This is a genomic window from Bremerella sp. TYQ1 (assembly GCF_020150455.1).
Classification (GTDB): domain Bacteria; phylum Planctomycetota; class Planctomycetia; order Pirellulales; family Pirellulaceae; genus Bremerella; species Bremerella volcania_A.
This window is the reverse complement of sequence record NZ_CP083740.1, coordinates 2,364,535-2,825,907: the sequence shown is the minus strand read 5'-3', so window position 1 is coordinate 2,825,907 and position 461,373 is coordinate 2,364,535. Positions and strand designations below refer to the sequence as shown.

At 53.8% G+C, this 461,373-nt stretch carries 392 protein-coding genes, 5 tRNA genes, 1 pseudogene and 1 riboswitch (1 of these 399 only partly in view); of the genes and pseudogenes, 195 read left to right on the top strand and 203 right to left on the bottom strand.

Annotated elements, in window-relative coordinates; genetic code table 11:
- From LA756_RS11050 to LA756_RS11030, 5 genes are all read right to left on the bottom strand, one after another.
- Positions 1–45: the start of a hypothetical protein gene (locus tag LA756_RS11050; RefSeq protein WP_224439933.1), read on the bottom strand. It extends 738 nt beyond the left edge of the window; only the first 45 of its 783 coding nucleotides appear in the window; it begins with the start codon at positions 43–45; its stop codon lies off the left edge, out of view.
- 57 nt (positions 46–102) lie between these two features.
- Positions 103–408 (bottom strand): hypothetical protein, encoded by a 306-nt coding sequence (locus LA756_RS11045; protein WP_224439932.1) that lies wholly within the window; start codon positions 406–408, stop codon positions 103–105.
- Complete coding sequence (locus tag LA756_RS11040) at positions 405–1,040, bottom strand: hypothetical protein (RefSeq protein WP_224439931.1); 636 nt, start codon at positions 1,038–1,040, stop codon at positions 405–407. The genes LA756_RS11045 and LA756_RS11040 overlap by 4 nt, the downstream gene beginning before the upstream one ends.
- A 2-nt stretch (positions 1,041–1,042) precedes the next feature.
- On the bottom strand, positions 1,043–1,483 hold the full coding sequence (locus LA756_RS11035; protein WP_224439930.1) for a hypothetical protein: 441 nt from the start codon (positions 1,481–1,483) through the stop codon (positions 1,043–1,045).
- 345 nt (positions 1,484–1,828) lie between these two features.
- Entirely contained in the window at positions 1,829–2,014 is a 186-nt protein-coding gene (locus LA756_RS11030) for a hypothetical protein (protein WP_224439929.1), read from the bottom strand.
- A gap of 322 nt (positions 2,015–2,336) precedes the next feature.
- Here LA756_RS11030 and LA756_RS11025 point away from each other — a divergent pair.
- Both LA756_RS11025 and LA756_RS11020 read left to right on the top strand, forming a co-directional pair.
- Positions 2,337–2,545, top strand: a pseudogene (locus tag LA756_RS11025) (tyrosine-type recombinase/integrase); the annotation flags it as partial.
- Positions 2,546–2,609: 64 nt separating this feature from the next.
- Positions 2,610–3,059, top strand: coding sequence for a GNAT family N-acetyltransferase (locus LA756_RS11020; RefSeq protein ID WP_224439928.1), 450 nt, complete (start codon positions 2,610–2,612; stop codon positions 3,057–3,059).
- Between the two features lie 391 nt (positions 3,060–3,450).
- On the opposite strand, the gene LA756_RS11015 is transcribed toward LA756_RS11020, so the two are convergent.
- The 10 genes from LA756_RS11015 to LA756_RS10970 all read right to left on the bottom strand — a co-directional run bounded on the left by LA756_RS11015 (position 3,451) and on the right by LA756_RS10970 (position 9,739).
- Positions 3,451–3,744, bottom strand: a complete 294-nt coding sequence (locus LA756_RS11015; RefSeq protein WP_224439927.1) for a hypothetical protein — start codon at positions 3,742–3,744, stop codon at positions 3,451–3,453.
- A gap of 139 nt (positions 3,745–3,883) precedes the next feature.
- Positions 3,884–4,054, bottom strand: a complete 171-nt coding sequence (locus tag LA756_RS11010; protein ID WP_224439926.1) for a hypothetical protein — start codon at positions 4,052–4,054, stop codon at positions 3,884–3,886.
- On the bottom strand, positions 4,054–4,560 hold the full coding sequence (locus tag LA756_RS11005) for a hypothetical protein (RefSeq protein ID WP_224439925.1): 507 nt from the start codon (positions 4,558–4,560) through the stop codon (positions 4,054–4,056). Before LA756_RS11005 ends, LA756_RS11010 begins: the two co-directional genes overlap by 1 nt.
- A complete protein-coding gene (locus LA756_RS11000) occupies positions 4,557–4,772 on the bottom strand; it encodes a hypothetical protein (RefSeq protein WP_224439924.1) in 216 nt (71 codons plus the stop codon). The genes LA756_RS11005 and LA756_RS11000 overlap by 4 nt, the downstream gene beginning before the upstream one ends.
- 17 nt (positions 4,773–4,789) lie before the next feature.
- Positions 4,790–5,782, bottom strand: a complete 993-nt coding sequence (locus LA756_RS10995) for a hypothetical protein (RefSeq protein ID WP_224439923.1) — start codon at positions 5,780–5,782, stop codon at positions 4,790–4,792.
- Positions 5,783–5,931: 149 nt separating this feature from the next.
- On the bottom strand, positions 5,932–6,135 hold the full coding sequence (gene csrA / locus LA756_RS10990) for a carbon storage regulator CsrA (RefSeq protein ID WP_224439922.1): 204 nt from the start codon (positions 6,133–6,135) through the stop codon (positions 5,932–5,934).
- A gap of 243 nt (positions 6,136–6,378) precedes the next feature.
- The gene (locus LA756_RS10985; RefSeq protein ID WP_224439921.1) at positions 6,379–7,350 is read right to left on the bottom strand and encodes a tyrosine-type recombinase/integrase; all 972 of its coding nucleotides are present in this window, start codon (positions 7,348–7,350) and stop codon (positions 6,379–6,381) included.
- 668 nt (positions 7,351–8,018) lie between these two features.
- Entirely contained in the window at positions 8,019–9,020 is a 1,002-nt protein-coding gene (locus LA756_RS10980) for a DUF4190 domain-containing protein (protein WP_224439920.1), read from the bottom strand.
- A 381-nt stretch (positions 9,021–9,401) separates the two neighbouring features.
- On the bottom strand, positions 9,402–9,602 hold the full coding sequence (locus LA756_RS10975; protein WP_224439919.1) for a hypothetical protein: 201 nt from the start codon (positions 9,600–9,602) through the stop codon (positions 9,402–9,404).
- Positions 9,603–9,665: 63 nt separating this feature from the next.
- Positions 9,666–9,739: transfer RNA gene (locus LA756_RS10970), tRNA-Asp, on the bottom strand.
- Positions 9,740–10,003: 264 nt separating this feature from the next.
- On the opposite strand from LA756_RS10970, the gene LA756_RS10965 reads away from it, so the two are divergent.
- Complete coding sequence (locus LA756_RS10965; RefSeq protein WP_224439918.1) at positions 10,004–10,150, top strand: hypothetical protein; 147 nt, start codon at positions 10,004–10,006, stop codon at positions 10,148–10,150.
- Between the two features lie 88 nt (positions 10,151–10,238).
- Entirely contained in the window at positions 10,239–11,264 is a 1,026-nt protein-coding gene (locus LA756_RS10960; RefSeq protein WP_224439917.1) for a GGDEF domain-containing protein, read from the top strand.
- Between the two features lie 10 nt (positions 11,265–11,274).
- Here the strand turns inward: LA756_RS10960 and LA756_RS10955 are convergent, their stop codons facing one another.
- A complete protein-coding gene (locus tag LA756_RS10955; protein WP_224439916.1) occupies positions 11,275–12,267 on the bottom strand; it encodes a lipopolysaccharide assembly protein LapB in 993 nt (330 codons plus the stop codon).
- Between the two features lie 344 nt (positions 12,268–12,611).
- Between LA756_RS10955 and LA756_RS10950 the strand changes: the two genes are divergently transcribed.
- On the top strand, positions 12,612–12,938 hold the full coding sequence (locus LA756_RS10950) for a DUF6793 family protein (protein WP_224439915.1): 327 nt from the start codon (positions 12,612–12,614) through the stop codon (positions 12,936–12,938).
- 134 nt (positions 12,939–13,072) lie between these two features.
- Positions 13,073–13,300: a hypothetical protein gene (locus LA756_RS10945; RefSeq protein WP_224439914.1), complete on the top strand. Its 228-nt coding sequence runs from the start codon at positions 13,073–13,075 to the stop codon at positions 13,298–13,300.
- Between the two features lie 237 nt (positions 13,301–13,537).
- On the opposite strand, the gene LA756_RS10940 is transcribed toward LA756_RS10945, so the two are convergent.
- The gene (locus tag LA756_RS10940) at positions 13,538–14,566 is read right to left on the bottom strand and encodes a hypothetical protein (RefSeq protein ID WP_224439913.1); all 1,029 of its coding nucleotides are present in this window, start codon (positions 14,564–14,566) and stop codon (positions 13,538–13,540) included.
- A 718-nt stretch (positions 14,567–15,284) separates the two neighbouring features.
- A complete protein-coding gene (locus LA756_RS10935) occupies positions 15,285–15,893 on the bottom strand; it encodes a superoxide dismutase (protein WP_224439912.1) in 609 nt (202 codons plus the stop codon).
- Between the two features lie 305 nt (positions 15,894–16,198).
- Between LA756_RS10935 and LA756_RS10930 the strand changes: the two genes are divergently transcribed.
- Positions 16,199–17,137: a cupin-like domain-containing protein gene (locus LA756_RS10930; RefSeq protein ID WP_224439911.1), complete on the top strand. Its 939-nt coding sequence runs from the start codon at positions 16,199–16,201 to the stop codon at positions 17,135–17,137.
- Positions 17,138–17,445: 308 nt separating this feature from the next.
- Here the strand turns inward: LA756_RS10930 and LA756_RS10925 are convergent, their stop codons facing one another.
- The gene (locus LA756_RS10925; RefSeq protein ID WP_224439910.1) at positions 17,446–17,853 is read right to left on the bottom strand and encodes a TM2 domain-containing protein; all 408 of its coding nucleotides are present in this window, start codon (positions 17,851–17,853) and stop codon (positions 17,446–17,448) included.
- Between the two features lie 100 nt (positions 17,854–17,953).
- Here LA756_RS10925 and LA756_RS10920 point away from each other — a divergent pair, with 100 nt between their 5' ends.
- Complete coding sequence (locus LA756_RS10920) at positions 17,954–18,715, top strand: 2-phosphosulfolactate phosphatase (RefSeq protein ID WP_224439909.1); 762 nt, start codon at positions 17,954–17,956, stop codon at positions 18,713–18,715.
- A gap of 181 nt (positions 18,716–18,896) precedes the next feature.
- Positions 18,897–18,971: transfer RNA gene (locus tag LA756_RS10915), tRNA-Pro, on the top strand.
- Between the two features lie 189 nt (positions 18,972–19,160).
- Here the strand turns inward: LA756_RS10915 and LA756_RS10910 are convergent.
- From LA756_RS10910 to LA756_RS10885, 6 genes are all read right to left on the bottom strand, one after another.
- Entirely contained in the window at positions 19,161–20,537 is a 1,377-nt protein-coding gene (locus LA756_RS10910; RefSeq protein WP_224439908.1) for a hypothetical protein, read from the bottom strand.
- Positions 20,538–20,637: 100 nt separating this feature from the next.
- Positions 20,638–23,226 (bottom strand): bifunctional DNA primase/polymerase, encoded by a 2,589-nt coding sequence (locus LA756_RS10905; RefSeq protein WP_224439907.1) that lies wholly within the window; start codon positions 23,224–23,226, stop codon positions 20,638–20,640.
- Positions 23,227–23,325: 99 nt separating this feature from the next.
- Entirely contained in the window at positions 23,326–23,676 is a 351-nt protein-coding gene (locus LA756_RS10900; RefSeq protein ID WP_224439906.1) for a hypothetical protein, read from the bottom strand.
- A 122-nt stretch (positions 23,677–23,798) separates the two neighbouring features.
- Positions 23,799–23,927, bottom strand: coding sequence for an excisionase family DNA-binding protein (locus tag LA756_RS27340; protein ID WP_369123652.1), 129 nt, complete (start codon positions 23,925–23,927; stop codon positions 23,799–23,801).
- Between the two features lie 772 nt (positions 23,928–24,699).
- Positions 24,700–25,296 (bottom strand): hypothetical protein, encoded by a 597-nt coding sequence (locus LA756_RS10890; protein ID WP_224439904.1) that lies wholly within the window; start codon positions 25,294–25,296, stop codon positions 24,700–24,702.
- A gap of 68 nt (positions 25,297–25,364) precedes the next feature.
- Positions 25,365–26,918 (bottom strand): tyrosine-type recombinase/integrase, encoded by a 1,554-nt coding sequence (locus LA756_RS10885; RefSeq protein ID WP_224439903.1) that lies wholly within the window; start codon positions 26,916–26,918, stop codon positions 25,365–25,367.
- A 75-nt stretch (positions 26,919–26,993) separates the two neighbouring features.
- Between LA756_RS10885 and LA756_RS10880 the strand changes: the two genes are divergently transcribed.
- A tRNA-Ser gene (locus tag LA756_RS10880) sits at positions 26,994–27,097 on the top strand.
- 231 nt (positions 27,098–27,328) lie between these two features.
- On the opposite strand, the gene LA756_RS10875 is transcribed toward LA756_RS10880, so the two are convergent.
- Entirely contained in the window at positions 27,329–27,823 is a 495-nt protein-coding gene (locus LA756_RS10875; protein WP_224439902.1) for a hypothetical protein, read from the bottom strand.
- Positions 27,824–28,151: 328 nt separating this feature from the next.
- On the bottom strand, positions 28,152–28,769 hold the full coding sequence (locus LA756_RS10870; protein ID WP_224439901.1) for a hypothetical protein: 618 nt from the start codon (positions 28,767–28,769) through the stop codon (positions 28,152–28,154).
- A 472-nt stretch (positions 28,770–29,241) separates the two neighbouring features.
- Here LA756_RS10870 and LA756_RS10865 point away from each other — a divergent pair, with 472 nt between their 5' ends.
- Positions 29,242–29,871 (top strand): hypothetical protein, encoded by a 630-nt coding sequence (locus LA756_RS10865; RefSeq protein WP_224439900.1) that lies wholly within the window; start codon positions 29,242–29,244, stop codon positions 29,869–29,871.
- Positions 29,872–30,026: 155 nt separating this feature from the next.
- Here LA756_RS10865 and LA756_RS10860 read toward each other — a convergent pair whose 3' ends face one another.
- From LA756_RS10860 to LA756_RS10770, 19 genes are all read right to left on the bottom strand, one after another.
- Positions 30,027–30,185 (bottom strand): hypothetical protein, encoded by a 159-nt coding sequence (locus LA756_RS10860; RefSeq protein WP_224439899.1) that lies wholly within the window; start codon positions 30,183–30,185, stop codon positions 30,027–30,029.
- 498 nt (positions 30,186–30,683) lie between these two features.
- A complete protein-coding gene (locus LA756_RS10855; protein ID WP_224439898.1) occupies positions 30,684–31,583 on the bottom strand; it encodes a hypothetical protein in 900 nt (299 codons plus the stop codon).
- A 65-nt stretch (positions 31,584–31,648) separates the two neighbouring features.
- Complete coding sequence (locus tag LA756_RS10850) at positions 31,649–31,987, bottom strand: hypothetical protein (protein WP_224439897.1); 339 nt, start codon at positions 31,985–31,987, stop codon at positions 31,649–31,651.
- A 2-nt stretch (positions 31,988–31,989) separates the two neighbouring features.
- Complete coding sequence (locus tag LA756_RS10845; RefSeq protein ID WP_224439896.1) at positions 31,990–33,285, bottom strand: tape measure protein; 1,296 nt, start codon at positions 33,283–33,285, stop codon at positions 31,990–31,992.
- 49 nt (positions 33,286–33,334) lie between these two features.
- Entirely contained in the window at positions 33,335–34,303 is a 969-nt protein-coding gene (locus LA756_RS10840) for a S49 family peptidase (protein ID WP_224439895.1), read from the bottom strand.
- 9 nt (positions 34,304–34,312) lie between these two features.
- Complete coding sequence (locus LA756_RS10835; protein WP_224439894.1) at positions 34,313–34,564, bottom strand: hypothetical protein; 252 nt, start codon at positions 34,562–34,564, stop codon at positions 34,313–34,315.
- A gap of 234 nt (positions 34,565–34,798) precedes the next feature.
- Entirely contained in the window at positions 34,799–35,278 is a 480-nt protein-coding gene (locus LA756_RS10830) for a hypothetical protein (protein ID WP_224439893.1), read from the bottom strand.
- 55 nt (positions 35,279–35,333) lie between these two features.
- A complete protein-coding gene (locus LA756_RS10825) occupies positions 35,334–35,852 on the bottom strand; it encodes a hypothetical protein (RefSeq protein ID WP_224439892.1) in 519 nt (172 codons plus the stop codon).
- Positions 35,852–36,913 (bottom strand): phage major capsid protein, encoded by a 1,062-nt coding sequence (locus tag LA756_RS10820; RefSeq protein ID WP_224439891.1) that lies wholly within the window; start codon positions 36,911–36,913, stop codon positions 35,852–35,854. Before LA756_RS10820 ends, LA756_RS10825 begins: the two co-directional genes overlap by 1 nt.
- Positions 36,914–37,329: 416 nt before the next feature.
- Positions 37,330–37,818: a hypothetical protein gene (locus LA756_RS10815; RefSeq protein ID WP_224439890.1), complete on the bottom strand. Its 489-nt coding sequence runs from the start codon at positions 37,816–37,818 to the stop codon at positions 37,330–37,332.
- Positions 37,819–37,874: 56 nt separating this feature from the next.
- Positions 37,875–38,102 carry a hypothetical protein gene (locus LA756_RS10810; RefSeq protein ID WP_224439889.1) on the bottom strand — a complete coding sequence of 76 codons (228 nt, stop codon included), beginning with the start codon at positions 38,100–38,102 and terminating at the stop codon, positions 37,875–37,877.
- 78 nt (positions 38,103–38,180) lie between these two features.
- The gene (locus LA756_RS10805; protein ID WP_224439888.1) at positions 38,181–39,524 is read right to left on the bottom strand and encodes a hypothetical protein; all 1,344 of its coding nucleotides are present in this window, start codon (positions 39,522–39,524) and stop codon (positions 38,181–38,183) included.
- 124 nt (positions 39,525–39,648) lie between these two features.
- A complete protein-coding gene (locus tag LA756_RS10800; protein WP_315858350.1) occupies positions 39,649–39,873 on the bottom strand; it encodes a helix-turn-helix domain-containing protein in 225 nt (74 codons plus the stop codon).
- A gap of 124 nt (positions 39,874–39,997) precedes the next feature.
- The gene (locus LA756_RS10795; protein ID WP_224439886.1) at positions 39,998–40,201 is read right to left on the bottom strand and encodes a helix-turn-helix domain-containing protein; all 204 of its coding nucleotides are present in this window, start codon (positions 40,199–40,201) and stop codon (positions 39,998–40,000) included.
- Positions 40,202–40,357: 156 nt separating this feature from the next.
- On the bottom strand, positions 40,358–40,900 hold the full coding sequence (locus LA756_RS10790; RefSeq protein WP_224439885.1) for a hypothetical protein: 543 nt from the start codon (positions 40,898–40,900) through the stop codon (positions 40,358–40,360).
- On the bottom strand, positions 40,897–42,081 hold the full coding sequence (locus LA756_RS10785) for a site-specific integrase (protein ID WP_224439884.1): 1,185 nt from the start codon (positions 42,079–42,081) through the stop codon (positions 40,897–40,899). Before LA756_RS10785 ends, LA756_RS10790 begins: the two co-directional genes overlap by 4 nt.
- Before the next feature lie 421 nt (positions 42,082–42,502).
- On the bottom strand, positions 42,503–42,697 hold the full coding sequence (locus LA756_RS10780) for a hypothetical protein (protein ID WP_224439883.1): 195 nt from the start codon (positions 42,695–42,697) through the stop codon (positions 42,503–42,505).
- 220 nt (positions 42,698–42,917) lie between these two features.
- Positions 42,918–46,217 carry an efflux RND transporter permease subunit gene (locus LA756_RS10775; RefSeq protein ID WP_224439882.1) on the bottom strand — a complete coding sequence of 1,100 codons (3,300 nt, stop codon included), beginning with the start codon at positions 46,215–46,217 and terminating at the stop codon, positions 42,918–42,920.
- Positions 46,214–47,929, bottom strand: coding sequence for an efflux RND transporter periplasmic adaptor subunit (locus LA756_RS10770; protein ID WP_224439881.1), 1,716 nt, complete (start codon positions 47,927–47,929; stop codon positions 46,214–46,216). Before LA756_RS10770 ends, LA756_RS10775 begins: the two co-directional genes overlap by 4 nt.
- A gap of 152 nt (positions 47,930–48,081) precedes the next feature.
- Here LA756_RS10770 and LA756_RS10765 point away from each other — a divergent pair, with 152 nt between their 5' ends.
- Complete coding sequence (locus LA756_RS10765) at positions 48,082–48,651, top strand: TetR/AcrR family transcriptional regulator (RefSeq protein WP_261362101.1); 570 nt, start codon at positions 48,082–48,084, stop codon at positions 48,649–48,651.
- A 31-nt stretch (positions 48,652–48,682) separates the two neighbouring features.
- Here the strand turns inward: LA756_RS10765 and LA756_RS10760 are convergent, their stop codons facing one another.
- The gene (locus LA756_RS10760) at positions 48,683–49,531 is read right to left on the bottom strand and encodes an AraC family transcriptional regulator (RefSeq protein ID WP_224439880.1); all 849 of its coding nucleotides are present in this window, start codon (positions 49,529–49,531) and stop codon (positions 48,683–48,685) included.
- Positions 49,532–49,696: 165 nt separating this feature from the next.
- Between LA756_RS10760 and LA756_RS10755 the strand changes: the two genes are divergently transcribed.
- From LA756_RS10755 to LA756_RS10730, 6 genes are all read left to right on the top strand, one after another.
- Entirely contained in the window at positions 49,697–50,608 is a 912-nt protein-coding gene (locus LA756_RS10755; RefSeq protein ID WP_224439879.1) for a DUF1559 domain-containing protein, read from the top strand.
- Positions 50,609–50,801: 193 nt separating this feature from the next.
- Complete coding sequence (locus LA756_RS10750; protein WP_224439878.1) at positions 50,802–51,098, top strand: hypothetical protein; 297 nt, start codon at positions 50,802–50,804, stop codon at positions 51,096–51,098.
- A gap of 12 nt (positions 51,099–51,110) precedes the next feature.
- Positions 51,111–51,989, top strand: a complete 879-nt coding sequence (locus LA756_RS10745) for a phosphoenolpyruvate hydrolase family protein (protein ID WP_224439877.1) — start codon at positions 51,111–51,113, stop codon at positions 51,987–51,989.
- Positions 51,990–53,213 (top strand): Tm-1-like ATP-binding domain-containing protein, encoded by a 1,224-nt coding sequence (locus tag LA756_RS10740; protein ID WP_224439876.1) that lies wholly within the window; start codon positions 51,990–51,992, stop codon positions 53,211–53,213. It abuts the gene before it with no gap.
- A gap of 45 nt (positions 53,214–53,258) precedes the next feature.
- Positions 53,259–53,567 carry a Dabb family protein gene (locus LA756_RS10735; RefSeq protein ID WP_224439875.1) on the top strand — a complete coding sequence of 103 codons (309 nt, stop codon included), beginning with the start codon at positions 53,259–53,261 and terminating at the stop codon, positions 53,565–53,567.
- A gap of 55 nt (positions 53,568–53,622) precedes the next feature.
- Positions 53,623–57,882 (top strand): family 16 glycoside hydrolase, encoded by a 4,260-nt coding sequence (locus LA756_RS10730; protein WP_224439874.1) that lies wholly within the window; start codon positions 53,623–53,625, stop codon positions 57,880–57,882.
- A gap of 27 nt (positions 57,883–57,909) precedes the next feature.
- Here the strand turns inward: LA756_RS10730 and LA756_RS10725 are convergent, their stop codons facing one another.
- The 3 genes from LA756_RS10725 to LA756_RS10715 form a co-directional block, all read right to left on the bottom strand.
- A complete protein-coding gene (locus tag LA756_RS10725; protein ID WP_224439873.1) occupies positions 57,910–59,322 on the bottom strand; it encodes a DUF1501 domain-containing protein in 1,413 nt (470 codons plus the stop codon).
- A 9-nt stretch (positions 59,323–59,331) separates the two neighbouring features.
- Positions 59,332–62,373, bottom strand: coding sequence for a PSD1 and planctomycete cytochrome C domain-containing protein (locus LA756_RS10720; protein ID WP_224439872.1), 3,042 nt, complete (start codon positions 62,371–62,373; stop codon positions 59,332–59,334).
- A gap of 342 nt (positions 62,374–62,715) precedes the next feature.
- Entirely contained in the window at positions 62,716–64,140 is a 1,425-nt protein-coding gene (locus LA756_RS10715; protein WP_224439871.1) for an FAD/NAD(P)-binding protein, read from the bottom strand.
- A gap of 187 nt (positions 64,141–64,327) precedes the next feature.
- On the opposite strand from LA756_RS10715, the gene LA756_RS10710 reads away from it, so the two are divergent.
- The 4 genes from LA756_RS10710 (at position 64,328) to LA756_RS10695 (ending at position 66,982) form a co-directional block, all read left to right on the top strand.
- Positions 64,328–64,804 (top strand): MarR family winged helix-turn-helix transcriptional regulator, encoded by a 477-nt coding sequence (locus LA756_RS10710; RefSeq protein ID WP_224439870.1) that lies wholly within the window; start codon positions 64,328–64,330, stop codon positions 64,802–64,804.
- A gap of 114 nt (positions 64,805–64,918) precedes the next feature.
- Positions 64,919–66,358 carry a YeiH family protein gene (locus tag LA756_RS10705; protein WP_224440376.1) on the top strand — a complete coding sequence of 480 codons (1,440 nt, stop codon included), beginning with the start codon at positions 64,919–64,921 and terminating at the stop codon, positions 66,356–66,358.
- The gene (locus LA756_RS10700; RefSeq protein WP_224439869.1) at positions 66,355–66,603 is read left to right on the top strand and encodes a hypothetical protein; all 249 of its coding nucleotides are present in this window, start codon (positions 66,355–66,357) and stop codon (positions 66,601–66,603) included. The genes LA756_RS10705 and LA756_RS10700 overlap by 4 nt, the downstream gene beginning before the upstream one ends.
- Complete coding sequence (locus LA756_RS10695; protein ID WP_224439868.1) at positions 66,593–66,982, top strand: YidH family protein; 390 nt, start codon at positions 66,593–66,595, stop codon at positions 66,980–66,982. The genes LA756_RS10700 and LA756_RS10695 overlap by 11 nt, the downstream gene beginning before the upstream one ends.
- A gap of 78 nt (positions 66,983–67,060) precedes the next feature.
- Here the strand turns inward: LA756_RS10695 and LA756_RS10690 are convergent, their stop codons facing one another.
- On the bottom strand, positions 67,061–67,930 hold the full coding sequence (locus tag LA756_RS10690; protein ID WP_224439867.1) for an alpha/beta fold hydrolase: 870 nt from the start codon (positions 67,928–67,930) through the stop codon (positions 67,061–67,063).
- Positions 67,931–68,300: 370 nt separating this feature from the next.
- On the bottom strand, positions 68,301–68,819 hold the full coding sequence (locus LA756_RS10685) for a M48 family metallopeptidase (protein WP_224439866.1): 519 nt from the start codon (positions 68,817–68,819) through the stop codon (positions 68,301–68,303).
- 685 nt (positions 68,820–69,504) lie between these two features.
- Here LA756_RS10685 and LA756_RS10680 point away from each other — a divergent pair.
- The 11 genes from LA756_RS10680 (at position 69,505) to LA756_RS10630 (ending at position 82,781) form a co-directional block, all read left to right on the top strand.
- The gene (locus LA756_RS10680) at positions 69,505–70,086 is read left to right on the top strand and encodes a TetR/AcrR family transcriptional regulator (protein WP_224439865.1); all 582 of its coding nucleotides are present in this window, start codon (positions 69,505–69,507) and stop codon (positions 70,084–70,086) included.
- Positions 70,087–70,244: 158 nt separating this feature from the next.
- On the top strand, positions 70,245–71,168 hold the full coding sequence (locus LA756_RS10675; protein WP_224440375.1) for an alpha/beta fold hydrolase: 924 nt from the start codon (positions 70,245–70,247) through the stop codon (positions 71,166–71,168).
- An 85-nt stretch (positions 71,169–71,253) separates the two neighbouring features.
- Positions 71,254–71,715 (top strand): nuclear transport factor 2 family protein, encoded by a 462-nt coding sequence (locus LA756_RS10670; RefSeq protein WP_224439864.1) that lies wholly within the window; start codon positions 71,254–71,256, stop codon positions 71,713–71,715.
- A 171-nt stretch (positions 71,716–71,886) separates the two neighbouring features.
- Positions 71,887–74,895: a PSD1 and planctomycete cytochrome C domain-containing protein gene (locus tag LA756_RS10665; RefSeq protein WP_224439863.1), complete on the top strand. Its 3,009-nt coding sequence runs from the start codon at positions 71,887–71,889 to the stop codon at positions 74,893–74,895.
- A gap of 17 nt (positions 74,896–74,912) precedes the next feature.
- Positions 74,913–76,352 (top strand): DUF1501 domain-containing protein, encoded by a 1,440-nt coding sequence (locus LA756_RS10660; RefSeq protein ID WP_224439862.1) that lies wholly within the window; start codon positions 74,913–74,915, stop codon positions 76,350–76,352.
- 129 nt (positions 76,353–76,481) lie between these two features.
- Entirely contained in the window at positions 76,482–76,796 is a 315-nt protein-coding gene (locus LA756_RS10655) for a DUF3302 domain-containing protein (RefSeq protein ID WP_224439861.1), read from the top strand.
- 24 nt (positions 76,797–76,820) lie between these two features.
- On the top strand, positions 76,821–77,945 hold the full coding sequence (locus LA756_RS10650; protein ID WP_224439860.1) for an HlyD family secretion protein: 1,125 nt from the start codon (positions 76,821–76,823) through the stop codon (positions 77,943–77,945).
- Between the two features lie 165 nt (positions 77,946–78,110).
- Entirely contained in the window at positions 78,111–79,061 is a 951-nt protein-coding gene (locus tag LA756_RS10645) for an SgcJ/EcaC family oxidoreductase (RefSeq protein ID WP_224439859.1), read from the top strand.
- Between the two features lie 39 nt (positions 79,062–79,100).
- A complete protein-coding gene (locus LA756_RS10640; RefSeq protein WP_224440485.1) occupies positions 79,101–80,813 on the top strand; it encodes a hypothetical protein in 1,713 nt (570 codons plus the stop codon).
- A 159-nt stretch (positions 80,814–80,972) separates the two neighbouring features.
- Positions 80,973–81,833, top strand: a complete 861-nt coding sequence (locus LA756_RS10635) for a DUF2314 domain-containing protein (protein ID WP_224439858.1) — start codon at positions 80,973–80,975, stop codon at positions 81,831–81,833.
- Between the two features lie 228 nt (positions 81,834–82,061).
- Positions 82,062–82,781, top strand: coding sequence for a tetratricopeptide repeat protein (locus tag LA756_RS10630; RefSeq protein ID WP_224439857.1), 720 nt, complete (start codon positions 82,062–82,064; stop codon positions 82,779–82,781).
- Here LA756_RS10630 and LA756_RS10625 read toward each other — a convergent pair.
- Positions 82,763–83,788, bottom strand: a complete 1,026-nt coding sequence (locus LA756_RS10625; RefSeq protein ID WP_224439856.1) for a hypothetical protein — start codon at positions 83,786–83,788, stop codon at positions 82,763–82,765. The genes LA756_RS10630 and LA756_RS10625 overlap by 19 nt on opposite strands.
- 160 nt (positions 83,789–83,948) lie before the next feature.
- Between LA756_RS10625 and LA756_RS10620 the strand changes: the two genes are divergently transcribed.
- Positions 83,949–85,514, top strand: coding sequence for a choice-of-anchor I family protein (locus tag LA756_RS10620; RefSeq protein WP_224439855.1), 1,566 nt, complete (start codon positions 83,949–83,951; stop codon positions 85,512–85,514).
- Positions 85,515–85,606: 92 nt separating this feature from the next.
- Here the strand turns inward: LA756_RS10620 and LA756_RS10615 are convergent, their stop codons facing one another.
- The 5 genes from LA756_RS10615 to LA756_RS10595 form a co-directional block, all read right to left on the bottom strand.
- Complete coding sequence (locus tag LA756_RS10615) at positions 85,607–87,109, bottom strand: DEAD/DEAH box helicase (RefSeq protein WP_224439854.1); 1,503 nt, start codon at positions 87,107–87,109, stop codon at positions 85,607–85,609.
- A gap of 388 nt (positions 87,110–87,497) precedes the next feature.
- The gene (locus LA756_RS10610) at positions 87,498–88,256 is read right to left on the bottom strand and encodes a phosphate ABC transporter ATP-binding protein (RefSeq protein ID WP_224439853.1); all 759 of its coding nucleotides are present in this window, start codon (positions 88,254–88,256) and stop codon (positions 87,498–87,500) included.
- On the bottom strand, positions 88,253–89,107 hold the full coding sequence (gene pstA / locus LA756_RS10605; RefSeq protein ID WP_224439852.1) for a phosphate ABC transporter permease PstA: 855 nt from the start codon (positions 89,105–89,107) through the stop codon (positions 88,253–88,255). The genes LA756_RS10610 and pstA overlap by 4 nt, the downstream gene beginning before the upstream one ends.
- On the bottom strand, positions 89,100–89,951 hold the full coding sequence (gene pstC / locus LA756_RS10600) for a phosphate ABC transporter permease subunit PstC (RefSeq protein WP_224439851.1): 852 nt from the start codon (positions 89,949–89,951) through the stop codon (positions 89,100–89,102). The genes pstA and pstC overlap by 8 nt, the downstream gene beginning before the upstream one ends.
- Positions 89,932–90,741, bottom strand: a complete 810-nt coding sequence (locus LA756_RS10595) for a phosphate ABC transporter substrate-binding protein (RefSeq protein WP_224439850.1) — start codon at positions 90,739–90,741, stop codon at positions 89,932–89,934. Before LA756_RS10595 ends, pstC begins: the two co-directional genes overlap by 20 nt.
- A gap of 201 nt (positions 90,742–90,942) precedes the next feature.
- Between LA756_RS10595 and LA756_RS10590 the strand changes: the two genes are divergently transcribed.
- The 3 genes from LA756_RS10590 (at position 90,943) to LA756_RS10580 (ending at position 94,964) form a co-directional block, all read left to right on the top strand.
- Positions 90,943–91,458 carry a DinB family protein gene (locus LA756_RS10590; RefSeq protein WP_224439849.1) on the top strand — a complete coding sequence of 172 codons (516 nt, stop codon included), beginning with the start codon at positions 90,943–90,945 and terminating at the stop codon, positions 91,456–91,458.
- 33 nt (positions 91,459–91,491) lie between these two features.
- Positions 91,492–92,088 (top strand): hypothetical protein, encoded by a 597-nt coding sequence (locus LA756_RS10585; protein ID WP_224439848.1) that lies wholly within the window; start codon positions 91,492–91,494, stop codon positions 92,086–92,088.
- A 374-nt stretch (positions 92,089–92,462) separates the two neighbouring features.
- Positions 92,463–94,964 carry a LamG domain-containing protein gene (locus tag LA756_RS10580; RefSeq protein ID WP_224439847.1) on the top strand — a complete coding sequence of 834 codons (2,502 nt, stop codon included), beginning with the start codon at positions 92,463–92,465 and terminating at the stop codon, positions 94,962–94,964.
- A gap of 27 nt (positions 94,965–94,991) precedes the next feature.
- Here LA756_RS10580 and LA756_RS10575 read toward each other — a convergent pair whose 3' ends face one another.
- On the bottom strand, positions 94,992–95,936 hold the full coding sequence (locus LA756_RS10575) for a TIGR01777 family oxidoreductase (RefSeq protein WP_224439846.1): 945 nt from the start codon (positions 95,934–95,936) through the stop codon (positions 94,992–94,994).
- A 74-nt stretch (positions 95,937–96,010) separates the two neighbouring features.
- On the opposite strand from LA756_RS10575, the gene LA756_RS10570 reads away from it, so the two are divergent.
- Entirely contained in the window at positions 96,011–96,790 is a 780-nt protein-coding gene (locus LA756_RS10570; protein WP_224439845.1) for an MBL fold metallo-hydrolase, read from the top strand.
- Here LA756_RS10570 and LA756_RS10565 read toward each other — a convergent pair.
- A complete protein-coding gene (locus LA756_RS10565) occupies positions 96,781–98,136 on the bottom strand; it encodes a sugar porter family MFS transporter (RefSeq protein WP_224439844.1) in 1,356 nt (451 codons plus the stop codon). The genes LA756_RS10570 and LA756_RS10565 overlap by 10 nt on opposite strands.
- Positions 98,137–98,367: 231 nt before the next feature.
- On the opposite strand from LA756_RS10565, the gene LA756_RS10560 reads away from it, so the two are divergent.
- The 4 genes from LA756_RS10560 to LA756_RS10545 all read left to right on the top strand — a co-directional run bounded on the left by LA756_RS10560 (position 98,368) and on the right by LA756_RS10545 (position 102,703).
- Entirely contained in the window at positions 98,368–99,693 is a 1,326-nt protein-coding gene (locus LA756_RS10560; RefSeq protein ID WP_224439843.1) for a UDP-glucose/GDP-mannose dehydrogenase family protein, read from the top strand.
- A 41-nt stretch (positions 99,694–99,734) separates the two neighbouring features.
- Positions 99,735–100,703, top strand: a complete 969-nt coding sequence (locus tag LA756_RS10555) for a UDP-glucuronic acid decarboxylase family protein (protein ID WP_224439842.1) — start codon at positions 99,735–99,737, stop codon at positions 100,701–100,703.
- A 68-nt stretch (positions 100,704–100,771) separates the two neighbouring features.
- Positions 100,772–100,836, top strand: a riboswitch (guanidine-III (ykkC-III) riboswitch).
- Between the two features lie 40 nt (positions 100,837–100,876).
- A complete protein-coding gene (sugE, locus tag LA756_RS10550) occupies positions 100,877–101,200 on the top strand; it encodes a quaternary ammonium compound efflux SMR transporter SugE (RefSeq protein ID WP_224439841.1) in 324 nt (107 codons plus the stop codon).
- Positions 101,201–101,311: 111 nt separating this feature from the next.
- The gene (locus tag LA756_RS10545; protein WP_224439840.1) at positions 101,312–102,703 is read left to right on the top strand and encodes an alkaline phosphatase PhoX; all 1,392 of its coding nucleotides are present in this window, start codon (positions 101,312–101,314) and stop codon (positions 102,701–102,703) included.
- Here LA756_RS10545 and LA756_RS10540 read toward each other — a convergent pair.
- Positions 102,700–103,494: a hypothetical protein gene (locus tag LA756_RS10540; RefSeq protein WP_224439839.1), complete on the bottom strand. Its 795-nt coding sequence runs from the start codon at positions 103,492–103,494 to the stop codon at positions 102,700–102,702. The two genes, LA756_RS10545 and LA756_RS10540, sit on opposite strands and share 4 nt — an antisense overlap.
- 106 nt (positions 103,495–103,600) lie before the next feature.
- The gene (locus tag LA756_RS10535; protein WP_224439838.1) at positions 103,601–104,428 is read right to left on the bottom strand and encodes a hypothetical protein; all 828 of its coding nucleotides are present in this window, start codon (positions 104,426–104,428) and stop codon (positions 103,601–103,603) included.
- A 193-nt stretch (positions 104,429–104,621) separates the two neighbouring features.
- Between LA756_RS10535 and LA756_RS10530 the strand changes: the two genes are divergently transcribed.
- Positions 104,622–106,223, top strand: a complete 1,602-nt coding sequence (locus LA756_RS10530; protein WP_224439837.1) for a glycine--tRNA ligase — start codon at positions 104,622–104,624, stop codon at positions 106,221–106,223.
- Between the two features lie 81 nt (positions 106,224–106,304).
- On the opposite strand, the gene LA756_RS10525 is transcribed toward LA756_RS10530, so the two are convergent.
- The gene (locus LA756_RS10525) at positions 106,305–108,545 is read right to left on the bottom strand and encodes a diguanylate cyclase (protein WP_224439836.1); all 2,241 of its coding nucleotides are present in this window, start codon (positions 108,543–108,545) and stop codon (positions 106,305–106,307) included.
- Between the two features lie 268 nt (positions 108,546–108,813).
- On the opposite strand from LA756_RS10525, the gene LA756_RS10520 reads away from it, so the two are divergent.
- The 4 genes from LA756_RS10520 (at position 108,814) to LA756_RS10505 (ending at position 114,513) form a co-directional block, all read left to right on the top strand.
- Positions 108,814–109,674 carry a fumarylacetoacetate hydrolase family protein gene (locus tag LA756_RS10520; RefSeq protein ID WP_224439835.1) on the top strand — a complete coding sequence of 287 codons (861 nt, stop codon included), beginning with the start codon at positions 108,814–108,816 and terminating at the stop codon, positions 109,672–109,674.
- A 209-nt stretch (positions 109,675–109,883) separates the two neighbouring features.
- Positions 109,884–111,554 carry a hypothetical protein gene (locus tag LA756_RS10515; protein WP_224439834.1) on the top strand — a complete coding sequence of 557 codons (1,671 nt, stop codon included), beginning with the start codon at positions 109,884–109,886 and terminating at the stop codon, positions 111,552–111,554.
- 134 nt (positions 111,555–111,688) lie between these two features.
- Positions 111,689–113,281 carry a glutamate--tRNA ligase gene (gltX, locus tag LA756_RS10510; RefSeq protein ID WP_224439833.1) on the top strand — a complete coding sequence of 531 codons (1,593 nt, stop codon included), beginning with the start codon at positions 111,689–111,691 and terminating at the stop codon, positions 113,279–113,281.
- 8 nt (positions 113,282–113,289) lie between these two features.
- Positions 113,290–114,513, top strand: a complete 1,224-nt coding sequence (locus LA756_RS10505; RefSeq protein WP_224439832.1) for a class I SAM-dependent rRNA methyltransferase — start codon at positions 113,290–113,292, stop codon at positions 114,511–114,513.
- A 4-nt stretch (positions 114,514–114,517) separates the two neighbouring features.
- Here LA756_RS10505 and LA756_RS10500 read toward each other — a convergent pair whose 3' ends face one another.
- The gene (locus tag LA756_RS10500; protein WP_224439831.1) at positions 114,518–115,306 is read right to left on the bottom strand and encodes a hypothetical protein; all 789 of its coding nucleotides are present in this window, start codon (positions 115,304–115,306) and stop codon (positions 114,518–114,520) included.
- A gap of 245 nt (positions 115,307–115,551) precedes the next feature.
- Here LA756_RS10500 and LA756_RS10495 point away from each other — a divergent pair, with 245 nt between their 5' ends.
- Positions 115,552–116,499 (top strand): N(4)-(beta-N-acetylglucosaminyl)-L-asparaginase, encoded by a 948-nt coding sequence (locus LA756_RS10495; RefSeq protein ID WP_224439830.1) that lies wholly within the window; start codon positions 115,552–115,554, stop codon positions 116,497–116,499.
- Between the two features lie 2 nt (positions 116,500–116,501).
- On the opposite strand, the gene LA756_RS10490 is transcribed toward LA756_RS10495, so the two are convergent.
- From LA756_RS10490 to LA756_RS10480, 3 genes are all read right to left on the bottom strand, one after another.
- Positions 116,502–116,960: a hypothetical protein gene (locus tag LA756_RS10490; RefSeq protein WP_224439829.1), complete on the bottom strand. Its 459-nt coding sequence runs from the start codon at positions 116,958–116,960 to the stop codon at positions 116,502–116,504.
- Positions 116,961–117,013: 53 nt separating this feature from the next.
- A complete protein-coding gene (locus LA756_RS10485) occupies positions 117,014–117,892 on the bottom strand; it encodes a DUF1559 domain-containing protein (protein WP_224439828.1) in 879 nt (292 codons plus the stop codon).
- Positions 117,893–118,035: 143 nt separating this feature from the next.
- The gene (locus LA756_RS10480) at positions 118,036–120,987 is read right to left on the bottom strand and encodes a hypothetical protein (protein ID WP_224439827.1); all 2,952 of its coding nucleotides are present in this window, start codon (positions 120,985–120,987) and stop codon (positions 118,036–118,038) included.
- Positions 120,988–121,226: 239 nt separating this feature from the next.
- Here LA756_RS10480 and LA756_RS10475 point away from each other — a divergent pair, with 239 nt between their 5' ends.
- The 9 genes from LA756_RS10475 to LA756_RS10440 all read left to right on the top strand — a co-directional run bounded on the left by LA756_RS10475 (position 121,227) and on the right by LA756_RS10440 (position 132,661).
- Complete coding sequence (locus LA756_RS10475; protein WP_224439826.1) at positions 121,227–122,129, top strand: PfkB family carbohydrate kinase; 903 nt, start codon at positions 121,227–121,229, stop codon at positions 122,127–122,129.
- Positions 122,130–122,155: 26 nt separating this feature from the next.
- Positions 122,156–122,728, top strand: coding sequence for an RNA 2',3'-cyclic phosphodiesterase (thpR, locus tag LA756_RS10470; protein ID WP_224439825.1), 573 nt, complete (start codon positions 122,156–122,158; stop codon positions 122,726–122,728).
- A 589-nt stretch (positions 122,729–123,317) separates the two neighbouring features.
- Positions 123,318–124,454, top strand: coding sequence for a recombinase RecA (gene recA, locus LA756_RS10465; RefSeq protein ID WP_224439824.1), 1,137 nt, complete (start codon positions 123,318–123,320; stop codon positions 124,452–124,454).
- A 785-nt stretch (positions 124,455–125,239) separates the two neighbouring features.
- Positions 125,240–128,056, top strand: coding sequence for an alanine--tRNA ligase (gene alaS, locus LA756_RS10460; RefSeq protein WP_224439823.1), 2,817 nt, complete (start codon positions 125,240–125,242; stop codon positions 128,054–128,056).
- Positions 128,057–128,272: 216 nt separating this feature from the next.
- Positions 128,273–128,491 carry a BON domain-containing protein gene (locus LA756_RS10455; RefSeq protein ID WP_224439822.1) on the top strand — a complete coding sequence of 73 codons (219 nt, stop codon included), beginning with the start codon at positions 128,273–128,275 and terminating at the stop codon, positions 128,489–128,491.
- 260 nt (positions 128,492–128,751) lie between these two features.
- Positions 128,752–129,273: a thiol peroxidase gene (tpx, locus tag LA756_RS10450; RefSeq protein ID WP_224439821.1), complete on the top strand. Its 522-nt coding sequence runs from the start codon at positions 128,752–128,754 to the stop codon at positions 129,271–129,273.
- 95 nt (positions 129,274–129,368) lie between these two features.
- The gene (locus LA756_RS10445) at positions 129,369–130,880 is read left to right on the top strand and encodes a hypothetical protein (RefSeq protein ID WP_224439820.1); all 1,512 of its coding nucleotides are present in this window, start codon (positions 129,369–129,371) and stop codon (positions 130,878–130,880) included.
- 98 nt (positions 130,881–130,978) lie between these two features.
- Positions 130,979–131,104 (top strand): hypothetical protein, encoded by a 126-nt coding sequence (locus tag LA756_RS27160; protein ID WP_261362100.1) that lies wholly within the window; start codon positions 130,979–130,981, stop codon positions 131,102–131,104.
- A gap of 147 nt (positions 131,105–131,251) precedes the next feature.
- Complete coding sequence (locus LA756_RS10440; RefSeq protein WP_224439819.1) at positions 131,252–132,661, top strand: undecaprenyl-phosphate glucose phosphotransferase; 1,410 nt, start codon at positions 131,252–131,254, stop codon at positions 132,659–132,661.
- A 33-nt stretch (positions 132,662–132,694) separates the two neighbouring features.
- Here the strand turns inward: LA756_RS10440 and LA756_RS10435 are convergent, their stop codons facing one another.
- Positions 132,695–135,142, bottom strand: a complete 2,448-nt coding sequence (locus tag LA756_RS10435) for a PVC-type heme-binding CxxCH protein (protein WP_224439818.1) — start codon at positions 135,140–135,142, stop codon at positions 132,695–132,697.
- 159 nt (positions 135,143–135,301) lie between these two features.
- Between LA756_RS10435 and LA756_RS10430 the strand changes: the two genes are divergently transcribed.
- Positions 135,302–136,300 carry a ThuA domain-containing protein gene (locus LA756_RS10430; RefSeq protein WP_224439817.1) on the top strand — a complete coding sequence of 333 codons (999 nt, stop codon included), beginning with the start codon at positions 135,302–135,304 and terminating at the stop codon, positions 136,298–136,300.
- 57 nt (positions 136,301–136,357) lie between these two features.
- Here the strand turns inward: LA756_RS10430 and LA756_RS10425 are convergent, their stop codons facing one another.
- From LA756_RS10425 to LA756_RS10395, 7 genes are all read right to left on the bottom strand, one after another.
- Entirely contained in the window at positions 136,358–137,944 is a 1,587-nt protein-coding gene (locus LA756_RS10425; RefSeq protein ID WP_224439816.1) for a Wzz/FepE/Etk N-terminal domain-containing protein, read from the bottom strand.
- Positions 137,945–138,057: 113 nt separating this feature from the next.
- Positions 138,058–139,185 carry an N-methyl-L-tryptophan oxidase gene (gene solA / locus LA756_RS10420; protein WP_224439815.1) on the bottom strand — a complete coding sequence of 376 codons (1,128 nt, stop codon included), beginning with the start codon at positions 139,183–139,185 and terminating at the stop codon, positions 138,058–138,060.
- 10 nt (positions 139,186–139,195) lie between these two features.
- Positions 139,196–141,037 (bottom strand): hypothetical protein, encoded by a 1,842-nt coding sequence (locus tag LA756_RS10415; RefSeq protein WP_224439814.1) that lies wholly within the window; start codon positions 141,035–141,037, stop codon positions 139,196–139,198.
- Positions 141,038–141,171: 134 nt separating this feature from the next.
- Positions 141,172–142,272 (bottom strand): DNA polymerase III subunit delta, encoded by a 1,101-nt coding sequence (holA, locus tag LA756_RS10410; RefSeq protein WP_224439813.1) that lies wholly within the window; start codon positions 142,270–142,272, stop codon positions 141,172–141,174.
- Positions 142,273–142,315: 43 nt separating this feature from the next.
- Positions 142,316–144,067, bottom strand: a complete 1,752-nt coding sequence (locus tag LA756_RS10405) for a hypothetical protein (RefSeq protein WP_224439812.1) — start codon at positions 144,065–144,067, stop codon at positions 142,316–142,318.
- A 152-nt stretch (positions 144,068–144,219) separates the two neighbouring features.
- Positions 144,220–145,137 carry a DUF1559 domain-containing protein gene (locus LA756_RS10400; RefSeq protein ID WP_224439811.1) on the bottom strand — a complete coding sequence of 306 codons (918 nt, stop codon included), beginning with the start codon at positions 145,135–145,137 and terminating at the stop codon, positions 144,220–144,222.
- 131 nt (positions 145,138–145,268) lie between these two features.
- Positions 145,269–145,916, bottom strand: a complete 648-nt coding sequence (locus tag LA756_RS10395; RefSeq protein ID WP_224439810.1) for a bifunctional 4-hydroxy-2-oxoglutarate aldolase/2-dehydro-3-deoxy-phosphogluconate aldolase — start codon at positions 145,914–145,916, stop codon at positions 145,269–145,271.
- An 890-nt stretch (positions 145,917–146,806) separates the two neighbouring features.
- Here LA756_RS10395 and clpX point away from each other — a divergent pair.
- The 6 genes from clpX to LA756_RS10365 all read left to right on the top strand — a co-directional run bounded on the left by clpX (position 146,807) and on the right by LA756_RS10365 (position 154,401).
- A complete protein-coding gene (gene clpX, locus LA756_RS10390; RefSeq protein ID WP_224439809.1) occupies positions 146,807–148,096 on the top strand; it encodes an ATP-dependent Clp protease ATP-binding subunit ClpX in 1,290 nt (429 codons plus the stop codon).
- 234 nt (positions 148,097–148,330) lie between these two features.
- A complete protein-coding gene (locus LA756_RS10385; RefSeq protein WP_224439808.1) occupies positions 148,331–149,341 on the top strand; it encodes a UbiA family prenyltransferase in 1,011 nt (336 codons plus the stop codon).
- Positions 149,342–149,429: 88 nt separating this feature from the next.
- Positions 149,430–150,263 carry a sugar phosphate isomerase/epimerase gene (locus LA756_RS10380; protein WP_224439807.1) on the top strand — a complete coding sequence of 278 codons (834 nt, stop codon included), beginning with the start codon at positions 149,430–149,432 and terminating at the stop codon, positions 150,261–150,263.
- 213 nt (positions 150,264–150,476) lie between these two features.
- Positions 150,477–151,799 carry an alkaline phosphatase family protein gene (locus LA756_RS10375; protein ID WP_224439806.1) on the top strand — a complete coding sequence of 441 codons (1,323 nt, stop codon included), beginning with the start codon at positions 150,477–150,479 and terminating at the stop codon, positions 151,797–151,799.
- A gap of 496 nt (positions 151,800–152,295) precedes the next feature.
- The gene (locus LA756_RS10370; protein WP_224439805.1) at positions 152,296–153,912 is read left to right on the top strand and encodes a HEAT repeat domain-containing protein; all 1,617 of its coding nucleotides are present in this window, start codon (positions 152,296–152,298) and stop codon (positions 153,910–153,912) included.
- 12 nt (positions 153,913–153,924) lie between these two features.
- On the top strand, positions 153,925–154,401 hold the full coding sequence (locus tag LA756_RS10365; RefSeq protein WP_224439804.1) for a hypothetical protein: 477 nt from the start codon (positions 153,925–153,927) through the stop codon (positions 154,399–154,401).
- On the opposite strand, the gene LA756_RS10360 is transcribed toward LA756_RS10365, so the two are convergent.
- Positions 154,398–154,724 carry a YbjQ family protein gene (locus LA756_RS10360; protein ID WP_224439803.1) on the bottom strand — a complete coding sequence of 109 codons (327 nt, stop codon included), beginning with the start codon at positions 154,722–154,724 and terminating at the stop codon, positions 154,398–154,400. The two genes, LA756_RS10365 and LA756_RS10360, sit on opposite strands and share 4 nt — an antisense overlap.
- A gap of 134 nt (positions 154,725–154,858) precedes the next feature.
- Positions 154,859–156,259: a hypothetical protein gene (locus LA756_RS10355; RefSeq protein ID WP_224439802.1), complete on the bottom strand. Its 1,401-nt coding sequence runs from the start codon at positions 156,257–156,259 to the stop codon at positions 154,859–154,861.
- Between the two features lie 500 nt (positions 156,260–156,759).
- Here LA756_RS10355 and polA point away from each other — a divergent pair, with 500 nt between their 5' ends.
- From polA to LA756_RS10320, 7 genes are all read left to right on the top strand, one after another.
- The gene (gene polA, locus LA756_RS10350) at positions 156,760–159,615 is read left to right on the top strand and encodes a DNA polymerase I (RefSeq protein WP_224439801.1); all 2,856 of its coding nucleotides are present in this window, start codon (positions 156,760–156,762) and stop codon (positions 159,613–159,615) included.
- Between the two features lie 104 nt (positions 159,616–159,719).
- The gene (coaE, locus tag LA756_RS10345) at positions 159,720–160,340 is read left to right on the top strand and encodes a dephospho-CoA kinase (RefSeq protein WP_224439800.1); all 621 of its coding nucleotides are present in this window, start codon (positions 159,720–159,722) and stop codon (positions 160,338–160,340) included.
- Between the two features lie 762 nt (positions 160,341–161,102).
- Complete coding sequence (gene rho / locus LA756_RS10340) at positions 161,103–162,362, top strand: transcription termination factor Rho (protein ID WP_369123651.1); 1,260 nt, start codon at positions 161,103–161,105, stop codon at positions 162,360–162,362.
- 215 nt (positions 162,363–162,577) lie between these two features.
- Positions 162,578–163,060, top strand: coding sequence for a 6,7-dimethyl-8-ribityllumazine synthase (gene ribH / locus LA756_RS10335; RefSeq protein ID WP_224439799.1), 483 nt, complete (start codon positions 162,578–162,580; stop codon positions 163,058–163,060).
- Positions 163,061–163,165: 105 nt separating this feature from the next.
- Positions 163,166–163,591: a transcription antitermination factor NusB gene (nusB, locus tag LA756_RS10330; RefSeq protein ID WP_224439798.1), complete on the top strand. Its 426-nt coding sequence runs from the start codon at positions 163,166–163,168 to the stop codon at positions 163,589–163,591.
- A gap of 107 nt (positions 163,592–163,698) precedes the next feature.
- On the top strand, positions 163,699–164,691 hold the full coding sequence (gene ftsY, locus LA756_RS10325) for a signal recognition particle-docking protein FtsY (protein ID WP_224439797.1): 993 nt from the start codon (positions 163,699–163,701) through the stop codon (positions 164,689–164,691).
- Between the two features lie 193 nt (positions 164,692–164,884).
- The gene (locus tag LA756_RS10320) at positions 164,885–165,208 is read left to right on the top strand and encodes a calmodulin-binding protein (RefSeq protein ID WP_224439796.1); all 324 of its coding nucleotides are present in this window, start codon (positions 164,885–164,887) and stop codon (positions 165,206–165,208) included.
- Positions 165,209–165,353: 145 nt separating this feature from the next.
- On the opposite strand, the gene LA756_RS10315 is transcribed toward LA756_RS10320, so the two are convergent.
- Positions 165,354–166,250: a mechanosensitive ion channel family protein gene (locus LA756_RS10315; RefSeq protein WP_224439795.1), complete on the bottom strand. Its 897-nt coding sequence runs from the start codon at positions 166,248–166,250 to the stop codon at positions 165,354–165,356.
- 159 nt (positions 166,251–166,409) lie between these two features.
- Positions 166,410–167,981, bottom strand: a complete 1,572-nt coding sequence (locus LA756_RS10310) for a sialate O-acetylesterase (RefSeq protein WP_224439794.1) — start codon at positions 167,979–167,981, stop codon at positions 166,410–166,412.
- 200 nt (positions 167,982–168,181) lie between these two features.
- On the opposite strand from LA756_RS10310, the gene nhaA reads away from it, so the two are divergent.
- From nhaA to LA756_RS10285, 5 genes are all read left to right on the top strand, one after another.
- The gene (gene nhaA, locus LA756_RS10305) at positions 168,182–169,534 is read left to right on the top strand and encodes a Na+/H+ antiporter NhaA (protein ID WP_224439793.1); all 1,353 of its coding nucleotides are present in this window, start codon (positions 168,182–168,184) and stop codon (positions 169,532–169,534) included.
- 130 nt (positions 169,535–169,664) lie between these two features.
- Positions 169,665–170,363 carry a DUF1080 domain-containing protein gene (locus LA756_RS10300; RefSeq protein WP_224439792.1) on the top strand — a complete coding sequence of 233 codons (699 nt, stop codon included), beginning with the start codon at positions 169,665–169,667 and terminating at the stop codon, positions 170,361–170,363.
- Between the two features lie 202 nt (positions 170,364–170,565).
- The gene (locus LA756_RS10295) at positions 170,566–171,348 is read left to right on the top strand and encodes a metalloprotease (RefSeq protein WP_224439791.1); all 783 of its coding nucleotides are present in this window, start codon (positions 170,566–170,568) and stop codon (positions 171,346–171,348) included.
- Positions 171,342–172,139, top strand: a complete 798-nt coding sequence (locus tag LA756_RS10290) for an SGNH/GDSL hydrolase family protein (RefSeq protein WP_224439790.1) — start codon at positions 171,342–171,344, stop codon at positions 172,137–172,139. The genes LA756_RS10295 and LA756_RS10290 overlap by 7 nt, the downstream gene beginning before the upstream one ends.
- Before the next feature lie 348 nt (positions 172,140–172,487).
- Entirely contained in the window at positions 172,488–172,805 is a 318-nt protein-coding gene (locus tag LA756_RS10285) for a hypothetical protein (RefSeq protein ID WP_224439789.1), read from the top strand.
- Between the two features lie 225 nt (positions 172,806–173,030).
- Here the strand turns inward: LA756_RS10285 and LA756_RS10280 are convergent, their stop codons facing one another.
- The 3 genes from LA756_RS10280 to LA756_RS10270 form a co-directional block, all read right to left on the bottom strand.
- Complete coding sequence (locus tag LA756_RS10280) at positions 173,031–174,098, bottom strand: Mrp/NBP35 family ATP-binding protein (RefSeq protein WP_224439788.1); 1,068 nt, start codon at positions 174,096–174,098, stop codon at positions 173,031–173,033.
- Between the two features lie 93 nt (positions 174,099–174,191).
- Complete coding sequence (locus LA756_RS10275; protein WP_224439787.1) at positions 174,192–174,635, bottom strand: hypothetical protein; 444 nt, start codon at positions 174,633–174,635, stop codon at positions 174,192–174,194.
- Positions 174,636–174,702: 67 nt separating this feature from the next.
- Positions 174,703–176,076, bottom strand: a complete 1,374-nt coding sequence (locus tag LA756_RS10270; protein WP_224439786.1) for a sigma 54-interacting transcriptional regulator — start codon at positions 176,074–176,076, stop codon at positions 174,703–174,705.
- A 203-nt stretch (positions 176,077–176,279) separates the two neighbouring features.
- On the opposite strand from LA756_RS10270, the gene LA756_RS10265 reads away from it, so the two are divergent.
- Positions 176,280–177,464 carry a M20 family metallopeptidase gene (locus tag LA756_RS10265; protein ID WP_224439785.1) on the top strand — a complete coding sequence of 395 codons (1,185 nt, stop codon included), beginning with the start codon at positions 176,280–176,282 and terminating at the stop codon, positions 177,462–177,464.
- A 113-nt stretch (positions 177,465–177,577) separates the two neighbouring features.
- On the opposite strand, the gene LA756_RS10260 is transcribed toward LA756_RS10265, so the two are convergent.
- Positions 177,578–178,168: a protoglobin family protein gene (locus LA756_RS10260; protein WP_224439784.1), complete on the bottom strand. Its 591-nt coding sequence runs from the start codon at positions 178,166–178,168 to the stop codon at positions 177,578–177,580.
- A gap of 148 nt (positions 178,169–178,316) precedes the next feature.
- Between LA756_RS10260 and LA756_RS10255 the strand changes: the two genes are divergently transcribed.
- Positions 178,317–178,766, top strand: coding sequence for an Rrf2 family transcriptional regulator (locus LA756_RS10255; RefSeq protein ID WP_224439783.1), 450 nt, complete (start codon positions 178,317–178,319; stop codon positions 178,764–178,766).
- A gap of 64 nt (positions 178,767–178,830) precedes the next feature.
- Here LA756_RS10255 and LA756_RS10250 read toward each other — a convergent pair whose 3' ends face one another.
- Entirely contained in the window at positions 178,831–179,016 is a 186-nt protein-coding gene (locus tag LA756_RS10250) for a hypothetical protein (RefSeq protein WP_224439782.1), read from the bottom strand.
- A gap of 106 nt (positions 179,017–179,122) precedes the next feature.
- Positions 179,123–180,121: a DUF1559 domain-containing protein gene (locus tag LA756_RS10245; RefSeq protein WP_224439781.1), complete on the bottom strand. Its 999-nt coding sequence runs from the start codon at positions 180,119–180,121 to the stop codon at positions 179,123–179,125.
- A 765-nt stretch (positions 180,122–180,886) separates the two neighbouring features.
- Between LA756_RS10245 and LA756_RS10240 the strand changes: the two genes are divergently transcribed.
- Positions 180,887–182,203 carry a hypothetical protein gene (locus LA756_RS10240; protein WP_224439780.1) on the top strand — a complete coding sequence of 439 codons (1,317 nt, stop codon included), beginning with the start codon at positions 180,887–180,889 and terminating at the stop codon, positions 182,201–182,203.
- 106 nt (positions 182,204–182,309) lie between these two features.
- On the opposite strand, the gene LA756_RS10235 is transcribed toward LA756_RS10240, so the two are convergent.
- The 4 genes from LA756_RS10235 to LA756_RS10220 form a co-directional block, all read right to left on the bottom strand.
- Complete coding sequence (locus LA756_RS10235; RefSeq protein ID WP_224439779.1) at positions 182,310–183,992, bottom strand: hypothetical protein; 1,683 nt, start codon at positions 183,990–183,992, stop codon at positions 182,310–182,312.
- 3 nt (positions 183,993–183,995) lie between these two features.
- The gene (locus tag LA756_RS10230; RefSeq protein ID WP_224439778.1) at positions 183,996–184,133 is read right to left on the bottom strand and encodes a hypothetical protein; all 138 of its coding nucleotides are present in this window, start codon (positions 184,131–184,133) and stop codon (positions 183,996–183,998) included.
- Between the two features lie 13 nt (positions 184,134–184,146).
- Positions 184,147–185,898: an STN domain-containing protein gene (locus LA756_RS10225; protein ID WP_224439777.1), complete on the bottom strand. Its 1,752-nt coding sequence runs from the start codon at positions 185,896–185,898 to the stop codon at positions 184,147–184,149.
- A 100-nt stretch (positions 185,899–185,998) separates the two neighbouring features.
- Complete coding sequence (locus LA756_RS10220) at positions 185,999–186,811, bottom strand: hypothetical protein (protein ID WP_224439776.1); 813 nt, start codon at positions 186,809–186,811, stop codon at positions 185,999–186,001.
- Positions 186,812–187,024: 213 nt separating this feature from the next.
- On the opposite strand from LA756_RS10220, the gene LA756_RS10215 reads away from it, so the two are divergent.
- Positions 187,025–188,650, top strand: coding sequence for a M60 family metallopeptidase (locus LA756_RS10215; protein ID WP_224439775.1), 1,626 nt, complete (start codon positions 187,025–187,027; stop codon positions 188,648–188,650).
- Positions 188,651–188,653: 3 nt separating this feature from the next.
- Here LA756_RS10215 and LA756_RS10210 read toward each other — a convergent pair whose 3' ends face one another.
- From LA756_RS10210 to rlmKL, 6 genes are all read right to left on the bottom strand, one after another.
- A complete protein-coding gene (locus tag LA756_RS10210) occupies positions 188,654–189,649 on the bottom strand; it encodes a hypothetical protein (protein ID WP_224439774.1) in 996 nt (331 codons plus the stop codon).
- A 122-nt stretch (positions 189,650–189,771) separates the two neighbouring features.
- A complete protein-coding gene (locus LA756_RS10205) occupies positions 189,772–190,704 on the bottom strand; it encodes a hypothetical protein (protein ID WP_224439773.1) in 933 nt (310 codons plus the stop codon).
- 84 nt (positions 190,705–190,788) lie between these two features.
- The gene (hisB, locus tag LA756_RS10200; RefSeq protein ID WP_224439772.1) at positions 190,789–191,382 is read right to left on the bottom strand and encodes an imidazoleglycerol-phosphate dehydratase HisB; all 594 of its coding nucleotides are present in this window, start codon (positions 191,380–191,382) and stop codon (positions 190,789–190,791) included.
- A 21-nt stretch (positions 191,383–191,403) separates the two neighbouring features.
- Positions 191,404–192,462 carry a histidinol-phosphate transaminase gene (gene hisC, locus LA756_RS10195; protein WP_224439771.1) on the bottom strand — a complete coding sequence of 353 codons (1,059 nt, stop codon included), beginning with the start codon at positions 192,460–192,462 and terminating at the stop codon, positions 191,404–191,406.
- A gap of 361 nt (positions 192,463–192,823) precedes the next feature.
- On the bottom strand, positions 192,824–194,188 hold the full coding sequence (hisD, locus tag LA756_RS10190) for a histidinol dehydrogenase (RefSeq protein ID WP_224439770.1): 1,365 nt from the start codon (positions 194,186–194,188) through the stop codon (positions 192,824–192,826).
- A gap of 276 nt (positions 194,189–194,464) precedes the next feature.
- Positions 194,465–196,636 (bottom strand): bifunctional 23S rRNA (guanine(2069)-N(7))-methyltransferase RlmK/23S rRNA (guanine(2445)-N(2))-methyltransferase RlmL, encoded by a 2,172-nt coding sequence (rlmKL, locus tag LA756_RS10185; RefSeq protein WP_224439769.1) that lies wholly within the window; start codon positions 196,634–196,636, stop codon positions 194,465–194,467.
- Between the two features lie 555 nt (positions 196,637–197,191).
- Between rlmKL and LA756_RS10180 the strand changes: the two genes are divergently transcribed.
- The 4 genes from LA756_RS10180 (at position 197,192) to LA756_RS10165 (ending at position 205,502) form a co-directional block, all read left to right on the top strand.
- Positions 197,192–198,928 carry a DUF1559 domain-containing protein gene (locus LA756_RS10180; RefSeq protein WP_224439768.1) on the top strand — a complete coding sequence of 579 codons (1,737 nt, stop codon included), beginning with the start codon at positions 197,192–197,194 and terminating at the stop codon, positions 198,926–198,928.
- A 99-nt stretch (positions 198,929–199,027) separates the two neighbouring features.
- A complete protein-coding gene (locus LA756_RS10175) occupies positions 199,028–200,071 on the top strand; it encodes a low specificity L-threonine aldolase (protein ID WP_224439767.1) in 1,044 nt (347 codons plus the stop codon).
- A gap of 232 nt (positions 200,072–200,303) precedes the next feature.
- Positions 200,304–203,312: a protein kinase gene (locus LA756_RS10170; protein WP_224439766.1), complete on the top strand. Its 3,009-nt coding sequence runs from the start codon at positions 200,304–200,306 to the stop codon at positions 203,310–203,312.
- A 24-nt stretch (positions 203,313–203,336) separates the two neighbouring features.
- Complete coding sequence (locus LA756_RS10165) at positions 203,337–205,502, top strand: hypothetical protein (protein WP_224439765.1); 2,166 nt, start codon at positions 203,337–203,339, stop codon at positions 205,500–205,502.
- 30 nt (positions 205,503–205,532) lie between these two features.
- Here LA756_RS10165 and aroF read toward each other — a convergent pair whose 3' ends face one another.
- Entirely contained in the window at positions 205,533–206,558 is a 1,026-nt protein-coding gene (gene aroF, locus LA756_RS10160; protein ID WP_224439764.1) for a 3-deoxy-7-phosphoheptulonate synthase, read from the bottom strand.
- A 274-nt stretch (positions 206,559–206,832) separates the two neighbouring features.
- Positions 206,833–207,687, bottom strand: a complete 855-nt coding sequence (locus LA756_RS10155) for a sensor histidine kinase (RefSeq protein WP_224439763.1) — start codon at positions 207,685–207,687, stop codon at positions 206,833–206,835.
- Positions 207,688–207,911: 224 nt separating this feature from the next.
- On the opposite strand from LA756_RS10155, the gene LA756_RS10150 reads away from it, so the two are divergent.
- Positions 207,912–208,172, top strand: a complete 261-nt coding sequence (locus LA756_RS10150) for a hypothetical protein (RefSeq protein WP_224439762.1) — start codon at positions 207,912–207,914, stop codon at positions 208,170–208,172.
- A gap of 12 nt (positions 208,173–208,184) precedes the next feature.
- On the opposite strand, the gene nadD is transcribed toward LA756_RS10150, so the two are convergent.
- The gene (nadD, locus tag LA756_RS10145) at positions 208,185–208,808 is read right to left on the bottom strand and encodes a nicotinate-nucleotide adenylyltransferase (protein WP_224439761.1); all 624 of its coding nucleotides are present in this window, start codon (positions 208,806–208,808) and stop codon (positions 208,185–208,187) included.
- 126 nt (positions 208,809–208,934) lie between these two features.
- Here nadD and priA point away from each other — a divergent pair, with 126 nt between their 5' ends.
- From priA to LA756_RS10115, 6 genes are all read left to right on the top strand, one after another.
- Entirely contained in the window at positions 208,935–211,220 is a 2,286-nt protein-coding gene (priA, locus tag LA756_RS10140) for a primosomal protein N' (RefSeq protein WP_224439760.1), read from the top strand.
- Between the two features lie 124 nt (positions 211,221–211,344).
- Positions 211,345–213,243 carry a HAMP domain-containing sensor histidine kinase gene (locus LA756_RS10135; RefSeq protein WP_224439759.1) on the top strand — a complete coding sequence of 633 codons (1,899 nt, stop codon included), beginning with the start codon at positions 211,345–211,347 and terminating at the stop codon, positions 213,241–213,243.
- 82 nt (positions 213,244–213,325) lie between these two features.
- Positions 213,326–213,790 carry a ribonuclease HI gene (rnhA, locus tag LA756_RS10130; RefSeq protein WP_224439758.1) on the top strand — a complete coding sequence of 155 codons (465 nt, stop codon included), beginning with the start codon at positions 213,326–213,328 and terminating at the stop codon, positions 213,788–213,790.
- A gap of 30 nt (positions 213,791–213,820) precedes the next feature.
- Complete coding sequence (gene recG / locus LA756_RS10125) at positions 213,821–215,917, top strand: ATP-dependent DNA helicase RecG (RefSeq protein WP_224439757.1); 2,097 nt, start codon at positions 213,821–213,823, stop codon at positions 215,915–215,917.
- A gap of 354 nt (positions 215,918–216,271) precedes the next feature.
- Positions 216,272–217,810, top strand: a complete 1,539-nt coding sequence (locus LA756_RS10120; protein WP_315858347.1) for a sulfatase-like hydrolase/transferase — start codon at positions 216,272–216,274, stop codon at positions 217,808–217,810.
- The gene (locus LA756_RS10115; RefSeq protein ID WP_224439756.1) at positions 217,807–218,640 is read left to right on the top strand and encodes a leucine-rich repeat domain-containing protein; all 834 of its coding nucleotides are present in this window, start codon (positions 217,807–217,809) and stop codon (positions 218,638–218,640) included. Before LA756_RS10120 ends, LA756_RS10115 begins: the two co-directional genes overlap by 4 nt.
- 71 nt (positions 218,641–218,711) lie before the next feature.
- Here the strand turns inward: LA756_RS10115 and LA756_RS10110 are convergent, their stop codons facing one another.
- The 3 genes from LA756_RS10110 to LA756_RS10100 form a co-directional block, all read right to left on the bottom strand.
- Positions 218,712–219,134 carry a hypothetical protein gene (locus tag LA756_RS10110; protein ID WP_224439755.1) on the bottom strand — a complete coding sequence of 141 codons (423 nt, stop codon included), beginning with the start codon at positions 219,132–219,134 and terminating at the stop codon, positions 218,712–218,714.
- 54 nt (positions 219,135–219,188) lie between these two features.
- Complete coding sequence (locus LA756_RS10105; RefSeq protein ID WP_224439754.1) at positions 219,189–220,265, bottom strand: DUF1559 domain-containing protein; 1,077 nt, start codon at positions 220,263–220,265, stop codon at positions 219,189–219,191.
- A gap of 258 nt (positions 220,266–220,523) precedes the next feature.
- Positions 220,524–221,243, bottom strand: coding sequence for a hypothetical protein (locus tag LA756_RS10100; protein WP_224439753.1), 720 nt, complete (start codon positions 221,241–221,243; stop codon positions 220,524–220,526).
- A 181-nt stretch (positions 221,244–221,424) separates the two neighbouring features.
- Here LA756_RS10100 and LA756_RS10095 point away from each other — a divergent pair, with 181 nt between their 5' ends.
- Entirely contained in the window at positions 221,425–222,960 is a 1,536-nt protein-coding gene (locus tag LA756_RS10095) for a hypothetical protein (RefSeq protein WP_224439752.1), read from the top strand.
- 238 nt (positions 222,961–223,198) lie between these two features.
- Here LA756_RS10095 and mqnE read toward each other — a convergent pair whose 3' ends face one another.
- From mqnE to LA756_RS10070, 5 genes are all read right to left on the bottom strand, one after another.
- On the bottom strand, positions 223,199–224,350 hold the full coding sequence (gene mqnE, locus LA756_RS10090; RefSeq protein ID WP_224439751.1) for an aminofutalosine synthase MqnE: 1,152 nt from the start codon (positions 224,348–224,350) through the stop codon (positions 223,199–223,201).
- Positions 224,351–224,467: 117 nt separating this feature from the next.
- Positions 224,468–225,376, bottom strand: a complete 909-nt coding sequence (locus tag LA756_RS10085) for a UbiA-like polyprenyltransferase (protein WP_224439750.1) — start codon at positions 225,374–225,376, stop codon at positions 224,468–224,470.
- Positions 225,369–226,022, bottom strand: a complete 654-nt coding sequence (locus LA756_RS10080) for a UbiX family flavin prenyltransferase (RefSeq protein WP_224439749.1) — start codon at positions 226,020–226,022, stop codon at positions 225,369–225,371. Before LA756_RS10080 ends, LA756_RS10085 begins: the two co-directional genes overlap by 8 nt.
- A complete protein-coding gene (gene ubiE / locus LA756_RS10075) occupies positions 226,019–226,729 on the bottom strand; it encodes a bifunctional demethylmenaquinone methyltransferase/2-methoxy-6-polyprenyl-1,4-benzoquinol methylase UbiE (protein ID WP_224439748.1) in 711 nt (236 codons plus the stop codon). Before ubiE ends, LA756_RS10080 begins: the two co-directional genes overlap by 4 nt.
- A 133-nt stretch (positions 226,730–226,862) precedes the next feature.
- Positions 226,863–229,073 (bottom strand): cation:dicarboxylate symporter family transporter, encoded by a 2,211-nt coding sequence (locus LA756_RS10070; protein WP_224439747.1) that lies wholly within the window; start codon positions 229,071–229,073, stop codon positions 226,863–226,865.
- Between the two features lie 396 nt (positions 229,074–229,469).
- Here LA756_RS10070 and rpmE point away from each other — a divergent pair, with 396 nt between their 5' ends.
- The 3 genes from rpmE (at position 229,470) to prmC (ending at position 231,841) form a co-directional block, all read left to right on the top strand.
- On the top strand, positions 229,470–229,700 hold the full coding sequence (gene rpmE / locus LA756_RS10065; protein ID WP_224439746.1) for a 50S ribosomal protein L31: 231 nt from the start codon (positions 229,470–229,472) through the stop codon (positions 229,698–229,700).
- 129 nt (positions 229,701–229,829) lie between these two features.
- Positions 229,830–230,906, top strand: a complete 1,077-nt coding sequence (prfA, locus tag LA756_RS10060) for a peptide chain release factor 1 (protein WP_224439745.1) — start codon at positions 229,830–229,832, stop codon at positions 230,904–230,906.
- A gap of 53 nt (positions 230,907–230,959) precedes the next feature.
- Entirely contained in the window at positions 230,960–231,841 is an 882-nt protein-coding gene (gene prmC / locus LA756_RS10055; protein WP_224439744.1) for a peptide chain release factor N(5)-glutamine methyltransferase, read from the top strand.
- 6 nt (positions 231,842–231,847) lie between these two features.
- Here the strand turns inward: prmC and LA756_RS10050 are convergent, their stop codons facing one another.
- From LA756_RS10050 to galE, 4 genes are all read right to left on the bottom strand, one after another.
- A complete protein-coding gene (locus LA756_RS10050; protein ID WP_224439743.1) occupies positions 231,848–233,140 on the bottom strand; it encodes a GGDEF domain-containing protein in 1,293 nt (430 codons plus the stop codon).
- A 113-nt stretch (positions 233,141–233,253) separates the two neighbouring features.
- Positions 233,254–234,270, bottom strand: a complete 1,017-nt coding sequence (locus tag LA756_RS10045) for a 3'-5' exoribonuclease YhaM family protein (RefSeq protein WP_224439742.1) — start codon at positions 234,268–234,270, stop codon at positions 233,254–233,256.
- Between the two features lie 78 nt (positions 234,271–234,348).
- The gene (locus LA756_RS10040) at positions 234,349–235,569 is read right to left on the bottom strand and encodes a 1-acyl-sn-glycerol-3-phosphate acyltransferase (protein ID WP_224439741.1); all 1,221 of its coding nucleotides are present in this window, start codon (positions 235,567–235,569) and stop codon (positions 234,349–234,351) included.
- A gap of 36 nt (positions 235,570–235,605) precedes the next feature.
- Entirely contained in the window at positions 235,606–236,592 is a 987-nt protein-coding gene (galE, locus tag LA756_RS10035) for a UDP-glucose 4-epimerase GalE (protein ID WP_224439740.1), read from the bottom strand.
- Positions 236,593–236,775: 183 nt separating this feature from the next.
- On the opposite strand from galE, the gene xerD reads away from it, so the two are divergent.
- A complete protein-coding gene (gene xerD, locus LA756_RS10030) occupies positions 236,776–237,717 on the top strand; it encodes a site-specific tyrosine recombinase XerD (RefSeq protein WP_224439739.1) in 942 nt (313 codons plus the stop codon).
- A 31-nt stretch (positions 237,718–237,748) separates the two neighbouring features.
- Here the strand turns inward: xerD and LA756_RS10025 are convergent, their stop codons facing one another.
- The 7 genes from LA756_RS10025 to LA756_RS09995 all read right to left on the bottom strand — a co-directional run bounded on the left by LA756_RS10025 (position 237,749) and on the right by LA756_RS09995 (position 246,926).
- Entirely contained in the window at positions 237,749–238,252 is a 504-nt protein-coding gene (locus LA756_RS10025; protein WP_224439738.1) for a biopolymer transporter ExbD, read from the bottom strand.
- A 17-nt stretch (positions 238,253–238,269) separates the two neighbouring features.
- The gene (locus LA756_RS10020) at positions 238,270–238,719 is read right to left on the bottom strand and encodes a biopolymer transporter ExbD (protein ID WP_224439737.1); all 450 of its coding nucleotides are present in this window, start codon (positions 238,717–238,719) and stop codon (positions 238,270–238,272) included.
- 44 nt (positions 238,720–238,763) lie between these two features.
- Positions 238,764–239,576, bottom strand: coding sequence for a MotA/TolQ/ExbB proton channel family protein (locus tag LA756_RS10015; protein ID WP_224439736.1), 813 nt, complete (start codon positions 239,574–239,576; stop codon positions 238,764–238,766).
- A 241-nt stretch (positions 239,577–239,817) separates the two neighbouring features.
- A complete protein-coding gene (locus LA756_RS10010; RefSeq protein ID WP_224439735.1) occupies positions 239,818–240,834 on the bottom strand; it encodes a lipopolysaccharide assembly protein LapB in 1,017 nt (338 codons plus the stop codon).
- A 66-nt stretch (positions 240,835–240,900) separates the two neighbouring features.
- Entirely contained in the window at positions 240,901–244,065 is a 3,165-nt protein-coding gene (locus LA756_RS10005; RefSeq protein WP_224439734.1) for a hypothetical protein, read from the bottom strand.
- Between the two features lie 248 nt (positions 244,066–244,313).
- Positions 244,314–246,389: a YfbK domain-containing protein gene (locus tag LA756_RS10000; protein ID WP_224439733.1), complete on the bottom strand. Its 2,076-nt coding sequence runs from the start codon at positions 246,387–246,389 to the stop codon at positions 244,314–244,316.
- Positions 246,390–246,425: 36 nt separating this feature from the next.
- Positions 246,426–246,926: an RNA polymerase sigma factor gene (locus tag LA756_RS09995; RefSeq protein ID WP_224439732.1), complete on the bottom strand. Its 501-nt coding sequence runs from the start codon at positions 246,924–246,926 to the stop codon at positions 246,426–246,428.
- A gap of 364 nt (positions 246,927–247,290) precedes the next feature.
- Here LA756_RS09995 and LA756_RS09990 point away from each other — a divergent pair, with 364 nt between their 5' ends.
- The 30 genes from LA756_RS09990 to flhB all read left to right on the top strand — a co-directional run bounded on the left by LA756_RS09990 (position 247,291) and on the right by flhB (position 277,706).
- Positions 247,291–248,415, top strand: a complete 1,125-nt coding sequence (locus LA756_RS09990; RefSeq protein ID WP_224439731.1) for a hypothetical protein — start codon at positions 247,291–247,293, stop codon at positions 248,413–248,415.
- A gap of 97 nt (positions 248,416–248,512) precedes the next feature.
- A complete protein-coding gene (locus tag LA756_RS09985) occupies positions 248,513–249,871 on the top strand; it encodes a hypothetical protein (protein ID WP_224439730.1) in 1,359 nt (452 codons plus the stop codon).
- A gap of 186 nt (positions 249,872–250,057) precedes the next feature.
- Positions 250,058–251,005 (top strand): malate dehydrogenase, encoded by a 948-nt coding sequence (mdh, locus tag LA756_RS09980; RefSeq protein ID WP_224439729.1) that lies wholly within the window; start codon positions 250,058–250,060, stop codon positions 251,003–251,005.
- Positions 251,006–251,342: 337 nt separating this feature from the next.
- Positions 251,343–252,086 (top strand): alpha/beta hydrolase, encoded by a 744-nt coding sequence (locus tag LA756_RS09975; protein WP_224439728.1) that lies wholly within the window; start codon positions 251,343–251,345, stop codon positions 252,084–252,086.
- 316 nt (positions 252,087–252,402) lie between these two features.
- On the top strand, positions 252,403–254,925 hold the full coding sequence (locus LA756_RS09970) for a tetratricopeptide repeat protein (protein WP_224439727.1): 2,523 nt from the start codon (positions 252,403–252,405) through the stop codon (positions 254,923–254,925).
- Positions 254,926–254,942: 17 nt separating this feature from the next.
- Positions 254,943–255,401 carry a flagellar protein FlgN gene (locus tag LA756_RS09965; RefSeq protein ID WP_224439726.1) on the top strand — a complete coding sequence of 153 codons (459 nt, stop codon included), beginning with the start codon at positions 254,943–254,945 and terminating at the stop codon, positions 255,399–255,401.
- 43 nt (positions 255,402–255,444) lie between these two features.
- Positions 255,445–256,299: a PAS domain-containing sensor histidine kinase gene (locus tag LA756_RS09960; protein WP_224439725.1), complete on the top strand. Its 855-nt coding sequence runs from the start codon at positions 255,445–255,447 to the stop codon at positions 256,297–256,299.
- A complete protein-coding gene (locus LA756_RS09955) occupies positions 256,296–257,708 on the top strand; it encodes a sigma-54 dependent transcriptional regulator (protein ID WP_224439724.1) in 1,413 nt (470 codons plus the stop codon). Before LA756_RS09960 ends, LA756_RS09955 begins: the two co-directional genes overlap by 4 nt.
- A gap of 218 nt (positions 257,709–257,926) precedes the next feature.
- Positions 257,927–258,340, top strand: coding sequence for a flagellar basal body rod protein FlgB (locus LA756_RS09950; protein WP_224439723.1), 414 nt, complete (start codon positions 257,927–257,929; stop codon positions 258,338–258,340).
- A gap of 36 nt (positions 258,341–258,376) precedes the next feature.
- Positions 258,377–258,799 carry a flagellar basal body rod protein FlgC gene (flgC, locus tag LA756_RS09945; protein WP_224439722.1) on the top strand — a complete coding sequence of 141 codons (423 nt, stop codon included), beginning with the start codon at positions 258,377–258,379 and terminating at the stop codon, positions 258,797–258,799.
- 19 nt (positions 258,800–258,818) lie between these two features.
- Positions 258,819–259,121, top strand: a complete 303-nt coding sequence (fliE, locus tag LA756_RS09940; protein WP_224439721.1) for a flagellar hook-basal body complex protein FliE — start codon at positions 258,819–258,821, stop codon at positions 259,119–259,121.
- An 80-nt stretch (positions 259,122–259,201) separates the two neighbouring features.
- Positions 259,202–260,881, top strand: coding sequence for a hypothetical protein (locus tag LA756_RS09935; RefSeq protein WP_224439720.1), 1,680 nt, complete (start codon positions 259,202–259,204; stop codon positions 260,879–260,881).
- A gap of 38 nt (positions 260,882–260,919) precedes the next feature.
- Positions 260,920–262,086 (top strand): FliG C-terminal domain-containing protein, encoded by a 1,167-nt coding sequence (locus tag LA756_RS09930; RefSeq protein ID WP_224439719.1) that lies wholly within the window; start codon positions 260,920–260,922, stop codon positions 262,084–262,086.
- A gap of 12 nt (positions 262,087–262,098) precedes the next feature.
- Positions 262,099–262,767, top strand: coding sequence for a FliH/SctL family protein (locus LA756_RS09925; RefSeq protein ID WP_224439718.1), 669 nt, complete (start codon positions 262,099–262,101; stop codon positions 262,765–262,767).
- Positions 262,764–264,122 (top strand): FliI/YscN family ATPase, encoded by a 1,359-nt coding sequence (locus tag LA756_RS09920; protein WP_224439717.1) that lies wholly within the window; start codon positions 262,764–262,766, stop codon positions 264,120–264,122. The genes LA756_RS09925 and LA756_RS09920 overlap by 4 nt, the downstream gene beginning before the upstream one ends.
- Positions 264,123–264,138: 16 nt before the next feature.
- Positions 264,139–264,588, top strand: a complete 450-nt coding sequence (locus LA756_RS09915; RefSeq protein ID WP_224439716.1) for a flagellar FliJ family protein — start codon at positions 264,139–264,141, stop codon at positions 264,586–264,588.
- A gap of 2 nt (positions 264,589–264,590) precedes the next feature.
- A complete protein-coding gene (locus tag LA756_RS09910; protein WP_224439715.1) occupies positions 264,591–265,289 on the top strand; it encodes a hypothetical protein in 699 nt (232 codons plus the stop codon).
- A gap of 11 nt (positions 265,290–265,300) precedes the next feature.
- Entirely contained in the window at positions 265,301–266,935 is a 1,635-nt protein-coding gene (locus LA756_RS09905; protein ID WP_224439714.1) for a flagellar hook-length control protein FliK, read from the top strand.
- A 72-nt stretch (positions 266,936–267,007) separates the two neighbouring features.
- Positions 267,008–267,586 carry a flagellar hook assembly protein FlgD gene (locus LA756_RS09900; protein ID WP_224439713.1) on the top strand — a complete coding sequence of 193 codons (579 nt, stop codon included), beginning with the start codon at positions 267,008–267,010 and terminating at the stop codon, positions 267,584–267,586.
- 60 nt (positions 267,587–267,646) lie between these two features.
- Positions 267,647–270,487, top strand: coding sequence for a flagellar hook-basal body complex protein (locus LA756_RS09895; protein ID WP_224439712.1), 2,841 nt, complete (start codon positions 267,647–267,649; stop codon positions 270,485–270,487).
- A 99-nt stretch (positions 270,488–270,586) separates the two neighbouring features.
- The gene (locus LA756_RS09890; protein ID WP_224439711.1) at positions 270,587–270,808 is read left to right on the top strand and encodes a flagellar FlbD family protein; all 222 of its coding nucleotides are present in this window, start codon (positions 270,587–270,589) and stop codon (positions 270,806–270,808) included.
- 11 nt (positions 270,809–270,819) lie between these two features.
- The gene (locus LA756_RS09885; protein ID WP_224439710.1) at positions 270,820–271,596 is read left to right on the top strand and encodes a motility protein A; all 777 of its coding nucleotides are present in this window, start codon (positions 270,820–270,822) and stop codon (positions 271,594–271,596) included.
- Positions 271,597–271,608: 12 nt separating this feature from the next.
- Positions 271,609–272,376 (top strand): flagellar motor protein MotB, encoded by a 768-nt coding sequence (locus tag LA756_RS09880; protein ID WP_224439709.1) that lies wholly within the window; start codon positions 271,609–271,611, stop codon positions 272,374–272,376.
- 73 nt (positions 272,377–272,449) lie between these two features.
- A complete protein-coding gene (locus tag LA756_RS09875) occupies positions 272,450–273,010 on the top strand; it encodes a hypothetical protein (RefSeq protein WP_224439708.1) in 561 nt (186 codons plus the stop codon).
- A 34-nt stretch (positions 273,011–273,044) separates the two neighbouring features.
- Positions 273,045–273,677, top strand: a complete 633-nt coding sequence (gene fliN / locus LA756_RS09870; RefSeq protein ID WP_224439707.1) for a flagellar motor switch protein FliN — start codon at positions 273,045–273,047, stop codon at positions 273,675–273,677.
- 187 nt (positions 273,678–273,864) lie between these two features.
- Complete coding sequence (locus LA756_RS09865) at positions 273,865–274,545, top strand: flagellar biosynthetic protein FliO (RefSeq protein ID WP_224439706.1); 681 nt, start codon at positions 273,865–273,867, stop codon at positions 274,543–274,545.
- 3 nt (positions 274,546–274,548) lie between these two features.
- Positions 274,549–275,475 carry a flagellar type III secretion system pore protein FliP gene (locus LA756_RS09860; protein WP_224439705.1) on the top strand — a complete coding sequence of 309 codons (927 nt, stop codon included), beginning with the start codon at positions 274,549–274,551 and terminating at the stop codon, positions 275,473–275,475.
- A gap of 15 nt (positions 275,476–275,490) precedes the next feature.
- Positions 275,491–275,766 carry a flagellar biosynthesis protein FliQ gene (fliQ, locus tag LA756_RS09855; protein ID WP_224439704.1) on the top strand — a complete coding sequence of 92 codons (276 nt, stop codon included), beginning with the start codon at positions 275,491–275,493 and terminating at the stop codon, positions 275,764–275,766.
- 24 nt (positions 275,767–275,790) lie between these two features.
- Positions 275,791–276,594: a flagellar biosynthetic protein FliR gene (locus LA756_RS09850; protein ID WP_224439703.1), complete on the top strand. Its 804-nt coding sequence runs from the start codon at positions 275,791–275,793 to the stop codon at positions 276,592–276,594.
- 2 nt (positions 276,595–276,596) lie between these two features.
- On the top strand, positions 276,597–277,706 hold the full coding sequence (flhB, locus tag LA756_RS09845) for a flagellar biosynthesis protein FlhB (protein ID WP_224439702.1): 1,110 nt from the start codon (positions 276,597–276,599) through the stop codon (positions 277,704–277,706).
- Between the two features lie 266 nt (positions 277,707–277,972).
- On the opposite strand, the gene LA756_RS09840 is transcribed toward flhB, so the two are convergent.
- Entirely contained in the window at positions 277,973–279,802 is a 1,830-nt protein-coding gene (locus LA756_RS09840; RefSeq protein WP_224439701.1) for a DUF4332 domain-containing protein, read from the bottom strand.
- A gap of 368 nt (positions 279,803–280,170) precedes the next feature.
- Complete coding sequence (locus LA756_RS09835; RefSeq protein ID WP_224439700.1) at positions 280,171–281,346, bottom strand: sulfotransferase; 1,176 nt, start codon at positions 281,344–281,346, stop codon at positions 280,171–280,173.
- Between the two features lie 545 nt (positions 281,347–281,891).
- On the opposite strand from LA756_RS09835, the gene flhA reads away from it, so the two are divergent.
- The 5 genes from flhA to LA756_RS09810 all read left to right on the top strand — a co-directional run bounded on the left by flhA (position 281,892) and on the right by LA756_RS09810 (position 287,462).
- Positions 281,892–283,943 carry a flagellar biosynthesis protein FlhA gene (gene flhA / locus LA756_RS09830; protein ID WP_261362108.1) on the top strand — a complete coding sequence of 684 codons (2,052 nt, stop codon included), beginning with the start codon at positions 281,892–281,894 and terminating at the stop codon, positions 283,941–283,943.
- 12 nt (positions 283,944–283,955) lie between these two features.
- Complete coding sequence (gene flhF / locus LA756_RS09825; protein WP_224439698.1) at positions 283,956–285,113, top strand: flagellar biosynthesis protein FlhF; 1,158 nt, start codon at positions 283,956–283,958, stop codon at positions 285,111–285,113.
- Between the two features lie 52 nt (positions 285,114–285,165).
- Positions 285,166–286,035 (top strand): hypothetical protein, encoded by an 870-nt coding sequence (locus LA756_RS09820; RefSeq protein ID WP_224439697.1) that lies wholly within the window; start codon positions 285,166–285,168, stop codon positions 286,033–286,035.
- A gap of 180 nt (positions 286,036–286,215) precedes the next feature.
- Positions 286,216–286,479: a hypothetical protein gene (locus tag LA756_RS09815; RefSeq protein ID WP_224439696.1), complete on the top strand. Its 264-nt coding sequence runs from the start codon at positions 286,216–286,218 to the stop codon at positions 286,477–286,479.
- A gap of 194 nt (positions 286,480–286,673) precedes the next feature.
- On the top strand, positions 286,674–287,462 hold the full coding sequence (locus tag LA756_RS09810; RefSeq protein ID WP_224439695.1) for a FliA/WhiG family RNA polymerase sigma factor: 789 nt from the start codon (positions 286,674–286,676) through the stop codon (positions 287,460–287,462).
- A 207-nt stretch (positions 287,463–287,669) separates the two neighbouring features.
- On the opposite strand, the gene LA756_RS09805 is transcribed toward LA756_RS09810, so the two are convergent.
- Together LA756_RS09805 and LA756_RS09800 are read right to left on the bottom strand one after the other, a co-directional pair.
- Positions 287,670–288,659 (bottom strand): succinylglutamate desuccinylase/aspartoacylase family protein, encoded by a 990-nt coding sequence (locus LA756_RS09805; RefSeq protein WP_224439694.1) that lies wholly within the window; start codon positions 288,657–288,659, stop codon positions 287,670–287,672.
- Between the two features lie 22 nt (positions 288,660–288,681).
- Positions 288,682–289,794: a GGDEF domain-containing protein gene (locus LA756_RS09800; RefSeq protein WP_224439693.1), complete on the bottom strand. Its 1,113-nt coding sequence runs from the start codon at positions 289,792–289,794 to the stop codon at positions 288,682–288,684.
- 361 nt (positions 289,795–290,155) lie between these two features.
- Here LA756_RS09800 and LA756_RS09795 point away from each other — a divergent pair, with 361 nt between their 5' ends.
- Together LA756_RS09795 and metF are read left to right on the top strand one after the other, a co-directional pair.
- Positions 290,156–291,406 carry a putative sugar nucleotidyl transferase gene (locus LA756_RS09795; RefSeq protein WP_224439692.1) on the top strand — a complete coding sequence of 417 codons (1,251 nt, stop codon included), beginning with the start codon at positions 290,156–290,158 and terminating at the stop codon, positions 291,404–291,406.
- 9 nt (positions 291,407–291,415) lie between these two features.
- Positions 291,416–292,312 carry a methylenetetrahydrofolate reductase [NAD(P)H] gene (gene metF, locus LA756_RS09790; RefSeq protein ID WP_224439691.1) on the top strand — a complete coding sequence of 299 codons (897 nt, stop codon included), beginning with the start codon at positions 291,416–291,418 and terminating at the stop codon, positions 292,310–292,312.
- Positions 292,313–292,388: 76 nt separating this feature from the next.
- Here the strand turns inward: metF and LA756_RS09785 are convergent, their stop codons facing one another.
- On the bottom strand, positions 292,389–293,495 hold the full coding sequence (locus LA756_RS09785; protein ID WP_224439690.1) for a DUF6268 family outer membrane beta-barrel protein: 1,107 nt from the start codon (positions 293,493–293,495) through the stop codon (positions 292,389–292,391).
- Between the two features lie 464 nt (positions 293,496–293,959).
- Between LA756_RS09785 and LA756_RS09780 the strand changes: the two genes are divergently transcribed.
- Positions 293,960–294,043: transfer RNA gene (locus LA756_RS09780), tRNA-Leu, on the top strand.
- A 124-nt stretch (positions 294,044–294,167) separates the two neighbouring features.
- Here the strand turns inward: LA756_RS09780 and LA756_RS09775 are convergent.
- From LA756_RS09775 to LA756_RS09745, 7 genes are all read right to left on the bottom strand, one after another.
- The gene (locus LA756_RS09775) at positions 294,168–295,943 is read right to left on the bottom strand and encodes an ATP-binding protein (protein WP_224439689.1); all 1,776 of its coding nucleotides are present in this window, start codon (positions 295,941–295,943) and stop codon (positions 294,168–294,170) included.
- Complete coding sequence (locus LA756_RS09770; protein ID WP_224439688.1) at positions 295,930–297,132, bottom strand: hypothetical protein; 1,203 nt, start codon at positions 297,130–297,132, stop codon at positions 295,930–295,932. The genes LA756_RS09775 and LA756_RS09770 overlap by 14 nt, the downstream gene beginning before the upstream one ends.
- A 200-nt stretch (positions 297,133–297,332) precedes the next feature.
- Complete coding sequence (locus tag LA756_RS09765) at positions 297,333–298,469, bottom strand: site-specific integrase (RefSeq protein WP_224439687.1); 1,137 nt, start codon at positions 298,467–298,469, stop codon at positions 297,333–297,335.
- A complete protein-coding gene (locus LA756_RS09760) occupies positions 298,447–298,668 on the bottom strand; it encodes a hypothetical protein (RefSeq protein ID WP_224439686.1) in 222 nt (73 codons plus the stop codon). Before LA756_RS09760 ends, LA756_RS09765 begins: the two co-directional genes overlap by 23 nt.
- Positions 298,665–299,003, bottom strand: coding sequence for a hypothetical protein (locus LA756_RS09755; RefSeq protein WP_224439685.1), 339 nt, complete (start codon positions 299,001–299,003; stop codon positions 298,665–298,667). Before LA756_RS09755 ends, LA756_RS09760 begins: the two co-directional genes overlap by 4 nt.
- Before the next feature lie 30 nt (positions 299,004–299,033).
- The gene (locus LA756_RS09750) at positions 299,034–299,888 is read right to left on the bottom strand and encodes a helitron helicase-like domain-containing protein (protein ID WP_224439684.1); all 855 of its coding nucleotides are present in this window, start codon (positions 299,886–299,888) and stop codon (positions 299,034–299,036) included.
- A gap of 317 nt (positions 299,889–300,205) precedes the next feature.
- Positions 300,206–300,619, bottom strand: a complete 414-nt coding sequence (locus tag LA756_RS09745; RefSeq protein WP_224439683.1) for a toxin-antitoxin system HicB family antitoxin — start codon at positions 300,617–300,619, stop codon at positions 300,206–300,208.
- Between the two features lie 488 nt (positions 300,620–301,107).
- Here LA756_RS09745 and LA756_RS09740 point away from each other — a divergent pair, with 488 nt between their 5' ends.
- Positions 301,108–302,298 carry a site-specific integrase gene (locus LA756_RS09740; RefSeq protein WP_224439682.1) on the top strand — a complete coding sequence of 397 codons (1,191 nt, stop codon included), beginning with the start codon at positions 301,108–301,110 and terminating at the stop codon, positions 302,296–302,298.
- Between the two features lie 50 nt (positions 302,299–302,348).
- Here the strand turns inward: LA756_RS09740 and LA756_RS09735 are convergent, their stop codons facing one another.
- On the bottom strand, positions 302,349–302,606 hold the full coding sequence (locus LA756_RS09735; RefSeq protein ID WP_224439681.1) for a DUF2283 domain-containing protein: 258 nt from the start codon (positions 302,604–302,606) through the stop codon (positions 302,349–302,351).
- 377 nt (positions 302,607–302,983) lie between these two features.
- Between LA756_RS09735 and LA756_RS09730 the strand changes: the two genes are divergently transcribed.
- Positions 302,984–303,637 carry a toxin-antitoxin system YwqK family antitoxin gene (locus tag LA756_RS09730; protein WP_224439680.1) on the top strand — a complete coding sequence of 218 codons (654 nt, stop codon included), beginning with the start codon at positions 302,984–302,986 and terminating at the stop codon, positions 303,635–303,637.
- Positions 303,638–303,657: 20 nt separating this feature from the next.
- Here the strand turns inward: LA756_RS09730 and LA756_RS09725 are convergent, their stop codons facing one another.
- Positions 303,658–305,388, bottom strand: a complete 1,731-nt coding sequence (locus LA756_RS09725) for a mechanosensitive ion channel family protein (protein ID WP_224439679.1) — start codon at positions 305,386–305,388, stop codon at positions 303,658–303,660.
- A gap of 202 nt (positions 305,389–305,590) precedes the next feature.
- Between LA756_RS09725 and LA756_RS09720 the strand changes: the two genes are divergently transcribed.
- The 3 genes from LA756_RS09720 to LA756_RS09710 all read left to right on the top strand — a co-directional run bounded on the left by LA756_RS09720 (position 305,591) and on the right by LA756_RS09710 (position 306,839).
- A complete protein-coding gene (locus LA756_RS09720) occupies positions 305,591–305,899 on the top strand; it encodes a hypothetical protein (RefSeq protein WP_224439678.1) in 309 nt (102 codons plus the stop codon).
- A gap of 95 nt (positions 305,900–305,994) precedes the next feature.
- Positions 305,995–306,552, top strand: a complete 558-nt coding sequence (locus LA756_RS09715; RefSeq protein ID WP_224439677.1) for a ribonuclease domain-containing protein — start codon at positions 305,995–305,997, stop codon at positions 306,550–306,552.
- Complete coding sequence (locus tag LA756_RS09710; RefSeq protein WP_224439676.1) at positions 306,549–306,839, top strand: barstar family protein; 291 nt, start codon at positions 306,549–306,551, stop codon at positions 306,837–306,839. The genes LA756_RS09715 and LA756_RS09710 overlap by 4 nt, the downstream gene beginning before the upstream one ends.
- Before the next feature lie 134 nt (positions 306,840–306,973).
- On the opposite strand, the gene LA756_RS09705 is transcribed toward LA756_RS09710, so the two are convergent.
- Complete coding sequence (locus LA756_RS09705) at positions 306,974–308,506, bottom strand: RNA polymerase sigma factor RpoD/SigA (protein ID WP_224439675.1); 1,533 nt, start codon at positions 308,504–308,506, stop codon at positions 306,974–306,976.
- 354 nt (positions 308,507–308,860) lie between these two features.
- On the opposite strand from LA756_RS09705, the gene LA756_RS09700 reads away from it, so the two are divergent.
- Positions 308,861–309,805, top strand: coding sequence for an enoyl-CoA hydratase/isomerase family protein (locus LA756_RS09700; RefSeq protein WP_224439674.1), 945 nt, complete (start codon positions 308,861–308,863; stop codon positions 309,803–309,805).
- Positions 309,806–309,816: 11 nt separating this feature from the next.
- Here LA756_RS09700 and LA756_RS09695 read toward each other — a convergent pair whose 3' ends face one another.
- The 8 genes from LA756_RS09695 to LA756_RS09660 form a co-directional block, all read right to left on the bottom strand.
- Entirely contained in the window at positions 309,817–311,427 is a 1,611-nt protein-coding gene (locus tag LA756_RS09695) for an endonuclease/exonuclease/phosphatase family protein (RefSeq protein WP_224439673.1), read from the bottom strand.
- A 133-nt stretch (positions 311,428–311,560) separates the two neighbouring features.
- Entirely contained in the window at positions 311,561–313,855 is a 2,295-nt protein-coding gene (locus LA756_RS09690; RefSeq protein ID WP_224439672.1) for a hypothetical protein, read from the bottom strand.
- Between the two features lie 162 nt (positions 313,856–314,017).
- Positions 314,018–314,434, bottom strand: coding sequence for a carboxypeptidase-like regulatory domain-containing protein (locus LA756_RS09685; protein WP_224439671.1), 417 nt, complete (start codon positions 314,432–314,434; stop codon positions 314,018–314,020).
- A 68-nt stretch (positions 314,435–314,502) separates the two neighbouring features.
- On the bottom strand, positions 314,503–315,501 hold the full coding sequence (locus tag LA756_RS09680; protein WP_224439670.1) for a DUF1559 domain-containing protein: 999 nt from the start codon (positions 315,499–315,501) through the stop codon (positions 314,503–314,505).
- Positions 315,502–315,553: 52 nt separating this feature from the next.
- Complete coding sequence (locus tag LA756_RS09675) at positions 315,554–316,978, bottom strand: FecR family protein (RefSeq protein WP_224439669.1); 1,425 nt, start codon at positions 316,976–316,978, stop codon at positions 315,554–315,556.
- The gene (locus tag LA756_RS09670) at positions 316,975–317,520 is read right to left on the bottom strand and encodes a sigma-70 family RNA polymerase sigma factor (RefSeq protein WP_224439668.1); all 546 of its coding nucleotides are present in this window, start codon (positions 317,518–317,520) and stop codon (positions 316,975–316,977) included. Before LA756_RS09670 ends, LA756_RS09675 begins: the two co-directional genes overlap by 4 nt.
- 322 nt (positions 317,521–317,842) lie before the next feature.
- Complete coding sequence (locus LA756_RS09665; RefSeq protein ID WP_224439667.1) at positions 317,843–318,091, bottom strand: ribosomal protein L7/L12; 249 nt, start codon at positions 318,089–318,091, stop codon at positions 317,843–317,845.
- Between the two features lie 135 nt (positions 318,092–318,226).
- Positions 318,227–318,439, bottom strand: coding sequence for a hypothetical protein (locus tag LA756_RS09660; protein WP_224439666.1), 213 nt, complete (start codon positions 318,437–318,439; stop codon positions 318,227–318,229).
- Between the two features lie 1,062 nt (positions 318,440–319,501).
- Between LA756_RS09660 and LA756_RS09655 the strand changes: the two genes are divergently transcribed.
- Positions 319,502–319,780: a flagellar biosynthesis anti-sigma factor FlgM gene (locus tag LA756_RS09655; protein WP_224439665.1), complete on the top strand. Its 279-nt coding sequence runs from the start codon at positions 319,502–319,504 to the stop codon at positions 319,778–319,780.
- A gap of 268 nt (positions 319,781–320,048) precedes the next feature.
- Positions 320,049–320,555: a Fur family transcriptional regulator gene (locus LA756_RS09650; RefSeq protein ID WP_224439664.1), complete on the top strand. Its 507-nt coding sequence runs from the start codon at positions 320,049–320,051 to the stop codon at positions 320,553–320,555.
- Between the two features lie 45 nt (positions 320,556–320,600).
- Here the strand turns inward: LA756_RS09650 and purB are convergent, their stop codons facing one another.
- Positions 320,601–322,028: an adenylosuccinate lyase gene (purB, locus tag LA756_RS09645; RefSeq protein WP_224439663.1), complete on the bottom strand. Its 1,428-nt coding sequence runs from the start codon at positions 322,026–322,028 to the stop codon at positions 320,601–320,603.
- 165 nt (positions 322,029–322,193) lie between these two features.
- Here purB and LA756_RS09640 point away from each other — a divergent pair, with 165 nt between their 5' ends.
- Positions 322,194–322,802, top strand: a complete 609-nt coding sequence (locus LA756_RS09640) for a hypothetical protein (protein WP_224439662.1) — start codon at positions 322,194–322,196, stop codon at positions 322,800–322,802.
- 668 nt (positions 322,803–323,470) lie between these two features.
- On the opposite strand, the gene LA756_RS09635 is transcribed toward LA756_RS09640, so the two are convergent.
- Positions 323,471–324,874, bottom strand: coding sequence for an HD domain-containing protein (locus LA756_RS09635; protein WP_224439661.1), 1,404 nt, complete (start codon positions 324,872–324,874; stop codon positions 323,471–323,473).
- A 277-nt stretch (positions 324,875–325,151) separates the two neighbouring features.
- On the opposite strand from LA756_RS09635, the gene LA756_RS09630 reads away from it, so the two are divergent.
- Entirely contained in the window at positions 325,152–327,080 is a 1,929-nt protein-coding gene (locus LA756_RS09630; RefSeq protein WP_224439660.1) for a hypothetical protein, read from the top strand.
- Between the two features lie 40 nt (positions 327,081–327,120).
- Here LA756_RS09630 and LA756_RS09625 read toward each other — a convergent pair whose 3' ends face one another.
- A complete protein-coding gene (locus tag LA756_RS09625) occupies positions 327,121–327,837 on the bottom strand; it encodes a hypothetical protein (protein WP_224439659.1) in 717 nt (238 codons plus the stop codon).
- 253 nt (positions 327,838–328,090) lie between these two features.
- Between LA756_RS09625 and LA756_RS09620 the strand changes: the two genes are divergently transcribed.
- The 8 genes from LA756_RS09620 to LA756_RS09585 all read left to right on the top strand — a co-directional run bounded on the left by LA756_RS09620 (position 328,091) and on the right by LA756_RS09585 (position 337,878).
- Entirely contained in the window at positions 328,091–329,530 is a 1,440-nt protein-coding gene (locus tag LA756_RS09620; RefSeq protein WP_224439658.1) for a magnesium chelatase, read from the top strand.
- A gap of 50 nt (positions 329,531–329,580) precedes the next feature.
- A complete protein-coding gene (locus LA756_RS09615) occupies positions 329,581–331,284 on the top strand; it encodes a VWA domain-containing protein (protein WP_224439657.1) in 1,704 nt (567 codons plus the stop codon).
- Between the two features lie 189 nt (positions 331,285–331,473).
- A complete protein-coding gene (locus tag LA756_RS09610) occupies positions 331,474–331,674 on the top strand; it encodes a YjfB family protein (RefSeq protein WP_224439656.1) in 201 nt (66 codons plus the stop codon).
- Positions 331,675–332,048: 374 nt separating this feature from the next.
- Positions 332,049–332,642 (top strand): hypothetical protein, encoded by a 594-nt coding sequence (locus LA756_RS09605; protein ID WP_224439655.1) that lies wholly within the window; start codon positions 332,049–332,051, stop codon positions 332,640–332,642.
- A 45-nt stretch (positions 332,643–332,687) separates the two neighbouring features.
- Positions 332,688–333,329 carry an HAD-IA family hydrolase gene (locus LA756_RS09600; protein ID WP_224439654.1) on the top strand — a complete coding sequence of 214 codons (642 nt, stop codon included), beginning with the start codon at positions 332,688–332,690 and terminating at the stop codon, positions 333,327–333,329.
- A 508-nt stretch (positions 333,330–333,837) separates the two neighbouring features.
- The gene (locus LA756_RS09595) at positions 333,838–334,272 is read left to right on the top strand and encodes a hypothetical protein (protein ID WP_224439653.1); all 435 of its coding nucleotides are present in this window, start codon (positions 333,838–333,840) and stop codon (positions 334,270–334,272) included.
- Positions 334,273–334,339: 67 nt separating this feature from the next.
- Positions 334,340–335,257, top strand: coding sequence for a DUF1559 domain-containing protein (locus LA756_RS09590; protein ID WP_261362099.1), 918 nt, complete (start codon positions 334,340–334,342; stop codon positions 335,255–335,257).
- A gap of 266 nt (positions 335,258–335,523) precedes the next feature.
- The gene (locus LA756_RS09585) at positions 335,524–337,878 is read left to right on the top strand and encodes an alpha/beta hydrolase-fold protein (RefSeq protein ID WP_224439652.1); all 2,355 of its coding nucleotides are present in this window, start codon (positions 335,524–335,526) and stop codon (positions 337,876–337,878) included.
- Between the two features lie 10 nt (positions 337,879–337,888).
- On the opposite strand, the gene LA756_RS09580 is transcribed toward LA756_RS09585, so the two are convergent.
- The 3 genes from LA756_RS09580 to ilvD form a co-directional block, all read right to left on the bottom strand.
- Positions 337,889–338,473 carry a hypothetical protein gene (locus LA756_RS09580; protein WP_224439651.1) on the bottom strand — a complete coding sequence of 195 codons (585 nt, stop codon included), beginning with the start codon at positions 338,471–338,473 and terminating at the stop codon, positions 337,889–337,891.
- Between the two features lie 4 nt (positions 338,474–338,477).
- Positions 338,478–338,729, bottom strand: a complete 252-nt coding sequence (locus tag LA756_RS09575; RefSeq protein WP_224439650.1) for a hypothetical protein — start codon at positions 338,727–338,729, stop codon at positions 338,478–338,480.
- 88 nt (positions 338,730–338,817) lie between these two features.
- The gene (gene ilvD, locus LA756_RS09570; RefSeq protein WP_224439649.1) at positions 338,818–340,536 is read right to left on the bottom strand and encodes a dihydroxy-acid dehydratase; all 1,719 of its coding nucleotides are present in this window, start codon (positions 340,534–340,536) and stop codon (positions 338,818–338,820) included.
- 193 nt (positions 340,537–340,729) lie between these two features.
- On the opposite strand from ilvD, the gene LA756_RS09565 reads away from it, so the two are divergent.
- From LA756_RS09565 to LA756_RS09550, 4 genes are all read left to right on the top strand, one after another.
- Positions 340,730–341,362, top strand: coding sequence for a DUF1080 domain-containing protein (locus tag LA756_RS09565; RefSeq protein WP_224439648.1), 633 nt, complete (start codon positions 340,730–340,732; stop codon positions 341,360–341,362).
- Between the two features lie 15 nt (positions 341,363–341,377).
- On the top strand, positions 341,378–341,998 hold the full coding sequence (locus tag LA756_RS09560; protein WP_224439647.1) for an HAD family phosphatase: 621 nt from the start codon (positions 341,378–341,380) through the stop codon (positions 341,996–341,998).
- A gap of 136 nt (positions 341,999–342,134) precedes the next feature.
- On the top strand, positions 342,135–342,605 hold the full coding sequence (locus LA756_RS09555) for a response regulator (RefSeq protein ID WP_224439646.1): 471 nt from the start codon (positions 342,135–342,137) through the stop codon (positions 342,603–342,605).
- Between the two features lie 40 nt (positions 342,606–342,645).
- A complete protein-coding gene (locus LA756_RS09550; RefSeq protein WP_224439645.1) occupies positions 342,646–344,841 on the top strand; it encodes a chemotaxis protein CheA in 2,196 nt (731 codons plus the stop codon).
- 24 nt (positions 344,842–344,865) lie between these two features.
- Here the strand turns inward: LA756_RS09550 and LA756_RS09545 are convergent, their stop codons facing one another.
- The 5 genes from LA756_RS09545 to LA756_RS09525 form a co-directional block, all read right to left on the bottom strand.
- A complete protein-coding gene (locus LA756_RS09545; protein ID WP_224439644.1) occupies positions 344,866–346,371 on the bottom strand; it encodes a PAS domain S-box protein in 1,506 nt (501 codons plus the stop codon).
- Positions 346,372–346,503: 132 nt separating this feature from the next.
- On the bottom strand, positions 346,504–347,814 hold the full coding sequence (gene xylA / locus LA756_RS09540; RefSeq protein ID WP_224439643.1) for a xylose isomerase: 1,311 nt from the start codon (positions 347,812–347,814) through the stop codon (positions 346,504–346,506).
- Between the two features lie 35 nt (positions 347,815–347,849).
- Positions 347,850–349,262 (bottom strand): sulfatase, encoded by a 1,413-nt coding sequence (locus LA756_RS09535; protein WP_224439642.1) that lies wholly within the window; start codon positions 349,260–349,262, stop codon positions 347,850–347,852.
- A 133-nt stretch (positions 349,263–349,395) separates the two neighbouring features.
- Entirely contained in the window at positions 349,396–350,205 is an 810-nt protein-coding gene (locus LA756_RS09530) for an SDR family oxidoreductase (RefSeq protein ID WP_224439641.1), read from the bottom strand.
- 246 nt (positions 350,206–350,451) lie between these two features.
- Complete coding sequence (locus tag LA756_RS09525) at positions 350,452–351,858, bottom strand: Gfo/Idh/MocA family protein (RefSeq protein ID WP_224439640.1); 1,407 nt, start codon at positions 351,856–351,858, stop codon at positions 350,452–350,454.
- A 470-nt stretch (positions 351,859–352,328) separates the two neighbouring features.
- Here LA756_RS09525 and pyk point away from each other — a divergent pair, with 470 nt between their 5' ends.
- On the top strand, positions 352,329–353,789 hold the full coding sequence (gene pyk, locus LA756_RS09520; RefSeq protein ID WP_224439639.1) for a pyruvate kinase: 1,461 nt from the start codon (positions 352,329–352,331) through the stop codon (positions 353,787–353,789).
- Between the two features lie 121 nt (positions 353,790–353,910).
- Here the strand turns inward: pyk and LA756_RS09515 are convergent, their stop codons facing one another.
- Both LA756_RS09515 and LA756_RS09510 read right to left on the bottom strand, forming a co-directional pair.
- A complete protein-coding gene (locus LA756_RS09515; RefSeq protein WP_224439638.1) occupies positions 353,911–354,456 on the bottom strand; it encodes a hypothetical protein in 546 nt (181 codons plus the stop codon).
- Between the two features lie 314 nt (positions 354,457–354,770).
- Entirely contained in the window at positions 354,771–356,138 is a 1,368-nt protein-coding gene (locus LA756_RS09510; protein WP_224439637.1) for a sulfatase, read from the bottom strand.
- Positions 356,139–356,297: 159 nt separating this feature from the next.
- Here LA756_RS09510 and LA756_RS09505 point away from each other — a divergent pair, with 159 nt between their 5' ends.
- From LA756_RS09505 to LA756_RS09430, 16 genes are all read left to right on the top strand, one after another.
- Positions 356,298–358,817 (top strand): ComEC/Rec2 family competence protein, encoded by a 2,520-nt coding sequence (locus tag LA756_RS09505; protein ID WP_224439636.1) that lies wholly within the window; start codon positions 356,298–356,300, stop codon positions 358,815–358,817.
- 240 nt (positions 358,818–359,057) lie between these two features.
- Positions 359,058–359,327, top strand: a complete 270-nt coding sequence (gene rpsO / locus LA756_RS09500; protein WP_105355072.1) for a 30S ribosomal protein S15 — start codon at positions 359,058–359,060, stop codon at positions 359,325–359,327.
- A gap of 329 nt (positions 359,328–359,656) precedes the next feature.
- Positions 359,657–361,897, top strand: a complete 2,241-nt coding sequence (locus tag LA756_RS09495) for a polyribonucleotide nucleotidyltransferase (RefSeq protein WP_224439635.1) — start codon at positions 359,657–359,659, stop codon at positions 361,895–361,897.
- Between the two features lie 86 nt (positions 361,898–361,983).
- Positions 361,984–362,775, top strand: coding sequence for a nitrogen regulation protein NR(II) (locus LA756_RS09490; RefSeq protein ID WP_224439634.1), 792 nt, complete (start codon positions 361,984–361,986; stop codon positions 362,773–362,775).
- A gap of 79 nt (positions 362,776–362,854) precedes the next feature.
- Positions 362,855–364,303 carry a sigma-54 dependent transcriptional regulator gene (locus tag LA756_RS09485; RefSeq protein WP_224439633.1) on the top strand — a complete coding sequence of 483 codons (1,449 nt, stop codon included), beginning with the start codon at positions 362,855–362,857 and terminating at the stop codon, positions 364,301–364,303.
- A 35-nt stretch (positions 364,304–364,338) separates the two neighbouring features.
- Positions 364,339–366,261, top strand: coding sequence for a DNA mismatch repair endonuclease MutL (gene mutL, locus LA756_RS09480; protein ID WP_224439632.1), 1,923 nt, complete (start codon positions 364,339–364,341; stop codon positions 366,259–366,261).
- Between the two features lie 88 nt (positions 366,262–366,349).
- Entirely contained in the window at positions 366,350–367,840 is a 1,491-nt protein-coding gene (aroE, locus tag LA756_RS09475; protein ID WP_224439631.1) for a shikimate dehydrogenase, read from the top strand.
- 14 nt (positions 367,841–367,854) lie between these two features.
- Positions 367,855–368,388 (top strand): shikimate kinase, encoded by a 534-nt coding sequence (locus LA756_RS09470; protein WP_224439630.1) that lies wholly within the window; start codon positions 367,855–367,857, stop codon positions 368,386–368,388.
- Positions 368,389–368,392: 4 nt separating this feature from the next.
- Positions 368,393–369,691 carry an A24 family peptidase gene (locus tag LA756_RS09465; RefSeq protein WP_224439629.1) on the top strand — a complete coding sequence of 433 codons (1,299 nt, stop codon included), beginning with the start codon at positions 368,393–368,395 and terminating at the stop codon, positions 369,689–369,691.
- A 63-nt stretch (positions 369,692–369,754) separates the two neighbouring features.
- A complete protein-coding gene (locus tag LA756_RS09460) occupies positions 369,755–370,348 on the top strand; it encodes a hypothetical protein (protein ID WP_224439628.1) in 594 nt (197 codons plus the stop codon).
- Between the two features lie 62 nt (positions 370,349–370,410).
- Positions 370,411–371,211, top strand: a complete 801-nt coding sequence (locus LA756_RS09455; protein WP_224439627.1) for an OmpA family protein — start codon at positions 370,411–370,413, stop codon at positions 371,209–371,211.
- Between the two features lie 166 nt (positions 371,212–371,377).
- Positions 371,378–371,986, top strand: coding sequence for an imidazole glycerol phosphate synthase subunit HisH (gene hisH, locus LA756_RS09450; RefSeq protein ID WP_224439626.1), 609 nt, complete (start codon positions 371,378–371,380; stop codon positions 371,984–371,986).
- A gap of 117 nt (positions 371,987–372,103) precedes the next feature.
- On the top strand, positions 372,104–372,826 hold the full coding sequence (gene hisA / locus LA756_RS09445; RefSeq protein ID WP_224439625.1) for a 1-(5-phosphoribosyl)-5-[(5-phosphoribosylamino)methylideneamino]imidazole-4-carboxamide isomerase: 723 nt from the start codon (positions 372,104–372,106) through the stop codon (positions 372,824–372,826).
- Positions 372,827–372,836: 10 nt separating this feature from the next.
- Complete coding sequence (locus tag LA756_RS09440) at positions 372,837–373,589, top strand: hypothetical protein (protein WP_224439624.1); 753 nt, start codon at positions 372,837–372,839, stop codon at positions 373,587–373,589.
- 127 nt (positions 373,590–373,716) lie between these two features.
- On the top strand, positions 373,717–375,810 hold the full coding sequence (locus LA756_RS09435) for a translation factor GTPase family protein (RefSeq protein ID WP_224439623.1): 2,094 nt from the start codon (positions 373,717–373,719) through the stop codon (positions 375,808–375,810).
- Between the two features lie 356 nt (positions 375,811–376,166).
- On the top strand, positions 376,167–377,141 hold the full coding sequence (locus LA756_RS09430; protein ID WP_224439622.1) for a serine O-acetyltransferase: 975 nt from the start codon (positions 376,167–376,169) through the stop codon (positions 377,139–377,141).
- Here LA756_RS09430 and LA756_RS09425 read toward each other — a convergent pair.
- The 13 genes from LA756_RS09425 to LA756_RS09365 form a co-directional block, all read right to left on the bottom strand.
- Positions 377,138–379,687 (bottom strand): YfhO family protein, encoded by a 2,550-nt coding sequence (locus LA756_RS09425; RefSeq protein WP_261362098.1) that lies wholly within the window; start codon positions 379,685–379,687, stop codon positions 377,138–377,140. The genes LA756_RS09430 and LA756_RS09425 overlap by 4 nt on opposite strands.
- Positions 379,688–379,813: 126 nt before the next feature.
- Complete coding sequence (locus tag LA756_RS09420; RefSeq protein ID WP_224439620.1) at positions 379,814–380,011, bottom strand: hypothetical protein; 198 nt, start codon at positions 380,009–380,011, stop codon at positions 379,814–379,816.
- Between the two features lie 38 nt (positions 380,012–380,049).
- On the bottom strand, positions 380,050–380,523 hold the full coding sequence (locus LA756_RS09415; RefSeq protein ID WP_224439619.1) for an FHA domain-containing protein: 474 nt from the start codon (positions 380,521–380,523) through the stop codon (positions 380,050–380,052).
- A 324-nt stretch (positions 380,524–380,847) separates the two neighbouring features.
- Entirely contained in the window at positions 380,848–381,249 is a 402-nt protein-coding gene (gene atpC, locus LA756_RS09410; protein WP_224439618.1) for an ATP synthase F1 subunit epsilon, read from the bottom strand.
- Between the two features lie 3 nt (positions 381,250–381,252).
- On the bottom strand, positions 381,253–382,704 hold the full coding sequence (gene atpD / locus LA756_RS09405) for a F0F1 ATP synthase subunit beta (protein ID WP_224439617.1): 1,452 nt from the start codon (positions 382,702–382,704) through the stop codon (positions 381,253–381,255).
- 63 nt (positions 382,705–382,767) lie between these two features.
- Positions 382,768–383,661 (bottom strand): ATP synthase F1 subunit gamma, encoded by an 894-nt coding sequence (gene atpG, locus LA756_RS09400; protein ID WP_224439616.1) that lies wholly within the window; start codon positions 383,659–383,661, stop codon positions 382,768–382,770.
- Positions 383,662–383,696: 35 nt separating this feature from the next.
- Complete coding sequence (atpA, locus tag LA756_RS09395) at positions 383,697–385,223, bottom strand: F0F1 ATP synthase subunit alpha (protein ID WP_224439615.1); 1,527 nt, start codon at positions 385,221–385,223, stop codon at positions 383,697–383,699.
- A gap of 20 nt (positions 385,224–385,243) precedes the next feature.
- Entirely contained in the window at positions 385,244–385,876 is a 633-nt protein-coding gene (gene atpH, locus LA756_RS09390; protein WP_224439614.1) for an ATP synthase F1 subunit delta, read from the bottom strand.
- A 62-nt stretch (positions 385,877–385,938) separates the two neighbouring features.
- Entirely contained in the window at positions 385,939–386,736 is a 798-nt protein-coding gene (locus tag LA756_RS09385) for an ATP synthase F0 subunit B (RefSeq protein ID WP_224439613.1), read from the bottom strand.
- Between the two features lie 75 nt (positions 386,737–386,811).
- Positions 386,812–387,045 carry an ATP synthase F0 subunit C gene (atpE, locus tag LA756_RS09380; protein ID WP_261362106.1) on the bottom strand — a complete coding sequence of 78 codons (234 nt, stop codon included), beginning with the start codon at positions 387,043–387,045 and terminating at the stop codon, positions 386,812–386,814.
- A gap of 169 nt (positions 387,046–387,214) precedes the next feature.
- The gene (gene atpB, locus LA756_RS09375) at positions 387,215–388,417 is read right to left on the bottom strand and encodes a F0F1 ATP synthase subunit A (RefSeq protein ID WP_224439612.1); all 1,203 of its coding nucleotides are present in this window, start codon (positions 388,415–388,417) and stop codon (positions 387,215–387,217) included.
- A gap of 3 nt (positions 388,418–388,420) precedes the next feature.
- On the bottom strand, positions 388,421–388,867 hold the full coding sequence (locus LA756_RS09370) for a hypothetical protein (protein ID WP_224439611.1): 447 nt from the start codon (positions 388,865–388,867) through the stop codon (positions 388,421–388,423).
- Positions 388,868–388,905: 38 nt separating this feature from the next.
- Positions 388,906–389,181 (bottom strand): sodium/proton-translocating pyrophosphatase, encoded by a 276-nt coding sequence (locus tag LA756_RS09365; protein WP_224439610.1) that lies wholly within the window; start codon positions 389,179–389,181, stop codon positions 388,906–388,908.
- Positions 389,182–390,009: 828 nt separating this feature from the next.
- Here LA756_RS09365 and LA756_RS09360 point away from each other — a divergent pair.
- On the top strand, positions 390,010–391,155 hold the full coding sequence (locus tag LA756_RS09360) for a DUF4912 domain-containing protein (RefSeq protein WP_261362097.1): 1,146 nt from the start codon (positions 390,010–390,012) through the stop codon (positions 391,153–391,155).
- A gap of 148 nt (positions 391,156–391,303) precedes the next feature.
- Positions 391,304–392,197 carry a sugar phosphate isomerase/epimerase gene (locus LA756_RS09355; protein ID WP_224439608.1) on the top strand — a complete coding sequence of 298 codons (894 nt, stop codon included), beginning with the start codon at positions 391,304–391,306 and terminating at the stop codon, positions 392,195–392,197.
- Between the two features lie 94 nt (positions 392,198–392,291).
- Here the strand turns inward: LA756_RS09355 and larE are convergent, their stop codons facing one another.
- From larE to LA756_RS09300, 11 genes are all read right to left on the bottom strand, one after another.
- Positions 392,292–393,140, bottom strand: coding sequence for an ATP-dependent sacrificial sulfur transferase LarE (larE, locus tag LA756_RS09350; protein ID WP_224439607.1), 849 nt, complete (start codon positions 393,138–393,140; stop codon positions 392,292–392,294).
- Positions 393,141–393,228: 88 nt separating this feature from the next.
- Positions 393,229–394,161 (bottom strand): ADP-ribosylglycohydrolase family protein, encoded by a 933-nt coding sequence (locus LA756_RS09345; RefSeq protein WP_224439606.1) that lies wholly within the window; start codon positions 394,159–394,161, stop codon positions 393,229–393,231.
- A gap of 111 nt (positions 394,162–394,272) precedes the next feature.
- A tRNA-Arg gene (locus LA756_RS09340) sits at positions 394,273–394,346 on the bottom strand.
- Positions 394,347–394,535: 189 nt separating this feature from the next.
- Complete coding sequence (locus tag LA756_RS09335) at positions 394,536–395,543, bottom strand: NAD(P)-dependent alcohol dehydrogenase (RefSeq protein WP_224439605.1); 1,008 nt, start codon at positions 395,541–395,543, stop codon at positions 394,536–394,538.
- Positions 395,544–395,640: 97 nt separating this feature from the next.
- Entirely contained in the window at positions 395,641–397,386 is a 1,746-nt protein-coding gene (locus tag LA756_RS09330) for a DUF4340 domain-containing protein (RefSeq protein ID WP_224439604.1), read from the bottom strand.
- A 62-nt stretch (positions 397,387–397,448) separates the two neighbouring features.
- Positions 397,449–400,415 carry a Gldg family protein gene (locus tag LA756_RS09325; RefSeq protein WP_224439603.1) on the bottom strand — a complete coding sequence of 989 codons (2,967 nt, stop codon included), beginning with the start codon at positions 400,413–400,415 and terminating at the stop codon, positions 397,449–397,451.
- A 66-nt stretch (positions 400,416–400,481) separates the two neighbouring features.
- Complete coding sequence (locus tag LA756_RS09320; RefSeq protein ID WP_224439602.1) at positions 400,482–401,264, bottom strand: ABC transporter ATP-binding protein; 783 nt, start codon at positions 401,262–401,264, stop codon at positions 400,482–400,484.
- Between the two features lie 181 nt (positions 401,265–401,445).
- Positions 401,446–403,056 carry an L-aspartate oxidase gene (gene nadB / locus LA756_RS09315; RefSeq protein WP_224439601.1) on the bottom strand — a complete coding sequence of 537 codons (1,611 nt, stop codon included), beginning with the start codon at positions 403,054–403,056 and terminating at the stop codon, positions 401,446–401,448.
- Positions 403,057–403,192: 136 nt separating this feature from the next.
- On the bottom strand, positions 403,193–407,041 hold the full coding sequence (locus tag LA756_RS09310; protein ID WP_224439600.1) for a DUF4175 family protein: 3,849 nt from the start codon (positions 407,039–407,041) through the stop codon (positions 403,193–403,195).
- A gap of 247 nt (positions 407,042–407,288) precedes the next feature.
- Entirely contained in the window at positions 407,289–408,686 is a 1,398-nt protein-coding gene (locus LA756_RS09305) for a leucine-rich repeat domain-containing protein (RefSeq protein ID WP_224439599.1), read from the bottom strand.
- Positions 408,687–408,903: 217 nt separating this feature from the next.
- Positions 408,904–409,983 carry a leucine-rich repeat domain-containing protein gene (locus LA756_RS09300; protein WP_224439598.1) on the bottom strand — a complete coding sequence of 360 codons (1,080 nt, stop codon included), beginning with the start codon at positions 409,981–409,983 and terminating at the stop codon, positions 408,904–408,906.
- Positions 409,984–410,130: 147 nt separating this feature from the next.
- Here LA756_RS09300 and LA756_RS09295 point away from each other — a divergent pair, with 147 nt between their 5' ends.
- Positions 410,131–411,687, top strand: coding sequence for a UxaA family hydrolase (locus LA756_RS09295; RefSeq protein WP_224439597.1), 1,557 nt, complete (start codon positions 410,131–410,133; stop codon positions 411,685–411,687).
- A 106-nt stretch (positions 411,688–411,793) separates the two neighbouring features.
- Positions 411,794–413,116, top strand: coding sequence for a polymer-forming cytoskeletal protein (locus LA756_RS09290; protein ID WP_224439596.1), 1,323 nt, complete (start codon positions 411,794–411,796; stop codon positions 413,114–413,116).
- Here the strand turns inward: LA756_RS09290 and LA756_RS09285 are convergent.
- The 4 genes from LA756_RS09285 to LA756_RS09270 form a co-directional block, all read right to left on the bottom strand.
- The gene (locus tag LA756_RS09285; protein WP_224439595.1) at positions 413,113–413,598 is read right to left on the bottom strand and encodes an MEKHLA domain-containing protein; all 486 of its coding nucleotides are present in this window, start codon (positions 413,596–413,598) and stop codon (positions 413,113–413,115) included. The genes LA756_RS09290 and LA756_RS09285 overlap by 4 nt on opposite strands.
- Before the next feature lie 10 nt (positions 413,599–413,608).
- A complete protein-coding gene (locus LA756_RS09280; RefSeq protein WP_224439594.1) occupies positions 413,609–414,715 on the bottom strand; it encodes a leucine-rich repeat domain-containing protein in 1,107 nt (368 codons plus the stop codon).
- Positions 414,716–414,810: 95 nt separating this feature from the next.
- Positions 414,811–415,929, bottom strand: coding sequence for a leucine-rich repeat domain-containing protein (locus LA756_RS09275; RefSeq protein ID WP_224439593.1), 1,119 nt, complete (start codon positions 415,927–415,929; stop codon positions 414,811–414,813).
- A gap of 330 nt (positions 415,930–416,259) precedes the next feature.
- Positions 416,260–416,940, bottom strand: coding sequence for a zinc metallopeptidase (locus LA756_RS09270; RefSeq protein WP_224439592.1), 681 nt, complete (start codon positions 416,938–416,940; stop codon positions 416,260–416,262).
- A gap of 276 nt (positions 416,941–417,216) precedes the next feature.
- Here LA756_RS09270 and LA756_RS09265 point away from each other — a divergent pair, with 276 nt between their 5' ends.
- Positions 417,217–418,335 carry an ADP-ribosylation factor-directed GTPase activating protein isoform b gene (locus LA756_RS09265; protein ID WP_224439591.1) on the top strand — a complete coding sequence of 373 codons (1,119 nt, stop codon included), beginning with the start codon at positions 417,217–417,219 and terminating at the stop codon, positions 418,333–418,335.
- 7 nt (positions 418,336–418,342) lie between these two features.
- Here LA756_RS09265 and LA756_RS09260 read toward each other — a convergent pair whose 3' ends face one another.
- Positions 418,343–418,798, bottom strand: a complete 456-nt coding sequence (locus LA756_RS09260; RefSeq protein WP_224439590.1) for a hypothetical protein — start codon at positions 418,796–418,798, stop codon at positions 418,343–418,345.
- A 233-nt stretch (positions 418,799–419,031) separates the two neighbouring features.
- Between LA756_RS09260 and LA756_RS09255 the strand changes: the two genes are divergently transcribed.
- Together LA756_RS09255 and LA756_RS09250 are read left to right on the top strand one after the other, a co-directional pair.
- The gene (locus tag LA756_RS09255; RefSeq protein ID WP_224439589.1) at positions 419,032–419,625 is read left to right on the top strand and encodes a peroxiredoxin; all 594 of its coding nucleotides are present in this window, start codon (positions 419,032–419,034) and stop codon (positions 419,623–419,625) included.
- Positions 419,626–420,053: 428 nt separating this feature from the next.
- Positions 420,054–421,301 (top strand): cytochrome-c peroxidase, encoded by a 1,248-nt coding sequence (locus tag LA756_RS09250; RefSeq protein ID WP_224439588.1) that lies wholly within the window; start codon positions 420,054–420,056, stop codon positions 421,299–421,301.
- Between the two features lie 74 nt (positions 421,302–421,375).
- Here LA756_RS09250 and LA756_RS09245 read toward each other — a convergent pair whose 3' ends face one another.
- Positions 421,376–422,341, bottom strand: a complete 966-nt coding sequence (locus tag LA756_RS09245; RefSeq protein ID WP_224439587.1) for a toll/interleukin-1 receptor domain-containing protein — start codon at positions 422,339–422,341, stop codon at positions 421,376–421,378.
- A gap of 333 nt (positions 422,342–422,674) precedes the next feature.
- On the opposite strand from LA756_RS09245, the gene LA756_RS09240 reads away from it, so the two are divergent.
- Complete coding sequence (locus tag LA756_RS09240) at positions 422,675–423,592, top strand: nuclease-related domain-containing protein (RefSeq protein WP_224439586.1); 918 nt, start codon at positions 422,675–422,677, stop codon at positions 423,590–423,592.
- Positions 423,593–423,804: 212 nt separating this feature from the next.
- Positions 423,805–425,001 carry a substrate-binding domain-containing protein gene (locus LA756_RS09235; RefSeq protein WP_224439585.1) on the top strand — a complete coding sequence of 399 codons (1,197 nt, stop codon included), beginning with the start codon at positions 423,805–423,807 and terminating at the stop codon, positions 424,999–425,001.
- 52 nt (positions 425,002–425,053) lie between these two features.
- Here LA756_RS09235 and LA756_RS09230 read toward each other — a convergent pair whose 3' ends face one another.
- The 6 genes from LA756_RS09230 to LA756_RS09205 all read right to left on the bottom strand — a co-directional run bounded on the left by LA756_RS09230 (position 425,054) and on the right by LA756_RS09205 (position 430,058).
- Complete coding sequence (locus LA756_RS09230; RefSeq protein WP_224439584.1) at positions 425,054–425,452, bottom strand: Ig-like domain-containing protein; 399 nt, start codon at positions 425,450–425,452, stop codon at positions 425,054–425,056.
- Positions 425,453–425,617: 165 nt separating this feature from the next.
- A complete protein-coding gene (locus tag LA756_RS09225) occupies positions 425,618–426,502 on the bottom strand; it encodes a DUF1559 domain-containing protein (RefSeq protein WP_224439583.1) in 885 nt (294 codons plus the stop codon).
- Positions 426,503–426,817: 315 nt separating this feature from the next.
- A complete protein-coding gene (locus LA756_RS09220; RefSeq protein WP_224439582.1) occupies positions 426,818–427,141 on the bottom strand; it encodes a metalloregulator ArsR/SmtB family transcription factor in 324 nt (107 codons plus the stop codon).
- Between the two features lie 148 nt (positions 427,142–427,289).
- Complete coding sequence (locus LA756_RS09215; RefSeq protein ID WP_224439581.1) at positions 427,290–427,985, bottom strand: ABC transporter ATP-binding protein; 696 nt, start codon at positions 427,983–427,985, stop codon at positions 427,290–427,292.
- Positions 427,986–427,987: 2 nt separating this feature from the next.
- Positions 427,988–429,205, bottom strand: coding sequence for an ABC transporter permease (locus LA756_RS09210; RefSeq protein WP_224439580.1), 1,218 nt, complete (start codon positions 429,203–429,205; stop codon positions 427,988–427,990).
- A gap of 19 nt (positions 429,206–429,224) precedes the next feature.
- Positions 429,225–430,058 (bottom strand): hypothetical protein, encoded by an 834-nt coding sequence (locus LA756_RS09205; protein ID WP_224439579.1) that lies wholly within the window; start codon positions 430,056–430,058, stop codon positions 429,225–429,227.
- 532 nt (positions 430,059–430,590) lie between these two features.
- On the opposite strand from LA756_RS09205, the gene LA756_RS09200 reads away from it, so the two are divergent.
- The 3 genes from LA756_RS09200 (at position 430,591) to LA756_RS09190 (ending at position 432,514) form a co-directional block, all read left to right on the top strand.
- Positions 430,591–431,346, top strand: coding sequence for an SDR family NAD(P)-dependent oxidoreductase (locus LA756_RS09200; protein WP_224439578.1), 756 nt, complete (start codon positions 430,591–430,593; stop codon positions 431,344–431,346).
- Between the two features lie 35 nt (positions 431,347–431,381).
- Positions 431,382–431,864, top strand: coding sequence for a TIGR03067 domain-containing protein (locus tag LA756_RS09195; RefSeq protein ID WP_224439577.1), 483 nt, complete (start codon positions 431,382–431,384; stop codon positions 431,862–431,864).
- Positions 431,865–432,034: 170 nt separating this feature from the next.
- Entirely contained in the window at positions 432,035–432,514 is a 480-nt protein-coding gene (locus LA756_RS09190; RefSeq protein WP_224439576.1) for an SMI1/KNR4 family protein, read from the top strand.
- An 82-nt stretch (positions 432,515–432,596) separates the two neighbouring features.
- On the opposite strand, the gene LA756_RS09185 is transcribed toward LA756_RS09190, so the two are convergent.
- Positions 432,597–433,703 carry a hypothetical protein gene (locus tag LA756_RS09185; protein ID WP_224439575.1) on the bottom strand — a complete coding sequence of 369 codons (1,107 nt, stop codon included), beginning with the start codon at positions 433,701–433,703 and terminating at the stop codon, positions 432,597–432,599.
- Between the two features lie 248 nt (positions 433,704–433,951).
- Between LA756_RS09185 and LA756_RS09180 the strand changes: the two genes are divergently transcribed.
- The 4 genes from LA756_RS09180 to LA756_RS09165 all read left to right on the top strand — a co-directional run bounded on the left by LA756_RS09180 (position 433,952) and on the right by LA756_RS09165 (position 437,958).
- A complete protein-coding gene (locus tag LA756_RS09180; protein WP_224439574.1) occupies positions 433,952–434,869 on the top strand; it encodes a DUF1559 domain-containing protein in 918 nt (305 codons plus the stop codon).
- A gap of 72 nt (positions 434,870–434,941) precedes the next feature.
- Positions 434,942–435,364: a carboxypeptidase-like regulatory domain-containing protein gene (locus tag LA756_RS09175; RefSeq protein WP_224439573.1), complete on the top strand. Its 423-nt coding sequence runs from the start codon at positions 434,942–434,944 to the stop codon at positions 435,362–435,364.
- A 207-nt stretch (positions 435,365–435,571) separates the two neighbouring features.
- A complete protein-coding gene (locus LA756_RS09170; protein ID WP_224439572.1) occupies positions 435,572–437,143 on the top strand; it encodes an arylsulfatase in 1,572 nt (523 codons plus the stop codon).
- Positions 437,144–437,445: 302 nt separating this feature from the next.
- Positions 437,446–437,958 (top strand): hypothetical protein, encoded by a 513-nt coding sequence (locus LA756_RS09165; protein WP_224439571.1) that lies wholly within the window; start codon positions 437,446–437,448, stop codon positions 437,956–437,958.
- 553 nt (positions 437,959–438,511) lie between these two features.
- Here the strand turns inward: LA756_RS09165 and LA756_RS09160 are convergent.
- The 3 genes from LA756_RS09160 to LA756_RS09150 form a co-directional block, all read right to left on the bottom strand.
- Entirely contained in the window at positions 438,512–438,856 is a 345-nt protein-coding gene (locus LA756_RS09160; RefSeq protein WP_224439570.1) for an RNA-binding protein, read from the bottom strand.
- A gap of 292 nt (positions 438,857–439,148) precedes the next feature.
- The gene (locus LA756_RS09155) at positions 439,149–440,183 is read right to left on the bottom strand and encodes an alpha/beta hydrolase (RefSeq protein WP_224439569.1); all 1,035 of its coding nucleotides are present in this window, start codon (positions 440,181–440,183) and stop codon (positions 439,149–439,151) included.
- 6 nt (positions 440,184–440,189) lie between these two features.
- Complete coding sequence (locus tag LA756_RS09150) at positions 440,190–441,161, bottom strand: c-type cytochrome domain-containing protein (protein WP_224439568.1); 972 nt, start codon at positions 441,159–441,161, stop codon at positions 440,190–440,192.
- A gap of 699 nt (positions 441,162–441,860) precedes the next feature.
- Between LA756_RS09150 and LA756_RS09145 the strand changes: the two genes are divergently transcribed.
- Positions 441,861–444,512 (top strand): patatin-like phospholipase family protein, encoded by a 2,652-nt coding sequence (locus tag LA756_RS09145; RefSeq protein WP_224439567.1) that lies wholly within the window; start codon positions 441,861–441,863, stop codon positions 444,510–444,512.
- Positions 444,513–444,653: 141 nt separating this feature from the next.
- On the opposite strand, the gene LA756_RS09140 is transcribed toward LA756_RS09145, so the two are convergent.
- Positions 444,654–444,884 carry a hypothetical protein gene (locus LA756_RS09140; protein WP_224439566.1) on the bottom strand — a complete coding sequence of 77 codons (231 nt, stop codon included), beginning with the start codon at positions 444,882–444,884 and terminating at the stop codon, positions 444,654–444,656.
- A 262-nt stretch (positions 444,885–445,146) separates the two neighbouring features.
- Between LA756_RS09140 and LA756_RS09135 the strand changes: the two genes are divergently transcribed.
- Positions 445,147–446,100, top strand: a complete 954-nt coding sequence (locus LA756_RS09135) for an ABC transporter ATP-binding protein (protein WP_224439565.1) — start codon at positions 445,147–445,149, stop codon at positions 446,098–446,100.
- A gap of 36 nt (positions 446,101–446,136) precedes the next feature.
- On the top strand, positions 446,137–448,413 hold the full coding sequence (locus LA756_RS09130) for an ABC transporter permease (protein ID WP_224439564.1): 2,277 nt from the start codon (positions 446,137–446,139) through the stop codon (positions 448,411–448,413).
- Positions 448,414–448,486: 73 nt separating this feature from the next.
- Here LA756_RS09130 and LA756_RS09125 read toward each other — a convergent pair whose 3' ends face one another.
- From LA756_RS09125 to LA756_RS09115, 3 genes are all read right to left on the bottom strand, one after another.
- Entirely contained in the window at positions 448,487–449,932 is a 1,446-nt protein-coding gene (locus tag LA756_RS09125; protein ID WP_224439563.1) for a DUF11 domain-containing protein, read from the bottom strand.
- Between the two features lie 19 nt (positions 449,933–449,951).
- A complete protein-coding gene (locus LA756_RS09120) occupies positions 449,952–450,833 on the bottom strand; it encodes a hypothetical protein (RefSeq protein ID WP_224439562.1) in 882 nt (293 codons plus the stop codon).
- A 180-nt stretch (positions 450,834–451,013) separates the two neighbouring features.
- The gene (locus LA756_RS09115; protein ID WP_224439561.1) at positions 451,014–452,222 is read right to left on the bottom strand and encodes a hypothetical protein; all 1,209 of its coding nucleotides are present in this window, start codon (positions 452,220–452,222) and stop codon (positions 451,014–451,016) included.
- Positions 452,223–452,522: 300 nt separating this feature from the next.
- Between LA756_RS09115 and LA756_RS09110 the strand changes: the two genes are divergently transcribed.
- A complete protein-coding gene (locus LA756_RS09110) occupies positions 452,523–453,392 on the top strand; it encodes a hypothetical protein (RefSeq protein ID WP_224439560.1) in 870 nt (289 codons plus the stop codon).
- Positions 453,392–453,841, top strand: coding sequence for a D-aminoacyl-tRNA deacylase (gene dtd / locus LA756_RS09105; RefSeq protein ID WP_224439559.1), 450 nt, complete (start codon positions 453,392–453,394; stop codon positions 453,839–453,841). Before LA756_RS09110 ends, dtd begins: the two co-directional genes overlap by 1 nt.
- 24 nt (positions 453,842–453,865) lie before the next feature.
- On the opposite strand, the gene LA756_RS09100 is transcribed toward dtd, so the two are convergent.
- The gene (locus LA756_RS09100; RefSeq protein WP_224439558.1) at positions 453,866–454,609 is read right to left on the bottom strand and encodes a metal-dependent hydrolase; all 744 of its coding nucleotides are present in this window, start codon (positions 454,607–454,609) and stop codon (positions 453,866–453,868) included.
- Positions 454,610–454,833: 224 nt separating this feature from the next.
- Between LA756_RS09100 and LA756_RS09095 the strand changes: the two genes are divergently transcribed.
- A complete protein-coding gene (locus LA756_RS09095) occupies positions 454,834–455,757 on the top strand; it encodes a CvpA family protein (protein ID WP_224439557.1) in 924 nt (307 codons plus the stop codon).
- 371 nt (positions 455,758–456,128) lie between these two features.
- On the opposite strand, the gene LA756_RS09090 is transcribed toward LA756_RS09095, so the two are convergent.
- The 5 genes from LA756_RS09090 to LA756_RS09070 form a co-directional block, all read right to left on the bottom strand.
- The gene (locus tag LA756_RS09090; protein WP_224439556.1) at positions 456,129–457,121 is read right to left on the bottom strand and encodes an acetyl-CoA carboxylase carboxyltransferase subunit alpha; all 993 of its coding nucleotides are present in this window, start codon (positions 457,119–457,121) and stop codon (positions 456,129–456,131) included.
- 52 nt (positions 457,122–457,173) lie between these two features.
- Positions 457,174–458,064 carry a serine/threonine-protein kinase gene (locus LA756_RS09085; RefSeq protein ID WP_224439555.1) on the bottom strand — a complete coding sequence of 297 codons (891 nt, stop codon included), beginning with the start codon at positions 458,062–458,064 and terminating at the stop codon, positions 457,174–457,176.
- Between the two features lie 194 nt (positions 458,065–458,258).
- On the bottom strand, positions 458,259–459,434 hold the full coding sequence (locus LA756_RS09080) for a glycosyltransferase family 4 protein (protein WP_224439554.1): 1,176 nt from the start codon (positions 459,432–459,434) through the stop codon (positions 458,259–458,261).
- 25 nt (positions 459,435–459,459) lie between these two features.
- Positions 459,460–460,254, bottom strand: coding sequence for a tRNA pseudouridine(38-40) synthase TruA (gene truA / locus LA756_RS09075; protein WP_224439553.1), 795 nt, complete (start codon positions 460,252–460,254; stop codon positions 459,460–459,462).
- A gap of 12 nt (positions 460,255–460,266) precedes the next feature.
- The gene (locus LA756_RS09070; RefSeq protein WP_224439552.1) at positions 460,267–461,280 is read right to left on the bottom strand and encodes an aspartate-semialdehyde dehydrogenase; all 1,014 of its coding nucleotides are present in this window, start codon (positions 461,278–461,280) and stop codon (positions 460,267–460,269) included.
- Positions 461,281–461,373: the final 93 nt, after the last annotated feature.

Sequence of the window (461,373 nt, the reverse complement as noted above, 5' to 3'; positions counted from 1 at the left end):
TAGCGATAGACCGACGATCACGCCGGCAATTAGTTTGTGGTTCATGGTTCCCCCAGGTTTTGAACGGTGACAGTTAGCGAAAACGGTTGATGGTTTGGCCGGTTAAATTTCCGGCGGTTGTATAGGCGGCAGGGGGCGATGATTAGGGCGGACCATCGGCATCGGCGAAGGCGCGGGCCGTGGGCGGTTGTTTAGTCGAATCGCTTCGCAGTCCAAGCATTGGCAATGCGTCGGCGAATAAACCCACGCTTTCAGCTCCGGAACGAATCGATCGCAGAAATAGATTGCGGACATCACAACCGAGAACAGAAACACCAACGCCAGGCCGACGTTGAAGTAGTCGCTAGGCTCTGCCTTCGTGTAAATGCAGATCGGCTCCTGGTCTTGCTCTGGCTTGTCGCTTTTCATGGCTTGGGCGTCTCCACGTAGTCGAGAGGGTCATAGGGCGATGGCGGCGGCGCCTTCACCAGCGGAACGATTGCGCCGCCTCCGTAGGATCTCCACCGCTTTAGAAAGTCTTGTTTGGGCACGAAGATGAAGTCCTTCGGCCGGTTGTTGTCTAGCAGGCAGGCGTATTCCCTGCCGTCGGTTTGAACCCAACCGAGAAAGCTAATCGCGTGGTTGGGGAAGTAGTGAATCGCGGCAACCAGACGATTGTCGTGGGCATAATTCAGAATCGATATATCAGCCGATTCGTAGGGACCACGCCCAACCAATTTCGTGCATTTGTAGGGAATGCCGAACTTGTCGAGAATCGACGCAATCTTGCTTGTGGACGCCCCGCCGCCGTAGTTGTTCCGCCAGTTGTCGGCGATCGCACCCTGGTCGGCCCACCGCAACGCGACTTGAGTAGACGCGTGGTAACAGCTGCCGCCCCAATAGTTGCGAACTCGCAGCGGGAAAGGAACGTCGGCCGGCGGCCGTGATAGATCGACCGGCTTCGGCCGAAAGTAAGTTACCGCTAAGTGAACGGCCGCCTCGCCTGATGCCAGGCATGCGGCCAAGATCACGATCGCGGCGGCGGTTCGTCGTCGGTCCATAACTACGCGGCCGCCTTAGCAACGGAAAACGAAACGGATCCTTTGACCGGATTGCTGACCGTTTGGTTGAACAGCTTGATTAGGCCGTCGGCTTGGGCTTCCTGATCGGCCGTGATCTTTTCGCCGATCTTGCCGTTCTTGGCGAACTCTCGCAGCTGCTCGGCTCGCTTCTTAGCGGTCTTAGGGTTCGCGTTCACAAGAAACGCGACCAGCTTGGCCGGGGCGATCCCGTTGCTGGAATTCCTGGTCCCGTCATGCCCTACGGAAAGCGTTCCGTGGCAGGCTTCTTCAACCTTCTGGTTGCCGATCTTGCCGCTGACCACCAGGTCCAGGTCGAACTTGTCGCCGCCGCATAATTCCGATCGATCGGCTTGGCTCTTGCCGAACTTCTCTAACGCGTGCATCACGATAGAACGCACTGTTGACTTTGCTAATCGTGCCATCCTTGGCTCCCCATGGGGCACTAAAAACCGCGGCGGTCAAGTTTGACCGCCGCGGCCTCGCTGCTAAAAAAAGGAAAGGCTGCATCCTTGCGGCGTTGGCCATCCTTGGCCGCTTTCCTTGCCCCCTTCGCCTGGCACTGCCCCTAGAAGCCAGGCGTCGGATCCCGGCGATCCTTCGCCGGATTTGGTCGGGCGATCCTTCGCCCTATTGCGACGCGTCGTATTGGGACGCGATGAAACAAAAAAAGCCGGCCGCTACTTTCGGTGCTGAAAGTGGCGGCCGGCGTTGTGTTGTTACGGTGCCGGTTGCGGCCGAAGCCGCGTGGGGATGGTAGCCGGATCGATTTAGATCGCGGTGGCTTTCGGGATTGGCGGCGGTGCCTTTCCCTTCTTGGGGAACTTACGGCGATCGACTTGGATCTGTTCGCCAGGTTCGTTCAAAACTACCAGGCGGATCTTCCGGCCGGCGTCGTTAATGATTCGTTTCCCCAGGAAAACGATCGACTCACGATCTTCCAGATCGATCTTCATAAGCTGCCCCTATGGATAACGCCCACCAAGATAGGCACCAGCATGTACAGAAGTCCAGACGTTTTAGCAGCTTTCTTTGATCTATTCGGAAAATCGCGGGGCAGCTTCGGCCCCTGGCTTTCGCGTTTTGCCTGGCTTGCCGCCGGACGGGCGGACACGGAAAGAAACAAAGTCCCGTTTTTCGACTGTTCCCGTCGGGGTCGACTTCGACCACCCCCAGGGAAGAACCTAGACCGGGGGGCATAACCAGAGACGTGTGGATCACGAGAACTTTGTAAACAGTGTCGGTTCGTCCTGAGCATGTTTGAAGCTCGGCGGTCCAAAAGCCCGTTTGACCAAGTGAGTCAAAAGCCACACATTCCGGCATTAGTTTGCCACGCATTTACTGGCAAATAGCTACGACATCCGCGTGGTACAGAACTCCTTGGCAACAGTGACGTTAGGACGACGATGATTTATACTCATGTTTTGAACCAGGGAGGACGCGACGTCCGCAGCCCGGCTGATTTTGATAGCCTGGATTCCGAATAACGTGCGCACGGTATTCGGAGCGGTTCTGAATAAATACTAGTTGGGTGTGAATAAGTGAGTCGCTATGAAAATAGAATTTAAGTCTTATTCTCGTGTGAGTGATGAGCTTATCGACTTAGTCTGTTCGCTCGAGAGCAAAGTCTTTGATGAACCATACTCTAGGGAAAAAATTACAAGAGAGGCCTCTGTTAAACCCGGACTATATAGTTTAATCGCCTTTTCGGGCGGGGAACCTATTGGCTTTAAGCTTGGTTACGAAATGACATCGAGGATTTTCTACAGTTGGAATGGTGGTGTGGTTCCAGAATATAGAGAAAAAGGTGTTGCTAGTCATCTTATGGATTTGCAACATGCATGGGCAAAAGAGAAAGGCTATCGATTAGTCAGGACCTACACTGAAAATAAATTTAAAGAAATGCTCATCCTGAATATACGCAAAGGGTTCAATATTACAGGCGTTGTTAATGAGCTGGGTGATTCTAAGGTCGTTATAGTCTTAGACAAAGAAGTCTAGTAATCGTGAAGTACGCAGTTTCACTCAGCAAGGTGCTCAAGCCGAACCTTCACCTATGCTCCTCACAGCGCATTGCTGCGCAATTGTATTCGCTGTGCATGCTTTGGGTGCGGCCGGCGTCATCTCGGAGAAGCCTTCGGCGATCACGTCCTCTTGCGTGATCGCCTCCAACGGTTCGCGGCGGACCGATACCACGCGCAAATGGTGCCCGACGGGCAGAAGGGGGTGCGGTCGCTCCCCCTTCTTGGAACCCACCGTTTTATTTACTGGCCGCAACAGATCGCCGGCCTGCAGCTTCAACCATGCATCGCGACGCGTTACCGTTTTCGATCCGTCGCGAATCTGGGTTTTCGTTAGAGCGCAGCTCATGTTCCGCATAGCTGCCGCGCTCCTAATTCAACTTCTGCAGCATCTCGATCGAATGCTTGGCACGTTCCAGGCCGCCAAGCTTTGCAACGAATTCCTTGGTAGCGATCAAGTCGTCACCAGTTAGCGGACCGCGTCGCGATGTTCCGGCCGACTTTCGTTTGTCCATGCTCTTAATCGTGCTGACATATTGCGGCGTAAGATCTTTGTAGCCAGCTTTCCGCAATGCTTTGGCGATCGTCGTTGGCGACGCGTCGGGATTTGTTTCCAGGTGTGATCGAATCGCGTCGGCTTTGCTAATCTTGGGGGCTTGAGTCATCGTAGGGGGCCTTTCAATAAAGAACTAAAAAAGGATATTTGGCCGGCTTTGGCTGGCCTGGTGAATTGGTTGATAGGTGCGATCGCGGGGGGGCAGTCCGATCGCTTTGCTTTTTTCCATCGCTTCCGGGTTTCCTTCCCTAGAAGAGATTCAATTGCTTACCGACCATGGCGGCACGTTCCAGCAGAGTAAACTCGGGCGAAGCGCACCGAGGACAATATCCAACCAGCGGCGTTCTGATCACGTAGCAGCGGTTACACTTCCAGAAGTAGTTCCGCCATTCGTTCGGATCGCGTTTCTTTTCGGGCATCAGGCCGCCCCTTTCTTTGCGTTGCTTTGCTGCTCGAATTCATCGCGACCGATTTCTTCGACCTCGATGCCGGTAGTCGTCTCGAACACATGAAAGAACCGCGGTCCGTTGTGCCATCCGCGGAAGAGCTCAAACACTTCGCCAGGTGCCATGATCGCGTCGCTGGCGTAGCTATGCGGATCCGCGACCGGGTCGCCGTTTTGATCCCAGTGGGTCGCATGGCCTCGGACTAGTTCGGCCAGGTCGCCGGCGACTTGCTTGGCCTTCCGGAAGATCAGCCGGCAGTCGGTGCCGTAGCCTGGCCGTTTGAACACTTGGGCGTCGGCTTTCACCAGGTAGAGGCCTGGCTCCTTCGGAACGTCGGCCGGTGCCATGTACAACACCAGGTTCGCCCGCAAGGTGATCTCGCCGCCTGGCGTTTCGATCTTCGTATGCTGTAGGATTGGCGAATGGTCGCGACCAGGTCCCACCCAAACAACCAGGTCGATCGGTTGCGCGATGCTCATCTTGTGCGTTGCTCCTTCGCTTGCTTGTTGGCCAGGCGGATCGCTTCACGGATCGCGGCGCGGTGTTCGCTGCCGCCTGGTTGGTTTCGGAATAGTCGCCAGATCCGGCCGCGTAACTCGGCAGACAAGGCGAACCAATGCGGCCGACAAAATAGCTGGCCATCCTGGCGTGCGTGGTCGCACGTTCGGACAAGGCATCGATATCGGGGCATATTGCTTTCCTTTGTGGTTACGTGCCGACTTCTGCCAGTTGTGCCAGAACCTCATCGCGCCGTTGCTCGGGATCGTGGCCGGCCGCGGATCCTTTCGGGACGCCTCGCAGCTGCAGCTCGGCGCGTCTTTTGCGCGGTATCTTGTTTGGCGGTTCCTTCGGCCAGCGTGGTTCTATCCAGACGCCCAACGCCCTATCGTCGAAGTCGGGGCAGATATTCCGCATCGACTGCCGGAAGTAGCCAGGCGGGTTCGCCGATCCGCGGCAGCCGCGGGCAGCGTCGGTCAGCTTATGACGCGTTAGCGGGCCGGGATTGGCTTCCAAGATCGCGGCCGCCTTGTAGAAGATCCCGCCGTCGTCGCCGCTATAGTTCGCCTGGCGAAATAGCTCTTCGGCAACGTCGACCACGCGGGCCAGCTCGACTTCGGTAAACAGTTCGCCTTGGGCCTTCTCCCCTTCCTTCGCTTTTACTTGGTCAGAGTGATCAGGGGGAACAGCTGCCGCGGGTTGTTTCTGCTTGGAAGGTGTGCGCGCCGGTTCGCTGATACTCTGACCAGTTAAATTGTTGTTCTTGTTCTCACTGTTTTCTTGGTCGTCATTTTGTCGGCACGTTGCCGACGCGATCCGATGCTTGACCGGCTTGGCCTTATCCGCGGAAGCCTGGCGTTTCTTTGCCTTCGACTTCGCATCTTGTGCGCGACGCTTGGCCGACTTGTCGAACCGCTTTTCGTAGCGGGGAATCTGCAGGCCTTCCGGATGGATCCACAGCCAATCAACGGCCGGATCTGCTAAGGCCTCCCAAAATTCGCGATCGCCGCCAAACTTTCGGGCCAGCGTGTCGATCGTCAGGCCGGGGAAAATACCGTCGGTCGTCGCGCGTTCGATCCAGGCCCACAACCTCACCAGACGGAACAAAACCACCTCATCCGTTTCGCCGGTGATCTCGATGATTCTTAGGAACTCCGGCTTTTCCATAATGTCGATGTCGATTTGCATCCACTCGCCTGCCATGGCTACCGCGCTCCTTTCCGTGATTGTGTCGCGAATGTGTCGACACCTTGCCGACAGATTGCCGACGCGATCAAAGTCCGTTCTCGTAACATCGGGGAAAACTCCTTCTAAGAAACGCGTCGGTAGGAACCGAGCGTAGAACTATGTGTTTAGGCTGCCGGCTTCGCTTCCGTTTGGCCGGTTTCGTCGTCGCCGTCTTGGATCTTCAACCAGATCTCTTGGCGGTGAACTTTGATATCGTTGGGGGCGGCGATGCCAAGGCGGACGCGGTCGCCTTTCACCTTTAAAACGGTGACCGAAACGTCTTGATCGATTTGGACCGACTCACCTACGCGACGCGATAGAACTAGCATTTCGGAATCCTTTCACTAGCGGCCGCGTTAGCGACCAAGGGGGCAAAAAAGAAACGCCCGCGCAAACCTCGCGCGGGCGTTTTCTGATGGTCGAAAACCGCGACAACATCGCATGCGATGATCGCTTGTGACTTAACAATTTGTTTGCTCGGCTTCGTGGAATCCATTCCCGTTTTCTCCTTTTGGTTCAGATCGCACGATGGTGCAAAGGGAAGGGCAGGGGAGGACAACTAAAAGTTCGGCCTAGCCTAGTTCTGATTCTCCCTGTCCATGTTTCAAGGCGTCGAAGATCGTTAGCTTTTCTTGAGCCGATTCCAAAAGGCGAACCTTCTGATAGATCCGAGTCGTTCGCATGCTGGAATGACCGGCCGCAAATTGCGCGGCTTCGGCGTTGATCTCGGACAAGCTGGTTAGTGTGATCGCGCGGATTGCGTGGAAGCCGAAGTGTGACACGCCGGCCAAGTCCTGCAAGCGATGCAGTTCGTCGTAGAAGGTCTTCTTGGATCGTTCTAGGAAGATGGGAAACAAAAGGTCTCGCGGCCCGCGGATCCGCATCAGCAGTTGCATCGCGTAAGGATGGATCGGCTTCGGTTCGTCCTTTTTCGACTTGCGGCAGATCTCGTGGGGCAACAGGATTTGCATTCGATTCCAACGGACCGCGCTCATGGGAATCGCGGCACATTGCCCGATTCGGAGTGACGTACAAAGCATCACGCCAAACAATGCCTGCCAAAGATGTCCTGGCAAAATGCCATCCAGTTTGGGGAACGTGGCATCCATACCGGCTGTATGAAACAGTCGAATCACTTCTTCGGCCGGAATCTCGTCCTGATAGGTTTCTCGTCGTTTGGGAAGCTTGGTATAAGGAACTCGATCGAGATAACCCAGCGCGGACTTTTCCTTGCCGCGGCGGCCAGGCGGTCCGGCCTGGTCGAGAATCCATTGAATGTGCGATAGGTGCTTGTGGACCGTATTGGCTGATAGCGGTCGACTGCGAAAGCGATAAGCCATTAACTTGGCTTTGAAATCGGAAAGCGTTTCGCAGCTGATTTCGTTGATCCCGGGGTTGTCGGTAAGCTCCTCCCACAAATCGAGCGCGCGCTGGTAGCCTTCGATATTTCGGCTGGTTGGATCTTCGATGCAGTGCGGAAGGTAGTGACGCTTGAAGAGTAAACGCAGCGTGGCTGCGGGCGTTAAGGGTGGTTGGGAAATCATGGTTCAGCCTCATGCAAGATTCCGATCGCTGCTTGCTCCTCGCGTCCGTCGCTGCAGCTGCCGGGGTGAAGGCCTCCCTGGGGATCGCGCTTTCCCGCGCGTATTGGTGCGACGTTTTCACGCCGTTTTGTTCGGTCGTTCGATATATGCGCACGGAAGTACGACGCATGAAAGTCATCCGTTCGAATGAGCCAAGCATTGACTGTCACATCAACGCGGTAGCGTTGCATGAGAAGGCGGCCAGCAGCGGCGCGGGGATTCGAAGTAATCCGCGCCGCTACTGAACCATCCAAAGCTCGGCGTCGCAGCCAACGCCGGAAACTTCCGCGAAACGGCTGCGATCAATTTCGGAGTGTGTGCAAGATACTCCGACCAATCGTGACCACGCCGCCGAGTAAGCACATGTGTACGGATTAGTGGCGCAGACGATGGATCAGACCAAACGGTCTATCGAAGAACTTGCGGGAGTTTTTAAGAGGGATCACCAGCAGATTGTTGGAGGTGATCGGCCGCGTGATTGCGACGCTCGTTTCGTGTACTGAAGGACCAAGATAGCCGGAAACGCTAAGGCGTCAAGCTGAGTGTGAAAAGAAATTTGCGGCAGCGCAGCAAAAAGCCGCGACCGATTGGCCGCGGCTTTCGTAAATAGAATCGCAGATTATTGCCGCTTATTCGGCTTGGCGTGCTTGCCTGCGAATGTAGTTTCGATCATCAAGCGAAAGAGTTTTGATAGGTACTGTGATCTTGGTTCCATCTTGTTTTCTTAGGCTAACCTCTTCCTTGTCGCGATCAAATTTCAGAAGAGTTGCGTTGGTCGAGAACTTTCCATCGATTGATTGCCACAATCGTTCGGGCTCGTTGTCAAACTCGATTGAGCCAGTTAGGGCTGAGGGTTGGCGGTTGAATTTTTTGCTACTTGCATCCTCGATCGTCGGTGCTTCAGAGAGGTCTGTGTCCGTCGGTGTGCTTGGCATCAGTAACGGAATCTGACGAGGCATCTTGGGTGGATCCGGTTCTTGGGCTACCGCCTCCGGTTGAGCATTCGTCGGGGCGACTTTGGCTTTTGGTTTAGGTGTCGGTACTGACGGTTCTTGCTCCTTGTCACTGGCAGCTAGGTCAATAAATTCTTGATACTCTCGAACTTGTTCACGAATATCGAACGCTTCGGTTCGATCGTCCTCAGTACCAAGTTCTCGATCCAGGCCGGCAACGGTCAGTTTGTACTGAAATTCATCGACGCGCTGATAGCCTGTAAACGGTTGTGATTTGCTGCGGTTCTCATTGATTATGTCGTTTCCTTTTTCGGTTGATGGTATTGCCCCAAACTCTTTGAATTCGTTGACAATCTGCAGGTTGCTTGCCTTCATTCGAAGCGAATTCGACGCTTCACTTGCTGCAAACTGAATACCAGTAACCGCTGCAAACAAGGTCGATAGCAGAGCAAAGCCAAAGAATGCAAAGATCCCTGTGGTTAGCCCACCCAGCACTAGGCCGGCCACTGCGAAGCCGCGTGGACGATAAGCCAAGCCAAAAAGAGAAACTAAAAAACCCAAGGGGCCAAACAGACCGCAAGTAATTAGGCCCAGAAGAGAGAGCACGAACCCGGCAATTCCCAAGCCATTGCTTTCTGCGCCTTGCACAATCACGACATTCTGACGGCCTTCACTCATGGGCTGCACCTTAAGAGTCACTTCGCGCGAACTAGAAGGCTGCCATTGTAGTTTCAGGGAGGTTGGTATTCCACCGACAGCGGGCCCTCGGTTGGTGAAAAATCCAGCAGCACTATGGTTAATTTGGTGCTAAGTTTTCGCGTCGCGAGAATGAGAATGCACCGGAGTAGCACTCCGGTGGGCCGCGCAAGTCGTTAAATCAGGAAAACATGTACGACTGATTTCACCGGATAGAAATACGGTGGATAGATCGGAAAGATTCTCAGAAGATTAGGCCATTAGCCCGGCGTCGCAATGTAGTACACGAAACGAGATTTTGGCAGCAAGTGCCAAAGAGTTTCCATTGCGACCCCGGGCAAATGGCCCTTATCGGGACTTGCCCTAGTTGCTGGAAAGTTCGGACTTAGCGGACTTCAAGAGTTCTATCAGGCGGTCGATTTGCGATACATGAATTTCAACGCAATCATCCTGCTGGTTTAGCAACACGCTTGAATAGCCTTCGTTTGTTTTCAATTCAAAACCGACGATCGTTTCAAACGACTCTTGCACGAGACACTCCTTTAAGATCAGCGCGTAAAACATGGCAGTCTCTAGGAACCTAGGACTGCCATGTTCAAAAGATCGCTTCCGATTTAAACGGAAAAGCGAGGCCGACGGGGATCGAACCCGCAACCACCGGATCGACAGTCCGGTACTCTAACCAATTGAGCTACGGCCCCAACTCGTGTTGAGATACGTTAATATAGGCCCATCGCTCTGAAACTCAAGGCCCCCCTGGCGATTATTTGACCGCAATTTTTTCTCGGGCTCGCTCGCCCATCGAAATTGCTGCCTGTGCCGATTCTACGGACCCTTCTGCCGCCAAACTGTTCGCGCGAACTAGGCATTTCCCTTAGAAATCCCCCCAGAGCGTCGGTTCGTGACCTAACGTTGAAATGTGGAACCTTGTTTGTCAACTTTCTCCAGGTTTCGGATACCCGACCATGCGTGGCTTCGTAGCGCAAGCAATTCGAGAGACGGAACAATTCGTCGAGCACATGGGCACCGTCGAATGGACGATCGCTTTTGTCGTCGTCGTTGGATTCGGGATTTTGTGTTTGAAGGGTGTCGGAAGCAAGACACGCGGCTAACAGTAAATTCCACATTGCCTACCTAACCCCCACCACATTTGCGTCTTACCCATTGATTTACTTTTTGAGCGTGCAGGATTGACCCAGGATGGAAGACTGGATTTTTGGCATACCAACGCCGGCCGCCTTAGCACTGGTTGCATTGATTGGCTATGTGATCGGCAAGAAGACACCTCGCAACGTGTCCGTAGGGGAAGCCTACGCGCGTCGCGAACTGAAGCGTGCCAAAGCGATCGTACAACAGCTGGAAGAAATCTCGCGTGAAGTCCGTCGTAACTTGGCCTCGCATCAGTCGAGCATCGCTCATTTCAAAGAACGCATCGTGCTGATGAGTTCTGAAACCGACCATTCCGGCGAATCGTGGCAAACGTTGTGCGAAGAAGCAGAACGCATGTTGAGCCCCACGATGCGTCTTTCGGCTCAAATTGCCAACGCCTACGACGAAGTTCGCCAGCAAGCCAACTTGCTGATGACGTTTACCGAGTCGCGTACCGATCCACTGACCGGGCTGAGCAATCGCCGTGCATTGGACGACAGTCTGGAAAGCCTGTTTGCGATGAAGGAACGTTACGAACTGACGTTCTCACTTTGCATTCTGGATGTCGACCACTTCAAGAAGATCAACGACGAGTATGGTCACCTGGAAGGGGATCGCGTGCTGCAGGAAGTGGCGACGCTGATCGATACGTGCGTCCGCGAAACCGATGTCGTCACACGATACGGCGGCGAAGAGTTCGTCATTCTGATGCCATCCACCGATTTGGCCGGCGGAATGATCTTTGCCGAACGCGTGCGTGCGGCGGTCGAAGATCGTTTGAAGGTTACCCTTAGTGGCGGCGTGGCTCAAGCGAGTGCTTCAGACGAACCACAGACATTGATCGCTCGTGCCGATGCGGCGTTGTACCGAGCCAAGTCGAACGGACGTAACTCGATTTATTGCCACACGGGGACCGGCGTTCAGGCCAACCCTCTGCCAGAACAAACGCAGGCCGTCATCAGCCACGAAGACGAAGAAAACCTGCTGGAAGAAGTTCGCTCGCTCGAACGTTCTCTCGGACAGCGTCTGAGCGATAAGTCAGCCGCTGTCGAAGAACCGCACGCCGAAACGGTCTAGCGGTTTCTGGCTACCAAATGCCAAGCTTGCGATCGAGCCCGTACGATTCGGCTCGATCGTGATCTTCCTGAGCTTTGTCTTGCTCGTCGAGTTTCTCATACGCCAGCGCTCGATGCGAGTAGAGTACCGCCAAGACTTGCTTGAGCTGAGTATCGGCGAACGATACCTCTTGCGGCATCTCCTCGACTTGCTCCGGCGAAAGCTGGCTCAGCAGTTTCGTCCGCTGTGCCTCGAAGTAGCCAATGGCATCGTCCAGGTCTTTCATCGCTCCGTCGAGGTCGCCGGAAAAGACTTTCAGATAGCCTCGTGTGTCGATGTACGAGGCGTAGTTGCCATAGATGGCGATGGCTCGTTCAATATCTTTCAAGCCGTCGGTCACTTGCTCTTTCGTGGCTGCATCGTCCGCGGCAGCCATCGCGACAGCATAGGCCCGATGGTTCAGCGCTTGGTGCATATGAATGGTTTGCTGTTTCTCCGACAGATCGACCAGGCGGTCCGACAACATCAATGCTCCGTCGTGCTGTTCCATGCGTGAAAGCAGGAAGCTGGCCTGGCGAATCACGTAAGGGTCGTCCTTGGCCAGCGCGATCGCTTCTTCCAGTTGAATCCGCGCATCGGTCGCTTCGTCTAAGCGAAAGTACAGTTCGGCCATGCGAAGATGGAGCTCGGCGTTTTCAGGTGCCCATTCAATCGCTTCCTTTCCGAGCTTTTTCGCTTCTTCGGTGTTCTCGGCATCGAACGCATCCATGGCCGCGGCCCACTTGAACTCTGCCATCGACGTCGGCGTCAGAAAGCTATATCCCAGGTAGAGCACCGTCAGTCCCAGCACGATCCAGAAGATGCGCAGATAGCCTGGGCGGCGGCGCGGCGGGGGAGTCGTCGGGCCAGAGGCGGTGGGCTGCGAAGGATCGGAAGGTGAGTTGGGCGTCTCGGTCATGAGCGGCTCGGCCGGTTCAGCGGAAAGAAAATAGGTAATCGTTGGCTTAGGGACGATCGCCTGCATTCTACCAGAATCGAGCCTCTTTCGAGAACAACGGCAAAGAGTCGACCACTACGGTTTTACGACGATTTCTCGCAGGTTCCCCTAGGTGCAGAATTTGTTTGACGCCCTCGTTTCGAAGATTTACATTCGCCGGAAACCACCTCATTTTGTTCTAACAAGCCGCCTCGTTATGTTTCTTTCTTCTACCACGATATCGCCCCAGGTACCGCTCGCGCCCACGTGGCGTTGGCTGTGGTAGAGATTCTAGCGCGAAGAAAGAAAGCGAGGGTCAGGCCAGAAGAGGATGAGGCCGGTTCTTATCACGCTTGCTTTCTCTTTAAGTCTTCGTTGAAAGGAGATTCTCCATGGCGCTTTTCGAGGTCGAAACCAACGCACATATCGTCATTACATGGGCGAATGACGAAAACGAGGCCAAAGGACAGATCTACGACAACTACCCCGGCGACGACATCATCCGGATATCCAAACGCCCTCGCACTTCGTGGGTGATCTCGAAGGCCGCCCTCGGTCTGACGACCGGACCGCTCGATCCGTGCATCGTCGCACGCGATTGCCTCTCGAAGGCGGAAGGGGATAAAGTCCATGCGATTCGTTTGTATATGAACGAAACCGGCAACGACTTAAACCAGGCCCGCAAAGCAATCGAATCGAACATGGTCATGGGCTGGTAAACGCCCTAACCGACAGACTTCAGGTAGCCGCAAAATACCTCATCACGGCTGATTTCCCAGAATTTCGCTTATCAACCGCGGGGAAATGGTTCGATGCAAATAGAACCGCTTCTCAATTCTTGGGAGATTGAGCCATGAAGCAATCCTTACAAAGCTCGGCGGGAAAGTGGATTTCCGTCAGTGCCCCTGGTGGGATGGCGCGACAGGTGTTTGTCGATGCCTTTGATGCCACCGAACGTGTGTGGAAGAGAGTCGGTACGTTTGCCGACCGTCCATCCGCTGAAAAGAAATTGACGACCCTCAAACTGCAGGGAACCCTCTCCCGCATCGTCAGCCAAAACTTCTGTCCAACGGGCCGCTAAGACCGAACGTTGGAACTCCGATCAAGCGAAATGCCCACGCCGCCAAGTGTGGGCATTTTCGTTTCTTGATGGCTGGCCTGGCAAAACATGGTTGCCGAAAGACCGTGTGAGTGTTCCCGGTTTTAAAACCGGCGCCACCCTGTGTGCTTCAAGCTGCTCGCTTGCTCACCGCGCATAAAAAAGGGGAGTGAACCAGCCCACTCCCCCTCGCAGTTGTTGTTTTGTGATCGCGTCGACTTAGCGAGTGTACGTGCTTGGATAGCTCGACTCGGTGCTGCCGTAACGCGAGGTCGTTCCGCCGCTGGTGCTCGACGAACCGCTGTAGTTGGTCGTGCCGCCGGGGCGGTAGTGCGAATCGCTGCCAGCTGCCGAACTGCTCGAAGCCGTTTGGTAAGCAGGGCTGGTCATCGCCTGGTAGTTGTTTGGATTCGGAGCAGCCGTACCGGAGTAGCTGCTCGTCGAAGGATAGCTGCTGGCCTGAGGGCTACCGGTCGAAGGGTAACTCGACTGTGGCGTCGAAGTCGATGGGTAGCTGCTGTTAGGCGACGACGTCGACGGATAGCTTGGGCTTGGCGTCGATGTCGCACGGTAGCTGCTTCCGCCGGTGCTTGGGTAGCTGCTTGGCGATGGCGTCGAAGCGGCACCGCTGTAGCTCGAGGCCTGACCACCGGAATAGGACGAACCGCCGCTGTAAGCGGAACCGCTCGTCGGTGCCGAGGCGGATGGCTGCGTGTAGGAAGCTGGCGGAGCCGAGTAACCGGCCGGTGCCGTGCCGCTGTAGGTGGAAGTGGTGTTCGCGTTGGCGGTGTAAGCCGCTGGCGAAGTCCCGTAGCTGCTGCCCTGGGCGGATGGGTTGTAAGCACCGTAGCCCGTTTGTGGAGCGCTGGCGGCCGATCCGCTTGGAGCCGAAGCATAGAAGCCACGCTGCGGCTGCATCGAAGCTTGAGCTTGGGCACCACCTTGCGATGGCTGTTGGTAAGCGTAAGGGCTTGCCGAACCGTTGGATGGCGTGGCCCCAGCTAAGTAGTTAGGCGTCACCGTCTGGCGGCTAGCCAACTGCGAGCTGGAAGGAACCGGAGTCGATGTGGCCGAAGGAGCGGCCGCATACTTCGGAGCTTCCGAAGCTCCAGCCGACGCTTTCTGAGGAGCACCCCATTTGGCCATGTAGTTATAGCCGGGCATCGACTTGCACCCCGTCGCAGCGACGGAGGTAACGGAAACGGCTACGGCGAACAGTAGCGACCAATGTTTGGTGTGCATTCGCATGGCGTCCCTGCCTTCGGATAGCACGAGCCAGCCTCGGAAAATCCTTTTCCGTCTGCGGACTCATTCGGTTGTGTTTCAATATTTGGTTCGTCTCGCGGCGAACAGTGCTATCGCACCGCTTCAGCTCTCGCGAATGGAACCCTACCTTTAGTTTGAGATCGGAACATGCGCAGGCGGCCTTCAGCCATTCCGATTCGAATTTCCAGAAATCCCCGCCCAGTTTGACACCAGCCGAGGAAATCGTGGCGGATCGTAATGAGGGGCCCCGTCGCGGTCAATGCCATTGTCGCCATGTTCCTAGCGAAGCCAACAAAAAAGCCACGATCCGCCCCCGCAGCAATGAAGGCGCTGCTATCAACACAACTTCCGGTTCCCATCTTCCTTCCCAAGGGTGACTGTTGGCGAAGCGGGTACCTGGTTCGCCCCCTCACCCTAACCCTCTCCCCCGCAGACGGTGGAGAGGGGACAGGAAACGTCGCATACGCTTTCCCCTTCAACTCAGCGTCCCCATCAAACCTGGCTGGACTTCAAAACCAACTGCCCTTCAAGTCTGGGTGCCTGCCGTCGTCTTCGTCGGCATGGCTTTCCCCACACTTCTTCCCGGTGAACAAGAAACAAAAAATGGCTACCTGGTACTTTCACCAGATAGCCATCTCTTAAGTTTCAAGTCGTCACCGCATCACACGGTGACGTGGTTGGATGCCGGCCAGCGTCAGGCTTAACCTTTGGCGGCGGCGTAACGGGAAGCGACTTCTTCCCAGTTGATCACGTTGAAGAACGCGGAGATGTAGTCGGGTCGCTTGTTCTGGTAGTTCAAGTAGTAAGCGTGTTCCCAAACGTCCAAACCGAGGATAGGCGTTTTGCCTTCCATCAGTGGCGAGTCTTGGTTCGGGGTGCTCATCACTTCCAGCTTACCGCCGGAAACAACCAGCCAGGCCCAACCGGAACCGAAACGGGTTGCGGCAGCGTTGCTGAAATCTTCTTTGAACTTTTCGTAGCCACCCAGCTCGCCGTCGATGGCAGCGCCCAGTTCGCCCGATGGCGAGCCGCCACCGCCTGGCTTCATGACGGTCCAGAACAGCGAGTGGTTCGCGTGACCGCCACCATTGTTGCGGACGGCACCACGGATGTTTTCAGGAACCGAGTTGATGCCGGCAACCAGATCTTCAATCGACTTCCCTTCCAGGTCGGTGCCTTCGATGGCGGCGTTGACCTTGTTGATGTAGGCCTGGTGATGCTTGGTGTGATGGATTTCCATCGTCTTGGCATCGATGTGTGGTTCCAGGGCGTCGTACGCATATGGCAGTGCGGGAAGTGTGTATGCCATGCTTGGGATCCTCAATTTGTTCTCAATAGGTGTCGTTACGGGCCAGTGCGACAAATCAGATAGCCCACCGGGGATGAACCGTCTGACTTGCCGACAGAATAACGCATCCCCCCCGTGCTGACAATCAGCGGCAAGGGGCGCGGTACCTCCATTGGTAACGGTTAGAAGGAATAAATCAATCGGTCGGTGGGGCCTGGGTGGTGGATTAGGGAAAGAGGATAGGTATAGCGAAGCTAACTTCGGCCTTCGCACTAGACTTTTTAAACCGTTGTTGGAATTGATGTCCCCCCAAGAGAAGCTGAATCATGGTCGCCACGAACCTGATTGACTGTAACTTCACCAACGAAAAGTTGGAGCAAACGCCGTTGACGGTGCAGCATCGCCTGCTGGAAACCGGTCTGTTTGAAGACGAACAATTAATCCGCGTTCTGGACACTCATCCGCGCGACTATTTAAACGTCCACACCATGGGGACCGACGAGACATCCAACGAATGGCGCGAAGGAGATGCCTCGAAGCTTTCCGGCGAGCAACTGCTGGAAGCGACCAAAGCAGGCCGCTTGTGGCTGAACGTGCGGAACATGGCCCAGCATCATGAAGATTACAACAAGCTGGTCAATCAGATCTACGACGAAGTTCAAGCCAAGGCGCCAGGCTTCTACGCGATGCAGCGATCGGCCAACTTGCTGATCAGTTCGCCCAGTGCGCTGGTCTATTACCATCTCGACATTCCGTGCAACATGCTCTGGCACTTGCGTGGCGTGAAGCGGGTGTTCGCCTATCCGCCATTCAACGAGCGTTACGTTACGCAGCAAAAAGTGGAAGATGTGATCTGCGGCATCTCGAATGAAGAGCTTGACTATCAGCCCGAGTTCGACGCGGAAGCAATGGTGGTCGATCTTCAGCCCGGGCAAATGATTACCTGGCCGCAGAACACCCCCCACCGCGTGAGCAATTTAGAAGGCTTGAACGTTTCGCTGACGACTGAGCATCTCACGCCGAAGGCTCGTCGCCGCATCAAACTGTTCCGCGCCAATCGCTTCTTGCGTCACAAGATGGGTTACCAGACGTTGTCGCAAGATACCGAAGGAATGGGCTACAAAATGAAAGTAGCCGCGTTCTCGGTCGTCCGGGCCTGGCGAAAACTGTTCCCAGAAAAAGCGGACGGCTACCACTATCCGGTCACCTTCGAGCTCGATCCGACGAACCTGACCGGGGTTCGTGATATGGCCAAAGCGAAATAACGCCCGTTGCGTTTCCCTTAAATGTCGCTAAGACCGTTTTGCCCTTTGATTTCGTTAATTGTAACGAAGTATTGCACAAGCGTACATCAATTATGCGCGAAATCATGGAAAGTGAGAGCGTTTCCAGCGGTAATTCGCGGAAGTCTGCGCCTGCTTTGGGCCGAAATTAAGGGCGTTCAAAACGTGACCGCCCTGAATCGTAAAAGAAACGGGACGCTTGGACATGTTTTTGCGACAATCGAAGCACGTCTGCGCACTGGGCAGGACGTGCTCTTTGAAAACCGAGTGAGCTTCGCGATCCAGGCGTTCTAAGCCGTGGTGAGTTCTCGATTTATTTCATCGACTTGCTGATTGATCGTGCAGCAGTCGTACAGCCACCCCACGCCAAACAGCCCCGCCGAAAGCAGCCAGATGATACCGCTGATCCACTTACCCATGTAAAAGCGATGGATCCCCAGGTAGCCGAGGAACACCGTCAGCAGCCAGGCCACGGTGTAGTCGAGCGGACCAGCTTTAAACCGTTGGTTGCACTCGGCATCCATCGATGGGATGAGAAACAAGTCGATAATCCAGCCGATGAAGAAGACGCCCAGCGTCAGCATCCAGATGATCCCGGTGACCCACTTGCCGTAATAAAAACGGTGAGCCCCAAAGACGCCGAACGCCCAGGCAATGTATCCGACGATGATCGAGTGTGTGTTGTTGTTCTCCGTCATTCCTCAAGTAATCCTTGTCGGCAATAATCAATGTTGTGGTGTGTCGTCTTATTATTAGATTCGTCGCCCCTTAAGGAAAATTGAAGCTCGTAAGGAACAAATGGTGAAAACGCAGCGGATTGACGTCTACCTTTTACCCAGTTTGTTGGGAGCCACGGAGTTAGCGGGAAGCGTTGCCGTGGTGATCGACGTGTTACGAGCGACAACTACCATTGCTCATGCGATTGCTAACGGGGCCGAATGCGTCATTCCGTGCCTGACCATCGACGAAGCGAAAGAGCAGGGGAGTCAGTTGCCGGACGCATTGCTCGGCGGCGAACGGGGCGGACAAAAGATCGAAGGTTTCGACCTGGGCAACTCTCCGGCAGAGTACCCTGCCGATGTGGTCCGTGGCAAGAAAATAATCTTCACCACCACCAACGGCACCAAGGCGATGAATGCATGTGCATTGGCCGATGAGATTTTCATCGCGGCGTTTGTGAACTTGACCGCGGTGTGCAATGCGTTGTCGGAACATCATCACGTACAGATCGTATGTGCTGGGACGGAAGGAGAAGTGACTCGAGAAGATGTGCTGTTGGCCGGGGCGATCGTCGATCAATTGAACGCCGGCGCCACCGAGCCGCTACCAATCAACGACCAGGCCCAGATCGCTTTAGATGCCTGGCAAGAAGCGAAAGTAGGACTCACCGCGACGACCCTGGCCGACCGCTTAAAGCAAAGCCGCGGCGGCCGCAACGTTTTACGGCTCGGTCAGGAAAACGACATCGACATTGCCGCGACGCTCGACAAGTTGAATGTGGTACCGCAGTTGAACCCAATCACCTGGGAAATCCGCGATTCCCGGAATTCGACCCCGTAAGCAAGATGTTTCGAATAACTGCCCCGGAGAAACAACCCTAAGACGACCATTAAGAAGCGATGAGGCCTTGTTACTGAGCACCAAAATTGGCATATTGGTACCTTCCCGCTGAGGTCCGGACGCCCACCAAGCGAACCACGACCACCCCGGCGTGTCCCAACACACGCCCAGCGGCAAACCACGGGGTATAGCGCAGCCTGGTTAGCGCGTTTGACTGGGGGTCAAAAGGTCGCAGGTTCGAATCCTGTTACCCCGACTACGTAAAGCCTTAAATCACAACGGTTTAGGGCTTTTTTCTTTGGGTGATTCTGTACCTAATTCGCATCTAGTTTCGGCTGTACCTAAATTTTCTAATTAGGTTTTCAGGTTGTACCTAATTCTTGCGGCATTCGGACCAAACACTTTGCCCGCGTAGCGGGCAAAGTGTTTTCATGTTTAGGTTCATCTATTCGCTGTCGGGAAGTGGTCGTTTGGGGACTCGATGCTTTTGAAATAGAGACTGGAAGAACTCAATTATCAACTCCTTGCCCGTCTCATCATCCATGAACTCAAAGCCACCAAAGCGGTACACTTCATAGCCAGCAAGCCTTAAATCTCGATCTGCCGAAATCATCTCACTGTATTTCTTGGGAGATGGTTTTTCGCCATCGGCGTAGTGATGTTTCCCGTCTACTTCTATCACCACTCTAGCGGACGACGGCAAAAGTAAGAGGAAATCCATTCGTTGCCGCTCTAATCGTTTTTGGTTCAATTGGCGTGCAGTGTATGGATCGTAATGCAAATAGACTTGGGGAATGAGGGCTGGGAGTGATTCACCATACTCTGAACGAAACGTGCCGAAATAGGTTTGGAAAATCAGATATTCCCCAGGTGAGTTTTCGGGAATAGATTGTCGAAGTCGTCTGTAGAAATCACGTTCGGAGTCTTCGTTGTCGTCCCAATTATGCTTTCCGAAATACCATTCCTTTAGCTGTTTCCAGCTTAGGCCATCTAGTCCTGAAATCGGCAAGTCATAAATCAAGCAGTTGTCTTTATGTTTGACGATTTCGAGATCGTTGTTTAGAGCATCTTTCAAAACAATTTCAGGCTTTAGGCCAATCGCAGCGAAGATTAAATTCTTGAACGAGCCTTTTACACCTTGAGAAATAGGGACGATCTTAAAAACCGGATAGCCAGAGACTTGCTCGGCTGGTACGAACTCTAAGCCATCTTTACGCAATATCGCATCAAATGCGCTGACGAACGAAGATTGATCGTCATCTACTCGGACTAGGGGATGTGCCGCAAGCTCAAGCAATTCGACTAGCTTTGTGTTCGACATATCTAGCACTTCGATGCGTTCAAGCATTTGCACGAATGTATCATCATCATTTTGGATTTTGTGCTTGATGATTTCGTCCCTTGCATTCATGCAGTCATAGTCCCAAAGCGAAGGACGCATCGACTGAAGCGGCCAAAGCCGTTCCATAAATGTGAGGATATCCAATTTGCCTTCGATGGTTCCGAATTCATCTAGACGAGAAAAAATTGCTTGCCGAGTTATCTCTGAAATCGCAAGTGGGTGCGAAGGCGTTAATTCTTCAATTTGTTTTTGAAGAAAGTCATCTGGAAATCGGGCTTGTACTTTGCCAGCGAGTTCAAGAGCTTGGTTATCATCCCAATTTTCGATTCGGCTAAGTACATATTGGCGTTTGCTAGAACGAGCTTCGGACTCTTCACCTTCGCTCATGCCTAGGGACAGGCAAACACTTGGAAGGTTGTAAGCTTTGACCCTGTATAAAGTGTTTGCGATTAGCTGCTTTAGAGATTCGAAATTCGCCATTGAGTTATTCACGCATTCTGAAATGTGAACCTTCTATCCTCTTGCATCTTTGCCGCTATGCGGCAAAGATGCACAGGTTTTTCAATACTTGCCATCAGATCTACTCTTCGTTCAAGGCTCTAAGTTCGGCAAGGAATTCATCTGCCGATATCGCTCGGCTTGTGTCCTTCGGCTTTAGTGTCGGCTTATCGCCATCGCAGATAATCTGTAGTTCTTCGCTTACCTGCTTGTAGAATTGATCCCGCTTGTCATCGTCAGCAACGGCAAGCGGTTCAAGTTCGGTTTGGTGATCCCTTATCGCACTTTCCAGTGATGGCGTCAGCAAATGGGTGTAATGATTAGACACCCAAATTAGACCATTGGATCGCTTGGTAAATTCTATACCGTTCAGGTTTCGCCAGTCGATTAGGTTCACCAGGGCATCTTCGCTTTCGGCTTCTTCGTATCCGCTGTCCGTCTGCCCGTTTTGTCCGTTTGCCCGTTCGGAATAAGCTTCTGTCCGCTTGCCCGTTTGTCCGTTTTGCCCGTTTCCTGATTCTGAACGGACAGAACGGGCAGAACGGACAACGGACAGCCGATATTGTTGTCCGTCCATCTCAATCTTTCCGCTTGCCAGTAAGCTTTCCAAGATTGTGGGGAATAGCTTTCGGGTTTGCTTGCTACTGGATAGCCGATCTCTGATAGCTGTTTTCGTCTTCGGTCCATCTTCTAAAGCTTCTAGAATGCCTTCAATTATCTTTGCCTCAACTGGATCGCTTGGCGTGGAATCATTGCCACCAAACAGCCAACGGGCCGAAGCTTCGCAGTAATCCCATACAGCTAAAGCCGCCTTTAGGTGATCTCGGCATATCGTTGCCGATCCATCGACTAGAGCGAAAAGCATTGAAAGCCTTACGACTTGGGGAGCCCCACGTTCTGCCGCTTTTCCGTTGGAATGTTTTAACCTTGCATAATGGATTTCCCATAGTCGGTTCGCTTCCTCGCTTCGTTCCATGACGCCTATGCTTTTGGCTCTAGCGATGGCATCACGCATGGGAGATGTGAAACGATCTAGGATTCTATGATTACCGCCATGCGGTAGGTCTTTGGATGAACGTACGCACCCAAAAAGAAAGCGATTGCAAAAGCCGTTGGACAAATCCAACGAGTTTTTCAGGTAGCTTTTTAGCTCGTCGGGGGTAATGTGCCCAAGGATTGAGATATAGGCACTCGATGCGAATAGCTTGTTCTTACCTCGATTCATGCAGGCTAGTTTTTCGTTGTCCCAAGCGGAAATTAAAACCTTAGACAACGTATTTCCTTCCCTTCTCATTACGGTTAAAGGCTTGCCGAATTCCTCTTCTATAACCATTAACCTTTTTAGTTCTTCGGGGGCATCATGGGGCGATTCTGCATCGTCTGAAACACGCTCGATTAAGCCTTCGCCAGAGGATAGCCCACGTTCGATACTGGACGTTGCCCAATCGGCATCGGCTTTTTGCATAATGTTTTTGGCTATCGACCAAGCTTGCCCCTTACCGCTTGCGGTATTTCCAACGATGCAACCGAAAAGATTACAATGTTGCTGCCCTGAACCGATGGTAAATCTAGGTCTATTTCCTACCACGTTGCTAAAGGCAGTCAAAAGCGAAAGCATTACGCCTGCCGGATCGGCTTCGGTTTCAGGCTCAATCGTTTTAACGATTTCCCCAAATAAGCCTTGGTAAGCTTCATTCCCAAGGCTTGGGAATTCAGGCTCTAGGTGAGCTTCGTGTTCCTCTTTGTCATCTTCTATATTTTGGTTGTCTTGGGGGTCTTTGCTTTCGCCTTTATATTCCGTTTTCTTTCGTGCGTCTGAAAGCTTGCGGCGTAATTCCTTTTCGGTCCAAGGTGGTTCGCAACGGTTGTTCCAGTCTTCCATGCAATCAAGCAAGGTTTCATCCGAGAGACAACCAAAATGCTCGATAAGATAGCAGGCGATTTTGAAGGTTCTGTTCATTCCACCTTCGCCTTCAATTGCTGGTTCGCATTCGGCAAGGTATTCCTTTGCCCTTGCTTCCATCTCATCGCCAACGTGGAAGGTTTCGCCGCTACGATTCTGCCGCGTAGCGGCAGAATCGTCCTTCTGAGTCTTAGCCTTTTCGGCTTTTGGCTTATCCGTCTTCGGTAGCATTTCAATAAGCCAACCAGGGGCAATAGACGGTTCCATCTCGTCGGGACTGACGATCCATTCGTAAGAACCTTTAACGTGATTGCTTGGCGGCAAGATTGCATAACCGCCATCCGGTCTAACGTCGATAGAATGACCGCCAACCTTCTGAGCAAGTTTTAAGTCTTTCGAGTTTTCGTCATAACGAAAGACAAATTGCCGATTGCCTGAGCCGGTCTTAAAGCAAACCGTCTCAGGTAAACGGTCCATAATTGCCCGATTGGCTTCTACGTCATCATCGTCTAAAGTCCAAATGCCTGAGACTTCGCCGGTAGCTACGGCGATGTTGTAATCAGGGAGATTCTTCATAAGCCCCTTGAACGTCTCGATATCTTTGGTGGCAACCTTGAAGCCTTGGCGGCAAGCCGGATGCTTGCCTGCTTGCTTTCCGCAATCCCTGCCGCAAGAGCAAGTACCGTCTGAGCGAACGTAATTTATGGGGAAAACGGCATAGCCTAAATCCATATAGGCTTGCGCTATTTTGAGTGTTTCTGTATACATATTACTAAGTTAATGTTAAATCATAAATGAGAACTTTCTTTCGTGGAAAACAAGAACAGCCTACCGGCTCCAAGCCGGTAGGCTGTTTGCTTGTCGGAACTACATTTTCGTGATGGCTTGGAGCTTTACCTTGCCATCTTTTTCACCGTAGAACAGCATGTACCGTTGTCCTATGTGGGCATCCGGTTCAATCTCTTGGCCTGCTGCTAATGGTTTGCCAGCTAGTCCGCACAACCAACGCCCTAGCTGATTGTTTGTTTTAGGACCGGACTTCGGGACATTGCAAAATCCCTTGTAGATCGTTCCGTCTTCGCCCTCGAAAACCCAGGGCCGATAAGGTCCGAATTGCCCTTCGGTGATCGGCTCTAAGCCCTTGAACTTGGCAACGTGTTGCCCTGGTTTAATTTCCGGTTGATTGCTTCCGTCTCCGATTACAAATTTTTCACCCATGGGGTGTTATCCTTCGCCGGATCGTCCGGCAGTTAATGCTAAGTAATTCTGTCCTTTCGTCGAAAGGTATTGCCTTCGTTTTCGATAGCTACACCGCTAGCGAAAATCGAAAGCCGTGATGCTTATCGGCATACTGCCGATTCACAATAGGCCGTTAGGTCTGCTTCAGTAATTCGATATTGAGTGCCAACCATTATTGCCTTTAGTTCCCCGCTCTTGATCAAGCCAACCACTGTTGGGCGGCTAACCATGAGCCGTTTTGAAACTGCGTCTAGTGTTAAATACATTCTGAACTCCTGTTAAGGTATGAGTTGAAAAGTATACAAAATATAGATAGTAAGACATATGCGAAAATGTATGGAAAAATGTAAAAAATATGGAGAAATGCAGAATGCCCCAAAACGGTCCAAAATATGTACGCATGGGGTGAGGTCGCCATGTGAAACCCTGCGCCAGAAAATACGGGTATATTCCCCCTCCCCCCAGGGCAGAGAAGTAGGGGCCGACGTTTACGCCGCGATGCGGCGTAAACGTGGTCGTGATCTATCGCCAAGGGAAAAGGGGTATCAAGGGAGCCTTCTCGAAAGGGGCTTTTTCCCCAGGAAAAACGTAAGCAGGGGGCGGGTGTTCATTTACTGCCACCCTCAGAAAAACCGGTTTTTTGAAACCCCCTGTTGTTTAATTCACTCTCTCTAGAACGACATGACCGGGCGTATTCTGAGCCTATAGATACAGACTTTTGCAGGGGGTATTGCTCTAACTTGGCTGGATCGTGTTATTAAATGCCTGAATCTGTATGTAGGCCCCTAATAAGTCGCATTTTACCTAAGAAAAAATGTCTGAGGGGGCGATACGTTCGCCATCCCTAGACGGTTCGATAAAAAGCACGGGCCGTCTAGCTGAGACAACCAAATAAGAGAATCAATAGATGGGAAGGTTTACGTCTGTCCGTCTGTCCGTTTGTCCGTCTGTCCGTCTGTCCGTCTGTCCGTTTGCCCGTTTGCCCGTTTGCCCGTTTGCCCGTTAAGTTGTGGTGCTGTTTGGAGGGTTATCTTCAAGCGGCTTGTCTTCCTCATTTGGCGGCAACAGGGTTGGCGGTGGTGTACCTGGATGGACATCGCTAAATATTGATCGGTGTGCCACGAAATCGCCAAGTTTTTCGATCTCACCAAATACTTTCAACGGCAGTTCCTTTGTTTCACCCTCAAAGTCTTTTCGATGCCTTCTCTCAGAGTCGTTGACGTATTTAGAAAGAGCGGCAAGTTGCTCATACAAAGGAATCCCTGGTAGCCCAAAGAGAAGTTTAACCGTGAGCATATCATTCGATATCTGTCGCAATTTTGACGATCTACGGCTACGCCTCGATAGTTGTTCATCCTCGAAATGCATACGCTCGGACGTATCGAATTGATTAATGTCTTGAGAGAGCCACCATGATCGAAACTCGACAGTTTCGACGATAAGCTTATCGACGTGTTCGGCGATAAGAACTAGTTGTTCCCTAGCTTCTCGCTTCCATGCGTCCACGTTAGCGAATTTAGCTGCGTAGTAGACCGAGATAAAAGGTACGGCAATTCCAGCAACGAGCGGGATAATAATATCGACTAAGAATTCATACATGCAGAGCATTCCTTGTTGTCTTTGTGCCAATTAGCACTTTCACCGCGTACGCGGTGAAAGTGCTTGGCCTAAACCTTTATCTTTGCCTTGGCCAATGCCTTAACGATCTCAGGGGTTAGCTCAATCGTCTTCGCCGGTGGATCGCAAAAACCGAATTCTGAGCCAAGATAGGCGATTGCCTTATCTAGTTTTTCGCAAGGTTCGCCATCGGTAAATGTGTAATGGATTTTGGCGGTCGTAGAAAGCGATTCGGCTAAATATATTTCGTCTAAGCCATTATCATATCGTGCGACAATTGTTGAGCCTGTTTTTCTCAGGTAGTCCCATCGCTTGGAAGCCAAAGGGTTATCGGCATTCGCCCTTTGCCATCGCTTCCACCAACTTTTCATGCTGTCTTCAACGGGACCGCCTGAGGCATTTCGAAATACATAAACAGGATCATCGCTTTTTGCTTCACGTATGGCGGCAATCGTTTTCGCCCAAAGCTTGTAATTGACGACTGGGGCCGTTAGCTGCTGATTCAGTTTCTCCCGTTGGTAGATAAGCCGACCATTTTCTAGGTCTAGGTCATCATGTCGAAGGTTGCTGATATCGGAATGCCGAAAGCCGCAATTGAGCATGAGCAAGAGAAAACAACCATAGGTTTCGGGAAATTGCTCTAATGCTTGATCGACTTCTTCGTTTATCCATAAAAGAGTTTTCCGCTTCATACGCTTTCGCCCTTGGCCTGCCGGTTCTCTGAAAACGTATTCCCTGTCGTCAAGGTTTTTAGGCTTGTCGTATTCGCAACCGGCTTGCCGATCTAACCAACGGCAAAACATGCGAAAGGCTTTGAAGTATCCTTCTTTCGTGGACTTCGCAAGTTCCTTTCCTGGTTTCGGCTTCTCTCCCTTTTTGGCTGTCTTGACTGCCTTTAGGTCATCCAAATAGCTGTGATAGCTTTCGACAAATGCACCGTTCAAATGCGAAACGTGGGCGAGCTTATCGGTATACTTTTCAAGCGGCTTTAGCTTCGCTGCTCTATCGTTCGAAGTGTTCTTCTTAATCGTCCGATTTACTCGGTTTTCCGTTCGTCCTAGATAGGCTTGAAGCCAATAGTCGATTGTCTGGGGAAGCTTGTCGGCTTCCTGTGGTGCCATCTTCTCAAGACGATCCAACCATTTATCCGATAACTTGTATCCGCCTTGCGATACCTGAAAACGGAGTAGCCCACTATCGACGAATTCGTTTAGGAATTCGAGATTATCCCAGGCGAAATTAACACAGTCATTTCTTACGTCTGCCTTGGGGAGAGATAGAAGTTCTTCAAGCATTGAGATAAATTCAACTACTTGCTGTCGGAGTCGTTGCTCATTCTTCGGGCATCCCATCACGCTGTAATAATGGATTACCTTCTGAAAGTGCGGCAACAAGCGATTGATCTGCTGTGCGTGTTCTCGCTGTCCGTCTTTTTGAGCCTTCGTTAAAATCCACTCTTCAAGGGCTAGTTCGTATCCGGCTTTCGTGGTCGGATGCGAAAAATAGTAATACTTGCCTTTGTGGAACTTCTTCCAGGTCTTGCCCCGGTGCGGTGAAAGTTCAAGTTTTATGCCGGTCTTTTTGCAGTATTCGTAATAATTCATTGAACTTGCTGTACCTAATTCGCCCTGTGGTCAAAAGGTCAGATTAGGTACATTTGTACCTAATTCTGGCATTCTCGGGGAATCAATTAGGTACAACGGCATTAAAAAACCCCGGAAAACCCGGGGTGTATGTCGTACTGGGGGTCAAAAGGTCGCAGGTTCGAATCCTGTTGCCCCGACTTGTAAAGCCTTTCGTAGCAGTGATTTACGGAAGGCTTTTTCGTGCCCTGATCGCTATAGGGTCCTTTGTGCTACCCCGGTGCTACTCTTGGGAGAAAGATAGGTATCGGTAGCACGAAAGCGGGTAGCACCAAAAGAAAAGCCCGGGTATTGCCGGGCTTTTCTTAATTCCGTTGGTGAGCATGTCGATCTCCGGGCTCTTACATGTTTGGGCCCACAAATCTGCTTGGCTAGTTCGAGTCCTGTGTGCCGAGTCGCTGAGGGTAGTCAAACCAGCTGGATATTCCTTCCTCTATACATTTGCGGTCAAACTTGTCGATCGTCTTGCGAAGCATCGCAGTCATTTTCTCAAGCTCCCAGTCATCATTCGGAGGCATGTATTGAGAACGCTGGGTAGAGATATGTGCGAGAGAAGCATTGAGTTTGCCTCGCAAGTCAGCAATGAAGGATGGGCACTCTTCATCCCAGTCTGTGATAAAGTCAGTAGCAAATAGGTCATCCCTGTGGGGATTCTTAATGCCGTAGAAGAAATCTCGAAGTTGGCGGAAATGCAATAGAAACGATTCCAGGTGAATGTTGATTTCCCATTTACTGTTGGGGCCGTGTCCTGTGCCAATTCGTGAGTCCTTCTGCAGCTCAATCAAGATTTCGAACGACTTCCTTAGCGCCTCGAGTTCATAAACCACAAAGCTGGCGTTCTCAGGGGTTTTCTTTGTGCCGGTCATTGGGCTAAATCTTCCTCAAAATCGTTAAAGGCGAACTCTCTTGATAGTCGATGACTTCGATGCCTGTTGCTGCGCAGATCGTCTATAGGAGAACGTGAAGTGGTCTTGGAATTATTCTTCAAGTGGCTATCGAAACAACCGAGATACGTGCAAGTTGCCTTCATTTGGGCTGTCGTCTTGCAGTTCTTGGCTGTTGGTGGCTTTGCTGGTTTTTACCAACTGCTCGCCAGCCATTAGAACTCAGCCCCATTCAGGGCAAGCGGAGTTATCGAAATTGCCAGCCCAAGAGGCTCACTGGGGAATGCCTCTCGGACCGGCTATCGGTGGATTAGTCCGCAGCGGTGCCGTATTTTCCGGCGTCGATCTCTCGCTGCAATCCCTTGTCGGTGAAACTGAAGTCTGGCACTATACCAGGCTCAGGACAAACGATTGCCCGAGTCGTGTTGCCATTGCGAAGGTACTCCGCATGATGTCGGCAGAAGAGCATTCGCGGATCTTCCATCTCGATCACTCGAGCCCGCTTTCCATCTGGCTGCAACTCTTCTACAAGCAGCGTGGGGAGATCTTCAAGAGCAGTTGGGCAAAGGTGCTCCGCAACTGCTAAAAGCTCCGCGGCCGCAGATCTGAGGCGATCTGCAGCAACTTCAACCACCATTCTTTTCCGCGTGTCGATATTGGCCAGCAGTTCGAAACGCTCGCCTTGATTTCGGTCTACATGGCCCTCGTACAACAGCTTGTACACTTGTCCGAGAGAATCGGGATCAGGCTTGCCATCGTCACCATTGAGAGCTGTGTCTGCACAGTACTGAACCCGAAGACCTGGGGCAACCTCGGGACTCCATTCGAGTTTCTTAATGGTAGTCTCGGAGGCTTCACTTTGGTTGGAGGCGATACCCTGTTGAGCGTTCGCTCCGTCTCGTTCCGTCTTTCGCTCTTGAGCCGTCATCGAAAATGACCTTTCCGGCCGAGCGCACGAAAAAAGGGGAGTCCAGCCCCATGGCCGCGACATCCCCCAGTTGGATCGCTTCGCTCGTACCGATACGGCAACAGCCCGAACCCCCGGGTGATAATCCCTGTTGTTACCCAGGGACGCGTCGTCTTCTCTCCCCGTCCTCTGACGGATCTCAAATAATGAACGGACGCACGAAGGCTCGGGCTGTTGCCCTTTGTACTTACGTACAAACATAGTTATTTCCCGATTGTAACAAGTTGGCTTCAATCCTTTGAGTTATCACGCTCTCAGGACCAAATCAGGAACTTTCAATTTGCGATATTCGGGCGTCTCGGTCAACAGGGACTTGGGAAATCAAGAACGCCCTGAGGCAAAATGAGGCGTTGCAAAACATAGAATACCTGCGTGCATGCGTAGCAGCGTTTCGGTATCCTTGCACGATGGCGGAACTGCTACGGGATGATAGGTGAACCATCGTCGTACTGTTCCTGGTACCACTGTTGTGCAATTCCCAGGTTATTGCTCGGGGGGATTAGATTTGAGCGACGGAAACGATTTTGCCAGCCGGTTCAAACGTAAAACTGAGAAAGTCGACAAGAGTTTTCAGCGACAACAAGAGGAGGAAGCCGCAAGAAAAGCGGAAGAGGAGCGGCAGAGAAAGCAGATCGAAGATGCGAACCGAAAGGCTCTTAGTGAATCAGTGCGGCTGGGGCATGCGTTGTTTCGCGATACCATCAAACCGGCTCTGGAAATAATTCAAACTGAGTTTCCAGGTGGAGTTCTTCGAGGGCCTGACGACGAAGAGCACATTCGTGGCGGAGAAAAGACCGTCATACTATCCATGTCCTACAAGTTCTCTGGAGAGAACGATGCTTCGATCGCACTGTTTCTGCATTGTGCGGCATCAGAAGTACGACTGACCGTTATTATGGATCCCGGTAAAACGGGTCATGCAAGTCAGCCATTTCCATGCATGATGGCAACCGGCGAATTCCTTCAGGACAGATCCAAAATGGTTGAGCATATTGAGCGTGTGCTGGTTGATGAAATCGATGGATTCCAGAGAACGGTTCGAAGTAACTATGGTGCTTCCTGACATTGCCGTTCCCAGTATCGCTAGCTGACTGGGTGTATACACCCAGACGCCGAGTTGTCCGCGTTCTTTCTTTGTGGATATAGATAAGGCCGACCCATTGTGGGCCGGCCTTCGTTCGCTCTCGCATTTTATTGCGGTCGCAAATCTCATTTGACTCAAGAAAACCGTTCGACAACGCCGATCAGTTGCTCTATGAGACGGATGGCATCGCTACCAAGATCGATAACCCAATCATCCCCATGCAATTTTGCATAGGAATGGAGGCCAAGGCCAAGAGCGATTGCCACCACGCCTGAAAGCAATGCTTTCGCCATTTGAAATCCCTTTCAAATAGAACGTGATGGAATTGTAAATGGGCAGTTGCTGCTGCCTACACTGGTTCTTGTATCGTCACGTTGTCTTTAATCGCTTGACTTTCTAATCGCGAAAACTCGTTTTATTGCTAAGGGCGGGAAGAGCCGCTGAATTCGCCAAACTCAAGAATCGTAAATTGGCTGTGCCCTTATCGTGGGAATTCAAATCGAGCGGATTCACCCCGATCATATGACGAGGGTTAAGGATCTTCCTGAAAAACTCGGCGTCTCACAACGCACTATTTACAACTGGTTCAAGCAGGGGCTACGCCGAGTCTGGCTGGGAAAAACAGCCTATGTTCTCCATGATGACTTAACCAAATTCGCTCGGTTTGAGATACCAGTTGATGAACCGCAATCAAAGCGAAGGAAGCTCAAGACGATTGCCAGGTTAGGGGCAATAGAATCAGAGCGAAAAAGAAAGAGACAGAAGTAGATTGGTGAGCTTGCCAAAGTGATTTAGTTCGCCTCTTCATTGGACTGTACTTCCGCAGTCTCTTTGATCAGTTGTTGGTGTTTGCCAGACATGTGCGCCATCAAGACTGCCTTATCGATTAAAATAGGTATCGTATAAGTCCATGGCGGTGCTGCGGTAGGAAATGCGGACTGCGACTGAAGTACGTAGTCTTCAAGAATCTCTCGATGATCACAAATCGACTCAATGAAATGTGCAAAATATCTCTCTTCCAACTGAGAAATAGCCAGTCGATGATAAAACGCGATTAGGTTTAAAGCACGCTTAGCACTAGTCTTGACCTGATCATTTGTTATCCCATCTTTGGGTCTAAAGTTTTCATGAGGACTAGGAGCCAGATTGGGATCTAGGGCGTGCAGGATGTACGGAACTATGTCGTTGTGCTTTTTTGTCCGTTTGAGCCAATAGACCGTGTTCTTTGCATCCTTCATTTCATCGGAATGGAACTCGTCAAAAAGTGCGAGAAAGTCCTTCCGAATACTGTATTCGTGAACGCTCTTATCAAAACTAAGTCGAATTTGATTGACCTTATTTGCAGCAGACATTTCCTCTCGCTGTTGCTGCATCTCTTCGAGTTGAAGTCTTAGCTGCTCGCGCGAAAGGCCTAGTTCTTCCCTCTGGGCTTTGAATTCGAAGGTTTGAATCAGTACCGCGGATACGGCCGCGATCATTGCGATACCAGATAGAAGCGAGTTGAGCCCGCCGTAGGAATCCCCAAGCGTTCCTTGATTGGCTGGCGTGTCGTTCCGGCCGATGATGAAGAGCATGCCGGAAACGATGAATGGATGAATTATCCAGAGGGCAAAGAGAAAGACGAATGCCCCGAGGATGATCTTGCGACCGTGCTTATCCCAAAAAGACTTTACCTGCTGTTCCGATGTCATCGAACGTTTCCCCGAGAGTGACCATGATTTAACGTGGCCCTATTGTGTCTCGGAGAAATCGGCAATCAAGACTTGGGAATCAGGATCTGCTCATCGATTGCCTTGCGGTACATCTTGATTACCCTGGTCGCCAACTTGGCATATTCCTCTGGAGGAATTATCTCTCCGGCATTACTGCGCCTAGTCAATGCGTCGGACTCCTCATCAAGTCCTTCAATTTGTTCCCATAGTTGTCTGGCACGTAATGCCCACATGTTTGCAAGGTCTCCCGAGTTCTCGTCTGAAAGCTCAACTCCTTGACGGCTCGCTTCGCGAAAGCAATTGAAAGCTACAAAGAGACCTTCGACCGAACTCTTCTCTGGATACGTTTGCTCGTAACTGATAAGAAATTCACTTGCCTTCATGACTACATCCTACGTCGATGGACAGTGACGCGATTGCTGAGCGCGATTGTGTTGCCCTCTTTGATCGCATCAAGAATTCGCTTTTGTAGTTCGATCTCACGCTTCTCTTCATTGATACTTGCTCGCTTGGCCGCTTCCACTGCCGAAAAACCTGACGTTGTGTAACGGTTGAACGCACCGACCGGACTTGCGAACTGCATCCGTTGGACATCAGAGGTAATCTTCGCAACATCGAGAGTGTTCTTCTTGATCTCTTTCGTACCTTCCCTTAAAGACTCTTGAGCCTGTTTTAAGCCTTCCGTTGCCTTCGAGAAATCTTCTTTGGGGAGATCGATCGAGACTTTACCTCCATCAAGTCCAAGAAGTTCTTTCACGCCGCGGACTCCATCTCTAAATCCTCGCATCCCAGCAACCGCATATTTCGTCAATTCTTTCAGAATGGGCAGTAAGTCCTGCCCAATGTCCTTGGCAATTAACGAGAACTGATCTTTGAGTGTCGACCACAGACCGGCGAGCGTTTCCGACTGAGCGATCATCCCGTTATGGAATTTGCCTCCTTCGGACGTAAGCGAAGAGAATGCAGCGTGCAACTCGGCAAAGCCCACTTTCCCTTCGGAGACCAGATTTCGCACCTCTTCGGTGCTGACCCCCATGACGTCCGCCAGAGCCTGCATGATGGGCACGCCACGCCCTTGGAACTGGTTGATATCCTCCATGAAGAGGCGGCCCTGGACTTTGGCCTTGCCGAACAGTTCGGCCATCTCGTCGATCGGGGCACCGATCAGTGCGGAGACGTCCCCTAGCATCCGAAGCGTCGGAATGATATCTCCCGCTTGGAACTGGAATGCGGCGAGCATCTTGGCCGACTTGGTCAGCACGTCGGTCTGAAACGGCGTCTCAGCGGCGAACTGCTCGACCTGGCTCATGACTGCCTTGGCATGCTGAGCATTGCCCAGCATTGTGGTCATGGCTACTTCAGCCTGCTCCGCTTGAGCGGCGATTGTAACGCCCCAACCGGCAAACATAGTCCCGGCGAACAGCAAAGCCAGTGCTGCAACAACGGCTGCTACGGTGGCTTCAAGCGGAGCGAGTACAGCATGAAGCATTGCGATCTGTGTAGTGAGGCGACCGGCTGCGCCACCAAGCCCACCAAAAGCACTGACAAGATCGTGCATCGAAGAGGCGACCTGGGTCCTAAAACCTCGTACGGTTTTGCTGGCCTTGCCAAAATCGCTCTTCAGCTTCGCCCAACTGGCCGATAGCATGATCTTCAGGTTGGCGATTACCGTTCCGGCCATAATCAATCATCTCCGTTTGCGCTTCGCTCTAAAATCCAGCGCAGAGCATTTACTTCTGAGTGAGCTTCGCCATTGCCAAAGTAGCCCGCTCCCGATCACGACGGCGCGTTACAATCTGATCTCGCAACCCATCATTGACGGGGGTAAACCGGCTCGAATAGCCATTTTCCCAGGATTCATTTAACAAGTCGGTAATCTGTGCTTGAGTGTTCATCGCAGCCACGCTACGTGTATGGGTCTTGGAAGGCCTGTCAGAGACCACGTTGTTTAGCGTACGAATGCCGTCGATCATGCCAACCGCTAGAGCCCGCGAAGCAATGAGCGTCCTTCCTTGCCCCCACGCTGCACTGGTTACAACCGACTTGGGCACACCACGGTTGCGGGCAACATCGGACATGAACAGATCATTGACCTGGTTCACCTCCTCTTGGGCATGATCGATGGTTTCCTGCTTCAGCTCGTGATAAGGTGACCACTCCACCTTATTTTTCCCAGCGTGGATGAATGTGACCTGGATGCCCATATCTTCCATTGCCTTGGAATAATCAACGTGCATCTGATAGGTGCCGAGGCTGCCGACATCACCTGATGGTGTTGCGTAGAGACGATGAGCCGCGCTGCCAATCCAGTAGGCAGCAGAGGCCGACAAAGGATTGGCAACCGCTTCAATCCGCTTCTTTTCGCCAGCCACAAGGATTCGATCTGATAGTTCCTGCGTCATGTACGATGTGCCGCCTGGACTGTCGATGTCGAGAACGATCTTGGAAACTCTCGGGCTGTCAGCGGCTGCCTCAATAGCATCGCCAATACGGTTCGTATTGACGCCCATCCAAGAATCGAAGTAGAGAATCGGGCCTTTAATCGGGATAACTGCAACAGTCCCTCGAGCCGCTGGCCCTGCGGCATCACGCATCTTCTTTCCAGATTCCGCCATACGAACCATCTGGTCGTAACCTTCCGAGGTAATCGCAAGTACTTCATTCTTTCGAAATAGCGGCAATAACTCGTTAGTACTCATTTCACGGCCTCAGTTGTTTTCCAGCTTGACTGCACGAAAGAAGTCGATAAGCAGCATATCGATGAACTCGGCGCTTGGATGATCCTTGTATTGCCACTCACGAAACCCAGCGACTGTTTCTGGTTTGTAGACAGTGAGGGAAGGACCGTCGAGCCACCAACAGCTAAATCGAAAGCCATCCGACCACGGAAGGCGAACACGTCGCACGACCGCGGCCGGAAGAGGCTTCCGAGGATCACAAGTGAGAGCGCCGTTTTGCATGGTTTGCTCAGCCTGTCTCCGGCTACAAGAACTCATTCGAAGGGAAAATCTTGAGGGCCTACCCCCCTCGCCTTTTTGCCATTGGCAGTGATTTACCCCCCCTATCGTTTTTTGCCAAAAAACGTAAACGCTTAAACGGGCGGTCTTATGTGCCAGCCGGGGAGGATTTGACCCGCCCTCCCCCTCTGGCAGGCCAGGGGGTAGGGGTGTGTTCTTATGGCAGACAATCCGCCGCTATGGCAACGATTGTTCTTTCAGTGGAACATCTGCTTCCGTCGAAGGGTGGGCCTTGCCGCATAGTTGATCGAGATCCGCGAACAGCGTTGGATTGTTCTCTTCGATGGTCTTAATCATTCCATCGAGATGGCTCGCACCGTTAAGCCGTTGCCGGGCTGCTACTCTTTCCTCTTTGGCCTGCTGGTAACGGGCATCCGCATCGTCTCTTAGCTGCCGCAACTGATTGAAGTCCAAGCCGCCCATACTCTCTCCCAGCTGCTTGATGTTGTTAATGTGGTTTTTCATCGCAGCGAAGTCCGCTGACCGTCGCTGCCAGTTGCGACCAATCCTGCCATAGGCGGCTTCGAGCATGGGGAGATCAACCTCATGATGGTCCCCTTGTGACATTGCCTGGCATGCCTCGCGAATGAAGACAACGGCCTCACGTCGCGTGCCAGGTCCGGAAAAGTACGATGTCTCTGCTTGGCTCTCAGTCATGGGATTGGGCTTCTTATTTGGTGTCGATGGATTAAAGGGGAGCAAATGCCACAGGTTAGCGTTGGAGAGCGGCCCGTATTTCGTGCAGCACGGCAACCTTGCATGGCCGTTCCGTTGCCATTCTGCCGCCCTCGCTCAACTCTTCGATATCCGCGAAGAGATCGGGGTTGTCTGACTGCAGCTGTCGCAGTCGGCCTGTTGGAAAGGCCCATTTATCCGCTTTGCGTTTGGCAGCCATAAGCCGATGCTGGGCATCGCGGATCTGTTCACGCAGATTTTCAATCTGTGAAGCAATATCGTTAGCGTCGGCAACTGCTTCGTCATGCTCTTCTTTCGAGATCTGGGCAATCTCGTTTTCCAGTTCGTTGGCATGTCGCACGCTGTAAACATCGCTGGCTACCAGGTTCCACGGTCGATCGATTTGCTCGTAGCACAGTTCCATTCGACTGAAGTCAATGTCCTCTCGTCCTGTGGCAAGCGTGGACAGTGCGTTGCGGATAAACTTGTAAGCCTCGCCAAGCTGTTTCTCAGGTACGAAGTATTCGCGAGGCTTCTTGGTGGTTTGCGTGTTCATTAGTCGCGGGTCTCCAAAGTGATGAAGGGGGACAATTGGTTTGATCCATAGCGAGGCGTCAATTGCGTTTCCCACCACGGCCTTGAGTCAATTTCGATCCAGAAACGAAACGCCGTTTCCCGTTCAACGAATCGCACATGCACAGATGCCTCGCCTCGGAATCCACCCAAGACGCAAACGAGGTATTCACCCCATGTGCCAAGAATGAGATCACCTTCGGTCCCCAGGCTTCGCGCGAACTCGGTGAAATAGACTGGGCGGCAGTTCAACATGAAAGACTGACCGCCTTGGGTGAAGAGGAACCGATCGCTATTGGTTCCTGCAAGGTGAGCTTGAGCGAGTTGAGGCATCGTGTCATGGTTGGCCAACCAAATGGCACGCTCATAGTTCCAACATCGCTTAGCCATGTTGACGATGTTATTACCGGTGATGGTATTTGCGTTCTGGCCACCTTCCTTGGGAGCAACAATCTTGCAAGCGGAGTTCAAAGCGCCTTGAGGTTCACCGACGCCCGTTCCATTGATTCGATGATTGAGCGTTTCCCAGGCGAGCTCTTCCCGGAAACTTGCTGCCAGAAGCTCAGTGAACTGGGGAGTTGCGGCCCTGACCAATTGATTTGTCGCGAACGAAACGCCGCCAAGGTATCGCGGACTTAATTCAATCCTCTTGAGATTCATCCGGCTCGGTTCGTCAGCTTGTGTCTCCAATCTCCCACGTGCTAACAGGCCTCCGGTGGAACTTGAATCTCGGCCTTCGGCAGAAAACCTGGCGGGTACCTTTACGTTGGGTGTGCTTGCTTGCACAACTCGAACGAATCGGTCGGTTGGGTCTTCAAAGTTGAGAGATTGAACTAGCGGAGACCACTCGGCTGGCATCAAGAAACCGCCGTGCGGATCTTCCAGCGTGTTACCACCGCCGTTTGCCTGCATGCGCGTCCGGTAGAATTCACGGAGCCTTGGATCATGATTCCGATGGCTGGAAGTTGCTGATTCAACAGCCGATAGGAAATCGGCAGGGGATTCAAATGGATTGTCTACCGGGGAAGCGATGATGGCTGGCATGCGATTAACTCCGACGGGCTTTAAGAATCGTCATTTCTCAAAAGCTTACGAAGTCCATTTCTCAAATCCGTCTCACCTGGCTCTCATCTAGTTCTCAACCCGAAGTTTCTTCCAGATTCTTAGGACGTGCCCCGAGTGCGATAGTACCGTTCTTCATCACGATCATGCCGTCAAGCAACGCCGGGTGTTTCGCCCCGTTTATCCGAAAGATGTTTGACATTCTGGCGGATTCAAAATCGTTAGATTCGGTATCGGCCGCTTCAGCTAAAACGGCTTGCTGAAACCGAACTGGAAGTCCTTGCTCCCAAGCCGGCCACAAAATTCTGATGATCGCTGCTTGTCGCTCATTGAATTCGTAGAATCGGCCGTACCAAATGACGCATGCAAAATCGGGGCTGTGTCGGCACTCGGATATGTCATGCAGGTCCGACACGCTTCACCCCTTTAGCCTTGCCCCGCCATCGCCAAAAGTCGTTTTTGAGCTTGTTAATCGCCAGTTCAAGGGCAACTCGACGTTTGAGCCCCACTTTGGCCCGAGCAAGTTTTTCCTCGGCGTCCAGCTTCTCAAGATCCTTGATAAACCGAATATCGACCTTTTCGAGAAGTTGAAGGGTCATCGGATCGATGGAGTCGGCAAGCGCCAGGGGCAACTCTTCCGCGTGTTTGAAGTTTGCAAAATCACAGTCGCCCGTTTTCTTGCTTTCGATAAACGCACTAAGGGTGCCTGCTGCCTCATGGAATAGACCGCGAGGAAGTTGGTAGCGGAGCCGACGAAATAGGTTCTCGTATTCCTCGGGGTGGATATGGACCACTGTGTTTGATAGATGCCGAGTCTTGAGAGAACTGTTTCGCCGATCAGGAACTGGGTGCATGGTGTTCTCGAACTTGCGGGAGCGTTTAGGCATAGAATCCTCCCTCGGGCTCTTGCGTGCAGTCGCCAAACTGCTGTTGGCATTCGACATTAAGCCAGTTCCTTGAGTATCCGCTTCGTTTCATCATCGCCGTGAAACGCTCTGTGCCGAACGAAATCCATTAGCTTGGGATAGTTTCGAAGTTCTTTCGCGGTGCGTTCTGCAGGCTCAAGGTGCTCCCAGACGGGATCGATAGGAACCTCGGCTAGGATGCGGCCGGTTCCCGACTCCTTCACCACCCAGCCAGCCTGGCTTCGGACAATTCGACGATGACACATAGCGTTTTCCAAGAATGGGTTTGCATCTCGTATGTGGTGCTATGCCTTGCCGGGCTTTGTGTCGATGACTCGGTTTAGTCAGTTGGGATTACAAGATTGGAAGTTCCTTCGCGGAATTCTACCATGTTCATTACGTTGGAAAACTTGCTTCCAGTCTGCTTGCGAATTCTCCCAATCGCAATTTAGAAGCCAGTCATAGGGCCATTTTGCGAGTCCACCATGTCTCTCCACAGCTGCTAGGTACGATGCAAAACGGCTCGATAGAAATTTAGCCCGGCTCTCATCATCGCAAGGGCCCACTTGCGTTTCGAGGTGGGAAGCATCCACCTTTGAAAGAGCGTCAATGAATGCCAACCAGGTTTTTCGCTTGTCGCGTTTGCGATGGCTCGGCACGATTGACCAGAAGTCTTCAAACTGCTCTTGGGACGATCGAGGCGCCGATAGGACTTTCTTGAGGCGTGGCCTATCAAAAGTCTGCGGCCGTGACGTTTCGACTCTAGGCGTCAGATCCTGTGAAATTCCCAAATCGACCGAAGCAGAAAGCCTGCCATGTGAGGCGTTTGCCGAGTCATGGCAGTGGTTCTTAGAGATGGTTTCTCTTTCTGAATGATTACTCTTAGATGGTATCTCTCTAAGAACACCACCCAATTTTTTCATCTCACTCCCCAAAATTTCGCGATCACACTCCCCATTTTTTTCAAGCCGCTCCCCATTTTTTTCACGTTTGATTTTCGGAACGATGATGGATTGCCCCTCTGAGCTTGGTAGTGCCGTTGGTAGCCGTGAGGGCATCGCAGCGTCAAGAATACAGACACTGACACAGCCTCCCTTTTCGGGGTCAACTTCGATAACACCGCGGCTCTCAAGACGTTCAAGCGCCGAGAGAATAGTCTGGCGAGCAAGTGAGCAAGTCGCTGCGATCGTGGCAATTCGTCGTATGTGTAACTCGGCGCCAAGATTCCCATCGGCATTGCGTGCGCTCAATAGCGAGGCATTTTCTGACCCCGCGAAATATCGAAACACGATGAGTTCTGCCCATGACCACCCCGCAAATCGGGGAATCAGGAGCTTCACTTGCCCCGAGATCGCACTCCAGTATTTGGCAGTCACCTGGTATGTGACCGAACGCCTACCACGTCTCCCCAGCTTCAGGAGATAGCCTTGCTCTACGAGCTTCGCTAGGTGCTTTTCAACCGTACGGGATGGGAGTCCTGCAAGGTATGACAACGTGGCCACAGATGCCCACATTTTACCATTCGAATTGGCCAGCCGTACGACGGCATCGAGAGTAATGACCCTTGACTTTAGCTCTTTCACCAATGACCGAGAGGCTGCGATTGAGTTCGAAAAGAGTGCTTGGGGATCTGTGAGCAAATCGGCTTGCTCAAGTGCCGTGTCTTCGGTAGTATCTATTTGTCGCATGGTTCTTTAGCTAAAAGAGTATGTGATAAAAGATCGGTTTTCCTGCCTTGCCGGGAAGGGAATACCCAAAACATTAAGCTCGGAAAGGTGGTCGCCTTGCCGAGCTTTTGTTTTTCTTGACGCATTACTCACTCTTGGGCGATTCAATCGCGCGGGTTGTACGTTCTGCGATCCATGTCCGCACCGCGTCTGGGCTGTACCGGATTGACCCTCGGATACGGACGACGGGCAGACCTTCATGCTTCTCCCAGTTGTGAAGCAGCCGCGGACAGATCCCCAGGGCCTTGGCCATCTCGTCTTTCCTTAGGAGAAGACGATCTACTTGCTCAGGTGCGGAATCTGAAACCATGAGAATTGCTCCTGCAAATTTAGTTGTTGCATTGCCTTAGACTTGCTCGCATTTGCTGAAATGTACTTGTCGCAGCAAAACTGCATAGGTCATCGCAGGCAATTCCTGCACGCTGCAAGCCAGACTAGTATTGAGTATTGTCGGCAATGAACTTTTCCAAGTCCTCGAGCCGGTAACGCACGGCGCCACCAATGCGAACGATCGGCAGAGAATGACTCTTCGTCGTGGCCCATTTCGCGAGTGTCTGAGGGCGAATGCCGAGTAAATCGGCAGCTTCTTGGCGGGTCAAAAGTCGAGTAGCGTTGACGCTAGTGGTATTGGTGGACATTATCAATCCTCGTGCTTGGGAATCAAATTCAATCATCTACGAGGAAATCTTAGAGCCGTTCGGGAAAATTAGACAACGCGCCCGAAAATCTAGGGCGCGTGTTTTTTGTGACAAAGAAAGGGAAACCGACAGAAATGCCGAGAGATGAAGGTGTAATTATTTCAGTTTTTTGGGAGCGCCCGAAGTGTTCGGGCGCGTTCCTTTCGGAGACTTGGTCCTAAAGCGTTTACGCACGTCACTCTTGCGGCTTCGGATGAATCGCTTGTATTCCGAAGTAATCGGATCCAAGCCTAGTTCCTTTCGTTCTTTTTCAAATTCGTCTTCGCTGTACTCTGCGAATCTATCTTGGGCTGAATCATACCGTTCTTGCAGTCGTTGAGTTGCCAATGCGGTAGATGATGTGATGGTTTGACTGGTTTTTGACGTTTCCAAGAGCTTGAGCCTCCGAAGCCGGCCGCGGACTCTTATTCTCAGTTGGCCCTTTTGGGCCAATTCTCTCCACTCACTTTCTTCACCTGGTATATCGAGCATATAAGCGAGTTCAACCCATTCATCCTCAGTCTGTGGATATCGAACCCCCGGGAATTCCGTTTCGAATTCACGCCGGCGAGATTCTTCAAGTTCACGGACTTGAGACCATAACCCTTGGAGGGCCTTTGCCACTCTTTCCTGGTGTTCTTCGTCGGATATTTGACTCACGCTTCACCATCCTTTGGCTTGGCCGCTTCGAGCATCTGCTGGGTAACGCCTTCGACCGATACCCTGACCGGATCGAGCTGCAGGCGAGAGTAGACGGCCGTGGACTTCAGGTCTTTGTGACCCAAGCTTGCGCCGATCACTTGGAGCGACGCGCCGGCGATGGCTTGCCAGCTGCCGAGCGTCCGGCGCAGGTCATGGGGCCGCAGATCTTCCAGGCCAGCAGCTGCGGTCACGCGCGCCCACGACTTGCGCGGATCCTGGATCGGTTGGTCAGGGGTGCGTTTCGATGGAAATACCCATGGGCCTGTTCGGTCCTCGGAACGCTGCTGCAGGAGTTGTATAGCAGGCGGTGGCAACACGACCGATTGCGGCTGACCGTTCTTCATCTGATCGCCAGGGACCAGCCAGACGCCTTGTTCGAGTGCCAGGTCCTTCCAAGCCATGGATGCGACGTTTCCTCGGCGCGCCCCGGTGAATAGGCACATTAGCCAGAAGTCACGCCACACAGCCGGCTCGGATGCTAGAGCGGTGAAGAATGGCCGCATTTCATCCACCTGAAGGAATCGCTCGCGTGACGTCTCTTTGAACGGCTTCACGTGCAGGCACGGATTGGGGCCGTTGTGCCCAAGCTCGTGGGCCTTGCTGTACAGCGATGAAAGTAGGGAGCGGGCCCGGTTGGCCAGGTAGGGCCCGTTCTTCTCACCCAGGGACGCGTGCCACTTGGCGACGTCGGCCATGGTCAGATCGGACAACCGCCGATTCTTCAGCTTGGTGAAATGCTGTTTCCATTTCCGCTCATCCTCAGGCCATGTCTTTTTGTGCTGCTTGGCATGGGTCAACCAATGCTCGTAGAGGTCCTTGAGCGTGGGAGCGTCTCGTCTAGATCGCTTGGCGGCTTGAGGGTCCCAACCGTCGACCATCCGCCCCATGACCTGCTTGGCTTTCTTCTGGGCCTGTTCGACCGACATCTCGGGAAACTTCTCAAGTTTCAGGCGAATCGGTCGGCCGTCGATCTTTCGATAAACGTAGAATGTTCGGTTGCCGGTGGAAGTCACGCAGACGGCCAACCCTGGCGTCTTGGAATCGTAGTAGTAACGCCGGCCAGACTCGGGAACGGGCAGGGCGGCTACCCTGGTTTTTGAGAACGGAAGACGCTTGGCCTTCTCGGTATTCGTGGCCATCGAACGACTTTTTGACGGTTGCGAATTGGGTCTGTGCTACCCCGGTGCTACTGATGGGGTCAAACGTGGTAGCACAAGATCAAACTCAGGATATCCGTAAATACAAGGGGCGTCAACGATTATCAAACGATGGGCATTTGAGGGTAAACCGGGGAAAGAGGCCGGTTTAAGACTGGGGGGTCAAAAGGTCGCAGGTTCGAATCCTGTTACCCCGACTTGTAAAGCCTTTCATCGCAACAAGTTATGGAAGGCTTTTTTCGTGTCTTGATCGCTGCAGGGGCCTTTGTGCTACTCTTGGGAGAAAGATCGCCATGGGTAGCACGAAAGCGGGTAGCACGTTGGTAGCACCAAAAGAAAAACCCGGTCAGTGCCGGGCCTTTTGGGTTTCGGTGGGCTGAGTAGTTGCTCTGATGATGCTTAGCTACACGTTACGTTCAAATATTGGCAGGCCATGCTTTTCTGATGCCGTTTGGGCTGCATGCCGAGCCTCTTCGATTTGGCTTAAATCAAAGGTGCCGTAATCCTCCAGGTTGCCACCGTATTTTTCATTCAGGCCGAGATTGGCATGCACATGAATGTTGGCTTTTGTCCGGTCCAGGTAGATTCCATGTTTCATGTCGAGTCTCCTTTGCTCGCATAACGAGGTAAAAGGTGATTGTGACAACTAAACGCTAGAGCACAAGTAAAAAAGATAGCCCCGGCTTTGATCCAGGGCCTTGAGAATTGAAAAGGGGCCTTCCATGGCCCACCTGATGGTCAGTCGTTATGGCTTGTCGTTTAAATCGCTGGTCTTTTCTTCGCCGTTGCCAGTGCGGTTTCATGCGATAACGCACGGATCACTCTTGGTCGAATGGTCGGAGTTTGAACGACTCGATGACTACGGCGTATAGAGCTGGGATCAGGAACAGCGTTAAGACAGTGGCGACGAGTAGGCCGAAAATCATCAGCCAGGCCATGCCAACCCAAAGTGGGCCGCCGGCGAGGGCTAACGGCAATAGGCCACCGATCGTTGTTGCGGTGGTCAGGAAAATGGGCATCAGACGCAGTCGGCCTGCTTCGGCCAACGCGTCTTGGAATTCCGTTCGGGTGAGCCCGGCAATGGGGCCTCCTTCCGAGTTTTCGGCGCGTTTACGAATAACGATATCGGCAAACTCCATGAAGATAATCCCTGCGTTGAGAACAATTCCGAAGAGCGCCAAAATGCCCAGCTGAGGCATGAAGCCGAGGGAGTTGCCGGTAACCCAGAGACCGAAGATCGAGCCAATCATTGCCAATGGTAACGTTGCGATGATGATGGCCGTTTTGGAAACACTGTTGAATTGGCAAATCAAAAGCAGAATGATTGCCACGAATGACATCCCAAAGGAACGCAGCATTTTGCCTTGGGCTTTGAACGACTCTTCCAAAGCACCGCCAATTTCCACGCGGTAGCCGGGAGGGAGTTCGGCTTGAAGCTTTTTCATTTCAGGAGAGTTCATGACGTCCATCGTGATATCGTTGCCGGAGGCACCATAGTCGATTCGCGAACGGATCTCGATGGTGCGGTTCATGTCGCGGCGATCGATCCTGGCCTCTTCCCAGTTCATCGAAATACTGGCCACTGACGTAATCGGAACTTTGCCGTATTCCCCTTCCAGATAAGCAGATTGAAGGTCCGCCAGCGAACGGCGACCATCGGGTCGTAAGCGAAAGTAAACGGGAACGCGATGATCCCCTTCGTTGAAGTTTGTGAGAAATCGCCCAGAGAAATAAGAGTTCAGAGTTTCTGCAATCTGCGTATTGGAAACTCCGGAAAGACTCGCTTTGTCCGAGTCGATTTGAACTTTCAGCTGATAGCCTTCGGTACCCCAGGAATCGTTAACGTCCCAAGTCACCGGAACAGCATTGACCATGTCTTTGACGCGTTCGCTGATATTTCGCAGCTGTTTGATATCGGCAAAACCGTCTCCGACGATACGAATGACGACGGGGTCTGCTGGAGGACCTAGAAAGAGTTCGATTGGCACGACACGTGCGCCGACGATCGGTTCGATACCGCGCGATGCATCTCCCTGGCGTGCGATCCGACGCACTTCTTCCGCGAAGTCGTGTGTCAATTTACCGTTCTGCGTGCGGATGAGTATTTCCGCATAGTTGGGCTTCGGAGGTTCAGGTTCCCAAGAGAGATACCAGCGGGAACCACCGCCTCCGACGAGTGTCCGCATGTTGTCCAAGCGTTCGATCGGTTGGCCGTCCGCGTCTGTCGTGGGGCTAAGTTTGCGAATGAGATCCTCGACCTGACGAGCCACGACGTCCGACTGCTCGAGCGTTGCGTTTTCTGGCAGCCAGACTTCCACAACAAATTGATCGCGTTCGGTTAGCGGGAAGAACTCGGTGCCTACGGGAAGCTGCATCGTGATAATAAGCATCACGATACTAACGGTGATGGTCAGGAATTTGCGTCGAATCGCGAATCGAGCAAGTACCATGTAGCAGTCATAAATAAAACTACCACTTTCGTTTGTTGTCGTCCGTTTTCTCGAAAACAAGCGGCCAATCCACGCCATCAGTTTGGGAAGGGGAGCCGCTGGTTTTGTGGGCTCTGCAGGAGGGCGAATGAACGCCGCGGCCAAAATCACACAAAAAGTCATTGCCAGTACCCAGCTGACGCCCAGCATTACTGAGAGCGTCACCGGCAGACCATAAATGAACTCACGGTTCGCTCCGTCCATGGCGATAAGCATCGGCACAAACGCGGCAATCGTGGTGAGAGTGCCGTTAAGCATCGATCCGCCGAGAAGGCTGGCACCTTCCAAAGCAGCTTCCTTCGGCGACATGCCAGCCAATTGATTGGTACGAGCCTGGTCGCAAACTTGAACCGCGTTGTCGACGAGCAAGCCCAAAGCAATGATCATCGACGCCAACGACATTTGCTCGAGCTGAACACCAAACAGCGTGATTCCGCCAATTGAGATGAGCACGACAAATGGAATGTTGGCAGCCATGACAGCCGCTGTGCGAAATCCGACGACCAAGTAAACCACAACGACAACAATCACGATCGCTTCGATGATGTTGACGATAACGTCGAAAATGCGTGACTTAACGCTCTCGGATTGATCCGAGATTACACTCACTTCGATATCCGGCGGGAGAACTCCCGTGACGTTTTTTAGTTCGTTGACTTTCGACTTGGCAGCTTCGCAGATATCGACAATGTTGGCACCCGATTTCATGGAAAGGGCAACGATCACACTGGGGTGCGACTGCTCGAGATCGGTGTAGCGGCAGATACGACTGGGAGGATCGACATAGTCTCGACGGACATCAAGCCCCAAGTCTCGCAATTGAACATGATTGCTGATTTCATGGGTCGACGAGAGCCCCGCCACGATACCGTTGATCTCGTTGACGGCGTCGAATTCTCCACCTGGTTTCACGAAAAATCGCCCATCCGGAGCATCGATCGAACCGCCAGGCGCAACGATGTTTCGTGCTTGAAGCAAACTTTCCAAGTTGCTGGACGTTAACTGCAACTGCGACCATAAGCCGATGTCAGTCTCGAGGTAAATCGCCTCTTCTCGCACGCCATGCCGATCGACTTTCGCTACGCCAGGCATCAACCGCAAGGCATCGCGAACGCGTTCGGAAAAAATATCGAGTTCCCGAAGTGAGTAGATTTTCGCAGGCTCGTCCGTTTCTGCCCTAGAAAGAGGAGCTTGATGGACGGCGAACAAAATGATGTTCGTATCGCCAAACTCATCGTTAACGACTGGTTCAAGATCGGGGTCAGGCATGGCGACGTTTTTGATACGTGCACGAACCTTATCCCATGTATCGTCTGTTTTGCTGCCCGGCAGGCTGTCTTCCAGTTCGACGAAGATCACCGAAAGTCCCGTCGACGAAGTGGAACGAATCAATTTGACTTCTTCGAGCCCATCGATCGCTTCTTCAAGCGGATCCGTGACCAGTTCTTCGACCTTTTGGGCCGATGCGCCGGGCCAAGAGGTGCTGACGGTGCAGATCTTGATGGTGAACTCTGGGTCCTCACGCCGCGGCATCGTCGCAAACGTAACGACACCCCAAACAACACAAATCAGGACCAAAGAGATAACTATCGTCGGTCGTTTCAAGGCGAATTCAGGAAGCCAGTTCATGATTTGGCTCCTGGACGATGAATGATGACAATCCTGTCGCCATCCTTCAGATAGTGTGCCCCGTCGACAATCAAATTCAGACCATCCGACAGTATTTGACCCTCGGTGGCTTCAACACGAATCAACGCCCCAGAGTCTTGGAACACGGAATTCTCTTGATCGAGACGAACGTTAACACGACGAGCAATCGGCGTGCTGCTGCTGTTATCGACGATGAACAGATACTTGTCCCGAGCGTCACTGCGAATGGCTTTGAGTGGCACGTAATAACCAGGGACATTGTGTGAAGAGTTAAGTTGAACTTGAACCAAGTCACCGGGGCGGAGGAGCCATCCGGTATGATCAAGCAGCATCGTATCTCCTTCCCATTCCGTGGTACTGGAGTTTGGAAGCGAGATTTTTCCGACAACTAAGTCGTTGTCAGGATCGAACTGTTCGCTGCTGGGAATTTCGACAGGGACAAACATCCAGTTTCCCAGAAACGGAATTTCGACTGCTTCGGGAACGACACGCATTTTCGCCACGCGAAGGAGCGGCCCTTGATCGCGAGTAGGTTCGTTGATCTTTCGATTCAGAACTCGCCAAACGTACGAACCTTGCGAATCGTGATGGATCGCGTTTTTTTCGACGATCAACTGCTGAGACTTGCCATCCAGGAATGTTCCCAGCGTAAGCGGAAATAGCTCTGATGTACGAGCAACTTGCTGGCTGTCGATATCCTCAGGCACTTCTCGCTGAACTTGTTGATTGCGAACCAAAAGTTTGACGGTGAACGTTCTGGTTTGCGGATCGGCGACAGCATCGGTCTGATGAATGATTCCACTGAGCTGGTGCTTCTTCTGATTTCGATCGACCGTATCGATACGGATCATGTCGCCATGATTCAACTTGCGTGACGCCTCGGCGGACAGTTCGAATTCCACCGACATAGGGTCCATCAATTGCACGGTCACCGCCGGATCGCCAGGCTGGACATAGCTGCCTGGCAGGACATGCGTTTCAGCAACTTGGCCACGGAATGAACTGTAAAGAACCGTATCGGCCAAGTCCCGTTTGGCATTGGCAAGACGTTGCTTGGCTTGAAGCGATTCGGCTTCGAGCGATCGTAAGTCTGCTTTGCGGGAAGCGAGCTCAGCTTTTTGCCGGGCAACTTCTCCTTGAGCTGTTATCAGTGTCGTTTCGGCACGATCTAACGCTGATTGTGACGCTGCATTTCGTTCTCTTAGGTTCCGATTTCGTTGCTGTTCGATCTTGGCTAAGTCTCGTTCCGCCTCAGCGGCAGCCACCAATGCCGGGAGACGTTGTTCGATCTCGATGGTCATCGCTTCGATTTTTCGCTGGGTAACTTCCACAGCTGCTTCCGCGGATTGAACATCCGTGTGAAAGCGGGAGTCTTCCAAGCGAGCCAAAGGTGTGCCTGCGAACAGCGGAGTCTTTTGCCCAGGCACAAAGATTCGGCCTTCGATCGATTCGTTCGGTTCGATCACCTGACTGACACGTCCGGCAACCTCAAATCCGATCTGTTCCGTTTTCCAAGAGACGACAGATCCGCTAATCTGTGAAGATTGATGAGGCACCTCCTTGTTAAGAAGGCGAACACTCACAGGGAGTGGAGGTTTTTCCTTGGGTGGAGGAACTTCTGCGGTACAACCGGCAAGGGTGACAGCGCCGAGAAGGCACAAACCAATCGACCTCAGAGAACGATAAGCCATCGACACTTTTCCGATGAAGTCATCTGGATAACAATAAGTAAACCGAACGGTGTAGTTTATTCTGCGGCCAATCAAAAAGTAAACCCCAGAGTGTAGTTTTGGCAGAAGCATTGATTTTTGAACGACTTACGGATCGGAAGAGAGCGGCGATTTTGACCGCGGCGATCCGTGAATTCGAGGCCCAAGGGTTTGACAGCACAAGTATGAACCGTATCGCCGAAGTGGCCGAGGTGAGTAAGCGAACGGTTTACAATCACTTCGAGAGCAAAGAAGCTCTTTTCGAAGCGATTGTTACGCTATTGATTGAGAATACCGAATCGACCCCGGCGATGAGCTACGATTCGGCAAGTCCTTTGGATGATCAGCTTCGTGGCTACGCTCAGAATATCGTTCGGATTGTCGTCTCGCCCGACTTTCAGTCGCTTGCCAGGGTAGTGCTATCTCGGTTTCTGTTGACGCCCAATCTTGCCAAGCAAACGTTGGGTGACGAGAAGAGGTTCTGCGCCAAATTGGTGGCCTGGATCAAAGAAGGCGTCCAAGATGGGCGCCTCGATGTTGACGATGCCGATATGGCCGGCAAGCAATTCAATAGCTTGTTGCAGGGATCGGTGTTTTGGCCACCACTGCTTGGGAGCAGTCCTTTGCCTGGCAGCGAGGAACTAGAACAAATTATCGACTCGGCAGTGAGTATGTTCCTGGCGCGGTACGCATCCAAGTCGTAAACGTAAGTTTCAACGTGGCGACCCATTCGAATCAATTGCGAAAGCTTGAGGGGCGGCAAGAGAACCAGCGCTGGAAGGCGTTGGAAAAAGCGAACTGAGAGGAGTAGCCTAGTCGCTGAGAGATAACAGCGATCGTCAGGTTGGTCGATCTTAGGAGCATGGCTCCTTTCTGCATGCGTAGGAACGTAACGTGCTGCATGGGGGAACGACCCAACGAGGCCAGGCATAGTCGTCTAAGGTGTTCCTGGCTCATGCAGCTAACTTGTGCCAGGACTTCTAGCGTCCATGGTTCTTCCAAACGCTGTTCTACATCTGCCCATAGCTTTACCAGGCGATCATCTTTGTCCAACGGGTTTGCAAAACCGAGCACGTAGCCATGCACCAGTTCAATCCATTGGCGAATGGCAACTTGATCGTTCTGTCCGCGAGCTTCCGCATTCAGGCCACTCACTGCAAAGTGAAAGGGCTCGACATCGAACCTGCGCAGCGCAGGGGAGTGCAAGGAAACGAGTGGTTTCCGCTTATGGACTTCTTCGTAGCGAACCCAGCAGAAATGCCACGGCGAATCGGGAATTGCCTGAATAGCATTCGGGATAAAGGGTGGCTGAACACATGCCTGGCCAGCGGAAACTTTACGCCATTCCCCATCGACTAATACGAGACCTTCTCCACCGAAACAAGCGAAGAAAAACGTGCCCGATAGATTCGTACGCACGATCTCCAGCGGTGCAACGGCGTCCATGATACCGCAATGGGCGATATCAAGTTCGCTAAGGGGAATGCAGACCGGCGAGTCTGCCAACCACGGTCGTTGATCCTCGTCACTGCTGCGGACGACGGTGACCTTCGTCGACGGTGAAATGATGTGGATTTCGCGCATGGATTGGTGGGGCTCGTCGATGGTGGTTGAAGGATGTTTGGCCGAAAATTGTTGTTATCGTGCGAAAGCGGTTCGGCTCTCTAATCCATTCTTACCGAGGGCAAAATCGTTTTAGCGTACGCCTCTTCTCTTTTCTCTTATCTAAATATCGGGAGTACTTTCAAAATGTCGAGGAAGCTTCGTTTGGGGTTTACGTTGGTGGAATTGTTAGTCGTGATTGCGATTATCGGTGTCTTGATAGCTTTACTTTTGCCCGCCGTTCAGCAGGCACGTGAAGCGGCGCGGCGGATGTCATGTACTAATAATCTTAAACAGATTGGAATCGCACTTCATACGTATCACGACACGATTGGTACTTTTCCATCAGGCCACGTTCTCTCGCCAGATTGCTCGCGGCAGTTTGGATCGTGGGTGCTGGGGATTCTTCCAGGTTTAGAACAGCAGTCTTTGCGTGATCTCTACAATGACTCAACCGATTGGTGGCGGCCGGAAAATCAAAATGCAAGAGACGTCGAGATCGATACGCTCGTTTGTCCTTCCGATATTAATGTCGAGATCTTTAATACCGCGTACGATTTCGGTGCACGAGGAAATTACGCAGCCAATATTGGCGTGGGAACGTACGAACGTGGGCACTGCGGTTCGTCGGCGGCGCATACCGGACTTACGTTGAAAGGCCCTTTCCTGCTGAACTCGAACGTCGGCATGCGTGACCTCGTAGATGGAACCAGCCTGACATTTGCGGTTTCGGAGATTCGGCGTGTTAACGATAACGACTCGCGCGGGGCGTTGTTCGCCGACGCGGGAACGAATCTTTACGCCCACGACTTTCCGCCGAATACAACGTCGGCTGATACGACCGAGCGTTGCGTGAATCAGCCTGAGAAAGGGCTCCCTTGCACAAGCAACGGATCTGCTGGTCCACATCGATTATCTGCTCGTAGTTTGCATCCTGGGGGTGTCGAAACTCTTTCTTTTGACGGTAGCGTGCGTTTCATTCCCGAAACGATTGATCTCACCATATGGCAAGCAATGGCTTCGATGGATGGAGGAGAGGTCGTCGACACGTCGTTCTAATTGCCTGGGTACTAGGGCGAATTCATCAATGTGTCGAACTAGGGAAAACCATGTTATGAGTCATTCAACACGTTTACTATTGTTGGCCGTATTAACTGCGACAGCGACGACAGGGTGCGCCGGATCTGATTCTGGATCCGGCCATGATGTCCAAGGATCGGTGACTTGGAAAAATGAACCCTTAGAGAAAGGCATGATTTACTTTGTGCCATCTTCCGGTTCCGGAAATGGAACAAGTTTGGCGATCGAACTAGGACGCTTCGATTCGATGGGAAAGACGTCGAAGTTGAAGCCTGGCACCTACCGCATTGAAATTACATCCACTCAGAAAACGGGCAAGATGATACCCGGGGCAGGGCCAAATGGCCAAGTCGAGGAAGTCGTTCAGGTCATACCGCCATCCTATAATGAGAAGAGCAAACTTACGGCGAACGTCTCTGATTCCCAGGCGAATCAGTTTCAGTTTGATCTGACATCCCGAAATCGTTAGCGAGGTTTTAACGTGCCCAATCCCTGGACCGGAATCGGAAATCCCTATACCCGTCAAGAAGTCGTCGATCGCCTCCGCGATTCGCTCGATCGAAAGCAACCCATCATTGCCGGTGGGGCTGGCGCTGGTATCAGTGCTAAGTTCCTTGAGAAAGGGGGCATCGACCTGATCATTGTTTACAACTCAGGACGATTCCGCATGGCAGGGCATGGCTCGACGGCCGGACTCATGGCCTACGGCGATGCGAATGCGATTGCGATGGAAATCGGCGAATATGAAGTGCTTCCGATCGTTCAAGAGACGCCTGTGATATGTGGTGTGCATGCCACAGATCCACGTCGCCGAATGTGGCACTGGCTGTTGCAAGTGAAGGACATGGGATTCTCCGGTGTGAATAACTTCCCGACGCACACGATCGTCGATGGTGACTTCCGACAAATTTTGGAAGAGACCGGAATGAGCGTCGAGAAGGAATTCGAGATGGTGAGTTTGGCGCGCAAGATGGATCTCTTTTCCATCGTGTATGTCGCCAGTGCAACCGAGGCGCGTGCGATGGCGGAAGCAGGCGCCGACGTTGTTGTGGCTCACGTCGGCACGACCATCGGTGGAGCGATTGGTGTGGTGGATGCCGCATGTTCTTTAGAGCAAGCTGCTGCACGCACGCAGGAGATTTGTTCCGCGGCGATGCGAGTGCGATCCGACATCATCTGTCTATCGCACGGAGGACCAATCCTTACGCCGGAAGATGCCGCTTATATCAACGAGCATACCGATGCGGTAGGTTTCGTCGGCGCTTCAAGTCTGGAACGAATGGCCTTCGAAGACTCGTTGACCGAACTGACACGACGTTTCAAAAGTATTCCGGTTTCCAAGGTGCCGTCGGAGGTTTAAGTGGCTGTCATTGCAGTACTCGGTACGCTCGATACCAAAGGGCAGGAGCACGGCTACGTGGCTGAATGCATTAAAGCACGAGGCCACGACGTGCTTCTTATTGATGTGGGCTCCGGTGATGATCCTACGGTTACGCCTGATTGGTCTCGTGAACAAGTGGCCCTTGCCGCAGGTCTCGACTGGGAGGCACTTTCAAAGCGGCGCGACCGCGGAGAATGTGTTTCGGCAATGTCTCAGGCCATCCAGAAGGTCGTTGCTGATCTGGTCAACAAAGGGAAAATCGACGGTGTAATTTCGCTCGGCGGTGGTGGCGGAACGGCCATCGCCACTGCGGCGATGCGTTGTCTCCCGGTCGGCTTTCCTAAGGTCATGGTATCGACACTGGCCAGCGGCAATACGGCCCATTACATCGGCACCAAAGACATTGTGATGTTTCCCAGCGTCGTCGATGTGTCAGGCCTCAATCGAATTTCTCGGCGAGTCTTCGCTCAAGCGGCGGGAGCTATCTGTGGAATGGTCGAGACCGACGTCGATGTCTCCGCGGCACGTCCGTTGATCGCGGCCAGCATGTTTGGCAACACGACCGACTGTATTGATCGCGCGGTTCCTGTGTTGGAAGACGCAGGGTTTGAGGTATTGGTGTTTCACGCGACCGGAACCGGCGGAAAGGCGATGGAGTCACTGATTCGTGATGGCTTGGTCGAAGGAGTGCTGGACGTAACCACGACCGAATGGGCGGACGAGCTCGTTGGTGGTGTTCTTTCGGCTGGCTCCCAACGTCTAGATGCAGCTGCCGAAGCAAACATTCCAGCCATAGTCGTTCCTGGCTGTCTGGATATGGTGAACTTTGGAGAGCGGGCGACGTTGCCTGAGCAGTTCTCGCATCGCAACATTTACATCCATAATCCTCAAGTCACGCTCGTCCGTACGAACGCCGACGAATGCCGAGAACTTGGGCGAATCATCGCTGAGAAAGTGAATCGCTACACGGCACCTGTCACCGTATTAATTCCACTGCAAGGCATCAGCGTGATCAGTGCGACCGGCGGTCCCTTCTATGACCCCGAAGCAGATGCCGCGTTGTTCGATTCGTTGATCAGTCATCTTTCCCCGACAGTGCCTGTCCAGCGAATCGATGCCAATATTAACGATGTTGTTTTTGCCGAAGAATGCGCGAAAGCACTTGCAGAGAATATCAAAACGCATCAGGCATCCGCGGTTTAACTCCTGCGTTTATTGTTACTCTCCTTATCGAAGAGGTGGTCTCTCGTGCCCAGTGTCAAACATTTCGGCGTCTTTCAATTCAAAGACCATATCACCGCTGAGAAAGTCGATCACTGCTTTGCCGCCATGCATGCGATGGTTGGCGAGATCCCTGGTCTCACCGAGATGATTTATGGACCCTACAAAAGCGACGAAGGTCTCAACGATGGGTTTACGCATGGTTTTATCATGACATTTGAGAGTCCCGAGGCACGCGACGCTTACTTGCCCCATCCTGTACACGAACGCGTGAAAGAAATCGTCGTTCCATGTTTGGAACGCGTCGTTGTGTTTGACTTCGACGTCCAGCAGTAATTCTATCTGCCGTGTTGCCTCTGTTTAATAAAGCTTCATGTCCATGAAACCAACCATGCTTCGACTTTTTTCATCGCTCTGCGTCATTGGTCTATTGGCATCTTCTTCAGTCTTGTTTGGAGAAGAGGCGAAGAGCCTGTTTGATGGCAATTCGTTGAAAGGATGGGAAACAATCTCGGCCGACCAGGCATGGTGGAGCGTGCAAGATGGCATGATCACCGGAGGATCGCTAACCAAGCGAGTGCCGCGAAATACATTTATCGCAACCGAGAAGAGCTATCAGAACTTTGATTTAAAGCTCTCGATTCGCATCCAAGGTAGCGATGGGTTCATTAATTCAGGGATTCAAATTCGCAGTATCCGCGCCGAGAAAGGTTCGGAGATGGTCGGCTACCAGGTCGACGCCGGTGATGGATGGTGGGGCAAAATGTACGACGAGTCGCGTCGTAATAAGGTCATCGCCCAGGCCAAAGATTTAGCCGCCGTAAACGCTGTGGTCAAGAAGGATGATTGGAATGAATATCGGATTCTCGCCGATGGCCCCCGTATTCAGTCATGGATTAACGGCGTGAAAGCAATCGACTATACCGAGACCGATCCTAAAATTCCTCTCAACGGAAAGATCGGATTTCAGGTACACGGCGGCGGTAAGGCATTAGTGCAAGTGAAGGATGTTTTCCTAACCGAATTACCGCCAACGCCTGGGGCACCAACTTGGGAGCAGCTCTCTAAGCACAACGCTGGCGAGCAGCCTTTATCGCCGACAGAAGAGTTGGCTCGGTTCCATGTTCCCGACGGCTTTGAAGTGGAACTGGTGGCTGCTGAATCGGAAGGAATTGGTAAGTTTGTTGCCATGGCTTTTGACGCGAAGGGACGTCTCTGGGTAACGACGGCGTTGGAATACCCCGTCGATGCGAATGAGAGCCCGGAAGAGTCTCGGCAGTTGTTCGCTAAAGGAGGCCGCGACAAAGTTCTTGTCATCGACAATCCTTACGCCAAAAACGTCGCTCCTCCGCGTGTCTTCGCCGATGGTCTTGTTATGCCTATGGGTGTGTTGCCGCAAGGGGACAGAGTGATCGTCCAGTATGGCAATGACATTCGCATCTATCACGATGAAGATCAAGACGGCAAAGCAGACTCTCACAAAGTGATACTGACTGGGTTCGGAACTCAGGACTCGCATCTCTTCCCGCACCAGTTCACTCGCGTGCCAGGCAACTTTATTCTGACTGCCCAGGGGCTGTTCAATTCGTCCGTTGTGCGTCGTCCCGAAGGAGAGCCATTTGTCGATGGTCAAGCCGAGATTCCCTTCAAGCATTGTAAGCTGGCTCGGTTTACTCCCTCTGGCGATCGGTTCGAGGCCGTAACGCACGGCCCAAACAATATTTGGGGTCTTACGGTTTCACGCGAAGGTCAAACGTGGATTCAGGAAGCCAATGACTTAGGCTATCCGATTGTCCCATTCGAACCAGGCGTCTATTTAAAAACAGGTTCGCCGCACCGTCTTAAGCCATATCAACCACTCATGCCACCGCCGATGGGACCTCCGCAAATGGGAGGCACCGGCCTCAGTGGTCTGACGTTGGCCGATGACCGAAACGGCTGGCCATCTCCGTGGGGCTTTGATGCGGATAATCCTGAGGCTCCCAGACGTTTTTATCTAGCCAATCCGATCACCAGTCGTATTCAAATGATCGAGGCGACACCGAACGGCGATCGCTTCAGCTACAAGAAGCTGCCTGACTTTTTGATCTCGGATGATCCTCGTTTTCGACCTGTGGCGATTCAGTTTGGTCCAGATGGTTCGCTGTACGTGGTCGACTGGTACAACAAAGTGATCTCGCACAACGAAGTGCCTCGCTCGCATCCCGAACGGGACAAGACTCGTGGTCGTATCTGGCGAATTCGGCGCAAAGATCAGCCTCGAATGCAACCTGTAGATCTGACGTCGCTAACGGATCCACTGCTTGTTGCACGGTTGGGAGATGCCAACGCTCGAATCGCCGATATGGCCTGGCAGCAGATCATTGATCGCAACGCCACTGTCGTTGTTCCGATGCTGACCAAAATTGTGCAGGATACCACGCAGCCAGATGATCTTCGTCTTGGAGCCCTTTGGGCATGGGAAGGACTACAAACGGTTCCTACGAAAGTTTTGCTAAAACTTGCTCGAGCTGATAACGCAAATTTGCGGCATGAAGCGATCCGCATTGCGGCGGCGCAAGAACGCCCGGTTGACGAGTTTCTGGCTGTAGCTCGACCGTTAGTGGACGATCCTTCTCCAAGTGTGCGTGCGGCTCTGGGGGATGCTCTGCGTCGACTTCCCAAGGTAAATTCCGATGTCGTGGATGTGATGCTGCAGCTTGGCAAAGCTCCGATCAGCGGCGACGAGTGGACCGTCTACGAGCGTACTTTCGAGCGGTATTTGGCTCGTTGGGCCATGGAAGCAAATCGAGAGGCTGTCGCTCAGCTCCTTAGTTCGCCTGAAGGAAAGCGACTGCCAGCGGAAAACCGCGCGTTGGCATCGCTCGCCATCGGCGGCGCGGAAGGTGCTCTTGCCCTCGCGAATCTTTGGCCGGAACTTGGCCGAGGTCTGAATAACGAAGAAATTCGCGTCTTGTTGCCCCATTTCAAGAATGAAAGTGTCGCTCAGCAACTGACTCGCTCTCTGCAAAACGAGTCATCGCGGATTCCTATGCTACGCTCGCTCCTAAATCTACGAACCCAAATCGAATGGCAGCCACTGCGTCCCGAAATTGAAGCTGCAACCACCGATCTCTTAACGCAGTCGGAGCAGATTCCTTTCGCGTTAGAACTTGTCAAAAGCTTTCAACTGGAAGATCTGAATCAGCAAGTCATGCAGATTGCGACAGAAGCTAACGTAAATGCCGATCATCGTTTGGCAGCCCTTCAAGCCCTTGCAGAACTACCAATTGCGAATGTCGAGCCATTTGAAGACTTAGCTTTTGACAATGCGCTTTCAGCCGAAATGCGACACGAAGCGATTCGCTGTATTGCTCGTAGCAAGGATCCAGAAGGGGCCAATCTTGTAATGGATTTACTGGTCGAAGGTGACTTTCAGATTCGCCAGCTGATCATCGGGGAGATGTCCGGTCGTAGGGAAGGAGCGAGCGTTTTACTGGAAGCATACGACAGCGGCGACTTACAGTTGGCGGACTTTTCAGCTGCTGTTATCCAACGCATGAGCGTCCTTCTACCGAATAATGAGATCATTCAGTCGATTCAGTCGGACCTGGTAAGTCAGGGGCAAACGGTGCTAAAGCTCTCAGGCGGGGCCAATGATTTCGTGAAGGCCCCTATCGATCTAGAAGGTCCATTCACTATTGAAACCTGGGTGAAGCTTGCACCAGAAATCGACAATAGCGATGGCGTGTTGTCGGCCGCTGGCATGATCGACATTAACTTCTATGAAGATACTCCCCGCGTTTGGATTCCAAGCCGCGGAGATCTGGTCATTGCGGATCGGAAAGTGCTGCCGGAAGTGTGGACGCACATGGCGGTTACGCGTGATGCCGATGGGATCCTACGTTTGTATCTCAATGGAGAAATATCAGGGCAAAGCGACCAAGGTATGACGTCACCTCTAACGGGTCTGATGGTCGGTCGCACGACCGTCGAGGGCCGCGGGACCGATGGACAGTTCGCCGAGTATCGTATCTGGGATCATGCACGATCGGCGGATGAAATCCGAACGACGTTTGACCGTGCCTATGCGGAATCGGACAAGATGCCTGGATTAGTTTACCATCTACATGGCGATCAATGGGGAGAACTCTCAGGCAGTGCCACAACACTTGCCACGCTCGATGCGCCCAAGTTGCTTAGCGAGAAAGAAGCGAACCAACAGCAAGCACTGTTTGATCGCTATCGCAAGCTTGCCCAAAGCCCTGGTAACCACGAGAACGGAAAGCAATTGTTTGCTAAGACCTGCCTGAGCTGTCATCAGTTTGCCGGCCAAGGGGGGAACATCGGTCCGGCGCTCGATGGTATCGGACTGCGAGGTACCGAATCGATATTACGGAACGTGCTTACCCCGAGTGCAGCTATCGAAGGTGGTTACCGAAGTTACCAGGTGATGACGACCGCGGGGCAGATTTATTCCGGTCTACTGGTGTCTGAGGATAGCGAGGCCGTTGTTATTCGTGTTTTGAATTCGCCGGACCGTCGCATCGAGAAGTCGGAAATTCAGCGTGCTGGATTCACCGGTGTTTCCGTGATGCCGGAAGGTCTCTTGAACGGGATGACCGATCAGGAAGTCTCTGACTTGTTCGGGTATCTGAATTCGCTGAAGTAGATGTTATCGCGTTGAATGAGTTGGTATCTACGCGATAACATCCTTCACCACGTGAGCTTCCTCGACTCCAGTCAAGCGGAAGTCGAGGCCTTGGAATCGATACGAAAATTTGCGGTGGTCGATCCCAAGTAGATGTAAAAGTGTCGCGTGAAAGTCTCGTACATGAACAGGGTGCTGCGTTGCCGCATAACCAAATTCATCGGTACCCCCGTAGGAAAAACCGTTTCGAACGGCTCCACCAGAAAGTACCATCGAAAAGCCTTTGATGTGATGATCGCGTCCCGATCCTTGAGCCATTGGGGTACGTCCGAATTCGCCACCCCAAACAATTAAGGTGTCTTCATAGAGCCCACGTTGTTTCAGATCCTTAATCAATGCGGCCGTTGCTTGGTCCACTTCTTTCGCCGTGATTTCCATCGACCGCTTGATGTTCCCGTGATGGTCCCATGCACGATGGTATACCTGAACAAAACGAACACCCCGTTCGAGCAGGCGTCGGGCCAATAGGCAATTTGACGCAAACGTGCCGTCTCCGCCGCTGGTTCCATACGCATCCTTAGTTTGTTGCGTCTCGGTACTGAAGTCCATGAGTCCAGGAACACTGGTCTGCATGCGAAAAGCCATCTCGTACTGGCGAATCCGCGTGGCGATTTCAGGGTCGTCGACAAGTGCGTCGAAGCCTTTGTTCAGACGGTTAACCGTGTCGACGAGACGCTGCTGTGAATCTTGTGACACCCCGTCCGGTCGATTCAAGTACAGCACGGGGGCGCCACTCGACTGAAACTGTACGCCTTGGAATCGGGATGGCAGAAAGCCACTGTGCCACTGTCTCGCAGCGATCGGCTGGGCCTGACCTCCTTTGCCCACGCTGGTCAATACGACGTAGCCAGGCAGATCGTCGCATTCTTGTCCCAAGCCATACAGCATCCAAGATCCCATGCTGGGTCGGCCTGCGAGAGCTGAGCCCGTATTAAATAAAGTATGCGCCGGATCGTGGTTGATTTGATCGGTATGCATCGAACGAATAATGCATAAGTCATCTGCGACCGAGCCCATGCCGGGGAACAAAGAACTGATTCGCTGGCCACTTTCACCATAATGGGCAAAGTCGAACTGGGGGGCGAAGCAGTTGAGCGGTTTGCCTTGTAATTGCGCGACTTGCTGTCCCTTGGTGAGCGATTCCGGCATAGGTTTGCCGTGCATCTTGGTAAGCGTCGGCTTTTCGTCGAACGTTTCCAGGTGCGAAGGCCCGCCTGCCATACATAAATGAATCACGCGTTTGACACGCGGCGCATGATGCGGAGGGTGTATCACTCCGGTGGAAAGGTCGTCTGCTCGAGATTGACCAGACAACATCGCAACCAATGCGGCTGGACCAATACCCAATGTGGTACGACGCAGGAAGCTACGACGTGACTGAAGATCATCGGTAATGTTCATATATCCAACTCAATAGCGAGTGATCGTTTCATGTAAGTTCAGAAGCGTTCGAGCGACACTCGTCCATGCAGCGAGTTCAGCTTGGTCGATATCTTCTGGGACCGGTGTCATTCCTACGGTCACAATCTGCTGAGCCGCTTCCGCTTCGCTACGATAACGAGCAAGATCGGTTTGGTACAGCTGCTTAAGGAGCGTTACCTCTTCAGGGCGAGGAGCACGCATAAGCGTTTTATGAATCATCCACGAAAGACGATCCGCAAAGTCGTTCGCGTCTTGCCTGATCGTTTCTGTTGCCAGGGCTCTGGCCGCTTCCACAAACGTTGGGTCGTTCAGCAAAACCAGCGACTGAAGCGGTGTGTTGGAACGTGATCGCTGGGCGGTACATTCCTCACGCGCAGGAGCATCGAAGGCCAACATGCTGGGGTGAAGAAACGTTCTTTGCCAATGGGTGTAGACACCACGTCGATATTGATTGGGGCCAGTGTCGTGTTGATACGTCCGCTTAGGGAAGTTCAACTGGGCCCAGTACCCAGCCGGCTGATAAGGTTTCGCACTCGCACCACCAATGGCAGGGTTAAGCAAACCACTTACAGAAAGTGCGTTGTCTCGAATCATCTCAGCGTCGAGTCGCCAGCGTGATTGGCGAGAATACTGCAGGTTATAAGGATCCTTCTTTCGGGCTTCGGCATCGACGTTGGACGACTGACGATAGGTCTCGGAGGTGACAATCAGTTTTATTAAGTGCTTCACATCCCAACCGCTTTCGATGAATTCGTCGGCGAGCCAGTCTAAGAGTTCAGGATGCGTGGGAGGCTGCCCTTGAGATCCCAAGTCGTCGACAGTACGCGAGAGCCCCTGCCCGAAGAACAACATCCACACGCGGTTAACAAATGTTCGCGCGACCAATGGATTATTCTTGGATGTCATCCACTTGGCTAAGTCGAGACGCGTCAGACGTTCGTTGGATGATTGTTCAAACGGTGGTAAGAAGTGTGGAACCGCGGGATCAACAACTTCTCCGGAATCATCCATCCAGTTCCCGCGTGGGAGAATGCGGATCGTTCGCGGGTCGGTTGCCGTCGTAGCCAACGTGGTCACAATCGACTTTTCTAGCTTCTCCTTATCTTGTCGCAGCTTCGACAAGAGGTCTCGGGTTTCCTTCAGCAGTGGAGTTTGCTCGCGAAAAATAGTGTCGATCGTTGCCTGTTGGTCAGGTGTTCTTTCGTCAGCCGGAACTCCCGCAATCTGGCGTACCTCGCCCGGTATGTTCAGCAACGAAGTCACTGCTTCGGCATCTCGGGAAACAGAAAGCCGGAAGCGACCGAGGTTATGGCCGCCGCCGTGGTTCTGCCGCAATCGTATCTCGTATGCTTTTGTTTGGATTTCCTCCGAAGATGGGTCATCCAGCACGTGTCCGCTGAGGATCAGTTGCTGAGGCTTCCCAGTCTGCGGCAGAATGGCCCAGCCGTTTTTAAGCCTATCGACTACGTACTGAGGCGAATGATTCTTTTGGCTATGGGAAGCAACCGCTTTGTCCCATTTTACTTTCCGGTTGTTCACGACCATCTCGACGGCATGCAGAACCAAGTTGCCGTTGCTGGCGCGGCCAGGACCACTTTTGGGGAGAGACTTATCAGGCATCAACTCAAGTCGGAGTGCGATCAGACCTGATTGGCTAGAGAACTCGGCAGCATCAACGGTAAGCAGGTAAACGTCACGATCCGGATTCTTGCCGCTGGCCAATACTGAACCATCTTCCAAGATATCGAGCTTGGCATTACCTTCCGAGCGAGCTTCTCTTGGTGTTACGATCTGCCAGTGATCGGTCTGGTCTTTAAGCTTTTTCTCCCAGGCAATTCGCGCGGCAACGATCTCTGGTGATCGCTGCTGATAACGCTCTTCCGCTTCTTGGATTTGCTTGTTGAGTAAAGCAAGTTGCTGCTCTTGCTCCGGAGTTGGGACAGGCAACTGAGCAACATGCATCGCGCTGCGAACGATCCCTTGCTCTTTGATGTCCGCGAAGAATGCAGCAAAGCTATAAAAATCGCGAGCCGTGATCGGATCGAACTTGTGATCATGGCATTCAGCACAGCCGGTGGTAAGCCCAAGCCAAACCGCCCCCGTCGTTCGTACACGATCCGCGGAATACTTGGCCAGGTATTCCTTGGGCTGCACGCCCCCTTCGCCTGAAGCACGGTTCAAGCGGTTATAAGTCGACGCAACTTTCTGCGTAAGAGTGGCTTCCGGAAGTAGGTCACCTGCCAGCTGTTCGATGGTGAATTGATCGAACGGTTTGTTTTCATTGAAAGCTTCGATCACGTAGTCGCGGTAGGGGGACACACTGCGAGGTTGGTCGCCATGATAGCCAAGGGTGTCGGCATATCGGACTAAGTCTAGCCAATAGATCGCCATCCGTTCGCCATAGTGAGGCGATTCGAGAAGCTGATTGACCATCGACTGATAGTTCGCGTCGGTCGGGCTGGTCACAAACGTATCGACCACGTCAGTCTCAGGAGGGAGCCCCGTAATGTCAAAAGCCAGGCGCCGGGCAAGTATCCTTGGATCGGCTTGAGCGGAGGGCGTCAGCTCGGTGCTCTTCAGCTGGGAACGCACGAATGCGTCGACCGGATGCGCCGCGCCAGCTGGAACTGCTGGTCGTTTGAGTGACTCGAAGGACCAATGCTTTTGATACCGGGCCCCTTGATTGATCCATTGGCGAAGCACACCGATCTCTGTTGAAGTCAACGGTTCACCATGTTCCGGCGGAGGCATCACCTCGAATTCATCAGATGATGTAACGCGTCGAATCAGCTCACTTTGATTCGCATTTCCTTCGACAATTGCTCGATGCCCACCAAGGTCTTGGGTTGCCGACTCGCGATCGTCCAGGCGCAAATCGGCCGCACGTGAACTAGCGTCTGGACCATGGCAAGCAAAGCATCGGTCTGACAGGATGGGACGAACATCGCGATTGAACACAATCGGCGTTTCGGCCGAGAGGCCTGACGTCAACAGAAGCAGCAGGCAACATGCCACAAGGAAGCGTGTCATACGACGTTCGTTCCGTAATCGAGGAAGCACTTTAGGAGGGAAAAGGAGGGCAGGTCAGCTGGTTTGAACGTGGTGTTGGTTTAGATCCCACGAAAAATTACCGGCTTGATCCGATGAATCAGGAAAGTAGACATTCCAACATCGCCCAATCCGCCAATTTATGCAACCCAAAAAGATGTTTATTGTTAAGTGGGCTGATTGTTTATGAAAGAACGGAGTTTCTTATCTCCGTGAAAACGCAAGCCAATGCCGGAGATCCTCGCGTCTAGCAAAAAGAAAAACCCTTGCCAAAATGCGTTCGGCGAAGGGCGAAATGTTTATTTAGTCTAACCGTTCGGACAACTAGATTCGGTATTCGATCGTGTCTTGGCTGGACCATTGAACAGGTTTTTGCTTCAGGATGGTCTGGGCGACCGTCATCGCTTGCTGGCGAAGTTCAGGAACCGCGATAGTTTCCCACAGCGTCCCTTTGAGGATTGGGCCAATGGCGTAGAGATTGTTGGAGGCCTGATCGTCTCGGTTCACGACGGCGAAGTCGTCGGTGATTTCGATTCCCATATCCATTTCATCTGGCTTAGCGAGGCCACGCTCGAACAGGTTTCGATAAAGTGGGATTTGCGAATCAGAGAAGCGGGCCTTGGGGCCGGTGCAATTGATCACGTAGTCGCCGTCGATTTTGGTCGAATCGCTATCCCCTGCAGCCAAGTTAACTTCGATGGAATGCTCGCCGGCAACAAGCGATTCGATACGAGCCGGAACGATGGTGAGTTGCCCGCAGTCGATCGAGTCGGTAACCGCGTCGTGAATGGGGCCTGCGATACGGTGTCGAATGGCATTCCATTCCGCGGCATATTTCGTTAGGAATAACTTCCTTTCGTCGACCGATAAATTGCGCCAAAGCTGCTGCGTTTGACTACGAAGCTTATCGACCGCGATTGCCGGATTTTGGCTGGCACTGCGCAGGCGATCGCAATCTTGGCGAATCAACTTGACCAGTTCTTTCAGCGTACGTGTCTGGCCGTCGTCTGGAATTGCTGTCGGCCATTCGATGCCTCGGAAGTGACGTTGCGGCAGAATGCCGTTTCGCGAGATCGCAGTGATCTTGCCGTTCCAGCCTTTTTTTCGCAACGTTACGATCACGTCCACCGCCGTCAGGCCAGTTCCTAGAATGACGATATGCTTGTCTTCGCTGGGAACGTTCTCGTGCCAATTCTTCCAAGGGTTAGTGCAGTAGCGTCGGTCGTTGGCCAGTTTAGTTGCCCCTGGCAATCCGAAGGGAGGCTGATTTCCGGTGGCCAAAAGAATGGCATTCGCTTCGATAGGATCTCCGTTCTCAAGCACGACGACACCTCCATTTTGGCCGTGCGGTTCAATGTCGACTGCGGAGTCTTCCACGACCTGACAATTAATCTGGCTTCGTGGATCCGCGTTGCCCAGGTAATGTGCGGCCAGGCTGCGAATATAGTCTCCATAGATCCGACGAGGAATAAACGTTTCTCGCAAAACTTCATCGGTAAGACTGTCGAAATCGCAGCGCGAACGCAACCATTCCACGAAGTGATTGGGATGGTCAGGAAACGCTGACATGTTTCGCGCCGCGACGTTCAGCAGATGTTCGTTCCGTGTCGTGCCGTAAGCCGTCCCTCTTCCAAAAGGACGACCAGAGTTAACGATCACAATCCGCTGCGGCGATTGAGCAAAGCGAGTGATGTTGACGGCCGACAACGTTCCGCTGAAGCCGCCTCCGATGATAGCAATGGTTTGCATGGCAGGCCAATAAGGGGAGGGAGGAATGGGAAAGCAACCGACAACTCGAGGTTTTCGCTTGAGACCTCGAAAAGGAATGGGGAATCGCTTGATCGATTTTTATTTTATGCATAAGATTATAATCCGTCAACGGAAATGTTGATGCCTTCCTTCTTTCACCGCCCCACCTTCATATAAGTTCAAATTGATGGACGATCTTTATCACGAACTGAAGCGATGCCAGCCATTTGCGAGTGTCTCTCAAGAGGCAATTGTCAGTCTCACGCGAACCGGCGACCAGCTCGATAATCAGTTGTCTCAATTCTTCCGTCCGCGCGAGTTGACATTCTCGCAGTACAACTTGCTGCGAATCTTGGACATGGAGGATCGTCCGTTGACATGCGGTGAAATCGGCGAACGGCTCGTGCAAATTGTGCCAGCAGTGACAGCGTTGGTCGATCGCCTGCTGAATCGCGAGCTTGTTACTCGAAGTCGCTCTGAAAGCGATCGCCGCACGGTTTATGTCGCCATTACCGCGAAGGGACGAAAGCTGGTTCGCCCAGTGAGTGAAGAACTGCGTGAGTTTGAAAACTCGTTGCTCAAAGGGCTCAAGCAAAAAGACAAGAAAGAATTGATTCGCTTGTTGCAGTTAGTCCGAGCAAGTATGCGAAACGCAACGGACTAAAACGATGTGACAAGCCAATGCGTGGTCGAAATAGTTGAAGGCCCGTGCGAGAAAGAATCCTGCCAACGTTCTCCTGCCCCCGTTTCCCTCCCCGCCAACTTTTAGAGGTTCATGATGAGCACTCCCCCAAATCCCCCTGCGATTGAAAACGAAGGCGATGCCGAAATCACCCAGCCGCCGGCTCGTCCCAGTCTGTGGGAAGATATGAAGACCAACGAAGATTGGTGGGCCATTTGGTGCGGCACGCTGCTACTGGCGTTGGCTTTCGCTGCGGTTTGGCTTGGCCGTCCAGACGGTTTAGCCGAAAGCGTTGAACTGGGCGAGCCGCTGAAAGTTATCAGCCCGTTGAGTTCCTACTTGGCTAAGCCTGGCGGTTGGGAGTCGAACCCGTTCCATTCATTGAGCGGAAAGCTGGTCGGGATCGGAGGAGCGTTTCTCGTTCTACTGGTACTTTATGCCGCCGCAATGAAGATTCGCGGAAAGTCAGTCCAGCGGTTTGTCGTTGCGTTTCCGCTTGTCTTTTTACTCGCCACATTGGCCTATGTCTTGGCAGGTCAAACTGTTCTGAAGGCATATAACTTAGAGTACGCTTTGTGGGCCCTGCTGGTTGGCTTGATTATCAGCAACACGATCGGTACACCGTCGTTCGTCCGGCCGGCGATTATGACGGAGTTCTTTATCAAGACTGGCCTGGTCCTGTTAGGGGCTGAGGTCCTGATGAATCGACTGCTTGCGTTAGGACTGCCTGGGGTGTTCGTGGCGTGGGTCGTGACGCCGATCGTACTGGTTGCGACCTATTGGTTTGGCCAGAGGTTTCTCAAGATTCCTTCGAGATCCTTGAACATGGTTGTCTCGGCCGACATGTCCGTTTGTGGCGTTTCCGCCGCGATCGCGACCGCCGCAGCATGTAAAGCCAAAAAGGAAGAGCTTTCGCTGGCGATCGGCATGTCACTTAGTTTCACGGTGATCATGATGGTGATTCTTCCAGCCATCATTAAAGCGACAGGGATGGATCCGATCTTAGGTGGTGCCTGGCTTGGGGGAACGATCGATTCGACAGGAGCCGTTGCTGCGGCCGGGGCCGTTTTGGGGGACGAAGCTTTGGAAGTGGCTGCGACGGTGAAGATGATCCAAAACATCTTGATCGGAGTAACAGCATTTTGCGTGGCCATCTATTGGGTTAGCTACGTCGAACGAGATGCCTCTTCGCCTGGCGTTGGCATTTCTGAAATCTGGTATCGATTTCCTAAGTTTGTCCTGGGCTTTTTAGCGATGTCGATTTTGTTTTCTGTGCTCTATTCCGTCCTGACCGCTGGCCCTGAACTGGTCGACGCAATGATCAAAGGTTCGACCAAAACCATGCGAGGGTGGTTGTTCTGTCTTGCCTTCGTTTGTATCGGTCTCGAGACCAACTTCAAGCAACTCTTACCACAGTTGCAAGGAGGGAAGCCGTTGATCTTGTACGTTTGCGGGCAGACGCTCAACTTGTGTTTAACGTTGCTGATGGCTTACCTGATGTTCAAAGTTGTCTTTCCCACATCGGTGACCCCATGATGTTCGATACTCTGTTGAAAAAGCGGTTGGCGTTTGGTCTTGCCGTTGCTTTGATGGCGGTGTTTTGGCTGGTTATCCTGCCAGCGTATGCCCGGCAAAAAGGCATGAGAAAGCATCTAGAGTGGCTTGAAGAGCAGCGGATTGATCCGAGTGCGATGTATTACACCGAGCTAGAGGTCATGGAAGACATCTTGCGGCAACAACGAACCCAACAACTTGCGGATCACGCGGCTTATGACAAGTGAAAATGAAACGGTGGCAACGGCTGCGGAGGTTTCTAATCCGATGACAGGCGTCGATCGTGCACTGATGGCGGAAGAGCGAACTTGCTCGGCATGGATTCGTACTGGGCTCGCCTCGATGGCAACTGGTCTGGCCATTGCCAAGATTATGCCCAACGCCGAACCGAGATGGGCTGTTGCCTGTTTGGGGATGACCATGGTGTTTGTCGCACTGCTGTCATTTGCGGTCGGTTTTGCGGGTTACGCTCGCGGTACGCGGCATTGCCGAGACTCGGCACGCAGTTCCTTGCCGTGGTGGGTATTAATGATCTTCTGCAATCTGCTGGCCGTCGCCGTCGTCCTGACCGCCTCGTTCATCATGCAAGGGACGCCCATTCCTTAGCACATTTTCAAGCGTCTCTTCCGAAGCAAAATCGACCTGAGGAAGAGACGCGATTTGGTATTCGCAGTGGCGGTTGCCTTAGGCGTTTGCCACGCTTGCGTCGACCGACTCTAAGAAGTTCAGCGTCTCTCTGGTAAATTCATCGGGGGCGTCCTGAGGGACCCAGTGCGAGCACTTCTTAATCGGAGTCAATTTGGCATGAGGCATGTCTTCCACGAGACGTTCCGCAGTCGAGATGGGTTGCCAATTGTCATCTTCACCCCACAGAAATAGAGTTGGCTGATTAAGCTTGTTGAGTCGGGCTGTCAGCGAAGTGGTGTGATTGGTATTCAAACTGGCCGCGTTACGAACCAGGCTTCGAATTCCTTCCTGATCCAAGTACGGTGCCATGATGCCGTTCTTAAACTCGTCGGTTCTTTTTTCCGGACGTGATAGGCCAACTTCAAAAGTCTTTGACAGAAACTGCTTCATCTCATCTGGCGACATCTTGGTGTTGTCAGGATTCGCAAGAGAAAGCATTTCTTCGATGGGCCAACTGTCATACGCGACGCTGTTGGAAAGCACCATCGAACGTACAATCTCTGGAGAACGGTCGGCGACAATCATTGCCACACCACCCCCTATATCGTGAGCAACAAAGTGGGCATATGAAATTTCGAGATGTTTCAGAAGCTGCTCGACCATGTTGGCTTGCACTTCGATCGAGCGATCGAAGCAATCGCGGCGATCCGAAAACCCATAGCCAATCATATCCGGCGCGATGACACGATATTGCTTGGCGAGATCATCGATCATTTCGTGAAACAGAAACGACCAAGTAGGAATCCCGTGCAGCAGTAGCATAGGCGGTCCTGATCCAATATCGGTATAAGAAACGCGGACCGGTTCGCCCACAATGCCCTCTAACATGACCGTCTGTTGACGTTCGCGAAATGATTGCACGTTCATGAGTTCTCTCCTACGGGTCGGAATCGTCATTGGCTTTAGCGAAGAGGCGACCAATAGACCGATCAGAGTGGTTGTTCATCGATCAGCGTCCCTTAAGAAGCTCTGAAACCATTGTCTAACTGCTTAGGGGTTCGCTCGCGCTGCTGCGAGAAAGGCCGCCTGGCTACGGTTTAAAGCGTATGCAGCACACAGCATGCCATCGCTGTCAGCAGGTGCTTGGTCTGCAATTTAGGTTTTGTTAAGAAGACAACAGACACCTAGATCAAGTCGCGCAGATATTGTGCTCCCCTGTAAAAGCAATTGGCGGCAGAAAAGATTTGTTTCTGCCGCCAAAGATGTCTCGCGAAGTTATACCGTTGCGAGTAGGCACTTATTCCTGGACGATACCGTCTTCAAATAAACCTGGCTCGAAGTCGAGCATAACTTGGGACTTCATGTCGTTCGCTCCACCTAGCATCCACATTGCACGCTCCCAAAGGGTGAATCCTTTTTTCCATTGGCGGATGCAGCGGCGTAGTCGCTGAACGCCTGGGTGGGTCTCGTCCATGGCTTGGGATAGAACGTTCAGGCCACCTTCGTTACGGCCGGATAGAAGTAGAGCGGTCGCGAAGTTGACTTTGTATTCAGTCGGCACCTCTGGTCGAACCCAAACGCATCCTTGCTTGAAGACGATCTCGCGATACAGGCTGACGGCTGCTTCATACTGACCGAGCCGCAATAGGCATACCCCTTTCGCATTCTTCGATTCTAAGTCCTTCCCGGCTGCTTGAAGTAAGTTCAATGCTTGGCCGTAATGCTGTTGCCGTATCAACTGCTTTGCCCGCGCTAAAACCGTGTCAGGCGTATGGGAGTCCGCCAATTTGGCGGTAGGAGAAATTTTACGATTCATAGAAAACCCTTCGCGATCCGCGCATGTTTCACCAGGGAAGTGAAACCGGCGGATCGCCCTTAAACAATGGCCAGAAAACGAATCACGATTGCCGACAAGCTCGGCGTTCGTTTAAATCTGCCAGCGGGTTTTTAGAGATCGTAGAGACACAACGTGGCATCGGTTGTGTCCTGAAGAAAAAATAGAATCGACGACCGCAACGGAGTCGTCACAGCCAGGCATTTCACAGACAGACAGCGGAACACGAAGCGGTTCGAAGCGAAGTGTGCCTGATGATTCAGAGCGAGATCGGACGGCCGACTCGGAGAAGAAGAGGGTCACGTTCCCGAAAGAGCTTGAACCAGATTCTTTCCAAGTAGAGTTAGAAAGACGATTCGACTTGGAGAGGGAGTCGATAACAGGGAACGAGGCTGCGACGAAGCTTGCCAAGACAGCAAGCATCATGCCCCAAAGGATAAACCGCCGTAGACGATTCATCAGACTCTTTCCCCGTAAAACGTAGCGAATAGCTGTCGGTAGATACACTTATTTGAGAATACGTCTGGCTTCCATTGCCGTCAAGATGAAGCCAACTGGTCGATTCCTGCACTGCTGGGGCCGCTTTCGAAGCGCATACCGCAGAGGCAGATTCAAATAGTTTAAAATCAGTCCTTGCTAAAAACAGACAGGTCTGTATGATTGGGGCATGAGCAAAACCGAAAGAAAATCGAGTGCCCGACAACGGCTTTTAAGTACGGCAGAGAAGTTGTTTTATTCCGAAGGCGTGCGTGCCGTGGGTGTCGACCGGATTATTGCCGAGGCGGATGTTGCCAAGACGACGCTATACAGCCATTTTCCTTCCAAAGACGATCTGATCCTTGCTGCGTTGGAAAAACGAGAAACGGACGTCGACGAGATGTTCGAGAAGTCTATTCAGCGGTCCGTCCAAAAAGGAGGAACCCGACTGGAAGGCTTTTTTGCCGCCTTAAAAAAGTGGTTTCAGCAGTCTGGTTTCCGGGGCTGCTCCTTCATCAATGCTGCGGTTGAATTAGCGGATCGAAGTCATCAAGCTTCGCAATTTGCATCGGCTCACAAGCAGCGGTTTCATGCAAAGATTCATGAGATCATCGAGCAGGACTACAACGCCACAGCGGCCAAAGCGATTGCCCCCGCCATTTCGTTGTTAGTGGAAGGAGCGATTGTTACCGCGGTGCTCGAAGGTTCGGCCAAATCCGCCGACACTGCCAAGGCTGCCGCCATGCAAATGATTGATGCGGTAGAGGGCTAAGAAAGCAAAGGGTAGGGGCATGCTCCTATCCCTTTTTTTAAGACCAACACGACAGACCTGTCTGTTTGGTTGGTCGGCCATGAGTTTGTCAATAAATCATTTCAACGGAAAGGGAAATAGAAATGAAAGTACCAGCGCTGTTCGCCATCATGGCAGCCATGTTTCTAGGGGCGTTGTTAAACGGCGTAAGCCAAGCTCAAGAGGTCGATCATTCGGCTCAAGTTAAATACCGTACGGTCGAAGTCGACGGTCTTGATATTTTCTATCGAGAAGCAGGCCCGCAAGACGCTCCCACGATCTTGCTGCTGCATGGCTTTCCGACGTCTTCCCACATGTTTCGCAACTTAATTCCCAAGCTCGCGGACAAGTACCATGTGGTCGCGCCCGATTACCCTGGGTTCGGCAACAGCTCGGCACCAGCGGTCGAAGCGTTTGAATACACCTTCGATCACCTGGCAGAAGTCGTCGAGAAGTTCACCGAAAAGGTTGGCGCTAAGCGTTACTCGCTTTACGTGATGGATTATGGAGCACCGATTGGATTTCGCTTGGCCGTCAAGCATCCTGAACGCGTCGACGCATTGATCGTCCAGAATGGCAATGCGTACGAAGAAGGCATCGACAACGAATTTTGGAAGCCAATCAAAACCTACTGGGCAGAGCGAACGCCAGAGCATGCGGATGCTTTGCGAGACTTCCTGACACTTGATGCCACCAAGTGGCAATTCACTCACGGTGTCCGCGATGCTGAAGCGATCAGCCCCGATAACTGGGGCCACGTGCAGCCACTGTTGGATCGGCCTGGGAACCAGGAAATTCAGTTGGCTTTGTTCTACAGCTACGGAAGCAACCCGCCGCTCTATCCAGAATGGCAGAAGTACCTTCGCGAGCATCAGCCTCCAACGCTCATCGCATGGGGCAAGAACGATCAGATCTTTCCGCCGGCTGGGGCCTATCCCTACAAGCGGGATTTGAAGAACGTCGAATTTCATCTTCTCGATACGGGCCACTTTGTATTGGAAGAAGAAGGAGCTCAGGTCGCCCATCTGATCCGCGAGTTCCTCGGCAAACAGGGGAAACGTTGATCCTTCGTATTTCTCCGTCGCATCATGCTTGCCCGCAGATCGCAAGTGTTTCTATTTAAAATTGTTAACGAAAAGAAAGTAAGCCATGTCTGCAATTCGACCACCCTTCAATCGAGAAACAGCACTCGCCAAAGTTCGTGCGGCTGAAGATGCTTGGAACAGTCGCGATCCACAAAGGGTCTCGTTGGCGTACACCATTGATTCGCAGTGGAGAAACCGAAGTCAATTCGTTCAAGGGAGAAACGAGATCCAAGAGTTCTTGGCTCATAAGTGGGAAAAAGAACTCGACTATCGTCTGACGAAATCACTATGGAGCTTTACCGATAACTGCATCGCAGTCCGCTTTCAGTACGAGTACCACAATGCTGAAGGAGAGTGGTTCCGTGCGTATGGCAACGAGCTTTGGGAGTTTGACGAGGAAGGGGCGATGCGTCGCCGCGAGGCCAGCATCAACGATGTTCGTATCCTGGAATCAGAACGTCGCTTCCATTGGCCGGCGCCTGGGCCGCGGCCGGAAGAAGATCTCGGGATTCCTGACGTCCGTTAATTGTCATCCGTCCACATGGCGGTACACAAAGGGCTGCCGCTTGATACGACCAAAGACCGGCTGGTCTTACGGCGTAAGCCATGAAAAGGATTGGCAAATCGGGCGAAGTGGGGATATACTACCAGCGTACGCACTGAACATTCCCACCTCGCCAATTCATGAAACGGGCGTATGCCACTATACCAGTCCTTTCTCTCCATTTCTTTGCTGCTTGCTGTCTGGTGTGCTTCTGCAGGGGCAGTCTTTGCTGCGGAGCCGATCGATTTTAATCGAGACATACGGCCGATTTTCGCGTCGAAATGCTTTGCATGTCACGGCCCTGACGAGTCGCATCGAGAAGCCGATCTGCGACTGGACGAGCGAGACGCGGCAATCGACTACGGTGCCCTTGTGCCAGGGTCGGCTGAGGAAAGTTTGCTGTGGGAGCGGATCATTTCTACCGATCCCGAATTGCAAATGCCTCCTCCCCATACGAACGATACCCTGACTGCCGAGCAGAAAGAGCTTTTCCATCGCTGGATCAAGGAAGGGGCTCGTTACGCAAAGCATTGGGCTTTCGTCCCACCCGCAATGCCGACGCTGCCTCAAGTGTCCCAGCAAGACTGGACGCACGGGCCAATCGATCATTTCGTTTTAGCCAAGCTCGAAGCGTCCGAGCGGAAGCCAGCCATGGCGGCAGATCGCTATGCGTTGGTTCGCCGCGTGTATCTCGATTTGATCGGTTTGCCACCTACGCCACAACAGGCCGACGCATTTGTCAACGACCAAGATCCTCTCGCCTACGAAAAGCTGGTCGATCAATTGCTCGCTTCGCAGCACTACGGCGAACGGTGGGCCAGGGAGTGGTTAGACCTCGCTCGCTACTCCGATACCAATGGCTATGAAAAAGATCGAGAACGTTCCATCTGGCCCTATCGCGATTGGGTTATCCGTGCCATCAACGAAGATATGCCGTTCGATCAATTCACGATCGAGCAGCTTGCCGGCGATATGCTGCCAGATCCAACGCAAAGCCAACTCGTCGCGACCGGGTTTCATCGCAACACCATGTTGAACGAAGAAGGCGGGATCGATCCACTCGAATATCGACACTATGCGATGGTCGATCGAGTGGCTACCACCGGAACGGTTTGGCTCGGGCTGACGATCGGCTGTGCCCAGTGCCATACGCACAAGTACGATCCCATCACGCATACCGACTACTACTCGTTCATGGCACTACTGAACAATGCCGATGAACCGGGGCTGCTGTTAAAGTCGCCTGAGGTTGTTAAGCGACGGGAAGAGGTTCTCGCTCAGATCGAAAAACTGGAAGCGGAACTCCCCAGTCAGTTCCCCGCAATCGATGGAGAAGGGGAGGAGTCCGATCGCCGACAAACCCATCTTCAGGCCCAGCAAGAAGCATGGCGAAAGGAGGCCCAGCGGCAATCAGCCCCTTGGCAAACGCTGCGAGCAATCAAGTTGGAAAGCAATTTGCCGAAGCTGGAAACACTAAAAGATGGTTCGATTTTCTCCAGTGGCGATATCACCAAGCGGGACGTATTCACGCTTAGCTTTTCAATCGATGAGAAGCAGTTGCCACTAACGGCACTTCGCCTGGAAGTGATACCGGATGAACGATTGCCGGCCGGAGGGCCAGGGCGAGCCTATTACGAAGGGCGGCAAGGAGACTTTTTCCTGAGTGAACTTTCGGCCAAGTTCGATGGCCAGCCGATAACGCTTGACAATGCCTCTCATAGCATCGGAGGTGCCAATTCAGATGCATCGAGTGTCCTGGATGGGAATGGCTCGAGCGGTTGGGGGAACGCTGGACAGGATGGGAAGTCGAATCAACTGATCGTGAATCTAACCAATCCAATCACCAAGCCTGGGACTCTGCAGGTAGAGCTTCTCTTTGAACGTCACTTCGCTGCCAGTCTGGGGCGTTTCCGCATGTCGGCTGCCTCGGCAGATAAAAAGCTGACGGCTAATGCGTTTCCGGTCGAAATCGAACAACTGCTAACGCTGGATGCTGCGGCACTTACCGAGGAACAACAAGCCCAGCTAGAGCGATACTACTTGAGCATTGCCCCTGAATTGGCTGAGGCCCGCAAGCCGATCGATAAGCTGCGATCTCAGCTGCCGAGCTTTCCCTCGACAATGGTCATGCAGGAGCGTCCCGACGACAATCCCCGCGCGACCCATCTGCATCATCGAGGGGAATATCTTAGCCCGAAACAGAAAGTCCCCCCACGCGTCCCTGAGTTTCTCGCCAGCGAAAAGTTGCCGGAGGCCAGAAACCGTTTGGAGCTGGCTCAATGGCTGGTGCATGAAGAGAATCCGCTCACGGCGCGAGTCGTTGCCAACCGAGCCTGGCAGGCCTTCTTCGGTCGTGGTTTGGTCGAAAGTAGCGGCGACTTCGGTACTCAGTCGGCCCCGCCAAGCCATCCCGGATTGCTCGATTATCTCGCGTGTTCGTTGATGGAAAACGACTGGTCCATGAAATCGCTTCATCGCGAGATCGTTCTCAGTGCGACCTATCAGCAAGATTCGCAGCAAGGGGAAGGTGATCCACAAAACCGATGGTTGGCCAGGGGGCCGCGGCTACGTGTCGATGCGGAAATGGTGCGAGACATTGTGCTCTCGGCCAGTGGAAAGCTCTCCGACAAGATGTATGGTCATGGGGTCTTCCCCCCTCAGCCGCAAAGTGTGACGGCACTCGCCTACGGCAATTTCAAATGGACGCCGTCCCGAGGAGAAGATCGCTTCCGCCGATCGATTTATACGTTCAGTAAGCGAACGGCACCGTTCGCTGCGTTTACCGTATTCGATGCTCCTAGCGGCGAAGTCTGTACCGCCAAGCGAGACCGCAGCAATACGCCGCTGCAAGCGTTGACACTTTTGAACGACGGGATGTACATCGAACTTGCTCAGGCAATGGCTGCCGCGGCAAAAGACGAAGCTGATAGTGACGAAGCAATTGCGGAGAATCTCTTCCGGCGATTGCTCACTCGGCCACCGGAATCGGAAGAGCTGAAAGCGATCCTGCAGTTTCACGCCAGTCAGCATACGCGTCTTCGTGACGGAGAGCTCGACGTGAAGGCGATCGGCGGCGCCAAGTCGGTCGATCCCAACGACGCCGCTTGGGTTATGGTGGCTCGTGCTTTGATGAACTTGGACGAAGCAATAACGAAACCTTAAGTAAGAACCAGCCCCCTATGAATTGGTTGCACACCCAAACTCGCCGGCACTTCTTTCGTAACTGCGGTGTCGGACTCGGTAAGATTGCTTTGGCTTCGCTATTGGCTGAGTCCGGCTTGGGCACGCGCGAAGCCCAGGCCGACACGGCAAGTCCGTTCGCTCCCAAGCCGACGCATTTCCCCGGAAAAGCGAAACGGGTCATCTACTTGTTTATGGCCGGCGCTCCGAGTCAATTGGAATTGTTCGATCACAAGCCGAAACTGGCCGAGATGGAAGGCAAACCAATTCCTCCTTCGGTCATTGCTGGACAGCGATACGCGTTTATTCAACCCGATGCGGCCGTGTTGGGGCCACGCTTTAAGTTTGCCAGACATGGCCAGAGTGGGGCGGAAATCTCGGAGATGTTGCCCCACTTGTCGAAAGTGGTAGACGATATCTCCATCTTGCGATCCGTCCACACCGACCACTTCAATCATTCGCCGGCGCAACTGTTCTGCAATACCGGGAACGGTGTGCCTGGTCGGCCAAGTATGGGGTCGTGGCTTAGCTATGGTCTTGGTAGCGAAGCCAACGACTTGCCGTCGTTTGTCGTGCTGAAAAGTGGGGGCAGTCTCAGCGGCGGTGCCGCGATGTGGAACGCAGGCTTTTTGCCGTCCGTCCATCAAGGCGTCCCCTTCCGCGGACAAGGCGATCCAATCCTGCATGTTTCCAACCCGCCTGGCTATGACGTGAAAGCCCAACGCGATTCGATAGATTTGATTCGTCAGCTCAACCAGCGTCAGCTGGGGGATGTTGGCGATCCTGAAATTCAGACGCGGATGGATGCCTACGAAATGGCCTTCCGGATGCAAGCTCGCGCGCCGGAGTTGATGGACTTCTCGCAAGAGTCGCAGGAGACCATGCAGCTTTACGGTGCCGATCCCAGCGATACCAAGAAGACGTTTGCGAATAACTGTTTGCTGGCTCGTCGATTGGCCGAACGCGGTGTCCGCTTCGTTCAAGTCTATCACGCCGGATGGGACCACCACAGCAATGTCGAAGGAGGTGTTCGTTCGCAGTGTCTGCAAACCGATCAAGCTTGTGCCGCGCTGGTAGAAGACCTGCGTCGCCGTGGGATGCTGGACGATACATTGATCGTCTGGGGAGGCGAGTTTGGTCGCACACCCATGGTGGAAGCAAGTGCCGCTTTGGGACGCAGCCAAGGACGCGACCATCATCCGCAAGCGTTCACCATGTGGTTTGCTGGGGGTGGTATGAAGGCCGGATTTAGTCTCGGTCAAACGGATGAGCTCGGCTTTAATGTCGTCGAGGACAAAGTCCACGTGCATGACGTCCAAGCGACGATTCTCAAGTGCCTGGGGATCGATCATGCCAAGTTGACATTCCGGCACCGCGGCTTGAATTTCAAGCTGACCGGCGTCGAAGAGCATCATCCCATCGATGCGTTGCTGGCTTAGCATGCCGCTGCAATAAGATCTTGTTCACTCTTAACGCAAAACGGTGACGCCGCGCATAAGCTCTGCTAGACTGAAAGCCGCTTGGGTCAGCACCCCCACTGAAAAGCCTTTCTGTCTAGGAATGATTGGATGGACTTTGCTACGTACTTTGCCTGGTTCGTGATCGCGGTTTTGTTTTTTGTGATTGTCGCGGCGATTGTGGCCCTGGGTTCTTTGCCAGGGAATATCGCCAAGCAGCGAAATCATCCGCATGCCACCGCGATCAATGCGGCCAGCTGGATTGGTTTGGCGCTCGGCGGCATTACCTGGCCGCTGGCGTTTATCTGGGCGTTTATTCCTTTCGGAGCTTCGCCAGGCTCGGCCGAATCGGACGTGGAGCGGCTTCGCGAACAAGTCGCCCAGTTGCAAGCGGAACTCGCAACCGTCAAAAAGTCGGCCAACTAAGCCCTTCTCTCAGGCAAGCAAACCATGATCGCTTTGTTCATCATTTTGTACGTGACCGGCATTTGGCTCTTCTACATTCAATTGAAGGTGAAGCCAACGCCAATCAACTTGGCCGTTTGTGCGGTGATTGGTGTTATCGCCGTCGGAGGAATTGTCATCTTTTGGCAGTTCTCTGCGCCTACCTCCAGCCAGTTAGTGGTAACGCGGCATACGATCCAAATCGTTCCTCAAGTCAAAGGGCCAATCACGAAGATTAAAGCCCAGCCCAACGTGCCGCTGACGAAGGGGAAAGATGTTCTATTTGAAATTCAAACAGAGCCTTACCAGTTCGCTGTCAATCAAAGTACCGCTGCGTTGTCCGCAGCAGAGAAGTCGGTCGAGCAGCTGCAATCTGGTTTGAAAGTGGCCGATGCTTCCATTCAAGAAGCCACGGCCAGCCTAGAGGCTGCCAAAGCCGATCTCGCCGCAAAAGAAGACGCCAACCAGCGTTCCGCGGGGGCCGTCAGTGCATTAGAGATTACCCAGCTCAAAGCGAAAGTCGCCGCCGCCGAAGCCAGCGTACAAAAAGCTGGCGCCGCACGAGAAGAGGCTGGCTTTGCCTTGGAAACGGCCAAGCAGCAAGTCGATGTCGCTCAAGCTCAACTCGATACGGCAACATTTGATCTGCAGCAGTGCGTCGTCTATGCCCCAGCGGATGGCTTTGTTACCAATTGGCAGGTACGCGAAGGGACGATGGCTGTTCCCTTTCCGTTCGCCCCAATGGGAACGTTCGTCGATACGACCGACGTCGATGTCGTTGGGATCTTCAGTCAGAACATTATCAAGAATGTGGCCCCCGGCGACCGTGTCGAGATTGCCTTAAAGAACCATCCCGGAGAAGTGTTCGCAGGCACCGTCGATTCGGTTCTTCAGGCCAGCGGAGAAGGGCAGTTCGTCACTTCCGGTCAATTGGCAAGTGCCGCTTCGGTGAAGTCGAACGGCAAGTTTGCCGTGAAGATCAAGCTGGATGATGCCGAAGTGGCTCAGTCTTTGCCGATGGGAACCGCCGGGATGGCAACCATCTATACCGAGAGCGGCAAGCCGTTTCAGATCATTAGCACCGTCACCGTGCGAATTAAAGCCTGGATGTATTACCTGATACCGATGTAACCCGGCAACAATGCGCAAGTAGCATGAAACTCCGATGAAGTGCCGCACCGCTCTGGCGATCTTTCCGCACTTTTATTGCACCCCGGAAAAAACGCCACCTATAATTTGGGGTGAATCACCACCAGAGGGGCACTACTACCGAGAAAGCCAATAGGGGGGCGTCCAGTGCGTTTCTTGACTTCGACGTTGCAAAAAATAAACATCGCGGCGGTCGGTCGCATGGTTTTGGCTGGCGGAATGCTTTTCGTTCTCGCCACCACCGCATCTGCTCAGCAGGCGGAGACCAAGCTCGATCCACCTGGCGAAGAGCTCAAAACTTTCTTTCAGCAGTTTGAAGCGGCATTCAACAAACACGATGCCGCCGCCATCGCCCAGCTTTGGCAAGAGTCTGGCGTCCACCGTCAATCATCGGTCGATGCGACGCTGGAAGGTCGCGACGCCATCTTGAAGGCTTACCAACAGCTGTTCAAAGCAGATCCCGAAATTCAGTTGTCGTTAACGCTGAATTCCTTTCGCGTCGTTTCGCCGCCGGTGGTTAGCGTGAAGTGCTCGACCCAAGTGGTGCATACTGACAAATCGGTTTCGTACTCGCGGTTGTCGGCCCTACTCTTTAAGCAGGGCAATCAATGGTTGGTCAGCGAAGTGGACGAAATGGATGTTCCCGTTTCGGTCACAACGCCTGGCAGCATGCTTCACGAATTGGCCTGGCTGGTCGGAACGTGGTCGGACGCAACCGACAAGTTGCAAGTCACCAATCACGTTTTCTGGGGACCTGGCGGGAACTATCTTGTCCGCGACTATCAGATTGCAACCAAGCAAGGGCTCGGCCACTGGGGCATGCAGATCATTTGCTGGGATAACGAAAAGAAAGAAATCCGCTGCTGGCAGTTTGAAGCAGACGGAAGTTTTGGGGAAGGAACCTACCAACCTGCAGACTCAGGCAGTTGGCGTTGTCCGATGGTGGTGAAGCTGCCCGATGGTCGGCGTGCTTCGTTCACACAGGTAATTCGTCCAGTTTCCGAGAACGAAATTTCGTTGAGCCTCGTCGACATGGAAGTGGACGGCCAGGCATTGCCTGGAAGTGGCCCCGACAAACTCGTTCGTCAAAGCAACTAGGATTCCCCAGACACGCACAAAACAGCAGAAGGTAATTCCATGACTCGGAAACTCATGACTTGGTGTTGGGCAGTCCTCGCGGCGGCCATGTTCCCCCTGACCACATACGCCGTTGGCTTCCACGGCGGAGGCGGTTTTCATGGTGGCGGTATGGGCGGTCTCGGAGGCGGCTTCCATGGCGGCGGTGTGATGGGTGGCGGTGGCTTTCACCCAGGCGGACCTGGCGGTGCTGGACTCTCCGGTAACTTTGGCGGTGGCGGTTTGGGAGCCGGCGGCTTTCATGGTGGCAACGTCGGTGGTATGCATCTTCCGTCGGGTGTTCATTTGCCGGCCGGTCAATTGAACTTGCCAACGAGCGGTGTCGCTGGCCGATTCCCTGGAACGCTTAATCCCACTTCGCTTCACGCCGGAGATGGCTTGGCTGGTATCGGCGAAAGCCATGCCGGTTTCCCTTCGTTTACGACTCACTTGCCCAACGGTGGACGTCCATCCGGCGGCGAGCTGCAAAGCTTTCTCGGCCTGCAAGGGGGGCCGAAAGCGGATGGCATGCTTCATTCCGCGTTCCCTCCGGACGCGTCCGACAAGCTTCAAAATAAGCTGAACAACATTGTTGGGCCTGGCAGTGCGGGGGCCAACAAGCTGAGCAGCTGGCTTGATAACAATCCTGATCGTGCGACGAAGCTCGAGCAGTGGGCCGATAAAGCAAAGGGATCTGGCTTCCCAGGTGGCGACGCATGGAGCAAGAACCATCCCAACGCCGATCAGAAAATTCAGCAATGGCTCGGTGGCAACGGCCCTAAGCCTGGCAGCGATTTCTGGAACAAGGATCATTCGAATATTGGCAATAAGATTCAGAACTTCACCAACAACGGAAACATTGGCAATAAGATCCAGAATATCCACGACAATAACAACATTCACATCGGCAACAATAACATCAACATTGGTGGCGATTGGTGGAGCAAAGATCATCCTCATATCTCGCAGAACATCGAAAATCACTTCAACTGGAATCGGCCTGGCAGTGATTGGTGGAGCCACAACCATCCGAACCTCGGACCGTGGTATTACCAACACGATTGGCATCATCACGACTGGTGGTATTGGTGGGGAGGCGTTACCTGGGGACGCATGACGGCATGGTTCCCCGCATGGGGCTGGGGCACTCCGGTCTATTACGACTACGGCTCCGGGGGCAACGTCGTTTACGAAGACAACTCGGTCTACGTCAACGGACAAGATGTCGGCACGCAGCAAGAGTATGCTCAGTCTGCGATGGACCTGGCGACCGTCCAGCCATCCGACACGCAGTCCGACTCTTCCGATACCGACAGTTCGCAGTCTGATAGCCAGGACGAGCAGTTCCTGCCGCTGGGAACGTTTGCCATTTCGACCAGCGAGCAAGATCCTTCCCCGACTCGCGTCATTCAGTTGGCGGTCGATCGAAATGGGATCATTAGTGGTTCGTATCTGAATAACTCGACCAACAAGACGTACCTCGTGCAAGGGAAAGTCGACAAGAAGACGCAGCGTTGTGCGTTCACCGTCGGCGATAACTCGTCGACCGTCTTCGAGACCGGTATCTATAACTTGACCAAGGATGAAGTTCCCGTGCTAGTTCACTTCGGTACACAAAGCACCGAGCACTACCTCTTCATTCGCATGGATCCACCCAAGGATGCTGACAAGAGCGACAGCTCCGACGCAAACGGTGACGCGAACAGTTCCAAGCCAGAAGGCTTGCCGTTCTAGTCGTTACGCTTGTAAATGAAACGGCTGAGACGCCCACGTATTGCGTGGGCGTTTTCGTTTCGAACGCGCCAAGAAAAATTTTGGAATTAAGGATCCGTTTCAGTAAACTGAAGGCATCCCGCACTTCTCATCCCATCTTATCTGCGAGGGCCAGCCGCGATGTCTGAAGCTGAAACCACTATCTTTCTTACCCCTGGCGAAGATCCCGCTATGGAGAAAGCGGCCGAAAAGGCTCGCCAGACGTTCAAGTACTTCTGGCGAGAGATGGCCTGGGAGCGTCGCCGCATCATCCCGGGGCTGGAACTTGCGGTCGTCAAAGCGACGTTTCGCGATCCGCCGGAGATGCAGTCGAACGATCCCAATGCAATGGAGGCGGAACAAATGTGGCTGGTCGATGTCGACTTCGATGGTCGGCAGCTGACCGGCACACTGATCAACTCGCCCCATTCGCTTCGTTCGGTGAAGGAAGGAGACATCGTCCAAGTTTCCGGCAAGCAGATCTACGACTGGATGTATGTCGTGTTTGGCAAAGTCTACGGCGGTTTCACCGTCGACTTGATTCGGCAACAAATGGGCAGCAGCGAGCGTCGCCAGCACGATGCTGCGTGGGGCTTCGACTTCGGGCAAGTCGGAATCGTCAACTTGGTTCCACCAGAAAACATCGGCGAAGAACCCAAGAAGCAAGGATTCTTCGGCAAACTGTTTGGCAGCGCGAAAGAAGAACCGCAAGACTACAAAAAAGTAGCCGCTACCGAGCACCCCATGTCAGTCAACATGCGTCCGTCGTTCGAGGAGGCGTTGGCCGGCAATCCTGAGATGCTGAACCAACCAGACGACAACGGCTTCACGTTCTTACACCAGTTGGCCCTCGCTGGCTCGCTTGACGGCGTCGAGGTTTGTCTCGCCCATGGAGCCGATCCCAAGCGACCAGCCAGCAACGGCATGACCCCCTATATGCTCGCGAAGTCGCTTGGTTGGCGAAAAGTAATGGCGAAGCTCGAAGAAGCAGGCGGGGCTTAATTCACCACGCAGCAACTACCACGCCTTCGACCAACTAGCAGCCATCGTCCAGTCGGTTTCTGCAAAGTGGTTAGCTTATTTTGCGAGACCGTGGGCGTCTGCCCATGCTATCGTGCGTATTGTTGCGCGGAAGGTGTTCGTGCACGCAGGAAATATGGTAGCGTTCCAAAGATAACGCTAAAATCTCAAGCTCCTCGTCATCTCTCCCCATTTCCAGTCGGCCAGGTAATGATGCTGAAGCAGTTTCCTTTCATTCTTTGTCTCCTCGTGCTCCTCGGTTCGAGCGGCTGCGATGTTTCTCCTTCGGGCGATTACCTCGTCGAGCGTGGTGCTGTTTATTACGAGCAGAATGACTATGCCGCAGCGATTGGTGAGCTGCAGAAGTCGCTTGATAAGCCTCGGTCGAACTTTACTGAGAGTGAAGTGCTGACGTTAATTGGCAACTGCTACGTCGAGCTGGGCGAGTACGAAGAAGCGATCCGCTTTCACAACAAAGCGATCAAAGCCGATCCGAAGTACCACAAAGCGTACGTCAACAAAGGAATCGTATGCCGGATTCAAGGCGACTTCGACGAAGCGGAGAAGCTGTACAGCAAAGCCCTCGAGCTGGAACCGGAATATGCCGAGCTGCACGTCAGTCTCGGGGCACTCTACATTCACCAAGAGCAATACGACAAAGCGGTTGCCCATCTGGAGAAAGGGGTGGAACTGGACGATACGTTAGCGGTTGGTCACTCTAATTTGGCATTGGCCTACGCCACCGTTGGGCGTTTTGCCGACGCGAAAAAGCAACTCAAGAAAGCGATCCTGCAAGGGTACGATCACCCGGAAGATATTCAAATGCGAATCGAAGCGTTCCAATCGATTGCGAAGCAGGAAGAGGAATCATCCGGCGCGGAAGTTGAAACGTCCGACGCCGACGACGCCTCTCAGGTATTGCCCCAATAGTCAGGCTCGTCCAAGCACAAGTCAGCCACTCCAGCCGCAACGGCAGGGAAGGGACCGAACGTCGCTCCATGATCGTGCTGACTTGGCCCGGGGCTGTAAAGCAGAAAGTCATCGGCTCGACGCGGCACAATCAGCATTGGCTGGTAGATGAAATCGTCCTGCGTGAAGGGATCGAGTGGAACCGTTTCCAGCACGCCTGGCACCAATTGTTCCAGCGTTTCCGGATAGCTCTCGGTCATTCCCTGATAGACGCGAATGGCTAAATCGACCATCAGCAATCGCATCACGCAGATGTGTCGGTTTTCGCACAAGTCGTTCATTTCGACGCGCTCGTCGTCCGACATATTCTGGGCATCTTCGATCATCGCTTCGTAGTCGGCGATTTCCTCTGCTGACATCTTCGCTTTGTCTTCGTCCGAAAGTTCGGCTTCGGACCAATCGGTCGGTTCCTCCTCGTAGTCGACGGCAATTTCCCATTCGCGATCGCGCTGCACGACCACTTCCCACGAATCACGCTGGGCATCCAGCGTTAAAACCGCAGCCAACAATCGCGAGCAAAACGTCGCTTCGTACGCCGTGCGCCAACGACGGATGACATCAATTCCTTGCAGCGTGATCATCCAACTGGTCATGTGATCTACCTTCAGACCGCCCCGGCTGGTGGCATTGCTCAGCTGCAGCAGATCGAGACCCACCTGGGCGGCATCTTCATAACGTTTCTCGAAACCAGCCAAGATCCCTTCAGCGCGAAACAGCCTACCTAGATCGCGAAGGTAGACGATGTTGTTACTGTTGTTGGCAAAGAAGTCACGCTCGTTCACCAGCGGAACGCAGCACTCCGGCCCCAAGTGTGTGCGTGCATTTACTAAAACATCACGATTTCGCTCGACCAGTTCGCGTAAGCCTTGCACGTCGGCCTGCACGACAAGGTCGTCATACGTTGCATCAATCGTTACCTGGGCTGCCGCAGCGGTCAGGCGTTGGTAGGGCGTATCTGGCTTCGTCATCGATTCTTTACCACGACTTCACGGTTTTTCGATACCGAACTTTCCCGCTTTCAATATATCGAAGTTATTCATCACGCCTTCATCGGTTGCCAACATTTCCTCTGGAAACTTGTCGGCTTATTGTCTTTTCTGACACACCCATAGATGAAGGATCACCTGGATGAAATTGCTTTCGGTGAGTGGTGCGATTCTCGCATCGCTGATGTTGGCGGGCACAGCGTTCGCTGGCCCATTGGATTTTCTGTTCGGCACGCCTGCTCTGGAAGAAGCCTGGCGATACACGGCTGCCGGCGGGGAAGGGGCCTCGGAAATCGCGGCGTTCGACGCGTCAACGCAGAAGGTTTTCGTGACGAACGCAGTCGATGGAACGGTCGACGTTTTGGATGCGAGCACCGGTTCTCTGCTGGAACAAATTGAAGCTGGCGACGTCAACAGCGTGGCTTGCTATGAAGGACTTGTGGCGATTGCTATCGCCGCGGAAGAAACGGGCGTCCGTGGCAAAGTGATGTTGGTCGACGCCAACAACTATTCGATCCTGGCCGAGCCAGAAGCAGGTTTCCTGCCGGACATGGTTACCTTCACTCCCAACGGACGCTACGTATTGGTAGCCAACGAAGGCGAACCCAACGACGACTACGATGTCGACCCTGTCGGTTCAATTTCGATCATCGACGTTCGGAAGCCTGGTAATCCCAAAGTGTTTGAAGCAGGCTTTGAATCGTTCAACGGGGACGAAGCCGCATTGAAGGCTGCCGGCGTGCGAATCTTTGGCCCAGGCGCATCAGTTGCTCAAGACTTGGAACCAGAATACATCGCCGTTTCGGCCGATTCACGTACGGCCTACGTCTCGTGCCAGGAAAACAACGCCGTCGCAGTGGTAAGCATTTCTGCGAAGAAGGTGCTGTCCGTCAATCCACTCGGTTACAAAGATCATACGCTGGCAGAAAATGCGATGGATGCTTCCAATCGCGACGAAGGAATCAATATCCAAACCTGGCCGACGAAGGGAATGTATCAGCCAGACGCGATCTCTTCGACGCGGTTCCTGGGGTTCACGTTGATTGCGTCGGCCAACGAAGGAGATGCCCGCGACTACGACGGCTTCTCGGAAGAGGAACGTGTTAAAGACTTGGTTCTCGACGAAGAAGCTTTTCCAGATGCAGAGCTCCTGCAGGAAGATGAAAATTTGGGGCGTTTGAACTCGACGCTGGCAACCGGCGACCTCGATGGCGACGGCGATCACGACGAGATTTACAGCTACGGCGCTCGTTCGTTCTCTTTGTGGCTATTCACCCCGTTTGGCGAAACCATTCAAATTTACGACAGTGGCAACGACTTTGAAACAATCACTGCCGCACTGGTTCCTGATTACTTCAACTCGCAAGAAGGCGACATCGACGAATTCGATTCGCGTAGCGACGACAAAGGACCTGAGCCGGAAGCGATTGACGTCGGCAACGATCTCGGCAGTACGTGGGCGTTCATCGGCATGGAACGTGTCGGCGGCGTGATGCTGTACGATATCACCAATCCGATTCGTCCTGAGTTCGTCGAGTACTCGCGAAACTTGATCGACGCGGGACCGGAAGGAATCGACTACGTTTCGCGTGGCGACAGTCCATTCACCGAGCCGGCGATTGTTGTCTCGCATGAAATCAGCGGCACGACGACGATGTTCAGGATCAAGCGGACCGGCGGACTGCTGTCTGGTCTTTTGAACGACTAACGCGTGCCGTGTGGCAGACATTCGAAATAAAATCGGCCTGGGGGCAATCGCTATCCCAGGCCGATTTCTTTTATCGATTTGATGCCGCAGGATTAACCCTTGGCAGGTGCCGGTCGGCGTCGCTTTTGCTTGGCCTGTTGGCCGGAAGCTGGCTTGCTGCCCAAGCGATTCGGCTTCTTCTTATTGCCAAAGCGGCTGGCCGTGGCTGGCTTTTCACGCTTCGGAGGACGATCTTCGCCGCTGCGTTCGTCCGACTTGGCGTTGGTACCGAAACGACGTGGCTTCTTGCCTGGTTTGCTTCCGCCGGGCTTGCTGCCAAAGCGTCGCTTACCGCCACCACCGCCGCCACCACGTGGTCCGCGCCCACGACTATCGCGGCGACCGGAGTCTTCACGTGGAATCGGATCGGTTGTCTCGAAACCTTCCAGCGCCGGTTCGACAGGAATCGAAACGCGCGTCAGCTGTTCGATCTGCTTGAGCAGGCGGCGTTCGCCCCCGGCACAGAACGAAACGGCTACTCCTTCCGCCCCAGCACGCGCGGTGCGGCCGATGCGGTGGACGTACGTCTCCGGCGTTTCCGGCAGGTCGAAGTTGACCACGTGGGAAACATCGTTCACATCCAAACCACGGGCCGCGATGTCGGTCGCGACGAGAACCGGAGGACGCTTGCTCTTAAATTGAGCGAGCGTGCGGCTGCGAACGCTTTGGCTTTTGTTGCTGTGAATCGCGGCGGCACGCATGCCATCCTTTTCCAGCAATCGGACAATCTTGTCGCAGTCATACTTGGTGCGAACGAACACCAGCGTGCGGCTGCGTGGCGTGTCTTGCAGGTAACGCGACAGCAGCGCCGACTTTTGTCGCTTGTCGACAAAGTGGACCGACTGCTTGATCCGTTCGGCCGGGGCTGCCACCGCAGCAACTTGCACCGAGACTGGATTGGTCAGCCATTTTTCGGCCAACTGGCGAATCTCTGGAGGCATAGTCGCCGAGAACATCACCGTCTGGCGATCGTCAGGTACCGCGGCAACAATCTTCTTAAGCGCCGGCAGAAAGCCCATGTCGAGCATCTGGTCCGCTTCGTCGAAGCAGAGGATTTCCAGCTGCGAAAGATTGATGTGGCCCTGGTTCATCAGGTCGAGCAAACGGCCCGGCGTGGCGACCAACGTATCGACACCCCAGCGAAGATCGCGCACTTGAGGGTTCTGCGAAACGCCACCGAACACAACGGTATGCTTCAAAGGAGTCGCACCGCCGTACTTCTTCAGGCTCTCGCCGATTTGTGCGGCAAGTTCGCGCGTTGGGGCCAACACCAACGCTCGCAGCGGACGAGGTGGCCCTTGGAACTTGTTCGACATTCGCTTTCCCTTGACTCGTGGGGTGGGCTCACGAGGTGGCAGCGTTTCCAGCAAGCGATGCAGCATCGGCAACGCGAAAGCAGCCGTTTTGCCGGTGCCTGTTTGGGCGCAACCGATCAGGTCTTTCCCATTCAGGATCACGGGAATGGCTTCCGCTTGAATCGGCGAGGCCGTTTCGTACTTCAGTTTCGCCAAAGCACGCTGAAAAGGTTCGGCCAGTCCGATGTCAGTAAATTTCATACAGATCGTTTCTTTCGAAATTCGTCCGCAGACCATAGGTCTAGAGTCTCTCTCTGACCGAAAGCGCGAACTGTGAGCCCGTTCAAAGGGCTTTGCCAGGTTGTCGGCCAACGCTGCTTGCCTCACGTGGCAAGGAAATCTTCACGCGGATTGGTTCGTCGCGTGGGGTGGCCGTAAGGGGCAAGAATATCAGTCGCGGTCGAGAGAACGAGCAACCTGGGAAAAGCTGTTGAGAACGCCAAAAAGCGTGTGGCGTCTCGGTCCAGGTGACCGCTATTATCGAATCGATTGAACTTGAACGGCCGTCTCCAGCCGCTAAGTCTCACACCTTGTTCGGAACTATCATATCCCAACATGCCCGGCAAGGATAGGCGGGTTCCCGCGAGCGTTACCCCTGAATCCCACTTAAATAGGCCGCCGCGGTCCGATTATCCGGCCCCGCAAACACCTTTTCGGCGGTGCCAAACTCGATCATCTGACCCGCCCCGTCGCACACCCAAAAGACCGCCACGTCGTCCGCAATTCGACGTGCCTGGGCCAGGTTATGGGTCACAATCAGCACCGTATAACGCCGACGAAGGCCTTCGATCAGCTGTTCCACTTTGGCCGAGGCAATCGGGTCGAGCGCACTGCATGGCTCGTCCATCAAGAGCGTTTCTGGCTGCAAAGCCAATGCTCGTGCCAAGCAGAGCCGCTGTTGTTGGCCGCCGGAAAGCTGCAGGGCAGGGCGATCAAGCCGATCCTTGACTTCGTCCCACAAACCGACATCGGCTAAGACTTCCTCCATTATCCGGTCCAGCTCTGACTTGCGTCGCTCGCCATGTTCTCTCAGGGCTAGCTGAATGTTCTGTCGGACGGAAAGGGGGAACGGGTTCGGTTTTTGGAAGATCATTCCCACGCGACGCCGCAGCTGCGAAGGATCGACGTCCGCGCTGTAAATGTCCTGGTCGTCGATCATCACACGTCCGCTGACCGACGCGCCATCGATCCAGTCGGTCATACGGTTGAGTACCGCCAGGAAGCTGCTTTTGCCGCAGCCAGATGGCCCAACGATCGCGGTGACATGTCCTTGCGGAACCGCCAACGTCACGTCACGTACAGCGGTGATGTTTCGGTAATGTACGCTCAAAGCTTCGGTGCGAATCATCGTGAGGAAAGTCCTTTCCCATCTGGCGTGGCCAAACGGATCAAGCCGACGGCGGTCGCATTGATCACCAACAGCAAACCAACGAGCACCAGCGCGGTGGCGTAAGCCGCATAGTCTCCGCCTGGGACGTTCATCGCGACTTCGTACACATGCACGCTCAGCGAACGGCCTGAGTCCATCACCGACGTCGGCATCCGCGTGACGGTTCCCGCGGTGAAGATCAACGCGGCCGTTTCAGCAAGCGCCCGGCCGATTCCTAAAACCACGCCTGCCGCCATGGCCGGCGCCGCCGCGGGAAGCAAGATCCGAAACAGGGTCGTCGAGCGACTTAAACCGACGGCGGCGGCCCCTAGTCGATATTCGTGCGGTACCGCTCGTAAGGCTTCTTCACTGACTCGCGTCACAATTGGCAGCAGCATGCAAGCAAGCGTTAGCCCACCACTTAAAATCGAATACTCCATTCCCAACAGCACGCAGAAAAATGCGTTGCCGAACAAGCCAAACACAATCGACGGCACCGCAGCCAGCGCGTCGAGACTGACTCGAATCCAACGCCCGGCCGTCGAGTTGGTGCGAGTATGTTCGACCAGCCAAATTGCCGCGGCCAACGAAAGCGGCACCGCGACGACGAATGCGACCCCCAAGATCGCCAGCGTCGAAACGATCAGCGGCGCGATGCCTCCTTGCTTGCCGGAGGCTTCGACTTCGCCGGTCAGAAATTCCCACGATAAATGCGACCAGCCCCGCCAGGCGATATCGATCAAAATCCAAGCCAACACCGCGACAATCAGCAGTGCGATGCCGCCAAGCAGAATGCCTGCGAGTTGTTCTTTGCTGCGCGCGTTAAGCATCGTGCCTCCTTCGCAGCCATTCCACGCCAAGCACAATGACGCCGACCGCAGCCATCAGCAGCAAACCACTGACGAACAGTACCGAACGATGATCGGCCGAAGCGTAGGCCATTTCACTGGCGATGTTCGCGGTGAGTGTGCGTACCGGACCCGTCAACGAAGTTGGCATTGCCACCACGTTGCCCGCCACCATCAATACGGCCATCGTTTCGCCTAATGCGCGTGCGGTGGCCAGCATCACGCCAGCCCCGATTCCGCGACGAGCCGATGGCATGGCGACACCTTTGGCAATCGCCCAGCGGCCAAGCCCTAGCGCGGCGGCTCCTTGAAGTTGTTCCGGCGGAACGGCGGCTAACGCAACTTCAGCCGTTAGGGCAACCGTGGGCAAAATCATCAACGCCAACACTGTTGTTGCTGTCAGAAGTCCCTGTCCGGTTCCGCCGAGCTGAGCCATGATCGGGACCAAAACGACCAACCCCCACAACCCATACACGACCGAAGGAATACCAGCGAGCAGTTGTACCAGGCGTCGATACCACGCGGAAAGCATCGCCGGGGCGTAAAACTGGCTGAAGATCGCCGACCCAATTCCCAGGGGCGCGGCGATCGCCACAGCCCCCGCCGTAGTCAGCAGCGTTGCGGTGAGCATCGGTAGAAAATTGAACCGGTCCGACGAAGGGTACCAACCATCGTCGGTAACAAAACGGGTGAGACCAATTCGAGATAACGCCGGCCATGCTTCCTGTAGCAAAAAGGTCAGCACCAACAAAACGACCGAGCCGGCAACAAACGCGGCGGCCGATGTCGTGAAGCTGAGCCACCGATCAGCGAGCGGACGGGACAAAATAATTCTCCCTGATCAGGTCGTGCACCTCTTCGGACTGAGCGAATTTCAGAAAATCAGCCGCCACAGGAGTCAGCTCGCCTTGGGTGATCAGCAGCAGCGGACGACTCATGGGGAACGAACCGGAGGCGACCGTTTCCGTAGTCGCTTCGATGCCCTCCAGCGGAAGCAGCTTGATCGGCACGCCTGCTTCGATGTTGGCTTCGGCCGTTCCGATCGAAACGTAACCGATCGATCCGCGGGCGCCGGCAACCGTTTTGATGCCTTGTTCGTTGTGCCCCACAATCACGTCAGGTTGAATGCTGGGATTTTCGATTTGGAAGTGGTTGAGAAACACTTCCAGTGTCGCACGTCCTTCCGCTTTATGCACGACTTGAATCGGAAGATTCTCGCCCCCCAGTTCCTGCCAGTTATTCACTTCATTGCGATAGATTTGAAGAATCTGTGCCTGCGTCAGTTCGCCGACACCGTTCTCGGCATGGACAATCATCCCCACGCCATCGCTGGCCAGCGCATGCGCGGTCAGGTCGTCTTCATCCGGTTTCAAGTTGCGGCTTGCCATCCCAATGCCAGCGATCCCTTGCCGTACGTCGGCAATGCCCTTGCCGGTGCCGCCGGTCTGAACATCGATTTGCACCCCAGGATGGGCCGCTTCGTACCGCTTGGCAATTTCAGAAACAAGCGGGGCCACAGTGCTGGAACCGGTGATTGTCAGTTTCTCGGTCGAAGAGGATCGCCCACATCCAATCGCAACGACAGCCGTCAACAGCACGACGCTAATTCGAGACATACGGCATCTCTCTTTCGGTGGGAATGGGGGCAGGGCTTCATAAAACCTTCATGGATGACATTCAAAAGCTTATAAGAATGTCGTGGCCGTATCAATGCCTTCGCCGTTGCGGAATACCGATTCATGGGCGAGCGTTCACAAAGGTGTTACGATGCGCTACGCGAGCACATCTCGCTGTTTGTTTCGTCTCGGAGAAAAGTCATGGCTGACTTGTTGAACCAACTGCTTGTCCATCAATACGAAGCCGCCCTAAGTACGCTGCGTCACTGCGTGACCGAGTGCCCCGAGGCGGCCTGGCAAAAACCAGTGGCGAACATGACGTTCGATCAAGTCGCGTTTCATACGTTGTTCTTCACCGACGTTTATCTTTGTTTGCACCCCGATCAACTCAAGCAGCAGCCGTATCATCAGCAGAACGAAACGCTGTTTCGCGACTACGAAGAGATGGAGCCTCGCGTTCAGATACAGCATTATGAAAAAGAAGCGATCCTCCATTATCTCGACTTTTGCCATGCCAAAGTGAACGAGACGTTGATCAACGAATCGGCCGACGATCTAGCTGCGGCGTGCCAGTTTCCGCGGAAGAGTTTTAGCCGAGCCGAACTTCACGTTTACAACGTGCGTCATATTCAGCACCACGCCGCGCAGCTGATATTGTGGCTTCGGCTAGATCATCAGATTGATACGCCCTGGTTCAGCAGCGGTTGGCGCGACTAGCGACGCCTTCATTTTTTATCCAAGGAACAAGCGATGACCGCACAAATCAACGATGTGTTTCAATACCAAGGAGACTCTTACTGCATCGCAGGCATCAGCGAAGGCGAACTGTTCGATCCATCGGTCTTGGAACTGAAGCCAGTCGGAACATGCTCTGCCTGTTGGCGAGGGTACTTGGCCGATTTCGGTGTCGTCGATCAGCACGTAGCACTGATCAATCTGCACACCCAACTGTGTAGCGATGACGAAGAGATGCGACCGATTCAGGGACCAGTGATCAATGGCATCTCGCCGAAGCCGAAAGACGACGAGGATGACTGGTTCAACAATCACTATCTGGACATCAACTTTCATCTCGAATACTCGGGCGGTCTTTTGATCGCCGACCGTTTCATTGAGGAACTGTACGTCCACATGGGTTTTCATCCCGCATGGAAATACGAAACGGTTCACGAGTTGATCTTCGCCAATGGTGTGCTGACCGCAGCTCATAATCGGAGCGAGCAGATGGCCGAGATTCGAGATCGCTTTTTGAGTGACGATTTGCCGACGCGTGAACCGACCTCGCGAGACATCCACAAGTTCGTGGAAGATGCATTCGACCGCAGCTATCCGATGGGGCGCTTTTAACGGCAGCCGGCCACCGAATGAGTGGCGGATTGGGGGGAAACGCCCGGCAGGAACGAGTTACGTTGGATGGCGTCTGAGCGATGCGCGCATTTTAACGAAGTATTGTCCAAGTGTCGAGAAAGTTTACGCGACCTCTGCGCGAGGTATGCCAGTTATCGAAGCCCAAATTGCGACTGAGAAGGCGCGATTTCAACGCAGCAAAGGGAACGCTTGGAAAGTCTGTTACAATACGAAGTGTGTCTGGTCGTACCGATTGTAGTGATTTGAAATACGCTGGGACTGACCTATCTTTGAAGACCTGATATTGTGAATTGGTCTCTCAGTAAGGCGTCCTGATGGCTCGGCTGGCATGGCTTAAAAGGCTTGTTTTTTCGGTGGTTTTCGCACTCGTGGCGATTTCCGCGGCGAAAACGCATGCCCAGACAGTGTTGCTGGTGACTTCTCAGAACGGCAGCTTGACCAGCGAAGAGTCGGCCCGACGCAGTTCGTTTCAGTCGTGGGGCTACACCGTGACAACCGTTTGGGCCGGGTCATCCCAACTTGAAATCGACAACGCCGTCGCCTCCGCCGTCGTGGCTTACATTCCCGAGGACGTCGTCAGTGGCGACCTCAACACAAAGCTACGCCTGGCACCGATCGGGGTGATCAACGAAGAGAACCTGTTAGATGACGATCTCGGCTTTTCCGACGCCGTAGGATCGGAGCGATCCGGGACACAGATTTACCTGACGCAATTCAATTCCACGCTGACAATCGTCTCGTCCTCGCAGCCACTTTCGCAGATGAACGGCACGTTAGCCCCAGGGTTAACGGTGATGGCCAGGACGACAAACACCGGGCCTGTGACCGTTGGTACGATTGAAAAAGGCGCGGCACTAGCCAATACGATCAATGGTAACTCGGCCGCCGCTGGTCGACGCGTGCGGATGCCATTCGGCGGTAACAATTTTGTCTGGGCTTCACTCAATAGCAACGGCCTGGCGGTGGTTCAGGAAGCACTCAACTGGGCTCGTCAATCGATGGAACAGTTGGAATTGCATTGGCGACTGGACGATGGTTCCGGAGCGAATGTGGCTGATGCGTCCGGAAATTATCGGCATGGCGCCTTTCAAACCGGAACACCACAATGGACGACTGGACCACGGGACGGGGCGATTGATTTTAGCGGTTCCAACGACATCCGCTCCAACGCCCATTACGATCCGCCTGCGCGAGGAACGGTCGCATTTTGGATGAAGCGTGACGACGCTTTGGCGGGGATCGAACGCCTGTTGGGAACGGGAGAAGACTGGGAAGTAGCACTGTTGGCCGATGGACGGCTCGCATTCGATTTGGGGATTGGCGGCACCGTCAGTGGGTTCGTCACTGACATTACGTTGGTCGAGCGAGATCGCTGGTACCACGTGGTCGGCGTGTACGATTCGGTCGACGATACCTATGCGATTTACCTCGATGGCGAACTGCACAAAGCTGGTAGCTACGGCTTGGTGGATCAGTCGGCCAATTACCTTTCAGTTGGTTCACGAACCGGCTTAAGCACCGAGCGATACAACGGCACAATTGATGACCTGCGAATTTACAACTACGAGTTAGACGCGGAAGAAGTCGCCGAGCTGCATGGGTTGATCGGGCACTGGAAATTCGACGAAGCGACAGGAACCATCGCTGCCGATAGCACGGCTTTCGGCAACAACGCAACACTGAACGGTGCAACATGGACGACCGATTGCGTAGGCAATGTGGCGGTTGCATTCGACGGGGCGAATGACTTCGCGGCGACCGATGCCACGTTCACGCCTCCTGCGGAAGGGACCATCGCATTTTGGTTTCAAAGCACAGCTCCGGCCAATGCCCATCAACGATTGTGGGGCGTTGGCGGCGACTTCGAGATGCGACAGGCAACCGACGGAACACTTTTTTGCGACGTGACCGTCGAAGGCCATGCGGCTGGCTTTGCCACGAATGAGCCGTTGGTCGAAGCGAAGTGGTACCACATCGTGGCGACCTATGACACCGAAGACGAAACCTATGCGATTTACTTGAATGGCGAACTGCACCGAAGTGGAACGTCATCAGTCGATATGACTCCGCAAACCGCGGCCACGCTATCCTTCGGTACCCGAACAGGTTCAACCGAATATTGGCAAGGCTCCATGCGGGACTTTCGGATCTACAATCGCAAGATTTTGACGCCAGAGATCTTGGAGTTATCCGGCGTTTTGGCTCACTATCGTTTGGATGAATTGAACGGCTCGGTCGCATTGGATTCATCGCTTGCCCAGTTGCATGGAACCTACTACGGAGCCCCAAGTTTAGGTGCCAGCGGGCCGAACTCGGATGAGCTAGGAACCGCGATCGAACTGGATGGGACGACGCAGTATGTTTCCAGCGAACGAAGCTTGCTGAGCAACTTGACGCAGTTCACATTGGCCGGTTGGGTTCGGTTGGACTCGTTGACCAACAATCGATCATTCTTCGGACAGAACGACGTGGTCGAGTTTGGCTTGAATCAGACATCCAACCGCATTCACTTTTGGACATCAAACGGTGGCTTTGTCAACGTAGACGGCGAACTCAACACTGGCCGTTGGACCCACATCGCTGCCGTTGGAGATGGGACTTCGTTGTACGTTTACGTCAACGGCGAACTGGTCGGTGTCGGGGGCACTTCGATCGGAGGTGGAACCTACGGAAGCAGCGGCTACGCGTTCAAGATCGGCGAAGGGGTCTACAATTCTTCGGGAGATTACTTGGACGGACGCGTCGATGATGTCCGCATTTTCAGCCGAGCCCTGTGTGCCAGTGAAATTCAAGAGCTCGCCGATGGCTACCAGGTGAATGGGATTCGCATCATTCGCTGGACCGAAGTACAGTAGGCGGTCGACGACCCATTCGGCAAAGCATCAGCCCTGAAAAAGATCTTGCAATGCTGGACCGATTTCAGCGAATGTAAATTCAAAGCCTTCCGCAGCAAGTCGCTCGGAACAGACGTAACGACCATACAGTGCAAGATCGGGATCGGTGCGAAGAAAGAGCGGGGCACCAATTCGGACCATCCACGAAAACGCCGGCAGCCCAATAGGATTGCCAATCGCTGTGCGTAAAGCCTTCATGAACGTGGCCTGCGATACGGGGTTGGGTGACGAGGCGATATAAACGCCGTGCATCGAATCGTTCGTAATGGCACGCTGAAACAGCCGATTCATGTCGGCTTCGTGAATCCAACTGAAGCCTTGTTTACCGCTTCCGATACGGCCTCCAAGTCCGATGCGTGTGAGCAAGGCAAGCCGATCCAACGCGCCTCCGCCGCATCCGCGATTTCGACCGACGACGAAACTGGTACGGAGAATCATGCCTCGCTGGGAAGAAAGTTTCGCATCATCGAACTCTGCTTCCCACGCTTGTCCTACCGTCGGTGCGAGACCCAGTCCGTAGGCCGACGATTCCGTGCACAGCTGAGTCAGCGGATCTCCATAGATATGAGCTGTGCTCATTTGAACCCAAACCGGAGGTGGCAAATCAAGCGACCGCATGGCTTGCCCCAGGACGCGTGTCGATTCGATCCGGGATCGAAGGATTTCATCCTGGTTCGCAACCGTTTTAATGCAGTCGACGCTGCGGCCAGCGAGATTGACCAAGGCGGTACAGCCTTCAAGGCATTCGCTCCAATCGCCGAGCGTTCGCCCGTCCCAGGCAAAATGCCGCCATGGAGCACTTGCTTTAGGAGGGCTTCGCGAGAGGATGTCGACTTGCCAGCCACGTTTCAAAAGATGATCGGCAAGCGAAACGCCGAGAAAACCACTGCCCCCGGCGATAACAACCCGTGGGACCGATGTTGTTGAGGTCACGTAACGTTTATCCTGTGCGTCATGGTGTGTTTCGCGTCGCCAACCGCAGAAAGTCGACTTAGGCAACACGTTAATTGCTCGACGCATCTGCGTTAAGACAGATACCCGCGAACGATCCGTTTCTGCAAGTAACTCATTCGATGGCAATTATCCATCCCGGCATTCTGGAAGTGCGAGCTCCGGCACTGAATTTTTTCGTCCTGCGAGACGAGCGGGGGCTGTATATCGTCGATGGGGGTTTTATCGGTGGTATTCGCTTGTTACAGAAAACGTTGCGATTACATGGTTGGCAGCGAGAACCGATTTGCGGCATCATTGTTACGCATGGACATCTCGATCATATTTTGAATGTCCGCTATCTGGCAGAAACGCATCAGGCCTGGATCGCCGCGCCAAAGCTGGATGCGGATCATTACGCTGGTCGACCGAAATACCGTGGGCAGTCGCGCGTTACCGGTTGGCTGGAAGCGATCGGACGCGTGGCACTCGCGTATCGCAAGTTTACTCCAGACCATTGGCTGAAAGATGGAGATCAACTGAATATCTTTTCAGGGATGAAGGTCGTTCATTTGCCAGGCCACACGGCAGGGCATGTCGGTTTTTGGATTGAAGAAGCCCGCCTGCTTTTGACATGCGATTTGTTTGTTAGCTACACCGGATCCGCGCGGCTTCCGCTCGATATTTTCAATGCGGACTCGGATCAGAACCTACGCAGTATCGGCAAAGCTCTTGCGCTAAAGCCTGACGGAGTGCTGCCGAATCATGGCAGTCACGCTTCGCCTCAAGAGCATCTTCGGCGAATGACTGAACTATACCAACGCCATCGACACCGCATTGAAGCGGATCATTCGTGAATGCCGAGTTTGCGTTCAATTTCCTCCAGCGGAACGCCTTTCGTTTCTGGCATTAGGAATATGCCCCACAGCAGTTGAAGGACCATCATGCCGCAAAAGATTGCGAACACGGCCGAGGTGGGAAGGGTGGTGACCATGGTCGGAAACACTAGGGTCAGTGCCGCGGCGAAGAACCAATGCGTAAAGCTGCCGAGGGCCTGACCGCCAGCTCGATAGCGATTGGGGAAGATCTCTGAAATGAAGACCCAGATGACGGCTCCTTGCCCAACGGCGTGGGCGGCAATGAATGCAAAGATGCAGGGCGGCACGATCCCGACGTTTCCACTGTAGTAACCCCACGAGCACATACCCAAAGAAAGGATATAGCCAACTGAACCAATCAGGATGAGTGTTCGTCGACCGAGACGATCGATCAACGCTAAACCAATAAACGTAAAAATTAAGTTGGTCACTCCGATACCGACGGAAGTCAGCAGGGCCGTTTCTTTTTCGAGCCCGGTTAGCTCGAAGATGCGTGGGGCGAAGAAAAGAACCGCGTTGATGCCTGACATTTGATTGAAGAAGGCGATCAGAAATGCCAGCACGATCGGCACACGAAGTTTCGCTTGCAGGAGATTGCCGGACGCGGACGTTTGTTGGGCCGCAATTTCGATTTCGTCCGCTACCGCTTCAACTTCGCCCGGCGAATTGTCAGGCATGATTTGACGCAAGATCTTGATCCCTTCTTCCCGTTCTCCTTTGCGAGCAATTAGCCAGCGAGGACTTTCCGGTAGGAAGAAACAGGAAATCGAATAGATCAGTGCGGGAACAGCCTCGACACCTAACATCCATCGCCAGGCGTTGTTGGCTTCTTCCGCTGAGCCAGGCGAGGAGAACCATTGAGCGATCAAGGCATTCGACAGAAACGCGATGAGAATGCCAAAGACAATATTGAACTGAAACATCCCGGCCAGCTTGCCGCGATTGTTCGGAGGTGAGATCTCTGAAATATAGAGAGGCGATGTGACCGTCGAAATACCGACACCGAGTCCCCCAATCCAACGAGCCAACATGAACGAATAGGGATCGTTCGCCAACGCTGACCAGACCGCCGAAACGAGGTACAGAATCCCGATGGAAACGAGCGTTTTCTGGCGTCCGAAATGGTCGGTCGGCCAAAAACCGACCATCGAGCCGATAACGGTTCCCCACAGGGCGGCGCTTAATGCCAGGCCATGCTGGAATTCGCTGAGGTCCCACAGGTCTTGAATGGTTTTTTCGGCGCCAGAAATAACGACGGTATCAAACCCAAAAAGAAATCCAGCCAGTGAAGCAGTGATCGACCAAAAGACGACTCGTTGAAGCATAATCGGGGCTCAGTAGATCGAATGAAGAAAAGCATCGTGGGGGCGGTGTAAAAGCATTTTGGCAAGATTCCCCTACACTCTAACAGGTTAAGAACACGTTTTCTGCCTCCTACCGGCAGGAATTGAAGGGGAGGCCCTGTCTCAGGAAACTAGTTCACCTGTTATCCTTGACGAACTGCGGTAAACTATTCCGATTACCGTTTCAGTCGATTTCACGCAGGATTGAGTTAGATGAAGCTAGCAGTCATTGGGACAGGCTACGTTGGCCTTGTGACGGGGACTTGTTTCTCCGACTTGGGAAATGATGTTACGTGCATCGATGTCAACGAAGCCAAAGTCGAAGGCCTGAAAAAGGGGATCATCCCGATCTACGAGCCTGGGCTTTCGGAATTGGTCCTGCGAAATCATGAAGAAGGCCGGCTGAACTTTACGACCAATGCGGCGGATGTTATCCCCGAAGCGGACGTAGTTTATATCGCTGTCGGGACGCCGCAGTCCGATAGCGGCGCCGCCGATCTTTCTGCTGTTTGGAAAGTCGTCGAAGGAATCGCCCCACTGCTTCGCGAAGATGCGGTAGTCGTCGTCAAAAGTACCGTGCCGGTCGGAACCAACGGCAAAGTCTTCGATATGCTGAAGAAGCTGTGCGGCCGCGAAATGAACGTCGCAAGCAATCCTGAGTTTTTGAAAGAAGGCTCGGCGATCTCGGACTTCATGTATCCTGATCGCGTCGTGTGCGGTGTACGAAACAAAGCTGCCGAAGAAATCCTGCAAACACTGCATGCCCCGCTTGTCAGAACCGGAAAGCCCATTCTGTTCATGAGCCCCGAGAGTTCGGAACTGACCAAGTATGCCGCGAATGCTCTGTTGGCGACAAAGATCAGCTTCATCAACGAGATCGCCAATCTCAGCGAAAAAGTAGGTGCCGACATCAATGATGTACGCATCGGTATGGGGCACGATCAGCGCATCGGTTTTCAGTTCCTGTTTCCCGGCTTGGGATATGGAGGAAGCTGCTTTCCAAAAGATGTGCGAGCTCTGGCGTCGTTGGCAGAAACACTTGAACTGCAGCCCAAGATCATGCGAGCTGTGGATGAGGTCAACGTTTATCAGCGGGCTTCGCTGGTTCGGAAGATCGATACCTATTTTCAAGGCGACGTCGCTGGTAAGACGTTTGCCGTTTGGGGCTTGGCATTCAAGCCGAAGACCGACGATATCCGCGAAGCTCCTTCGCTGGAACTGTTGAACTATTTGGTTGAAAAAGGGGCGAAGATTCGCGTTCACGACCCTGAAGCGATGGAAAATGTGCAAGAGTTGTATGGCGACAAGATCCAGAAGTATTGCAAGAGCGAGATGGAAGCGGTCGAAGGGGCTGACTGTCTGGCAATCAATACAGAGTGGAACGAATACCGCACGCCTGACTTCAAGAAACTGAAAGCGAAGATGAATTCGCCGCTAGTGTTCGACGGTCGCAATTTGTTCGATCTGGCCGCCATGGAAAAAAATGGCTTCACGTACTATTCCGTAGGCCGACGTTCGGTGGATTCTTCTAAGTCGTAATTAGCCGTCTGTTGCATCGCCAAGAGAGTGACCTGATTTTTATGTCTCAGATCAAACGTATTTTGGTGGCTGGCGGCGCTGGCTTTCTCGGCTCGCGGATTTGCGAGCAGCTCGTTGAGCAAGGGCACGACGTCATCTGCGTCGATAACTTCTTTACGAGCCAAAAGTCGAACATCACCCACTTGCTTGCCAAGCCAAACTTCGAGGTGATTCGTCACGATATCATTCACCCGCTGTGGCTCGAAGTGGATGAAATCTACAACATGGCGTGCCCCGCAGCGCCTGGGCACTATCAGTTCAATCCGATCAAGACGATGAAAACGTCGGTGATGGGATCGATCAACTTGCTGGGCATGGCCAAGCGTTGTCGCGCGAAATATTTGTTTGCTTCGACGAGCGAGATCTATGGTGACCCGGAAGTTCACCCTCAGCCAGAAACCTATCGGGGAAGTGTCAACACGCTTGGCATTCGGGCATGCTACGACGAAGGGAAGCGTGCCGCGGAAACGCTTTGCATGGACTATCACCGAATGAACGGTGTTCAGGTTCGCATAGTGCGAATCTTCAATACGTACGGACCTCGTATGCATCCGTACGATGGCCGAGTGATTTCCAATTTCATCCGCCAGGCATTCACCGGCGATCCGATTACTATTTACGGCAACGGCGCCCAGACGCGGTCGTTCTGTTATCGCGACGACCTGATCGACGGCATTATTAAGTTGATGGCATCCGATCAAGTCGGCCCAATCAACATCGGGAATCCCAAAGAGTTCTCGATCAAGCAGCTCGCGGAATTGGTTGTCCAGCTGACTGGATCGAAGTCGGAGGTGATTTATACCGATCTGCCGGCTGACGATCCGAGACAACGCCAGCCCGACATTACGTTGGCTCGGAAGCATCTCGGATGGGAACCGTACACCGAATTGGAAGATGGACTTAAGAAGACCATTGATTGGTTCAAGACGATCGATCTGTCGCAGTACCGACCTCCGACGCCTAACTTCTAAGTCTTGGAAAGCCGTGAAGTACGGTAAGCCGACCTTGCGATTTTGTGGCGGATGAATAACATTCTATTGCTTGGCCAATTCATTTGGCCCCGGACGAGACGCGCCGTACCCGGTCAGGATAAGACGACGCACGAAGTATTTCATTTCGTGATGTCGATCTTAGGAGCTTGAAAATGGCTTGGTGGATTCTCTTTGCGGCCGGTCTCTTGGAAATTGTTTGGGCAATCGGTCTGAAATATACCGAAGGTTTTACCCGCTTCTGGCCCAGCTGTATCACTGCTGCTGCACTTGTCGGCAGTATGTATCTGTTGTCCGTTGCCGTTCGGGACTTGCCGATCGGAACGGCTTATGCAGTTTGGGTTGGAATTGGCGCAGCAGGAACTGCCATTTTGGGCATGACCATTCTGAACGAGCCTGTTTCCCTCGCTCGGCTATTCTTCGTAGCCCTGTTGGGTGTTGCCATTATTGGGCTGAAACTAAGCGTTCCAACCACGTGATACCGCAGTGTCTGTTAAGAATTGATGAAGCAACTTGCCAGGCTGCCTAGGTCTTAGGTACTTTTGCCTGATTGCAACTTCATTTCCTAGCGATCACCAAAGCAAACAGCCATGGCCGAGACGAAATCGCGACGCGAGTTTTTGAGCGATACCTTTTCTGTAGCAGGAGCTTTTGCCGTTGGCAGTGCCTTGTCGACGTTTGGCGAAAGGACTGCTCTCGGTGAAATGGCAAAGCAGTCGTTGCCATTAATCCCCGTTCGTGACGAAGCGACCGGGCTTCCTTTGCTGCGGCTCCCGGAAGGCTTTCGCTATATGTCCTACGGCTGGACCGGCGATGAAATGGCTGACGGTCAACCGACGCCGCCAGCTCATGACGGCATGGGGGTCGTGGGGAAAAAGGGGAATCAACTCCTTCTCACTCGTAACCATGAAATGAGCACGATTGGGCCAGCATTTCACTTTAAAGAAGGCAGTCCCTTTGATCCGTCGGCCACCGGGGGCTGCACTCAGGTGGTCTTCGATACCCGACGAGAGCAGTTCGTTAGTAGCTACGGTGCTATCTCTGGCACGGTGCGCAACTGTGCCGGCGGTGTGACACCGTGGGCGAGCTGGCTGACGTGCGAGGAAACGCTCAACGGTCCAGAGGATGGCAACGATCTGGCTCGCTACGAAAAGAACCACGGCTGGGTTTTTGAAGTGCCTGCCGATGGCACCGCTACGGCGGAGCCGATCAAAGACATGGGACGCTTTGTACACGAGGCGGTTGCCGTTGATCGAAAGACTGGATACGTCTATCTGACGGAAGACCAAAGTCACGCTGGTTTCTATCGTTTCCGCCCGCATCAGCCAGGCAAGCTCGCTGCCGGTGGGATTTTGGAGATCGCCGAAGTGGTGGGCCAAGAAGATCTGCAAGGTGGATTTCCTGATGGCTCGACGTTCCCCGTTCGTTGGCATCGGATTGCAAATCCAGCGTTGGAACGAACCAGCCCTGATTCCAAAGTTGAATCGGTCTTCGATCAAGGTAAGAAGCTCGGCGGCTCGACGTTTACTCGCTTGGAAGGCTGCTGGTACGGTAACGATCTGATCTACTTTGATGCCACCGACGGTGGTGCTGCCAAGGCCGGTCAGATCTGGCAATTCGATCCACAAAAGCAGACGGTAACGCTGCTCTACGAATCGCGCAGCAAGCGTATTCTCAACATGCCCGATAATCTATGCGTCAGCCCGTTGGGCGGATTGATTCTGTGCGAAGACAACGACTACGCCGGAGAAGATCCTCTTCCGCAGCGTATGTTGGCTTTGACGAAGGATGGCCGCTTGAGCAACTTCGCTGAGAATAACATTGTTCTCAATGGCGAACACAACGGCATCAAGGGTTCGTACGTCGACAAAGAGTGGGCTGGTTCTACGTTCAGCCCTGATGGTAAGTGGCTGTTTGCAAACATTCAAACGCCTGGGGTTACCTTTGCGATCACCGGCCCTTGGGACGACTTTTTGGTCTAGTCGCTCGTCGGCAAATCCTCGATGTCGCTAGCAAGCTGTTCCGCTTGCTGTTTGCGATGGCGCGTCGTGAACACGCGCCAAGGATTGTTGTCGCCAGGCAAGATGCAGAACTCCAGCGGTCCTTCCTTGGTTTGACAAGCCAGACGAACGACGGGAGTCCATGGTGATTGCAGCTTGATCTGCTGAACGTCACATGCCAACAGCGAGTTGCGCGGAATGCGGTATCGCCGCTTGTCGCACTCGAGCACAACTTCGCTTTTCTGCTTGTCCAGTTCTAGCAGGCCAATATCGATGATTTCAGCTTCGCTCGAGCCAAGCTGAAACGATGCCATCGGAAGTGGTTGTGTTGTCGTTAACGTGACGTAGCGACTGCGGTGAGCTTCAGACGAAAGCCATGGTTCCGGTCGACTGCGGACCTGACGCCGCATCAGGTATTCCCACCATTGATCTTCGCAGAACGCATTGATCAGAAACAACAACGTGAACAGAACGATGATTCCAATTCCGAGAATAGCCAGCGACGCATTGCCGCCCAGGTTCAGCCACGCAGGCACATACGCTACGACAAAATAGAACGGCACCACAATCGCCAGTCGAATAAATAGATTGGCGACCCCCATTAAAAAGCGTATTCCCAGCGTACGAACTTTGCCGTCATGTTCAGCAGGGAGATCTTCGATCGTCGCCACAGCCGTCGCGGTAAGCGGATAGGTTTGCTCCGCCGTAGGTGTCGTCGTGCTAGCGATATCGGCTTGGGGTGGCGCAAACGGATTAGAGTGGTCGGTGCTCATGGCGGCTGGATGACTTCAGATTCAGGACGTCACGTTACGGTATTATCGCAGATAACCGCACCGCATGGGGATCGGAATCAGGTTTCTCGAGAAAAGTCAGGACTTCTTAACCAGGTGGAGCGGAGTCGGAATGATTCTCGCTGTGAACCTGCTCGCACCAAGTAATGATCTTTCGGCATAAGTCTTCGGCACCCGCAGGTGTCGGTCCGCAGTTCCGCAAGAGCCTGGTCAGGCGGCTTCTTCGTTGATTGGGGAGATAAGCGACACGCAGGACTAGTGATTTTTGGCCGGACGGAGTAATAAACGAAATGCCAATCATCGGCACGTACTTTAAACCACGGCGAAAGTCGACACGTTGGCAAGCAGCAATCGCCGAGATCGGAATGTGATAACTGATATGCGATGTTTCTAACACCAATTCGGTCGGGCAGGCATACAGATTGCCCGCATCGACTGCCGTCTTGGCGGTAGGCCAAGTGCTGCGACCGGTGAAATGTTCGATCACGCAAAAGTAGGGATCCGAATCCCGTACGTTATTGGGGAGTTGGCGGGCGTCGAGCGATTGGCGGAGTTGCTTGTAGAGTTCACAGTTGTAGGTCTGCGGCTGCCCCCAAAGCGAAAGAACATGAATCACCACGGCAAAGAAACTGCCTAAAGTAACCGTCGATAAGCTTAGTGCTGTGCCGAAGAAAAACAGCGATACAAAGTAAATCAGAAACAAACTACTTGCCGCAGCGATAGCAGCAGTCAACGTTGATTTGAGTATGGCCCAAGCGACGGCCGCTCGAAACGAAAGCGACGGAGCAGCTTCTCGAACGTCGGCTTCCGTCGTGGGAGTGAATGAATACTCAAACAGTTCCGTAATTGGCGATTCTTCCAACTCGGCAGAAGTTGGGGCAGGGGATTCAAACGGATTGACGCGGTCTGACGGCATATTGCCTCGATGAAGAACCTTTTCGGTGGGGGATTGTCCAGATTCTAGGGCAAAGCAGGTCACCGTACGAGCGAATCCAGTGGTTTCGACCCACGTAGACGCCTGCGGGCTCCCTGAGGTACACTAAGTCGTTTACAGCTTAACGACTTACGCCAATCATTCACTCTTAATTAGCAGTATCGACGCCATGGAAATGGAAAAGCTCGTCTCGTTGTGCAAGCGGCGAGGTTTCATGTTTCAGTCTTCCGAAATCTATGGAGGTATCAATGGGTTTTGGGATTACGGCCCCTTAGGCGTCGAACTGAAACGCAACATTAAGGATGCCTGGTGGCGAGATATGGTCACCGGCCACGATGATTTGGCGAAACTGCCAGGGGCACCGAGCGCCTACGAAATGACTGGGCTCGACTGCACGATCATCATGCACCCTCAAGTCTGGAAGTGCAGCGGGCACTATGACTTGTTCCACGACTACATGGTCGACTGCCGCGAGTCGAAAAAGCGTTACCGTCACGACCAAATCCAAGGTCGCTGGGTCGAAGCCAAGGGCAAGAAAATCTTTGCCACGGCCGGAAGCGATTCCGAATCGCCAGAAGCGGACATCGAACGCCAGGCTCTGAAATTCTTCGGAATGCGATCGAAGAACGCCGACGAACTGAAGTGGGATGGCCCTCTCGCTTCGTTAACTACCGTCGATAGCTTCGAAGAAGTACTCGGCCCGGATGCTAAATCGCTTGGTTCGCTGACCGAACCGCGAGAGTTCAACTTGATGTTCAAGACAACTATCGGTGCCCTGGGTGGCGACGCCGATGCTGCGTTCTTGCGTCCGGAAACGGCTCAAGGGATTTTCGTGAACTTCAAGAACGTCGTCGACAGCAGCCGAGTTCGCGTACCATTCGGGATTGCCCAGGTCGGTAAGAGCTTCCGAAACGAGATCACGCCACGAAACTTTACGTTCCGTTCGCGTGAGTTCGAGCAAATGGAAATCGAATTCTTCTGCCATCCCGATTCGTCGCAAGATTGGTATCAATATTGGCGCGAACGTCGCTTCCAGTGGTATCAAGACATGGGCTTGGACAAGGGAAAACTGATTCTGCGAGAGCATGACCCGGAAGAGTTGGCTCACTATTCCATCGGTACTGCCGATATCGAATACGCGTTTCCATTCCTACCTGAAGGGGAATATGGCGAGCTGGAAGGGATCGCCCATCGTGGCGACTTTGACCTTCGCAGTCACATGGAAGGCAAGCTCGATCCGAGCACCAATCCGATGACGGTCGAACTGAATGAACATGGTAAGCCGAAGCATCGCGGTAGTGGCAAGGACTTGTCGTATCGCGACGACATCTCCGGCGAGCGTTTCGTACCACACGTGGTCGAACCTTCTGCAGGTGCCGATCGTGCGACATTGGCGTTTCTGTGCGAAGCGTTCACTGAGGACGAGGCTCCGGACGACAAGGGCAAGATGCAGACTCGTACAGTGATGAAGCTTCATCCGCGAATTGCTCCGATCAAAGCGGCGATCTTCCCATTGGTGAAGAAGGATGGCATGCCAGAAATGGCACAAGACATCTACCGCTCGCTGAAGAAAGACTGGAATGTCTTCTACGACGAGAAGGGGGCCGTTGGTCGTCGTTATCGTCGACAGGACGAAGCAGGAACGCCATTCTGCATTACCGTCGATGGCGACAGCATGCAGGACCAGACGGTGACGATCCGCCATCGCGATACGCTTGAACAATGGCGTGTCAAAGCGGATGACCTGGGTACCGAACTAAAGAAGCTGATCGGCTAACGCAAGTTATTCAACGTAAACGAAAAGAGCCACGCTGTGTGTTTTCATAGCGTGGCTCTTGGCTTTTACCCGCTTGGGCAATTATCGCGATTCTCCTTTCGCGGATGGTCCCCAGAGACGGTTCCACCACGAAGGTTTTGTTTCTTCTGCCGCTACCGTCGTGTCGACAAATTCATAGGCGACCATGTACGACTGTAGACTCATCAACAGATGTCGCGCTCTTTCGATGGCATCCCGTTTACGGCGGTCACGGTTGCGACGCGGAGCGATAGAGATCTGTACTTTGGTGTGCTGCCCACCATTCTCTCCGGTGATGGGGCTGAACTTCAAGTCGATGATCAGCGGGACCGCACGATCGGCAACGCGTCGTTGAAGGGGTAGCGACTCGCCATCGATCATCACTTTGATCGAGTCGTCGCTAACGCTCACCACCTCCGCGCGATGATCCGCCACAAAGCCGCGAATTTTTTCAGCTGCGAGATTCAACGGTACTTTGGTTTTCATGGCCCGTTTGACGAGAATCTCTGGTTCTTTCGGCGCGAACAGGCGACTAAACCAACTTCGACGGTCACCCACGGCAGGTTCTTTGAGGCCGCCACCGATTTGCGTCACGATATTGCGGCCCATTTCCTTCGATTGAAGGAGAGCACGGTCGGCTCGATTGAGCATCGAGTCGGCCGTATCGCCTCGCTGCAGTTCGGTGACGCCGAAGCTTGCCGTCATGCTCTTGCCACCAAGAGCCGATTGCGGCTTGGCAGCAAGAACGCTGCGAATTTTCTCGGCTAAAGAGGCGGCATCTTCGCTCTTACAATTCGGGCAAAGGATTACAAACTCCTCGCCGCCATACCGAGCACATAGGTCCGCTGTACGAGCATGTTCTTGCAATAAGCTGGCGAACGAAATTAACGCTTCATCGCCTGCTTGATGGCCGTAGGTGTCGTTGATCTTCTTGAAGAAGTCGATATCGCAGATGATCAGGCTGCAAGCTCGACCGGCGGTGGTATGCCGCTGAACCATGTCGACCAGACCTCGGTCCATTTCTGCGCGATTGACGAGGCCAGTCAGTGGATCGCGTGTCGCTTTGTAGTGAAGCGATTGGATTTGCTCTTCCAGCGATTCGACACTAGATGTGTCGTGCATTTGAATCGTGACGCCCAGCTTCGTACCATCTTCTCCAATTACGGGAACAATATGAGCGGTTACCGTCACAAATTTTCCGGCCGCATTGCGGATCGACAGCCGATGCATGCCTTGGGTGCCGGCCGCAATTCCCATTCGAACAGGGTCCGATTCGGGCGTAATTTTTCGGCCTTGTTGATCGGCCAGACCGATCATTTCGCCTGACCATTGATGCCCTTCGACGGCGGCTCGGGTCAAACCTGTCAGCCGCTCTGCCGCTTGATTCCAGCCCAGGATCTGCAGATTGATATCCAGATAGATCACTGCGTCATGTATGTGGCGGACAAGACTGTCATGAAATGGCGTCTGCCGGCGATACTTAGAAGGATTCGCTCCTTGTTGATTCGCTTTCCAATGTTTGTTGACTTGCTCTGGGGAGAGGACTTGCAGCCATTGCCGCGTCGTGCGAGCCTCCGCTGGTAGCGGCCGCGATTGGAGTTCGCAGAAATGGCTTACCAATTCAGGGTCGAATTGCGTTCCGGCGAAGGATCGTAATTCTGCCAGTGCACGATCTTTGGATCTTGCTCGGCGAAAGATCTGATCGACAGTCATCGAGTCGAATGCATCAGCGATCGCCAGCATGCGGGCCTCTAAGGGGATCTCTTCCCCTTTAAGTTCAAAGCTTCCTTTGGTGCCGTCATACCAGGCCGCGTTGTAGCGAATGATGTCTAGGATTTCTTCGCCATCGCAGCATGCCGAAAGGATTTCGAGCCCAATGTCTTGGCCACGATCCATCACTGTTTGCTCTTCTTCAGCCAGCTTGCCTGGGCATGCCAGAACATAATCTGGGACGCCAATCTTGCCGACATCGTGCAGCAATGCGGCGACTTCAAGTTGATCACGTTGGAATGCTTCTAGATCGAGCGTTGCGGCCCAACGTGAGCAGAGCTTAGCCACACGCAGCGAATGCGAAGCGGTCGGGAAATGCTTGGCTTGCAGCGAGTAAAACAAACCTGACGCGATTCCGAGACTGACTTGAATCAGTTGGTTATCTGTCTCGTCGATCTGATCAAACTGATCTTCCAACGGTTCATCGGCCCACGCCAATAGGTTCGAGATGGCGTGAATCGAGTCTTCCGCTGGATTGCCAGTTACGTTTTCAGGCTGATAAGAACCAGTATTGGAGTGTGGGTCCATGGTCATTGACTGCTGCTGCCCGCTATTTACCGCGCTAGGGGATAGAGAATGTTAGCGCTGAAAGGTACGTCGGAATCCGTAGCCCAGCAAATGACGACTATGCTTCGATTTAAATTTCGAAGAAAAGAATTCGTCCAGGCGAAAAATGTGGGACAAGTGCTTTGATTTCGGTGCGTTGTCCGCTGCCGGTTTTTGGGATAAGTTGGATCGTGCAAATTAATGGCATTCTGCGGATTGTTCCGGCATAGCATCTTATGGAAAGGCTTCGAGCGAAATGCGACTGATCAGTTACCAAAGTGAAACCGGACCGCGTACCGCTGTTGCTAATGGCGACGGATATGTTGATTTGCATCGAGCGGATTCATTGCTTCCAACCCAAATGAAGCACTTGCTGCCGATGCTATCAACCCATCGTGAGGCAATTGAAGAAGTTGCTAAGACTGGCAAGACATTAGAGGCAGCGAAGGTTCGTTTACTGCCTCCCGTGGTAGAGCCGCAAAAGATCCTATGCATCGGTTTGAACTACGCAGATCACGCTGCCGAGACGGGAGCCACGGTTGGAGATGAACCAGTCGTCTTCAACAAGTTTCCGACATGCCTGCGTGCCGACGGCCAGCCAATTGAGCTGCCAGCGGTTAGTCAGGAGGTCGACTACGAAGCGGAGTTGGTCGTTGTCATCGGACGTACCGGTAGGAATATCTCTGAGGCTGATGCAATGAGTCATGTTGCCGGCTACGCGGTCGGGCACGACGTTTCGGCTCGTGACTGGCAAAAGGGGAAGCCTGGCAAGCAGTGGCTGCTTGGCAAGTCGTTTGATAGCTTTGCCCCACTCGGCCCAGAACTGGTAACGGCGGATGAGATCGATGATCCGCATGATCTGCGCATTCAGTGCCGTCTTAATGGCGAAACGATGCAAGATTCTTCGACGAGTCAGCTGATCTTCCGAATCGACTTTCTCGTGTCCTATCTATCGAAAATCTGCACGTTGATGCCTGGCGACTTGATTTATACCGGAACACCCCCAGGCGTTGGGATGGCCCGAAAGCCGCCTGTTTTCATGAAGCCAGGGGACACCGTGGAAATCGAAATTGAAGGACTTGGTGTTCTGACCAATCCCGTCATTGCAGGCAAGTAGTCCGCGGGAGAAACGGTTGCTAGCCGTGCCAGCAAATTGACGCGACTTTGCGCGTTCTTCGTGCTGCGATATCGGCTAGCATTGTCTCCCTAAAAACGTATCCATCAATCATTCAGAACGCCCCGATCGATTGCCGAAATCAGTTTGTGTACGGATGATTAAATGCCACAGGGACGTGGTCATTTCTTTCACCAGGGATGGTATTGAGAATGCAATTCAGGCGGAACGGCCTGCGCGACGAACGTCGACGCCGGGCCTTGATGGATGATCGCGCCAGCGATTCAGGCAAGCAAGCTGTGTCGAGCCCTTCGGCCGATCCAGTATGTCAATCGAAGCGTACCTATTCCAAGACAGCCGTGGACGAGCGAAGGATTCGCGTTGTCGACGTCGTCCCAGTCTACGTTCTGCACGTCTCTCTCATTTATGTCGCAATCATAGCGACGGTCAGCCTACTGCTCGCATTGCATCACTACGGCGCGAACATCGTCCGCTGGGCCGATTTGTCTCGCGTTGATAGCTTAGGGACCTATCTGTCAGCCGGTTCGTTGTTTGCCGGAGCGATGCTGGCATTTCTGACTTATCGCATTCGTCGCCACCGACTGGATGACTACCGTGGCCGCTATCGTTGCTGGCTTTGGTTTGCGGGGCTACTGCTGTTTGCCAGTCTCGACTGCATGCTCAACTTTCGCACAGATGTCGCTCGTGGTCTGGAGGCAATCACACGCGTTCGCCTGCTGGGTCAGACCGATGGCTGGTGGGTCGTCGTTTGGAGCGTCGCTTACGGTGCGATGGCTCTGCGGGCATTGATCGAAGCAAGAGAAAGCATCGGCACCATCCTCGTCGGTATGCTGAGTGCCGTGTTAGTGTTCATCGGAATGGCACTGCAACTTGACCTGATCATGGTTCCCACATCTTTACCAACCGAGTTGGCTTTCCATGCCGCCCAACTGACAGGCACCGGACTGCTGCTGGCGACGCTCATACAATACACCCGTTATGTTTGGCTCGATGCCCAAGGGCTCGTTTCACGTCGAGCGACCGTCGTTTCTGAAACCGAGACAGAATCGGAGGCAGCGGCGAAAACGACTACCCGCCGAACGAAACGCACCACGAAGAAGGCCAGCACAAAACCTGAAAACGATGAGCCGTCCGAAGAGGAAGCGGTTGAAACAAAGCGTGGTTGGTTCTCGTTCGGGCGCAAGAAGGTCGCCGACGAGTCGACCGACGCGGAAGTAGATTCCGAAAAGCCAGCTGCGAAGCCTTCGAGAACATCCAAGAAAGCAGCGGAAGCTGACGGCGAGGAGGCATCTCCAGCCAAACGATCGTGGTTCTCCTTTGGTAAAAAGAAGGATGGCGAAACTGAGGAAGAGATCGCCCAACCAGCCGCTAAGGCAACGCGCAGCGTAAAAACGAGTGCCGAAGAGGAAGTGGAAGAAACGCAACCTAAACGGTCTTGGTTCTCGTTCGGCCGAAAGAAAGCGGACGACGATGCCGCCGAAGCCGAGAAGCCAGTTGCGAAGAAGCCAAAAATTGCGGCCGAAACGACTGACGAAGCAGATCTGGAAGAAAAGCAACCGCGAAAGTCTTGGTTCTCGTGGGGGAAAAAGTCTGCTGAGGAAGCTCCGCCGGAAGACGAAGCCGCAGCAGAAGAATCTCGCACGACGATGACGCCTCGGGTCAAAACACGTCCGAAGCCACAGCCAGCGGCGTCGAATCAGCCTCCGACGATCACGGGTAAGTACTCGCAAGAGAGCGAATTTGCGAGTGCCGAATCGCCAGAGGATGAAGAAATTCTGCGTCTGGAATCGAAGCCAGAGCATGAGCTGAGCAAAGCCGAACGTCGTCGGCTGAAGAAGCTGAAACGTCGGGCCGCAGCCTAATTAAGCGACGCCCCTTTGACGGGCTTTGCCGCGAGCGTCTAAGCTTAGGGATCGTTCAAGGCGTTTCCCACCTGACAAGGGGGAGACGCCGATCGCTGTTCGCTTCCTAAACTACGGCATCGGCCCGCGTCATCATGGCACCAGTTCGTACTCGCTTCGCCCCTAGTCCGACCGGTTACCTTCACATCGGTGGGGTTCGTTCTGCCCTGTTCAATTGGCTATTCGCACGCAGGCATGGCGGTCAATTCATCCTGCGAATCGACGACACCGACCAGCAGCGAAATGTCGAAGAAGCCTTGCAGCCGATCCTCGATGGCTTTCGCTGGCTAGGTATCGATTGGGATGAAGGGCCGGAAAAAGGAGGCCCTCACGAGCCTTACTACCAGTCAGAGCGACTGGAAAAATACCAAGCGGCGGCCCAAAAGCTGATCGACGACGGATTCGCGTATTACGACTATTCCACCACGGACGAAGTCGCCGCAGAACGTGATCTCGCGATGAGCGAAAAGCGGCCATTTCAGTACAGTCGCAAGTGGATGGCCACCACGCCGGAAGAACGAGCCAAGTTCGAAGCGGAAGGCCGAAACTTCGTCGTCCGATTGAAAATGCCGCGGGAAGGTAACTGCGAGTTCACCGACGCGGTCCGTGGCGACGTCTCGTTCGAATGGTCGAAAGAGAACGACCACGTCATCCAGCGAAACGACGGTTCGTGTTTGTATCATCTTGCCAGCGTTGTCGACGACTACGACTTGCAGATTTCGCACGTCATCCGAGCCGAAGAGCACTTGCCGAACACGCCGCGGCAGATCTTTATAGCCCAATCGCTGGGCTATGAGTTGCCGACGTATGCTCACTTGCCCTATGTAGCCGAGCCTGGCAGTAAGAACAAACTGAGCAAGCGAAAGCTCGAGAAGTATTTGAAGAATCCTGACTTCAAACGAGTCAACGAGCATGGCCAAGAGATCGCCGATCGAATGGGTATGCAAACTTCGGCTGAAACCTTCAACCCGGTGATTATCGATTTCTACGAACTCGTTGGTTACCTGCCGTCAGCAATTCTTAACTACCTGGTGCTGCTGGGGTGGTCGCTTGACGACAAGACGGAAGACTTCACCGTCGCCGAGATGATCGAGCACTTCAGTCTCGAACGCGTCACGAAGGCGCCTGCCAGTTTCGATGCTAAAAAGCTATGGGCGTTCCAAGATCGCCATATGCAAAAGCTTTCAGTAGCGGAACGTGCAGCAGGCATGATGCCTTACCTGGTGAAAGCAGGTCTAGTTGCCGATCCAAACGCGGAAGGGGAAGTCGAAAAGCTTGAGAAGATCGTCGAAGCATGCGGCGATCGACTAAAGGTAATGGGCGATATCCTAGGCTACGCCGATTACTTCTATGTCGATGATGACAAAATGGAAATGGACGAGAAAGGCTTCAAGAAGCGACTTTCCAGTCCTGAAGCTCAGGCCATTCTGCAGACCTTCCGAAACCATCTTGCCGATGTCGAGGATTGGACGGTCGAGCATCTCGATAAGGAAATGCACGCTTTCGTGGAAGAGGCGGGCATTAAGATCGGCGAGATCATTCATGGTGTTCGCCTCGGCGTGACGGGCAAGACAGTCGGTCCCGGCATGTTCGATTGCCTCGCCATCTTGGGCAAAGAGTCGTGTTTGCGTCGAATGGACGCCACGCTCAAGCTTGCCCAGGAACAGTTTTCATCTGATGCGGAATAACAACCCAAATGTCTGATTCGTCGAACGAACCATCCTCGTCTTCTGTTCCTGTTGTGAAGCTGCGCCCTCGCAAAGCACAGCCATTTTTCGGGCGTCACCCATGGGTCCGCGATAGTGGGATCGATAGTGTGAAGGGGAAGACCGAGAACGGTGACATGGTCCAACTGGTCAGCGACAAGGATCGATTTATCGCCTATGGGTTGATCAATCGAAACAGTCACCTTCGCGTTCGACTCTATTCATGGGATCCCCAGCAGCCGCTCACTGAAACGTTCTGGAAGAATCGTCTCGAACGAGCCATTCAGATGCGGCGCGAATTGGGACTGATCCGCGAAGATGGGGGCTGCCGCTTGGTCTACAGCGAAGCGGACGGGCTCAGTGGTTTAGTTGTCGAAAATTTCGCCGGCCATCTGATGATTCAGATTACCTCGCTCGGCATGTTCCGGCGGTTAGAAACGATTGTCCAGATTCTAACCGACTTGCTTCAGCCCAAGAGCATCTCTTTACGAGGTGAAGCAGGCATTTTGAAGCTGGAAGGGCTTGAGATTGAGTCGAAGCTGGTCACCGGAGAATTGCCGACCGATCCAATCGAGATCGTCGAAAACGATCTTCGGTACGAAGTCGATCTTTCTGAGGGACAGAAGACCGGATTCTATCTTGATCAACGTGATAATCGCCGCGTGGCGGCCAGCTATCTTCCTCCGGGCGCAAAGGTGCTCGACATGTTTTGCTATAGCGGCGGTTTCGCAATGAATGCCGCAAAGCACGGCAATGCGGCTTCCGTGCATGGTGTTGATGGAAGCGGGCCAGCAATTTCTGCCGCGACACGAAATGCGGAACGGAATCAGCTGTCCAATGTCACGTTCGAGAAAGCGGATTGCTTTGACTATCTCAAAGCTCGCGTTGATGCTGGTGATCAGTACGATGCGATCATCCTTGATCCGCCTAAATTCACGAAATCGCGTCGGACGATTGACGAAGCGTTGCGTGCCTATTTCCACATCAACCGAAACGCAACGCAGCTGTTACGCCCAGGTGGCGTGCTCGTGACGTGCAGCTGCAGCGGCAACGTCAGTCGTGACGAATTCATGATGATGTTGCTAGGCGTGGCACAAAAGTCGGGCCGAGATCTACGTATGCTCGAACAACGCGGAGCCGCACCCGATCACCCTGTTAGTGCGACTTGTTTGGAAGGCGAGTATCTGAAGTGCTTCATCGCCAGCGTCGGTTAAGCGTTTAACGAAACACCGACAGGTTCCCGAACTGGTTGTCGCCATTGTCATCCGGCAGATCGTCCGAGCGCCCTTCACGTTTCGGAGGGCCGACATGCTTGCGAAGCTCTTCAACGAGCATCTTGCGGTCGCCTGGGGCCATAAAAACTTCGACAGGGCCGCGCCCCCGAATATCAAGCACAACAAGCGTCGCGGCATCTTCCCAGACCGTATATCCCAAGATCCGGTTCCAGCGGCAGGGATAAAACCCACCGACCATCAATCCCTCTTCGTGCACTTCCAGATCGTGCCCTTTCACATTCAGGAAGTACTGCACGAGCCACGGAATACTCGCTAGGGCACCAAAACCTGACATGACCGCGAACGGTAAAAATCCGTTCAGCGGAAGTGGAGGATCGTTCTCGCGAAGCAATGGGATCCACAGCAGAAATAAGGACAGCATGTGGAGTCCGCCACCAAGCAGTAAATTTCGGAAGAGGGAAGACTGGAAGCCATCGATCGTGAATTGCCACTCGCCAAGCCGAGATGCAGCGACGTTTCGCCACGTGATAATCACTGCCGTCAAGCCAACATCCAGCACCGCGACACCGGCTAGACATAAAAAGTAGGTGGTGATCTCTGTCGAAGTGACGTCCGACGCAAAGAAGAGTGGCCCAAATGCCACGACTAGCGATAAAGCAACCACGGCAGCGCCCAGGCCGCGAAGCCAACGCAGTTGCCGTGAGGGGACGTCAGGGGCTTGGTTGATCCGCAAATGGGTGGGCGAATCGTTCTCGTCAAAACGATCTGTCATGAGTGCTATGAGGGGGCAAGGCGATGAAAGATCGACCGGACTTCCTGGCATTCAGAAAGACACGGCATGATCGCAAACTGAATTCATTCCGTTGACAATCGTCCGAAGATATATGCTACGCTCGCGGGTAGACTTGCCCGCAAACCACCGCCTTGCAGGTCCTCGGCCGAATGGTACCTCAAAGATACCAAGGCACGGTTATTTCTAGACCATCCATTATACCTTTGTCGCAGTAACAAAAAACCATGAAAGTGATTGCCTCTCACAACGGATTGGATGCGACTCGCCGTGCCTGGCAGCTGCTGAAGGAAGATTGGTCCCCTGTAGACGCATGTGTCGAAGGGACAACGTTAGTGGAAGACGATCCCGACGAACTAACCGTCGGGTATGGAGGACTTCCGGACGAGCAAGGACACGTGAGTCTGGACGCGGCCGTCATGGATGGCCGGACACACCGCGGTGGTTCGATCATTGGCCTTAAAAACGTCCGCCACGTCTCGAAAGTGGCCCTTGCTTTGATGAAAGAGTCGCGTCGTGTCATGTTGCACGGAGATGGAGCATGCGAGTTTGCGCGGGCTTGTGGGTTTGAAGAAGAAAATCTTCTCACTGAGAAGGCACGCAAACTGTGGCGTTTGTGGAAGCGAACTTATCAGGCCAACAAAGAATGGCTACCGGCTCCTCCAGATGACGAGACCGAAGAGCTCATGAAAATCTTGACGAAGTTCTATCGTCATCCTGCCGGGACGGTTCATGTTGCTGGGCAAGATGTACGTGGTGATTTGGCGTGTGTTACTTCAACCAGCGGGCATTGTTTCAAAACGCCAGGCCGGGTGGGCGACTCTCCGATTTTCGGGGCCGGTTTATACGTCGATAACGAACATGGGACCTGCGGCAGCATCGGGCATGGAGAAGCAAACTTACTGAACTGCTCTAGCTTTCATGCGGTGCATTTGATGGGACAGGGGATGTCGCCTCGCGACGCAGGGATGAACGCCCTGGAACAAGCAGCTCGGCATGCGCCACCATTCGAGGTCGATCCTTTAGGAAGGCCGAACTTCAATCTACAGCTGTATCTTCTCGGCAAAGATGGATCGCATGCTGGCGTCTGTCTACGTGGTGACTGGCAGATTGCAATCACCGACGACGACGGAACACGCCACGAAGCATGCGAAGCTCTGTTTCCCGCTGACTAGGACTAGAAGCCGGAAGCGTCCCCTTGAAGAGCATTCGAAGCGGAGGGAGCTGCACGCAGTTTGCCTTCTAGTTCGATTTTCAACGAGTCGGTCGGTTGATCAACGACAATCGTCAAACCACTGGTTTGGATATCGGTGTATTCCCTAGGCAGAAGATCGACTGCCTGACCGCCAGGGCCCAGTGCGGTGACTTTTACCGTCACCGGGTGTTCACCAGGGATGACACCATCTCCGTTTTCAAACGTTGTGAGCTTGAACGTGCCATCCTGAGGATTGATCTTTCCAGATGCCGAACGGTTGTCTGCCGGAATGACTTGGATGAAGCCGCTCCCTTGAAAGGTAAGCGGCTCGCCGTTGAGCAGGACTTGTCCGGATGTTTCGACCAACTCTGGCCGGCCATCACCACAGCCACACAACAGAACCGGCAAAATAATCAGCGCAATCGAGAGAAGTCTCGACATGGTTATCATCTCACTTGAGTGTCTATAGATTCGATAAGAGACGGCGTATCGGGTTAGTCAATCGTTTTCGGTTGACCGGAGGCACGCTGGCCTAGCAATCGATAGACAGTGAGATTGATGGTTTCCGGAATGAAATGCACCGAACCGTCGCCAAATGCGAAGTTGGCACCGCCAGGGTGACGGCTACCAAAAGCGCCGTTGAGCTCTTCGCCATAAGGGGCGGTGGTGATTCCTTCACCGGGTGGCGTGTTGACAGGATTGTCAACGGTTCGCAGCGAGTCCAGGTGACGTCCAGCCGAGGCCCAGCGGTTAATGTGATTCGACAGATGGCCATCAATCACTTCACCCACGAGCATCACGTTAGAAAGCCCGTCGGTCGCGTCACGCATTTCGTAGGCATCGCGGTACATGAACATACCGGTGTTGTTCAGCTTGACATTCAAGCCAATCCCTTGCGAAGGACCGATATGTCCTGAAACCAAAGCATAGGAAGCGGTCGCCCATTCCTTGCTGCTAACGGTTACCGTTTCTGGCATGGTCGAACTTGGACAGACGTAGGCATCAGGTCGCGTCGACAAGATTGCTTCTGGAAGCGAAGCAGGGAAGCCCGATCCTGGCCCGTAAGGAGCGAATTGTTCGTACAGCGCATTCTGTTCAATGAATGGAAGCAGCAGAACAAAGCCACTGGTACCGGGACCGTTTTGTGGGCTACATGCCCCGTCGCAGCCTAGGCGACCAGTTGGGAAGCAGTTGAACGAAGATTCGTAGTTATGCATCGCCAGGACGATTTGTTTGGCGCTATTAGTGCACTGCATGCGGCGTGCGGCTTCGCGGGCCTGTTGAACGGCCGGCAGTAAGAGCGCAATTAAGACGCCAATAATGGCGATGACGACGAGCAACTCGACGAGAGTGAAACCTTTGTTTTTAGACATCACGGACTTCCTGGAGATGAGGTAAATAAGGAGATTGTCTCAGGAGCACTTAGAATAGTTTCGTCTTGGCGCAGGCCAAGATGAATGAAGAAATTCCCGTAGACGGGGTATTTAATAAAATATAGAAAAAACGCTTCTACTGTTTAATTGCCCATAAGGGTGGTGAGTCTTTCCGTTAGGGGGTGCCCAATGGCAAGAACGGGAGCCCCGCTGGGAGTTAGAGCGACCACGAACCCAGCGATCTTATGGTCTCGATCGATGACGATCGCACCTACTTGGCATGCGAACGGTTCTGGTGCGGAAAGAATCTCATAAGTCTTTGTGAAAGTAAGCGGTCGGCAGATATCCCAAGATAGTGAGTCTGGTTTCTCGTTTGCCTGAATTACCATGTATGCGAATTGGGGATCGAACTTATCTCGGCTGTTTAAATCGAAGTGAGCCCACTCTCCCGATTGTTCAACTTTCTCAATTTGGGCGATCGCAAACTTCGATTCAGGGTCCATGCCCAGGCACTTTCCCTGAAACGTTTTGCCATCATCGCGAATAATTTCGATCGTCTCGCCACGCTTCCAATCGTCGTCTCCCAGGGTGGCGAAGAGACCTTGATTGATGTCGAACAAAATCGCCGATTGGGGTGATTTTTTTGGACGTTTTATTTCTACGGTGGCCTTCATCAGACGTGGCAGGAGGTCGTCCGACCGCTTTTGCCAGTCGTCCCAGCGATTGTTGATGGGCGAAATCGAGACAAGTCGGTCGTAATGACTGGCACTGCTGGAGATGACCATTTGATCCCACACCGACGATGCTTCTCCGGTCGATTGAATGGCAATGCCATCGATATTGATTTCACCGAAGTTGGAGAAGATGTCGGCATGAGCGATTTCCCAAAGATCTTCTTCCACTTTTTTCGGTTGGAGTTCGACAACTCCTTTCTCCGCTTTGCTGGTCGCGACGGAATAGATCGCGGGGCGTTCAGCGTCGTTAGCATGAAGCAGTCGGATTTGAACGTAACCTTTGCCCCGTTTTTGAAAGGCAAATCGCATCTGTCGGAATTGACCTGGCAAGGGACGCTCTCGAATTTCAATCGGTTGATCGAAGCTTGCAATTTGTACCCAGGGACCATCCGCAATTTCGACGGCTGGTCGACTGACCAGGCGAATCTCATTTCGCCATGTTGCGTCGACGGATTCCCCGTCAAGATTCTTCATCGCTTCGACATCAGCCAGGCTTGGGGCATCCAACACGGGACGCAAAAACGATGGCTTTGCTGAAAAGGTAATGCCACGCCAATCGATTGGCATGTTGTCGGGCCCAACCGATTGCGTCAGCTCGATCGTCACTTCGCTATCCATGAATGGGTCCAAGTCGACCAGCATCGGTGGTGGTGAGTTGACATGGTCATGGGTGTTGGTGTTTTTCAGCGGTTGCTCAAGAACCGGAATTCCGTTGACCAACACACCCAGCTCTACCTCGTCGCCTCCGTCGAACTTCGAGACGTTGACTTCCAGATATCTCGAATCAGGATCGATTTTCTTTTTCATCGAAAGCCGTAGCGGCTCGTTCTTCGCGATCACCGTTTCTCGCCAAGAGAGGACTTCGTGCGCGTATTCAACGCGGCGGCGAATCGTCTGAAACTTGAGATCTTCTCGTTTCGATTCCAGAGTCCACCCTTGCCAGGCCAACATCGTTCGAGGCGTTCGGTCGTAAATCGCTTGGTGTAGTTTCTCCTTGTCCAACTCGATTCGAGGTTCGATCCAATTGGTCATATCGCGAATATCAAACGGATCGGCCCCGTCCGGTCGCGATTCGTGTGCCATGTCGGCTTCGAGAATCAGCTGACCATTTTTGGGTGTCTCGCCCCAATGAATGTTGCCGGCGTCGATTAACTTTTCTGAGCCGACGATCGACTCGCTTTGGAATTTGGGGGAGCTTTCCCACGACACTTTCACCAAGCCACGAATGCACCCTCGATCGTGAGCGGCCTGATCGATGCCGACGAACGTTTGAAATCCGGTCGCGATCGGTGGAAGCGTAAAGCTCAGCTCGCTAGGAGCCATCACGCCGAAGTTCCACCCGCTTGTGCGTTCGCCAGACTTCGCCGTGCCAGCCAAGATTCCGCGATTCACGCGAGCCGAGAAACCATTGCGCGAGAACATGGCTTTCGAGCGGTTCTCTTGAAACGGCAATCGAAACAACGGCATCTCGTGCATCGGCCAACTCCGGCGAATCCATGTCGAGCGGCATTCGACCCAAATCGGATCGAGCGACCAGGCCGGCTGAATACCATGCACCCAACGATCGGAATTGTTGTTGTCGCCACGCGAGTCGGCGTCGATCCGCTGAACGCAGGTCGTCGCCACCAAGCCGTCCGACGTTTCCCACTGCACCAAACGTTGTTGATCGGCGGGTTCGGTTTTGCCGTCGGGAAACAGAATGGCTAACTCGTCGAGATGTTTCTCCCAGACCGACTCGTTTTCCAAGTGGATCTCGGCGACTTCGTGAAAGCCAATCGTCATGCGTTCGCGACCAGAAAGAAGGTGGACCCCGGCTTCGGAAAAACGGATAGCCCTGAAGCTGATCTCTCGACCGTTTTTCAGAAACACCGTGGCTGGAACATGACGATCGATCAACGATGGCTGTTGCTGCCAGACAATCTTACGAACGAAGTCTCGCTTCACACGCACGTCGGACCGATAACGCGAGTCAGGCGAACGCCGAAACGAAAAACTGGGCGTTACGGTAAAGTACTCCGGGACGTCGACTTGGTATTCGACCGACGCCGGTGAGTAGGCGTTGGTGTGGCCTGGGATGCGGTCGCCAGAGAACAGTTCGATGTACGCGTTGGGCATCTCGGCAGGACCCAGCGAACGATCGATCATCCATCGCATGGGATTGTTGCCATGGATCAGGCTTTGCCCAGCCAACTGGGGCATGGCGTTGCCGGAGTACCAATTTCGCAGGACGTCATCTTCGACGATGCGGCCATCTTCCAGCATCGCGACAAATCGCTTTTCTTCGTCGCCGAAAACGAACGATGGCAACGCGAACACAAGCAGGAAAACGGAGAGCAGGGCAGGGCGAAAAGGCAATTTCACGACCTTTCAGGCCAGGCAGGCTAAAAAAGGGGGGACAACAGGACGCCACAAGAAAATGACCGGGAACCCGATTTGGTTTCATGCGTCACGTTGCAGTCAGGGCCATTTCCTCGATAATGAGGCGTTTTGCGAGGTTCATTATGGTCGGAAAGTGGGTTGCTTCCCACCGTTTGACCGCCAGAGGCCACGCATTGTGAAAATGAATTTCCACTGCCTACGTTAAAACGAGAGACGTCTCCATGTCACTTCTGGTCGTCGGATCCATCGCCATCGATTCCATTCATACCCCGACCGAGGTTCGCGAGAACATCATTGGCGGGTCGGCTACCCACTTCTCTTATGCGGCCAGCTTCTTTAGCGGTGTTCGCATGGTGGGTGTTGTCGGCGAAGATTGGCAGGAAGACCACACCAAGCTGTTCTCCGATCGAGGCATCGATACGTCCGGCATTGAAATCGAAGAAGGTGGCAAAACGTTCCGTTGGACCGGTAAGTACCACTCGAACATGAACGACCGCGATACGCTGGAAGTTCATTTGAACGTGCTGGAAAACTTCAGCCCGACGCTTTCGGAAGAAGCCAGTCGCTGCCCGTTCGTATTTCTGGCCAACGGTTCGCCGACCACCCAGCTGAAAGTTCTCGATCAAATGACCGGCCCACGTTTGGTGGTCGCCGACACGATGGACTTGTGGATCGAAATTGAGCACGATCAGCTGAAAACGCTCCTTAGCCGAATCGACGGTCTGGTCCTGAACGACAGCGAAGCCAAGCTGCTGACCAACGAAGAAAACCTGGTTCTTGCTGGCCAGAAAGTCCTGGAAATGGGGCCGAAGTTTGTCGTGCTGAAGAAGGGCGAGCATGGCGCCATGTTCTTCTCGCAGAGCGAAACATACGTGATGCCTGCGTTCCCAACGCCAGAAGTGGTCGATCCGACCGGTGCTGGGGATAGCTTCGCCGGCGGCATGATGGGCTATTTGGCCGAGAAAAACGACTTCGATCCGAAGACGCTTAAGGAAGCCATGGCTTACGGAACCGTTGTTGCCAGCTTCATCGTCGAAGACTTCAGTCTCGACCGCTTGAAGGGGACCAGCCGCGACGAAATCGACGGTCGATTTGCTCAGTACCGTCAAATGTTGTCGTTCTAAACTAGCGCTGAAAGGAGTCCTGCACGATGGAAGCGACTCGTTGTTTTCTGGCCGTGCAGATCTCCACGGATGTCCGACGCAGGGCCGAGAAGCTAATCCGAAAGCTCTCGGCCGCCGAGGCCGACGTGAAGTGGGTCGAGCCAGAGAATCTGCACATCACGACCAATTTTCTGGGGGATGTGACTGGCCAAGACCTTGTCGATATTTCGCGGCGAACCATCGATGTCGCCGCCGACCACAAAGCGTTTGATCTCGAAATGATCGGAACCGGCGCGTTCCCCGACATCAACAATCCCCGCACGCTGTGGGTTGGAGCTGGGCAGGGGGGCGAGCAGCTGATTGCTCTCCAGGAAGATTTAACGGCCAGCTTGGCGTCGATTGGTTTTCCGCCAGACTCGAAGAAAAAATATCATCCCCATCTCACACTGGGGCGGCTGAAACGGTTTAACCAGGAAGTCGACGACCTGAAAGCTTTGCTCGCCGAGCACAGCGAATTGCCAATGGGTGAGATGCATATCGCCGAGATTGGCATCTTTGCCAGCAAGCTCGACCGCACCGGACCGAAGTACACGCTCATCGGCCGTGGCCAACTCGGTTAGGTAGAAGACAATCGGTTTTCAAAGAGCCGCGGCTACTTTTGGGTTTGCGGCGGGCAGTCTGGGTAGAGTTGGTTGCCGTTATACCGGGAATCTGTCCAAGGGGCGAGCAATTCTTTCTCGCTACTCAAAACCCTCGGTAAAACTAGGCCCGATCGCGTCTCTCTATGTCGTCTTATTTTCGGCAATCGCAGGGAAATGTGTTTTGGGGCAGCGAGATTTGAGGTGTTATTGAGCTAGATAACACCAAGACTTGCGGCACAATATGTCAAGACTTTGGCAAGAGTCCTTGTACATTCGGTTATAATAAAAGCAGCACCCCCAATCGCACCTGGCAGGCCGCTAGCAGGCACATTCGGCAGCCACTTGGCAAATTGCCTATCTTGCCATCTCGGGCGATTTTCTGATTTCTGAAATTTCTTTTCGGCCGCTGACCTAACGTGTCCGGACACTCCCCGATCATCTATTTCAGAAACAACCCAGAAACAAGATTGCAATGTAACTGCAAACTTGTACACTGTTCATCTGTGCACTTGAGTTCGCAGGCCGCTTGCAGTGCCTGCGGTCTTTCCGCATAAAGGAGCCCTAAGAAATGGTCACGGTCGCAACCAAGAGCAACGGTAAAATGGCAGCCAAGAAGAAAACGTCCGGGAAGGACGCCGCTTCGAAGGGGGCGGACGCCAAAAAGGACGTCTTTGCCGGTAACACCACCCTGAAGACAACACTCGCCCAGATCGAAAAATCGTTCGGCGAGGGGGCCATTATGCCCCTGGGCACCAATCAGAAAGCGATTGAAGGGATTGCCACCGGCTCCCTCTCGCTCGACTTGGCTTTAGGGGGCAGGGGCATTCCTCGCGGGCGAATCATCGAAATGTTCGGCCCTGAATCGAGTGGTAAAACGACGCTCGCCCTCCATGCAGTCGCCCAGGCCCAAAAGGCCGGGGGAATCGCAGCGTTCGTCGACGCGGAACATGCACTCGATCCTAGCTGGGCCAAAAAGCTCGGAGTTCAGCTAGAAACATTGCTCGTCAGCCAGCCATCCAGCGGTGAAGAAGCGATGCAGATCACCGAAATGCTGGTCAAGTCAAACGCCGTCGACATTATCGTCGTCGACTCGGTCGCCGCACTGGTTCCCAAAGCGGAACTCAACGGCGAAATCGGTGACTCGCACGTCGGTCTTCAGGCCCGCTTGATGAGCCAGTCGATGCGTAAGCTGACCGGGGCAATCGCCAAGTCCAAGACCTGCGTGATCTTCATCAACCAGATCCGTGAAAAAGTGGGCGTCATGTTCGGTAGCCCCGAAACGACTCCGGGCGGTCGTGCGTTGAAGTTCTATTCTTCCTGCCGTATCGATGTTCGCCGCATCGGTCAGCTGAAGGATGGCGAAGATGTCGTCGGGCAGCGTGTTCGTACGAAGATCGTTAAGAACAAAGTCGCCCCACCATTCCGCGTCGCCGAGTTCGACATGATGCACAAAGATGGCATCAGCTACGAAGGGGACGTGCTGGACTTGGGACTGAACCACAAGGTGGTCGCTCGTAGTGGGGCCTGGTTCCGTTACGGCGACATGCAGTTAGGCCAAGGGAAAGAAAAAGCTCGGATGTTCCTGGTCGAAAACCCGGAAATCACCGAGGAAATCAAGCAAAAAGTGCTGGCAGCGATCGAACCTGTTGTCGGTCCTGTTTCTGGTCCCGAAGCGGACGGCGAACCGCCAGAAGAAGACTTGTAATCGCTGACATGCCCTGGGGGCTTCTTCTGCAACAAGCGCAGGCTACCACGCAGAGTCATTTCAATTGTGCCTGCGTGGTGGATGAACGCCCCTTGGTTTTGTGACCCGTCCTCCCCGGGTTCGATCATCACAGGCGCTCTCAGCAATAAGAGCCCAGCAAATCTCTCCCCCGGGATTTGTTCTTTAGCGCGATTTGTTTCTGAAAATAACCGAACAGGGTTCCGAGGTCGGCTGTCCCAGCACAGAGGGATGGCCGGCCTCGTTTTTTCGTTCTTGCGTCGATCGACTTAGCAGTCAGCCATCCTACGCCGGATAATCCGTGGGTGGTCCGGACCCGGATGGCTGAAGGCTACGAGAGGCTGTTTGATACGGCTTGAATCCTTTGGTGACAGTGCTGAGAGGACCAACGGCATGCAATGGCTTCTCGTCGGCTCCGCCGATATCGATTTTGAAAATCGGTACCATCGTGGAGAAATAGAGATAGCTATCGGTCGAAGCCGCCGGTAACCATCCCACGCTGGGCATAATTCGGACGGAGCGATTCCTCGTAAATTGCCCTGTCAGGTACCTGATTTGCGGTAAATCCAGTCACCTTTGCCCAAGTTGGCAAAGAACTTATGATGAAGGGCTTGTGTCCCAAGAATTGGGGGAAGAAATAGCGGCAAAGACGCTCATTCCTAAGAGGAAACGTAAGTCCCCGATGATTGCTGAATCAGGTTGGTCCAGGCTCTGGCTTCCTGCTGAACACTGAAAACTGAACACTGTAAATAAAAAACCGACCTCCCATGAAAACCGACGAACTGCGCGAAAAGTACCTCAGCTTTTTCGAGACCAAAGGACACACGCGTTGCCCGAGCGACGTTTTGGTTCCCACGTGGGACCCTTCGGTTTTGTTCACGCCGGCGGGGATGAACCAGTTTAAGGATCACTTTCTCGGTCGCGTGAAACTCGACTTCACTCGGGCCACGACTTGCCAGAAGTGCCTTCGCACGGGCGACATCGACAACGTCGGCCGCACGGCGTATCACCACACCTTCTTTGAAATGCTGGGCAACTTCAGCTTCGGCGATTACTTCAAGGAAGAAGCCATTCATTGGGCGTGGGAATTTCTGACCGACAAGAAGTGGCTGGCGCTGAATCCTGATCAGTTGAGCGTGACCGTCTATAAAGACGACGACGAAGCGGCCAACATCTGGCACGACAAGATCGGCCTGCCGTTCAGTCGAATCGAGCGTTTGGACGAAGACGAAAACTTCTGGCCGGCGAGTGCTCCCAGCCAAGGGCCTGACGGAGTTTGCGGTCCTTGTAGCGAAATCTATTTCACGCCGGCCGATGGCAGGAAGGTCGAAATCTGGAACCTCGTGTTCACGCAGTTCAATCGTGTGGGCGATCCACCGAATAACCTTGAACCGCTGCCGAGCAAGAACATCGACACCGGGATGGGGCTCGAGCGAACCGCGGCCACGCTGCAAGGCGTTTCGACCAACTATCACATCGACATCTTGCGTCCGATCGTCGAAGCTGCCGGCGAAATCTGCGGCGTGAAGTACGAGCCAGATTCCGATAGTGGACGTCGCTTGCGCCGGATTACCGATCACATCCGCGCTTGTACGATGGCCGTTCACGAGAACGTTTATCCCGGCGCGAACAAAGAGAAATACGTCATCCGTCGTCTCTTGCGACGTGCGGTGCTCGATGGTCATCAGATGGGCGTGCATCATGCATTCGCTTATCAGCTGGTCGACAAAATCGTCGAGATGATGAAGACGCCGTACCCAGATCTGCAAGACTCGGTGACGCGTGTGAAGAACGTCATCAAGAGCGAGGAAGAGAACTTCCATCATTCGCTGGACGACGGGATCGCACGCAGCGAGAAAATCTTCCAGACGATGCGTTCCGGAGGACGAACCGTCGTTAACGGGGACGAAGCGGCCGAACTGTATCAGACGTTTGGCTTCCCGCCGGAACTGTTCGAGCAAGTCGCCATCGAGCAAGGCTTCACCTTCGACTGGGTCGGCTACAAAAAGGCGATGGAAGAATTCGGCGAACGTTCCGGGGGCGACCAGGTCAAGCTCTTCGAGACCGGGCCAATCGAATCGCTGAAGAACTCTGTGCGTAAGACCGAGTTCGTCGGTTACGACAACGAAGCAACCGACGTCACCGTGAAGGGGATTGTGGTCGGGGCCGAAGGGGATGATGAGTCGAAGCTGGTCGACGACTTCAACCAAACCGGCGATCAGCACCGGCTGATTGTCGTGCTCGACAAGACCCCGTTCTACGGCGAGTCTGGCGGGCAGATTGGTGACACCGGGCGGATTTACTCGGACGATTTCGAGTTTGTCGTGACCGACACGCAGAAGGATAGCGATCTGTTTCTGCACGAAGGTTACCTCGCCAAGGGAACGATCACCACCGACGGCACCGCCAAGGCGGAAGTCGACACGACTCGCCGTGCGGCGATCAAACGGGCCCACTCGGCGACGCACATTTTGCATCACGCATTACAGCAAACGCTCGGTTCGCATGCCCAACAGCAAGGCTCGAAGGTGGAAGACGACCTGCTGCGATTCGACTTCACCAACATGGAACCGATCGCGCTCGATCAGCTGACGACTATCGAAACCGATGTGAACGAAAAAGTGGTCGACGGTGGCAACGTTAAATGGGAAACCGTCCCACTGGCGAAGGCTCGCGAGCTGGGGGCGATGATGTTGTTCGGCGAGAAGTACCCCGACCCGGTTCGCATGGTCACCATGGGCGACTTCAGCCGCGAACTGTGCGGCGGGACCCACCTGACCGATACCAAGCAGGTCGAAGCGTTCGAGGTGATCAGCGAAGAAAGCGTCTCGGCAGGCGTACGACGCATCATCGCATTGACCGGCGAAAAGGCGAAAGAGTACCGCACGAAAGTCGACCACACGCTCGACGAAATGTCGAAGGTCCTGAAGTGCGACGTGCCGAGCATTCCCGAAGCGGTGAAGCACCTGACCGGGTACGTTCGCGATTTAAAGAAGGCAGTCAACGGCAGCGGCAAAGCTCCTGAAGCTCCGGCTGCGGTTCCCGCTTACAGCGGCCCTGACGTCGACTACTATCACCGCAAAGAGATGCTGAAGGAATCGGCCCGGCTGCTGAACGCACCGTTGTTTGAGTCAGCCGAACGTGTCGAAACGCTTTATCACGAAGTCGAAAAGCTGAAGCATCAGCTGACCGAACGTGAGAAGTCAGGCACGCTTTCCGGAGATGATCTTCTCGCCAAAGCAACCACCGTTGGCGAGACAAGCGTCGTCGTTGCGGACGTGCCCGGGGCGAACGCGAACCTGATGCGACAACTGATCGATCAGATCCGCAAGAGCACCGATTCGTCCGCCGTTATGCTGTTCGCGGCTGCCGACGAGGGCAAAGTAACCATCGTGGCAGGCCTCAGCAAGTCGCTTACCGAAAAGGGTAAGAAGGCCGGCGACTGGGTCAAAGAACCTGCGTCGATCGTCGGTGGCTCCGGTGGCGGCCGTCCCGATATGGCTCAAGCCGGCGGCAAAGACGCCTCGCAAATTCCGGCGGCGATGGCCAAAGCGGAAGAACTCGCGAAGAGCTTGTTCGCATAGAACGCATTCCAACAAGCACCATGCGGTCGATCGATTCGGCCGCTGGACGTTGGAATTCCATAGAAACCCTATAACTGGACTAACCGGTAACGTTTCGACGACGTTGGTATGCGGCGGCGGTAAATTCGTTGAGGTTTGCCCGGGTTGGCTCCGATAGCAGTGATAGCACGCCCCACGTGTTTTCCTGATCTCAGACCTTCCCATGAGGCACCCGTGATGCAAGAGATGACCGCGATTGCCAGTAACGTCCACCAGGCCCTTTCGGCCAGCCCTCACTTTCCCGGCCGCCATCTTCAAGTGGAAGACAGCGAAGGCCGCGTCACGTTGAAGGGCCGCGTCGGTAGCTACTTCCACAAGCAAATGGCCCAGGAAGCGGTCCGCCGCATCGACGGTGTGCACGAAGTTGAAAATCAACTGGAAGTCGACTGGCGTTAATCAGTCCGGTTCCGTCGGACGCACGAAAAACGCTCAGCTAGCCATTCCGATAAACAAAATGCCACGTGGTGAAAACCAGGTGGCATTTTTGCTTTCGAAGCGGCATCGCCCCCAAATCTTCCTGAAAACTGAACAGTTCAATCTGAAAACAGGCTCGGCAGGCTTCACCCTCTTCAAACACCTCCGGCGGCGCGCCACAATACGGCTTTCCTGCAAACAACCAACTGCGAACAACATTCCAACGAACCAAAGGAAGTTCCATGAGCCGTCCCGCTGCGATCACGTTCAAAGGCAACCCGATGACCCTCGTCGGCGAAGAAGTCACCGTCGGCCAGGCCGCCCCCGACTTCAAGCTGCACGCTTTCGGTCCTGAAGGTTTGACCGCCATCACCGTGGCCGACGTGAAGGGTAAGCCAACCATCATCAGCGTGGTTCCTTCGCTCGACACCGGCGTTTGCCAGACGCAGACCAAGAAGTTCAACGAAAAGCTGGGTGATCTCGGCGACAAAATCAACGCGTTGACCGTCAGCTTGGACTTGCCATTCGCCCAGAACCGTTTCTGCGGCGCTGAAGGCATCGAAAGCATCAAGCAGTACAGCGATTACCAAGATCGTAGCTTCGGCAACAACTGGGGCATGCTGATCGACGAACTGAAGCTGCTGGCTCGCGGTACTTTTGTACTCGATAAGGATGGCAACGTCGTCTATGCTGAAACATGCAAGGAAGTGACCGAAGAACCGAATTACGACGCCGCCCTCAGCGCGTTGAACTCGGCCCTCTAAGCCAACGCTAACCAATTCTCTCGCTCGGACTGATCGAGCGAGAGAGTTTTTTGCGAGTGGGGAGGGTTCTCCAAAGTCTTCCTGAATCGCATGCCATGAATTTCATCAAAAAACATTGGGGCAAGCTTCTCGTCGCTGCCGGCGGAGGCGTTGTCGTCTTGATCGCTCTGGTCCTCGTTGCCCCGCGGCTGATCGGCTATGGCCCGGTCCGCGACTTTCTGCTGCACCAACTGTTCAACGGCAAAGAGGTCGCTGTTTCCGTCGATGGTGTTTCCGTCGGTTGGTTTCGTCCGACTGAAATCGAAAACCTGCGTGTGAAGCAAAAGGATGGCAAGTACAACATCGGCATCCCCCGCATTGCGAACGATGTGACGCTGTTTGGCTTGCTTTCTAACCCGCGGCAACTGGGCAATTTGGTCATTGAACGGCCGCTGATCGTTGTCGAGCTTCCCAGCGAGCAGTCCGATTTGCTGAACGGCGGCCCCGGCGATGCGCCATCGCTCGACGAACAAAAAGTGCAGTCGGCGCTTCAGCGAACCATTGATGTGCAAGTAATCGACGCGACTGTCGAAGTTCGCAAGCCAGGCTCGGAGAATCCGTGGGGCTTTCAGCACATTGCGTTTCACGCGCAGCTGCGACCTGGCCGAACGGCCGAAGAAGGGCCATCGATCTTGATCCCTGAAGCGACGCTGATGCAGCACCAACAGCTGACGCAAGCAATGTGCGACGACATGCTGAAGTTTGTCGCTCCGATTGTTACCGGCGTCACCAAAGTAGACGGCGACGTTTCGCTGACGCTGCAAGACATTCGCGTGCCGCTGGCCGATCGCCAAAGTTCGGTGGGCAAAGGGCAACTGACGATTCACAAAGCCCAGCTGACTGGGACACCGCTGGTGCAAAAGATCGCCAGCTTCGTGGGGCTCGGGCCATCGGTCGAAGTCTTCACCGACTGCACGATCGATTTTGAATTGGCCGACAAACAGATCTATCACGAAGGACTCGACTTCGGCATCGGCAACTTACGAGTGCGCACACGGGGGTTCGTCGGGCTCGATCGCACGTTGAACTTGATTGCGGAAGTGCCGATTCCTTTGAAGCCAACCGTCGAGCTGGAAGAAGGCGAAATCCCCAGTCCCATCTTGATGGCCCTGCGTGGCAAGACGATCGAGATTCCGATTGTCGGCACGCTCGACAAACCGATCATCGACAAAAAGCGACTGGGACAATCGATGATGGCCACGGCCGAGTCGACACTGCAAGAGATCCTGGGCGACGAACAGCTGCAGCTCAACTTCGAAGGAGAAGATGGCGAGGTAGACGTTTCCGGCATCATGGACATGGCCGGTTCGCTGCTGGAAAATGCCAACCGCGAAGGGGGCCTGGTCGATCAAATGCGAGAGCGTCGCGAGGCGAACCAGCGTGATCGAGCCAATCGAACGCCCGCGGACGATAACGCCGACGATGAAGACCGACCGCGCGAAGGATTGTTCCGGCGGCTCCTAAAGCGAGCCCAGGAAGCGGCCGATGAATCCAATCCACCTCCAGCCGGCAACGACCCCCAGCCGCCGGAGATTGAAATCGATCTGGGCGAAGCGATCGATCTTTAATCGGTACGGATTGGCGACCGATATGAATTGGCAAGATATGCTTTCGGGTGGTCCCGGTTTTCAAACCGGGATGGCCGTAGGCCACAGGAAGCCTTTGAATGCGGCTTGATTCTCGTGGCATCAATGGGTTTACCTCTGGCCTCTTGCAATGGCTTCTCGTCGGCTCCGCCGATACCGATTTAAAAATCGGTACCAACCTGATCGATAAAAGTCGGTCCCGATAACCGGCATAATCGTCATGACCGATCCTGGCTTTTTAATAAGAAGTTGAGCGAATTTGCTTCTTTTCTGCCGGGAAATAGGGCTGACCTATATTTGTCTGAATTCGAATTCTAGATCGGCTGCACGCAGCGAAAATTCAGGCAACTTCGATGAGCAACGCACTTCGACAGATTCAACATAAGTCGACCATTCTCGATGGCATTTACCGCGTAGCGGACGCGATCGCGATCATCGCGGGCATGGTGCTTGCCGTGCGGTTGTCGGGCGACATGACCGACAGCGACCATCAACTGGCCGTCGCCGCGGCATTGGCGATCTTCTACGTCGTCGCGGAATTTACCGGCGTGTATCGCAATTGGCGAGGCGTTTCGACCGAGCGAGAAATTGGCTGCGGTGCGATGACATGGACGATCACGCTGGGTGGTTTGGTTTTGTTGGCCACAGTCATTCGATACGATCACCCGTTCGATCGCTATACGCTTGTGTCGTGGTTTTTGTTGACGCCGCTACTGCTGACGTTGGCTCGCATGGGCATTCGTATGGTACTGCGATGGATGCTGGCCAGCGGCATGAATCAACATGGCGTGGCGATTGTCGGTGTGAACGAACTGAGTATTCAACTGGCGGAAAACATTCACCAAACGCCTGACCTCGGGATGCGCGTGGCCGGATTCTACGACGATCGTCCAAGCGAACGATTGCCGAAAATCCCGGACGAACTGGGAACGTGTGTCGGCAACTTGCACGACTTAGTTGAAGCGGCCAAGCGTGGCGAAGTGCATCGCATTTACATCACCTTCCCGATGCGTGCGGAGTCGCGAATTCGCAATGTGCTGAATCACTTAGGCGACACAACCGCTTCGGTTTACATTGTGCCTGACTTCTTCGTGTTTGAAATCTTGCACTCCCGCTGGTCCGATATTCGTGGCTTGCCGGTGGTGAGTGTTTATGAAAACCCACTGCTAGGCGTCGACGGCATTTTGAAACGAGGCAGCGATATCTTCCTCGCTTCGATGGCCCTGCTGGTGCTTGCCATTCCGATGGCACTTGTCGCTTTGGCGGTAAAGTTGACGTCGAAAGGACCGATCTTTTTTCGGCAACGGCGTTATGGCCTGGATGGGCAAGAGATCCTGGTTTGGAAGTTTCGCAGCATGACGGTGTGCGAAGATGGTCCCAACGTGAAACAGGCCCAAAAGAACGATAGCCGTCTGACGCCAATTGGTGGATTCCTGCGGAAGTCCTCGATTGACGAGCTGCCGCAGCTGTTCAACGTGCTGTCCGGAACGATGTCGCTCGTCGGTCCGCGTCCGCATGCTTCGGCCCATAACGAGCAGTACCGCAAGCTGATCCATCACTACATGCTGCGGCACAAAGTGAAGCCTGGCATTACCGGTTTGGCCCAAGTTCGTGGCTGGCGAGGCGAAACCGATACCATGGAAAAGATGGAACGCCGTGTCCAGTGCGATCACGAATACATCCGTACGTGGAGCATCTGGCTTGACCTGAAGATCTTGTTCGAGACCGTCTTCGTCGTGCTCGGTCGCAAGAACGCGTATTAACTTGCGGCACGGTTGCTAACGAATATCGCTGCGTCAGTTTTCGTCTGGCGTAACCAAGAGGAATCCGATCAGGTCACGCATTTCTTCCGGTGTAAGTACCTGTTGAAAACCTTCCGGCATGATCGACTTGTCGGAGTCGCGTTCTTCTTCGATCGTCGTGGGATCGAGCTCGAAGCGGTGTCCGGCTGTGTCGACGAATAGTCGCTTTTCGTTGACGTTCGGATCGGTGATCGGGTAGCCAACATGCAGCCGCCCGTCGTCGGTTAGCAGTACCTTTGGCACGTACATCGGACCGATCTCGCGACTAGGCTGCAGAATCGATTCCAACAAACGGCGTTTGGTCATTCGCTTGCCGATGAACGTTAAATCGGGGCCGACATCGGCGCCGCTGCCGTCGTATCGGTGACAGCGAATGCAGTAGCCTCCCTTAGACGAAAGAAACGTCCGCCGGCCAGCCTCGGTATCGGCTTCTCCTTCGATCTGTTGCAGCCATTGGTCGAGTGCCTCAGGCGGCGTCGGCTCAGCGACTGTTTCGGTTCGCAGCGTTCGCTTGGCTTCCCGCTGAACGACGGCGTTGTCGTCGCTGGCCAGCTTCTCAAGCGTTTCACGATGCAGATCGGCACGATCGGATAACCCGACGACCGCCATCGCGCGAAGCTGCGGATCTCGGTCGGTGTCGAAAGCGATATCGGTGGCCGCTTGTTGGGCGAATTCGTTTCCACGAAGGTAAAGAACCTGCATTGCCTGGCGAGCGAGTTGTTGTTCTGGCGAATCGAGCAACGACCGAAGCGTCTCGTCTTTCAACTGATTGCTCTGCGGATCGATCAACTTAAGGGCCAACGTGCGGAGGGCGGCCGATTGGTTTTCGTCGGTCAGAATGTTGGCCAACGCCGATTGCTCGACGATCTCGTTCCGTCCACCGATGCTGCCAGATTCAAGCCACGAGATCGAACTGAGAAGGACGGGGAACTCACGCACTGTCGGAGTCTGCTCGGCGAGCCGCTGTTTGAGTTGCGGCAGGAATTCTTTCAGCTGCAAGTCGGCAATCCACCGCATGGCGAAGATCCGCACGCGATCGTCTTCATCTTGCAGGGCATCGCTGAGTAGCTTGGAACGCTTCTCGGGGCCATCATTACCGCTGGCCCAACGCAATGCTTCCAGCACACCGAGCCGCTGCGAACCACTTTTCAGCTGCGTCCCAGTGTCGATCGGCAACGCGTCGAGGTGCTGGGAAAAACCATACACGGCGGCCTGGCGTAGGTAGGGATCTTCGGCATCCAGTGCGGTCAGGCTCGGTACTTTTCGGAGAGCATTGGCATCGACTTCCGCTTGGGAAAGTTCCAGCGGTTCGCTCGCCGGCGGCGTTTCTTTCCAGGAAAGTCGCCAGATGCGCCCATGGCCGTGGACCGGGTAACTGCGGTCGACCCAGTCGGTGAAGTAAAGCGATCCGTCCGGAGCGATTGCGAAATCGACCGGGCGAAAGTTGTGATCTCCCTGGACAATCGTTTGCGGCGTCGCTTGAATGCCGGCTCCATCGTGGCCAAGGCGGAACGTTTCGATGCGATGATCGCCCCAACTCGTTCCCCACAGATGACCGTGGTACCACGTCACGCCGCTGGGGGCTTCGCCGGTGGCGGCTACCATGGGCAGCGTGCCAGGCAGTTCGCCATTCCAGGCCTGCAGTGGATGGACTCCGGTACGGCCGTAACGAAATTGATAGCCATAGTCACCGCCAGGAACGATATGCAATAAGCGACATGGCGGGCGGCTATCGGGGTCGTTGTCGACCATATAAAGCCGCCCCATCGGATCGAAAATCATGCCGAACGGATTCCACACCCCAGTCGCCATTCGCTGAAGATCGGAACCATCGGGCCGGCAGTGATAAATCGTTCCCCCTTCGCCGCCGCCGGAAAGCTTGGTGCCGTCGCTGCCGATCAGCGCGTAGGGCTCGCCCAGGTTTTCGCCGAGTCCGAAGTAAAGCCGCCCATCGGGACCCATCGCCAAGCCGGCGAGGCCATTGTGTGGGTAACGCCCGGCCGTTTCCAAGTGGCCGATCTCTTCCCGCTTGTCGGCAACTTTATCTCCGTCGGTATCGCGAAGGCGAAAGACCTCCATTCGCGTGGCGACCAAAATGGAACCATCGAGCGCCGCGAGCAGGCTCATCGTTGCTTCGGTGCCTTCATAAAACGTGCTCCATGTGTCGAACTTGCCATCTCCGTCGGTATCGGCGAAGCGGCGAATTCGATCCTTGGGCGGGCCTTGATAGTCAGGCTTGCGATGGTGCGTATGCGATTCGATCACCAACAAGTCGCCATGCTTATCGAAGGTGATGCCAATCGGCGTGACGATGTCGGGCTGCTCGGCAATCATTTCCAACTGCAGACGTGGATCGAGCACCTTGGGCGTCTCGGCGTAGGTAATTCGACTGAGCACAAGGAAGCCAAGAATGGCAACGGCAAGCGATAACGATCGAGGCATGGCGTGACCTCTGTTTGAAGGACTTGAGGGAAGGGGAGGGAGGAGGAAATCAATTTCGTGCGAATGGCGACCCGCAAAGGTGTAATGCGGCGCGGTTTCGATTATAAACGAAGGTTGCCGGAACATCCCACCTCCCGATTCACCTCTCAGGAATAACTCATGAAATCGAAATTTATTTTGTCTTGGGCGTGTGCTTTGTTGATGATGCCCTGTTCGCTGGCGTTTGCCGCGGAAACCATGCTGTCGCTCAAGGGTGGCGATGGACCAGGCAAAGGAAAGCACATTGTGCTGATCAGTGGCGATGAAGAATATCGCTCGGAAGAAGCATTGCCGATGCTCGCAAAGATTTTGTCGCAGCATCACGGTTTCGATTGCACGGTGTTGTTTTCGATCAATCCAGAAGATGGCACGATCGATCCCAACAACCAAAAGAACATTCCTGGTATCGAAAAGCTGAACGATGCCGACTTATGCATCATCATGACTCGCTTCCGCAATCTGCCGGATGCCGACATGAAGGTGCTGGACGACTACTTGAAAGCAGGCAAGCCGATCATTGGTATTCGTACGGCGACGCACGCGTTCAACATTCCGAAGGACGCGAAGTACCACAGTTACAGCTTCAACAACCAAGGCGGCTTCGGTAAGCAGGTGCTCGGCGAAACGTGGGTGAATCACCATGGCAAGCATAAGGGAGAAAGCACCCGCGGCGTGATCAATGAAGAAGCGAAGGATAACCCGATTCTTCGTGGCGTGGACGACGTGTGGGGGCCGACCGATGTGTACGGCGTTCGCAACTTGCCGGAAAACGCGACCGTGCTGCTGTATGGTTCGGTCCTGGAAGGAATGAAGCCGGAAGACAAGCCGGTCGCCGGTAAGAAGAACGATCCGATGATGCCAATCGTCTGGACGATGCCGTACCAGTTGGAAGGTGGCAAGCAAGGGACGTCGGTCTGCAGCACGTTTGGTAGCGCGATCGACTACGTGAACGAAGATGGTCGCCGCATCGTGGTCAATTCAGTGTTCGACCTGCTCGGTATGGAAGACAAGATCACGCCTGATCTCGATGTCAGCATTATCGGCGAGTACGAGCCAAGCTTCTATGGTTTCAATAGCTTCAAGAAGGGTTTGAAGCCTGCCGACTATCAGTCGAAGTAACTCGGTCGTAAGAATATCAAAAGTAAAAAAGCCAGCGGGTTTTCCGCTGGCTTTTCTTTATTGGCTGCGACGGTCGCCAGGAGCGGCGGTACCACGTCGATCGAAACCGCTGCGACGATCGACCTCGGGATAAGTGGCCGGAGGGGCCTGGTCCGAGGCTCGACGACCACGGCCGCCTTGGTTGTTTGCTGGAGGTGGTTGCGTCGCTCGCGAGGCCGCACGCCGATCGCCTGCCGCAGGTACGGCTCCGGTATCGGTCGAACGACGTCCCCAAAGGTGGTCGGTCCAGCGTCGTCCTTGCGAACCTGGCATCGGAGTCAGCAGTACGACCAATCCCAATCCAAGCATCAAGCCACCCACGAGTCCGCCGGCCGCGATCACCTTCTTGCTGGGACCTGCGGGGTATTCACCGGTGGTCGGTTCGTCGATACGCGTAATCAGACTGGACGTTTCCGAAGCACGCTTGTTCGCTTTCGCATCGGCCAACTGTTCGTGGGCCGTACGAAGGACCAGATTGCACTTCTCGACATCGGCGACCAGGTTTGCGTAGCCGGCTCGGATCGAGGCAAGCGTATCGAGTCGTTTGCGGACATCTTCTTCTTGCTTGTTGATCGACTTAAGCCGCGACTTTTGTAAACGCAGATCGGCTTCGACGCCGCGAATGGCCAAGTCGAGTTCGCCTCGAATCTTTTGACGCACTTCATTTTCCGCCGCAATTGCCGATTGAACTTGCGGATGCGACTTGCTCATCTTGCCCAGCAGATTCGACGTGCGAAGTTGAGCATCGACCAGGCCATCTTTCAACCGCTTCAAAGCGGGTTGGCTTTCCAGCAGTTGGTTGGGGGTTGCGATGAGATGTTCCGGATCGTTCTGAGCGGTTTCCAGGATGTTAAGTTGTTCTTGCAGCTTGACCAGCTCGGCATCGCCATCGCGGATCTGCTGCTTGATCTGGTTCCAGGCATTCCGCAAGTTTCCATCGCCCGAGGTGGCGTCGTTCAAGCTGCGAAGCTCACCCAAGTCGCTCCCGACTTTGGTTTCTTCCGCTTTGAGTGTTGCCGTTGCCCGATCGAGTTCTTGTTGGGCGAGATGTTCCGCGTTTTCCAGTTCGGCGATCACGCTATCGGCGCGGCGGTTACGAATGTTCTTCAGCGCTTTATCCATCTGCTTTGTGAGCGTCGAGGTGAGCAGCTTGGCTCGCTCGCGATCTTCCGACTCGACGGTGATATGAAGCACTTCGGTTGTCCCGAATTCGGCTCCGTTCGGAGGGCTGACCGAAACATGTTTGCGAAGCGTTTCGATATCCCGCAGTGTAGGCCAATCAGCTTTGTTGCGGACCGAAGCTGGTGGCCCGACTTCTTTCAGCGTGGCTTCAAGCACGGCTTGGTTGCGAGCCACTTCCACGACCATTTCCTGGGCCGCTTTCATGGTGTCGATGCTGTCGAAGCGACCTTGGCCGCTGAGTTGCCCGGCTGCTTCGTCTCGCAAAAGCACGCTTTGCGTCGCATCCCATTGGTCCGGCTTCACCAACGAATAGGTGGCCGCCAACAGGAAACAGGCCGCGGTAACAGGGACCCACAGCTTCCACTGTTGGCGAAAGATATTGAGGTACTGCTTAACTTGTGGTGGCAACTGAGGTTGGCTCATGGTGACTTCCCAGTGCGGATTGCATTGGTTGTATCGATTGTCAGGCGTTAGCGCAGTGGCGCAAGTCAACGCGTAAGCAAATCTAGGTCACCATTAAATGGCTGCCAGACGATTTAGCAGAATCGATTCGGCGAAAGAAAGCCGATCGGCGATTCTGTTTTACCGCTGAGCACCAAGTCGGCAAGGATCTGTCCCAGGGCCGATGCGAACTTGAAGCCATGCCCCGAAAGGCCCGCGGCAAAGTGAAGTTGGGAATTGCTCGGGTGCGTGCCGACAACGAAATGATGATCGTCGGTCATCGTGTACATACACGCCGAATGCCGGGTGAGTTTCTGCGACAGCTGCGGCAAATGATTCCGCGCGAATGTCTCGACATTTTGGCGATCGGTATCTTCCTGGGTTTGGTGATGGGCATCGGGACCGGCGATTCTTTCACCACCATCATGCCGTGCCAACTTCGCGCCAAGTGCATCGATTTGGGGGAAACCATAGTAGATCCCTCCGGGCGTCTCTAATAAGAAGACAGGAAACGAGGCGGCCGAAGTGTAGGCTTTGGCCTGGTTTTGATACCAGTACAAATGCTTGCGAAGTATCGTCAGCGGTATGTTCAAACCCAAAAGCAACTGACTGGCCCAAGCTCCGCCGCAGATCACTAACTGCTTGGCCTGCACAATTTCCGCCTCGGTGCGGATCTCGAATTCACTTCCGGTATGCTTCCATTCGACCACCGGAGAATCGGTTTGCAGGGTTGCTCCATGCCGTTTGGCAAGAGAAAGATAAGCCTCGATGCACTCGGATACCAGCAGGTAGCCAGCATCTCGTTCGAGCAGTCCAACACAGTTGTCTGGCGGAAGCACGCCGGGAAATGTGGAGGCGATTTCCTGAAACGGAAACGATTCGATCGCCAAGTGATGCTGTTGGGCACTGCGGCGAATCCCCGCAATCACCTCCCCTTGCTCGGGGCCTATCTGCAGGACACCGGTCGGAAAGTAAAGTCGTCGATCGGTCGCGGCTTCGAGCTCACTCCAGCATTGATAGGCCTGACGCAGCAGCGGAACGTAGTCGGGATGCTCGAAGTAGGCCATCCGGATGACACGTGTCTGGCCATGCGAACTGCCATAGGAATGAGGCGGCGTGAAGCGATCGATGCCGAGAACGCGTGCGCCTGATTGGGCGAGGTAAGCGAGTGCCGCGCTGCCGACGCCGCCGGTTCCGATGATCGCGACGTCGAACGTGGGCATGGCTGGTTTCCTACTTGATACGGAATTCAATCGAGGACTGACCGAACTTGTCGGCAGCCGGATCACGGACGGTTAATTCTAACCGATAGGTGCCCGAGGCGATGTTCTCTGGCATGTAAATCCGATACGGCACGTAGAAGTCGCGGCGACGTACGCGGCAGCTGTCTTTCACTTCGGCAAACTGACGTGCATCGATGCGACGGCCCCCTTGGTCGTAGATTTCGTAATTGCTTTGCAGAACCGTTTCAAACTTTCCGCCGACGTCCTTGCAGGTAAAGTTGTCGACTTCGACATACAACAGAACTTCCTGCTTCGGTTGGAAGTCGCGCGTTGGGAACGGTTTGAATTGGCCGAAGCTGTCGACACTTTGAATGAACTCTAAGTTGCGAAGCTCCAGCGGGCTGGCAGCTTCCAAGTGCGACATGGCTCGGCGGAACGAACCGAGGGCGAGCGTATGGCGACGATTGACGGGGATCTCTTCGACTTTCATGTAGTCGGCGAGGCCAAAGAGCGTGTTGCTCCAGACTTCCTGTTCTTCTGGAGTGAGACCTTCAACTTTTTCCATCGCTTCCCCTTTGCGATTCGCAACGAGGTAAAGCATTCGTAACCGGAGCTGGGCGATGGTACGTTCTTCTTCGGAGGCACGACCGTCGGTAGCCACGCGTTCCAGCTTTTTGATCGTGTCGTCGATCAGCGATTCCCAGTCGCCGGAATTGCCTTCCGGCTGATTACGTGCGGCCCAATAGGCGACTGTGTTTCCGCGACGTGTGTCTGAAATCCAACCGCGTCCCTTCAAGTCGAAGAGAATCGCATGCAGTTCGTCGAGGCTTAAAATACTGGGGTCCGGCGCGGCTCGCGAGTGATCGGGGGCGAACTGAGCTTTGTATTCCTTGTGCAACGCTTCGAGCGAGACCTGCCCACGCTGCCAAAGGATTTCCATCACGCGGTATTCGTTCTGCGAAAGCTGTTCGACCGATTCTTCTTCGGTGCTCTTCGACTTGGGACCAGCCATTTTCTCCGGCAGGTTCTTTGGATTTTGTCGCATCTCGTTGTAGGCGGCCGTTTGCAAGTCTTCGGGATAAAGCCCCTCGGAAGAAGCGGCCATCTCCGGCACATACGTGGCCAACTGAACGCCGGTGTCTTTGCGAAGTTGTTCTTGCGGAGCACGCGTCGCACGGGCTTCGGCGGAAGTCTTGCCACGCTCCAAGTCGATGGTTTTGGGGAAATGCGAAGGATCGACTTGAGCTAAGTGCGAGGTGTCTTGATGCATGTTGGTGGAAGGAAGTCGCTGTGGACCCTCTTCTGCCGCAGGAGCTGCCGACGTGTTCAAATGACGTTCGACCAGCTTGTTGGCATAGCTTTGCACCATGTCTGCTTTGTCAGAAGCAGGGGCTGCTGGCGTTTGTTGAACCACTTTTTGCTTCGGACCAAAAACAGGTTCCAGCTTCGAGAGTAGTTCTTCCCACTGTGAATCACTCGCCGAGGCGAATTCCTCCAGGATCTGCTTTTTGTCTGCTTCCGGAAGCGACAACGCTCCGACACGGGCCGCATATCCGCTGGGGGAAGCTGTTTCGGCAGGCTTGTTTTCTTCCAGCTCTTTCATGCGTGCCGCCAGCTTCTTCGCGAGGCTGACGTCGGCACTTTCTGATTTGACCAATTCGTGCTGTTTCGATTCGGACGCTTCCTGCGCAGCAGGCTTTGCAGCGGTTCGCGCAGGCTTACTGGCGGCCTGCTGGTCGAGGTAACTGTTGAGCGAACTAGGGTCCTTCATCCCACGATTCCACCCGCTCATACAGCCGGTGATCAGGATGGTTAACGAGACGATACTCAGGGGGATAATCTTCGACATCATTCGCTCTGGCTTCCGTTGATGGCGCGCTTGCGCATGCCTTCTTCCAAGAAACGGTCCGGCGGATAGTAGGAAAACGTCAAGAATGAAGCAAGAGATACCGACAAGCGTTTATTCAAGCGGTGATAGCAGTCGAATTAGCGAGAGTTGCTAGCTCGAGGTGGATCGAGCGCTTTCGAGAACGAAACGATCAGCTTTTCCAGGGCCAAACGTCCCCGAGCTTCGTGCGAATGGCTTCCCTTGAGCGACATATCGAGCTCGAGAAGCTGGCGATAAAGTCGACCGCCGCGGATTTGACCGAGGGCTAAAAGACGTCGCTGGGCTTCCTCCAACGCTTTGGGCCAGTTGGGAAAGCCTGCTTCTTTAAGGGCATCTCGCAGGCTGACGGCATCGCCGCGGCGACGGCCACGCTGATAAATCCGTGTGGCCGCTGCAAAGCGTCGTAAGCTCCACGCGATTTGCCCGTACAGTTTCTGCGGTTTGTCGCCCGATTGGAAAAGCCGATCGAGCTGGTGCAGGGCATCGGCCGTTTTCCCTTCGACCGCCGCATCGACCAGATGCCAAATCTCTTGCAACTGGCCACCATGAACTTGCTCGCGGACGAGATCTTCGTCGATCGATTCACTTGGCTCGACAAACAGCGACAGCCGGGCAATCTCTTGATCGATCAGGCCCAACTCGGTTCCCAGCATCTCGACCAACAGGTGAGCGGCGCCGGAATTGATTTTCGCGTCGTGCTCAGTCTTCGCTCGCCGGACGAACCACTTCGCGAGCGCGTCCATATCGAGCGATGTCTTCTTGCCCGACTTCTTCTCCGGCGGGTTGCATTGAACTTGAAGCCCGATCTCGTTGCACTTTTTGTACAACCGAGTGTTGGCGGCCCATTTTTCGACCTGCAGAACCAAGACGCCGCCGGGGCGTTTCTTTTCCAGAAAGCCTTCCAGTTCGTCCCGATAGCGTGAAACGAACGGATCGGCGTCTTCCACAATCGCCAAACGCCGCCCGGAACTGCCGAACAAGCTGACCGTCGAAACTTCGTCGGCCACGTCGACCCATGTCACGTTATTGCCGGACAGCTTGCCGTAAGGGACATCCGGATCGTCTCCCAGGACCGCTTTGCGAACTTTTTCGCTGGCCAGCTGGCGCAAGAAGGCATCGCGTCCGAAGACGATGCAGACCGAAGGGACCGATGTCTCTTCGGCGTCGAGAAAGTCGAATGCGTGGACCGTATTTGCCATGGCACCAAGTTACCCGGTATGGGGCGAATTGGCTACCAGCGACTTACCGAATCGTGACCGGCAAGGCGGCCTGATTAGGGTTTTTCGGCAGCGGCTTCAGCGACCGGATCTGAGCCCGCGGTACGAGGCCGTCGTTAGCGATGGCCCGTTTGAGAACGTATTCGCCCACATTGCCGGCTTGATCTTCGGCGGTGACTTTCAGGAAGATATCGGCCGGCACTTCGGGGGTAATCTTCCAGATGAACTGCCCAGAGTTCGCCATCTGCTCGGCAATTGGTTTCCAAGGGCCATCGGCCGACGCGGCATAGTACAGCGAAATCGGTCGGGCTGTCAGCGAATCGTCGCTGGCGGTCCAGTTGATATCGAGATGCCCGACGTGATGCCCTTCGCCGTAAACCACATTGGTGATCGTCGCGACAGGATTCGTCAGATCGACATGAACCCAGATGTCGGCCAGGTCTCCCGGTTGTGGGCGTCGCCCCGTCAGGCCGTTGCCACCTTCGACAACAATCCGGAAGCCGTAAGTTCCTTCCGACTGCACTTCGACGTCGAACGGACTTTGTCGGTCAGGGTCGGTCCCGCCTGGTTCCCAGGTTTCGCCCGCATCACGTGTCACCCATAGTTCGATCTGACCGATGCCGGAAGGGCCGACCGTATCGACACCATAGTTCAGCGCGAACGATTTCATGTTGATCGATTGCGGTTGAACTCCTGGCGGCAATCCAGGATGCGAAGTGGGCTGAGGAGTCGGCGGTTGCGGCGACGAAGCTTGCGGCTGGCTGGAACTTGCCACTGGTGGTTCCATCTTCATGCTCGCCGGCTTGAAGCGATCGTCCTGGCCAAACGGCTGCGGAGCAGGATTCTGTCCGGCGAATTGCTGAGGCCCAGGGTTGGGGTTTTGGGGAGCTTGCGTTTGTGGCAACGCGTTGTCGGTTGGCCATGGAACCGATTGCTTTGGCCGCTCAGGCATTTCAACCTGACGTCGTTGGAATGGATCGACAGGAACGTTTCCGGCAGCCAGCGAATCACCCGCCGGGCCGACGCCCGATTGTCCAGGGGCAGGGCGGGGGACACCATTCCAAGCCGGCTTCTGAGCGACCAGTGGAACGGAAACTGTTTGCTGTGCAAAGCCGACGTTGCCTGCTTTATCATGTGCATCGAGCCGGACCAGCATCACGCGTTCGGTTGCGATCGGAAAGAAGCGAGTCTCGCCGGCGACGACGCCGTCGGCCTGGTAGGCGTTCGAGGCATCGACTTGCACCGGCTGGAAAGGGGCTTGCCGCGAAGACTGATAGCTAAGCTGGATCTGCTGCGGATCGATCGCAGGATCTTGGATCGACCAGCGTGCGATCACTTCGCCACTTTCGAGTGCTTGCACTTGTAGCGAAACGTCTGGCGTCTGGGTATCGATGGCGACTTTCAGTTCTGGCTTGTAATAGCCACTGCTATCGGTCGGGCGGCCGGAAGGATCGAACGTCCGAATGGCGAACCAATACTCGCCGTCGTTCTTTGCTTGGAAGACAAACCGCTTTTGCTGTGCCGACTGGCGGTGATAGCCAATCCAATTGACGCCACGGTCGTTGGAGACCATCAGCTGGACTTCCGGCGTCGAATTGGGGGCATCGACCTGGTAAGGGATGCCGAATTCAGTCTGCCGCATCAATACCGGGCCGCCATCAGACGACGGAGTATTGGTCGCCGGACGTGGCTGCGCTGATAGCATGTCCGTGCCGAATGCCAGCAGCGATGCTAGTACGCCGAGCGTGGCAGCGAGCATTCGAACAGTGGCGAGCATGGACGACCCTTTGAGCGATAGAGGACACAACAGATACCTCTATCGGATTTTGAGTCGGCCGCTTGATAGGGTTGCTCTCGTGGTACGCGTCAGTGAAGGCTGGCAAGCTGTGCCGGTCGTACGGCTCGTAGCAGTCGGCGAGTACGTAGCGGCTAACGCTGCTCCAGCATATCGATCTCGAAGCCGATATCTTCGCTGCCGCTGCGGGTCGCCATCTCTTGAAGAAGTGTCACCGGGGTAATCGCATCGATGTTGTGCGTATCTTCGTTCAGCATGCCAACGTTGCCGGTCAGCGTCGAATTGGTCAGCATCTGCGACTTGATGTCGTTATCGATCAACAAAGTTCCCTGGGGGCTGTCGACGTCGTAGTTCTGTGTGGGATCGGTCCAGTCGAAACCAATGCCATGGACTTCGACGATTACCATCACCGTTCGGGCATCGTCCAGGATTTGCGAGCGGGAAATGGCTTTCTCGAAGGGGAACACCGTGCGCTTTCCGACGACCGCTGCAAAGCGAGTTGTGTTGACGTTGGTCGACTTGTCGGCCGGAGAACGATAGACATCAGGCATTTGCATCGTCACGGCAATATTGGAAGGGTCGTTCCACGGTTCATCAAAATTGTACTGCGTGTACAAATCGTTGCGGTTGAGCTGCGGCAAGATCATGACTCGCCACGAGTGGGTCGGCTGTCCGTTTTCATCCGTGAAATAGGCGGGCGGATAGGTTCCATGCAAATCATGATAGGCATTGAGCGCCTTCGTGATGCGGCCAATCTTTGACTGGGATGATTCGTTCATGCGATCGATCTGAAGCTGATTCGCAGCAGGTATCGCGACACGAAAGATTAGGACGGTCACAAGAAAGATCACCGACAGACACGCCACCGAGCCACCCAAGATTCCGAGAAGCGTGCCCAAGGAAACGCCTGACGTGCCGTCGGAACCGCGTGATGTGGCGACGCGAGTGTTGGCATGCCCAGGTGTTCCTTCCAAGTTGCCGGGGATAGTGATGGTTTTGGCACAGATCGCGCAGGGACCCGTTTGACCGGCATAACGTTCGAGGACCTCCATATGGGTCCCGCAATGTGGGCAGTCGTAAGAGATGGGCATGTGCGCAGCGAATTTCAAGGATGAGCAAACTTGGCAGCGTCGACCGACAAACTGATACGGTTCATCCTAGCCCTCGCCTACGCGGGGAACAACTATTGCGCTCGGAATCGCTGGACGATCTCGACATACTGCTTGGCCAGATCGCGAATACGATCCATGTCGTTATTCTGAATCGCCGACTTTTCGACAAGCGAACCACCGACGCCCAGCGCACAGGCGCCAGCTTTTAGGAAGGATTCGGCCGTATCCAAATTGACACCTCCGGTGGGCATCATGCGAATTTGCGGAAGGGGGCCTTTGAGCGCTTTCAGATAGCTGGGCCCTGTCAGATCGGAAGGGAAGATCTTGACCACGTCCGCTCCCGCTTGCCAGGCTTTGACGACTTCGGTGGGGGTTAATGCGCCTGGCATCATCGCTTTGTCGTAGCGATGGCTGATTTCAATGGTCGGCAGATCGACGATCGGCGAGACGATAAACTCGGCCCCTGCAAGGATTGCAATGCGAGCCGTCTCGGCATCGAGCACCGTGCCGGCCCCGAGTTGGATCTTGTCGCCAAAGCGATCAGCGACGTATTCCAAGACCTGATGAGCTTTAGGAACGGTAAACGTTACTTCGATAGCGGTGACACCCCCTTCGACGAGGGCCTCGGTCACGTCAGCGAGCACTTCCCCATTGTCCGCTCTTATAACGGCGACAATTCCGGTGTCGGAGATCTTTTGAACGGTAGCTTCACGGGGCATGATGTCGATGTCCTAACTGTTCTGCGAGTAAGAAGATAGGAGAACGCTTAGCCTATCCAGCAGTACGGCGTGCTGTCAATTTGCCATTTGGGCAACGGCAATCCGGGCGAAGGATTGGACGACAGTGACGTTTGTGGAAATAATATGGTTTTGAAGGCCTGTCTGCGCCCTGGGCGTGTTTACGGCGTGGATCGGTTTTGACGAGAGAGTGATTCCTGGGTCCCGATGGAAAATCAATATCTGCAGTTAGCATTCGCAGTATTCCTACTAGCGGTATGCATCCTAGGATTGGCACTAACGTTTCACTTTGTGAGAAAATGGCGCGAATACTCGGACGAGGACCAACACGGGTCCAATTCGATGCTATCAAAGTTCCGCGAAATGCATTCACGGGGTGAGCTATCGGACGAGGAATTCCGAAAGATAAAAACGGACATGTCGGCCCGAATCCAAGAGCCAGCAATAGTTTCGGAAGAAGCGGAAGTCGCTTTTACGGAAGATGCCAGCAAAACGGATTAGGGAGAAATTGTCTGGTTTTGCGAAACACAATCGCACAAACCAAATGATTGTTTCGTATTGCGAGGTGTGGTGCCTGGGAGGCCAACCAATGAGAGCCGTCGAAAGCGGTTCTCTCTTCGCCTATGCGAAGCGGTATCAGCGTAGAACGTTGCCAAGAAGCACAAGCAACTGACTGCGGCTGAAGATACGGCTCGAACTCTTTGCGGACAAGGATGCCCCCAGGCCAAACGGCTTCGATAAGCCATGGCCAGTCGAGCAGCACGTGGAAATAACAACAGCCCTGGCCGGCATTCGCATCAAGAGAAATGCCTCGAAGGTCCAAACGCCCGCTGCCAGGGGCTGTTCCAAGCGAAGCCGAAAGGAGTTAATTCATGCCCGCAGGAAATGACGTTGGTGGAACTCGCCACAACAGCACCAACAAGAAGAATGCATTCTGCTCGTTCTGTCGTCGCAACTACCGCGAAGTAGGTCCTTTGGTCGAAGGCCCCGGCGACGTTTACAACAACGTGTACATCTGTGGCGAATGCATCGATCTGTGCAAAGAGATCCTGGAAAAGGAAAATCGCCGCCGCGGCAACGGCAACAAGCTGTTCAACAAAATTCCTAGCCCTCGCGAGATCATGGCCAACTTGGACGAATACGTCATTGGCCAGGACGGAGCGAAGAAGGTCCTTTCGGTCGCTGTCCACAATCACTACAAGCGATTGGTGGTCGGTCACGAAGGTTCCGACGTCGAGATCGAAAAGTCGAACATCATGCTGGTCGGTCCGACCGGTAGCGGTAAAACGCTGATGGCTCGTACGCTTGCTCGGATCCTGAATGTACCGTTCGCCATCGGCGATGCCACCACGCTGACCGAAGCTGGTTACGTGGGTGAAGACGTCGAAAACCTGCTGCTCAAGCTGCTGCATGCTGCCGACTTCGACGTGGAAGCTGCCCAGCGAGGGATCTTGTACATCGACGAAATTGACAAGATCGGTAAGACGTCCAACAACGTTTCGATCACCCGAGACGTTTCCGGCGAAGGCGTTCAGCAGGCATTGCTCAAGATGCTGGAAGGCACCGTCGCCAACGTTCCACCTCAGGGTGGTCGTAAGCACCCAGAACAACAGTACATCCAGATCGACACGAGCAATATCTTGTTCATCTGCGGTGGTACGTTTGTTGGCATCGACGATATCGTTCGTCGCCGCATGGGTCGCAAGAGCATCGGTTTCGGTCAATCCTCCGGTTTCAAGTCGGATGCCGATGCCGCAGAACTGATGCGAAATGTGACCAGCGACGACGTGTTGGAATTCGGCCTGATTCCAGAACTCGTCGGTCGTCTGCCGATGGTCGCTTCGCTCGAACCGCTCGACCTGCATGGTTTGAAGAAAGTGATCACCGAACCAAAGAACGCTTTGGTGAAGCAGTATCAAACGTTGTTCGAGATGGAAAACGCCGAACTCGAATTCACCGAAGAGGCGATCGAAGCGATTGCCCAACGTGCTTTGGCCAAAGGGACCGGAGCTCGTGGTCTGCGTTCGATCATCGAATCGGTCATGCTCGACATCATGTTCGACCTGCCGGAACAAGAGCCAGGCTCGAACTACTCGATCACCCGCGAGATTGTCGAGGGTCGCGAAAAACTCTTCCAGATGCCCGAAACGAAGAGTGCCTAAGGGATTGTCTCCTGCAGTTCCTTCCTTTTCTCACGAAGCCCCGCGTCTATCGCCCGACGCGGGGCTTTTTTCGTTTCGTTTGCCATTTTTGTTGGGTTTGCGAGAAACGAATCGTCAGGCGATTCGCACGTTTAATGTTTTTTGGGGAGGTGAAGCGTTCTCGACGTTTCCTGCGGGAAAACTTACAATCGTGGGCCTACCCCTCGCGCCGTAAAAGCTGACAAGAGTGACCCCTTGGACGATTTGACTACCGCCCAGAAGCCTGTAGATCCCGCGTGGCTTGCCTTTGGCAAGTTGTGCCGGCTACCGAACCTGTTTACCGCTTGGGCCGATATCTTTGCTGGCTTCTTCATCGTGTCCGCGTATGCGAACGTCGGCGTTGCTAATCTGAACGCCCCCGTCGTGTTTGTCTGCCTGGTCTTGGCGTCGAGCTTGATCTACTCGGCCGGGATGATCCTGAACGACTACTACGACCGCGAAGTCGATGCTCAGCAGCGACCTGATCGCCCGATTCCATCCGGTGCCATTTCCGCGGCGACGGCTCGCAACGCCGGCTTCGGCATGCTGGCAGTCGGCTGCGTGGTGGCCCTGTTGGGCGGCTATGTTTATGTCGACTACGCTGCGATGCCGTGGCGAGGAGGCGTGATCGCGCTTTGCCTGTCGATTTGCGTGGTCGCCTACGACGCGGTTCTCAAGCGAACGGCACTTGCCCCATGGCTGATGGGAGCGTGTCGGTTCTTCAATATCTTGCTTGGCATGAGCCTGGCCAAAGAATTGCCGCTCGACGGAAGCTGGCAGCTGCTTGGCTACGACACCGGGCAATTCATGTTCGCGGGGGGGATCGGGCTTTATATTGTTGGCGTCACATGGTTTGCTCGGACCGAAGCAGTCGAAAGCAGCCGAGCGATGCTATCACTGGGGGCTGCATTGATGCTGATCGGGATCAGTTTGCTCGGATTTTTACCCTGGATTCAGCCTTCCATTGTCGATATCGATCAGGTCAAATCGTTCGGGCTGTGGGGGATTTTGGTATTATTGAGTCTGGCTTTAGGACGTCGGGTCGTGATGGCGATCTATTCTCCTGTGCCAAGAAACGTTCAATTGACGATCAAACAGGCGATTCTGTCGCTGATTTTTTACAATGCGGCAATTACTCTAGCAGTATGTGGAACGCTCTGGTCGGTGATCATCGTGGCGTTGCTGATACCCATGATGGGACTTCGCCGCTGGATGTATTCGACGTAGATTTATCCCCTGGGAAAATGCGGGCCGACTCCCGCTTTCAACACGCTTAAAACACGGCAGCATCGCACGGTCGAAGGTACGGTTAGGAATGATCCTGGGATACAACACGAATGGACTCGCCCATCACGACCCGTTTGACGCGGTCGAGATCCTGTCCGAGATCGGGTATTCCGCAATCGCGCTGACGATTGATCACCTGACGTTGACTCCCTTCGGCAATACCTATCTGGCCACGCGTCAGGTCGACCTTCTCGCTAAAGCGACCGAAGATGCCAAGATGCGAACCGTTGTCGAGACCGGGGCGCGGTTCCTGCTCGACCCTCGCCATAAGCACGAACCAACGTTCATCACGCCTGAAGCGAAGGGACGCGATCTTCGTTACGAGTTCATGCGGCACTGCATCGATACCGCGCAAACGCTCAAAAGCGACTGCGTTTCGGTCTGGTCCGGTCGTTTGCTCGACGACGTGTCTTTCGACGTCGCGATGAACCGCTTAGTCGCGTCGCTCGAGCCAGTGCTCCAGTACGCAGCCGATCGAGACGTGGTGATTGGCTTCGAGCCCGAGCCTGGGATGCTGATCGATACGATGGACAAGTTCGATCAACTGCGCGAGCGGATCGATGCTCCCAACTTTAAGCTGACGCTCGATATCGGCCACTTGCACTGCCAACGCGAAACGCCCCTGGGCGATTACATCCGCCGCTACGGCGATCAAATCGTCAACATCCACTTGGAAGACATGAAAGCCGGCGTGCACGAGCATCTTCCCTTTGGCGAAGGGGAAATCGACTTCCCACCAATTTTTAAAGCCCTCAAAGAAATCGACTACCAGGGCCCCATCAACGTCGAACTCAGCCGCCACAGCCACGACGGCCCCAACATGGCGAAGCAAGCGTTCGAGTTTCTGAAACCACTTCTGTAACGCTCCAGCGACGCCCGTTCCTTTGGTTCCCTCGCCCCTTTGGGGAGAGGGTTAGGGTGAGGGGTGAACTGGGGACCCGCTTCACCAACGGTCACCCTTGGGAAGGAAGACCGAACGTGCGAAGCCCTGGTTTTCTCGCGGTGCGTATCGGGTTAGAGTGACTTGATTGAAGTTTGATCTCTGACCTGCGTTCTTTTAGCGAGCACCCTTCCCATGGCTGACAACGTTGTCCTTCTCTCCATTCCCGGATTGCGAGCCTCCGACGTTGCCCACATGCCGAACCTGACGGCACTTACCCAAGATGGCGATAAGGCAACGCTCGTCCCCAGCTTTCCTTCGGTGACGTTGTGTGTCGAAACCAACATCATGACCGGGATGCTGCCCGTCGATCATGGCGTTGTTGCCAACGGTTGGTACGACCGCGAAAAGGGTGAAGTCGAACTTTGGACGATGGGCAACGAAGCGATCCAGCGTCCGCAAATCTGGGACACGCTCAAAGAGCACGATGCGTCGCTGACGTCGGCCGTTTGGTTTCCGATGCTCAGCAAACGCTGCAACGCCGATTACGTTTGCATGCCGGCGCCTGTCCACAACCCTGACGGAAGCGAGTCGCTGTGGTGCTATACCCGGCCGACCGAATATTACGGCGAACTGCTGAAAGAATACGACCACTTCCCGCTCAAGTTTTTCTGGGGGCCGCTCGCTTCGATTCCTTCCACCAAGTGGATCGCCGACACGGCCGTGCTGACGGCGAAGAAGCACAAACCTAACTTCTTCTACATCTACCTCCCGCATCTCGATTACCAGGCCCAAAAGCTCGGTCCCGACAGCGAACCAGCCATGAAAGCAGTCGCCGAGCTAGATGTTGTGCTGGGCGAGATGTTTGCCGGCTTGAAGGAAGCGTACGGCGAAGACGTGCTGATCCTCGTCGCCAGCGAATATACGATTGTTCCTGTCGATCACGTGACGTACCCCAACCGCGTCCTCCGCGAGGCGAACCTGCTCACCGTCAATAGCGGCGACGATGGCGAAACGATCGACTACCGCGGCAGCGACGCATTCGCCGTGGCAGACCATCAGTTGTCGCACGTCTACGTGAAAGATCGCGACGCCGACACAATCGCCAAAGTGGTGGAACTGTTCCAAGGGCAGGAAGGGATCGCCGAGGTCTTGGCCGGCGACGATCGCGAAAAGTACTTCCTGAATCACGAACGTAGCGGCGACGTGGTGCTTGTTTCGACCGCCAACAGCTGGCAGGCCTATTACTACTGGCTCGACGATGCCAACGCGCCGAAGTTTGCCCGAACCGTCGACATCCATCGCAAGCCAGGCTACGACCCTGTCGAATTGCACGTCGACATGGCGACCAAGTCGATCCCACTCGACGCGACCCTTGTGAAAGGCTCGCACGGGGCACCAGCCAAAACGGACGCCCAGCGCGGTGTGCTCCTTTCCAATCAAAAAGGGGTTTACCCAGAAACACCAATGGCCGACACCGACGTCTGCGATTTGGTGCTGCGGCAGTTTAATATCTAAGTTTGGGATCGGGCTAGTTGATGCTGAGCCCCTGAAGCGTAGCATCGAAAGCCTCTCTACTTCCTGTCCCCTCAACCCTTTGTGGAGAGGGTTCGGGTGAGAGGCGAGCGAGTGCCCGCTGCACCAACCCTCACGCTATCCCTCACGATTGAGAAGGGCGAGGGAACAGAAAGAATAAACGCGCCGATAGGCCATGCTTGGGACGTAACTCTCAAAGCACTTTCGTATCCTCAGCCGCACCGTTCTACTGTGTAAATAGTAGATTGCCGCTTGCAGGGGGATTGCTGACCACTAGAATCGCGTTGACTTGCCCCCTATGTCGGTCGTTCTTTGTTCGGTCTGTGACGATTGTGCAGGCTTTCGGTTGGGGCGATCATGATTTCGGACCGTTTCTCACGGCGGTTTCGCGCGGGGAAAACTAGATTTTCCTGTAGTGGATCTCGACTCTGGCTATTTGGAGGCCAGTGCGAATCAGACCCGCAGCGGGAATCGAAACGTGCCGACCGGAATCGAAAAGACCTTTCAGCTATTTACCAAAACGGAAAACCATGCAGCGGTTCCGGTCTTGGTAGATGCGCTCGATTCCCCTTATTCCGAAATACGCGAGGCGGCTCTTTCCGCACTATTGCATCAACGTCACCTGGTCGCTCAAAGGGCGTTGGTGAAGCGTTGGCGAAAGTTCACTCCAGTCCAGCGTAGTTGGATCGAACTTTCCGGTATCTCGCTGGAAATCGCCATCCGCGAGCTGATCCAATCAAACGATAACGAACAATTCGCCCTCGGTTTAGAGATCCTGAACCAGGTGCCGGAATATGATTTGATCCCTGCTTTAGCGCTCATCGTGCGCGACTCTGGCAACTCGTACCGCGATTCTGCCGGAAACACGCTGGTGAATCTGGCTGCCAATCTGCGTAAGCAGCTACGCAACGCCAACAACAGTGTCGGCGTCGAATCGGTGCGGAGCCGCGCGATCGAAGCCCTCAGCGATTGCATCACCCACTTCGAGCAGCACGAGTCGCTGGCCATTCTGGAAGCGTTTTTGGTGCTCGTCACACGCGAAAACCAATTGCTTCGCGAAGCCTGGAACAACACCAGTCATCCTGCACATGCGTCGCTGATTCGATTTCTACGGCACAGTTCGCGTCCAGAGCTGATTGACTTAGTGCTGAGTTCGCTGACCGATATGCACCCGAGCATTCCGGTGCTGAACATCATCGGCCTGCGTCACGATCCGGCTTTCATGTCGGAATTGACGATGCGAATTCAAGGGAATGTCAACGATACGGTGCGCCGCAATCTGGCCAAGCTTACGAAAGTGGCGTGGGCCGACGAGCATCGTCACGTGCTGGAAAAGCTAAATGGCTTGCAGCAAGCGGCTGCGGTTCATATGGCCATGTCGACGTCGATAGGGTCGGAAAAGCTTTACAAGATGTTGGTGATGGTGGCGAACTCTGGCCACTCGAGCGGTCGTCTGGCCGCCCTGGAAGAATTGGCCAGCTATATCGATCCCGCGACGAATGAATTGATTCTCGACGCGGTGAGCGATCCGAATTCCGCCGTGCGTGCCGAAGCATTGCGTCAGCTTCGACCCCGCGGAATCCCTGGGGCGATCAAGTTGCTGTTACAGCATTTGGACAGTCCCCAACTGGTCGTCCAAGACACCGTTCGCAACGCGCTCGCCGAGTTCAATTTCCCTCGCTTCCTGTCGGCGTTCGATAAGATGAGCCCCGAAGCTCAGAAGAACACCGGTCGCTTGGTGCGGGGCATCGATGCCAACACGCAGCGATTGCTGGCCGCCGAGATGAACGACGATGCGAGTTATCGTCGGCTGCGAGCGTTGAAGATTATTGAAGTGATGGACAATCACTTGGACATGGAAGCTGACTTGATCAAAGCCTTAGGGCATGAAGATCATTTCCTGCGAGCCGAGGCGGCCAAGCTGCTTTCGCGCTGTCCTTCTTCGCGATCGGTCACGGCGCTGCGTGAAGCGATGCTTGATCGCAACGTTCGCGTGCGCGAGAACGCCGAGTCGAGTTTGCGACGGATCGCGGGAACCAAGTCCCTTCCGCCAGCGATCGACAAGTCGGTCGCCAGCGCTCAGGTCCCCACGTAGGAGCAACAAACGATGGCGACTGCTTGGGACATTCTGATTTTCGCCGACCAGCAAATGGTCGACTTCCGAGCGATGGGAGAGCACTTCCGTGCCGACAACGCTCACATCAACATCCCACACGTGATCATCCTGGTCGTGGCTGTGCTGTTGATTGCGACGCTGATCTGGGCTCTTTCGCGGTGGCAAGAAAACACGGCCGCTTGGAATCTTGATAACCCGCAGCGGTTGTTTACTGATCTTTGTAAGAAGCATGAGTTGTCTTCGCACGACTCTATGCTGCTGAAGAAGATCGGTCGCGAGCTTCAGTTGACGCATCCCGCGAGCTTGTTTGTTGACCCAAGTTTGTTGGTTTCGGCGATGCAGCTAGAGAAGTTCCAAGAGCTGCATGATGAACTAACCCATTTGGGCGAAGAGTTCTTTGGCTTCCATCTGTGGAAGCAGGCCATCGCGGCCGACAGCTTGGTGCATAAAGAAGCCACGACCGGCTAGTCGGCCTTTGGCTCGATCTTTACGGCAGTCCCATAGGCTAAGACTTCCGTCGATCCCTGGGTGAACTCCGTCGCGTCGTAACGCACTCCGATGATCGCATCGGCGTTAAGCTGGCGAGCATGCTCAAGCAGCAAGTCATACGCATGCTGGCGAGCTTCTTCACACACAGCGGCATACTCGGGAATGTTACCACCCCCGATCGATCGGATGCCGCCGATGAACCCGCGAGCGATGCTGGTCGAGCGAACGACGATGCCGCGAACCAATCCGAGGTACTCAACAACTCGATGCCCTTCGACATCGTTGCCTGTGGTGATGATCATGACATGGTCTCTTCAAGTGTGCGAGAAATGTACCCCAAGTCTGCGCGAAGTTTGCGCGTAAAAAAAGCCGAGAGCAAAAACTCTCGGCTTTAAATTGTCGTGATGACGCCAGCCATCGGTGGATCGGCAACCGCTTAGAAAGCACTGTTGCCGGACGGACGTCGCTTCTGGAAGCCTGCTTTTTCCTTTTCGGCTTGAGCTTCAAGCTCTTCCAGCTTCGAGGCAGCGTTCAAGCGAACCAGTTCTTCCGCACCGACATAGCCAGCCCAGTCGATGAACTGGTCGACACGAATCGGCTGAATACCATTGGCCCGGGCCGCTTCGTTCATCTGCGAGTAAGCAGCGAGGCCACCTTCGGAGGTCTTTTCCGTTGGACGTTCGCCCAAGATCAAGTAGCGAATATCTGGAGTCAGAGCACCCTTGATCGAGCCAGTTTCGTCGACGTAAGCAGCCACCTGACCGCCAGCCGTTTCGATCAGCTGACGCAGGTCTTCGGTGTCGTCTTTGTCGTCGCCGTCGATGTCGATGAAACCGACGATAGCGAACTTCTCAGGACGACCAGGGGTCCAGATCGGGGTGAAGATGGTATCGCCAGGCATCACAGGATTGGTGCTGTCGAAGTTGGTGATACGAGCTTCGGCCTGATGACCGTCGTGAATCTTGGTAACTTCGATCGAAGCTTTCGCTTGAGCGTCCGCGAGGTTTTCCTGGCCGACAGGATAAACGCTGAACGTCATTTGTGGGCGAAGCATGTCTTGCGAACCGAGGTTAATCCAGACGGTTTTTTCACGCTGGTTCGACCAAACCACTTTACCGTCAGGACGATCGGTGATCTTCGGTTGAAGGTCTTGGGTGACTTTCTTCAGGCCTTCGACGAGCTTCTGCAGGTCATCGTTGTCCTTTTCCATCACCTTCTTTTCTTGGGTGAACTGGGCGGTGACCTTAGCCACTTGACCTTCGATGGCTTGCTTCGAGGCGAGGACTTTCTTCTGGTCATCCTGCAGCGATTGGCGAGCCGATTGGTATTCTGCGGTCAGCTTACGCAAATTGGCGTCGGCAGCGTCTTTTTCGGCTTTGGCCTTGGCGACGGCCGAATCGGCGGTGGAACGGATCGAATCGCGTTCGGCTTGCAAAGCTGTGATTTGCTCGCGTGCCGAGGAAAGCTGCTGTTCGAGAGTCGAGTACTTGTTGCGAAGCTCAACAGGGATCTTGCGATAGTTCAAAGCTTGAACGTCGGCTGGCGTGCCATTTTCATCCGCGACAAACGCGGCTACGTCGCTGGTGAACTGGGTTTCGATCTCGTCCATGGCCGTTTCTTCGGTGTGCCCGATGATGACCTTCAAACGGTTCAAATCCCCTTGGATCTGACGCAGTTGCGACGAGTATTGCTGCGATTGCGACTTGGCTTCGTCGGCTTCCGTTTGGGCTTTCAGGTTCGCGTTATAAAACACGCCTGTCGTGATCCCCAAACCGACGACCATCATGACCATAAGGATCACGGCGATTTGAAGACCTTGGTTATCACGGGCTGCCATGAGCGGAATTCTCCTGAGGGCGACAAGGAAAGGGAGCCGGTTCGCGGAAGTACGGTCTCCCCAGTTTGCCTAAATTAGTCAAAGCTAGGGCAAATGCCAATCCTGCCACTGGTAGGGATCACGGATTCTTGCGATGACGAAAGCCCCGCCAGAGCTTCGTGTTAAGGATTAGTGAACCGAGGAGCGGCTTGGCGATTGGGATGAGTGTGTGGCTGGTCAAAGCTTTGCCAGCACGATAAGTGTACACGGGGAATGCACGAAAGTCAATGAAATGACATTTTCGTAAGTCGTTGTATGACAAAGGATTTATGCGATTGATGCCCCTTGGCAACACGTTTATTTTTGGCAACGTAGCTTCAGGGAGTTCTGGTGAAATATCGCATTTCGGCGAAAATGGGGCATTCCGCATTGCTTCTTGTTCGTAACTCGTTACTGCACAATAATCTACGTGCAGAAGCCTACGCTCAAAACGCCCTCGGCACTACCTTTACCTGATTGGCATGATGAAAAATCGCACCCGGCAAACGTCGCTAAGTTTCGACACGAATGAGGCGAAGGAAATTTCGGAAAAAACGCCGAGCCCTGCTCCTGCCAAGCAGCCGGCTGGCGATCCAACCGATTTGCGGGACAAAGATGTCTGGATTGTCGACTCCCACTCGCTGATCTTTCAGGTCTTTCATGCCATTCCTCCAATGACCGGTCCGGCTGGACAGCCGGTGGCAGCCATTTACGGCTTTGCCCGAGACATGGTCTTTCTGCTGGAAAAGAAGAAGCCTGACTATTTGATCTGTGCGTTTGATCTTTCAGGGCCGACGTTTCGCAACGAGTTGTACGACCAATACAAAGCCAATCGCGAAGAGATGCCGCAAGAGCTGCCTTCCCAGATCGAAGGCATTCGCCGCTTGCTCGAGGCGATGACCATTCCGGTCTTAGCTTCTGAAGGATTTGAAGCGGACGATGTCCTTGCCGCGGCCGCGAAAGTGGTGGAAGAGAAGGGGGGCCGCTGCACGCTGGTCACCACCGACAAGGACTGCCGTCAGCTGATCACTGACAACGTTCGGCTTTACAACGTCCGTAAAGATGCGTTCTACACGGCCGAGTCGCTGATGAATGACTGGGGCGTGCGTCCGGAACAGGTCGTCGACTTTCAAGCGATGGTTGGGGACTCGGTCGACAACGTCCCCGGCATTCCCTTGATCGGTCCGAAGATCGCCAAGGATTTGCTCGGTCAATTTGAAACCTTGGAAGGCGTGCTCGATAACGTCGACAAGATCTCCGGCAAAAAGCGGAAAGAGAACATCACCAACGGCCGCGAACTGGCAATGATCAGCAAAGAACTCGTTCGCTTGCGAGATGATGTTCCGTTGGAATGGGACTGGGCCAAGTATGTTGTGACGCCAGTCGACGGCGAGGCGTGCGAAGCACTGTGCGACGAGTTTGGTTTCCGAACGCTTTCCAAGCAGCTGCAAAGTCTCGCCACGGAAACCGCGGATGGAAGTGGCGAAAGTGCGCTCGAAGCATTTGAACTCGACTATCAATCGGTTACGACCATCGATCAGCTGAAAGAACTGGTCAACGTTCTCTCGAAAGAGATGCGAATCTCGATCGATACCGAGACAACCCATACCAGTCCCCGTTGGGCCGACTTGGTGGGGATCTCCGTTTGCTGGAAACCTGGCACTGCGCGGTATATTCCGATCCAGTCTCCTGAGGACGATCCCAGCTTGCCGTTGGAAGAAACGATCGAGATTCTTCGCCCCGTTTTGGAAGATGCCAACATCAAGAAGGTGGGGCAGAATCTGAAGTACGACGAGATCGTCTTCCGTGGCGTCGGTGTCGAATTGGCGGGTGTCGACTTCGATACGATGATTGCCCATTACCTGTTAGAGGCTGGAGCACGCTCTCACGGATTAGACGAACTGGCGCGACGTTATCTTCAGCACGAAACCGTCAAAATCAGCGAACTGATCGGCACCGGTAAGAAACAGATCTTGATGAGCGAAGTGCCGCTCGAAAAGGTTTCGTACTACGCGTGCGAAGATGCCGACATTCCGTTTCGACTATATGAAATCTTAGGGGATCGGCTTGCGGAAGAAGGGTTGGAAAACCTGTTTGACGATGTCGAAGTGCCGCTGATCGATGTCTTAGTCGAGATGGAATTCAACGGCATTCGTGTCGATACGCAGCGGCTGAAAGGGCTCAGCGATACGTACGGCGAGCGACTCGATTCGCTGGAGAAAGAGATCTACGAGATCGCCGAGCAACCGTTCAACATTGCATCGCCTAAACAATTGGCCGAGATCTTGTTCGAGAAGCGAGGGCTCCCTGTCATCAAGAAGACAAAGACGGGGGCATCGACCGATGCGGAGGTGCTTGAGCAGCTGGCCAAGCAAGATCCATTGCCGCAAAAGATTATCGACTATCGACAATACGCCAAGTTGAAGAACACCTACATCGATGCGTTGCCGAACATGATCTGTCCTAAGACCGATCTCGTACACACGTCGTTCAATCAAGTGGTGGCGGCAACAGGGCGGCTTAGCTCGAACGAGCCGAACTTGCAGAACATTCCGATTCGGACCCAGGAAGGGAAGGAAATTCGTTCGGCGTTCAAAGCAAGTCGTGAAGATTGGGTCTTAGTGTGTGCCGACTATTCGCAGATCGAACTGCGCGTGCTGGCACATTACTCGAAAGATACAGCGCTCCGCGAAGCGTATCACAACAATCAAGACATCCATGCCAAAGTTGCCTCAGAGGTGTATGGCATTCCGCTCGATGAAGTCACGTCGAACGAACGTCGTAGCGCCAAAGCGATTAACTTTGGAATCGTTTACGGACAAAGCGCATTCGGGCTGGCGAAGAGTTTGGATATCGAGAAGGACGAAGCGTTTGGTTTCATTGATGCTTACTTCCGCAAATATCCCGGCGTCGACGACTTCATGGAAAACACCTTGCAGCAATGCTTCAAAGATGGATCGGTGAAAACGATTCTGGGACGCCGCCGTAAGATTGACGGCGTTCGTTCCCCTCAGAAGCGAGACCGAATGGCGCGGCAGTTGTTGATGCCGGAACGGACCGCAGTGAACTCAGTCATCCAGGGTTCCGCTGCTGACATTATCAAGCTGGCCATGATTCGCGTGCACAAAGCGCTGAGTGAATCGGATCTGCAAGCGAAGCTATTGCTGCAGATCCACGATGAATTGGTCTTCGAAGCACCCCCAGAAGAAGTGCCAGCGTTGGTAAAACTCATGCTGCCTGAGATGACTGACGCCGTGCAGTTGGACGTTCCGTTGGTGGTCGATGTCGAGTCTGGCATGAACTGGGCCGAGTGCGAACCGGTCTCGTTGGAAGACTGATCAGAAGTGTCCACCAAAGGGGACAGGCCCCTTTGAAAAAAGCCAAAGCTTGGCTCGTTTTTAACTTCCAGGTAACCCTTAGAAATTGCCAGGCTGGTACCGCGATGAAGACGATCGGAATCCTGGGTGGAATCGCTTCTGGAAAGAGCGCCGCAACGAAGGCCTTGGAAGCCTTAGGAGCGATTGTCTTCGACGCCGACAAAGCGGGGCATCGCGTTCTGGAAATGCCAGACGCGAAGGAAGCGATCCGAACGAGATTTTCGTCTTCCGTATTCGACGAGCAAGGGAATGTTGTCAGACCGAAGCTCGCCCAACTCGTTTTCGGTGATTCCCAAGAGCACCGAGCGGCGCTCGCCGATCTCGAAAAGATATCGCATCCCCGCATCGGGCAGCAGTTGGAACAAGCGATTGCTGCGGCCCAAAAGTCGGGGGCTGCGGCGTTCGTGGTCGATGCTCCGGTGATGATCAAAGCCGGATGGATAAGCCATTGTGATTATGTTCTTTACATCGACTCGTCTCGAGAAAATCGTCTTGCGAGGGCACTTGCGCGAAACTGGACGGAAAATGAGTTTGACATTCGCGAGGCCGCGCAGGAAAAATTAGAGGTCAAACGTCAGCTCGCCGATGTAACCATCGAGAACGACGACGACTTATCCCAGCTGCAAGCAGCGATTGAAGCCTTTTGGAATCGGCACATCGCTCCTCCCGCCAGGGCGTCGCGGTAATCCGCGAGAACTTCCCTAAACATTTTCCTTATCGTATCAATATCGAGACATCCGACGTCGCAGAATTTAGTGGCGATGAAACCCACCTTAAGACAAAGGTGGGGGCCGAGAACTTGCCTGCGTCTTAAGCTGCCCGAATTATCGTTACCCCTTTAATTGACAACCATTTACGAAGACTCGGATTCCTTCGAATATCGCCTCGCGAACATTCGAGCCTTTTGCTACAACGAAAGAGTCTCCTCCTCATTCCTGGAACAGCCGGCGTCCCTGATGACGCCTTCATCCCCATAAATGAACCGCCTCGATAGGTTGCCGGTCTGCATAGTTAGTTAAGGGGCATTCCCTTTCCGGAACTCTGGCCAGGATACTTCTCTTGGAGAACATTCTCCTATGGCACACAGAAACACTACGACAAATCGAAATAGCAATAACAGTTCGAATTCGAAATCGAATAACAAACTAACGTCCCGGGTCTCGAAGGACGCCAGTTCGTTTGGTGCCGGTATTTTGCCGGAATCGGGCGATGCGACCTCAGACCAAGTCGATCATCCCATGCCCAACTCGCCCCAATCTTCTGATTCTTCCTCGAACCATTCATCGGATGGTCATCGTTCGTCGCGCGGATCGAACAACCGCCGCTCGAACAATCATTACGACGACGGACCCGAGCCGATGTCGCTCGCCGAGCAGATCGCTCGCGGCAAGCATCGCGGAGAACAGCAAGAGGACGACGAGCAGTTCGAGCAACTCAAGCAAGGCGAAGTGCACATCGCTGAGCTCCAGAAGATGTCGATGCAAGAGCTTATCGAAGAAGCTCGCAAGGAGAACCTCGAGGACGTTACCGGTTCGCGCCGCCAGGACTTGATCTTCCGCCTTCTCAAAGAACGCGTGAAGATGTCGGGCCTGATGTATGGCGAGGGAACGCTAGAGATCTTACCGGATGGTTTCGGCTTTCTGCGTAGCCCTGACTACCACTATCTGTCGTGCCCAGACGATATTTACGTCTCGCCAAGCCAGATCCGTCGCTTCGGCTTGAAGACCGGCAATATTGTGACCGGTCAGATTCGCCCACCCAAGGAAAACGAACGCTACTTCGCACTGCTGCGAGTGGAAGCGGTCAACTATCAAGATCCAAACGTCGCCGCGCAGAAGGTCTTCTTCGACGATCTGACGCCGCTGCATCCGGACGATCGGATCCGAATGGAAACGACTCCGGACGAAGTGAGTGGTCGCATCATCGACTTGATCGTGCCGATCGGCTTCGGTCAGCGTGGTCTGATTGTCAGCCCGCCACGTGCGGGGAAGACGATCATGATGCAGAACATGGCCAAGGCCGTTCTGACGAATTATCCCGACGCTTACTGCATTATGCTGCTGATCGACGAGCGTCCGGAAGAAGTTACCGACATGGAACGCCAAGTGAAGGGACCGAACTGTGAAGTGATCAGTTCGACCTTCGACGAGCCGCCATCCCGTCACGTTCAAGTCGCCGAAATGGTGATTGAAAAGGCGAAACGGATGGTCGAGTTTGGCACCGATGTGGTGATCTTCCTCGACTCGATCACGCGCCTGGCACGTGCTTGGAACAGCGAATGCCCACCTTCCGGCAAGCTGCTATCCGGTGGTCTGGACGCTAACGCGCTGCAGCGACCGAAGCGATTCCTCGGTTCGGCTCGTAAAGTCGAAGAAGGGGGCTCACTAACGATCATCGCGACGGCGTTGGTCGACACCGGCAGCCGTATGGACGACGTCATCTTTGAAGAATTCAAAGGGACAGGGAACCAGGAAATCGTACTCGACCGCCGTATGGTCGATCGACGAATCTGGCCTGCCATCGACATCAATGCCAGCGGTACGCGTCGCGAAGAAATGCTGATGGATCCGGAAGAGTATCGCCGCGTGTGCATCTTGCGTCGCGTGATAAATGAAATGAACGCTCCGGACGCGATGGAATTCCTGCTCGGTCACATGAGCAAGAACAAAACCAACGCCGAATTCCTGATGAGCATGAATGTGCAGTAGCTCGCGCACGATGCATGCTTATTTCTGACAATGGCGGCTTCCTCTCTTATTGGTAGCGAGAGGGAGTTGGGGGGATAGTTTTCAGTGTTCAGTGTTCAGTTCTCAGTGGCGAGAAGACGGTAAGCTTCTCGCCTCAAGATGACTTCACTGGTCGAAGAGTTCTTTCTTCCTCTTGCTGAAAACTGAACACTGTAAACTGAACACCAATCCAAATCATGCCCAACATCTTTACTGGTACCGATTACCGTCCCACTGGCGTCCGTGTCGCGATTGTCGTTTCGACTTACAATCATTCGATTACGGACAAACTGCTCACCGGCTCGTTGCAAACGCTCGAGAGCCGCGGTATTTCCGATGCCGACATCGACGTTGCCAAAGTGCCTGGGGCGTGGGAGATCCCGCTCGCTGCCGCCGCTTTGGCTCGTAGCGGAAAGTATGCCGCGGTGATTTGTCTGGGATGCGTGATTCGTGGTGAAACGACCCACGACGTCCACATTAACACCCAAGTCAGCCAAACACTTGGCAACCTGGCTTTGGAGTGCCAGATTCCTGTCGCTTTCGGGGTGCTGACATGCAACACCGTCGAGCAAGCGATCAGTCGATCTGGCGGTGCTGTCGGTAATAAAGGTGTCGAGGCAGCCGAAGCAGCCCTGGAAATGATGGGACTTCTGCGAAATCTGCCCGACGCGAAACCATGAGCTTCGCTTGCTCGCTATAATTCAACAGATCTGGTCGACACCGCTCTGATGCACGTTTTTCAGTCGGCCGGATGATATTCGAGACGAGGCATTCTTCAGGTTCCCATGGCAAGACGCAGTCGAGCGCGCGAAGTAGTTCTGCAAATCCTTTACCAAGAGGATCTTAACCCCGATGCGGACCCCCGCTTGGCGGATCAGTTTCTGCGTGCGCGATTGAAGTACGACGACAATTTGATCGACTTTGGCCGCTACTTGTTGGTCGGAACCCGCGAGCATCGCGGTAAGATCGATATGCAGTTAGAGCGTTTCGCCGACAACTGGAGCCTTCGCCGAATGGCAGCAACAGATCGTAACCTGCTGCGGCTAGGGGCTTTCGAGATTATCTACTCCGATACGCCGGCCCGTGTTGCGATCAACGAAGCGGTCGAACTGGCCAAACGTTTCGGCGGCAAGCACAGCCCGCAGTTCGTCAACGGTCTTCTCGATCGCATTCTCAAAAGCATTCAGGCCGAAGGCAACACCCCGTCCTAGGGTGTGCCGTCTGGGCCACGGAAGACATTCTCAGCCGATTCGGCTACATTGGTGATCGACCAATGGTACTATCACCCCACCCAAGGGATGAGGATTGAATCGTAGCGATGGGTATTTTCGGATTCGGTAAGAAAAAAGAAGACGCGGAAGCCACCTCACAGGAAGCGACCGAAGCCAGCGAGCCTGGATTTTTCGGTCGTCTGGGCCAAGGGCTCGAGAAGACTCGTCGGCTGCTCAATACCGATATCCGCGATCTCTTCAAAGCCGAAGGTCGTTTGGTTGACGAAGAACTGCTCGACGAAATCTTCGCCGTGCTGATCCGTACCGATATGGGGGCTGCCCCGGCCAATCAAATTAAGGACCGAATCGCTCGCGATTTCCGCGGCCGCGTTGTCCATACCGAGGAAATCCTGAAGAACATTCAGGAAGAACTCGCGAGCCTGATGCAGCAGGATAAAGAACCAATTCGGATGGCTGCCGAAGGCCCAACAGTTATTTTGGTAGTCGGCGTCAACGGGGCCGGTAAGACCACTTCGATTGCCAAGCTGACGCGTTGGTTTATTGATCAGGGCAACTCGGTTGTGCTAGGTGCCGGCGACACTTTCCGAGCCGCAGCGACCGAGCAGCTTTCGATTTGGGCCGAACGTCTCGGGGCGACGATCGTTAAAGGAGAGCAGGGGAGCGACCCTGCCAGCGTCGCGTTTCGAGCCGTCGACGAAGGAATTAATTCCGGTGCGGACGTCGTGATCATCGATACGGCCGGTCGTCTGCAAACGCAGAAGAACCTGATGACCGAACTGGAAAAAATGCGGCGGGTGATCGGCAAGAAGATCGAAGCAGCCCCGCACGAAGTCTTCCTCGTGCTCGATGCGACGGCAGGACAGAACGGTATCAGCCAGGCCAAGGGGTTCTCGGAAGCGGCTCAGTGTACCGGAATCGTGCTTACCAAGCTTGATGGTACCGCCAAGGGTGGTGTCGTTGTGCCGATTCGCAAAGAGTTCCAGTTGCCCGTCAAGTTCATCGGCGTCGGCGAGAAGCCGGAAGATCTGACGCGGTTCGATCCAGAAACTTTCTGTAACGCCCTCTTTGCTAGCAAATAACGTCTGCGGTGTGAGCGTAGACGCATTGTTCTCCCTAATTTGATCGTGGTACCGGTTCTGCGGGATTTTCGTTTAATTCCTGCTTGAGGGCGCGCCGATGCTTAGTGTGCGGCATGTCTCCGTGTCCGTGGGAAGCGTGGGTGATTGGCCGCGACTTCCAGTGAACAACTACTGAGTATTAGGGGGATCATCGATGTTTCGACGCATCGTGTTTGGTCTGATCATTGCCGCTTCGATGTCGGTTTCATTCTCCAGCGCCGAAGCTGGTGATCAAGCTTTCAGCCGCGTATGGGGCGGAACCTACGGCAGCTACGACTGGGAACGGTTCTACCACTATCCCTACGTTTATTACCCCCAGAACTTCCAGGGGGCGGAATACTATCGCAGCCGCGAAAGCTTGTACTATCGCTATCCGACCGAAATGCGAATTCCGGTTTACAACGAACAGTGGCAAAACCCGTATCCAAACGGTCGGCTTTATCACTCCGGGCACCACTTCCTGCTCGACGTGTTTTAGATCGCTCGTTTGAAGTTTTCTGAGTTCCCAAAGCGGACTCGCAGTCTCTGTGACGAAAACTTCAAGCGACAAAATCGCTCACGACTAAAAGCGAGAGTCTGCCCGCACAGGCTCTCGCTTTTTGCTGCGCCATCAGGCAGCTTGGTTAAGCCGACTGCTTTTCGGTAGTCTGATATAAGTGGACGTCGCGTTGCGGAAACGGAATGTTGAATCCTCGTTCGTCCATGCCCAGCTTGATGGCTTCGATCGTATCGCAGCGTGTGGCCCACCAGTCTGGTGTCATGACCCAGCCGCGAACTTTAAAGATGATCGCACTGTCGCCCAGCTCAAAGACACGCACTTCCACGGCGGGGTCTTTCAAGATGCGATCGTCTGCTTCTAGCGTTTCGATCAAAAACTGCTTCACCGCACGAATATCGTCGCCATAGCCACAGCCAATTTCTAGGTCGACCATCCGCGTGGCATGTCCCGTGAAGTTTGTAATGATGTCTCCAGTGATCTCGCCATTGGGAATGATCACGCGTTTGTTGTCGATCGTCCGCATGACCGTATGGAAGATGTGTACCTCCTGCACAATCCCAGTCGCTCCGCCCACTTCCACGAAGTCGCCGACGCCGAACGGGCGAAACAAGATCAGCATGATTCCCGAGGCAAAGTTGGACAGCGAGCTTTGCAGCGCCAAGCCGATCGCCAAGCCAGCCGCACCGACGACGGCCGCCAGCGACGTAGTGTTGATGCCAAGTTGGTTCAGCGCCGCAATCACCACCAGGCCAACGACCAGGGCATAGGCAATGTTTGATAGGAAGCCGGATAGCGTGTTGTCGATACGACTTCGCTGAAGGGCTCGATTGAAGAGACTGCGGAAAACGCGAGCCGCGACCCAGCCAAGAAATAGAACGGCAATCGCGGCAATAACATTGGTGATCCAAATGGGACCTTGTTCGATGAGGAACTTGGAGGCCTCGTTGTAGAACTCGGATAAACGAGTGATCGCATCTTGCGGGGCTTCATCGTCTGGGGCGGCTTGGGCAAAGAGGAGCATCGCTGGTTTCTCCACAGTAAGAAGTTTGTAGATCGAAGGAATTGACCACGATTATCAGCAACCGTCGTGCCTGGCCAAGAGCAATCACCCGACGAAAAAAGGCCGCCTTCCCGAAGGAAAGCGGCCTTTCGTGTTATCGTTTGACGAAGAAGGCGAAGCTTACTTCGCGTTTTTCGTGACACCATCCCATTCATCCGTGCGGAACGGAGTGGCTGGCAGGCCTTGTTGGTTCTGCAGGTTCGCTACCGGGTTGTCGCCCCAGGCATAACGTACCGCAACAGGCTCTTTTACTTCTGGGCTCGAGACACGAACCTGATTGCCGCCGACGATCGAAGCCTTCGCGTGCACGAACTTCTTGTCTTCTCCGGCGATGGTGAAGCCTTGCAGAGCTTTCGTGTCGAACGAGTCGAGTTGGCTGCCGAACGTATCGAATTCCAAGGCAATCGCGTCCTTGTCGACTTTCATCGATTTGTAACGCGGGCTCTGAGCGACAATGTCGTAGCCATACTCGTTCGCCAACGCCAGGCGAGCCAGTCGTTTGGCGACGTCTTGCTTGTTCTTGGGGTGAATGTCTTCCGCTTCGCCTAAGTCGATGATTACGGCCTGGCCGGTGTTGGGAAGCTTGTCGAGCGTCATCGTTTGTGCTTCACGCAGTTCGGCCCAAGCACTGTCGCCAGGCTGGTCGCGTTCTTGCAGGAAGTCCGCTAGTTGAACCCAGTAGAACGGGATGTCTCCCTGGCCCCATTTGTCACGCCAATTCTGAATCATCAGCGGGAACAAGTCGCGGTATTGATAGGCGCGACCGGCGTTCGATTCACCCTGGTACCAAATGATGCCGCGAACGCTGTAACCGATGATGGGATTCAGCACGCCGTTGTACAAGTTGGCTGGACGATGCTGGCCGGTCAAAGGATTACGCGGAGCACGTGGCTGTCCGCCAGGTTGAGGCTTGCCGTCTGCTTTGGCTTTAGCCGCTTTTTCTTTCCATGCGGCCAGGTTTTCTTTGTATTGAGCAACTGCTTTTTCATGATCGTAGGTTGCTTCGGTCTTTTCCCAGCGAGCCAAAAGTTCGTCGAACTTACCGCTGCTTTTCAACAAGTCGCGTTCGACCCAAGCTTCTGCCGAAGAACCACCCCAGGCATTGTCAATCAGGCCAACGGGCACGTTCAACGTTTGATGCAATTGACGACCGAAGAAGTAACCGACCGCGGAGAAACCGCCGACGCTATCTGGCGTGCACAGGTGCCATTCCCCTTTGAAGTCGTCTTGCGGCTCTTGAACGCCAACTTGAGGAACGGTGATCAGGCGAATCTGTGGGAAGTTGGCGGTCAATTTTTCCAAGTCAGGATCGTTGGCGGCATCGACTGGCCACTGCATGTTCGATTGGCCGCTGCAAACCCAAACTTCACCAACGAGAACGTCTTTGATGATCTTTTCCGAGTCGCCGCTTCGCACGGTCACTTGATGAGGACCACCGGCAGGCAGCGGTTTGAGTTCTGCTTTCCACTTGCCGTTGTCGTTGGCAGTGACAGTTGTCTTTTGATCGCCCAGTCCGACGGTAACTTCCGATCCTTTGTCTGCGCTACCCCAAATGAAGATGGGCATGTCGCGTTGCAGAACCATGTGATCGGTAAAGAGAGCCGGTAATTTGACTTCGGCTTGAAGCGAACCGACCATCGCCACGGTCAGCAAAGTGGCCAGCATGCCACTGTTAATCCATCGTGAATTCATGAAGTGTCTCCAGGGAGGTGTTGGAATAGGAACTCCGGCAAGACCGCTCACTATAGCATAGCGATACACGAGAAACAGCCAGTTGTTTTGCCTTGCGTAGTTTCATAGGTTTCGGGTGTTCTTCCTTCGAAAACTGAGTGCTACCGACCAGCGAGGACTCTCACGTGGATGATAATGCGCAGGATCAAGAATATTACTTGATGTGGAAGACCAGGGGCCCGATCAAGCGATTGATCTCGCCGCTGGAAGGTCTCATCTCCGATGCCGCTTGGGGCGGATTGCTGCTGATGATCTGCACCGCAATTGCGTTGTATCTGGCCAACAGTTCCTGGGCCCATGCATATCACGAAATCCTCAACGCGCCTGTCGATGTTGGACTGGGGAACTCGCACTTGATTCTCGATGTGCATCATTTCATCAACGATGCCCTGATGGCGATCTTCTTTTTCGTAGTCGGGCTCGAGATTAAACGTGAAGTGCTCGTCGGTGAGTTGTCGCATGTGCGTGAAGCAACGCTTCCTGCAGTGGCTGCATTAGGCGGCATGGTGGTGCCAGCCGGATTGTTTCTGGCATTGAACTGGGACGCCGAAGGTCGCGAAGGGTGGGGCATTCCGATGGCCACCGACATTGCTTTCAGCTTGGGAATTCTCTCCCTGCTTGGAAAGCGTGTGCCATTATCGGCGAAAGTCTTCCTAACGGCGTTTGCGATTGTCGACGACATCGGCGCATCGCTGGTCATTGCGTTCTTCTATACCGAATCGATCTCGTGGACGATGTTGGGGGCGGCTGGCGTTTTCTTTGCATTGCTGGCCCTTTGCAACTTTTCCGGCATTCGTCGATCGTCGCCGTACGTATTCCTGTCGATCTTTTTATGGTTTTGTTTTTTAAAGTCAGGCGTCCATCCCACCATCGCAGGCATTCTTGCCGCGCTGACTATTCCCGCGAAGCCTCGACTCGGTTCAGACGAGTTCCTCATGTCGACGCGGATGCTGCTCGATCGGATTGAAAAAAAGCAAGACGAAGAAGCGAACGTGTTGAAAAACAAAGAGAATCATTCGCTCATCACCGATGTCGAAATGGCCAGCCGGTTAACTCAGACGCCGATCAAACGCTTCGAGAACGCGCTGCATCATTGGATTACGTTCTTTATTATGCCGGTCTTTGCGTTGGCGAATGCTGGAATCACGCTCGATGGCGATGTCTTCTCGAAGCTGGGGCATCATGTGACCATTGGCGTGATGCTGGGGCTGCTGGTTGGGAAGCAACTTGGCGTGACCCTGTTTGCGTGGTGCGCGGTAAAGCTTGGTTGGGCCAAACTACCACGCAATGTCTCGTGGGGCATGCTTTACGGATTGGCATGGCTCGGAGGGATTGGATTTACGATGTCGCTATTCATTACGAACTTGGCTTACGGACGCGATTCGGTCAGTCGCGACGACGCCAAGTTGGGCATTCTGGTTGCCTCGGCCGTCGCAGGCATCGGTGGATGCATCGTCGTTTCGCTTTTCCTGCCCAAGAAAGTGGAGGAGGAAAGCGAAATCGTCACGGAATAAGGGGGATTTGGGGCATGTATCATGGCATCCAAGGGATGGACATTGCACAGAAACTCAACTATTCTGAATTCCGTTAGCACCCTATTCTCTCGAACATTTCCCTACCCAGCATCGGAAGGATTGCTCCCTCATGAGTCGACATTGGATCGCGTTTCCCTGCCTGACACTTATTCTTTGTGCTTCCTGCTTTGTTCAAGCCGCTGACGACGAGAAATTCGTTCCGTTGTTCAACGGCGAGAATCTCGACGGTTGGGTTCAGAACGGTGGTAAAGCAGAATACACCGTGGAAGATGGTGTGATCGTCGGTACTTCGGTTCCCAAGACACCGAACAGCTTCCTTTGCACTGAAAAGAAATATGGCGACTTCATTCTGGAAGTGGAGTACATGGTCGACCCACTGCTGAACTCGGGCATCCAGATCCGCAGCAACGTTTACGACGAACCAAAGACTTACAAAACCGATGCCGGTAAGGAAGTCAAAGTTGGTGCCGGTCGCGTGCATGGTTACCAAGTCGAAATCGATCCTTCCGCTCGTGCTTGGAGCGGTGGTATCTACGACGAAGGCCGTCGTGGCTGGTTGTTCAACTTGAAGGACAAACCAGAAGCTCAGAAGGCCTTTAAGCAAAACGAGTGGAACAAGTACCGCATCGAATGCCGTGGCGATTCGATCAAGACTTGGATCAATGGCGTGCCTGCGGCTGACCTGAAAGACGACATGACTTCGGAAGGCTTCATTGCGTTGCAAGTCCATGGTGTCGGTGGTGACGAAAAGAAAGTCGGCAAGCAAATCAAATGGCGTAACGTGAAGATTATCGAACTGGAAGACTAAGCTTTTCCCTTTCACGTTCTGCAGAAACATCGAAGCCAGGCCGCAACTTGAGTTGTGGCCTGGCTTTTTTTATGGTTCGCATTCAATTGGACTCGCTGAAAACGTTAAGATGCGAAAACATTTGTCCCGTTCGTCGACTGTTTACGCCTAAGAGAACAGCGACGATGGTCATTCCACGTTAGTGCCAAAGAAACATCGCCGCATGTTCCTGACTGAACCGAATCAAACACCGTACGACCTTCACTTCTCGCTGTTCAATATTCCTGTTCGGGTCCATCCAATGTTTTGGGTGGTCTCGTTGTTGATGGGATTTGATCCTGACGATCCTCAAAGCGTTTTATTGTGGATCGGGGCCGTGTTTCTATCGATTCTTGTTCACGAGATGGGGCATGCGTTGGTCATCCAGTGGTACGGGTGGTCACCCAGCGTGGTGCTGTATTCGTTTGGTGGCTTAGCCATTCATAACCCTTACATGCAGTCGAATTACGGCCGAGGAAGGGCCCAGCGAGGTAAATGGACGCAAATCATCATCAGCCTGGCAGGACCGGGAGCAGGTTTTCTGTTGGCAGCGATCGTTATCGCCGCCGCATGGGGCACGCAAGTTGCTTCGTTTCACATCCTGAGCTTAGGCGATACGAACATTCCTTTCGGCTACATGATGGTACGTGGCGCAAATGCGTCCAACGATTACATCCTGATGCTGATCGGTTACCTCGTTTACATCAATGTTTACTGGGGTTTGGTCAATTTACTGCCAATCTGGCCGCTCGATGGCGGCAAGATCTCGCGCGAGCTGTTTCAAATGGCCGACGGAGGCATGGCAATTCGCAACTCACTGATTCTCTCGATCGTTTGCGCGATCGGGATGGCATATTTTGGCTTTCGGAATGAGCGACCGTTTATCGCAATGTTCTTTGCGTTCATGGCCATTCAAAACTATCAAGACCTTAACGGATCGAATCGTTACGGAGGCAACCCTTGGTAACTGAACAACAAAGCGAATCAGAGCGGCATCGTTTGATCGTGTTAGGTGCAAGTAACGTTGCGAAGAGCTTGGAAGTATTGCTTAACGTAGCACCGCAAATGATCCCGCAGCCGTTGGAAGTTTACGCTGCGATCGGCCGAGGTCGTTCTTACGGCACACAATCGAAGTTTCTTTTTCGAAGACTTCCAGGAATTTTGGAAAGTGAACTTTGGCCCACTTTGGAAAACGGGGTAAGTTCTGCAAAGACAAGTTGCGTGATCACCGACATCGGTAACGACCTACTCTACAGTCGTACTGTTGATCAAATAATTGATTGGCTGCAGCAGTGCATCGATCGTTTACGGCTAACCGAAGGACCCATCGCGATCACGGGAATTCCACTGTCGTGTGTTCGCAATTTAGCACGCTACAAGTTCCTGGCGTTTCGCTCGATGATGTTCCCGCACTCACGTTTGCAACTGGAAACAGTACAGCAGCGCGCCGAAGAATTAGACACGCGTGTGCAAGAGTTCGCGAAGGATGACGACATCACGTTTATCCCGCAAAAACCCGAGTGGTATGGCTTTGATCCCATTCATTGGACGCAAGCAAAACGGCCTGAAGTTTGGCACACTATTCTTAGTTCGCTTGGTCATTCGTCGTTCGATTACTCGCGCGTTTCGTCGACCTTCTTTCACTCGATGCGACATTGGACAACGCGTCCACATCATCGCACGTTGTTTGGTTATTCGCAGTCGAAAGCGCAGCCATCGATTCAGCGCGGTGAACACTTAACGGTTGCGTTGTACTAACGCGTTCTTTGTTGCGCAAGCGCGCGCGTTGATTGTTGCAAACGTTCAGCGCGCCTCTTTCTGAATTGCGCGACCCCGATTTTTTCTCAAAGAAGTTCACAGTTGTGCATGGTGACATGTGGAAAACGTGTTGCAAAAAAAACGAATATACGTACAACTTACCTCAGCTTCTTTTGTGAATGGCCTTAGTTAAGGCACCGGGCTGCATAGGAAGCTGCACTGCCCATCGGGCGCCCGGCTAGATTTTTGTGTTTGTCGCAACGCAACGAAGTGACGAAAGAGATCGATCGGTTCGACTCTTGTTGATCACTCATCGCAACGCGACGTGATCTTACGGAGGACGTTTAAGTGGCCACAAAGAAGAAAACCGTGAAGAAGGCGGCACCCAAGAAGGCAGCAACCAAGAAGAAGGCTGCTACCAAAAAGGCCGCCCCAAAGAAGGCTGCCAAGAAGACCGTGAAGAAGAAGACCGTCAAGAAGGCTGCTCCTAAGAAAGCTGCCAAGAAGACCGTCAAGAAGAAGACCGTTAAGAAGGCTGCCCCAAAGAAGGCCGCTAAGAAGACGGTAAAGAAGAAGACCGTCAAGAAGGCCGCTCCTAAGAAGGCTGCCAAGAAGACGACCGTCAAGAAGACTGTCAAAAAGAAGACCGCCAAGAAGAAGGCCTAAGGCCGGCTTGGTCGAAAAGACGCGTCCTAAGGGATAGACGTCTTTTCCCTCAGCAAGATCACAACGAGACAGAGCCGTTTTTTCCGCTGGAAGAAACGGCTCTAACCATTTCTTGTGATGCGATAGCTCTCATGGAACCGCTCTAAACAAGCATGAAGAAAGCCGGGACGATGGGTCGCCCCGGCTTCTTTCTTATTTGTTTCTAAGCTGCTCGCCAATCAGGACTTACAGCACCGTCAGCGAAGGCATCGGCGGCTTCTCGGCAGCCGAATCGGCCAACTGCTTCACCACGTTATAAGCGATCTTCTCGAACCGTGGCGCGGTCACTTCATTCTGTAGGACTTCACTGGTCTTTCCAGCGTCTCCCTGTTCACGAATCGAGATCGTGATCGGCACATCGCCTAGGAACGGCACGTCCAGTTCTTTGGCTTTCTCTTGGGCACCACCGCGACCGAAGATGTCCCATTCTTTGCCGGTGTCAGGACAAACGAAGCCGCTCATGTTCTCGACCATACCGAGCACAGGGATCTTCACTTTGCGGAACATGGCCACTGCTTTTATCGCATCCAGCAGAGCCACTTGCTGCGGCGTGCAGACGACCACGCTTCCTGTTAGCGGAAGCAGTTGGCTGAGCGTCAACGCAATGTCGCCAGTGCCAGGCGGCATGTCGATGATCAAGTAATCGAGCGGTCCCCAATCGGTATCGCGAAGGAACTGCGTCACCGCACCATGCAGCATGGGGCCACGCCAGATGACCGCTTCGTTAGGTTCGACAATCAAACCCATGGAAATGACCTTCATGCCATCCACCTCTTTCGGTTGAATGCGCTTTTCGATCACTTCCGGCCGACCACTGACACCCAGCAGATGCGGAATGCTCGGGCCATAGATGTCGGCATCCATCAAGCCAACTTTCGCACCAGACTTGCTTAAAGCGTATGCCAGGCAGGACGCTACGGTGCTTTTACCGACGCCTCCTTTACCGGAACCGACGGCAATCACGCTTCTTGCCGGTAAACCAATCTGTCCGATCGGTTCAATCTTGCGCTGATGCTCACGCAGTTCGATGTTGATCTCGGTTAGCTCTGGAATGGCTTGCTGAACTTGCCGCTTGGCAAGCTCTTTCGTTTCTTCCCACAGCGGCGCACTGTGTGTGGTCAATTCCAGGATGAAGGATACCTTCGTTCCGTTCACATCGACCTCTTTTACTTGATCGGTCGTGGTGATCGAACGCCCACTGAGGGGGTCTTTGATACTTTCAAGGGCTTTGATGACTTGTTGGGCATCAGCCATGGAGAACTCTCCTTCAAGCGGAAGCATAAATGCAAAACACGCACAGGTCGCGAGTTTGCTTTTAGATGCAGTATTGGATTGTTGGGGCTCAGGTTACCACGGAAGCCAGTCCAAAGGGCCATCGGCATGAACTGGCGGGTCGTCTGGCTCGGGTAAGCGGGAAACGAAACGATCGATTGCGCGGCTGATCTGGGGGAGCGATTGCGTTCCTACAAGAACTAAACCGCTACCCATTTCCCAGCATGCTTTTTGCCATGCGTCCATCTGTTCGTCGAGAAGCAGCATCACACAGCAAGCCGGCCATTGTTCGCGAACATTGGCCACATGCCGCAGCCGAGCCGCAACTTGGGGAGCCGCCATGGAACCTCTCAATGCGACCATAAGCAATCGCTGACTATCTTCCGAAAGCAGCTTGACGACTTCTGATGCGACACGCACCTCGATAAAACCAATCGAAGAGGTCGGTATCAGCCCCCGTAGGCGGGGAGCCCAGCACGGCTGCGGTTCATACAGCACACACCGCGTCGATAGATCCATGGCAACCTCTATTCATCGTAAAAAGCGACCTCGGAAGTGACAACCACGCCGAGCCACGTGCCATCACTCATTCGAGCCCCCATTGTTCGATTCGGCGGTGCAGTCGGGCTCGGGAAATGCTCAGCATATTGGCCGCTTGGGTCTTATTACCCTTGGCGGCTTTCAGCGTCCGCTGCAAGATCTCGCGCTCGTATGCTTCCAGGGCAGCGTCAAGATCGATCGATTCCGGCGGTTTCGCTTCAATCTTTTTGGTGGGCGATTGAGATACGGCAGCAGGGAAGTCGGTCACTTCCAGCGTAAACCCAGTCGCCGATTGATGTGCGGTGGTGAGCAGTTCGTTCAACTGATCGATATTTCCTGGCCACTCTTGCTGCTGCAATCGATCAATGGCTTCCGCTGAAATCGATTGCAATTGCCGATCCGAAGGAATGTTCAACTCTTCGACAACCGCTTGAGCCAGGTAAGGGATGTCTTCCGGACGATCGCAAAGGGGGGGCAAATCGATTTCTAACGTCGAGATCCGAAATGCAAGGTCTTCACGAAATTGCCCACGTCGCGCAAGTTCTAAAAGCGATTCGTCAGACGTCGACAAGATTCGCAAATCGACATCGACCAGATCGAGCAAATGCAGCAGTTCCGATTGGGCCCCCAAGTCAAGCTTGTGAGCGTCGAGCAAAATGAGTGAGGCATGGTTGGCTTCGTCATCATCCTGACAACGTCTGGCGAAGGCACGAATGGTGGTTTGCATGATCTCGGCGTCCATCAGTTCGCACTGGATAGTGATCACTGGACCTGCTTGTCCGTGGTTCGAGGCATAACAAATGGTCCGCGCGACTTGTTCGCGTCCCGTTCCTTGTTCGCCGATCACTAAAACCGGGACACGTGACTGCGAAGCTAAGTCGACCAGTCGTCGCACGCGAATCATGGCCGTACTGATACCAACCAGGTGACTCACTGCGTAACGTCCACGGTACTCGTGCCGCAGCGACTGAAGCGTCGCGTGAATCTCTTCCTGCGGCTGTAGCGGCCCGGTATGTGGAAACTTGTCAGGCGGGGCAAGCATGACGACCACGTTTCGCACCAGCGTGATCGATTCACTATCAGGCGAATCGTTGATCGGGTAAAAAACGGCCTGCCATGTCGAAGGAGAATCGTCCGAGTTGGCGACAAGCGTTACTTCTCGCGTGGCGACTTCGCCGAGCCACACGTTCGAAGCAGGGCAGAGGTCCGACACCAATTGCAATGCCTTGGGCAGTTGACCGAGGCCATGGTACTTGGCTGATTGTTCTAAGAGTTCTTCCTTCGCGACGCCCAAAGCTTTTTCGGCGGCGGAATTGACGTAACGAACCGAATTTCCTTCGCCAAATAACATCACCGGCCATGCCGACAAGTCGAAGGCTTGAATAAGAAATGTCGTCGGTTTGCGAGGTGGTGAAGGCACTGAAAGCTACCGATTGACCCTGGCGTGGATTCCCTGCGATGTTTTTGCCAAACTTCGTATTATAAACCAAGCGATCTCGTTTGATGGGATGCTTGTTAGAAATCGTGCCAGCGCGAACAATAGAGTGTTCGTCGTTTTCAGGGAACTTGGACTCACACGCCCTGAAAACAAGATTCCGCAATCGAATTCCGAAGGATTTCCCAATGCCAATGGATGTGGTGGAACTGACACAACGCCTTGTTAAAGTTCCCAGCGTCAATCCGATGGGCCATAAAGTCGATCAGCCCGAGATCCAGCTCGAACACCGCCTTGGCGATCTGTTGCAGCAGATCTTCGGCGAGATCGGTGTTGAGCATGAACGGATCGAAGTCGCTCCGCAGCGAGACAACGTGATCGCATGCCTGCCGGGAAGTTCCGACAAAATCATCGTGCTCGAAGCACATCAAGACACCGTTCCGGTCGAAGGGATGACGATCGATCCCTTTGGCGGCAAACGAGTCGAGAATCGGATTTACGGTCGTGGTTCGTGCGATGTGAAAGGAGGCATGGCAATGTGTCTGGCTGTCCTTTCGCGTCTGAAAGAGAACCCCAGCGAAAACCTGCCGACCGTACTAGTCGCCTGCACGGTGAACGAAGAGTGCGGCTTCACTGGGGCACGTCACCTGGCAAGTACCTGGAAAGATGGCAAGTCGAAGCTGATTTCTCGCAAGCCTGACGCCGTGTTCGTCGCAGAGCCGACATTGATGAATGTTGTCGTCTCGCACAAAGGCGTCATTCGTTGGCGCTGCCATACCCACGGACAAGCGGCCCACAGCAGCAAGCCTTCGGTCGGCGATAATGCGATTTATCGCATGGCGAATGTTTTGAACGCCATTCGCGAGTACGAACAAACAGTTCTCGCCAAAGCGCCTGAACAAGGTAAGCTTGGCCCGCCGACCATCAGTGTTGGAACCATCGAAGGGGGCGTCAGCGTCAATACGGTCCCAGATCGTTGCACGATCGAGATCGATCGGCGAGTTCTTCCTGGCGAGTCTCAAGAAGCCGTTCGCCAAGAGGTAATCGACTTCATCGCCTCGAAGATCGATGAGCCATCCAAAGTTAAGCATGACCCGCCGTACATGAGTTCCCCTGGCTTGCCATTGGATCAAGCCAACAGTGCTTTGGCAGAAAGAATTGCCCACGTCGCGAAAGAATTCGGCGTGACAAGCGAGCCGATGCAGGTCGCCTACGGGACCGATTCGCCAGCGTTCTTTGCCATTGGCGTGCCATCGGTCGTCTTTGGGCCAGGATCATTGGCTCAGGCTCATACCAAAGACGAGTTCATCGAAGTCGAGCAGCTCTATACTGCCACCGACGTCCTGGAAGCTGTTTGCCGCAGCTATTCGTAACGAAAGTATCGATGCGGGTGCCATGCTCACGTCTGCGTGGGCATGCCGCGAGAAGTGGGCAGGCCTGGGGAAATGGAACCCCAGGCGAATTGTATCCCAATCGCAATGAACGTCTAAGCCACTGCTTCCGGAACAGGAACGTAGTGCTTGTTGATCAAGTCGTTTTGCAGCCACAACAATTTGTTGAAGGCGCGAAGTGTTTTAACTTCGGTATCTCGATCGAGCCCCAGCCCGGTGATCGTTGCGATTAATGCGTCGGCGACAAAGCCCATCAACGCGTTCATTTGAACCAGCGGTACATCCAACTGCTTGCTGCCGGCAGCAGGGGTATGGATCTTGCCGACCATGTCTAAATAGGTCAGCATCTTCTCGTCGTAAGGCTTCGTGACGAGCGTTTCGAGATAGCGGGCCAGGTGTTGTTTGCGGAATTTGATCTGCTCGTGATCGACCGCAAGCTCCTCGACCGAAGTCGGTATGTCCCCTTCGTAACCATGTTGGCGAGGGACGAAGTGCCGCCAGGTCGCGTCGTATCCATGCAGCTTGTCGTAAACGGCGTCGACCAGAGAGGGGACCAGCGGAGCCAACGCCCCGGCCGAACCATGGATCGCGGCAATATCATCTTCCCCGAATCCAACGAACTCGAGTAAATAGCCGAATCGGTACGCCAAATCTGTTTCTAGCCGAGATTCATCGATCTGTTTCATTGAATTACCCAATCGAGTCGAAGGCTAACTTAGACTACACTGCAATAGTGAGCAGACAAAAAAGACGTTAATGTCCTGTTTGCTTCTGAAGTGTAAGTCATGAATAATTGGATGTCAATGTCCAGTTTTCCCGAGGGTGGGACCGAGAATGTTTTCGCAAACCGTTGAATATGCGCTGCGTGCTGTTTGTCATCTTGCGTATACCGCGCCAGAAAGTTCGACAACCGAGCAGATCGCCAACAGCACCAAAGTGCCGATCGCCTATCTATCGAAGGTGCTGCAAGGGTTGGCACGTTCCGGCGTCGTCCGTTCGCAGCGGGGTGTTGGAGGGGGGATCTCGCTGGTCAAAACACCGGAAGAGTTAACCATTCTCGAAGTTGTCAACGCGGTCGATCCAATCGTGCGAATCACGACGTGTCCGCTTGGTTTGGAAGCCCACGGAAAGAACCTGTGCCCGCTGCATCGCCGCTTAGATAACGCAATGGCCAGCGTGGAAGAAGCATTCCAAAACACGACCCTGGCCGAGGTTATCGCCGAGCCAACGACAAGCATCCCGCTGTGCGAGTTTCCTGGGGCACGACCGTCGAATAAGAAATGAATGTTGCGGTCGGCGCAGCAAAAAGGCCTGTCGTTGTTCTCCACGACAGGCCTTTTTGAATGAACTACTTCTTCTTCTGAGACGACTGTCGCTGAGCAGCTTCGTCCGCTTCCACAGCTTCGTCGTGGGCTTTCATTTCTGCTTTTTGTTCTTCGGTCAACTCCGTGACGATTTCCGTCGGGACGTTGGAACCGCATCCAACGGTCAAGCCAAAGCAAAGCAGCAGAACAGCAATCTTCAAGAACTTCATGAGATCAAATCAATCTTCGTGGTGGGGATTATTTCGGAAGGCTCCTTGCGAGCCAACCCGCTCGCAAGGAATTCATTTAATTCATTAACCAACTAAGTGGTTAGACTTACGGCCACTCGAAAACTTCGCCATCTTTCGAGTTCGTCGCACGACGGAAGACGTTTTGATCGACGGTGAATGGTACCGAGCGGACCGAACCATCTGCCAATGCGAAGTTAGCGACGCCGGCATGAGACGAACCGAAGTAGGCGTGCCATTGACCGAATTCACCACCGTGTGACAATTCGGTCTTGTCAAAGACCCACGAACCCGAATCGTTTTTGTAAACCGAATCATTGTCGGAGATTGGCGACAGCCCGTAAGTGGTACCGTCCGAGGTGTCGTAGAACGAACCCCATCGCATCACGCATTGGTCCCAGCCAGCGTTGACGTAACGTTCGTTATCGCCACCTTCGGTACCGTGGGACTCGGGGTGAAGTGCTTTTTCGCCGAACATGATCGTATTGGACGATCCGTCGCGGATACGTTCGACAACCATTTTCAAACCAAGCTTGTTATTGACAATCACGCCCTTCTTGCCGGTGCTGGTTTCCTTGTTCGCACCGTCGTCATGCCATTCGCCAGCGTTACCAGCGTAGTCGGTACGGTAGTAACCGCTATGAGGCGTCGGAGCGCGACGCGATGGGCAGTAGTAACCAATCACAGGATTACGAGCGATCACGCTGGCCGAGTTCACGACATCGTTTTCGTCGCCCAGGTCGTACAAGTTCTGTTGTTCGATGAACGGCATCAGGTGATACGTCCAGTTCAGGTAATCGAGCTGTTGTGCAGAGCAGCAGTCGCTACCGAGTGCCGTAGCGCTGGTTAGGTCGGCACCACCAAACGGCAGATGACCGTAGGTATCTTGGAAGTTGTGACTGGCCAGGCCGATTTGCTTCAGGTTGTTCGTGCATTGCATGCGGCGAGCAGCTTCGCGTGCTTGCTGGACGGCAGGAAGGAGGAGGGCGATCAAAACGCCGATGATGGCAATCACCACCAGCAGTTCGACCAGGGTGAAGCCTGAGCGTTTCGAGGGGTGCATGTGTGGGGAGCTTAACTTGGACATGAATGATTCCTGTACAACGGCGACACCGCTGGCTTCTGGTTTTGACGTTGACGTCTTGCCCAGGGATCCAACGCCGATCAGCGGATATCGCAAGTGCAACGTGAGCAAGCCTTACCACTATCCCTTGGACCGATCCAGGGTCGAGGCCTGCGATGCACGGGAGATTAGTTTCGAAGTGTGAAGATCAAAAGAAGGTAAATCGATGGCCGTTATTAAGCCGTTTCGTTCGTTTTAAGGCGTCTTAAATTCCACTGCGTATGGGTGGTGTTAACAATGAAAATGTCTATATGGCGCAGGGGAATATCGCTTTTGCGCACTGCCAAAGTCTACGGGGAAAACCATGGGTTAATGGGGCAAGTTTCTCTTTAGTAAAGTTTGTTGCCAAGCGTGACAATCAGTTTTTGCCGTTTCGGTTAAAACTGCTGCGCATTGAGAGATGGGAAAACAAAACGAGTGACATCCTGCCGAGTTGCCTGAGTTGCTACTTTGGGGTGGGTAAATATTTCCAACAAAATTGACTGCGGGTCACCGCTTCGGTTGGGGGTTCGCGAGGAATCGGTGAAGCGTCGCTAGCAAATCGCGTGAGATTGAGTTGACTAGTTAAGCTTTGCGGCCTGACGCCTACTATTTCCGTTTTCTCCGCCAAAACGAGTCGTGCCAGCATGGAGAGTCATAGTGGGGGATGCCGAGAAAGGAGTGACAGTGGCCTCATTTCGGAGGAGAGGCTGCTCGTTTTATCTCGCGACTTCAATCAAGGATGATTTCATGGACTGCCGCTCTTGGATGGTAGCCCTGGCCGCTCTTGTGGCTCCGGCCATTTGGTCTTCCGCGGTCTTCGCCGACTGTGGATGCGCGCCCAAGAAGTGCCAATGCGTTCAGCCTTGCCCTCCGAATCCTTGCCAGCCGAGCCCTTACTATGCTCAGCCAGGCGAAGGACAGCCTCAGGCTCCAGCGCCGCCAATGGGCGATATGCCGATGGCGGACGACTTAACCCAGCCGGCCGATGACCTTCCGGCGATGCCCCTACCAGCGGCCACGTTCGCGGCTTCGACACAGTTTGCTTCCGCCTCGGAAAATATTGGTTTCCGTAACGCGACCATCGGTGACTTCTTTGGAAACACCGCACGTATCGCCGGGCCAAGCTTCTACAACACCGCGCCTCAAGATGGCTTTAACATGCCCATCGGCGGTGGTGATCGACAGTACAAGATCAGCGAAAACGTCAGCCCGATCCCTGTCGATCGTTGGTTTGTGAACTACAACCACTTCAGCCAGCCGGTTCAAAATGCGACAGGTTCAGGCCAAGATGTCGATCGCGTGACACTCGGTTTTGAAAAGACGTTCCTGGATGGTTCGTCTTCGTTTGAGTTGCGTGTGCCGATCGTAGGTGGCTTGAGTTCGAGTCAGGACATCACCGGAACCGGCGATCAAACCGATATCGAATTCGGCAACATGAATCTGGTTTTCAAGAGCATCTTGCTGCAAAACGGAAACGATTCGGCACTCACCGCCGGGGTTACCGTTAACGTGCCGACCGCTGGCGATGCTACGGTAGTCAACGGACTGACCAACACAACGATCGTCATGATCGACAATCAATCGGTTCACGTGTTGCCGTTTGTGGCTTACTACCATCAGCATTCGTCGCGAACCTGGTCGACAGTGATTGCCCAGCTCGACTTCGATGTGAACGGGACAACGTTCTACGATGAAGACGACGGCGGGCGAATCAATTTTGGTCGTTACCAAGAGCAAAACTTCTTGTACCTCGACTACTCGTTCGGTCACTGGTGCTACGTCGCTCCTTACGACAGTGGGTTTATTCGCCGCTTTGGTGTGATTGGCGAACTTCACTACTCGACCACCATCAACGACACCGACACGGCCCAAGCCGGCCCTTCGAGTGCAGACGTTGTGACGAACCCATTCAATCGCATCGACGTGCTGAACGCGACCGGCGGTATTCGCTTCCAACTCGGCGATGGCTACCTGCTGACCGCTGCGGCAGTTGCTCCGCTGAAAGATGGCGAAAACCAGCTGTTCGACAGCGAAATCGCCATTCTGCTAACCAAGCAGTTCTAAGAAATATCAGCGATCATCCACCCATCGCTGACTGGTTGGAAGATGGCTAACGGTTAGGCAGCCGTTGCCATCCCGCGATTCCTACGTGGGGATATAGGAGGCGGCTTTAAAAGATGCCTCCTCCGCCGGAATTGCCTTGTTGACCGAAGTCATCTTGCGGGGAAGGTTCTGCCGGGATGGTCTCGTCTGCATCGACAGGGGCCGAGATGCCATGCTTGGCAAGAAACGCAGCCACTTCTTTCTGGATATCTCGGCGTTGCCGCACGAAGACTCCGCTGTGGGTCGCGTCGGCGAAGATCTGGTCGCCGTCCCAGCTTTCCGGGGCAATCGCCTTCTTCAACTGCTCCGTCAACGCCTGTAGTTTTTCGATGGAAAGTGCCGCGTCTTGTGAAATGCTGTAAGTGACCACCGTTATGTCAGGCTTCGCAGCGCGTGGCACGATGGTTGTTGCCGGACTGCCGGTTTGACCGAACACCGGGGCAACTTGCCGAGCTGCTGGGGGCTGAGGACGTGGCGAGCGTACCGGAGTGGGCGGGTGCAATAACGTTGGATCGGACTTCCGAATCTGTTCGAGCATCTCGAACATCTTGTAATGAACTTGATGCGTCTGGGAGACGACCAGGCAATCGTTGTAATAGAAAGGAGAGATCGATCCCGGCCCCCCTAATTCTTCCCAAGACTCAGGCTCGACAGTTGTCGTGATCGCTTCGATCAAGTCGTCGAACTGGACTGATACTTCACGTTTGCTGTTCTGAATGCCGGTACCGCGTTGGTAACGGACCATGTCTCGAACAAGAAACAGCCGCGTATCGAGTTCGCGTTCTGCTTCTTCCGGGGTGGTGATGACGACCACTTCGCCTTCCAGCCGGATCGTCAAGTCAATCGACTCGCACATGACGTTCAGCATCTGATAGAGCGAAACGTTTTTCACGTCGACATTTACCGGCGTATCGGTCGATAGCCCGACATCTTCCAGGGCTCGATTGTCGATGAACATCGCCAGCTGGCTTTGACTCGAAAGTTTATCGATGACTCGTTCCAGTGGCGTATCGACAATCTTGGCCGTCGTAGGGATTCCCCGTAGTTTCACGGCGGTGGCGTTTTCCTTGTCGGCATAGGCTGAAATCGAGAACATCCGGCTTTCGTAGTTCTGCGTCGAAAGTTGGTGTCCCTTACGAATCGCCGTGAACAAGCCTTCCAGCTTTCGATGGATAAGGTAGGTTTGGCTGACGATCACACCTCCACGCAGTGGTACAATACTGCCAGAACCGCCTAGTTCTTCCCACGACTCTGGCTCAACGGTCGAGGTGATTGTCTCGATCAGGTGATCAAAATCTGGGTGCGAGTCGCGGAAGATATCTTCGGCCGAGTAAAACCGAATTTGCAAATTCGATTCCGCTTCTTCCGGCGTTGTAATCACTATACCGCCGGTGTCGATCATATAGGTCAGATCGAGATCCCTCAGCATTAAGATCATCAGGGTCTCGGCGGCAACGCGAGGCAACGCACACGTGACGGGAACATCGACCGAAAGTCCGACATCTTCCAGTGCCCGCTCATCGATCCGGATCGGCACCCTCGTTTGATCTGAAATAAGAAAAGCAACATCTTTCAACGGTACGTCCACCGTCTGAAGATAGGCCGACGCAGATTGCCAACGATTTTCCATCCCGAGGATTTGCTTGTACTCTGGTGCGGAAATCTTCTCTTTGATATCGATCAATGCGGCCTGAGTGGGGAGCTCTTGCTGAGGCTGCTGGTACGCAGGGCTACTAAACTGCATTTCCACCGGCTAAGAGTCGTTTTCGGCTTGAAAGCGACGCCCTCCGAACTGGGCATTGGCGGACGAAGTAGTTAACCCGCCGAGCACCAGCCACATGGCCAGCAAAAACGAAACACAACGCGTGTAAGTCAATGGAGCATGAATCATGTGAGGTTCGTCATTAAAAGAAGCCACCATGTTCGACATCGGAAGGAGCGGAGAAACCGCCTGGTCCCATGCCTCCTCGCACTTTCTCTGGGAGAGGCTCGTTAGAATCCAAATCACCAGCGTACGGTTTCGGCAAACCAATGCCAATTTCGTTTAAAAATGAGAGGATCTGACGCTGTGTTTCGCGACGGTGCCGCACCAGCAAGCCACTCTCGGTGGCGATTACGCTATGATTGGGCAATTCCCAGCTGGTCGATTCTACGGTTCTTTGCAATTGTCGGCCGATCGCTTCCAGATCTCCCTTCGAGTAGGTTTTACCGGAATCGGACGCCGGGTAAGCCTCGTAGCGAATCGAGATAGTCTCGTCCTCAAGTTGTCGAATCTGCTGTTCCAGTTGTTGGGCATCGGCCTGGCTTCGATGCAATCGAATCAGGTGCAGCAACTGGGCAACTTGTTCGTGCTCTTCACGTGTCTGTTGAACAACGATGACATCGCACGAGGGAAGTTCGGCGATCGAGCCAGGACCGCCCAGCTTTTCCCACGATTCAGGTTCGACTGTGGATGTGATCGTCTCCAAAAGGTCATCATAGTCTGGCATCCTCGGAAGCTCTGGCGTCTTCTCTGACGTATTGCCGAGCGGCGTGGGAAAGCGGTCCCATAACGTCATGGTGTGTTCTTGCAGGAATGTGCGTGTCTCAGGGTCGGTGATATTCAGTCCATGCCAGACGATATCTCGGACAGGATAAACACGAATTTCCAGCTCGCTTTCCGCTTCTTCATGCGTGGTGATAATAATCATCTCGCCTACGATGTACCACGACAGATCGTACTGCTTCGTGATGACATCCAGGGCTTCTTTCAACGATACTTTGTTCAGCGTCAGCGAAATCGGCTGGTCGACCGACATGCCGATTTCGTCGAGCGAACCGCGAGCGACATGGATCGGTACGTGCCCGACGTGGGAAAGGTACTCGACGACTTCCTGGAGTGGTGTCTCGATGAAGTCGATCGGGATTTGCGTTGACTTCAACTGGGCTTCCACTTTCTCCGCTCGATCCTCGTCAGGAAAGACCGAGCGTGAAGCGGTCGAGTACTTTTCGCCGGGCTGCTGTTTCATTTCTCGCAGTTGCGTCAGCAGGCCTTCCAACATGCGATGGATTTCATACCGCTGATTGACAAGCAGGCCATTTTGAAATCGTCGAATGGTTCCCGGGCCGCCGAGATCTTCCCAGGAAGGGGACTCGATGCAGGTGATGATCAGGTCTCGCAGCTGATCAAACCCTTCAGCGGTATCGTTGCCGGCAAGATCGTCGACCGGATAGAACTTCAGTCGCAAGCTTCGTTCGGATTCCTCTTGCGTGGTAACGACGACACCGGACGAATCGACTCGGAACGTCAGCACGACCTCCCGTAGCAGCAGCTTTAAAGCGGTTTCGGTTGTCATTTCTGGAGAATGAAACGTGATCGGCATATCGCCGCTGAGACCCACGTCGTCCAGAGCTCGCACGTCAATACGGATCGGAATCTCCGTCTGCTCCGACAGAACCGTCAGCGCATCGGTCAATGGTGCTTCAATGACGTCGATTCGAGCCTTGGTCGTCTGCAGCTTCTTTTCCCATGCGTCAATCTGCTGCAGCGTTTGCTGAGTCGTTGCGGCTGGGGCAAGTTGAATTGCCTGAATTCCCCCCTCGCTGTTTTCCTCTGCGAAACTTGGCCCAGCTACGATCATCAAGCCAAGCAAGCCCATCCATAACGAAGCACGCATGAGAAACTCCTTTCGGTGGAGTAGGGTAGGGGATCTCGATATCGTGATACCCTAGCCGAGGGGAGGATTGCGTGCAATCATTTGGTCGAATTACGAAGGGCTACTTCTCAGCGCGAATTCGCTTACCATTGCGCGTCATATCGCCAGGACGCGCCTTTCCTGTTTCCGGGACAATCACCTCGACACGGACTTTATCCCAACTGCCGTCGGTTTCCGTTTCGCGAACGTACGTCAGCCGTCGATCGCCATCCTGAAAGTGTTCGCCATAGGCAAAGTCCTCGATCGTCAACGGCTTGGCGTCTGGGAAATGCTTTGCCAACGCCGCATTGGCGATCGGCACCTGCTCGGCGATTGCTTCGTTGCCCCCGGCTCGAACTTGGTAGATTAAGTCGGTGTAGGCCTGCATCAGCTTCAAGTAACGCTGGATTGTCGCATCTCGATTGGCTTGGGAAGAGGGCCAGCCATACTCGCATGTCAGCGTGATCTTCTGCTTGCCGTCGCGGATTAAAAAACAGTCCTGACTGCCATCCCAGCGATTCCCCTGGCCGTTGAACCAAGGGGCGACGATCGATTGAACGTCCAGATCGTCGATCAGTACCTTTGTCAGCTGAGCGATCTCTTGCGGCGTAAGTTGCAGTCGAGACTCTTGTTCTCGTAAGTCTGCGGGAACGATCGCCAGGCCATCTTTCGACACACGAATCCGAATTCTCGGGTCGGATCCGCCGAACTTGACCGAGCCATAATGAACCCAAGCCAGCAGATCGTCTTGGCGCTCCGACAAAGTAAAAGGACTGATGTTAACGACAATCCTCTTTCCCGCTTTCACCTCAGGTTCTTCCCCTTGCACCGCGAGCGGCATCGCGCCGAGAACGACAAGCATCGTGAAAAGAACGCTGCACGATATCGGTTTCATCGAAGAGATCCTCAAGCAAGGGAAGGGGATAAGCTCCAGTTTCCAGCGATACATGGCCGCAAGTAAAGACGAATTGGCTCATGTTTTGGCTTTCGCTGCGGCTTGCTGACGTTTTGCTTGTCAGATTGGGCACGCCAAGCCATAATCACGATGTCCACGAAGTCGCGCTTTTTCTTACACGGAATGATATCCCGGGAAAGTAAGGCATTTAGTTTGAATATTAAGAATCTTTTTCTCGTCAGTTGGTTGGTTATCGCGTTTGTCGCGGCCCCGGCCATGGCTGCCACCGATGCGGAACTTAAGAAGGCGGCCAGCGGCGAGAAGCTTAGTGAAGAAGAGTTCATCTCCGTCAAAAAAGCGGTTGCCAAAGAGGCACGAACCGGGTTTCGCTCGACCGGGGCCATGCAAGAGCTGATCGGCAAGTTGAAGGATGTCCCCGCCGTTGAAATCGGTCCTGAAAAGGGAAACCGTTTTCAAGTCCTCGACCATCCGTTGATTGCGCTACGGATGGTGGTTGAAGCGGAACTGGCCGGCAGCGTGTTGCCGCCTGATCAGTTGAAGAAACATCCTTCGGCCGACAAGTTCCCCGGCAGTATCCACCGCGCGATCAAACCGGAAGCTCAAGTCGTCGAGATCGATGCCAATGCGTTTCGTTGGCAAAGCACCGGCTTGTATGCCCCGGCCGGGGAAGTGATTCACGTGATGATTCCGGAAGAGTACGTCGACGCCGGCTGGAAATTGCGGATCGGAGCCAACAGTACGACCATCGACATTCCGCGGCACAAACGCTTGAACCGTTTTCCCAAGATCGACCGCGTTTACGACTTGAAGAAGCGGACGACCGAAGTCGCTTCGTCATTCGGCGGACTGCTTTATATCGAGCTGCCGACCCCAAAGGCAAACGAGTTTCTGGCCAAAAAGAGCGATATTTACAACGTCGTCGATCATTACGATCCGCCGGCCAAGAAGATGGTGCCGATCCGTTTCAGTAACGTCGTTCAAGCTCCACGCTACGTCCATGGCGAAACGAACGTGCATGAGTGGCGCGCGACCATTCGCAGCTATCCGGCTCCCTACGCCGAGATCGGCAGTGACAAAGTGATCTTCATGCTTCCCTCAAGTTACGTCCGTCGGCTTGATACGCCAGACTTGGCGATGGAAAAGTGGAACGCACTGATCGACGCGATGAGCGAGCTGTCTGGCCGGCCGAAGACCAAGCCGTTTCCGCACCGCTTTCTAATCGATGCCCATGTGAACTGGGGAGCGGCGTTTGCCAGCTATCCGATCAATGCCCCGCCAGGCTGGGCCGAAGCGATCGTCCGGGGCGAACCGGAATGGGGTCATGCCCATGAACTGGGGCATTTGCATCAACACCGTACGTGGACGTATCAGGGCACCGGAGAAGTGACGGTGAACGTTTTCGCTGCGTACGCATTAGAGACGCTCAACGGTCGCCCCCACGAGCGTGCGTCAAGAGAAACCGTGATTGAAAACGCCAAGCGATACCTCAGCCGTCCGATCGAAGAGCGAAACTGGACGACCGTTAAAGGGCAATTGTTCGAGCGTCTCGCGTTCTACACGATGCTGTCGTACGAATTCGGCTGGGAACCGTTTAAGCAGGTCTTTCGCGAATACCGCGAGATTCCGCTCGATCAGCATCCGAAGTCAGATGTCGATCGAGCCAGCGACTTCCTTGTGCGTATGTCTCGTGCGACGAACCATAACCTGGGACCCTACTTCGTCCAATGGGGCGTGCAAGTCAACGACGCGGCACTGGAAGAAGTGAAGTCGCTTCCCGCTTGGGATTCCCCCATGCTGAAGCAGGCGATGAGCCCTTAAACGTTAAATCGCCGGGATGTTCCGGAACGTGCGTGTTACGACGCCTCGCGTAACGAGCGGGGCGTAGTTGTAGCAGTGCTGAAGCTGCCACCAGGCGGTGATACCGTGGGCGGCGCTGAACATATTCCAATCACTTTCAGCGCCATACTCGTCCATGTCATCGTCATCTAAGCCGAAGACGTCGTACAGCACAAAGCGAAGCTGAATGTCGTAGGTGCCAGCCCACGCGTTGTAGGCATACCATTCGCAGTAGACGAGCACGTACTGCACGCCGTTGATCATCACCGCCAGCCCTTCGGCGAAGTCTCCGGTGCGTCGCCAGCTGGAACCCAAGTTGAATGCCAGGATGCCTAGATCATCGATAAAGGGAACTTCGGCGATGTCCCAACTGGCTCGCTTTAGGGCCTGATGAATACGGATCTTGTTGGGGTTCGCACCCGGCGTCCCAGGGGCGGCCAACACGCGGTCGGAAAACGCGATGAAGTTGGCATGCTTTCCCATCGCCTCGTTCATGTCTTCGTCTTCAAAGATCTCGACCAGGCGGTTGCGTTCCAGGAAGCGGTCGAACAATCGCTCGACCATGCCGGTGTCGTCGTCGGTGCCGAAAATACTGACCAGCCGCCGCATCTTGGTACGCAGCTCTTGTTCGTTGTCAGCCACAGAATTCTTACGCCGCTGAGCCCCATGCGTTCCGTGGGTGATGTCCTGACCGAACAGCAGCCGATTGTTTGTCAAACCGAAGTCTGGCACCTCGAATGGTATCGACTGTGTCAGGTACTGATCGGTTGCTTGAGCAATAAGGAACTCTTTCCAGTGAACGATGAAGGGATGCTTTTGCGAAGGGATCCCACCGGTCGCGTTAACGGAATCAATGCTGCCGTCGGCGACCCCTTGCGGGCCGGGCGTTCTAAGCGGTTTCTGGGGGTTCTCCGGAGAAGCGGTCGTTCCCCGCGATCCCATAACTTGTTGATGCCCGCCAGGCACACGTGGTTCGCCCATGATTTCAGCTCTCCGTTTCCCCCAAAGTGGCAAGCAGGAAAGAGCATGCTTGCATCGTGTTTGTTTCCCTGACCATAAGATAGCGTGTAATGCGATCGGAAGGGACAGACATCTGAAAACTTCTATGCGGGGTGCGTAACAGGTTCCAAGAAATCGCCTCGCGGCTGCCAATCTCCCTCGCCCAGGAAAAGTTCGACTTGATCGCCGAGCGTCTCTTCAATAGCCGACTCGAATGCCGCATTTCCCGCGTCTTGATAGTGAGCGTTACCCACGATCGCACTCAATTTGTCCGGGAAATCAGAAACCAGGTTCCGCACGATGACCTGGGCCAGGCTGTAACTGAGCTCTTGCCCTTCGTCAGCGGCGCTAAAGCTATCTCCGGACCAAAACTGCTGGATGGTCTCGCGGTTCCAATAAGCTCGATGTTTCTGCAAGATTTCGCCATTCATCAAAAAACCAGAGCCTTCCAGCACCTGGTCTTCGATCACTTGGGTTACCCCTTCGTCCAGCCACATCGGTAGCGGTAAGTGCGAAAGCAGCATGTGGCATGTCTCGTGAGCGATCACCCGCGACAAGTACCAATCGTAGGTGTGGTTCATCGCGATATGGTGATAGCCACGATCAATAAACATCCCGGCCGATTCCCCGAAGTGCCCTTCTTCCGGGTAAAAGTCGGAGATGTACGCGTAATACAATTCGACTTCATCGAACGACAATACCACGTGCGGACCAAACCCCGACTCGTTGGCCACGCCAGGCAGTAGTTTTAAGATTCGGCTGCGGCAATGCTCACACGTTCGCAAAAGTTGCTTAACTTGTCGCGGCTCGTAGCCACTGAGCATCAGGAAGTTCTCGGACGACATGACCGCATAATGCTGCGGCAGAGATTCGCGAACGAGATCGAGCCACGCGGTCGCGATTGCCGTCCAGGCTTCGTCCAAGTAGTCGTCTGCCATGTGGGTATCGACCCAAGCTGCGGCAGCGTCCCAGTTCGGTCGCGGGAAGTCTTCGCGAACCTCGTAGGGATTTTCAAGATCGTGGAAAGAAAAGTGCATGGCCGGATATCGACTCGTGAAGGATGAGGAATTTCACGAGCCATTGTGGCCATCGTCAAGCGGTTCAGGCAAGCAAAAAGTGCGCTACGAGTTCAACGTGCCCTTGGTGCTCGGTACGCCAGGGGAACGTGGATCGTGCTCGACCGCCATGCGAAGGCTGCGAGCGGCGCACTTGAAGATCGCTTCCGAGATGTGGTGGTTGTTGCGACCATAGTGAATGTTCACGTGGAAGTTGCACAGCGCGTTGGCGGCGAGGGCTTGCCAGAAGTCTTCGACCAATTCGGTGTCGAACTCGCCGATCTTTTCGGTCGTGAACGGTGCATTGAAAACCAGGTAATACCGGCCACTTAAATCCCACACCGTGCTGCAGAGTGTTTCTTCCATCGGCAGCGTGAAGTGGCCATAACGGCGAATGCCCATCTTGTCGCCGATTGCTTCGCGAATGGCCTGCCCGATGCAGATTCCGGTGTCTTCGACGGTGTGATGCTGATCGACGTGCAAGTCGCCCTTTACGTCGACATTCAAGTCGAAGCAGCCATGCCGCGTGAACAGCTGCAGCATGTGGTCGAAGAAACCGACGCCGGTGCTGCCGGAGAAGTTCCCGGAGCCGTCGAGGTTCAGCTCGAGTTTGATTTGCGTTTCGGTCGTGTCGCGTTCGATTTTGGCAATGCGAGTCATGGGCGAGCGATTGTGCAGGTTCTAGGAGTTTTGCTGGAGGTACTGCTCGATCAAGTCCAAGCATACGTCCGTCTGGCCGTCGGTGCCGACCGAAATACGAATGCCCTCGGTATTTCCGGGGTATTGCATGTATCTGATCAGAACGTGGTTTTGCTTGAGGAATTCGTAGATCGGTTTGAGTTTGACGCCTGGCTTGGTTGCCCAAACGAAATTGGCCTGCGAATCAGGACAAGTGAACCCCATCTGTCGCAGTCGGGCAGTCATCTTGCCGCGTGTCGCGACCACTTTCGCTTTGTTCTCGGCAACCCACTTCTGATCGTCGATCGCCGCGATGGCGCCTGCCAACGACAACGCATCGCAGTTGTAGCTGTCTTTGACTTTCATCAACTGCTCGATGATCTGCGGCTGAGCAACCAGAAAACCAAATCGCAGGCCTGCGAGGGCGTACGACTTGCTGAGGGTCCGCGAGACCATGATCTTCTCGTTCTCTTTCACGAGATCGATACAGTTGTCGTCAGAGAAATCGGCGTACGCTTCGTCGACCAAAAGAGGGCAGGGGAGCGAATCGGCCATCTCACGCAGCTGAGCCTTCGGCACGACGGTACCGCTCGGGCTGTTGGGATTCGGCAGGAAGGCGAGCTTCAAATGATTGCTGGCCGTGCCGAACTCTTCCGGCAACGTCCAGTCGTCGTTGAAGCGAATTTCTTCGCTGTCGGCGCCTTGGATATCGGCGAGCGTTTTGTAAAGAACATAGCTCGGCGTCGGCAATCGGAGCCATTCTCCGTCTCCCACAAACGCACGCGTCAGAATGGTCAAGATGTCGTCGCTGCCGTTACCACACAAAATCCATTCCGGTTCCACGCCCAACACTTCCGCCGCGCGAATCCGAAACGCCGTCCCGATTGGGTCAGGATATTTCTCCAACCCTTGATCGAGTCGCTGGCGGATCGCCTCGGCAACTTTCGCCGAAGCAGGGTAGGGGTTCTCGTTGGTGTTCAGCTTGATGAACTTCCCGCCCTGCGGTTGTTCCCCCGGCTTGTATCCCGCGATCGCTTCAATTTCAGGACGAAAATAGCCCATGATGTTCCTAGTTGGGATTCAATAAACAGTTGTCGTTGGGCACCACCAGCGATGCCGGTAGTCTTCAATACGTGGGACTGCGTTTCACACCTAACCGCATCGTTTAGGCAGCGGCAAGATGGCTATCGTCTCGGAAGGCGTAACCATCTTACGACTCCGGTACTTAGGTGCCATGCCGTCGTCTTCGTCGGCATGCTCTTCTACATAACCCAAATACCATAACTATGTCGGCATATTCTTTTCCGCTTAGCCCTGAAAGGGCGGCCGAATGTTCTTGGTCGGAAGACATGCCGACGAAGACGACGGCATGGCACCCGGTTTTTCTATGATTATGTCCCCTCTATTCGCAAAGGGACCTATATCAACTTTCTTCGGTACGAATCGTTACGCTGCGTTTGTGCGCGGTGAGGCCCTCTTTGTCGGCCAACGTGGTTACCAGCGGGGCGATTTCTTTCAGACCTGCTTCGCTGAAATGAATCACGCTGCGGGAACGTAAAAAGTCGTTTGCCGAAAGTCCGCTCGCCCAATGGGCCGTTGCCCCTGTAGGCAGCACGTGCGAAGGGCCGGCGGCGTAATCGCCCACCGCCACAGGGCTGTAGTTACCCAGGAAAGTGGCACCAGCGGTGAGGATCTTTTCGGAGGTCGCTTCGCTGTTCTTCGTAGCGATGTGAAGGTGTTCGGGTGCCAGCTCGGTCGCGATTCGGCAAGCTTCCTCTTCGTCCTTCGTCAAAATGACGGCCCCGAAGTCGATCAAGCTTTGCACCGTCAGATCGCAGCGTTCCAAAACGGCGACTTGCTTTTCCAGTTCGGTCAATGCAGCATCGATCAGCGCTTCGTCCCAACTGATCAAGACGCTGCTGCCAGGCGAGTGTTCGGCTTGAGCCAACATATCGGCGGCGATGTATTCTGGCTTGGCGGTCGAGTCGACCACCACGACCACTTCGCTCGGTCCGGCGATCGAATCGATGTCGACTTCACCGAAGACATGCTTCTTCGCCAGCGCGACGAACAAGTTGCCAGGACCGACAATCTTCTGAACCTTCGGAATGCCTTCAACGCCGTATGCCAAAGCCGCGACGCCATGGGCACCCCCGACGCGGTAAACTTCCTTCACGCCGATCTCGACACATGTCGCCAGTAAATCCAAGTTGTACGAACCGAACGGAGTCGGCGGCGCGATCACGGCCAGTTCTTCTACGCCGGCTGCCATTGCGGGGACGGCCGTCATCAGCACCGTCGATGGATACGCGGCTGCACCGCCAGGGACGCAGATGCCGACACGCTTCAGCGGAGCGTAGCGATGCCGCAGCTTGCCACCATGTTCGATGGGGACTTCCACGTCCTTGTGCAGAATGGCCGTTTGAAAACGCAGGATGTTTTCACGAATGTCGCGGATCGTTTGCAGAAACGCAGGATCGGCCGCTTCGTGGGCCAGACGCAGTTCTTCTTCGGAAACGCGAACGGTCGTTGCGTACAACTGCTTGCCATCCAGCTTCTGGCCATAGTCCAGCACGGCGGCCAAGCCACGGCTTTCAACATCGGCACAAATCCGCTGGACAACCTGCTGCGGCGAAAGAGGCTCGCCGAACACGGCGATCGTCCGTTTGCGGCCTGCTTCGCTCACGACGTCCCCCTTGGGGCTCAGCTTGTCGCGAACCTGCTGCAACTGGGCTTCGACGTCGTCGTGCCGGGTATCAATCCGAGCGATTTTCGACTTCAGATCCATCACAATTTTCTGGGGGTTGGATAGCAAACGATCTCAGTACCTGGGGAACATTCTATTTTGCTACGCCAGGCCATCGGTGGAAAGGGGCGAACCGTGCACCAAAGGTGGCAGGTAACAGGGGATAGCCCAGTTTGCTTGCAAGCTGGGCAGCGCAACGCACGGAGGTTTTCTCATAAAGTCGACGGCATGACACGACCTCGATTCGGCTTCGCCTCCCCAGTTTGCAAGCAAACGTGGGCTACCCGGAATCGGGGGGGGAATTCATTAAAGCCTTGCTTACTTTTCCGTCTTCTTAACCATCTTCCAACACCGATGGATGCGTTGATTGCGGAAATCCTCTGGCACGGTGTGCTTCGAGATCTCCCGAATCTGCACGTTGGGCAGGGCTTCTTCGTCCAGCTTGAACCGGCGGAAGTTGTTCGAGAAATAAAGGACGCCGCCGTCGCTCAGGAGGTTCAGCGTTAGTTGAATCAGTTCGACATGGTCGCGCTGGACATCCCAGACGTCGTCGGTCCGCTTGCTGTTAGAAAACGTCGGCACGTCGACGATGGCCAGATCGAACTTCGCGCCCGGTCGCTGATCTCGGAGGTACTCCATCACGTCGCTGCGGATGAAATGTTGCTTGGCGATCGACAGCCCATTGAGCTGAAAGTTTCTGCCGGCCCAGTCGAGATAGTTCGCGTTCAAGTCGACACTTGTGGTCGAAACGGCTCCGCCGGCAGCGGCATACACGCTGAACGCCCCGGTGTAGCAAAACAAGTTCAATACATGCTTGCCGGCAGCTTCCTCCCGAAACTGACTTCGCAAGTTGCGATGATCGAGAAACAGCCCCGTGTCGACGTAGTCGGAAAGGTTGACCTCGAACTTGAGGCCACCTTCTTCCACGGTGACGATCTTCGAGTCTTCGGCCACCTTCTCGTGCTGAGACGTGCCTGACTGACGCGTGCGATGCTTGACGAAGACATGCCCTTCGGGAATCTCCAAAACTTCGCGAGCCGCTTCGGTTAAGTGATCTAACCAGTCGGCATATTGAGCCGGAGTCCGGTCGTGTGGGCGATCGTAATCGGTGATGTGCAGGTAATCGTGATAGATATCGATCACCAGCGGAATCTCGGGAATGTCGCGCTCGTATAAGCGGTAGCAATGAATGCCTCGCTTGGGCCAGCGTCGGAAGTGTCGGGCCCTCTTCGAGAGCCGGTTCTTGAGCAGTTGGGCTTGCTCTTTCGCTTTGTCATCCAGGCCGCCAAACGCCGGCGTGAAGGTTCGCTTTGGCTTCTCTTCGTTCGGATCGTCCTCGCGTTGCTCGTCGACTTTCGGTGGCGGAGGCCCATGGTACTGATAGTAATGGCACTCGGCGCGGCCGTTGTACATCTTGCGGCGGCGGTTGGCTTCCTGCCCCATCGCTCGTTCCAACTCAGGATACGCCGTCAGAATGAAGTGCGACCAGGTCGGCAACTGACGCAGCACATCGGGAAAGCCGCGGTAGAAATCCCACTGCGCGCGACGAGCTCGGGAATGGTCGTCGTACGGCGTGCTGGTAATCAGGCAGCCATACTTTCGCTTGCTGGTCAGCTGGGCGAACGGTTGCTGTTGGAAGTGAATGTCTTTGTCGACGCCTGCTTCGATGGCTTGCCGGCGAGCGAGTCGCAGCGCGGAGGCATCTTCGTCGTAACCGATGATCGACTCCGGCAGCGACTCGAGCATTTCGGCTCGTGCTTCTTCTTGCAAATCGAGCCAGGCCTCTTGATCGACCGCCGGCCACTGAAGCAGCGCGAAGTCGCGGAGCAGACCTGGGGCGATATTCCGACCGATCAATGCCGCTTCGATCAGCAGCACGCCGCTGCCGCAGAAAGGATCGACCAACGGACGTTCGCGATTCCAATGGCTAAGCTGGATCAGAGCTGCCGCCAAAGTCGGTTTCATCGGAGAACGCCCTTCCGAGTCCAAGTAACCGCGGCGCGTCAGCCCGGCTCCTGAGGTATCGATCGTCAGCGTGGCGAGATCCTTGGCAATCGCGACTTCAATTGTATAGACCGCCCCCGATTCAGGCAGGTCTTTGCCGTAGGCCGCTTGCAGCCGTTCCACAACGGCCCGCTTGGTCGCCCTTTGCACGGCCGGAACGCTGGTCAGCTGCGATTGATAACTGCGTCCTTTGACAGGGAAAGCTCCTTCCGCGTCGATGAACGTTTCCCACTCTAGCGCTTTGACACCGTCGAATAACGCATCGAAATCGCCGGCTGGAATCTGGGCCACTTCGATCAGCACGCGGTCAGCCGTCCGCAGATGCAAGTTGGCTTTCATTGCGTCGGTGTAATCGCCCGAAAAGCGAACGCGTCCCGAACCGAGGATCTCGGTTTCAAAGCCTAAGTTCTTCAGCTCGCGCGCGGTAACCGCCTCGATGCCAAAAGCGGTTGTAGCCAATAAAGTCAGAGGGGCAGATTCGTTCACGCGCTTGTCGATGCTAAAGGGATTTCGGGAACCCTTTATGGTACGTGCTACGGCCGGTTTGTCCTAGCGGCCTGTCGATTTTGCCGCAGATCGAAAGGGCCGGATAAGGCGGTTTACGCCTCCCTAAGATTCGACGCCAGGTCGTCGTGGGCGTGATTCACTTAATTGTACGCGTTTATTGTTCAAGTGTACAACAATTATTGCAGAATAATTGGCAAGGCCTGCCCCAGGTGTACCTGAAATCTCGCGGTAAAATAGGCTTTTTCGCCCCGAAAAACTACGGCGTGCATTCTTCCACGACGTTCCGATCGACGAAAACCTCAGGAATTGCCGAGCGAAACGCGTCTGACGTAATGATACCGATTTCGCTTGGACAGTATGCGATAATAGAGCCCACCTCAGAAAGCAGCGCCAAGTAGTCCCCGCAGTGGATAAACTTCATCAAAAAACGCTCGAATGAGGGCATTGCTTGCCGTATAACTGGCAAGTTGCCGAATAAATGGCAAGTTGAAACTCTTCTTTCATTAGCATGGAAAACGCGGAGGCGAGAACCCCATGAGACATCTTCTGAGTGCCCTTCTAATCGGCTTTTTATCCGCCACGATGGCTTTTCCACCGCAGGTTTTGATGGCTCAGGAAGCAGCAGCTCCTGCCGCCGATGAGAAGCTGCCAGGCCTGGAATACATTCCTGCAACCGCTGTCGGCGTCGGCTTTGTGCAAGCGGAACGTTTGCTGAACGAACCGATCGTTCAGGCTTATCCAGTCGAAGTGGCGGAAGCGTTCGGCAAGAAGTATTTGGGGTTCGACCCGATGAAGGTCACCTCCATCACGTTTGTCTTGACCCCTCCGACGCCGGACTTTCCGCAGCCAGACTTTTTCTCGGTGGTCAAAACTTCGGAATTGCTTTCCGAAGAAAAGTTCTTCGCCGGGATCGACGAGTTAGTGGACGGCATGGCCGACCAAGCTGACATCGACGAGTATTTTCCCAAGCTGAAAGGGAAGGCGTTCTACACCGAGGCGTATCCGCTTGACTATGTGGCTGCCCATATCGTGGACGAGCATACTTTCATGATCGGTTCGATGTCGCTGATGGGAAGCGTTGTTGAAAATGGTCCGAATGAAGCGTTGACCAAGCCAGCCGAAATTCTCGTCTCAGCGAACGATGGCGCCGATGCGTTCGCTGCGTTCAATGTCGAGCCGGTCCGTGATCAAATCAACGGCATGCTGGCCCAGCAGAAGATTCCGCCGCCGTTCACGATGTACAAGCAGGTTCCCAACTACACCGAGTCGATCATGCTTAGCTTCCACTGCACCGAGAAGTTGGCTGCCACGCTGACGATCAACGGTGTCGATGAAGCTGCGACAGGACGCTTGGAAGAAATGATTCAGTTCGGCCTCGACATGGGCAAGCAAGCGATGTTGATGCAGGCGAACAACATGCTCAACAGCGAAGACGAAATCGAAGCTGCCATGGGCCGTTACCAGGTTCGCTTGACCGAAAAGTGGCTGGCCGCCCTGACGCCGAAGAAAGAAGGCAATTCTCTGGTCGTTAACTTCGAGCAGACGGAAGAGAACATCGTCGGCGCGAACGTTGCCGTCGTCGGTATCCTGATCGCATTGTTACTGCCGGCCGTGCAGCAGGCCCGCGCTGCGGCTCGCCGAATGCAGTCGAGCAATAATTTGAAGCAGATCGGCTTAGGGATGCACATCTTTCACGATACGTATAACGCTTTGCCTGCTTACGCCAAAACCGATGCCGACGGCAAGCCGCTGCTTTCCTGGCGTGTGATGATGCTGCCATTCGTCGAGCAGCAAAACTTGTACGAACAGTTCCACCTCGACGAGCCATGGGACAGCGAGCACAACATGAAGTTGGTCGAGCAGATGCCGGACGTCTATCGCAACCCCCAAAGCACCGCGCCCGAAGGTTACACCACTTACCTCTTGCCTGTCGGTGAAAACATGGCATTCACGTTGAACCCGGGGCCGACGCCAGAGGGTCAGCAGATAACGAAAGGGCTTGGCTTCCGCAACTTCACCGACGGTCTTTCCAACACGGCGATGTGCGTGGAAGTGAACGATGATCACGCGGTCCCTTGGACGAAGCCGAGTGACTTGGAAGTAGATTTGATGAACGTGAAGAAAGGCCTGGGAGCCTCGCAGCCGAATGGTTTTCTGGGTGGGTTCTGCGATGGAAGCGTTCGCTTTTTCAGTCGCAACGTTGACGAGAACTTCCTGAAGAACTGGTTCCAACGAAACGACGGAAACGTAACACAGTTTCCAGAAAATTAGGTAACGCGTCGATTTACGTAACGTGCTTGGCATAAAGGAAGCCTCCCGGCAAAATGGCGGGAGGCTTTTTGTTTCGATCCTCTCACGACTTGGTCCTCCATGAACACTGCCATCGATCTTCGTAGCGACACTGTCACGCAGCCTTCGACCGCCATGCGGCAGTTCATGGCTCAAGCCGAAGTGGGGGACGCCGTAATCGATGTCGATCCGACGACCGAGCGTCTGGAAAAGCTGACCGCCGACATGCTCGGCAAAGAAGCGGCGATCTTCATGCCCTCAGGTAGCATGACCAATCAGATTGCCATCCGTCTGCACTGTCGGCCTGGGGACGAATTCCTGTGCGAAGAAAACTGCCATGTCTACAACTACGAACAAGCGGCTTTCGCCCAGCTAAGCGGTGTCGTGGCACGCACGCTGCCAGGCGAGCAGGGCGTACTGCAGTCGGAGCAGTTCGAAGGAAAGATCCGTCCAGAAAACGACCACCTCGTTCGTACGAAGCTGGTCTGTTTAGAGAACACCCACAACCGCGGTTCCGGCAAAGTGCAGCCGTTCGATATCGTGCAAAAGATCACTACGTGGGCCCATGAAAACGGGCTGAAAACGCATCTCGACGGGGCTCGCTTGTTCAATGCCGCCGCCGCGACGGGGATCTCGGTCGCCGATTGGAGTGCCATGTTCGACACTGTCAGCGTCTGTTTCAGCAAAGGACTAGGTGCCCCCGTCGGCAGCGCACTCGCCGGTCCTGCCGAATTCATTCAAGCCGCTAAGCGTGCCCGAAAACTGTTCGGTGGCGGTATGCGTCAGTCTGGGATCATTGCCGCAGGGGCTCTTTTCGCCCTGCAGAACAATGTCGCGCGTCTGGTCGAGGATCACGAGAAAGCCGCTAAACTGGCCGAAGCGGTTCGCCAAACCGAGGGGCTGACGCTGGATGTCGACCCTGTCGAAACCAATATTGTCATCTTCAGCATCGAGAAAGAACTGGGGACCGCCGCCCAGCTTCAAGCCGCTTTCGAGCAGCGTGGGGTACGTGTTCTCTCGGTCGCCCCTCAAAAGATCCGGATGGTCACCCACCTGGATGTCTCGATGCCGCAAATCAATACGGCTGTTGAGGTTATCAAAGAAGCGGTCCCCGCGATGGCTTAAGGATCTGCGGTCTCGCTGCAGCTTCGGTTTTGCCGCTTATCCCATTTGTGCGGGGCATGCTGGCGAGGATCTTACGGCCCCCGAAAACCTGACCGAAGTTTTGCTCTCCGCAGAACCTGCGCGGTACACTAATACGTTGATGGAACAAGATTTACGCCCTTCCTAGGCTAGATATTCCGTGGTTCGCTTTCGACCCGAAGGCGAAACCGTGCAAGACGGATACGCAATAAGCATGCAAGTTACCAAGACGAACGACTTCTGGAAGCTGATCCTCGAATCAGGCCTGATGACCAAAGAGGCCTGTAAACCGCTGCATGATCAGTATCAACAGGATGGCAAAAACGGAGATGCGCGAGCCTTGGCCACATGGCTGGTCAAAGGGGGCCATCTGACTACATACCAGGCCCGTGTGCTGTTGGCTGGTCGGCCGAAAGCAATCCACGTTGGTGAATACCAGCTGACCGATCGATTCGATTCTGGCCCGCTCAAAGGGGCCTATGCCGCGAAGCATTCCTCGACCGGCCATCCGGTTTGGCTGCACCCAATTGCCTCGGAGATTCAAGAAGACTCGGTACGATTCCCAATCGTGCAGCAGATGTGCCAGCTTCGTTCGTCGGTACCTCATCCGCACCTGATCCGTTGCTTCCAGCTTTATCAGCGTGGTAAGCGTAGTTACCTCGTCACCGAACAACTCGACGGCAATCTGCTCGCCGAAAGTCGCCCCGGCGATGGCGTTCCGATCCCGCCGCCCGATTGCGCTCGGCTAACACGGCAGGCCGCCTTGGCAGCTACCCAGGTTCATAGCCAAGGGATGGTGATGGGGGACCTGACGATGGACCAGCTTTGGCTGGAACCAACAGGCAATCTCAAGCTGATGCATCTTCCCGTTCGCCCCGTTGAAGGGATCAACTGGGCCGACGAAGCCCAACAAGAACGACTCGACGCGTTGGCTAACGTTGCGGCTCCCGAGCTTCAAAGCGCTGGAAATGCTCCGACGAAGCTGACCGACTTGTATGCGCTCGGAGCGATCTTGTTCGATTTGCTGACCGGCAATCCGCTCGTGAACGGTTCAATTCAGGAACGATTGCAGCAGCACGCGACGCTGAATGTACCGAAGCCGCCATACATTCCCGCCGACATGATGCAGGTCATCCAATACCTCTTGGCGAAGAACCCCGGCGGGCGATATCAAAGTGCTCAAGATGTTGCTGAAGCGTTGCGACCGTTTGTCGATGCCTCGCAGCTTTCACCACCGCTGGCCGATGCACCGCCGACGATGGGCAGTTTTCTGCAATACCTCACTTCGCAAGCGAGCGAAGCGGCGGCTCCTCCGGCAGCTGCTGCAGCGACACCTCCCGCGGCGGCGGTTCCCTTTCCAGGGCAGCCACAAGCTGCAGCGCCGATTCCTCAGCCAGTCCCCCCGGCGGCTGCTCCATTCCCAGGTGGTGCCCCTCCAGCAGGACCTCCGCAGCCGGCGATGGCTCAGCCGGTCGCACCTCCGGTGGCCGCTCCTGTGGCGGTCGCACAGCCTGCGGTCGCAGCGGCCGTTCCTGCCGCTCAGCCAACCCAAGATGGCGGAGCCAGTCGGGCCACCGCTTTGGCGGAACGAATCCGCAAACGAAAATTTCAACGAAAGATTACCAGCCTGGTCGTGCTCGGCGTGATGGCGATCGCGGCGATTGTGGGTGGTATTTATGGTTATCAACTTGCGTTCCCGCCGGACGATATCGCTGATAACGGCGAGCAAGTGGAAGATCCACCCGAGGTTGATCCCGCGCCGGAAGTCGACCCTCAACCGGTCGATCCGGCTCCCGTTGCACCGACGGGGCCGCAGTTGGTGGAAGACGATGGCCAAACGCTGTGGGCTTCCCCAACCGATGGTACTCCGATCGATCTAACCGGCCTGCCGAATGATACTCGAGTCGCCTTGGTCGTACGTGCGAGTGACTTGACCGGCAATCCGGAAGGGGACCGCATGCTGCGAGCTTTGGGGCCTCAGTTCACTACGGTTCGAGAGCAGTTGGAAGGGGACCTTGGAGTTCGCTTAGAACAGCTTGAGGCGTTGACGGTTGGTTTCGGGGCCTCGACCGCCGGCGGCCCTCCATGTATTGTCGCGAATCTGAAAGGGGCGACCAATTTGCTATCGCTTTGGGGAAATCCATCCCCCGTGGCTGGCAGCAATACGCCCATGTATCAGGTCAACGGCTGGACGGTGATGCCGATTCCTGGAAAAGAAGACCGGCAGTTCGTAGCGAGCTCGAAAGCGGTCGTCGATGCAGTGGCCGCACGTGGCGTTGTGGCGCCACAACTGACCCGAGAACTCGAGCAGTTACGCCGCGAATCGGACGCGATGCAAACGGTCAGCTTGCTTGTCGAGCCCCAGTTCCTCGCCACGTCGAGCGATCAAGTCATGCGAGGCGAACTTGCCGCAGGTGCCGCGGCGGTCAAAGATTTCCTGGGCGAAGGTCTGCGGGGCATCTTGGTCAGCGGGCACATCGGTCAAAACCTTTACGTCGAAATGCGTTGTATCGGTTCGCTGAGTCTCGATCCACTTAGCCTGGCGGTCTCGATGAAGGAAAAGATTAATGCGTCGTCACGCAAGCTGGAAGACGCGGTTCCTTCGATCAATCCGACTCCCTATTGGCGACGTCTGGCGTCGCGCTTTCCGAACATGGTTCAGTTTGCGTACCAACAAGCACGTACCGGCGTTGAAGCCAATCAAGCCGTCATTAACATCGTTCTTCCCGCGGCAGCCGGACAGAACATGGTGGCTGGAGCCGAGCTGATGTTAGCCGCTAACACCGCGGGGGCTTCTGGTCCAGCCGCCGGTGGTGGTATGCCAGCCGCGAAAGAACCGGAGACCATCGAAGAAAAGTTGGCCTCGAAGATGAGTATCTCCTTCCCGCAAAACTCGCTGGAGTTTGCTCTGCGTGACATTGGCGAAGAAGCAGGCGTTCCGATTGAGATCAAGGGTGGCGACCTGCAGTTGGATGGCATCACACGCAACAAAGAGATCAAAGACTTTACGCACGAAAACAAACCAGCCGGGGAGATCTTGGCTCAGCTTTTGGTGCGTGCGAACCCTGAGGCTTCGCCTGGTCCGAACACTGAAGTCCAGAAACTGATTTACGTGATTCACCCCATGGATGGTCCTGAAGATGCAAAGAAGGTGGTGGTAACGACCCGCAAGGCGGCGGAGACGAACAACTACACGTTGCCGGACGTGTTCAAAATTCAATAGCCGCTTTCCGTTGAGAGACTCCTCGTGACATTATTTCGAGTTCAATGCCAGACTTGTTCTGCTCGCTTGAAAGTGAACAGCCGCTCGCTGATCGGTCAGATCGTGAACTGTCCCAAGTGTGGCAGCATGCTCGAGATCGCCGATCCCGATTCGGCCCCGGCACCGTCGGAAAAGAAGGCGAAAGCGGTCGCACCCGTCGCTCCTGTCGTCAAGCCAGAACCGACGCCTCCGGCAGAAACACCGCCTGAGGCCGTCACCTCACCCGAGTCGAGCCCGGAACCTGAAGTTCCTGCGTCCGATGCCGCTGCGACATCATCCGATGGGGCGTTTGATCAGCTCGACGAAATGTTGGACGACGCGCCGGCAGAAGGTTCTGCCGCCGCAACGCCATCCGAAGCCGCTTCGGCAACAACGCCTCCCATCGAGTCTGGAAGATTCGCCGACAGTGCTTCCGTTGGCAAGTGGCGCAACGTGGCGTTGATCGGTGGAACGGCCGTCATGGCGGTGACCACGTTCGCCATTATTGGCTACGCCGTTTTCTCAGGCAGCAATGCTTCGCCGACGCCAGCTCCGGAAGAGGTCGAACCAACGCAAGTCGCTCAGTTCGAGCCTCCGGAAGAGGAAACGAAACCAGCCGAAGAAGAAACGCAGCCGGTCGAAGCTGAACCGCAACCGCAGGAAGAGCCTGCGTTAGATCCAATGCCGACGCCGATGGAGACGGAACAAACGCCCGAGGCCTCCCCATCGACGCCTACCGAAGAACCCCCCAACAATCCTGGCGCGGAAGAGCCTGGCGAACCGGTCATTCCTACGGATGACAATCCGTTTCTCTTCGATGACCCGATGAATGATGCCACGACACCGAGGCCAGAAAACATGCCTGAAGCGGGGCCGTCAGAAACGGTGCCTGCGGAGCCTGCTGTTGCAGAGAACGATAATTCGGTTCTCCAGTTGAAGGACGATCCGCTGTACGAGGTATTCGGCGAATCGTTCCCGATTTTCAATCCGGAAGACTTCGAAAATTCTGCCAACACAAACTCAGCTCCGGCGAATGCGGCCGATCCGGCACCCAAGATTGAAGTCGCTTCCGCACCCCAGTTGGTGCCTCCGATCGCCAATGTGGATGTTGCTCAGCGACTTCGTGATCCGATCGTGAAGATCGAATTCCAAAAGATGCCGCTCAATCAGTTTGCTTCGTTCGTAACGCAGATGAGCACGGTCCCGATCACGCTCGATCCAATCGCGTTGGCTTCGGCAGATATCAACGCGGCGACGCCAATCACCGTAAACCAAACGCAAACGTCAATTGAAGGCATTTTGCAGAACGCGGTTCGACCGTTTGGGCTTGATATTCAAGCCACTGAAAATAGTGCTCGCCTGCAAATCACGCAGCCACTCGATGGCCATAAACGTGTGGCCCGATTATTGGTCGATGACTTGGCGCAAGATCAAAAGCAAGTGGCGGACATCGCTTACTTGTTGACGCATGTGGTCGAGCCCCTTTCGTGGAAGCAGACCCGCGGAGATGGACTTTATCGAATCGATCCTGGTGCGATCATGATCACGCAAAGTGAAGTCGCCCATTTCAAAGCGGTTGTGTTTCTCGAGAAACTTCGCATCGCGCGGGGATTGCCGCAACGGAGCCAGTTTTCGTCCCAGTTGTTTGACTTGACGCACCGAACCGATCAGCTGCGTCCCGCACTGCAACGTGACGTGAAGCTGCAAATCGTTGTACCGACGCCGCTTTACAAAGTGATTGATCAGCTGGAAAAGAAAAGTGGACTGACGATTTTATGCGACTGGGATTCCTTGGCTCTTAATAAATTGGGACCAGCCACCCCGGTAACGTTGACCGCCCCAAACATTTCCGCGGAGCAAGCTCTCTCGGAATTTTGCAAAGCTTGGAAGCTCGAAGCGTTGCCGATCAATGCATCGACGGTGCAATTGGTTAGTCAGCGGAGCGTTCCGATCATGCCATGGCTCGAGTTCTACGACGTCCGTTCGTTGGAGCTTGGCAAGTCGGAAGCAGCGGCGTTGATCAACGATGCCAAGCGAGAGTTGAGTGATCTTCGCAAGACTGGCTACGGCGACATCCAGTACGATCCGGTTTCGAAACGTCTGTTGGCTTTACTCTCCAAAGATGACCATCAGCGACTGAAGTTCGCCCTGCAGCGAAAGGTCTCGAACTAACGCGAGACCTTTCGAGGTTGCCGCATTTCGCTAGACTTGGGCACCGCACTCGATACCGACGGCATCGGCTACCGCTCGGCATCGCTTCATCGTGTCGGCGAACGATGGCAAATCGAGCGACTGGTAACCGTCGCTCATCGCTTCATCTGGCTCGGGGTGGACTTCCACAATGATACCGTCCGCTTTGATGGCGACCGCCGCTACGCACATATCAGGAACCAGCGATGTGTGACCTGTTCCATGGCTTGGATCGATGACGATCGGCAAGTGCGTCTTTTGATGCAGGTAAGTCACCGTGGCCAAGGGAAGGGTGAAGCGAGTATGCGATTCGAATGTGCGAATCCCGCGCTCGCACAGCATCACGCGGCTGTTGCCTTCGTTCAGGATATACTCAGCGGCCAGAAGCAGTTCGTCGATCGTGGCGGATGGGCCTCGCTTGAGAAGGACGGCTCGATCGACTCGGCCGACCGCTTCCAGTAGGCGATAGTTCTGCATATTGCGAGCACCAATTTGCAGCACGTCGGCGTATTTGGCGACCAGCTCGACATCTTCCGAGGCGACCACTTCGGTGACAACGGCGAGTCCGGTCTCTTCTCGAGCCGTGGCCAACATTTTGAGGCCATCTTCCTTCAAACCCTGGAACGAGTAAGGGCTCGTGCGTGGCTTGAACGCGCCGCCCCGCAGCGCGGTGGCTCCTGCAGCTTTGACCGATCTGGCCGTTTTGACGATTTGTTCTTCGTTTTCGACACTGCAAGGACCAGCGATGACCCCACACTTGCCGCTACCAACTTCCAGGCTGCCTGCTTTAACGAGCGTTGGTTCCGGCTTAACTTCGCGGCTGGCAACTTTATAAGGGGCGAGAATCGGGACCACTTTCGATACGCCAGCGACGGTTTCCAGCGATTCCCGCATTTCTTCTCGTTTATCGCCAATCGCGGCGATCACGGTCCTTTCGGTCCCTTCGATGACGTGGGCTTTGAGCCCTAATTTCTCGACTTTTTCGGCGGCATGTTGAATCATCTCGCCGGTCGCATCTCGTTTCATCACAATGATCATGGCTTTCTCTTCCCAGGCAAATTTTCGTGAGGTGTCAGGTCGTTTGGTTAAGTGCAGAAACAAAAAAAGCCCTGAATCGCTTTCCGATTCAGGGCTTTGGAGTTCTCGCGTTATGCTTTCGGCAATCTACACAGAATCCTCGGCCCTACTCGGAAAGTAGGTAAAGAAGAAACCAAAATAGAATTGCCAGTTGTTCATAACGCCTATTATGTGCGCGTTTTCGTTTATGACAAGTCCGTTTTTTATGAACTTGCGGTGAAGCGTGCCGCGCGGCTTACTGCCGAACCGGGGCAGTGGGAAGCATACTGCCGCCGGTCAGCGGTACGCTGCTGGAGACAGGCGAGCCTGATTTTTGGTTCGCGGTTGCGGCTGGAAGCCGGATGGTGAATGCGGTTCCCATGCCGACGGTGCTTTGCACGCGGATCTTTCCTTGGTGGGCTTCGACAATGTCGCGGCAAGCCGCCAAGCCGATCCCGGTGCCCCCTTTGCCGGTTTCGTCAGGGCCGGTTTTGGTGGTGTAGAAAGCATCGAAAATGTGGGGCAACTGATCTGCTGGAATGCCGGTACCGTGGTCGCGAACCAGCAGATCGACCATGTTCGAGTCGGCGTCGTACGAAAGCTTCAGCAGTAATCGCCCTCCTTGAGGCATCGCCTGGCGGGCATTGATCATCAAGTTCAATAAAACCTGCTGAATTTGATTTCCGTTGGCAACAGCCTGGGGGACTTCGCTGTTTTGGAAGTCGAGTTCAATGCGGTATTTTCGCAGTTCGCGTTCGAGCAAAGTGATCGTGTCTTCGACGATCTTCGCAAGTTCGGTCGGCTCCATCCGATCGCCACGATTCTTGGCCATTGCCAACACGCCGGTGGTGATCTTCGCGGCACGATCGCCGGCCGCGGCGATTTTCTCGAAGCAGTTGTTGCGGGTTTGCTCGTCCTTATGACGCAGGCCCATCCGGGCATAATTGATCACCGCCATCAGCACGTTGTTGAACTCATGCGTTGTCGTGCTGACAAGTTCCCCCATGGCGGTTAGCTTCTGCGCTTCGAGCAGTCGGCGCTTCAGAATTTCGATTTCTTTCGCCTGGCGTTCGACGAGGGAAGCTTCAGTGGGGGATTGCGAGTGGTTCATCCTTGAGCCTGCTTGCATGGTATTTCGCGACTGGTGAGAGACGAGCTAGCTGCTGGCATCCGTCGAATTGGCAGAATCCTTTCTACGAATTCGACGCCGGCGCGATGCTGGCCCGTAATATGTCTATCGACGATCCCCCGTTCACGGCTACAATTTCCGCCGGAACAATCGGCAGCCTTTATGGTTGCTAATGCAAATTACCTAGATCATCGGAGTTCGCAAGGATGCACACCCTCGATCTACTTGACCAGGCAATTGCCACCGCCCAGGACCTTGGCTATCAGATACGCCGCGAATGGCTCGACGGCCAAGGGGGAGGCGTATGCGAAATTGCGGGCAAACGTTGGATCTTTCTCGATCTCAGTTTGTCGTCGATGGAGCAGCTCGATCAAGTTTTAGAAGCTTTGAAAAGTGACCCAGCGCTGGAGCAACTGCCGCTGGCACCGCAGCTTGGCCAGGTTTTGGGCCGCCGGAAAGCTGCCTAGTGATAGCAATCGCTAAGCGTTCGCAGTCTGTTTTTTAAAGACGTGCTGCGTTTCGATGTACTTCTCGACGCTTCGCGGCACCATGTAGCGGATGGATCGTTGACTTAGAATTCGCTGGCGGATGTCAGTGCTGGATAGTCCGATCAGCGGCATCTCAACAAAATGCTGTTTGATGCGGGTCATTTGATCTTCGCTGAGAACGTCGGGAAGCTGACCCCAGTCGTTCAGATCGCTGCCTGGTCTGCCGACGGTGCTAATCGTGGCCAGCTCGCAGATCTCGTCGATCTTGTGCCAATGATAAAACGAAGCGAATGAATCCCCACCAACTAAAAGGAACAGTTCGGCCTGGGGAACAATTTTTCGCACTTCGCGAAGCGTATCCACCGTGTAGCTGAGTCCGCCCCGTTCCAGTTCGATGGGACTGCATTTGAAGGCGTGATTACCAGCGATGGCCAATTCGATCATGGCAACACGATGGGCGTCGGATGCCAGCGTGCCATCGGCTTTCAAGGGATTCGTGGCCGCTGGCATAAACCAGACTTCGTCCAGCTGGCATTGCTCGCGACACGATTCCGCCAGAAGCAAATGCCCGTTGTGAATGGGGGAAAACGATCCCCCGTAGATTCCCAGTCGCATGGTACTCCCCCTTTCGCGTGACGCGAATTCGACGTGGTGGGAAGGCTGCCCTCAACGTGCTATCGTATCGGTCTTGGCCGAAATTGGCCAGGATGACCTTTCCAGACGCCAACTATTCGGGATTTTGTGAAGAATCAAAAGGGACTTTTCGGCGACGATTCGACCCCCTGGGAGCAAGACGATGCCCAGACTGGGCTCGTAGCTTCCATTGTTATGTCGACCGGGCCTGAGCAAACGTTCGACTACTTGGTTCCTGATGAAATGGTCGGCGAAGTCGTTCCTGGACGTCGCGTCTACGTTCCCTTGGGAAGATCGAATCGCCGTGTGATGGGTTACTGTGTTGCCGTCGAGCGGAAGGAATATGGCCGCCGCAAGTTGAAGCACGTCCTAGGAGCCCTCGACCAACAAACGCTCCTTTCTTCGCACATGCTGCAAATGACGAAGTGGATGGCGGAGTATTACCTGGCCAGTTGGGGCCAAGTTCTTGATGCCGTCATTCCTGCGGCCGTTCGGGGCAATGCAGGCACACGCGAGGTAACTCTGCTGAGTGTGCCTAAGGAAGTCGCCATGCGGTTGGCTTCGATCAAGTTGCCTGAGAAGCAGCAAAAGGTGTTGACGACGTTGGCAGCCGCCACCAAACCAATGACGCCGGGCGATTTGGCCGAAAAGTGTGGCTGTACCCAGGCCCCGATTACCGGCCTTCGGAAAAAGAAGCTGATTAGTTCCGAAGTTCGCCGAGTCAGTCACGCTCATTTTGACGACATCGATATCGAGCGTGAACCATCCAAGCAACTCAACGAAATTCAAACGTCGGCGCTTAAGACCATCCTCGATCAAGTTCAAACACCGCATCCCAAACCGATTCTCTTGCACGGTGTGACGGGAAGCGGCAAGACCGAGGTGTACATCCAAGCGATTCAGAACGTGATCGACCAAGGAAAACAGGCCATCGTTTTGGTGCCTGAGATCAGTCTGACGCCACAAACCAAGCAGCGGTTCGCATCGCGTTTCGATCGAATTGCTGTGCTGCATAGCCACATGAGCGATGTCGAGCGACATTGGCAGTGGAAGCGAATCGCGTCAGGTATTGTCAACGTAGTTGTGGGAGCGCGCAGTGCGGTGTTCGCTCCGACACCTCAATTGGGAATGATCATTCTTGATGAAGAGCATGACAGCTCGTTCAAGCAAGATTCGATCCCCCGTTACCACGCTCGGGAAGTTGCCGCGAAGCGGGCCGAACATGAAAAAGTGCCTCTGATTCTGGGAACAGCTACTCCTTCATTGGAAACGTTTTATCGTGCTCAGCAAGGAGAATACGAATTGATTTCGATGCCGCATCGAATCGGAAATCGTCCCTTGCCGGCCGTGCGGACTGTCGACATGCGATACGACAAGACGGCCAGTTTTCGCGGAGCAATCAGTCGGCAGCTTTATCACTCGATGAAGCGAACACTCGATCAGGATGGTCAGATCATTTTGCTCCTGAATCGACGAGGGCACAGTACCCATATTCAGTGCCCCGCGTGCGGTCACCTGGTGGAATGTCCTCACTGTGAAATTCCACTGACGCATCATATCACCGACGGTAGCACGGTATGCCATTACTGCGACTTCCGTAGCAAGGCACCACGCGTCTGTCCTGAGCCAACGTGTCGTCACAACGGGATTCGATTTTCGGGCATCGGCACGCAAAAGCTTGAACAGGAAGTGAAAGCGAAGTTTGGCTCGTTTCCTATCATTCGGATGGATTCCGATACGATGAAGAAACCAGGCTCGCACGAAGCGGCGCTCGAGAGGTTTCGTAATCGCGAAGTCAAAATCTTGGTCGGCACGCAGATGATCGCCAAGGGTTTGGACTTTCCGAACGTAACGCTCGTCGGCGTCATCAACGCTGACACAGCACTTCACTTTCCGGATGTTCGTGCCGGCGAAAGGACCTTCCAGCTCATCACGCAAGTTGCCGGGCGAACCGGCCGAGGCGATCTGGGTGGGGAAGTGCTCGTGCAGACGCTCAGTCCTGATCATCCGGCGATCGAAGCGGCGACTCGGCACGATTACAAGCTGTTTGCTGAACGCGAGTTGCCGTTTCGTCGCGATTTCCAAATGACACCCTTTGCGCATATGGTCCGGATCATTGCGCGGGGGCCGACGCAGCCTACGGTGGAGCTGTTCATGCAGCAGGTGTCTGACGAACTGGGACGCTTTGCGGAAGAGCAGGGGGGAGACATTTTGCAGCAGGGACCGGCACCGGCTCCGATCGAGAAACTTCGAGGAAATTACCGCTATCACCTGCTGCTGCATAGCTTTGACCGCCACCTGATGCGGGCCGCTGTGCTGCGATGCCGCGAGAAAATCGCCGTTCCTGACGATGTTTTATGGATCGCAGATGTCGATCCGATCGACATGATGTGACCCTGGTTCGGGAAATCTGGGTAGTTTCAGATGGCCGAAAGCGCTAGAATTCAAGGGTAGGAATTTCCCGACGTGTTCGGTTGCTTGTTGCTGGACACTGAAAACCGAACACTGAAAACTATCCATGTCGTATCGTTCCATCAAGCGAGTTCTCGGCGAGACTAATCTCGAGCGAAAATGTCGCTTTCTGTACGGAACGTGCCTGCTGCTGCTGATCACCGGCAGCTTTTGGTGGTATGGGCAGTCAACCGAGCAACTGGTGCACAACAACAACTTGAGCACCGGGCGGCATCTGGTCGATGCGGTTCTGATGAAAATTCATTGGAAGCATGACGCCCAGGCTCAAAAGAACCCAGACGGTTGGGAAGAGCTCGTTCAAGATACCGGACTCGATCTCGAGTACGTCAACTACGATTGGCAAGTCATGACGCTTGACGCGGCCGATCGTGATTTGGCGGCGACCCGTCGCCCAGCCGAGCGGATCCATCTTCCTGCGGACGAAGAAGAAGCGGAAATCTTGCGAAAGCTGAAAGATATTCAGCAGACCCGCGACAAAGAGATTTTGGAAAAGTTCCTACGTACGCCAGAATTGGAAACGCAAGAGACCGCCGACGAGCTTATGCATGTCGGACGCGATAACGACAACGATGACCTGATTGCATACTCGCCGGCGTCGGAAGCGTTCTACGATGCGGAGAAAGAGCAGTACATCTACTACCAGCCGATCTACTGGAAACGTTCTTGTGCGATTGCATGCCACAACACGAATCTTGCTCCAGCGTTTCCCACAGGTGCGTTGGTTGAAAACGAGCTGCCGTTCAACGTGATTAAGATTGTCAAAAAGGACGAGATCACGCAGTTCGCACTGACGAAGAACCGTGCGTATCTGCTGGCGACGGCGATCATTACGGTCGCGCTTTCGATGATCGCACTTTACTTGATCGTGCGGTATATCATCGTGAAGCCACTGACACATCTTCGCGACGTGAGCGATGAAGTCAGCCAAGGCCATCTTGATGTTCGTGCCGAGATTTACACCGGTGATGAATTCGAAGACCTGGCCACATCATTCAACCGCATGTTGGCTCACTTAATCGATGCCCAAAACAAGCTGACGTATGTGAACCGTGACCTCGATGGCAAAGTCGATCAGTTGGCTCAAGCCAATATGCAGCTCTATGAAATGAACTGCCTGAAGAGCGACTTCCTGGCCAGCATGAGTCATGAATTGCGCACCCCGCTCAATAGTATTCTCGGTTTCTCCGACGTGCTGCGTGGTATCGATAGTTTGAATGATAAGCAGAAGCGGTACGTTGAAAACATCCAGAAGTCCGGCCGTTTGCTGCTGGACATGATCAATGACATTCTCGATCTCGCCAAAGTCGAAAGTGGCCGGATGGAAGTTCGTCCGTCGCGGTTCTCGGTGGCTTCGGTGGTGAGCGGGGCATGTGACATGGTGCGTTCGCTGACCGAGGAAAAGAACATCGACTTGACGCTGCACGTCAATGCGGAGGAAGCACCGGCGCTGCAGGATCAATCGAAGTTCCAGCAAATTTTGACGAACCTGCTTTCCAACGCAATCAAGTTCACCCCGGAAGGTGGCCGAATCGTTGTACGAGTCAATCGAGTCGACGGGCGTCTGGAACTTTCCGTAAGCGATACCGGGGTTGGTATTGCCGAGGAAGATCGGGAGATCATCTTCGAGAAGTTCCGCCAAGGGACTGCTTCTCAAGGAGATACCCTCACGCGGGAGTACTCCGGCACTGGGCTGGGGCTTTCAATCGTTCGTGAGCTTTGCCAACTGCTTGGCGGTACCGTTCGTGTTGAAAGCGAACTGGGCAAAGGGAGCACGTTTTTCGTCGACATTCCTTGGGAAATTGAAGATCGCCCTGACGTGATCGAAAACTCGTTTACGTCGCGGATCGACGAGATCACCAAGAGCAAGCATGGCGACTTTGTGCGGCTGCAAGGATCGCGTCAGGTCGAAACGCCGGAGACGATCGATTCCACCTCTTCCAGTTGACGAACTTGCAAGTGGGGCTTTATCGGGGCTGCTTCTCGCGGCATAATCGCTCGTTTAGTGAACGATCCACAGGGAGCAGTGCATGGCGGCCACTTTCGAGCCAGAAGTTCTTCTTTACACCGACGGAGCCTGTAGCGGTAACCCCGGGCCGGGCGGCTGGGCGTTCATCTTGCGGCATCCTGCCACCGGCAAAGAGATGGAAAAGTCGGGCGGCGAACGCGAAACGACCAACAACCGCATGGAACTGATGGCGGTTATTCAAGGGCTGCAAACGCTCAGCCGTGCTTGCAATATCGAGCTTTTCACCGATAGCGTCTACGTCGGCAAAGGCATGACCGAGTGGATGCCGAAATGGAAAAAGAACAACTGGCAACGCAAGGAAGGCAAGCAGTGGAAGCCGGTCAAAAACGACGACCTCTGGCGGCAGCTGGATGAACAACTGCAGAAGCATCGCGTAAAATACACTCGCGTCGCCGGTCATAGTGGCCATCCTGAAAACGATCGGTGTGACGAATTGGCCGTGGCTGCCTATCAGCCGTATCGATAATCTCGACCGATCGACCAGGTGAGGGACCGCATGTCAGACAGCCGCGCATCGACTCCGCTGCAGCGTCTTCGCACGCCGGTTCAGTTCTTGAAGGGAGTCGGTCCCCAGCGTGCTGAAAAGCTTGCGAAGCTTCAGCTTTATACGGCCCTCGATCTGATCTTCTTCTTTCCACGAGATTACCAAGACCTGAGGGAACTGGTCTCTATCGACGACTTGATCGAAGACGAACCTGCTTCCATTGCCGGGGTAATCGAAGACGTCGACTTTCGCGGAACTGGGCCTGGCCGATCAATTCTCGGCGTGCTGGTACGCGACAATCAGGCCTATCTTCGAGGCGTCTGGTTCAATCAGCCGTTCATGCGAAAACGTTTTTCGCCGGGGCAGCATGTCATCGTTTCTGGCAAGCCGCGTCACCAAGGCAATCGATGGGAAATGGCCCATCCGGTGGTCGACATCATTGAACCTGGCGAAACGCCCGAGGGGGGCAAACTGCTGCCGGTGTATCCCCTCACCGAAGGCATTCGTCAGGCACTCATGCGGAAAATGGTTCACGCCGCCCTCGATGCGTACGGTGAAGATCTGGAAGAGGTCCTCCCGGAATCGTTTCTTCAGCAGCACGAGCTGTTAACCATTCACGACGCTCTCAATAAAATCCATCGACCGGAAGCTCGCGAAGAGATGGAGGCGGCTCGCAAACGGTTCATTTACCAGGAACTGCTTGTGCTGCAGCTGGCCATGTCGCTGCGAAAACACCAACTGAATCAGCGGAAAAGTGCTTTGCCGATCCCGGTCGATTTTCGGATCGACGAACGAATTCGCAAGTTGCTTCCATTCGAGCTGACCGAAGACCAGAACAAGTCAATCCACGAAATTTGCCATGACTTGCAGCGGACCATTCCGATGAACCGCCTGCTGCAAGGAGACGTCGGAACCGGCAAAACGATGGTTTCGGTCTATGCGATGCTTGCCGCCGTTGCGGCGAAAACTCAGGCCGCGCTCATGGCTCCCACGGAAGTCTTGGCCAAGCAGCATGCTCGAACGTTGACCAAGCTGCTGAGCCATGCCAAAGTTCGTATCGGCGTGCTGACTGGCTCGCTCACGGACAAGGAACGCGCGACGCTTCTCGCAGAAGTCGCCGCGGGGGAAATCGATCTGCTGATCGGAACCCAGGCGATCATCGCTACTGAAATCACCTTCCAGAAACTGGGCCTGGTGATCATCGACGAACAGCATAAGTTCGGCGTGCGGCAAAGGGCCGCGCTGCGAAGTGCTGGCAACGATCCGCATTACCTCGTAATGACCGCGACGCCGATACCCCGGACGGTTGCCTTGGGGATGTTTGGCGATCTCGATATCTCCACGATTCGCACGGCCCCGCCTGGTCGGCAGTCGGTCAGCACGTACATCGCCGAAGACGATCAGCGGCCCAAGTGGTGGAAGTTCTTTCGCAAGAAGCTACGCGAGGGGCGGCAAGGGTATGTGGTGGCTCCACTTGTGGACGAAACGCAGCGGGAAGACTCCATCAGTGGCGTCGAACAGTTGCTCGAACATCTGGCCAATGGCGAGCTCGAGCAGTTTCGGCTCGAGATGCTGCACGGCCGTATGCCGCCGGCCGAAAAGGATGCCGTTATGCAGCGTTTTGCCCGACATGAAATTGACGTGCTGATTGCCACCACAGTGGTCGAAGTGGGCGTCGACGTGCCGAACGCGGTGATGATGACCATTGAAAGTGGCGAACGGTTCGGGCTCGCTCAGCTGCATCAGCTGCGGGGGCGTATCAGCCGCGGTAAGCACCCTGGCTATCTCTGCGTGTTTGCCAATCCGGCAACCGATGCATCTCGCGAGCGGCTCGAAGCGTTCGCTGGCACGACCGATGGGTTTGAACTGGCCGAAGTCGACTTTAAGCTGCGTGGGCCTGGCGATCTGTTTGGTTGGAAGCAACATGGGATGCCGCCACTACGAATTGCCGACCTCCAGCGCGATGGCGAACTGCTGGCGAAAGCACGCGTCGATGCGTTCTCGATCACCGATGCCGATCCGAATTTGGCAGGGGCCAAGTGGGAAAAGCTGCGGAAGATGGTGATGATACGGTACGGAAAGTCGCTCGATATCGGCGACTTAGGGTAAGTCGGTTGAATTGTCAACAAACGGCTTCGGTAACATGACACTCGTTAGGTATTATGCCGGAAAACCTGTTCAAGTGTCGAGGAATATTTGAGGATCGTGTTTGCGTAACGACTTAAGTGCGGTTGTCTTGCGCGAATCAGGTTGCATTCAATTTGCTTCCCTTATTTACTGCCGATTTGTCTGAGGGAATGGCCGCACATTTCGTCCAATCCTGGCCATCACTCGACGCATTCTTCGTGAAAAATATTTGTATACTTGGTCAATAAAAAGTTATAATACGGGCCACACGAGAATCATGCCGTCATCTTCCCAAATTAGGGCGGCGAAAGTTGCCTTCTCGAAAGCTCCCACCTCATGCCAATGCCCGTCTCTTCGCTGATTGCCTTCCTTTTCATTTTGTTCTTCGTGCCAATGGCTTGGGCGGAGGAAACGAAGTCGGACGCTTCGACGATCGACAAGCCCAACATTGTGCTAATCGTCACCGACGATCAGGCACCGTGGGCGTTTGGTCAGGCCGTCCGTGCGGGGCTCGATAAGGAAGTGCCGATCGCCGCCACGCCGAACATGGATCGACTGGCGAACGAGGGGGCCATGTTCCGCAACTTCTTCTGCACGACGCCCGTTTGCAGTCCGGCTCGTGCGGCACTGATGACCGGTCGCTACGCGAGTGAGTTGGGCATCCCCGACTTTATTCCGCAGCCGGGGCATAAGCTGTACGATCGTGAAAACGAAGTCCGGTTGGATCCCGATGCGACGATCACCCTAGCCGAGATGTTGCAAGGGGCAGGGTACCGCACCGGGCTGGTCGGCAAGTGGCATCTGGGTGACTGGACCGCCCCTGGCAACGAGCGTTTCCATCCTACGCGGCATGGCTTTGACTACTTCATGGGGCTGACCGGCGGGGGAACTTCGCCGGACAACCCGCCGCTGGAAGAGGCGGGCAAAGTACAAAAGTTCAGTGGACTGACGACCGACATCCTTACCGACCGAGCGATTGGTTTTATCGAACGCAATCGACAGCAGCCCTTCTTTTTGTGTCTCGCTACGCGTGCCCCGCACGGAAAGTGGTTGCCGGTCGCGCCCGCCGATTGGCAGCCGTATGCCGAGATGGATCCGACCATTCCCGACTATCCAGGGCTTGATGTGGCCAGGGTCAAAAAGATGATGCGCGAGTACCTGGCCAGCACATCGGGCGTCGATCGCAACTTGGGCCGCGTGCTCGATACGCTCGACACGTTAAAGTTGGCCGATAACACGGTCGTCATCTTTACCTCCGATCATGGCTTCAACATGGGGCACCATGGCATTTGGCATAAAGGAAATGGACTGTGGGCGACCGCGAAGAAGCCGCCTGGCCCAACGCATCACGGCGTGAAGGTGATCTCCAACAAGTATCGGCCGAACCTTTACGATCAGTCGCTTCGTGTGCCGGCGATTGTCCGTTGGCCGGGGAAAGTGCCAGCCGGTCATGTCATCGATTCGACCGCGACCGCGCTCGACTTGTTTCCCACATTCGCCGCGATTGCCAACACGCATTGCGACACGGCTTTGCCTGGCCGTGATCTTAGCCCGCTGCTGACAGGAAAGACGCCCAGCGATTGGAACAACGATCTGTTCGCCGAGTACGACATGATCCACTATGCGACGGCGTCGCTGCGGTGTTATCGAACCGATCGCTTCAAGTTGGTGCGTGATTATCACAACGATGGCTGCGACGAATTCTTTGATTTGCAGAACGATCCCGGTGAGAATAAAAACCTGATCGACGATCCGCGTCCCGACATTCAAGCGGCCATTACCGAGTTGGACGCAAAGCTGAAATCGCATGCCGCCATGGCGAATCTTCGGCACTTGGAACGCGAAGAGCCTTTGGGAGAAAACCAAAACGAATGACCGATCGACCAGCCATAAATCGATGGTTGCGAGTTTCTCTGCGGAGCTTGCTGGTCGTACTGACTCTGCTTGCGGTGGGACTGGGTTGGTTCGCCAATTATGCCCACAAGCGGACGACCGCCTTCGCCAAGATTGAGGAAGCTGGAGGCGAAATCCAAATGGCACCGACCAAGCCAACAATGCTGGAGCAATGGTTTGGTTCGGAGATCTTCGGAAGCGTGTATCGAATCGATCTGCGGCAAGGGAAAGAACGCGTGGACAATGCGTTGTTAGAACATCTGGGCAATCTTACCGAATTGCAGCAACTCGACCTTAGCTATGCCCACGTCGACGACGCCGGTGTGCAGCATATCGCTGAACTTCCTTTGACCGAATTGTGGCTGCAGAGTACGAAAATCACCGACGCATCGGCGGCTACGTTGTCCCAAATGCCGACGCTTGTCGATTTGCAGTTGAACTCGACAGATCTTTCCAATCAGTTTCTCGAGTCTCTTGAGCCGCTGCCGAACCTTAGAGAACTGGGCATGCGGGGGACGAAGGTGACCGGCAAAGGAATGGCGTTCATGCCACGCCATTCAAAGCTGGAACGTTTCGATGTCTATCACACCGACGTTGACGACGCTGGGGTCGCTCGCCTGACGGACTGCACCGCATTGGTACGACTGGGACTTTCCATGACAAACGTGACCGACGACGTCTTCGCCGAGTTGGCCAAGATGCCGCAACTGACCGACGTCGATCTTTCAGGCAATCGACCGGTCACCACCAAGGCCGTCAAAGCATTCGAAGCGGCCCATCCGCAGTGCGATATTGAATGGTATCGCGATTGATGTCGCAGGGGTTTGGTGAGGCTTAAGTAGGGCGGTTGAGTGTCTCTAGCCAAAGTCGTTAAGCAATACTCCTACGAGCGGCGTCGACGGGTGGGGATTTTGGTGATGTCGAAATCCATTGGAGGGCCGTCAGCGATGACTTCGACTTGTTCTGGCCAACGGAGTGTCTTCGTTTGAGGGGCAAAGTCGGCATCGGACGACTTTCCTTGCTGGCCAAGTGGAACTTCTAACAGCACTTGGTTCGCGCCCAGCGTGGCGCCGTAAACGTCGTGCATGAACTTAAGTTCGTACTTGCCAGACGCGTCGGTATAACCGGCCGATGGTCGGCCTTTCGCAGGCACGAACGTCACGAACACGCCGTTCAGTGGTGTGCCGTCGCGAGTTACCGTGCCAGAGACTGGCTCTAAAAAAGGATACGGATTACCAGAGCAACCCAGCATTGAGATTAGAGGGACGAACAAAATCAGACACGACGGCCGCAAGCAGTTGTACATCGTACTTCCTTGGAAATGTAAGAGAGCAAATGAGAACTTGATCGGAGTACGCGATTAATATTCGCCGATCACGTTGCCATCCTGTTTGTTCAAGAGCGACAAAAACGTGTAGCTGAAATCGATCGTCTCGGAAAGAAAGCGAACTGAACCATCCCCCATGGCAACCATGGCGCCGCCAGGGTGAGCCGAACGAAACGCACCATTGCGACCGACGGGCGCACACTTGGTATAGGCTGTCGCGATACTATCGTTGATAGGAACTGCGGGTAGGATCAAGTTGTCTGATCGCTGGCCACTGGCTTGTTTACCACTGGCATCGAACGCACCGGAATTCAAGATACCGCCGTGGAAGTCGGTCATCGTCGCGTTTGCATAGCCGCAATTTCCGGCGCCATAGGCCATAGGCATGAAGCTGGGTCGTGGATCCCGCTTTTCTCCATCGGCATCGTAAGAATAGTTGGACACCTCGCCGATCATAATGGTGTTGGAAGTGCCGTCGGTCACCGAGGCGAAGTTCGTTGGGCCGCCGGGTAAAGCGCTCGACGAATCAACGACATGAATGATCATTCCGGAGTGATTGTTACGTCCCAATCCAAATACATCCGGTGAAATATTCGCGAGTGTGCCAGGTTCAAATTGAGCCCCTGAAACACCGGCGTAACAGGAGATTTGGATTTCGTACGGCTCTGTGTTCGAGGCCAGCCGATGGGGCTCGTGCGGCAGCGTTTCCGGCAAAGGGCTGCTGGGACAATTGAGCGTTGAAACACGTAGTGCCGCGGTGACTTGCCAATTTAGATCTGGCCCTGAAGCGTCCTCGAAGCAGGTATTGTCAAACGTTAGCTGATCGAACGCCGCGCCTTGCTCAAGCTGCGGCAAGATGCTTCCGATCCACGAGATCTGTCGATAGTTGTTCGCGCTGCGCAGCTTGTTGTGTGGGAAGACACCATAAATGTCGGTGTAGCTATGGGCGGCGAGGGCAATCTGTTTTAAGTGATTGCTGCATTGCATGCGCCGAGCGGCTTCTCGGGCTTGTTGAACTGCCGGCAAGAGCAGAGCGATCAGTACTCCAATAATCGCAATCACAACCAGAAGTTCGACCAGGGTAAACGCTTTGCGCAGAACATTTGACATGACAAAACCCCAACTTCGAAAAAGGGAGAAATGAAAACGGAATCGGCTTGAGGAAACGATTCACAGGGATGTCTCGCTGGGCGATTCAGATGGTCATCCCAGAGAGACTTGCATGAAGTTGGGGTGAGATGAAACGAGCCCTTTCGGGTAAGGGCAAAAAATAGCTTAGGAAACTAATTGATCGTTTTCAAGCTGAAGTTTTATGTGGGCAAATTGTGACCGCATGAAACATATCGACAACGGTTCTACCCGTAGAAGTTAGTCCTTCTTCCTACCGAACTTGATGGAGAATTTGCCGTTTTCGAATTCCTCTTCAATCTTCACTTCGTCGCTTGGAGCGGCTTCTTCTTCTGGCTTGCCTTGCCACCAATCTTGGATGGCGTTCTTACCGCGCTCGGCCATGTTGGCGCCGGCTTCTTTCCATTCTGTTTTTTGGAAGCGTGAGACGACGATGTCATCGTGACCGCCGGGGTTTTGATCGGGGCCGTCGGAAGCGACTTCGACGCCGTAGCCGAACATGCTTCGCTGGACCGACAGCTTGAGGGGCCGATTCCAGATGTCGACTTCTTCCAGCGGTCCGACCGGCAATGTTGCGTCGGGGTTGGCTTTCAGCTGGGCGAAGTATTTATCGGCCGTTTTTGAAGCAACGGCCGTCGTTTGAGTGATTTGACTTTCGTGGTATCGACTGATCAGGCCGAGAACTGAGAAAATGGCGACCGGAGTGGCCACAATAATTGCCAAGACAATCCAGTGCGCCGTCAGCACGTGAGGAACCGATTTTTCGCGAGTCTCTGCCCGGCTGGCTTGGGCCTGGCGACGACTGCGAAAACGCTGGCGAGCCGGTTGAAGCCCCTTCACGAGCAACGTAATCAGGAATTCGCCGGCGAAGAATAACAGTTCCAAGCTGAGCAGAAGGAGCTCGAGCAATGCACCCGCTAGACCGACGATCGCGGCGATGAGTTCTCCGATGGCTTCCATGAAGCGATCCTGTGCAGTCAGGGAGAGGGGGAATGCCCCTATCTTGGTGGAATCGCGGCTTGCCTTCAATACATAAAACGGTGCAGGACGCCGGCTTGCCGGTTGTGTAAGATAGAAGCACGTCCTTGTCGTGGACGAAATCATGGCCGGTTCTTATTCATCTTTTCGTACGGCACATTCTATGAAATCTTTTTTGTTGGTGACGTTTGTTTTGCTAAGTGCTCTCGGCAGCACGACAGCGTTTGCGCAAGAGAAAACCGATTCCTCAGAGCTGAAATCACCAGGCTTGAAGCTGGTCGAGCCGACGATTCCGGACACGATTACTGGGTCGACAAGAGCACTCAACGAGCGCATGAGCGAAGGGGTTTCCCCAAGTGAAAACGCGGCCGTCTTCCTGGTGCAGTTGATGGGGGCCGATGTCTTCGAGCCGACGCTGCAAGAGACGTCGTTGAAGATGATGGGAATCGCGGCGTTGGATAAGGATGCTCCGCAGATGGTCTACATGCGTCCGTATGCTCAAGCCCAACATCCCGACAACGCCGAGCAGCAGCTGAAAGCACTTCAGCAAATTGAGGTGGAGTTTCATCAAACGAAGGGACAGCCATGGAAGGTGGAAGATTACCCGGCGTTGGCTGAGTATTTCGACGCCAACGAGCAGCCGCTGAACCAGCTGGTGAAGATTGCCCAGTTGCCGAAGTATTACGCTCCAGTCATCTCGCCGCAGGCCACGCCAGGCTTGGTGTCGGCTTCATTCACCATGGAATACCGTTTGCCCTATTTGACGCGTTGCCTGTCGATGCGAGCGATGCGAGACTTTGCCGCCGGCGACTTTGAAGCGGCCAGCGAACAGCTGATCGCTGCCCACAAATTGGCTTATCTCTTGGGCAAGGGATCGCCGATGGATGTATCGCTGGCCAAAGCTCATTGGATGGATGCCAATCCGTTTCGTAGCGAACTGGCGTTGCTCAAAAGCGATCAGCTGACGGCCGATCAAGCCAAAGCTTACCTGGCCAAGCTTCAAGAGCTTCCGCTGTTGCCGCCTGCGAAAACAGCGGCCGAGTTGGGCGAGCGGTTTGTCATTCAAAAAGAGATCGAATTGTTGCGGGACAACGATAGCGCGTTGTTCGCTTTCTTCGATTGGAATCCTTCGGCCCACCAGGAAGACCTGGCCAAGTTGCGTGCGGCGAAGATCAATTGGAAGCTGGCCTTCGAGCGAGCCGATGAAATCCAGAAGCAAACGATTGAGACGCTCTCGATTAAAGATCGCACCGAGCAGATGCGCGAGATCGTGCGGCTCGACCGAGAGGCGGACGCGTGGAACAAGTTGACCGCCGCGGATGAAACGTCTCTGTTGGACTCGTTGCAGAAAGACCATGACGCGGCGAGCCGCTGGATTGGCGAAGCGGTAGCGATGGCGTTGCGAACGAATCTTTGGCAGCGCGTCCATACCGAGCATCGTGGCGAAGTGCGGCGCAACTTTGCCGTCGTCGGCTTGGCGTTGGTCGCCTATCACCGCGAACAGGGCGAATACCCGACGAAGCTGGAAGATCTGGTGCCTGATTACCTGGCCGAAATGCCAACCGATTCGCACAGCAGCAAACCGTTCGACTACCGCCGCATGCAAGCCGACGAGGCCCAGTTGATCTCGTGGGGAGCCAACATGCAAGACGACACCGGGCAGTTCTTCTACGACGACCTAGTCCTACGGCTGGAGTAGGAGAGAAGCTCGTGAAGTAGCGGAAATTACTTTGCAGAGCGAACTCTTCGACTGGGTAGCCCATGGTTGCTTGCAACCTGGGGAGGTGAAGCCGAATCGAGGCTAATGCGTTAGGCTCACCCTTCGCGAAGACCTCCGTTCGCTGCGCTCCCCAGGTTGCAAGCAACCGTGGGCTACCCGAGGAAGCCCCTTGGGGGCTGCGAAAACCGGTCGGCGGTTAACTTCTCGAAAGCTGAAGTTAGCTCACTTCAATCGTTTCGCCGGTGGTCCATTGGGCCATGTTTTCCGGATCGCGGATGACGCGGTTGTAGACCGTGTCGCGTTCGACGGGTTCGCGGCCTGCTTCGACGATCAGACGTTTGATGTCGTCAACCGACATCACTTCCGGCGTCGTCGCGCCGGCATCGTGATAGATCAGCTCGTGACGCACGGTGCCGTCGAGATCGTCCGCTCCGTACGACAACGCCGTTTGAGCCGTGCCGATGCCGAGCATGATCCAGTACGCTTTGATGTGGGGGAAGTTGTCCAGCATCAGCCGCGAGATGGCCATCGTGCGAAGGTCCATCATCACGGAAGGCTTCTTCAGCTTTTTGAGCTCGGCCAGTTCGGTGTTGTCGGGGTGGAAAGCCAACGGAATGAATGTCTGGAATCCGCCGCTGACATCTTGCGTTTCTCGCAGGCGAATCAGATGGTCGATGCGGTGATAGGCGTTCTCGATGTGACCGTACAACATGGTCGCATTCGACTTGATACCCATTTCGTGGGCCGTGCGATGGATCTCGTGCCACTTGCCGGTGTCGGCTTTGTGTTCGCAGATTTGATCGCGGACTTCGCGGTGGAAGATTTCAGCACCGCCACCGGTCATGCTGCCGAGACCAGCTTCGCGGAGTGTTCCCAGTACTTCGCGAACGGGCTTCTTCGTCAGGAACTCAAACCAGTTGATTTCCACCGCGGTGAATGCTTTGAGGTGGAGCTTGGGGAATGCGTCGTGCAATTGCTTGACGATATTGACGTACCAGTCGAACTTCTTCTGGTGATGCAAACCACCGACGATGTGCATCTCGGTGCAGCCATTGTCGACCGCTTCCTGACCGCGAGCGAGAATCTGCTCGTCGCTCATCAAGTAGCCACGCGGATCGCGAAGGTCGGCCCGAAACGCGCAGAAGTTGCAGCGATAGACGCAAACGTTGGTCGGGTTGAGATGTGTGTTGATGTTGTAGTAAGCGAAGTTGCCGTTCTTGCGTTCGCGAACCAAGTTGGCCAACTGGGCGATCTCATTGAGCGGCACATCGTCCTGGTACAGGAAGATGCCTTCGTCCAAGGTCAGCCGCTCGCCGTTCTCGACCTTCTTACCGATGCTGTCCAACGAAATTTTATCTGCTCGAATCATGCCAGGTCGCAAGGTCCATTATTGGAGAAAGAACGGTTTGCCTGAGGGGTGAACCGCACTGATGGGGCAATTCTTAACCTTTATGGTCGCGATTTGCACGCCAGACTGCAAGGCGGGTCAATTCCAAAGGAGGTCTACGCTGGTGAAAATCAGCACACCAACGCCAATTACAGTATTCACATGGAAAAACGCCAAGTTCACCTTCGACAAGTCGGAGGGGCGAACCAATGCGTGTTCGTACAGCAAAAGCGCAGCCACGGCGGCAAGCCCCAGCCAATAAATCAGGCCCAACGAGGGGGCCGCAAACGGCAACGCGGCGAAAGCAAGCACGGCCAACAAATGGCTGACGGCGGCAATCCGAAGGGCGCCAGGGACGCCAAAGTTGGCTGGAACACTGCGGAGCTTGGCGTCGCGATCGAACTCGGCGTCTTGGCAGGCATAAATGATGTCGAAGCCAGCCACCCAAAACAGTACCCCCAGCCCTAAAGCGACGGCCGGAAGGATATCGGTGGGATAGGCAAGGACAATCTGACCGCGGATGGCAACCCACGCACAAATGGGGGCCAGCATCAACGATAGGCCCAGCCAATAATGGGCCAGCGAGGTGAACCGCTTGGTGTAACTGTATCCGCATAAGAATGCGAGCACGGGAACGGACAAAGCAAGCGGTAGCCAATTCGGCAGGAACAGCAGTGTAGAAGCGACGAAGCCTACACTGCAAACGACAGTGAACAGCACCACGCTTTGCACTGAAAGAATGCCGGCTGGAATATGTCGCGTGGCGGTCCGAGGGTTTTCGGCATCGATCTTTCGGTCGACCAACCGGTTGAACGCCATCGCCGCGCTGCGAGCGAATACCATGCACAGTACCACGCCCAACAGCATGGGCCAGGTGACGGAAACCGTTTCACCTTCGGGGGCCGGTAAGCACCACGCCATGATCGTCGCGAGCGCTGCAAACGGCATCGCGAAAACGGTGTGGCTGAAGCGGATCATCTCCAGGATATGACGAAGTCGCTCAGGCATCTTCTCCCCAGCGTTGCATCAATGCGTGTGGAATTTCGAGTTGGTCGAGAATGCGAGCCACCATAAAGTCGATCAGGTCGTCAAGCGACTTCACGCCGTGATACCAGCCTGGCATTGCTGGCATCACCACGGCACCCGCTTCGGTGGCTTTCTTCATGTTTTCAATATAACCAAGCGAGAGAGGTGTCTCGCGAGGGACAAGGATCAGCTTGCGGCGTTCCTTCAGGTGAACTTCGGCAGCACGCTGAATGAGATTCGAGCTGCTTCCGTGGACAATGCCTGCAAGCGTGCCTCCGGAACAAGGGCAGACGACCATCCCCGCCGAACGTGCCGAACCGCTGGCCATGGCCGACATGAAGTTGCCGAAGTGGAAATATTCCAAGTCGCCAGGCTTGGAGGGCTCGTTCAGCTCAATGGTTTTCGCGAGCCGTTTGTCGCTGGGGTCGATGGAAAGAGGGACGAGCGTTTCAGGATCGAAGTTATCGAGTTCCAACCGAATGCCCATTTCCTGCTGCAGAACGATCTTTCCGGAAGGACTGATCGAGAGCTGCACATGATGACCGCTGTGGTGCAGCACGTTGAGCAGCCGTTTCGCATAAACGGCTCCGCTGGCTCCGGTGATTCCCACAACGACAGGCCGGCTCATTTGGTCCCCACGTACAACGTTGCCACGCCGAAGGTAAACGGCTTGTAGAAGACATCTTTCAAACCAGCCCCACGCATCCTTTCAGCAAGCGCTTCCCCATGCGGGAACTCGCCGACGCTATCGGGCAGATACTTGTAGGCATCTTGTTTGTTCTTCGCCAATGCCTGGCCGACGCGGGGCAGGATGTTCTTGAAGTAGAACTGATACACGCCACGAAATGGTTGCCAGCGTGGCTGAGAGAATTCCAGGACAGCCACTTTCCCGCCTGGCTGACAAACGCGGGCCATCTCTTTCAGCCCGAGGTCGGTGTCGGCGACGTTACGCAGGCCGAATGCTACCGAGACGATTTGAAACGTGTTGTCGTCGAAGGGAAGCTGCTGCGTATCAGCTTCCTGAAAACGAACCTGACCGTTGATGCCGAGCTTTTGCTTTTTGACTTCGCCCACTTCCAGCATTTCAGGGCAGAAGTCGGTCGCTTCGACGTTCACTTTGCCGTTGGCCGCTTTGTAATAGGCCAGCGCCAAGTCGCCGGTCCCCGTGCAGACATCCAGAATGGGGCTGTCGCCGGTTGGGGGGACGATTTTTACGGTTCGCCAGCGCCAGTATTTGTCGACATTCATCGACAGCAGATGGTTCATGCGGTCGTAGTTGCCCGCAATCTCGGAGAACATCTGCCGGACCCGGGTACCCGATTTATCGATCGCCATGCTTCGTAGGGCCTGAATTGACTTAAGCCGAAGGGGTGGAAACTGTTAAATCTACCGGAAATCGGCGGCCAGGGTAACATGCCCCCTGCGGCGAATTCGACGCAGCTACCCCGCTGGAAGACCCCATGTCGGGCTATTCGACCCAGTGCAGAACGTCCCGCATCACGCACCAGCGAGGCGATTTTTCGTTTTTGACCTGACCGACGATCCATTTGCTGTACAACCGATCGAGCGTGCCGTTGGTTTGCTGAAGTTTCAGCCAGGCATTGAGGAACTTTTCCAGTTCCGGTTCGTTCAAGGGCAAAGCAAACGCAACGTGTCCCTTAAATTGCGGCTGCGGGATCGCCACGTCGTAGCGAGGATAAAGAATGGTGTACGCCGAACCTCCCTCGGCGGTCATCAGGATGGCGTCGAAAGGCTTGTCGGACTGCTCGAAGAACTCACGCGGCGAGTTCACGTAGACGACATTGGCCTCCGGCAAGTGGCGTTTGACATTTTCGGAAAGTCGCCGGCCCGTGGTGGCAATCCGGAAACCGTTCTTCTGACGGATATCTTCCCAGCGTGCCACTTCGTCGCGACGATGATCTTCAATAACAATCGCCGCGGTGATCGACATGTAAGGCTCGCTCAGCGACAGCCGAGCCAGGCGTTCGGCGGTGACCATCAGCCCGCCGATGGCGAGATCGATCTGCCCGCTCTTCAGTTGTTCGTCGCGGGTCTCGTAGGTCCAGGGGATGAACTCCAATCGAAGATCGAGCGTCGCCGCAAGTTCATGCATCAGGGCCACGTCGTAGCCGACAAGCTGGTCTTCATCGTTGAAGAAGCAGAAAGGGTACATCTCGGGATGGTAGCCGACTCGCAGGACTTTCCGTTCCAAGATTTGTTCGAGACGTGGGAGTTCGCTTTCGGCAGGGTCGATTTCATGGGCGACGCGAAGTACATCGGCTTCGACTTCGGACTTCACCTGCATTTGCATCAGCGTCTCTTGAGCCAGGTCGGAGTTACCCATGATCGAACTGAATCCGGCGCGAGCACCGAGCAAAACGGCGACCGTCAAAACCGAACCGCTGACGGCCAGGATCACGCACTGACGCACTTTGATCTTCAGGTTTCCGGTCGCTGCCGAGGTGGCGATCAACGTGAATGCGAACAGGTTCATCGTCGCTAACAACGTGGCGAACCAACCGTTGACCACTCCTGTGACGACGTACAACTGGTAGGTGTCCGATGGGATTCGCATTTGATCCAACAGAAACGGCAACGCCAAGTCGACACCGCCAAAGAGCGAGAACAAGCCGAGGATGGAAAAGTTAGGGTAGTCGGCCAACGTGACTTGATTGCCGGTATACCATCCGGCGAATAGGACAAACGCCAACGTCAGCAGCTTGCCAAGATTCGGAAAGTTAAACGAGACAGGGATCAGCACTTCGATGTAGCTGTCGGTGTCGTCATTGCGTAGCCCGGCACGCTCGAACAACGTTTTTCCGTTTTCAATAAGCAGTGGCAAGACGATAAACAGATTGCCGGTCACAAACCCAGTAAGCATCGCCGAGCGGCATGCCCGTAGGACATCGCCAAACCGAAAGGGCGTAAGGATGGCGACCATCGCCGGCATGATGAAAAACGTCAGCAGCAACGTCAGCAGAATAAACGATCCGATGTAAACCTGCAGCCGGCCTAGTTCCTGAATGGTCATTGTCCCCGCAGCGTTTGCGGCAATGGCAAACAGCCCGAAAGGAGCAAGCCGAACGACCAGCACGGCGACGCGCGTGAGAACCATCGAGGCAACCGAAAGCAGATCGAGCATGATCTTCTTTTTGTCCGCTTCGATGCCAATCAGGGCGATTCCGACGACAACACTGAAGACGGCGACCGCCGGGACAACGGTTTCCGCCATCGAGCGAAACGGATTGATCGGAATGTACAAATTGATGAAGTCGATCTCTTTGACTTCGGTCATGCTGGGGCTGAAGAACGAGCCGGCCTCGACAATGGGGTAGGCCAGGGGAGCAAGAAAGACGCACACAAACGCCAAGATCCACGAGCCCAGCAGCACCACTCCGGCGGTCAAAGCCAAGCGAATGGCCTTGGTGGCGATCAGCGAACCAATGCCGCCGATCAGCGAGACCATCATGTACGGCAAGATCGACATCTGTAGCAGGCCCACGTAGGCCCGACCGATGATCCCTAGCCATGCACAGGACTCGCCAAAAAAGATGCCGCAAGCAATCCCGAGGGCCAGGCCAATGACGATCCGCGTTGAAAGGTTCAAGCGGAACTTACGCTTCTTTGGCGGTGCGGCTTCTTCGGTCCGTTTGACATTGGGGGAGGCTATTTCATTCATCGTGAAAGCAAAGACATCCCTGACAGATCGAGTCGATCGCCGTTGAAGTTCGCAAAAGCTAATGGTTACCGAGCAGATTCTCCTTAGGCACAAGCTGTGCCGACGGGCGACAGTTGGCCGTCAGGGTATCTCTAAGTCACTTTGAGATAAGGCGTTAGCGATATTTGGTAGATGTCCTTGGCATGGCGCCATGCCGGAATCGTAAGCAGGCTGCCCACCAAAGTTGCGATAGCAAAAGAAGTTACGGCTAATAGGTGGGGATCGATCGCAGTGAGAGGGGTGTGATGTGCGATTGCCGATCTTGACTGCCGGCTCTATAATCGTAGGTTTTCCAGCATATCAGGGGAACGGACCGGCGCAGGGCTCGTCCGCGAACTTGTCACGGAGTGAAGAGCGATGAAAGAAAATATCCACCCAAAATACCAGGACACCGTCGTTAAGTGCGGTTGTGGCAACTCGTTCACCACGCGTAGCACCCGCAAAGAAATCGTGGTCGACGTTTGTAACACGTGCCACCCTTTCTACACCGGTAAGGAACGTTTCCTGGACTCAGGCGGTCGTATCGAGAAGTTCAAGAACAAGTTTGCCGGCAACTACGCGAGCCTGTCGAAGAAAAAGAAGAAGTAGCTTCTTCCCATCTGAACGTCACAATCACGCGAGTTTCCTGTCGTTGGGGACTCGCGTGTTTTCGTAGATTGCCACCTTCGGCCGCTGATTCTCCTTTCCGTTTCGGCCACTCTCAGGACGATACCTCCCATGCGCGAGATTTTGGAAGAAAAGCTTTCTCGCTTCGAGTTCCTCGAAAAGCAGATGAGCGACCCCGACGTGTTGGCCAACTCGTCGCAGATGGCAAGCGTCGCGCGCGAGCATGGTTCGTTGGCACGTATCGCGACGCGTTATCGCCAGTTCAAAGAGATTGTCGGTGAGATCGACGATGCTCGTGAACTGATGGAAAGCGACGATGCCGAAATGGCCGAACTTGCCGAAGCGGATCTCGCCGATCTGAAAGAGAAACGCGAGAAAGTTTGGCGCGATCTGCTGGACATGACCATCGGTGGTGAAGATGCCGATCGTGACAAGATTGTCCTGGAAATCCGAGCGGGAACCGGGGGTGACGAAGCGGCCCTCTTCGCACGGGACTTGTACGAAATGTACAAGCGTTTCGCCGAAGGCAAGAAGTGGAAGTATGAGATCATGGAATCGAACCCAACCGAATTGGGTGGGTTCAAAGAAGTGATTATCTCTGTCCACGGCGAAGGCGTTTACCGCGAGATGCAGTACGAAAGTGGCGGCCACCGCGTGCAGCGTGTTCCGGAAACGGAAACCAAAGGACGCGTACAGACATCGGCCGCTACTGTCGCGGTGATGGCCGAACCAGAAGAAGTCGAGTTCAATCTCAATCCCGACAGCTACACCGTCGAACGTTATGCGGCCAGTAGCGGCCCCGGCGGTCAGCACGTGAACAAAACGGCATCGGCCGTGCGACTGATTCACCAGGAAACGGGCGTCATCGTTCAGTGCTGCGAAGAACGTAGCCAGCATAAGAACCTGGAACGTGCGCTGCGACTGCTGAAGACGAAGCTGTATGAATCGCAGCGAGAAAAAGAAGCGAAGGAACGTGCCGACGAGCGAAAGAGCCTTGTCGGTTCCGGCGACCGTAGCCAGCGTATTCGCACCTATAACTTCCCGGAAAACCGTATTTCCGACCACCGCATCAACCTGACGCTGTATAAGTTGGATCAGATCATGACTGGCAATCTTCAGCCGGTGATCGATGCGTTGATCGACCACGACCGAGAGCAACTTCGCGGTTCGATGGGAGACCTCGACTAAGCCGCGAGCCTGCCGGTTTTCCGCATCCTTTCCCCCAAGGCGAAAGTGCCCGCATGTCGACAGCCGAACCATGGACGATTGGCCGTCTCTTGAACTGGACGACCGAGTATCTCGAGTCGAAGGGAAGTGAAGAAGCTCGCCTGGAAGCTCAACTTCTGCTAGGACACGCGCTGAAGTGCCCGCGGATTCAGCTTTATGCCCGGTTCGAGGAAGTCGTCGACGAAGAGAAACGGGGCGCGTTCCGAGAGCTTGTTAAGCAGCGTGCGGCCGGTAAGCCGGTTGCCTATGTGCTGGGGACGAGTGAGTTCTACTCGATGGAATTCGCTGTGACCCCAGACGTGCTGATTCCGCGGCCTGAGACCGAGCACCTGGTGATTGAAACGCTCGATCTGCTCAAGCCTCGCTCTGGTGGCGACGGCATGCACGTGCTGGAGATCGGCACCGGAAGTGGCATCATCTCGGTAACGGTGGCCAAGCAGGCCCCCAAAGTGCATGTCACTGCGACCGATATCAGCGAAAAGGCTTTGGCGGTCGCGAAGCAAAACGCCGAGAAGCATGGCACCGCGGACCGAATCGAGTTCGTCTGCGGCGACCTCTTCGCAGCCGTGCCGGACGGAGCATTGTTTGACGTGATCGTCAGCAATCCGCCGTACATTGCTCAGTCAGAACGATCGATGATGGATGCCTCGGTGATCGCTCATGAGCCACACATTGCTTTGTTCGCCGAAGAAGAGGGAACTGCCATTCTACGGCGGATCTTGGAAGAGGCCCCTGCTTATTTGAAGCCAGGCGGAACGATTCTCTTGGAATTCAGTCCCATGATCGCCAAGCGTGTCGCGCAGATGGCTGAAGCAACGGGAAGCTACACCGGTGTTTCGATCGGCAAAGATCTCGCCAAGCATGATCGTTACTTAGTCGCAAAACGAGTCGGCTAAAGCGAGTTAGCCGCCGACGGTAACCACTTTCTCGCGGATCTGATACGTTGGGGGATCGATCGGCATGGGGCCTTGCCCTTCGTCGATGAACGTTCGGTTGCGACCGTTCTTTTTGGCCGTCCTGAGTGCCGTGATCGATCGTCCCAGTAGCTTGGGGATTGTATCGTCCGGCTTCATTTCGGTGACGCCGGCACTGATTTTCAGTTCTAGTTCTTCACCATCGTATTCAAAGAACGTCCCATCAACCGTCTGGCGAATTCGCTCCACCGCACTGGTCGCACCGCGAGGGCCGATGTCACCAAAGAAAAGCAGAAATCGTTGCCCTTCCAGTCGCATGGCATACTCGAAGCCACGGCTGGAACGCATCAACTCGCTCAGGTACTTGCCAAGTGAAGCGATGATTTGATCGCCCACTTCGGTACCAAGCCGTTCGTTCAGTTTGCGGAACGTGTCGATGTCGATAGCGGCGATGCTAAGTGAACGTTCGCGACGGATATCATCACGCCACCACTCGAACATTTGACATTCGAATCCGGTACGGTTCTTCAAACCGGTTAAGCCATCGAGTTTCATGCCCTTATCAACTGTGCCAAGCCGTTTCTCTGCTCGCAGCACAGTGACAATGGTTTCGGTCATCTTGTCGCGCAGGTCGTGGCAGAGATCAATCAACCGGGCAATCTCTAAAACCAATTTGCGGCAGACGTCGTTTAAGTTGTCTTGAAAATCAAGCTGCTGTAAGTTGCTGAGCGTGGTTTCGATTTGGGCTGTCTGCTCGAACAGCGTATCGCATAGCCGTCGACCGATGTCGGAATAAGCCCCGAGCCCTTCCTGGCTGCCGTCGAGATGCTGAGCTGCTTCGGCTTGTTTGTCGAGCCAGTCGATGTTGACGGCATCGAGTTCTTCCGCAATTTCGGTCAACGCGTCTTCTGTCGGTTGATACCAAGTTTCACGAAGCTTGTTTTCGATCGCTACCAACTTGGCGCGGTAGCGTCCCACTTCTAAACGCAAGACCTGTGCGGAAGCTTCAACAAGGCTGTTGGCAACAACACACTCCGCTTCAAGCACTGCGACATACTCGTACGGAATCGCTTCTTCCGGTGCTGGTTCCGGGGTCTTCGCTTTGCTGGCCGCTTTCGGCTGATCGGTGGGGGGCTTTTCGTCCAGATCGTCCAGGAATGCCTCAGCACTTTCGACGACGAGAATGTCTGGCTGCATTTCAATCAACTGCCGAACGCGCACGGCCGCGCAGAATCCGATCAACAGATTCACGCCGATCATCAGCAGTAGAAAAAGAAACATACACCTCGCCCCGGATCTAAAAACGTACCCATGCCAACCATCCGTTGGATGGGTCACGCAAAGGTAGATCACATTCTGCAGATGTCGAAACGAGGAGTAGGAAAATAGTCGGGTTATACCGAACCTTCTGTTTTTACCGGCAATTCCCCCCGGTAGACGCGCCGCCCAAACGGGTTGGCCCTCGGTACGAAGGGCTCGGCGTTCTCCTCTTGCTCGCAAGCCTTGGCCAAGCGAAAGATGTTTCCGTCTAATTCGTCGGCCCAATAAACCAGGTTCGCTTCCCAAGTCATGGGAGGTTTAGGGCTGCCGTTCTCGACGGTTCCTTGATGGCTGAGGAGAAGATGTTCGAGGCGTACCAGCCAAGGTTCGTCGATTTCTAGTTCGCGTGCCGTATCACGAATAAGATCTCGGCCCAGAACGATGTGCCCTACAAGTTCACCTGAGGTGGTGTACGCCGTATTACCGACTTCGGCATCGAGTTCTTCCAGCTTGCCGATGTCGTGCAAAAGTGCCCCGGCGATTGTCAGCTGCCTCGTTAAAGGATCGCGCAGAGAGGGATGCTGGCCTCGGTAAGTGTTTAGTAGGTACAGCACATTTTGGGTGACGCTATAGAGATGCTCGAGAAAGCCACCGCAATAGGCATGGTGATGATACACGGCCGCAGGCATCAACTCGATCCGCTCGCGATGTTGCTTGAAGATAGTGGTGACCAAGGCGTGTAGCTCAGGGATATCGATTTCGGCATCGATCATGTCTAACAGGCAATCAAACAGTTCCGCGCTGTCTGACTCGCCCGATGGTTGGCATGTCTTGGGATCGAAGCCATCTTTGTGGTCTTCTGGCTCGATCGGACGTAGAAGAGCGATGTCGATTTTGCCGCCGCGAATGGTTTCCTGAAAGGTTCCGCGGATCTTATAGAAGTGCCCTGTTTGCCACTCATCGCGACAAGCCAACTCGTGCTGAGAACCTTCCCAGATGGTCGCTGCGACGGTTCTTCCATCGTCACGGAATTCGAGGGCGTAAAAGGGACGTCCTTGCCGTGTCAGGCAGCGTTCCTTTTTGAAAAGCTGAGCGAAGAAGTCGCCCCCTTGTGCATGCTGAAGTTCGGAGAGTCGGCAAATCTGGCTCATCGATGCCCCCGTGAGTGATTTCCTGTCGATGGATGTCAGGTCCCATCTTAAGAGGGGGCAGGGCGGTCGCCAACTAAATTATTCGCCCTGGTACCGCTTTGACTCGCCTTGCAGTTCTTTCAGCTTGCTTTCGAGACGCTGACGCAGCTCAGTCATCAATGGATCTTCACCTTCTTTCGGACGCCGCTCGGTGCCGACGACAATGGGGTGATCGACATCGATGATCACGTGTAGATTGCCGTGAAACTTTACCGAGTCTTTTAGGTCTTCCTCGTAGCGTTCAACGGTTTCCAGCAAGCGGTCAACGCTGGGAAAGTCTCGAAGGTAATTGGGAATGTAGCAAGAGATTTGCTGGGCAACGTAGATATCTTCCAGTTGTAACCAGCGCCGCGAGCGTTCATCCGGCGAAAGCTTGCCTTCGACCATTTCCGGCAAGATGCGCGAACGTAGTGCTTTGATCCGAGGGAGGACGCTGCCTTGCGATTCCACGCGAAGCCACTCTTTTTCCAGTGGATGTAGGATTTGATCGATCAAGTCGGACGTGCGCGTCGAGAGATCCAGCCCGGACCGAGCCTGACCGGCGTAGCGAATTTCTTCGAGACAGAAGAGAGCTTCGCCCATCCGCTCGACACGATCGAGTAGCGTGAGTTCCTCGGAGGTTCGCCAACCCAGGCGGTGTTCGATCTCGTGAAGCACCGATCGGACGGTTGCGTCGATATCGCCTTTGAAGATGTACTTGATACCGACAGGATGAATGACCGTTTTGCCAAGTCCTTCTTTTTCTCTTCGCTTGGCAGCCGAGCGAGCGACGAACGCGACACCATCCAGCAGTGCGTGCAAATGATCGTTCGTACGCGTTGTCGAACCTTCGGGAAAAAGGACCAGGGGGCGGACTGCTTCAACCATGGCATCGACCGCCGTGGCGAGCGACTTTCGATCGACTCCTTCGCGGTAGATGCTGAATCCGCCCATCAACTGAATGGCAAAGGCTTTGAACCAGCCTTGGTTGAACAGATGCCAGCTTGCCATCGAGTAAAGATGGCAGTCGACTTCTCGCGCGAGAAAGCCAAGCACGAGAGGATCGGACATGCGGCAGTGATTGGGGGCCAGCAAGATCCCATGCTTGGCGTCAAACGACTTTTTCAGCCGTTCGCTATTGCGAACCTCGTGCGAAGTGACCCCTTCAAAGCGTTTCAGGTATTGCCCATACAGATTGAACTTCTGGATGAAGTCAGGCCAGAATGAACCCCGATGAGGAGGAACAAACCGGTAGGGCTTTTCAATGATGATGTTCTGCATAAGTTCGCGGAAACCGTTGGCATGATGCCGCGGCGGTTACTCGTCGGCGTATCCTTGGGGGTGCGACTGGTGCCAACGCCAGGCCGTCTCAATCGTTTCGCGGACATCCAAGTACTTCGGCTGCCACTCCAAGATTTTATGAGCCTGAGCCGGATTGGCTACCAGGGCAGGGGGATCTCCCTCGCGGCGAGGGCCAATTTCGGCAGGGATCTTGTGACCGGTGATGTCTCGACAAGCTTGGATGATCTCTTGCACGCTGTTTCCCCGTCCGGTGCCGAGGTTCAATTTCAAGCAGTTGTCTGGCGCAATCTTTTCCATCGCCGCAAGATGGGCGTCGGCCAAGTCGTCGACATGAATGTAATCGCGAACGCACGTGCCATCTTCGGTAGGGTAGTCATCGCCAAAGATGCTGATGGATTTTCGCTGTCCCAGGGCAACTTGCAAAACGAGCGGGATCAGGTGCGACTCAGGCATGTGGTCTTCGCCGATGTCTCCCTCAGGCGAAGCCCCAGCCGCATTGAAGTAGCGTAGTGCTGCGAACGCCATGTCATAGGCATGCGCGTAGTCCTGCAGGGCTTGTTCGATGGCCAGCTTGGTGAAGCCGTAAGGATTGACTGGACTTTGCGGGAAGCTTTCGTCAATTGGGGAGGAAGCTGGAATCCCATAGGTGGCACACGTGCTAGAGAAAACGATCCGCTTGACGTCCGCTGCACGCATTGAATCGAGCAAGCTGAGCGTGCCGGTAATGTTGTTGCGATAATACTTCGCCGGATTCGTAACCGATTCACCGACTAATGCAAACGCCGCGAAGTGAATGACTGAATCAATGTGGTACTCTTTCAGCGTAGCGGTCAGTTTCTCGCCATCGAGCAAGTCACCTTCGACGAGCGGCAGCTTCTCAACCGCACCGCGATGGCCTGCCGAGAGGTTGTCGTAGACGACGACTTCGTGGCCTGCCGCGGCAAGCTTTCTGGCAGTATGAGAGCCGATGTAACCAGCTCCGCCGGTGACGAGAACGCGCATCTTGTTTTCCTCGAATGCCTTAACGTGAATTGCCGTCGATCTTGTTTGCCGCGATTCTCGTGGATTCGGCCCTTACGATCAATACGACCCGAATCCTTGGCGGAAGCATGGGAAGCGTTTGCTGGTGTGCCGAAGAGATGAATACGAACCTTTCCTTCCCCCTTTAAGCTACCTAGGTTCCAAATGCCGCGAAAACTCAAACTGAAACTGAAGCGACCGTTGCCCCAACCGCCAGGGGAACGCACCGAGCGGCTGATCGCGTCGATGGTGACTTATCTGACGACCGAGTGTCACTTGTCGCCTAACACGATCCAAGCTTATTCGCGAGATTTACAACGGTTTCGGACATGGCTGGGGCCAAAAAATCCCACAACACTGACGATTGCCCAGCTTTCGGACTATGTTGCCTGGCTGCATTCGCAGAATTTGGCGCCAGCTTCGGTCTCGCGGCATATCATCTCGCTGAAGGTTTTCTTCCGTTACCTCCAGTTAGAAGGGGTGATGGAAGATAACTTGGCCGAGTTGCTAGGGTGTCAAAAGCTGTGGCAGAAGATACCGTCAGTCATTCCACCGTATCAGATCGACGACTTTTTAACGGCCCCCTGGAGTGAAGACCCTTATTGGCGACGCGATCGAGCCATTTTGGAAGTTCTGTACGCCTGCGGTTGTCGCGCGTCGGAAATTGCCGGACTCGATACGAAAGATGTCCACCTGAAGGAAGGTTTCTGCCGGCTGCATGGTAAAGGGAACAAGCAGCGCCTGGTGCCGTTAGGGGAAAAGGCGATCAATGCCTGTCGCGATTACCTGGAGAAGGAGCGACCGAAGCTGGCAGCTCGAGGCTTCGACTCGCCGGGCTTCTTTCTCACGCGAACTGGCCGACCGCTACGTCGCGAGGCGATTTGGGAGCTGGTAAAGAAGTACGCACGCCGTGCGGGAATCGATCCTGCGGTTAGTCCTCATACGCTGCGGCATAGTTTCGCTACGCATCTATTGGCGGGCGGGGCCGACTTGCGGCAAGTGCAAGAACTGCTGGGACATGCCAGCATCGCAACCACTCAGATTTACACGCACGTCGATCAGACTCGCCTAAAAAAAGTTCACGCCGCGTTTCATCCGCGAGCGTGAACTTTCGATGTTTCGAGATGGGAACCGGCGATCAGCCACCAGCTCCGGGAGCGAACTTAATCTTCTCGACAAGCTTCTGCACTTCGCCAGTCTTCGGGTCGATGCGGCCGGTCACCGCGGTGATGGCCCGAATGACGTAGTGGTATTGAAGCTGGTAGTCGGCATCGATTTCGATTTCCGATTCCTCTTGAAGCGAGCTCGGACCATCGGAAACACCAATCTGCTCGACGATTTGGTCTTGCAGCTTTGCGAACTTCTCTTGCACGCTACCGTCGAACGTGATGCTGTTCAATGCGACCGACTGCAACGCACCATTGGGACCGGCACGCAATTTCAACTTCATCGGAACGTTGAGGTTGGTGCTGGGAGCCCCTTGGGCGGCCTGAGGCATGTTGATGTTGAAGTCCCCTTCCATCGCGACGATTTTGAACGTCATGATAAAAAAGACGAGCAGCTGAAACACGATGTCGATCATCGGCGTCATCTGAACTTCGATCTTTTCTCGTCCGTGGACTTCGTTCTTGCGAAGTTTCATGAACCTAACCGTATTGCTTAGTAGGGAACTTTTTCTTTGGCCCTGAGAGCGAATTTCTCGAAGCCGACATCTTGGCAAAGCTTGATCATCTCTTGAACTTTGCCGGTCTCGACACGAGAGTCGCCACGCACGATCACCGTTACACTTTTTGAGCCGCCGTCCTTCGCCTTGAAGTCGTCCGCAATTTGCTTTTCAACAACAAGGCGTTGGCGAAGGCTTTCCATGGTGTAATCGTTGCCATCGAAATACACGTTGCCGTTTTGGTACATCTGCAGCGTGATGGCGTTCTCGAAAGGGACTTCCGGCGGCTTGGCCAGTTCACTTTCGGGAAGCTTGACTTCTTTGTTCTGATCGGCCTGCGTAAAGTTGATCAGCACCATAAAAAAGGCGATCAACTGAAACGTCATGTCGATCATGGGGGTCAAATCCCCTTCAAGCATCTCCCGATTTTTCTTTTTGATCTTCATTAGCTACATCTTTTCGCGAAAGAGATCAGACGGATGGGGAGAGCTTACTTGCCGACGTTTTGGAAACGGCTCATGAGGCCTTCACTGGTGATACCGACTTCCAAAGCCAGACGGTCGACACGGTTGCGAAGGATGTTGTAAGCGGCAATTGCTGGAATGGCCAAGGCCAGACCGACAAGCGTGGTGAACAGAGCGGTCGAAATACCATTGGCGAGCTTCGAGGCTTCTGGCGTCGAACCACTTTGAGCAATCACGCTAAAGGATCGAATCATGCCGTCGACCGTACCGAACAAGCCGATCATTGGGCTGAGCGTACCGATCAGGGCCAGGTAGCTAAGGCGATGATCGAGCTTCATGTTCTCTTCTTCGCCCACTTCCTGCATGGCTTCAATGGCTTTGTCGTAGCCGAGGGAAACCTTTTCCAGACCAGCCGAAAGCACTTTGCCGAGGAACGATTCGTCTTCCTTGGCCATGTCGTAGGCTTCTTGAACCTGGTTTTCTTCGAGACAAGCTTCGAAGCTTTCGACCAAGGCGAGTGGCACGACGTTTTCGCGGCGGGCATTCATGATGTTCATCACCAACAGGGCAACGAACACGATCGAGATCATCATGAAGATCCAGAAGTAATAGCTCAGCGAGGTGTAAACCCATTCAAAGAGCGACTTGGGAGGCTCGACGCCTGTTTCGCCTTCGTTGGCACCAGCGGCTGGTGCTTCTGCGGGGGCTTCCGCAGCTGGTTCGGCATCGCCACCGGCATCTTGAGCAGTGACGGCCTGGGTGGTCAGAAAAACACCCATCATCAAGGCCACAAGAGCCACGCAAAGGGAAAGGGAATACGCATGAGGTCGACGCAACATTGGGTTCTCCAGACTTTGGCTGATATCTGAGCTATGTCGTGGTTGATGGTTGAGCAATTGAAACGAATTCGACCGGCTCTTGTACACAGATTCTTACGAGAGAAGGTCAATAACGAGTAGCATTTCGACTAGAGGAGTTCGTATTCTAGTTGGGCGAAAACGCCTCGAAAAGCATCAGGACGGAGAGTTTGCCAGTGAATTCGGGCAAACTCTCCCTTTTAATCGCAGTAGCCAGGGGCTTTTATTGCCGGTTAGCCCAACTCGAGCCAGGATAACGTTCGTTCAACATGTTCCGCGCATCGGTGGCTTGGTCGGGATCGTTAATGTCTTTCCAAAGATTCGCCAAGTGATAGAGGGCTTCGGCGTGAATCTCGGGATCGGTATAGAACAGGATGTCGGTGTGCAGATAAGCCAACAAGGCTTCTTTCGGCTCGTTCTGCTTCAGATGACACATGCCCAGGGCGTTGTAGGCACGGCCAAACAGTTCCTTGTCGTCAGGGTCGGCATTTTCGACGACCTTCTGAGCCAGCGCGATACCTTCGGAAGCTTTTCCGGAAGAGGCCAACGCTTGGGCTTTGCCGACGGCGGCGAAGCTCTTTTGCCGAGCGGCCCCGGGAACCGTGGCATTCGTTGACAGGACGTCGTCGAAGTTACTGATCGCTTCCGCGGCTTTGTCCTGAGCCAGCAACGCACGGCCGGCTAAGACTTGAGCGGACATGCGGTAGTCTGGCCATGGGGCCGACTTGAGGCCGCCGTAATACTTGGCCGCCGAGGCGTAGTCACCACCACTGACCGCAAGATCGCCGAGCATGCGTGCGACTTCGTAGAAGTGGAAACTGTTCGGCGAGCTTGTGGCAAATCCGAGCAGTGCTTTGGAAGCCGCATCACGATCGCCAGAACCAGCGAGAGCCAGCTTGCCCATCGCATATGCTCGCAGGAAATTGATTTCCTGGCTTACCAGTTCGTTGTTGGCTGCTTCGACGCCTTGCAGCTTTTCAACGGCGTCGGCGAACTGACCGTTCTGGACCATACGGCGAGCCGTTTTGACATCGAATGGTTCCGCATCTAACGCGATCTCGACGATCTCGTTGGTTGGAATTTCGATGGGGCTGCCCCCTTTGCTCAGCTGAACGGCGTCCTTCGTTGCGCCCACGATCGTACCGGCTTGAGCTCCGCCTTCGGTACGAACGGTATCGGCCAGCAAGGGACCGCCGGCAACTAATGCCATGGCGAAGGCTTGGAAAAGAATCTGACGCATGTTTATTGCTCCTCGAATAGATCGATCATTTACGGGAATCATGGGGAAAAGGATGAGGCGATGGGGCTATTTTTTCTCGAGCCCTTTCGATTCGCCGGTCAGATCCTTTTGGATTTTTCGCATCAGCATATCGTACTTCTGGAACCACTCTTCACCGCCCAAGCTGGGGTCGAACGATTGGGTTGAAACGATATCTTTCGCCGCCGCGGCGAGGTACTGATCCTTCTTTTCTTTGCTCGATTGAGTCAAAGCAAAGTGGTATCGGCACTGGGCCAGGTAATAGCGGCACTCGAAGAACGTTTCGCGGAACGGCGAAGGATCGGCACCATCCTGGGCATACCGAGCGAGGACCGATTGCAAACGGCCCCAGCCCCAGATCGTGTTTCGCTTGGTTTCTGGATCTGGCTCGGCACCCATCAGCGATTGATAGAACGTCTTTGCGTCGCCACCATTCACGCCCCATAGGTAATAGGTCTTGGCGGCTTCGACTTGGACGTTGACCATCATGTTGCTTTCTTTCAGCACTTCGGTGAAGGTCGTGATCGCTTTTTCGTATTCGCCAAGCTCGCGCTGAGCCATAGCAATCCGGACGCGGACTTGCTGCACCAAAGCTGGATTAAGCGAACCGTTGTTGCCTTGGTCGATGATCCGCTGGTAGGCGGAAATCGCTTTCTGATAAAAGCTCTTCGTGTCGCCGGAGTAGCTTGGGTCTTCGGAAAAGCTTTGTCCCAGGTTATAGAATGTCTCTCCAACCCAGTTCAGTACGTTCGGTTCGCTGCTTGATTCCGCGACACGATTGAGGAACTGCTCGAACGCTTTCGCCAATGCCGCCTTTGAAGAAGGATCGGCGTTATCGAGCTGCGTTTTCAGGTCGTTCGCCAGCGAGATGTAGATGGCGACCAATTGTTTCTGGCTGTTGGCATCGCTGCCGACCAAGTTCTTCAGCTGGGCCATCGCTTTTTCCGCATTCGCCATCAGCGATTCGGTTTTGGCTGAATCTTGTGTGGTTGGCAAAGCGGAAATGTACGCTCGAACGGCGGCTTTGTAGATCAGCTGATCCACGCCAGGACGAGACGCGGCTGGGTTTTTGTTGTCGACCAACTTCATCAAACCAACTTTGGGCTTTTCAAGCAGCTGGACTGCTTTGTTCGGTTCGCCGATGTCGGTGTAGACTTGGGCAAGCGATAAAGCCCCGAGCACGTACGAGTAGTCAGGGTCGTCCCCTTGGTAGCTATCGACGCCAGACGAAAGGATGTCTTGTGTCTTCTGCTTGATGGCTGCGAGCTGCTGTTCCGTGGGTACTCCCATAGCATCTGGGTTGGTCTTTGCTTCACGACGTAGTGCGTTGCCACGCAGGAACAAGTTCCAGTAGGTTTGTCCCACTTTCAGCTGGGCATCCGCTTTGGCGGCGGTGCCGTCACCAATTTGGGCAACCGAACTTTCTGCCGCTTCGAGCATTGCTTTTTGCTCGTCCCAGGAAAGCTCTTTCGACGCGGCTTGTTGCAACTGGAAACCGATCAAAGCAAGTAGTGCCTGACCAGCTTCTTCCGAGTCAGGCCAGGTTTTTACCATGAAATCGGTCGTATTCTTCACGAGGCCAAGCTCGAACGCACGATTGTCGGCAGGTGCCGATTCAAACAATCGCAACGCACACGCCAACGCCATTTTGGCACATGGTTTAGCGCTGGCACTGTTCGGGTATCGCTGAGCCACAAACGAAGCACGTGCGTAGGTTTGCCAGTATTCTTCGTCTTGAAATCCTAGGAACGATAGGAAGTATTGAACGCCATTGATTTCGTTGGAAGGTGTCTCACGGTCGGCGAGCAGAAGTGCCTGTTGGAACTTCTCTTCTGCTTTAGCGAACGTTTCCTGAACAACTTTCTCGTCTGTTTCGATCTGAGCAGCAAGTTCCTTCTTGGCGGCCGGATCTTTCGTCGCTTGAAGGTCTGCTTGCATTTTCTTAAGAGCGAAACTTTGCGTATTGGCTTCCGTGATCAGGTCTCGGCCGGCCGTCACCGCTTCCTCAAAAGTTTTTGCCTCTGGGGAATCTTGAGCGACGGCATCTTCGCCTTGTAGAGCCGTACGGATCTCAAGAGCTTCTTTCTGAAACTCGCTTGGATACTTGGCGACGTCGACAGCCAACTTCAACGCTTCGCGGCGATTCTCGCCACGCTGCTTGTCTTTGTTGTCACGCCCGGCAGCATCCTTTTGATAGGCCTTCGCAACGATGAGCTTGATGTTCAGCCAATCCTCGTCTCGTTCCTGGTTGGCACGCAGCTGTTGGTCGGCCAGCCATGGAGCAATATCTTTGAGGACTTTGGCTTGCTCGTCCTGTGCCATCCAGATTTCAGCCAAACCGATAGCTGCTTTCAGCTTCACTTGGCGGAACTGTTCCGGTTGGTCACCCAGCAGCATCAAGTCGTCTGCATAGATAGAAATGGCTTCTTTGTTTTTGCCCAATGCTTGCTGAGCTTGCGCTTCGTAGAGTCGTGCATAGAGACCGGCCAGACGCGACTTGTACTTACTGTAGGTCTCGCCGAATTCCTTGGCAGCTTGCTCTAGCTGTTTCTTGCGATTGGCGTCGTCTTTCGGCAAAGTTTTGGCCATCTCGAACAAGCAGTTCGACGCCAATAGTTGCGTTTGGATGTAGGAAGCTCGTAGTTCATCACGCAAGGCGATCTTGCCTGAATCCTTGGACGGATCGAGCACTTTTGGCAGGGCCGTCAACGTTTCACGAATTTGTTTGTTGGCGTCTTCGTAAACTTTGCGAGCTTCGTCGTAATGCTTTCGAGCAGCGTCCAGGTAAGGCTTTTTGTCGGCTGGCTTTTCTTCTCGACGAGCTCGAGCGTCGGCCAGGCGAGCTTGATCAGAGAGGACATTGCCGCGCTGAATCGTCGCGTCGACTGCTCGATCACTTTGCGGATTAGCTTTGAGGAATTTGCCTAAATTTTCGGCGGCGGAAACCAACAACGCTTCTCGCGTATCAAGGTTCGGGCTGCGACGTGCCGCTTCGATCTGGGCGATCGCTTTGCGGTAATCGAGCGTCTTCTTGACGTCGTCCGAAAGGCCAGGGTTGTCGGCCATCGATTCGATGTACCAGATGGCTTGTTCGTGATAGCCACGCTGGAGTAGGCCGTTGAAGAATTCCTCGAATGGTTCTTTGGCATGAGCCTTTGGCGCGAGGGCCAATAAAAGTCCCGTGGCGAGCAATATCTGCTTGGTTATCCGCATTGATTTCATCCTCAAAGACAAGGCGAAACCTCGACCTGGACAAGAACTTCTCGGCGAGAACCGGTGCCGTGGGGCATGCTCGATTGGGATGACGAAAAGGTATTTGTCCGCACTGCCAAAGTCACAAGTCGCGACGTTAGCAATACCCAAAGAAGAGTCGGAGGAGGAGGTGCTGTTCCTTTTTCAAATTATCGGCCTGACCATGACGATTCAATGCAGGCCGCAATCGGTTGGATCATCATCCTGACCTAATCCTGCAGGCTCGGCAACAGGAGTTCCAATCTAGGATAGCTCGCATGTTGCTTCAGTGCAGGATTGAGGGAAGATGTCCAATTATCTAACTCGTCGGTCGTGTTGCCACGACGGCGTGAAAAGTACGAATTCTGATGCAAAGCGAGGCACTGCTCGGTGAGTTGTGCTGCCTGCAGAGATAAGGGAGTAGCTTGCCACGAGGGAGCAAACTGCAACCGGCTGATTTTCTGGGCCGACTTGTGGGCTTTGCCGTTATTGTCGTTCCAAGTCAATTCTACCGTGGCGATGTCGTTCTCTCCTTCTTCTGGAAGAACAACTTCAAATAGAAGCGTACCAGAATCGAGAGCATGCATCTCGCGTGTGTCGGAGGTGGACACAAAATCGCCACCCAAAGGCTGATATCCGATCAAACGATATTGAGCGACGCCTTTGGCGTTCCATTTCACTTGAACTTTGGCGTTCGAGCCGACGAGTGTCGGAGCCCCGTGAAGCTGTTGGCCAAAAAGGCGATTCAAGCGTCGGAGCGAGTGAGATACAACCCATTGCCCAAAACCGTCGACGGCGGCTGGCGGGGAAAGGATCGAGCCATAGCTTTCGTCTTCGAGCTGGACCCAGGTAAAATCAATCCCTTGCTGGGAAGCGTTTTCTACCAAGGGGCGAAGTTGCGCGTTGGTGGCCTGATCGAGTGCAGGAAAGCGATCGGAAAGCACAACCAACGGACGTCGTATGTCGCCGAAACCAGGTTTCGTCAGCGAAACAGCTGCGGCAAAACGAATTCCTTCGGCCAGATTGGCCAGTTCGCCTGACTCAATATTGTCCAACGCATCGAACCATTGGTCTCGATCTTCGCTTGTGGCATCCTCGGCTAAGACATATGGGATGTCGGACATGACGACCAGCGAGATCGTGTCATGGGGACGCAACTGCTCAATCAGCTCGCGTAGGGCAATCTTGACTGGGAGCCAAGTGCGTAGCGAATGTGCTTTTGACGAAGGAGGAGTGACGGCCACAGTCAAATGAACCGGGGACCGGTCCTCAGGATCGGCAGTTCCCGCGACTACACCCACTTGGAGCAGCTGAATGCCTGACCCTGCAAAAACGGCAGGACCGGCTGCGGTACGAAGTTCAATTTGATTAGGGCGTGCTGGAACGAAAAACTTACCGGTCGCGGCGAGCCATTCTTCTGAACGAGCATTTTCCAAGAGTTCGACCGACCAAGGTTTCTCCGAGAAAATTACGTTCTCGTAACTGGTTTGTGAGGCGGTTACGTCGACTTTCGTTGTACGCATCGCCGATTGCTGAGGTGAAGCGAAAGGATGGGTCGACTCACGTAGCAGGAAGTCGCGGTCGTAGGCTTTGGTTTCGGGGAAGAACGAAACCGAGGAAGCAGCAGGCGAAAGCAACTGAGGGTGACCGTGCAGCGACGCAACCGTTGGGTTCGCACCCAAGGGACGCCATCGCATCAGAAAGGTATTGGCCAACAGGTCGCTGGGAAGTTCTTCCGAGAGTGACTTGAACTGCGTCTCCGGAGTTTCAGTGACCAGTGGAGATGACAACGAAACTTCGGTGAAAACAGGCGTTGCCGGTTCGCTATTGGCTAATTCGTTCCACAACGCAAGCTCTGTATTTTGCGCGATCTGTTCGTTTGTTAGACCAAGCCATTCGAGTTCCATCGTTCGTTCGGCGACCGAGTTCGCATCTGGGATGATGGGGGCCGGATCTTGCTGGGCAAGCGAAGAATCACGATTCATCTGCCAAAGCCACCCAATGCCCAGGGCGGCAACAATGGCTGCGGCGGTTGCCCACAACGCAAACGACCGCTTGGCGGGGGCTTTCCGATCGGAAGCACTTCTTTCACGTATCGAACGTGTCACTAGCGGCTGAGAAGTGGCAATCTCGTGAAGCTGCTGCGTGAGCCCTGCTGGAATTTCCACTGCCGACAATTCACGATCGAGGGCCGCGTCGATCTCAGCGGCCTCAGGGATCTCCTTAAGCCGAGCAACGAGATCTGCCGAGACAGGGATGTCTCGCAGTTGTCGGTCAAGTTCACGATCTCGGTCGGATGAATTCACGGTGGAACGAAGGAAATAAAGTGCTAGTTTTAAGGTCTAAGGGGATAGTCGCGTTGACAGCTCGAGATGCAATTTCTTTCGAGCTCGACTCACACGCGATAGGATCGTGCCTAAGGGAACTTGAAGCAAGTCGGCGGCCTCTTGGTGGGTTAACTCACCAACTACCACCAACAGGATCGCTTCCCGAAGTTCTGTCGAAAGGCTTTGCAGGGCGGCCTGCATCTCGTCGCTGAAACCTTGTTCCGGCTCGACAGGTGCTTCAAGCTCTGGAGTGGTTTCGTCGTGGTCGGAAAGAGGCATCGGCTGCTTCTTCCTGCGCCATCGATCAACAACACGACGACGCAGAATGGCAATCAGCCAGGCTCGCTCTCCTTTTTCAGCGTCGAATCGATCGCGGCTGTCCCATACCGATCGGAAGGCGTCCTGAACGACGTCTTCGGCATCGTGCCGGTTGCCCATCAAGCGATACGCGACGCGATAAAGCGTCGGTCCGTGCTGGTCAACCAATCGGTGAAACTGCTCGGCGGAAAGAGCCAACGCAACCTCCGAGGAAGAGTTTGGGTGAGGTAAATCTGCTAGACCGGAGCCAGGCAGAGCCCGTCAATCAACTCCTCCTAGCTAACCATTCGTAAGCTTCCTGCGGTATTATTCCCAGAAAGAGGAGCGTATTTCGAGATAAAACCCATGATACCATAGGTTTCAGAAAAGACGCCGGTGTGTGGAGGAAACTCATTTTCTCGCGTATTAGGTTGCTGTATCTCTCGATCAATTCTAGATTTAAGGAAAAAGATTGCGGCCTGACTGGCTTTCCTGTCTCGAAGCTTAGTGCCGCTGCGTATGCCCCGATGGCGTGGCACAGCCAATTCGTTCCGGGCGAAACTTGTCCTCTACAATAAATGTCATGACGCGAGAAACCGACCCATCGCCGACTCCTTCTCGGAAGCCTCCCCGAAATTACTTTGCGCGGAGTGAGCAACTTCGTTTGATGATGTTGGTCGGATCGCTGGGATTGGTATTGGTGCTGATGATGCGTGCCGCCGATCCTGAAACCTGGCGATGGATCGCACCGGATGAAATTCCAGACGCCCAGCCAGCGGCCGGCAATCAAGATGAAGCTCCTATTCCTGATGAAGAGATCCGCGTTCCTCGTAAAGCGGTTGCAGGAGACAACGGGACGGAAGGGGAATTTCGCCTGGTCGTCGATCGTCGACCTGCGACTCCGTACACGTTGGGTGAAAAGGGGAACGGCAACGATGAAAAAAAGTCGCCTGAGTTATGGGCATCTCCCCAGGCCTTGGCTGACGTCGAGGACAGTAGTCCTTTTCGTGCATCTGACTTTGATGCCTGGTCGCAGATCTACGATCGCCTAGGCGATGCCAACGCTCAGCAGCTTTCTTCCGAGAACGCCCCGCTCGTTCAATTCAGTCAGTTGTTTCAGCAGTCGAAACTGTACCGGGGAAAGCTGGTTACTATCGAAGGAACGATTCGACGTTGTGTCAAGCTTCCGCCAAACAAGCTGGACGAACGCGCTGGCAATCTATGGCAGATGTGGGTGTTCTCGGGAGCTGAGAACAATCCGATCGTCGTTTATTGCATTCATTTGCCGGATGGTTTTCCGGTCGGAAATCAGATTAACGAGAAGGCGTCTTTTCAAGCAGTCTATTTCAAGAAGTGGGTCTATGCCGCGCAAGGTGGTACGATGACCGCTCCGTTGCTTTTGGCAAGAAACGTCAATTGGCAGGCGAGCCCCGAGACACGTCGTGAAATTACCGCTCGCGAGATTTATTTCGGTATCGCGGTTGTTTTGCTTGGTGCCATCGCAATCGTTGGGTTTATCTGGTGGAATAACCGCAATCGTGATTCGCGAGCCGAGCAGATCGTACGGCATCGGAATCGAAAGCAATTTGAAGAAAATGCCGACGAGATCAATGTCGGCCAGTCGGTACGAGACCAGCTGGGTGCTTTATCGGCTCAAATGAAGAATACCTCGCCGTCTGCGAATCATGATGACTCATCTTCTGCGTAAATTCCGTTTTTCTCTCTGCATTGCTCTGATTGTGGGGCTGGTTGCTCTTTCGGTGGATACCGGCCGGGCTCAAGCACCAGCGGAGGAAGAATTGCCGATGGAATTTCCCATCGAACCTGACTCTCCCGGTGAAGTGGAAGGTGAGGCGGAGGCGTCTGCTGTTCCTGACTTCGATAAGATGTCGGCTCGCGAGTTCTTCGAGATGATTGACTTCGGTCCGAGTTATCTCGAGATGTTCGTCGACGGACAACCGCTGGAAGAAGGGGAGCAAGAAGCCGTAATTCGTGCGCTGACGCGAATTCGTCGTTTGCAGCCGCATCGAATTACACGTTGGTTGAAGCTGGAAACACCTTGGCAAAGTCTTTCGGAGACGCCAGGCAAATCGCGGCTCGATATCTTTCTTTTGACAGGCATCGTGGAAGCCGTTCGAGAAATCAGCGTACCGAAGGAAGCGGTTGAGAGCGTCGGCCTGGCAACTTATTACGAGGTCGATGTCCTTCTTGATACGCCTGAGGGTAACGCCCAGGGGACGATTGTTGTCGAGCACATCCCGCAGCCTTGGAAGGTGGTTTTAAACCCAGAGAAAAACGTCGTTGGGGAGTCGATCAGTTGCCCCGGAATTTTTCTTAAGTCTTATGAAACTGAAGCAGGGGAGCCTGGCTATCTTTTTGCGTCTCCCAAAATCTCGTGGCACCCTGATCAACCCAATTCGGCTCTCGGGATAACACCAGCAAAGATTCGCCTGGCAGAGCAGGGGATGGATATCGGAGAGCTATCGCATATCCAGGATCGAGTGAAATTCGAAGGGCTCGAACGCGAACCCTTTTATCAGATGATGGCTGCGGTTGCTCGGGTGCCGGACGATCAGCAGACGCCAACCGCCCAGGCATCTGTTTCGCAGTTGCTTACCAAGCCAAAGGATGGCTTGATGGTTGACCCAGAAGCGTACCGAGCAGAGTTTTTGCGTCTGACAGGCGTTTGCCGACGTATTACGCGAATTGAAATCGATGATGAAGATGTTCAGGAGCGTCTCGGTATCGATCATTACTACGAACTTTCAATTTTTGTACCGATTTCGGCACCGATCGTATCGCAGCGTGCAGGCGACGAGTCAACTCGCAAGTCGTTCGATCATGACTATCCTGTATTGGTTTGTGTTCCAACACTTCCAAAAGGTTTGTCGGTCGGCGAGCAAATGCACGAGTCGGTTGCCGTCACGGGGTCGTTCTTCAAGTTGTGGGCCTATCGAACTCCGTTTATGTCTCGCGAAGATTTTACGCGCCGACAAATAAGCCCGCTGTTTATTGCGGCCAAAGTCGAGCGATATAGTCCACCCAGTAACCCACAAACCAATCAGTTCGTGATGGCATTGCTTGTCATTCTGGGGCTGATTGTTGGACTGGGGATTGCGTTTGGTGTCCTCTTTTCGCGAAAACCTTCTTCGCGAAGACGTTAAATCGCCGCGAACCTTCGCGAAGATGTTCGACAGGCCGTCAAGCCCTCTTGATAATCGAGCGCCGGGCGCCCATATTCAGCAGCAGAATTGCTTTGATCTGCTTAACAGGTTGAAGCTATTCATCTTGCGGACATGTCACCAACCATTCATCCCAGAAATAACTGGGCTTCCGAGGAGAACTCTCTGATGAAACGAGCCAAGATCACGATTGTCGGTGCCGGGAACGTGGGGGCTACTTGTGCTCACTGGTGTGCAGCTGCCGAACTGGGTGACGTTGTGCTGTTGGACATTCCGCAAACCGAAGACATGCCTAAGGGCAAAGCTCTCGACTTGATGCAAGCCTCGCCGATTGTTGGCTTCGACAGCAATATCGTCGGTACCACCGACTATGCAGACACCAAGGACAGCGATGTCGTGGTGATCACCGCAGGTATTCCTCGTAAGCCTGGCATGAGCCGTGACGATCTTTTGGCGACCAATGCTAAGATCGTCACCGCAGTTACCGAACAAATCAAAGCCACGAGTCCTAACTGCACGATTATCGTGGTGAGCAATCCGCTCGACGCGATGGTTCAGCAAGCCCAAAAGGTGAGCGGCTTCCCTGCGAATCGCGTGATGGGCCAAGCGGGTGTTTTGGATACGGCTCGATACCGTACGTTCATCGCTATGGAGCTTGGCGTAAGCGTCGAAGACGTTACCGCTATGCTGATGGGCGGCCATGGCGACACGATGGTACCGATGCCATCTTGCACTTCGGTCGGTGGTATTCCTGTCACTCGCTTGATGGACGAAAAGCGTCTGGAAGAAATCGTCGACCGCGCTCGTAAGGGCGGTGCCGAAATCGTCGGTTTGCTTAAGACGGGCAGCGCTTACTATGCCCCCGCTGCAGCAACCGCTCAAATGGTAGAAGCCATTGTGCGTGACAAGAAGCGTCTGATTCCTTGTGCCGCTTTCTGCGATAAGGAATATGGCGTCGGCGGTTACTACGTTGGTGTGCCGGTTATCCTTGGTGCCGACGGTGTCGAGAAAGTGGTCGAGCTGGAATTGACCGAGCAGGAAAAGTCGGACTTCCAGAAGAGCGTCGATGCGGTCAAAGGATTGGTCGAATCGATGGACAAGTTGTTGGCTTCCTAGGCCAACCGATTCTTTCGGGGGGAAGCTTGAGGCTAAGCACAATTCCACGGTCAAACCGGTTTGGGTGGACCGTGGAATCGCGTGAAAAATTTCCACGTCGTGTGTCTCGCTAGCAAGATTGTTTCCCTTCTGCATTCGTGTTTCAATGCTTTTTCCAACGGGGCGACAAGGATGTCGCGCAGGACGCCAGAATACGATTTCTCAGCGTTGGCACTATCAAAGCGAAGAAGATCTGCCAAAAAGATGGAAAGGCTGATCTTGACCCAATTGGCGAACAAAGCCACATTTGGGCTTCGCTCTCCGAACAACCAACACCGAGAGTTCTCAGAACGTCTTCATGAAACGCTTAGATACGCCAGCGCTACCCGCGACGCATGCTTCGAACCTTAGCGTCCAGCAAAGCAAGGTTTTTGAATTTCGGATACGCCGAGATTCGAGCCAAAGCTGCCCTCTCGAACTTTTTACCCCGCTGCATTACGAGCCCGGATATGCCTATCCGTTAATCGTTTGGCTGCATGGTGCGTTCGACAACGAGTCGCAGCTTCGCCGTATTATGCCATTGACAAGTACTCGCAACTTTGTCGCCGTGGGGCCTCGGGCCACCTGTCGCCATAAACGTGATGCTACTAGCGTTGATGGCAGCTATTACTGGTCGCAGGACGAAATCAATATCGAGGCGGCCTCGCGTCGCGTCGAAATGGCGATTGAGTCGGCATCCGATCAGTACAATATTCATGGGCGACGCATTTTCCTGGCCGGTTACCAGGATGGTGCAACGATGGCCCTTCGCTTGGCCCTGCAAAACCCAAGCGATTACGCCGGTGTGATCTCGATCAATGGTCCTTTTCCAAGTGGAAACGCACCGCTGCGAAATCTTGGATTGTGCGAGCAGATGCCAATCATGCTGATGCATTGCCACGAGAGCACTTATTACACCGAGCAGCAGCTTTGCGACGATATTCGTCTGGGCTACAGTGCTGGGCTGAAGATGGATGTCCGCGAGTATCTATGCGGCGACGGTATCATGACTGACATGTTGGAAGACATGAATGGTTGGGTGATGAACCAGGTGTTACGTTAATCGACTCGCTTCGCAAAAACGATCAATGATAAAAGCCCTTGGATTTTTCCGAGGGCTTTTTTCGTATCCAGTCGAGTCAGATGGCTCGAAAAGTAAATAGCGGTGCTAGCGAACGGTGGAGTACTCCACATCTTAATGATCTTGTCTTGACCGCACTCGCGGCATTTCGGTACATATGCCCCACGAATTCTTGCGCCGCTTCGTGCGCTCTCGGAATTCGCCGTTTCTTTACTGTGCAGAACGACACAATCTCGAGCCGAACGATCCCTTTTTCGATATCGACTTGAGCACTGCTGAGACTTGAAGCTTTTTTCAAATGACTACCGACTCTGACCAAAACAATGCTCCAGAAGCGACCGGCGAGGAAACTCCTCGTGGTGGCTTTATGGCACTGTTGGGCAATCGGGTTTACCTGATTGTCGGGGCAATTGTCGTAGCTGGTCTGGTCAGCGGCGTGTCTTGGGTTTTGCTGCAAGGGGGAGAAACCGAAGAAAAGACGTTAGCTGCTGCTTTGGAGGCGTACGAAAAGGGTGAGTTCACCAAAGCTCGCGACATTGCCCGGGCTCACGTTGATGACCTGCATATCGCTGAACCCTATCAAGGAGCGGCTCCTTTTCTGCTTGGCATGATTCTTCATGACGAAGCACAAGAATTTCTGAACCCAAAAGATCGCGAAACGGTCTACAAGGTCGCCGCACAACACCTGGAAACCGCGAAGCAACGAGGCTTTCCGCCGGAATACGAAGTGCGGGGCGAATACCTACTCGGCGTCAGCCAGATGGAATCGAAGCAGTACGATCTCGCCATCCGAACACTCACAGGTGTGTATACCGATTACCCGCTGCGACAGATTGAAATCGAAAAGGCTCTCGCCGATTGTTACCTGGCGCTTTCGCCAACAACGAGCGAGAACTTAGAGTCCGCCCTGAAGTGGAGTCGTTTGTATGAATCGCATCCCACGCTGACGCCAGAGCAAAAAGCGTCCGCCGATCTCAGGCTTGCTCGAATTCAATTTGAGCTTGGTCAGTTAGATGAATCGCTGAAAACTATTCTAGAGATTCCACCAACTTCTCCGAGCTATGTCGACGGAGTGATTGTCCAAGGTTTGGTCAGTCATCGTCGCTATTACGAGTATCGGAAAGCTGGAGAGCAAGACAAAGCTCAAGACGAACTCAATACGGCTATTCGTTTATTCCGTAAGGCCGCAAGCAACCAATTGGTTGCTGCCGATTCGACTCGAAAAGCTTCCTATCAATTGGCCGTGATGTTGCGTGCCAACGATCAGCTTGAGGAGGCCTTAGAGCAAGCGAGCCGTACCCGAAAAATCTACTATCGGACTCCCGAAAGTGTTGCCGCCGGACTGGTGGAAGCAGAATTGCTGAGAGACGAAGGAAAGGATAACGAAGCGGTCGAAATTTATCGTCGTGCTCTACGTGAAGCTACGTTGAGTGGACGTTACGAGAACCCCTGGGTAGACGAAGTCGAATTTCGTCAACGAATTACGACAGCCATCGACGCTTGGAAGTCGGCTGATAAGTTTGCTCCTGCGGTGGACGTGGCTCAAGCATTGCGACCTCTCTTTCCCGCTGATCAGGCATTGCAGATTGAAGCGGACGTCCAGCATGCCTGGGGCGATTACCTGGAAGTTCAAGCGGATAAAGTGCCGTTTAACGAGTCGCTCGACTTACGAGCCAAGTCTCGATTTCGTTTTCGTAGTGCCGGAAAAGTATATCTCGATTTGGCCGAACATCGTTTCGCGACGGCCGAGTATACAAACGACTTGTGGAAGAGTGCTTCCGCCTATTTGCGAGGTCAAGACTTCAGCAAAGCAGTTGAGATTCTCGCCGAGTATCAACGCTATGAGACTCGCGAGCATCAACCGCGTGCTCTCGTCGCGACGGCTCGGGCATTGATTTCCCTGGATCGCGCTGAAGAAGCTTTGGCTCCGATCCAAGAATGCCTCGAGTTCTATCCCAAAGATCCCTCGGTGTACGAAGCTCGCGTGCTTGGCGGAGAAGCCTATATGGAGCTAGGCAAGCTGGCTGAAGCCAAAGAAGTGCTGACGGCGAACCTGGATGACGGTCGATTGGAACCAGCCAGTCGCGAGTGGCAAGATTCGTTGTTCTCGCTGGGGCAAGTTCTGCATCAGGAAGGGGAAATGTTCGATGCCCAGGCACGCGTTAAAGGTGCCTTGGAAGCACCGGAAAGCATTCCCCGAGAAGCGTTTCAGTTTCTCGAACAGAGCAGTGAAAGCTACCGAGCCGCAATCAAGTATTTGCATGCAGCTGTTCGTCGGTATCCAGATGATCCTCGTTCAATCAGTGCTCGTTACTTGATTGCTGAGTGCCACCGCCGTTCTTCGATGTTGCCCAAAAAGAAGTTTCGCCTGGTGAACATCGAAACACAGCGAATCAAATTTGACAAGGAAGTTAAGGATCACTTGGAAAGTGCCATCGAGATCTATAACGACCTGGAATACGAGCTGACGACCAAGCTGGAAACGCAAGCCGATCTTCATCCGGTCGAAGCAAAGATTCTGCGGAACTGTTACTTCGCCCAAGGTGCCGCGATGTTTGAGTTGGCTCGGTACAAAGATGCCATCGAGGCCTATTCAACCGCTTCCAATCGATATCAAACCGAAGCGGTCTCGCTGGAGGCTTTCGTGCAGATCGCTCATTGCTACCGCTATATGAATCAATCGGTCGAAGCTCGTGGAACCGTTCAGCAGGCCAAGATTGTCCTGTCGCGACTAGCTGATGGAATCGATTACTCGGAAACGACCCACGGTTCGCGGGACGATTGGCAGAATTACCTGACCTGGTTAGCGACCACCCTTTAACTGGAAAGCTGATTTGTATGCCTTGCCTTGAGGAAACCGATCAACTGGTGCAGCTGATTGACCAAAAGCACGAAGTGCTGACTCAATTGCTGACCCTTTCCCAGTACCAACTGCGTCTGGCAGGACACGATAGCCACATCGATGACTTGATGCGTGTTCTGGCGGCCAAGCAGACGTTGATTGAACGTCTTACACGAATCGATCGCACTATGGATCCTTTTCGACAGCAAAACCCTGAGTCTCGTGTTTGGCGTAGTGCCAGCGAACGGACGCAGTGTTCGCAAAAGGCAAAGCAGTGCGAAGTGTTACTCACGGAGCTGAAACAACTGGAACACAAAAGTACAGAAGTTGTCGCCAGTCACCGTGATGAAATTTCCAAGCTGCTTCGAGAAACCCACACTTCGGTCGATTCCGCATCGGCCTATAGCGAAATGAATGCTCCGACAAGCGGCGGTTTTGATTTTACTGCCGAATAAGAAAGGGCTGAACGATATGACCTCTCCCAACGAGAAATCGCCGATGTCTGACACCAATCGATTGTGGAATTTGGCTGCCGACGACGAGTCGCTCGATCTTCGCGAACTTTTGGCTTGCTGGGATAAAGCAACGGCACGTTTGCAAGAAACGCACGAGTCGCTCCGAACTGAAGTCACTCGTCTGACCGACGAGTTGGAAGTGAAAAACCGTGAGTTGGCTCGCAAAAATCGTTTGGCTGACTTAGGTCTGGTAGCTTCCCATATTGCCCACGAAGTGCGTAACGGTTTGATGCCGTTGACCCTATACACCGGTCTGCTCAAGAGAAAGATTGACGCAGATCCAGAAACGACGCGTATTGTCGACAAAATTGAATCAGGCCTGACGGTACTAAATACCACCGTCGACGATTTGTTGCACTTTACGGCCGATCGCCAGCCGAATCGAACCTACGTGCCGACTTCGCAGTTGATTCGTGAGATCTGCGAGGATCTAGCACCACAGTTTCAAGCTCAAAACGTGCAATTGCGGTTGGATCTCACCGAGCAAGAAATGATGTTGGCCGACAAGGATATGCTCAAGCGAGCCTTCCTGAATCTAACGTTGAATGCATTGGACGTCATGCCTGAGGGTGGCGTTCTGACAATCACGTCCCAAGTCAACTTTGGCCACATGGAAATTGAGTTTGCCGATTCAGGGTGCGGGATTTCTCACGCTGACGTTCGACGCATCTTTGATCCGTTCTACAGCACCAAAAGCACCGGAACTGGTCTCGGCTTGGCGATCGTTCAGCGAGTTGTCGAAGTTCATGAGGGACAAGTTTCGGCGATGAATTGTCCAGATTTCGGAGCCGCGTTCACGCTCATGTTTCCAATGAAAGCAAGCAAGGCCGCCGCATGATCGATACAACAAAGAATCATAAGAAAACGCATTCGGTCCTCGTTGTGGACGACAATCCACATTCGCGCGAAAGTCTTTGCGATGCCGCATCCATCATTGGCTATAACGCCGTGAGTTGTGGTAGTGGACGTGAAGCTCTCGACCTACTTGGCAAGCAAAGCTTTGATGTCGTGGTGACCGATCTGCAGATGCCTGGCATGGATGGCCTAGAGCTCGTCCGGCAGGTGCGTGCCCAGCACGAAAAGACTCAGATCATCATGGTGACCGCCCACGGTAGCATTCATACGGCTGTGGAAGCGATGCGATTTGGTGCGCTCGATTATTTGGAGAAGCCTGTTCAAGTCGAACCACTTGAATCGGCGATTCGTCGTGCCATCGATACCACCACGCGTGGAGATCGGGCCACCGCGATCCCGCCTGGCGGCAATAGCGACAACGTGGTCATGATCGGTAACAGCCCGGCAATGCAAACGCTACGGCAACGCATTGCTTTAGTCGCCCCTACGGACGAGACGGTTTTGATCACCGGAGAAAGTGGTACCGGGAAGGAGCTCGTTGCTCGATCGATTCATCAGGCCAGTCGACGACGCGCCGAAGCGATGATCAGTCTTAATTGCCCAGTTCTGTCTGCTCACTTGATGGAAAGTGAACTGTTTGGGCATGAACGCGGTGCGTTTACAAGTGCCGACCATGCTCGCGTTGGCCGTTTTGAACTAGCCGACAAAGGAACGATTCTGCTCGACGAAATCACCGAAATCGACTTGCCACTACAGGCCAAGTTGTTGCGGGTGCTCCAGGAGAAGCGATTCGAGAAAGTTGGCAGCAGCTCGACCGTTGAAGCGGACGTTCGTGTTTTGGCGACTTCCAATCGTGATTTGCTTGCGGAAGTGACCGCCAACCGATTTCGCCAAGACTTGTACTATCGCCTAAACGTCGTTCCGATCGAGCTTCCGCCACTACGCGACCGGGTCGAAGACATTCCACTGCTGGTCGACTACTTCCTGAATGCTGCTGTGGTGCGCGTCAGTCGCGAAATGCTTACCGTCGCGGATTCAGCGATGGAGCTACTGCAGAGCCACCCTTGGCCGGGCAATGTTCGTGAGTTGGAAAACATTGTGACGCGAGCCGCTCTGTTAACGATCGGTCATGATTTGACACCAGAGCAGATCCGACCTTGGCTGATGGAAAACAATCACGAATCGATTTCGCTTCAATCGACCGGATCGGTTTCTGTCGTGGGAATGCGACTGGAAGATATGGAACGTCAGTTGATCGAACAGACCTTGGAACATTACGAAGGGCATCGCGAGAAAACGGCGACCGCTCTCGGCATTAGTGTTCGGACGCTGAGCAACAAGCTGCGAAGCTACGGTTTGGCACCTCGGGCTCGAACATTCGCTCATGCGTAAGGAGGCATGCTGGATGTGCTATCGGCAAGAATTTCCGGAAATAGATCGGCAACATTTGCCGGCTTATGATTCGGCAAAATTGTCCGAAAGCGTGGCTTGCCGCAAGATTTGCCGGACGTGGCAAACTTTGCGGGTCTCGATGAAGAGATCGCGATGCAAGCACACAACTCGGCACGTCCTTTGCAATACGTCGGTCACCTAAGGTAAGGAAGCCAACAATGGGAAACTCAATCCTCAACGCGAATACGGTGCCTGTGCTCGAGCAGGTCGTCAACTTCGCGCAGAAGCGACATTCCATTTTGGCAACCAACATCGCCAATCAGCGTGTGCCTGGGTACAAGGGGCGCGATTTGAATGTCGACCGCTTTCAGGACGTTTTAGCCGAAGCAATTGAGCGAAAGAATAACCCCAACGCACCGATTTCGCAGAACCTGGTTCATACCAAAGATGGCGATCCGATGCGGGAAGTAGAGAGCTCGCTCAACGGCATTTTGTTCCACGACGAGAGCAATCTCGACATCGAAAAACAAGTCGCCGAATTGTCGAAAAACCAAACGATGCACAATACGGCGTTGGCGATTATGGAAAGTCAGTTTCGCCTTTTGAGTGTCGCCATCAGCGAACGTGTTTAACCCCCAACGGATTTTTAGTCAGGAAAGGACGTCCTCATGATCTCCGCATTGGATATCAGTACCAGTGGGCTCATCGCACAGCGCGAACGCCTGACCACGATTTCGCAGAACATTGCGAATATGTCGTCGTTGCGAGACGCGAACGGTCGAATCGGTCCTTACCGCGCCAAGCATGTCGTCCTGGAAACGGATCACGAGCTGGCGACCACCAGTGGTGCTGCAGGCGTGAAAGTCGCGGAAGTCCGCGAGAACGCCGTGGAACCGAAACGACGATGGCAACCAGATCATCCGCTGGCGATCAAAGATGGCAAGTGGAAAGGATATGTCGAGTATCCCAACGTCGACATGACCGAGCAGTTCGTCGATGCCCTGGAGGCAACGCGAGCTTACGAATCGAACGTCGGTGTGATTGAAATGACCAAGAATATGACGAGCCAAACGCTCCGCATTTTGGCGTAATTGATGGAACTTCCCCCCGATGGCATCCATTAACGCAATCCAACAACAGCTGAACATTCCTCAGACTCCTAATCCGCTGCCTGGCAAGCCGGAAGAAGGGCCTGACTCGTTCGGCAAATTCCTTCTCGAAGGAATTCAAGAAGTTAATCAAATGCAACAAGACGCCGACCGTGCTGTCGAGTCCTTGTTCACCGGCGGCGACGTCAATCCGGCCGAGGTTTTGACCGCCGTTCAGAAAGCTGACATGTCGTTCAAAATGATGCTTCAAGTCCGCAACAAGATGATGCAGGCCTACGCGGAAGTGAAAGACATTCGGGTTTAAACCAGATAACAACTGCTGAAGGATTCAGCGGTTTCCTAGAATACTAACCACCTAGAATTCGCAGCTTGAAGGGTCCAAGGATGGACTTTTTGAACAAAGCGTTCGAGCAGGTAAAAGATCTATTCGTCTCGATGACTCCGGGTTCCCGGATTATCGCAGGCCTATTGGTTGTTGCCATTGCCACCAGTGTCGCTTTTCTTTTTCAAAGCGAGATGTTCCAAAAGGATGTGCCGATTCTCTCGGGGGCTGCCATTGCGCCTGCCGATCAGAAGGCGATCCTGGCAGCATTTGCTTCTGAATCTTTGGATGATTACGAAGTAGTTGGCAGTCAGATCTTTGTGCCTCGCAGTCGTCGCGTCGATTACATCGCAGCATTGGTGAAGAATAACGCCATTCCACCAGACTTCCACGAAAGCATGGAAGAAGCGGTCGGACAGGCCAGCCCATTCGAATCGGAAGCCCACCGCGCTGACCGACAGAAAGTGGCCAAGGAAAAAGAAATGGCCCTCGTTCTGCGTAACATGCGCGGCATCGAGTACGCGTCAGTTCAGTACGACATCGAAGACAAAGGGGGCTTCCCACGCAAAAAGGTCTATACAGCTTCGGTCGTCGTGCGTCCAAGTGGCTCGGACGATATTGATCCCAAGACCGTTAAAAGCATTCAGAACTATGTCGCCCACTCGATTGCTGGGCTCGATTCGCAACATGTTTCCGTGACCGACTTGAACACGCGGAAAACGTTCAGTGGTGCCGACAACGATTTGGCTTCCGTGAACGACGATCCTTACGCGGCCCGCAAAAAATGGTTCGAGGATCACTGGACCGAAACAATCAACAGTGCGTTGCGTTTTATCGACGGCAACAACGTGACCGTCAACGTCGAGCTTGATCCTGAAATGAACCGAATCGAGAAGGGAATCAAGTACGATCCTCGGCCTACGCCACTGGCCTCGATGTCGGAGAAGTCTTCCGATATCCGCCGTACGCCGGCGAATGCTGGACAACCAGGTTTGGCGGCACAAGCCCCTGAGGGGCCCAACCGACCAACTGCCGTCAGCGGGCAACCGATGAACGAGCAAGAGTCGGAATCGAATCGTGAAGAAACCTTGGCGGTGACCAACCAAGATTACACCCAAAAGCAACTTGCTTCACTCACGCCGAAACGTGTGACCGTCTCGGTCAGCATTCCGAGTCAGTATTACGTTGACGTCTGGAATTCCCGAAATCCTGCAGCCGCCGGTCAGCCGCCAAAGACGCCCGATCCAGGTGAGCTGAAGAAGATTGAAGATGAGACCAAGAAGACCGTTGAAACGACCGTTGTGACGCTGCTTCCTGAGCAAGCACAGGGGGACGATCCTTATCCTCAAGTCTATGTCTGGACCGCACCTCAGCTTCCCGATATGCCAACTCCAGAACCTGCTGTGGCCGATACTGCCATGGCCTGGTTGGCTACGAACTGGCAGACATTGGCTACCATCGGCTTTGCTGTCGTTGGAATGTTTATGCTTCGCAGCATGTTGAAAAGCACCGGATCAGCTGCAGAACCGACCGAGGCCTTTAAGCTGGAAGACCCTGCAGCGGCTCAAGCCAAAGAGGCTAAATCGGAAGAGCAGCCAGAAGATTCGATGCAAGGGCTCCTTAAGAAGCGATTTGCCCAGGGAACTGGTCCCAACCTGAAAAATGAACTTGCTGATATGGTTCGCGAAGATCCGGATACCGCATTGGGCATCCTGCAAACTTGGATCGGTAGCCCTAACTAGCTTTCGCAACGCTTTTGCCACTCACGAAGAAACTCACCATGACCACCACGCAAGAAACTATCCGAAAAGCAGCCATCGTGATTGCCAGTCTCGATGAAGCTTCGGCCGATAAGTTGCTGGAAAGCATGCCGGAAGACGTCGCGTCGCAAATTCGTTGGATGTCGATCGAACTCGAAAACATCTCCGACGACGAACGTCAAACCGTGTTGGATGAATTTTTGCGAAATTCCGGAAGGCAATTGCCGGTTGAAGATAGCGGCGTCGATATAGAGTTTACCTACGAGGAACCTGAAGCAGTGAGCTCGGTTTCGGCTGTTTCGGCTCCGACTCCTCCGCCATTTGCGTTTTTGAACGATGCACCAAGTGAAATGCTTGCTCCATTCTTCGAGCAAGAACATCCTCAAGTGACCGCTGTCGTCATGAGCTATGTCTCGGCGGAACGTGCGTCAGAGATTTTGCGTCAATTGCCGCCGCAGCTTCAAGCCGATATCGTCCATCGCATCACCCAATTGGATGAACCGTCGCAGGAAATCGTTGCGGAGATAGAAGCTCGAATAAAGCAAATTGTATCTCGCCAAACGATCGCTTTTCAGCGCCGTCAGCAAGGGATGGCCGCGGCTCAAGCCATTCTTAAGGCATCTTCCGGCGATCAAGCCGAACAACTTTTGGCCGAGCTTCGCAGTCGAGGCTCTCAAATTCCGAGCGACTTGGAAACCTTCAAGGGACATGAGCCCGCAGTTCGGATTCCATTTCCTGTTCAACCGCCTACGCAAGTTGTTCAGCTGCCGGAGGCGCCTGCCGCGTCGCCGACATCGAAGCATGAAGCGAAGCGAGAAGTGGAAGAGAAGCGTGTCGTTCCTGCGACCGCCAAGCCAGACTCGCGAACGCCTAACACGATTCAGCCACGCTTTCCCTTCGAGCGATTTGCTCGGCTCGATGATGTGTCACTTGCCAAAGTTCTTCATCAGGCAGGACCGAAGGTGGTGCTGTTGGCACTTTGTGGAGCTTCTCCCGAAGTGATGAAACGAATTTCGCGAGGGCTTGGGGCAGGCGACGTGAAACTGCTGGAACGAAAGATCCGTGAAATGCAGCCGGTATTGCTTTCTGATATCGATCATGCCAAGCAGCAGATGTGCCTTGCTGCGGATACGCTGCTCACTTCATCGCAGTCAACTCCGTCGCGTTCGCTTCAGGCAGCCGCATAAGGAATACGCAACATGGCAGTCATCAAATCAGGCCGGCTTGAAAACGAATCGCACGCAATGTCGGCGGTCGCATTTAACTTGAACGACGTATCGAGCAAGGCCCAGAACGACTTAAATGATGTCAAGCTGAAAGCAGCCGACATCGTTAAGCAAGCCCAGGAGCAGGCCAAGCAAATCCGTGCCAAAGCGGAAGCTGATGGACGTCAGGCCGCTGAACTACGAGCACAACAATCGCTGCGCACGGAAGTGGATCAACAAGCGGCTACGCTTCTTCCGGCCCTGCGAACGCTTGTGCAAGACCTGACAACCGAACGTCAAGCCTGGCTCAATCAATGGGAAAAAGTCGCATTGCAAGTTGCTACGGCGGTTGCTGAGAAAATCATCCGTCGAGAAATCGAAAACGATCCACAAGTCTCGTCGACGTTGATTCGCGAGTCATTACAGCTGGCATCGGGATGTGGTGAAATTCACGTCCGCTTGAATCCTCAAGACTTGGGAAGTATGCAAAGCGGCGAAGCGATGCTTTGTGATGAGCTGAAAAAGCTGGCTCCCGCTCAGATCATTGCAGATCCCGCGATCTCGCGAGGCGGATGCATTGTCGAAACCAAATTTGGTCAGATTGATAATCGAATCGAAACGCAGCTATCTCGGATCGCTGAAGAGTTGGGAGGTGTCCAGTGATTGCCTCCCTGCGAAATCGACTCGATCAGATTATGCCCACAGCGGTGACGGGAAGTGTCGTCGAAACGTTGGGAACCACTACGGCAGTTGCCGGTTTTCCGGTTCCAATTGGAGCAGTTGTCGAGATCGAGCGTCAGATTGGACCGGCCATTCCTGCCGAAGTGATTGGCTTTAAAGGAGACCTGACGCTCGTTTATCCATTGACCGGGGTACAGGGAATTCGCCGCGGAAATAAGGTTCACTTGAAGCAGTCATTCCGAACCGCAGGCGTCGGCGACCAGTTGTTGGGGCGCGTCCTCGATGCCCATGGAAATTGCGTCGATGACTTGCCACAGCCGATCGTTGCCGATCGTGTTCGCTTAGACCAAGATCCCCCCAATGCGATCAATCGGCCGCGAATTGATCAAACCATTTCGACCGGAGTTCGTGCCATTGATGGCATGTTGACATGTGGACTCGGACAGCGCGTGGGTATCTTCGCCGGTAGTGGCGTCGGCAAAAGTGTGACGCTCGGGATGATGGCTCGGTATACGTCCGCAGATGTGAACGTGATCGCCTTGATTGGCGAACGTGGACGTGAAGTGAACGACTTCATTGAACGTGACCTAGGGCCTGAAGGGATGGCGCGTAGTGTGGTCGTTGTGGCAACCAGCGATCAACCTGCCATCAAGCGAATGCAGGCCGCATTGACCGCCACGAGTATCGCCGAGCATTTTCGCGAGAGCGGCAAGAACGTGCTGTTCCTGATGGACAGCGTGACTCGTTTTGCCATGGCTCAACGTGAGATCGGCCTTGCGGCCGGAGAACCGCCCACAACCAAAGGCTATCCACCTTCGATGTTCGCTATGCTTCCCCGTCTGGTGGAACGTACCGGACGAACTCGACAGGGCAGTATTACAGCGTTCTATACCGTGCTCGTCGAAGGTGACGATACCAACGAACCAGTCGCGGATACGGTTCGCGGGCTACTAGATGGGCACATTGTGCTGTCCAGAAAGCTGGCCGGAAAGGGACATTACCCTGCCATTGATGTTATGCAAAGCATCAGCCGCTTGATGAACGATTTGGTCAGCGAGGAAGTTCGTGCTGGAGCGTTAGTCATTCGTGACTTGATGGCGACTTATGCGGAAAACGAAGACCTGATCAACATTGGGGCGTATCGACAAGGATCCAATCCACGGATCGATATGGCAATTCGTTTGAAGGACGAGATCGATCGGTTTCTGCGTCAACGCGTGGACGAGCAAGCAAGTGTCGAGTCGGCTCAGCAGCAGCTGTTGGGATTAGTGCGTAAGTGCAGTATTGCTCAGCCAAACCTGCAAGCCGGAAGCGGCCCCAAGATCGCCGCGAAGTAAATAGGACAAATGACTGATGGCAAAATTCCGTTTTCGACTCGAGACCTATCTGCGGCTGAAGATCGCCGCGCGGGATCGGTGTCGCGCGGAACTTGCTGAAGTCCTTCGTGCGGAAGAACAGCTCAAAGAACATCAAACGGAAATCCTGGGCGAAATTGAACAACAACATGTCTACATTCGCGAAGTCACACAACGTGGCAGTTTGAATGTCGACTTGATTACCGCTTCGCAGCGTGAAGTGATGTACCTGAAAGCACTGCACCTGGAAAAACAGCAGTTGATGCAGAAACTACGACCTCATATTCAGCAGCGACGGCAGGCATTGATTGATGCGGACCATGAAGTCCGAACGCTCGAGAAGCTGAAAGAGCAGAAGCAGGAACAGCACGAGCAGCGCGAGGCAGCCGTGGAAGCAAAACAAATGGACGAAATCGCATTGAGCGGTTTCATGCGTAAAGGAGAGTAGTGGTGGCTTTGGTAAGAATGGCGGGAGCGTTTTTCGCCTACCTCTGCGTGGCGACAGTTTTGGCCCAGGTAATCTGCGTGGCTATGTTCGCCAATTCAGGGACATTTACCAAGGATAAGTTCTACTCGTTGATGGCAATCGTGTATGGCATCGATGAAGAAGCCATCCGCGAAGAGGTTCAAAATCAAGACGAGCCGGAAGAGGACAACGAAGAACCTGACATGCAGCAGATTATCGATGAACGAGCCCAGCGACATCTGGCACTCGACTTTCGTCTGCAAGCACTTGATACGGGGATCGAAAACCTCCGGAATATGCAGTCAAGCTTAATGGAAGAGCGACGCCGTTACGATCAACTCAAGCAAGGCTTCGATCAGCGGCTGAAAGCATTGGAAGATGGCGTCCTGGACGAGGCCATCGTCGAAGTCCAACGGACGTTGGAAGCGCTGGATCCTCGTCAGGCCAAAGAGCAAATCTTGATGATGCTCGAGCGTGATGATAAAGCGATGATTGACGTGGTAAAAATCGTCAAAGCGATGTCGACCGACAAGCGAAAGAAAATCATGGGCGAATTTCGTTCAGAAGAAGAGCAGCAAAAGCTGGCCGATATCTTAGACGAGATTCGACGCGGAATGCCCGATACGGAAATCCTGGGAGACGCACGCGATCAACTGCAACAGTTCGCGCCGCCGTCTAACTAGCGAGGAATATCATGGAATCATCATCCTCTCAATCGGTGAACTCGACCTCGCAATGGGGGAACGCGTCGCGCAGTGGTAACGCGCAGACAGCCGATCCGATGGCGTTCTTCGATATGATCATGAAGACCTCCCAGGCATTATCTGGCAAGGGAGAGAAGTCATTCGATCCGGTCGCTTCAACAGCCACCGCACCCCATCAAACGAACGAATCGTATACCGCTCCAACGGACGATCCGAATCTTCACGATGGCTACGACGAGTCACCATCCGCTTATGCTCCTGAGGTGTACCCGAACGAAGCAGGCGATTCTCAGCAGACCGATGAGGATGCCGTTGATCCGGAAGATGTAGCTGCGGTAGCGGAGTTTTCATCGCAAACGACCTCAGACGAGCAAGCAGCGGGCGAACCAGACCAAGCCGCATTAGAGACCTCTGCTTCTGCGGGACAACAAGAAACGATTCTCGCCGCGCCCGATACCCTAGCTAGGGAAGAGACAGCCGAAGGTCTGTCTGACGTAGAAAACCTGGCAGAAAATAAGAGCCTCGCAGAAGCTCAGCCGCTCGTAGATGGTAATGAAGCCGGAACCGAACAGCCGCTTGATACATCCGTTGCAGCCGAAGAAGTGGTTGCCGATGCCGGCAGCTATGCAGAGTCCAGAGACGCCAAATCTTCTGAGGAAACTCAAAGCAATGCAGAAGTTTTTTCAGAAGAAAACATCGAACCTGTCGTAGATGAAACCTCTGAAGGTGCTTCCCCGGATGATGCCCCGATAGCCAAGTCGGACGAGAGAAAAGCTGCTGAGGAAGCTCGAGCTGAACAGGCCGACGCTACGGAACAAGTCGCCGAAGTAGAAGCCGACACGGAGGCATCGTCGCAGCACGATTCTTCCCGGCACGATCGCCGACAAGAGAATCCGCGGGCATCTCAGGATGCTAATGCACAGCCAGACGATACCTCTCTAGGTAATGCCAGTAATTCATCGACTCAGGCAACCTTTGAAGCAGTTAGCAAAGCAACCGAAGCATTAGCGGCAGCCGCGGCGAACGCAAGTGCCACGGCATCGAATTCGGCTGCGTCAGCGAATAGCAGCCAGCCTACTGGAACGCACAACATTGCGTCGCTACTTCAGCGAGGTTTCCAACGCGGTACGTTGCAAAAGACAACCGAAGGGAAGCCGACGACGCAGTTAGATCCAAAGCAACAGATTCGCCTGATCAATCGGGTCGCGAGAGCAGTCGAATCTACTCCGCCAGGCCAGTCGATCAAGATTCGCTTGAACCCTTCAGAGTTGGGCCAACTGAAGGTCGAAATCAAAATTGAAAATGGAAACATGCTGGCGAAAGTCGAAGCAGAAAATCCTGCTACGCGTCAGGTGCTACTCGATAACTTGCCGCAACTGCGTGAACGCCTGGCGGAAGCCAATATTCAAGTTCAGCAGTTTGAAGTTGAATTGATGGGCCAGCAAACGACACCAGATGGTTCCATGTCGAATCTTGCCGACCAATCGAGCGATCAGGGAAGTTCTCGTGGATCGCGCGGCGAGTCAGGGCAGGGGAGTCATGAAGATGAGACCACTGCTAAGGCAAATGAATCAGTCAACAAAGAAGCCGAGCGAGACAGTCGCAACTTAAACGTCACGATCTGATTGAGTTGTTTTGATTGTCGCCAAGAAGTTTAAAAACAAATAAACCGCAGTTCACTTTTCCGTGAGCGAATCATGTCAAGAATCGATTCCAGTTCGTCGACCAATAGTTCCAGTTCAACTGCCAAGCAGCCAACCGACTTGCGTGAGTTGAACATGGATCACTTTCTGCAGTTGATGATCACCGAACTGCAGAACCAGGATCCGCTCGATCCGATGGAGAACTCGGAAATGCTGCAGCAGATCAGCCAGATCCGCGAGATCGGTGCGACCGATCAATTGCGTGAGTCTTTGGAATCGATGCAGCAAAGTCAGGGGATCTCGACCGCCAGTGGCCTGATCGGAAAGCAAGTGCAAGCGTTAACCGATGACGGGTACGTTTTGTTTGGCGTGGTGCAAAGCGTACAACTCGCTCCGAACGACGACGGAACGAGAGACATGACCCTCAAGGTGAACACTGGCGATCAGACAGTAGACGTGAAGATGGATGACATCTTCACCATTCTGCCTGCTCAGGTTCAAAACCCACCAACCGACGGCACGGATGGAACCGACGGAACCAATGGTGGCACCGATTCCGGGGATGACTCGGGAGACGATACTGACAGCGGCGATGATTCCGGCAGCGACGAAACAGAAGAAGTGACTTCCTAACAAATCAACCACGCTCTCCATGGACTTGGAGAAGCTTTATCTCTTGCAAGGAGCATAATCATGGGTTTGGCATCTGCACTATCGACCGCACTGACGGGGATGACCGCAGCCGAAACGCAAATTGACGTTACCGGTAATAACCTGGCCAACTCGCAGACGGTTGGTTTTAAAGCGTCGCAGGCAACGTTTGCGACCCAGTTCCTGCAAACTCAAAGCCTCGGTTCGAAACCAACTTCTTCCAATGGTGGCACGAACCCGCGCCAAACAGGTCTCGGTACCAAAGTCGCAGAGATTACTCCGAACTTCACGCAAGGGACGATTGAAGTCAGTAACAGCCCGTCCGACTTGGCGATTCAAGGCGACGGTTTCTTTATCGTTGAAGGTGGCAACGGCGAAACGCTGTATACCCGAAACGGTATCTTCAAGACCAACTCGCAAAATGAACTCGTCACCATCACGGGCCAACGTGTGCTTGGGTTTGGGATTGACGAGAACTTCCAGATTCAACGTACCCAGTTGGTGCCGCTGACGATTCCGCTGGGTGCCAAGAGCGTTGCGAAAGCAACGGAAAACGTTTATCTGGAAGGAACACTTACCGCGACCGGCGATCTTGCCACCCAAGGTCAGGTCATCGAAAGTGCCATTCTCGGTAACTCGGCCGTTCCCCGACCTGATACGTCGTCGATGAACGTTTCGGTTGCGACCCAGCCGAATATTAGCGCGATCACAGCTGGTTCCGCAGTAACACCAACGGTGGCGACAACCACGGATGGGCAGACAGAAGGTGCCGGTGGTTCGGTGCCTGATGGTACATTCAACTATCGATTCACTTTCTCGAATGCTGGACTTTCGGGAGAAACGTTGGCTTCCGCGGATTACGCGGTAACGCTTGCCGACGGGAACGCTTCAGCCAACGACAATACGGTCACGTTCACCGATCCGCCTCAGTCGAGTTCGTTCTCGCAGTTGAACATGTACCGCAGTAACGACGGCGGTGCGACCTACTTCCTCGTCAGCTCGTCTGCGATGGGATCACCGGTTACCGATACGGCCGCCGCTCCGACAGCTACTCAGCTGAATGCTTCGCAGATCGGTGGTACTGGGGTCGACGGCACGCTGGATGGTGGCGATGTCTATCAATACCGTTACACCTTTGTTGACGCCTCCGGTAATGAAACCGCACCGTCGAATGCCCACACCGTAACCGTATCTGGCAGCCCTGCCGATGGGAATGGTTACTCGGTCGTTCTCGACGATATCCCAACCAGTGGTGATTACGATTCGGTTCGCATCTATCGCACTGCTGCTGGGGGTTCTGACTTCTACGAGTTAGACACCATCACGATGGCTGCAGCTGCATCGCCATACGTTGATGACGGCAGCACGCCGCTCTCGACCGATCAGCTGGATGCCCAGACGATCAACGGTAACTACACTTACCTGGTAACGTTCGCACGTGCTGGTGAAGAAGAATCGCGACCATCGTTGGCAATCGGCCCGCAGAACGTGGTCAATGGTCGAATCGAACTTTCCAACTTGCCGATCCCACCGACACCTCCGGCTGAAGGTGGTTTCCCGGCTTACGACAAAGTTCGTATTTATCGAAACCTGTCGACCGACTCGTCGAGCTACTACCTCGTCGACGAACTCGATCCTGGCGAAGACTTCATCGATACGACGCCAGACTCGGCCATTTCCGATCTGACCGTGCCAGGCAACAAGACAATCGACTTGGACGGCCCGAAAATCGACTCGAACACGCTCCTGGTCGATGTCGTCAAACGAGACGGCTTGAACTTTGAGAACGTCTTCGAGGTCGGTGAACTGAGCTTCACAGGTTACAAAGGGGATCGAAAACTCGACGATAAAACCTTTACGATTACCGACACGACGATCGTTCAGGAACTGCTTGAATTCATTCAGTCCTCCACAGGTATTCAGCCGTCGGTCAACGGCAACGCCAACCCGATTCCTGGGTCGACCAACTCGATTCCAGGAGAGTCAGGCACGCTATCGCAAGGTATTTCGATCAGCGACGGTCGTATTCGCGTTGTCTCGAACAATGGTGTCGACAATGGGGTTGATATCAAGTTGTCTTCGTTCACGTTGGACAACAACAGCGGCGTTTTGCAGAACCCGAACTTGAACTTCGGTACCGTTCAGGAAGCGGTCGGCCAAAGTGCGGTCTCTGACTTTATTGTCTACGATACACTTGGTATTCCGATTAACGTTCGCGTGACGGCGACGCTGGAGAGCCGCGACGGAACGAACACCGTCTATCGCTGGTACGCCGATTCGCCAGACAACGACGCCGCTATGGACACCGGTGACATTGGCGAAGCGGAGATCGCCGTCGGCACAGGGCTTATCTACTTCGACGGCGATGGTAACTTTGTTGGTACCGATAATAACACCGTCACTATTCAGCGACGTGATATTCCATCGCAGTCGCCGCTTGAGTTCGACTTGGATTTCACGCAATTGTCCGGTCTCGCCGCGAATGAAGCTTCGCTCAATGCGTCGCGTCAGGATGGTTCCGGGACAGGTACGCTGAACAGCTTCATCATCGGTGAAGATGGTGTCATTCGTGGTGTCTTCTCTAACGGTGTTGACCGTGACTTGGGGATGCTGCAGCTGGCTCGCTTCGGTAACCCGACCGGTTTGGAGCAGCGTGGTGAAAACCTTTACGCGACCGGGGTGAACTCAGGTTTGCCGGTGACCGGCGATCCAGGTGCCGACGGTCTGGGGGATGTCATTGCCGGTGCGGTCGAACTGAGTAATACCGATATCGGTGGTAACTTGATCGACTTGATTCTGGCATCCACGCAATATCGAGGTAGTTCGCGAGTGATTACAACGGCTCAGCAGTTGTTTGACGAACTTTTAAATCTCCGTCGATAAATCGCTAGCACATCCGTAGTTTTGACCTACGTTTGAACGCCTAGTGCGCTGCTTGATTAGCGTACTAGGCATTCCGTGCTTCGAAATGGAGCGTCCGCGATGATCAAATTGACCCGACTCGGTGGTGAAGCATTCGTGCTCAATGCGGAGTTAATTCGCTACGTCGAGGCTAATCCTGACACGTTCATTACCCTGACGAACGGGGACCGAATTGTGGTTCAGGAGGGAACTGACGTTGTCGTGGATCGCGTTATTGAGTACCACCAACGCAAAAATTTGTTACCCCCAGGATTTGCCCGACCCAACGTCGGGGAAAAATAGAATAAATCACCATGGATATCGCATCCGTCGTCGGACTATTGGCTGCGATTGGTCTCATTCTCGTAGCCATTCTGATCGCGCCTGGTTCGTCCTTGACCGCGTTCATCGACGTTCCGTCGATTCTGGTGGTGTGCGGTGGTGCGTTGGCCGCATGCATGATTGCTTTCCCGCTGAAATCGATGTTGGGAATGCCGATGACGCTGAAAGTCATCTTTCTGAATAAAGCCACCGATTATGGTGCCCTGATCCAACAAATTGTCAGCCTCGCGGAAACAGCCCGACGTGACGGCTTGTTGGCACTGGAAAACCGAATCGGCGAGATTGATAACCCGTTCATCATCACTGGCATTCAAATGGCGGTGGATGGTACTCGGCCGGACGCGATTGAAGATATCATGCGTACCGAAATGGACGCCGTCGCGACACGCCATCGTGACGCCAAAGCCGTTTCAGATCAGATGGGACGATTTGCTCCGGCGTACGGAATGATCGGGACACTACTCGGTTTGATCATCATGCTCGGCAACATGAGCGACCCTAGCTCGATTGGTTCCGGGATGGCCGTGGCCCTGTTGACGACGCTGTACGGAGCCATTGTGTCGAACGTCTTTTTCCTGCCATTTTCCGAGAAGCTTGGCTTTTTGAACAAGCAGGAGCTACTCGGCATGGAGATCGTCATTCGAGGCATCATGTCGATCCAGTCAGGCGAAAACCCACGCGTGATCGAACAGAAGTTGCGGACCTTCTTGCCACCGTCGGTTCGCGCCAAAATGGACGCTGAAAAGTAAGGGAGCCACGCCATGGACGATGAAGACGATGGAGGTGGCATCCCAGAATGGGTGGTCACGTTTGGCGATATGATGTCGCTACTTTTGACTTTCTTTATCATGCTCGTTTCGATGAGCGAGATCAAAAAAGAAGAGCAATATCAAGCGCTTGTCGAATCGTTCCGACGACAATTCGGCCACGATAGCTCGATGGAAAGCGTGATCGCAGGCAACGCCAAACCGCGTAACTCCAATCTCGCTAAGCTTGCGACGATGGGACGAGCCAAGCGTTTTTCGACTCACGCCGGTGGCGATAAAGTGAAAGCTCCGGTCGGCGATAGTCCCCAGGTTCGGATTATTCGGCCTGGATCGAAGACAGCGGTTGGAACGGTCGTCTATTTCAACGAGGACAGTGCTAAGCTAACCGATGCGGCCATCGCCGCGCTTCAGGCGCAAAGCCTCGAGTTCGGCGGCAAGCCGCAGAAGATCGAGATACGTGGTCACACATCCCTGCGTCCGTTACCTCCGGATAGTCCCTATAAAACGCACTGGGATCTTGCCTACGCCCGTTGTATGGCGGTAAAGGAATTTCTCGTCTCGTTAGGCATCGACGAACGGCGTATGCGTGTCGCAGTTGCCGGGAAGAACGAGCCATTCCATATCGGGACCGATCCACTGCTGCTGAAGCAAAACCCTCGGGTGGAAGTCTTTCTGCTGGACGAAGTTATCGACGATTTGGTCGGGACCGCCCAAGAACAAGCCAATCGACGTGCTCCACCGATCGAGGCTTCCGGAAACTAGCTGCGTGCACGCTATTGCATGCTACGTTTGTGCAGCGTAGCAACGTAGTGAAACTTCCGGAAAGCGGAAATCCATGTCCGATTCAGCAGCCAGCACCGCATCGCCCGACGTAACGAAGGGACCTCCTATGAAGGCAAAAATGCAGATCCTAGGTGGGATTCTTGTTCTCGTCCTTCTGGAATGTGTGGTCGCCTATTTGATCATCCCCAGTCCGCAAGACGTCATTCGTGCAGCGGAAATGCAGGCTCAGGAAACTGAAGCGACCCAGTCGCCCGGTGTCGACGAACCCCAGCCGTTGGCAGCCAATGAAGAGACCATGGAAATCGATCTGGGCGATCCTTTCGGTATCACCGCGTATCGTCCACTTAGCGAATCGACGATGCGAATCGACTTCCATCTTTACGCGACCATTCGTGCTAGCGACCAGGCCGACTTTGAATCACTAATGGAAAAGAACAAAAATCGTTTCCGTGAACAAGTGATCGTCACCGTCCGCAGCAGCGACGAAGGGGAATTGACCGATCCTAGTTTGGGGTTGCTTAAGCGTAAGATTTTAGAGAAAACCAACAACATCTTGGGTAAGCCGATGGTGCATTCCATCGTCTTCAGCGAGTTTTCTTTCGTCGAGCAATAACGACCGACGAACCTCTCATCTGGAATGGAATCCGATGACTGACGATCAAATGGGACAGGACGAGATCGAAGAACTCCTTCGCCAGGCCAAGTCTGGTGATGTGGGCCCCGGTGCTCCTGCCCCAAAAAAGGATGAAGATCTCGAAGCGCTCGACCAGAACGAGATTGAAGCCTTGTTGCAGAAGTCTGGACCCGCCGAAGCTCCGCAAGCCAAGCCGGCACAACCTACCGCCGCAACCGCTACGCAGCAGCCTCCGCAAGGACAGCCAGGTGGCGCGGCCGCTCAGTCCGACATGGAATATCTTTTGAATCAGGCCGAAGCAGCGATCGCTTCGCTCAATGCGCCTAACGAGAATATGCCGGCCGGGATTGCACCGTTTACGTTGCGAGACTTCGGCGGCTCGCCTGCTAGCACCGATAAAGCCACCATCGACTTGGTTCGCGATGTCGAACTGGAAGTCAAAATCGAACTGGGTCAGGCCGAAATGCACTTGGAAGAAGTGCTGCAAATGAAGAAAGGCTCGGTCGTTCCGCTCGATAAACTCGCCGGCGATCCGGTCGATATCTTCGTCAACGGACGTCTTATTGCCCGCGGCGAAGTGTTGATTCTCAACGACAATTTCTGCGTTCGTATTACGGAACTGATTGTCGGTGACGCGGTCGTCTAGTTTTCCGCATTGCTAGCGGACTGGTTCGCTTGATTCGTGACGATTCGTCTTGAGCCGAGACGGCCTTGTTTCTAAGATGCTTGCCCGCGACGTTTGTCGCTTTTGGGAGACGGCAGGAAGCTAACTCCCCACTATCTTTTTCGGACCGGTCGCTTTCGCGACTTGAGTGAATTTCAGGAAGAATTTCATGCGGAACGGAATCCATGGTTGGTGCCTTGCGATGATGGTCAGCTTCGCCTGGTCACAGATCGCTGCTGCCAACGATTACTCCGGCGCTCAGGTACCTCCTAATCAGCCGTTGCAAATTCAGAACGAAGCCCCTCCGGCATTTCCACCGTTGGCTCAAGCTTTGCATGTTGAAGCAGTTGCTGAAACTCCTCACGCAGAAGCAGCTCCCGTTGTTGCGAATCCTGCGGCAGCGGCCGAGCCGTTGCCACTTCCGAAGCCAACTCAATCCCAGAATAACGACGTCTCACTCCCTTCGTTCAACTTCAAAGGCAATCAAACGGCCAGCATCGCGGCAAGCTTGTTCGTCGTGGTGGGCTTGTTCCTGATCTTTGCGTGGGTCGGCAAAAAGAACATGAAGCCGAACAACGGTCGGCTTTCCAAAGAGATCATTCAGGTACTCGGCAAAAGCCAGCTTAGCGGCAAACAGCAGCTGGAACTGGTTCGTGTCGGGCAGAAGCTGTTGCTGCTGTGTGTCACGCCGAATAGTGTCGAAACGCTGACCGAAATCACCGAGCCGAACGAAGTGGAACGTCTGTTGACGATCGTTCGCCAAGACTCGCCGGGCAGCATGACAGCGACGTTTCAGGAAGTCCTGACCCAGATGGGGCATAAACCGACTCGTGGATTCCTGGAGGCCTAAGCGATGCGGTTGCTGCGAACAATTCTTTGTCTCTTGGTCGTTGGTTTTGTCGTCGGACAGCCTGCGATTGTTGCTGCGCAGCAAGCTTCGTCGATTCCTGAAAACCTCATTCAAAGTCCTTTGGATCAACCGATTCAAAAGGAAGTCGAAGGTCTGAGCGACTTCGTCAAAGCAGGCCCCGAACATTGGACGAGTCCGGAAGGGCTTTCCAGTACGATCCAAATCATGGTGCTGTTGACGGTGATCAGCCTTGCCCCGGCACTGCTGATTATGACGACCAGTTTCATTCGGATCACCATTGTCTTGGGCCTCCTGCGTCAGGCAATTGGTACTCAACAACTTCCGCCCAGCCAGGTGATTACAGCGCTGGCCATGTTCATGACGTTCATGGTAATGCATCCGTACTGGCAAGAGGTTTACCAGGAAAGCGTCGGCCCCTATACGCGTCAGGAAATCAATCCTGAAACGGGTCAGCCATTCAAGCTGTTTGCCGAGGAAGATCCCATCACCGGAGTGACTGGGCCAGACGAGGCTTGGGAACGAGGCGTGAAGCCAATTCGTCATTTCATGTCGAAGCAAATCGACATTGCCGGCAACAGCGACGATGTTTGGATGTTCTTCGAGTTCCTGCCGAAGGAAACGCGAGATGAGATCGGCGAGCCGCAATCGTACGACGACGTCCCGATGCAGGCCTTGGTGCCGGCGTTCATGTTGAGCGAACTGAAAACGGCGTTCTTGATTGGTTTTCAAATCTATCTCCCGTTTTTGATTTTGGACATCGTGATTGCCAGCGTGACGATCTCGATGGGGATGATGATGCTGCCGCCGGTGATGATCTCGCTACCGTTCAAAATTTTGCTATTCGTCTTAGTCGATGGTTGGACATTAATCGTCGGCATGCTGATGCAAAGTTTCGCCCCCAGCCTTTAACGAAAGCCTACCTGGATGAGTGTCCAAACTACGATCGATCTAACTCGCCAAGCCATGATGATGTGCCTGGTGATTGGTGCGCCGGTGCTTGTCGTGGGGATGGTTGTCGGTCTGCTGGTTGGTTTCCTGCAGGCGTTGACGCAAGTTCAAGATCAAACGGTTTCGTTCGTGCCGAAGATCCTGGCGATGGCCATCGCGTTGGCGTTCACGTTGCCATGGATTTTTCAAAAGCTGGCTGGATACAGCATCGAGTTGTTCAGCAATATTCCCGAGCGAATTGCCGGGGGTTAGTCGCGACCCAGGGGGCCACGCACGATGGAACTGCTTCGGTACTTGGAACCGAACCTTGAGCAACTGCTGATCTTCGCGGCAATCGTGACGCGAATCGGCGGTCTCGTGGCGACGGCGCCGGTGCTGGGAGCAAGCTACGCTCCTGTTCAAATCAAAGCGTTTCTGGCCGTGGCGATTTCGTTGATGTTGACCCCAGTCTTTTGGGATTACGATTTCCCAGAGCCTGGCAACGCGGCGAATTTATTAGTGATCATGGTCGCCGAATTGGTGATTGGTTTGTCGCTGGGACTCGGGATCAAAATCTTATTTGCCGGCGTTCAAATGACCGGACAACTGCTTGGTCAGATCGGTGGTCTATCGATTGCCGACGTCTTCAATCCAGCGTTTGACGATAACGTTCCGATGCTGGCAATCGTGTTCGACTTAGTCGTTCTGGCTGTGTTCCTGGTGATCGGCGGACATCGATTTCTGATGTCGGCACTTCTGCATACGTTCGCCGAAATACCACCTGGCGTGGCGGCGATCGATGTTCAACTGGTACACGTTATTCGCGAAACCTTGGCGAACTCGCTCATCCTAGGTGTTCAAGCCGCCGCCCCCGGAACGGTGGCTCTGTTGGTCGGCGTGCTGGTGATGGGTGTCATCAGTCGCACGCTTCCGCAGCTTAACTTGATGGCGATCGGCTTCAGCATGAACACGATGCTGCTGATGGCATTCGTGATGCTGACGATCGGTAGTGTCGTGTGGATCTTTCAAGGTTCCGTGGAACCGACAGTCGATAACATTCGCTCTATGTTCCATCGTGCCGACGAGGTCGTTCGGAACTAGCTATGTCGGATCAGGATAAAACCGAAGAAGCAACCCCGCATCGCCGCGAGCAAGCGCGGGAAAAGGGGCAGATCCCCAAAAGCCAGGACCTCGTATCGGCGGTTATGCTGGCAGTCGCGTTGGGATCGTTGATGTTCTTCGGCCGAGATCTGATCGATTTTCTCGGGGAGTTTACTCGGGACGAGCTGGGGACGGTGCCTCCTCTGAATCCTTCCGAGTTATGGGCCTCGCACCACAGCGCGACAGCGTTCTGGCGTTTGGCTTTGGTCATGCTGCCGATCTTGGCCGTTTTGTTCATCGCCGCCGTCGCGATCAACATGATGCAGTCAGGCGTGATGTTCCTGCCGGATAAACTTGGCTTCGATTGGAACCGCGTGAATCCCGCTTCCGGCGTGCAGCGGATGTTTTCGCTGACGAACTTGATGAAGCTGATCTTTGGTATCGGTAAAGTGCTGATCATCTCGGCTGTTGCCGGCGTTACGCTCTGGTTCGAGATGGATACCATCCTCGGGCTTTCCGCGATGAGCACCATGGAAGTCGCTCGGTATCTGCTTGATACTTCGCTGTGGACTTCGATGAAAATCGCCGCCGCGCTGGTCATCCTCGCTATCCTCGACTACGCCTACCAGGTCTGGAAGTCGGAGCAGGACATGATGATGACGAAGGAGGAGGTTCGCGAGGAAATCAAAACCATGCAGGGCGATCCGCAGGTCATCGCCAAGCGTCGTCAAGTTGCTCGGCAGTTGGCGATGAACCGCATGTCGACCGACGTCCCCCAAGCCGATGTCGTGGTGACCAATCCAACCGAACTGGCGATCGCTCTGAAGTACGATCCGTTCGAGATGGCGGCCCCGGTGGTGATGGCCAAAGGAGCCGGATCGGTCGCTCAGCGTATTCGCCGACTCGCGCTGGAAAACCACATTCCTGTCGTCGAACGCAAGGAGCTTGCCAGGGCTCTCTACAAGGAAGCCGAGATCGGACAGCCGGTGCCTGCGGAGCGTTATGCCGCCGTGGCGGAAGTGCTGAAATACGTGTACGAACTGCAAGGCAAGCAGCTGCCGACGATGGCCGATCTGGAGGAAGCCGATCGCGAACGAGGACGTGCTGCCTAAGCATTTCGGCTTTGTCAAGCACGTGAATGCATTGTACCAGGGCAGTGTTCAAGCGAACCGGTTAGAATACCGTTCTGACCTTAAATTGCGAGCCAATCGGCCTCGATTCGATGCAAGTCTCGCTCACGTTTGATCAATAAGTCGCGCAAAAAAGTTGTACACTTGTACAATAGACGCGTACAATTAAATGCGAATGAGGCAGGGCAGGGGGGAAGTGAAAATAAGGGGTTGGCGATTTCCCTTATTTTGACGCTGCTCAAGATCGATCACGCGGCTTGCGATCGTCGTGCTTGCTTGGCCCAGGCAATCCAATTGGTCACCTCTTCCAAGTCGGGCGGATCGCTGCTGCGAATGATGCGTTGGCCGTCAGACGTTTCTGCGAACTCCGAGACTTCTTCCAACAACTGCCTGGCCGATGCGCCGGCCACATCTTCCGGCGTTTCGTACCCGCACGATGTCAGCAACTGTGCGTCGTGTCCGCGAAGCATCGGAATTCGATAGGCAAGTTCCGCTTGAGCTTGCCACTGGGCGAACAGCTTCGGCGTGATGTGCTTCGCCTTCAATTTCGGAGCAACCGTTTTGGCGTCGGCGGTTACCAATTGAGCGACCGTTTGTATGCCCACGCCGCCGAGTCTTTTGGCTGTCTTGTTTCCGATCGAAGGGGCATCGACGACGGCGTCGTTCCAGTCGAGGTAAAACTTCAAAGGCTTGTCTTCGATCGGCTTTCGATCTTCGATAGCCCGTTCGCGGCGCGATTCTGTCGGCGGCGTTGAGGGAACGCTTGGTTCGGCGGCGACCGGTTCTGGCGGTTTCGATTCACGCCGCTTCACCGGAATCGGATCAGTGTCTTCCTCTTCCGCTTCCGGGATATGCGTATCAGGGCTCAGCTTCGGGCGGATAGTGACGCCTTTGGCGGGATGGAACTCGGCGGGTTCGTCCGACGTATCTTCGCGCGGCTTCGGTTCTGACTTTGTCTGTCTTGGATTAGGTTCGTTTTCGATGTTAGGAAGCGGGATCGAAACGCGCGGCTTCGGTTGTTCTTTCGGAGTTTCTTCCGGGGCAGGTTTGGCCGAACGCGTTGGTTTCGGTTTCGGCGTGCGTGTACCGACCAGCTTCAAGCTCGAGAGGCTCACCTCAGGTAGCTGCGGCACCTCGTAGAGCGGTCGGCCTCCTTCTTCTTCCCGCGGCTTGTCGGGATTCATGTCTGCTTCCAGTTCGTCGCGAACGGTCCGCACATCGTCCGGCAGTGTCCGTTCGACTTTGCCGGTCTTCTGATATTCGCGGAACATCTGCCGCACGAGTTCCGCTTCCTTTTTGTTTTCCATTCGCTGCGTGACCCACTGCGAAGGAATTTCGATCGTGGCGAACACGGTTTCGAGTGCCAGCAAAACATAGGGCGGATCGTGGGCCGCTTCGTCGAAGGCACGGTTTAAGATTTTCGCGAAGCCATTGATCGCGTAGCCAATCATTTCGGACGCCACATCACGGCAGACGACATCGAGCCCGCGCGGAGGATTGCGGCGTCCTTGTTTGAAGTTGTAGTGATCGATCAGCGTTTGATAGTGCGCGTGTGACCTGGTCGCCCCGTCGCGGACCATCTGTTCGAGCCAATCCGTGCCGCTGGGCATTCGGACCGGAGGCAGTCCCCGCAGTTCGGCAGTGGCTCGCAGACGATCGTACGAACAACTGATACTCCACTCCGCGGCGCGGTGAATGTTGTTTTCCGCTTCGCTACTGCCGGTATGAAACGGCATGATCGGATCGGAGTAGTAATGGCTCAGCACGCCGGCGTTGTAGGCGACCTCTTTCCATTTCTGCGAACGGATCGATTCGACGAGCAAGTCGTACCACTTCCGAGCTGCCTTAGGAGCTCCACCCCAGAAGTTCTGGGCGGGGTGCAGCACATGATTGCGGAAGTCGCGAAACTTTTTGTCGGGATCTTTCGAGCCGCGGAGGTAGGGCTCGTAATGCTTCAGAAGGATGTTGCGACGGCGCTCGCTGTTCTCGGCCGGCAGATGGTTCAGTGCGTCCAACGCCAGCTTATGGTGCGTCCCGTTGGCGTGGGCCGCGTACAAAATGTCGAACAGCAAATGCATCCGGGCGTCCTTTCCCGACCGAGTTGTTCCGTTTTTTAGAGGATTAAGTGATCGCTTTGATCAATGACTTCGTGTTGGGTTGCCGCAGACCAAGGGGGCAGACAATGCGAGCGGCATTGCGGGCAGGAAGCGACCGTACAATTCTAGCGAAAAAGGGGCGTTTTCCCCAAGTCGGATTCCTGGTCGTCAGGAAGTGAAGTTGAAGATTTGGGTGCCATGCTCACGTCCGCGTGGACATGTTTTTTATGTGTGCGTTCGCGACACGGTGATCCGGATTGCCCCTCACCCTAGCCCTCTCCTCTCAGGGGCGAGGGGACCGCGTAAGAGGTATGGCGACGGGGAAGTGGGAAGTTGCGACGGCATCGGCGTTAGCTTTCGTCCAGGGGATAGCCGTTTGCCTCGAAGTAGCCTCGCCAGCGGCGTTGGATTTCTTGCCGAGTTTCTTCGTCCATCGAGTGACGGTTGCGGCGGTAGTCCTTCGTGCGTTCGGCGTAGTCGCGGACGCCTTGCTCGATGCGGTCGTACCCGTCCAGGTCGATCGCTTCATAAATGCGGCGAATTTCGGCGACAGGGTCGGCGACAAGATCTTCGTAACGCGTCTGGCAGACTTTTTCCTTGGGAACGGAAGCCAAACCGCGATCGTATGCGGCGTACATTCGCTCGAAGCAGTCGAAGACGTATTCGCGATAGTCGTCTTTGGAAACTTGAAACGCTTGCACTTCGTCCATCGTGTTCCATAGGCGGACCGTCGAGGCGAAAACGTCGTACGGATCGCGGGCAATGTGGATGAATTTGGCGTCGGGGTACCGCTCGGCCAGTTCGCCGATGCGGCCGGTATGGGTCGGCGATTTAAGGATCAGCGGCTTGTTTTCCTGAACGGTCACCATCCGCATGAACAAGTCGAGCGTATCGAGCCATTCTTCTTTTCGTTCTGGCGGAACGGCGGCCAGGTCCAGAAAATCAGGCTCAGGCTTGGCATTGTTCGGAAACGCCATCCGAACGTAAGGGGACATTTCGCCCAGGCTGAGCACGCCGAACTCGTCTTCCTGCGGCTTCGACCAGCCCATGGTCATGTTGTCCATGGGGCGGCTTTTGGGCATGAAGAAGTTGAAGTAGTTCTCGATGATGCGCCCGTAAATCAGAAACATGTTCGGGGCGAAGCACTGAATGGTGTTGGGAGTCGCGTAGCGGTCGTCGGACTGCATCAATTCGTGCAGCAACGTAGTACCGCTCCGCCAATGGCCGAGAATGAAGATCGGCTTCTCGATTTTGGCGTCCCGAATTTTGCTGCCAAAAAACAAGTTCTGCAGTTGGTGGCAGATACTGTTGTTGATCGCGAACAGCGAAACCGTACCGGCCAAGCCGAGCTTGAGCGGGTTCACTTTGAAACCGTTCTTTGCTAGCAGACTGCCCCAAGTGCCGACACGCATGCCATGCCAGACGCGGGGCGTGTACCAAGGGTAATTGTTGGCTTTGGGCTTCTTCGGTTTGGCAGCGTCCGCCGATGGGGTGCTTTGATCGGCGGCAGAGGATGTGGCGTTCAAGTCGCTCGACTTCCTGAAATGGCATTCTTTTACGGGGTTTTGGAACCGAAGTTTACGCCAAAAACAGAGAAACGACTAGCGAAGGTTGGCATAGTCCCGCAGTACGGTAGGTCAAAAGTGGGGTAGCCCAGTTTGCTTGCAAGCTGGGGAGGCGAAGCCGACTCGAGGTGCTGGTGTGTGGTTGGACCAATGGCTAAACCTCCGTTCGCTGCGCTCCCCAGGTTGCAAGCAACCATGGGCTACCCAGATCAGGAGCGAGGGGATCGGAAGGGATTGTGCTATCGCGAGGCGTGTTGTGAGGCTGCGGCTGCTAGCACGGCCAATCGCTGTTAACTCGTCTGTGAGTAACAACTTCCAGGCAGTTGATCGATCTGGACACCCAAAAGGGGTTTCAGTAATCTTCGTCCCGCTCGATGTCGGATCGGGCGACGGAAACCTTTAGCCAAACCTGAAAAAATTCGTAGATTCTCGTGGAATTCACCCTCAGCAGAATTAAGGACTTGATCCTGCCGATCGGCATTATTACCAGCGTGCTGGTGATTTTGATGCCGCTTCCGGCGCCGCTGATGAATTTGCTGCTGACGGCAAATATCACCGCCGGTGTGATCATTCTGCTGACGACTATCTATGTGAAGACGCCGCTGGAATTCAATATTTTTCCGTCGCTGCTGCTTGCGACTACGTTGGCTCGACTGGTTTTGAACGTGGCCACCACGCGACTCATCCTAACGGGGGCGGCCTCGGAAGGGATGGATGCGGCTGGTGGCGTGATTCAAAGCTTTGGCGAATTCGTCGCTGGCGACCGCGTCGAAGTCGGGATCATTATCTTTATCATCATCGTGCTCATCCAGTTTCTGGTGATCACCAAAGGTGCGACACGTATTAGTGAAGTGGCCGCACGTTTTGCGTTGGACGGGATGCCTGGTCGTCAGATGGCGATCGATGCCGACTTGAACGCCGGGATCATCGACGAAGTGGAAGCCCAGCAGCGTCGAGCCGAAATCACGCAGCAGGCCGACTTCTTCGGGGCGATGGATGGTGCGAGTAAATTCGTCCGTGGCGATGCGATCGCAGGTATTGTTATCACGCTGATTAATATCGTCGGTGGTTTGATCATCGGCGTTTCTTCCGGAATGGAAGTGCTGGAAGCGGCTCAGGTTTATACCAAGTTGACCATCGGTGACGGCCTGGTGAGCCAGGTTCCCGCGTTTCTGATTTCGTTGGCCGCTGGTTTGTTGGTGACTCGAAGCACCGAAGAATCGAACCTGCCGGTGGAATTCATCAAGCAGCTGTTCTCGCGCCCGGAAGCCTTGGGCGTCGCTGGCTGTTTCCTGGGGCTGTTGATCTTCTCAGGTCTGCCGACGTTGCCACTATTGGTCATTGGAGCCGGGTGCGTGAGCATTGCGGTGATGACGAAGAAGGGCCAAACCCAAAAGACGAAAACGGAAGAAGCAGAAGTCGAAAAGAAACAAAAGGAAGAGCAGGAAGCAGCCAAGAAAGACGACCGCATCGAGGATTACTTAACGGTCGATCCGATGGAAATGGAACTTGGCGTCGGACTCGTTCGCCTGGCGGCCCCCAACCGCGGCGGCGACCTGCTGCCACGTGTGACCGGGGTTCGTCAGAACGTGGCCAGCGAGATTGGCGTGATCCTGCCGAAGGTTCGTATCCGCGACAACATGCGGCTGCACGAGAACCAATACCGCATCAAGATCAGCAACAACGTCGTTGCCGAGAACACGATTTACCCCGATGGTTTGCTAGCGATTGCCATGAGTGGCGCCAAGGGAGAACTTCCTGGCGAGAAAACTCGCGACCCCGCGTTCAATCAGCCAGCGGTTTGGATCGATCCCGGCATGCGGCCGCAAGCCGAGATGATGGGCTATACGATCGTCGAGCCGACATCGGTTCTCGCAACGCACTTGCAGCGTGTGTCGAAGAAGCACGCCGACGAACTGCTTACCCGTGATGCGACGAAGCACTTGCTGGACGAATTGAAAGAAACTTCGCCGGCAGTGGTCGACGAGCTTATTCCTGGGGCGATGAAGATCGGCGACGTTCAAGCGGTGCTGCAGCTGCTGCTTCGTGAAGAAGTTTCGATCCGGCAATTGGCTCGCATCCTGGAAACGTTGGGCGACCATATCGGCCGCACGAAGGATCCGGTTTGGCTGACGGAATTTGTCCGGCATAAGCTGGCTCGCACCATCTGCACGAAATATCGCGACAAAGAAAACCGCGTCTACGTAGTGCCGCTCGATCCGGCCATGCAAGACCGCATCGCGGCTGGGATTGATATGGAACGTGGGGCATTCGCACGTATGAGTCCGCAAGCCATCGAGATGACATGCAAGTCGATCGGGGCAGGGATCGAGAAGCTGCGTGAGATTGGCAAGCCGCCGATCGTGTTGGTCAATCCGCAGATTCGACCGGCCGTCAAGCAGCTGACAGGGAACTTCATTCCTGACTTGATCGTGCTGAGCCACAACGAGATTACCAATGACACGATGATTGAATCGATGGGCATCATCAGCGATACGATGCCTGCGAAGAACCCGCCGCCAGGGCAACAACCCCCTCAGCAGCCGCCGCAGCAGTAGTAAGTAACCACCATGAACATTCGATCATTTCGCGCCAAATCGATGCATGAAGCGTTAGAGCTCGTTCGCAAAGAACTGGGGCCTGATGCTGCGTTGCTGCATACGCGAGAAGTTCCGCAGCGAGGACTGATGGGGCTGCTCGGACGTAAGGAGATTGAACTCGCCGCTTCGGCCGATTCCGACTTGAAAAGCCGCTTCGAGATTGTCGAACCGGAAGAAGAGCAAGAACCGCCACTCGAAGCGACCATTGACGAAGCAATAGAAGAAACAACGGAAGCGATTGCGGAAGAAGTCGATAGGCCTGATCCCGATCGGACATTGGCCGAAGATATGGGCATCGATCTGGAAGCGATGTCGTTCAGCCAAACGTTCTTCAGCAGCGGGCCAGGCTGGCCTCCGGCTCTTTTACGAATTCGGGAACGCTTAGTCGAAGCGGAAGTGCCGGGCATTTTGGTCGATGGTTTGTGTCAACGCATTTTGGCTTCGCACACCGAAGAGTCGCAGCAGGACGAAGCGATTCTCGTGCAAGCGATTCGCCAAGAGATGGCGGCGTCGATTCATATCGGACGCGATATCGACGATCTACGGCTCTACCCACGCGTGGTCGCGGCAATCGGTCCGACCGGCGTCGGCAAGACAACGACGATTGCGAAACTCGCCGCGCGAGCGAAGTTCGATTACAAACGCCGCGTTGGTTTAGTGACGGTCGATACGTACCGTATCGCGGCGGTCGATCAGCTGCAGACGTATGCCGAGATTATGGACTTACCGATGAAGATTGTTTCGACTCCGATGGAAGTCCGCAATGCTATCAACGAGCTGTCGGACTGCCAGCAAATCTTCATTGATACGGCCGGACGAAGCCCCCGAGACGAGGTGCAAGTTCAGCAGTTACGTTCTTTGATAAAAGCAGCTTCCCCTGACGAGACGTATTTGGTACTGTCCGCCCCGAGCAGCTCGAAGAGCCTTGCCGAAGCGGTCACCAAGTTCGCGGCGGTGACGCCTTCCAGCTGGGTATTAACCAAGATAGATGAGGTCGGATCGTTGGGTAACACGTTGAACTTTCTGCAAGATCCCCAGCTCCCGTTGGCCTATGTGACCAACGGTCAGGACGTACCTCAGGCCATCGCCGCGGCAGACGCGGAAGACCTGGTAGCACGCATCCTGTAGAGACTCCTCGTAATATTGTCCGACCCGATAAGACACGCGCTTTCAATACACCATGTCGTTTGAACCTTCTTTTCCCCGCGATCAAGCTACGCTGCTGCGAATGCTCGCCAAGCGCGCGATGATCGGCGGCACGCCAGCTTTCGCGAAGGCCAAGACCTTCGTGTTGTTTGGTGGCAGCGGCCAGGTGGGAACAACGACCGTTTGTCATAACCTGGCATGTGCGATGGGTTTGGCCGGGCACCGCGTTGCCACGGTCGACTTGAACCCCAGCAATCCGGGGCTCGCGCAGCTGACAGGACGAACGCCGTCAGTCAGCATCGACGAACTTCTGACAGGACGCCACGACTTGCACGAGTACTTTGTGCCAGGCGTGGCGGCATCTCTGCTTCTGCCAACCGACGAAAGCAACGGGGCAGGGAAGTGGCCGGTCGCAGCGGTCGACCGACTAATCGAAAAGCTAATGGGACTAGGGCGGCATGCCGACATCGTGCTGATTGATGCGGGAAGCGAAGTAAGCCCCTTGGCCGGCGAACTGTGGAGGATGGCTCAGCTGTTTCTGCTGGTGCTCAATCCGACCGCGGACGCGATCACCGCAGGGTACGAGCGGATTCGCTGGCTACATCAGTTCTCGCCCAGGAAAGTAACGCACGTCGTGATGAACCGCGCGGCGAGCGAAACGGGCCATGCCGAGCTTGTGGCTGGGATGGATACCACCGCACAGAAGTTCCTGCACTCGACCATTGAATCGGTTGGCCACGTAGAAGTGGCCCCCGAGATCGGTGCTGCCTCGAAGGCAGCCCAACCATTCGTACAACGTTATGCTGAGCACGCTGCCAGTAAGTCGATCCAGCGGATGTCGGATCGATTGGTACGCATGTCGTTAAGCCTTTCCCAATCGCCAACCTCGAAACGGGCCGCTTAACGATGATGCTATCGCTGCAATCACTTCAGAACTGGCAACGAGTTTTTCAAGCAAAACAAATGATATCCGCAAAATTACCTCAATTCTCGTTTTTAGAGCGTCGATTCAACGAGATAACGTCACATGCGCATGTGACGCAGAAGGTTTGCGGATCGATACAACTCAACCAACTCGGAATCGATGGGACGCGACTACGCGGGAATCTTGGCTACGACGGCATTGGTCACCGTGATTACACGGGGACTGATTATGTCTGGCGGGATCGAGTCGATTCTTATCGCGGCGACGGCAGCAATGTTTTTGTTCGCAGCGATCGGTTGGCTGATAGGAAATGCTGCAGCCCGTATTGTGGACGAATCGGTGCGGCAGCGCATCAATGCGGAATTGGAAGCGATGGAGCTCAACGAGAACCTCGGCGGCTCCAAGACAACCAAGACCGCGTAACCCGCGGCATAGGCCGACAAAGAAATTCCTCCCCGGGAATCTCCGAGTCCCTAACGCGAGATTGGATAACCTGATCGATTCCCTTTCCGAAGTGGCATTTTGCCAACAACGGGGAAGTGACCTGAAAGATTCAGGTCCGTCGATTTCATAAGAAATACGTGTTAGCTCAAGACGAGCGATTCACGGAGGAACGCATGGCAACGACGACCGCGACCAGGGATGACGTGTCTGAAGTGTGGCAAAGCTACAAAGAAGACCCGTCGCGGAAAGAACTGAGAAACCGACTTGTAGAACGCTATTTGCCGCTTGTGAAATACAACGGCGAACGCATTTGGGCTCGCCTGCCGGAAGGGGTCGAACTTGACGACCTGATCTCGGCTGGAGTCTTCGGCTTGATGGACGCAATCGATGCGTTCGACATGAGCCGTGGCGTGAAGTTCGAAACCTACTGCGTGCCACGTATTCGTGGTGCTATGTTGGACGAACTGCGAACCATGGACTGGGTTCCCCGGTTGGTTCGCTCCAAAGCGAGCAAGTTGAACGAGGCGACCAAGCAATTGGAAGCCAAATTTGGTCGGGCACCCACCCACCAAGAACTGGCAGACCACATGGGTATGCCACTGAAAGATTTGGAAAAGATGGTCACCGAAGCAAACGCGGTGGGCCTGATTAGTCTGAACAAGAAGTGGTACGAAACGGACAGCTATAAAGATGTCCGTGAAATCGACATTCTGGAAGACAAGAAGGGGGAAGACCCCACGCGTCGCATTCAAAAGAATGACCTGATGCGTTTGGTGACCAAGGGGCTCAATCGCAACGAGCGTCTGATCATCATTCTGTACTATTACGAAGAACTGACGATGAAAGAAATCGGTGCCACGCTCGACTTGAGCGAAAGCCGCGTCAGTCAAATGCACAGCAGCATCGTCTCGCGACTGCAAAGTCAACTGGGACGTCGTAAGCCAGAATTCGGAACGGTTTAGCGTTTGCCGCTGAATCGAAAACGAAAAAGCAAACGACCCATCTTCGGATGGGTCGTTTTTTTATGCACTAGGTTGCACTTCTTAAGTCCCTTCGGGGCGGTCGAAGGTAGCCAGGGGCGTGAGCCCCTGGATGTCGGTCAATAAGAAGCAAAGCCCTGAAAGGGCGACAGATGCGACAATGAAAGGGGGCGGTTGCCCTTTCGTGACTTAGGAGTCGATCTTCCCAACATGAATCAAACCGTCGCCTTGATGAGCGATGGGGTTGTGGCTTAGGCCGATGACGATGCCGTCGTAGGGGGCTTTGAGGTATTTCGGTTCGGTGCCGAAGACATCGGCGATGATGCCGATTTGCTGCCCGGCTTGGACTTCTTCGCCCAGTTCAATCAGTAGTCGAACGATACCGCTGCGTTTGGCCCGAATCCATGTCGACTCACGAATGACTTTGGGAGTCCGTTTAGGAAGTTTGACCGGCGTCTTGAGCATCTTCAGGAAGGAGAGAACCCGCATCACTCCGTTGACCCCGGTGCGGATGCAATCGTGGTTGAAACGGTTCGGTTCACCAGCTTCGTAAAGTAGCGTTTTAATTCCCTTGGCATTGGCAGCCGAGCGCAACGAGCCGTCGCGGAGGTCGGAATGCACAATGGCAGGCGGACCAAACGCCAACGCGCACTCGTACGTTACTTCATCGTCCATGTCGCCGCGAATCTGCGGAAGGTTGGTTCGCAGGTTCGAGCCGGTGTGAAGGTCGATGCCGTAATGACAACGCTCGACAACTTCGGTCATCATCAGCTTCGCCAGGCGAGAGGCAAGCGAGCCACTTTTCGAGCCTGGGAACGAACGGTTCAAGTCGCGGCGGTCAGGCAAGTAGCGGCTTTGATTGATCACGCCGAAGCCATTGACCATCGGCACGACAATGAGCGTACCAATCAGTTTGTTCGGTTTCAGTTTTTCGAGCAGCATCCGAGCGATCTCGACACCGTTCAGTTCGTCGCCATGAACGGCGGCAGAGACCCAAGCGGTGGGACCTTCAACGGGGCCATGCAGCACTTCGATCGGAAGGGTAATGTAGGTACCTGTCGGAAGGCGAGCGACAGGAATTTCCAGGCGTAAACGGTTGCCTGGGGCGACGGCTTGACCGTCGATATAGAACGAACGACTTGGTTGATGAACTGTCGGCTTGGGGTTCCGTGCGTCCATTCGAGATTAGGTCCTTGGTTCGCTATTGGGGCATGGCTCGTTGAGATAGCTGCGAAAGGCGATTTTTCAGTTCGTTGGCGGCGGCGTCGAGTTCGTTCAGCGGCACCATGGCAGAAACTTCCGACTCGCCATTGGAGACTTTGGGAGTTTCTTCGAGAGCTTCCGGGCTGATCGTTCTCGCTTCGGGAGGATCTTCTTCAATCGGTACAAGGTCTTCGCCGGTGTTCAGGAAGCCACGGTTACGGCCTCCCTTTTTCGCCGCGTACAACGCTTCGTCGGCACCTCGCATCAGGCTTTCGGGCGACTCGGCATGACTCGCCGACATCAAGCCACAGCTAACGGTGATTTCGATTTCCGTATCGTCATACTGTACCGGTAAAGCTCGGATCACGTTTAAAATTTTGCGAGCGACGGTCACGATCGAGTCCCAGTCGCCATCAGGCATCAGGATCGCCATCTCTTCGCCACCGATGCGGGCCAGGTAATCGGTCTGCCGCATAACGCTGCTTAATCGTGCGGCAACTTCCTTGAGTACGGCGTCGCCGGCGTCGTGGCCGAAGCGATCGTTGACCAGCTTGAAGTAGTCGATATCGAGCATCAACAAGCTGAACGGTTGTTGCTTACGCTGCCAAAGCGCCCAGCGGCGATTGCGTTCTTCGTCAAATGCCCGGCGATTGAGAAGCTGGGTTAAAGCGTCGGTGCGAGCCTCGGAGAGGGTGTCTTCGAGTTCCTGGGCCTGATTTTTGAGAGTTGCTTCGGCCGATTCGAGCCGTTGCTTCAGTCGCTGATTGGCGGCGGTGATCTGCGCGATCAACTGCACTGCTTTGTCGGATGGGCCGTCGTCGCCCTGGCTGGAAACTTCCGATGGCTGGGCTAACTTCTGTTCCAGGTTTTCCAGCAATTCAATATGCTTGTTCAAATCGCCGGTGAAGTGGCTGGTGAACTGGATCATTCCGGCAAGCTGCTCACGGAAGACGGTCGGATCTTCTTCCGAATCAGATTCCGCTGCGGTTTTTGGTTTGGTCTGAGTGAACTTCACCCAAAGCAATGCCAGCGAAACGCCGATGGCGATGCCGACAAATAGCGTCACCATCCCGAAAATATCACCCAAAACAAATGTCAGAAGCTCGGCCATGAATCGGTTGTCGATACGGTTGCTGTGGAATCCGCGGCAAACGGTAAGTGGCGTCCGCGATTGCGCGATCCGGCCCCTTGCCGGGCAAAATCGCTGGGAAAGTTTAGGTTACAGGTTTTGACTTGGGATGGGGCAACAGTGATTACTGGGGAATCGCCGCCGGCAAACTTCGGGTAAAACTGGGGTTAAGAGAATTGTAAGCGAAGAATGCAAGAATATCGGGCGCGATTTCAGTTCGCGGCTCACCGCAGTCTGGCAAACGATTGCTTGATAACCCATTAAAGCACATTGTGGTGTCAAAATCGTTACTACCGGAACCGATCTGGCCGTTGGCTAGAGCCGGGAAAGACAAAAACAACGCATGAATTGCATCCTGTTTGAAGATCGATCGGTCGCAAAACTGTATCCGATCGTTCTTGCGCGCCCAGCTTACGGAATCATGTGTGGCGGGTTTCGTCTCGCCGAACTAGTTGCTGAGAAGTTTGAGACCTGCCGCGGAGTGGTGCGGTATCACATCGGTGCACTGCAAACACAAAGCTACGAGCAACTCCACGAAACAGCTTTAACGGAGGATGAACCGACGTTGCTGTTAAATGCCGGCGTGGTTCCCCGTGTTAAGACATTAGAGAAACTGGTCCGCTGGGCCACGTCCAAGAAGCCTGGTCTCGTTTTTGACGAGGGGCGGCTGATTGCAGCGTTGCTACCGCCGACGCGGCGGATCCCATCCCCCAAGAGCACGTTCGACGAGTTCCTGGCGTTTGTCGAAGCCCTTCGGCCGAGTGACGACTTGCCGGAGCGGGACGAAAAGTTCGACGTGTTTGCCTATGCCCATGACGTCGTTCGATTTAACGAAGAAATCATTCACGAGAATCTAGAATATCGCCTGAAGAGTGGTGCGTATCGGGAAGTTCGCGATGGTTTGTTCGCGGCTGGGGAAGTCAGCCTGGGCGAAAACCTCTCGATCGATGCCTCCAGCGGCCCTATTTTAGTGGAAGAGGGAACGAAGATCGGTCCCTTTTGCTTCCTGCGTGGGCCGGCTTATTTGGGCCGAAACGTCAAAGTGATCGAGCATTCAGCCATTAAAGATGCCGTATCCCTGGGACATACGACTAAGATCGGCGGCGAAGTCGAAGCGACCGTCATCGAGCCCTATTCCAACAAACAGCACCATGGTTTCCTTGGACATAGCTATTTGGGAAGCTGGATAAACCTGGGAGCAGGGACTTCCAACAGCGACTTGAAGAACACCTATGGCACGGTGAACATGGACTATCCGACCGGGCGCGTTGCCACGAAAATGCAATTCGTCGGGTCGATTTTCGGAGACTACTCAAAGACCGCCATCAATACCGGTATATTTACCGGAAAGACAATCGGTGTTTGCAGTATGTTGTACGGCTTCGTCACGACCAACGTGCCGAGCTTTGTGAATTATGCCCGGCTGTTCGGTCAAGTTACCGAGCTTCCGCCTGAGGTTATGATTTCAACCCAACAACGAATGTTCCAGCGGCGAAACGTTACGCAGACGCCGTGCGATATTCAACTGATCCACGATATGTACCTGCTCACTCAGGAAGAACGTCAACTAACGGGTGAGCCCCTCGTATTTTAGAACTGCCCCATGCTTTCTGATTTTTACAAGCCCGGCGAACTGCCGATTTCGTTTGAACTGTATCCTCCGAAGACCGACAAGGGAGTTCGGTCGCTCCTGTTGCAGGTCGAGCGATTGATGAAGCATAAGCCTGCGTTCATCACCTGTACCTACGGGGCTGGTGGATCGACGCGGGGGAAAACGCTCGAGATCGTCGAGAAGGTCAAAACCATGTTTCAGGTCCCCGTCGCGGCGCACCTGACGGTGGTAGGATCGAGCGTGGCCGATCTTCGCAGCTTCCTTGCCGAAGCAGAACGACGTGGCGTCGATTATATCGTCGCGCTGCGTGGTGACCCGCCGCAAGGAGAAACCTCGTTCAAGCCAAACCCCAAGGGTTTGAAGTACGCCAACGAACTTGTCGAGCTGATCAACGACGAGTTCAACGAGTTCGGCGTGCTTGTCGCTGGCTACCCTGAAACGCATCGCGAAGCGGCAAGCCCGCAGTCCGATATGGATGCGTTGAAGCGTAAAGTGGATGCCGGCGCGAATGTGATCGTTTCGCAGCTCTTCTTCCGCAACAGCGACTTTTACAGCTGGCGGGAACGCTGCGAAAAGGCCGGCATCAATGTGCCGATCGTGCCAGGTATCTTCCCGATCAACAGCCTCGCTCAGATCTCGAAGATCGCCAAGCTATGCGGCGCGGGCATTCCTAAGAAGCTGTTCGAGAAGCTCAATCAAAAGCCAGACGATCCGGAATGGCACAAGATGGTCGGTACCGCTTACGCTTCGCAGCAAGTCAACGACTTGGTCGATAACGGCGTGCCAGGGTTCCACTTCTATGTGCTGAACCAAGCCGAAGCAACCGGCAAAATCTTGTCCGCTATGCACGAGCACATGGCAAAAAAGAAAACCGGAGCGTCTGCCTAACGCGGCGATGTAGAAAGTATTTTGGAGGCATGCCTACATCTTCGTCGGCATGCTTCCTGATTTATTCGCCCGACGTCTAGAACAGTAATCGAAAGTCGATTCCGACGAACGCACCCGGCTCGACTTCCACTTCGTCGTGCCACGTTGCCCCTTGGTTCGATCCTTCTCCGTAACGCCGATCGAACGCGTACCCGGCACTGAAGTCGAGGGCACCATACTTACCGACATCCCAGCGAATGCCGGTGACTAGCCGCTGTTGCAAAGCGAAGAAGCGGTCTTCTTCTTCAACACGGTCGCTTAGGAAGTACGAGTCGGCAATCGAACGGTAACCGCCATAGACATGCCAGTTTTCCGATAGATCGTGCGTCAAAATCACGTTCCCGGTCGTCAGCGGCACATAGGAAGCATTGAGCGTCCAGTTCTCGCGTGGACGCCAGGTGACCGAGAGCGGTACCCCAATATTCATTTGAAACGCGTCGGAGCGGTTCCATTCGTACGCCAGAATGGGCACGGGAAAGTTGAGCGACCCTGACGGTGAATACATCACGCCGAACATCCACGCATCTCGTTCGTTACGAGCCGGCTTTCGCAGGAAAGTAATCAGCGAAACGTTCATTTCGTCGGCGCTATGGAACGGCTTGTCGCTGGCCGAACCAAGACCTGTGATCACACCAAGAGTCGAACCGTTATCGAACTGGCGGATATAAGTCAGCCCAAATTTGACATCCCATAGATCTTCGGGAAATGCTCGGCCTGTGTCGGGCAAAATGGCATCGGTGAACGCGTGGGTGTTTTGCACGCCGAAGGTGAAGACGAACGTTCCGAAATTGCCACTCCAAAGCGGCATACCTGCCGACGCGTTTTGATCGACCAGCTGGAAGTTAACATCCTGGCTGCGAACGGACTGTGTCGGAAACCATTCGATGCCATAGCCAGGACCACCAGAGCCGCCAAATGGTCCGCCCATGCCACCCCCTTGCCGAGTACGTTTCTTCGGCGAAGGTTCTTCCGAAACTTCAAACTCCAGCGGCGGCTGGTTTTCCAATTCGCCTGGAAGGATCCACTCGTTGCTGGGTGGCTGCCCGTAATAGTAAGCCTCGTCAGGCTGAGAAGGCGGCGTTTGCGCATGCAAGCTGTTCGATAGCAAGTGCATCAAAAGCAACAGCAAGCTGGTTCGTCGCATCGTTTCCGCCAACATCCATTTTGGCCAACGCCGTGGGCCGATAACCTATCGCGATCAGCAGGAAGGCATCCGCTGACGTCACCGGACAATCCGTTCCGGCCTCATTCCTACTCCTCTGTGCGACCCTCGGTTTCGGAGCGGCCCACAACAGGACAAAAAAGGGAAGGGAACCTATAGAAAATTCCCCTCGGCACGTCAACGTAAACCGTTGATAGGGGCCTGATTCCACGGCTTTTACCGCGGCAATTCGAGAACCTTCACCGATTTTGTGTGTTGTAAGAGCTAGCAGCAGAGGAAACTCAATGCGGAATCGTCGTGGCGGTCATTGCCGAGCCGGCCATTTCCGATTAAAATCCGACCTTTCCACAGCTGCGGCAAACCTTAACATGCCGCAAGGACGTCCCCCGGGCCATCACTCAGCAATCGTGAGACAGCCCACCACAACAAACGGACGTCCCCAATGTGCCAGAGTGGCGGAATTGGCAGACGCGCTGGATTCAAAATCCAGTTCCCGCAAGGGAGTGGGGGTTCGATTCCCCCCTCTGGTACTTTTTCTAACTAGCGTTCTTTGCTAGACTTACGGTTCTACCCCTCAATGGTAGACCTTCTCTCACTGGCGTAGTGTCACCTAAAGTGTCACCCGGGTCAATTGCTGTCGCGGACTTTCACTTGCTACTCCTTCCTCCATCGCCGGATTACGTCCCCGAACGTAATTTCTTTCCATGACTCTTTCCACTCTTTGTGGAAGCATACGCTTCGTGAATGCGGTTCGGGCATCGGCAGTGGCATCTGTATCGTAGCGGGTAAAAGTACCGCATCTCCTACAACAACACACTCCCCTGGAGCCAGGTTTGGAAGAATATCCGTGATGCCGTTCGAATTATCTGGGAATAGCCGACGGACATAATTTTGATCTGCATTGTTCGTTAGTCTGAGCGCGAGGAAATTGTTGCATTGAGCGAAGATTGTTTCTGACACTTCTGATGGTCGCTGGCTAACTACCATTAGGCTCAGGCCGTATTTTCTGCCCTCCTTTGCGATTCGCTCAAGCGACTTGCGAGACGCTCGATACGCTGCGTCATCTCTCTGAGGGATGTAATTATGGGCTTCTTCGCAGACGATCATCACTGGCACATCGCTTAACGAATCAGAGGCATGACGCAACTTCGAATAGTGAAAGCAAAAATCAAAGATCAGCCTGGAGATAAGGCTTACTGTAATGCTCAAGACTTCAAATGGAATTCCACTAAGGTCAACTATCGAAACGTTTGCTTTGTTTAGGTAGCCAAGGAACTGCTTAATAATCTGCTCGAAGTCATCTGTCTTAAACGTGGTACCAGTTGTTGTCGTCGGATAAAGCAAAAAACGTAGTCTGTTGTCGGCAAGCTTCGTCTCAAGTCGTGATACGAACCTATTGAATTCTCCATTGAATGGACCGTTTGTTGCCTTAGCACCTTTAGATTGTGCTGGGGCAACAAATGACTTAGGGCCCTCAAAGTAGTGGCTTTTCCGGCTCTTAACTAGCGTTCCATCGGACAACTTAGGCACTCCCTCACCCTCTTCACGGCCAATTACTTCCCGGTTCATATTCTCAATAAAGTGAAAAACCTCAGTGATGGAGAAGTAAACCGGAGTATCGTAGGTGATCTCTTTAAGCTTTGGGTTGTGTTTCTCTTTGTTTAAGATTACGGCCTGCTTGAACTGGCTTACCTGGTTGTGAGAGTTTTGTTCATTGCTTTCGATGAACATGCTCTCTAGTTCCTCAGAATTCATAAGCCAGTAAGGAAGCTGGAGAGTGTCGATATCCAATCGATTTAGTGTAAAGCGTTGCTCATCTTTTAGCGTAAATGCCGCAGTGTACTCGTCGTGGATATCGAAAATCACAACGTGAGAATTGTTCTGTTTCTCAATGTCTACGTTCTTTTCGTTGTCAATTCCCACAACATCGTGAAGAATTCGGGCTACGGTGCATGACTTTCCAGAACCGGTTGAACCGACCACCGCGATATGCTTACTGAAGAATCGATCGCCATTTATTTTCATTGCTGTTTCTGTGTTCAATGATAAACGGCCAAGGGGAAATTGATATTCAGCATCGTCTGCAAATAGTGTGTCCAAGGTGTGCTTATCTGCTGCAAAAACAGGTTCCGTTGGGACAGGAAGCAGTATGCTCGTTCGCTCAAAGCTATTGTCGTCGATCAACGTGCCTACAGCCTGGCATTCGATGTGGAATTGCCACTTCGGGCCAACTTCAGGACCTTGGCCAAGCACGCCTCGAACGTTCCGGATGATTGCGATCGTGTAATCGTTGTTTCCTTGGGCGATCCGAAGATATCGACCGACCTGTAGTGATGTCTTGTTCTCCTCGAAAACCTTGAGGTCCTCGATAAGAACAACGATTGCGGCTGGAGAGCATGAGAGTACCTGGCCAATGTTATTCGTAGACATTGCTTATCCCTAAAATAAACTCGACTTCTTTAACTGTTGCACCGGCAAGTCGCTCAACATTTACATCCTTAGTATCGAGTGGGCTAATATCTAAGTCGCCGATAATAAAGACATCGTCGCACTTGCGATTGTTCATGTGGCGACAATGGTCCCAGCTCAATATTCTTAGGCTGAATTCTCGTTTCGGTGTTCCACCTACTTCTTTAGCGACCAATGGGTCACGGAAAAAATGTGCCGCTTCAAATTCCGGTCCTATATAGCCATCGGTTACCAGGATTCCCTTCTTATAAAGCCGATGCTTAATTTGTTGAATGGTGGCATGGTCAGCACGCAAGCACATGACAGGTGTGTGGGTGTGTGCTGGCTTAAAGTGATATTTGTCGAGATAGTTTTTGATGAAAAGTACAATATCGTCCTTGTAATCGACGATGCTGCCAAGATCGATCGCGAAATATCGTAGCCGAGAATTTTTGTCTAAATGTGCTTTCAATTGCTTGCGTCGAGCTATTAGAACTTTGTCTCGCGACTTAAGGGCAAGTGTCCACCTTGAAATTGCGGTCGTCCTTATTGCCTTGAGCTCTTCAAGGAATTCCTTCTTTGTTGTCTGGCGTTCTGATTGACTGTGTTTAATGCTGAAGGTCGCGACTTTGTGGATCGCATTTGGATACGCAAGTATCTCTATGTCGTCTTCGGGAAATCCATTCGTTTTAAGTGCGTTTACAACATCTTTTGAAAGTACATCGTAAGTGGGGCCGAATTTCATCTCAAATCGCTTAATGAAAGCGTCAAGGTTGACCGTTGTGGGTATGGCCATAATGTGCTTTTTAAGTGTTTGATCACGTGAGCCTAAGGCACTCTGTAACGTTGACTTGTCGACGTTGGGATATGGCTCTTTGACTCCCTGAAAGTGGGCGAACAACACGTAGCGAACGTCAGCTGTCGAGTTGTCATGGTAATGCTTCAGCATTTGGAGAAGCGGTTTGTAAATAGCGCTTTCTGAGAATGAAGTATGAGTCTCGTGGTACTTGCACTGAATAGCTCTAGTCGAGGTTGTGTTGGAAACTTCAATATCCTCGACGACACCTTCTATTGTGATCGTGTCATCATCTTGCGCCGCAAGGATTTCCAATACGGTTTTGTTGAACTGGTATAAGAATCCTTGGATCGTGTAGTCAGCAGTGCGAGTCATTGTCTGGCCAGGATCTTGTCAGCGAGAGTGTAAGGGTGGTGGGTTCGTCGGAATAGAGATAGTCTTGATTGAAGACAAGGTGCTCACATTAGAGCTGAAAATGATCGTTGAGAAAACCAGATGGCATTGGTGGGCTTGTTGTTAGTTGTGTGTGCTTAATTTGTCAGTGCTCAACAAGAGTGTAATGGCGATTTGTGTCGCTAATCGCTATCGCGCGTGCCAATATTAATATGGTGTTCCCATAAGGCTTCTGCAGTGCGTGCGGCATTAGCACCCACATAGAATTTGAGGGTTGTTTCGATTGACTCGTGTCGCATTAGTTCCATGAGTTGCTGTGGAAGAATGCGTTGAGCCCACCGTTCTCCGAAAGAGCGACGAAGGTCATGCAATGTTGCGTATCTTGGTTTCTGGTAGGAGTCCGTTTCGTCTACGACTACTCCCGCTGCTTGGCCAATCAAAGAGCCCCGTTTGGAATAATGTGTTTGAAGTCGTCGGACTCCGTTTCCCGCAGGTTCAAATATTCTTCCTGTTCTTTTCTTCTGCGGTGTGCGATCAAGGAATTGTGCAAATTCCGGTGCCATCGGAAGAATACGGTCGCGTTTCCCTTTTTCGTATTCTGCGAGTATTCGGAACATTGGATAGTCACCTGTAAAGTCGACGGATAGTCGATCGCGGCGATCCCAGTATAGGTTGATGGCTTCACTGACTCGAAGACCTGACCACCACAACCCTTCAAGAAAGTACTTCCAGCCTTCCGCCAGTTCATCGCCCACCACCTCTGGCACAGCATCTAGCATGCGCTGGAATTCCTCATCTGTTAGAGGACGCCCGCGCATGAGCTTAGCCCCTTTCAGTTGCTTAGGAGTCTTGATCTTGGGCACACGATTGATGAGCCCAACGTCCTTGCCCCAGTTGAGCACTGACTTGAGGTGTCGAAGATGTCGGGCCACGGTAGCCGGTCGAGCATTGTTTTTAATTAACTGCGACTGGAAGTAGCTGATTCTGGATGCGGTTAAATCGCTCACCTTTGCCGGATTCAGATATCGTTCCATCACATTTAGGCTAGAGGCATAAGCGACCATCGAACCAGGTGCGAGGATGGCAAGCTTTTCCTGCTCGAAGCGTTCGCGGAACACTTCCCAACTCAATCGGCTTGGTGGTTCGTATCGACCTTTGCGAAGATCGGCTTCGAGTTCGCCCGCTACACGCTCGGCAGTTTTTCGGTTGCTAGTGCGTGCGGACTTCTGCTTCTCTCGGCCGGACTCGGGATCGACCCACCGAAGGACGAGATTCTTTCGGCCGATGTCGATGACCTTAACGCGAATCAGTTCTTCCATTGCCCAACAATCCTTCAAAGAATTCGATGACTTGACGACCGGAGAGGTAGCCCCGGTTACCGATGCGAATGACTGGCAATCCTGCTTGCCGTAGCGTGCGGAATGCCTTCTCCGAGATGCAAAGCCGGGCTTTGACTTGGCGAATGGTGTAAAGCTCGTGAGCGTTCAATACGCCGGATGGTTCGACTTTTGTTGTCATGAAATGAGTCCTTTCGGTTTTCGCGGTAGTTTTTGAGCTAGGAAGTGCTCGAGCAATGGCATGTTGTCATCGGACATAGCAAGGAACTTCGGACGATCTGATTCGTAGCCAAGGAACGTTAGGAACTCGGAATACTTGGCAGGCAAGTTTCGGACAAACTGCTTTTCTTCGATCAGTTCACCGCTTGGCAAAAGTCGCTGGGTAACACGAATCAGAACGGCTTCTTCTTTACACTTAGAAATGCGTTCTCGAATCGTTGAGACTTTCTTCTCAGGAATCGTAGGGAGTTCGTCGCCACGACAGACTTCGCAGAAGCACTCGGGCTGGTGCTCCAAGGCCGCTTTGGCAATTGGGCGTTCTTCTTCTCAAAGATCGATCTTTTCTTCTTTGGGGGTGACGTCGCCCCAAAAGCTATGGCTTGTTCCATAGCGGCGAATGCGGGTGCCGGAGTCCAGCACCCAGTCTGGATAGCCTTCCTGGGGATGCTTGATCAGATATTTACAGGCGTAGTTGGCTGCGTGTTCGGGGCTTTCAAAGTCGCGGCGATCAGAGAAGCGGACAGAACCAAATCCAGGTCGGTCACCCTGAGCAGGACCTGCCCAGTCGGGGCGATAGCTATTCCAGATATCGCAAACAAGACCGAAGGGAATTCCCGTTGTATCTAGCAGCACATGGAAATGAGGCATTCCGTTTTTCTGCCACTCAACAACGTAAAAATATCGCTTCGTGTGAAGGTGGCCTTTCTCATAGAGGCGGTTAATCGTTCGCGAGATGGCGCGTCGCTTTTTGGCATAGTCGTACGCTTGGCGAGGGCTGCTGAATAACTCGGGATCCATCGTAAACGTCCACATTTGAATGTGCGTGAACGTGATGAGTTTGGGGATCAGCTTTCCCTTCAATTTGATTCCTAGACCGACGCAGCACTCAGGGCAAAAACGACACTTGCAGCGGCATGGGTGAATCTCGTGAAACCGGTCGAACTCAACTGGGTGATTGGGGTTCTCATCTACCGGACAGTAATTCTGTTTTGATTCAAGATAAGCCGCCTGCGGCGGCGCGGTGTTGGGCTCGGGCGTTTCGGTTTCCCATGAGTCATATGGCTCGAATTGCCGACGACAGTCCATTGCTGCGTCGTTACCACTGAGCCATTCCTGAAACGGGTTCCCGTGCGCATTCTGACCTGCGCGCGTACGTTCTGCGCTGTTATCATGGTCTTCCATGACGTTTCCTTAAGTTGCGTCATGCCCACGGAACGCAAGTCGCCAAACAACCGTTCTGTGGGCTTTTTTATGACTAGTTCAAACTGAAATTCACATACAAACTTCTCTCATTTCGCCCTAGGCAAAGCTGGGCGGTATTGTGACCGTTCTCTACGGGCGACCAAGGGAACCATAAAGCCTCAAGGTTCCCCTGGACCCCTCCTTCTCCAACAAAGAGCGACGGGGCAGGGCGTGTACCCTTCAAGAGGCGTCTGCGTCGGGGCCCGCCCTTGGGCCAGGGCCCCACCCGACGCAGACGCGGCTCTTTGTTGGTTCCCTTAGTTCCGCTTCCTGCGTTCAACGGAGTACCGAACAGGTCTTCCGCTGTAATCGAGGATGAACCACACCTCACCCAATTCGACAACTTCCTCCAAGTTGTCTTCGTCTGGACCGCTAAGGTACCTTCGTCCTGGCTCTCCAGCGAACAAGCACTTTGCTCTGGGCTCAACCTGAACAAACTCACCGGATCCAAGCTTGACCGGATAGCCAGGTTGCAGCCGGTCCGCGATTCCCTCCAGGATGCCACATACCAGCTGATTCAGGCTGATGTCATTCTCTTCCGCAACTTGCTTTATCTGCTGGTGAACATTGCTGTCTAAGCGAATTCGTAAGTCGGTCAGCCCTTCGGGTGATGAGCTGTCGCTCTTAACACTCTTTTGGTTCGCACTGCGATCACTTGCTTTCTTGGCCACGAATTCCCCTTTGTTTTGTCTGGCCTGCGATAACACTTCTCAAAACCTTATCGGTTGTGCAATGGCGACACAATAGGAAAGTCTATTTATGTCACCAAATGTGCGGCATATAGTGCGGCATTGGTGTGTCCATGGCATTGGTGTCACCTAAAGTGTCACCTGGAAAGGACTTCATGTTATTGGAGTCGCACCGGAAAGGTGGCAAAAAACGCGAGAGAAACGCCTTTAGACGTGCGTAAGAATGGCCAAAGCAGGGCTAGTTAAATTTCAAAATCCAGTTCCCGCAAGGGAGTGGGGGTTCGATACCCCCCCCTTCTGGTACCTAGGCTTAAAAGCCTTAAATAAAACGATTTACGTCAAACGCCCGTGTTTGTAGCACGGGCGTTTTTCGTTGGTATAGCTTGGTTGCACGGGACTTCTGTGCAAATATAGTGCAACAAAAAACAAGCTTTCCGTGGTTCTCACGCCCTTACCACGGAGAGCGAAACGTGAAAGTCTGGCGAAAGACCACTACCCGCTACCAGAAAGAAGGTAAACGATGCTCAAAGGAGACGCCTGGAGCGAAGCGGGTCAGAGAGCAAAGTAAACGCTTCTATGGAACGCTGAAAACGGCAAGCGGGAAGACTAGGCAAGTTCCGCTTACAGAAGAGCGGGGCACGGCCCTGAAACTCTTACGACGCCTTCAGGGAGACGAAGACCGATACCGGGCTATTGGTATCGACAATCGAGAGCAAAAGCGTTCGCTCGATGAACTCTTAGTTGAGTACGAAAAAAGTCTAAAGGCTAGAAACATCACGGCAGGCTATATCATCACGCAAATGAAGCGAATCCGTGAACTTGTCGGTATCACGAAGGCGAAAACGCTAGACGACTTGAACGCCCTACAAATCGAAAAGACGCTTGCCAATTGGCGGGAAAAAGGAAGAACGAATAAGCATGTTGGAAGAATCCGTCTTACGATTTCGTCAACAAACCATTACTCAAGGGCAATCAAAGGTTTTACCCGTTGGGCTTGGATCGAGAAAAAAGCGAACGAAGACGTTTTAAGAAATCTTCGTCTCTTGAACGCTAGAGCGGACAAAAAGCGAGAGCGAAGGGCGCTGACCAATCAAGAGATTCGAAGGTTAATCCAAGCAACTAAGGATTCCCGTAAAAGCGTTTGCGGACTCAATGCAGTGGATAGAGCAATGCTCTATACGATTGCCGCCTATACGGGTTTGCGAACTTCGGAATTGGCTTCCCTGAAGACGAATTCCATTGATCTAGAAAACAATACGATTACCGTCGAAGCTGGATACAGCAAGCGAAGGTGTAAAGATGTTTTACCACTTCATGCATCGCTTGTTGAAAGTCTTCGCTTATGGTTGGAGAGTAAGGCGAAAGAGCGAACGAAGTCGTTGTTCGCAAGACGTTGGGCTAAGAAACGTCATGGGGCTTCGATGATTCGTTCAGACTTGAAGCGTGCGAATATCGACTACGTTGACGCAAACGGAAAGTATGCCGACTTCCATTCTCTAAGGCATACGTTTATCTCATCGCTTGCACGTTCAGGTGTTCATTCATTGAAGGCAAAGGAACTTGCAAGGCATTCCACCATCACGTTGACGATGGACGTTTACAGCCACATTGAGACGGACGAACTAAGGAAGGCGTTGGATATGCTTCCGGCGATTGGCTAAGACAACCAAAATATAACTAAAAAAAAGAAGAGATGTAGATGGGATGCTGTCTAGTCGTCGCCCAGTTTGTCGCTGTAGAACTCATCGTGTGGGTACAAGATTTCGATGCCGATAGCTTTGCCTTCTGCATCGAAGTCAATTGCCAATCCAGGTCCATCGTACTCCGGAATCAGTTGATGCACTTGCACGGTCTTTTTAACCAATCCACTGACCAATTCATGCGGGTGATCTGCAAGCTCTAAGTACGCTGCACTTAAGCCTTCTTCATGCGTTCTAAGCTGGAGATACTTTTTGGGCTTTTTTGTCATAGGACAAGCTTCTCTAGAATAGCCTCAAGTTGGTTGGCACCACAATCGGTGTATCGCATCATCCCCATGCTGCGACGTACCCTTCCTTACCTGGGGTTTTGTCAGTATAGCGTTTTTCGTCAAGACGACCGATGCCACTTTTTAGGAAGTCCTTCTGTATTCCCAAGCCATTAGCTGTCCTGATTGCATTGGCTCCGACGAATTGCTTCTACGCCAATTCAGCAGTTCCTTGTCGGATGCGTTATGCCTGGTGCTGTGGCAGGAGTTATTGTGCTCAGCATCGCCGAAAGAGATCCTCAGGCTTTGAAACGTCGGTGTTTTCAGGCACAATGTCTTTTCTCTTTGGTCATCTCATCTCTTCCTCGCGAATGGTTTCTATGATTGCTCGATGTCTTGCGCTGATGGTTTGTCTGTTACTGATTGGTAGTGGCGGTTGTTCTCAAGAGCCACTTACTGAAGACGCGACTTTGCCGGAACGTACGACGCCGGCTTCTGTTGCGGATCAAGCACTGGAAACCGAAGTGATTCAGTACCAGGACAACACGTATGAGTTGCCGGCGACGCTCGAGTTCGATGGCACGACATGGACGCGTGTGGAAGCATTGGCTCCGGAAATTGCTATTGGGGGTCGCTATGAAGCGGAGTCGCGGAAGAATGACTTGTTCTATCGGCTGATGCCCAAAGGTTCCGAGCCGCGAGAGTCGTATGCGATCGTCGAAGGGACTGGTCCGTTTATGACCCGCATTCCTCACGGCCCGGCGAAGTTTACTTACAGCGATGGGAAGTGGTCGGACTTTCAGTATGACTACGGCAAGATCCACGGGACGTTTAAGTTCTACTTCGCAAGCGGGAAACTGAGCCGCGAGTTAGAGATCGTGAAAGGTCGCCGCAAAGGGATCGGCAAAGGCTATTACGAGAGTGGCCAAAAGCATTGGGAAGCGGAATTCTCGAACGACGAACCGATCGGCGGCACCGTCTGGGACGAGGAAGGCAATGAGATCGACGTTCGCCTGCGCGATGTCGTTAACTGAGCCGATGTCGACGACGACGGCTAAGTCGACGATTCAGAGGCATGTTGCGACGCTTCGATCATGCGAATGCGTTCCCGCGGCAGGTACTTGCCATCTTCCAACTGCTGGACGTAGGCGACCAGCTTCTCGCGCATTTCACAATGAAGATCCCACGCATCGCTGGGGGTTTTTGCATGGCAGAGGGCCCGGACTTCGAGCGTTTCTTCCGAACACCCGGTGACTTGCACGGTCGGTTCTTTCTCGTCGTCGGACAATTCGTGCTCGGTCACCAAGTCGTGAAACTTCTCGCGGATTTGCTGCACGTCCGTTGTGTAGTCGACGTAAACTTTGATTGGCCGCGTCAAGTTCGGACTGACTTTGGTCCAATTCTCAACTGGCTGCGAAAGCAAGTATTGTAGCGGCACGACCAAGCGGCGTTGGTCCCATGTGCGAATCGTAAGATAGGTGAACGTGATGTTCTCGACGGTGCCCCAGTTACCCTCGAATAAAACGTTGTCGCCAATTCGCACCGGCTGCGTGAGTCCCAGTTGAAGGCCTGCTAACAGGTTGCCTAAGATCGGTTGAGCCGCAATCCCCAGGATAACTGTTGTCACGCCGGCAGAAGCAAGTAGCCCGTAACCGACGGCGTCGAAGATGTTCAGTTGAATAAGGATCACGCCGGCGACCACGAATACGGCGACGATGGTCACCAGCCGCCGCGCGATGCTGATTTTTGTGAGCAAGCCTTGCTGGGCTCCGTCGACGTCATCGTCAAACGTGTTGACGTACTTCTCCATGGTGAAATCGGTAGCTACACGAAGCGCCCGAAGAATGGCCCAGGCAATCGAACCGACGATGCAAAGCAGCAAAACGGGATCGAGCACTAGGTTCACAGGCCCGGTCAGGGAAAGAAAAGACTTCTTCGCGAGATAAACCACCAACGCAGCTGACGCACACGCCACCGGAAGTGCGACAGAATCCATTAGACGTTCGAACCAAAGGCGTTCGTTACGTTGCTTATGAAGGACCGCGAAACGAATGACTCGCTGGGCGACATATCCGGCAGCAATTCCGAGGGCGATGAACACGAGCAACGCGAACCATTCCCACATGGGAACTTTGCCGACGATGCGAATCTTGGCCCAGCCTGGCATGGCTTCCTCGATCCAACTGGGACCGTACGCTTCATACAGTGTCGGAATCTTCTCGACCGTTTGCGGCGAAAAGAGCCAGATCGGATCGGCATCGCCCGCTTTCACGCGTTGAATCCGTACGCGAACCTCTTTCCAATCGTCGATGGTGATAACACCTAAGCGAATGCTGCGGCGCGGCTTGCCGATCATCGGATCTTGATTGCCGATGCGGTTGATCATCTGCCCATCCGGACGATCAGGCAGGTCTTCGATGTCGATCCATAGCCGTTGGTTCAAAGTGTAATAGAACTTGCGAGCCCATTCGGCCGCATCGCCACGTTTATCTTCCGGGATTAATTTGAAGTTGAGCGACTGCGCTGCCTGCTCGAAGTTTTCTTCGCGGCACGAGAGGATGAAGTTTTCGACGGTTGCCAGTGGCGTGCTCAAGTTGGGCGGGTCGGAGGGGTGTGGGACGCCTTGGTTGAGCGATTGCTGAGTGTAATATTCGCCGCTGGAATCGTTCGATTGGTCGGATGAAGAATTGTTGCTACCTTCCGCCGTACTAGACTCTTGGGCAGTCGCCGCGGCGGTGAAGCAAAGGATTAACAGAATGGTCGTTTGTCGAATGGCTGGGTACATTCGATGCCCCTTTGTTTCCTTAGTCGAATATTGTTGTGTGGCCGATGATGTGACGGGCGTTCGCGGCCGCTTTATGGCTGGATACGAAACGGTGTCACTAAAACAATTCTTCTGAACGGAATGATTTCAACCGCTCTTCTGCGAAAGGGCTTGTGTAAGATGATGGTAGAACCAACGCACCTCGACTTAAGGCGACTGTCCCATGACTGAAAAATCTTCCGATAAAAAGCGTGGGTGTCTTGCCGTGTTCGGGCTTCTGATTTCGACGGCTTACCTGGCGAATCTGTCTGGCGGATTCATTGAGATCCCCGATAACATTCCCGGTATCGGTAACATTGACGAAGTGTTTTTCTCGGGGATCTTCTTTGCATCGCTGGCGCAGCTGGGAATCAGCCTTCCGTTTATGGATGGAAAGGGGAAGTCGATTCGGGAGTCTCGTCGAGATCGGGAAAAAGAGGACGTTTTGGAAGGAAAAGTCGATCCGGAGGACCCCGCCGGGGGCGACGATTAGCATGTGCCGGGCTTGAGAGTCTGCGTGGGGAATGGTTTGATGGGGATTAATCACCCGTTGCGTTGCCGTTTCCCCAACCCACGAAGGAGTCTGGGATGTCGCGAATGAAACTTCGCCTGATCGTCTTTGCCATCGCCCTCTGTTTTGTCGGCGTGAACTCGCTGCTCAAGATGTGGAAGGGAGATACGACCCCGCAAGGCGACGCCCCTGCAAATGATCCAGCAGGGGAAGTGGTCGACATCACCCCGACGACCAATTTTCCATCGACGACCGATTCGGACACCGTCGATATCGCCGCGCTGAATCAAGGTGTCCTGAACGGCCCTGAAGAAGTCGCGATCGTAGAACATATTGTGGCGCAAGGGCGGCTGCCTGATTCATTCGTGACTAAGAACGAGGCCCGCGAGCTTGGTTGGGTAGCATCGAGGGGAAACTTACGGGATGTGGCCCCTGGGAAGAGCATCGGGGGCGACCGCTTCATGAACCGAGAAGGGGAGCTTCCCAATGCTCCTGGACGCAAGTACTTCGAGGCCGATTTGGCGTACAACGGGGGACATCGCGGGGCGGAGCGGCTGGTCTTTTCTAGCGATGGATTGATCTTCGTGACGAGGGATCACTATAAGACGTTTGACGAGGTTCAAACGAAGCCATGAGCGATGCCACTGAAAAGCGAATCATCATTCCACCCGAATTGACTTCGGTGGAAGCGATCTACGAGTACCTGGGACAAAGCCTCGAGTTTCCGGAATACTACGGCGGCAATCTTGATGCCCTGTACGACTGTGCGACCAGCGATATCTGTGATCCTGTCTGTGTCGTCTGGCCTAAGGATTGGACCGGAGGGAATCCTTATTTGTATCTGCTTGCGATGCGCGTCCTGGGCGTCCTGCTGGATGCCGCTCAGGAAAACCCGAACCTTCGCATTGTCCAAGCAGACTAAGCCTCCTGCCGGTACCCTTTTGTTACTTGAACAAGGGATCCAAGTACTGCCAAGAAAAGCGGAAAGGACGGAGGCTTAGTGTCGCCGAGCCGTCCGTCCTTTCACACACCCAATTTCCAAAGGCGCGTTTGGCCTTATGCGGTTTCGGCCGCATCGGCAGCAAGTAGTTCTTCGGCCCCTTCCAGGAAGCTGGCCAGGCCACGCGAGCGGTAAGGCTGCTGCAGCTTACGGACCGCTTTCGATTCGATCTGACGGACGCGTTCGCGGGTAACGCTGAAGATCTTGCCGACTTCTTCCAACGTGTAGGCGTAACCATCGGTCAGGCCGTAGCGGAGACGAATGATCTCACGTTCGCGGTGGTTGAGGTGCTGCATCACTTCGCCGAGACGTTCTTTGAGGGCTTCCTGGTGCGTTTCGTATAGTGGATCGTCGTTGCGGTGATCTTCCAGAAATTCGCCGAAGAAGCTGTCGTCGTGATCGCCGACCGGTTGATCGAGCGAAAGGGGATTGCGGTTCATCTTGCAGATGACTTTGGCATCTTCCACAGAGATGTCCATTCGCTGAGCGACTTCTTCCGGCGATGGTTCGCGGCCGAGCTCTTGGACGAGATCTCGCGTCACCGCACGAACTTTACCCATCGTATCGATCATGTGGACAGGTACGCGAATGGTACGGCTTTGATCGGCGATTGCTCGCGTGATGGCCTGGCGAATCCACCAAGTGGCGTAGGTGCTGAACTTGTAGCCCCGTTCGTGCTCGAACTTATCGACGGCACGCATCAAGCCGGTGTTACCTTCCTGGATCAGATCGAGGAAGCTCAAGCCACGGTTGCGATACTTCTTGGCTATCGAGACGACTAGACGCAGGTTACCTGCCGACAAACGACGCTTGGCGGCATCGTATTCTTCCTGGAACTCGGCGATCTTTTGAATACGGCGGCGTAACGTGGCAGGGCTTTCCAGCGTGACTCGCATCAGGCCGTGCAGTTCTCGCTGCATGTCTTCCATCGACTGCCCATTGAGGTGACCGCCATATTCGCGAGCGAGTTCGATGTTCTCCAACAGGGTATCCATTCGCTGAGAAATCTCGCGAAGCTTGGACAACTGAGGCGTGACTTTGTTGGTTCGCAGGTTCAACTCTTCGATCAGTTGAACCGCCTTCGAGCGGCGACGCGAAAGACGCTTCCAGGCGGCTTGGCGGTCGGCCTGCTTCGCTTTCTTAGAGATGGCAATTCGCCAGTCGGCAGCGTTGGCGTCAAGCATGCCTTGCAGGGTGATCAAGTTTGGCACGATCCGCTTCATGATCAGCTTCTTTTCTTTGGCGTTGGTCACCGAGACTTCCACCGTGCGGTCTAACCGCAACTGACCGTCGCGAACTTTCGAGAGCAGATCGAACGAGTGGTGCAAAATCAGGTCGTTCGCAATCACGGCGTGACGGAAGCGAGTCCGCCATTTATCGATTTGGGTCGCCGCGTCGATCTCTTCCGTGCGAGTCAGCATCGGAATTTCACCCATCTGCATCAGGTACATCCGCACGGGATCGTCGACCTGGCTGACTTCTTCGACGGTTTCTTCCTCTTCCGAGCTGTCGTTGATCACCGTGAGGTTGTTGATCGAGACCGAATCGAAATCTTCGTCTTCGTGGAATGCTTCGTGCGAGCGAGTCATGGGTGCGTTCTCCATCGGTGGGTTTATTTTCGACCGTGACAAGCACGATCGGGCGACGCCACCGTTAATCGCAGCACCTATGCCGAAAGCAGAATCCCGCGCCAAGGTATTGCCCTAACTTGTTTGCTGGTAGGTTGTTGTGTGAATCTGGGTGTGCGACGGCAAGTTTTCTGATGTTGTCGATTCGCAACAAAAAGGGCTCAAAACCTGTGGTTAAAAGCCATCAACTTGCCTTGGATCGCTGCCTCCCACCAAGATCCCGGCTGGCACTTTAGATGGGCAAACGGGCCGATTCGTTCCCTGGGAACGGCTGAGTGCGGGTTTCGAGTACGGTTTTTCCAAGATTTGTTGCGTTTGGGCAACGTTTCTTTCCGCTTTCGCGCGGCTGCGGACCCTCTGACCGAAGGGGGATGCTGGCATCGTCACATCGCGTTCCCCCAATTGCGGCAGAACTGCTACGATGGAGGACTCGTCCCGTTTGCGACTCTTTCCCCCAGTGGTCTCGTGATCAAGATGTCTCAGCCCCCCATCCAGGTCAAAGTTCATCAGTCCCTTGGCACCATTTCGATTCATCGAGATGAGAAACGCAACGCTCTGACGCGAGCGATGGTTTTCGATCTGATTCAAGCTTTCCGCGACTTGCATGGCGAGCGAAAAGTCCGAGCGATTGTGCTCACCGGCGGTGGCTCGGCGTTTTGCTCTGGGCTTTGCTTGGAGGAGATGCACGAAATCGTCAAGGAAGACGACAATTTTGATCGCTGGCACCAAGACACCAGCAGCCTTGCGGAACTTCTGCAATTGATGCTGCAGTTTCCCAAACCAATTATCGCAGCGGTGAATGGCCCGGCGATGGGCTTCGGGGCAGGACTAGTGTTGGCATCCGATATTGCCATCGCGGGACCGGACGCTTCGTTAGGGTTTCCTGAACCGAAGCGTGGCATCGTTAGCGGGCTATGCACTCCACTACTTCACTTCCGCACCGGAGGGCGTCACGCGGCCCGGCTCTTGTTAACTGGCGAAACGATCTCGGCCGAACGCGCCGTTCAGATCGGTGCTTACGATGAAATTGTGCCGGCCAAAAACCTGTGGGCCTATGCCGCAGAATTGACCCAGCAAATCTCCCAAGCTGCCCCCCAGGCCGTTCAATTGACCAAGAAGCATTTGAACGAAACGGTGGGCGAGCAGCTCGAAATGTTGATTTCGCTCGGAGCTGCCGCAAGCGCGACAAGTCGCACGACCGAAGCCGCCAAAGAAGGCTTAACGGCTTACCTTGAAAAACGTGAACCGGAGTGGCCGTAGTCTGTTTTGAGCTACGGTTGGCTTAACTCCAGCACGCTAAAGACCGGACAATGATCAGATGTCGTGGGAGCTTCCAAGACGCGGCAAAGCGGGGCATTCCAGCGGTCGATTGGTGAGGCAAAGATAAAGTCGATTTCGACTTCCGGTTTATCCGACGGCCATGTTCGGAAGCGGCTTGTGGGCTTTTTCGCTTCAATCGTATTTTCTGAAAGTAGCTTAAGCGTGCGGGACGTACGGATGTCGTTAAAGTCACCGAGCAGGATGTAGGGCGTTTTTAATTCTTGTAAATACTTCGCCAAATGTTCGGCTTGAGCAAAACGATACGTATCGTCATCGACCCAATCAAAGTGGACATTGACTGCGGTGATAATTTCCCCGGAAGGAAGGGCGATTTCGACTGCCAACGCGACACGCGGCTCGTGTCCTTTGGGCAACTTAACTTCCTGCACCGATTTGATCGGATGCCGTGAGAGTAGCCCCATACCATATTCGCCCCCTTGCAGATCCATGAATTTGCCGAACGCCGCATGCATGCCGAGAAGTTTGCCAAGCTGTTGGGCCTGAGCGGTATTCCCGCTGCGTGATGTTCCGTTGTCGACCTCTTGCAGGCCGACGATATCAGGGGAAAGATTCCGCAGTAGAGCGGCAGTCATTTCCAGATCGACTTTGCCACTTGTCCCGGCGCCATGGCGAATGTTGTAGCTTACCGTTCGCAGACGCTGCTTTGGTGGATCCGGTTTTAGCAGGGCAAACTGAGCAACAACTGCCGCGTGATCCGAGGGGAACTTGTCCGTGTGAGTATTGATCCGTTCGACATCAGTGGCTTGGAGAGCGTCGCCTCGGTAGTAGATATAATCGATCCGGTCTTGTTCTTGTTCAGGGAATCGCGGCGTCCAAGTCGCATCGAGATTGCGGTTTACTTCAGGACGAACTTCTCGCCAAGCGTCGCGGAAGCCCTCGTCTGCTAAGACATGGCTGGTGGGCCAGTCGACAACTATTTCGTAGTCGTCCTTCGCGGAAGCGATATAGTCGAGGTGCGACATGCTGTTAAAGTCACCGGCGATGACGATAGGAATACCTGCATACTTCGAATCGGCCAAACGTTGCTCGATAAGTTTCCACATCGCGGACAGATCATCACACGATGGCTGACACGCTTTAAGCATGCTTGACTTGTCGCTCGCATCACGGGTTCCTTTAGCCCATATTTCGGCACCGTAGGGAAGCCATATCGAATAAAAGGCAATTTGCCGTTTGCCAGGCAGTTCAATAATAGCCCCTGCACACTTGAACGGCTCGAATACCGAGATGTCTTCCACGATTGGATAGCGACTCAGTAGAGAAACGTTTGTGCCGCGTGGATGAAAGTGATAGCCAAGCTCTTTTGCGATACGTTCGCCGGAGCCGTACGTTTCCTGCATCGCAATAACATTGGCTTTGCTTTGCCGAATAACTTCAACGACTCGATCCACGCCGAGCTTTTCGCCATCTTCGCGGCCTCCATGCCAAATGTTCCACGTCATCACGCGAAGCGCAGCAGGTTCACCGGCCCATGCGTTGGTTTCACTACCGAACAAGAGGAAGCAAAATAGTAACGCGGCAACAATAATTCTTGCGGGCATAAGGATGTCCAGGTTTCATTCAATTGGCTTGGGGATTTCCCTAGTCAATAAAACCTGGATTGCGCCGGCAAACAAGGAGCTTTTGCGAAGTTCAAATTGACAAAATGCGCACGCCAATTGTTCGCATGCCCGGTTACTCCTTGGCGAAGTGCTGCTTCAGGTAGTGGCAGTTGATCACTTTTTCGATGACGTCGTGCGGGACATAGAAGTAATGATTCGATGCCTCGTAGCCGATGCGTGAATCGGCGGCAACCACAGGATAGAGGGCAACGGCCGTTTTGATTTCGGAATCCAAAGCCTCTTGAATTTTCTCTCTTGCTGCATCGCGACTGACGTCATCGTCGGCTGCGGCAAACTGATCCCTGGCAAGTATGTACCGAACCTGCTGAGGAACGGTTTGAAAGTGAAGCTGGCATGCTTGGGCATTGCTCAAATCGTTTCGTACGAAAGCCTGCTTTTCAGATGGAGCTTGAGCCGCTGCCTTTTCAAGATGTGTTAGCCCTCGCTCGAAACCAGTGGCGATCTTCTCGAATTGTTGGGCATAAACTTCCGGCGGAAAGGGAACACTCCAACGCTTTAAGTTGTCGTAGGGAAAGCAGACCATTCCGGGGGCATATCCGGTTGACTCAGCGTACAACAAATTCGCGGGGCCGATATGTTGTGGCCCGGTGTACATGCCTGCATAAGGATACTCGGAGTAGCCCTCGCTGAAATGCTTCCAGGCAAGTTTCGCTTCCGCGGCGGCCGCGTCCCCATAGGTCGATTGAGCCAGTTTCTCGAGCGCTTGATCGACGGTAAGCGTGGGATCTTCGGCAAAGTATTTGGCGAGCTCCAAGTTGGGTGAAGGATACCCACCCAGCGACCAACTAAGCATCTGACCGTCAAGTTTTGCCGCGGCCAGATTGGCATTGTGCTGGGCGATCAGATTCATGACAGGAACGTAGGGGACCGCCGCCATTTCCCAGGTAACGTTGAACTGAACTTTGGCCAACGTATGCAGATCGTTCTCTTGAGCGACTTGCCAATGCTTCAACGCCCGCGGTCCGGGACCGACCGCAGAGATTGAGTACTCGCCGATGGTGGCTTTCACGCCTCCTCGCTCGATGGGCAGCTTCCATTCGCTGACCGACATCAGCCAGATATCTTCTGGAAGCTTAGCCACTGTATCGCTGGCATCTCCGTGACGAGCCCAACCCCAATCCCAAGCAATCACTTTCGCTTCAGGAGATGAACGATGAACCCCGTTTGCGATGGCCGTGTTGATCTCGACGAGAATATCCGACGCATCGCGATCTTTGCAGCGGGGGCATTGATCGTGTGTGAATTTGGAAGAACAGTTGGTCAGGTTTTCCGAGGCAGTAATCGTGAAGACGCCTCCCAGATCGGGAACGCGATCGAACACATATGCCAAACTATCGCTGACCCAACGGCGGACTTCTGGATTGCTCGTGCACATGGCATAGTAGGGAACCGGTGAGCCAGGATCGCGGACGCCTTGCATTCGCTCGCGGTGGGTGAAGAACTCTTCCGGCATGGCCCGGGGCTCGTTCATGTAAAGATAGATCTCAATGCCGTATCGCTTGGCACGTGCGACCATCTTGGCAAGATTCTCCAGACGCTCTCGGTGCCCGGCACCAAACTCGGGGAATTCCTTTGTCGGGGGAGCCAGGTCTCGCAAAACGACATGCAGCCAAACACCATTGACGCCTCGCTGTTGAAGTCGGGCGAGCAGTCCCTCGGGAAAAGGATCGAGCTTGGGATCGCTTAGCGGATCGCCGAACATCGCGAAATACGAATAGATAAAGCGGGGATGCTGACTACGGCCGCTCGATGGTGGTTGCTGGGTCGCGTTTGATTCGAGTTTGCTTAACTCGTCGATGAACGCGAACCGTGGCTCTTGTTCGATGTTTAGCAAGTCACCGAAAGTATTTTGAACAACCGCTTTGATTTCAGCCGCTCTCGATTTTGCCGCAGGGGAGGGTGGCTGATAAATAACCGGCGAGCATTTGGGCTTGAGATTACCTAACTTGATCAGCAGGAAGTCGTCTTCGCGAAGGCGGTGGGCAAACTCGTTTTCATCGATCTGCAGCAGCTGTAATAGCTGAGAATAGGGAAGCAAATGCCAGTTGCGTCGTACGATGGTAATGTAACCACGCGTTGACATTTCGTCAGGAACATCAAGCGAAGGGGACAAGCCCATCGAGGTAGCCATCGCCACGATATTTTCGGGAGATGTCTGCAAAACATCGGCAAGTCGATCCGTGGGAACCAATCCCCAATTTCGCCATACAACGGCGTGCAGGCGATCTGGAAAGTGATCGACGGGGACCGGTGACTTATCGGAAACAGCAGGAAGTTCACTCGAGTAAACGAGCGAGTGGGCCAGGGCAACGATCATCGAGACGACAAGACAACGAAGCAAAGTCATGGGCTGGTTCTTCGTGCGGTAGGAATTGGGCGGGGAAAGCTATCTTGCCCGGCAGCACGACGCGCGTCAACGTTATTCTTCAAGCGGATGAGTTGCGCACGAAAAAAACGCGTCAGGGACATCTGACGCGTTTTCTTATTGGTTTTGTCGGGTCGAGTTCGTTCAACTGGTTTGAATAACGAAGTCGATCGGGTTGTCCCCATCGACGACTTCGACCTGCTGTGTGGTTTCTGAGTTGTATTCCTTGGGAAGTTTTTCTTTGACGCCAGGATCGGTGATTCGGCCGTTATCGTCCCGGCTGGGATCACGTGAAGTGATTAGACGGACGCGATGTTTCCCCAACAACGCACCATCTGCGTCTCCCTTATATTTCAAAACGTAGCGGCCGGAATCATCGGTCATTGCGGAAGAGCTACGGCCTCCGGCGATCGGCTCGAACATGACGTGACAGTTGGGTACCGGCTCGCCATTGAGCGTGATTTGACCGTGGACTTCACCAACAGGAGGAATCCCTGATCCACTACAGCCGATCAGCAGCAGCACCGCGAACAGGGGAAAGAATGTGTGAATGCGAGACATAAGATTGCTTTCTGACTGAAGCGATTCACCAAAACAATTCGGTGAATCGCTGAATGATTAAAGAAGCTTTAGAAGGTCAAATCCAAAGGTTGACCGTCGATGGTGTTCAGCAGACGCTCGTAGGTGGAATCGGTGGGGCCACCGAAGTTGTCATCGATGTTTTCGCTGATGAAATGGACGGAACCATCAACGAACGTAAACTGACTTCCGCCGGGGTGCAGGCTCGAGAAACCTTGGCGACCATCAACGTCGTTGCATGACGAGCCACATGTATCGATCGTGTTGATGTGCGTCTTACCGCCGCCGACGACCTGGATAAAACCATCTTCGTAGTTGTGGCTGTTGGTGATGTCTTCGTTACCGGTATGTCCGAATACAAGCCCAGCGCCCAGTTCGACACCTTGCATCATCCAAGCACGTTCACCCACCATAGCTGTATTGCTCGTTCCATCGACGATGTGCCGCATCGAGACTACGCGACGAGCATTGCTTTGGACGTCGGTACCTGGGCAGAACACGCCGTTGTGAAAACGCTGGCGATCAATGTTCCCTTGCGAGTTAACGCCCAGGTAATTGGCGGTAGCGATTTGAACGTCTTGCGACTGGTTCCCGGAACCATTGTTGATCCCAAAGTGCGTGTTTAAGTCGGGACCGGTATCGGACGGGCAACGCCATGTGGAAAGTGGAGTTTGCAAAACGGCCAGCTTTTCAGGCTTGTTGACTGCCTCATGCAGACGATCGGGGCTGCTCGGTGCGAGAATGTCGTAGGCAGATCCTTGCTCCATTTGCGGCAGAATCAACGTTCCCCAGCTCCAGCTAGAGTGTCGTGTTTCGTCTCCGCCGTTGACTTCATGGTCGTAGCTGATTGCGGGAAACGCACCGAACGTATCGTGATAGTTATGCAGCGCGAGCCCAATTTGTTTCAAGTGATTGGTGCACTGCATTCGGCGAGCTGCTTCACGTGCTTGCTGAACGGCTGGCAGCAACAATGCGATCAAGACGCCAATAATGGCGATCACGACCAGCAGTTCGACCAGGGTAAATCCCTTGCGGCGAGTGATGTTCATAAGATCTGATAAGCCTTTGAAAATAGAACGTACGAATTAGGTGTCGAGAGAATTAAAGTGGTCGAGCGACGAGACCAGGGACAACCCAGTCGCTGTTTCGCTGACCCAAAGGGCCGAGTTGTAGTTCGCCTCCGTCTGGCAATACGATTCGCCAAACGCGAAGAGAGACATCGATTGATCGTCCAGGCCCTTTCTCCTGCGGAAGTTTGTAGTTGGAGCCTGTGCGAGGGTCTTCATGCGAACCCTTGTCGAGTCCGATCGTAATGCTTGTTTTCGTGAAGCGTTGAGTCAGCCAATCTGGCTCTTCCAATCGCTCGTCCATTAATAGATAGGCGACCACCGGCCCACTAAATTGCACACGAATTTCCAAGTCGCTGCGGCGATTCCAATCGCTATCGAATTTCCAGTCGTTGGGAAACTGAACGTAGTCTTGATCGGCCATCCATTTCGGAATGCCGCCAGCATCGACTCCACTCCATTGGTGAACACGATCGACATAAGCAGGCGCTCCTTCACGGAAACCACCGCGGACAATGGAAAATGGTTGAGCATCGTTAACCGAGTTATGCTGAACGTCGGCGATGATCGAAGTAGGAATTCCGCTGGGAATCAGGAACTGTTCCGCGCTGACAGGATCGAGCTTCTGAAAGTTGCCGATACTTGCGATCGAAAGACCTTCGCCACTGACCAATTTTCGAGCGACGGTTCCAGACGTGACGGACACGTTTCCTTCATAGACCAAAACTTTCGTTTGGCCATCTTCGCCGAACGCCACTCCAAATTTTGTACCGAGATCGACTACGCTTGCGTGTGGTGTATGAACAGTGAAGCCGTTTGATATGGAATTGACCTCGGCAATCAATTTTCCGTAGATGAGTCGCCAGGAAAGGGGCTGGTCAACGCGAAGTTTCAGGGGACCAGAAAACTGGACGGTCATGCCTGACGCGGTCGTGGCATCGAAAATACCTTCCGGCAAATCAAGCACATCGTCGCCGTAGATCTCAAGTGGTTTAGAGTGTCCCGGAACGTTGGCGACAACGATCGTCGGAGGGACGGGGCCACTCGAAGCAACATTGGACTTGGGAAGGGAGTGGTTTTGGTAGAGCAGCGAAACGGCTAGTCCGCCAAACAAGATCAACATGGCAGCACAAAATGCACCGACAGTCAGGGTCACACGACGATAAGAAAACTGAGTGGCGGAAGGCTCCTCGATGGCAGCGAGCAAGTCGTCCTTCTCGATCCGTTCCAGGATTTCTCGTTCACTCTCTTCGTCGATCTTGCTGATCCATGCCAGGCGTGCTCCAGTGACGGCCTGGGCGGCGTAGTACTCGCAGACGTCTTTGCGTTCGACAATCAGCTGGCTGAGTTCCTGCCACTGTTCTGGCGAGGCTTGATCGCTGAGGCAAAGATCGACAAGCTTTAAGATTTTCGGATCGTCAATCATCTGGCCAACGATCTTTTTAGGCGAGGAATTCATAGGCCTTCTCCCCAGCTTGAGAGTCGTACGTCGATGCAGCGATGCAGTTGCTCGCGAATCTTGCGAAGTCGTTTGTAAACGGCATTCGCAGACAGCCCGAACAGTTCGCCGACTTGTTCGATCGAGATCGAAGTCTTGTAGGATGTCCACAACATCGAGCGTTGCTGTGCAGGGAGCTTTTTGACGCAATGTTCGAGCGCTGCGAGGCGTTCGTCTAAGGCTTCCGAGTTTTCAATAATGGCAACGTCCAGGGCGTCCATGGCGGAGTCGCTAAGCATTTTTTGCTGGCGGCTTCGTTCGGACAAAAATCGCTTCGCCTCGATTCGAGCGATACCGAATGCCCAGGGCAGGAAGTCTCGGTCTTGATCAAATTGCTCCCATTTCCGCCATAAGCAGAGGCTCGTACGTTGGAAAACTTCCTCGGCGTCGTTCCAATTCGCCACTAGCGAGTAAACGTAACCTCGCAGTCGCTCTTGGTTGGTGATGTACACCTCAGCGAAGCGGGTCTGTTTCGTAGTGTTGTCGCTAGAAGATGTGGCCATAGTTCTCGAGGGCCGCACCACCCCCAAAGACGTTATCGAAATCGAAAGTTTTTTCTTTCTGCAAGCACTCGCAGCCAAGTGGTTTAGTTTGGCCGATAAATTTCCGTTTTTTCTGCAACAATGTCTTAGTTTGCGGAAATCGCGAGGACGATTTGTCTCAGCGATCGCGTGAAAGCAGGGAAAAACTAGGGACATCGTACGGAAACGTCGATGCTTTGTGCCACGAGAACGCGGATATTAAGAGTTAGCGAAGTCGATGGTGGTCATAAGAGGTTGCCACCAAGAGAGGGACTCGCAAGTTCTAGCATCAAAAGACGAGCGGTTACGTCAGCATCCATGCGCCGACTGTACCGAGGCCGGCTGCAAACAGGATGAGCACGCCGGCGCAGCCACTGGCTTTCGGCAGGGATTCTCCGTCTGCAATCATTTTGGCCTGAATCGCGTCGACTTGATCTTTGGCTTCCTTTAAGCCGATGCCGCTTTCTTCACGCAGAGCCTTAATTGCTTGGATCTTTTGCCCTTGGCGAAGGTACTGCTTGATGGCATCGAGCGAAGGTTTTTCTTCGGACATGTGGGCTTCCTACTCGCAAGAAACAAAAAAGGGCGCTCCATGTGCTGAAGCACCCTTATTTTAGGTCATGAAAATACGATTGTGTTCCGCCGAGTTAAATAAGGAATGAAATGGATAGCGGCGTTTAGATTTGATCTACGAATTCGGTGCTACCTTGGCCCAGTCACCGGCGCGGTGGGATTTGGTGGTCTCGAAGTCGTGGAACTCTAGACGCAGTTTTACCAGCTCTTGGTCCATCCAGTTGGACAATTCCATATACGGGGCCAAGCCTACCATGATGGGGGCTTCTTCCCGGTCTCGGGCGTCTTCCAGCTTGATTTGCATGGTATCGAAAAGCGAGTCGTTCATTAGCGAACTCCCTGGGGAAAGTTCGCTACGTTCCCTGTAGCTGACCGCAACGTATCCTTCGCTGCTTGGTGCGTATCTACTCAGTCTTTATGACGTGAAAACGGCTCTGCGTGTTCACGTGATTCTTAGATTTAGTAAAAAAGGCCTACCGGTGCAATAGGACTAATGTGGTTTCATGTTGCATTAAATATTTCTAATGGGGGCGAAAACCACAAAGGACTTTTGGTGAGGGAAGGGCGAATACCCCATTGGGGTGCTTCTGGAGTACGATCATGGAAAAGCGATTGCTTATCTTGGTATTCGCTGCTCGCCGCCCAATATCGGTACGATTTCAGGCAAACTTACCTGGAAACCGAGTCCTTCTATCAAAGGTTAACGTGTGATCCAGGGCGATGGTTTCCACTTATGTTGAAATAAATGAAGGAAAAGCGTCCGAAGGGACCGGAATTTCTCAAGATTCGGGCAGCGACAGTCGCAATTGCGATTGAGCGATCAGGATGATTCGCGTACTCTCGGGCTCGTTTGCCTGGGGGCGTGGAAAAATGCCACCAAGTAGACGTATGCCGTAATTTTTGGCAAACCATTTGCGTGGAGCAGTCGTAACGATTTTGCGATCACGCAAGGCAGGTGTTCGCCGCCGATGGCCCTTAATGGCCCTGCATAAACCGGATAATCCGCGTCAATTGCTGGGTCGGAAGAGACCGCCTGGTCGGCGACGTTGCCAGGGACTGCATAATAAGACCGCATCAGAGATGGTTTAATCTCGAGTGCTAGCAAGTCGATAAGAAGGGTACTTCCTGACAAACTCTTCGCCGTGAGTCACTTGCTTCACACGGATGGCTATTACTGACACGGAATACGGCACCATGGAAGACGCCAATGAACTATATTTGCGAGGTCGGGAAACTGCCTCCCGCGGATTGTCTGTAGAAGCCAGGCAAACCTTTTAGGGAAAACCCAGACCTCCGATTCCGGTCATGATTTTAGGGACGTCCCGTTGAGCGGACCCAATCACCGCAAAGCTCAAACGATCGAGACGTCCAAAGGGAGTTAGGATTTACCATGCATATTAATGGCCCAACCGCAGTTCACCCGGCACAGTCCATCCGAGGTCCGCACCATGCACCGCAGGCCCCGGCCGTCGATAATCGCGCCCAATTTGATACCGTAGATGAGCTCGATATTTCGCACGAAGCCGACTTTGCCAGCCAAGTGAAAGACATCCCAGACATTCGCGCCGATCGCGTTGCCCAAATCAAGGCTCAGATCGCCGACGGAACGTACTTGTCGGACGACAAGCTCGATCTGGCACTGGAACGTCTGTTGGACGAAATCGGCTAAACAATTGCCGTAGAACAACTTAGCAACTCAACCTTCACGGGCAGACTTGGACCGCCAATGTCTGCCCGTTTTTTTGCGCGCCATCGTTCGGTTTAAGTGTCAGCGAATTCAACGCCATCTGGGCTTGTACCAAGGCAACTTTGGCCTAGAATTCCATGTTGAGACTGATAGCCAACGTGGTTGCGTATCTCGTTACTCCGCAATTAGATAGAAATAGCAACTCAGTCTCAATAACGCGGAAGTCCTTGTTGTTCCTATTGAGATTCTCATGTCCGATCCGTTTGCTTTGGAAGCCGTCGACGTCGCTCTTACCCCAATGGAGCGGTTCGAGGAGTACCTGAAAAGTAAGGGAAAGCGAATCACCCAGCCTCGGCGTATCCTGATCGAGCACGTCTTTAGCCACCACGAGCATTTCGATGCTGATCAGTTAATTGACGAACTGTCGCACCACAGCAAAGGTGCCGACCGCGTCAGCCGCCCAACGGTGTATCGGACATTGAATGAATTGGTCGAATCAGGCCTGCTTCGCAAAATGGAGATCGGCGGTCGTGCCGTCTACGAGCACGACTATGGTTATCCCGACCACGATCACCTTTACTGTACGCAGTGTCAGAAGCTGATCGAGTTTCAGAGCGCGGAACTGAAAGAACTTCGCGACAGCGTGGCCCGCTTGCATCAATTCCGTGCCAGCAGCCACCGCTTTATCGTGAATGGGGTTTGCGACGATTGCCAAAAGAAATCGCGCCGCAAAAAGCGACGCGTCGATTTGATCTAGTACGAATCGATGATGGGCCCGTATGTCGCGGGTCCGGCATCTTACTTAGACCTTTAGCTCTTCATTTTCCAGTGTCACGTTCGGATAACGATCGCGGATCGGCTGGATGACGTCGGCCAGGAAGTCGTCGACTTGTTCTGGAGCTCGTCCGACGTATTGAAGCGGCTCGAGGATGGCTTCGGCATCGAACTCTGGGAACGCAGGATCTGCTTTGATTCGTGCGAGCAAGTCGTTATCCAGGCCTTCCTGCTTGATGCGTGCCCCAGCTTCTCGCGAATAAACCCGAATTTTCTCGTGCAGGTCTTGGCGATCTCCACCAGCTTTGACGGCAGCCATCATCAAGTTTTCTGTCGCCATAAATGGTAACTCTTCCGCTAGGTGTCGTTTGACCAGGGCAGGGTAGACCACCAAGCCATCGCACACATTAGCCAGAATAATCAGGATGGCATCGATTCCCAGGAACGAGAGGGGCAAGCTCAAACGACGGTTGGCGCTGTCGTCCAGCGTACGTTCCATCCACTGGGTCGCGATCGTGTTGGCACCGTTGGCCTGATTGCTGATCACGTAGCGAGCGAGCCCGCAAATGCGTTCGCTTCGCATAGGGTTCCGCTTGTAAGGCATCGCCGAAGAACCAATTTGGTTTTCTTCGATCGGCTCTTCTACTTCACGACGGTGTGCCAAAATTCGCAGATCGGTCGCAATCTTATGAGCCGACTGAGCGATACCGCTTAGGCAGTCGAGTACCTGGGTGTCGACTTTGCGCGAATAAGTCTGCCCAGTGACGGCATACAACTGATCGAAGCCCATCTTCTCGGCGACCCGCTTTTCAAGCTTCTTGACCTGGTCGTGGTTGCCGTGGAACAGCTCCAAAAAGCTGGCTTGCGTACCGGTGGTACCCTTGGTGCTACGGAAACGTAGCAGCTCCAAGCGGTGTTCAACTTCTTCCAAATCCAACACCAGATCGTAGCACCAAAGCGTGGCTCGCTTGCCGATCGTCGTCGGCTGGGCTGATTGCAGGTGGGTAAAGCCGAGGCAAGGAAGGTCGCGGTATTGTTTGGCAAAGTTCGCCAGCAGATAGATGCAGCGAACAAGCCGATCGCGAACCAATTCGAGCGAGTCTCGCAGCAAGATCAAGTCGGTATTGTCGGTGACGAAGCAGCTAGTCGCACCCAGGTGAATGATCGGCTTGGCAACGGGGGCCGCTTCGGCGAACGTTTCCACGTGGGCCATCACATCGTGCCGGCGACGTTTTTCATGCTTCGCCGCGAGATCGAAGTCGATATTATCAAGATTGGCTCGCATCGCGTCGAGCTGCTCGTCAGTGATCGAGAGGCCGAGCTCTTGTTCTGATTCAGCGAGGGCAAGCCACAAACGTCGCCACGTCGAGTGTTTTTTCTGGGGACTCCACAAAAAGCTCATGTCCCGCGAGGCATACCGAGAGATCAACGGGTTTTCGTATTGTTCGTGCGACACGTGGAATTCCCCTGTGTGGATTCAAATGAACGTCTGAACCGGTTGATTTTAGCGTAGAAAGGGGCGTTTCGGCAGGGTACGAAGCCGCTTGCCCCAAGAAATGATGCTCGCTGACGAATAACGGTTTGCCCAAGGAAAAGAGTCGGGCTAGGGGAACCTCATGCGATGAACTTAACCGCCGCTATAGGCTGGTCTCTTTTATTTCTCGTGCTGGCGATCAGCGCGTTTGTCTGGGATCGCGATCTGAGTGTTCGTGAGCAGCTTCGCCTCAAGAAGGAATCGAAAAAAGACGCCCCTTCTCGTCCCAGGAAAACTGTGACGTGGATCGTGGTTTTGGGCGCACTCCCGGTATTGGTTGTTGTATTTCTCTTTCTTATCGCCAGTCAGATTTCGCTGATGTTTGCGGTTTCCTCTGTGTTGGCTCTCTCGCTGCTGATCGTAATTGGGTGCGGCGTTTACTGGGGAATCCGTGATCGACTGCGCCATGACGATTGGGTGGAAACGTTTCGTTTCAAGCAGTTTCGCCTGAAATACCTTTTCATCGGTTTATTAGTAATAGCTGTGATCGTAAATGTCGTGCGAATTCCTCTCACACAGGACACGACGTCACTTTATTGGTACGCCGTTGGTGGCGCCATGCTGATCATTGCCCTGCTCGGAACGGTCGCTTACATCGGCATGGAGAATCTCTTCTTCGGCCGCGGGTCTGGCAAGCGACTCAATCGCCTGCGAGAACTGGAAGAAAAGCGAAAGGAAGACTCTTCGCTTCGCTAAGGCATGTCGACTAGAATCTTCGCAACGGTGGTGTCAGCCGCTTACTGTTTCTATATCCAGGACAATGCTTCAGGACATTCCCAGATCTGGTTGGGCCGCGGCTATGTTGGCGGTCCTGCTTCTGTTGATTGCACTCCCATGGATTTTCGGGGGAGCGAATCGACGGAACTCAAAGGTCTGCCATCGAATCGGTATCGGCATCGCCATCCCACTTCTATTGATCGGAGGGATGGCAGTTTTGGCATTCATCGAGCCACATGCCGTACGCGATCCGCTTGCTCTTATATTTGGGGCCATCTGTTTCGGGTTTTCGAATCTAGGTATCGCGATCGGTATCTGGTATTTGCTCCTGGTATTCCTCCGGCGAAAACCGGCGAGTGATGCTGTGGACGGATGGCAACGGCAGTTCACCATTTCTCAACTGTTGGGTATCACTTTTTTGCTCGGTGCTTTGTTCGGCGTGGGACGGCTGGTTTATGAGTTTCCGCAGCAATCGCGAGGGATGGTGCTTCTCTTATTGGGACTGGTAAGCATAACAACGCTGGCTGGTCTAATCGTGAACGCGTTAATAATGGATAGTGACCCACCAAATCGCCGAATGCGATCGAAAAAGATCACTCTGCCCCTGAACGCGAAGAGGCAGAGGAAGAACGATAGCTCAGATGGAACTACATGTTCGTCAAGTCGTCGACGGCGTGATTGCCCACCAGGCGGTCTAACGCGGAAGCCAGCTGCGGAGCCAGCGATGCATCTTGGGCATAGATGCGACAGATCAAGCGACTCACTGGCAACGATCGGAAGATCTTGTCGGTGGTCAACTGTTTAATCTGCTTTTGAGCTGCGTCATACATAAAGTTCTGATGATCGCTGGGGCCCTTCGTGTTGGGACGGAAGACGGTTCGGTTGAGGGCGATCTTCAGCGGGGTATCTTTCAGCTCTGCAGGCAGCACTTCGCGCAGTGCCGCTAAGGCAAAGCTTTCGTTGCGGAAGATGGTCATCTCTTGGCTTTCTCCTTCATCGAAGCGGAGAGAACGCTCGCAGATGAATCGCCAGGGGATGTTGCGGCTTAGAAGATCTTTCCACTTGCGCCCCACTTCCGCTTGTTTTGGATCTTCCGACTGATGCCAGCGGGCGGCGTCGACTAGCAAACTAAATTCGGTAAAGCCTTGATAGGCCGAAAGGTTTTCGATCGGATTGCCTGGGAACATCCAGGGCCGGCTCTCGGCGAACAAGTCTTCCAGCGTCTTATCGATCGCCATTACTTCGCGATGAAAATAGACGGTTTGAAAAAGTTCAGCGCGGACGTTCATGAACCGAATTAGTGCTGCCATCCCCCGTTCATGGATGGTGAGTCCTTTTTCGGTAAAGAAACTGTACCGAATCAGCCGTTCCAAGTCGTACGACTGTTGGCTGTACCCGGTCATGTAGGCATCGCGCAGGACAAAGTCCATGTTGTCGATGGTGTAAATGCCGCTCAGCAAGCTGCGCAGAAAACCGAGCCATTTTGGATGCTCGGCCGTATCGCCGGGCTTGGGGCGTTGAATCATCCATGCGATTTGATGGGGATCGATTCGTTCGCCTTCTTCCATTTGGGAATAAGGGTTTCGCCGTAGCTGAGACAACATGTCCCCCAGCTCGTGCTGGATGATATGGGCCCCCAGCGATTCGTGGGTCAGGCCGAAGTGCTGTAGGAAGTGACTGTCGAAAAAATGTCCGAACGGTCCATGCCCTACATCGTGCAATAGGCCCGCCATTCGCAGGAGAGATTCGACATGCCCTCGAGAGGGAACATCGGGACAAACTTCCTTCAGGCTGGGATACAGCTGTTGGATCAGTCGGCTGGCCAGGTGCATCACCCCGAGGATGTGCTGAAACCGCGTATGTTCGGCGGTTGGATAGACCCACCATGCGGTCTGCAGTTGGTGGATCTGTCGCATTCGCTGAAGCCACGGATGATCGATGATGTCCCTTTCGGTGACTTCCGAGGGGGAAGAACCTTCCGAAACGAAGGGAACATAACCGTGGATAGGATCGTAGCAGAGACTCTCGGCGGCAAATTTATCGAGATTCACCCTTACTCCTTTGGGGTTAAAACGGTGCAAGCAGACTAGCAGAGCTTGCACCAGATTCGCTAGTTTCGCAGAATCAGGGAGATTCGTTAATTGTTTTAATCGCTACATCTTACAGGTATCGATTGTCGTTTTACCGGTAGATGGGTGGAACCGAGGCAGTTCCAAGCTGGAATTTTAAACGCATTTGCCGATAGAAATAGCACCTCGGATTTTCCCGATTGGTCGTCAGGCAGCTTTTTGGGGGAATTCGCTTTACTCAGGCGGAGGAGTTTTGATTGTGATGGAAGCATATCGCTGGGCCCGTTTCGTCCTACTTTGTGTAGGGATTGTCTCTATTGCTCAGCCGCAGCTTGAAGCTGCCCCTAAGGCAGCCACCGTGCTCCCTCAGACAACCAAGAGCTACGTTTCGATTCCTGATTACGATCAGGCCTCCGCGAATTTCGACGAAACGCAGATCGGTAAAATGATGGCTGACCCCGTCATGAAGCCGTTTACGGATGATCTGAAAGAGCAAGTCAAACAAAAGCTGATCGCCGGCGGCGTGAAGCTGGCTCTGACGTTGGATGACTTGAAAGACGTTTACGGCGGCGAGATCTGCTTCGCAACCGATCAGCCTAACGGCCCCAAGTCGGATGGCGTCGTTCTGACAGTCGACGTTACGGGTAAGAAGGCCCAAGTCGATGCATTGCTGGCGAAGATTTCTCGCAATCAGCAAGGCAACGGTGCCAAGGAATCGAAGGAAACCGTCGCCGGGGTTCAAGTTACCAAGTTCGATCTTCCGCCAAATCAAGACAAGCCTGGCCCGAACGAAGCTTACTACGCCATTGAGCAAGATCTTTTGATCGCGACCGACTCTAAGGCCTCGTTAACGTACATCTTGGAAGCGATCGCCGCCCCGAAGCAAGACAACCTTGCTTCGCTGGAAGCGTTCAAAGCTGTTCTGGCCCGTGCCGAAGCTGGGCGTGGACCAGATACCTACGACTTCGAATGGTTTGTCGAGCCGTTCGGTTACGCCGAAGTGATTCGTTCGCAGCAAGGTGGCCGCAAGAAACGTGGTACCGACATGCTACAGCTGCTGCGTAACCAAGGTTTCGATGCCATCCAAGGGCTCGGTGGTTACGTTAATTTCATCGTCAGCAACGGCGACGAAATGGAAATGGTCCACAGCTCGTTCGTTTACGCTCCGCAAGATCCTAAGGCCGAAAACGGCGAGAAGTACCGCCTCGGTGCTCGCGTTCTGTCATTCCCGAATGACAAAGGCTTCAAGCCATACCAGTGGGTTCCTGCCGACGTGGCGACGTTCCTTGACTTCCGCTGGAACGTTCAGGACGCCTTCAAGTTCAGCGAAACGATCGTCAACGAATATGCCGACGACGAAATCTTCGACGAACTGATCGAAAGCCTCGAAAAAGACCCCGCTGGTCCTAAGGTCGACGTCGTCAATCAGATTGTCCGTCATCTGGATGACAAAGTTTGCATGCTGGTCGACGTGAAGACGCCGATCACGCCGCAGTCAGAACAGCGTATGGTGGCCGTTCACTTGCTGAATGCTGGTCCTGTCAAAGCAGCCATTACGCAGATCATGCAGCAAGATCCGAACGCCGAAAAGCATCCTGTTGGCGACGACGAGATCTGGGAAATTCACGAAGAGGAAGAAGAAATTCCAACGCTCGTGATCAGCGGTCCTGGCTTTCCTGACGCATTCGCCGCGAACAATCAATTCGCTCAAGGTGGCAACAACAAGCCTGCTATTCCGAATGCGGCTGTTGCGGTTGTCGGCGATTGGCTCTTCTTTGGCAACAACAAGGAACTGCTGAAGAAGGTTATCCTCACAAACCAGGCCAACGGCAACGCTGAACTGTTGGCCAACGCAGCTGACTTCCTGCGGATTGAAGGAGTGTTGTCGACCCTGGGTAGCGGGCAAGACAGCTTCCGCCACTTCGCTCGCACCGACCAAGCCGCTCAGGTCACCTACGAACTGATGCAGCAAGGGAAAATGCCAGAATCGGAATCGGCCCTCGGCAAAATCATCAACGAGCTGTGGAGCATGGGCCAAGAGGATGAACTCGCGACGCGTGAGCAGCAGATCGACGCCACCAAGTTGCCACCATTCGCCAAAGTCGAAGGTTACCTTGGACCAGCCGGTTCGTACGGACGTACCGAGAAAGATGGCTGGTACGTTTCCGGGGCGATGCTGAAGAAGTAAATCGCACCGAACCGAATTGAAAACCACAAGAAGCCTCGGCCTAGCCGGGGCTTTTTTCATGGCCCGGCGTCTGCTTCTCGTAACGTGACAACAGCATGCTCCTGGTCGGCTCAAGCACAAGCAGTGTCGTGGTAATCGCTCCGACACGATAGTTCGGACGTGCGACCCCTTGGTTGACCATCACGATGCGGTTTTCATCGAACTGGCTCGGTCTCAACGTGATACGTTCCCAGGGAACCAATTCAAAAGAGCCAGCAGCGACTCCGTTCTCAAAGAACTCGGTCGTACCGATGCTTCGTCCCCAGACCAGCTGCATCATCATTGCACCGGCAAAAAATGAAAGCTGCACCTGTTGAATGAGAAACATCGGGCGCGTGCTTGAGTCTGACGACATCGTCAAAAACCAGGCCATCGCCAATTGAATGGTGGCCAAACACAGTATCGCGACACTGCTTAAAATGATCGGGCCATACTTTCCCGGTACATTCCCCGGATAACCAATCCCGATCGACTGGCCCGACTTTTTCAGCAATTGCGAGCGGCGATACGAGAAAAAAAAGGCTGTCCCGCCAGCGATCAGCAGTTGCAGTAGTAGCTCAAGGATGAACTGAAACTGCCGTCCGGTATCCATCGCGCGATACAAAGGAGCAGCCATCGCGGAGAAGAAGGCCAAGCCTGACATGAGCGTCATCAGGTGAATCAAGCGAAACTGCTGCGGGCGTTCCTCGGGCTGTTCGATGTTCGATTCGGAGGACATGGTCACCTACGAGGGCGGCTGGGGGCGGATCGATAGCTTTTAAACTAGCCGACCGCTCGTCAGAAGTATACACGAAGGCTTCGGTATCGCATTTTTTGCTTGGGGTGGATGAAAGTGTCCGCGATATGCGGTTATGGTGAAGACCTATCGGTGCAATAGGCTCCCCTGATGGGCGAAAGCTTGGCCTTTAGGCTGGTCGCGCTATAATTCCGGGAGTTTCAAAAATGACATCAGCCACAGGGAAGATTGGATAGTGACAAGCTCGAACGACGTGAACCAGACTTCTTCGCGGCCCGTGAACTTGAAAGAGCTGAAGGAGAGCGGTTGGCAGTCGCGATCTGTGAAGCAAGAGATTCAAGACAACTTTACTCGCATGCTGGCCTCCGGCGAAGAAACATTCCCCGGCATGATCGGCTATGAAGATACCGTCTTGCCAGAGATTCACCTGGCTTTGATTGCCGGGCACGACATGTTGTTCATGGGTGAAAAAGGGCAGGGGAAGAGCCGCATGATGCGAACGATGGTTCGCTTCCTGGACGAGGCGATTCCGTACCTGAACATTCCGGAATGCCCTGTCCACGAGGATCCTTACCATCCGATCACTTCGGTCGCTAAAAAGTTCGTCGCCGAGCATGGGGATGAGGAAATCCCGATCGCGTGGTGGCCGCGGGAAGAACGTTACGCCGAACGACTCGCCCCGGGGACGAAGTTTGCGGACGTCATCGGTGAAATCGACCCTGCCAAACTAGCCGGCGGGGTGAGCATGAGCACGGAAGAAGCATTGCACTTCGGCCTGATTCCTCGCATGCACCGAGGTATCTTCGCGATGAACGAATTGCCTGAGCTGGACGAACTGGTTCAAGTTGGCTTGTTCAACATGCTGGAAGAACGAGACGTCCAAATCCGTGGCTATCCGGTTAACTTCGATATCGACTTAGTCTTGCTTTTCTCGGCCAACCCTTCCACGTTCAACCGCAGCGGCAAAGTCATCCCGCAGCTGAAGGACCGAATTGGTTCGGTGATTCACACCCATTACCCGCGTCAGCGAGATTTGGGAATTCAAATCATCGAGCAAGAGGCGGAAGTGCAGTTGGAAGGCGACTATCCCGTGGTGATGCCGTACTTCATGAAAGAAGTGCTCGAGCAGATCACCGAAGCGGCTCGCCGTAGCAAATTCGTCGATCAGCAGTCAGGCGTCAGTGCTCGCTTCAGCATCGCCAACTACAGTACGGTAATTGCTTCGGCACGGCATCGAGGCATTCTGCTTAACGAAAAGCCTGCGGTGGTTCGCTTGAGTGACTTTGGTCATATCTATACTTCCAGCCTTGGCAAGTTGGAACTCGACATGATGGGCAGCCATCAGATGTCGGAACGTCAGGTCTTGGATGCGTTGATTGCCGAAGCGGTGGGAACCGTCTTTCAAGAATACATTCAAGAGCATGGACTCGAGCAAATCGCAGAGATCTTCCAGAAGGGCGTCAAAATCGAGGTAGGCGATTTGCTACCTTCAGAGCACTACACCGATCGGTTGAAGCGAGTGCCGCCGGTCTGGGACAGAGCCTTCGAGTTGAATGCTTCCGAGAACCCCGCGATGCGAGCATCGTGCGTCGAATTCGTGCTCGCTGGATTGTATGCCCTCGACCGTATCAGCCGAGCTCAACATCACGGCAAAATCACCTACGAATTCGAGTAGGCGAAACCTTTCGAGCCAATTCCCGAATCACTTAGCAGGAAACGAACGTCATGGCTCAGCGCAAACAAACGCCTGGCGGGATCATTCATACGTACCAGAAGTACGATCCGACGAAGTTCCCCAGCCCCAAAGCACCGCCGCCAGATTTGGTTTCGCCGGCGATGGAGCATTGGCTGATGTATGGCGATCAGTTCGAATTGACGCCAGAGCAGTTGGCCAACGCGGTGAAGATTGATCCGAGCCAGATTTCAGGGCTTGGACCTAGTATCGATTCGCTCATCAAGATGTTGGAAGAGCGAAAGCGGAAGATTCTGGAAACGTATGAAACCGACGCCGCCCAGAAAGCGGCCAAGAAAGCCTACCGAGACCATGGGGAGCCGCTCCAGCCCCCCAAGCGGCAACGAGAACGCTTCCAGCTAGGGTTTGAACAGGAACAGCTCTACGATTTAGAACGCGTTTGGTATGCGCTGGACGACGAACGTTCAACGTTCGGGCGTGACTTGGTCATGCTGATCGAGCATCTGAGCCGAAAGTACGAAGTCGATCAGTTGGTCGCCAAGTACGATTTCACCGGACGCGAGACGATGACCGTTGATAAAGCGATCGAAGTCAAAGAAGAGCTCGAGAAAATCGACGAACTGCTGGAGCAGCTGAAACAGGCCCGTGAAAATGCTCAGATCGGCATCATCGATATGGAACAGCTTTCCGAATATGCCGATCCCGGCGAGATGGAACAGCTGATGCAGCTGCAGCGCCAAGTCGAGCAATATCTTCGAGAGCAAGCGGAACAGCAGGGCCTGACGAATCAATCAGGTAACGTGCATCTTTCGCCTCAGGCCTACAAAATATTCCAGGGAAAGCTGCTCGAACGGATCTTCAGTAACCTTCAGGCGTCGCGATCAGGACGGCATCAGGGGCCGATTGTCGGGGAAGGGGCCGTTGAGCTTCAAGCGACCAAAGACTACGAGTTCGGCGATTCGCTGACCAACATGGATATCCCTCAGACGCTGATCAACGCCATGCTGCGTCAGGGCAACGAGCGACCGCTGCAAATGCGCAGCGAAGACATCGTCATTCATAAGACGAAAAACAATCCAAAGTGTGCCACGTGCGTCATTATGGACATGAGCGGCAGCATGCGGTACGACGCTCAGTATGCGAACGTCAAACGAATGGCGTTGGCCATGCAGGGACTGATTCGTAGCGAATTCCCTGGGGACTTTCTGCAGATGATCGAGATGTACTCATTCGCCAAGCCGGTTGCCCCCGGCGAAGTGATTGGCTTGTTGCCGAAACCAGTCACGATTCACGATCCTGTCGTGCGGCTTCGGGCCGATATGAGCAAGCCGGAAGTCAGCGAGTACCGCATTCCACCTCATTTCACCAACATTCAGCACGCGTTGCAGCAAGCTCGACTGTTTTTGGCGACTCAAGATACGCCGAATCGGCAGATTATTTTGATCACGGATGGCTTGCCCACGGCGCATTTCGAAGGAAGCGAGCTCTTTTTGCTTTACCCGCCTGATCCTCGTACCGAAGCGGCGACCATGCGAGAAGGCAAGCTGTGCGAGCAGGAAGGGATTACGATCAACATGTTTCTGATCCCCAGTTGGTCGCAAAGCGAAGAAGATATTCGATTTGCTTATCGGCTGGCCGAATCGACCAAGGGACGCGTTTTCTTTACTGCCGGCAACGATTTAGATCGCTATGTCGTTTGGGATTACATCAATCGCAAGCGAGAAGTGCTCGGTTAAGTGGCCGATTGGGCCGGTCGGTGCTGCGGTTTGCCTCATCTAACCCGAAAAACGGGTACAACTTCTCCCCAAGCAGGTTTTCTCGAAGGGTTTCCGCTTCGATTGCCGATGAAATGGATACGGCGTGCTCACTTTCTGAAGGGAAACACGACTTCGCCGAAGACTCAGAAACACCCTCGGGAGCAGAAAATGACAAGTGTGGATGGTATCGCGTCGCAGGCCACGGCGATTCAACAGGCTCAAGTTCAGAATCAGGCCGACATTGCCGTCGCAAAGAAGACACTCGACGCCCAAAAGCAGCAAGGCGATGCCGCCGTTCAGTTGATTGAATCGGCTGCTCGGATCAGCAAGTCGCCAGGCACGGGAAACTTGATTAACACGACCGGGTAGTTGCCTGCTGTCAACCAAAACAACACACGCCGCGACACGAACATGTGCCTGCGGCGTTTTTGTTTCTTGCTTGATGGTTGTTGTTTCCTGTTGAAGTTGATGCATGACTACAACAAGTCAGTTGCCATCGTCATCGCAAGAGCTATGGTTCGAATGGAATCGACGGCGCGCTGTTGATTGACTTTCAACACAACAACACGCGTTACAAAATCATGCGACAAACAACGCGTAAGTTATTGCGTTTTTAAAACGTCGTCGTTAGTCTAAAGAAGAGTGACATGCTTGCATGTTACGAAAGTCGCTACAGCAAACATCGCGAGACGAAAACAAACTCGCAAGTTTGCTCCCGAGCGAACACGTTCTGAAGGCTTTGAATGATCGATCACTACCAGGCATTTCTCGAAGCACCCAGCCGAGAAGGCTTCCTCAAACTTCAAGAGGAAGTCCAAGGGGAAACCGACTTCTGTGCGGTGGGGAGCTTCGTAGACCAACTCGCCGACCTTTGCGGTTGTGGTGGTTATCAACAGATGTTCGATCTAACCGAACTGATGCCATTTGCCTGGGTCGCTTCTCCTTCGGCACACTTGTACGCTTCGATTGCCGCTCAGCAAATGGGCTGCGAAGACGACGCGGAACTGGAACGTTTTCTTACCGAAACCATCCTGCGTGGTTTGCTGGAAACGGGCGACGGATCGGTTGATCATCCTTACCTGATCACCTATCTCTCTGATCGACAAGACTTGCTGGCCTATTTCAGCATGGATGTCGAGAAACAACGCCTGGTGCGTTCGCCGGCTGGCCTGATGGATATCGTCACGACAACCGCTGGCGATGATCTTTGCTTCCTCTTACGCGGTACCGCTGCGAAGGAAGACTTGGAAGGCCGTGCCAATCTTCGTTTGAACAACGCCCATCCTCGACTTGCCTCAAAGCGATTGGCTGCCTGTTCGCCACGCCGCGTCTGGTAGGCCTGCCGCCACGCAGGTCATCTTCAAGGGAGTTGTTCGCTACTGATGTCGAACCGATGTGTCATTTTCGATTTAGACGGCACGTTGGTCGATAGCGAAACGCTCGGTTCGCAGGCACTGCTCGACATGCTTCCGGAATTGAACGAGCCGCTGCATGTAATTTCGGAGCGTTACCGCGGCCAACGTATGGCGAACATCATGCTGGATGTTGAGCAGCGTCTAGGGCGGAAGCTACCGACGGGCTTCGAGAACGAATACCGAGACTTCGCCGCATCTCGAATCGAAACGGAACTGCAGCCCATGCCTGGCGTGGTCGATATGCTTCAGCAGTTGACGCTGCCTCGCTGCGTTGCTTCCAGTGCCCCTCCGGCAAAGATCCAATTGGCCCTGAATGTTTGCGGATTGGCTTCCTTTTTCGGCGAAGCGGTTTTTAGTTGCTACGAGATCAACGCTTGGAAGCCGGACCCTGCCATCTTTCTGCATGCCGCGGACAAGATGAATCGCACTGTCGATCAATGTATTGTTGTCGAAGATAGTGACGTCGGTGTAGCGGCGGCCATGTCGGCTGGAATGCGTGTGCTCCGCTATGATCCCAGCGGCAGCTTTCCCGAGATTGAGGGTGTCACCAAATTCCAACAAATGACGCAACTCTCGATGCTTCTCAAGTCGTTTGCTGCCGGCGAATAATCAAAGCATTTCGATTCATTCGTGTGCTTACCTTCTAAGCAACTGCCCTCGGAAGTAGCACGTCGTCCCATGCTTTTAGGGAGTTCGCACGTTGCTTGTGGATCGCGACAAAGTGAGAGCGCAAAAAAACTTTTCAATGTGACGGCACAATCGCGGTAACACGCGAGTCTTCGCATGCCATTCAAATCTTGCCCCTAACAAGTGCGGATCGAATTCGATCACGTTTGGAAGCGGTTAAATATCTCCACCTCAAGTGGCTCTTTAAGCAGGCAATCCTTGAAATCGAGTTGCCGACGTGTTCATCAAGATCGAATGATGTTGCGCATTCGTGAAAGTCAACATCTTGATCGGTTGATGTCACGATTCAAATTCACGCGGTTACAGCGCAGCGGCGTAAGGATTGCCAACAAAAAAACGAAAATTGGTATTCCTTTCGCATTAAATCATATTACGATGTCACGTGGCATCAATTTCCCACTTCTCTTCTCAAATTCAAGGAAGTTGCCTCATGACGAAGGTGAGTCTTCTTTCAACAGGGAGATGGACGATCGTCACTATTCTCTTTGTTGGCCTTGCCGGTTGCGGTGCCACGAGCGATCCGCTCAACCGCCAGGCAGTCAGTGGTCAGGTCACCCTCAAGGACCAACCGCTGGACACCGGTTCAATTTCTTTTGATCCCCAAGACCGAGAAAACGGTCGCCCCGGCGGCGCGACGATTTCCAGTGGCAAGTTCGAATTAGATCGCGAGCGAGGATTGCCGCCAGGTACCTACACCGTTCGTGTTAATAGTGCCGATTCGTCCGCGACCGAGGCGGTCGGTGAGCCAGGCGAGTCACGCCAAGTCGCCAAAGAACGTATTCCATCCAAGTGGAATTCCAAAAGTGAACAGACCGTTACGGTCGTTGATGGCGAGGAGAATCACTTCGAGCTGTCCATTCCGTAAACCATCCAGCACCAACACCCTATTCTGCTCCCGAACTCCCTTTCTATTCCTTCATAGGAGCTTTATTGTGCTTCGTTCCATGCGTCCTACGCGAGGTTTCACCCTCGTTGAACTTCTGGTTGTGATCGCCATCATTGGTGTGCTGATCGCACTTTTGTTACCTGCGGTCCAGCAAGCCCGAGAAGCGGCTCGTCGAATGCAATGTTCCAACAACTTAAAGCAGTTGGGACTCGCAATTCATAACTATCACGATACCTACAATTCCTTTCCTGGCGGTACCTACGGTTGCTGTTGGGGAACATGGCAAGTGTCGATTCTGCCGTACATCGAGCAATCGGCCATGTACGAGAACTACAACATCACCGACAAGTTTGCGACGAGTGACTCACGCTATAGCGGCGCGGACAATACCGATGTAACGACGATTGAACTCGACGCGCTGACATGTCCGAGCGATACGCCCAATCGCCCACTCGGTTCGGTGACATCGCACAGCTATGGTGCCAACTACGGCAACACCGGCTACGCCCAGGGGACGGTCAACAGTGTGACGTTCAAGGGGGCTCCATTCGCGTATGTTTCGACCAACTCTCCGGACAAGTATTTTGGTTTCCGCGACATCACCGACGGCACGGCTAACACCATCCTGTTTGCGGAGAAGCTGCAAGGGGAAGGAAAAGACCTGCGAGCTTATTCCTGGTGGGGCGACGGCAGTTCGGTGACCGGCTACCAGACGCCAAACTCGACCGAGCCTGATCGTATTTACGATGCCGGTTACTGCAACAACTTGCCGCAGAAGAATCTGCCGTGCGATGTTTCGACATCGAGTGCACCTACGATGTTCGCGGCTCGCAGCCGTCATCCTGGTGGCGTTCAAGTGACGCTTTGTGATGGTTCGGCACGCTTCATCGCCGAAACGATTCAGGTCGACACCTGGCGAAACCTGATGGCAACCCAAGATGGTGCCGTGCTGGGCGATTTCTAACTGAACGACAAGAATTCTCTTCTCTCTATCTCTTCTCAATCGAGGCATAGGGGGCAGCAACGGAAACTGGACCGTTGCTGTCCCCTTATTTTTTGCCTTTAAGGGGGTAAGACATAGCCTATCTGTAACGATTTTATTGCCACCCTGGCAGCTTCCTTGATAATGGAAAGAGACCTGCGTTGACCAATTCGATGGGATTGCGCCGGTTTGACCTAATCTATACTGCTATGAATAGTTTCGATCCCTTTTCCCTCTTCCGTGCATCTATGAAACGATCGACCCGTTTTCTGTTGACGCTGTGTGCTGCTTGGCTTTGCTTTCCGGCAATGTCTTGGGGCACCATTGTAGAACTCAAAAATGGTATGCGATTGGAAGGTGCGGTCGGTAAGATCGCCAGCATGAGCGACGACCCGCTCAAGACACCCACCGCTGGGGCAGTCGATAACGAACTGATTGTCTTCGTCGATAACGACTTGAAACGAACGTTCGTTTCCACTTACCAGGTTCAGGACGTTCAAGAGGCTGCTCCAACTCCCGTCGAACGAGTCAAGATCGATCAACGTGTTGCGACATCGGGACGATCGGTGCACGCCGTAGGAGAAGGCATTCGTGTTTCACCATGGGACGAATTTGGCCGCCGGATTTTCTCGATGCAAACTGCCCGAGGACCGATCGACGTGATTCAAGGGATCACCGAGATCACACCGCAGTGGACGCGTGTGGAAGGCTTGATGGCCGACAATCCCTACGTCTGGGACATGCGAATCCGAACGAGTAGCATTCCGCGCGATAAGCTGAGCCAGATACTGATGCGCCGCATCGATCCGCAAGATTCCGCTCAACGCTTGCAGATCGTACGTCTGTATCTGCAAGCCGAACGTTATCGCGACGCGGCTGCGGAGCTTGGGGCGTTGATGAATGACTTCGACGAACTCAAGCAGCAGTTCGGCAAACAGTTCGACGAACTGAACCAACTCAGCGCGACCAGCCTGATCGATGAAGTCGAGCTTCGCAAAGATACCGGACAGCACAACTTGGCTTATGGGATGCTCAACAAGTTCCCGGACAAAAACGTTGCCAGCGCGACGCTGTTGAAAGTCAAGTCGATGCTTACCGAGTATCAAACGGCTTACGAGCGTCGCGATACGATGTTCACGCAACTGAAGGAGCATCTCGAGGAGTTCACCGACCCTACGCAAAAGCCGATCGTGGAAAAGGCACTCGCTGAAATCGAAGCGGAACTGAACATCAACAACATGGAGCGACTTGGCCCTTATCTACGGCTCTCGGACGATCCCAAATTAAAGGTCGACGAGAAGCTCTCGCTGGCAATCAGTGGATGGATTCTAGGTCCCAACGATTCGCTCGAAAACATGGCGGTCGCGTTAAGTGTGTACGAGGCTCGGGACTTGGTGAGCGAGTACATCAGCAACAAAGATGGTGTCGATCGTCGAGCGATTCTCGACAAGCTGAAGGGTATGGAAGGCGGAGCTCCGGCATATGTCGCGAAGATCCTCCAGTTCATGAAACCGCCCCTCTGGAATGCCGAGCCGGAAACATCGTCCGAGATCCCTGGCTATTTTCTCATGCGAGTGCCAGGCGTGCCCGGTCGATCCGACTTCTTCTACTACGTGCAATTGCCGCAGGGGTACGATCCTTATCGCAAGTACCCGACGATTGTTACTCTGCATGGAGCCGGCACAAGTGCCGAACAGCAAATTGACTGGTGGGCTGGATCGCACAGCGAAAAAGCAAAGCTTCGCACCGGCCAGGCAGCGCGAAACGGATACATCGTGATCGCACCGATCTGGGCCGAAGAACATCAGTTCGAGTACAACTATTCCGCCTACGAGCATGCGGCGGTGCTGTTTAGTCTTAGGCATGCTTTGCGACACTTTTCGATCGATACCGATCGGGTCTTTCTCAGCGGTCACTCGATGGGAGGCGACGCTGCGTGGGACATCGGCCTGGCCCATCCCGATTTGTGGGCCGGGGTAATCCCGATTGTCGCTAAAGCGGACAAGTACATCGCACGCTACTGGGAGAATGCCCGAAACGTGTCGCTCTATTTCGTCTGTGGCGAATTGGACGGCAACAAGCGAGAAACGAACTCGCGTGACTTCGACCGCTATCTTACGAAAACGAATATCGACACAACGATCGTGGAATATCGCGGCCGAGGGCACGAGCACTTCCAGGACGAAATTCAAGATCTCTTTCGTTGGATGGACTTGCACAAGCGGCAGTTCTTCCCGAAGGAATATGAAGTGGTCGCCATGCGGCCATGGGATAACTTCTTCTTCTGGCTGGAAGTAAGCGACTTCCCGGAACGCAGCATCGTGCTGCCGTCGAACTATCCCGAAGCCCGAAAGTCGCCTGTTAAAATCTCTGCCAGGGTCCTCGCCACCAATGGCGTTCTGGTCAACAGCGGCACCGGAAAAGCGAACATCTACCTGACGCCAGACATCGTCAATTTCGACGAACGAATGACCGTCAGCTACGGCGGCCGAAATTATGGCAACGGCGTCGAGCCTTCTACCGAAGTAATGCTGGAAGACGCCCGAACCCGAGCCGACCGACTCCATCCGTTTTGGGCGAAAGTCGATACCAACGATCGGTAGAATTGCGGTGTCAGGTTTCGGATTCGTTCAATAGTCGTGCCAGAAGGTCAGCGACCGAAAGCCCATCAGCCATGTCTTGCAAGTAGTTCCAATCAAGTGATGTCTTGCGAATCTTCGCCACCATAAGAACATCGTTCCACTGACGCTCCGAAGTCTCTCCTCCGGCCCGATACCACGCCAGTTTTGCGAGAATGTTGTCTTCCGCTGAACAAATTCGCACGCGGAGCGAATAGTCTTGGCTTAAGCTGTCGATCCGTGCCCGAGAAAATGCAGAACGATCATAGGGACGACCTTCCTGGACGAAGATGTCAATTTTAAATCCAGTGTCTAAATGAATCAGATTGAAGCATGATTTGCGAAGAACCGCATCACGCATCGTTGCTTCACTCGCATAGAACTCTGTGCTAACTGCCCGAAAGAACGGCGAGATCTGTTCTAGCTGAAGGTCGGTGACCAGATCGGCGTCGATTGTACTGCGAGGAACCCCATGAAAGGAACTTGCAATGCTTCCACCAACGTAATACGGAATGCCATGTGAGTCCAAGGTGGTTACGACTGCTTGCAACGCCGTAACTAAGTCGTTGGGAATGCTCACGGCGTTACGCCGACCTCAGACGGGTTTCCACCGATCTTGCCAGATCATCACCGTAATTCAGTTCGATGAATTTCAGGACGACCTCTTGTTCGGTGAACTCAGGGAACTGCCGTCGGATGGCATTTTTGGCCATCGAAACCATAAGACCACTCAGGGCAATCCCTTTGCTTGCGCGCTGTTCACCTGTCATGCCTCTGAACATCTGCAATTGGAATTCCAGAGCGTCAGGATGTGTATCTAACGTGTAAGGGGTCATCGGTAACCTCATGAAGTCGGTAGGACTATTGACGGATTCTACCGATGACCAAAGTTAGCAACAAGCTTTTACCAAGCCTCGAATGCGATTACTCGTCAGTAACGCAACCTTCCGAGGCGCTCTTCACGTTTTTGATGTACTTGTAGAGCGTGCCGCGTTTTACTTTGTAAGGCGGGGCGACCCAGGCTTCTTTGCGTTTGGCGAGTTCTTCTTCCGTGACTTCCAAATCGATCACGCGGCGGTCGGCGTCGATCGTGATGGTGTCGCCATCTTGGGCCAATGCGATGGGACCGCCCACTTGGGCTTCCGGGGTCACATGGCCGACGATGAAGCCATGCGAGCCGCCCGAAAAGCGACCGTCGGTTAGCAGGGCCACATCCTTACCAAGCCCAGCACCCATGATGGCGGAAGTTGGCGTTAGCATTTCTGGCATGCCAGGACCACCCTTGGGGCCTTCGTAACGAATGACAACCACATCCCCTTTGACAATCTTCTTGTCTTCCAAGGCATGCAGCATGTCTTCTTCCGAGTCGAACACCTTCGCAGGGCCGCTGAATTGCAGGCCTTCTTTGCCGGTGATCTTGGCGACAGCACCTTCCGGAGCCAGGCTGCCGAAGAGCATTTGAAGGTGGCCGTTCTTTTTGATCGGATCGGACAATGGGTGAACAATGTCTTGCCCTTCGGTCAGGTCAGGCACTTCGGCGCAGTTTTCTGCCAGCGTCTTTCCGGTTACTGTCAGGCAGTCACCGTTGAGCAGCCCTTCCTTCAGGAGGTATTTCATCACGCCAGGAGTACCGCCGATCTTGTGGAGATCTTCCTGAACGTACTTACCGCTCGGTTTGAAGTCGGCCAGCATCGGCACACGGTCGCTCACCGCTTGCCAATCGTCGAGCGTCAGATTGATGTCGACGCTGCGCGCCATGGCAATCAAATGCAACACGGCGTTGGTCGAACCACCCAGGGCCATCACGATGACCATGGCGTTCTCGAAAGCTTCACGCGTCATGATGTCGCGCGGCTTGATGTCTTTTTCCAGCAAGTTGCGAACGGCCGCCCCGGCGCGGATACATTCTTCGATCTTTTCCGGAGCTTCGGCTGGAATGCTCGCCGAGAACGGCAGAGCCATGCCCAACGCTTCAATGGCCGAGGCCATCGTGTTGGCGGTGTACATCCCACCGCAGGCACCAGCCCCTGGGCAAGACTTGCGAACGATTTCCTTGCGTTCGTCCTCGGTGATCGTTCCCGCGAGATATTGTCCGTAGCACTGGAATGCTGACACAACGTCCAGCTTGTCGCCGTTGCGGATCCCTGGCTTGATAGTGCCGCCGTAAACCATCAGGGCAGGGCGGTTGAGTCGGCCCATCGCGATCAAGCAGCCTGGCATGTTCTTATCGCAGCCAGGAATGGCGACCAATGCGTCGTACCACTGGCCACCCATGATCGTTTCGATCGAGTCGGCGATCAGGTCGCGGGATTGCAACGAGAAGCTCATCCCGTCGGTCCCCATCGAGATCCCGTCGCTCACGCCGATGGTATTGAACCGCATCCCGACGAGATCAGCATCGACGACACCCTTTTTGACTTCTTCGCCCAGCTTGTTCAGGTGCATGTTACAGGTGTTGCCCTCGTACCACACGCTGCAAATGCCGACTTGCGCCTTTTGCATGTCTTCGTCGGTCATCCCGGTTCCATACAACATGGCCTGGGAAGCACCTTGGCTTTTGGGTTGGGTGATACGCGAGCTGTACTTGTTCAGGGGCTGGGACACGCGGCGGTTCCTGCTACTTACTTGAGGGGCGGGAGACATTAATAAGGAATCCGATATTTTAGCCAGACAACGGAATTGCTGCCAGGATCGGTAGGAATTGCGGAAAAACTGCCGTAACCGGGCAATTACAGGAACTTCTGCTCTGACCCCAGGCATGACGTTGAGGTAAAATTAAGCGTAAGGCCAACCCCCAACTCTTCCGTGCGACCCTCCCTGGGAGCCCACCGCAAGTATGAAAAATTATTTTCCGCTGCTAGTTTGCCTGCTGGCGATCGGTTTGCCTGCCGTTGCCACGGCTCAGAACGACGACCTGCTCTTCGATCAGAACTCCTTCGCCGGCTGGGAAGGAAACCTCGATTGGTTTCGAATTGAAAATGGAGCCGTCGTCGCTGGGCGTTTAGATCAAGATATCCCACGCAATGAGTTTCTCTGCACCGAGCAAGAGTTCGGCGACTTTGAATTGACTCTGGAAGCAAAGCTGGTCGGCGACGGCAAAAATGCCGGCATACAGTTCCGCAGCAAACGAATTCCCGACCACCACGAAGTGATCGGCTATCAGTGCGATATGGGCTGGGCCGGCGACAAGCCAATTTGGGGCTCGCTGTACGACGAGTCACGCCGCCGCACATTTCTGGCTGAAGGGGATGCCACCAAAGTGAAGAAAGTGCTGGAAAAGCACGAGTTTGTCCCGCTCAAGATCCGAGCCCAAGGCAAGCACATTCAAATCTGGGTGGGCGACGTCAAAACGGTCGACTATAAAGAAGCGGACGACAACATTCCCCAGTCTGGCGTGATTGGCCTGCAGATTCATTCCGGGCCGAAGTGCGAGGCCTGGTATCGCAACATTCGCTTGAAAAAGCTGTAATCGGCCCCGGCGGAAATGAGTTCCACCCTGCAGTTCTTCTATTTCGATCTCGGCAAAGTCCTGCTCGACTTCGACCACGACATCGCATGTCGGCAATTGGCCGAGGTGTTGGGGACGACTCCTGATGTCATCCTCGACGATGTCTTCCACTCCGGCGAACAGTGGAAATACGAGCGGGGCGAGATCACCACGCTCGATCTTCATCGGTGGCTGTGTGACCGCTACGACGTCGACGCGAAGTTGGAAGACGTCTGCCATGCCGCGTCGCATATCTTCGAACCGATTCCAGGGTCCGTGGAGATCGCCATGCGACTGCACGCCGCAGGGCATCGGTTGGGCATACTGTCCAACACGTGCGATGCCCATTGGGAATATTGCCTGGAAAAACCGTTTCCCTTTCTGCACGATCTGTTTCCAATTCACGCTCTCAGCTTTCGCTTAAGTGCGATGAAGCCAGACGCAGAGATCTACTTGCAAGCGGCACAGCTTTGTGGGGTTTCTCCGGAAGCGATCTTCTTTGTGGATGATCGTGCCGATAATGTCGAAGGTGCCAAGCGTGCCGGTTATGACGCCGTTTTGTTCCAGGGACCGCAGTCGCTGCACGACGCTTTGGTGGCCCGCGGCGTCTCTTTCTAACGGTCGGACTGCCCGATTCCACTCCTGTGGGGAAGCTTTTCTGTCGCGGGAAAGTTTCGACTTGCGACCGGCCGATTCTAACCTAACTTTGCCCAGATTTATCAATGCGCTTTGTCAATGGAATTGGGGCATATAGATGGCATCCGTATCACCATCGTTACAGAAGCAAGTGCTGCACGTCGACGACGACGAGACGTTCTTGAAACTTGTGAATCGTCGTTTGACGAGTGCCGGCTACGAAGTGACGTCGCTTTCGCGACCTGAATCGGCACTAAAACACCTGTTGAATCATAACTGTCGCGTTTGCATTCTCGACATCGATATGCCGCGGCTGAATGGTTTAGAACTGCTTAACGAAATCAAATCGTACGACGGCGGCATTCAGGTCATCATGATGACTGGGCTTGTGTCGCAGATGACGGTTTTGGAATCGCTTCGCGGCGGTGCGGAAGCCTGTTTCTTCAAGCCAATGACCGACTTCGCGCCCCTGGTCGATGCCTTGGATGCAACATTCGTCAAAGCGGAACGCTGGTGGCGATCGCTTCACGAGTTGCAGAACCGAAGGCTAAGCGAATTGGGCGATACCCGGGTGGCAACGGCTCGCTAGGAATTTCTTCTCAGATACCCCACGAACCCCCACGTATATCATGTCGAATCAAGTGGATACCAACGACGAATTGCTGTTAGCGTTCATCGATGAATCGCTGCACTCGATGCATGGACTTGCCGATCAAATTACCGCCTACCTGGCTAATCCGGCCAATGCGGATCCGATCAACGGCGTGTTCCGGACAGTGCACTCCATTAAGGGGAACGCCGGGTTCTTCGGGCTATCGGCGATCAAGAAGTTCGCCCACTCCGTGGAAAACACACTCGACGATATTCGTAATCAAAAGCTGACCCTCACGGAAGACTTAAACCGTGCGCTGATCGATGCGTTCGATCGGTTGAACTCTTTGCTGCAACAAGTCGAGCAAAACAGTTGTCAGGATGAGCTGACCACCGAAGAGCTCGCTTTGCTGGAACGCATTGCCGATCTGGCCTCGGCTTCCGAAGGGGGAGCCTCCAGCGAAGATGCCATGCTGCGCGAGCTGCAAGAGTTGGCATTAGAAATGAATGCGGCTGGTTTTCCGGAGTCGCTACGCTGGTCGGAGAAGCTGACCAGTTTGCTAGGTGAGTCGGCAGAAGAGGAATCAGCCGACGAAGGCGCAGCGATTCTGCCAGACGCGGTCTTGGAAGAGTCGTATGCGTTGGAAGATCAAGACCTGACATCGTTTATTCATGACGTTGCGAAAGCGTTTGTTTGGCCAGCCGATGGTTCCTGGAACGACGATAACTCAAACCAGGTCGTCGACCGCCTCGCCGATTTTGCAATGCTTTGCCAGCAACATGGTAAAGAGCAAGATCAAGCCAAGCTGCAAGCAGCTCTGAAAGATTTCAAAGTTCTGTACGAGAGCCCCATTGGTGTCGATCAAGGGTTGTTGTCGGTCGTTTGGGATCAAACGGCGGCCGTCATTGGGCACTTCAAGCCGCAGCCGGTCGCTTTGCCAGAACCTGAAGCAGAGCCCACGAAGCCGACCGAAGCAGCGGCTCCAGCCGAAAACAACACCTCCGCGAATGCCTCGCAAGCGAAGCGAGCTCGTTCGATTCGTGTGAATGAAAATCACCTCGACCGATTCCTCGACGACGTATCCGCTTTGTTCATCACGTGCGAACGGCTTAAGGATGTTCAAAGTCGGATGGCGGTCTCAGAGACGATTGGCGAACTGGTCGAAGAGTTACGTCAGATCAACGTCACCTTCTCGACTCAGGCCAACGAACTGCAAAAGAGTGTCGTTTCCCTGCGAAAAGTCCCTGTGCGTGGATTGCTGTCGAAGTTTCCGCCGATGGCTCGAAAGCTGGCCAGCGACTTGGGCAAACAGATCGACGTTCATATCGAAGGAGATGAAGTCGAAGTCGACAAGTCGTTGATCGAAGACCTCGATTCGCCACTGACCCACATGATTCGGAACGTGGCCGACCATGCCATTGAAACGCCGGAAGAACGTCTCGCTCGAGGTGTCGGTGAGGCTGGCAATCTGTGGATCAAAGCAGAAACGACTCGTACGCATGTCGTCATTACCATTCAGGATGATGGCCGTGGTATCGATGCGGCACGCATTCGCCAAAAGGCGATCGATAAGAAGATCATGCCGATCGAGCAACTGAACAACATGTCAGACGCCGAGGCAGTCGATCTGATCTTCCACCCTGGCTTCTCGACCGCCGAAAAAATCACCGACGTTTCCGGCCGTGGTGTCGGTATGGATGTGGTGCGTACGACCATACGCGATCACGACGGCGACGTGCATGTTAAATCGGCCGTTGGTGTTGGGACGACATTCACCATCGAGATTCCAATTCGCCAGGCCGTGCTGGTCATTGAAGGTCTGTTGGTTGGGGCCGACAAAGAGCAGTTCGTCTTGCCATTTGAAAACATTCGCGAAGTGATGGAAATCGATGCCGCCGACATCAAGACATGCCACGGATTGCCGATGACGGTCGTTCGCGGGCAAACGGTTTCGGTCATGTCGCTCGCCGAGCAAATGGAACTTTGCTACGACACCAACTGGGAAGAAAAACAGCGGCACCATGCCGTCCTGGTTGCCAGCAAGCAAGGGGCTGCGTGTTTGTTGGTCGATCGCGTGATCGGCAAACGCAAAGTGGTTGTCAACGACCTGCAAAACCTGCTGGAGAACTGCAACCGAATTGGTGGCGTTGCCCAACTGGGTGGCGGTCATTTGTCGCTCGTCGTCAGCGTGCCGGAACTGGTTAAAGGGATGACGCCAAGTATCGTTGCTTAACGAACGCCATGCCGGCGAGGCGACTTAGTCGTTTTCGACGTAATCACTGAACGGCAGGGCGACTTCGATCTTCGTCCCTCGCCCCGGTGCCGAATCGATGACGGCACTTCCTCCCAGCAAATTGGCTCGCTCGTGAATCCCGGAAATGCCGCAGCGACGCGGATTGATTTTCTCAGGATCGAAGCCACATCCTGCGTCATGCACGCGAATGATGATCGTGTTCTCTTGTTGAGCTAACTCGACCGAGGCCTGATCCGTTCCGCTATGTCGGCGAGCATTGTTGATGCTCTCTTGCACGGTGCGATAGATGGCCATCTCCAGCGAAAGGGCCAGGCGATCGAACTGCACGTCGTGATCGAATTCGATGCGGAATCCTTCTTCGTGCATCCGCGTAATCAAATCGTCAATCGCAGCGATCACGCCTCCTTCTTCCAGGCTCAACGGACGCAAGCCATTGAGGAGCCGACGGATTTCGCCGATCGCATTCGACAGAAGTTGCGAGCCACGGTTCATCTCGTTGTGCCCGTCTGTTTCCGACGGAACGAGGCTTAAACCGGTTTGCATGAACATCAACGCGCCTGTCATGTCTTGCACAACGCCATCATGAATCTCGTAGGCGATCAGGCGACGGTCGCGCTCATTCGTATCGAGCAGTCGGCGAAGGGCTTTGCGGTCCTGCAAGATTTCATCTTCACGCTGCTTGCGAACGCTAATGTCGAGGAAGCAGGCCAGCAACGCCGAACGACCACCATACATGATTCGGTCGAGATAAACGGCCGCCCACCAAACTTTCCCTTCCGCGGTCTTCAGCTTCATGGTGGTGCCGCGAATGATGTCACCGTTGGCAACACGTTCGACAAGCGTGCGTCGCTGGGCTGGGTCGGCGTAAAAGTCGCCGGTGAATTGTTCCTGTAGTGTTTCATGCGGCGTATCGAACGCTGTGGCCAATGCTTCGTTGCCACACAGTACGCGGCCTGTTTCCATGTCGGAAATCACGACAGGGACAGGAGTCGTTTCCACCATAATTTGGAAACGCTTGTCGCTCTCGTTCAGTGCCGCTTCGATTTCCTCTTTGCTCTTCTGTAGCGACGAGACATGCTCTTGTTCGACCGTCGCATCAAACGTGACACCGATGATCCCTGGTTTACCATCCAGCGTAGTCATCGGAGCGTAGCGAGTTTGCTGGATCGTGTCGGAAGCAACGCTGCGAACCCAGACTTGCTGGAGCTTGTTTTCTGAGAGGGCTCGTTCAATCGCTTTTTCCAGAACGACACCATCTTCGGGTGAAACGAACTCGCGCACGTTACGGCCGAGCACATTGTTGTAGAGGTTCTGCGGATAGCGGTTGAGGAACGTGAGTTCGCCCTCAGGCGTAATCGTCACAACATAGACAGGGGCCGATTCCAGAATGTGCTCTAGCTCGGCGACGCGCTGCTTGAGACGCTTGTTTTCCTGTTCGACTTCGGCGGCGTGCCAAGCTCTTGTCTCGGCCGTTTCTCCGCGATAACAGCTGTCTTTCTCTGGTTGCACGTCCGATCCCCTTCCGCCGATGAGATGTGGGGGGCCGCAACAATAAAAATGGATTGCCGCCCCGCAGGTCGACAATCCATTCTAGTTATTCATCCATTTTGCGGGAGGCCAATGGGCCCCACTTTGCGGGTATTACAGGTACATGTTGAAGATATGTTCCAGCAATTCCTGCCGTCCGCTTTCGTTCGGGCTGACTTCGCCTTTTTCCAGCATGTAAGCTTCGAGCGTCTTGAAATCGTGTTTGCCAGATTCAATATCGGCACCGACGCCGGAATCCCAGCTGGAGTATCGCTGTTTGACGAACTCGTCCAGCTTGCCATCGGCACGGATCGCTGCGGCGACCTTCAAGCCCTTGGCAAACGCGTCCATGCCACCGACGTGGGCATAGAACAAGTCGATCGGATCGAAGCTTTCGCGGCGCACTTTCGCGTCGAAGTTCACACCGCCGCTACCCAAGCCGCCATACTTCAAGATGGAAAGCATGCATTCGGTGGTCAGGTAATAGTTGGTCGGGAATTGATCGGTATCCCAGCCCAACAGCAAGTCGCCGGTGTTCGCGTCGATCGAACCGAGGATACCGTTCGCGCCGCAGTATTCCAGCTCGTGCTGCATCGTGTGCCCAGCGAGCGTGGCATGGTTCGTTTCCAGGTTCATCTTGAAGTGCTTGTCCAAGTCGTACGACTTGAGAAACGCCAGGCAGTTTGCCGCGTCGAAATCGTACTGATGCTTGGTCGGCTCTTTCGGCTTGGGCTCGATGAGGAACTGACCGGTGAAGCCGATTTCCTTAGCGTAGTCGACCGCCATGTGGAAGAACTTCGCCAAGTGATCCAGCTCGCGCTTCATGTCGGTGTTGAGCAGGTTCTGGTAACCTTCCCGACCGCCCCAGAAGACATAGTTCTCGCCGCCCAATTGCTTGGTGACTTCCAAGGCCTTCTTCACGCTACAAGCGGCATAGGCGAACGCGTCGGCGTTACAGCTTGTCGCAGCACCATGCATGAAGCGTGGATTGCTGAACATGTTGGCCGTACCCCACAGCAGTTTGATGCCGGTACGTTCTTGCTCTTCCTGCAAAGCGGCGACGACGGTGTCAAAGTTCTTGTAGGTTTCCTTCAAGTTGGCACCTTCGGGAGCCACGTCACGGTCGTGGAACGCATAGTACGGTGCGCCCAGCTTTTCGATGAACTCGAAAGCGACTTTCACACGATTGACGGCGTTCTCGACCGAGTCGGTGCCATCGTCCCAAGGGCGAACGGCTGTTCCAGGACCGAACGGATCGGCGCCGGTACCGCGGAACGTGTGCCAATAAACCACGCTGAAGCGGAAGTGCTCCTTCATGGTCTTGCCTTCAACGACTTCGTCTGGGTTGTACCAGCGGAATGCAAGCGGATTGCGCGACTCGGGGCCTTCGTATTCGATTTTTCCGACTTCAGGAAAAGCGGTCATGGTTTCTTCCAGTTAGGGGTGTGAAGTGTTGTCGCTTACAGTTCGAGTTGGGAATCGGCGAACACCATTTCCTTTTGGTGTTCGCGAATCACTTGATTGAGTGCATGAATCACGTGCGGATAGTCGTTGGCTACGTTGCGGGTTTCGCCTGGGTCTTCTTCCAAGTTGTAGACCAATGGCGGATTGTGAACTTCGGCTTTCGGTTGCCCATAGCCAGTTTGCGTCTTTAAATGCATCTTCCACGCACCATGACGCACGGCCATCAATTCGTAGCCGCGATAGTAAAAGATCGTTTCGCGTTTGCTTTTGCCGGTTTGCTTTAGCACCGGTGTTAAGTCGTAGCTGTCGAAAGGACGATCTGGGGGAAGCTGTACGCCAGCGAGCGATGTGAACGTCGCCATCAAGTCCATCGTGCTGCCGATGTCCATGGCAACCGATGCCTGGGGAATCGTTTCTGGCCACCAGAAAATCGTCGGCTCGCGCATGCCACCTTCAAACGTGCTTCCCTTGCCATCACGCAGCAAGCCGGCCGTTCCGCCGTGATCTTTGTAGATGAGCCATGGTCCGTTGTCGCTCGTGAAGACGACCAACGTGTTTTTATCGAGGCCTGTGTCACGCAGTTTCTGCAGCACTTGGCCGACGCTCCAATCGATTTCTTCGATCACGTCACCGTAGTATCCGCGACGGCTTACTCCTTCAAACTCAGGCGAACGAAACAGCGGAATGTGCGGCATCGAATGGGCCAGGTACACAAAGAACGGCTTGTCCTGGTTCTCGTCGATGAATTTGACGGTCTCTTCGGTGTAACGCCGCGTGATGGTCGTTTGGTCGGCTGGTCGCTCGATGATCTCTTCGTTCCGCATTAAAGGAACGTTGAAGTATTCCACTTTCGGAGCAAAATGCGCGATGCGTCCCTTCGGTGCGTCGGCGACACGGTCCATGTCGTTCGAGTATGGAATGCCGAAGTAATAATCGAAGCCGTTGTTCGTCGGCAAAAACTGTTTGTGATGACCGAGGTGCCATTTGCCGATGCATGCTGTCGCGTAGCCACCCTCTTGCAATGCTTCCGCCAGCGTTAGCTCTTCGGCCGGAATACCACCGTTGGAGTTAGGGAACAGCACACGACGCTTGTTGCTGCACATGCCGTTGCGACACGGCAGACGCCCTGTCATCAGCCCCGCACGGCTCGGCGTGCAAACCGACGCCGCCACGTAGAACTGCGTGAATTTCATGCCTTCGGCGGCCATGCGGTCGAGCGACGTCGTACGAATTGTCGGGTTGCCAAAGCATCCCAAATCGCCGTAGCCCAAGTCATCGCAGAAGATGACGACAAAGTTCGGTTTACGAGTTTCGGAAGTCTCTTGAGCGCGAAGCATACCGACACTGCATGCGAGGAACGACGCACACAGCGCGAAGCGAAGCACCAACGTTTGTGGATGGCGAATCATGAGGTTTCTCGGGGGATGGAAGAAAAGCGCGAACGGGAGGGTAGGTGCACGCCATGATAAGCCCTCCGAGAGCCCGATTCAACCAATCGAACTCGCACAGATCTTAGAAATTTTCCAAGCGTTTTCGCCAGGATCAGGAAGACGTGAATTGACGTAAAACCCAGTCTCCCCAGGCTCCAGAAAGCTGCGCGATTGCGAACAGCAGTCGTGCTTTGCCAGGAATGACGATTTCGGTCTGACGTTTTTCACAACCCTTGAGAACCTTCGCCGCTAACTTGGAAGGATCGATCGCTTTGACTTTCACCCCGGCGCCAGGTTTGCGAGCCGAATCGGGCAGGTCGGTCGCTTCGGCGTCGTAACGCTGGCCGGCATCTTCTCGGGCAATCGGGCCAGGGCAAACTAGCATTACGTGGATGTTGGCTTCGGCAAGTTCCAGCCGCAGTTGATGATTGACCCCGGCAAGGGCGAACTTTGACGCGGCGTACGGCCCAATGAACTTCGACGCACTCTTCGAAGCCAGCGAGCCCATGTTGACGATGTGCCCCTTTGACTCGGCCAGCAGAGGCCGTGCCCCTTGCACGCAGCGAACCGCGGAAAGAACGTTCAAGTCGTATGAGCAGAGAAACTCGTCGATCGACGTCTCGCAGACCAAACCTCGCGAGCTGACGCCGGCAATGTTGAACAATGCGTTCAGCTTGCCATGCTTTTGCCGAACTTGCTCGAACAGTTCTGTTACCGCGTCGTCGTTGGTCACATCGGTCGGCACGCACAGCGTATGGATGCCGCCCGGGTCGATCTCCGTTGCGGTCGCCGTCAATTTGGTGGCGTCACGCGCTACCAAAACTACATGGCATCCTTGCTGAACGAGTGTCGTTGCGAGAGCTTTCCCAAAACCTTGCGAGGCCCCGGTTACCACCGCGACTTTATCCTGCCAGTACGTCACCGTTGTCGTTCTATGTCTCGAAGAGTGCGAATCAAAGTGGGGATTTTAGATCACTAAGTTATACCACGCCGGTCAGCATTTCTTACCCTCTCTGTGGAAAGCGGACACGAAATATCCATGGGCGGCGTTGGCAAATCAAACGGCTCGGTTCCGCTTTGTCGCTATGTGATGTAGCTCACAAATAAAAACCCCTGGTCCGAGGCAATCTCGAACCAGGGGCAGGGGAGTGTGACGAGTCGATCGCGACTAGGCGGTAACCTCGTAACCTTTGCGGGCTTCGCGGGCCTGCATCGCATTGGCTTGATCGTCGCCGATAATCTGTTCGCTCTTCGGATCCCACTTCAGCGAGCGGTTCAAGCGAATAGCGATGTTGGACAGATGGCACGTCGTCAACGCGCGATGATGCGTAAAGACGTCCGAGATCGGCAGCTTCCGCGTTTTCACGCATTCGAAGAAGTTCGCCATGTGGGCGTTGCTCTTGGCCGGCATTGCACCGCCGTAAACTTCGGCAATGGCGTTTTCCGGCAGCGGATTGTCTTTCAGTTCATCAATCGGCGAACCGACAATCTTGCCGCGATTGACTAGGAAGCGTCCCTTCGAGCCTGTAAACAGAATGCCGTTGCCGAAGCCCAGATCGTCGTGCGAATCTTTGATGTCCATCACCACGCCGTTGCCGAACGTCGCTTTGACATGGAAGTTGGTTGCACAGTTGTAGCGATCGTCTTGCTGCGGCATGCCATCTTTGAATTCGACAGGATGCTTGGCATAGATCGGTTCGATCGAGGTAGGACCTTGCCCGTCGCCGACCTGGTCGAGACCCCACTGGGCGATGTCGACATGGTGAGCACCCCAGTCGGTCAGCTTGCCGCCTGAGTATTCGTACCACCAGCGGAATTCGTAGTGGCAACGCGTCTTGGCATGCTTGCCTTCTTTCATGTAGCGGTAGTCGACCATGGGGGCCTGACCGAGCCACTTTTCCCAGTTCAAATGGCTGGGGACATCGGTCACAGGGATCTCGCCGCTGCTGGGCGATCCACCGATGGCAACCGCGATATGCTCAATGTCGCCAATGCGTCCATCCCGAATCAGTGCGATGGCCTGCAGAAATCGGAGGCCCATTTCGCTTCGCTGCTGGGTACCGACTTGGAAGACTCGGCCGGTTTCTTTGGCGACCTGGCAGATCTTTTTGCCTTCGTCGATGGTCAGAGTAAGCGGCTTTTCGCAGTAGACATCTTTCCCGGCTTTCATCGCTTCGATGGCGATCTTTGAGTGCCAGTGATCGGTCGTCACAATGGTGACAATCTCGATATCGTTCCGGTCGAGGATCTTCTGATAGTCTTCGTAAACGTCAACGTCGCGTTCCACGCCACGCTTCTTTTGAATCTCGAGGGTCTTCTTCTTCGCCGCATTGGCGTGGTTCGCATCCACGTCGCAAACTGCCACGACGTCGCCCAATTGCATGGCGTTCGGACCGACAGCATTCCAACGGCTGCCGGTGCCGATGCAACCGACTAAAGGACGGTCGTTGGCTTCGTTGGCCTTCTGCTCGTCGGCCATCGCGGGCTGACTGGTGAAGATATAAGGAACCGACATTGCCGCAGCTCCGGCCGCGGACGACTTCAAAAACGTTCGGCGATCAGATCGTGGACTCAAAGTGGTGACTCCCAGGGAGAATGGGCAAAGGTAGGAATGGTTTCCACAGGTGTGGTAATCCGTGGATGGCACGGGAACGGTTTTCCCCGTTGATGGGGTAAGGGAAAAACGGCCCGGCTTAACCGGAAGTAATGGAATAGGGGCCTTTATAATACTGATTTCATGGCCGCGGTGCCATAAAAATCAAAAAAACGTAAGTCTTCATGATCTCTATGGTAGCCATCGATCCCTTATTACGGCGCAGGATCTGTCACCGTAACGCGGTGCCAAGGTTGTTTCAGCTTCCGTTACGCTCGATGCGCATAAGATTCTCAAATGGAATAAGGCTCAAAGTGAGAATATTCCACGCTGTTTGCGGAATGTTAATGGTTAACGATTCTCAAAACCCCATCGTCATTCGCTAAGCGATGGGCTAGATTTATGCGTGTCCTTACGTTTCTTCCGCACCGACTTTAACCAAGCCACGAACTATGTCTGCTGCTCGCATCTTCCCGAACCGTGCCCGAACGAAAATCGTGGCGACCGTTGGTCCTGCTTGTCGCACGCCTGAGATGCTGGAAGAACTGATCATGGCCGGCGTGGACGTGTTCCGCGTGAACCTGGCCCATGGCGATTTGAAGGATCACTCGGAAGTGGTTCGGAATATTCGTGCGATCAGCGCCAAAGTCGATCGTCCGATCGCCGCGCTGGCCGACCTGTCCGGTCCGAAGATTCGTCTCGGTGTGCTACCGGACGACATGATTCATTGCCATGAAGACGAGATCTTCACGTTCGTCCGTGGCGACGAAATCACCAAGCCAAATACGTTGACTTGCAACTACGAACCGTTGATCGACGAGTTGGAAGTTGGCAACGACGTGATGCTCGCCGACGGAACCGTCATGATGACGGTGATCGAAAAGTCGTCCGATACGGCAACTTGTAAAGTTGTGCAGACCGGCCCAATTCGTAGCCGCCAGGGGATTAACCTGCCTGGCACGAAACTGAGCGTCGAAGCCCTCACCCCGCAAGATATCGAACATGTGAAGTGGGCCGCCGAGAACGATCTCGACTACGTCAGCTTGAGCTTTGTGCGTTCGGCCGACGATTTGCGAGTCCTTCGCGACTTGCTGATGCAGCACGAATCGCGAGCGTTCATCATCGCTAAGATCGAAAAGCGAGAAGCCCTGGATAACTTGGAAGAAATTGTCAAGGAATCGAACGGGGTAATGGTGGCTCGTGGTGACTTAGGTGTGGAAATCGACGTCGCCGAAGTGGCTGCCGCTCAGAAGCTGATCGTTTCGACTTGCTCGCGAATCGGTCGCCCTGTGATCGTCGCCACGCAGATGCTCGACAGCATGACGACCTCGAACCGTCCTACGCGTGCCGAAGCAACCGACGTGGCCAACGCCATTCTCGATGGTGCGGACGCGTGTATGCTTTCCGGCGAAACGGCCGTGGGCGTTCACCCCGTGGCGGTTGTGAAGATGATGAACCGCATCATGCTGGCCACCGAAAAGATGTGGATGGAAGAACGTGGGCCGGCTCGTAAGATCGACAACCGCGTCGCCCAGGTGCATCCCATCACGCAGGCCGTCGTCTCCGGGGCATCGATTACTGCCGAACATCTGGGAGCGAAACTGCTTGTCACCGCCACACGTACCGGCGGTACCGCACTTACCAAAGCCAAGCTTCGCGATTCGATCCCGACCATCAGCGTGAGTGACTCCGACGCGGCATTACGACGGATGAGCCTTTACTGGGGTGTCACGCCGATCTCGAACGCTCCGGTTCATAACGGCATTCAGCTTCGCCGCTTCATCGACCAGTGGGGCCTCGCCAATGGCTACCTGGAAGAAGGGGACCGCGTAGTCTTCATCACCGGCGGCGGCATCATGCAGTCGGCCGAGTATATCGTCGTGGTCCACCGCGTCGAAAAGCCGCAAGACTAAGCTTGATCGCAGCGAACAAATTCTCTTAATAAGCAATGGGTGCCAAAAAGTACCAGGTGCCATGCTCACGTGCGCGTGGGCATGTCTTAAAGCCCTGGTACCTCGTGGGCTTACGTCGGTACTATTCCACCGGCTGAGAGCAATCGGCATGTCTGGCCGACGCGAGTGCCCGCCAGGCATGCTCAATCAAGTTGCTCAGCACAAAGCAGCCCATGCCGCATAACGCCGCGCCGCTGATCAAGCAGACGCCCAGCACCGCGGCGTTGAACTGATGGGCGGGAAGCCAGGTGCTCGCACTTGCTCCTAAGATTCCACCAGCGAGCGTAGCTTGCGTCATCAGGTGAATCTGTTTCGCCGACAGCCCTGACCGCTCGGCCAAATTCGAGGCCTTCCATTTCCGCGGCAGGGCAGGGGGCGGTACGCGTTCGCCGGGCGTGGGCGGATTTCGATCGTTGCGCCTTCGCTTCAGTCCCAACCGCAAGCTGAGATAAGAGGCCCCAAGATGCACCAGGGCGACAGCGAGAAAAAGAATGGTCATGAACGCTGCGAATGGCCCCAGTAGTCGCAGCACGGCGAAGACAACGCCGCACATCGCCATGGCCGAAGCCAACGCCCACAGCGAGAAACACGGAGGAGGGTCTGAGTTGTGCCAAGAGTCTGGCGTCATGAGGAGTTGCTCTGCGAGAAGAATCCAATGCGAACTTTCTTCATCGTATCGAGCGCGCCGACAATCGCAAAACTATCGTCGAGGGATAGGCAAAAGAATGATCACTTCACCGGAACTTGGGTAGAAGGAGAGGGCTAGGGTGCTGGCCGTCTCCGTTTCTCGCCGCTGATATATCGATTGTAATGAAGTGTTGTACAAGCGTGCAGGTAAAGTTGTATAATCGTTGAGCAAGTCTTGGCAATTGCAGGTCAAGAACGGCTGACTTCTCGCGTGAAATCAGCCGTCGCTCTTTGACAATTTAACAAACGGATCGCTTACTTCAGGTCGCTTCGCATCTGCTGAAGTTGGCCGCGAAGCTCCTCCAATTTCTCAGCATGCTGAGGATCGTCCGCTAGGTTGTGGACCTCGTGGGGATCGTTTTCCAGATCGAACAGCTGCTCTAATTTTGGCTTCGTCAGCTCGTAAGCAACATACTTCCAACGCTCGCCCCGAACCCCTTCGCTTTGCGGAATGGTTGCGTGCGGGAAGAGATGCTCGTAGAGAAATTCGGTTCGCCAATCGTCGCCAGAATTGCTGGCGACAAGGGGCTTCAGGCTTTGCCCTTGCATGACAGAAGGGACTTCCACGCCAGCCAAATCCAGCAGAGTCGGAGCGACGTCGATACTGAGCACCATCTCGTCGCGGCGCTGCCCTCGTTTCGCTTCCGGCAGACGCGGATCGAACACGATCATCGGGATACGAATCGACTCTTCGTACATCAACCACTTGCCGGCCAAGCCATGTTCTCCGAGGAAGAATCCATGGTCGGACGTGAAGATAATCACCGTGTTGTCCGCCAGCTTTTTCTGCTGCAACTTGTCGACCATCGCACCCACAAAGTCGTCGACGCCGGTCAACAATCGGTAGTAGTCTTTCACGTTCTTTTGAAACATCTCTTCGCCATCGAAACGGCGTTCCCAGCGAACACGCGACTCGCCTCCTTGCAGTTGTTTCGGTAGCTTTTGATAGTGTTCGTCATTAGCCGTTTTTGCCGGAACAATCGTGTCTTCGGCGTAGTAATCGGTGTACTTCGGAGCATGCTGAAACTGCCAGCCAGGCCCATCCTGGCAGTGTGCCGCTTTGAAGCTTACTTGCAGGCAGAACGGCTTTTCAGGCGAACAGGTATCGAGGAATTCGAGCGTTTGATCTTCGAGTCGTTTCGTCATGTGCGGCTCGCCGTCGACGAAATATTTTCCTTGCCCGGGAAAGCCTTTCCAGTAGTCGTATTCGTCGGCAGGCAGCTTGCGGCCGACGCCCCATTTTCCGATGAAAGCCGTGCGATAACCGTTGGCTCGAAGCATCGCCGGAAATGTCTTCTCGAACGCTTCCGGGGTCAGCATGGTTCCGAAATCGACAATGCCATGTCGGCGAGCGTACTGCCCCGTCAGGAACGAGGCCCGGCTTGTCGCACAAATGGCGGTGGTGGCAAACGCGTTCTCGAATACAACGCCTTCTTCCGCCAGGCGATCGATATGAGGCGTTTTGATAACCGGGTTGCCCATGCATCCCAGGGCATCGAAACGCTGATCGTCGGTCAGCAAGAAGATCAGGTTGGGACGATCCGCAGCCGAGACCGTCTGCCAGACATGCGTGAGGGAAGCAACAGCCAAACAGGTCAGCAAGAGTAGTCGATTTCGCATCATGGTGAGTTCATCGTCAGGAAGGAAAGGGGAATAGAAGCGAGAATTAACCTACCAAATTTCCGATCATTCGGCACGAAAAAATTGAGTGCATTGACCAGCCATGCGATACTGTCAAGTTTCGCTCATTCCAGCTTCATCGCTTTCGCATCCGGAATCAAGTTGGCTGCCACCGCGGGACATGAAATCTCGGAGAATCGCCACCAGCGAATCGTCTATCGACCGCTCGTGCTGCTCGCGCCGGCGCTAACCGTTGGTGTCCTTGCAGATGCCTGGCTGGACGTTTCGATGGTGTTCTGGCTGCTGGCATTTTTCGCCGTCTTATTGGGCTGGGCTGCGTTGTGGCGACGGCAGAATGAAAAGTCTGCAAGCATCTTGCTGCTGATGGCCGTGGGAACATTCGGCGGCATGGTTTATCACGTTCATTGGAATTTCTTTCTTGCCACTGAACTGAGTGTTAGTCTATCGCCCGACAAACGTCCGGTTGCACTGCGAGGATTGGTCACCGACTATCCCCGTTTTCTGCCAGCGAAATCGCCAGATTCAGCCTTCGAGTTTGAATTGCCAAACCAGTGGAAAGTCCCATTTCGGATCGAGCAAATCCGTAGCGGTACGCAGTGGGTCGATGCCTCTGGATTCACCGAAGTCTACGTTGCCGGCGATGAGATTCATGTTCGGCCCGGCGAGAAGATACGTGTCTTTGCTCAAGCGACATGCAGCGAAGGGGCGCTAAATCCTGGCGAGTTCGACTTTGCGAACTGGGCTCGTGGGAAACGGCGGCGCACCTTCTTGCGGGCCAACTACGTCAAATGTCTGTCAACGATCGAGCGTGCTCAAGGCGTTTCGGCCTGGCATCCGATTGCGGAGGCTCGGCACTTTGTCAGCCAGCAATTAATCGCGGCGGTGCCACCCCGTTTAGAAGGCTTGGCCGAAACCATTTTTCTCGGCCGTCGCGAACGTTTGGCGGATGAAACAGACGAAGCGTTTCGCGGCACAGGCACAGTCCATCTGCTGGCTCTCTCGGGATTACACCTCGGGATTTTGGCCATGTTTTCGTACGGTATTCTGCGGCACTTGCCTGGGCCTGTTTGGCTGCCGGGGCTTTGTATGTTGGTGCTGACGCTGGGATACGTTGTGTTGGTCGATGCACGTCCTCCGATCGTGCGAGCTTCGATCTTGGTGACTTCGCTTTGTATCGGGCTAATGGTCTATCGCCGCAATTCCTTTTGGAACAGTTTGGCAGCGGCGTGGATCTTTGTTGTTTGCTGGAGTCCCACAGAGATCTTTCAAGCCGGAACCCAGCTTTCGTTTGTAGCTGTCGCAACACTTGCCTGGTTGGCCGGGATGCAGTCGATTCATCAGAAGTACGATCCACTCAAGCGGCTGATCGAAGAGACGCGGCCGAAACCGATCAAGTGGTGGCGAGCCATTCGCCGAGGCGCCATGCAGCTGGTGATTGCTTCGCTGGTCGTTTGGCTGATGACGTTACCACTCGTTCTTTTGAACTTTCATGCGGCGTCACCGTGGACCGTTATACTCTCGCCCGTTTTAGTGGTTCCGATGGGGATAGCCCTTGCTGGCATTCTGTTGATTGTCGTCACATCAGTCATCGCACCGTGGGCAACGCCGAGCGTGGCGTGGATGGTGACGGGGGCGTTGTGGTTCATGCAAACGTTGGTCGAAGTAACCCAAGCCCGAATGCCGCTCACGTTTTGGTCCGCAGGCCCGCCGGTGTGGTGGGTCGTTGGTTTTTACGCAGTGATCACGCTGGTGGGATGCTTGTTGCTGGCACAGCGATTTCCGATTCGCTGGGGAGTCGCCACTGTTGCGGTCTGGCTGGCGGTCGGTTTCGCCTGGGGAACTATTCAGCAACTTAAAGCAGAGACGCGAGACGACCTAACGTGTACGTTTGTCAGCGTCGGTCATGGGACGTGTGTACTAGTGGAATTGCCGGATGGCCAGAACCTGCTTTACGACTGCGGGCGATTAGGTTCGCCGAAGAGGGCGACTCGGTCGTTGTCGGCCGTTTTGTGGAGCAAAGGAATCTCGCATCTCGATGCCGTGGTGATCTCGCATGACGACGCCGATCACTTCAACGGATTGCCGGAGCTGCTCGAGCGGTTTTCGATTGGGACCGTTTATTGTTCTGATTTGATGGAGCGAATTCCGAGCAAATTGGTCACGATCTTGCTCGAGGATTTGGACTCGCGCGACATCCCGCTCCGAACAATTTCAGCCGGCCAGCGTTTACGTACGCATCCGGAAGTGGGGCTAACGGTGCTGCACCCAACTCGGAAGGGAGTGCTGGGGCGTGACAACGCGAACAGTATCGTGCTGTTGATTGAGTATCACGGACGCCGCATATTATTGCCTGGAGATCTCGAGTCTCCGGGGACCGAAGCGGTGATCCTGGAACGGCCGATCGAGTGCGACGTGGTAATGGCCCCGCACCACGGAAGCCGTTACAGCAACCCAGAAACGTTTTATGCATGGTGTCGACCAGAGTGGATCGTCGTCAGTAGCGGCTCTCGAAATATTGAAGGGCCAAACATAGAGGATGATGATGGCCCCCAGTGGATGAATACAGCGGAGAACGGCTTGGTCGAAGTAAGGCTTACCAAGGACGGACTGCCGGCTGCCGTCCTATCATGGCGAGATACCGCGTCCGTTGTGGAAGAATAGGTGGCATGGGCGATTTTGCGGGTAAACTCGCCCCCATTCTGCCCCCCAAAGGCCTATTAGGCGTTGCAATATCAGCTTTCACTGCTAAATTAACGGTCTTATCAAGAGATTGAGGATGAGTTTGATGCGCTGGTGTCCGCGAAATTGGTTGTCGCGGTTGTCCTTTCGGCTTCACAAGTCCTTGTCGTTGTTGTGGTTAAGAAGAAGTCACCCTACTTGCGGACGTAAGTAAAGTCGCCCATGTCGATTACCAAAGAAAAGAAGAACGATGCCATCCAAGATTTCCAGCGTGGTGGCGAGGACACGGGTTCCCCGGAAGTTCAGATTGCGATTTTGACCAATCGCATCAACAACCTGACGGAGCACATGAAGAAGCACAAGAAGGACTACGCGACGCGTCGTGGTCTTCTTGCCATGGTGAGCCGTCGTCGCCGTTTGCTTGATTACCTGAAGCGGCACGATCCTCAGAAGTACCTGGATATGCTGGCACGGCTTGGTATTCGTAAGTAGTTGCTACTACTTCGGTCTGGTCGAACGAGGCTCGTTCTCCCAATTTCGGACGAGCCTCTTAAGTTACTGGCAATGGAATTAGCCTGAAGACGCGCGCCCCAGGGGCTATCGCGCGTCTTTACCACGCCTCGCTGGTGGTGGAAAAACAATGGCTGGCGAGGCAACCTTACGAGGCGCCGCTCTATCAAAATTCCTGCGGCGGGCCTCAACTTATATTGAACCAAGCACTGGATGTTCCAAATGGCCGGGCCCCTCTCTCCTCCAGGCCCATACCCTCTTGGCGCAAGACCTCTCGGATCGTTTCTGGTGCGCTGTGTAGGACGGAAAAAGTGGAAGAAATTCGTGTAGAGAAGAAGATCGGCAATGAGACGTTATCCTTTACAACTGGCTTCTTAGCCAAGCAGGCCCACGGGTCGGTGCTCGTTCAATATGGCGAAACAGTCGTTTTCGTCGCTACCGTTTCCGGCCCATCTCGGCCTGGTACGGACTTCTTTCCTCTGACTTGCGATTATCGCGAGCGTACGGCTGCCGCTGGTAAGTTTCCCGGTGGTTTCATCAAGCGAGAAGGTCGCCCAACGACCAAAGAAATTCTCTCGTCGCGTCTGATGGATCGTCCGATTCGTCCTATGTTCCCCAAGGGATACCACGACGAAGTTCAGATCCAAGCCAGCGTTGTCGCCAGCGATCGTCTGTATGACGGTGACGTGCTTGCGATGAATGGTGCGTCGGCTGCTTTGTGCATCTCGCACTTGCCATTCCAGGGCCCATTGGCTGCTGTCCGCTTGGGTCGCGTTGATGGCGAACTCGTTCCATTCCCAACTTTTGAGCAGTTGGAACAGAGCGACTTGGACCTGATCATCTCGGGTAACAAAGAGTCGGTTCTGATGATCGAAGGCTTCTCGCGAGAGATTCCTGAAGACGAAATGGCTGACGCCGTCATGAAGGCTCATGAATTCGTCAAGGAAATCTGCGACCTCCAAGCCGAACTGGCGGAAAAAGTCGGTACCGAAAAGATGGAATTCGCCGAACCAGACGACGGCGGTCTCTATCAGAAACTGATGGATTCGTACTACGCCGACTTGAAGTCTGCCAAGCAAACCGTCGGTAAGCAGGACCGAGCCGAAAAAGTTCGTGAGCTGAAGACCAAAGTTAAAGAAGAGCTGATTCCAGATCCGGAAGCAGAAGGTGCCATCGACGAAGGTGCATTTGGCACCGCTTGGCACGACTTGGAAGAACGCGTTGTTCGTGACTTGATCTTGAGCGGTACTCGTACCGACGGTCGTGATACGAAGACGCTGCGTCCGATCGAATGCAAAGTGGACATTCTGCCCCGCGTTCACGGTTCGGCCGTCTTCCAACGTGGCGAAACCCAGTCGTTGATCACCGTTACCCTCGGTACCCCGCGTGACGAACAACGCGTTGACGGACTGATCGACGAGTACTCGAAGAAGTTCATGTTGGACTACAACTTCCCGAGCTTCTCGGTGGGTGAATGTCGTCCGATTCGTGGCCCTGGCCGTCGTGAAATTGGTCACGGTGCTCTGGCTGAACGTAGCGTGAACCCGATCCTGCCAGCCTCGGAAGATTTCCCGTACACGATTCGTGTGATCTCCGACATCTTGGAATCGAATGGTTCCAGCTCGATGGCATCGGTTTGCGGTGCGACGCTTGGTTTGATGGCCGCTGGCGTGCCGATTACCAATCCAGTCGCAGGTATCTCCATCGGCTTGGTGAAGGAAGGGGACGACTACGTCCTGCTGACCGACATCCTCGGTGAAGAAGACCACCATGGCGACATGGACTTCAAAGTCGCTGGTACCCAAAACGGTATCACCGGCATCCAGTTGGACCTCAAGATCAAGGGGATCAACGAAGAGATCATTCGCAAGACGCTCGTTCAAGCTCGCGAAGCTCGTATCGAAATCCTTCGCAAGATGCTGACCACCATCAGCCAGCCGAAGGACGATACCTCGCAATGGGCTCCGCGCATGATGCGAACGATGATCAACCCGGAAAAGATCGGCCTGCTGATCGGTCCCGGCGGCAAGACCATTCGTGCCATTCAGGAAGAAACCGGTGCGACGATCGACGTCGAAGACGACGGTACTGTGATTGTTGCCAGCGGCAACTTGGAATGGGCCGAAGCTGCAATGGCTCGCGTTCAAGCGATCACCGGCGAAGTCGAAGTCGGCAAGATCTACGAAGGCCGAGTCACCAGCGTGAAGGACTTCGGTGCTTTCGTGGAAATCCTGCCTGGCCGTGACGGCTTGTGCCACATCAGCGAACTGTCGACCGAATACGTCTCGGACGTCAACTCGGTGGTCAAAGTTGGTGATATCCTTGCCGTGAAAGTCTTGCTCGTCGATGAGCATGATCGCGTCAAGCTGAGCCACAAAGCGACGCTGCCTGGCGGCGATGCCCCAGCTGGCGAAGGCGACGAAGATCTCGAAACGGCTGGCTCGCGCGGTGGTGATCGTGGTTCGCGAGGTGGCGATCGACGTGACCGTGGTGGTGATCGCGGTGGCCGTGGCGGCGACCGAGGTCGACGTCGTCCACGTCGTGAAGATTAAGAACCGCGGACATTCGTCCCCAGTTCCGTTGAATATTGAATCGCCCGGAGTGCATAAGTACTCCGGGCGTTTTCGTGAGAACCACTATGGATCATCATTCCTCTTCCCACGAATCTTCCGAACCGACTCGCGAAAAGTCGCGCGATCAGTACCTGGTCGATCAGTACAACGAGATCGCCCGGTTGGCTGGCTCTTTGGCGCATGAGATCAAGACGCCGCTTTCCGTGATTCGGATGAACATGGAGCTGCTTGCCGAGGATTTAGACGATCCGCAAACACCCCAACAGCGACGCGCAAAACAGAAGATTCAGACGGTTCAGGAGCAGTGCGAACGACTGCAGGGATTGCTGAACGACTTTCTGCGGTTTGCTCGGATTCGCGATTTAAACTTACTGCCAGGCAATCTGAACGAGCAGATCGAACGTGTTCTGAATTTCGTCGAACCTCAAGCCGATCAGCAAGGGGTCGATATTATTCGCTATCTCGACTCGGAGCTACCGAGTATCGATCTCGACGCAGAGTTGCTTTACTCGGCTCTACTGAACTTGGTGGTCAATGCCATCCAGGCAATGCCCGATGGGGGATCGCTGATGGTTCAGACCCGGGAGTTTCGAACCGGCGTTCTGCTTCGCCTGGTCGACACCGGATGCGGGATGAGCGATACGACGGCGATTCGTATGTTCGATCCGTTCTATTCGACCAAAGATGGCGGCTCTGGACTTGGATTGCCGCTGGCAAAGAAGATCATCGAAGCGCACCACGCCATTATTGATGTCCAAAGCGAGCTAGGGCGGGGGACTCAATTCACGCTCGAATTCCCGTTGCCGAAACGTATCGGCAGTACGCCTTCGCGGGAAAGTGATGCCCCGGAAGATTAGCGCCAATCAAGCACGGCGATTGGGGGAAGATGCAGGGATGGTTCTAGAGGATTTGCTTGATCTTCGGTAGGATGTGAACATGACAACGACTCCGCCAGAAGAATCGCAAACCGACGCCATTGATGTCCAGCCGGATCAGTTCCGAGTGCTGGTCGTCGATAACGATAAAGCTCATGCCATGACGATGGCGGAGAGCCTGGAACGTGTTGGTTTTGTCTGTACTGTTGCAACGAGTGGCCCTGAAGGGGCTGACAAGATTTTGGCCGAGCCGTTCGAGATTATCATTACCGACTTGGTGATGAACGATGTCGACGGAATGGGCATTCTGCAGATTGCCAAAGAGAACCGGCCGAACTGTGAAGTAATCGTCGTGACAGGACACGCGACGGTTTCGATTGCGGTCGAGGCGATGCAGAATGAGGCGATCAATTTTCTCGAAAAGCCTCTGACTCCCGATAAGCTGAGAGCCGCGGCGTTGAAAGCGGCGGAAACGATTCAGCTCAAACGCCAAAATTCGGAACTGATGCGAAGGCTCGACGAGAAGTTCGGCTTTGAAGGCTTGATCTACTCGAGCAGCAAAATGCGCCAAGTCGTCCAGCGGCTGCAGCGTATCGCTCCCACTGATGCGAGCGTGCTTATCCTGGGTGAAACAGGAACAGGGAAAGAAGTCGTTGCTCAGGCCATACATCAAAACAGTCCACGAAAGAAGAAGCCATTTGTCCCACTCAACTGTGCCGAGCTAAGCGAGCACCTTTTGGAAAGCGAGCTGTTTGGTCACGCCAAGGGAGCTTACACCGACGCGGCAAGCGAACGAATCGGTCGACTTGAATATGCCAACGGTGGCACGCTGTTTCTGGACGAAATCGGTGACATGCCGATGGCAACCCAGGTGAAGCTTTTACGCGTTCTTGAATCGGGCGAAATTACGAGGGTTGGCGAAAACAAGCCGATTCGTATCAACGTTCGACTGCTTTCGGCAACCAATGCCGACTTGGAATCGGCGATTGCTGCGGGTACGTTTCGTTCCGACCTATATCACCGTCTCCGAATTGTGACCGTGCAATTGCCGCCGCTGCGGGATCGCCCCGACGATATCCTGCCGTTGTTCGATCACTTCTTGAAACTGTTTTCTAAGAAGCATGACAAGAAGGTCCGGGGAATCGATCGAACCGTTTTTCAGCGATGCCTTGAATACGACTGGCCTGGCAATGTTCGCCAGCTGCGTAACTTTGCCGAAAGCATGGTGGTGCTGGATCTGGACGGTACGATTGGGCTCGACGATCTGCCGCCGGAATTGATTCAAGAAGGGGATGAACTCGTTCCACCCACCGACCCCAAGCCGGCCGTTTCAAGTAACGGAGAAGTCGCAAGCATGGTCGGGCAGCCGATCAGTGAAGTCGAAAAATGGCTGATTGGTGAGACGTTGAAGTCGACTGGGGGCAATCGTGAAGAGGCCGCCAAGATGCTAGGCATCGGCGAACGAACTCTGTATCGGAAGATTAAAGAATACGGACTGCGCGGCGACTGATCTCGTCTAGCCGAACCAACGGGAGTAGGCAGCGGATGCCGAAGATTCAACAGCTATCTGCAAGTGTCGTCAACAAAATCGCGGCAGGGGAAGTGATCGAACGCCCCGCGAGTGCCGTGAAAGAGTTGATGGAGAACTCGCTCGATGCCGGTTCGACGCGAATCGATGTTACCGTCGAACATGGTGGGACCGAACTGATTCGCATTGCGGACAACGGGTGTGGCGTCGCACCTGAGGACATAGCACTGACGATTGCCTCGCATGCGACTAGCAAGATTGGCAACGCAGACGATCTGTTTCACGTACAAACGCTGGGCTTTCGCGGTGAAGCTTTGGCTTCGATTTCCGAAGTGAGTCACTTTCTGCTGCGGAGTCGAACCCATGACGCCGATTGCGGTAGCGAAATGCTCGTGCATGGTGGTAGCGTTCAGGAAGCTCAACCGTGTGGCTGTCCGCCAGGTACGATCATCGAGATTCGCAACCTGTTCTACAACACGCCGGTTCGCAAGAAGTTCTTGAAAACCACCCAAACGGAATTCGGGCATATCAGCGAAGCGTTCACTCGCATGGCCCTGGCTCATCCGCATGTTCATTTCACATTGAAGCATGGCTCGCGTCAGGTTCATGATTTGCCGCCAAGTGCCGATTTGCGAGACCGCGTGCGTGTCTTTTTTGGGGAGGAAATCGCGGATCAGCTGATCGAAGTAGAAAGCGAAAACGATCGTGTCACGCTTCGTGGCTTTGTCGGCAATCCGCGTTTCAGCCGCAGCAATAACCGGATGCAGTACCTGTTTTTGAATGGACGGTTCATCAAAGACCGTGCGTTGCAGCATGCACTGGGGGAAGCTTACCGTGGATTGCTACTGACCGGCCGTTATCCGATTGCATTTCTCCGCATGGAAATGCCGCCGGAGATGGTCGACGTGAACGTGCATCCGACCAAGCTGGAAGTACGCTTTCAAGATAGTGGGCGAATCTACAGCCAACTTTTGGGAACGCTGCGAACCAAGTTCCTCACTAGCGATCTTGATGCAACGTATCGTCCGTCGAATGACGAATCGGCGGCGACCAATATGGATTCGCAAAAAGCGGAGAACCTAAGAGAAGAGTTGGTGGCCTGGGCGAAGGGGGCCGTCGATTCGGAAGGCTCGTCCACGAACGCGGCACCGCGTCGGCAAGCTGACTTCGACTTGGACTTTCGCTCGGATAATCACACGCCGCTTCAGCTGACGCCCATTAATCGTTCGGCCGTTGGTGCAGGTAGTTTGCCTCTTCCGCCCATTCCTAGCGGTGTTACTCCGGCTCATCTTCGCGACCAGGAAGATGCCGAGCCAGAAGAACAATCAGATGCTATTGCCGAAGAGACGCAAGGAGGTGGCATAGGTTTCCAGCAGCGGGCAATTCAGTTACACAATCGTTACCTGATCGCGGAAACTGACGAGGGAATGGCCGTCATCGATCAGCACGCGTTGCACGAACGCATTTTGTATGAAGAGCTACGCGAAAAGGCCTTAGCGCGTCGTCTGGAAGTGCAGAGGATGTTAGTCCCGGAAACGCTGAATCTTTCCGCCCAAGAGTTTGCGGCGGTGGAAGGGGCCACGGAAACACTCCAGCAAATTGGGATCGAGGTAGAAGCCTTCGGCGGGGACACCATCCTAATCCGAAGTTATCCGGCAATTCTCGGTCGCCGAAAGCCGGCGGAAATTGTCCGCGAAGTGGTCGATCAGCTACTTACCGAAGGCAAAAACCTGGAAAAACGGGATTTGCTGGACGAGTTGCTGCACATGATGTCGTGTAAAGCAGCCATCAAAGCGGGAGATCGGCTCTCAAGCGAAGAAATTGACGCTTTGCTTGAGCTTCGGCATTTGTGTCAAGATTCGCACCATTGTCCCCATGGTCGCCCTACCGCGTTGGTGTTCACGAAAGAGGAACTCGACCGGCGGTTCCAACGCACGTAAGATAGAAGGTTTGCTTTGCCCAGCGGAGTTCCTTTGGGCGCATTCAACCACCTCGATTATTGAGATCGTTGGACTTCGAGTTACACCCATGATCTGCGTCAGTATCGGCCGCGGCCGCCACAAACATGTTATCGCCGAGCACAAGCACCTCGTGGAGCAAGGGGCTGAGCTTTGCGAGCTTCGTCTTGACTACATCAACGGTACGATCAAGCTGAAGCGGCTGCTCGATAATCGCCCGAGCCCAGTCGTTATTACGCATCGACGTGAACGTGACGGTGGACGCTATGCTGGCGACGAACAGGAACGCCAATTGGTGCTGCGGACAGCAATCGCGGAAGGGGCAGACTATGTTGATATCGAAGAAGATATCGCTGCATCTATTCCGCGATATGGCAAGACCAAGCGGATCATCAGCTACCACAACTTCCGGGAAACGCCGATAGATCTTGAAGGGCTGCATAAACGGATGCAGCAGATGGACCCTGACATTATCAAGATCGCCACGATGGCGAATTCTCCGCAGGACAACGTGCGAATTTTAGAGCTCGCGCGAAACAGTGAAATTCCCACGATTGGACTGTGCATGGGAGATATGGGAATGCCGTCACGCATTCTCGGTGGACGATTCGGTTGTCCTTTCACTTACGCAACCAGTTCCAATGAGCGGACGTTGGCACCGGGGCAGATTGGATTTCGCCAGATGATCGATCTCTATCGGTATGAAGACATTACCGACGAGACCGAATTGTTTGGCGTCGTGGCAGACCCTGTCGGTCACAGCTTGAGTCCTCACTTGCACAACGCAGCTTTCAGCGAACAGGGGATGGAGCGGCGTTATCTTCCATTTCGTGTTCCTCGAGAGCACTTAACCATGTTCTTGAACGAGGTCTGTCCTCGTTTAGGCGTGAAAGGCTTGAGCGTAACGATTCCTCATAAAGAAGCAGCGGTTAAGTTCTTGAAGCGTCCTGATGACGCCGTCAAAGGCATTGGTGCGACGAATACCATCATCTTCGACCAGCAGGGCCCTTCTGGTTTCAATACCGATTGTGACGCTGCGATGGAAAGCATCGATACAATGCTCCCCGCTGAGCGTCAGGGAGGATCGCTAGAGGGGATGAAGGTGCTAATGCTCGGCACTGGAGGCGTCGCTCGAGGTTTGGTCTGGTCTTTAATTCAACGCAAAGCCGACGTCGTTATTACCGGTCGAACCTTGGAGAATGCCCAGGAGCTGGCAGCTCACTTCAAATGCCGCTCGATTCATTGGGAAGACCGAGGATCTGTTCAGCCTGACATTCTTATTAACGGAACGCCGGTCGGTATGCATCCGAATGTCAACGAGTCTCCTTTCGAGAAGCGTTGGATCAAACCAAGCATGCTTGTCTTCGATACCGTGTACAATCCTGAGCAGACGTTGCTGATCAAAGAGGCTCGCGCCGTCGGTGCGAAAGTCGTGACGGGTGTCGAAATGTTCGTTCGGCAAGCGGCTCTGCAATTCAAGCACTTTACCGGTATCGAAACGTCGCGCGACTTGATGCGTAGCACACTAAAACGATTGACCGGGGCGGTCCGTACGAACTAGGTGGACCGAACGTAATGAACCTAGCACTGATTGGTTACCGCGGGACCGGCAAGTCGCATGTCGCACGGCTACTCGCCGAGCAATTGAATTGGCCAATGGTCGATGCAGATATCTACGTCGAGCAGCAGGCTGGCAAAACGATCGCCGAGATCTTTTCCGAGAACGGTGAATCGGGATTCCGAGATCTGGAGTCACGAGCTCTCGAGCAACTGACCCATGACTCGCGGCAGATTTTATCGCTCGGAGGGGGAGTCGTTTTGCGGGAAGACAATCGGAAGCGAATCGCTGATCATTGCTTCACGGTCTGGCTAACGGCTTCTCCATCGGAAATTGTGCGTAGGCTTTCACTTGATGCTTCGACAGAAGCACGTCGTCCAAGTTTGACTGGAAAGTCGACTTGTGATGAAGTCGAAGAGGTCTTGACCGCTCGCCTGCCGCTCTACCAGCAATGTGCCGACATCACGATCGATACCGCTGGTCTGACGCCTGATCAAGTAACTCAATCGGTTCTGTCCCAACTACCTGCGTCCTTAGTCGAGAAAGAGTAGCAACGTGGATTGGTGGGCAAACGCTATTGCGGCTTGGGTTGGACTGTCTCTTTCGGTACGGCTCATTATTCTCTTTTTGATTGGGGCGGTCGTTGGTGGCCAATTGAATCGGGCCATTTATCGATGGACATGGGTTCCCAAGAATATCGATCCTTGGTCCAAATCTCATCCTGATGTGCCCCCAAGAACCTTCTTCGATAAAGTACCGATCTTCGGTTGGTTTGGGCTCGCTCGTGAGAGTAACGTTCATGGTACCGCCCACTGGGTACAGCCGATGTTGATTGAGTTGGGCTGTGGATTCTTTTTCGCTTGGTATTATCACTGGGTAATCGGGGGAGAATTGGCTCCCGTCACGATCAGTGTGCCGATGACCGCTGCCGCTTTGCACGCACTCTATCTCCAACATGTCGTCCTGGTCAGCTTTATGGTGATCGCGACTTTTGTTGACTTCGACTCGCGAACCATACCAGACTATGTCACTGTGCCGGGGTTTCTGATTGCTCTGGGGCTTTGCTGGGTGCTTCCCTTTGTTGGCTTGCCGATACCCAACGGACCGCCGTTTTTCGGGCTCGCATCCGTTGGTAGTGAGATAGAAGCCATTCCGCTTCATGCGGCCGCGTTGCAAGCGTGGCCGGAGGCGTGGAATGGAAGTGCTGCGTTTGCTGTCGGCATTTTGCTGGCCATCGGTTGGTGGTTTGCCCTTTGTCCGAAGCTGATCTGGTTTCGAGGTGGCGTCGGAAAGTTCTTTCGGTACTTGGTCGCAAGTTTCGTTCGGTATTCGCTGAACTGGTTTTATCTTGGCATGCTCGTGTTGTTGGTGGCATTTGTCACCGCGGCATGGCTGTGGGGAGGGGCGGCCGTATGGCAGTCTGTCTTTTCGGCGTTGCTGGGGATGGCGTTTGCCGGGCTATTGATTTGGTTGGTGCGTTTCTTTGCGAGCTTGGCCATGGGGCAAGAGGCGATGGGGTTCGGTGATGTGACGTTGATGTGCATGATCGGCGCCTACATCGGTTGGCAGCCGGTGATGGTGATCTTCTTCCTCGCGCCGTTCATCGCCTGCGTTTTCGCTGTCGTGAACTATCTTTTGACCGGAGATGCTTACCTGGCCTACGGGCCGTATCTGTGTATCGGTACTCTGGTCTCCATGATTTTCTGGGGACGTCTTTGGCAGCAATATGGGCCACTTCTTAGCTTGGGACCTTGGCTTCCAGCGTTGTTTCTCGCGTTGCCGGTGGTGCTTGGTGGAATGTTAATGGCTTGGGTCTGGATCAAGTTCACGTTCATTTATCCGGATGAAGCGTAAACCGAATAATCGTTAAATGCAGACCATTAATGGTGAGCTATCCTTTCGACAAGGAACTCACGCATGCTTTGGTTTGAATCGATCGACAATCTAAACGATGCCCAGGAACTCGTCCGCCGGCGGCGGTATGGCGTTATCGAAATAGAGTCCGGCGAATTTCGGCGTTTGTCGTTTCGACCCTGGCCGAAGCTAATTTCACGTATTGAGATCGAAACGTTGGGAAGATGGAAACACGCGGCAGCCGGGGATCGGTGCCGGCTGTTTTATAATTTCCCATTCAGTGCTCCCGGCTTTTTAAGTTTGGCGTACGTCGAATCGACACGACAGACGAGTTGGAAAACACTTCGGCGTAGCTTGGAAGTGTTGGACTGGATCGCCCAAATTCGTCGGGCCAATGCCAATGTTTGCGAGCTATCGAACGAAAAAATCTCTCAGCGAGCAATGGAGCGTGTTGGGTGGGAAGTTCACTGTGAACATCTGTCAGGGCGACATTTCATCAAGCGATTCTATGGCGAGTACCCGCAACATGCATGGTTGCCGGAAGTGATCGATCCGTATGCTGAGTTATTAGATAGGCTGACGCAGGAGGGGCTTTCGAGTCACCCTTTGCACGCGAACGTTGAAATCGATCTTGTCGATGATCGGGTGGGTTGTTAATATCCGCCGCAATTCCCAGTTTTGCCTCAAGTTTATCCGGCCCTTTGTCGACACGGCCTGCCATGTTCCGTTTTTGCTGTTTGACCATCGTCTCGCTAGCACTCGCTGGCTTGGGCTGCAATCAAAATGCAGCCTGGCGTCAGCAGCAGGTGCTTGCACAACAGCAAACCCAGGCTCAAATCGCCGAGTTCGAACGTCGAGCCTCCGGATTGGATGCGTCGAACCAAGATTTGCACTCGCAACTGGCTCAGGCTCAACAGCAGTCGAAGATCTTGCAAGACGAACTGAATCTCGTTCGTCGCCAATTAAACGACACAACCAGCCAGTTGGCTCAATCGCAAGAGATTGCTAAAGAACGCGAGCAAAAAGTCCAGACATTGATGGCTTCGACCCAATACCGGGGAGGGGCGGTTATTCGACCGAACAATAGTCTTACGGCCGAAATCAACAAGATTCAGATACCTGGAGTCACCGCACGTCAGGACGGAGATGTTCTTAGGATCGAGATTCCCGCGGACACGCTTTTCCAGCCAGGGACCAATTCGCTAACTGCTAACTCGGATGCGATTCTTTCCCAGGTTACCAGTACGCTACAGCGAGATTTCCCTCAGAATAAGATCGGTGTGGAAGGGCATACGGACAATCAGCCAGCGCGAGCTCCGTATACTTCCAGTCATCAACTTTCGGCCAGTATGGCTCAAACGGTGTTTGATCAGATGACTGGCCGATATGGTATGAATGCCGCTCGAATCGTCGTTGTGGGCCATGGTGCCAATCATCCTGTCGTCTCCAACGCGACCCCGGCCGGACAGCAGCGGAATCGCCGCGTTGATCTGGTTATCTACCCGCAGTCAGACGAATAGAGCTTCTTTGAGAGGCTTTCTCTACCGTCTAACGAAATGACGCAAAACGAATTACAATAGGGCGTAAGGGCGAACTTGTGCCCTGATTTAGTGTCCGCAGGTGAGAAGCTCTCCGTTTTTCGCCGATACGTCGTTGTTTTGCCTCGCATAAAGATTTGTTCGCCTGATGATCACGATCGTCGACTACCAAATGGGAAACCTCCGGAGTGTTCAAAAAGCCTTTGAGCGAACCGGGCACGAGGCACACATTACCAGCGACCCGAAGGAAATTGCCTCGGCGACGAAGTTAGTCCTGCCTGGCGTTGGGGCATGCGGCGATGCGGTCGACGAGCTGCGTCGACGCGATTTGGTTGGCCCGATCAAGGATCAGATTGAATCTGGAACGCCATTCCTCGGCATTTGTCTTGGTCTTCAGATGCTTTTCGATGTGAGCTACGAAGGTGGCGAGCACGAGGGGCTGGGGATTTTGCCTGGTAAAGTGGTCAAATTTGATCTTCCGCAGGGGTATAAAGTCCCACATATGGGATGGAATCAGGCAAACTTCGCGCATAAACCACCGATATTTGAGGGAATCGACGAGGGGACGAATTTCTACTTTGTGCACTCTTATTATGTGGTGCCTGAGAATGAAGAGATCGTCGCCATCACGGCCGATTATGGCGGCCCCTTCTGTGCGGCCGTTTGGAAAAACAATCTTTATGCGACTCAATTTCACCCTGAAAAGAGTCAACAAGCTGGGCTGACGGTATTGAAGAACTTTGCCCAGTTGGCGTAGATATCCCCCGCACTAACTTCATCTAGCGGCAGGAATTTTCTTGCTGTTTCTTAACCCATGTGAGATATTGCCAGAACGCCGAAGGGTTCGGCCGTTCGGCGGAGAAAGGGACCCACAATGCAGATTTGGCCGGCGATCGACCTACTTGGTGGCAATTGCGTGCGACTCCAACAGGGAGATTACAATCGCGAAACGGTCTACGGCGACGATCCTGCCGAGATGGCCAAGCGTTGGGTCGAGGAAGGGGCTGACTGTCTCCATCTGGTCGATTTGGATGGGGCCAAGGATGGAAGCCTGAAGAACCGCGACGCAATTTCCGCAATTGTTGCCGCGGTTGATATTCCCTGCGAAGTGGGCGGCGGAATTCGGGACGAGAAGACGATTCAAGAGCTGCTCGATCTCGGACTGGCTCGCCTGGTGATCGGTACTAAGGCCTTGCGTGAACCAGAATGGTTTGCTGCGATGTGTGAAAAGTTCCCCGAAAAGTTGGTGCTCGGAATCGATGCCAAAGAAGGTATGGTCGCTACCGATGGCTGGCTTGAAGTGAGCAGTACTTCGGCTGTCGATCTGGCTAAGACATACGAGCATTTGCCGATTGCTGCCCTGATCTATACCGATATCGCCACCGACGGCATGCTGGCTGGGCCGAATGTCGAAGCGATGCAGGCTATGAAGCAAGCGGTCAAGCTGCCAGTCGTCGCTTCGGGAGGAGTCACTTCGGTCGAAGACGTCAAAAATCTCGCGGCTGCAGGACTCGACGGAGCGATTGTCGGACGTTCTCTCTACGAAGGCCGATTAACCGTTCGCCAGGCGGTCGAAGCCTCTGGCAGTGTGAGGTAACCAGCGACCCATGCCTGAGCAAATGCTAAATCGAATGACGATTGCAAAACGCTCGGGCAACTCTCGACGTGTCCGGTTTAGCCTGGGCGCATTGATGCTCATGGTGACACTTTGCGGTGTCGCTTTTGGCGTGTGGGGGTACCATCGTCCGGCGCGAGCTCAAGTTACCTACGAAGTCATCGATCTCCCCCGTGCCGAATTGGATTCGTTAGGGGGCTCATGGAATCAATTTCCTGAGGGTCCATTCGCGTGGAAGTTGATCTCGGAATCAGAGCGAGAACAGCTGCGGAAGAGTTCCCCTAAGCCTCTTAAAGAGAAAAGCACTTTGGTAACGGAATGGCCTGCTGGAACTGCGCAGTCCATTACCTATTCTGATATCGAGCACTACGAATCCGATACTCACTCCAAGTTCATGCACCGCATTGGTTCGGCAGGCGGTTTCATCGGAGTCAGAAAAGCTGGCGGCAAACTTCAGCTGCGCATTTTCTTTAACGCCAGCTCGATGAAGGATGACCGCGATAGCTGGGTACAAAATCAGAAGAGTGTCACCCACGAATTGCACGACAGATTTGTGTACGAGGGACAAGCCCCGAAAGGCTACCTGGTCGTCGCGGCACCACTGGGCCCTGATCATTACCACTCTTTTTTGTTTCACGTAGAAGAAGTTCAAAAGTCACCATCAAAGAGCAATACTCCTAATGGTAAACAGCCAACGTTCGTTGGTGAGACTAATGAAGGAGCAGGGAGTTCGGACAAACGATAACTAGACACTGAAATTCGCTTTCAGCAGCCATAGACAAATCACCCACGGAGAAGAGGTTCCCCGTGGCATTCCCCACGTGGGACAACCCTTTTCTCGTGTCAATTCCGAGCACGAAAGGAGTTTAGTTATGGCAAGTTGTGTTTCAGAGACCGTCCGCGATATTGTTTTATGCGGTCATGGCTCGACAGGGAAAACGAGCCTGATCGACCGCCTACTCGAGACAACTCATGCGGTGGACGGAACTCACAGTGTGGACGATGGAACGAGCGTTTGCGACTTCGAGCCAGAGGAAAAGGCTCACCATCTTTCGATCGAGGCGACTCTCGCCCACTTTCAGCATCAAGGCCTGCGTTTCAACGTGATTGATGCTCCTGGCTACCCTGATTTCATCGGGCAAACGATCTCTGCGATGCGAGGCGCCGATACGGCCATGATCGTGATTGATGCCCACGCCGGAATCGCCGTTAACACGCGGCGCGTATTCCAAGAGGCGGAAAAAGCAGGTATTGGCCGGATGATTGTCGTCAACAAGATTGATACCGAGCATCTCGACTTTGCGTCGTTAATGCAGTCGATCCGAGAAACCTTTGGCCAAGCTTGCGTGCCGATCAGCTTCCCCAAGCTTGACGGCGATACCATCGTTGGCGTGGTCGATATCTTCGACGAAAAGGCAGACACGTCGAACACCCCTATCGATCCCGTTATCTATAAAGAATCGCTCGTCGAGGCGGTTATTGAATCTGACGAAGAATGGATGGAACGATACTTTGAAGGCGAAGTTCCCACGAATAACGACCTGAAAATGTTGATTCCCAAGGCCGTAGCAAACGGCACGTTGATTCCTGTCGTTTGTTGTAGCATCAAAAAGAAGGTGGGCATTTCAGAACTCTTAGACGCAATGGCCCTTTGTTCGCTGCCGCCGTCGATGATCCATCGAAAGGCGAAAAACGGGGATGGTTCAGAAATCGAACTGCTTGGGGATCCTGATGGACCGCTTGCTGCCCAGGTATTCCAAACGAGAATCGACCCATTCGTTCAAAAGCTCAGTTACATTCGTGTCTACAATGGAACGTTGCGAAAGGACATGACGTTACCAGGCACCAACGGTCGCAAAGGGTTACGAATTGGTCAACTTCTCGATGTCCAGGCGAACCGCCTCGAGCCGATCGATCAAGCGGGACCAGGCGACATTGTTGCGGTCGCCAAAATGGATCAACTCCATACAGGCACGAACGAAGGGGAAGTGGAACTTCCCAACATCGATTTTCCACAGCCCATGGTCGGAATTGCAATTCGTCCGAAGAGTCGAAATGACGAAGCGAAGCTTAGCGTAGCATTGCATAAGTTGGTCGAAGAAGATCCAACGATTCAGATCGAACACGACGAAGAAACGCACGAGCTAGTGCTTCGGGGAATGAGTGAGCTCCATTTGTCACTAATTCAAGAGAGGCTTGCCCGACGCGATCATTTGGAAATCGAGACTTACGAACCGCGAATTCCGTTCCGAGAATCGATTACTTACCCGGCTGAAGGGGCCTATCGTCATAAGAAACAGTCTGGCGGGCGAGGGCAATTTGGTGAAGTCCATATCCGTGTGCAGTCGCTACCGCAAGGAACTGATATTTCCGAGTTTGCTACGAAGGCGAACTTCCCCAGCCTGAAGCACGTCCACTATTTCGAGGCGATGAATTTTCTTTGGATTGATTCCATTGTCGGAGCATCGATCCCCGGAAACTTTATGCCTGCTGTCGAGAAAGGATTGCTTGATCGTGTGCAAAGAGGCGTCCTGGCCGGATTTCCATTGCAAGATTTGTGTGTCGAAGTTCACTACGGAAAGCATCACCCCGTGGATAGTTCGGAGACCGCCTTCCGGATCGCAGCTTCGGCTGCTCTTCGCGAAGTATGCAAAAAAGCAGGGCCTCAGTTACTGGAACCGATGGTAGAAATGCACGTTACCGTGCCGGTGGATTGTGTCGGAGACGTTTACAGCGACATGGCAACACGACGCGGTCAGATTTCGGGGACTCAGGACGCGGGGCGCGACATGCAGACAGTCGTTTGTACTGCCCCTTTGGCAGAAACCTCGTCATACGCTCGAACATTATCGAGTCTGACAGGAGGGCAGGGGAGCTATAGCCTGAGCTTCTCACATTATGCTCCGATGCCAATGCATCTTCAGAATAAGTACAGCTATCACGTCGAGGAGGAAGAAGTGGGCTAGGTTTCCTAGTGCCCTGACCCCTGAACGGTGCTTGCCCTCGCTTTCAAGTTTGCGAAAATACGAAAGTGAGGGCATTTTTATTGATTGTTCGTATAAGGGTCAATTTGAGTGCCGATCACGTCGAAAACATTGGTGACGATTTGTCAGGCCGGGCATCCAAACCTTCAATACCCTGTGGAAAAGTCCATGCAACCGGCAAACTTGAACCGAACCATGCATCTGCTGGCTACCTGTTACTGTCGAACGTGCCTCTGTTGTTGCTAACTTCAGCAATTACTCGCACTTTGTGCGTTTCAACTGACGTCGAACAGTATCAATTCTCTCCGCCGGTTCGCCCCCCACTAAGGACACATGTTATGGCATCTGATGCACGCTTGAAGGAAGACCTGCCCACGCTGACTGATCGCATCGTCAGTACCTATCAAAAGATTGGAAAGATCAATCACCTCGGGCATTGCCCACTGCCTAACTATGACGTGGTGATCTCGGTCATCGAAGACGTCAAGGAAATCTTGTACCCTGGCTACCAACGCCGCGAGGGGCTTCACATGGGCAATATTACCTACCATGTGGGGGACTTGGTCGACGGTTTGCATGACAAGTTGACCAACCAGATCGCTAGAGCACTACGGCATGATGAACGCGTCAATGGTGGCGGTGATGCCTGTAATCCGGCAGAGGAAACGGACTACGAAGCCAAGGGGCAAGCGATGGCGATCGAGTTCCTGAACCGTATCCCTGACCTGCGCGAGATCCTGGCTACCGATATTCAAGCCGCTTACGATGGCGACCCTGCCTGCACCAACTTAGACGAAGTCATTTTCTGCTATCCCGGGCTCGAAGCGATCACCGTTTATCGCGTTGCGAACACGCTTTACAAACTGGGAGTACCGTTCATTCCCAGAATGATGACCGAATGGGCGCATAAGCAGACCGGCATCGATATTCACCCCGGTGCAACGATTGGAAGTTACTTCTTCATCGACCACGGAACCGGCGTGGTGATTGGTCAGACATGTGATATCGGCAAGCATGTAAAGCTTTACCAGGGGGTGACCCTTGGTGCGTTGTCGTTTGACACCGACAACGAAGGCAACATCGTCCGCGGCATGAAACGGCATCCGACGATTGAAGATCATGTCGTTATTTATGCTAACGCCACTGTACTTGGCGGGCGAACGGTAGTCGGCAATCATAGCGTGGTCGGATCGAGTGTTTGGTTAACGCGAAGTGTCGACCCCAATACGACTGTGTTGCTAGAAAAACCACGTCTGCGACTGCGTTCTGAAGCGGTCGAAGAATTGAAGCCCGAACTCAATTTTCAGATCTAACGTTGAGGCAGAAGGTTCTTCATCGGACGTACAAGTAGAAGTCCGATGAAGAGTAGCCAACTTATCGACGAGATAATCATTCCGGCTACGAACTCATTTGGCCAATAGGTGAGCACAATCTTTTTGTCGCCCCGCTTCACGGGAACTGCCATCAAGATACGATTGGCACGGTAGATAGAAACGTCGGAACGTTCCGTGTTTTTCGAGTCAACGATTTCGCACTGCCAACCAGGGTCGAAGTACTCGCGGAAGACGACCCAGCCTGGCTGACAATTGGTCAGATGCAATTCCAGTTGACCTGATCGAGTACGAATGAGTTTCGTTTCGATCTTAGCGCCGACAGGTGCTAACGGAGTTTGGGGGAGCGAATCGGTTTCTGTTTCAACAATCACCGGGAACTCCTTTGTGGATTCCCAAATGTAAGTGGTTGGCCAAACACGCCAGTCCGGACTGAGAAACGTGTGCGGATTGTCATCTTGCACCAGCTTCTCCAAAAGTGCCATGGTCATGTCGGTTTGTTCTTCAGGAGGCAACTCGTCGATAGCCCTATGCGAGTCCACACTGGGCTGCCACCATGCCGCTGGCCAAGCGCCGTGGGTTGTTTGCCAATCGATCCCATGCATATCGCGGAGGAACCTCATTACCTCAGGATCGGCTTTCGCGAGGTTCCAAACCGTCTCGTAATCTCTCGGAGTAATGCTGACAACCGAAGGAGCAAAACGGATGGTCTCAATCAAGTGGAAGCGAGGGTAGTAATTCGCCCTGTCATGCTTGAGTCCTTCCACCATGCGATCATTCGATCCAGTTGTCGCGAAGTGAGGAGGGTAGGTGTTGTCGGACCGATCAAAGTAGTTTGCCGCACGAAAATGCCGTACTTCGAGCGGGATTGATGTCGAATCAAATCCAAGTGGTTGCCATATCTCTTGTGGTGCCGATTGGACGAGCCAAGCATTTCCAAACGTAAGTTCGATGGCAGTAACAACGACGATTGCCGTTTTTCGAAGATGCCGAGGGAGGATGCTCATGCAAACGACCCCAATCAGAATTGCTCCGCCTGCCGCCATAAGCCCCGTCCCCATTTGGAAGAAACCAGTCGTCGAATCGAGCGGCCCGAATAGAGGATCATTCGGGGTAGGTGGGAGAAGATCACTTAGCGAAGACGAGAAGATGACACCCAGCAAACCGGCAACCATAAACAGGAAAGTCAATAGCGCGGATACGCTTCCGAGAGAACGGTTGATTCGCAGGTGATCGAGTCCTCTCGCTGCTAACAGCGATAGCGCGAACGAGACGAAGATCCACCATTTGGCCGGATACCGAAACTGAGCATACTTTGGGATCAACATATTCATCGCCCAGTACAATCCACCCAATGGTGAGCCGACCGGAAGTGAATCGGAATCTTGACCGGTCGCGTGAGCGATTTCAACCAAGATCCAACCTAGGCCATACCAGCCGAGACTGGCAATGAGTCCAAACAACCCCATCAAGATGATCCAGCGATCGAGTCTTCGACGACAACCGTAGATAAAAGCGTACAATGCCAAAAATGTTGCGATGGTTCCCATGAAAAGCGAGGGAAACCAAACCCGTCCTTCTGCTGGAATGGCTCGTATCCAGCGTTCATTCCGCGGGTACAATTTGCCACTAAAATTCGCGATGAAGACGTTCGGCCAGTTCCAAGGGCCGATGCTGAAATCGTAGCTGTGTATCGCGTGCGTATGCGCTTTGGGTTGTCCCAACAACGCTGACGGATCTTTATTGGGTTGAGTAGCCCACTCGAAAATGTTTCGCGGGGTATCGCTCGTCGAGCGAAGGCTTCTTGAGGCCCATTGCTGAGTTGGCAGGATTTGAACGGCCGCCAATCCAGCGGCGAATGCAGCGGCAATGATTAACGAACCCACTCGAAAGGCACGCCATTGCCACCAAGCCCTCCAGTCCACACGCCTCCAAGGCAGGACGAAGCCTATCGCCGCAATCGTCAGCATCATCATGGTGTGAAATGCAAGTTGTGGATCACCACCCAGCACCATCATCGATAATGAAAACGCTAGTCCAGTCCCTGAATGCAGGGCAGGGCGGCGAGCCAATTGCCAGCCCCAGAAGAGCGCTAAGGGCAACCATGATGCTCCCACGAGAAAGATGATGTTCGCATGATAGCTCAGCGTCGGGCCGCCGTACGCGTATGCCGTGGCGGCAAGGATGGAAGCAATCGTTGAGCAATTCCATTTCCTCGCAACGAAGTAGATGCTTCCGTATGCCAATGCCAGATGGAGAACTACGTAGAGCCGCATGCCAAAATCGAAACCGAGCGGCGTCAGCAAAAGAACTTTGCCGGGATAGAAAACACTAGGAGTTGCATCAGCTGCCAAAGGCATGCCCAGGCCATCCCAGGGTGACCAAAGCGGGATTTCACCAGTTTTCCATTGCCGGGTGACTTCATGAAAAAGAGGGTAATAGAAATGAGCCGCATCACGAAACAGAAACTGTTCTTCTGATACAAACGCTTCGCCGAAGAAAATGATCGACAAGAGCAGAAACGGCAAAGCGATTCCCAGGCATTTGATTAAACGCTGGAGTGGATGGACGTGTGATCGAGATGGTAGAGCGTTGGAGTTCACGCTCTCGATGCTAATAAGAGGACGCCCGCTTGGCAACTTTAAGAGAGCCGACTAGTTGGTGTTCAGTAGCTGTTCGTAAAGCTCGCGAAGTTCATCCTTGAGTAAATCACAACGCGCGGTGATCACAACCGTCGGTTCCTCCCCTTTGGCCAAGACAGATCGACTCTGCTGCAGCGACTGGAGAACCGCATCGTCGTATGGCATGAGCGAAACAGGCTCGTTGCCTAGGATCGAGGAATTCGGTTGCATCAAATCTATTCTTCCAATGATTGGGGATTCTCACCAGATCAGGCAGATCGTCGATGAGTTTGAGTGTATATTTCTTTGCGCTGTATCTTAAGTTGAATATCTCGTAGCAGGCGGTGTACGCGTTCGATGCCGTCCGTTCCCTGCCCATCGGTTGCCGTCCACCGCATAGCTACCGGGGGAGTCGACTCTGACGAGTGTGCATCGCTTGGTTGGGCTGCGGGAACTGAGGCTGCTTTCTGAAAATGAAATTCGTAAGGACCGCAGCGAATACGATCGCCGTTCTCCAGGCGTGTGGCAACAACATCCTCCGCATTCACCGTTAGGACTGGCTCGTCGGCTAAGCAGCGAAGCCGATAGCCGTCGTGGGTACGGAGGATATACGCAAATAGTTCGGGAAATTGATCGTCGCCAAGGACTAAGTCGCAGTCATGGCCAGATCCCAAAGTAAACACAGGTGAATCGATCGATCGCAGCGGTTCTGATACGCAGCCGCGAGAAATGATTAAGCTCACCTCTGAATGCCGATTGGATTGTGCCTGGTTCAGTCTGGAGGCTCCAAGACTTGGTTGTTGTCCCATGCCGATTCTACCTTCGCCTGCGAAACTCTCGCGAATGGACGTTGCCTTCGCTACTTTCGAATGATCGACCAGCGGAGGATAAGATTTCGCAAGGAAATGCCAGCGAGACGTTGCTTTTCGTGCAGACGTTACCAGCGGTGGCGTTTCGGTAAGATAGACAATCTGCTGGCTGGCAAAATTGCGGTCGAAACGCATAAGAGTGATAGCACCAATGGCAAACGCCGGTGCTATCAAATAGTATCCGTGGCTGCGTTTAAGTTACTTGGCAGCTCGTTTGGCAGCTCGAATTTGATTTCGAGCCTGCTCGATATTGCGAGACTTAATTACAGCCAGTTCGTCGGTTGGTGCCGGAGCGTTGGAAGCTTCTTTGAGCTGCTTCTCGGCCTGCTCGACATCTACTTCATTGGAAGGGATCGCCTTCCCCGTCAAAATATTGACTTCGTTGTTGGAGATCTGAACAAACCCGCCATCAACGTACAGACGTTCTGTCTGACCGCCAGAGACGATTCGCATTTCGCCGTACCCAAGACGCCCGATAACCGGGGCATGGTTCTCGCCAATACCCATTTCGCCATCCGCAAGTGGGAGGGCGATGAAGTCGGCAGTTGTTTCCAGGGCGGTCTTTTCCGGCGTGACCACGATGCATTGAATGGAAGGCACAGATTAACCCTTCTCTTTGGCCATCTTCTTGGCTTGTTCTTCCGCCTGCTCGATCGAACCAACGTACATGAACGCCGATTCTGGCAGATGGTCCCACTTACCGTCGCAGATTTCTTCAAAGCTGCGAATGGTATCTTCCAGTGGCGTGATTTCACCAGGCTTACCGATGAACTTTTCAGCCACGAGGAACGGCTGCGACAAGAAGCGTTCGATTCGACGAGCACGATGGACAATGATTTTGTCCGATTCGCTCAATTCGTCGATACCGAGAATTGCGATGATGTCTTGCAATTCGCGATAACGCTGCAAAGTGGTCTGAACGCGTCGGGCAATGTTGTAGTGACGATCGCCCACATACTGTGGATCGAGAATTCGGCTGGACGATGCCAGTGGATCCACGGCAGGGTAAATACCCTTTTCCGAAATCGATCGTTCGAGATAAATGAACGCGTCCAACTGGCCGAAGGCTGTTGCAGGAGCAGGGTCAGTCGGATCGTCCGCAGGAACGTAAACGGCTTGAACCGAGGTGATAGCACCCTTCTTCGTCGAGGCAATTCGTTCTTGCAACGCACCCATCTCTGTTGCCAGCGTCGGCTGGTAACCCACCGCCGAAGGCATACGACCGAGGAGTGCGGATACTTCCGAACCTGCTTGTGAGAAACGGAAGATATTGTCGACGAACAGCAGCGTGTCTGTTCCAGTTGCATCGCGGAAATGTTCCGCCATTGTCAATGCGCTCATTGCCACGCGAAGACGAGCACCAGGTGGCTCATTCATCTGGCCGAACACCATGCAGGTTTGTTCGATCACGTAACGGCCAGTCGTACCGATTTCCGTTTCCTGCATTTCGAGCCAAAGGTCGGTACCTTCACGGGTACGTTCGCCCACACCAGCAAACACGGAGAAACCGCCGTGTGCGGATGCAATACGAGCGATCAACTCGGTGAGGATGACCGTCTTGCCGAGACCAGCACCACCGAACAGACCTGCTTTACCACCACGAACAAACGGCGTGAGAAGGTCGATCACCTTAATCCCGGTCTCGAAAACTTCCGTACTTGTCGAAAGTTCGTCGACTGCTGGGGCAGGGCGGTGAATGGGAAGGTAGTCTTCGGTTTCAACAGGGCCACGACCGTCGATCGGATCACCGGTAACGTTGAACACGCGTCCAAGGGTTGCTTTACCAACAGGAACCGAAATAGGCTTGCCTTGATCGACGCAGTCTAAGCCACGGATCAGACCGTCGGTGCTACCCAGGGCAACACAACGTACACGATTGCCACCGAGGTGTTGTTGGACTTCCCCGGTCAGGTTGATCGAGACGCCCTTGTAGTCGCCGGTCACCTTGACGGCGTTGTAGATCGCCGGCAGTTCGCCTTCGCTGAATTCAGCGTCAAAGGTCGAACCGATAACCTGGGTGATTTTTCCGACTTTCTGTTCGGTCGCAGTCGCCATATTTCTATTCTCGATGGAAATTCAGACCAATAGGTTTGGGGATTCGGGCTACGCGGAGGCTTGTTAGGAACTAGCCAAAGCTTCAACGCCGCCGATGATCTCCATAATTTCGTTGGTAATTCGACCCTGACGAGCACGGTTGTATTCGCGCGACAGGTACTTGATCAAATCGTTTGCGTTCTCGGTGGCTGCTTTCATCGCGACCATACGTGCGATCTGCTCGCAGACAGCCGAGTCAAGGAAACACTTGAACAGCTTGACTTTGAAGCTTGTCGGAACGACTTCTTCCAGGATGCTTTCCGCGGAAGGGATAAACTCGTACATCGACCCTGCCAATGCCGCATCTTCGCTTGCGTCGGAAGCACCCTCGAGGGCGCCTAGCGGAAGCAGCGTTTCCAGGGTGGGCTCTTGGCGAGCGCTGGAAATGAACTTCATGTAGGCAACGTCGAGACGGTCGATCTCGTGAGCTTGGAATGAGTCGAGGAGATCAACCGCAATTGGTTCAACTTCCTCGTACTTCGGCTTGTCTTCAAATTGAAGGTAGCTTTCGTCCGGAGTCAGTTTCTTCTGAATCCGGAAGATCGCGATCCCTTTCTTGCCGGAGATTCGCAGTTCGACTTCGTCGTATTCCTTTTGGAGTTCAGCGAGTCGAGGGAATGCAGCTCGGCAGATATTACCGTTGTAGCCACCGCACAAACCACGATTTGAAGTAAGGACGAGGAGTACGGCCTTCTTCTTGGTGTCTCGCTTTTCCAGCAGTGGATGCTCGAACTGTAGATCGGCTGCCGTCAGGTCTTTCACCAACTGCGTGATCCGCTGCGTGAACGCCGTTGCAGCAGAAGCTCGATCCATGGCCTGCTTGAAGCGGGCCGTGGCAATAAGCTCCATCGTTCGCGTAATCTTCTTGATGTTGCGAACCGACTTGCGGCGTTTGTCGAGGGTTCTTGGATTGGCCATAGTTTCTGGTAGCTAAAAGGATCGCGACAGGGCGATTAAACTTCGGCAGTTTCCGACGGGACAAATGTCTTCTGGAACTCAGCGATTGCTGTTTCCATCAGTTGCTGAACTTCGTCGGACAGGTCCTTGGTTTCTTCGAGCTTCTCACGAATCTGTGGGTACTTTGCTTTCACAAAGTCGAGGTATTCCTCTTCCCAACGCAAGACATCGTTCACTGGGACTTCGTCCAAATGGCCACGGGTGCCAGCATAAATGCTGAGAACTTGATCGTAGACCACTAGTGGGTTGTATTGGCCCTGCTTCAGAAGCTCAACCATTCGGTAACCGCGATCAAGACGACGCTGGGTCGCTTCGTCGAGTTCGGTACCAAGCTGGGCAAACGCTTCCAATTCGCGGAATGCGGCGAGGTCGAGACGCAGACCACCGGCAACTTTCTTCATCGCTTTAATCTGGGCGTTACCACCCACGCGAGAAACAGAAATACCGACGTTCATAGCCGGACGAATACCGGAGAAGAACAAGTCAGGTTGCAAGTAAATCTGACCGTCAGTAATCGAAATCACGTTGGTTGGAATATAAGCGGAAACTTCGCCTTCCAGCGTTTCGATGATAGGCAACGAGGTCAACGAGCCACCACCGAGTTCGTCATTCAGCTTAGCCGAGCGTTCCAACAGGCGGCTATGGCAATAGAACACGTCACCAGGGTAGGCTTCACGACCTGGCGGACGACGCATCAGTAGCGAGAGTTCGCGGTAAGCAGCGGCTTGCTTCGACAAGTCGTCATAGACGATCAAAGCATGTTGGCCATTGAACATGAAGTACTCAGCCATGGCCGTACCAGCGTATGGTGCGACGTACTGAAGCGGAGCGGGGACACTCGCACCAGCTACGATCACTGTCGTGTAATCCATCGCACCGTAACGGCGAAGCGTTTCAACGACACCGGCAACCGAAGAGTCTTTCTGACCCACAGCGACGTAGAAGCATTTCACGCCGGTGTTCTTCTGGTTGAGAATCGCGTCGATAGCGATTGCCGTTTTACCTGTTTTACGGTCACCAATGATCAGCTCACGCTGGCCACGACCGACAGGAGTCATCGCGTCAACCGCTTTGATACCTGTCTGCATTGGTTCAGCGACTGGTTGACGTTCCGAAACGCCAGGAGCCAGGAACTCAACAGGGCGAGTTTCCGTGGTCTGAATGGGACCCATACCGTCCAGCGGGTTGCCGAGCGGGTCGACTACGCGACCGAGGACCGCATCGCCAACTGGAACGGAAAGCAGTGTACCCAGGGCTTTGACTTCGTCACCTTCTTTGATGGTGAGGTAGTCGCCGAGAATGATCACACCGACGCTGTTTTCTTCAAGGTTGAAGGCCAGGCCGATTGTGCCGTTGGGGAACTCGACCATTTCACCGGCCATGATGCCGGACAGGCCATAGACCCGAGCGATACCGTCACCCACTTCCAGGACACGACCAACTTCTCGCACGTCCACTTGCGTGTCGAACTGTTGGATTTCCTGCTTGATGACAGAAGCGATTTCGTCCGCGTTGAATTTCATGGAACTTACCGTCTACTGCTTTAACTCTGCGTTGAATTGGTGAATCGCTCGAGCGACGCCTTCGCCTGCTGAGCCGTTGTTTCAAGGGCCTTCTGCCGAAGTTGCTTCAGCTGGTTGGCGACGCTTCCGTCAAATACGGTGTCGCCAACATAAAGGACGAGTCCGCCGATCACAGATGGATCGATTTCCGACTTCAGTACGACGTCTCGGCCAAGCTTCGCTTTCAGACCTGCCGTCAAGTTGTCGGCCAACTCTTGGGGAAGCTCGGAAGCTGTTTTCGCGGTGACTTCAACCAATCCGAGTCGCTCGTTGTTGAGCTTAACGGCTGCGTTGTAAATCTCGCGAAGGCAATCCTGCCGTTCATGCTGAGTGACGACCTTCAGGAAAGTCAACAGCACAGGGCTCATCTTGTCGCCAAAGGCTTTATCCAGAACCGCAATACGTTGTTCTTCCGAAAGAATGCTCCCGGTAATCGCGTGATGAAGGTCCTCACGCTGATTGACGACGTCATGGATAAGGGAACCGAATTCTTCGAGGACAACGTCCGTTTGACCTGCATCGTCCGCGGCGCCTAGCAATGCTTTCGCATAGACGGCACCGATACGCTGCCGGCCGAGGTCGAACGTTTGTTTGTCGGAAGATGTTCCAGCCATGATGCGGAAGGATATCCTGACGGAGGTGAATACGTACTTGGTCGTCGATTTCTAACGGCGGACTAGTTGTTGCTAGGCAGCTTGGAAATCGAATCCTGGATAAGGTTTGCGTGATCTTCTGGCTTCAATTCCTTTCGGGTTATTTCCCCGGCAAGATCAACCGCCATGTTGACGGAAGCTTGGGCCAGTTCGTTGATCGCCGCACCCTTAGCTGCGTCGATTTCACGCGTTGCGCGGTCGAGAGTGGCCGATGCCGATTTCTCAGCGGCTGCCACGATCTGCTTAGCCTTTTCGTCGGCTGCTTGGATCGTCTCGTCACGCATCTGCTTGATCTCTTGTTGAGCTTCGGAAAGCTGACGAGTGTATTCAGCAAGCTTAGCGTTGGCCTGCTCGTACATCTCTTCGGCTTTCTTCATTTTGCCTTCCATCGAATTCTCGCGGGCCTTCAAGCCGTTAAGAATCGGTGCCCAGGCGAACTTGCCCAACACAATCACCAACACGAGAAACACGATCAAAGTAAACGCTGCCAAGTCGAGGCTTGCCTCGTGCGGGGCAGAAATCATCGCAGTTGCATCGTTGTGCGAAAGATCGTTTACGTTGTGAGCGTGCTCTTCAGGAGCATGGGCTCCTTCAGAAGGTTCCAGCGGGTCATGTTTGGCATGCTCCGCCGCCGTTTCGCCTTCTTCATGCTCAGCGTCTTCCGAAGGATTGTCTTCTTCGGCAGCAGCCATGGGAGCGGGGTCGTCAGCAGCTCCTTCTTCACCACCGTCTTGCGCCCATGTTGGAGCAACTAAGAGGCTGAAAAGCAGGAGAGCAACAAATGGGCTCCACACGGTTTGATTAATAAATGCGCTGCGCATCGTCTATCATTCCCAGGAAACGAACCTAAGGCGGGTTGGTGATTCAAAACCAGCAGGGATTGCTGCTGGAACGAATTAACCGAACCAGCAGATAACCAGGGCGAAGAAGGTAAAACCTTCGATAAGGGCCGCGGCGATAATCATCGCGGTTTGGATGTTACCAGCAACTTCAGGCTGGCGAGCCATGCTTTCCAGAGCGCTGCTGGCCAGCTTACCGATACCGTAGGCAGCACCGATAACGACCAAACCAATACCGAAGTAGTTGGTCATGACGAACGAATCGCCAGATTCTTGGGCCAGAGCAGGCATGGCACAAGCCAACAGGGCAACAACACTCAAGATGCTCAATTTGGCGAACTTGATCACGGAACAGGTCTCCTCAACCGTAGCGAAAGGCTTTAACGCGTATCTCGTTGAAACAAAGTTAACGTCACAAGGAAGCGAAACTCGCTTGCTCATCAACCGAGGAACATAGCCCTTAATGGCTATGGGTTTCGGAGTTAATGAACAGAGCTGAGAGTAACGCAAAGATGTAAGCTTGTAGGAACGCCACGAACAGTTCGAGGCAACTCAGAAGCACACATCCAATCAGAATCACAATCCCGACCGGCCAGGCAATGGCTCCAGACAGGTGTTGAATTTCAATGGCAAGGCCCATGATGGCCAAAAGCACAACGTGTCCGGCAACCATGTTCGCCAGAAGACGAACGCCGAGCACGGCATGTTTAATCAACAAGCCCAAGAGCTCGATGATGAACATCATCGGTTTGATCACCACGGCAATGACCGTAGGTAGTTCCATGCCAGGAACCAGGTTCATCCAAACTCCGACAGGGCCAAACTCTTTGGCACCAGCACCCATGCCTATAAATAGGACGGCAACCGCTAATGTTACCGTGACGCTGATGGAGCCTGTTGGCGAGCCCATCCAAGGGATCAGGCCGAATAAATTACAGCCTAGGATGAAGAAGAACAGCGTCCACAAGATCGGAACGAACTTGTCGGCACCGTGGTGAATGTTTGCTTTGGCGACATCCTTACGGAGGAACACCATGAAGACATCGATCAGGTTCCAGAGCCAACCTTTAGGGAGTTGTCCTTTGGAAACTCGCTTGGCATAGGCAATGAAAACAAATGCCATGATGATTGCCACGAAGAGCTCGATCACCATGAACTTCGAGATCGCGAAACCCGATTCCTTTTGGTAAAGGTTTCGAAGCTCAACTCCAGGCGGTTGCGGGATCAGAATCTTCCCACTCAGTGCACTGTTGTATGCTTCTATTTTCTCGGGAGTCCACTTGATATCCTTGATTTGCCGGTACTCGGCAACCGTAAAGGAATTGGTAAGTGCTTCCCCTTGAGCGGCCCATTCTGCTTCAGGCTTGTCCGATTGAGCCAGTTCCGCTAAGTAGCGTTTAACTGGGGCTCCATGGTGGCCGAATTCGTGCTGCCAATGTTCCCAGTTATGAATGAACTCCGATTCCGTTGGCAGGCCCTTGGCACCATCTTCTTTCAGGGCACCATAGACCTTTTTGGCTTGCCAAGTCTGGAAGTGAGGGTCAAGTCGGACCCACACATCGGGGAAATCGGCATGTGACTCGTGACCATGCCTCCACAACCACTTCGGAACCTCGAAGTAGTAACTGTCTTTAATGTGGAGCAGGATCTCGTCGGCGGCCATCGGCTAAACGGCTTTCTTAAAAGTGGATGTCTGCGATACGAGTTGAACTGCCAATATAGTTTCGACCGCGAGGGTCAAAAGATAGTAGACCAATATCATGCCAAACAATCCGGCCTCAGCAAGCGGGCCACCGGCTTTGTGCATCAACATTCCGAAAACTAGTGGAATTCCTGCTCGGAAAAACATGCCTAAGAGGACGGATTGGATCTTCATTTCACTGTCGCGAAAGAGGATCGTCAGCAGAAGTGCTGCTTCCATCGCCAACAGAACAACCGACGCGGCCGTTGCTGCTGCGAAGATACCGTTGATCTCAAAACGGGTATAGCCATAAGCGGCGAAAAGCGGGAATACACCGAGCACACCCAGCAGCATCCATAGACATGGCAGGAAGTCTTGCCATTTCAGCGGAGCAGATTGCTTTTCGGGGGTTGTCGCTTCGGTATCAGTCATCGCTTCGTCATGCGGGGCGTTGGGGTTAGTGAAGGGAGTCAGGAGTCGTCGTGATCCTGAGTTGATTGGGTGTCCTTCACACGTCCGCTGTTTTGCAACGAGGTCGCCATGACCACTAAGTGGGTCATGCCAAATATGAGCCCGACTAAAAAACCGACCAGAGCAAAGATCGAAAATTGGAAGCCAAGGGATTGGTCTAACCAATAGCCCAATAAGCCAGGCACAATCATTTCACCACAGATCGTAAAGATCCGTCCTACCCAAAGGTAAGCTCTCGCAATCGGATTCATTTCCGGTTCGAGGGGTGGAGCCAAGGCTCATTCCTCTATAAGTAGAGGTAGCTTCCGGCACGAACTGCCCAGTGGTCAGTTAGATCTGCCGTGAACTCATGGCGGTCAATCTATTTCATCGCTTGCAGAGGGTCAATTAGGTGAAACCGCCGAAGAGAGGGAATTCGTGGAATTTTTCACAAAGTCCGCCGCCATTGAATAAAGAGGTAGAAATACGTGCCATTTAGGGGTGGGCAAAAGTAGTTCCACAGCGGTGATTGGGCAGATTGCTTGGCAAACTCGCGATTTGCTTCGCTAATATTTTCTATAAACGGCAAAATTTAGCGGAAATCACTAAACCAGTCGAAGTTATAAGGCGTAACACCGGGCAGTGGTACGTTGCATTTGTACCTCAGTTTAGCTACAATTGGGCGTGTAACATGTCCTAGGAAAGCCACCCTGCAGAGCTGTTTGTGGTTCGCTCATAAGCAGAGCGGGGTTTCGCTCCACTATTCCTCTTATCCTTGGGTTAGTGGAGGCTTTTTCGGCAACTGACGGACCTGCCATTTGAGTATTGCACTCAAATAAACGTTCCCACCAACAACCAAACTTGGGGATGTCGTACCGGCATCCTGCTTTTCGCAAGTTCACTTCCCTTCCTTTTCACTTGCGTATCAGGTGAAGCTTCTGCTCAGGGATCGAGCGGGGCGAGTCGAATGACGGATGTCATGGACGACCACCCCAATTTATTTTGTCTCGAGGCGATTTCGGTCGTTTTCAATTGGCATTGGCCGCACATCCTTTGAGCCAGGAGGACTAGTCTTGATCACCGCCGCTTCTCTCAAAGAATATACAGCAAAGGACTTAGCTCAAATGGCGAAGCGTCGCGGAGTGACCGGATGGCACGCGATGCGGAAGGACGAGCTCGTGAAGGCGCTCATCAAAGCTGCCAAATCAAGCGGGACGACCAGTAAGAGCAAAGCCACTGCAAAACCTAAGAAAGCAAAGCCTGCCACTGCCCCGGCCATCAAGGCTAAGAAGGCTTCCGTCGCAAAGCCGAAGGCAGCTGCACCAACGAAAAAGCGATCGACCAAGGCTAAGCCGGTCAAGAAGTCTGATCCAAAGGTAGTCGAATCGATTCGATCCATGCATGAACAACGTCAGGCTGCGAAGGATCTCGGGACGAACGATTCGGACAATAGCAACGGCGATCGTCTTGTCTTGATGGTCCGAGACTCCTATTGGCTGCACGCCTGCTGGGAAGTCTCTCGCAAGTCGATCGAACGGGCTAAAGCAGCCCTCGCTCAAGACTGGCATACGTCAATACCAGTTCTGCGAGTCACAGAAGTCGATGGCGAAGTGATGACTAGTGGCTCAGAGCGATTGGTTCGCCAGATTGAAATCCATGGTGGAGTTAAAAACTGGTACATCGACGTTGTCGATCCGCCCAAGACATATCGTTGCCATCTCGGTTACTTGGCGACAAATGGACGTTTCCATGCAATTGCTCGAAGCAATGTCGTGACGACGCCCCGCCCGGGATCCTGCGAGGAGATTGACGAGAACTGGAACGACGTCGCTGAAAACGTCGAAAAGATCTACGCACTTAGCGGTGGATCAGACGAAGAGCACGCCGATGGTGAATTGCGAGAAATGTTGGAGCAGCGTTTCCGTCGGCCTGTCGGTATGCCGATGGCTGCTCGGTTGGGGCTCGTCGGCGATCAATTTACCAATGGCAAACCGAATCACGATTTCGACTTGAATATCGAAGTCGAGATGATCGTTTGTGGTACGACGAAAGCGGGCTCGTATGTCACGCTGTCAGGCGAACCGGTGAAAGTTCGGGAAGATGGAACGTTCATGGTCAAGATGGACTTTCCTGACAAGCGACAGATCTTCCCAATCGTTGCTCGCTCGAAAGATGGACTCGAGCAACGGACGATTGCCCTGGCGGTTGAAAGAAATACTAAGGCAATGGATCCGATTTCTCACGACCCTCGCGAGTCGAACGGAAGCTAGGCCTGTTTCGTTGGAAGTTGGGACTAGAGTAGGAAATTACGCAGTTTTCCTTCTTAATAATTGACGTCCCAAGCATTCAATTCAGCGCAGAGGTTGGTACGATGGCATTCGTACCAACCTTTTTTGTTTCTTGCCTAGAGGTTCATCGATGGTCTCTTCCCGCCGCGAATTCCTTGCTCATTGTTCAACCGCTGCTGCGGTAGGTTTCACCCTTTCCGCTCCTGGCTCGCTTCTCGCTGTAGAAAAACAAAATACAAGTGAGAGCAAACGCATCAAGAAGGCGGTTAAAATTGGGATGGTCGGGGTGCCTGGAACCCTCGCTGAGAAGATGACGGTTCTGAAGGAACTTGGTTTTGATGGCTTGGAGTTGGATTCTCCTGGAGGACCTGAGCCGAACGAAGTGCAGGAAGCCGTGAAGTCATCCGGTATTCCTGTCCATGGTGTCGTGGACTCCATTCACTGGAAGACGCGTCTGTCGGATCCAAGCGAAGAAGTGCGGCAGCAAGGATTGGAAGGATTGCTGACCGCCATCAAGGCCAGCAAAGCTTATGGAGGCACAAGCGTTTTGCTGGTTCCTGGGGTCGTCAATAAGGATGCGACCTACGAGCAATGCTGGGACCGCTCAATCGAGCAAATTAAAAAGGCTTTGCCACTCGCCACGGAATTGAACATTCAGATCTTGATGGAGAACGTTTGGAATAACTTTCTTACAGATCCAAAGGAAACCGCACGATTTATTGACGAGCTTGATAGCGAAATGGTGGGTGCCTACTTCGACGTCGGGAATACGGTGAAGTATTCACCACCGCATGAATGGGTGCCGATTCTCGGCCAGCGAATTAAGAAGCTCGACATCAAAGACTACGGTAAAGGAAAGGGGTTTGGCGCCAAGCTCCTAGAGGGAGATGTCGATTGGCCGAAGGTCATGGCAGAGCTTCGAGAAATTGATTATCAGGGATGGGCAACCGCTGAAATCTCTGGTGGCGGCAAAGAGCGTTTGACGGAAATTTCGGAGCGAATGGACCGTATTTTCGCCAGCTAGGTTGGAATGGCAAAAAATGGAAATAGTTGCCTGCCTGGCCTAGGCCGCAGGCAACTTTGCGACTTCAGGAATTGGCCCTAGTCGTAAGTCATACCTAATGAACATTTGGCTGACGTGAGATAGCGACTTGAACAAGTTGGTTCAGGCTGCCCGATTTAAGTCCACCCAAATCAAGGGCGACAAACTTGAAGCCAATTTGGGTCAGTGCCTCGTGAATAGCATGTCGTGTTTCATCGCGGGAAATAGTCTCGATTGACTCGAGCGGGACTTCCAGCCGGGCTAAGTCGCCTTCATGAAAGCGAACTCTTAGGTCTCGAATGCCAAGCTCACGCAAGAAGTCTTCCGCTCGCTCCACCATTTTGAGTCGCTCTGGTGTGACCTCCACGCCGTAGGCAATTCGGCTGGCAAGACATGGTGACGCAGGTCGATCCCATACGGGAATGTCCCATAGTCGCGCGATCTCTCGCAAAGTGGCTTTGTCAATTTCGCACTCCAAGAGAGGAGAGCGAACTCCGGAATTTTCGGCGGCAATCATCCCAGGGCGATGGTCTCCACGATCATCCAGATTGGCACCGTTGACGATTACTTCCGTCTGAAAGCGAGAACGAATTTCGGTGAGGTGATCGTATAGCTCAGATTTACAATGAAAGCATCGATCGGAGGCATTGGCAACATACCCAGGTCGCGAAAGTTCCGATGTCTCAATGATCTCGTGGCGAATGCCAATCGCGGTGGCGACTTCTTTGGCGATTTTCAAGTCTCTCTGGGCAACGCTTGGGCTTTTGGCCGTAACCGCGAATGCGTTGTCGCCGAGGGCCAGAACGGCTGCCTTGGCGACGACACTGCTATCTACGCCCCCAGAGAAAGCTACGAGGCAAGTTTCCAGATCCTGAAACCAGGCGAGAAGTCGATCACTAGCGGAGGGCAGGGGAGGGGCTGGCATTCAATCTACGCGAAAAAGGCAGGGCATTGGGCTCAAACTAGAACACTAGAGTAATTTTAGGCAGGGTAGCACATTAGAACAACGATCCCTAAATTACCGACGAAATGGCTCGTTCAATCATCTCACGCTTTGCCAACTTCTGTTTCCAGGCCTTAGGGATCCCGATTTCTCCCCAATAGGCGCCAGCAAGTTGGCCACAAATCGCGCCCGTAGTGTCCGCATCATCTCCAAGGTTTACGGCCTTGAGGACTGCTTCCTGGAAATCGTCAGCATCGTGAAAAGCCCATAACGCTGCTTCCAGGCTTTTCACAACGTAACCACTGCCTTGAATCTCAGGGGGCTTTCGTTCGCGAAAACTTCCGTGAGCAACTTCGGCGACTTCCGACGTTAATGGAGCGGCGATCGTCATTCTTTGGAAGGGAAGCCATTTCGTGGAAAGTACTTCTTCGCGTTCGTGCCCAGATATAAGACCGGCGAGAATCAGGCCAATGTAACGACAAGCAGAGCGGCTGATGTCGCTTGCATGTGTTGGAAGACTCGATTCTTCTGCATATTGAACGAGCTCTTCAACGCAGTCTGGCAGGAGGTGAGCGAAATGAATTGGGACTGGTGCAAGTCGCATGATCGACCCATTTCCGCTGGAACTTGCTTCGGTGTTTCCCGAGGTAGAAGCATCTCTTGACGAGGCAAAACGGAGAAGGGCGGTTCGTGTTGCAATTCCGATGTCAAAGCACGTACCTGTTACGGAGTACTTGCCATGTTGCATCCAGTTCAGGTATCGCGTTGCTTGATCGTTGAGATTCCAGCCTGACTCGCCAATGCTATCCGCTAGAGCCAACGCCATACTTGTGTCGTCGGTCCATTCACCTGGGCCAATATCGTGCGGGCCTCCTCCTCGAAAATCGGTTACAGGTGGAAAGCTGCCTGGCAGCTTAAATTCCACCGCAGCCCCCAGGGCATCCCCAATGGCCAGCCCAAAGAAACATCCGCGTTTGCGATCGGTGATATTTTCGTCGCTCATGCCTGCATGACTATCGCATAGAAACCATCAAATCCAGGCTCAGCTACGAAGGTCTTAGACTTGATGGACAGAAATTATCGTGGACTAGAAATCCAATTAGACCAATCAAAGCACGCCCAGGAGGACTCGAACCTCCGACCTGCGGTTTAGAAGACCGCTGCTCTATCCAGCTGAGCTATGGGCGCAAAAGCTTGTGAAGATACAAGTTCCTCTGATTCTAGCCAATGAAGCCGAATCGCCAAGGCAGACTTTATCGGGAAAGGGGCAAATCTCTCCCGATAATACTGCCTATTTATGGAACATGTACTTTGAGGGGACACAATGGGCTCCGAAAGGATCGGCGGCAAGCTGGTAATCTTGGGATTCAGCTATTGCTAAAGATCGTTTTTCAGGACGATTCGGTACCGGGCTTTGCCAGACTCAAGGTGTTCCAAGGCATCATTAACTTTTGACATAGGCATTTCCTCGACGACAGGGGCGATACCATGTCGGCCCCCGAACTCGAGCATCTTTCTCGAAAGTTCAGGGCTGCCGATGGGAGAACCTCCGATCGTGCGTTCCCCTGCAATAACCGGGAACCATGTGGCCTCGATTTTGGGAATCGCTCCGACAATGTGCAGGCGACCTCCAGGCTTCAGGAGATTTACGTAGGAGTCCCAGTCGAGCATTGCGTTGACGGTAACCAATACGAGATCGTACTTGCCGGCCGCCGATCCTAATGCTTCTTTGTCCTTAGAGTTAACAAAATGATGGGCGCCCATTTCCTTCGTCTCTTCTTCCTTGTCAGGAGACGTTGAAAAGGCAGTTACTTCGCAGCCCCAGGCTTTAGCAAACTGAAGAGCCATGTGACCGAGTCCGCCAATTCCGACGACCGCCACATGGTGCATGGGAGAAACATCACTAAGGATTAGCGGATTGAAGACCGTTATCCCGCCACAAAACATGGGGCCAACTTTGGCAGCCTCAACGTTTTCGGGAATGGGAATCGCCCAGGCTCCTTGGCAGCGAACCTTATTGGCGAAGCCTCCGTTGCGACCGACGATTGTGTCGTTTCCATTAGGGCAACGGTGATGATTGCCGGACATGCACTCAGGGCAAACCATGCAAGAGCGAGCCTTCCAGCCGAGGCCCACTTTTTGCCCTGTTTGGAGATGCTTAACTTGCTCTCCAACCGTAGCTATTTTTCCGACAACCTCGTGACCGGGAACGAACGGGTAGGTTGAAATGCCCCAGTCATTGTTGGCCATGCTTAAGTCGCTATGACAAAGACCACAATAGTCGACATCAATTTCGACTTCGTCCGGCAGAAGTTCGCCAGGGTCGTATTCGAAGGGTTCGAGTGGTTTTCCAGCAGCGGTAGCAGCGAAAGCTTTAATACTCATCGAGACGTTCCTCGGATATCAGGTCGGCGGATTTTCTGCCATTTCAGGCAGTGTACCTTTGGTTGATTATCGCGAAGAAATCGTTCTCGTGAAGAATCTACGGCGATTCGTCCGTAGTTTCTTCTGTCGTGTCTGGTTCCGAACTGTCTGCCGAATCCTCTGTCTCGGAAGGTTCATTTGAAGAGCCGGAACCTTCGTCCGAAGCTTCATCTGCAGTCTCTTCCGGATTCATAGGCGAATTGGACTCTTCTTCACCATCGAGCTTTTCGCTTTCGTCAGATTCTTCGGGGGTGTCATCAGCTGGGGTGGAGCCTTCGCTTGCCGAATCGGATGGCTGAGGCTGAGCGGGAGTCGTTGGCAGCAACATGCCATTTCCGCCTGAAATGTTCGGGAACATTCGCCCAGGCCCGCCGCTTGGCTGAGTGGTGGCTTGATTGATTGGAATGGAAAGCTGATTCCGATTGAGAAGAACCTTGGCGACATCTTCGGCTTTGACGACATAATACCAATCGGCGAAGCGGGTATTGAGATCAAAGATCTTACGCAGGGCAGCATTCTTCTTTTCGCGATACGCCGTCATTGCGGCATCATTTTCCTGCAGAATCTTTTCACGAGCTTTTGCTTGAGCCTCAATGTCTTCGCCTTCACCTTCTTTGATCTCAGGGACTTCCTGCAAATTAGGGGGCGGTAGCATTTCATCAACCAATTCGGTCTGTACGAAAAGGAACTGTTGCTTTTCGTCCTTGTTGTCACCACCGAGCTTTTCGAGACCAAACAAGAGGCGATATCGAATTGCATCTTGCGTTTCGATCACAAGTTCACCATTTAAGCCGACGATCTGAGCCTCATCTTCGCCAGGTAAGACAAAAGGGAAAAAGCCATTGGCCACCAACGTTGGTAGATCTTCTTGTTTAAGATCCTGCAGTCCGTTCCCTTTCTTCAAAGCTTCGGCCAGTTGCTCTGGTTTGCGGAAGACGTCGACGATCGTCAGATCATCAAGAGAATTCTTTATTTCATCCAGTTTGGGAGCGTTCAATTGTTGGCCGGCAGGGATCTCTGCCGCGGTCAGTTGAGCTTGATCACCGTCAGCAGCTTCCTGCAGTTCGATCAGCTCCCATTTGCTCTTTTCGGCATCAAATGCAACGGTGGCATCCATTTGGGGTAAAACTTCAATACGACCGCCGGCAACTTGCATGGTGTAATTCCGGAAGCGAAGCGAAGCGACGTCGAACGGATTGATTTGCAGCAAGTCTTTCTCAATCCAGTCTGAAAACTCAGTGGAAAAGACGGATGGATCGAGACGTACAAGATAGACCCGATCTCGACCTGGAACGCGAACGTAACGAAGTTGGGGGTCCTCTTTATCAGCAGCACCGATGATGATGTTGGCGAGCGTCTTGTCTGATTTATCGTCGATAGTGACCATTTGACCGACGCCTTCGTCGGCGGAGGAAACCGCATTGGCATTCGGTTCCACAACGCCATATTCAGCATGTTGGCCAGGCAAGTCGCTAACAATTCGCAGCACGATTAAGTCGACCAGGCTGTTGGCAGCTTGAGTCATGTGCTGAGTCGCGTTGGCTGGATAGCCTCCTTTGGAAGTGATTTGCCATCCGTCAGAAGTGTTCGAGACTTCGAAGCGGCGAATCTGCCCTCGCTCGGCGTCATACTGCGTAATCTGCATCGACTCCGCTTGTAGCGGATCGGTGAAGTCTGGGAACAACGCTTGATTGACTTCTTCTTCCGGAGCACTCGTTGCCGTTGCTGGACGAGAGACATATGCCAAGCCACCTACGATTAAGGCAACGGCCAGAAAAACCAAAGTTTTGACGGCTTCACTCATGACGTATTGCTTTGCAATCAGTATGAAAAATGGTTTATGCAAAAGGTGATTGTGGAACGCATTTATTTAATGATGCGGTCCTTCGACAGGCCTTCACGTTCTTTCAAACGACGCAAGACGAAGACGATAATTCCAATCACAATTGGTGGAATCGGAGGCAGGGCTACTGCCAAAGTTTTCACCTGGTTCTGATAATAGAGAACCTTTCGATTGAGCTCACGTGTAATGCGTTGTTGTTCCCGTTCCAGATTGGCTTCAATCTTCTTCACGGCAGCACGTTGCTTGTTGTCGACGTCTTGTTGACGCTGGGCAAGTTCCAGTTGCAACGCTTGCACTTCACGAAGTTCCTCGGGACGAATCTCGCCACCTTGGTTGGCCCGTGCGTTGAGCGTGTTGATCTTTTTGTTCAGCTCTTCCAGTGGCTTTTGAAGTTCTTTTTCGAGCTTTTCCTGTTGTGCTTGAGCATTTAAAGCCGCTTCGCGAAGAGCTAGATCCCCCTCGGTCTTAGCCGTTTCGGTTAGCTCTTCCATCAGTCCCAAACGGGCAATCGGTGCGCTTCGACTACGAATTGGAATGTACTCGTCGTCGCCGGCTAGTTTGTCGATCAGATTGAGCAAGAAGTTAGTGTTGTCGATCTGCATTTCTGAGCTATCAGCACTTTGCGCTCGAAGTTGCACGAAGGCACTATGCAGCAGATCAATATCGCTGACCATGGCGACATGGATGGCACCATCGGGCGTCACATCTTCGTTTGCGTCCGTCGTTTCTTCCTCTGAGCCTTCCTCCTCCTTTTCTTTCGACTTTTCCGCTTCTGCGGCATTGGCAGCAATAGAAGGAGGCATGCCTTCAATCATCGCAGCGAGCACGAACGGAGTGGGAGGAGCTCCGTTGGGGCCGTAAGCAGGCTGTCGTTTTGCTTCCAATCGACGTTGGTCTTGCCGCGAGCTTGTCAAATCTTGAAGCGTAACCGTACCGACTTTCGTTCCGGTAGTGACAAGCGGAATGAATGTCATCGACTTTGGAAAGTCTGGCTGCTTCTTAATGGCACCGGTGTAAAGGAACAACAGTTGTTGCAGATCTTTTGTTACATCTACGGTTTCGTTCAGTGCGGTGTATTCAGGTGCTCCGGGAGTGACACGGTCCGCGAAGACATATTCCTTCGTAATCGCTCCCAGGTTCCGCAGGCGAACTTCCGGGTTGTAATCTTGCCAAATTACATAGGGCTGGAAGTAACGATCGGTTGGCAACTGCTTGCCTGGCATTGAAATATGAAGCAAGTCCCAAAGTTGGCGAATGTCACCCTTTTGTTCGGGGGGACGTCGGCCTGGGAAAGGGTTGCGTTTATCCTGTCCAATCGGCGTGGCCTGAGCCATCATCGCTGGGGCCGGGTCGTCAAAGATGGCCGTGGGAGTTCCGGCCTTGATAACGTCGAGGAGGTTCTTCATCCCCTGGGGTGAAAGACTTGACGGCTGTACCGCTAGAAGCACATCGTAGGCTGTTGGATCGATCGCGGATGTCGGATCGACTTCGATCACGTCATACTGCTTTTCCAATTCGGTGATCACTTGTTGCGGCGGAATGTTTTGGAAACCACCGAGCGGGTTTTGTTGGATACCGCCAAACAGTTGGGCATCTGTCTGTAAAACGCCCAGCCGTTTACGTTTCTTCTCGGAAACCGTACCGATCGAGCGAACCAATTCGTATTCGACAGGAACACCGTTGTCGAAAAATGGAATCACAACTTTGTCCAGTCCTCGTTGAACGGCTGCTCCGAGAATGACTTCTTCTTGGGCAAGGGCTCCACGCTCTTGAGAGATCACTTCGCGAGGAACAATACCGTACGTCTCGCGGGCGATATCGGCCGTTTCGCTAAATGGCTCGAGACCGTCGTGAATGACGACGTTGATCTTCGATCCATTTAGGGCCCGGAATTCATTCAGGTAATTGATCAAATCGAGCTTGGTTTGGGCATAGTGCTTGGGGACCGAGCCACTAACAAACGCTTCAATGCGCACCGGTTGTTCCGTCGAGAGATTGCGAATAAGTTCCTTTGTTTCAGGAAGCAAGCTGCTCGTGCGGTTTTCGGTGTAGTCCCACCGAACGTCATTCATAACGAAGAAAAGGGTGCCGGCAAATGCAATCACCAGGAGGCACGTCGCACGGACGAGATAGTGCCCTAATAAGGATTCGCCATCTTTACCGCCAAGCCAATGACGCCGACCAATTAACACCATTGCCAAGTAAATCCCGACAACAATCATCATCAGGAAGTAGGCCAGCGAACTGATCGAAATCACACCGCGGCCGAAGTCGGCAAACTGCTTACCCATACTTGCTTCGCTTAGGAAGCCAACCCATTCGCTCTGCGTAACAAACGCATCAGAGTACTGTAGCAAGACAAACGGAGCGTTGACCAAAATACCAAGCACGAATCCAAGCGTTAGGTTATTGGTCATAAACGAGGCCACCATGCCCAGGGCAATCATGGTCAGGCCAATAAACCAGTAGCCGATGTATGTCGTGATGAACAGACCGGCATCCAGGGAGCCAATCGAAAGAGCGTCGAGGACGAGGAAATTACAGACTTGCGAGAATCCCAGCGAAACACTGAACACTGAGACAGCAGCCAAATACTTACCGATCACAATGTCAAAGTCGGTTGCCGGCAACGTGAGTAGCAATTCATCCGTGCCGAGACGTTTTTCGTCTGCCCACAACCCCATCGTAATTGTTGGGATAAAGATGAGCATGATGAGCGTGATCTGTGAATTGAGTTCGTTCAAATTAGCCAGGTTGGCATTGAAGAACTCGTGCGGCCAGAACGCAGCCATCGACGTCAGCAACACAAAGATGGCTAGAAAGACGTAGCCAGTTGGGTTGCTGAAGTAAGATTTGAAGTTGCGTTTCATCACCGCATACGAAGCCTTTTTGGCAATCGAAAGCGGAATAAGCAAAACAAAGAATGCCAACGCGAACAGCAAGTCGAACAGTACAAGTGTTGCAAGTTTGAAGTAAAACTCGGCGGACATGTTGCGTTACCGTGTTGTCTGCGAAAGTTAGGAATATTCGATCAGGAAATCGTCGAGCAGCGGTGCCTAGTTGGCCGGAGCGGGTTCTTCACCATCCGGCGTCGTTAAAGCATTCACGCCTTTGGTCATGCGATAGAACGCATCATCCAGAGACTCGCCGGGCTGTTTCATCGCGTCGACTTTGCCATCATAAATCAGGCGGCCTTCGTTGATCACGATGGCACGTGTCGCCAACGCGTCGACTTCCTGAAAAATGTGGGTGGAAAGCAAGATTGTCTTCTCTTGGCCCAACCGACGAATCATGTCGCGCACTCCGCGGATTTGATTGGGATCGAGGCCTGAAGTTGGTTCGTCCAGGATAAGCACTTCTGGCTCGTGCAAAATGGCCTGAGCCATTCCAACACGCTGTTTGTACCCCTTGGAAAGTTTTGAGATCGGTTTGTGTAAGACTGTATGGAGATTACACAAATCGACCACCGCATCGATGCGTTCAGTACGTTTATCGGGGCTCATACCGCGAGCTTCGCCGATGAACCAAAGCAAGCTATGCGGAGTCGCATCGGGATAAAGCGGGCCATTTTCTGGCAGATAGCCAAGGACAGACGATCCTTGCAACCGCTGCGTCGCCATGTTGTATCCGGCGATGCGAGCAACCCCTTCGCTCGGGGAAAGGTATCCCGTCAGCAGTTTCATCGTCGTGCTTTTGCCGGCGCCGTTTGGGCCGAGAAACGCGACCACTTCGCCGCGATGGACTTTAAAACTGATTTCTCGAGAAGCGGCGAAGATTCCGTAGAACTTGGAAAGCCGATCGGCCTCGATCATCGGAAGATCGGAATTGTGATCAACCATAGCAGTTCGTTTTCTCTGGCTGTCCGAAGGTACAGGGCAGGGGCCCGAGGATGAGATGAGCCGCTGCGTTAACGTAAGTTAAAACACGTAGTGTAACGCAAGCACAGGATGACACAAACTCCGGACTGGTTAAGACTTGCCGAAATTCAAAGTCATCCAGGTAGGATTTGTTGAAAAGTCGCTACGGAAGATCTGACAACCGTAGCGGAAGGTGGTGATTCCAGTTTGCGTCGTCGGTTTGAGGGAAGTCCATTCGCAAGTGAACGCCGCGCGATTCCTGTCTCAGGTAGGCTGCTCGGGCCATTACCTGGGCGACGACCAACATGTTTTGCAGTTCCCATCCGCTTGGGTGGTCGAACTGCTGCGGGAGGACGTATCGGCACCATGCTTCGATCGTTTCGATGGCATCCTCCAACCCTCGGGCATCACGTCGCACGCCGACATTTCGCCACATGAGGCTTTTCAGCGAGTTTCGAATGTCACTCAAGTCGAGTGGTTCGCTGGGAGGAGCAACGGATTGGGTCAGGTTGACCGCTTCAAAACGATCGGGCGTTGCAAGGGCCCGTTGGGACGCATTGCTACCGGTCCTCTTACCGTATACGAGTCCTTCCAGCAAACTGTTCGATGCCAAACGGTTTGCGCCGTGGAGGCCACTGCTCGTTACTTCGCCGGCAGCCCACAAATTGGGTATGGAAGTCTGGCCGTTTGTGTCGACGGAGATTCCTCCGATCATATAGTGTGCGCCTGGACGAACAGGGATACGATCGGTGGTAATGTCGATTCCGAATTTCTTGCACCCGGCATAAATGCTTGGGAAGCGGCCACGCACAAAGTCGGCGTCCAGATGATCTAACTTTAAATAGACGTTCGGATGCTTGGTGAGCTCCATTTGCGAGACGATGGCCTGAGAAACGACATCGCGTGGGGCGAGTTCTCCGCGTGGGTCATAGTCCTTCATGAACCGATGGCCATTTCGGTCGACCAGATGACCACCTTCGCCTCGGACTGCTTCGGTGATTAGGCTGCGGCTACTACCTGCAATGTATAGCACCGTCGGATGGAACTGCATGAATTCCATGTCGCGGGTTTGTGCTCCGGCTCTAAGGGCCATCGCAATGCCATCTCCTGTGGCGACGCCTGGGTTGGTTGATTCACGATAGATTTGACCGACGCCGCCGGAAGCCAGGATCGTTTGTTTGGCCCAAATGAGCGTTCGGCCATGCTTTTCATCCGAGGCCAACGCTCCGCGACAAACACCTTCATGGGTGATCAAGTCTTGGGTGAACTCGTTTTGCCAAATTTGGATATTGGCGCGAGATCGAACCATTTCGACCACTGACCGAATCACTTCTTTGCCGGTCGCATCGCCCAATGCATGAACGATACGATCTCGGCCATGCCCACCTTCCCGGGTCAGAGCCAACCGACCATCGATTCGATCAAACTCGGTACCCCAGCGGATCAGCTCACGAATACACTCGGGACCTTCATGCACTACCAAGTCGACAACATTTTTATCGCACAAACTTCCGCCAGCTACGATCGTATCGGCGGCATGGTCTTCAAAGCGATCTTCATCGTCCAGGACCCCCGCGATACCGCCTTGCGCATAATTGCTGTTGGATTCCTGAATTTGCTCTTTGGAGAGAATCAAAGCTGAGAGCTTGGGATCGATCTCTAGAGCAGCTCGAAGTCCGGCAATCCCTCCACCGATGATGAGAACGTCGGTGAAATAGTGCGAGACGCTTTTGGGATGAAACGGAACGAGGTATCGAGGGACGTGCGGTGCCATGCGCCTGATGACGTTTGTATCGTGCATGACAGGAAAGTGATGACTGGCTTGGGGTAGCGGTCAGCCAAATTCCCTGCGAAATATGCGCGGCTAGGTGAAAGTCAGGGGAATCTCTTATTTTGCCTTAACAGAGCCTTTATTGAGAAGCCCCCTTAAGATAGGCGCGATACTGTTCCATGAACGAGGGTGGCGGACTACTACGCTGGGCATCTCGCGTGCCACCAGAGGTCGTTTGGCGAGCCTCGACGCGGCGTGTTGTATCATTGCCTTGAGACAGCCCAAGACTTCTTAGTGCGTCGTTTAACTCTTGCGTTGCGGCGGAATCTTCTGAGTCAGCAGCCTGTTTCATTTGCTGCCAGCGTTGGACGAAGCGAGCGAACTCTTCTTTGCTCCATCCCAGCTTGTCGAGCAACTCCTGGTCTGGCGTGGCTTGATGTTCTAATTCGTCCAGCACCATATCAGTTGCTTTTTTGGCATATTCAAGATTCGCGGCATCCTCGCCAGGCTCAACGCGAGGGCCATCATAATTCTGCGGCGTGTTGTTTCCTTCCAATCCGCCCCCTTGAGGAATGGCTGAATTTCCGGGGCCACGCCCTGACTGTTGCGGATCGGATTGTTTTTGCTGTGAATCTTGTGGCCCTTGCTCCGATTCCGCGCCTTCCATGCCGGCTTGCTGGCCTGCGGGAGAGTTGGTTGTGCTAGAGCCTTCTCCCATTTGGTCGCTGGTCGATCCTGTCGACTCTTCGCTTTGGGGGCCTTCGCCTCCTTCTTGGCCTGTTTCTCCTTCGCCTTGCTGGTTGGCCGCACCGGCTCCTTCGTCAGCTGCACTGGTGCTGCCGGCGCTGTCGTTTCCAGCTTGCTTGGCTGATTGCCCACCGCCGGAACCGCCGTCACCACTTTGGTCGCCGCGAGTTTCTCCTTTACCGTCAGACTGTTTATCGCTGTTGGAAGGAGACTTCGGTTGGTCCCCTTCGCCTTCCGAGTTACGGTCCTCGGGCTTCATGTTATTGGAGTCTTGCTCGTTCGCTTTCTCGCTTGACTCGGGACTTCCGGATTCCCTTTCGTTCCCCTTGCTTCCAGCACCGGAACTGGTGTTGTCGCCCATCCCGTTGTCGCCGGAGCGTTCGGAATCTTGCGAGGGGTTCATCTCGTTATCTTCTTGAACTGCTCCACCTTTGTTTTCGCCGGCGCCTTCTTCGTTGTTTCGGGTATTTCGTTGTCCGGTTTTGCCTTCGTTATTATCTTTCGTTCCTGGTTGGCCTTCCTGCTTTTCGGTACCAGAAGCGTTCTCGCCGCCAGCCGACTCCTCTGGCGTCATTCCGTCGCCGTTACTTCCTTCTTCAGGCTGCGTACCATCTTTTTGGCCGTTCGAGTCCTCTTGTCCTGCTTGCCCTTGATTTCCTGACCCTTGTTTTGACTGGCCATCTTGATTGGAATTTTCTTGTTCCTCATTTCCTCCGGAGCCGTCCGACATACCCTCTTGAGATGGTTGCGATTCGCCGGTCGATTGCCCATCTCCCGATTTTTGCTGGGCATTCGCATCGCCATTTTCTGGGGAAGACGGTTTTCCTTGCTGCTGTTCTTTATCGTTCAGGTATTCCTGGATTTTCTCGAAGGCATCGCCATCTTGAGAACCATCCGACGCGATAGGATCGTCTTGCTTTTCTACGGTTGAATTTTCGTTTGGTTGTGTCGAAGAGTCACCTTCTTGAAGCTCGCCGCTTTGATTCGGATCGCCAGCCTTACCGGTCCCTTTTCCGCTGGGGTTCCCGGAAGACTCCGATTGGTTCTGTTCGCGTTGTTGATCATCAGAGGCCTCAGAAGCTTCACCGCCGGTGCCGCCACTGCTTTGTGATTGCGACTGCTGATCGCCCCCCTCTTGCTGAGATTCGCCTTGGCCACCTTCCCCTGGCTGTGGATCGCCCATCTGGGGTTGGCCAGACTGATCGCCATCTTTCGACTCTGATCCTTCACCTGGCTGCGGATCTTGGTTTTGATCGCCTTCCTGCTTCTGCGAAGAACTGCCGCTCCCCTGACCATCTTGCGACTGTTCCGACTCGCCAGAGTTTTCGCCTTCCTGCGGATTATCGGATTGGCCTTTCATGCCCTCTTCGCCGGAATCTCCGTCTGAGCCACCTTCGCCTTGCTCACCTTCTTCTCCTTTGTCGCCATCGGACATGTCGCCAGACTCACCGTCTTCCGAGCCTTCTCCCGAATCACCACCTTGTTCACCAGATTCGCCCGAATCGTTCTGCTCTTCCGACTGCATTTCTTCTTCACTTTCGGAGCCACCTTCCGAGGAATTGTCGGCTGGCTGGCCTTCGACCGCTTCAATAATGCGGATCGTGCGAGGGCGTGTCTCTGCGAGATTGGGTTTCAGGTTGCCAGCGAAATCGGTACGGGTGTCTTCTGCAATCCCGGTCAGTTTGACGACATCCCCCACATTCAGCCGATGGTCCTTGGGTAGAAAATTCCAAGCCTGAATGACTTGTCCCGACTTCGGCTGCTTGAGGATTGACTCATTAAAAATGGCTTTCCCATTCAATGCCGCATCGCGCGAGACTGTGCCGGTGACACGAATTTGACGAATGCCGTAGTCGGGATCGATGGCTCGCAAGCGAACCGCCAAGCTTTGGTTAATCGGGAGGTCTAGCTCCGATGCCGTTGGTTCGATGAATTCAATTTCCGGCGGAAGATCTCGGACGACGTCAATGTGGTACAGAACCGGATGAGGATTGAGCACACCATCTTCGGTACGGAATCGAATTTGGTACGAACGAAACTTGCCTGCCGATCCGGCATCGTTCAATTCCAAGGGGAATCGTACCGACGCGATTGTCGACTCTTCGGAATCGACTTTCATCGGAAGTGTATTCAGGGAAACGACCGGAGAATCTTCGATGGGATCGAATTCGAGGTATGCCTTTTGAATGGGCCGGTTACTCTTCGCGCGAATCGTGACCATGCTGCCCTCAAGGGCGCGGATATGCCCGTCACCATCTTGCTGCCAGGGGGACTCGCCGGTGTAGGCTGGGAACTCGTACCGCAAAGATGTGACGTCAATTGATGGAGCTTCCAACGTGGTCACTTCGAAGTCACGCGTAGCGGCATCCCCGGCTTCGACTCGGTAGGTCAAATCTTGTTGGATGCCAGACTCGGAAGGACGTAGCTTGGCCACATAATTAAAGCCATCTTCGCTAAGTTCCAGCGGAATGGCTTGGTCAGTCAGCTGGCCATCTTTGGTCGAGTAGATCACTTCCAGTCGATCGTCATCGGTCACGTCATGTAACTTGACGATCACGTCGATTTCCTCGCCCTGGTAGATCTGCGCATCGCCGGGCTGAACGTCGATGATTTTGACGCGGGAAGGACGCGCAATGTCATTCCACGGCATCGCAATTCGTGCTGCCGTTTGTAATGGGTCTTTGGGGGATAAGACCGTATACAATCCAAAAAGTACCGCGAGACCTGCGAGGACGTATCCGATACGGATTGCCTTGGAATAGTCGACGAGATGTTCTAGCGAGAGCGACGAAATGTCCGAAGCCGCTTGCGTTTGAACGGCATCCAAGACAGCTTTGCGTGTGCCTTGTTGGTTCTGGCTAAGGAACAAGAAGTTGAGCAGGCTATTCTTTAGAGTTGGCTGTCCTTGCTCGATCATCTTGGCTGCGTACAGCGGGTTGATCGAGTTGAAGAGCAGGGGAGCAACATAGACCCATAGGAAGCCTGCTGCTGCGGCCACGTATACCAAAAATGCAATCAAACGAGCCGTGAAGCTTAGGCCTACAATCCAATGATCGACAACAGCCAGAATCAAAAGAAATAGGAGCGACCCCGCAGCAAAAAGAAGAAGCCCTGCTGCGAGCTCGGCGAGCTTCACATTTCGCCGTGTCCGGTTGATCTTGTTGCGAATGAAGTCGGGACCGACCGCTACTTTTGTAGAAGGCTTAGTGGTCGTCAGATTGCTGGATGCGTCAGTCGACATGAATTCTCTCGGCGATTGCCGGAAACGCGTTGATTTTCCAAGGGAAACGCGCGTTTGGGATGAAAAGTGGGAGACTCCCTATTATAGAAGACGACTTTGCCAGCGTCGGGGTTTTCGCACGAAATATATGCCGACAGATCCCCTCTGCGGAAGTGTGCGGTGTTCCAGCGGTTAGCACACTATTGGCAGAATCGGTTGAATCGTATGTTATGCCGATTATTCGCTTTGTCTCGCCAACGCGAAGCGGCTAACGCGATAATCTCGAAGACTTTGCGGTCGCGTAAAATTCTCGAAGTTGCTGCTGTTCCGCAATCGACAGTTGGCTGCCGTCCACGTACACCTCGTCGACGTGGGACAATTTGCGCAGGTAAGGAAGATCGCTGCTGCTGATAGGTGTGTTGAACAGTGCAATGCCACGCAGGTTGGGCAGGTCCGCTAATTTCAAGAGCTTTTCGCCGCTAACGTTCGTGTTGCTCAGATCAATCCATTCCAGCGACTTAACACCGACGAGGTGATCCAACGAATCAGAGTTCAGCTTGGTTCCGTGCAAGTGGATCTCGCGAAGACTAGGAAGCGAGGCGATCGCGGCAATTCCGGTGCTTGTAACGTTCGTGTTGTTCAAGCGAAGGGTTTGGAGCGACTTCAGCGACTTAATTTGGGCAATCCCTTCGTCGGTTACGCTTGTGTCAGACAGATCGAGTTCTTCCAACGATGGGAAGAATTCGAGCGAAGCCAAAAACTGGTCGCCGGCGTCGGTGTGGTTTACATCGAGCATTCGAAGTTTCAAGGCCGAGTTTTGCATAGGGCAGGGAGCATCTTCGAGAGACGATTTTGCCACGGAAAGATGCTCGATGTTTGGCATCCCAGCCAATTGAGCAAGTCCATCCATCGTGATCTTGGAACGCTCGAAGCAAACCTCAGCAAGACTCTTCAGTTGAGCAACCTGGCCTGCAACTTCGTCGTCTACCTTTTCCCCCTGAAGGGAAAGCTTGCCGAGGCTGGGGAAATCCCCTTTCTGCAAATACCAAGGACCCGTCAAATCAGCATCTAAGACCGTCAGCGTGTTGAGCTTCGGCAACTGCTTCAGGTAATGAAAGCTCTGTCGAGTAACCGGCAGTTCTTCCAGTTCGATATGCTTCAAGTTTCGGAGTTCTTCGAGGTACCAGATGCCGTGGTCAGAGACTTTGGTTTCGGCAATACGAATTGCTTCCAGGCTCGGCAGTTCCGCCACGGTCGACATGCCGCTGTCGTCCAAGCTGTTGTGCAGCTGAAGTTCGGCGAGCTGAGACATCTGCCGCAAGCAATTGCGGACGTTGCCTTCCGGAGGCGTGTTGTGAAGCGAAAGGAGTTTGACCGAAGGGAGCTGCAACAGAAGGTCCCAGTGGTCATCCTTCATTTTGGCACCATCGACACGGATGCAACCATATTCTGGCCAATTGACGATCTCGTCAGACAACGAGGCGCCGTAACCGAACAGGCAACCGCTTTGTTCCAGCGTTGCAACGATGCGTTCCAGTTCGGGGTCGACTGGACCACCAACATCAATGGGAACAGGAGGGAAGGCAACCGGAGGCTGTGCGTCTAGACCGTCGGCCTGACTCAGAAAAATCGCGCTCGCAATAAGTAAGAAAGCCCCGCGCCGCATGGAATACCCTCCTGATTGTCGGGAAAATCGCCGCTGCGACTCCCGATACGTTCCGTCCTTGCTTGCCCCTGACGTACTGATTATTGAACGCCAGAAGCGGGGAACTTTCAATATCGGAAGCCACGTATTTAGCAGAATTCGCACAACCCGCACAATCGTTAAGGTCGCAACGCGAATTCAAATACCGCTAATATCAAATCCGTCTGTAACTATTCGCTCAATTGTTGAGCGGGGCAATCACGCGAAGATTGGGGAGTTCTTCGGAAATCCAGTCGACGCCTTCCTGGGTCACATCCGTACTGCGTAAGTGAAGTGTCTCTAGACCATTAGCACCCCGGAGATTTTTCAGTCCGACATCAGTGATCGGCGTCAAATTCAAGTACAGATAGTTGAGCGACGGCAGTTTACCGAGTGTCGTCATCGCGTCGTCGATCAAATTTGAATGAGAAATAGTCAGGTGCTGGACTTTTTCGAGTCCTTCAAACGCGGTGAAATTACTCGAAGGAAACTCACAATGCTGAAGGTTCAAGTGCTCTAGTCGCTTGAGCTTACGGAAGATATCCATGTCGGCTGATTGGAAGGAGACATTGGTCAATGTCAGCGCTTTGAGGCTCGGAAGCTGCGGAATCGTCCGCAGTGAACTGCCAGGTATATTGCCAAAGCGAATCGACAGCGTTTGCAAATGGGTAAAGTTCTCGATGCCATTCAGCGAGACATCCTTCGAGTCCGGATCGTAAATCGTAAGCTGGCTAAGCTTCGGCAGCCGGCTTAGGTATCCAAAATAAGGCTCGCAATTACCGTCTATTTTCAACGTAAGTTGTTCCAGCTCCGTTAGTTCCTCCAAGTACCAGAGGCCGGCTGGAGTGAAGTTGTTCCCGCCCATCTGAAGCGAAACGAGATTCGATAAATGAGCCACTTGCATTAGGTCCGCATCGGTCGGAGCTCCGAAAATATGAAGATGCTGCAGCTCGCCGAGCTGTGTGATCGTGCTCCACGTGACGGGGCTGAGCTCGAAGTTTGCCCCCAGCCAAAGACGCTCTACGCGTGGCAAAACGAGCAAAGATTGCAAGTTTTCAGGCGATGCTTTGGTGGCGTAAAGATTGACGTAGTAAGAGGTTTGCTCGTCGTAGTTTTGGTAAAACTGAACGTGCGCACCATTTTTCTCCAGCAACTGGATCGCTCGACGAATCTCGGGAGACTCGTAATCACGTTCGTCTGCGATCGCCCACGTTGGAACGGCAGCTGCCACCAAAACGACAAACAGGGCCCAGCGAAGCATATTGGAAGGAGAAATCATCCAGGTTTCCTTACAAGCGACTTGCGTCATCCTGATGAGGGAGAGTGGACGGCATCTTGCAGGAGTCAGCCAAAATAGCTGAGAATCCCCTGAATAACGCCGCCATTCACGGAAGGCTTAACGGACTTCAATTATAGGGCACTCGAAATGATTGACGAGAAAATTTCATCCCAACTCGTCATTCTGGACTCTTTCGACAATGTCGCCGTCGCTAGAGATGGAATTCGCCAAGGGATAACGCTTGTGACCCCCAACGGCGAGGTGGCCACCGTCGATGCAATTCCATTCGGTCATAAGGTTGCCTTGAAGGAAATTAAGCAGGGCGAACCGATCACCAAGTATGGGCAAATCATCGGTCAGGCAGTCCAGGACATTCGGCCAGGACAACATGTCCATTCCCATAATCTAGCTATGGTTGAAGTGGCGTCGGAAGAGGCTCCATGCTCCGCCATTCCCGAGCCGCCGCAGGCGATTCATGATCGGACGTTTGAGGGATATTTGCGGCCCAACGGAAAAGTCGGAACACGCAACTATCTTGCGGTCATCAGTACGGTGAATTGTTCGGCGAGTGTTGCGAAGTACATTGCGGAGCGGATTTCCAGGGAGGAGCTTGAGCGATATCAAAACGTTGACGGCGTGATCGCGTTGAAGCACAACGCCGGTTGCGGAATGCAATTTGGTGGCGATGCCCACACGACTCTCAATCGATTGATGGCCGGCATCGCGCGACATCCAAACGTGGGTGGTTTCCTTCTCGTAGGGCTGGGTTGTGAAACCGGTTCGATGGGCTATTTGCTTCAGCAGCAAAACCTCGTGCAGATCGATGGCGTCGGTCACGAAGGTCGACCAGGGCCGCTCGTTCTTTCGATGCAAGATCAAGGAGGTACACTACGCACTGTCGAAGCTGGCGTCGAGCAAGTGCGAAGAATGCTTCCGCAAGTCAATGCGATTGAACGGCAGACTGTTTCGGCGAGCCATTTATCGGTGGGATTGGAATGTGGAGGGAGCGACGGCAACTCAGGCGTCACGGCGAATCCTGCGTTAGGGATCGCCAGTGATCGAATTGTCGCGTGCGGAGGAAGGGCCATCCTGAGTGAAACCTCGGAAGTTTATGGAGCCGAACATCTGCTGACGCGGAGAGCCGTTTCACCCCAAGTGGCGGCAAAGTTGATGGACCGGATTGATTGGTGGAAGAAGTACGTCGCCATGTTCGGGGCCGAGCTGGACAACAATCCATCCCCCGGCAATAAAGCAGGCGGTCTGACAACAATTGCCGAGAAATCACTCGGAGCAGTAGCTAAAGCGGGAAGTACTGCGTTGACCGATGTGGTTCAGTATGCCGAACCGGTCGAATCGAAGGGCCTGGTTTTCATGGATACCCCAGGGTACGACCCTGCGAGCGTCACCGGTATGGTGGCTGGCGGAGCCAACATCGTTTGCTTCACGACAGGGCGGGGAAGTTGCTTTGGCTGTAAGCCCACGCCATCGATCAAGATCGCGACCAATTCGCCCATGTATCATCGCATGGCAGACGACATGGACATCAATGCCGGTACGATTCTCGAAGGGGAATCGATCGTTTCTGCCGGCGAACGCATCTTCGACGAGATTCTGGCCGTCGCTAGCGGAAAGAAAACCAAGAGCGAGCAGCATGGCATTGGTGACGAAGAGTTTGTCCCATGGCTCGTGGGACCGACGCTCTAGTCAAATCGGGTAACTCTTTTGCATTCGCTGGATGCCTTATTTACGATGCGATAGGGACCGTTCGCTGTTTCGTATCGTCCGCTGAAATTTCCTGGAGAACCGACTGGTGCGCTGCTTACCCATTCTCTTGCTTGGAGCGTTTGCCTGCTTCGGAGTTAACAGCCACGCCATGGCAGCTGAGTTCCTCAGTGGTCAAACGGTGACGATCAACGCCGATGAAACCTGGGAGGGCGACGTTTATATCTTCGCTCAATCGGTCAAAGTCGACGGTACCGTACGTGGTGACCTGGTCGTTTATTCACAGCAGCTCCATGTCACCGGAACGGTCGAGGGAGGCGTTATCGCCGCTGGCCAAGAGATCTTGCTTGAAGGAAACTGCGGACGTACTTGCCGGGTTGCATGTCAGACGGCAAAAGTCGGCGCTGGGGCGAAGCTGGAGAGAGATCTTGTCGCGGCAGGGTACTCGCTTGAAATTGATAAAGGAGCGGTCGTCGAGGGAGATGTTGTCTATGCCGGCTTTCAAACGGTGCTCAATGGAGCTATTGAGGAAGATGTCTGGGCTGCCGTGAATCGAGCATTGGTCGAGGGAACGATCGGCCGCGAACTTAGCATTACCGTTAATTCGTCGAAGGAAAATGGGCCTGCTCCTGGCGACTATTGGCAAGAGAAGCAGTTGATCCGCATGCCCGTTGTCAAACCAGGGCTGATTATTTCTGACAATGCTCGCGTAGAAGGAAAGCTGACGTATCATTCGCCGGATGAAGTCGTTATCGAAAAGGGGGCGAGCGTCGCCGGGCCGATCGAATGGATCAAGCCAGAAAAGCCACCGCAGTCAGGTCCCAAGGAAAACACACACTATTTTTGGGCACAGCTCAAGCGATATGCAACATTGCTGGTGATGGGCATCTTGATGGTTATTTGCTGTCCGGCAACGAGCGGTGGTACTGTCGATCAGATTGTCCAGCGTCCAGTGCTTAGCTTTTTGGCCGGTGTTCTCGCGGTCCCGCTTTCGGTCATCGCGTTAGGTGTCGTAGCGGCGCTGATCGTTGCCGTACCCATGGCGTTTGGTTGGTTGACACTCGATGGTTTGGCGGTTGCCGGCGCGATGATTGCCAGCTTCGGGGCTGTGTTGTATGTCGGTAGCTTGCTGTACTTCTTTGTGTTCGGAGCTGCGGCGATAACGAGCATCACATTGGGACGCATCGTTTTTTCGGATCATCCCATTGCTTCGCGGGGCCGGCAGATCCTTGCATTGGCGTTTGGCTTGGTCTTTTACGTCGTTCTCACGTGCGTTCCTTACCTTAGCGTTGGCGTCGCGGTTGCTGCCATCTTATTTGCTTTCGGTGGAATATTTTTGTGGACGATGCAGGGGCTTTTTGGTGCGTCGCCGGAAACGTCGAACAACTCGCCTAAGCCCGCATCAAGCTAGTCGAGATAGGTCCACTGATCGAATGTCGCTGCCTGTCCGACGTACTGTTGTTCGGCATCGTGAAGATTCCAGACGATGGCCTGTTCGATACGGAATCGACGGCCGGTCGTAGCGATGCGAATGCCTTGGTAATCGTCGACATATCCGTCACGCGTCGTACGCTCGAGAAGCTGAGCGCGTTCGTCACGATGCATCGGTTCGGCCGTCATCCGCGAGGGTGTGCGAAGGAGTGTCGCGATATCGATCTTCCACAAGTTGAGCGCCGTCTGGTTGCCGAAGTTAAGGATCGGATCGGTCGCCGCCGTATGAGAAACGACGACAAAGGGAGCCTCGAAAACATGTTTGGCATCTTCCTGCGGACTGCCAGTGCGCGGGACAAGCTCTCGGCCGAGAAGTTTCTGAAACGAGTCGAGAAGAATCTGTAGATGCGCCGGCCAATGGTGCTCAAGCCATGGCGACGAGGCGTTGGGATCTTGAGGCACTCGACTTCTCTCACTTCCTAATCGGGGCGATAATCCGCGTCGTGGGGCGTGCTTTCTGCAGAGCTTGCACACCTTCTTCGGTGACCTTGGTAACGTTCAGTTGCAACGTGCCGAGCGAGCGGGCGTTGCTCAAATGCTTGAGCCCAGCGTCGGTAATCGGGCAGTTACTGATGTAAAGGTAGTGCAGCTGCGGAAGCTTGCCCAGAGGTTCGAGTATCGTGTCGGAAACCTCATTGCGAGAGAGTTGCACACGTTCGAGCGACTTCATACCGGAAAGGTTCTCGAAAGAATTCTTGCCGAAGTGGCAGTGGTACAGATTCAAGTAAGTTACCTGGTCCAAATTGTGGAAGAGTTCCATGTCTGACTTGCTGAAGTACGAACGCATGAAGCTGAGTGAAGTCAGCTGTTTCAATTCGCCCACTTCAGACAGGTCGCTGTCTTTAATTTCTTGTGAGTCGATGCTCAGCGTTTCCAGATTCGGCAACTGGGCGATGCCTGTCAGCGTAAATGTGCTGCCAGTTTGAGTCCGTAGGGAAAGGCTGTTGAGCTTGGGCAATCGAGCAAGATACTCAAAATAAAGTTCGGGATTGCCAGGAACCGTCAGTGACAGATGCTGCAGCTCGGCCAGCTCTTCCAGGTACCAAAGATCCTCCGGCGTTAAGTTGTCGGACCGCAACGTCAGATTGCGAAGGTTTGTGAACTGAGCGATATTTCGCAGATCAAACTCTTGGACATGGCCCGAGATCGTGAGCGTCTCTAGTTCGCTCATTTGGATCAGCGTATTCCACGCCGATTGGTCTCGTTTAAAACTTGGACTCAGCGACAGGCGATCGACCTTAGGGATGACCAGCAGTGGGGCCAGGTTTTCTGGCGTTGGCTTCAATGAATGAATGTTGATGCTGTACGAGATAGGGTCTGGCTTGGACTGTGGATTACCTAACTGGAAGAACCGTGACGAATAGAAGCTGACAGTGGCGCCCTTCGAGCGAAGGAATTCAATCGCTTTGCCGATTTCGGGAGATTCGTACTTCGTTCCGTCACCGTAAGTGTTGGCCTGGCACAGCAGCAAGCTAAGCAGAACTACGAAGCACGACAGAAATTTTTTCAGACAAGTCATCGCCGGATCCTTGGGGAACACAAGATCAACCCGGGGCGGGAAGGAGTTTTCATCTTATGCGGAGTTTGTCCACAGTGCGAGAAAAACTAAGCAAATTAGCCCTTCTTGATTGGGGCTGAGACCTTCATGTCAGGGCGTTTCTCTTTTAGCCATTTCACTCCCTCGTCGGTAATGTCGGTGCTGTACAGATAGACTCGCTGCAGCTTAGAGATCTCGGCTAAGTGCTTTAGGCCTTCATCCGAGATCGGAGAGCCACGGATGTATAAGTAGTTTAGTTTCGGTAACTCCACCAAAGAATGAAGCGACTCGTCAGAGATTTCCGTGTTGTAGATTTGCAGCCGCTCAAGATTGGCAAGATCGGCCAGAGGCGTCAGATCGTCCGATGCCAGTTTGCTGTTAGTCAGGTTCAACGACTTCAGGTCGGTCATCTTACGGAACATCTCAAGCTCGCCGTCGGCAAACTTTGCGTTCGAGATCGTCAGCATTTCCAATTGAGGAATTTTGGCGAGGCCTTGCAGTTCTTTCCCTTGCACTTCCCGCGAATTGATGTTCAGAGTCTTCAGCTGTGTGAGGTTTTCGATTCCATCCAGTTCAACCTCGTTTTTGCCCCTGAGGTTTAAGAGCAACTGCGAAAGCTTCGGCAAATTGGGAAGGGACTGAAACGAGGCCGTATCGTCGCCGTCAACGTGGATTGAAAGTCGCTGCAGATTAGTTAGCGTTTCCAGGTACCACAGGTATTCGGAATCAACACCGCCAATACGAACTTCGAGAGACTGAAGATTCGTGAACTCGGCAATGTACTGCATGTCCTCGTTGGTGAGGTTGTCCATGATGTACAAGTGTTCGAGTTCGCCGAATTGCGAAAGGATCTTCCACGACTTTTCCGAACGCTCGAACTCTTGCGAAAGATAGAGGCGTTCAACTTGCGGAAGGACTAACAACGCCGCGAGGTTCTCGTCGGTCGCTTTCATGGCAAACAAGTTCACCGTATACGGAATCGGCCGAGGCGTGTCGTCGGGAACTCCACGAACGCCATTCTGCGGCATCTTGAAATAGACGCGTGCCCCGTTGTCTCGCAGGTGAAGCACCGCTTCGCGAATCTCGGGCGACTCGTACCGGCGATCGTCGGCAGCGGCACAAGTAGAGATCGCCAGCACTGCCAATAGGCAGACGCTGATCTTCGAATAGGAAGAAGCAAATTTGCCAAATTTCATCGCGAAACCTTGCGAGCAACCAGGAGACGGGCGGTGCATAGCTTCTGCCATCCTACGCAATTTGGCTTAGAAAAGCGACAAACGAACCATCGATAAGAAGAAGGTAAAGCTAGGGTGCATTAACAGCTACGGAGGGCAAAGATCAGCACCAAGAAGAGCAAAAAACCGCCTACGTATAGCCACAGCGGGGGAGGATCGCCGGAGTTGTAATTCGCGTCGGGCATCCATTTCCTGGGGGTGAAAGTTTCGTGGGTGCTTACGTATCATTCGAAAAAGGAAAGGGCGATCTTTGGGGGAGATCGCCCTTCGCAAGTTGGCAGTCGTCAGACGTTAGTCGCGACGTCCGGATGCAAGCATCAAGTAATACATCAGCGTCATGACCGACTGTAAAGTTCCGGCGACATATGTCAGTGCGGCAGCATTCAAAACGCCTCGAACGGCCGGCATTTCATCGCGCGGAACGATGTTCATGTCGATTAAAATACCACGAGCTCGGCTGCTCGCATCGAATTCAACCGGCAGATTGATCAGCTGGAAAAACACGACGCAGCTGAACAACGCAATCCCTGCCCAGATCAGTGGTTTGAATGTCAGCAACAAACCGGCGAACAGCAGGATGAAGCTGAAATTACCGCCGAATTGAGCCGCTGGAACGGCCATGTTGCGAATAATCAGCGGGTAGTAGTTGCGAGCATCCTGGATCGCGTGGCCAGCTTCGTGAGCGGCGATACCGACAGACGCGGCAGTACGTTCGGCGTAAACTTCAGGGCTCAATCGAAGCACTTTCGCTCGCGGATCGTAATGATCGGACAAGTGTCCAGCGACACGTTCGATGGCAACATTTTGCAATCCGGCCGAGTCTAAGATGTGACGTGCTGCCGCGGCACCGGAAAGCGGAGCGGCTTGCTTCATCGCCTTGGCGTACGCCGACCGTAGCCAAAGCTGAGCAATCATCCCTAAGATGATTGCCGGGGCAATGAACAGCAGGTATCGAAAGTCAAATATGAACACGGTTTATCACTCCAAAAGTGGACTGTGCATTTCGGCAGGTGGTGCCGATTACTGCAATTTTGGCAGGCGAAATTTGCCACAACAATGACATTGCAAACTTCGGACCATCGCACAATTATACGGCCCAAATGCGGGAGGGCTATTTCTTTTAAAAACCTAACCCCGATCTTCGCTAAATCCCGCGAAACCCCATTCGTTGGCACCTATTCTGAGTTAAAGTAGATAGTCTTGCCTCGTTTGCCTGTAATTCGCGTTTTTCACCCCTGAATTGTCTCTATGTCGCCTGTATTTAAGCGTTTCTTGGGCTTTCTTTGTCTGCTCTCGCTGACCAGCTGTCGCCCTTTGCCGCCAGAGATCTCTCCGGACGCAAAGCCGATTTCTGCTGCCGAGAAAATTGAGCCTGAAAAGCTGCGCGAACGAATTGATAAAGTACTCGACTTCACACTGAAGCATCGTCATCTGAATACGCAAGATCACGCCGCCTGGCAGATTCTGCATGGCAGTTTGGCCTATGGTCGGGCGTTTCCTGTCACGCATGAAGGCGAACCGATTCCAGTGGTCGATTACCTCGCTGAAGGTGGCAAGATGAATGGCTGGACCATTCAACGGGGCAACAAGCTGACGACCAAAGAAGGGGAGCCTGAGAACTTCGGCATGCGTGCCGTTACCGAACCGGGCACCAGGGCAGGGCAGGGGCACTACGATCAATGGTTGGCGATTCTCTCGCAATGCGATGTCCCGCCGGAAGCGACGTTTCAGGTCGGTCCAGACACGTTCACGATGACCAATTTCGTGCAGCAGGTTCAGCTGGACACCTCGCGGAATCACCTACGAGAATTCAGTTGGACGCTGATCGGTTTGACCAAGTATTTCCCGACGGATCACACATGGACCGACTCGAGCGGAAAGCAGTGGAGCATTGCCGACCTGGTTCAAATTGAAGTCGAGCAAGGGCTCGATAACGGGGCATGTGGCGGGACGCATCGGCTGATTGGATTGGCGATGGCACTGAAGCGTCGCAAGCAGTCGGGCCTGCCAATCGAAGGCCCTTGGGCTGATGCCGAAGCACTGATTCAGGAGAGTATTACCACGGCTCGCCAGTATCAAAATCCGAATGGCGCCCTCAGCGTGAACTACTTTCAGCGTCCTGGCAGTTCGCCGGATTTGGCTGAAAATCTCGGCACGACTGGGCACACGCTCGAGTTCCTTTCGATCGCACTTGACGACGAGCAGCTGAAAGAGGAATGGGTTCGCCGGGCCGCTTCTTATCAGTGCGAAGTGTTTGAGCGAACCGAACAGGTCTCACTCGAATGCGGGGCGTTGTACCACGCAGCCCACGGTTTGGTCCTCTACCGCGAACGCGTTTATGGGCCACGCGAATACTCGGTCAACTAGGTGTTTTCTATAGCTCGTCGACACGCGTCATGCGAACGGGAAGCAGCCTTGCGTTGCCGTTCACTTCTGTAATTGTCAGTGTGTTGTCGCTGGTAAACCGCAGCAGAAATTGCCGCGTCTGATCGCCGTCTTGAAGGTCGATGGTAAGTTGGTCCTGTAGTTCTTCAACAATGACATATGGCCCCGATTTCTCTGCCGGGGCGAGGATGCTCTGCGACTTGATGGGTTCCGTTTGAAGTCGCAATTCGTTGCCTTCTAAGAACTTGAGCGTCAGCAAGGCGACGTCCGTTTTTCCCTCGTTTTGCGAGGTTTTCGGCCCCTCGGCGAGGGCTTCATTGCTGACCGGACCAGAGACATAGATGGTCCCTTGCCAGGTTCCTTCCAGCGGATGAGCTGCCGCAGAACAGCCCGCTAGGGTGGCGATACTGGTGAGTAAAATGCCTATGGAAAAATATTTGGCCATGGGTATTGCCTATTGATTGGGAATGCGAATAATGGATTCCAAGTCACCGGAAGTCTCTGCGGACGGATCGCCTGCAGGCGGCTTTTTCTCCCACATCGTGACGCGTGAGGACCGATCGCCAACTGCCCCTTGCGAGGTGGTCAGGAAACTGGCACTATGGACCTTGGTCCCGATTAAATCCGGTTCTCCAGCTACCATAATTTCAGTAGTACCCCAACACCAGGGAGAGTTTGATGAGTGTTTTAGTTCAACAGCCAGCTCCGGATTTTTCCGCCGAAGCGGTAATGGAAGATGGTTCGTTCAAGAAGATTAATCTGTCCGACTACAAAGGCCAGTACGTCCTTCTATTCTTCTACCCGCTCGACTTCACCTTCGTTTGCCCAACCGAAATCATCGCATTTTCCGAGGCTATCGAAAGCTTCAAGCAGTTGAATGTGCAAGTTCTCGGCTGCTCGATCGACAGTCATTTCTCGCACCTGGCATGGCGTCAAACGCCTCGCAGCCAAGGTGGTATCGGCGAAATCAAGTACCCGCTGGTTGCTGACTTGGACAAGAGCATCGCTAAGAACTACGACGTTCTGCTCCCTGGCGGCATCGCTCTGCGTGGGCTGTTCCTTATCGACAAGGAAGGCACCGTTCGTCATCAGGTCGTCAACGATCTGCCGCTGGGTCGTAGCGTTGAGGAAGCCCTCCGCATGGTTCAGGCCCTGCAGTTCTTTGAAGTCAACGGCGAAGTTTGCCCCGCCAACTGGAAGGAAGGCGCTCGCAGTATCAAGGCCTCGCCAGACGCCTCGAAGGAATTCTTCGAAGCCGAATACTCCAGCTAAGCCTGGACGCCAAGGCAAAATAATTAAAAGCCCCGAGCCCTTGCTCGGGGCTTTTTTCGTGCATATCGCATGCATATTTCCCTGATTTTCGCCTACGCTTGTACAAAAAATCTTGAAGACTTCGCGCATAAAAGCGTATAATTAATCCCTCAAGAGGCGGGTGCGGTTGCCCGCATTGAATTTCACATGAAAATGTCCGAACCGATTTCACCATCGGCGGACTTTCTGCCATAATGGAAGTAGACGTTCCGACGCTTCCCACACGTCGATCGGTCCTTCACCCACCTTTCAATCGCCCCTTCAAAATTCTGCGAAGGGGTTTCAGGCTCGCCAGGATTTTTCCCAGCCATGTTACCAAGTGCCATCGGCATTCACTGGGGCACCATCTGCCTGGCGTTGTTATGAAAAGCAACGGAGAACTCAACACCATGAAATCGACTTGCCTGGCCGTGGCCATTGCCGCTGCTTCGCTGATGTTGACCGGCAGCGCTATCGCTGCAGAAAAAGCAGACAGCCAAAAATCCAACACCGTGACCCTGGGCGATCCCGCACTCACTGCCGGCATTCCTGGGGAAGGTCCTTTGAAGCTGCAAGAAATCAACGCGTGGCTGGCCGATCCTGCCAACCATGAAACGCTCGACGTCGAACTGCCGTACGGGCTCAACGCCGCGTCGGGGCAAATCACCGGGCTGGATGAAAACCCGATGACGCGAGCCAAGATCGAGCTCGGGCGTCAGCTCTATTTCGATCCACGTCTTTCATCCGACAGTACCATCAGCTGTGCCAGTTGCCATGCCCCGCAATTCGGTTGGGCATTCGAGTCGCAGTTCGGCATTGGGGTCGATGGACAGGAAGGCAATCGCAACTCGCCGGTCTCGTTCAATCGAATTCTTAGTGCCGCCCAGTTCTGGGATGGCCGTGCCGCGACGCTGGAAGAGCAAGCCGTTGGGCCGATCGCAAACCCGATCGAGATGTCCAACACGCACGATGTCTGTGTGAAGACGCTCAGCGACATTCCTGGCTACAAAGTTCAGTTCGAGAAGATCTTCGGCGACGGCGTCAACATCGACAACGTCGGCAAAGCGATTGCCACGTTCGAGCGAGCCATCGTCACCGGTCCGGCTCCGTACGATTATTACGAAGTCGTTCGCAGCTTCGAGAAGCAGTTCCCCGCTGATGAACTGGAGTACCTCGAAGAAGACGATCCTGAGCTTTACAAGAAGTACGCCGAAGCGAAAAAGAACGCCGCCGGCATGTCGGAAAGTGCCCGCCGCGGTCGCGAGATCTTCTTCAGCGAAAAGGGCAACTGTACTGCCTGCCACGCGGGCGCTAACTTCACCGACGAGCTGTACCACAACTTGGGCGTCGGCATGGATTCAGAAACGCCCGACTTGGGCCGCTACGAAGTGACGAAGCAGGAAAAGGATAAGGGCGCCTTCAAGACACCCACCATCCGCAACATCACGCAAACCGCTCCGTACATGCACGACGGCAGCCAAAAGACGCTGGAGGAAGTAGTCGAGTGGTACGCCAAAGGTGGCCACCCCAATCCTTACCTCAGCGACAAGATGAAAAAGCTGAACCTGACCGAGCAAGACAAAAAGGACTTGGTCAACTTCATGAAAGCCGTAACCGGCGACTTCCCAGAAATCGAACCGGGCCGTCTGCCACAGTAACGTTTTCCGCTAACCAGTAAAACGCAGAAAGGCTCGAACGAAATTCGTTCGAGCCTTTTTTTGTGGGCAGATTGTTAACTGGTAAATGGTTGTTCTAACGCAACTATTAAGTTTTTCAAAGCGACTTCATACTGTTCTTCGTCGCCTGATGCTTTGGAAAAATCGGCGACAACCCGATCTCGGACTGCCTGAGCAAGTTGTGGATCGTCAGGTGCCCAGTCGGTAAATACGTAATCATCTAATCTGATGGGGATCAGATAATCTTTACCGCCATCGCGAGCCTCACGCTGTAAAGTCTCTGAAAGCTCATTGAGTACACCTAGACGATTCAAAGAAGCTTTAGAACATATCAGTATGATTCGATCATATTGATTGACTCCCTCACGCATAACTTTGTGTAGCTTTTTACCTGGCATTGCATGAGTTGGGAAGAAAAAAGTCTGTACACCGTTTTGGGTAAGAGAATCAAAAATTCTACTTGCAAATGCTTCGTCTGGCCTACCGTAACTAATGAAACAGGAGAGTCTATTCACGATTTTGTACCTTGCTTTAATAATGTCTATTACGTCATGGTGTCCGTAAATCATTTGGTCTGTAAAGTACAGAAGATGCGCTTGCATGTACGAACGAAGTGAATTTATTGCTCCCAATGGGTTTTTCGGAAGCAAGTCAAGGATCCAAGTTATGCCTTCCCATTGTGGACCATTTATTGGTACGGATCGCCGGTCAAATTCTGAATTGAAATCGTCTCTTTCAAAAGCATGTACGTCATAATTCTGTACGACGTAACGAAAACGATCGCTGTCGACGCCATAGTTCGCACTTTTGTTTAAGAAGTGCCTAGCTAGTCTTCTTATCGACAACTCATCAATGTCATTGGCTCGCGAGAGATATTCACTTTTATGCTGGGCAGTCGGGAAACAATTATTTGGGAATACACGTACTTTTTTGTCAGTGTCTAGATAGTGTAGCCATTCGTCTAAGCTTATTTCTTTTCCCAATACGATTTGATCCGCTGAAAGTATGTTCTTTTCAGGCATATTTATTCTCCGACCAATAGTAAAAGGGCCTAGGGTGCCATGCCGTCGTCTTCGTCGGCATGCCTGCGCGATTCACAACGGAAGAAATAACTCGTCGTCTCGCTTTCAACCAGCATGAGAATGCGATTGAAACCTATCTAGAATTCACATGCCGACGAAGACGACGGCATGGCACCCAGATTATCGGTGCGGCGATACGTAGGTCACAAAAACGTTGAAGATTTCGTGTTTACGATCGCCTCTATAAGATAACCCTTGCGGGCGGTGGTGCTACCCCTATAAGATTTGCGATTCTCGTTCGTCAATCGGTCATCGGGTTCCAGGGGATTTTCTTTGTTTGCCGCTCTTCCGCAAATCGTCCGGATGTTTATTCCTGCTGCGTTTCTCGTGTTTGCGTTTGCGGCGGTAATTGCGGTGATCTATTTCGCCAAACGTCGACACGCGCATCGCAAGTCGCCGCTTACTCGGCATCTCTTACGACCGCCGGGCTTCACGTTGCAGCAGAAGGCGGAGGACCTGCATGGCGACTTTATGGCGTTTTGCTGCATCGCGTGCATCATGCCACTGTACGGTGGGTTGGCCTACTTCACGCTCGATGACATGCCGAACGATCCAACGGCTCGCATGCTGCTTTGGACTGTTATGATCCTGATCTCGGAAGGTTATTGCTGGTTTCGTATCTGGAAACTCTATCCGAAATACCGGTATGCCAGGCTCGGCATGGAAGGCGAGCAAGCCGTGGGGGAAGAGTTGAACCAACTGATGCTGCATGGGTGTCGGGTCTTTCATGACGTTCCGATCGAGTATGGCAACGTCGACCATGTGGTGATCAGCAATAGTGGCGTGTTCGCGGTCGAAACGAAGATGCTCGGCGAGTTAGTCGTCGCCGAGGGGAAGAAAGAAGTTTGGGTCGACTACAACACCGGTATGCTTTGCTTCCCGGATCGCCAGGTTCCTATCCATGCGAAACAGCTGGAGACCTGTCAAAGGTCGCTGTCGAAGTTGTTGTCGCAGGCAGTGGGAACAACGATTGAAGTCGAACCGATCTTGGCACTGCCAGGCTGGTTCGTCCGGCGTAAAGGGCGGCCAACGTATTGCGTTATCAACCCGTTCAATGCCGCCAGGTTTTTCGTTCACAAACGAACCGTTCTCTCGCCCCAGTTAGTCCAGCAAATCGCTCACCAACTAGACCAACTTTGCCGCGACGTCCCGATCAACACCACGAACGAATCATCGGCCGGCTTGCAGTAGTAGCTGGGGGATGGCTTGGTGCATGTTGGCTTGCGGGATCGATGGCGTGTCGAGAGGTGGCTGCGAATTGAGTGGGGCGGCCGAACTGGTTTCTGTTGAGGGATGTCCGCGATTTGGTGGGAAGACCGCGAGGAACTCTTTTCTGCGAACGCTTTGGTTTATAATTGGCAGCGGCGGATCTATTTGGTGAATCACGTCCCTTTCATATCTGCATGCCGAATCAAACCAAACTCGTTTTAGGATTTCATGCGCCCACGTGGACCGAGCCGGCTCGGCAGCTGATGGATGGCGTGCTGCGTTATATTGAAGAGGAGCCGGCGCTGCAGATACGTGATTTCCGCTTCTCGAAAAATGATCGTGCTTACGCGGGCGATCCTCCTTGGAAGGGACAGGTCGACGGAGTCATCCTCAACGCAGCCAATGGGCCGGGGGCGGTTGCGTGGATGGAGCGGGGAGAGGTGCCGGCCATTTCAACCGCGGCCGACTTCTTTGGTACAAGTATTCCGTGTGTTAGTTCGGAAAACATTTCGATCGCGCGACTGAGCGCTCAGCATGTTGCCGACGCTGGCTACCGCTTCGCCGCTTATATTGGCAAGATAGACTACGATATTTCTCGGCAGAGATGTCGGATGTTAGAGCAGGAACTATCCGCGTACGAGATTCCTTTGCGTAGCATCGAGCTCGATACGATTCCGCGTATTGGATACGACCAGCCTGACTGCGAGGTCTCGTACAACGCTATCCTTTCGCTGCTGAATAGTTTGGACGAGCCAACGCTGATCATTTGCCTCAATGACTCGATTGCGGCGGCGGTATTAAAGTTGGCTTTAGAGACAGGGCGAAAAGTGCCGGAGCAGCTTGGCATTCTGGGGGTGGGTGATACCGATGTGATCCGTATCAGTGACCCTCCTATTTCCAGCGTGCGAGTCGATCGCGAGCAGATCGGTTACCAGGCCGCGAAGCACATGCATCGCATCTTGCGAGGAGTCGAATTGGACAAGATGTTCTATGAAGTCCCGGCCATCGATATCGCTGTCCGGCGATCGACGATGAAATGTGTTCCCGAGCTCGAAACGTATATTGACCACGCAATTGATTTCATCAAACGTCATGCGCTGGAAGGTATCCGTTTGCAGGACATTTCCGATGCCGTCAGCGTACCGCTGCGAACCCTCGAAATTGATTTCAAGCGGTCAACAGGGCGAACGATGGGGGACATGATTCAGCAGCTGCGACTCGAGCGGGCAAAGCATTTGCTCGAGACGACCGATCTTTCTACGCAGCGAATTGCGACACAAATTGGCTTCACTCACTATTCGACGCTGAGTCGTATGATGGTCCGCATGCTCGAGATGACCCCTTCGGAGTACCGAGAACGGCATCGATCGAATCAGGGGACCGATCGCTAAGCATGAAAATGCTTTGCACCAAACGCCGGCAGCTCAGACGTAAGTGGATGCGTTATTTCGAGGAGAGCTCGAAGTTAAATGTGTTGTCCCCATCCGATGTGACTTCGGCGTAAAGTTCCGATCTCTTATTAAACTCGCGAGGGATTTTCATCTGCTGAGGGTTGTCGCCGGTCGGAGCAAAACGGATCTGAACCAGGTGCTTGCCAATTAGTGCTCCGTCTTGCTGCGAAGTCAAGCGAAGCTCGTAACGACCATCCTCGCCGATCGTACCGCGTGAAGTGGTGCGTTGTTCACCTTCGGTTGGTGTGAAATTAACGGTGGCGCCGACAGGCGGTTGACCGTCAATGGTAACAGTACCGGTGACAGGAACGACATTGCCTGGCTGGCTGCATCCGCACAGTGGCGAAAGCAGGAACAGGATGAGCAACATTTTGTAGGGAATCGATGACATTATCGCGATGGCTCTTTAAAAGAATTCCCACGCTAACAACGCCGACCGTTGGCTGAAGCTTAAAGGGTTCAGCCAACGAGTCGTTGCATAGCTTGAAGCCGATGCTGCGAGAGCGTGGGAGAGGAATGGTTTTGGAATCGACAATTTAAGACGTCGGATCAACGCTTACAGCTTCGAGCCGTCGATCACTTGTCCGTCGTTGCGAACGATCAGTTGGAGCCACGTTCCATCAGGACCATTCGGATCGGTATGGTCCCGCGTGCCCGTGTCTAGAGTTTCCATCACCATATGAACACTTCCATCCGCAAACGCGAACTGAGCACCGCCAGGATGACGACTTGACCAGCCAGCGGCACACTGACCTTCGCACTTTCCACCTTCCAGATCGATGTTGATGAAGATGTCGAGATACCCAAACGAGTGAACGCTTTGTCGATTGGAACCTGCGTTGCTCATCAGTTGGGACCAAACCGGAAACTTGTCGCTACTCGTCGTCGACAGGCCTTCACCTTCACCCAGAAGAATCGAGTTGCTTGTTCCATCAGTGATGTCTTTGAACGAGCAGTCGCTGTTTTGCCAAAAAGGGCCGCCGTCGTCTCCGTCGTTGTAGAACGCCCCTTTGTTGCATTGATAGTTCGAGCGACCTAGGCCGTCGTCATTGAAATCAGCCAGAATCGAAGAAGGGCAATGAAACGCTTCGATCGATGCGCCTGCTTTGTCCGACGTAGTGGCAGACCTCGCGGTGCCGAAATCTGGGGCCATATTTTCATAGACATTGTTCTGCTCGATGAACGGCAGCAGCATCGTGCCCCATGCATGTAGATTGTTGCCACCGACATCAATCCAACCGGAAGGAAAGCTGCCGTAGGTGTCGTGATAATTGTGACAAGCCAATGCAAGTTGCTTCAGGTTGTTGGTGCAGTGCATTCGGCGAGCAGCTTCGCGTGCCTGCTGAACCGCGGGCAGAAGCAATGCAATGAGAACTCCAATGATCGCAATGACCACCAGCAGCTCCACAAGTGTAAAACCAGCATGACGACGACCGGACATATTCAACCTCGTTAGGAAATAGAAAATAAATCGATTTGCATGATGTGGTCGTACCGAGCAGCTGACAGGGGACGCCAACCGAACCGGATATGCGGTTAATCTAGTTTTGACGCTTTAATTAGCAAGATATTGCGGGAAATTGCTGGCAGCAGTTGGCGCATGAACTTCGTGACTTTTAGCGCAAGCCATCACAAGACAATAAGATACGCGGCAAAAAAACTTGTCGGGGTAGAGAACGCTCAGTTAGCCGCGCAGAGGCGATGAAGCCGAACCGTGGGGGATAGCCCAGGTGTGTTTCTGTTGGGCTGGTTTAGATTAGGGACAGCAGCGGCCTTCGCGACTTAGATCATCCGCTCGGCGTTCGTCCTCTTGAAGTTCTGGGACTTCCGAGAAACAAAGCTTGAGGCATTTCAGCAGTTGTTTATGAAACTGGGTCTGAGGTTTGGTGAGCGAGTAGAACGTCCACAGACCCTCCTTGCGGCCGACGACCAGGCCAGCGTTGCGTAGGCAAGTAAGTTGCTGCGAGACGCGGGGCTGAGAAAGTTCTAAGATATTGACGAGATCTCCGACGCAGACTTCACCTCGCAGAAGCAGGTGTAAAATGCGTAGCCGCGTGCGATCTGAAAACGCACGAAACATTTCATCGATGCCATGATTGGAAAGAACTGCTGTCGATGATTGCGTTGCTGCCGTGCTCCCTTTACCACATTTCTGGGAGCACGATCGAGATTTCGTTTTAACAGGCATTGCCGCACCTAGGCATAGATATACGAAGTTTTCCGATATCTTATGCTATACACTGCGAGCTTGGCGAGAGCGATTCGCCGATCAGGCGACCGTTTGTCAACCGAATCATTCTTTTCGCTCGTTCCGCTGCTTTGGGATCGTGAGTCACCATGACGATCGTTCGCCCTTCGGCGTTGAACTCTTGGAAAAACGTGATCACTTGAGCAGCCGTTTCGGGATCGAGATTGCCCGTCGGTTCATCTGCAAGGATAACAGCAGGATCGTTCGCAAGCATCCGCGCCAGGGCAACCCGTTGCTGTTGCCCGACACTCAGTTCACTCGGCTTGTGATGCATTCGTTCTCCGAGCCCAACCCGGTGAAGAAGCTCTTCGGCACGTGTCTGTTGTTCAGACAAGCGAATGTCGGCCAGGAACATCGGGACCTGCACGTTCTCGAGTGCCGTTAGGTAGGGCACCAGATTAAATGTCTGAAATACATAACCGATATACTGCTGACGTAATGCGGCACGTTGGTCGGCGTTCCTTTCGTAAAAGGAGTTGCCATCGATCACCACACGTCCGGACGTCGGCGAGAGCATACCTCCGAGCATGAGCAGCAAAGTGCTCTTGCCGCTTCCGCTAGGGCCGACAAGCGAGACGAAATCGCCTTGCTTGATTTCGATCGAAGCATCGACCAGGCCGGCAACTTTCTGCTTCCGTAGTGTGTAATCTTTGCTGACGTTTTCCATACACAACATGATCAGATCTCCCTAAACGTAGCGACAGGGTCGAGCATTGCAGCTCGGCGAGCAGGAAAATAGCTTGCCACAAGCGCGACCCCCACCGAGATACCGACGGCCCAAAGGGACAACGATGGCATCGGCAGGACAACGACACCTGCAAGTTGAGGCCCCATAGTGACCGCCAAGATGGTACCGATGGCAAAGCCTCCTATGCCTCCGGCGAGGCCAAGTAAGAACGCTTTGGCGAGGAACATGCGCTGGATTAGCTGCGAGCGAGCCCCCATAGCCATCAAGGTTCCGATTTCTCGGCGACGTTCCGAAACGTTGGCGAACATGAAGTTTGCGATCCCCGCGCCGCCGACGACAACAATAATTGCCACGAAGACCTGGGAGAGCCGCTCCATCATGTAATGCACTTTGACTTGCGTGTCGACCATTTGTTTGATGGTCACCACCTTTGCCTCGGGCAACAATTTATTGACTTCACCAACGAGACCCGAGGAGATCTCTTTGCAGCAGCCCACGATTTCAATGCAATTGACCACGGGGCCTTTACCGGCAAGGTCCTGTACTTTGTGCAGATGAGCGAACACGCGAGAATCGTCGACGGTACCAGTTTCCGGCAGGACTGCGATCACTCGGAATGAGGCACCGAGCAAGTCGATCGTCGCACCTTCGGTGAGACCTTGAAGCTCGGCGACATCGGCACCGATAAGAACTTCGTCTTTGGCCAAGTCTTTGATGACTCGCTTTCGGACAAGGCTTTTCTGGTCGTCTACTTCTGGTTCCGTCCCCAGATCCAGGGCGCCACAGCCGATGGGACGCGAAAAGATGCCAGCTCCTGCCCAAGCTGCTTTGGCTTGGAATTCGCTTTTGGGCAAGATTCCGGTGAAGGAATAGTTGCGGCCTCCCAGGTCAACAGGAACGCAGAGCTTAGGGGATAGGTTATCGACGCCTTGCAAGTCTGACATCGTCAGTCGCATGACATACTCTTCCGGGATAACTTCCTCGTGCATGTCGGCAGCGTAGTAGTCTTGCAGTGAAACCGACTTAGGCAGAATCAAAACGTTCGCACCTAAGCTGTCCAGCTCTCTGGCAACGGCCATTTCCGAATAATGGGTAATGTTGCGAATTGCGACGACGGTCGTAATGCCAAGGAAGATGCCCAAAAAGATGGTGACCATCTGGCTTTTTCGTTCAAACAATTCGCGCCATACAAGCGTACGGAGATTCATAACTTGGGCTCCTTGATCGTTATTTTTCCTGAGGTGGGCAAACACCGCCGGGGCAGCAACCTTCCGGACCGCAGACGCCGCCGGGGCAACAGCTTTGCTGTGCGGCCTCGATCTTGGCAACAACTTGCGCTGCCGTAGCAGTACCGTCAAAGCTGCCGATCATTTGACCTGCCGGCGAAACGAGAAGCATCGTAGCGTCGCTGATGGTTGGGTTTACTTGCAAGCTTCCCAGAAACGCCCGTTCGCGCTGATCGGCTGGATCGATCTCAATCACTACCGTCGCGGCACCAAATCGCTCGTCCGCGAGAAAGGCTTTTGCAGCATTGCGAATTTTGCTGCTGTGTGTTGTCTGGCTATTGCACACGCAGATGAGCGACAGCTTTTGTTCTTGCATCGCCTTTAGGCAGGCAGCAGTGCCATTGCTAACAATTCCCTCTTGCAGTTGATTGGCTTCGACATGATTAACCCAAGCTTTCGTGACTGCGCCGTTGGGGGCGATCGCGATTAAAAGGGGCAGGGGGGCTCGATCGGCGCCGAACAATTCCACAAGGTCGGCATTTCGTGAATCGGTCACTTGAGCACTCACGACGCTCACCGGCGAACTCATTTGCGTGGTGGCTTCCTGAATTGCCGTGTTGAACTTCTGTGTGGCGACATCGTTGTCACGCCAGAATAAAACGTACGAGAAACGTCCCGCATCGGCTGACGTTGCCAAAGTGCTTACTCCTGGTCCGCCGTTGGCATTCCAAGGGGTACTCGAAGCTTGGTCAGCGGCACTTACCGTAGCCCCAAAAGCAATTGCGAAACATAACGTCAGTGGTCCCCATTGGGCACGAAACATCGTTAGTGACATAGCGGAACTCCTTTCCAGAACGACCATTCTTTTGGGCCGTTCACAATCCTTCCTCAACAAACAAGCACGCCAACAAACGATCGTCAGCGAGAACGCCTTGTAGGCTATATTCGTCAATTCGCATATGCGAATTAAGGCACAATTTGGAATCCCAAGAAAACGGCAACAGAAGCGCAGCAGGTGCTAGTGATGAATGCTGGAACGAGAATAATCAGCCACACCATCCTGTGAGGTATGAGGCTCTGGCCAAGATATAAATCATGTTAGATTGAACGCCCCCACCTTAGAATGGAAACGCCCTGTTGGGATAGGCGCGAGCCATGGCCGTCGTCATCGTCGGCATGCCGTGCGGGATTTACAACGGAATAAAAATCTCGCTGTTAGTAACATGCGAATGTGATTGAAACCTAGCCGAAATTCACATGCCGACGAGGACAACGGCATGGCACCGAGGCATTTCAATTGAAATATTCTTCGATCACTCGTCACAGTCTCTTTTCCGATGTGTCTCTGGGGTAAGGGAGGACAATTCATGTCACACATGCAAGGTAAAGTCGCTGTCGTAACGGGCGCATCCAAGGGGATCGGCGCAGGAATCGTCAAGGAACTCGCGTCTCGCCAAGCGGCGGTCGTGGTGAACTATGCGAGGGATCGCACTGGTGCCGAAACGGTTGCTGGAGCAGTTCAAAAGGCCGGAGGCCAGGCGATCGCCATTCAGGCAAATGTTGCCAAGGAGCAGGACGTCATTCGATTATTTGAGCAGGTGACCGAAGCGTTCGGCAGGCTCGATATCCTCGTCAACAATGCCGGCGTATACCAAGAGATGTCGGTCGCGGAGTTTACCGAGGAAGAATTTCATCGGCAGATGAACGTCAATCTCTTGGGACCGCTGCTCGTGATTCGCGAGTCGCTCAAGCACTTTGGGGCAGATGGCGGAAGCATCATTAACATTGGTTCTGGGGCATCACGCTCGCACCCGCCTGGATACTCGATCTATGCTGCCAGCAAAGCTGGGCTCGATGCTGTAACTGGCGTGTTGGCCAAGGAATTAGCGCCGAGAAAGATTCGCGTAAACTCCGTCAATCCTGGAGCGACCCTCAGCCAAGGGACCAAGACTGCAGGGCTTTACGGAGTTAGTAGCGAGCTCGAAAAGCGATTGGTCTCGATGACCCCGCTGGGACGAATCGGCACGCCTAACGATATCGCCAAGGTTGTTGCATTCCTCGCGTCGAACGACTCTGGCTGGTTGACCGGTGAGGTCATCCTTGCCTCCGGTGGGTTGAAGTAACGCAATCTTTTTACACGTCGAATTAGGAGAGATTCATGAAACCTACTTTGTCAGTGTTGGCTATGTTGGCCGTGTGCCTTGGAGTGACCGAAGACAAACCTGAGAAGAATCACGCCAAAGCGAAGGCGATTGAGCAAGTTCTCGAAACCTTCTCGGGAACGTGGGAGATCGTTGACGTGCAACCGCCAGGCAGAACGAAAGATGCCAAGCGGCTCGTTTTTCGAAACGACCTAACGTATTCCGCGATCGACGCCAACAACAAGGAGTTGTGGGCTGGAACTTTTGATCTAGATCCGACAGCGACGCCGAAAGTCTGGGATCACCGCTCGAACGAATCGCAGAAGACAGGCGGCGATGCATTGGGGATTTACCAGCTTGACGGCGATCGACTAAAAGTTTGTTGCGTCGTCGGTGTCTGGAAAGAAGACCAGTGGACAGGAAAGCCACGTCCCACGGAGTTTAAGCTGCCGGCTGCCGATGTCGTGCTGGAATTGCGACGGATCAAAACTGATAAATAGTCGGAGGTGCTATGCCCACAGTCGAGCAGGCAGGGCTTGGGTAGTTGAAAGACGGGGAGTCATCGTGATTCCTTCTGCAGTGAATACATGGAGCGGAGTTCGATGTCTAGCTCGATGACAGTTAGGCTGGCAAGATTGCTTTCGTAACTCATTATTATGAGCTCCTAGAAATGTCCAATTGGAATTCCATTGTGGCGGCGTTCTTTGGCAAGGCCGATCCGGAGAATTCGTTTCGGCATTGCGTGGGAGATGGGGCGTCGCTTGATGCGATTCAGGTGACGGAGTCTGAGATCGGGATTCGTCTGCCGGATGAACTGCGTGAGTTTTATCTCAACTGCAACGGACTCGGGTTGAGTGCGGGAGATGAGCCGGATGTTCCCCGGTTCATTCGTCCCATCGAGCAGTTGCCAGCGTTTGTCAGAGAGACACGAGCTGATTTCGCGACGACGCACAGTGACTTGGCTTCGCGGTTTCTGGCATTCGTCGACTGGGAGAACGGCGACGCGATGGGTTATCTACAGCAGCCGGACAGGACGTTCTTTCCGTTCCTCGTTACGTTCCTGCACGAGCAATACCGATACGACGCGGATCAGGATCCCAACGACTTTCTGACGCCAGGCCCGGCGAGCCTGATTGAATTTCTATCGTGAGTCGATGAAGCAAGCGCGTGCAGAAACGCTGCCAGGCAATCGGAAAAGCATCGCTCCGAGACAGTCAGAAATGAGCCTCCGGTTACACTTCGCGACGACCGGTTTCAAAGACGTAGCACGTTCCATCGACAATTTTGTATCGCCCTCCCGCTTTCCAAAGTTCATAGCTGGGCGTGAGATCGATGGCGACGTCGAACCAGCCTTGCAGCAGCCAGTCGCGGAGGGTGTAGGTGGCTGCGATGCCATAACACGCTTCGGACAACGCGTAGAACCAAGGCTCATGGCACGTTTGCAATGCCAAGAGAAGTTCGTGGGCTTGATCTAAAGCGACCGCTTCTGGGCTGCTGTCGAAGTCGGACAACTCATCGCCATCTTCGACAAACTCGTAAGGCATCTCAGCAAGCCTGCGGACATCTTTCATGCGAGCTTCCTGCTGCAGCAGAATTGCAAACTGTTGGACGTCGGCTTTGGCAAGTTCGATCAGCTTGGAAGAGGGCAGGGCGTTTTGGTCTAGGGGTGAGCAGTATAAGTAAAAGTCGCCATCGTCGGTCGAGAGAACGCTCTTACCACTAAGTTGATGATCTTTAAAAAACTGCGTAAGGCGAGCGACGAATGTTTCGCCACCAGGCAGGTCGCCGAACAGTTCGGGGATTTGTTCTGGAAGGCTGTCTTTGATCAAGCCAAGGAAGAGACTTTCGTCGAATTGCTTTTCGCCAGACTTTTGTTGCTGCCAGAGCGCGAAGATGTTGTCCTCGTCGTCGGGGGAGGGGACATCATTTTGATTAGCCAGATAAGGGAAGTGTTCGATCGGCAAGTAAATGTTCACAACGATCATGTCGCTACCGCCGGGAACCATGTCCGACCCTGCTGGCCACCATCGCCGTTGATTACGCGCCCATGTTGGCCCCATCGCTTCATCTAAAGCATTCCAGCGGTCGTATAGAAGTCGTGCCTGCGCATCCCATTCAGGTGTGAACATTTGGGCCTGGCAGTCGTCGAACGTGATCGTCCACGCCTCGACAGCATCTTCTTCACCGGGACCGATGCCATCGGGCGGCAGGATCATATTTGCGGCGATGATTCCTTTTCGCCAAGTGCCAGGCAGATGTGCGACGACAGAATGGTTCGGTCGGCCAGGCATGTACGACCCGTAAACGATCAACGATTGACATAGATTGTTGGGCGTCATGTGGCAGAAAACTCACGGGATCAGAGACCTGTTTTGATGGTCACATTCTAACACCCGATCGGGGAGTTTGGCTGACCGAATTAAGTTACCAGGATATACCTCTGGCAGGGGTTTGGTTTCATCTGCAGGGTGGTTTTGTGAAGGATTCTTATTGTAATAGGGGTGATATCCCGGTATTGTTATGGTGTCAGTGGTAATCTTTTCTTTTCTTGTCTTATCTCTCTATTCTTTTCAGGCGGGGTTTTCCCATGCGCAAACAAGGTTTTACGCTAGTCGAATTGCTGGTCGTTATCGCCATTATTGGAGTGCTGATCGCATTGCTATTGCCGGCCGTGCAGCAGGCCCGTGAGGCAGCTCGACGGATGCAGTGCACCAACAACATGAAGCAGATCGCGATCGGCATGCACAACTATCACGACACGTTCAAGTCGTTCCCGTGCGGGACGTTGGCTTTGAATAGTCACCAGAGCAATGCAGAGAATAACGGTGTGTTCTACAAGGGAATGATTGGCTGGCCGGCAATGATGTTGAGCTTCGTCGAAGCCAATAATCTAGCCGACCGGATCGACTTCAGCAGAAAAGCATGGACGAGCGAAAAGGCTGATTCTTACTTCAGCGACTGGGGTTCGGATGGGGACACGGCCAATCAGTTTGCCGCGCAGAACATGCCACCCACGTTTGTATGTCCGAGTGCTGCGCGTCGTGGACCTGCGAACGAGTTCAAAGACTACGCGATGAACGCCGGCAACGCGGGAAGTAGCTGTTGCCCGGAACGTGCCCTGCGATTTAACGGCATTGGGTACAAGAACAGCGGAGTCGATTTCAGCATGATCACTGACGGTACGACCAATACGTTTCTGCTGCTGGAACAAAAGCACAACAACGACGAACAAACGATCACCGATCGTGGTGCGGCGACCAATCCGTTTTTCTGGGTCAATCACAACTCGGAAGGCCTGACAATCTCGCATCAAGGCGGAACCAGTTTTCCTCCGAACGTAGTGATTGACGGCGTGGCATGTCGTACATCGCGTAGCGATCACCCCGGCGGTGTTTTGGCAGCCATGTGCGACGGCAGCGTGACGTTCATTCCAGAAACGATTGCCCGCGACCCATGGCGAGCATTGCATACCCGTGATGGTAACGAAGTGGTGAGGCTTCCTTAAGCTTCCGCTGGAGAGTGTCTCAGGCCTGCCTGAGGTTGTTTCGTTATCACCAACCCATGGGATTGCTCCATCATGAAAACCAACGCGCATTCGTTCTTATTGCTGTTGGCCATCGTGCCAATGGCTCTTGCTTTCACCGCTTGTGGCGGCAACGATTCAGGCTTGTATCAAGTCAAAGGGCAACTGACTCACGAAGGTGAACCAATCCCCGGGATGAAGGTCTATTTCATCCCGGAAGATACGGCCAACCATCCTGAAAGTTATGCAACGACCGATGAAGATGGCCGTTTTGAAATGAAGGTGGTCAACACGCCAGGCGTTGCGCCGGGAGTGCATACCGTTTACGTCCAAGATCCTGCCGCGGTGCAGGGGGGCAAGACGAGCACGAAGCCGGCTTACCTGGCCGTGTTGAAGAAGTATGGCAAGGAAGAGACTTCGCCATTCACGATCACCGTCGAAGAAGATATGACCGACTTGGAATTGAAGTTGGATTAAGTTTACCAATGAGAAACAAGCACAAGCAAACGCGTGATGGCTTGTGCTTGTGGCGTGGAACCGCCGATTTCCTGTTTTGTGAAATCATCATCAATCGCTTCTGATCGGCGAAGGAAAATAGGTGATTTCCTTCCGGAGGAGTTGTAAGCTTGAGGTGCGTCTCGTTTACGGCAACCACTTGTTTACGGTTCTAGGAGAAGGCATCTAATGCGCCGATCACGCTTCTTTGCAACAATGGGCATCGCGCTTGTCAGTGCGGTGTTCGCAGCCGCTTCGTTAAAAGCGGCTGACAAGCCAAACATTCTTGTGATTTGGGGAGATGACATTGGCATTCCTCAGATCAGCGTCTATTCGCACGGGATGATGGGTTATCAAACGCCCAACATCGATCGTATTGCGAAGGAAGGGGTTTACTTCACCGACGCCTATGGGCAGCAAAGCTGTACTGCAGGTCGGGCCAGTTTCATCCTGGGGCAAGAACCTTTTCGTACCGGGCTGCTGACCATCGGCATGCCTGGCGATCCGCACGGGATTACGGAATGGATGCCGACGCTGGCCGACGCGTTAAAAACGCAGGGCTACGCGACAGGGCAGTTCGGCAAGAATCATCTTGGCGACCAAGACAAGCACTTACCGACCAATCATGGCTTCGACGAGTTCTTTGGAAATCTCTATCACTTGAATGCGGAAGAAGAGCCAGAAGGTTACTTTTACCCGAAGGATCCCGAGTTTCTGGAAAAGTATGGTCCGCGCGGAGTGATCAAGTCGTCGGCCGATGGAAAGATCGAAGACACCGGGCCGCTCAATACGAAGCGTATGGAAACGGTTGATGAAGAGTTTCTGGCGGCTGGCAAAGACTTCATTGAGCGACAAGCGAAAGCCGACAAGCCGTTCTTTGTTTGGTTCAACTCGACCAGAATGCATGTCTTTACGCATCTGAAGAAAGAATCGCTCGGCAAGACCGGGAAGGGGATTCATGCCGATGGGATGGTCGAGCATGACGGCCACGTTGGGCAGCTGCTCGATCTGTTAGATGAACTGAAAATTGCCGACAACACGATCGTGATTTACAGCACCGACAATGGTGCCGAAATTGCATTGTGGCCAGATGGCGCGATGACGCAGTTCCATGGTGAAAAAGGAACTACGTGGGAAGGTGGTTTTCGTGTTCCGATGATGATTCGTTGGCCAGGCGTGGTGAAGCCAGGAACGATCTCCAACGAGATCGTATCGAATCTCGACTGGTTTCCAACACTATGTGCCGCTGCTGGTATGCCGGATGTGAAAGAGAAGCTTGCCGAAGGAACGAATTTGAACGGGAAGGATTTTAAAGTTCACTTGGACGGCTACAACTTGATGCCTTACTTGAAGGGTGATCAAGAGAAAGGGCCGCGCGAGCAGATTTACTACTTCGACCAAAGTGGCAATTTAAACGCAGTGCGCTGGAACGACTGGAAGGTGAGCTTTGCCGTCAACGCAGGAGGCAACATCGCGACGTCGACACGTGAAGAGCCGGCTTGGGCTGGGATTACGAACCTGCGAATGGATCCGTACGAGCGAGCGCTAGAAGAAGGGGGCGGCTACTGGACATGGTATGCCAAGCAGATGTGGTTGCTGGTTCCGATCCAACAGCAGATCAAAAACTTCTTCGCTGACTTCAACGACTACCCCTATCAAACAGGCTCGTCGTTGAATGCGGCCGGAATCAACTACGGCATGCTACAGCGGCAAGACGCAATCGAACGATTGAAGAACCTCGAATCGTTGAAGCCTCGCTAAACATTCAGCGTTCGCTTGGAAACAAGTGACATGCAAAATTGGTCAACGTTTTATCGGCACGGGCAATTTGTCCGTGCCGATTTTGTTTCCATTGGGAGCATTAAGAGGCGCAGATTGAGCTCTATTGGTGAGGAAGCGACCGCTTGTCCGGGGATACGTTCGATTGGGGCAGGTTGGTCGGAGCCATCGCTTCAGAAGATTCACTTCCGAGAAATCCTTGAGTCTGCGCACGCAATTTGCGATTCTAGAAAGGGCAATGCATTTTTAGGGGCATCTGCCTTCGGAACCTCAGGAAGAATTTTATGTGGAAACAACTTTTGCTCTCTGCTGTGGTGCTATTCATTGTGGGAAGTGCCGAGGCTTTGTTCGCGCAAGACTTTGGGACGCAAGATCCGCGATACACGACCACTCCGCCTGAGTACACGACGACACCACCTCAATACACGACGACGCCTGAGCGGTATACGACCACTCCGGCCGAGTACACCACAACACCTCCGGCTTATGTGCCGCAAGCCGACACGGTACCGGATGACGACGACATAGACTTTCCCGGCGGTGGCCGAGACGATGACGATTTCGGCTTCGGAGACGGACTAGGAGATGGCTTCGACGACGATAGCGACTTGCCGATCGACGTGGAAGACTTTGTGGATGACTATGCCCAAAACGTTTTGTTGTTCGATGAGGACGAATCGGGCGAATTCGTGGAAGAGTTTGAATCGGCGACGATTGCGCTAGGTCTTGATCCAGCGACGATTACCGTCGATACGGCCGAAGAAATCTTGTGGCTGATGTCTTTGGGAATGATCTGAGGTGGAAGCTCGTTAGGCTTTCGATGCACAGAGAGGAATATGGCGACAGGCCTAAGTCGTATTTCGCATCTGAAAATAGCCAGTTTGTGTTAGCGAAAAAGCTCCCTTGAACTTTTCTCGGGTAAGGAACTTTTTTCCAACGAGAAGATCAAGAGCGGGAGATTTGGTGTCTAGGTCCAGCCCGTTGAAGCAGAGCATTTCACCTGGCTGCATCTGGAAAATCCGAAACGTTTTAAGAACACTTTTTTCGGCCGTAGACATCATATTTCGATCTTGCCACAGATAAAGGGAAGCGTTGCGTCAGAATTACTTGTGAAGACGGAAGTCTAAGCGTCTGGCTGTTCCCTGCGCACGCGTCGTTTTTCGCGTTTCTCCTCCGCTTTGCGTTTCTTTTCCGATTCGCGTCGGCGTTTTTCGATGGTATTCTGATTTTTGGCCACGGTTCCTCCGATCGACTCAGGTCGGTTCGATGGCATGCGCGCGTAGATATTACGCCGACGATCATGCCATCGAAAAATTCACTCTGGTTCAGATGTAGAAACGCGCGACGTGATTAATATCGTCGACCGCCGCCTCCGCCGCCGCCGTAGCCTCGTCCGCCACCGCCGCCATAGCCGCCGCGACCACCACCACCGCCGCCGCCACGATTTTCACGCGGTTTGGCTTCATTTACGGTCAGGCTGCGGCCGCCTTGCATGGATTCGTTCAGGCCTTCGATGGCAGCTTGAGCATCTTCATCCGAGCCCATTTCGACGAAAGCGAAACCTTTGCTTCGGCCGGTATCACGATCGGTAATGACCTGTGCTTCACGCACTTCACCAAACTGTCCGAACAACTGTTCGAGGTCTGCCGTGCTAACGTCGTAGTTTAGATTGCCGCAATAAAGTTTTTTACCCAACGTGATTCTCCAATATTGAGTACCGGGGAGATGGCACAATGCCGAGCCCGCGAAACAAAGAGGTGACCGCTACAGTGCGGTGCAAAAAGGCGGGACGGGCGAAAGAGCGTCGGGGACCAACCCTTTTTGAGAAGGGGTGAAAGCTTTGTCACGATCGACTGACCTACCGGGCATAAGTGTACGCGTTAAGCTGCGAATTAGATAGGTCTAAACTGAAACTAATTTTGACGACTGTGGTATCCGTTGATCGAAAGCGGAACGGTAGAACGAGGCGCCTACTCCAAAAACGCCCTTAGGGGATCCGCATTTTGCTTTTGAGAAATGCGACGACTTCTTCGTTGTAAGCTTCGTCGTCGAACTTCTGGTCGCCATGATCGGCGCCAGGGACGACGACTAGTTTGCTTTCCACTCCTTTGGCTTTCAGCCAGGCGTCCAGCAGGATGCTTTGCGAGATCGGCACGCGGGCATCTTGATCGCCATGAAAGATCAGAAACGGTGGCGTTTTCGGGCTGACGTAATGTGTCGGGGAAGCTGCCGTCGCGACGTCTGGCCGCTTTAATGGCGAGTGCCCCAGGAATCGGGCCTCGGGAGAGACATCGTTTTCGTAATCGATCTCGTCTCGCTTTCCCTGCAACACTAATAGATCGCTGGGGCCGTAAAAGTTAACGATGCCCACAATGCCGGTCGCCGGCTTGCTGTGCGGGGAATAGAACTCTGGAACCGCGTGGTGGGTGCTTGCCCCGACGAGCGATGCGAGGTGCCCTCCGGCAGAAGTTCCCATGACGACGACACGCGTCGGATCGAGGCCGTATTGGTCGCTGTTGCTGAGAACGAACGAGATTGCATCATTGCAATCTTGAATTTGCGCAGGGAACTGGGCCTGACCGGAAAGTCGGTATTCGATGGAAACGAACGCGATGCCTTGTTCCAGGATGCGTGCGGTCATTTGATCGAAACGGTGCAGGTCGTTTGCTTTGTTACCTCGCATCCAAGCACCGCCATGAATCCAAATGGCGATCGGCATCTTCTGATTCGCCTTCGCCGGCGGAAGCAGCAAGTCGAGTTTCAGTTCGATGTCGTCCACCTTTTTGAAAACGACATCGCTCACATACCGAACTCCTTCAGGCAGCTTCTCCTGAATGAAATTCACGTCGAGAATCGGTGGTGCATATGCGCGAGACCGACCGCCGTTCTCGCGCCCGCGCGATTGTCGCGAACGCTCAGGGCTTCGGTCCGTATTGCCCGGCCGCTGGGCAAAGGCATGTAGATCGACGAAGCAAAGGGTGAGTAGTAATGTACAGCCAAGGGTGCGAATCAACGTGGGCATCTATATTTATTCAGCAGGTTCTGTTTCAGCGACTTCTTCAATCGACTCTTCGGCAATTTCAGGTTGGACTTCTGCTTTGTCATTGAGGAAGAGCTCGTTGAATTCTTTCTCGTAGTGACCTTCACCGTAGACCAATTCACCCCCTTGGTAACCAACGATTGAAACGCATAAAGCGACCAGGCAAGAGCCAATGAACCAGGCCAGGATCTTCTTTTCCTTACCGGTTTCACTTTTCACGGCTGAGTAAGCGATGGGAACCAAAAGCAGAGAACCAACCGCCACGACCACACCCAACCAGCGATGACGATCGATATTGTTGGCCAGCGAGAAATTGAGGCCGTATCCTTCGTGGACAGCGTAGGCCCAGCCGGACAGACATGCCCCGCAAGCGCCCAGTGCACCAACCCACAAGCAATGAAACGCGGCCGACTCGAATGAAGGCCCGCCGTAGCGGGACAGAACGAGGAAAATGACCGAGATCGAAAGCAAGCCAACAGGGAAGTGAGTCATCGCAGGATGGAACAAGCCTTGGAAAATCCAAACCTTCTCAGGCGTACTCATCTCGGCGACGGAATCGGCGGCGTCGACTTTCTCGGGATCGACTTCAACTTCAACCGTTTCCCAGTCGAAGTCAGCACCTTCTTCAATCCATGTTTTGATGGTGGCCAACTCAGGACCGGTAAGCCCTTTGCCGTGCGGCGAGTTTGGAGGTGGCATCTTCAGCGAGGGATCGTCGGTGATGAGGTAGTCGTTCCAGAGCGAACTGTTCTCGATGTCGCCTGCTTCGATGTAATAGAACATCGTCTCTTCATCGTCGACACGGAAGTCGTTCTTGGCCTCGTCAGGGCCGTGACATTCCAGGCAGCGCAGTTTCAAGATCGGCTGAACGTCCTTGCGAAAGTCGACCAGTTTCTCGGCTTGCAGAAATGGCGTGGTGATCAGAGCGAACAGTATTCCAAATAATATGCGCTGGTGCATCGAAGCTTCCTGATTGTCGATTGGCGATCGCAGTCTTAGAGGCAGGCAGATTAAGAACTGCGTTTTTATCGAGCAATTTCACGTTTGAAAATCCACCTCCGAAAGTAATGAGGCGGTGCAGCGTCTGAAATTACTCTTCCGTTGCCGCCACTTTTCTCGGCCTAAAGCAAGAAAAACGGAGCACTTTTATTGGGAAGGCGGGAATACCTGCCGCAAGGCAGGCGAGTAAGGCAGGGAAGCAGTCGACGAATCGTTCCCAACTGCTTTCCTTCATTTTTTCACGCCTGACCGCTGGTGGCAAGCGCGATTTGCTCAGGAAGGAAGAAAGTTAACCTCGGCGGCAAAAATGACTCAATTGATTTGCTATTTGTGACTTACGACGCGTTGATTTGTTGCGATTCGGACATCGGCCAAGCGAACCGCGTCAGTTTGGTCTGGCCAGATGACTGGCCAATTTTGTTCCGTTACGGGCAGAGAATCAGGCCCATTTGCTAGCGGATCCAGCGTTGATGGCAGGCTAATTGCCCGTGCCATCGGAATATTTTCGCCAAAATCTGTGACTGTTAACCAACCCACAATCGGCAATCTTTCTCTAACTTGCCGATAAGAGAAACAGGGCAATAGCTTTCTCGTTGCAGAGAGCTGCGAACTAGGGGCGGGGCAGGGGCCTCGCTGGGGAAACATGGATGTGGAGTAGGCATGGTGTCTGGTAATCATTCCAGTGGCAGAAACGCAGAGCGGCAGAAGCATGACTCCTGGCGGCAACAGCTCGCGGACTTCTTGAATATCTCCAGCGGGTGCCGCTTCTCGATCATGGCCCTGATTCTGCTGGCGACGATCGTACCTGTCTCGCGCTTTGCATTACCGCTTCTGCTCGAGAACGGTTTGTTGCTGGATGGCTTCACACAAGCGATCCTTGCTTCGTTCTCGTGGTATGTGACCACCGCGATGCTATTCCTGCAAATTCGGATTGCGCTGGCTCACGGCCCCGAACGATTCACGTGGTGGAACGAACTCTCCGGAGAACGATCCGACCGCCAACCTCGCAACTTGGCCGACCTCATGGAAGCATCCCATCGCCGCGGCGCTGGATGGCCGGCGTGGCTATGGCTGTTGTGGGTCTTGTTTCCGATGCCGGCGCTAACGATGGTTGCCGACTTCAATCTGCGCGTGAACAACACCTTCATCACGGTAGAAAGCTTGTACGGTGGTTTCCTGGCTGGGGGATTGTTGGCAACGGTCGCGTTGATGCTTCTAAGCTTCTTACGAAAGTATGTTTTGCCGGGCGTCGTTCCGCTGCGTGGGATCTTTCCTTTTGAGTGCCTGCACCATCTGCATGACAACTTGCTTGATAACCCCGACGAAGTCGCCAAGCTTCCACGCGGCATCGCGGTACTGCTGGCACGCGTCGGATTGGTGCGTGGGCCAGGCTACTCGATTCGTGATCCCAAGGGGGTCGAACGTCCTTTGGCCGGTCACTTGGAACTGGCGTTGTTGTTGTTTTTACTACTGGTCATCACCTTTGGCCTGGGGATTTTCGAGCATGTCCTGATGCCAGGCAATACGCTTGCCAAGATGATTCCGACGGTCGGCCACTTCGCATTGATGGTAGCGATCCTCTCGACGTTTACTTCCGGGATGGCGTTCTGGCTGGACCGATTTCGTGCATCGACTATTTTGGCGGCCATGTGTTTGGCACTCGCATTGTTCTTGTCTCGTGACTACGAGTTTGAAGTTCAGAAGTCGCCCACGCCGGGGCCAACGCTTGTCGATTCAATTGCGGCAAAGCAGATTCCTCGTAGCCGATCGAACGACCCGCGAGAACGCGACCAACGAACATTGATCGTTGTGACCGCTCCTGGGGGCGGTATCCATGCTTCGGCTTGGTCTGCCGAGGTTTTAACGCGACTCGATGAACGATGGCCTGGCACGTTCCGCAAATCACTGGGGCTGATCAGTTCGGTCTCGGGCGGGAGTGTTGGTTCGATGTATTACATGGACGCGATCAGCTCGGAAGAAAACCCAGTCTCGATGGAAGAAGTTCGCGAGCGTTCCAAGTCATCGACATTGGAGCCGATCTTCTTCGCGGCGACATTCCACGATTTGCTTCCGCTGACACCATTTGATCGGGGACATGCGGCGGAGCACTTCTGGGACATCATCCTGCGAACCAAGCGAGGCGATTCGCCAACGCTCGGAAAATGGGGTGAGCTGGCCGGCCAAGGGAAATTACCGGTGATGGTTTTCAATGCGACCGATGTCAAGTCGGGCCGACGCGTGTTGTTAGGATCGACTGCCGTTCGAGATCAAGACCACGTTCACTCGACACATGACTCTGCTTCGACCGAGCACACTTGCGCATACGATCTGCGTCAAAGTCAGCTCGACATGAAGGTGGCGACGGCAGTTCGCTTGTCTGCTTCTTTCCCTTACGTAACTCCCATCAGTCGTCCCGCGGCCGACGAAAATGGGGAAGACATAATGCCGGCCGTTCGGATGGGTGATGGTGCCTACGCCGACAACGATGGCATCATGACGGCATTAGAATCGGTGAATCAACTGATCGACAAGTTCAGCAAGATGCCACCAGAGCAGCGTCCGTTCGATCGGATCTTGATGATCAATATTGATAACTATGGAACAAGCACCGATCACGTCGAGTTCGCCGAATCAGGCGGCAAAGTTGAAGCCCTCAGCTATGCCACGCTAGGGCCGCTACTTGGCTTGAGCAATGTCCGTGGTGCGTCGCAGGCAGAACGTGGTCGATTGGAAGTCAGCCTGCTGAAAGATCGAACGGTTACCGAGCAGGAAGTGATGTGGGTGCTGCGGCAATTTGGATCACGCCGCGGACGTGGGCCATCGACGCCGAAGGAGCCCTCTCATTCCGAAATGGCAGGTCATTTGCCGATCAGTAAGTTGGCAGAACAAAAAGCGATGCAGCGGATGTCCCGCTTGGGGGCCGAGCAGTCTGACAATCCGAGCGAACCACAGCCTGGTCGAGAACGATCCACGCAGGTTGTTTCTCGTCAGCGCGATGGCCAATCGGACCGCTGGAACAAAGGACCGGGGCTGTACCCGATTCAGTTCCAAGTGGTCAGCATTCCTTACATGGCCGAAGGGGAACCGCCACTTTCGTGGAAGCTAAGTGCTCAGCAGATGCGAACGTACACCCAAGCATGGAAACAGTTGGAAGCGGAAGCGGAGAAGTGGGAAAAACCTTCTGAGGAGCATTGGGACGAGGAAGGGGCGATGCCGCCGCTTTGCCTCATCGAGCAATGGCTTGGCCCACCAGGAGAAGAGTCGCAAGACTGGTCGCTTGCCAATCGGCCCGATCGTGTTCAAACAAGATAACGTTTCGATCTCTTCGAATGAGAAAAAGGCCCGGGCGATATTTTCGCTCGGGCCTTTTTCGTGGCAGACGTTGCCATGGCGCTGACGTCTACCACTTATCAAGATCGCACACCTGGGAGGGCGGGCGGTTGTTTTTCGTCGTTAGTTATCGACGGTGATCGTAGGAAGATCAATGGTGAAGCCCTCGAACCCATTCAGCAGGCCGAGAACCAAAAGGATGACCAGGCCTATCATTAAAATGCTGGCCAAACCGCTCAGTGGAGCGAAGTAAGCAGGGTAGGGGCCATCTGCAGGACGCGATGCGTACCCGTAACTGGCGCCACTAAAAGCAACAAGCATCACCACCAGCAAGATAATCATCCAAAACAACATTTTGCTTCTCCTCGTATGTGTTCCTGGCTCGGGCTGTGGTAATGACTTGGTCACCGCCGCGAGGCACTCTTCTGAATTGCTGCAGCCGATCAGTTGCAAGTGGCGTGCCATTTCTAACGGATCAATTTTCAGGAATCTGAGTGAATTCTCTGGATGAGATGAAGCTAATGTGAAATCGAACTGGTATACCGAGGTGGAATGGTTACCATCGATGTCTCGGCATCCTGTCCTCTTGTCTGTTTACGGCCAACGCTGCGCCTCCATGTCAGAAAACATAATTGAAGTCCACGATCTTCATAAAACGTATCGTGAAGGTCTCTTTCGGCGAAAAGCGGTCAACGCATTGCGAGGCGTTTCGCTGTCGGTGCCGCGCGGTTCGATCTTTGGTTTGCTAGGCCCGAACGGGGCAGGGAAGACGACATTGATCAAAGTACTGCTCGGGCTCGTGCGGAAATCTTCCGGCGAAGGTTCGATGCTGGGACGCCCTTTGGGTGATCGCCAAGGACGCACGAAGGTTGGCTACCTGCCAGAGCATCACCGCTTTCCTCGTCATTTGACCGGTAACGCGGCGATGGTCTATTACGGCGGGCTAAGCGGATTGAGCAAACGAGAAGTCTTAAGTAAGCGTCCTGGTCTATTGGAACGCGTCGGACTCTCGAAGTGGGGGCAGACGCCAGTTCACAAATACTCCAAAGGGATGCAGCAGCGGCTGGGGATTGCTCAGGCTCTTCTGCATAATCCAGAGCTGTTGATCTTGGACGAACCAACCGATGGGGTCGATCCTGTCGGCCGCGCGGATGTTCGACGATTGCTGAAAGACCTGCGAGAAGATGGCACGACCATCTTTCTTAATAGCCACCAGCTTCAAGAGATCGAAATGGTTTGTGACCAAGCCGCGATCTTGGCTTCCGGCCGAATGCAGAAGATGGGCTCAATTGATGAGATTACCAAGCACCCCAATGCTCGGATTGAGTTCGTTCTCAAAGGTTCTCTCGACGACATGCAGTACGCATTGACATTCGCCGAGACCGAGCCTTGGGAAACCGATGGTGATCATCTGGCCCGAGTCATCGTTTCTGCTGAAGCTCAATCTGATTTGAACCGCTGTGTCGATGCACTGCGAGATAAGGGAATCGACATCCTGGAGATGCGACGACTTCGCACGAGCCTGGAAGATGCCTTCTTGAATATTGTCTCTGCCGAAACGGTCGAGTAAGCCCCTTCGCAAGTCTCTTAGAACAAGCCCCTGCTGATGCGACCCTATCTGACCGTTATCAACGACTCGTTTCACGAAGCTTTCGTATCGCGAGTTCTCTATATTCTGATTCTGAAACTAACACTGGTTTTGTTGGTGCTTGCTCCACTGACATACGAGTCGAAGCGGATGCTCAGCTTTCATCGAACGAGCGTGCGAGATGTGCCGGCGTTTGTGATGGACTTGCGTCAGCAAGTGAAAACGGAAGGAGCGAATCCTGCGAAACAAGTGGTCGCGTTAGCAGATGCTCCGCTGAAGCAATTGATTGAAGCGGAAGAACCACCCGAGATCGATCGAGGAAATATCAACGATGTTGTCGACGGTCTGAACGATTTGCTCCGAGAAGAAGCTTTTTATGACGAAAACGCTTGGGCCGATGTCAGGCTTGGCCAGGAAACAAAAGCGTTACTAAACAAAGGAATCGATACGTTAGATGCCGACGATCAGGCCTATTTCAATCGCTTGCTACTACGGGACGCGTTCCCAATTTACCTTGGCAATGTGCCTGCGGAGCAACTTTACTTAACTTATCCGCTGATGTGGGAGCCGATGCCGCTGCCATTTGGTAAAGAGCTTTTCGACACGACGTTGAAGATCATCCTGACTGCGTTCATCGACTTGTTCATCGGCATGTTCGCGATGTTTGTCGCGATTCTCGTCACCGCGCCGATCATTCCTCGAACCTTCGAACCAGGCGCGATTGACCTTTTGCTGAGCAAACCAATCTCTCGCTCGTTGCTGATCATTGCCAAATACGTCGGCGGTTGTGCGTTCGTCCTTTTGAGTGTGACCTACTTTCTGACAGGACTGTACCTGATTGTGGGATGGCGGTTTGATGTGTGGAGCAATGCACTGCTGTTGTGTGTCCCCGTCTTTGTCTTTCAGTTTGCGATTTACTACTGCGTGTCGGTGCTTGCCGGCGTGATGTGGCGAAACTCGATTGTTTCGATTGTCGTGACGGTACTTTTTTTCTATGCCTGTTTTGGGATCGGAACACTCAAGGTTTCTGTCTTCGAGCCGTTCTTTATTAACCCTACTCGCATCGTTCGCGTGGTGGATACCGACGAAGGCTTAGTCGGCGTAACGCAGTCGGGGCAGTTCATTCAGTGGAACGAAACGTCACGGATTTGGGATGCAGTTCTCTTTCAGCAACGACGCGGCCCGGAACAATTTGCGATGCAGTCGATCATGATTGGCCCGGTTTATCATGCCCCATCGCAGTCGCTGATGTATCTCGAGCAGCCAACCGTTGGTGGTCCGCGTCGCCGGATGGGGATGAACGGGGCGTCGTTCAAAACGGCCAAGTGGTCAGGCAACTGGGTCGCCGAAGACGGACCCAATCCACCGACCGGAGCATCATGGATATTCAAAGATGCAAAGGATGACGTCGTCGTAGTCAGTTCCGCCGGCGTGTTTCTGTACGAAGGCAAAGGGGAGCAAAAGAAGGCGAAGATTCTCGGATTCGAGTTGCCATTCGGCGGAAACGATTCGTTCAAACGCTTGGGCCCAACCGAAGGGGTTCCTTACTTTCCACCCTTTGCCGCAGCGATTGATTTGTCGGCCAACCGCTTGCTGGTCGAGAACCAAGGATCGCTTTACTTATTGAAGCGGGAAGGGGACCAACAGTACGTGGTAGACCACCAGGTAAAGCGAGAAGGAGACGGAGAAGTCGCCGTCGGTCTGAGCGATAAGTTAGCTGTGGTAGTCGACGAGTTCGGAAAGATCGAATTACGCGATGGGCAGTCGCTGGAAGTCCAAAAGACGTTTCGACCTGCCGGCGACACGCCACCCACCGCTGTCGAAGCAAGTTCCGATGGAAAGTACTTCGCCGTGTTGTTTCATGATGGTGTGTTGTGGCTGTATGACGTCGGGGCAGGGCAGGGGAGTGTGATCGATCGTGATGCTTCTGCAATCACGTTTCGAGACGAGCAATTGATCTTCGCCGATAACAAAACGCGTGTTCGTGTTCGAGATATTGCTACGGGAGAAGATGTCGAAACCTATTGGCCGACGTCCGACTGGTGGCGGTTCTCGTACGATTGGATCGTTTCACCAATCTACTATGTCTTTCCGAAGCCTGGTGAACTAAGCAATCTGCTGAAGTATCTCGTCACCGATGAATCAACGACATCGATTCAAGGGCTACAAACTTCTGGTGACCTTCGAGAAATCCGCGTTGCCGATAACATTGTGATGCCGATCGTGCACAACACGATCTTTATCGTCGTCATGCTCGGCATCACTTGCTTCTACGTGAGCCGATTGGATTTGTAGAGCGTCGTGCGGAAGGATTTTTCTACAGTTATCGATTTTGGAGCGTTCATGCTGAACGCTGAAATCGGCTCTATTACCGCACGCGGCACTTGAAGCGAATGATGCCGCCGGCTTGGGCTGCCAACGGATCTTGGATTTCCCAGCGAAGGACTTCGCTGCCAGCTTCATTGGTTTGCGTCATGAACTGGGCGTCGATGTTGCACTGAGCCGAGTCTTTGACATACTCCAAGCGTGGTGTCAGATTGTCGATAATCGTAACGTTGCCCATGACCTGGTTGCCGACGTTATCGAATCGAAGCGTGAACTCGACGATTTCACCAGGCTGAGCGGCTCCCTTGTCAGCGACTTTGATCACACGCAGTCGAGGTTCTCCTGGAATTTCAGACCAGACAAATTCGTACGGCTTGTCCCCTTCGGAAACTTCGGAGGCCTTGCGACCTTCGAGAACGACTTGAACTTGCTGGTTGCGTGTCCATGTCACCGCATTTTGCAAGCTTTGCGATAGGCGTGGTTTTTCGCCTTGCTCGAAGATGCCGTAGCGGATCAGGCTGAGGTTCTCGTAAGCTTTGAACTCTTCGATGAACTGATGAGGTTTCTGCCAGTTGTGAGCCATCAGTGGTGGCAGGTCTTCGGTCAGAGCGTTGGCCAACTTGCCGCCAATTTGTCCTTGCAGGGCCAATGGCTGAACGACACCAACTGGCGTTCCGTTGTGCTGTTGATTGATCAGCTGAAGATCGGCATCGATACCAGCGATTTGTCGGCCAAGTACTTCCTGGTTCAGACCAGCCACTTTGCGTACCGCCGCGAAGCGAGGCGAGTAAACGCAGACGCGGTTACTTGGCGTCACAATGCGTTTGCCATCGAGCGTATCGTAGTGCCCAATGGTGTCCTCGATATCGAGGCCATGTACGCCGAACTCGCTATCAATTTCTGTACGAATGTTTCGATCGCCACCATCGTAAAGGTATTCATCTTCCGGCCAGCAAGGACCTGCTTGGAATGGGGGACCGGCTGCCTGGCATGATTGGCAACTACCGAACGTCGCGCCATGTTGACAGATGGAATTGGGATGGCTGCAGCCAGGTCCGCACGGTGGCATCATTTGTCCACGCGGAAAGGCATAGTTCACCTGCTGGGCAGGAACCTGCGGCGTGACCGGTTGACCCTCGATGGGCATCTCGGCGGACGTGCGTTGGATTTGGCTTGGTTGTTGGTACTGCGGAGCCGTGGCGGTGTTGGCAGCTGGGGCTTGGAATGGTTGCCCTTGGTAGCGTGGCTGATATTCTGGCACGCCGTTGAGCCCTGTGTTTTCTGCTGAACGCATTTGGGCAGGGGAGGGGGCCGAAGCATAGTCGTATTCAGGAACGTGCGGCTTGAAGGACATGCCGGCTTCTGGTTTGACAGGCACCTCTTCCTGCTTCTTGGCCTGTCGGTCGAGCGAGCAAGCGGTAAAGACCGATCCGCAAGCGACCAGCAAAGTAAGCGTGACGATTTTTCGCAGAGCTATGTATGTATTCATCGATCGAAGTTCCGTCGGTCTATCGCTGCGAAGGGTATCCGGGCTGCGCCATGTACATCGGGTGCGTCGGCCAAGGTCCGGTCGTATTGCGGCGGATCATTTCTTCACGCTGCTGAAACGGCGTACGTGGCGCGGTTTGAGGTACAAGAGCCTGCATCGGTACGTTGGCTTGTTGCGGCCCCATCGGCACTTCCACGCCACCTTCCGGGGCAGGGGGGAGATTGCCGAACAGTTGTATCGGCGGCGACTGATAAGTGAACTCGCCAGGAAGATCTTCCGCGGTCGGACGTCGCGAACCCAATCGCAAGATGGCCACGGGACGTCCTAGGGAGTCTGCCGTGATGATTGGATCGGTGCCCGGTTCCACTTCAAACCAAGGCTGGAAGCCTGGCTCGTACGCGGAAGGAATCGCTGTGCGTGGATTTTCCAGATACACGACACGCGTCACGAATTTTCCTTCAAGAGCATATTGCAGTTCTTCCTGAGTGATATGCACGGGAATAGGGAACTGCAGTTCCATGCCAGCTGGGGGATAAGTGCGGTCGATGACTTCCACGGTAGGATAGAGTTCGGCTCCTGGACGGAACGGAATCTCGGTAACGCGAAAGCGATAGACGGCACCAATCAGGCAGCCATATGTTTGTGGAGCCGGTTGATCGTCGGCGAAGTTGCCATCGATGACTGGAGAAACCTTGGCACCTTCCGGCAGAACGATTTTAATCGGCTGAACATAGCCAGGAATGCCCCGGCCTTTAATGTTCTGCATTTGACCGATCGCGCCAGGCATGAGGCGTTCGGTGTATAGAGGCACCGCGCCAGATTGAGCTTTGGCGATGTTCGATGCCGCGAGCACCAGGATGGTGGCGAGCAGCCAGAGGCTTTGCAGTTGATTTTGTTTCACGGCGATCTTCTTCCCTGAAGGTCTGCGTGAGGTCGGGGGATGGAAAGTTTTGGGCCTGAAAAGTGATTGGTGTCGTACTTATCTGGCCAGATTGTCTGTTTCTTCCGGCATGGAAGTAGGGTCGCGGAATCTTGTCCGCGACCCTGTTCCATTGCCATGGAGATTGGGCAGTCGCTCAGCTTATTGAGCTGGGCACCACTGTCCGTTTTCGTCGTAGTAGCCACCGCCTGCTGGAGGAACGTGCTGGTGCATGTCTCCGTAAGGCTGCTTCAGGTTTGGCGAAGGATGAATGTTCTCTTCGGTAATCCAAGCACGGTTTGGTGGCTGTGGGTAGCTGAGGCCGGGACGCTGCTTGACGTGCAGAGCAACTTTCGGCGTTGGGCCAGGGATGTGCATGTGCGTGTGATTCTTGATCACGTGCTTCTGCAATCCTGCAGGACCGCCCAGCGGAATGTGTGGTGGGCCAGGCAAACCGATCGGCGTGCCGGTGGTTGGCATGCCGTAGCTTGGCGTGGTGACACCAGCGACGTAAGGAACAGCGTATGGGCTCGGTTGAGCTGCCGAGAGTCCTGGTGGCGGAGGCGAACCGGGACCGCCGGCTGGACCACAGTAAGCACCTGCAGCAGGGACACCCATCGGCATACCGCCAGCCATCAGGCCTTCCAGGTCTTCGCCAGGAACTTCGAGGTCTTTGTTACCGAGGCGAACGATTGCCATGATCGAACCGCGGCGATCTGCTTCGACGATTGGGTCGATGCCTGGATCGAGGCGAGTCGAGACAAGTGTTTCGACGTTAGCCAAAGCGAGCTCTTGGTAGTTCGGATCTGGCAGGTAGATGACCTTGGTCACGTAAGTGCCGCTACGAACTTGAGCGAAGTCGTCTTCGGTGAACTGAACAGGAATGGCGTTGTGAGCCAAGAAGGCTTCGGTTCGCGGCGTGGCGAAACCAACTTCCAACGTCGGGTACAGTTCGACGCCAGGCTGGCCTTCGATGTTGGTGATCTTCAGGCGATAGATACCGCCCTGTGGGAAGTTCTTAGAGAACGGAACGATTCGCGGATCGGAATCGTACAGTCCAATGCCACCGATGTCCCAGCTAACTTGCATGCCGTCTGGCGAGACGAACAGCACTTGGCTGGTCCAGCTTGGAGCTGGCATCGGAGGAATGCCACCGGGACCACCGATCGGCATTTGAGCCGAGACCGGGGCGATTGCCGGCGGAGCCAGAACGCCAGGTCCAGGGCCGTCGACGCCTGGTCCTGGATGACGTAGTTGCTGAGCTGGAGGCAAGTTGTAGCCACCGGCAGCTTGGTGTCCGACATGCTGACAGCCGGTACCGGCTACCGCAGTCAGAAGCATCAAGGTCCACATCCACAAAGTTTGTTTCATGATTTCCCCCTCACTAAACCCTTGCTGCCGCGCCATCGCGGCATTCTCCATGGCAAGAGCGGAGATCCTCTCAGGTATTCGTAAGTGACCAATGGTTGCGAGCGGTTTAGGGCAACGCCGCCAACGGTTCCGAAGAACCTCACCGACTGACGTGGACCCGGCCTCAGGGAAATCCTTACAATCTCTGCCGTCGTTTTGGCATCCGTGCCACGCACGACAGCAGCGCAAGACTATCCCTGTTGCCATTAATGTTCGGCGCGTTCGTACAGGATTCTTTGGGAAAACCGGTAAATCCCGGCCATGAAAGATAATCGTTTCAAATTAACAGCCCTGATCGCGGTAGCACTGCTAGCCGTTGGAGTCGGTTTGGGATACGCCTCGCAGCGGCTTCGTGCGCTCGATGGGCAACGGCTCGGGGCAGGGGGGAGCCCATCTGCTAGCAATGCATTGGGGCTGGATGTCGATCTGCTTCTGCAAAACGTGATTCAGCGATGGCAGCAGGTCGATGGCCTAACGGCGGATGTGAAATGGGAAGTACACCTGTTTGGGCACAACTTGCAAGGGATTGGTCAGTACACGCAAACCGGCCAAGGTTCGCGGCAACGCCACGGGATTGTTTTGCAAGGGGGAGACGAAAGTTCTCCGGTCTATTTTCAACAGGCAATTCTTGCCAGCGAGCCAGTCGTTTGGTCTCAGTGGCAAACAAGCGTCGAGCAGTCGGCATCGATGGTTCGCTTGAACGAAATTGCTGCCTATGAAAAAGCGATGCCGCGTGCTGGCATCGCTCATATCGTATGGCGGTTGAATCAGACATATTCCTTTGACGGCGTGAAACATATCGTTCAGGGGGATCGCCAGTTCCTATTAGTACAAGGAACAAAGCGAACGGAATGGGCCGAGGGTTCGGAACTGCTACCGTTTCTAAATCAAGACGCCAACGGTGCAAGTTTGTTGCTGGACGCCGCGTCGGGATTTCCGTACCGAATACAGTGGGAGGCAGTGACGAAGGATCGTCGCGAGCCATTGGTGACCGTTCAGCTGTTGAAGGTTCGTAGCGGTGTCTCGAAAAACCAGCAGCTGCTGGCACCGAGAACGATCGTTCCGGACGCCAAAGATCAAACCGAGTCGTATCGAATGGCGGTCATGTCTGGGGCAGGGGGGCGTTACTGATGCGCGGCGTAGTCCAACGAGTCTTAGAGGCCCATGTGAAAGTCGATGAGGAGATTGTCGGACAGATCGAACGAGGCTTAGTCGTGCTGCTGGGAGTCGCCGAGGGAGATACGGAGGTAGATCTCAAGTACCTCGTCGAAAAGACGGTCAATCTTCGCATCTTTGAAGATGACGATGGGAAGATGAATCGTAGTTTGCTTGATACCGGGGGCAGTGTCTTGGCAATCAGTCAATTCACACTGCTAGGCGATTGCCGCAAAGGACGCCGGCCAAGTTTTATCGGTGCCGCGAAGCCAGACGAGGCGAATCAGCTTTACGAACAATTTGTTGAACGAATTCGCGAGCAGGGCGTGCATGTCGAGACCGGAATCTTTCAGGCCGACATGAAAGTTCACCTGGTCAACGATGGACCGGTGACGCTGGTGCTTGATAGCACGAAGATTCTTTAAAACAACCAAACGACAGCGATGCTGCTATCGTTGAATGGTTGGCTGTGGCTCGGAAGCGATCTGCTGCGTTTGAACTTGGGGTTGGTTGGGATCGTGCGAAGGATGGAACTTGTAATGTTCCATCAATAGAGGATCTCCAACGGCTGCGACTACCAGAATGATGAGCTTGCCATAGGTCGAGATATTAGACCATAGGTTCTTGCCATACCAGAATTTGATGGCGGTTCCAAAGGAGCTTTTCAAACGAATGCGAGCCCCCTTCCATTCCACCGACCAAATTTCGTCGAGAATGAGATGGACCATGAAGCCAATGAAGACGCACGCGCTTTTGAAAATGCGAACGTCCAGATTTTCGCCCGAGACAACAATGAATGCCAGCAAACCACATGAAACGGCTGCGGGAATACTATGCCACATGCCGCGGTGGACGGTGTAGCGTTTGAAAACTTCAGCGACACCGAAACGAATCGTGATATAGACCAGCGCCCCTGCCAGAGCGATTGCTTCGGCGGTAAGACCCATATGCTGCCAGCGATCGACCATCAGCATAGGAACGACCGCGGCAAGAACATTGCTTGTTTCGCGGAGTGGTCGACCGGAGCCGGAGTCTAAGTCAGGCAAGATTCCAGCGAGACTACACAAACCAGCGCCAAGCATGCACGTGATGATGCGTGATGGTTCTGGTGTATCGAGAATGAAGTAGCCAGCAACACCAACGCCAACTCCGACAAACGTGCTGGTCGAAATGTGCGTATTGAAATCGGCCATGGATCTCCTGCCTCGAAATAGTTTTCTTGCGCCCCCCTGCCAGTGCATTGCTGCGCGGCGGGATGGATAAGCGGCACTTGTACCTGATGGATGGGTTACGTTTCCAGAGCATCTTTGGTGCGGCTCGCTAGCAGTGCCAGAAACTGATCTTCGAGATTTCGCGCAACGTCCGTATACTCGTGCGACTTCTGGGGCGAAGTTTTTTTAGCGATGGATAGCGAACAATGGTTGCATACGATTTCCTCATGCTGGCGATTCTCGCAGGTGCGATCCTGTGGGGTGTGTACAAAGGCATGGCCTGGCAAGTTGCATCGTTCGCTTCGTTGGTCGCCAGCTACTTCGTCTCGATGCAGCTTCGCGAACCAGTTGCCAACGCGTTGGGCTTACAGCCTCCGTGGGGAAACCTTGCCGCGATGCTCGGTTTATACATGGCGACTTCGTTGGTTGTTTGGGTCGTCTTCTCGATGATCAACAAGACGCTGGCCCAGTTCGAGCTGAAAGATTGGGACCGCCAAGTAGGTGCTGGGCTTGGTCTCGTGAAAGGCGTGCTTCTGTGCATCATCGTGACGATGTTCGCGGTGGCATTGACCAAAGATGATAGCCGCCAGCAAATCGTTCAGTCGAAGTCGGGGTTCTACATCACGAAGGTCATTCACAATCTGCACGGCGTCATGCCAGCTGAAGTGAATGAAGTCGTGGGGCCATTTATCGATCGCTACAACCAGCGGATCAACGGTCAGAATCCGGAATGGTTTGCCGACTCTGGGAATGGTGTTCCCAGCGGTGGTGGCTCGGCGGTCGATCCTGCCAATTTTAATCTGCAGCAGGAGTTCCAGAACTTCCAGAATAATGTGCAGAATCAGGTCCAGAACAAGCTACAGAATGAAGTTCAGAGCCAGGTAGGGCAGTTCCAGAATTTCGTGAATCAGTCGATCGATAATCCGCAAAATGTGCAGCAGAATTGGCAGCAGTATTCAGGGCAATATCAGCCGCCGCAGCAGCCAAGTTATTACCCACCACAAATGAACATTCCGGCGCCTCAGCAGCAGGGCGGTAGCTACTATCCGCAGTACTCGCAGCCGCAACAGCAGACGCCATATCCCATGCAGAACGGTCAGCCGGGCTACCAACAGCAGCCACGTTATTAAGTGGGCAATGGGCAACGTCAGGGGAGAAGTGCCGGGATTTCGCGAATCACGTTTGATTCGGTAAAAATAGGCCTCGAACCGCACATAACAAACATTATCGGACGTTGCAGTGGGGTTTCTATGGGGGCTGGGTTATTCCTGGTTGATCGACTTCTGGGCCCTACTCTCTCATGAACTTCATTGCCAGGCACTCGGGCTTGGTGTTCCAGGATCGTTTCTAAGAGCCGCGAAGCTTGCGGTGTGGTTCGTTGGTCCAGCGAGGTTGCTCCAGCGCCTCTCAGGCGGATGAATTTCGAAACGAAAAAGCCGCCGCGAGATTCATTCGCGACGGCTTCATGCTTTGATGAATTTCGTTGCCAGGTGGCGTCCAGTTAGCTCGCTGGTTCACCTTCGGTGGCTTCCAGTTCACGCTCCAGGAACATGCCCATCTGGCGGAACTTTTCGTAGCGTCCTTCGACCAGCTCGTCGGTCGGTTTGGCGGCCAGTTCATTGACTGTTTTGGTCAGGTACATTTTCAGGCGAGCAGCCATCTGGTGATGGTCTCGGTGGGCGCCGCCGAGAGGCTCTTCAATGACGTCATCGACGATCCCAAACTTGGGCAAGTATTTGGAAGTGAACTTCAGAGCTTCCGCCGCTTTGGCTTTGAACTCGTGGCTCTTCCACAGAATGCCAGCACAGCCTTCAGGGCTGATCACGGAGTAGTAGGCATGCTGCAGCATCGCCGTTCGATCGGCGACACCAATTCCCAAGGCACCGCCTGAGCCACCTTCGCCGATGACGACGGAGATGATTGGTGTCTTAAGTCGCGACATGACGAACATCGCGTCGGCGATGGCCATGGCTTGGCCGCGTTCTTCGGCGCCGATGCCTGGGTACGCGCCTGGCGTATCAATGAACGCGATCACCGGAAGGTTGTACTTCTCGGCGAGCTCCATCTTCTCGATTGCTTTGCGATAGCCTTCAGGATTGGCACAACCAAAGTAGCACTCGCTGCGTTCTTTCAGGTCACGTCCTTTAAAGTGACCAAGGAACATGACTTTGTGCTTGTCGAGCTTCGCGAAGCCAGTGCGAAGTGCGCGGTCGTTGCCGAACTTTCGATCACCATGCAGTTCGACGAACTCGTCGAAGACCAAGTTCAAGTAGTCCGCTGACTGAGGACGCTTCTGGTGGCGAGCGACTTCAACCGTTTGCCATGGCGACAAGTCGCTGTAGATTTGGCGAATGGTGTCGGTCAGCTGTTTGCGAACGTTGCGGATCTCATCGTGGTGTTCCGGCGAGTCGTTCTTCTCAGCTTCTAGCTGTTTCAGTTTGTTCTCGAGCGTTTCAATCGGTTGTTCGAAGTCGAGATAAAGCGAAGTGCTCATGAAAGCTTTCAATGCTCCAGGCAGTTAATGAAATCGTGCACCGAGTGCGTTGTTATCCGTTGTCAGGTGCCGAGGTGGAGTCGTCTCCACTAGTTGCCGCCGCTTTTTCTCGATCGACTAAAGCGGCCGGCTTGCGCGGCGGAATGCGATAAATCTTTGTGTTCTTCAGTAATCGAACGACATCGTCCATCGTATCGGGACGCTGCTTGGGGTCTTTGGCCATTAAGCGTTCGACTAAGCCTGAAAACTCAGGCGTGACGTTATCGTTTGCTGCTTGCAGAGATGGAATCCCTGCCCGCAAATGCTTATCAAGTAGTTGATCTGGACTGGTTGCCGTATAGGGAACTTTGCCGCAGATCAATTCATAGATGGTACAGCCATATGAATAGATATCGGCACGGTCATCTAATGAGGCGCCTCGTATCTGCTCCGGTGACATATAGCTACGAGTTCCTTGCACGTTGCCTTTCACCTTCGAGCCGCCACCAAACAGCTTGCCGAGACCAGACTTCTTTTTCTGGGCAATCGAAAAGTCGATCAGCTTGATGTTGCCTTCGTTGCCAAGCAAGAAGTTGTCAGGCTTCACGTCGCAATGAACCCAGCCTTGCTGGTGCATATAGCCGAGGCCCTTGGCTCCGTCTTCGATGATCTTAGGCGTCCAGTAGGCTAGTTCTTCAACCCCTTCTCGAATCGCCATTTTCATGTTGCGAGAAATTGCGAATTCAAGAACGAGGTAGGCAACGCCTCGGAAGTTATCGAACTCGTAGACATGAATGACTTGGGGATGGTCGAACTTGCCGGCAACACTGAACTCATGTTTCAGCGCCGCAATTTCGCCTTTGTCTTTGATGTAATTTTCACGCAGCGTTTTAATCACAACGCGACGATTGTCTAAGTCGTGAATCGCTTCCCATACCTGGCACGTCTGGCTTGCGCGCAGCATGCGTATCAGGCGGTATGGACCGATATAGTTTCTTCCTGCGGTAGACACCGATGAGATTATCCGTGACGAGGATTTGCCCCTAAAGTTCCGTTGACCTGGCCAGTCGACAGGCCTCTTAATCTTACCCTAATCATTCGAGTTTCAAAAGAGTGAACTACCCCTTCAAATGCCGTAACCGTTGCCGTTTTAAAAGGTTAGGCAAGTTCATGCCCATTTCTTAGCAGGACTTCCTGGTAGATTTCCCGCAGGCGACGCGTCATGACTTGGTGCGGAAACACCTGGCTGCAGCGACGTCGCCCTTCTTCTCCCAGCTTTTCGCGAAGTGCAGCGTCGTGGCAAAGCTGTGTTAGTGCCGATATGAGTTGCGGGATATCGCCCGGCGGAATCAGAAAACCGGTCTCCATGGTGGACACCACCTCGCGGGCCCCATCGATATCGAAACTGACGGCTGGCTTTCCGCTAAGAAGAGCTTGCGGGAGTGCCCTGGCTAGTCCTTCGCGAAGACTGGTATGCACGAGAACGTCCATCGCTGAGATGTACTTCGGGATCTCCTTGGGGGGGACAAGTCCCACGAGGATGAAATGATCGGTCAGCCCAGCTTCCGCGATCGCCGCTTCATACTTCCCGCGAAGGATACCGTCGCCGACGAAGAGAAACTTGGCGTTCGGGCACTCGGAGACAACCTGCTTGGCTGCTTCGATCACATACTCGTGCCCCTTCAAGTGAAAGAGTCGAGCGATCTTGCCGATGACGACGTCGCCTGGCTGAATTCCAAGTTGCTCTCGAGTTTCGTTGCGCAGTCCCCTGCTCTCCAGGAACGGCTCGACTTCCATTCCACTATAGACGGTCAGAAACTTTTCGCGTGATGCGACGTTCGCTTCCACGAGCAGATCGGTCATGGCGTCAGCAACACTCACCAATTGATGGCATTGGCTTGAAGCGTATCGTTCGCAGGCAATAAAGAATTTGCGGGCCGGTGCTGATTGGTAAGGATGAAAAGGCGCGCCATGTACTGTGTGGATAACGGCGGGGACTTTGAGCGTCATCGCGGCCCTTCGGCCTAACAAGCCTGCTTTGGCACTGTGCGTATGAACTACGTCAGGACGGAATTCACGAATGGCGGCTTTGACTTCCTGGTACCCTTTCCAATCGGTGATCGGATGAATGTTGCGTTTTAGATTGGGAAGCAGCTTTACCGGAAGCCCCTGGGCATGGGCCTGTTCCAGTAGGTTTCCCTCCGGTCCTTCGCTGGGCCCCGTGATCAGTAAGACGTCATCGTCGAAGTCTCGAATTAGATCGAGGCAGTTATAAAGCGTGTTCTCTTGCGCGCCACCGATGATCATTCGGGTAATTACATGAGCAACACGCATGAGGTCGTTGGCCTTCGGTCAAAATTTATTCGTGCGGCGGGTAATGGACTTTAAGCAAGTATAGGCCATGGGCCGGCGCGGTCATGCCGGCTTGCAGGCGGTCGCAAGAGGTTATGGCATCGGCAACCGACTCTACGGTTCGCTTCCCCTGCCCTACCTCGACTAGAGTGCCGGCGATGATGCGGACCATGTTGTATAAAAAGCCGGTCGCTTCCACTTCGATATGAATTTTCGCACGCTCGTCGGCATCGTGAACGGTGACCGAGGCATCGAGCATAGTTCGGATGGTGGATTGACGCGGCGAACCTGTTGCTTGAAATGCGGCGAAATCATGTTCGCCGATCAACGTCTGAGCGGCGAATTGCATTGATTCGACATCGAGTACACGTTTGACGAACCAGGCATGCTTCAGCGAGAAGGGATCATTGATCCGACCAGGCTGAAGGACATAGCGATAACGTTTTGAGATCGCGTCGTTGATTGGCCGAAAGTTAATCGGAGCATCGCAGGCATGCCGAACGACGATATCTTCTGGCAACGTCGCGTTGAGGGCTTTGCGAAAGACATCCGCAGGCAATTTAGACTGCGTATGAAAGCTGGCCACTTGTCCCCAGGCATGAACGCCTGCATCCGTGCGTCCACTGCCAACAATGTGAACGGCTTCTTGGGATATGCTGTTGATGGCGGCTTCGAGCGCCGCTTGAATCGTCGGACCGGTGGGTTGGCGCTGCCAACCTTGATAGTTTGTGCCGTCGTAAGCGACAGTCAGCTTGATGCAGCGGCCGGAAGAACTGGCCGCCGCATGCTCCGATGATTCCATGGCACGCTCAGATTAGACGGCGGCCGAACTGCGAACGAGAAGTTCCGCAATTTGAACAGCATTCGTTGCGGCACCCTTTCGAAGGTTGTCGCTAACGCACCAGAACGTCAGACCGTTTTCGCAGGAAATGTCTTTGCGAATACGACCGATGAATACTTCGTTCTTGTTAGTGCAGTTGTTAGGCATTGGGTACTCCCCTGCCCCGAGATTATCGACGACAGTAATGCCTTCGGTCTTCTCGAACAATTCGCGAGCTTCTGCCGGCGAGATCGGTCGTTCCGTTTCGACCATGATCGTTTCGCTGTGGCAGTTGGTCACAGGTACACGAACACACGTCGGGCAAACTTTGATCGAGTCATCACCAAAGATCTTTTGCGTTTCCCACACCATCTTCATTTCTTCCGAGGTGTAGCCTTCGTGCTTTTCACTGCCGATCTGTGGAATGAGATTAAAGGCGATCTGATGATTGAAGGCCTTGTACTCGTATGGCTTTCCTTCGAGGACTGCCTTGGCGCCTTCCACGAGATCTTCTTCCCCGACAACACCGGCACCGCTGGTCGCTTGATAGGTCGAGACAACGACGCGTTTGATCTTCGCGGCGTCATGCAGCGGCTTCATCGCGACAACCATTTGCGTGGTCGAACAGTTAGGGCTGCTGATGATCCCTTTGTGGTTTTGGATAGCTTCCGGATTGACTTCAGGAACAACAAGCGGCACGTCGTCCTTCATCCGCCAATAACCACTTTCGTCGACGACGATGCAGCCTGCTTTGACGGCCCAGGGAGCGAACTCTGCAGCGGCGTCGTCAGGCGTACTGCCGATAGCAATATCGACACCCTCGAACGAATCAGGCGTTAGTTCTTCCACCGTGTGCGTGGTGCCGTTGAACGTGATTTCTGTGCCGGCGGAACGTTTCGAAGCGAGGAATTTGATTGTTTTGTAAGGAAACTTGCGTTCCTCTAGTAACTGACGAATCAGTCGTCCTACGGCTCCAGTGGCTCCAACAATGGCCAGATTCTCGTACACGGGGAGTTCCTATGGGGTTGAACAAATTACCTGTATGGATCCTAGCGGATATCCAAAACCTGCATTATAAGTGCTCGCCCAGGGACACTTCAA

Bases quoted from the DNA above. Each gene is read 5' to 3' on its own strand.
- LA756_RS10425 (WP_224439816.1), bottom strand. From the start codon at position 137,944: ATGAGCCAACCTCAGTTGCCACCACAAGTTAAGCAGTACCTCAATATC.
- LA756_RS09935 (WP_224439720.1), top strand. From the start codon at position 259,202: ATGGACTTTTTGAACAAAGCGTTCGAGCAGGTAAAAGATCTATTCGTC.
- LA756_RS09970 (WP_224439727.1), top strand. From the start codon at position 252,403: ATGACTACCGACTCTGACCAAAACAATGCTCCAGAAGCGACCGGCGAG.
- LA756_RS10310 (WP_224439794.1), bottom strand. From the start codon at position 167,981: ATGAATTCACGATGGATTAACAGTGGCATGCTGGCCACTTTGCTGACC.
- LA756_RS09595 (WP_224439653.1), top strand. From the start codon at position 333,838: ATGACGAAGGTGAGTCTTCTTTCAACAGGGAGATGGACGATCGTCACT.
- LA756_RS09435 (WP_224439623.1), top strand. From the start codon at position 373,717: ATGGCAAGTTGTGTTTCAGAGACCGTCCGCGATATTGTTTTATGCGGT.
- LA756_RS09915 (WP_224439716.1), top strand. From the start codon at position 264,139: ATGGCAAAATTCCGTTTTCGACTCGAGACCTATCTGCGGCTGAAGATC.
- LA756_RS10755 (WP_224439879.1), top strand. From the start codon at position 49,697: ATGTCGAGGAAGCTTCGTTTGGGGTTTACGTTGGTGGAATTGTTAGTC.
- LA756_RS10810 (WP_224439889.1), bottom strand. From the start codon at position 38,102: ATGTGTCATCGTCGAATTGTCCGAAGCCAGGCTGGCTGGGTGGTGAAG.
- LA756_RS09330 (WP_224439604.1), bottom strand. From the start codon at position 397,386: ATGAGTGAAGCCGTCAAAACTTTGGTTTTTCTGGCCGTTGCCTTAATC.
- LA756_RS09420 (WP_224439620.1), bottom strand. From the start codon at position 380,011: ATGCAACCGAATTCCTCGATCCTAGGCAACGAGCCTGTTTCGCTCATG.
- LA756_RS09785 (WP_224439690.1), bottom strand. From the start codon at position 293,495: ATGCGACGAACCAGCTTGCTGTTGCTTTTGATGCACTTGCTATCGAAC.
- LA756_RS09265 (WP_224439591.1), top strand. From the start codon at position 417,217: ATGTCGCCTGTATTTAAGCGTTTCTTGGGCTTTCTTTGTCTGCTCTCG.
- LA756_RS09360 (WP_261362097.1), top strand. From the start codon at position 390,010: ATGGCGAAGCGTCGCGGAGTGACCGGATGGCACGCGATGCGGAAGGAC.
- LA756_RS09765 (WP_224439687.1), bottom strand. From the start codon at position 298,469: ATGGAAGAACTGATTCGCGTTAAGGTCATCGACATCGGCCGAAAGAAT.
- LA756_RS10230 (WP_224439778.1), bottom strand. From the start codon at position 184,133: ATGATTCATGCTCCATTGACTTACACGCGTTGTGTTTCGTTTTTGCTG.
- LA756_RS10440 (WP_224439819.1), top strand. From the start codon at position 131,252: ATGAGCAACGCACTTCGACAGATTCAACATAAGTCGACCATTCTCGAT.
- LA756_RS10560 (WP_224439843.1), top strand. From the start codon at position 98,368: ATGAAGCTAGCAGTCATTGGGACAGGCTACGTTGGCCTTGTGACGGGG.
- LA756_RS09605 (WP_224439655.1), top strand. From the start codon at position 332,049: ATGATCGATCACTACCAGGCATTTCTCGAAGCACCCAGCCGAGAAGGC.
- LA756_RS09255 (WP_224439589.1), top strand. From the start codon at position 419,032: ATGAGTGTTTTAGTTCAACAGCCAGCTCCGGATTTTTCCGCCGAAGCG.
- LA756_RS09965 (WP_224439726.1), top strand. From the start codon at position 254,943: ATGCCTTGCCTTGAGGAAACCGATCAACTGGTGCAGCTGATTGACCAA.
- LA756_RS10805 (WP_224439888.1), bottom strand. From the start codon at position 39,524: ATGCGACAAATAGATACTACCGAAGACACGGCACTTGAGCAAGCCGAT.
- LA756_RS10890 (WP_224439904.1), bottom strand. From the start codon at position 25,296: ATGTATGAATTCTTAGTCGATATTATTATCCCGCTCGTTGCTGGAATT.
- LA756_RS09515 (WP_224439638.1), bottom strand. From the start codon at position 354,456: ATGACGCCAGACTCTTGGCACAACTCAGACCCTCCTCCGTGTTTCTCG.
- LA756_RS10820 (WP_224439891.1), bottom strand. From the start codon at position 36,913: ATGCCAGCCATCATCGCTTCCCCGGTAGACAATCCATTTGAATCCCCT.
- LA756_RS09165 (WP_224439571.1), top strand. From the start codon at position 437,446: ATGTGGAAACAACTTTTGCTCTCTGCTGTGGTGCTATTCATTGTGGGA.
- rpsO (WP_105355072.1), top strand. From the start codon at position 359,058: ATGTCGATTACCAAAGAAAAGAAGAACGATGCCATCCAAGATTTCCAG.
- LA756_RS10760 (WP_224439880.1), bottom strand. From the start codon at position 49,531: ATGCGCGAAATCCACATCATTTCACCGTCGACGAAGGTCACCGTCGTC.
- recA (WP_224439824.1), top strand. From the start codon at position 123,318: ATGGTCACGGTCGCAACCAAGAGCAACGGTAAAATGGCAGCCAAGAAG.
- LA756_RS09370 (WP_224439611.1), bottom strand. From the start codon at position 388,867: ATGACTGATACCGAAGCGACAACCCCCGAAAAGCAATCTGCTCCGCTG.
- ilvD (WP_224439649.1), bottom strand. From the start codon at position 340,536: ATGTCTCCCGCCCCTCAAGTAAGTAGCAGGAACCGCCGCGTGTCCCAG.
- LA756_RS10505 (WP_224439832.1), top strand. From the start codon at position 113,290: ATGTCTGATTCGTCGAACGAACCATCCTCGTCTTCTGTTCCTGTTGTG.
- LA756_RS09310 (WP_224439600.1), bottom strand. From the start codon at position 407,041: ATGTCGACTGACGCATCCAGCAATCTGACGACCACTAAGCCTTCTACA.
- LA756_RS09680 (WP_224439670.1), bottom strand. From the start codon at position 315,501: ATGAACATCACTCGCCGCAAGGGATTTACCCTGGTCGAACTGCTGGTC.
- LA756_RS10700 (WP_224439869.1), top strand. From the start codon at position 66,355: ATGATGTTCGATACTCTGTTGAAAAAGCGGTTGGCGTTTGGTCTTGCC.
- LA756_RS09145 (WP_224439567.1), top strand. From the start codon at position 441,861: ATGGTGTCTGGTAATCATTCCAGTGGCAGAAACGCAGAGCGGCAGAAG.
- LA756_RS10435 (WP_224439818.1), bottom strand. From the start codon at position 135,142: ATGCCTCGATCGTTATCGCTTGCCGTTGCCATTCTTGGCTTCCTTGTG.
- LA756_RS10205 (WP_224439773.1), bottom strand. From the start codon at position 190,704: ATGCACTTTTCTTTCCACGATCTTGAAAATCCCTACGAGGTTCGCGAA.
- LA756_RS09220 (WP_224439582.1), bottom strand. From the start codon at position 427,141: ATGTTTCGTGCGTTTTCAGATCGCACGCGGCTACGCATTTTACACCTG.
- LA756_RS10850 (WP_224439897.1), bottom strand. From the start codon at position 31,987: ATGAAGGCAAGTGAATTTCTTATCAGTTACGAGCAAACGTATCCAGAG.
- LA756_RS09850 (WP_224439703.1), top strand. From the start codon at position 275,791: ATGGAACTGCTTCGGTACTTGGAACCGAACCTTGAGCAACTGCTGATC.
- LA756_RS10405 (WP_224439812.1), bottom strand. From the start codon at position 144,067: ATGCTCGCCACTGTTCGAATGCTCGCTGCCACGCTCGGCGTACTAGCA.
- LA756_RS10365 (WP_224439804.1), top strand. From the start codon at position 153,925: ATGGCGACTGCTTGGGACATTCTGATTTTCGCCGACCAGCAAATGGTC.
- LA756_RS09295 (WP_224439597.1), top strand. From the start codon at position 410,131: ATGATTGACGAGAAAATTTCATCCCAACTCGTCATTCTGGACTCTTTC.
- LA756_RS09875 (WP_224439708.1), top strand. From the start codon at position 272,450: ATGTCCGATTCAGCAGCCAGCACCGCATCGCCCGACGTAACGAAGGGA.
- LA756_RS09170 (WP_224439572.1), top strand. From the start codon at position 435,572: ATGCGCCGATCACGCTTCTTTGCAACAATGGGCATCGCGCTTGTCAGT.
- LA756_RS10135 (WP_224439759.1), top strand. From the start codon at position 211,345: ATGTCGTATCGTTCCATCAAGCGAGTTCTCGGCGAGACTAATCTCGAG.
- LA756_RS10625 (WP_224439856.1), bottom strand. From the start codon at position 83,788: ATGACGAAGCCAGATACGCCCTACCAACGCCTGACCGCTGCGGCAGCC.
- LA756_RS09880 (WP_224439709.1), top strand. From the start codon at position 271,609: ATGGACGATGAAGACGATGGAGGTGGCATCCCAGAATGGGTGGTCACG.
- LA756_RS09820 (WP_224439697.1), top strand. From the start codon at position 285,166: ATGTCGTTTGAACCTTCTTTTCCCCGCGATCAAGCTACGCTGCTGCGA.
- LA756_RS09960 (WP_224439725.1), top strand. From the start codon at position 255,445: ATGTCTGACACCAATCGATTGTGGAATTTGGCTGCCGACGACGAGTCG.
- LA756_RS09665 (WP_224439667.1), bottom strand. From the start codon at position 318,091: ATGTCCGAAGAAAAACCTTCGCTCGATGCCATCAAGCAGTACCTTCGC.
- aroE (WP_224439631.1), top strand. From the start codon at position 366,350: ATGATCTGCGTCAGTATCGGCCGCGGCCGCCACAAACATGTTATCGCC.
- LA756_RS10985 (WP_224439921.1), bottom strand. From the start codon at position 7,350: ATGATTTCCCAACCACCCTTAACGCCCGCAGCCACGCTGCGTTTACTC.
- LA756_RS10925 (WP_224439910.1), bottom strand. From the start codon at position 17,853: ATGACGGAGAACAACAACACACACTCGATCATCGTCGGATACATTGCC.
- LA756_RS10835 (WP_224439894.1), bottom strand. From the start codon at position 34,564: ATGCAAAACGGCGCTCTCACTTGTGATCCTCGGAAGCCTCTTCCGGCC.
- LA756_RS10445 (WP_224439820.1), top strand. From the start codon at position 129,369: ATGAATTTCATCAAAAAACATTGGGGCAAGCTTCTCGTCGCTGCCGGC.
- LA756_RS09735 (WP_224439681.1), bottom strand. From the start codon at position 302,606: ATGACAAAAAAGCCCAAAAAGTATCTCCAGCTTAGAACGCATGAAGAA.
- LA756_RS11020 (WP_224439928.1), top strand. From the start codon at position 2,610: ATGAAAATAGAATTTAAGTCTTATTCTCGTGTGAGTGATGAGCTTATC.
- LA756_RS09925 (WP_224439718.1), top strand. From the start codon at position 262,099: ATGGCAGTCATCAAATCAGGCCGGCTTGAAAACGAATCGCACGCAATG.
- atpG (WP_224439616.1), bottom strand. From the start codon at position 383,661: ATGGCCAATCCAAGAACCCTCGACAAACGCCGCAAGTCGGTTCGCAAC.
- LA756_RS10535 (WP_224439838.1), bottom strand. From the start codon at position 104,428: ATGCCGTCAGACCGCGTCAATCCGTTTGAATCCCCTGCCCCAACTTCT.
- LA756_RS09610 (WP_224439656.1), top strand. From the start codon at position 331,474: ATGACAAGTGTGGATGGTATCGCGTCGCAGGCCACGGCGATTCAACAG.
- LA756_RS10930 (WP_224439911.1), top strand. From the start codon at position 16,199: ATGGTCGCCACGAACCTGATTGACTGTAACTTCACCAACGAAAAGTTG.
- LA756_RS11010 (WP_224439926.1), bottom strand. From the start codon at position 4,054: ATGCCCGAAAAGAAACGCGATCCGAACGAATGGCGGAACTACTTCTGG.
- hisA (WP_224439625.1), top strand. From the start codon at position 372,104: ATGCAGATTTGGCCGGCGATCGACCTACTTGGTGGCAATTGCGTGCGA.
- LA756_RS09210 (WP_224439580.1), bottom strand. From the start codon at position 429,205: ATGAATCTCCGTACGCTTGTATGGCGCGAATTGTTTGAACGAAAAAGC.
- atpA (WP_224439615.1), bottom strand. From the start codon at position 385,223: ATGAAATTCAACGCGGACGAAATCGCTTCTGTCATCAAGCAGGAAATC.
- LA756_RS10180 (WP_224439768.1), top strand. From the start codon at position 197,192: ATGAGACATCTTCTGAGTGCCCTTCTAATCGGCTTTTTATCCGCCACG.
- LA756_RS10655 (WP_224439861.1), top strand. From the start codon at position 76,482: ATGGACTTTGCTACGTACTTTGCCTGGTTCGTGATCGCGGTTTTGTTT.
- LA756_RS10715 (WP_224439871.1), bottom strand. From the start codon at position 64,140: ATGCAAACCATTGCTATCATCGGAGGCGGCTTCAGCGGAACGTTGTCG.
- LA756_RS10960 (WP_224439917.1), top strand. From the start codon at position 10,239: ATGGAAGACTGGATTTTTGGCATACCAACGCCGGCCGCCTTAGCACTG.
- LA756_RS09600 (WP_224439654.1), top strand. From the start codon at position 332,688: ATGTCGAACCGATGTGTCATTTTCGATTTAGACGGCACGTTGGTCGAT.
- LA756_RS10905 (WP_224439907.1), bottom strand. From the start codon at position 23,226: ATGTATACAGAAACACTCAAAATAGCGCAAGCCTATATGGATTTAGGC.
- hisB (WP_224439772.1), bottom strand. From the start codon at position 191,382: ATGACTCGCATTGCCAAAATCGAACGCGACACGACCGAAACGCAAATC.
- LA756_RS10240 (WP_224439780.1), top strand. From the start codon at position 180,887: ATGGACTGCCGCTCTTGGATGGTAGCCCTGGCCGCTCTTGTGGCTCCG.
- LA756_RS10650 (WP_224439860.1), top strand. From the start codon at position 76,821: ATGATCGCTTTGTTCATCATTTTGTACGTGACCGGCATTTGGCTCTTC.
- clpX (WP_224439809.1), top strand. From the start codon at position 146,807: ATGCCCGCAGGAAATGACGTTGGTGGAACTCGCCACAACAGCACCAAC.
- LA756_RS09305 (WP_224439599.1), bottom strand. From the start codon at position 408,686: ATGCGGCGCGGGGCTTTCTTACTTATTGCGAGCGCGATTTTTCTGAGT.
- LA756_RS09230 (WP_224439584.1), bottom strand. From the start codon at position 425,452: ATGTCATCGATTCCCTACAAAATGTTGCTCATCCTGTTCCTGCTTTCG.
- LA756_RS09115 (WP_224439561.1), bottom strand. From the start codon at position 452,222: ATGAAACAAACTTTGTGGATGTGGACCTTGATGCTTCTGACTGCGGTA.
- LA756_RS10515 (WP_224439834.1), top strand. From the start codon at position 109,884: ATGCAATTCAGGCGGAACGGCCTGCGCGACGAACGTCGACGCCGGGCC.
- LA756_RS10635 (WP_224439858.1), top strand. From the start codon at position 80,973: ATGTCTGAAGCTGAAACCACTATCTTTCTTACCCCTGGCGAAGATCCC.
- LA756_RS10280 (WP_224439788.1), bottom strand. From the start codon at position 174,098: ATGGCTGATGCCCAACAAGTCATCAAAGCCCTTGAAAGTATCAAAGAC.
- LA756_RS10965 (WP_224439918.1), top strand. From the start codon at position 10,004: ATGCGTGGCTTCGTAGCGCAAGCAATTCGAGAGACGGAACAATTCGTC.
- aroF (WP_224439764.1), bottom strand. From the start codon at position 206,558: ATGATCATTGTGATGAAACGAGATGCGACCGGCGAGATGATTCAACAT.
- recG (WP_224439757.1), top strand. From the start codon at position 213,821: ATGTCAGACAGCCGCGCATCGACTCCGCTGCAGCGTCTTCGCACGCCG.
- LA756_RS10770 (WP_224439881.1), bottom strand. From the start codon at position 47,929: ATGGCTTATCGTTCTCTGAGGTCGATTGGTTTGTGCCTTCTCGGCGCT.
- LA756_RS10590 (WP_224439849.1), top strand. From the start codon at position 90,943: ATGGCTGACTTGTTGAACCAACTGCTTGTCCATCAATACGAAGCCGCC.
- LA756_RS09905 (WP_224439714.1), top strand. From the start codon at position 265,301: ATGGAATCATCATCCTCTCAATCGGTGAACTCGACCTCGCAATGGGGG.
- LA756_RS10975 (WP_224439919.1), bottom strand. From the start codon at position 9,602: ATGTTTTACGCGCTGATCTTAAAGGAGTGTCTCGTGCAAGAGTCGTTT.
- LA756_RS10255 (WP_224439783.1), top strand. From the start codon at position 178,317: ATGTTTTCGCAAACCGTTGAATATGCGCTGCGTGCTGTTTGTCATCTT.
- LA756_RS10430 (WP_224439817.1), top strand. From the start codon at position 135,302: ATGAAATCGAAATTTATTTTGTCTTGGGCGTGTGCTTTGTTGATGATG.
- holA (WP_224439813.1), bottom strand. From the start codon at position 142,272: ATGGCAAATACGGTCCACGCATTCGACTTTCTCGACGCCGAAGAGACA.
- LA756_RS09195 (WP_224439577.1), top strand. From the start codon at position 431,382: ATGAAACCTACTTTGTCAGTGTTGGCTATGTTGGCCGTGTGCCTTGGA.
- LA756_RS09975 (WP_224439728.1), top strand. From the start codon at position 251,343: ATGAAACGCTTAGATACGCCAGCGCTACCCGCGACGCATGCTTCGAAC.
- LA756_RS09900 (WP_224439713.1), top strand. From the start codon at position 267,008: ATGTCAAGAATCGATTCCAGTTCGTCGACCAATAGTTCCAGTTCAACT.
- fliE (WP_224439721.1), top strand. From the start codon at position 258,819: ATGGCATCCATTAACGCAATCCAACAACAGCTGAACATTCCTCAGACT.
- LA756_RS10110 (WP_224439755.1), bottom strand. From the start codon at position 219,134: ATGTACAACTGCTTGCGGCCGTCGTGTCTGATTTTGTTCGTCCCTCTA.
- hisD (WP_224439770.1), bottom strand. From the start codon at position 194,188: ATGGATCTGAAGTCGAAAATCGCTCGGATTGATACCCGGCACGACGAC.
- LA756_RS09385 (WP_224439613.1), bottom strand. From the start codon at position 386,736: ATGCGCAGCGCATTTATTAATCAAACCGTGTGGAGCCCATTTGTTGCT.
- xerD (WP_224439739.1), top strand. From the start codon at position 236,776: ATGCCGCGAAAACTCAAACTGAAACTGAAGCGACCGTTGCCCCAACCG.
- LA756_RS09840 (WP_224439701.1), bottom strand. From the start codon at position 279,802: ATGCATTTGCTGTTCGACATTTTGTACGCGGCCCACGCCAACGGGACG.
- LA756_RS10265 (WP_224439785.1), top strand. From the start codon at position 176,280: ATGCCAATGGATGTGGTGGAACTGACACAACGCCTTGTTAAAGTTCCC.
- LA756_RS09080 (WP_224439554.1), bottom strand. From the start codon at position 459,434: ATGCGTGTTGCTCATGTAATTACCCGAATGATCATCGGTGGCGCGCAA.
- LA756_RS10730 (WP_224439874.1), top strand. From the start codon at position 53,623: ATGCTTCGACTTTTTTCATCGCTCTGCGTCATTGGTCTATTGGCATCT.
- LA756_RS09800 (WP_224439693.1), bottom strand. From the start codon at position 289,794: ATGGCCGAGCTTCTGACATTTGTTTTGGGTGATATTTTCGGGATGGTG.
- LA756_RS09585 (WP_224439652.1), top strand. From the start codon at position 335,524: ATGAAACGATCGACCCGTTTTCTGTTGACGCTGTGTGCTGCTTGGCTT.
- pstA (WP_224439852.1), bottom strand. From the start codon at position 89,107: ATGCTTAACGCGCGCAGCAAAGAACAACTCGCAGGCATTCTGCTTGGC.
- LA756_RS09135 (WP_224439565.1), top strand. From the start codon at position 445,147: ATGTCAGAAAACATAATTGAAGTCCACGATCTTCATAAAACGTATCGT.
- dtd (WP_224439559.1), top strand. From the start codon at position 453,392: ATGCGCGGCGTAGTCCAACGAGTCTTAGAGGCCCATGTGAAAGTCGAT.
- LA756_RS10690 (WP_224439867.1), bottom strand. From the start codon at position 67,930: ATGAACGTGCAATCATTTCGCGAACGTCAACAGACGGTCATGTTAGAG.
- atpE (WP_261362106.1), bottom strand. From the start codon at position 387,045: ATGCCTGCTCTGGCCCAAGAATCTGGCGATTCGTTCGTCATGACCAAC.
- LA756_RS10630 (WP_224439857.1), top strand. From the start codon at position 82,062: ATGATGCTGAAGCAGTTTCCTTTCATTCTTTGTCTCCTCGTGCTCCTC.
- LA756_RS10800 (WP_315858350.1), bottom strand. From the start codon at position 39,873: ATGGTTTCAGATTCCGCACCTGAGCAAGTAGATCGTCTTCTCCTAAGG.
- LA756_RS09860 (WP_224439705.1), top strand. From the start codon at position 274,549: ATGCGGTTGCTGCGAACAATTCTTTGTCTCTTGGTCGTTGGTTTTGTC.
- LA756_RS10695 (WP_224439868.1), top strand. From the start codon at position 66,593: ATGACAAGTGAAAATGAAACGGTGGCAACGGCTGCGGAGGTTTCTAAT.
- fliN (WP_224439707.1), top strand. From the start codon at position 273,045: ATGACTGACGATCAAATGGGACAGGACGAGATCGAAGAACTCCTTCGC.
- LA756_RS10540 (WP_224439839.1), bottom strand. From the start codon at position 103,494: ATGAGCACCGACCACTCTAATCCGTTTGCGCCACCCCAAGCCGATATC.
- LA756_RS10455 (WP_224439822.1), top strand. From the start codon at position 128,273: ATGCAAGAGATGACCGCGATTGCCAGTAACGTCCACCAGGCCCTTTCG.
- LA756_RS09535 (WP_224439642.1), bottom strand. From the start codon at position 349,262: ATGATTCGCCATCCACAAACGTTGGTGCTTCGCTTCGCGCTGTGTGCG.
- LA756_RS10885 (WP_224439903.1), bottom strand. From the start codon at position 26,918: ATGAATTATTACGAATACTGCAAAAAGACCGGCATAAAACTTGAACTT.
- hisH (WP_224439626.1), top strand. From the start codon at position 371,378: ATGATCACGATCGTCGACTACCAAATGGGAAACCTCCGGAGTGTTCAA.
- LA756_RS10495 (WP_224439830.1), top strand. From the start codon at position 115,552: ATGAAAGTGATTGCCTCTCACAACGGATTGGATGCGACTCGCCGTGCC.
- LA756_RS09625 (WP_224439659.1), bottom strand. From the start codon at position 327,837: ATGTCCTCCGAATCGAACATCGAACAGCCCGAGGAACGCCCGCAGCAG.
- polA (WP_224439801.1), top strand. From the start codon at position 156,760: ATGATGAAAAATCGCACCCGGCAAACGTCGCTAAGTTTCGACACGAAT.
- prmC (WP_224439744.1), top strand. From the start codon at position 230,960: ATGTCGACAGCCGAACCATGGACGATTGGCCGTCTCTTGAACTGGACG.
- LA756_RS09955 (WP_224439724.1), top strand. From the start codon at position 256,296: ATGATCGATACAACAAAGAATCATAAGAAAACGCATTCGGTCCTCGTT.
- LA756_RS10950 (WP_224439915.1), top strand. From the start codon at position 12,612: ATGGCGCTTTTCGAGGTCGAAACCAACGCACATATCGTCATTACATGG.
- LA756_RS09730 (WP_224439680.1), top strand. From the start codon at position 302,984: ATGATTGCTCGATGTCTTGCGCTGATGGTTTGTCTGTTACTGATTGGT.
- atpB (WP_224439612.1), bottom strand. From the start codon at position 388,417: ATGGCCGCCGACGAGATCCTGCTCCACATTAAAGACAGTTACTACTTC.
- LA756_RS10490 (WP_224439829.1), bottom strand. From the start codon at position 116,960: ATGTCGAGACTTCTCTCGATTGCGCTGATTATTTTGCCGGTTCTGTTG.
- LA756_RS10675 (WP_224440375.1), top strand. From the start codon at position 70,245: ATGTTTCTAGGGGCGTTGTTAAACGGCGTAAGCCAAGCTCAAGAGGTC.
- fliQ (WP_224439704.1), top strand. From the start codon at position 275,491: ATGAGTGTCCAAACTACGATCGATCTAACTCGCCAAGCCATGATGATG.
- nadD (WP_224439761.1), bottom strand. From the start codon at position 208,808: ATGCGACTGGGAATCTACGGGGGATCGTTTTCCCCCATTCACAACGGG.
- LA756_RS10300 (WP_224439792.1), top strand. From the start codon at position 169,665: ATGAGTCGACATTGGATCGCGTTTCCCTGCCTGACACTTATTCTTTGT.
- LA756_RS09200 (WP_224439578.1), top strand. From the start codon at position 430,591: ATGTCACACATGCAAGGTAAAGTCGCTGTCGTAACGGGCGCATCCAAG.
- LA756_RS10260 (WP_224439784.1), bottom strand. From the start codon at position 178,168: ATGAAACAGATCGATGAATCTCGGCTAGAAACAGATTTGGCGTACCGA.
- LA756_RS27340 (WP_369123652.1), bottom strand. From the start codon at position 23,927: ATGGTTAGCCGCCCAACAGTGGTTGGCTTGATCAAGAGCGGGGAACTA.
- LA756_RS10775 (WP_224439882.1), bottom strand. From the start codon at position 46,217: ATGAACTGGCTTCCTGAATTCGCCTTGAAACGACCGACGATAGTTATC.
- gltX (WP_224439833.1), top strand. From the start codon at position 111,689: ATGGCACCAGTTCGTACTCGCTTCGCCCCTAGTCCGACCGGTTACCTT.
- LA756_RS09725 (WP_224439679.1), bottom strand. From the start codon at position 305,388: ATGTACCCAGCCATTCGACAAACGACCATTCTGTTAATCCTTTGCTTC.
- nhaA (WP_224439793.1), top strand. From the start codon at position 168,182: ATGTGGAAGACCAGGGGCCCGATCAAGCGATTGATCTCGCCGCTGGAA.
- LA756_RS27160 (WP_261362100.1), top strand. From the start codon at position 130,979: ATGCGGCTTGATTCTCGTGGCATCAATGGGTTTACCTCTGGCCTCTTG.
- LA756_RS10380 (WP_224439807.1), top strand. From the start codon at position 149,430: ATGATCCTGGGATACAACACGAATGGACTCGCCCATCACGACCCGTTT.
- LA756_RS09655 (WP_224439665.1), top strand. From the start codon at position 319,502: ATGCATATTAATGGCCCAACCGCAGTTCACCCGGCACAGTCCATCCGA.
- LA756_RS09175 (WP_224439573.1), top strand. From the start codon at position 434,942: ATGAAAACCAACGCGCATTCGTTCTTATTGCTGTTGGCCATCGTGCCA.
- LA756_RS10530 (WP_224439837.1), top strand. From the start codon at position 104,622: ATGGAAAAGCTCGTCTCGTTGTGCAAGCGGCGAGGTTTCATGTTTCAG.
- LA756_RS09125 (WP_224439563.1), bottom strand. From the start codon at position 449,932: ATGAATACATACATAGCTCTGCGAAAAATCGTCACGCTTACTTTGCTG.
- LA756_RS10085 (WP_224439750.1), bottom strand. From the start codon at position 225,376: ATGCCTGAGCGACTTCGTCATATCCTGGAGATGATCCGCTTCAGCCAC.
- LA756_RS09885 (WP_224439710.1), top strand. From the start codon at position 270,820: ATGGATATCGCATCCGTCGTCGGACTATTGGCTGCGATTGGTCTCATT.
- LA756_RS10795 (WP_224439886.1), bottom strand. From the start codon at position 40,201: ATGTCCACCAATACCACTAGCGTCAACGCTACTCGACTTTTGACCCGC.
- LA756_RS09710 (WP_224439676.1), top strand. From the start codon at position 306,549: ATGAGCGATGCCACTGAAAAGCGAATCATCATTCCACCCGAATTGACT.
- LA756_RS10415 (WP_224439814.1), bottom strand. From the start codon at position 141,037: ATGATGTCGAAGATTATCCCCCTGAGTATCGTCTCGTTAACCATCCTG.
- LA756_RS09690 (WP_224439672.1), bottom strand. From the start codon at position 313,855: ATGACTTTGCTTCGTTGTCTTGTCGTCTCGATGATCGTTGCCCTGGCC.
- truA (WP_224439553.1), bottom strand. From the start codon at position 460,254: ATGGAATCATCGGAGCATGCGGCGGCCAGTTCTTCCGGCCGCTGCATC.
- LA756_RS10375 (WP_224439806.1), top strand. From the start codon at position 150,477: ATGGCTGACAACGTTGTCCTTCTCTCCATTCCCGGATTGCGAGCCTCC.
- LA756_RS09750 (WP_224439684.1), bottom strand. From the start codon at position 299,888: ATGGAAGACCATGATAACAGCGCAGAACGTACGCGCGCAGGTCAGAAT.
- LA756_RS09110 (WP_224439560.1), top strand. From the start codon at position 452,523: ATGAAAGATAATCGTTTCAAATTAACAGCCCTGATCGCGGTAGCACTG.
- mqnE (WP_224439751.1), bottom strand. From the start codon at position 224,350: ATGATTCGAGCAGATAAAATTTCGTTGGACAGCATCGGTAAGAAGGTC.
- LA756_RS10175 (WP_224439767.1), top strand. From the start codon at position 199,028: ATGAACACTGCCATCGATCTTCGTAGCGACACTGTCACGCAGCCTTCG.
- LA756_RS10620 (WP_224439855.1), top strand. From the start codon at position 83,949: ATGAAATTGCTTTCGGTGAGTGGTGCGATTCTCGCATCGCTGATGTTG.
- LA756_RS09280 (WP_224439594.1), bottom strand. From the start codon at position 414,715: ATGACTTGTCTGAAAAAATTTCTGTCGTGCTTCGTAGTTCTGCTTAGC.
- LA756_RS09460 (WP_224439628.1), top strand. From the start codon at position 369,755: ATGCTTTGGTTTGAATCGATCGACAATCTAAACGATGCCCAGGAACTC.
- LA756_RS09810 (WP_224439695.1), top strand. From the start codon at position 286,674: ATGGCAACGACGACCGCGACCAGGGATGACGTGTCTGAAGTGTGGCAA.
- LA756_RS09225 (WP_224439583.1), bottom strand. From the start codon at position 426,502: ATGTCCGGTCGTCGTCATGCTGGTTTTACACTTGTGGAGCTGCTGGTG.
- LA756_RS10040 (WP_224439741.1), bottom strand. From the start codon at position 235,569: ATGCAGAACATCATCATTGAAAAGCCCTACCGGTTTGTTCCTCCTCAT.
- LA756_RS10115 (WP_224439756.1), top strand. From the start codon at position 217,807: ATGACCGATCGACCAGCCATAAATCGATGGTTGCGAGTTTCTCTGCGG.
- LA756_RS10825 (WP_224439892.1), bottom strand. From the start codon at position 35,852: ATGAACACGCAAACCACCAAGAAGCCTCGCGAATACTTCGTACCTGAG.
- LA756_RS10315 (WP_224439795.1), bottom strand. From the start codon at position 166,250: ATGCTCCTCTTTGCCCAAGCCGCCCCAGACGATGAAGCCCCGCAAGAT.
- LA756_RS10095 (WP_224439752.1), top strand. From the start codon at position 221,425: ATGAAATCTTTTTTGTTGGTGACGTTTGTTTTGCTAAGTGCTCTCGGC.
- LA756_RS10615 (WP_224439854.1), bottom strand. From the start codon at position 87,109: ATGAAATTTACTGACATCGGACTGGCCGAACCTTTTCAGCGTGCTTTG.
- LA756_RS09705 (WP_224439675.1), bottom strand. From the start codon at position 308,506: ATGACTCGCTCGCACGAAGCATTCCACGAAGACGAAGATTTCGATTCG.
- LA756_RS10845 (WP_224439896.1), bottom strand. From the start codon at position 33,285: ATGGCCGGAACGGTAATCGCCAACCTGAAGATCATGCTATCGGCCAGT.
- ftsY (WP_224439797.1), top strand. From the start codon at position 163,699: ATGGGTATTTTCGGATTCGGTAAGAAAAAAGAAGACGCGGAAGCCACC.
- flhF (WP_224439698.1), top strand. From the start codon at position 283,956: ATGAACATTCGATCATTTCGCGCCAAATCGATGCATGAAGCGTTAGAG.
- LA756_RS10005 (WP_224439734.1), bottom strand. From the start codon at position 244,065: ATGCGGATAACCAAGCAGATATTGCTCGCCACGGGACTTTTATTGGCC.
- LA756_RS10400 (WP_224439811.1), bottom strand. From the start codon at position 145,137: ATGGAGGTCCTCGAACGTTATGCCGGTCAAACGGGTCCCTGCGCGATC.
- LA756_RS09615 (WP_224439657.1), top strand. From the start codon at position 329,581: ATGGCTCAGCGCAAACAAACGCCTGGCGGGATCATTCATACGTACCAG.
- LA756_RS09455 (WP_224439627.1), top strand. From the start codon at position 370,411: ATGTTCCGTTTTTGCTGTTTGACCATCGTCTCGCTAGCACTCGCTGGC.
- LA756_RS10995 (WP_224439923.1), bottom strand. From the start codon at position 5,782: ATGGCAGGCGAGTGGATGCAAATCGACATCGACATTATGGAAAAGCCG.
- LA756_RS10725 (WP_224439873.1), bottom strand. From the start codon at position 59,322: ATGAACATTACCGATGATCTTCAGTCACGTCGTAGCTTCCTGCGTCGT.
- LA756_RS10780 (WP_224439883.1), bottom strand. From the start codon at position 42,697: ATGAAACATGGAATCTACCTGGACCGGACAAAAGCCAACATTCATGTG.
- csrA (WP_224439922.1), bottom strand. From the start codon at position 6,135: ATGCTAGTTCTATCGCGTCGCGTAGGTGAGTCGGTCCAAATCGATCAA.
- LA756_RS09895 (WP_224439712.1), top strand. From the start codon at position 267,647: ATGGGTTTGGCATCTGCACTATCGACCGCACTGACGGGGATGACCGCA.
- galE (WP_224439740.1), bottom strand. From the start codon at position 236,592: ATGCGCGTTCTCGTCACCGGCGGAGCTGGTTACATCGGCTCTCATACT.
- LA756_RS09795 (WP_224439692.1), top strand. From the start codon at position 290,156: ATGAATTGCATCCTGTTTGAAGATCGATCGGTCGCAAAACTGTATCCG.
- LA756_RS09670 (WP_224439668.1), bottom strand. From the start codon at position 317,520: ATGGCCACATCTTCTAGCGACAACACTACGAAACAGACCCGCTTCGCT.
- LA756_RS10870 (WP_224439901.1), bottom strand. From the start codon at position 28,769: ATGACGGCTCAAGAGCGAAAGACGGAACGAGACGGAGCGAACGCTCAA.
- LA756_RS09950 (WP_224439723.1), top strand. From the start codon at position 257,927: ATGGGAAACTCAATCCTCAACGCGAATACGGTGCCTGTGCTCGAGCAG.
- LA756_RS10170 (WP_224439766.1), top strand. From the start codon at position 200,304: ATGCAAGTTACCAAGACGAACGACTTCTGGAAGCTGATCCTCGAATCA.
- LA756_RS10320 (WP_224439796.1), top strand. From the start codon at position 164,885: ATGTTTCGACGCATCGTGTTTGGTCTGATCATTGCCGCTTCGATGTCG.
- LA756_RS11040 (WP_224439931.1), bottom strand. From the start codon at position 1,040: ATGGACCGACGACGAACCGCCGCCGCGATCGTGATCTTGGCCGCATGC.
- LA756_RS09430 (WP_224439622.1), top strand. From the start codon at position 376,167: ATGGCATCTGATGCACGCTTGAAGGAAGACCTGCCCACGCTGACTGAT.
- LA756_RS10945 (WP_224439914.1), top strand. From the start codon at position 13,073: ATGAAGCAATCCTTACAAAGCTCGGCGGGAAAGTGGATTTCCGTCAGT.
- coaE (WP_224439800.1), top strand. From the start codon at position 159,720: ATGAAGACGATCGGAATCCTGGGTGGAATCGCTTCTGGAAAGAGCGCC.
- LA756_RS10100 (WP_224439753.1), bottom strand. From the start codon at position 221,243: ATGGAAGCCATCGGAGAACTCATCGCCGCGATCGTCGGTCTAGCGGGT.
- LA756_RS10250 (WP_224439782.1), bottom strand. From the start codon at position 179,016: ATGAAGTTCTTGAAGATTGCTGTTCTGCTGCTTTGCTTTGGCTTGACC.
- LA756_RS09325 (WP_224439603.1), bottom strand. From the start codon at position 400,415: ATGTCCGCCGAGTTTTACTTCAAACTTGCAACACTTGTACTGTTCGAC.
- LA756_RS10680 (WP_224439865.1), top strand. From the start codon at position 69,505: ATGAGCAAAACCGAAAGAAAATCGAGTGCCCGACAACGGCTTTTAAGT.
- LA756_RS10500 (WP_224439831.1), bottom strand. From the start codon at position 115,306: ATGACAGATCGTTTTGACGAGAACGATTCGCCCACCCATTTGCGGATC.
- LA756_RS10910 (WP_224439908.1), bottom strand. From the start codon at position 20,537: ATGGCGAATTTCGAATCTCTAAAGCAGCTAATCGCAAACACTTTATAC.
- LA756_RS09355 (WP_224439608.1), top strand. From the start codon at position 391,304: ATGGTCTCTTCCCGCCGCGAATTCCTTGCTCATTGTTCAACCGCTGCT.
- LA756_RS10485 (WP_224439828.1), bottom strand. From the start codon at position 117,892: ATGTCTAAAAACAAAGGTTTCACTCTCGTCGAGTTGCTCGTCGTCATC.
- LA756_RS09640 (WP_224439662.1), top strand. From the start codon at position 322,194: ATGAACTTAACCGCCGCTATAGGCTGGTCTCTTTTATTTCTCGTGCTG.
- larE (WP_224439607.1), bottom strand. From the start codon at position 393,140: ATGCCAGCCCCTCCCCTGCCCTCCGCTAGTGATCGACTTCTCGCCTGG.
- ribH (WP_224439799.1), top strand. From the start codon at position 162,578: ATGCCCAACATCTTTACTGGTACCGATTACCGTCCCACTGGCGTCCGT.
- LA756_RS10815 (WP_224439890.1), bottom strand. From the start codon at position 37,818: ATGCCTAAACGCTCCCGCAAGTTCGAGAACACCATGCACCCAGTTCCT.
- LA756_RS09260 (WP_224439590.1), bottom strand. From the start codon at position 418,798: ATGGCCAAATATTTTTCCATAGGCATTTTACTCACCAGTATCGCCACC.
- LA756_RS10565 (WP_224439844.1), bottom strand. From the start codon at position 98,136: ATGCTTCAACGAGTCGTCTTTTGGTCGATCACTGCTTCACTGGCTGGA.
- rnhA (WP_224439758.1), top strand. From the start codon at position 213,326: ATGGCGGCCACTTTCGAGCCAGAAGTTCTTCTTTACACCGACGGAGCC.
- LA756_RS09300 (WP_224439598.1), bottom strand. From the start codon at position 409,983: ATGATTTCTCCTTCCAATATGCTTCGCTGGGCCCTGTTTGTCGTTTTG.
- LA756_RS10275 (WP_224439787.1), bottom strand. From the start codon at position 174,635: ATGGATCTATCGACGCGGTGTGTGCTGTATGAACCGCAGCCGTGCTGG.
- LA756_RS09985 (WP_224439730.1), top strand. From the start codon at position 248,513: ATGGAATTTCCCATCGAACCTGACTCTCCCGGTGAAGTGGAAGGTGAG.
- LA756_RS09090 (WP_224439556.1), bottom strand. From the start codon at position 457,121: ATGAGCACTTCGCTTTATCTCGACTTCGAACAACCGATTGAAACGCTC.
- LA756_RS09660 (WP_224439666.1), bottom strand. From the start codon at position 318,439: ATGAACGACTCGCTTTTCGATACCATGCAAATCAAGCTGGAAGACGCC.
- LA756_RS09720 (WP_224439678.1), top strand. From the start codon at position 305,591: ATGACTGAAAAATCTTCCGATAAAAAGCGTGGGTGTCTTGCCGTGTTC.
- LA756_RS09320 (WP_224439602.1), bottom strand. From the start codon at position 401,264: ATGGTTGATCACAATTCCGATCTTCCGATGATCGAGGCCGATCGGCTT.
- LA756_RS10900 (WP_224439906.1), bottom strand. From the start codon at position 23,676: ATGGGTGAAAAATTTGTAATCGGAGACGGAAGCAATCAACCGGAAATT.
- LA756_RS10660 (WP_224439862.1), top strand. From the start codon at position 74,913: ATGAATTGGTTGCACACCCAAACTCGCCGGCACTTCTTTCGTAACTGC.
- LA756_RS10015 (WP_224439736.1), bottom strand. From the start codon at position 239,576: ATGTTGCGTCGACCTCATGCGTATTCCCTTTCCCTTTGCGTGGCTCTT.
- alaS (WP_224439823.1), top strand. From the start codon at position 125,240: ATGAAAACCGACGAACTGCGCGAAAAGTACCTCAGCTTTTTCGAGACC.
- LA756_RS10020 (WP_224439737.1), bottom strand. From the start codon at position 238,719: ATGAAGATCAAAAAGAAAAATCGGGAGATGCTTGAAGGGGATTTGACC.
- ubiE (WP_224439748.1), bottom strand. From the start codon at position 226,729: ATGGCGATCGATAAATCGGGTACCCGGGTCCGGCAGATGTTCTCCGAG.
- LA756_RS09560 (WP_224439647.1), top strand. From the start codon at position 341,378: ATGAGTTCCACCCTGCAGTTCTTCTATTTCGATCTCGGCAAAGTCCTG.
- LA756_RS10955 (WP_224439916.1), bottom strand. From the start codon at position 12,267: ATGCAGGCGATCGTCCCTAAGCCAACGATTACCTATTTTCTTTCCGCT.
- LA756_RS09150 (WP_224439568.1), bottom strand. From the start codon at position 441,161: ATGCACCAGCGCATATTATTTGGAATACTGTTCGCTCTGATCACCACG.
- LA756_RS10685 (WP_224439866.1), bottom strand. From the start codon at position 68,819: ATGAATCGTAAAATTTCTCCTACCGCCAAATTGGCGGACTCCCATACG.
- LA756_RS09130 (WP_224439564.1), top strand. From the start codon at position 446,137: ATGCGACCCTATCTGACCGTTATCAACGACTCGTTTCACGAAGCTTTC.
- LA756_RS09685 (WP_224439671.1), bottom strand. From the start codon at position 314,434: ATGTCTCGCATTCACACATTCTTTCCCCTGTTCGCGGTGCTGCTGCTG.
- LA756_RS09215 (WP_224439581.1), bottom strand. From the start codon at position 427,985: ATGTTGTGTATGGAAAACGTCAGCAAAGATTACACACTACGGAAGCAG.
- LA756_RS10595 (WP_224439850.1), bottom strand. From the start codon at position 90,741: ATGTCTCGAATTAGCGTCGTGCTGTTGACGGCTGTCGTTGCGATTGGA.
- LA756_RS09275 (WP_224439593.1), bottom strand. From the start codon at position 415,929: ATGAAATTTGGCAAATTTGCTTCTTCCTATTCGAAGATCAGCGTCTGC.
- mutL (WP_224439632.1), top strand. From the start codon at position 364,339: ATGCCGAAGATTCAACAGCTATCTGCAAGTGTCGTCAACAAAATCGCG.
- LA756_RS09335 (WP_224439605.1), bottom strand. From the start codon at position 395,543: ATGAGTATTAAAGCTTTCGCTGCTACCGCTGCTGGAAAACCACTCGAA.
- sugE (WP_224439841.1), top strand. From the start codon at position 100,877: ATGGCTTGGTGGATTCTCTTTGCGGCCGGTCTCTTGGAAATTGTTTGG.
- LA756_RS10225 (WP_224439777.1), bottom strand. From the start codon at position 185,898: ATGCGTGCTTCGTTATGGATGGGCTTGCTTGGCTTGATGATCGTAGCT.
- solA (WP_224439815.1), bottom strand. From the start codon at position 139,185: ATGCCCACGTTCGACGTCGCGATCATCGGAACCGGCGGCGTCGGCAGC.
- LA756_RS09990 (WP_224439731.1), top strand. From the start codon at position 247,291: ATGACGCGAGAAACCGACCCATCGCCGACTCCTTCTCGGAAGCCTCCC.
- thpR (WP_224439825.1), top strand. From the start codon at position 122,156: ATGGAAGCGACTCGTTGTTTTCTGGCCGTGCAGATCTCCACGGATGTC.
- LA756_RS09100 (WP_224439558.1), bottom strand. From the start codon at position 454,609: ATGGCCGATTTCAATACGCACATTTCGACCAGCACGTTTGTCGGAGTT.
- LA756_RS09675 (WP_224439669.1), bottom strand. From the start codon at position 316,978: ATGAATTCCTCGCCTAAAAAGATCGTTGGCCAGATGATTGACGATCCG.
- LA756_RS09695 (WP_224439673.1), bottom strand. From the start codon at position 311,427: ATGCCCGCAAGAATTATTGTTGCCGCGTTACTATTTTGCTTCCTCTTG.
- LA756_RS10210 (WP_224439774.1), bottom strand. From the start codon at position 189,649: ATGGGCGAACCACGTGTGCCTGGCGGGCATCAACAAGTTATGGGATCG.
- LA756_RS09085 (WP_224439555.1), bottom strand. From the start codon at position 458,064: ATGCTGCGCGCAAGCCAGACGTGCCAGGTATGGGAAGCGATTCACGAC.
- rpmE (WP_224439746.1), top strand. From the start codon at position 229,470: ATGAAAGAAAATATCCACCCAAAATACCAGGACACCGTCGTTAAGTGC.
- flgC (WP_224439722.1), top strand. From the start codon at position 258,377: ATGATCTCCGCATTGGATATCAGTACCAGTGGGCTCATCGCACAGCGC.
- LA756_RS10840 (WP_224439895.1), bottom strand. From the start codon at position 34,303: ATGAGTACTAACGAGTTATTGCCGCTATTTCGAAAGAATGAAGTACTT.
- LA756_RS09760 (WP_224439686.1), bottom strand. From the start codon at position 298,668: ATGACAACAAAAGTCGAACCATCCGGCGTATTGAACGCTCACGAGCTT.
- LA756_RS10610 (WP_224439853.1), bottom strand. From the start codon at position 88,256: ATGATTCGCACCGAAGCTTTGAGCGTACATTACCGAAACATCACCGCT.
- LA756_RS09185 (WP_224439575.1), bottom strand. From the start codon at position 433,703: ATGACGCCCAACAATCTATGTCAATCGTTGATCGTTTACGGGTCGTAC.
- LA756_RS09250 (WP_224439588.1), top strand. From the start codon at position 420,054: ATGAAATCGACTTGCCTGGCCGTGGCCATTGCCGCTGCTTCGCTGATG.
- LA756_RS09155 (WP_224439569.1), bottom strand. From the start codon at position 440,183: ATGCCCACGTTGATTCGCACCCTTGGCTGTACATTACTACTCACCCTT.
- LA756_RS10830 (WP_224439893.1), bottom strand. From the start codon at position 35,278: ATGACTGAGAGCCAAGCAGAGACATCGTACTTTTCCGGACCTGGCACG.
- LA756_RS09715 (WP_224439677.1), top strand. From the start codon at position 305,995: ATGTCGCGAATGAAACTTCGCCTGATCGTCTTTGCCATCGCCCTCTGT.
- LA756_RS10475 (WP_224439826.1), top strand. From the start codon at position 121,227: ATGTCACTTCTGGTCGTCGGATCCATCGCCATCGATTCCATTCATACC.
- LA756_RS10705 (WP_224440376.1), top strand. From the start codon at position 64,919: ATGAGCACTCCCCCAAATCCCCCTGCGATTGAAAACGAAGGCGATGCC.
- LA756_RS10120 (WP_315858347.1), top strand. From the start codon at position 216,272: ATGCCAATGCCCGTCTCTTCGCTGATTGCCTTCCTTTTCATTTTGTTC.
- LA756_RS09770 (WP_224439688.1), bottom strand. From the start codon at position 297,132: ATGACTCGCACTGCTGACTACACGATCCAAGGATTCTTATACCAGTTC.
- LA756_RS10710 (WP_224439870.1), top strand. From the start codon at position 64,328: ATGGACGATCTTTATCACGAACTGAAGCGATGCCAGCCATTTGCGAGT.
- LA756_RS10585 (WP_224439848.1), top strand. From the start codon at position 91,492: ATGACCGCACAAATCAACGATGTGTTTCAATACCAAGGAGACTCTTAC.
- LA756_RS10045 (WP_224439742.1), bottom strand. From the start codon at position 234,270: ATGAGCCAGATTTGCCGACTCTCCGAACTTCAGCATGCACAAGGGGGC.
- LA756_RS10935 (WP_224439912.1), bottom strand. From the start codon at position 15,893: ATGGCATACACACTTCCCGCACTGCCATATGCGTACGACGCCCTGGAA.
- flhB (WP_224439702.1), top strand. From the start codon at position 276,597: ATGTCGGATCAGGATAAAACCGAAGAAGCAACCCCGCATCGCCGCGAG.
- LA756_RS09140 (WP_224439566.1), bottom strand. From the start codon at position 444,884: ATGTTGTTTTGGATGATTATCTTGCTGGTGGTGATGCTTGTTGCTTTT.
- LA756_RS10105 (WP_224439754.1), bottom strand. From the start codon at position 220,265: ATGTCAAATGTTCTGCGCAAAGCGTTTACCCTGGTCGAACTTCTGGTT.
- LA756_RS09575 (WP_224439650.1), bottom strand. From the start codon at position 338,729: ATGACCCCTTACACGTTAGATACACATCCTGACGCTCTGGAATTCCAA.
- LA756_RS10940 (WP_224439913.1), bottom strand. From the start codon at position 14,566: ATGCGAATGCACACCAAACATTGGTCGCTACTGTTCGCCGTAGCCGTT.
- LA756_RS09095 (WP_224439557.1), top strand. From the start codon at position 454,834: ATGGTTGCATACGATTTCCTCATGCTGGCGATTCTCGCAGGTGCGATC.
- LA756_RS11030 (WP_224439929.1), bottom strand. From the start codon at position 2,014: ATGAAGATCGATCTGGAAGATCGTGAGTCGATCGTTTTCCTGGGGAAA.
- LA756_RS09205 (WP_224439579.1), bottom strand. From the start codon at position 430,058: ATGTCACTAACGATGTTTCGTGCCCAATGGGGACCACTGACGTTATGT.
- LA756_RS10150 (WP_224439762.1), top strand. From the start codon at position 207,912: ATGCACACCCTCGATCTACTTGACCAGGCAATTGCCACCGCCCAGGAC.
- LA756_RS10785 (WP_224439884.1), bottom strand. From the start codon at position 42,081: ATGGCCACGAATACCGAGAAGGCCAAGCGTCTTCCGTTCTCAAAAACC.
- LA756_RS09555 (WP_224439646.1), top strand. From the start codon at position 342,135: ATGGCATCCGTATCACCATCGTTACAGAAGCAAGTGCTGCACGTCGAC.
- LA756_RS09865 (WP_224439706.1), top strand. From the start codon at position 273,865: ATGCGGAACGGAATCCATGGTTGGTGCCTTGCGATGATGGTCAGCTTC.
- LA756_RS10720 (WP_224439872.1), bottom strand. From the start codon at position 62,373: ATGACACGCTTCCTTGTGGCATGTTGCCTGCTGCTTCTGTTGACGTCA.
- LA756_RS09235 (WP_224439585.1), top strand. From the start codon at position 423,805: ATGCCGAATCAAACCAAACTCGTTTTAGGATTTCATGCGCCCACGTGG.
- LA756_RS10010 (WP_224439735.1), bottom strand. From the start codon at position 240,834: ATGCGTCAGATTCTTTTCCAAGCCTTCGCCATGGCATTAGTTGCCGGC.
- pyk (WP_224439639.1), top strand. From the start codon at position 352,329: ATGTCTGCTGCTCGCATCTTCCCGAACCGTGCCCGAACGAAAATCGTG.
- LA756_RS10525 (WP_224439836.1), bottom strand. From the start codon at position 108,545: ATGACCATGGACCCACACTCCAATACTGGTTCTTATCAGCCTGAAAAC.
- LA756_RS09510 (WP_224439637.1), bottom strand. From the start codon at position 356,138: ATGATGCGAAATCGACTACTCTTGCTGACCTGTTTGGCTGTTGCTTCC.
- LA756_RS11035 (WP_224439930.1), bottom strand. From the start codon at position 1,483: ATGGCACGATTAGCAAAGTCAACAGTGCGTTCTATCGTGATGCACGCG.
- LA756_RS10080 (WP_224439749.1), bottom strand. From the start codon at position 226,022: ATGAGCCGGCCTGTCGTTGTGGGAATCACCGGAGCCAGCGGAGCCGTT.
- nadB (WP_224439601.1), bottom strand. From the start codon at position 403,056: ATGGCACCGCACGTCCCTCGATACCTCGTTCCGTTTCATCCCAAAAGC.
- LA756_RS10220 (WP_224439776.1), bottom strand. From the start codon at position 186,811: ATGAAACCGATATCGTGCAGCGTTCTTTTCACGATGCTTGTCGTTCTC.
- LA756_RS10980 (WP_224439920.1), bottom strand. From the start codon at position 9,020: ATGAGTGAAGGCCGTCAGAATGTCGTGATTGTGCAAGGCGCAGAAAGC.
- LA756_RS11015 (WP_224439927.1), bottom strand. From the start codon at position 3,744: ATGACTCAAGCCCCCAAGATTAGCAAAGCCGACGCGATTCGATCACAC.
- LA756_RS09490 (WP_224439634.1), top strand. From the start codon at position 361,984: ATGGATCATCATTCCTCTTCCCACGAATCTTCCGAACCGACTCGCGAA.
- LA756_RS10860 (WP_224439899.1), bottom strand. From the start codon at position 30,185: ATGGCGAAAGCATTGCTTTCAGGCGTGGTGGCAATCGCTCTTGGCCTT.
- tpx (WP_224439821.1), top strand. From the start codon at position 128,752: ATGAGCCGTCCCGCTGCGATCACGTTCAAAGGCAACCCGATGACCCTC.
- LA756_RS10050 (WP_224439743.1), bottom strand. From the start codon at position 233,140: ATGTTTCTTTTTCTACTGCTGATGATCGGCGTGAATCTGTTGATCGGA.
- LA756_RS09775 (WP_224439689.1), bottom strand. From the start codon at position 295,943: ATGTCTACGAATAACATTGGCCAGGTACTCTCATGCTCTCCAGCCGCA.
- LA756_RS10670 (WP_224439864.1), top strand. From the start codon at position 71,254: ATGTCTGCAATTCGACCACCCTTCAATCGAGAAACAGCACTCGCCAAA.
- LA756_RS09550 (WP_224439645.1), top strand. From the start codon at position 342,646: ATGTCGAATCAAGTGGATACCAACGACGAATTGCTGTTAGCGTTCATC.
- LA756_RS09565 (WP_224439648.1), top strand. From the start codon at position 340,730: ATGAAAAATTATTTTCCGCTGCTAGTTTGCCTGCTGGCGATCGGTTTG.
- LA756_RS09650 (WP_224439664.1), top strand. From the start codon at position 320,049: ATGTCCGATCCGTTTGCTTTGGAAGCCGTCGACGTCGCTCTTACCCCA.
- LA756_RS10665 (WP_224439863.1), top strand. From the start codon at position 71,887: ATGCCACTATACCAGTCCTTTCTCTCCATTTCTTTGCTGCTTGCTGTC.
- LA756_RS10855 (WP_224439898.1), bottom strand. From the start codon at position 31,583: ATGACATCGGAACAGCAGGTAAAGTCTTTTTGGGATAAGCACGGTCGC.
- LA756_RS09190 (WP_224439576.1), top strand. From the start codon at position 432,035: ATGTCCAATTGGAATTCCATTGTGGCGGCGTTCTTTGGCAAGGCCGAT.
- xylA (WP_224439643.1), bottom strand. From the start codon at position 347,814: ATGACCGCTTTTCCTGAAGTCGGAAAAATCGAATACGAAGGCCCCGAG.
- LA756_RS10875 (WP_224439902.1), bottom strand. From the start codon at position 27,823: ATGACCGGCACAAAGAAAACCCCTGAGAACGCCAGCTTTGTGGTTTAT.
- LA756_RS11005 (WP_224439925.1), bottom strand. From the start codon at position 4,560: ATGAGCATCGCGCAACCGATCGACCTGGTTGTTTGGGTGGGACCTGGT.
- LA756_RS10395 (WP_224439810.1), bottom strand. From the start codon at position 145,916: ATGCCCCGTGAAGCTACCGTTCAAAAGATCTCCGACACCGGAATTGTC.
- atpD (WP_224439617.1), bottom strand. From the start codon at position 382,704: ATGGCGACTGCGACCGAACAGAAAGTCGGAAAAATCACCCAGGTTATC.
- prfA (WP_224439745.1), top strand. From the start codon at position 229,830: ATGCGCGAGATTTTGGAAGAAAAGCTTTCTCGCTTCGAGTTCCTCGAA.
- hisC (WP_224439771.1), bottom strand. From the start codon at position 192,462: ATGGGCTATTTTCGTCCTGAAATTGAAGCGATCGCGGGATACAAGCCG.
- LA756_RS10360 (WP_224439803.1), bottom strand. From the start codon at position 154,724: ATGATCATCACCACAGGCAACGATGTCGAAGGGCATCGAGTTGTTGAG.
- LA756_RS09890 (WP_224439711.1), top strand. From the start codon at position 270,587: ATGATCAAATTGACCCGACTCGGTGGTGAAGCATTCGTGCTCAATGCG.
- metF (WP_224439691.1), top strand. From the start codon at position 291,416: ATGCTTTCTGATTTTTACAAGCCCGGCGAACTGCCGATTTCGTTTGAA.
- flhA (WP_261362108.1), top strand. From the start codon at position 281,892: ATGCCGCTTCCGGCGCCGCTGATGAATTTGCTGCTGACGGCAAATATC.
- LA756_RS10545 (WP_224439840.1), top strand. From the start codon at position 101,312: ATGGCCGAGACGAAATCGCGACGCGAGTTTTTGAGCGATACCTTTTCT.
- LA756_RS10555 (WP_224439842.1), top strand. From the start codon at position 99,735: ATGTCTCAGATCAAACGTATTTTGGTGGCTGGCGGCGCTGGCTTTCTC.
- LA756_RS11000 (WP_224439924.1), bottom strand. From the start codon at position 4,772: ATGCCCCGATATCGATGCCTTGTCCGAACGTGCGACCACGCACGCCAG.
- LA756_RS09805 (WP_224439694.1), bottom strand. From the start codon at position 288,659: ATGGACGCACGGAACCCCAAGCCGACAGTTCATCAACCAAGTCGTTCG.
- LA756_RS10025 (WP_224439738.1), bottom strand. From the start codon at position 238,252: ATGAAACTTCGCAAGAACGAAGTCCACGGACGAGAAAAGATCGAAGTT.
- LA756_RS09485 (WP_224439633.1), top strand. From the start codon at position 362,855: ATGACAACGACTCCGCCAGAAGAATCGCAAACCGACGCCATTGATGTC.
- LA756_RS10355 (WP_224439802.1), bottom strand. From the start codon at position 156,259: ATGGCAGCCCGTGATAACCAAGGTCTTCAAATCGCCGTGATCCTTATG.
- LA756_RS09930 (WP_224439719.1), top strand. From the start codon at position 260,920: ATGACCACCACGCAAGAAACTATCCGAAAAGCAGCCATCGTGATTGCC.
- LA756_RS10640 (WP_224440485.1), top strand. From the start codon at position 79,101: ATGACTCGGAAACTCATGACTTGGTGTTGGGCAGTCCTCGCGGCGGCC.
- LA756_RS10155 (WP_224439763.1), bottom strand. From the start codon at position 207,687: ATGAACCACTCGCAATCCCCCACTGAAGCTTCCCTCGTCGAACGCCAG.
- LA756_RS09180 (WP_224439574.1), top strand. From the start codon at position 433,952: ATGCGCAAACAAGGTTTTACGCTAGTCGAATTGCTGGTCGTTATCGCC.
- LA756_RS11045 (WP_224439932.1), bottom strand. From the start codon at position 408: ATGAAAAGCGACAAGCCAGAGCAAGACCAGGAGCCGATCTGCATTTAC.
- LA756_RS10520 (WP_224439835.1), top strand. From the start codon at position 108,814: ATGCGACTGATCAGTTACCAAAGTGAAACCGGACCGCGTACCGCTGTT.
- LA756_RS10750 (WP_224439878.1), top strand. From the start codon at position 50,802: ATGATTTACTTTGTGCCATCTTCCGGTTCCGGAAATGGAACAAGTTTG.
- LA756_RS10295 (WP_224439791.1), top strand. From the start codon at position 170,566: ATGTTCCTGACTGAACCGAATCAAACACCGTACGACCTTCACTTCTCG.
- LA756_RS09345 (WP_224439606.1), bottom strand. From the start codon at position 394,161: ATGAGCGACGAAAATATCACCGATCGCAAACGCGGATGTTTCTTTGGG.
- mdh (WP_224439729.1), top strand. From the start codon at position 250,058: ATGAAACGAGCCAAGATCACGATTGTCGGTGCCGGGAACGTGGGGGCT.
- LA756_RS09815 (WP_224439696.1), top strand. From the start codon at position 286,216: ATGGGACGCGACTACGCGGGAATCTTGGCTACGACGGCATTGGTCACC.
- atpH (WP_224439614.1), bottom strand. From the start codon at position 385,876: ATGGCTGGAACATCTTCCGACAAACAAACGTTCGACCTCGGCCGGCAG.
- LA756_RS10245 (WP_224439781.1), bottom strand. From the start codon at position 180,121: ATGTCCAAGTTAAGCTCCCCACACATGCACCCCTCGAAACGCTCAGGC.
- nusB (WP_224439798.1), top strand. From the start codon at position 163,166: ATGGCAAGACGCAGTCGAGCGCGCGAAGTAGTTCTGCAAATCCTTTAC.
- LA756_RS09245 (WP_224439587.1), bottom strand. From the start codon at position 422,341: ATGCCTGAAAAGAACATACTTTCAGCGGATCAAATCGTATTGGGAAAA.
- LA756_RS09440 (WP_224439624.1), top strand. From the start codon at position 372,837: ATGCCTGAGCAAATGCTAAATCGAATGACGATTGCAAAACGCTCGGGC.
- LA756_RS10070 (WP_224439747.1), bottom strand. From the start codon at position 229,073: ATGAATGAAATAGCCTCCCCCAATGTCAAACGGACCGAAGAAGCCGCA.
- LA756_RS10920 (WP_224439909.1), top strand. From the start codon at position 17,954: ATGGTGAAAACGCAGCGGATTGACGTCTACCTTTTACCCAGTTTGTTG.
- LA756_RS09470 (WP_224439630.1), top strand. From the start codon at position 367,855: ATGAACCTAGCACTGATTGGTTACCGCGGGACCGGCAAGTCGCATGTC.